Raw genomic sequence first — 458,521 nt, 5'->3', positions numbered from 1 at the left:
AAATCGTGGTCGAAGGGTTGGAAATCCGGCCTCTGGGCGTCGATTCCGTTGAGTTTGACGAGGCGGGCGAGATGGAAATAGGCTTTGTCGCGATCAAGCCGGGCAGCTACTATCTGAAAGTGCCGGGCAGCACCGGCGAAACGCAGCGGCTGGAGATTACCATTAAGTGACAGGGCTTTCGGTCCGCAATGTCAGCTACGCCTATGGCGACAAACGCGCCCTTGATGACGTGAGCTTTCACGTCCCGCAGGGCGCGTTTTGCGCGTTGCTGGGGCCCAATGGCGCAGGGAAATCAACTCTGTTTTCCCTGCTGACCCGCCTGTTCACCACCGCTCAGGGGGTGATCGAGGTGGCGGGGTTCGATATCTCGAAACAACCCCGTCAGGCTTTGGCGCAGATCGGGGTTGTGTTCCAGCAGCCTACACTGGATCTGGACCTGACGGTTCATCGCAACCTCAGCTACTTCGCCGCCTTGCATGGCTTGTCGGGTCGCACAGCCGAGACTCGCATCGCCGCCGCGCTGAGCCGTCTGGATATGGCCGAACGCGCAAGCGAACGCACCCGCGATCTGAATGGCGGCCACCGCAGACGTCTGGAGATTGCGCGCTGCCTCATCCATGCGCCCTCGGTTCTGTTGCTGGACGAACCGACGGTGGGGCTGGACGCGGCAGCCCGCAGCGCGATCACCCAACATGTGCATGATCTGTCGGCGCAGGATGGGCTGACCGTGTTATGGGCGACCCATCTGACCGATGAGATCAACCCTGACGATCAGCTTGCCATCCTGCATCGAGGGAAGATGCTGACACAAGGCACCTGCCGCGACATCACCGGCGACCAACCGCTGCAACAGGTGTTCCTGTCGATGACCGGAGCCTCGGTATCACCGGCGCGCTGATCGCCCTCCGCGCGATCCTGATCCGCGAGGCGCTGCGCTTTGTCCGACAGCGCAGCCGGTTCATCGCTGCTTTGGTACGCCCACTGGTCTGGCTGATCGTCTTCGCCGCCGGGTTCCGCGCGGCCTTGGGCCTGTCAATCACGCCGCCCTATCAGACCTATATCACCTATGAGATCTACATCGTACCGGGCCTGTGCGGCATGATCATGCTGTTCAATGGCATGCAAAGCTCCCTCAGCCTTGTCTATGACCGCGAGATGGGGTCGATGCGGTTGCTGCTGACCAGCCCTCTGCCGCGATGGTGGCTGTTGTTCTGCCGCCTGCTGGCCAGCATCACGATCTCGATCCTGCAGGTCTATACGTTTCTGGTGGTGGCCGCGATCTACGGGATTGATATGCCGTGGTACGGATATCTGTGCGTCTTTCCCGCGCTGATCATTGCCGGGCTGATGCTGGGCGCTCTGGGTCTGGCTTTGTCCTCGGCCATCAAGCAGCTTGAGAATTTTGCCGGGGTGATGAATTTTGTCATCTTTCCAATGTTCTTCCTGTCCTCGGCGCTTTACCCGCTTTGGAAGATGGCCGAAAGCTCGGCCCTGTTGCGTGATATCTGCGCGCTCAACCCCTTTACCCACGCCGTTGAGCTGATCCGTTTTGCGCTTTATGGTCAGTTCAACGGCCCGGCCCTTGGCTGGACTATCCTTGCCGGACTGGCCTTTCTGGGCCTCGCGCTGTGGGGCTACGACCCGGCCCGCGGGATCAAACGCCCCGGTCGCTAGGCCGTCTACGACCATGGCAGACGTGAAATGTACCCGTCGATGCGCTAGGATACCTTTCAAACGGAGGGTTCTTTCATGATCCGTATCGCAATTGCATTACTTTTTCTGGGCACGGCCGCCTCGGCTCAGACGGTCGAGGATGAGTACGGCACGCTCAACCCGCAGGACACGGGCTTTGGCCGCGTCATGAGCAATATTGACAATGGCGTCACCGATATGACGACCTGCGCGACGGGCTACTACATCACCAAATCCGGTCGGCATGAGATGGCGCGCAAGCTGTTCGAAAGCTGCGCCAATGCCGGGTATACCGGCGCGATGACTTGGATGGGGCAGCTCGACAATAACGGTCTGGGCGGAGACTACGATCCCGATGCCGCCGCCGCTTGGGACAAACGCGCCGCTGATCTGGGCGATCCAGTGGGCAAGTTTAACTACGGCCTCAACCTGCTGCGCGGCCACGGGGTGGCGCAAGACCCGGAACTGGGCCGAGCCTATGTGGATGAAGCCGCAAGCGACGGCCTGAAAATCGCCAAACGTCTGCAAGAGTCTGGCTATGATCCGAATGAGGTCACGCCGGATGCAGATGAGTGGAAATACGCGCCCTTGTTTTGAGCTGGGCCCGCTGACGTAGCCGAACACTTGGAAAGAGGCGCGGGCGCCCGATGGAGCGGGGTTTCCCAAGCCGACGCCAAACCTCTGATCAGTCGATCATGACCTGAGGCAACCAGTGGCCATCGGGATCGGCCTCGTGGATGTCTGCCTCGGATACGGGCCTGAGATTTCCGTCTTCAGGTGGAGCCGATAGTATGCCCATATCCATTTCGTGCAGCTGTCCGATCAGGCCGTCGCCATCGCGCTGCAGGCGGTAGTAGACCCCGTTCCACATATCAATGCCGTATTCGGTGGCGCCCTTGTGGACAAACAGCAGGTCGTATTCCAGATCGGTCAGATCGTCGTCCGAGACCTCGCGCCGCAGAGCATAAGGGTAGGGGACATAGCACCAGTGTTTGTCCGCCCCCTCAAGACAGCGAAACGGGCGCATGGACAGGAAATGGTCTGCGAAGGGGCCTGCACTCAGGTCGATCTGATAAGCTACGGCGTCGCTCTTGGGCTCGAAAGTCACCTTTCCGATCAACAGCTTGTTGCCTTCTCCGTCGACCAGAGAAATGGCCTTGTGCCCGGACAGCGGATCGGCCAGCGCAGGCTGCGCGCAGATCAATACCGCAGGGATAAACCAAGTGAAAAGCCGCCGCATCATAGCCTCGCGCATCAAAAAAGATGGCCCAACCTAGTTGAAATCGGCTGATTGCGCCCTACGACCAATGTGCAATTCCAACACCGGTGCCCGCCTGCGAATAATACTCTCGCCAACAATCCCGACGCGTCGGAGATTCGGCGTGGAGGAAAGACATAAGTCTAGGGAGGATACCGATGAACCGGTTTATCATGGCCGCCGCTGCGAGCATTGTCGCAACCAGCGCAGCCTATGCAGAAGTTACCGAAGACGATCTGGCCAATGACCAAACGATCACCACTCAGGTTGTGACCAATGGTATGGGGCGGCATTTGCAGCGCTACAGCCCGCTGGACATGCTGAACAAGGATAACGTCAAGAACCTGCTTCCGGCCTGGGCCTTCAGTCTTGGCGGCGAAAAGCAGCGCGGGCAGGAAACCCAGCCGCTGATCTATGACGGGATGATGTATATCACCGGGTCTTATTCGCGCCTCTACGCGATTGATCTGGAGACCGGCAAGGAGGTCTGGCAATACGATGCGCGCCTGCCCGAAGGCATTCTGCCCTGCTGTGACGTGGTCAACCGGGGTGCTGCCATCTATGGCGACAAGGTCATTTTCGGTACGCTGGACGCGCGGATCGTGGCGCTGAACAAGGACACGGGTGATGTGGTCTGGCGCGACAAGATTGCTGACTACAAGGCGGGCTATTCCTATACGGCTGCCCCGCTGATCGTCGACGGTTTGGTCATCACTGGCAACTCTGGCGGTGAGTTCGGCATCGTCGGCGCGGTTCAGGCCCGGGACGTCAATACCGGCGATTTGGTTTGGGAACGCCCCGTGATCGAAGGCCACATGGGCACGCTGAACGGCGAAGAAAGCACCATGACAGGTGAGCTGAACGCGACCTGGCCCGGTGACATGTGGAAAACCGGCGGCGGCGCGACTTGGTTGGGCGGCTCTTACGATGCTGACACCGACACGCTGGTCTTTGGCGCAGGCAATCCGGCCCCGTGGAACAGCTGGCTGCGCAATGCGGGCACTCCCACCGAAGGCAACAAGGGCGACAACCTCTACGCCGCCAGCCGTATCGGAATCGACCCGAAAACCGGCGAGATCAAGTGGCATTTCCAGACAACCCCGCGTGAAGGCTGGGACTATGACGGTGTGAACGAAGTCGTCGCGTATACCGACCGCGAAGGCAACCAGCGCTACGCCACTGCCGACCGGAACGGGTACTTCTATGTTCTTAACCGTGACGATGGTGGGTTCGTCTCGGCGACACCTTTCGTCAAGGACATCACATGGGCCGATGGTATTGACGAAACCGGCCGTCCGATCTTTGTCGAAAACAACCGTCCTGGTGATCCAGCCGCTGCGGCTGATGGCAACAAGGGTGAGGTCATCTTTGCCTCGCCGTCGTTCCTAGGTGGCAAGAACTGGATGCCAATGTCGTTTTCGCAGAATACCGGTAATTTCTACGTGCCTTCGAACGAATGGGGCATGGATATCTGGAATGAGCCGATCACCTACAAAAAAGGTGCCGCCTATCTGGGCGCGGGCTTTACCATCAAGCCGAACTACGAAGATCACATCGGCTCGCTCAAGGCCATCGACCCCGATACCGGCGAGTGGAAGTGGGAATTTAAGAACGATGCTCCGCTGTGGTCGGGCGTGATGACCACGGCTGGTGGCCTGGTCTTCTTCGGTACACCCGAAGGCGAGTTTATCGCGCTGGATGACGAAACCGGTGAGAAACTGTGGTCGTTCCAGACCGGGTCCGGCATCGTCGGTCAGCCTGTGACCTGGGAGCAGGATGGTGAGCAGTATGTCTCGATCATCTCCGGCTGGGGCGGTGCGGTTCCGCTGTGGGGCGGTGAAGTGGCCAAGAAGGTCAACTATCTGAACCAGGGCGGTACCCTGTGGACCTTCCGTCTGCCGAAAGAGCTGGCCTCGGCGAACTGAGGCGGGTTCTGACCCCAAAGATCGCGCGTTCGGAATCCGGGCGCGTTTTCTTTGGTCTACGACCTTCCGCCAGTAGGCGTTTGCTTACGGTGTTGCTAGACTCAGAGCAAAGAGAGTTTCAATGCAAAGGCGACCTTGATGCTTGCAGAACCCGCCAGACAGACTGACTTTGAGAATGTTCTGATTGTCGACGATCACCCACTGTTCTGCGACGCCTTGTCGATGACCCTGCGCAGCGTGGCCGAGATCGGGGAAATTCACACCGCAGACCGTTTGGAAAACGCTATGGAGCTGGTGGCCAAAGGGCTGAAACCGGATGCGGTGATGCTGGACCTGAACCTGCCGGATGTGGATGGCCTGGATGGTCTGGTGCGCTTGAAATCCGCGGCGGATGCGCCGGTGATTGTTGTGTCCTCGTTGACCGACAACCGTGTGATCAGCCAAGTGATCAAGGCAGGTGCGTCGGGGTATGTGCCCAAGCACAGCCAGCGCGATGTGTTCCGTACCGCATTCGAGACGGTGCATGCGGGGGGAATCTTTGTCCCCGATGGCTGCGTTCTGATCGAAGATGAGGAAGAGGATGAACATAGCGATGCGGTCAATCGGCTTGCCGCGTTGACTAATCAACAGGGCCGCATTTTGCAACTGATCTGCGAGGGCAAGTTGAACAAGCAGATCGCCTATGACCTGTCGATTGCCGAAACCACGGTTAAGGCGCATGTCACTGCAATCATGCGGAAACTTGGCGTTCAAAGCCGCACTCAGGCGGTTCTGATTGCCAAGAAAGCATCCTTTGCCAGCGTATTGCAAGAATAGGGTCAGATACTCTAACCTCTCAGCAATCGTCGGGCTTTAGGGAGGAGTCGCGATGAACCAAGCATTCGGATGGGCGAGCGCCCAGTCCGTCAGGCCAGGCATCGTAAAGACGGCATTTGCGGAATGCAGCGCCGACAACGCAGTCAGGGATCTGTGCATGTCGCTGGGGGATGACCCCATGGCGCTGATCATTCTGTTTGTCAGCCCCAATGCCGATGCCGCGGCGGTGATCGCCGAGGCTGAACAGGAATTTGCGCCCACGATGGTGGTCGGATGCACCACCGCGGGAGAGCTTGCCGAAGGTGGCTATAACGAGGATCAGATCGTCGCGCTTGCCTTGCCGCGCTCGCATTTTGAAACGCGCACCATTCTGGTGCCGGATCTGGATGATTTCTGTGCGCAAAACATCATTGCCGAAATGATCCACAACCGAACGGCAATGACTCGCAGCTTTCCCGCTTGGGAAAACGAATTCACCTTCTTGATGATCGACGGGCTGTCCACGAAAGAAGACGAACTGACATCCGAGTTGGCGATGGGGTTGGGGCCGGTGCCTCTGTTCGGTGGGTCAGCCGGCGACGGGACCGAGTTCGGCCACACCTATGTTCTGCATGGATCACAGGCGCTGGAGAACGCAGCCATTTTGGTGCAGGTGCGAACCTCGTGCCCGATCAAGGTGTTCAAGACAGATCATCTTGTTCCCGCCGCACAGCGTATGGTCGTTACCAAAGCCGACCCCGCCAACCGCATCGTTCAGGAAATCAACGCGGAACCCGCAGCGCGGGAATATGCGCGCATCCTTGGCAAAGACCCTGAACAGTTGACCCCCTTTACCTTCGCGGCCCATCCTGTCGTCGTTCAGATCGGAGGTCAGCATCATGTACGGGCCATTCAGCAGGTCGCGGGCAATGGCGATCTGGTGTTCTTTTCGGCCATTGATGAGGGTCTGGTTCTGACCCTGGCGGAACCGCGCGACATGACGGTGCATCTGCAGGAAGAGATCGCAGCGCTGAACGAAAAGCAGAAGCCCGATACAATCCTGGCCTGCGACTGTATCCTGCGGCGGCTCGAGGCGCAGGAGAAACAGAAAACGCACGAAATCTCGCGCATCCTGTCGGACAATCATGTTGTCGGATTCTCGACGTATGGTGAGCAGTTCAACTCGATCCACGTCAATCAGACGATGACCGGGGTGGCGATCTATCCGCCCGGGGACGACTAGCGAATGATCGAGCATCTGACCGACCCGCTGGATCCGATCGAACGCCAGAATGAAAAACTGCTGAAGATCGTCGAAGCGCTGATGCGCCGGGTCGAGGAATCTACCGATGCCTCGGGTGCTGCTTATGCGCAATTCCAGCGCGCCGCTGTGTTGGAACAAGAGATCCGCACCCGCACGGATGATCTGGAGCGCGCGCTGGACCTTCTGAACGCATCCAACGCGCAATTGGCCAAGGCCAACGAGGAGACCGAAGCTGCTCGGGCCAATTTGGCGAACGCGATCGAGGCGGTGAAGGATGGCTTTGCCCTGTTTGGGCGCGATGAAAAACTGGTGCTGTGCAACAGTCGCTTCGGGTTGCACATGCCCGATATCCAGGGCCGGCTGAAACCAGGTCTGCGTTTTACCGAATATGTCGAGCTTGTCAGCCGATCGAGCTCTCTGTTGCTGCCGGAAGGGGTTGCGCCTGTGGACTGGGCCGAACTTCGGCTGACGCGTCATGCGGATGACCATGTGGTGTTCAATGTGGGCCTGAGCGGTAATCGCTGGATGCAGGTCTCGGAGCATCGCACGAAAGATGCAGGCACGGTTATCCTGCAGACGGATGTGACCGATATCATGCGGGTCGAGCGGCTGGAGCGCGACCGCATCTTGGATGACAAATCGCGCCTGATCCGCGCCACGCTGGAACACATCGACCAGGGTGTCTGCATTTTTGACAACAAGCACCGTTTGATCGGCTGGAACAACCGGGCCAGCGAACTGCTGGCGATCCCGGTCGGGCAATTCCAGATGGGCACGCAGTTTGAAACGCTCTATCACCGGCTCGGTTCGAATATGAGCTTCCAACCGGGGATGAGCTGGAGTGATTTGTCCGACTGGACCAAGCGGCACACCTCCCGGCGTCCCTTGCGGTTTCTGCTGCATCGGGGGCGGTCGAAAATCCTGTCTGTCTTTGCGCAGGAAATGCCCGACAAGGGCTATGTGATTTCATTTACCGATGTGACGGCGGAACGAAAATCGGCGCAGGCGCTTCAGGACGCCAAGGAATTGCTGGAAAAGCGGGTTGAAGCGCGCACCGTTGAACTGGCCGACGCGCTGGGCGAGGCGGAACGGGCCAATGCGTCAAAGTCCCGCTTTGTTGCCGCTGCAAGTCATGATCTGTTGCAACCTTTGTCCGCCGCCAAGCTTTATGTGGCTTCGCTGAAAAACGGGTTGGATCAGTCGGAAACGCATGATGTGGCCACAAAGGCGGAAAGTGCGCTCAACAGCGTGGAACATATCCTTGAAGCACTACTGGATATTTCGAAGCTGGATTCCGGTAGCGCGACGGTCCACCTCTCGACCGTGTCGGTTGGTGATATGTTCAAGCAGATGGAGGACGCTTTCCGCCCGGTTGCACAGGCCAAGGGGTTGGAATTGCGGGTCGTGCCGACCAGCGCGCTTGTCACCAGCGATGCCAGCTATTTGCGGCGCATCCTTCAAAACCTGCTGTCCAACGCAATCCGTTATACCGACGCCGGCAAGGTTCTGGTCGGGGTGAAGCGTCGCAAAACCCGCGTGTCGATCGAGGTGCTGGATACCGGAATAGGCATCGCCGCCGATCAGCGCGACATGGTTTTTCAGGAATTCAAGCGGGTGCAATCCGACGCAAGCGCCGCCGAAGGTATGGGCCTTGGTCTTGCTATTGTCGAGCGCGCCTGCGGTTTGCTCAACCACCCGATTCATCTACGCTCCGAGTTGGGAAAAGGCACGGTGTTCTCCGTCGAAATCCCTGAGGAACAGGACCAAGGGCAGTTCCGCGAAGGCCGTCCAGCTGTTGCCGACAGGAAAACGGGCCAACTGGCCGACATGATCGTTTTGCTGATTGAAAATGACGCAAATCTCAGAAATGCGCTGACGCTGACGCTCGAGTCCTGGGGCGTTCATGTGCTGGAGTGTGGCGGTGAGGAACAGGCCGTGGACCTGCTGCGCGAAATCGGTATCACACCCGATGCTATCGTCGCGGACTACCAGCTGGATAACGGAAAAATCGGGACTGAGGCAGTGCGTCGGATCAGAGCGGAATTCAGCGATGTGCCCGCCTGCATCATCTCGGCCAACCGCTCTCCTGAAACGGCGGAAGAATGCAAGACGAACGGGCTGGAGTTAATCCACAAACCCATTGATGCCAAAGAGCTGAGACATCAATTGGTCAGCTTGATTTCGCGTTAGTCTTTGCACGGGTCTGCGCGCGGACCGTGGCCGCTGGATCCTGGCTTTGATGTTGCTCAAGATCGACCCGCGCTGAACGAAGGGCTGTTGAGTCTCCGAATGCTGAGCCGGTTCGATTATGGGGAGTGATGCGTTGCGTGGTGTGAAACGGCGGTTGCTGAAGTCGAGTATTCTGGCGCGATTCTCTTTTGGTAATTTCTGGTGAATAAAAAGGCACTTAAGTTAAGAACTATTGAGTGTTTCTGTGTATCTCACTAGGGTGCGCGCCATGACCCAGACAACGAAAACAATCGGCATGACCTGCTATCGCCATCTCGGCAATGAAGGGCTGGAAACCGCCCGGTTCGATGATGAAACCTTCCTGCGGGTGTCGTCCGAGGCTGTCAGCAATTTGACCTCAGCCGCCTTTACGGATGTCTCGCATCTGTTGCGCCCCAGCCATCTTGCCCAGCTACGCGAGATTCTCGATGACACGGATGCCTCGGCCAACGATCATTACGTGGCACTGGAGTTGCTGAAGAACGCCGTGATCTCGGCCGAGCGAGAATTCCCGAGCTGTCAGGACACCGGAACGGCGATCATTCACGGCAAGAAAGGACAGAACGTTCTGGTGCAGGGCGATCTGCATGCGGCGGTCGAGCAGGGGGTCAAGGACACATGGGAAACGCGTAACCTGCGTTTTTCGCAAATGGCCCCGCTGACAATGTTCAAAGAGCAGAACACCGGAACCAACCTGCCTGCGCAGATCGATATTGAGGCGCTCAGCGGGGCGGCTCTAGAATTCCTGTTCATGGCTAAAGGGGGTGGCTCGGCCAACAAGACGTTTTTGTATCAGGAAACTCGGCGACTGCTGGAACCCGAGCGGATACTGGCGTTCTTTGATGAGAAGATACGGACCTTGGGTACTACGGCTTGCCCGCCATACCATCTGGCGATTGTCATTGGGGGGCTGTCGGCTGAACACTGTCTGAAAACGGTCAAGAAAGCCTCGGCCAAGGAATTGGATGATCTACCCACGACCGGTAGCCCCGATGGGCGTGCCTTTCGCGATCTGGAGCTTGAGGTGCAGATATTGGAGCTGACCCGCAACATGTCGCTGGGCGCTCAGTTCGGCGGCAAGTACTTTTGTCATGACGTGCGCGTCATTCGCCTGCCGCGTCACGGAGGAAGCCTCCCGGTTGGCATGGGTGTCAGTTGTTCGGCAGATCGCCAGATCAAGGGGCGGATCGACGGGGATGGGATCTGGGTCGAGCAGTTGGAGCATGATCCGGCTCGGTTCCTGCCTGCGCAGGATGTCGCGGCGCAATCCGCAACCCGGATCAATCTGGATCAGCCGATGGATGGTATCTGTGCCGAATTGTCCAAACTGTCTGTCTCAAGCCCCGTTTTGCTGTCCGGCACCATGATTGTCGCGCGCGATCTGGTGCATGCCGAACTGGCCCGGATGATCCGAGAGGGTCAGGAACTGCCGGACTACATCCGTGATCACCCGGTCTACTACGCTGGCCCGGCCAAGACGCCTGAAGGCTATGCCTCAGGCTCTTTCGGGCCAACCACTGCCGCGCGGATGGACCCTTATGTGCCGGAACTGCAAGCGCTGGGCGCGTCCCGTGTGATGATCGCCAAAGGCAATCGCGCGCCCTCGGTCGTACAAAGCTGCAAGGAGCATGGCGGGTTCTTTCTGGGCTCGGTCGGCGGGGCGGCGGCAGTTCTGGGCAAGGACGTCATCAAAAACATCGAAACGCTGGATTTCCCCGACTTCGGGATGGAGGCCGTCTTTCGCATAAAAGTCGTGGATTTCCCGGCATTTGTGATTATTGACGACAAAGGAGGAGACTTCTTTACCCGCAAACCAGCCTTCTAGCGCACAGGAGCCGCAATGCCGCCAACTTCCGACAAGATCACCCTGCGCCAGTTACAGATATTTCTGGTGGCGATCGAGACGCGCAGCTTTGTGCGCGCGGCTGAGCGTTTGTCGCTGACCCCGCCTGCGGTGTCGATGCAGATGAGCCGGCTGAGTGAGGAATTCGGCGCGCCTCTGTTTGAGAAATCGGGACGTTCGGTGATCCCGACCGAGGTTGCAACGGCCTTGGTGCCCTATGCCGAACGCATGACCGAAACGCTCGCCGAGGCGGTCGATGTTGTGCAGATCATGCAGGGCAAACTGGACCACCGCGTGCGGGTGGCGATGGTGACCACCGCCCGCAATTTTGGCCCACATCTGCTAGCGCAATTTCAGCAGGAACACCCGGAATGCGATCTGCAGTTCAAGATCGCCAACCGGCGCAGCGTGATCGAGATGCTGGATACCGATCAGATCGACCTTGCGCTCATGGGTCGCCCTCCGCGCCGGATAGAGACAACGGCACATCAATTCGCCAAACACCCCTATGTTTTGATCGGCCATCCGGATCATCCGCTGGTGCGCTCCAGCCGCATCCGACGCTCGGACTTGCCGCATCATCAGTTCATCGTCCGCGAGCGGGGGTCGGGCACGCGCATGGTGCATGAGTTCTTTTTCTCGGACTCGGGCCTGCCGCAGCCCAAGGCGCAGGAAATGGACAGCAATGCCAATATCAAACAGGCGGTCATGGCGAATATGGGGCTGGCCTTCATCTCGGCTCACACGATCGCGCTGGAGGCGATGGCCGGAAAACTGAAGATCCTGAATGTCGAAGGCATGCCCGAATATCGCGATTGGTTCGTTCTGCATATGCGCAACAAACCACTACGTCCGGCGGCGCGGTCTTTTCGGGATTTTGTGGATCAGAAAGGCCCGGCCTTCATGGAGGATTTCTTCAAAGACGCCGGGATTGCAACATAGAGTGCGCCCGCGCAACGATGGGCGGGTCGATCATTTTGCCATCCAGCATGACGGCACCCAGCCCCTGCTGAGTAGCTCGATCAAACGCCTCGACCACGCGGGTTGCTTGTTCGATCTCGGAGGCGCTGGGCGTGAAGACCTCGTTGACGATTTCGACCTGACGCGGATGAATGCCCAGGACGGCGTCGAAGCCAATCGCACGCCCAAGGTCGACGCAGGTGCGGAAACTGTCCATGTCGTGGATCTCGGCAATGCTGCCCGGTAGGCCGATGGCCTGCAGGCCACCCGCTTTGGCCGCATGGATCAAGGACTGCGCCGGGCCCTTCAGCGCCTCGACCGAGGGCGCATGACCGCAATCGTTCGAGAAGTCCTCAGTCCCGAATGCAAGCGCGGTCAGCCTAGGGGTCGCTTTCGCGATCCTCGCGGCGTTCATCAGTCCTTTCGCTGTTTCGATTAGGGCAATCAGCTTGATCTGGCCCTCGGGAAGTTTGGCCTGTCGCTCCAGCATCGACAGATAGTCCGCCACCAGGTGCAGGTGATCCGCCCCGATGACCTTGGGCAGCATGATCGCGCCGACGCCGGGCAGGATGGCTGTCTCAAGATCGCGGACGCATTCGCCCAGATCGGCATTGACTCGTATCACAACCGGCACAGCACGGGCGGTCAGCATGGGGACCGCCTCTGCCAATACGTCCCGCGCGGCTTGTTTGTGGTCCCGCGGGACGCTGTCCTCAAGGTCCAGCAGGATCGCATCCGCGCCCCGTTCATGCGCACGGGCAATCAGCTCCGTTCGATGCGCCGGAGTGAACAGGTAGGAACGGATCATGCCGCGGCAGTCTCGGCAAACTCGGACCGAATGGTATCGGTATGTTCGCCAAGCGCGGGCACGCGGCCAAAGCGGGGTGTTTCCGGATCGAAGCTGTGGCGGACGGGGGCCGCAACCAGATGCGCCTCATCCCCGTTTTCCAGCGTGACCGGCGTGCGGCGCAGCTGCGGGTGTACGGCAAAGGTGCTGACCGAGTTCACGGCCCCATAGGCGATGGTTGCCGCGAACAGCTTGCCTTCCAGCTCGGTGCGGGTGTGACGGGCAAAGAACCCGGCCACGATGGCATCCAGTTCAGCGCGGTTGGCGACCCGTTGGGCGGCGTCGCAGAACCGGGGATCGGTCGCCAGGTCGGGCTGTCCGATAACATCGGCGCAGAGGCGTTTCCACTCGCGTTCGTTCTGGATCGAGATCGCCAGAACCTCATTATCTTTGGTGGTAAACCCGCCGTAAGGCGCGATGGACGGGTGATGCAGGCCAACCGGTTGAGGCGCTTTGCCCGCATAAACCGTATGCATCAAAGGCACGGTCATCCAATCGGCTGCAGTGTCGAAAAGGGACAGCTTCACCGCGCTGCCTTTGCCGCTGATGCTGCGCGCGATCAGAGCCTTCTGGATGCCGATGATCGCGTTCATGCTGGCACCGATATCGCAGACCGAAACGCCTATGCGGCCGGGATGTCCGGGCGCTCCGTTGACAGAGACCAGCCCGCTTTCGCATTGCACCAGAAAGTCATAGGCCTTCATCTCGCTGTAACGTCCCTCCTCGCCATATCCGCTGATATCGCAGGTGATCAGGCGCGGGTTGCGTTTGCGCAGGACATCCTCACCAAACCCGGCGCGGGCGATGGCGCCGGGGGCGAGGTTCTGGATGAACACATCCGCCTCGTCCAGAATACGGTGCAGCAGAGCGGCATCCTCGGGGTGTTTTATATCTAGACAAAGGCTTTCCTTGCCGTGATTGGCCCAGACGAAATAGGACGCCGAGCCTTTCACCGCGCCGTCGTACTTGCGGGCGAAATCGCCGGTGTCACGCTCGATCTTGATGACGCGCGCGCCGCCCTGGGCAAAGTGGCACGACGCGAGGGGGGCAGCGACGGCCTGTTCCAGAGATACGAGCAGCAGGCCTTCGTAGGGCTTGAGGAGGGTATCGGTCATGCGGCAGCTCGTGTGTTCAAAAGCGCAAGGGTGCGGTGCATTTCATTGGCGACGATGGTCATGCCTTCGTCAAAGCCCATGCCGGGTTTGACCAGCACGCGATCGGGTCTGGTGGCCATGGCGGCGTGCAGACAGGCGCGGGCCGAGATATCGGTCTCGTTGCAAGTGCCGCCCTGATACGCGGCGACGCCGTTGGCTTGGCAGTAGAGCACCGCGTCGACCGTATTGTGAAGCGATCCCAGATCGGGAGTCTTGATCTGAACCATGTCACAGCAATCGGCATCGACGAAATCGACCACGTCCTGATAGGTGTTGCACCATTCGTCGGCCACGATTTTGACGTTGCTGCCGAGGGCCTGTAGCGCGGCACGGATATCGCGCAGCAAGGCGATCTGCCCGTCTTTTGACCCGGCGTCCGCGGGCCCTTCGATATACAGATCAAACGGGGCGGCGCGTTGTTCCAGCGTCGCTAGATAGTTGGCGATCTTCACCGCGTCATTGTCAAAGATCATGCCGACCGTGCCGTAGACATCAATATGCAGCACCGGATGATAGCTCTCATCCGTGCGCAGATCCTGAATGCGGCGCGACAGCCATGTGACATATTCGGCCAGTTTCCCGCCCGTCTGGCCCAGTTTCTGGGGGATGTTGTTGATCAGGCCGTGGGGCAGGGCGTCGACTTGTTTCAGCACCATCTTGTCCACGGCCTCATAGCGGTTATCGCCGCTCTGCCCGAACAGGCGCAGAGGTGCCGCGATGGTCTCAAGCCCCCATTCGTCGCAAATCACCTCGAATTTCATCATGCCCGAGGCGATCGAGGTCGCAGACAGCAAAGCCTGCGACAGGCCATAGCGCACGGCGGTGTGCAGAGGTTGGCCATCCACGACCAGCGTATCGAAGAATTCCGCGCTTTCGCGGAAGCTGCGCACGTCATGCCCAATCAGCTGTGGCGTCAGATGTTCCTGCAGGAACGGAATGACAGAGGAAGCCAGAAACAGCGGATCGCGGCCGGCCGCCCCGGAATATTGCACGGCCGCGCAGTCGCCCTCAGCGATCTGGCCGTTCTCCAGCTCCAGCAGGATCGAGACACTTTCCCCGTATTGCCGGACGCGGGCAAAGCCGTCGGTCAGGGCCTGCCCGCAATAGACGAACCCGTCCTGCTTGGCCCCCTGTTTGATCGCTGCCTGATCGTCGAAATAGTACGAGGCCAGCCCCGGCGCGAAAACAACGTTCTTGATCTTCATGACACTCTCTGTGCGTTAAGCGGCAACCGAAGGCCGACCGATAAGATTGCTGGCCGAGATGGCGCGGACGTCGTCGACCACCATGTCAAAGGACACCTCGCGCCCCTCGGACCGGGCGCGTTCCGCGATGCGGTCCCGGTGGAAGGCCATGAGATCCTTGGGTAGCGGGACATTCCCGGTCTCGAAAATCCGCAGCGCGCCGTGGTTGTCGCGTACCGGTGTCAGTTTGCCCGCGTTCCCGATGGCGGGGGCGAAGGGGATGTCCATCACGCCGCTCTCAAAGGCCAGAACAGCTCCGCGCGCGATGTCGCCTTTGCCCAGTTTCAAAACGGCGCGCATGACGGCGTGAACCTCGGCCTCGATCACCTCGACCTCGGTCAGGATTTCGTTGCCGTCATTGCGGTTCTGGTCCGCGATCATGTTCACCATCTGGCGGGTCGCCTTGAGCCCGGCCTGGTTCGCCTCAAGCGAGGGGATGCCGCTGGCCTCATGCGGGGTCTTCACGATGATCTTGGTGGCCCGCGCCTGTTTCGCGGCCAGCGCACCCAGACAGATCACGGCGGTGGCCTTGGCCTCATCCTCAGGGAAGCCGCCCATCCATTGGTGGAACACGGTGGTCAGCTGGTAATCGTCATAGCCTACGTTCTGGAAATAGTGGTGCCCCAGCCGCCGCAACGACCGCAGCGCGGCGACGTCTTGCACCAGATTGCCCGCTTGACCATAGCCCAGCGTGATGCAGCGCACGCCCTGTTCCAGCGCCAGCAGACCTTCGATGATGGCAACCACATGCGAGACAAAAGGCGGTACCAGCGTTCCGGTCAAAGGGCCAAACGGTTCGCGGTTGATACGGATGCCATGTTCTTCGAACCGGCCCACCAGACGGTCGCAATATTGCCAATGGCGGATCGACTGTTCCAGCGGAATGTTCTTTGCATAGGGGATGTTATAGGAAATCCCGCCGCCCTCGTAGGACGAAAAACCCGAGCTGAGCGTGACCTCAGCCAGCAGCCGGGCATCTGGTGTGCCGTGCCGGACCTGAATGGGTTTTGAGACGGCCTCGACCAGCTTGGTACAGCCTCCCACACCATGGTTGACGGCCGGGAACCCGTTCAGCAGCGAGGTGCCTGCTGCGCGGGACCGGTCGATGCCATCCTGCGCCTCGTCATAGCGGTTGTGGCGGGTATAGGCGTCGATGGTTGTAGGCAACACGTCGCAATAGGGGGCCAGCCCCTCCATCAGTGCGGTGTGTTCGCGCAACAGCGCAACGCCCGCACGGGGTTGCAGCAGAGTCTTGCCGGTTTCATCCGCATCCGCCAAGGCGACTGAGAACCGCTTCTCCGAGGGCAGCGCGTGCTGACGGGCAATGCCTGCCTCAAAATCCACCTCGGCACCGGTGTGCCAGGATTGCAGAACGCCCTCACGCTCGGCGTCGAAAACGGAATCGGGCAGCTTGGAATTCGTGATTTCTGGCGTGCCGGTCATGTCACCATCTGCCTTTGTTAGATTGCGGCCCAATCGGTGAACTCTGGTGCGAAAGCGCCCGAGTTGTGCCCGATATTCGGAAGGCGGTTCATGTCGATGTCGTCTTTCAGCAGCGCCACGACCTCGTCGATTTTGGCCGAAGCCGGGAAGACGCGGTCATAGCCCATCTCTTTGAAGCGGGTGACGACGGTCGCGAAATCCTGTTTGCCGATCACGAGGTTCCCACCGACATAGAGCAAGATGTTCCCGATCCCTGCAGCCTCGCACCGGTCGCGCAGGCCCTGACAGTCGATCTCACCGTGCCCATAGATGGATGAGACAAGGATCGCATCGGCTTTTTCAGCAAGGGCCGCAGCGACGAATTCAGCTTGGCTGACCATGACGCCAAGGTTCACGACCTCGATCCCAGCCCGGGTCAGCAGGCTGTCGAGGATCTTGTTTCCCACGGCGTGGCAATCTGCGCCGATCACTCCCAAAACGACTTTATGCGTGGTGCTGGCGTCGAACATGTCTCGCTCCTCCTGTGTCGCGCTTTGTGGTGTCGTAGCCGTGATTCTCGAAGCGGTAAAGAATAATGATGAACAATAAAAAATAGATAAGCAAAAGTTACCCAATGTGCATCAGACCGCTGTTAGAGCTTGAAACGCCAAAACGGCGGCTCTCTGATGGCATCTGTCGCATCTGAGATAGCTTCTGTCCGAAATCGACACTGAAAACGGGGGCAACCCGGGTGCATAAAGTAAGCTGCAACGAATAGGAGCCTACATGCGATTCTCTGCGCTGCGACTTTTCAAAGAGGCCCTGACCGGCCACAAGGGCTGGGGTCCGCAATGGCGCGACCCAGAGCCTGCGGATGCTTATGACTATGTGATCGTGGGTGGCGGCGGCCACGGACTGGCCACGGCCTACTATCTGGCCAAGGAATTCGATGCCGCGCGTATCGCGGTACTGGAAAAAGGCTGGATCGGCGGCGGCAATGTGGGGCGGAACACGACGATCATTCGCTCGAACTATCTGTTGGATGGGAATGAGCCGTTCTACGAGTTTTCTCTTAAGCTCTGGGAAAACCTCGAACAGGACTTCAACTATAACGCCATGGTCAGCCAGCGCGGTATTCTGAACCTGGTCCACACCGATGCACAGCGGGATGCGGCCCGGCGGCGGGGCAATGCGATGATCCTGAACGGATCGGACGCCGAGTTGCTGGACACCGCAGGCGTCCGCGCCATGTATCCGTTCCTGAATTTCGATGACGCCCGGTTCCCAATCAAAGGCGGCCTGCTACACCGTCGCGGCGGCACGGTGCGCCACGACGCAGTAGCGTGGGGATATGCGCGCGGCGCGGATATGCGCGGCGTGGACATCATTCAGAACTGCGAAGTGACGGGTTTCCGAATTGAAAACGGCAAGGTTCTGGGTGTCGATACCACCCGCGGCTTCATTGGGGCGAAGAAGGTCGGCGTCTCTGTTGCAGGCAGTTCCAGCCGCGTGATGGAGAAGGCAGGGATGCGCCTGCCGATCGAAAGCCATGTGTTGCAAGCTTTCGTGTCCGAGGGACTGAAGCCATTCATCGACGGCGTCATCACCTATGGGGCGGGGCACTTCTATTGCAGCCAGTCCGACAAGGGCGGTCTGGTCTTTGGTGGCGACATCGACATGTACAACACTTACGCCCAACGCGGGAACCTGCCCGTGATCGAGGATGTGATCGAAAGTGGCATGGCGCTAATCCCGGCACTTGGGCGTGCGCGCCTCCTACGCAGTTGGGGCGGGATCATGGATATGTCGATGGATGGCTCTCCGTTTATCGACAAGACGCATATCGACGGGCTCTATTTCAATGGCGGATGGTGTTACGGCGGGTTCAAGGCAACGCCAGCCTCTGGCTATTGCTTTGCGCATCTTCTGAAAACCGACCGTCCGCATGAAACCGCCACGGCCTACCGGCTGGACCGGTTCATGACTGGTCACATGATCGACGAAAAAGGGCAGGGCGCCCAGCCGAACCTGCACTGAGGACAATCGCCATGATCAACAAGTTTGCACGCGATCTGATTGAAAACTGGCATCTTGGCTTTGTGGCCACAGCGGATGCCGAAGGGAACCCGAATGTCTCGCCCAAGGGTACGTTTGTGACCCATGATGATACCACGATCAGCTTTGCCGAAATGCGGTCTCCGGACACTCTGACCAATATTGCGGTGCGTCCGCAGGTCGAGGTCAACTTCATCGATATCCTGACCCGTCGGGGCGTCCTGATCCAGGGCGACGCCAGCTATGTTCCGCGCGACGATGCACGCTACCCGTCGCTGCGCCCGGCCTATACCAGCCGCTGGCCCGAGCTTGAACCGATGTTCTCGGGATTTGTGGTCATCAAGGTAACGGCGTGCAAGCCTCTGGCCACGCCCGCTTATGACATGGGCGTTACCAGCGAAGAGCTGCGCGCCAAGTGGATGCAGCGCGTTCGCGACATCAATATCATTCACAAAGGGTCGGAGGTCGAAGCATGCTGATCAATCACCCCCTGCTTGGTCCGCGCGACGCGCAGGAGTTCACCTATCTGGGCGATGCTTCGCTACTCAATCGCCCTGACTGGCAGGCCGAGGACGCGGCGCAAGCGTTTCATGACTATCTTTACCTGCGCGACAATCCGGCGGGCGAACATCGTGAACTTTGGTATCACGAACAGGGCGACCGGTCGTGGCTGGTAGTTACGCGCAATACGCTGACCCATGAAATCCTGAAGGTCGAACTGGCCCGTGACGTGGCCAAAGCGGCAGGGAAGGCTGCACAATGACACAGAGCAATCGACTGAATGGCGGGCTGATCAATCGGGACGCCAGCCTCAGCTTCACCTTCGACGGCAAATCTTATCAGGGGTATGAGGGCGACACGCTGGCCTCGGCCCTGCTGGCCAATGGCGTGCGCCTGATGGGCCGGTCGTTCAAATACCATCGCCCGCGTGGCCCCCTAACCGCGGGCAGCGAAGAGCCGAACGCCCTCGTCGAGCTACGCTCAGGTGGGCGGCAGGAGCCGAACACCCGCGCCACGATGGCCGAGCTGTATGACGGCCTGAGCGCCAATTCCCAGAACCGCTGGCCGTCGCTGGAACGCGATTTCATGGCGATTAACGATCGGTTCTCGAACTTCCTGACCGCAGGGTTTTACTACAAGACTTTCATGTGGCCCAAGGCGTTCTGGGAAAAGCTGTATGAGCCGATCATCCGCAAGGCCGCCGGTCTGGGTAGCCTGACGGGTGAGGATGATCCCGATCTCTATGACAAGGGCTTCCTGCATTGCGATCTGCTGATCATCGGCGCAGGCCCGACCGGTCTGGCGGCGGCGCTGACCGCAGGACGTGCGGGCGCTCAGGTTATTCTGGCGGATGAAGATTTCCGCATGGGTGGGCGTCTGATCGCTGAGACTGGCGCTTTGGCCGATATCTCCGGTGCGGACTGGGTCGCGCAGGCTCTGGCCGAACTGGCGTCGATGAACAACGTGCGGGTCATGCCACGTACAACTGTCTTTGGGGCCTATGACCATGGAATCTATGGCGCGGTTGAACGCAATGCGGATCACCTTATCGCGCCTAACGCGGACAAACCGCGCCAGACCTTGTGGCGCATCTACTCCAAGCGCGCGCTGATCGCGACCGGGGCCATCGAACGCCCCATCGCTTTTGAGAACAACGACCGGCCTGGCATCCTACTGGCCGGGGCGGTTCGGTCCTACGCCAACCGCTGGGCGGCGACGCCTGCGCAATCGGTTGTGGTTTTTGCCAACAATGACGACGCGCACCAGACGGCACGCGATCTGATTGCGCAGGGGATTAAGGTCCCGGCCATCGTTGATACGCGCCGAGATGCTGCGGATGTGGAGGGCACCGAGGTTCTGAAAGGGGCCGAGATCATCAACACCTCGGGACGCTTGGGTTTGACCTCGGTCCAGGTGCGCACTGAGAAAGGATATACAACGGATATCTATTGCGAGGCGTTGGCGATGTCCGGCGGCTGGAACCCCAACCTGGGCCTGACCTGTCATCAGCGCGGTCGCCCTGTCTGGAACGCGGATATCCACGCCTTTGTTCCGGGCGACGGCCTGCCCGTCGGTCAGATCGTAGCAGGCGCGGCCAAGGGTGAGATGACCACCGACGCGGCGCTGCAGGGCGGTGCGGCGGCGGCTGTGGCCGCTTTGGGTGATCTGGGGATCACGGCATCTCCCGCTGATCTGCCCGCTGCAGCCGATGCGCCGGTCTCGATCAGCCCGTTCTGGCACGTCAAAGGCGCAAAACGCGCATGGCTGGACTACCAGAACGACGTGACCGTCAAAGACGTCAAGCTGGCCCACCAAGAGAACTTCACCTCGGTCGAGCATCTTAAGCGCTATACCACGTTGGGCATGGCGACCGATCAGGGTAAGACCTCGAACGTGGGTGCCTTGGCGGTGATGGCGGAACTAACGGGCAAGTCCATTCAGGACACTGGCACAACCATCTTCCGCCCGCCTTACACGCCGGTGGCGATGGGGGCCTTTGGTGGCCGTGCAGTGGGCAAGGATTTCCACCCGACCCGCCTAACGCCCAGCCACAAATGGGCCGAGGAACAGGGCGCCGTGTTTGTCGAGGTCGGCAACTGGCTGCGCGCCCAATGGTTCCCGCGCAAGGGCGAAACCCATTGGCGCCAATCGGTGGATCGCGAGGTGCTGCAGACCCGAAACTCGGTCGGTGTGTGCGATGTGACGACGCTGGGCAAGATCGACGTGCAGGGCGCGGATGCTGCGGCGTTCCTGAACATGGTCTATTCGAACGCCTTCGCCAAACTGCCCGTGGGCAAGGTGCGCTATGGCCTGATGCTGCGCGAGGATGGCATCGCCTATGACGACGGCACCGCCGCGCGGTTTGCGGAGGACCATTTCGTCGTGACCACCACCACCGCCAACGCGGTTCTGGTCTATCGCAACATGGAATTCGTCCGCCAATGCCTGTGCCCGGATATGGACGTGCAGCTGATCTCGACCACCGAGGCCTGGGCGCAATATGCCGTGGCCGGTCCCAACAGTCGCAAACTGCTGCAAAAGATCGTGGACCCCGAGTTTGACATCTCGAATGAGGCGTTCCCCTTCATGGGTTGTGGCGAGATTACCGTCTGCGGTGGCCTGCGGGCACGGCTGTTCCGGATCTCGTTCTCGGGCGAGCTGGCCTATGAAATCGCGGTGCCCACGCGCTATGGCGATGGGCTGATGCGCGCGCTGATGGAGGCGGGCGAAGAGTTCAACGTGATGCCCTACGGCACCGAAGCCTTGGGCGTCATGCGGATCGAAAAGGGCCACGCGACAGGCAATGAGCTGAACGGCACGACCACGGCTCTGAACCTTGGCATGGCGCGTATGGTCAGCACCAAGAAGGACTGTATCGGCAACACGCTCAGCCGTCGGGAAGGGCTGAATGCCCCGGACGCGCTGGCTCTGGTCGGTCTCAAACCGGTGGACGCTAAGGACAGCGTGCCTGCGGGCGGGCATCTGATGAACGCCACCGGCCCGGTCGATGCAGCCCATGATCAGGGCTATGTCACCTCGGCCGCCTATTCGCCGATCCTGGAAAGCTCGATCGGGTTGGCATTTGTCAAAGGTGGCTCTGACCGGATGGGTGAAAAACTGCGTCTGGTGAACCCGCTGGAAGGCCAAGAGGTCATGGTCGAGATTGTCAGCGCTCATTTCGTGGACCCGGAAGGGGAGAAGCTTCGTGCATAAACTGAAACCCATCACTCCGCTGGGCGGCGACACGCCGCGTGTCGATACGATCGGTTTGATCACGATCACAGAGGTCGTGGATCAGGCGCTGGCGTCGGTCGCGGCGCGCAAGGATCAGGCCGGTGCAGTGGAAAAGGCACTGGCAGACAAGATCGGCCTAAGTTTGCCGGAGGTTGGTCAATCCGCGCAGGCCGCCCCCTATGCCGCGCTCTGGATGGGGCCGGAGCAGTGGATGGTCATGGCCCCGCATGACAGTCACGAGTTGCCGGCCGCCGAGGTGAAACAGATCGTCGGTGACACCGCGTCGGTTTCCGAGCAAACGGATGGCTGGTGCCGGTTCGACGTGCAGGGCGCGGGTCTGTGCGATCTGTTCGAACGGCTCAGCAACGCGCCGGTCCGCATGATGGAGCCGGGCGCGGCGATCCGAACCACGGCGGAGCATCTGGGTGTCTTCCTATGGCGTCTGGCTGAGGATCACATGGCCGTTCTTGGCCCGCGCTCCTCGGCGGCGTCGCTGCATCACGGCCTGTTGGCAGCTGCGAAATCCATCGCCTGAGCCTTAGCCCGAGGGCAGCACATCGTCGCTGCCCACCCGCATTGAGTTCTTGGCACGCCGGTCGCTGATCGGCGTGACCCCGAACGTCTCACGATAGTGCCGCATGAAGGCGCTGGGCGTGGCGTAACCGACCATATAGGCGACCTCGGCAATTGGGTCGTTCGTGTACAGCACCAATTGCCGCGCCTGGTTCATCCGCATCCGCCGGTAATAGGTCAAAGGGCTGTGCCCTGTCGCCTTTTTGAAGCTCCGCTCCAGTGACCGCGCCGAAAGGCCCACGGCATCGGCGACTTCGCTGATCTGGATGGGGTTTTCGATATGTTCTGCAAAGTGCTGAATGGCCTTTGCGACTTGCTTGGGCAAAAGATCCTGACTTTGCGCGGTTGAGATTGCAGGCACCTTTTGCGTAACGGTCCCGCTGCGAATGAAGGGATGCTGGAACCAGCAGGCGACCTCGGCCATGACATCACCGCCAAGCCGTTTTTCGATTAGGGCCAGCATGTGATCGAACACGGCAGAGGCGCCCGAGATTGTGCTAAACGCCCCTTCTTCGCAGATCACCGTGCCGTGGATCGGGATTTCGGGAAATTCGGCCTGAAACGCGGCCTCGTAGCACCAATGCACCGACAGCGGGTTGTCACCTGTCAGCCGGGTGCGGGCAAGGGGGAAGACGCCGCCGCTGATTGCGCCGATACGGGTTTTGTTGCGCATCAGGCGCTGAAGGGCCGCGTTCGCCTTGGAGGGGTTGTCGAACACGCTGTTCGGGCTTGAGGTAAACAGCAGATGCGTCAGGGATTGGGCGTCGGCCAGGGTGTAGTCGGGGAAAAAGGTGACCCCGGCTGAGGATTGGATCGGTTGGTCTTGCTCCGCAATGACATGCCAGCTGAACGCCTCCTGCCCCGAGATCTCATTCGCCGCGCGCAGCGGTTCGATGCAGGATGTCAGGCATGCCATCGGGAACCCTGGAAAGATCAGGATGCCCAGCGAAATTTTCTCGACCTGATCTTTCATGAGCGTTGCTCTTTCACTAGGTCCTCGACAGTTTCGAGGATGTCATTTTCCAGTCTCCGGGCAGCGGGCGACAGCGCAGAATCAGCCTTGCGTATCAGGTGAATTTGCCGTTTAGCGGTCTTATCCGCCAGAGGGCGGAACACCAGATCGGATTGCCCGGCCGAAATTGCCGCCATCTCAGGCAGAAGTGTGACCCCGATCCCGGCCCGGACCATGCCCAGAATAGAGGTGATGTTATGTGCCGAAAACCGAGAGCCCGCGTGCAGTTTTTCCGCCTCGGGCCCGGGGATGCTTTCGGACAGGCTGTTGGCGATCAGCTGCTCATTCTCAAGCGCGTCCCAGTCGATGGGGCCCATTTCACTGGCTAGTGGGTGGTCCGGGGTCAGCAGCACGCCGAACCTGTCGGTCAGCAAAAGCTGACTGTGCAGGCCCGACCCGTTCCCGCGCAGTGTCGCGATGCCGATATCAATGCGCCCCCGCGACAGCTCGTGCAGGACGGACTTGGAATCCATGTCGCGCAGTTCCACCCTCACTTTCTCGTAAGCCTTGGTATTTCTGGAAAAAACGCGTGGTATGATCGTGCCTGCCACCGACGGAACCGTGGCAATTCTGACATGTCCCATACTGGCATCGGCAAAGTTTTCTATGGCCCGGACCGTATTGTCGAAATGCTGTAATTCCAGTTGCGATTGCTCGAACACGAACTCACCCAACGCGGTCAGTTTGTTCTTGCGGTCCGTTTCGAACAACGGCTCGCCCAGATGTGTCTCAAACTGCTTGAGCATCATTGATACCGCCGACGGGGTGCGTTTCAGGACAACGGCCGCGTCCGTCAGGTTGCCGGTACGGGCAACCGCGACAAAGCCGCGAAGCATTTCGATCTTGAGTGTCATTTTGGAAGCTTCAATCTTGCTGAAGTAAACTTCAATAATTTTAGTTTGATTGATTGTCGAAAAAGAGTCCATACCCGCTCAGCAAATTCTCTATGGGGCAAACGGCTATGGCTGACATTCAAAAGAACCTGATCGCTGGTGAGTGGGTCACCGGTGAAGGTGAGATCGAAAACCGCAACCCATCGGACCTGAGCGATCTGGTCGGCATGTTTGCACAGGCTAGCGCGGATCAGCTTGAGGCGACGCTGGATCAGGCGCGTGCCGCTCAACGGGAATGGGCCGCCTATGGGCTTGAGCGCAAGCAGGCCGTCCTGAACGCGATCGGCAATGAGCTGATGGCCCGCGCCGAGGAACTGGGCACGCTGCTGAGCCGCGAAGAGGGCAAGCCGCTGGCCGAAGGCAAAGGCGAAGTGTTCCGCGCCGGTCAGTTCTTTACCTACTACGCCGCCGAATGCCTGCGTCAGATCGGTGAGAACGCGGATTCCGTGCGCCCCGATATCGAGGTCGATGTCCGCCGTGAGGCCGTTGGCGTTGTGGCCATCATCAGCCCGTGGAACTTCCCCACCGCAACCGCGTCGTGGAAGATCGCTCCGGCTCTGTGCTATGGTAACGCGGTTGTCTGGAAGCCTGCCAACATCACCCCGGCCTCGGCTGTGGCGCTGACCGAGATCATCAACCGTCAGGACATCCCCAAGGGTCTGTTCAGCCTGGTCATGGGCTCGGGCCGGTCCATCGGTCAACGTCTGGTGGAAAGCCCCAAGGTCAACGCGATTTCCTTCACCGGGTCGGTTCCGGTCGGTAAAGGTATCGCCGCTGCCGCCATCCAGAACCTGACCAAAGTCCAGATGGAAATGGGATCAAAGAACGCTCTGGCCGTTATGGACGATGCCGATATGGATCTTGCTGTCACGCTGGCTCTGGGTGGTGCGTTCGGTGGCACCGGTCAGAAATGCACGGCGTCCTCGCGCCTCGTGGTCCACTCTGCCATTCATGACGCCTTTGTCGAAAAGCTCGTTGCGGGTGCGCAGGCGATGAAAGTGGGCCACGCGTTGGAAGCGGGTGTACAGATGGGGCCCGTCGTCAGCCAGCAACAGCTGAGCGAAAACCTGGCCTATGTCGATCTGGGCAAGTCCGAGGGCGCGGAGCTGGCCTGTGGCGGTGCGCGTCTCGAGATGCCGCATGATGGCTACTACATGTCGCCCGGCGTGTTCCTGAACACCACCAACGGCATGCGCATCAACCGCGAGGAAATGTTCGCGCCGCTGACCAGCGTCATCAAGGTTGGCAGCTATGACGAAGCGCTGAGCGTGGTCAACGACACCAACTTTGGCCTGACTTCGGGCATCGTGACCAAGTCGCTGGCCCGCGCCACGCACTTCCGCCGCAACGCGCGCACCGGTGTGGTCACCGTGAACCTGCCCACCGCCGGCACCGACTATCACGTGCCCTTCGGCGGCCGTGGCGACAGCTCGTACGGCCCGCGTGAGCAGGGTAAGGCGGCGGCTGAGTTCTACACCACGGTCAAAACCGCCTATATCAGCGCAGGTCCCGTCTGATGCTGATCGATTGCCTGCAATATGTGAACTGGTCGGAAAAGGTCTTCCGCCAGTTGCGCGAGGGGGGCGTGGACGCGATCCACGTCACCATCGCCTATCATGAGAACTTTCGCGAAACGGTGCTGAATTTCGAACAGTGGAACCGCTGGTTCGAACAATACCCGGACCTGATCATGAAAGGGCAGTGGGCCAGCGACATCGACGCGGCGCGGGAAACCGGCCGGACAGCAGTGTTCTTCGGGTTCCAAAACCCAAGCCCGATGGAAGATGATATCGGCCTGATCGAGATCCTGCACACGCTGGGTGCGCGGTTCATGCAGCTGACCTATAACAACCAGTCGCTGCTGGCGACCGGCTGCTATGAGGCCGAGGATTCCGGCATCACCCGCATGGGCAAACAGGTCATCAAAGAGATGAACCGCGTGGGTCTTGTGATTGACATGAGCCACTCGGCCGACCGCTCGACCATCGAGGCGGCCGAGATCTCGGAACGTCCCATCGCCATCACCCATGCGAACCCCTATGACTGGTCGCCTGCCTTGCGCAACAAACGGGACGCGGTGATCCGTGCAGTGACGGAAAACGGCGGCATGCTGGGTTTCTCGGTTTACCCGCACCACCTGAAAGACAAGTCCGAGTGCACGCTGGAAAGCTTTTGCGAGATGATCGCACGCACGGCGGACAAATATGGTGCGCAGCATCTGGGGATCGGTACCGACCTGTGTCAGGACCAGCCCGACAGTATCGTGGAATGGATGCGCGTAGGTCGCTGGACAAAGGAAATCGACTATGGCGAGGGCTCTGCCTCGGCCCCCGGTTTCCCGCCCATGCCGGGTTGGTTCAATGACAACCGTGACTTCGGCAACATCCGGTCAGGCCTACGTGCCACCGGCATGAACGACGCTGAGGTCGACGGGATCATGGGAGACAACTGGTACCGTTTCTTTGATGAGAACTTCAAACCGCTCGCCTGATGCAGGTCAGCTAAACGACTAAGCTATGGCCGCATTCCTGTTAGAAACGGCCTGACTAATATTAACGGAGGAGAGATGTCTGAGGCATCTTTGAACACTGCCCCTGTACAGGAAAGCCGCGTGAACAAACCGCTGTTCCTGATCTCTGGCGGTTTTATCGCGCTGTTCTGCGTCGCGGCCCTTGTCGATCTGGAGGCCCTTTCGGGTGCTGTGGATTGGGGGTTCAATGTTGCGGCCACCTATTTTGGCCTCTACTGGCAGGTGCTGCTGCTGGCCACCTTCCTGATCGGCCTGCTGCTGTGCGTTTTGCCCGGCGGTCGTGCCATCATGGGCGGCTTAGCCGCGCCCGAGTTCACCACTTTCCAGTGGGGCTCGATGGTCATGTGCACGCTGCTGGCTGGTGGCGGCGTGTTCTGGGCGGCGGGTGAGCCGATTGCCCACTTCCTATATCCCGCGCCGCTTTACGGCGGTGAAGGGGCAACGGCCGACGCCGTGAACCCGGCCATCGCCCAGAGCTTCATGCACTGGGGTTTCCTCGCATGGGCCATTCTCGGTTCGCTGACCACGGTCATGCTGATGCACTACCATTATGAAAAGGGCTTGCCGCTTGCGCCGCGCACGCTGCTGTACCCGGTGTTCGGGGACAAGGCGATCAACGGGCCGATTGGCCTGATTGCGGATGCGTCCTCGATCATCGCTGTGGTTGCGGGTACAGTTGGTCCGATCGGCTTCCTGGGTCTGCAGGTGACCTATGGTCTGGCCGATCTGTTCGGGTTCTCGGATACGTTTGCCCTGCAGGCGACCGTGATTGCCGGGCTGGCAGCGATCTACACGATCTCGGCCATGACGGGTCTGTCGCGTGGTATTCAGGTTCTTTCCAAGGTTAACGTGATCCTAGCGGCTTTCCTGCTGCTGTTCGTTCTGGTTGCGGGCCCGACCGGGTTTATCTTTGGCTCGTTCTTCTCGGGCTTTGGCACTTACGTTGGCAACTTCTTCCAGATGGCACTCTATCGGGGTGAGGCCGGTCTGTTCGGTGAACCCGGCTGGCTGGGCTGGTGGACCGTGTTCTTCTGGGGCTGGTTCATGGGTTACGGCCCGCTTATGGCGATGTTCATCGCGCGGGTGTCGCGCGGTCGTTCGATCCGTTCGATCATCATCATGCTGTCGATCATCGCGCCGATCGTGACGAACTTCTGGTTCACCATCATCGGCGGCACCGGCATTGCGATGGAACTTGAGAACCCCGGCACAATCGCCGCCCCGTTCGAAGGCTTCAACCTGCCTGCCGCCTTGCTGGCGATTACCAACAACCTGCCGATGGGCTTCGTGATCTCGATCCTGTTCCTGATCCTAACCACGATTTTTGTGGCTACCACTGGCGACTCGATGAGCTATGTCATCTCTGCGACAATGAGCAACGAGAACAACCCACCCGCAGCGCTGCGCGTGTTCTGGGGCATCGCGATGGGCCTCATGGCCATCATCCTGATCTCAGTTGGATCAGGCGGTGTGTCCAAGCTGCAGAGCTTTATCGTGGTGACCGCTGTTCCGGTGTCTCTGATCTTGCTACCGTCGCTTTGGGATGCGCTGCGCATCACGCTGGCGAAGGGCAAAGAGAGCTAAGCGATCCAGGCTGGGCCGGGCAATCCGGCCCGCCAAAATGCCTGAAGGTTTCAGGAGAAGACCAGATATTAGCACTTGAGGAGGCACAACCGAATGACAGACGTTTCCCGTCGTGATCCGAACATGGTGATGCGCCTTGCCCGTCTTGGCTCCATGCATCAGTCGCGCCTTTCGTTCATGCGTATCCTGACGCGACGACTGGCTCGGGAAAACTGGCGGTTTGAAAAAACTGCGTTCGAGATTGACAGCACCGGCGTTGGCCATGCCGTCTACACCGCGCATGGGCCCGAACGGTCCTATTCCCTAATCGCCTATGCCCATGATCTGCCGCCCGAGAAACGTTCGGATCGGGTGATCGCCGAGGCCTGGGATGCTACCTTCACCTTGTTTGACGGTGTGCCGACCGACGCGGATATCGAGCGTCTTTTGCACAATATCCCCGTTCAGGAAGCTGGGCGTGTCACCGGGTCTGAACTGTCAGTGTCCCGCGCCAACCGCTCCGTGCGTTTGTGGGAGCATGTGGTGAGCGAACTGGCTGAGGGTCGCCAGCCCTCGACCGAGAAGATTGACGCGGTGGGTTACCTGATGCGGACCACTGCAGTTTACGGGTCCGGCAAGCTGGGCGCTGCGGATCGTGAAATGATCGCCGACCGTCCGGAATTCCGCGCTCCGTTCCAGGTTGAGATGCTGTCGGTTTACCTGACCCGCTGGTTCGTGACCGATCTGGTGCAATATATGGCTGATACCCGCGCCGCGGCCAACGGCGCACAGGCCGCGAAGCTGGATGCCGGGATCGCGCGCTCGATGGGGATTGGAAACTCGACCGGTCTGGGTATGGCGCCGTTCTTGCTGAACCATCCGGTGCTGTTCAACAACTGGATGGCGGCGCGCGAAGGCGCGATTCAGGTCGTGCGCGGGGTTGAGAAGGCCAGCGATGCGGAGATCGCGGTGTTCCGTGATGTGCTGCTGCGCAATATGCAGATCGTCGAGACCTGGCAGTCCGAACACCCGATCCAGATCGAAAAACTCGCCGCCCTGCGGGACGATATCGCCAAGCTGCAGGACTATCTCTCCAGCGCGGATCTTGGCGCGGATCACCCCTGGGATGCGCTCTATTCCTGGGCCGAGCAGTCACTGACCCTTGAGGGTCAAGAATGGATTGCCTCGCTGATGCTGGAACCCTATGGGGAACTGGTCGACGCCTTTGCCGAAGGCATGGCAGCCGACAATACCGCCACGTTCCGCATCGCCGGGGCGATGAAGATCGGCGATCTGCGGGCGCTGCTCAAGGATATCTACGGCTGGGCCATTGAGACCGATTGGGCGACACCCGCCAGCAAAGCGCGCGCCTGGTATGTCTCGGAAGAAAAGCTGGAGCCGCGTCTGGGTGAACGTTTCGAGGAACCGATCGAGGAATACGAGCAGCCATTGGCCCCCGGTCGGGATGCCGCGCAGCTGTTTCAGGCGCTGGCCCATTGGTCGGATGATGCGCAGGTTGCTGATTTCCTGTTGCGCCACCCCGAACACCGCCACGTGCTGCGCCGCGTTCAGATCGTAGGGCGCGCGCCCTATGCCGAAATCCGCGACAACACGATCTCAGACCGGGTGCTGCCTATCGACATGCTGCGCTGCAAGCTGTCCTTCTTCGGGGCGACCAAGTTCGATCCCCGCTCGGACCGTTGGGTGCGCATCTGCATGTATGGCAACGCGCCACTGCCGCATGAACTGACATCTGAAAACGCCGATTTCTGGGTTTTCCCGGAACTTGAAGGGGCCGCTGCATGAGCCACTCTCTGAACGAAATCGAGGCCATGAGCAAACGCGCTGCGCGCGGTGCAGGCTTGTCCTGGGGTTTGGCGGAAGAGGCCGCCAAGGGAACGCGCTGGCTGTCGGCCTTCGGGTTTTCGGGCGCCGAATTGCTGGCCGACCTGTTGGAGATGAACGATCGTATCCCGTCGATCGATGTCTCGCCTGTCTCGCTGAGCGCTGAGATTTGGCATGCGCCCACGCGCCGGATGAGCCCGCTGATCGCCGGGGCCTCACTTAGCGATTGTGCTGTTCGTCTGATGGATCGCGGCTCGATCACCATGGAGAATGTCAGCCTGCCCTTGTTGGCCGTTCCCTTCATGGGAGGGGCTGCGCTGCGTTTGGGCGTTCCGGTTGCGGCCGAATGGCAGGGGGCGCGTCTGGCGACGGATGGGCGGCAGATCTGTGTTCAGGCCACGCCCGAGGCGCTTGAGACCCGTCACGCAGACAAGATGGTCTTCAGCGCGCCGGCCGAGATGACAGGCCGCCGCGAGCCGGTCCTGCGCGCCGAGGTGTCCGACGTTGACTGGAACAGGCTCGGCGCCTTTGCCCACCGCACATTCGCACCCGCGACCGAAGAAAGCCGCTTGCGCGGTGCTGGCGCGGGCCTCAGCGACAACGACTGAAACTTCGCCCCTTGCGAAAAGGGGTACATAGATACGAACGGAAAAGAAGAATGACCGCCACCGAAACCCTGAGTCTAGCCGAGATCGAAGATCTGGCCTTCCGCGCTCTTGTCAAAGCCGGGACATCCGAGGAAAATGCGCGCCCTCTTGCCGTTGCGACAGCAATGACCGAAGCGGATGGCGTCGCCTCGCACGGGTTGGCCTACATCCCGATCTATGCGCAGCACGTGGAATGCGGCAAGGTTGACGGAGCCGCCAAGCCTATCGTTGCCCAGCCGCGCCCTGCAGTCGTCACAGTGGACGCGGTCACCGGGTTCGCCCACAGCGCGATTGATCTGGGGTTCGAAAAGCTGATCCCGCTGGCGCGCGAGCAAGGTGTTGCGGTTCTGGCCATCAACAACTCGTATAACTGCGGCGTTCTGGGTGTGCATACCCAGCGTCTGGCGCAGGCAGGCCTGATGGGGATCGGTTTCACCAACGCGCCGGCCTCAATCGCGCCGTCGGGTGGGGCAAAGCCGGTTGTCGGCACCAACCCGTTCTCGATCTCGGCCCCCGATGCGGATGGAAACGCGGCGCTTCTGATCGACCAGTCCGCCAGCACCATCGCCAAAAGCGAAGTCATGAAACATGCCCGCGAAGGCAAGCCCGTACCAGAAGGCTGGGTTTTGGACGCGGACGGCCAGCCCACCACAGACCCTGAGGCTGGCCTAAAGGGCTCCATGGTCCCATCGGGCGACTACAAAGGCGTAGGAATTGCTTTGACGGTTGAACTGATGGCCGCCGCGATGACCGGCGCAACGCTGGGTTCGGTCGCCAGCCCGTTCTCGGGCACCGCGGGTGGCCCGCCTAAAACAGGGCAGTTCTTCATAGCGATTGACCCGCAGGCGACCTCGGGCGGAGCATTCCAAGAGAAGCTGGGTGAACTGATTGCCGCGTTCCGCGACCAAGATGGCGCGCGCCTGCCGGGCGACGGCCGCCACACCTGCCGCGAGCGGGCAGCAACCGAAGGCGTTGCCGTAAACGCGGCACTGCTGGAAAAAGTGCGCGCGCTTCTCTGAGGTGACATCGCTGCGGAACAGAGATTGACCCGAGCGCGCTGTGCGCAGCGACTCTAAAGGTCGATCGGATACCACTAGGCCTAGAAGTCCTGCGTCAGAGGTCTTTCAACAGGCGCAGGGCATCGTAGATCGCCGCGTGCGTGTTGCGCGCGGCGATGGCGTCTCCGATACGGAACAGCTGGAAGCGGCCCTCTGGGTTCGCAACAAGGTTTTGCGGCTGGCCGTTGATAAACGCGTCATGATCGACCTGTCCCAGATTTGAAGACAGGGGCTTGAGGTCGAAATACAGGTCGGCATTCGGCAATGTGCCATAGTTCAGAATGATCTGATCATAGGGCCGGTCCTGCAATTTTGCGCTGTAATCTGATCCGATCTCGGCGATCAGGCTGTTCCCGTCTCGCCGGACGCCCTTGAGGCGCCGCGCCACGGTCAGAGTCACGTCCTTGTCTTGCAGGTTGGTCAGATATGGCGTGAGGTTCAGCCCCATCACATCGGGGGCAAAGCTGCGGTCAGGGGTCATGATTTCGACCTGCGCGGTGTCAGCAGCAATCTCGGCGGCTTGCAGCCCGGCGTGATCGCCAGCCTCATCGAAGATCAACACATCGCCACAGGCTTTCACGTCACCCGAGAGGATGTCCCATGAGGTGATGACATGGGGCAGATCCTCCATCTGCTCATAGAGCCGCATCTGAGGCAGCCCGCCGGTCGCCACGACGACCAGATCCGGGTTCAGGGCGGTGACGTCCCCGGCCTCGGCCCAGGTATTGAAGTGAAAACTCACATCCCGCGCGGCGCATTGGGCCATGCGCCAGTCGATGATCCCGATCATCTCGCGCCGCCTTTGGGACTGCGCGGTCAGGCGTATCTGCCCGCCGGGGTCCGAGGCGGCCTCGAACACCGTCACGTCATGACCACGTGCGGAGGCAACCCGCGCGGCCTCCAGCCCGCCGGGGCCGGTGCCGACGACTACAACCTTGCGCGGGGTCTCGGCCACTGGGATCAGATGCGGCATCGTCAGCTCGCGCCCGGTTGCGGCGTTGTGGATGCACAGTGCCTCGCCACCTTCGTAAATACGATCGAGGCAGTAGGTGGCACCGACGCAGGGCCGGATATCGTCCTCGCGCCCCTCGACGATCTTCTGCACCAGATGCGGGTCAGCCATATGGGCGCGAGTCATGCCGACCATGTCCAGACGTCCTTCGGCCACGGCATGGCGGGCGGTGGCAACATCCGGAATGCGGGCGGCGTGGAAAGTAGGCAGGCCGATCTCGGCGCGCATCCGGCCCGCGAAATCCAGATGCGGTGCAGCGGGAGACCCTTGCAACGGGATCACTTTTGACAGCGCGGCATCGCTATCGATCCGCCCGCGCGTCACGTTGAGGAAATCGACCAGCCCCTCATCCCTGAGAAGACGCGCGATGCGGAACCCTTCCTCCTCGCTCACACCGCCGGGGGTGGTTTCGTCCATCGAGAAGCGAACGCCGAGAAGGAACTCATCACCCACCTTGTCGCGCATGCGGGCCAGAACCTCTCGCGCGAAACGGGTGCGGCTTTCCAGCGTTTGTGGACCATACGGTCCCTCAAGTTCGTTCGTCAGCGGCGACCAGAACTGGTCGGGCAGGTGGCCGTAGCACTCGATTTCCAGTCCATCCATGCCGCCTGCCTTCATGCGTTCGGCCGCATCGGCATATTCCTGAATGACCCGCGCAATGTCCCAATCCTCCATGAGTTTGGGATTGTAGCGATGCGCGGTTTCGTGATGATGCGTCGGTGCGACCGAGGGCAGCCAATCCCCTTTGCTCCAACCGGTACGGCGGCCCAGATGGGTCAGCTGGATCATCACTGCGCAGCCGTGATCGTGCAGCTCATCCGTGAGGTTTTTGATCCAAGGCACCACCTCGTCACGATAAGCCAAAACGTTGTTGAACGCTGGAGGGCTGTCTTTGGACACACAGGCCGACCCAGCCGTCATAGCCAGCGCAACACCGGCCTTGGCGCGTTCCGCATGATAGGCGCGGTAGCGATCCTTGGGCATACCGTCTTCGGGATAGGCGGGTTCATGACTGGTTGTCATGATCCGATTGCGCAGGGTGAGGTGCTTTAACTGATATGGCTGCAGAAGTGGATCGTTGCTCATTGCGCTGTTCCCACGGCAAAGCTGGCTTTTTCAGAGAAGAGGGCCCGGTGTGTTTTGGACAGAAATTGGCTAGGAGGACGAGCTGACGCTTACTCCTTCGCCGTATCGTCTGCGTTCAGGTTCAAGTGCGCCATACCGCTGCTGCCCAGGTCAACGGCGGCAAATGGGCCACCGTGATGGATATTGGCGGGATCAAGGGGGTCAAGCGGGCCGTCCTTGGCAAAGATCTCATCGGCGAATTGCTCGGCATTGTCCTTGGGACGGAAACCCAGATGCCGCGCCTTGGAATTGTCGACGGGCGCGCGATCATTGTCGGACACGCCATAGACGATGCTGAAACCTGTGACCGGGGTCTTGATCGCCTGTTCCACCATATGGACCAGATCATCATAGCTGAGCCACGTCCCAACCGCGCGACTGTTCGTGACCTGCGCGCAAGACAGGATGCGCAGGCAGACGGCCTCGAGCCCGCGTTTGTCCCAGTAAAGCGATGCGAGGTCTTCGGCGAAGCATTTGGCAAGCCCATAGAACGTGTCTGGTCTGTGTGGCGCGTCGATGCCGATGAAATCAGTCTTTTTGTGCATGCCAACCGCATGGATCGACGAGGCATAGATCACCCGCCGCAGATTGTTGCGATGGGCGGCCTCCCACACGGTATAGGCACCGTAGAAGTTCGGGCCCCAAAGCACATCCATCGGGGCCTCATCCGCGATGGCGCCGAAATGAACCACCATATCCGCGCCTTCCAGCAGCTCTGTCATGGCTTCAAGATCGGCAAGATCGGCCTTCACGTAGCTTTCGTTCGGCGCGAGGTTGGGTATGCTGTCGGCAATGTCCGAGGAGACCAGCTCATCAAACAGTTTCGAAAGCGGCCCGCGCAAATATGATCCAAGCCGCCCCGCTGCGCCGGTGAGGACAAGTTTCTTCATGGGCGAACTCCTTTCAGATTGGCAACGGCATCGGCGATGCGGTTCAGGGCCGTGTTCAGAACGTCTTCGGACGCGGCTGTCGAAATGCGGAAAAAGGGCGACAGTTCATAGGCGCTGCCGGGAACAGCCGCCACACCGGCTGCGCTGAGAAGATAGGCGGTGACATCGGCATCCGAGGTCAGGGTTGCGCCGTCGGGCGTCGTGGCCCCGATCAGGCCCTCGCAGCCGATCAGCCCGTAGAACGCCCCGCCCGGCGGGTCGAGCGTCAGGCCGGGAATGTCATGGATACGTTCGACCACAAGGTCGCGACGAGCTTCGAACGCGGCGCGGAAGCGGCGGACCTCATCCTGCGGACCGTTCAAAGCAGCCGCCGCTGCGGCCTGCGCGATCGAACAAGCGCCCGAGGAAATCTGGCTTTGTACCTTGGTCATCGCGGCGATCAGCTCTTTCGGGCCAGCGCCATAGCCGATGCGCCACCCGGTCATCGCATAGGCCTTGGAGACCCCGTTCACCGTCAGTGTCCGATCTTTCAGCGTCGGGCACAGGGCTGCGGAAGACCGGAAGACGCGATTGTCGAACAGGATGTGTTCGTAGATCTCATCAGACAGGATCAGGATGCGGTCCTGTTGTTCCAGAACCGCGCCAAGGGCCGCAATCTCAGCGTCCGAATAGACCGCGCCCGAGGGGTTCGACGGTTGGTTCAGCAACAGCCAGCGTGTCTTGGGTGTGATCGCGGCCGCCAGCCTGTCGGGCGTCAGGCGGAAACCCTCTTCAGCCGGGCATTCGATGGTGACGGGCGTACCGCCAAGGATCAGCACGATGTCCTTGTATTGCCCAAAGTAAGGCGCGCAGAGGAGAACTTCGTCGCCCGGCTCGAGCGTGGCCATGAAGGCGTTGAACAGCACCTGCTTGGCCCCGTTCGAGACGATGACTTCATCGGGTGCATAGGTCAGATCATTTTCACGCTGCAGCTTGTCGACAACCGCCTGCCGCATGGTCAGGGTGCCGTTGGTGGGCGGGTATTTGGTCTCACCCGCCAGAGCGGCCTGATGTGCGGCGTGTTTGATGTGGTCGGGCGTGTCGAAATCGGGCTCTCCGAGGCCCAGATCAATGACATCCTCACCCCGCGTGCGGGCCTCTTTGGCGGCCTGGCTGACCCAAGCCGAGGCCGAGGGTTTCACGGATGCAAGGCGCGAGGCGGCAAAGCTCATTTCAGGTGATCTTTCGTTTGGGCTAGAGCCGTATCCGCTGCACGCGCCAGAAGGCCGGTATCAATAGCGTTGGCAACGAAGGTGAACCCTTCGTTCAAAAGCTCGGCCGCAAAGGCCGGGTCGGTGACTAGGGTCCCCACGGGCACTCCGCGCGCGATCAGTTTCTGGGCGGCTTTTCTGATCTCCGACCAGACCTCGGGATGCATGGGATTGCCGACATGACCAAGATCGGCGGCGATATCCGCCGGGCCGAAGAAGATGCCGCTGACACCATCGACCGTGCCGATGGCTTCGGCCTGTTCCAAGGCGTTGCGAGATTCCACTTGCAGCAGAACCGTCAGCTCGTCTTCGCAGCGCGTCGCATAGTCCTTGATCCGCCCAAAACCCGTTGCGCGGCTTGCGCCGGCCATCCCACGAACGCCGCGCGGGGGATAGCGCGTGGCCGCGACCGCGCGCTCGGCTTCTTCCACCGATTGGATCATCGGAAACAGAAGCCCCGGCGCGCCGAGGTCAAGCAGGCGTTTGACCACAACCGCATCATTCCATTCGACGCGGACAAGGGCTGTGGTCTGATACGCCTCGAAGGCCTGCAGCTGCGACAACACGCTGTGATAGTCGTTCGCGCTATGCTCCATGTCGATCAGCGCCCAGTCGTAACCTGCGGTGGCTATGACTTCGGCTGCAGTGTTACTGCACAGGCTGACCCAAACACCAACTTGTTTGTCGCCATTTGCGATCGCATGGGTGAAACGGTTGCGTATTAGCTCCATCAGATCACTGCCTTTTCGATGATTGGTTGTCCGGCCGGGATACGTTGGTAGTTGAAGGGCGTCATGTCGAGCGCGCGGTATTCGCCATAGGTCAGCCACTCGGCCGTGCCACGCCCCATCGCCGGAGATTGCTGCAGACCGTGGCCCGAGAACCCGTTCAGGAAAATGAAGTTCGACAGCTCGGTATGCGGACCCATGATCGCGTTGTGATCGAAGGTGTTCATCGCGTAGTGCCCAGCCCATTCGCTTTGCAGCTTGATCGCTTCGAATTGCGGGATACGCGTGGCGAGGACGGGCCAGACGTGGTTTTCCCAGAAGGCGTGATCCATGTTGAAATCATCGAAATCCACCGCCGGGTCGATGTCAGAATGCCCGCCGCATTGATACGTGCCGCCTCCGACCTCGCGCACATGAACGCCCGATGGATCAATGGTCAACGGCAGGTCGCGGTCTAGTGGCTGTTCGGCCTTGAAAATCCAGGAATAGCGTTTGCGGGGTTCGACCGGCACGTCAATCCCCGCCATTTGCGCGGTTCTGGCGGCCCGAGGGCCGGACGCGTTGACCACCTGTCCGCACGCAATGACTTCGCCCGAGGCGAGCGTGACGCTTTCGACCTTGGTGCCTGCGGCGTTTCGCGTGATCTCGACGACTTCGTTCTGGATCCATTCGACGCCACGCTCACGGCTTTGCCGCCGCCACCAGTGATCGAGGGCCGCACCGTCGAAATAGCCTTCGTCAATCAGATTGATCGAGCCCAGAACGATGTCATCGACGTTGTAGAACGGATAGGCGGCCTTGATCTCATCTGCGTTCATCAGCTGCGTTGCCGCCCCTGCCGCCAACTGCACTTTCTGGTTCTCGCGCAGCACGTTGGCAAAGCCTTCGGTGTCGGCCAGATACATGTAGCCAAAGGAATGGATCGAAAGCTCGGGCACCCGGTCGTCTCCACCCATATAGCCGCGCAGGTTCTTCACGAAGTCGGCGGCAAACTGGCTGATCCGCACGTTCAGTTCGGCCGAGAATTGCTGCCGCATACAAGAATTTGTATGCCCGGTCGAACATGAGGCGAAACTCATGTCGCGTTCGATCACCAAAACTGAGCCATTGAAATCGGCATTGTCCGACAGGAACCAAGCGGTCGAGGCACCCATGATCGCGCCGCCTATGATCACTACGTCATAGCTTTGCCGGGCCGGGCTCTGGTTGCTCATTCGTATTCTCCTTTTGCAACGGCACGGTGGATCTCGGAGATCTCGGATGCCGTCAAGCCATAGTCGCGTGATGCTGTTTCGTCTGAAATATAGCCGAGCGCCAGATCACGCTTCACCATCTGTTTTGACCGTTCCGACGGGTCACCGTAGCCAGCACCGCCGGGGAACGCCATCACGACTTTGCGCCCGTGTGGTACAAACTGTTTACCTTTGACCCGCATGTCGGATCCGTCGTCCTGGGCAATGGTCGTTGGTGCCCCATTTCCCCCGCCACGGCGACCGCGCGCGGGGTATTGGCTGCGGTCGAACATGGCCTGAATGTCGAACTCGTACCCCTCTTGCGCGCCGACCTCCATATACTGTCCCAGCCCGCCGCGCGTTTTCCCAGCACCGCCGCTGTCGGGCCGCAGTTCCTTGCGCCAGATGATGACCGGACCGGCGTGTTCGGTGGCCTCAATCGGCATGGTCATGACGCCCGAGGGGAAGGCGGTGGCGTTCATTCCGTCGTGTTCCTGCCTTGCGCCGGACCCGCCCGAGTTGAAGGTCAGCACTTCGGACCGGCGGGCGCCTTTAGGGGCCGGGGCATCGGTGCGGGGGCGCAGACTGACCTGAAAGTTGCACAAACATCCCGCGCCTTCGGCGGGGACGAGGCCGGGAACGATCTTGTCGAACGCGTCATAGACCGCATCGGGCACGAAATGGCCCACGATATGGCGCAGTGCGACCGGAGCCGGGTGCAGCGCATTCACGATCGAGTTCTCGGGTGCGGTGACTTCAAACGGGGCCAATGATGCTGCGTTATTTGGGATCTCGGGCGCAATCGCGACCTTGAGTGCGTAGCAGGCATAGGCTTTGGTATAGACCAGCGGGCAATTGATCCCTTTCTTGTCCACCCCCGAAGTGCCATTGAAATCGGTCACGATCCTGTCGTCTTCGACGCTGATCCTGACCTTCAACGTGATCGGAGTATCAAACCCGTCCATCGTCATTTCACCCTCAGCGGTTTTCTGAGGCAGGGCGGCGATACGCTCCAGCGTCGCTCGGCGGGAATTGTCGAGGATGAATGCGGCGATCCCATCGAGGGTTTCGAGGTCGAACTCCTCCATCATGTCGATCAGACGGCGGTGGCCGATTTCGTTACAGGTGGTCAGAGCGTAGATGTCTCCGATAAGCTGATCCGGCTCGCGCACATTGCCGCGAATGAGGCGCACCAGCGTTTCATCCACATCGCCACGGTCGGCAAACTTCATGATCGGGATGTACAGCCCTTCCTCATAGACGCTTTGAGCATCCGCCCCGAAGCCGCGCCCGCCGATATCCACGATATGCGCGGTACAGGCAAAGAACCCGACCAATGCGCCCTTGCGAAAGGATGGGGTGACCATAGTGATGTCATGTAGGTGGCCTGTACCCTCCCACGGGTCATTGGTGATGTAGACGTCGCCTTCATGCATGTTCTGCCGGCCAATTCGGCGAATGAAATGTGCAACCGCATCTGCCATCGCGTTCACATGGCCCGGCGTGCCGGTCACAGCCTGCGCCAGCATGTTCCCGTGCGTGTCGTAGACCCCCGCCGACAGGTCCCCGGCCTCGCGGACCGAGGTTGAGAACGCCGTCCGAACCAACGCCTGCGCCTGTTCCTCAACAACCGAGATCAGTCGGTTCCACATGACCTGATAGGTGACTTTGGACTGCTCGTTGCTCATCACGCGGCTCCTTTGGTCACAACATCGATGCAGCCATCGGGCTGGCGGATGGCGTCCCGGCTGGCGGGGACGACGATGGTTGTTTCATCCTCTGTTACGACCGCAGGCCCCTGCGCGCGTTGTCCGGTCTGCATGCTTGCGCGGTCGACGGTATCTGCGTCCAGGTAACGGCCGGATGCAGCATCAAAGACCTGTCGCGTGCCTTCGGACATGGCCGGGCCTGTTGCGTCCGTGACGGCAATCGGCGCGACCTCTTCAGGCGGGGTGCTAGCGTTGACGGACCAGACGGTGATCTCGATATCCATACCCGCGACCGGGTGGCCAAAGAGCTTGGTATAGCCTTCCTCGAACCGGGCCTGATAGGTGGCGGCTTCGGGATTCTTCGCCTGTTCTTCGGTCAGTTCGATCGGGATTTCCCATCCCTGACCGGAATAGCGCATATAGGCTTTGAAATCGGTCCGGATCGGACTGACCGCATCGCAGGTTCGCACAAAGCCCGTTGTTTCGGCCCTCAGATCGGACAAAAGCTGCCTGATCCGTCCCGCGTCAAAATCGCTGAGCTTCATATAGACCGAGCGGTTGGCCTCGAAACTGAAAGGCGCGCGCAAAAACCCGATGGCCGAGCCGACCCCGGCCCCCGGCGGAACCAGCAGGCGTTCGACCCCAAGCTTTTCACACAGACGTCCGGCGTGCAGAGGTGCTGCGCCCCCAAAGGCGATCATGGTGTATTCGCTCAGGTCTTCACCATTCTCAACGGCGTGGACGCGTGCTGCGTTGGCCATGTTTTCGTCCACCACCTCGGCCACGCCAAAGGCGGCCTCAATCGGGTCCATGTCCAGCGTGCGGCCAATATGGTCGGTCAGCGCGGATTTGGAGTTGTCCGGGTTCAAAACGATCGAACCACCGGCGAAGTTGTTCGGGTCCAGCTTGCCGAGAACCAAATCGGCATCCGTAACGCCGGGGCGTGTGCCGCCGTGTCCGTAGCAGGCCGGGCCGGGCTCCGACCCGGCGCTTTCCGGGCCCACGCGGATCTGGCGCATCCCGTCCACATGAGCCAGGCTGCCGCCGCCCGCGCCGATTTCGACCATGTCGATCACCGGGATCGAAATCGGCATGCCCGAGCCTTTCTTGAACCGATAGGTCCGCGCGACTTCAAACACGCGGCTGGTTTTGGGCGTCTGGTTCTTGATCAGGCAGATCTTGGCCGTGGTGCCGCCCATGTCAAAACTCAGCACTTTGTCCAAACCGTAGCGTGCCGCAATATGCGCCGCAAAAACCGCACCTCCAGCGGGGCCGCTTTCGACCAGCCGCACCGGGAACTCCGCCGCATTCTGGATTGAGATGATGCCGCCACCCGAATGCATCAGGAAGATCCGGCATTTGACGCCTTGGGCGCGCAATTGATCTTCGAGGCGACCCAGGTATGAGGCCATCAGTGGCTTGATATATGCGTTGGCAACCACCGTGTTGAACCGCTCATATTCGCGCATCTGAGGCGAAATCTCGGAAGAGATCGAAACCGAAACGTCAGGCAGTTTCTCGGCCAGAACCTCGCGCACCAGATGCTCATGCGTTGAGTTGAGGTAGGAGTGGATCAACCCTACCGCCACCGATTCAAACCCGGCTTGCGCAATCCGATCCACAACGGCTTCGACATCGGCGCGGGTCAGATCAACCAGAACTTCGCCACGGGCATCGACGCGGCCGGGAACGGTAAAGCGCATGTGGCGTGGCAGCAGCGGGTCAGGCAGTTTGAGGTTCAGATCATACTGCTCGAACCGGCTTTCGGTGCGCATTTCGATCACGTCGCGGAACCCTTCCGTCGTAATCAGCGCCGTTTTCGCCCCACGGCGTTCGATCAGCGCGTTGGTCGCCAGCGTGGTGCCGTGGATGATCTGGTCAATCTGGCCCGGAGTGACCCCGGCCTTGTCACAAACCCGCTGCATCCCATCGATGATCGCGTTTTCTGGCGCGGCATAGGTTGTCAGCACTTTGGTTGAAAATGTCTGTCCATCCTTTTCCAGAACCACATCGGTAAAGGTGCCGCCGATATCAACGCCCAGTCGGATAGAGTGTGAAGTCATGCCCGTGCCCGCTTGAAAGAGTACCTGTCAAACGCAACTAAAACCCAGCTCGGGACAAAAAATCAAATTGCTTGTATTTCTACTCCTGATCAGTTTTCTTTATCCTCTTTGTGGCCTGAGCTGAGCGGCGATTTCCGCCGCATGTTCCACGAAGCGTGCGGTCCGCGTTGCGTCGTAGCGGGCAAAAAACCGCAGCGGCTCGGCTGTCCAGTCGGATTGAAGTTCCAACAGGGCGCCCGTGTCGATCTCGCGTTGAACCAGAGGGCGCGGCAGCAACGCGATCCCAAGGCCTTCCGATACCATCGGAACGCAAGCGGACAAAGCGTTTGAATGCACGATTTTTTGCGCGTCCAGCCCGCGGTCCTGCGCCATCGCGTGCAGGCTGTGCCCTGCAAGGGTGTGGCGAGCATGGGTCAGAACGGAGAATGCGAAAAACCGGTCTACGTTGCGCCCTTCGGGCAAAGCCGAAGCGAGTGTCGTATTGGCCACCCACACATAGTCTTCGCCGGTCAGTTCCCTTGTCCCGTCCAGTTCCGTTTTGAATGGCCCGTTCTGCACCGCAAGATCAAGCTGCCCCTCCAGCAGCTTTTCATCAATTGTGCTGGACAGGTCTACCACAAGCTCGACGCTCAGATTGGGATAGTGCTGTTTTAGGCACCGCAGAAAATCTTGCAGCCATGTGCAGGCGACCAATTCGGTGACGCCAAGACGCAACCGCTCCTGAATCAGATCTTGTCGGTCGGCCTCTTCCAGCAAGGCTTCGGTTGCGCGGAGAACCGTTCTGGTTTTCTCCAACAGCGACTCTCCTTTCGCTGTCAGACGTACGGAGCCTGCATCGCGATACAATAGCTTTGTGCCCAACGCATCTTCCAGCGTGGCGATGCGTGAAGAGATATTGGGCTGCGTCGTGGCAAGCGCGTTCGCTGCGGCGCGGAAGGTTCCCATATCGACTACGAAGGTGAAGGCTTCGAGCTGTTTGAGAGTGATTTGGTTCTTTATCATTCAAGCTTTTGAGCATCAGGGAAACTGACCGTCAATCGTTCAGGGAAAGAACCCGTCCGTTCCGTCCATTTGATGTCTGGTCGGCAGAGAATTGGTTTGCGTGCGGTGGCGAATAGAGCGATCAACGGGGCGACTCGACCACTTGCCGGAAAACAGGAGGCAAACATGAGGCTTGGCTATCTTGGGTTTGGAACCATTGCGCGGGCCTGCGCCGAAGGTCTGGTCAGCGATGGGCATGACATTGTTGTCAGCGAAAGAAGCCGGGCCAACTCATCCGAGCTATCGGCTCGCTTCGACAATGTGACCGTGGCTGACAATCAGGGTGTTTTGGATGCCAGTGACGTGGTCTTTGTCGGATCGACCGCCGAACAGGCCGAGATGATGCTGTCCGCGCTGCGGTTTCGCGAAGGCCAGCGGGTGATCTCGTTCATGGTTGGCATCTCGCCGGAACAGGTTCAGGCCCTCGTTGCACCGGCCACGTTCGAGACGTTGATGATCCCGTTCCCATCCATTGCCTCGGGCGGGTCTCCGGTTCTCGTCTTTCCCGCGTCACCAACTGTTGAGGCGCTTTATGGTGGTTCGAACACCGTTATCACCATGAAGTCCGAGAGTGATTTCAACGAGTTTCTGGCCGCTCAGGCCCTGTTGTCGGTGGTGGCGAAATCGCTGGCTGTCGGGATTGACTGGCTGGGTCGCAAAACCGGCAGCGCCCATGAGGCTGAGAAATTCCTGCGCCTGTTGATCGGAGGGTCGATCATGGCCGCGCCGATGGAGACCGAGAACGCGATGGCCGATCTTGTCGACTCGTTGAACACACCGGGCGGGCTGAACCAGCAGTTGCGAGAGTACATGGCCGATCGCAACACCTATGACGATCTGGTCCAAGGGATCGAGGTCTTGTCGGCCCGTCTATCCGAGGGCTGATTACCCGTACTGTACGCGGGTGCGACGACATCATGTCGCTGATGTGGGATGAGTTTACCCGTTGGGATCGCCGCGATGGCCGTTATGTTTGGCTTTCGCGGTTTGACATTGGCCCTTTGGTCTGGTGATACCCCTCATCGGATCAGATGCTTTTGTCGACCGAAACTGAAAAAGGTAACCAGGTGCGCGCCAAATCTACGTTCGTGACCCCGCTTCCAACCCAATGGGTCGGGCCGATTCTGTTCAGGGGGGATCTGGTGTCCGGTGAGGTCAGCGTCCCTCTGGCGACGTTCGAGACGCCCTTATGGCCCTCCACCGCGCGGGGCGCGGGTGTTTCGCGGCATGCAGGCGGCATTCAGGTCACCCTGGTTGATGAGCGGATGACACGCTCCATCGCCGTACGTGCGCAGGATGCGGCCTCGGCGCATCAAGCCTGGCAACGGATCGAGGCGCAGACCGACAAAGTGGCCGAGATCATCTCCTCGACCAGCCGCTTTGCTCGCCTGATCAAGCTAAATCGCCAGATCGCCGGAAACCTGCTGTTTATTCGGATCGAGTGTTCCACCGGGGATGCCTCGGGTCACAATATGGTGACCAAGGCGGCTGAGGCGGTGTTGAACTGGGTCTTGGACGACCAGCCGCATTTGGCCTACGCGTCGATCTCGGGCAATCTGTGTACCGACAAAAAGGCATCCGCTGCGAATGGGCTTTTGGGGCGGGGCAAATACGTCATTGCCGAAGTGGAAATCCCGGGCCGACTGCTGCGGCGCATGTTGCGCACAACGCCAGAGCAGATGGTTGCGCTCAATCTCGAAAAAAACCTGATTGGTGGCAATCTTGCGGGATCTCTGCGCAGCGCCAATGCGCATTTCGCAAACATTCTGCTGGCCTTCTATCTGGCCACCGGTCAGGACGCCGCGAATATCATTGAGGGCAGCCAAGGTATCGTTCATTGCGAGGCGCGCGGTGAAGATCTGTATTTCTCATGCACCTTGCCGAACCTGATCGTCGGTTCGGTCGGGGCAGGTAAAGGCAATGAGCAGGTCGAAGAAAACCTGCGCCTGATGGGGTGCAAAGAGGAACGCGATGCGGGCGAAAATGCCCGTCGGCTGGCTGGCATCTGCGCAGGGGCAGTATTGTGCGGTGAGCTGTCCTTGATGGCTGCGCAAACCAATCCCGGAGAGCTTGTGCGCACCCATATGGAACTGGAACGATGACCAAGCCCAAACCTGCCGATCGCAGCGTGGCCGGGCGCAAGCTGGATCATCTGCGCGCCGTTCTGGAAGACCCCGATGTCGAACGCAGGCGCAGCGGGTTTGACGCGATCTCTCTGACCCATCGCGCCCTGCCTGAGCTGGATCTGGATGCGGTCGACACCAGCGCACGGTTTCTGGGCAAGCCTCTCAGCTTTCCGCTGCTGATTTCGTCGATGACGGGCGGAACCGGGGATGAGATCGCAAGGATCAATCGCAATCTTGTAGAGGCGGCTGAGGCGACCGGGGTAGCAATGTCCGTTGGCTCACAACGAGTGTTGTTCGCCGATCCTACCTCGAGGGGCAGTTTTCAACTGCGTGATGCCGCGCCAAGTATACCGTTGATCGGCAATATCGGCGCTGTGCAGCTGAACGCAGGGCTAGATGCAGACCACTGTCTTCAGGCCGTTCAGGCGCTTGAGGCAGACGGGCTTTACCTGCACCTCAACCCGCTGCAAGAGGCCGTGCAGGTCGAAGGAGACCGTGACTTTTCCAACCTGTCTGGCAAGGTCTCTGATCTCGTTTCGAACATGCCGGTGCCCGTGCTGATCAAAGAGGTTGGTGCCGGGCTGTCCGGCCCTGATGTTGAGTTGGCCTATGACGCCGGTATTCGACATTTTGACGTGGCCGGTCGCGGGGGTACTTCCTGGAGCAGGATCGAATATCACCGCCGCGCAGACGAGCAGGACGATCTGGGGCTGGTTTTTCAGGATTGGGGTCTGACAACGGTCGAAAGTCTGCTTGAAACTCGGGACGTCTTGGTCAAAAAGACCGATCCAACAACACTCATCGCCAGTGGCGGTTTAAGAGACGGTGTGGACATGGCCAAATCTATCATTCTTGGCGCAGATCTGTGCGGAATGGCCGCGCCGTTTTTGGCCGCAGCGCAGGAATCGAGCGCGCAGGTCATCCGCCAAATTGAAAAGTTACGTCGCGAATTTCAGACAGCGATGTTTCTTTTGGGCTGCGCCGATGTATCTCAGCTGAAGGCAAATGTCTCACTGATCCGATCAAGGTCAAAGTTTTGGTAGTCTCTACTGGTATCAGCGCGATGAGCTTTTTTACGCCTCATCGCTATATTTCGCTGGACACTCTGGCCCAGCACCACGGCATCGACCCTGCGAAGTTCTCACGTGGGATCGGGCAGGAAAAGATCGCCATGCCCGGGCATGACGAAGACGTTGTGACCTTGGCCGCCGAGGCCGCGAAGCCGATCATTGATCAACACGGAGCAGACGGGATCGACACCATCTTGTTTGCGACGGAAACAGGGATCGACCAATCGAAATCGGCGGGTATCTATGTGCAGCGGCTCCTTAGGCTGCCTTCGAACCTGCGCAATGTGGAGTTGAAGCAGGCCTGTTATTCTGCCACCGCTGCCCTGCAAATGGCCTGCGCCCATGTGGCACGCAAGCCGGATCGTAAAGTGCTTGTAATCGCCTCTGATATCGCGCGCTATGATCTGGACAGCTCGGGCGAGGCGACGCAAGGGGCCTCAGCCGTTGCGATGCTGGTCACGGCTGACCCGACGCTGTTGGAGATCGGCACTGTCTCGGGCCTGTTTACCGAAGACATCATGGATTTCTGGCGCCCCAACCACCGGCGCACACCCTTGGTTGACGGTAAGTACTCGGCGCTACGCTATCTTGGGGCGCTGGTGGAGTCCTGGCGCGATTATCAGGCAAATGGCGGCTTGTCCTACGATGGGTTTACGCAGTTCTGTTATCACCTGCCATTCTCGCGTATGGGCGAGAAGGCGCATCTGCGTCTGGCGAAAGAGGCAAAAGCCGAGGCCGATATGCAGGCCGCTCTGCCGGCGATGATCTACAATCGTCAGGTCGGGAACAGCTATACCGCATCGATGTACCTCGCGATCCTGTCCACGTTGGAGAACAGCGATAGCGATCTGGCAGGCAAATCCCTAGGACTGTTTTCCTACGGCTCCGGCGCGACCGGTGAGTTCTTTGATGCCAAGGTGGTCGAAGGCTACCGCGATCATCTGTTTGCATCCCGCCACCGGGAAATCCTGGAGGACCGGACCGCCGTCTCATATGATGAATATGTTGCCCTTTGGCACGCGAGGAATGGCGAGGACGGGACAGATACCCCCATGCCTGACGAGGCAAAGGGGCGCTACAGACTGGCAAGCATTGACGATAACAAGCGCATCTACGTTGACCGCACCGCATGATAAAGTCTGGGCCCACGCGCCCGGTAAGCTGATCCTGTCCGGAGAGCATTCGGTTCTGTACGGCATGCCCGCGCTGGCAATGGCCGTGGCCCGCTATACCGAAGTGTCGTTTCAGCCGCTGGGTTTGGGTGAAGGCCTGAAGACTGCGTTCGAGAACCTGTCTTCGGGCGAATACTACCCTCTGAAACTGTTGTCTCAGTTCAAATCGTCACTGGATCAACGCTTTGATAAATTCGCGCGCGGTGAGTTGGATGTCCACAAGATCCTCACACGTCCCGATGATCTGGCGGTCTATACTCTGGCCTCGCTGTTGCATGACAGCCTCGCAGCGCCCGGGTCAACGATTCCCGGCATTGGTGCGATGAACAGCAAACTGGCCCCCGGACAGTTGGCCAGTCGGTCAGAGCTGCCGATTGGCGCGGGTATGGGGTCGTCTGCCGCCATCGTCGCGGCAACAACGGTGTTGTTTGAAAACCTGCTGGAGCGGCCCAAAACGCTTGAAGAGAGGTATGAGCGGGTCCGGTTTTGCGAGCGCCTCAAGCATGGGCGCGCGGGGCCGATTGATGCCGCCGCAGTCGTCCGAGGTGGCCTTGTGCGTGCAGGCGAAACCGGTATCGCGGCGCCGGAGTTACCGTCGGATCATGGTTTGCTGACGGGTAAGGGGTGGTATTGGGTCCTGCACGGCCGGCCCGAAAGCACCACAGGCGAATGCGTCAGTGCGGTCAAGGCCGAACACGCGCAGAACGACGCCCTTTGGCAACGTTTCGGCGACTGTACGATCGCGTTTTTGACCGCGATCGCCTCCGGGCATAACCCGGACGATGCGATTTCGGAAAACCAACGACTGCTGGAGATGATCGGCGTGGTGCCGGACCTGTGCCAAACGTTTATCAGACAGATCGAAGGCATTGGCGGTGCGGCCAAAATCTGCGGTGCGGGGTCTGTACGAGGTGATTTTGGCGGGGTGGTTCTGGTGCATATGGAGGACCACGACAAAATGGCCGGTTTCATGTCGGGCTATCCTCAGATGCAATGGTCCGCGTTGCGTCAGGCCTCGACAGGTGCAGCGATGGGCAAGGCCCCTGAAAACAGCACAGACGGAGCCAATGCATGATACGGGCCAGCGCACCGGGATCGGTCATGATTACCGGAGAACACGCAGTCGTTTATGGTTCCAGAGCCATCGTGGCCGCGATTGAACAAAGACTAACAGTAACGCTGCGACGACGTACCGATCAATTGGTGCGTCTTTCCTCTGACATTGCCGAAACGCAAACGGTAGACTTGGATCAGGTTCAAGCTGCAGGGCCCTACAAGTTTGTCCTTGCTGCAATCGCAATGCACAGGGATGCGATTGACGCAGGGATGGATATCTCGATTTCGTCGGAGATTGACCCGACGCTTGGGCTTGGGTCATCTGCCGCCGTGACCATTGCCGCTCTCGGGGCCGTTCTGACCGTCACGGGTCAGCCGTTGAACGGTATTCACTCCAAGGCCTATCAGATCATTCAGGATATTCAGGGCCGCGGCAGTGGCGCCGATTTAGCAGCCAGCTTGCAGGGTGGTATGCTGGCTTACCGCGCTCCACCAAATCCAGAGATGGTGGCACTGCCTCACCCTCCTACGATCAGCCTGCGATACTGCGGCTACAAGACCCCCACTGCGATTGTCTTGCAAAAGGTTGCGGAACGGATGATCGGAAGAGAGGCCGAGTTCGAGGAACTTTACGCGGATATGGGCGACTTGGCCGATCACGCCATCAGCACCGCGAATGACCGCGATTGGGGGGCGTTCGCAGTCGCCCTCACAAGCTATCAAACCCGGATGGAGCATTTGGGCGTGAGCGACGAAACCTTGAACCGGATCATCACATCGGCCCGACGGGCCGAAAATGTCATGGCGGCCAAGATCTCGGGCTCCGGCTTGGGCGATTGCGTTCTGGCTCTGGGAACGCCACCTGACGGGTTCACTCCGGTGAAACTGGCCAGCCAAGGACTGATCATACATGACTGACGCCGTTCAGACCCTCATTAACCAAGCGATGCGAGACGCGGACGAGGTTCAAAGCTTCAGCGCCTATGCCCCAAGCAATATCGCGTTGTCGAAATACTGGGGCAAACGGGACAGAGCGTTAAACCTGCCGCTCAACAGTTCCTTGTCGATCTCGTTGGCGGAGTGGGGGTCTCATACAACCGTCGAGCCATCCCAGAGCGGGTCGGATGAGGTCTTGCTGGATGGTCAGCCTCTGCCGCCGACCTCGGTGTTTGCGCGCAAGGCGCTTGCGTTTGCGGATCTGTTTCGCGGTGGCCTCGATGTGCCGCTAATGATCTCGACCAGAAACACGATCCCGACGGCGGCCGGTTTGGCATCTTCCGCCTCGGGCTTTGCGGCGCTGACCAGTGCGCTAAGCGGCAGTTTCGGGTTGGACCTGCAAGCACAGGATATGAGCCTGATCGCCCGATTGGGCAGCGGCAGCGCAACCCGATCCCTCTGGCATGGGTTTGTGCGCTGGGATAAGGGCGTGTGCGATGACGGTGGCGACAGCCACGGCGTGCCGCTTGATCTGGTATGGCCTGAATTCCGCATCGCCATTGTCGAGGTGGACACAGGCCCGAAACTGCACTCGTCCCGCGATGGAATGAACCACACGGTCGATACCAGCCCTCTGTTTTCCAGCTGGCCCGAGATGGCCGAGCGGGACTGCAAGACCATCGAGCAAGCGGTCATTGAGAGAGACTTTCAAACTCTGGGCCAAACGGCCGAGGCAAATGCGTTGGCCATGCACGCGACCATGCAAGCCGCACGCCCCGCACTGACCTACCTTACAGATCAAAGCTGGGTGATCCTGCAGCGACTGTGGCAGGCCCGCACAGAAGGACTTGCAGCCTATGCCACGATGGATGCGGGGGCAAATATCAAGCTGGTATTCCTGAAAGAAGCCGAGGCAGATGTCTTGAAAGCGTTTCCTGATGCCCGCGTGATATCTCCGTTCGAATGGTCAAACGCATAGAAGCCACGACACAAGATTGAGCGGTCGCCGCTGCCGAACGTGTCACGCTTTGGAAGGTGACCGCGTGCGATCCAATGCATGCTTATGCGGCGTTGGAGGTTGGCAATGCCCTCAACTCTTCCTGCCCTTTGGCGGGCAATAGACTTTCGCCAAAGGCTTCGCTATCCAACTTGCAGGCTCAGCGCCTTGCCGATCAGGCTCAAACACTTGTAGCAAGGGCAGTGGATATGACGGCCAACCCAAACGACAGAGCCTCTATTATGAAACTCACGCAGGATCCTCATTCGATCCGGTCCGGTGACCGGGAAAAGGTTCTGGAAGTGGCCATCGGTCGCGAGGTTCGCGCCTTTCGCAAGCAACAGAACACAACGGTCGCCGAGCTTGCGCAGGTAACCGGCCTGTCGATCGGGATGCTGTCCAAGATCGAAAACGGCAACACGTCGCCTTCGCTGACCACACTGCAACTGCTGGCCGATGCGCTGTCGGTTCCGCTGACCAGCTTTTTTCGCCGGTTTGAAGAGCGTCGCGACGCTGTCCACACCAAGGCCGGTGAAGGCGTCGAGCTAGAGCGCGAAGGCACGCGGGCCCATCACCAATACAACCTTCTCGGCCATCTAGGCGCCAATGGTTCGGGCGTGATTGTTGAGCCTTATCTAATCACTCTGACTGTGGAATCGGATGTTTTCCCAACCTTCCAGCATGGCGGGATCGAAACGATCTACATGCTGGAGGGTGAGGTGGACTATCGCCATGGCGATGAGGTTTACCCATTGAAACCCGGCGATACTCTGTTCTTCGATGCGGATGCGCCGCATGGGCCGGAGCGACTGGTAAGCCTGCCAGCGCGGTACCTGTCGGTGATCAGCTACCCTCAGACAAGCTGATCCGCTTTTTATCAGAGTGCTGATAATCAATTCGCTAGGCCTACAGCTATGTTGGCCGGGCTCTCTTGCCGTGGCTTGTAAGGGATCGCTCAGAAATTGGGCAAAATTTTCCTGTTAGGAAAAAACATTTCCTATAGTTATTGAGGATCGGATGTTTTGTTGCTAGCGTACACGCGCAACGAAACACGCAAGGAGAGCTGTCTGCCATGTGCGGAATTGTCGGACTATTCCTTAAAGACCAGTCACTGTCGCCCAAGCTGGGCGAGATGCTGACGGATATGCTGATCACCATGACCGACCGTGGCCCGGACAGCGCTGGTATCGCCATTTATGGCGATCCAACTCAGGGCACTACGAAAGTCACCGTTCAGTCTGCAAACCCCGAACAGGACTTTGCCAGTCTGGCGGATGAGCTGGGTCAACGGCTGAACACGTCCGTGACCCAGACGATCAACGACACCCATGCAGTGCTGGATATCCCGGGCGATCAGTTCGAGGCCGCGCGCGCTGCGCTAGCCGAAATCCGCCCCTCCGTCCGGATCATGAGCCGCGGAGAAAGCCTTGAGATCTACAAGGAGGTCGGTCTGCCCAAAGATGTTGCCGCTCGTTTTGAGCTGAGCGGCATGACCGGAACGCATGGGATCGGCCACACGCGAATGGCCACTGAATCAGCGGTGACCACGATGGGTGCGCACCCGTTCAACACCGGGGATGATCAGTGTCTGGTGCACAACGGATCGCTGTCCAATCATAACTCATTGCGGCGCAAGCTGCGCCGTGAGGGCGTGCATATCCAGACCGAGAACGACACCGAGGTGGGCGCCGCTTACCTGACGTGGAAAATGATGAATGGCGCGTCTCTGGGCGAGGCGCTGGAAAGCAGTCTTGAGGATCTGGACGGGTTCTTCACCTTTGTCGTCGGCACCAAGGACGGGTTCGGCGTGGTCCGTGACCCGATTGCCTGCAAACCGGCGGTCATGGCGGAAACCGATCAATATGTGGCCTTCGGAAGTGAATACCGAGCCTTGGTGAACCTGCCCGGCATCGAAGATGCCCGCGTGTGGGAGCCGGAGCCGGCGACGGTCTACTTCTGGTCCCACACAGACACTCCCAACAAAAAGGCCGCCTGACATGCAGACCTATGATCTTGAGGCGGACGGCCTGCGTGGGCTGAACGCCGCCCTGCAGGAGCAAAGCAAAGAGACCAACCAAACCAACTGGCAGGTGGTGAACCCCAAGGGCAGCCACGCCATTGCGGTCGGGTTGGACGCGCCGATCGAAGTGACGGTGAAGGGCTCGACCGGCTACTACTGCGCGGGCATGAACCAGCAGGCGATAGTTCGGGTCGAAGGCTCGGTCGGGCCGGGCGTGGCCGAAAACATGATGTCGGGTCAGGTCATCGTCGATGGCGATGCCAGCCAATACGCTGGGGCCACGGGCCACGGTGGATTGTTGGTGATCAAGGGCAATGCCAGCTCGCGCTGCGGGATCTCGATGAAGGGGATCGACATCGTGGTGCATGGCAACATCGGCCATATGTCGGCCTTCATGGCGCAGGCGGGCAATCTGGTGGTTTGCGGTGATGCTGGCGACGCGCTGGGGGATTCCCTCTACGAGGCGCGGCTGTTCGTGCGCGGCTCGGTTAAAAGCCTCGGCGCGGATTGTATCGAGAAAGAGATGCGCCCAGAGCATCTCGAGATCCTGAAGGATCTGCTTGACCGCGCAGGCAGCGATGCCAAGCCGGAAGAGTTCAAACGCTATGGCTCGGCGCGTCAGCTGTATAACTTCGACGTCGACAACTCGGCCGCTTATTAAGGATGAAGGGTATGAAAGATATGGACGATCAGACCCCCCGCACCGTGCCGATCCAGTCGGCGACTTTTTCCAACCCGATCAACGCCGAGATCCGCCGCGCGGCGGCCACCGGTATCTATGATATCCGGGGTGGAGGCGCCAAACGCAAGGTACCGCATTTCGATGACCTGCTGTTTCTGGGGGCCTCCGTCTCACGCTATCCGCTGGAGGGCTATCGCGAACGCTGTGATACCTCGGTGACGCTGGGCACGCGTTTTGCCAAGAACCCGATCCAGTTGGATATCCCGATCACCATCGCAGGTATGAGCTTTGGCGCGCTTTCGGGACCGGCCAAAGAGGCCTTGGGCCGCGGCGCTTCAGCGGCCGGCACTTCGACCACGACTGGCGATGGCGGTATGACGCCCGAGGAACGCGGCCACTCGACCAAGCTGGTCTATCAGTATCTGCCCTCGCGCTATGGCATGAACCCCAACGACCTGCGCAAGGCTGACGCGATTGAGATCGTGGTGGGGCAGGGGGCCAAACCCGGCGGCGGCGGCATGCTTCTGGGCCAGAAGATCAGCGACCGCGTGGCCGAGATGCGGACCTTGCCCAAGGGGATCGACCAGCGCTCGGCCTGTCGCCACCCGGACTGGACCGGGCCGGATGATCTTGAGATCAAGATCCTCGAATTGCGTGAGATCACCAACTGGCAGGTGCCAATCTACGTCAAGGTCGGCGCGACGCGGCCTTACTATGACACCGCACTGGCGGTAAAAGCCGGAGCCGATGTGGTTGTCATGGACGGCATGCAGGGCGGCACGGCGGCCACGCAGGATGTGTTCATCGAACATGTGGGCATTCCGACGCTGGCCTGTATCCGACCCGCAGTGCAGGCGCTGCAGGATTTGGGGGTGCATCGCGAGGTGCAGCTTGTGATCTCGGGCGGTATCCGCACCGGGGCAGACGTGGCCAAGGCGATGGCGCTTGGCGCGGATGCGGTGGCGATAGGCACGGCGGCTCTAATTGCCCTTGGCGACAACGACCCGAAATGGGAAGCTGAGTATCAGAAGCTGGGCACCACAACCGGGGCCTATGACGACTGGCATGAAGGGAAGGACCCCGCGGGCATCACCACTCAGGACCCCGAGCTTGCCGCGCGTCTTGACCCGGTTGATGCCGGGCGACGGCTGCGCAACTACCTGAAGGTCATGACGCTTGAGGCGCAGATCATCGCGCGGGCCTGCGGCCACAATCACTTGCACAATCTTGAACCCGAGGACTTGTGTGCCCTGACGATGGAGGCGGCTGCGATGGCAAAAGTGCCCCTGGCAGGCACCGACTGGTATCCGGGCAAGGCCGGGTTCTGATCTGACATTCGGAAGGCGCGGTCCCACGAGGCTGCGTCTTTCTTCTATTGGGATTGATAAACAGGGAAAGGAAGGCCGACCATGACGACAGATCTGGCAGCTTTCGCCAAAGAAAAAGGCGTCAAATATTTCATGATTTCGTTCACCGACCTGTTCGGTGGACAGCGGGCCAAACTGGTTCCCGCACAAGCCATTGCCGACATGCAGGAAGAGGGCGCCGGTTTTGCCGGGTTCGCCACTTGGCTGGATATGACCCCCGCGCATCCCGACATGCTGGCGGTGCCGGACCCGTCCTCGGTGATTCAACTGCCATGGAAGCCCGAAGTCGCTTGGGTTGCCGGTAATTGCGTGATGGAGGGGCAGGATGTGGCCCAAGCCCCACGCAACGTGCTACGCCGTCTGATCGAGGAGGCCGCCGAGATGGGCCTGCATGTAAAAACCGGCATCGAAGCCGAGTTCTTCCTGCTGACCCCCGATGGCGAACAGATCAGCGACCCGTTCGATACTGCCGAAAAGCCCTGTTATGATCAGCAGGCCGTGATGCGCCGCTATGACGTGGTGCGCGAGATCTGCGACTACATGCTGGACCTTGGCTGGGGTCCGTATCAGAACGACCACGAGGACGCCAATGGCCAGTTCGAGATGAACTGGGAATTCGATGATGTTCTTAAAACGGCGGACAAGCATTCCTTCTTCAAGTTCATGACCAAATCCGTGGCCGAGAAGCACGGGCTACGCGCTACCTTCATGCCCAAGCCGGTCGAGGGGCTGACAGGCAATGGCTGCCACGCCCATATCTCGGTTTGGGACGCGCCGGGCATGGATGCGAAGACCAACGTGTTTGCAGGCGAAGGCGACGGCCCGACCGGAGAGGTTGGTCTGGGCGAGCAGGGCAAGTATTTCCTCGGTGGCATCATGAAACATGCCAGCGCTCTGGCGGCGATCACCAACCCGACGGTGAACAGCTACAAGCGTATCAACGCACCGCGCACCATGTCGGGGGCCACGTGGGCGCCCAACACGGTGACATGGACCGGCAATAACCGCACTCATATGGTGCGCGTCCCCGGCCCGGGCCGATTCGAACTGCGCCTGCCCGATGGGGCGGCGAACCCATATCTGCTGCAGGCAGTGATCATCGCCGCCGGTCTGTCGGGCATCCGCAGCAAGGCTGATCCGGGACCGCGCTATGACATCGACATGTATGCCGAAGGCCACACGGTCACCGACGCGCCCAAACTGCCGCTGAACATGCTGGATGGCCTGCGCGAATACGACAAGGACGCCGAGTTGAAAGAAATGATGGGGCAGGAGTTCTCAAGCGCTTTCCTGAAGATGAAGCATCAGGAGTGGAACTCGTTTGTATCCCACTTCTCAAACTGGGAAAAACAACATACTCTCGATATCTGAGAGCAAAAAGAGGCCGCAGCAAATGCTGCGGCCTTGGTCTTTTCGGCCACGGCGTTGGCGCACAGGGCCACGCGCCAATATGCTTATCTGTGTGGAGAAATTGGCGGCATTACAGGACCCAGAATAGGTCCTGCGCCTAAGGTTCGACGTCCTGCAAGATCGGGACCGAATGCTTGGCAAGCAATCCTGACAGTTCCGGGCGGCATGAGCCGCAGTTTGTGCCCGCCAGCAGTAGCCTGCCGATTTCATCGACATCACCGATGTTCTGGGTACCGATGGCCCGGACGATCGTATTGAGTCCGACCCCGAAACAGGAGCAGACGATTGGCCCGCCATCCTCGACGCCATTTGCGGATCGTCCGGACAGGAGCTGATGAGCCTCGGCATCAGGCAGGGTTGCGAGATACTCCCTCATCAGGGTCACAGGTTCTCGAGATACATAGAGAACGGCAAGAACGCGCGGACCGTCTGACAGGGCGATCCTGAACGACCCGCGCTTGGGGTCTTCGACCGATGTGGACAGGGCGTCAGGCAGTTGGAACCAGTCTCGGGCCGTTTTCTCCCAGTCGGTGGGCATCTCATAGCCTGCCAGCTCTGTTCTATAGCCGTTTTCGGTTTTCGCCGTTGCCCGATACTCTGCCGATGGTGACGGAGGTGTTGCGGAGACTGCAAAACCATACCAACCCGCCTTCATGGGGTGCAGGGACACTGCGGCGGCTTTGCTTTCGGGTTGGCCTGATACCGGGTCAGTGACGCCGGGCATCAATGCATCGACACGGGCCGAGGGGGCTGTTTCGCCCGTCCAGTGGATCGGCGCAAACACCTGTCTGGGCGCGACGGCATCGGATGTCTTTAACCGGAAGATACAAGCCCCGACCGCGCTTTTTACCTCGACCAAGCTGTCGGGGTCTAGCCCGAGACGAGCCGCATCTTCGGGGTGAACCTCAATGAAAGGCTCAGCAAGGTGCGACGACAGGCGTGGTGACAGGCCAGATCGGGTCATGGTGTGCCATTGGTCCCGCGTACGCCCGGTGTTCAATAGGAACGGGTAGCGTTTAGAGGTCTTCGCCTCGGGTGGTCTGTGGCTGACCGCGATCAGGCGGGCTTTGCCGTCCGGGTGGAAGAACTGCCCGTCGCCAAAGAATCTACCTCCGGTGCCGTCCGGCGTCACCGGCCAGCGGGTTGGTTGCAGCTCGGCATAGTCGTCGTCCGACAGGTCCACATATCCAGAGATGTCGAAATCGCGCCCAAAGGGTTTGGCAATGGATGACAAAGCGGCATATTCGCGGAAAATCTGCGCGGGCGAGGTATAGTCGAATGCCTCTTTCCATCCCATACGGCGGCCCACTTCGGCGAGGATATCCCAATCGGCCCGCGCATGGCCCGGAGGGGTCAGGACGGCGCGCTGGCGGCTGATCGTGCGGTCCGAATTGGTGACGGTGCCGCTTTTCTCGGCCCATCCAGCTGCGGGCAACACCACATCTGCGACGCGGGCTGTGTCTGTGTGTTCGGTCAGGTCGCTGACAACCGTGAAGGGACAGGCTTTGATGGCGGCCTGCACCCGGTCGGCCTCGGGCATGGTGACGGCGGGGTTGGTATGAATCACCCAGAGGGCTTTGATCTGTCCCTTCTCAATCTCTCGAAATAGATCGACGGCTTTCAGCCCCGGTTTCTTGGGCATATTTGGCGCAGCCCAGAACCGCTGAACCGCCGCGCGGTGGTTTTCGTTTTCGATATCCAGATGGCAGGCGAGCATATTGGCCAACCCACCGACTTCTCTCCCGCCCATGGCGTTCGGCTGCCCGGTGACGGAAAACGGCCCCATGCCGGGTCGACCGATCCGGCCCGCAGCCAAATGGCAATTCAGGATCGCGTTGACCTTGTCCGTCCCGCTGGAAGACTGATTGACACCTTGGCTAAAGATCGTGACCACGCGCTCGGTCCTGATCCACATGTCGCAGAAGGTGTCGAGGTCTTTTTGATCCAGATCGGTCGCCGCCGGGTTGTCCTTTTGCGCGGCGGCCAATGCGTCGGTGAACCCTTTCGTATGGCTCAGAAAACCCGCGTCGACCTTTCCGGATTCGTGAATGCGGCCAAGCAGATAGTTGAATAGGGCCACATCGCTGCCCGGTGCCAGAGGCAGGTGTAGATCCGCCTGATCGCAACTTGCCGTTCTGCGCGGGTCGATCACAACGATCCGGGTCCCACGCGCCTGACGTGCCGCCATGAGCCGTTGATAGAGAACCGGATGGCACCACGCGAGGTTTGAGCCGACCAGAATAACCAAATCGGCCTGATCCAGATCCTCATAGGTCCCGGGCACGGTATCTGTGCCAAAAGCGCGTTTGTGCCCGGCCACGGTGGATGCCATGCAGAGCCGCGAATTGGTGTCGATATTCGCCGACCCGATGAACCCCTTCATCAGCTTGTTGGCGACATAGTAGTCCTCGGTCAGCAATTGCCCCGAGACGTAGAAAGCAACACTGTCCGGCCCGTGCGCCTTGATCGCCGATGAGAACCGATCCGCAACCAGTTCAAGGGCGTCATCCCAGCTGACATCCTCACCAAATGCGCGCGGGTTTCGCAGGCGGTGGTCGAGGCCAAGGGTCTCACCCAAAGCCAAGCCCTTCGAACAGAGCCGGCCATGGTTTGCCGGGTGGTCCGGGTCGCCGCGTACGGCCAGCCCTCCGGCCCCGTCGGGGCGCAGCAGGACGCCACAGCCGACCCCGCAATAAGCGCAGGTCGAGCGGACCTCGGGCAGGCCAGTGCCGTCCATCAGGCGGCGCTCCGGTGAGAGACTGTGCTGGCATCCAACAGGATGCGCCCGCCTTCGAGACGCACCGGATAGGTGGCGATCTGCCCCTCGTCAGCGCCCTGCGCCTGACCTGTGTTCAGGTCGAAGACCCAGTTGTGCAGAGGGCAGGTGACCGAATGCCCATGCACGATCCCCTCGGACAGCGGCCCGCCTTTGTGGGGGCAGCTGTTGGTGGCGGCGAAGACCTCGGCCTCGGCGGTGCGGAAGACCGCGATACAGCCGATATGCGTTTTTACCAAACGCGCGCCACGTAGTGGGATGTCTTCGATATGTCCGATGTCAATCCAGCTCATTCCGCGGCCTCCAGTGTGAAATCTGCGATCGGCGCATAGGTCTGCGCCTTGTCTTTGACGTGTTCCGCCCACGGATCCTTGCGGTAGATGCTTTGGGACAGTTCGAACCGTTCGACCAGAGCGGCACGGTTCTCCCGGTCCTCGACGACCTGAGCCTTGACCCAGTCCATGCCCACTTTGCCCAGCCATTTATACAAGCGGTCCAGATACTTGCCGCCTTCGCGATAGGCCTGAGTGACGGCCATCACGACCTCGATCGCTTCGTCTTCAGTTGGAACCTGACACAGGAGCTCGGTCTCTTTGACGTCCATACCGGCGGCCCCGCCGATGCTGATCTGGTACCCTGATTCCACGCAGACCACACCGATATCCTTGCAGGTCGCCTCGGCGCAGTTGCGCGGGCAACCTGACACCGCCAATTTCAGCTTGTGCGGGGTCCAGGAGCCCCACAGGATTTTCTCAAGCTTGATGCCTAGACCCGTGCTGTCTTGCGTGCCAAAGCGGCAATGATCGGTGCCGACGCAGGTTTTGACGGTACGCAGCCCCTTGGAATAAGCATGCCCCGAGACCAGACCGGCCTGGTTCAGATCAGACCAGATGGCGGGCAGATCTTCACCCTTCACGCCCAACAAGTCGATGCGCTGACCGCCGGTGACTTTCACCGTGGGCACGTCGTATTTGTCCGCCGCATCCGCGATGGCGCGCAATTCTTCGGGGGTGGTGATGCCTCCCCACATGCGCGGGACAACGCTGAAAGTGCCGTCCTTTTGGATGTTGGCGTGCTTGCGTTCGTTGACGAAGCGGCTTTGCGGGTCGTCTTGATATTCCAGAGGCCAGTCGGCCAGCAGGTAATAATTGATCGCCGGACGGCAGACATGGCAGCCATTCGGCGTTGTCCAGCTTAGTTCTTGCCAAACGGCGGCCTGGCTTTTTAGTTCCTGCCCCTTGATCAGACGGCGCACATCTTCATGGGTCAGATCGGTGCATCCGCAGATCGGTTGCGCCGTTGGCATTTGGAACTCATCGCCCAGAGTGACTTGCAACACCTGTTCAACCAGCCCCGTGCACGTCCCGCAGGATGCGCTGGCCTTGGTGCTTGCACGCACGGCGCCCAGATCGCTGGCACCCGCGTTAATCGCCTCGACAATGTCACCTTTGCATACGCCGTTGCAGCCGCAAATCTCCGCCTCAGGCGGCAATGCTGCAACGGCTGAAAGAGGGTCCGCGGTATCGCCTCCCTGATAGGCGGGCCCGAAGATCAGCGTCTCACGCATGACTTCAATACTGGTGCCGTCCTTGATCAGGCCGAAAAACCAACTGCCATCGGCAGTGTCACCGTACATGACCGCGCCGACCAGGCGGTCCTCTTCGATGACCAGCCGCTTGTAGACCCCGCGCGAGGGGTCGCGGAACACGATATCCTCACGCCCTGGCGCGTCTGCGAAGTCGCCCGCGCTGAACAAATCGCAGCCGGTGACCTTCAACTTGGTCGAGAGGGTTTTCTGAACAAACGCAGCTTCTTCGCCCAACAGCGCCTGCGCCACCACCTTCGCCTGATCGTAAAGCGGCGCGACAAGGCCAAAGACCGCCCCGTCATGTTCTACGCATTCGCCCACGGCGTAGACATCCGGGTCCGAGGTCAGCATCTGGTCGTCCACATGGATACCGCGCCCGGTGGCCAGACCAGCCTCTTGCGCCAGCGACGTATTGGGGCGGATACCCACGGCCATGACCAGCAGGTCACATGGCAATTCGGTCCCGTCGTCCAGAAGCAGCGCGCGGACTTTGCCATCTTGCCCGAGGATTTCCTTGGAGTTCGCCTGCAGGCAAATCTTGATGCGTTTGTCTTCCAGCGACTTCTTCAGCAGATACCCTGCGGCTTCGTCCAGCTGACGCTCCATCAGATGGCCCATGATGTGAACCACGGTCACGTCGACCCCATGCGTAGCCATGCCCGCAGCGGCCTCAAGCCCCAGCAGACCTCCGCCGATGACGACAACCTTGTTGCCCGAACCCATGCCCATCATCCGCTGGGTGTCTTCGAGATCGCGATAGGCGATCACACCGTCCAGATCATGACCGGGCAGAGGGATGATGAACGGATTTGACCCTGTCGCAACGATCAGCTTGTCGTAGGGCACATGTCCGTTGACGCCCTCGACCACCTTCATCTCACGGTCGATCTTGGCCACCTGCTCGCCAAAGCGGCAGGAAATGCCGCGTTCGGCATACCAGGTGTCGTCATGGGTGACGATCTCTTCATAGGTTTTCTCGCCCGACAGGACCGGGCTGAGCATGATTCGGTTGTAGTTCCCGCGCGGCTCGGCGTTGAACAGGGTGATGTCGAACGCATCCGGCGCGGCGTCGGTCAGGTGCTCCAGCACCCGGCCCGAGGCCATCCCTGCGCCGATGACAACAAGTCTTTGTTTCATGGTTTCACTCCGCTGCAATCGCCTTGGGGGCGGGTGTTTTGGGCTTGGCGCCGTGTTCGTATTCTTCGAGGAAATCCAGAACTTCCTGCCGGTAGGCGTAGTAGTTTGGGTGTTCTAACAGGGCCTTGCGGGTCCGTGGGCGCGGCAGGTCGACTTTGGTGATCTTGCCGATGGTCGCTTGAGGCCCGTTGGTCATCATGACCACGCGGTCAGCCAACAAGATCGCCTCATCAACGTCGTGGGTCACGCAGATGGCGGTGACCTTGGTGCGGGACCAGACCTCCATCAGTACTTCCTGCAATTCCCAGCGCGTCAGGCTGTCGAGCATCCCGAAGGGCTCGTCCAGCAGCAGTTTCGGGGATAGGGCGAAGGCGCGCGCGATACCGACACGTTGTTTCATGCCGTTCGACAGGTCGGAGGCGGATTTGTCCATCGCGTCAGCCAGACCGACGCGTTCCAGATAGTACTCCACCACGTCCTGCCGCTCGGCGATGCTGGCCTTGGGATAGACCTTGTCGACGCCAATCGCGACGTTCTCCTTGGCAGACAGCCAGGGGAACAGGTTTGGCGATTGGAACACCACCGCGCGTTCCGGGTCAGCCCCTTCGACGTGACGGCCATCCAACTTGATCGCGCCTTTCGAGATGGCGTTCAGACCCGCAGCCATAGTCAAAACCGTGGACTTACCGCAGCCGGAATGGCCGATCAGCGAAATGAACTCGCCCTTGTCGATCTTCAGGTCGAAATCCTCGACCACGGTCAGAGGGCCTTTGGGCGTCGGATACACTTTGTGCAGCTGCGAGAAGTCGAGGAAGCGGTTCTCGATCATCCCCTTCTGCGCCTCGGCGACCGCTGTTGGAACACCGTGGATTGGGGTGACATCCGGCAGGATACGAGAGCCTTCGACCTTGGCTTCGATCCCCACATCCATCAGGTACTTGGTGACGTCGGCCCTGAGGCGTTTGAAGGTCTCATCGTTGTTCATCGCACCCCGATCGCGTGGGCGGGGAATCGACACGCGGAACTCCTGTCCCAAAGTCCCATCAGGGTTCAGCGCAATGATGCGGTCAGCCAGAATGATCGCCTCGTCGACATCGTTGGTGATCAGCACGCAGGTCTTTTTGTCGGCCTCCCAAATATGTTCGATCTCATCCGCCAGATTGGCGCGGGTCAGCGCGTCAAGCGCCGACAAAGGCTCATCCAACAGCAGAACTTCGGGGTTCATCGACAAAGCGCGCGCCACGTTGACTCGCTGGCGCATACCGCCGGACAGTTCTGCAGGGCGGCGCGTTGCGGCGTGGCTGAGGCCCACCATCTTCACATAATGCGCGACCTTCTCGGCTTTCTCGAGTTTGCTGAGGCCCGGAAAGACCGTATCCACCGCCAGCCCCACATTGCCGCTGACCGTCAGCCATGGCATCAGCGAGTAGTTCTGGAAAATCACACCACGCTCTGGGCCCGGCCCCTTGATCGGAGCGCCTTTGAACGTGACCTCGCCCTTGGTCGGCGTATCCAGACCAGCCATCAGGTTGATCAGGGTCGTCTTGCCGGTGCCCGAGAAGCCGAGGATCACCAGAAACTCACCCTCTTGCACGTCCAGATCGATGCCTTTCAACACATCGGTGCGTGCGGTGCCTTCACCGAAGGATTTCGAGGCGTTCTTGAAGCTCAGAATGCTCATCTCGATCACCGGTTATTCGTGAAGGTAAACAGGGATTGCAGTGCGTACATCACCCGGTCCAGCAGGAAACCGATGATGCCGATGGTGAAGACCGCAACCATGATCTTTGCGAGCGAGCTGGACGAGCCGTTCTGGAACTCATCCCAGACAAACTTGCCCAAGCCGGGGTTCTGCGCCAGCATCTCCGCCGCGATCAGGACCATCCAGCCGACGCCCAGCGACAGGCGCAGGCCTGTGAAGATCAGGGGCAGGGCAGAAGGCAAAACCAGTTTGGTGATCTTGGTATAGGTGTTCATTTTCAACACCTTGGAGACATTCACCAGGTCCTTGTCGATGGAGGCTACACCCAGCGATGTATTGATCAGCGTGGGCCACAGCGAACAGAGTGTCACGGTGATGGCCGAGATCAGGAAGGATTTCGCGAACCAGCCGTCATTGGTGACATAAACGGCCGAGACGATCATGGTGACGATCGGCAACCAAGCCAGCGGAGACACCGGTTTGAAAATCTGGATCAGCGGGTTCAGCGCGGCATTGGCGGTCGGGGAAAGACCAGCGGCAATGCCAAGCGGCACGGCGACCACTGTGGCGATCAGAAAGCCGAAAAACACCGTTTTTATCGAGGTCCAGATCTGTTGGTAGTACGAAGGTGCCCCGGTAAAGGCGACTTCCTTCACCTTTTCGGGCTGACCGGCATCAATGAACTTTTGGTTGCGCTTTTCGACCATCGCTTCGAATTTGGCGCGTTTGGCGGCCTTGGCCTGTGCGTCTTCGTTCAGGCTGACCATTTCGCTCCAAACCTGCGCGGGTCCGGGGACCGCACCAAGCGAAGTCTGTACTTTCGGGGCCAGCGTGGCCCAGAGCAGCAGAAAGGCACAGATCGACAGCAGGGGAACGATCAACAATCGCCAAATCTCGGTCATCTGGGCGCGTGGGTTGTCTCCTGCGGCGGCCTTCAGGACGGGCGTGGCCCAGCTAAGGCCCAACACCTGAAACCATTTGTCGGCTGCGTTGATGCGGGTGAAAAGGCGGGCGCGACGTTCCTCTCTGGCAGCGTCTGCGTTGAATTCGGGATCGACCGTTGTCATCTGATGTGTCCTTGCGATGGCGGGGCACTTTTGGGTCCGCGCCCGACGAGGGCCGGGCGCGGCGTTTTGGGGAATTAGCCTTGTACGTCGGAACCGACGATCTTCTGCTCGCCCTTCAGACCGATGGAGAGGCTTTCGAGATAGGCGTTGGGGGTGCGGCCGTCATAGGCGATACCGTCGATGATATCCTCGGCCGGGGTCGGGGCTTTGTAGCCGTCGCTGTTCCAGGGGAAATCAGCCTCGTTCGCCAGACCTTCGTCAACCAGCAGGCGCGCGGCTTCAAGGTAGATCTCGGGCTTGTAGACTGACTTGGCGACTTCGTCATACCAGCTGTCGGGCTTGGCCTCGGCGATCTGACCCCAGCGGCGCATTTGAGTTAGGTACCAGACGGCGTCCGAGTAGAACGGGTAGGTCGCATTGTAGCGGAAGAACACGTTGAAATCGGGAACCTCGCGCTTGTCGCCCTTTTCGTATTCGAACGTGCCGGTCATCGAGTTGGCGATGACGTCATAATCCGCGCCCACATATTCCGGACGGCTCAGGATCTCGACCGCCTCGGGGCGGTTGGCGTTGTCGTTTTCATCCAGCCACTGCGCCGCGCGGATCAGCGCTTTGGTCACGGCCAGAGTGGTGTTTGGATACTCTTCGGCGAACTCGGCTGTGATGCCGAAGACCTTTTCTGGGTTGTTCTTCCAAAGCTCATAGTCGGTAATGACCGGGACGCCGATACCTTTGAACACGGCCTGCTGGTTCCAAGGCTCGCCCACGCAATAGCCGTAGATCGTACCGGCCTCCAAAGTGGCGGGCATTTGCGGCGGAGGCGTCACAGACAGGAAAACATCCGCGCCGATCTGGCCGGTTACGTTTTCGGGGCTGTAATACCCCGGATGCAGACCACCAGCGGCTAGCCAGTAGCGCAGCTCGTAGTTATGGGTCGAAACTGGGAAGACCATGCCCATGTTGAACGGCTTGCCTTCGGATTTGTATTTCTCAACGACCGGTGCCAAGGCCTCAGCACTGATCGGGTGCTGCGGGCGGCCATCATCCATCTTTGGGATATTGGGCTTCATTTCTTCCCAAATCTCGTTTGAGACGGTGATGCCGTTGCCGTTCAGGTCCATTGAGAAAGGCGTGATGATATGGGCTTCGGTCCCGTATCCGATGGTCGCCGCCAAAGGCTGGCCCGCCAGCATATGCGCGCCGTCCAGCTGCCCGCCAATCACGCCGTCCAGTAGCACTTTCCAGTTGGCTTGGGCTTCCAGCGTCACGAACAGACCTTCTTCCAGGAAATAGCCCTGTTCATAGGCGACGGCCAACGGCGCCATGTCTGTTAGCTTGATAAAGCCGAAGGTCAGCTCGTCTTTTTCCAGTTCCAGCTCGGCCAATGCCGGAGAGACAAGCGCGGTAGACGCAATAAGGCCCAGAAGTAGCTTTTTCATCTCGATCCCTTTCGGTTCAGCCCAATCGCTTTGGGCAAACAAAAAAGCCGCCGACACACACCGCCGGGAGGATTGGCGGGTGGTCGAGCGGCTCTGCTCTTGGTGGATGCCCATTTCGGCGGGCGAATTCTTACGGTGGGCGTCGTTGCCTGCCGTTGACCCGATTAAGCCTTGTCGGGTTTGGGTCGTCATCCTTTTTTGGCATTTCAGAGGTACTTTTTCTGCAATGCAGCACTGCCGAATGCTGCGCTGCAAAAAAATTAGGCAATCTTAACCGGTCGGCTCGAAAATGCGCCGGTCGAAAAAGACATTAGGGGGTAGAATCAGGCTGCCATGAGTTGAGGCCACAGCAGTCGAGGTAGGCAGCGCGCCCTCCAGCTTTTCCGAGGCGCCTGGTGATTCCACGCCCAGCCCTTGCAGTTCACGACGATAAAGATCGCTGCGAAAGACCTTGGCGGCCTGACGCTCAGCGGTTGTGACATCCAGCCCGTTTCGCAGAGCCAATTGATGCGCAATCCATTTCGCCTGGCTGCGCCATGGGAAGGTGGCGGCCCCATCAAAGAACTCGACGAACCCCTCAAGATGGCGCTGTTCGCCGCGGGCAGTGATCGTAAACTCTCCCATCAGGGCGCGGTCGATCAGTTCGGGCGAGACGTTGAGATAGGATTTGCGGGACAGCATCTCGGACGCGGTTGTGCGGCTGTCTTCACTTGATAGCCAACGCCCGGCGCGCCAGACGGCCCGCATCAGACTGCCGAGCAGATGCGGCTCGGTCTCGGCCCAGTCGTTGCGCACGGCCAGCACCTTTTCCGGCGCGCAGGTCCAGATCGCCTGGCCCGGTAGAAGTAGGGTACCGACATTGTCGTCGACCGCGAAGGATCCCCAGGGCTCACCCACGCAGAAGGCGTCGATTTCTCCTCCTGCGAGCGCCTGCGCCATCAATGGCGGTGGTACAGTGCGGATTTCCACCTTTTTCGAGGCCAGCGGTGTTCCCGCCACCCAGTAGCGAAGCAGTTCGACATGCATCGAGAAAGGGAATGGGACGCCAAAGACAAGAACGTCTCCGGCGGCTTTGGCCAATGCCGCGCCGGCTTTGGCGGCATCGGCAAAGTCAAAGCCATATCCCTGATGTGCCAACCGTCCGGCCAATTGCGTGCCAATTCCAATCACGGTGCCATTCATCGACAGCACCGACACGGCCGATAGCGGCGTTGCGATGCCGCCGAGTCCCAAGGCCATGGCAACCGGCACCGGAGACAGCAGGTGCGCCGCGTCCACATGCCCAAAGGCCAGCATGTCGCGCAGGGACGACCAGGATGGGGCAGGGCGCAGATCCAGCGAGATACCCTCGGCATGATCAAACCCCATCTCGCGCGCGACGATCAATGGGGCGGCATCGACCAGCGGCATGTAAGCCACGGGCAGCGTGACCGTTCTCATGACAGCAACCCCGAGGCCGTAACCAACGCTTCGGCGACCTCGGCCACCCTGCGGTTCTGGTTCATCGCGGTTTTGCGCAACAGGGCATAGGCCTCATCCTCGGGCACGCCTTTGGCCTTCATCAACAATCCTTTGGCGCGGTCGATCACCTTGCGTTCTTCCAGAGCGCGGCGGGTCTCGGCCAGTTCGGTCCGCATCTGGCGCAGCAACTGAAACCGGGCGATGGCCGTGTCGATCACCGGCTTGATCCGCTCAGCCTGCAGGCCGTCGACCACATAGGCTGAAACACCCGCTTCAACAGCGGCTTTTGCCAACCCCCCGGCTGCGCCGGACACAAACATGGCGACGGGACGCTCCAGTGGGCCGGACGCGACCGTCAATTCCTCGAGCATGTCGCGCGATGGGTTGTCGATATCAATCAGGACGATATCGGGGCTGTGGGTGGCAATCTTACGCGCCAATCCCGAGGCATTGCCGATCACGAACACATCGACATCGCCGGATTCCTTCAGCGCATCCACGATGGCAAAGGCCCGGTCTTGGTTCTGTTCTACGACAACAACTGTCAGGTTCTGGCTCATACGGAGTCAGTTGGGCGCGCCGCATGGGGTTGGCAACAGATCGATTGCTGCGCTTGCAAAGGGACCACAAGTGTAGATCAATTTTTGGGCGAACAACGTCTGAGTGCGTATTCTTCAGGCAATCACAGGTTGCAGCTATTGGAACTGCCTAGGGGTCAGACGCGTTCGTTCGATACAGTCGCCGCATCAGGGTCGGGGTCAGGTACATCGGAATCTGGTAGGCTCCGATAAAGACCATGATCGGGGCGATGACCTCGGACGGCAAAGCCACAAAGAACAGGGCAATATTGCGATTGCCTGCGATCAAGGAAATAGCCGTTGCTTGTGCTGCGGCGCTTCGCCTGCGCAATAGACTGAACATCACGACCTGAGCGCCGAAATTGATCACGCAGGCAAAAGCGACCCAAAACAGCGCTATGCCGGGGGCCTCTAAGGCAGTCGCGCTGAGTGATGGCATCAGGCCGATGACAAAGACCGCCAGGGTGATTGCGCCCAGCCCTTCAAGATTGCTGAGCGTGGACGCGGACGGGTTTCTGAGGACAGTCAGGCGCAAGACGATCGCGGCGGAGGCCGCAACGGCGATGGTCAGGAACAATCGGGCCGAGGCACCGGTGACGGCGCGAATATCCTCCAGCTCTGGCATGAGCCAGAAAACGGGCAGCGCCGTCAGGGGCAAAAGCGCGGTTCCCACCACCACAAGGCGCACCGCGTGTTCTGCCGGGTGTCCCATCATCAGGCACATGTTCGGACTGCCGGAAATCGAGGGCGCTGCGGCGACGATGAGCAGTGACAGGAAGATCGGCGAACTCATCCAGCCAGCCGTGTATCCAATGGCCAGAAGCGTCATCGGCACCGCAAGTTGCAGTGCTGCAATCGTGCGGATCACGTTACGCAGATCCGACAGCGAGCCGATGAGGGTCTTCGGCTCCATCCGCAGGACTGTCACGAACAGCAGTAACATCACCAGCGGCGGCAACAGCGGGCGCATCGGCTCGGCGAGGCTGGGCAGGAGGAGGCCGGCAACCAGCCCCGCGACCAGTACAATGGGGCCGTTGCGGGCCGCCAGATGCAGCGGGTTCAAGTGCCGCTACCCGCCGGGGCTCTGACGCAGGTTCTCGGGCAGCCAGGTGGCCAACTCAGGGAACCAGATCAGAACAAAAACCATCAGCACCATGATCAGGAACATCGGAATGGCGGCGCGGGCGATATAGCTCATCTCGTGGTTGGTCATGCCCTGCATCACGAACAGGTTGAACCCAATGGGCGGCGTGATCTGCGCCATCTCGACGACAACGACGATGAAGATGCCGAACCAGATCAGGTCAATGCCCGCATCGCGGATCATCGGCTCGACCACGGCCATGGTCAGCACGACCGAGGAGATGCCGTCCAGAAAACACCCCAGAATGATGTAGAAGACCAGCAGCACCATCAGCAGCTCGAACCGTGTCAGTTCCCACCCGGCGATCAGGTCGGCGAGGCCTCGGGGCAGGCCAGTGAAGCCCATCGACAACGACAGGAAGGCCGCGCCTGCAAGGATCAGGGCAATCATCGCGCTGGTGCGCGTTGCGCCCATCAAGCTTTCGGTGAAGGTCTTCCAGTTGAGCGAGCCTTGACCGGCGGCCAGCAATAGTCCTCCGATCACGCCAAATGCGGCGGCTTCGGTTGCAGTGGCATAGCCCAGATACATCGAGCCGATCACCACCGTGATGAGCAGGATCACCGGCAACAGGAAGCGAGAGTTGTGGATTTTCTCGCGGAAGCTCAGCTTGGCTTCGACGTTGGGCTGCCAGTCTTTGCCGAGTTTCGAGTAGATCGCGACATAGCCCATGAACATCGCAGCCAGAACGAGGCCTGGCAGGATGCCGGCAAAGAACAGCTTGGTGATCGATTCATTGATCGTGACGCCATAGACGATCAGCGTCAGCGAGGGCGGGATCATCAGGCCCAAGGTTGCCGCTCCGGTCAGGGTGCCGATGATCATACGTTCGGGGTAATTGCGCTTGCGCAGTTCCGGGATCGACATTTTGCCCACGGTGGTCAGTGTTGCCGCAGATGAGCCAGATACCGCGGCGAAGACCGTGCAGCCGACGATATTGGTATGCACCAATCCGCCGGGCAGAGGGGCCATCCACGGCGAAAGCCCTTTGAACATATCCTCGGATAATCGCGTTCGATACAGGATTTCGCCCATCCAAATGAACATGGGCAGGGCGGTCAGGGTCCAGGACGAGGACGCGGACCAGATCGTTGTGATCATGACGTCGCCGACGGGGCGGGTCGTGAACAGCTCCATCCCGACCCAGGCGACGCCCATCAGGGCAAGACCGACCCAAACGCCGGTGCCGAGCAGGGTGAAGAGGACAAAGATGAACAGGATGATGATCGAAAGGTTTTCCATTCGCTCATTCCCCCTGGCTTTGGTCGGCCAGATCGGGGGTGATGCGGTGATCCCCCTTGAACAGCACGTGGAGCAGATGGTCGGTTAGTGCGATGGCGAGGATCACGGCGCCGATCAGCATGGCGGATTGAGGAATCCACAGGGCGGTTCTGTCCTGCCCCTGACTGACATCGTTGAACTTCCAGCTCCAATAGACAAAGCGGTAGGCGTACCAGCAGAAATACCACATCACCGCTGTGCCGATGGCGAAACACCAGATTTCCAGAACACGCCTGAACCCGTCTGGAACAGCATTCAACAGAATGGACACACGGATATGACTGCCTCGGTTCAGCGCGTTGGCAAAGGCCAGAAAGGACGCGGCGGCCATGGCGTACCCGGCATAGTCGGGCGCGCCGGGAAAGACCTCTCCGGTCCAGCGGGCCAGCATCTGCACTACGATCAGCAGCAAAATGGCGATCAGGCTAAGCGCGGCCAGAACTCCGGCGGCTTGATAAATGAAATCCAGAACGGACCGAAGCCCACGCATAACCGCCATACTGTCCCCGCTTGGTTTGTTTTTTTGAGATGGTGCGGGCGGCAGAAGGGCCTGCCGCCCGATTTGGCGTTATTGCTGCGCGGCGTTGAACGCATCGACGATGGCTTTGCCCTCGTCGCCTGCAGCCTCAAGCCATTCATTGGTCATTGTGACGCCGATTTCTTTCAGCTCACCCACCATCTGGTCAGAGGCCGGACCAACGGTCATGCCACCGTCGCGCAGACCCTGCAGTGTAAAGCCGGTATATTCTTTGGCGCGCCAGTTGCCGGCATATTCGGCCAGTTCCGCGCACGCTTTTATGACATTCTTGTTGGCGTCAGACACACCCGACCAGACGTCCGAATTGACCATTACGTAGTTGCGCGGCAGCCAGGCGTCGACTTCGTAGAAATAGTTCAGGCTTTCCCAGACCTTGCGGTCATAGCCGGTCGACCCGGAGGACACCATCGAGTCCGCCACGCCGGTAGCAAAGGCCTGGCTGATCTCGGCGGCTTCAATCGTCACGGGCAGCATGCCCGTCAGTTCAGCCAGACGCGAGGTGGCGTTGTTGTAGGAGCGGAACTTGATGCCCTTCATGTCGGCGACCGAGTTCACCTCATTCTTGAAATACAGCCCCTGCGGCGGCCAAGGCACGGCGTAAAGCAGCGTCAGGTTTTGCTCGGCCAGCAGGCTCTCGATCGAGGGCTTGGCCGCTTCCCACAGCTTGGCGCTGTCATCGAAGGACGTGGCAAGGAAGGGGATCGAGTCGAAGCCGAACAGTGCGTTTTCGTTCTGGTGGCCGGACAACAGGCGCTCACCAATCGGAGCCTGCCCGGTTTGGATCGCGCGCTTGATGTCGGCACCCTTGAACAGAGAGCCCGAGGGGTGGGTCACGATTTCGATCTCGCCGCCGGTTCCGGTGGTTACACATTTGGCAAATTCAGCACCCGTGGCCGAGTGGAAGTTCGAGGCCGAATAGGCCATCGGCATGTCCCATTTCTCGGCCATGGCGGGGGCGGCCGCGGCGGCGGTCAATGCGGTTGCCGCAAGAAGGCTGGTGAGTTTCTTCATGATAGTCTCCCTATTGTTATGCGTTGGACTGGCTTCTTGAGCCGAATTATTCATGTTGCGAACCGTGCTGGCGCATAGACGCTCGTATCGGTGTTTGGCGTGCGCCCTGCGATCATTTGGGCCAGCAAACGGCCGGTTTTGGGGCCGCCGGTCAGGCCGATATGGTGGTGGCCGAAGCCCATATAGGCCCCGGAAATACCGGGAACCTCACCGATGATCGGGATCGAGTCCGCAGGGGCCGGTCGGTGCCCCATCCATTCAATTTCCTCCTTCCATGTCACGCCGGGCAGGGCTGCTCGGGCGTTCTTGCGCAGCAATTCAAACGGCGCGCGTGAGGACGGAGCGTCCAGCCCGCCAAATTCGACAATACCCGCCAACCGTATGCGCCCATCCATCGGTGTGGCAACAAATTTACCGGAGGCCACCATGACCGGGCTGCGGGGCATGGCCGATGGCGCGACCAGTTCAAGATGGTAGCCACGCTCGCTTTCCAGCGGGACCGAGATGCCCAGCCGTTTGGCCAGAAGCCCGGACCAGACGCCCGCGCTGACGATGGCCGTGTCGCAGGCGATGGTCTCGCCGCCCGCGCGCACGCCGGTGACTTTGCCTGCTTCACGGATAACATCCTCAACCTCGGCGCGCAGAATGCGCCCGCCATTGGCCTCGACATGGGCGGCAAGGTCTTTCACATAGCGGCCTGGATCTCTGATATGGCCGTGATCCGCCAGCCGGGTCGCAAATGAGATGTCGCGACTGAAGACTGGGTCATAGTCATGCAAGGCCTGCCCTTCGAGCTCATCCCAGTGAAACCCATGCTTGCGCCGGATGCCCCATCCAAAGGCGTCCCCTTCGAAATGCGCCCGATCGCGGTAGAGGAAAAGGTAGTCCGAGGGGACCAGCCATTTCTCCGCCCCGGTCCCTTCGGCGAGGGCTTTGTGGTCGTTCAAACTGTCGCCAATGATCGGGGTCAGGGCTGCTGCGATCCGGTCTACCTCGTGGGCTTTTGCGTGGCTCAAGTAGCGGGTCAGCCAAGGCACAAGCTTAGGGAAGTAACCCCATTTCATGAACAGCGGCTCGGATGGGCTGAACAGCATGCGGGGGGCTTTGCGTAGCAGGCCCGGCACCGTCACAGGCACGATCGAGCAGGACGCTAGAACCCCACCATTGCCATGAGACGTCCCCTCGGCAGGTCCTGCTTTATCAATCAGGATTACGTCATGCCCATCCCGCTGCAGCCAGACAGCGGCCGAGACGCCGACAATCCCGGCGCCTATGATGGTAATGGTTTTCTTGTCGCTCATGCTGCCCCCGATTTCGCAACCGCATAGTGGTTGAGCTTTGCCAGATCCGGCCTCCCGCCCAGTCCGGGGGCGTCTGGCACGATGACTTGACCGTCCCGCACCTCGAAAGGGGATTCCAGGATATCTTGCGTCAGAAAATAGCTGGCCTGATAGAATTCGCAGCCTAGCGTGATCTCGGGCGTTGCCGCGATCATGTGGGTTCCGGCGAGATGGGCCAAGCCTGCTTCAAACATGTCGCCGCCATAGGCGCTCAGCCCATGGGTGGCGGCGATGCGGGCGACCGTCTGGCCCCGCGTCAGACCACCGGATTTCATGATCTTGACCGAAACACCATCGCAAATCCCCTCGCGCGCGGCGCGCTCCATGTCTTCGGGGCCAAAGACACTTTCATCGGCCAGCAGAGGGACGTCGATCATCTGCTTCAGTTGGGCCATCATGCCTAAGTGATGCGCCCGAACGGGCTGTTCGATGAAGTCGGGTTGAAACTGGGCCACGTCGCGCACCTGCGCCGGGGCGTCCTCGATGCTCAGCCCCTGATTATAGTCCACGCGGACGGCCATTTCGGGGTGGTTCCGGGCCAGATATTCAAGCCGCATGATGTCGAAGGCATGATCCTTGAACCCTGTCTTGAGTTTCACGATCCGAACGCCGTCGTCGCGCAACCGCGCCAACAGGTCGATGTCCTGTGCGAAGTCAGGATTGGCGATGGAGCAGCTCAGCGGGATCGCATCACGGCACTTGCCGCCCAGCAAGGCCCAAACCGGAAGTGAGGAGATGCGGCCAGTCAGGTCCAGCAGTGCGGCCTCCAACGCGGCCTTGGCCTCGGTGCAGTGGGCGACGGCATGGGCGGCTTTGGCCATAATCGCCGCCCGGTCAGAAAGACGCGCGCCTAAAACCAGCGGGCGCAGATAGCGGTCCAGCGCGGCAAACGTGGCCTCGGGCGTGCCGGTAAAAACCGACCAGGGTGAGGCCTCACCAAACCCTTGCGTGCCGTCCTCAGTGGTCAATCTGAGGATGACGACCTCGCACGCGCCCTCGACCGAGCCGATGCCGTGATCCCGACGCGATGTCACCGGCAGCGCAAGATGCCATAGATCATAGCCCGTAATTTTCTGTTGTAGATCAGACATCCCACCTCCGGTCAGGACGCAGCCTGCCTTGACCAGAATATCATTTCAAATACTATATCTTGCTTATACTATCAGAAAAAGTGATGTCAGGATGTCCCTCAGATTTCGTCAGTTACAGGCTTTTCACGCGATCATGGAGACAGGGACGGTCACCGGCGCCGCGTCAGTGCTTGGCATTTCACAGCCGGGCATCAGCAACCTTCTGTCTCAGCTAGAGCGCGAGGCGCGTTTGCCCTTGTTCGAACGCACCAAGGGACGCTTACTGCCCACGCCCGAGGCCGAGCTTCTCTATCGTGAGGTCGACACCGTGGTGCGCGGGTTGGATCACGTGGCGCAGGCCGTAACGGATTTGCAGAACAAACACCCTGGTCAGTTGCAAGTCGCCGCCCCGCATATGCTGTCCTTCGGCTTCATGCCCCGCGAGATTGCGCGATTCTCGCAATCCCGTCCCAATCTGTCGGTCAGCTTTCAATCGCAGTATTCGTCGAAGATTCAGGAATGGGTGACGTCGGGCCTGTTCGAGATCGGCATCGTCGAGATGCCCATTCTGCACGACACCCTGAACGCCAAGGTTTTTCGGTTTGAAACGCTGGCGACATTTCCCGAAAACAGCCCTCTGGCCGCGCATGAGGTCCTGACGCCGGAACTGCTTGAAAAGGAGCCGTTCATCGTGATGGGGCCGGAGCATCAAACACACCGTCGGACGCGCGAGGTGTTCCAGAAGGCCGGGTGCGACTGGGGGACCAAGATCCACACGCATTTGTCGGAAAACCTGCTCAGCTTCGTCAAGGAGGGCATGGGTGTAGCCCTAATCGACCCGTTTACCGTGTCGTTCGATGGCGAGGCCGGCTATCGAACCCGGCCGTTTCAGCCGCCTGTGATGCTGGATCTTGCGGTCATCACCGCCAAAGGCCGCCCGCTATCCTCCATCGGGCAGGCGTTTCTGTCGCAGTTGATGACCTCGATTGAGACCTTTGCCGAGGGCGCGGTACCAGACGAAAGGCAGACGAGCGGATAACTCGGTTGGCAACCAGCATGAGGATGTGAAACTGTCGGTCGGAATCGACGCTCAGAACGCAGGAGGAGGGCAGATGATCGCACAGGGAGGGAAATCCATCTACGGGGCGTCGGTGGGTATCTTGATGCTTGACGCGCGGTTTCCGCGCATTCCGGGCGACATGGGCAACGCAACGACCTGGCCGTTTCCGGTGCTCTATCGGATCGTTCGCGATGCCTCGCCGGACCTTGTTGTGCGGCGTGGGGCCGAGGGCATGTTGAGCGCGTTTGTCGATGCGGCCCGTGACCTTGTCCGCGATGGCGCGGACGGCATTACCACGAATTGCGGTTTTCTGTCCTTATTCCAGCAAGAACTGTCCGAGGCCGTTTCGGTTCCGGTCGTGACCTCGTCCTTGATGCAGGTCGAGATGGTCAATCGCATTCTGCCAGCTGGAAAGCGTGCTGGGGTCCTGACCATCTCGGCCTCGACCCTGACGGAGGATCATTTGCGAAAAGCACAGGTGCCCGAAGGAACGCCGATCGGGACGACGGAAGGGGGGCAGGAATTCACGCGCGCAATTCTGGGGAATGAGGAGGCTCTGGATGCCGAAAAGGCGCGCGCTGATAATGTTGAGGCGGCTCTGCGGCTGCAAAAAAACCATTCTGAGCTTGGCGCGATCGTTCTGGAATGCACCAATATGTGCCCCTATGCGGCCGATATCCAAAGCGCGACGGGGTTGCCTGTTTTCTCGATTGTCAGCTTTGTGACGTGGTTCCAATCCGGTCTTTTGCCGCCAAGGTTCTGAAAACGCGGCACGGCACTCTGTTGGGAAAATTGAATAATAACAATGAATAAGGCAGAATTTTTCTACCCTCGCGTCAATTACTAAAAATTTAGTTTGACAGATGCGCGGTAAATCGCTGATGGTGGTTGCCATCCGGTTCGCGCCGGAATCCATAGTTTTTGGGAGGAAACAGATGCGGAGACATCTACTTTCCGCAGTGGCGGCGGCTGCCGTCATTGCGGGGCACGGTCCCGTTTGGGCCGACGAAGCCGCAGCACAACGTTGGATCGACGACGAATTCCAGCCATCGACTCTGTCGAAAGACGAACAGATGGGCGAGATGAAGTGGTTCATCGAAGCTGCACAGCCTTATGCCGGCATGGAAATCAACGTTCTGTCAGAAGGCATTCCAACGCACTCGTATGAGTCCGAGGTGCTGACCAAGGCGTTCGAAGAGATCACCGGGATCAAGGTGAACCACCAGATCCTCGGCGAGGGCGAAGTGGTTCAGGCCGTTCAGACCCAGCTGCAGACGGGCCGGAACCTCTATGACGGTTACGTCAATGACAGCGACCTGATCGGGACGCACTCGCGCCTGCAACTGGCCTATCCGCTGACCGACATGATGGCAGGCGACTGGGCGGCGACAACCTCGCCGACTCTGGATCTGGATGACTTCATGGGCATTCAGTTCACCACAGGTCCGGATGGCAAGCTCTATCAGCTGCCCGACCAGCAGTTTGCAAACCTCTACTGGTTCCGCAAGGACTGGTTCGATGACGAGGCCAACAAGGCCGCGTTCAAAGAAAAGTACGGCTATGACCTTGGCGTTCCGGTCAACTGGTCGGCCTACGAAGACATTGCCGAGTTTTTCACCAACGACGTGAAAGAGATCGACGGTGTGACAATCTACGGTCACATGGACTATGGCAAACGCGCACCTGACCTGGGCTGGCGTATGACCGACGCATGGCTGTCGATGGCCGGTGCCGGTGACGTGGGTGAGCCGAACGGTGTACCCGTTGATGAATGGGGCATCCGCATGGAAGCGGGCACCTGTAACCCTGTTGGGGCCTCCGTCTCGCGCGGTGGCGCGGCCAACGGTCCGGCTGCGGTCTACGCGATCCGCAAGTGGGATGAGTGGCTGCGGGCTTATGCGCCTCCGGGTGCTGCGTCTTATGACTTCTACCAGTCGCTGCCAGCGCTTAGCCAAGGCAACGTGGCCCAGCAGATCTTCTGGTACACCGCCTTTACCGCTGACATGGTGAAGCCGAAGTCCGAAGGCAACAACACCGTGGATGACGAAGGCACGCCGCTGTGGCGGATGGCGCCCAGCCCGCACGGCCCCTATTGGGAAGAAGGCCAGAAGGTCGGCTACCAAGACGTGGGTTCCTGGACGTTCCTTAAATCGACCCCCGAGGATCGTGCTCAGGCTGCTTGGCTCTATGCTCAGTTCGTGACGTCCAAGACTGTTGACGTGAAGAAGTCCCATGTGGGTCTGACCTTCATCCGCGACAGTTCGGTCAACCACGAGTCGTTCACCGAACGCGCACCCAAGCTGGGTGGTCTGGTCGAGTTCTACCGCTCGCCTGACCGTGTGGCATGGTCGCCGACCGGCATCAACGTGCCGGATTATCCGAAGCTGGCCCAAATCTGGTGGCAGCAGATCGGTGACGTGAACTCGGGCGCCTTCACCCCGCAAGAGGCGATGGATCGTCTGGCCGAGGAAATGGACATCACCATGGCCCGTATGCAGGCCGCGGATGAAAGCGCCGGCGTCTACGGCGGCTGTGGTCCACGTCTGAACGAGCCGCAGGATCCTGCCTTCTGGCTGGAGAAAGAGGGCTCGCCCAAGGCCAAGCTTGAGAACGAAAAGCCGCAAGGCCAGACCGTCAACTATGACGAACTGGTTCAGCGCTGGCAGTCTCAGTAAGCGATTGAAACCGGGGGTGCCGATTGCGGCATCCCCATCCCAAGACCAAGACAGCGCATCGCGCTGCGGGATCGGAATTCACGGACATGATCGAACTTAAAGACGCGACCAAACGGGTCGGGAACGTCATCCATATCAAACCCACATCCCTGACACTGCAGACCGGCCATTTCAATGTGCTGCTGGGCGCGACGGGATCGGGCAAGACCTCTCTGATCAAGATGATGGCCGGGTTGGACCCAATTGCCTCGGGCAAGGTCTTCATGGATGGGCAGGATGTGACAAAGCTGAACACGCAGAAGCGGCAGATCAGCCTGGTCCACCAGTTCTTCGTGAACTACCCGCATATGACCGTTTTCGACAACATCGCATCGCCTCTGCGCGTAGCTGGTATGGCGAAATCCGAAATCGAAGGCCGTGTGGAAGAGGCTGCCGATCTGCTTCAACTGCGCCCGATGCTGCATCGCCGTCCGCATGAGCTGTCCGGTGGTCAGCAACAACGCACCGCCTTGGCGCGTGCGATTGCGAAAGAAAGCCGCGCCGTGTTCCTGGATGAGCCGCTTGCAAACCTCGACTACAAGCTGCGCGAAGAGCTGCGTGAGCAGTTGCCCGATCTGTTCGCCGGGCGTGGCGCCGTGGTGGTCTATGCGACCTCGGAACCCGAAGAGGCGCTCTTGCTGGGTGGACATACCGCATTGATGGAAGACGGGTATGTGACGCAGTTCGGCCCAACGGCTGATATCTACCGCAATCCCGAAAATCTGGCTGCGGCACGCGTATTCTCGGACCCGCCGATCAACGTGGCGCGTATCACGGTATCCGGCGCACAAGCGCAGCTTGCCGGAGGCGGCGGCTGGGCGGTTCAGAATATGGCCGATGGCGAATACATGGTCGCCGTGCGTCCGCATCGCGTCACTCCAATCCGGACATCTGAGGCTGACGTTGAACTGACAGGCCGCGTGATTGTGACCGAACTGTCGGGATCGGATTCCAGCGCGCATTTCCGGCATGGCTCGGACGACTGGGTGTCTTTGGCGGCAGGGGTTCACCCCTATCAGGTCGGCGAGGATCACAGTTTCTACATGAACCCGGCGCATTGCCGGTATTTCGGCCAAGACGGCCAAAGGGTGGCCTGACATGGCACAGATCAAGCTTTCCAATCTGCGACACAGCTACATGCCCGTGCCGAAAGGCCCCGAGGACTATGCGCTGAAAGAAGTCGATGTCACGTGGCGCGACGGCGGGGCCTATGCGTTGCTGGGGCCCTCGGGCTGCGGCAAGTCCACTCTGCTGAATATCATCTCGGGGCTGCTTACACCGTCTGAGGGGCAGATTCTGTTTGACGGTCAGGATGTTACGGCCCTTCCACCCGATCAGCGCAACATTGCGCAGGTGTTCCAGTTTCCGGTGATCTACGACACGATGACCGTGGGCGAAAACCTGGCCTTTCCCCTGAAGAACCGAGGTGTCGACCCCGCCAAAATCAAGCGGCGCGTCGATGAGATCGCCGAGATGCTGGACGTCACGGACATGCTGAACACCCGCGCCAGCGGCCTCAGCCCAGATAACAAGCAGAAGATCTCGATGGGGCGCGGACTGGTGCGCGACGATGTGAACGCGGTGATGTTTGATGAGCCGCTGACCGTGATTGACCCGCATCTGAAATGGAAGCTGCGCTCGAAGCTGAAGGAGCTGCACCAGAAAGTGCAGGCAACCATGATCTACGTGACCCACGACCAGACAGAGGCGTTGACCTTCGCGGATGAGGTGGTCGTGATGCAAGACGGCGAAGTTGTGCAGATCGGTACTCCGGTGGAGTTGTTCGAGCGCCCTCAACACACTTTTGTTGGCCATTTCATCGGCTCTCCCGGCATGAATGTTCTGCCCTGTGACGCCAAGGGCGACCGGGCCGTGTTTGAGGGCCATGAAGTGGTGCTGGAAGGCCCAACCCACGGCGATGGAGGACGCACCGATCTGGGTATCCGTCCGGAATATGTGGGCTTCGGCGATACAGGTATTCCGGCGCATGTCACGAAAGTGTCCGATATCGGCCGCCACTATGTGGTCAGCGCGATGGTCGGCAATACGGCTCTCAAGGCCGTGACCGAACACTCTGTTCCTGAACCGGGTTCGCAAGTGTTCCTGCAATTTAAACCAGAACAATCCCGCGTTTACCGCGACGGCTGGATCGCAACCGAGGAGCGCAGCTGATGAGAACAGAAAACCAAAAAGCATGGTTCTTTGTCCTGCCGGTGCTGGCGTTGGTGGCGTTCAACGCGCTGGTACCGATGATGACGGTGGTCAATTACTCGGTGCAGGAAACCTTCGGCAACAACCAGTTCTTCTGGGAAGGGCTTGGCTGGTTCGAGCAAATCTTGCGCTCGGATCGCTTTCAGGCCGCGTTGGGACGGCAGTTCCTGTTCACCTTCCTGATCCTTCTGATCGAGGTGCCTTTGGGCATCATCGTCGCCCTGTCGATGCCGCGCAAAGGCTTCTGGGTGCCGGTCTGTCTGGTCCTGATGGCCCTGCCGATGTTGATTCCGTGGAACGTGGTCGGCTCGATGTGGAACATCTTCACTCTGCCCAAGATCGGCCTGCTGGGCTACTTCCTGAATGACGTTCTGGGCATCAACTATGACATGACGCAACAGCCTCTGTCGGCTTGGATCACTGTCGTCGTCATGGATGTCTGGCACTGGACTTCGCTGGTCGTGCTGCTGTGCTATGCGGGCCTGGTGTCGATCCCGGATGCCTATTATCAGGCCGCCAAGATCGACGGCGCCAGCCCGTGGTCGGTGTTCCGCTATATCCAACTGCCTAAGATGAAAACCGTCCTGACCATCGCCGTTCTGCTGCGCTTCATGGACAGTTTCAACATCTATACCGAGCCCTTCGTTCTAACCGGCGGTGGCCCGGGCAACTCAACCACCCTGTTGTCGATCGACCTTGTGAAGATCGCGTTGGGACAGTTCGACCTTGGCCCTGCAGCCGCGATGAGCCTGATCTACTTCGCTATCACGCTGCTGGTCAGCTGGGTCTTCTACACTCTGATGACAAAGGATGACGCGCAATGAAGAAGCGGTCTCTTATCCCGATCCTCTATATCGCGTTTCTGATGCTGCCGATCTATTGGCTGGTGGCGATGTCCTTCAAGACCACGAACGAGATCCTGTCGGGCTTTTCCCTGTTTCCCCAGACCTTCACGCTGGAGAACTACACCACTATCCTCACCGACCCGACGTGGTACTGGGGCTATATCAACTCGATCATCTATGTGACGATCAACACAGTTCTGTCGGTCTGTGTGGCCTTGCCTGCGGCCTATGCGTTCTCACGCTATCGGTTTCTGGGCGACAAGCAGCTGTTCTTCTGGCTGCTGACCAACCGGATGGCCCCTGCTGCTGTGTTTGCGCTGCCGTTCTTCCAGCTCTACTCCTCGATCGGTCTGTTTGACACTCACCTCGCCGTGGCTTTGGCGCATACGCTGTTCAATGTGCCTTTGGCGGTGTGGATTCTGGAAGGGTTCATGCGGGGTATCCCGAAAGAGCTGGACGAGACGGCCTATGTTGACGGCTATTCCTTCCCGCGATTCTTCGTGACGATCTTCCTGCCCAACATCAAAGCGGGTGTGGGTGTTGCAGCCTTCTTCTGCTTCATGTTCTCGTGGGTCGAGATGCTGTTGGCCAAGACGCTCACCGCGGTTGAGGCCAAACCCATCGCCGCCGTGATGACCCGCACCGCCTCGAGCGCGGGGTATGAGTTGGGTCTGCTGGCAGCCGCTGGAACCCTGACCATCATTCCCGGCGCCATTGTCATCTGGTTTGTCCGCAACTACATCGCGCGTGGTTTCGCGATGGGACGTGTATGAGGTTCGATATGCGCAAACTTCTTATCATCCTTCCCTTCCTGCCCTCTGCGGCATTTGCCCAGCAGGCGGGTTGGGGCAGCGTCGGCCAGCAAGAGGAAAAAGGCTTTTCATGGACCGATCCGCTTTGGCCTGATTTCTGGATGGCGTGGACGCCAGCCACACTGGCTTTGTTCGTCGGCATCTTCTCGGCCATTGCACTTATCGGCGTGCTGGAAGGGTTCAAATTCCGCGATGGCATTGAACGCAAAGGCGTGCTGGGTCTGACCACAACGCTGGGCGACCGCCTGTTCATCACGCTGCTTGGCTCGGCCTATATCTTTCTGGCCTGGCTCGGTTTCGTGGGTCAACCGGTCTGGACACCGCTGTTTCTGTCCATCGGTTGGGGTTTCTTCGTTTTCTGGAAAGTTTAGGCTTTGACAAAACACGAAAGGATGCTTGTCTGACAGGCACACCAATCATGACGACACCAAGAGCAATGCGAAAGAAAAAGACGACAAATCTGCTGACCGAGGTTGAACTGGAGTTCATGAACGAACTTTGGGCCCTAGGGGAAGGCTCGGTGCGTGATGTATTGGACCGCCTGCCACCGGAACGGAATCTGGCCTATACTTCAGGTGCAACGATCCTGCGTATTCTCGACGAAAAAGGTTTTGTCGAAAGTCGCAAGGACGGGAAAACCCTGATCTACAGCCCGCTTCTGGACAAGGATCGGTACCAGGCCCGCTCGCTTCAGAACCTCTCGCGGACGTTGTTTGACAACACACCAGCCTCGCTGGTGGCGCGCTTGGTGGATGATGCGGGTCTGAGCGAGGCGGATCTTGAGGATATTCGGGCATTGGTAGAAAGGAGACTGCAAAATGACAGCGGTTAAGCCGGTTCTCGATGCCTATCTCGAACTGAATTTTGTTCTGATCCTATCGGTCGCGTTGTGGTTCGCAGCTCGATTTGTTCTGTCTCGAACCTCGATGCGACTGTCCTTTTCCGATCAGTTTCGTCTGCTCAGGGCGCTGGTGCTTTGCCTTATGCTCAGCCCGGTGCTGGCCTTTGGGGTGGCGCATCTGTTCGAACTTATCTGGCCCGGTCAGCCGATGGCCATCGGCGACGTGGCCGTTGCGGCCTATCTGAGGGGTGAGATCGCGCTGCCTGCAACCCAGTTTGAGACGCTGCTGAACACGCGCCAGCGCTGGGTCGAGGCCGCTTTGGATGGTAGCTCCGTCTGGGCCGTTGCTGCACTCGCGGCCTTGGCATTGGTCTCGGCCATGCTGGTTCTCCGCGTGATCTGGGCGGCGCTGCAAATTCGTCAGACGGTACTGGACAGTTTCCTGTGGAAACGTTCGGCCAAGGTGGATGTCCGTCTGTCGGATCACATCAAAGTTCCCTTTGCCGTGCGGGGCCTGCGCCGTCGCCACGTAATCCTTCCCAGCAACCTGCTGAACGATCGCCACGAATTGCGGTTCGCGATTGCGCATGAGTTCCAGCATGTGCGCAGCGGCGACGTCGAATGGGAGTTGGTGCTGGAGTTTCTGCGCCCACTGTTCTTCTGGAATCCGGCCTATCACATCCTGCGCTATCAGTTTGAGCGGCTGCGCGAGCTTGGTTGCGATCAGGCCATTGTCGCCAGACGCAGGCTGGATACGGTGGATTATGCCAAATGCCTGTTGGACTATTGCGCCCGCACTGTCTCGCGCGAGCGTCCACAGGTCCTGAATGTTGCGCTGGTCAATGGGAACAAGGCGAAGCGGGTTCTGCGACAGCGTGTGATCGCTTTGGCAGACGGACCCAAAGGGGGTCATCCGCTGCATGCGATGGTTCTGTCTTTCAGCCTGATCTTTGCGATTGTGTTGGCCTGGGGCTCGGCCAGTTTGCGCGAGACCGACGGGTGGAGCCAAGACCGGCTTATGCTTTCGACCGTTGTCAACCTTGAGCGGCTAGAACGTCGCAACAGCGGTAATTGAAAAGCGTCGTCTCGGTCAGACCGAGACGCCTTGAAGGACTTGATCCCGTGACACATCCTGCTTGCGGCCTTCCAGCAGGATTTCTCCCCGACGCAGGACGACAAACCGGTCGGCGAGGTCGTAGGCAAAGTCGAAATATTGCTCGACCAGTAGGATTGCCATCTGACCCTGATCGCGCAGGTGGCGGATCACTTCGCCGATCTGCTGGATGATGTTGGGCTGAATGCCCTCGGTAGGTTCATCCAGCAGCAAGAGCCGGGGTTTCGTGATCAGCGCCCGGGCGATCGCCAGCTGTTGTTGCTGGCCACCGGACAAATCTCCACCGCGCCGATGCTGCATCTGGGCCAGAACCGGGAACAATTCAAAGATCTCATCCGGCACGAAGTGTTCAGCTGCGGGAAGGCAGGCGAACCCGATTTCAAGATTCTCGCGCACGGTCAGAAGCGGAAAAATCTCGCGCCCTTGCGGGACATAGGCGACACCTTTCCAGGCCATCTGATGCGCAGGCAGCGGGCCAAGGGCTTCGCCGTCCAGTGTCAGCGACCCGCCAGAGCGGGGATGAGTGCCCGAGATCGCCTTGATCAGGCTGGTCTTGCCGACACCATTGGTGCCCATCACACAGGTCACCTCACCCCTCTCGGCCTCCATTGAGATACCGTTGAGGATTTGTGAATGGCCATAGTGCAGGGTCAGATCGTTCAGTTTTAGCATCGCTCAACGCCCCAGATAGACGTCGATGACGTCCTGATTTGATGTCACATGGTCCAGCGACCCCTCGGCCAGAACTGCTCCTTCATGCAGAACGGTAACCTTGCAGTTCAGGCGGCGGACGAACTCCATATCATGTTCGACAACCACCACGGCGCGGGTCTTGGCGGCCTGAACTAGAAGGTCGGTCGTGTGCTCGCGCTCCTGCGGGGTCATCCCGGCGGCAGGCTCATCAACCAGCAGAAGGCGTGGTTCCTGTGCCAGCAACATCCCGATCTCGAGCCATTGTTTCTGCCCGTGGCTCAGCTCGCCCGACTTGCGGTCAAGTTCGTCCTTCAGGCCGATCTCGTCGGCCAGTTCCTCGACCTTCTCCAGATCGTCCGCTGAGGGCCGATAGAAAAGGACACCCAGCCAACCGCGTTTGTTCTTGAGGGCCATCAGCAGGTTTTCTCTAACGCTTTGGTCCTCGAACACGGTGGGTTTCTGGAATTTCCGGCCAACCCCGGCCTGCGCGATTTTCGCCTCGCTCATCCGCAGCAGTGAGACGGATTTTTCGCCCCAGATCACGCGGCCTTCGTCTGGCCGCGTCTTGCCTGTGACGATGTCCATGAAGGTCGTTTTTCCGGCCCCGTTCGGGCCAATCACTGCGCGCAGTTCGGCCTCGCCGATCTGGAAGGAGAGATTGTTGATGGCACGGAACCCGTCGAAGGTAACCGAAACGCCGCTAACCTCTAGCAGAGTGCTCATTCCGTTGCCTCCTTTTCGCGTAGGGCGCTGTCGTCGGGGCCAAGCGGCGCACCATGGCGCTGCGGCGCACGGCGGTTGCTCCAGAGGTCGAACAGCCCTCCGATGCCCTTTGGTGCGAACAGGGTTACCAGCACGAAGGAGACGCCCAGCAGCACTTGCCACCAGTCGACCCATTTGATCGTGTAGAACCCCAGCGGGATATCCGGTGCCTGTCCGCCGGTGAACCATGTGCTGAGCAGGCTGACGAAAGCCGCCCCGATGACTGCGCCATACAGACGACCCCGCCCACCGATGGCAACCCAGACGGCCAGATAGATCGAAGCAATGGGGGCCATTTCCTCGGGGTTGATGATCCCGGCCTGCGGGTAGTAGAGCGCCCCCGCGATGGCTGCGATACAGGCAGTCAGGGTGAAGACAGCCAGTTTGTAAACCTCGACAGAATAGCCAAGGAACCGCACACGTGCCTCGTTGTCGCGGATGCCACGGATGACCGAGCCGAACTTGCCCGATACAACCCAAGCCGCGAGTATATAGCCCAAGCCAAGTGCCAGCGCCGAGGCCCAAAGGAACCAGATCGACACCACGTCCTGCGAGGCGGTCACACCCGGCAGGTTCTGCAAGCCCGATAGGCCATTATTGCCGCGCAATCCGCTGTCGTTCTGGAACAGGTACAGCGCCAGCGCCAAAGTCATCGCTTGTGTCAGGATCGACAGGTATACCCCCGTCACCTGGCTGCGGAAGGCCAGCCAGCCGAAGATCAGCGCCAAAAGTCCGGGCACCAAAACGACCAGTATCAGTTGCAGGGCCAGGCTATGGGAAAAGGCCCAGATCAGCGGAAAATCCGATGAACCAACCACGCCGAAAATCTGCGTTCCGATAGCGTCCACGACCTCGGACGGGGTAGGAGGGATTTCGGCTTGTGACAGAGACTCGACCACGATCAGGCGGGTCCGTTCGTACATCAGCCACATGCCGATCATGTAGCCTCCTAGCCCGAAGAAGGCGAAATGACCCAGCGAGAGGATGCCGGTAAAGCCCCAGACCAGATCCATAGCTACGGCAATCAGGCAAAGGCACAGGGTCTTGCCCAGCGTCTTGACGAAGCTGGTTGAGATCACACCGATCCCGAACCCTTCGGACAGGACGGTCACGCCCAATGTGAACAGGGACAGGATGGCCAGAAAGACCAGTACCGAGGGGCTCTTGGCGACAAAGCTGCGTTCCATGGCTCAATCCCCCGCCGCGCGGCCTTTGAGGGCGATGATGCCCCTTGGCCGAAACTGAATGAAAATGATGATGAAGATGATCATGTAGGTCTGCGCGGCGAGGGTGTTCGACGGGTTCATCCACTCGATGCCCTTTTGGAGGAAGCCGATCATGCCGGCACCCGCCAGCGCGCCCCAGATATTGCCGACGCCGCCAACAACCACGGTCATGAAGCTCTGTACGATATAGTCGCTGCCCAGATCGGACGTGACCTTGGCGAACAGCCCAATCGCAACCCCGGCGATTCCTGCGATGCCGGAACCAAGACCGAAAGTCAGCATATTCACGCGCCCCGGATTGATCCCCATCGACCCCGCCATGCGCGGGTTCTGTGTCACCGCGCGCATCTCTAGCCCCAGCCGCGTGCGCTTCATGATGTAGAGGAACAGCCCAAGAAAGATCATGGCCAGAACGAAGATCGCGATGCGGATATAGCTGATCGAGACCACATCGTTCAGCACCCATGCCCCGTCCAGCCAGCCGGGCGCGGTCAGCGGTCGGGCCTGCGTACCGAAGATGTTCTTGGCCAGCTGTTGCAGCGCGATTGAGATGCCGAACGTCGCCAGTAGCGTCTCTAACGGGCGGGCGTAGAGCCAGCGGATTACCAGCCGCTCCATCGCGACGCCCATGGCGAAGGTGATGGCAAAAGCCATCGGAATGGCGACGATGATCGACAGCGTATGGTCGGGGATGAATTGCTGAACCACATAGCCGGTGTAGGCACCCATCATGATGAACTCACCATGCGCCATGTTGATCACGCCCATCACGCCGAACGTGATAGCCAGACCGATGGCAGCCAGGAAATAGATCGACGCCAATGAGATCGCGTCGAGCGTCAGGTCGAGGGTCTGGTTTAGGCCAACCTTAAGCTGGATCTGTTCCAGCGCCTTTTCGGCTGCGGTTGTGATTTCTGGTGAAGGTTCGGCATAGGTCTCAAAGAAGACATGCGTTTCCAACGCAGAATCGATGTCGGCCTCGGTGATCAAAGCAGGCACGAGGCCGGCTTCGGCTAAAACAGCGTAAGCCTGAGCACGCGTGGTGTCAGAGTTCAGCTGCGCGACAGGAATGTCCCCCACGCGGCCGCCGTCGATATTGGCGGCCAGTGCGGCGCGTATGTCATCGGGCGACGTGCGCGGCGCGGCAAGGTCACTGGCGACCAACAGATCATATGCCTCGTCCCGCGACAGGGCTTCTGATCCGGGGTCTAGAATTGCGGCGATATTCGCGTCAGCAGGTAGACCAGTGCCCGCATGTCGCTTCGTCACGACCAGAGGGTTCAGGGCTGCACGGACGTCCACTCCCAGATCGTCGGACATCTCTTCAATCGCAGCAACACGTGCTGCGATATCTTCGTCGTAGCCGATGGTCAGCAACCGCTCGAGGCGTTGCTTCTGCGCTTGCAACTCGGTGTCGGGTTCGTCCTCAATCGACGCGCGCAGCGGCTCCAGCAGAGCGGCCTCGGGATCGCGTTGGATAGAAGTCAAAGCGGCCAGACGTTTCGCGCGATCAGGGTCGGTCAGTTGGAACTGCACCAAAGCCGTCCCGATCATCGCGCGGATGCCGCTATTGGGTTTCAACTGCTTCAAGTCGGATTTCTCAAACGTGCCAACGACTTCTCCGGTGTCGAAATCGGTCAATTCATACGACCGCCCTTCACCTTTTTTGCCGGCAAAAAACAGGCCATCCGACTTACGCATCCACACGTCTTTGGCGGCCCATGTCTCAAGCATCACCTGCGCTTGTGGTAAACCGCTGCTGGCAATCGCATCAATCGCGGGCCCAATCGTCTTGCGCGAGCTTTTGGCGATGATCTCCTGATGCTCTTGCAGGATCGGTTGCAAACCGCTCTCTTGCGCATTGGCCGTTAGGCAGGCGCATAGGATTGCGAGGCCCGCAAGGAATAGTCGTAACATGTGGTGAAACCCGAGGTGTCTTTTGGGCAAGGCGGGCGATGGCACCCGCCTTGCGAGAAGATTAGTAGTTCGACAGGGTCTGAACGCAGGTCTTGGTCTCGGTGTTGTACATACCGCAACCCAGCTCTTTCCAATCCGAGATCAGAACCGCCGATTCTGGCAGGAAGTCGGTCCACGCATCACCCGGAACGACGTCAGTTTCGCTGATGATATCGAACTGACCGTCTTCCTGAATCTCACCGATCAGAACCGGCTTGGCCAGGTGGTGGTTCGGCAGCATCACGGCAGTGCCACCGGTCAGGTTCGGGAACTCCTGCCCGTACATGGCGGCGCGCACGGCATCCACTTCGGTCGATCCGGCCTCGGTCGCGGCATTTACCCACATGTTGAAGCCAATGTAATGCGCCTCCATCGGGTCATTGGTCACGCGGTCTTCACCCATGGTAGCTTTCCACGTCTCAACGAATTCGGCGTTCACATCGGTATCTGCCGACTGGAAGTAGTTCCACGCGGCCAGGTGACCGACCAGGTTGGTGGTATCCAGACCCGAGAGTTCTTCCTCACCGACTGAGAAGGCTACGACCGGGATGTCATCTGCTGAGACGCCCGCAGCCGCCAGCTCTTTGTAGAAGCCAATATTTGCGTCTCCGTTGATGGTCGAGATCACGCCGACCTTCTTACCATCCGCACCCAGCGCGACCACGTCCGCCACTATCTTGGACCAGTCAGAATGACCAAATGGGGTGTAGTTGACGAAGATATCCTCGTCCGCGATACCCTTACCCTTCAGATAGCTTTCCAGAATATTGTTGGTGGTCCTGGGGTAGACATAGTCCGTGCCGAGCAGAGCGAATTTCTCGACCCCCAGTTCCTCCAGAAAATAGTCGGTCGCAGGGATCGCCTGCTGGTTTGGTGCGGCACCGGTGTAGAATACGTTTTTCGAGGATTCTTCGCCCTCATACTGAACCGGGTAGAACAGCAGGCCGTTCAGCTCTTCGATCACGGGCAGAACCGATTTCCGGCTGACCGAGGTCCAGTTGCCGAAGATCACGTCCACCTCATGCACGGTCAGAAGCTCGCGCGCTTTTTCAGCAAATAGCGGCCAGTCCGAGGCCGGGTCGACAACAACCGCCTCAAGCTGCTTGCCCAGCAGGCCGCCCTTAGCGTTTTGCTGATCGATCAGCATCAGCATCGTGTCTTTCAGCGTGGTTTCCGAGATTGCCATCGTGCCGGACAGCGAATGCAGCACGCCAACCTTGATCGTGTCTTCAGCCGACAGTGCAGCGGTGGCCATGGCAGCAAATACCAGTGATCCGGCGAGCGTGGATTTGAGCGATTTCATGTAATCCTCCTGGGCGGGGCCGGGAGAGAGGGCTTGCACAAAGGCGCACTCTTCTTCTACCTGATCCCCGCAACTGTTGTTGCGTTATCGTGTGGCGGTTGTGTCCGAGGTCCAATTCGCGCAGCCGTCACACACCCTTCGAGATGTTTCCCCCGACGAGCACCCATACGGTTTCTGCATCGCGGCAATCTTGGCAACCTGTCGGTCAGGTAAATGCAAGAATCAGCCGCATCTGATTAATTTTTAATCCATTGCCCGACTGTGTGCCAAAAATTTGGTCACATGCATCGGTTTTGTGTTCGATTGCGACACCCAAGAATGGTTTTCCGCCATCCGAGGCCCGAAACACAGGGCATGAACTGACGCCTCGGGGGTGACCAATTACGCAACTTGCCCATATAACGCCCATCACGGACAAAACCCCTCCCCGTGCCAAGGGGGCCGTGTCGATCAGCACCAAGCCTTTGGGAAAGCGGTCTGTTCTGGACGTTTTCCGCCAATCTGGTTCTTTTAAGTGCCTGTTCCCACGTGCTGAATCGCGCGCGTTGGATGCGGTTCTGCTGAACACAGCCGGCGGCGTCACCGGTGGGGATGCGTTTCGGTTCTCCGGAACAGCTGGTGAAGGTACTACGCTGACGATGACGACGCAGGCCTGTGAGCGCGCTTACAAGGCGCAGCTTGGCTCCTATGGTCAGGTCGTCAATCACCTGACCGTCGCGCCCGGTGCTCGCATGAACTGGATGCCGCAAGAGACAATCCTGTTCAACGGCAGTGCTCTGGATCGTCGACTATTGGTCGAAATGGAGCCGGATGCGACTTTGCTGATGGTCGAGCCATTAGTCTTTGGGCGCGCGGCGATGGGCGAAACCCTGACGGATATCCGTTTGCGGGACCGGATCGAAATTCGGCGCGGTGGAGCTTCTCTCTTCCTAGATACAATGCGATTCGCCGGCGACCTGCACGCCCATCTCGCGAAACCTCATATCGCAGACGGGGCGGGTGCAATGGCGCTGGTCGTCTTTGCCTGCAGTTCGGCCGAAGGGCAGTTGGACACGGTGCGCCAGATGTTGCCCGAAACGGCAGGTGCAACGCTGATACATGGTGATCTGCTGGTGATCCGTATGCTGGCGGAAAACAGCTTTGCCCTGCGCCGTGCGCTGATGCCAGTTCTGCGGCAACTCAACAACAACACTCTTCCCCGATGCTGGATGATCTGAGATGAACCTGACCCCCCGCGAAAAAGACAAACTGATGGTCGCCATGGCCGCCGAAGTTGCCCGCAAACGCCTTGCCCGAGGGGTCAGGCTGAACCATCCCGAGGCCATCGCTCTGATCACCGACGCTGTGGTCGAAGGTGCGCGCGACGGTCGCTCGGTGGCTGACATGATGCAGGCCGGGGCCGAAGTGATCACCCGAGACCAATGTATGGAGGGCGTGCCCGAGATGATCCACGAGGTTCAAGTCGAAGCCACCTTTCCCGACGGCACCAAGCTTGTGACCGTCCACAACCCCATTCGCTAACAAAGGAACCAAGACATGACCCGTATGCTTTTCCCCGCCCTGATCGTTGCCGGCCCTGCCGCAGCCCACACCGATACGCATATCCATGCCCACGGCACGGACTACGCGACCCTTGGCGTTGGTCTGGCAGTTGTCGCAGTGGCCGCGATCGCGCTGATGGTAAAGTTGAACAAATGATCCCCGGAGAGCTGTTCCCGGCCGAGGGTGAGATCACCCTGAACGCAAGCGCAGAGGCGATCACCCTGATGGTCGCCAATACCGGCGATCGCCCTGTTCAGGTCGGCTCGCACTATCATTTCGCCGAAACCAACCCGGCGCTCGACTTTGACCGTGCAGCTGCACACGGGCTGCGCCTGGACATCGCGCCGGGCACCGCCGTTCGGTTCGAGCCCGGTCAGGCGCGCGAGGTCTCGCTGATCCCGATCGGCGGCGCGCGTAAGGTTTATGGGTTCAATCAAAAGGTCATGGGGTCGCTCTGATGCCAGCAACAATCAAACGTTCTGACTATGCTGCCATGTTCGGCCCGACCACCGGCGACAAGCTGCGGCTGGCCGATACCGATCTGGTGATCGAGGTCGAACGCGACCTGACCGCTGAACGTACGGGCGCTGCCGCTACCGGTGGGACGGGCGACAATGCGCTGCTCTACGGCGAAGAGGTCAAGTTCGGCGGCGGCAAGGTGATCCGCGATGGGATGGGGCAGTCTCAGGCCACTCGGGCCGAGGGGGCCGTGGATACGGTTATCACCAATGCGCTGATCGTTGACCACTCGGGTATCTACAAGGCGGATGTGGGTCTGAAAGACGGGCGTATCGCCAAGATCGGCAAGGCCGGGAATCCCGATACTCAGCCCGGCGTCGATATCATCATCGGTCCCGGCACCGAGGCCATCGCAGGCGAGGGGCGCATCCTGACCGCTGGGGGCTTTGACAGCCATATCCACTTTATCTGCCCGCAACAGATCGAGGATGCGCTGCATTCCGGCCTGACCACTATGCTGGGCGGCGGTACCGGCCCTGCGCATGGCACTCTGGCCACCACCTGCACACCGGGCCCATGGCATATCGGGCGTATGTTGCAAGCCGCCGACGCGTTCCCGATGAACCTGGCCTTTGCGGGCAAGGGCAACGCTTCGCTGCCCGCCGCGCTGGAGGAGCAGGTCAATGCAGGTGCCTGCGCTCTGAAACTGCATGAGGATTGGGGCACGACCCCTGCCGCCATCGATTGCTGCCTTTCAGTGGCTGACGCGATGGACGTGCAGGTCATGATCCACACCGACACGCTGAACGAATCCGGCTTTGTCGAGAACACCGTGGGTGCCATGAAAGGCCGCACGATCCACGCCTTCCACACCGAAGGCGCAGGTGGCGGCCACGCCCCCGATATCATCAAGATCTGCGGCGAAAACCACGTTCTGCCGTCTTCGACCAACCCCACGCGCCCCTTCACCGTGAACACTGTCGAAGAGCATTTGGATATGCTGATGGTGTGCCACCACCTCGACAAATCCATCCCCGAGGACGTGGCCTTTGCCGAAAGCCGTATCCGGCGTGAGACGATCGCGGCCGAGGACATCCTCCACGACATGGGCGCTTTCAGTATCATCGCCTCGGACAGTCAGGCTATGGGCCGGGTCGGAGAAGTTCTGATCCGAACATGGCAGACCGCCGACAAAATGAAGAAGCAACGCGGCCGTCTGTCTGAGGAAACAGGTGACAACGATAACCTGCGGGTCCGTCGTTACATTGCGAAATACACCATCAACCCGGCGATTGCGCACGGCCTGAGCCATCAGATAGGCAGTATTGAGGAAGGCAAACGTGCCGATCTGGTCCTGTGGAACCCTGCCTTTTTCGGGGTGAAGCCCGAGATGGTGTTGTTGGGTGGCACCATCGCCTGTGCGCAGATGGGTGACCCGAATGCCTCGATCCCGACGCCGCAGCCGGTCTATAGCCGCCCTATGTTCGGAGCATACGGCCGGTCGGTTGAGAACTCGGCGATCACATTTGTCTCGGAGGCCGCGCAAGCGGGCGGGATCGGTGATACACTGGGTCTGGCGAAACAAACCGTCGCCGTGCGCAACACGCGCGACATCGGCAAGCAGGATTTGCTGCTGAATGATGCAACGCCCCAGATCGAGGTTGATCCGGAAACCTATGAGGTCCGAGCCGATGGGGAGTTGCTCACCTGTCAACCTGCCGAAGTGCTGCCGATGGCGCAGCGCTATTTCATGTTCTGATTTGAAAAGGAGGCCACGATGACCACTGCGATCAAAACCGCCCGTATCTATCATGATCACCACCACGATCCGGCGCATGCTCAGGTCTCGCTGGACTATGACGGGCGTTTCCTGCGCCGCAAAATGCTGGCCACCGATGATGGTGAGTCCTTTTTGGTCGATCTGGCGCACACGAAATCCCTCGACCATGGTGGGGTTCTGGTGCTGGAGGATGGGCGCGAGATTGAAATCATCGCCGCACCGGAAGAGTTGCTGGAAATCAGCGGGGACAATCTGCTGCATCTTGCCTGGCATATTGGTAATCGCCACACGCCCTGTCAGATCGAAGCCGACCGGCTCCTTATACAACGCGATCATGTCATTCGCGATATGCTGCTGAAACTGGGGGCCGAAATCCAAGAGGTCGTTGAGCCCTTCACCCCCGAAGGCGGCGCCTATGGTCATGGCAGGACACATGGCCACGCCCACTAATTCCGATATCCTGACCTTGGTGCAGTGGTTGTCCCCGGCCTATCCGGTCGGCGGTTTCGCCTATTCTCATGGGTTGGAGGCCGCGATTGAACTCGGTTCGGTTGCCAGCCCTCAGGATACGGGCGCTTGGGTGTCGGACGTATTGGAGTATGGCTCTGGCTGGAACGACGCGCATTTTCTGGGGGCGGCTTACGCCGCCGAAACCCCGGTCGACCTGACCGACATCGACGCCACAGCGCGCGCGTTCAGCGCCTCATCCGAGCGGTTGATGGAAACCAGTTTGCTCGGGCAGGCGTTTGGAGCCGTGACCGGGGATGTCTGGGGTTTGAACTTGCAGCACCTGACCTATCCGGTGGCGGTAGGGCGTGCGGCACGATTGCAGAACTTGCCGCTGCCGTTGGTGACCGAGATGTTCCTGCAGGCATTCCTGAGCAATCTGGTCGCCTGCGCAACGCGCCTTGTTCCCTTGGGGCAAACCGATGCGCAGCGGCTGATACGGGACCTAACGCCCCTCTGCACAACGATTGCCGCAAAGGCGCAGGACGCGGGTCTGGAGGATCTGAGTTCGACGGCGTTCCTCGCGGATGTCGCGGCAATGAAGCATGAAACACAGTATTCAAGGATTTTCCGAACATGAGCAGTACGAACGGCCCCCTTCGTGTCGGCATCGGAGGCCCCGTCGGCGCGGGTAAAACCACTCTGACCGCCGCGCTGTCTGAGGCGCTGCGCGATGTCTGTTCGGTGGGCGTGATCACCAACGACATCTACACGCAGGAGGACGCCGAAGCGCTGATGCGGATGCAGATCCTGCCTCAGGACAGGATCATCGGCGTGGAAACCGGCGGTTGCCCGCATACCGCAATCCGTGAGGACGCCTCAATCAACCTTGCGGCCGTGGCCGAAATGCAGTCGCGCCATCCGGAGATTGACGTCGTGCTGATCGAAAGCGGCGGCGATAACCTGTCGGCCACGTTCAGCCCGGAATTGGCGGATGTGACGCTATATGTGATTGATGTGGCTGCGGGCGAAGAAATCCCGCGCAAGGGTGGGCCTGCGATCACGAAATCGGATCTGTTGATCATCAATAAAACCGACCTCGCCCCGCATGTGGGCGCGTCACTTGAGGTGATGCAGGAAGACGCCACGCGCATGCGCAAGGGTCGGCCGTTTTTGTTCGCCTCACTGCGCCAACGGCAGGGCGTGCCTGAAATCGTCAGCGCACTGGCTGCGATTGGTGGGCTTGAAACGGCTTGAAGAAGAGCGGTCGCCGCTGCTCGGTGCGGCGACTGTCGTTTCTAATTCGGAGTGGGGTGCCAACTAGAGGCTGACCGGGGCAATCAGGCCCCGACATTCACCACCATCTTGCCGAAATTCTCACCGCGCAGCAGCTGGTTCAGTGCCTCGGGCGCGGCCTCAAGCCCCTCGACCATGTGCTCGCGATATTTGACCGATCCGTCCTGAATCCAGCCGGTCATATCCCGGACGAACTCTTTGTAGAGCGAGACGGGGAAGCTGTCGAAGATGATGAAGCCCTGCGCCTTCACTTTCATCCGCAGCAGCGTGCCCATGATCGCAGGCCCCATATCCGGGCCATCCGGCAGGCCGGGCAGGTTATACCACGAGACCACGCCGCAGATCGGGATGCGCGCAAAAGCGTTCAGCAGGGGCAGGACGCCGTAAAGCACCTTACCGCCGACATTTTCGAAGTAGACATCAATCCCATCCGGGCAGGCGGCCCGCAACTGATCAGCAATGTCGGTGGCCTTGTGGTCGACACAGGCGTCGAAGCCCAGATTTTCCACCACATGCGCGCATTTCTCGGCACCGCCCGCAACACCGACGACCCGGCACCCTTTGATTTTGGCAATCTGCCCGACGGTTGCGCCGACCGGGCCGGAAGCGGCGGCAACGACTACGGTTTCTCCGGGTTTGGGCTCGCCGATCTGTAGCAACCCGGCATAAGCGGTGTAGCCGGGCATACCCAGAATACCCAATGCCCAGGACGGGTTTTGTGGCGCTTTGCCCATGTTTATGACCTCGGTCCCGTCCGAGATCGCATAGTCCTGCCAACCGCTGCCCGACAGCACGTAGTCGCCCGCCTCGAACCCGTCGAGGTTCGAGGTCACAACCTGTCCAACAACCTGTCCGGTCATGACCCCGCCAATCGCCACAGGCTCGGCATAGGATTTTGCGTCATTCATCCGTCCGCGCATATACGGGTCCAGTGACAAGTAGCAGGTGCGGACCAGCATCTCGCCCGCGCCCGGAGTGGGGATATCCGTAGTCTCCAGCCGCAGCGTATTGTCATCGGGCTCCCCCTTGGGGCGTTCGTTCAGAACGATGCGGCGGTTTGTGTCTGCGGTCTGGGGCATGGTCTTGTCTCTCTGCTGAGTCTGGTTTGTCGCGCCGGCACGTCACAAGCGTCGGGGCCTCGAATTTTGTCACACCGTTCTGTATTTCGGGCGGCGCGTCAATCTTTTCACAACGTTCTGCCGTAGGGTTTGCGCAGCAAAACTGCAGGGTTGAATTTTGCCGCGGGTTCTGCGTTTTCTGGCGCGTTTTCCGTTTGACTGCACCGCAAAACAATTTAAGCCTTCGCAAAGAGTTAGCCCCCAAACCAAACCTTCCCATGCAATCCAGCTTAGAAACACCAGTGACGTTGGGCCGCCGACCCGGGCATCCTTACAGGAAGGCCTACGATTGGTGGCCACCCCCATCCCAGCGCTGAGATTGAACCCGAATTTCAACTCAACGCGAAAGATTGACATGACAACTCAAACTCTCTCGAAGCCGGTTCAGGTTGAACTGGCCGAAACACATGTGCGTATCACTTGGCCCGACCATATGACTGGGGATTTCCCGTTCATCTGGTTGCGCGAAAACGACCCTGCAGGGTTCCACCCGCAGACGCAGGAGCGCCTGACCGACCTCACCGCCATTGCGCTGGAGATCAAACCCGTGCAGGCATTCCAGTCCGACAACAGCCTGCATGTTGTCTGGACTGAGGATCAGGCCCCCACCGGCTTTGATCTGGACTGGCTGCGCGATCGTCGTCCGGGCCAGCCTGCTTTCGATCCGGCCGATACCGGTTTTGTCACATGGCGGGCCGAGCTTTTGCCCGCCGGTATCCCCCGCGCGAACGCAGAAGAAGTCCTGACTGAGGACAGTGCTTTGAAGGATTGGCTGATCGCCGCGCGTCAATACGGGCTGAGCATCGTGGACCATCTGGCCGACAGCACTGAAGCTGGCATGGATGTCGCGCGCCGGATCGGCTTTCTGCGCGAGACGAATTTTGGACTGACCTTCGAAGTCAAATCCAAACCCAACCCGAACAACCTCGCCTATACGCCGGTTGCGCTGCCGCTGCACACGGATCTGACCAATCAGGAGCTGCCTCCGGGGTTCCAATTCCTTCATTGTCTCGCCAACGAGGCCGAGGGCGGTGAGTCGCTGTTCTGCGACGGCTATGCGGTGGCAGAGGATCTGAAACTGGAAGATCCCGATGCCTTTGACGCCTTGTGCGACATCTCGATCCCGTTCCGGTTCCATGATAGAGAAACGGACATCCGCTCGCGTAAACGTGTCATCACCTGCGATGAAAACGGTGACGTGATCGAGATCTGCTTCAACGCGCATCTGGCGGATTTCCTCGATATCGAGCCCGCTCTGATGCCGCGCTATTACCGTGCCTATCAGAAATTCATGGCGATGACGCGCGACCCCAAATATCTGCTTCAGCTCAAGCTGAAGGGTGGCGAAATGGTGGTCTTTGACAATCGCCGTGTGCTGCATGGGCGGTCGGCTTTCGATCCCAATACAGGCCACCGTCACCTGCACGGTTGCTATGTGGACCGTGGTGAATTCGAAAGCCGCCTGCGCGTTCTCTCGCGTTAAGCGCCTGACAAAAGAGCAGTGCCGTCTTGGGGCGGCGCTGTCCCACTACAACCTGTTGCGGAAGGCCGAGGGGGTCTGCCCGAACTCGGCCTTGAAAGCACGGGTCATCGCGCTGGCGTTCTCGTAGCCCGACCGGCTGGCGATCTCGGCGATGGATTGCTCGGTCTCTTCAGTCAGCCTGCGCGCAAGGTTCAGACGCAACCGACGATAGAGCGCTTGCGGTGTAGTTTTCAGGTCCGCCTGAACGCGCATTTCCAGCCGTTTCTGAGTGCACCCCGTTTTGCGTGCCACCTGTGCGATCGACAGCGGTGTCTCCAGGTTCGCCTGCATGATGGCCAGCGCGCGATTCACCAGAGTGTCTTCGGTTTGCATCGGTAAGGCATAGTTGTCGCTGCGGCCACGGCTCATAAACAGATGGGCGACCTCCATCGACAAAAGCGGGCCGTGATCCTTGCGGATAAGCGCAAGCGCTAGATCAAACGCCGCCATCGCTCCGGAGCACGTCAGACGAGCGCCATCAACGACGTAGCGCTCTTGCACGACGTCCACGGCGGGAAAGGCTTCTTCAAATCGGGAAAGCTCGTCCCAATGAATGGTCGCGCGGTGTCCATCCAGCAACCCGGCCTGCGCCATCAACCAACTGCCGGTATCCAGTCCGGCCACCAGTGCGTGCCTCTTTGCAGCCGCCAGCAGTGCGCGCAGGGTTTTGGGCTTGCCCAATTGCAAGAACCCGTAGGAGGGCATCACGACCAGAGCATCCCCACGCTGGTCGGTCAGGGCGACATCCGGCGTCACCGCCAATCCGCTGGAGCTTTGAACGGGTTCTCCGTCAACGGAAAAGAACCGCCACTCATACAAAGACTGCCGGGACAGAGTGTTGGCCGCCCGCAGAGGTTCGACCATGTTGGCGAGGCAGTGGTTCGAGAATCCATCGAACAGCAGGATGTTAAATCTGTGACTCAAAAATTTACCAGCTCTGCATGACATTCGGCGAAAACTGCATGCCGTGAACATGAGGAATCTCGTTTCCTGCGTCAATCACCTATCCAAGGATATCGCGCCATGCAGTTTGGTCTGACCGAAGAACAGGACATGATCGTCTCGACAGTCCGTAGCTTTGTCGAAAACGAAATCTACCCGCATGAGGCCGAGGTCGAACGCACCGGTCAGGTGCCGCATGAGCTGGGCGAAGAGATCAAACAGAAATGCATCGATCTGGGTTTTTACGCCTGCAACTTCCCCGAAGAGGTTGGCGGCGCAGGCCTTTCGCATCTCGACTTTACGCTGGTCGAGCGCGAGCTGGGTCGGGGCTCGATGGCTCTGACCCATTTCTTTGGTCGTCCGCAGAACATTCTGATGGCCTGCAATGATGAACAGCGCGAACGTTATTTGCTGCCTGCCGTGCGTGGTGAAAGGATGGATGCGCTTGCGATGACCGAACCTGACGCGGGCTCGGACGTCCGGGGCATGAAGTGTCAGGCTGTCAAGGATGGTGGCGATTGGGTCATCAACGGCTCCAAACACTTCATTTCGGGCGCGGAACACGCGGATTTTTTCATCGTCTTCATTTCGACCGGCGTGGATGAAACACCAAAAGGGCCCAAGAAGCGGATCACAACCTTCCTGGTGGATCGCGGAACTCCCGGGTTTGAGGTGAGCGAGGGGTATAACTCGGTCAGCCACAAGGGCTACAAGAACTACATCCTCTACTTCGACAATTGCCGCCTGCCTGACGCGCAGGTTCTAGGCGAGGTTGATGGAGGTTTCGCGGTCATGAACGAGTGGCTCTATGCAACCCGCCTGACGGTTGCGGCCTTCTCGGTTGGTCGGGCGCGGCGCTGTTTCGACTATGCGCTGAACTATGCAGCCGAGCGCAAGCAGTTCGGCCAGCCCATCGGCAAATTCCAGGGGATTGGGTTCCAGATCGCCGATATGATCACCGAGATTGATGCCGCGGATTGGCTGACTCTGTCTGCTGCCTGGCGCCTGGACGAAAACCTGCCTTCGAACCGCGAAATCGCCTCGGCCAAGCTTTATGCCTCGGAAATGCTGGCGCGTGTCACCGACGCGACGTTGCAAATCTATGGCGGTATGGGTCTGATGGACGACTTCCCGATCGAGCGTTTCTGGCGTGACGCGCGGGTTGAGCGGATCTGGGATGGCACCAGCGAAATCCAGCGTCACATCATCAGCCGTGATCTTCTGCGTCCGTTGGGCGCCTGACGATGACCAAAGTCCTCACCCGGCTTTTGCGCCCGAACTCCATCGCTGTGATCGGTGGTGGCGCTTGGTGTCAGCAGGTCATTCTGCAATCTGAACGTATGGGCTATGCGGGGCAGATCTGGCCTGTTCATCCCAAAGCGACCGAGATCGCTGGCCATAGGGCCTATGCCAGTCTCGAAGATCTGCCTGCACCGCCAGATGCCGTTTTCATCGGCATCAACCGCCATGCCACGATTGAGGCGGTTCGCACCCTTTCCGCCACCGGCTCAGGCGGTGCAGTGTGTTTTGCGTCAGGTTTTTCCGAGGCCGTGGCCGAAGATGACACAGGCGGCGATCTGCAGGCACAACTGGTTGCAGCTGCAGGCGACATGCCCATTCTGGGACCCAATTGCTATGGTTTCATCAACGCGTTGGATGGGGCTTTGCTGTGGCCCGACCAACACGGAGCCAAGCCGGTTGACTCTGGTGTTGCGATCCTGACGCAAAGTTCGAATATCTCGATCAACCTGACCATGCAGAAACGCGCGCTGCCCATCGCCTATATGGTGACCTGTGGGAACATGGCGCAAACCAGTCAGGCGCAGATCGCTTCGGCCTTGCTGGACGATCCGCGTGTGACTGCCGTTGGCCTGCATATCGAAGGCTTCAAGGACATCCGCGAATGGGAGGCGCTAGCGCAGAAGGCCCACTCCAAAGGTATCCCTCTGGCGGCGCTCAAGGTCGGCGCGTCCGAGCAGGCTCAGGCCGCAACCGTGTCGCATACCGCCTCTCTGGCGGGAAGCGACGCAGGTGCGCAGGCTCTGTTGGAGCGTCTCGGCATTCCACGCCTATCCGCCTTGCCTGATTTTCTGGAAACACTGAAGCTGCTGCATTGCTATGGCCCGCTTCCGGGCAGCAACATAGCCTCGATCAGCTGTTCCGGTGGTGAGGCGAGCCTGATCGCGGACATGGCCGTTGGAACTGGGTTGTCTTTCCCACGCCTAAGCGACGGTCAGAAAGCCCACCTGCGCGAAGCACTCGGACCGATGGTGGCGCTGAATAACCCGCTGGACTACCACACTTATATCTGGCGCGATGAAGCGGCGATGGCGAAGGCCTGGGCTGGGATGACGGGCGACGACATAGACCTGACGTTCTCGATCCTCGACTATCCAACCACGGATGCGAGCGACTGGGCCTATGCCTCGCGTGCAGCGATGAAAGTGCGCGCGGAGATCGGCGCGCGATTTGCCGTTGCCGCGACATTGCCCGAGTTGCTGCCCGAAGATGTGGCGCAAGAGCTTATGGACGGCGGAGTGGTGCCCTTCATGGGGCTGCGCGAAGCTCTTGCAGCAACCGAAGCGGCAGGTCAGGTTACCGCTCCCTCGGGTACACCGGTCACATTGCCCGGAACGGCTGAGGCCAAAAGGACACTCACCGAAGGCGAGTCCAAACGCGTTCTGGCCGAGTGCGGACTGCGTATCCCGCAGAACCGCACAGTCACAGGAGATGATCAGGCGCGCGCTGCCGCTCAGGACATGGATGCGCCCTTTGCGGTCAAAGGCGTGGGGCTAGCTCATAAGTCAGAACACGCGGCCGTGCGATTGGGTGTTCTTGCCGAAGACGTGGCCGACGTCGCCGCGGATATCGGCACCCCTGAAATTCTGATCGAAGAGATGATCACCGGAACAGTAGCTGAGCTACTTGTGGGTGTGGTGCGCGACCCAGCGCACGGGTTCGTCCTGACCCTGGGCGCGGGCGGCGTGCTGACGGAAGTGCTGCGCGATACCGCCTCCCTGCTGGTGCCCAGTTCTGCTGATGACATCCACAGCGCTTTGGGCAAATTGAAGATTGCACCGCTTCTGGCAGGCTATCGCGGTCAACCGGCGGCTGATATGGATGCCATCGTGGCCGCTGTTGAGGCCGTTCAGGCCTATGTCATGCAAAACGCCGACACGCTTGGCGAGGTCGAAATCAACCCGCTCCTCTGCACGCCCGACAAGGCGGTGGCCGTGGATGCGCTCATCAGAAAGGCCTGAGATATGGACCCGATCAAAACCCGCCGTAACGGCGCGATCCTTGAGGTCACGTTGGACCGGCCCAAGGCCAATGCCATTGATCTGGCCACCAGCCGCATCATGGGCGACGTCTTTGCCGAGTTCCGCGACGACCCTGACCTGCGCGTCGCGATCCTGACAGGTGCGGGAGAGAAGTTCTTTTGTCCCGGCTGGGACCTGAAAGCCGCAGCCGATGGCGATGCAGTCGATGGGGACTATGGTGTTGGCGGTTTTGGCGGTCTGCAGGAATTGCGCGACATGAACAAACCCGTCATTGCAGCCGTGAACGGCATTGCCTGCGGCGGAGGTCTGGAGCTTGCGCTGTCCGCCGACATGATCTTGGCTGCGGACCATGCGAGTTTTGCGCTGCCGGAAATCCGCTCGGGTACCGTGGCGGATGCGGCCAGTGTCAAACTGCCTAAACGCATCCCGTATCATATCGCGATGGAGTTGCTGCTGACGGGCCGCTGGTTCGACGCGGAGGAAGCCAACCGCTGGGGTTTGGTGAATGAGATTGTGACCGCGGATCAGCTGATGGATCGTGCGTGGGAACTCGCCCGCCTGTTGGCCTCGGGCCCACCGCTGGTCTATGCCGCGATCAAAGAGGTCGTGCGCGATGCCGAAGACAGCAAATTCCAAGACGCCATGAACCGTATTACCAAACGGCAGCTGCGTACCGTCGATACTCTCTATGCCAGTGAGGACCAGCTGGAAGGCGCGCGCGCGTTTGCGGAAAAGCGTGATCCTGTGTGGAAAGGCAAGTAAGCAAATTTGGGGTCTGAACCCTCTCGGCGGCTCCTTCTTTCGATGGGGCCGTAACACTTTATCAGCTGCGCCCAAGGGTTCCTTGGGCGGCCTGCTAACGGATTGCATTCGCGTGTCATATTAAACTAGGACATGCCAGCCCAACGGGGCAACAGCACTTCAAACCTGCGCCACAACCCGAACGCAGCCAAACCGAAATCCATGCCACGCAATCCGTGAATTGTTCAGCGCGCGACAGAAACTGTTGCCTGAATCTGGCTGCATGTGGACAATTAGACTTGACTATGTGTCATTTATTTTTCCTAACTAACCAGTCAATCAAAAAAACAGGGAGGCTCCAGTGAAAGCCCTAACAACCATTTCAACCCTTGCCATTCTGGCATCTGCCGGGGCGGCATTGGCCAATTGCGACGAGGTCGTATTCTCGGATGTCGGCTGGACCGATATCACTGCGACCACTGCCGCAACGACAACGATTCTTGACGCTCTGGGCTATGATACCGAGATCAAGATCCTTTCCGTTCCAGTGACTTACACTTCGATGGCTGAAGGCGATATCGACGTGTTCCTGGGCAACTGGATGCCGACCATGGAAGGCGATATCGCGCCGTATCGCGAGGCGGGAACGGTTGAAACAGTGCGCGCGAACCTGGAAGGCGCCAAGTACACGCTGGCCGTCAACGCTGCAGCCGCCGAGCTGGGCATCAAGGATTTCGCTGATATTTCAAAACACTCCGATGTTCTGGACGGCAAAATCTTCGGAATCGAGCCGGGCAATGACGGCAACCGTCTGATTCAATCCATGATCGATGGCGATTCGTTTGGCCTCTCTGGTTTCGAAGTCGCTGAAAGCTCCGAGCAAGGCATGCTGGCGCAGGTGGACCGCGCCTCGCGCAAGGGCGATCCGATCGTGTTCCTGGGTTGGGAACCCCATCCAATGAACGCCAATTTCGAGATGTCCTACCTGACCGGTGGCGATGAGTTCTTTGGCCCCAACTTCGGCGGCGCTACCGTGTTCACCAACACCCGCAAAGGCTATGCAGAAGAATGCCCGAATGTTGGCGCGCTGCTGAACAACCTGGAATTCTCGCTGGCGATGGAAAACGAGATCATGGCCGCGATTCTGGATGGTGGCGAAGACCCGGCAGATGCAGCCAGCGCATGGCTGAAAGCCAACCCGGATGCCTATACCCCATGGCTGGACGGTGTCACGACCCGTGACGGTGGTGACGCAGTCGCCGCAGTAAGCGCAGCACTGGGTCAATAACCTTAAACGCCCTTCGCCGCGTGTCTGTGGCGGAGGGCTTTTTTGTGGCCTGATTTCAGGCCCGGAATACTCTGAAAGGCAGACAGATGGATTGGCTGACCGACAACAAGATACCCGTCGGCAAGACGGCCCGAGCGGTTTTCGAATGGCTCCAAGAGATAGGGGAGCCATTTTTCGATTGGTTGTCCTGGGTTCTTGAGGCGCTGATTGATGGCATATTGTGGGTGCTGCAAACCCCGCATCCTTTGATCGTTGTGGGCGTTTTTGTGGGCATCACGTGGCTGTTGCAGCGCAATTGGAAGGTTTGCCTGTTTGTGGCGCTGGGATTCCTCTTCATTCTCAATCAGGGATATTGGGAAGAAACGACGGAAAGCCTGACTCTGGTACTATCTTCCTGTCTGGTCTGTATGGCGATTGGCGTGCCTATTGGCATCGCGGCGGCGCATAGGCCCAAGCTTTACGTGGCGATGCGGCCGGTGCTGGACCTGATGCAAACCCTGCCGACCTTCGTCTACCTGATCCCCGCGATCGTATTCTTTGGTATCGGCATGGTGCCGGGCCTGATCGCGACTGTAATCTTCGTTTTGCCCGCTCCAATCCGTTTGACGCATCTGGGTGTTTCCTCGACCCCGACCCCTCTGCTTGAGGCGGCCGAGGCCTTTGGCGCGACCAAATCCCAGACCCTATGGAAGGTCGAACTGCCTTACGCGCTGCCGCAGATTATGACCGGCCTAAACCAGACCATCATGCTGTCGCTGTCGATGGTTGTTATCGCCGCTCTGGTCGGTGCTGATGGCTTGGGCGTGCCGGTTGTGCGGGCGCTCAATCAGGTGAACACGGCCCTTGGTTTCGAATCCGGCTTTGTCATCGTTGTTGTGGCGATCATCCTCGATCGCGTCCTTAGAGTGGAGCATTGATCCATGACCGCAGTTGAATTTGACAGTGTTTCAATCGCGTTCGGCACCGACCCCAAATCCGCGTTGCCCTTCATGGACGAAGGCAAAGACCGCGCAACGGTGAAAGAAGCCTGTGGTCAGGTGCTGGGAGTCCACAATTGCTCGCTGACTGTGCATGAGGGCGAAACGCTGGTGCTGATGGGCCTGTCCGGTTCGGGCAAATCCACGTTGCTGCGGGCGGTGAACGGGTTGAACCCGGTGATCCGCGGCGCGGTTCGGGTCTCGGACGGATCGGAGATGGTGGATGTCACCAACGCTGACGCCCGCACCCTGCGCCGGATGCGTCAGAACCATATTGCGATGGTGTTCCAGCAATTCGGACTGCTGCCGTGGCGCACGGTTCGTGAAAACGTTTGGCTAGGGCTGGAGCTGTCGGGCATGTCCCGCACTGAGAGGTTGCAGCGCACCGATGAACAGCTCGCTCTGGTCGGTCTGTCTGACTGGGCCGACCGTAAGGTCGGAGAGCTGTCGGGCGGTATGCAACAACGCGTCGGTCTGGCCCGAGCTTTTTCCACTCAGGCACCGATCCTGTTGATGGATGAGCCGTTCTCGGCCCTCGATCCGCTGATCCGGACCAAGCTGCAAGATGAACTGCTGCGGCTTCAGGAAAAGCTGAAACGCACGATCATCTTCGTGTCTCATGACCTGGATGAGGCCTTCAAGATCGGCAATCGCATCGCCATCATGGAGGGCGGTCGCATCGTGCAATGCGGCACCCCGTCCGAGATCTACTCGAAACCCGAGGACGAATACGTGGCCGATTTCGTTGCGCATATGAACCCTCTGGGCGTCTTGCGCGCGCGGGATGTGATGGAGCCTGCAACCGGTACGCCGGACCGCTCGATTGATGCGGATACGGATATTCGCGACGTCATTCAGGGCTTTGACCAGAACAACGCACCGGTTGGCGTGACCGAGAACGGGGCGATCATCGGTCAGGTCACAAAAGACCGCGTGCTGCACAAGCTGGTTGATCCGATGGGACAGTAACCCTCGGACGGTGAACAAGGGGCGGTCCGGCACTATCCCGGACCGTTCGTTCTCAATTGTTTTCGTGCCATCCCATTCGAAACCTCCTAACCTGTCCTGAGAGGTGTTGAGCGAGGAGCAGGCCGTGACAGATACCTTCCAGAGAGTTGCCGATTTCACCCTAGGTCTAACACCCGAGGATATCCCCGATGCGACGCTGAACGCCGCCGCGTTGATGCTGCTCGACACGCTGGGCATTACGATTGCGTCGGGTCCTATGGCGGCGGGGAGTATCGCCCGAGAAACGGCTTTTGCGCTCTATGGGGCAGGTGATCCGGCGCTCAGCGCGCGGATGTTGTTTGATGGCCGCCGGGTCAGTGCCGCCGGGTCTGCCTATGCCGCCGCAACGCAGACGGACAACCTGGATGGGCATGATGGCTACAACCCGACCAAAGGGCATATCGGTGTCGCTGTTGTACCCGCGCTTTGTGCGCTGGCGGAAACGGTTCCGGATTTCTCGGGCCCCGAAGCTCTGACCGCTGTCACCATCGGGTATGAGGTCGCTGGGCGCGCCGGGATTTCTCTGCATGATACAGTCAGCGACTATCACACGTCAGGGGCATGGAACGCCTTGGGCGTCGTGGCCGTCGCGGCTCGGTTGCGTGGGTTGGGAGTGGACCAATTGCGGCAGGCCATGGGCATCGCTGAATATCACGGCCCCCGCAGCCAGATGATGCGCGAGATCGCCAACCCCACAATGCTGCATGACGGATCGGGCTGGGGGGCTTTGGTCGGTGTGTCTGCGGCCGTTTTGGCCGAGAAAGGCTTTACCGGCGCGCCGGCGATCACAATCGAAGCCGAAGAGGTCACGAGCCACTGGCAGGACCTTGGCCAGTTTTGGCAGATGCAGCATCAATATGTGAAACCCTACCCAATCTGCCGTTGGGCGCACGCCGCGATCGACGCTGTCCGGCAGCTCATGCGCGACCACGGTCTGAGCCATGAAGATATCGCCTCGGTCCAGGTCAATACGTTCCGCGAGAGCGCTTGTCTGTTTCAGGGCATGCCCGACGACACCTCAAAGGCGCAGTATTCGCTGCCATTCGCGGTGGCAGTGATGATGGCCTATGGGCGGATCGGGGTCGAGCATATCTCGGGCGAGGGTCTGTCTGATCCTTTGGTGGCCTCTTTGTTGGAACGTATCGCCGTTGCCGAAGACGCGCGCCATTCGGCTCGGTTCCCCGCGTGCCGCATCGCCGATGTCACGATCCGCTTGTACGACGGGCGGGTGCTGGAGACGGGCGACGTCCATGCGCGCGGCGGTCCTGAAGCTCCTATGGATCAGGCCGAAGTGGTCGCAAAATTCATGGAGTTCGCAACGCCTTCGCTCGGCGAGGCAAGGGCCTCGGCCATACGTGACGCCGTTCTGGGGTTGAGAGACCCGGCATCGGCATTCTCGGATCTCGGCGCGTTGATTTATGAGGCGCCGTCCGGGTCCTAGCCCCTTAAACGCAGTCGAACAGCCGCCCCGGCAACCCCTTATGCGGTGGTAGCCCGAGTTCGCGCAGCAAGCAGAACATCATCGCCTGGTTGGACGTGACAACGGGTTTGCCCAGCGCGGCTTCAATCCGTTCGATGGCCTCGACGGACCGCATATCGGTGCAACTCAGAACAATCGCCTCGGCCTGCGGGTGGTCGGCCTGGCAGGCGAGGTCGAAGACTTCGTCCGGGGTCAATTCTCCCTGACCGTAGTTGCCCAGTTCCCGGCCCACATCGGCGCATTTGACCGTCTCGACCCCATTTTGGGCCATGAACGCGATGGCCTGCGTATTGATCTCGCCCAGATAGGGCGACGAAAAGCCGACTTTGCGGGCCCCCAACGCCTTAATGCCTGCGATCAGAGCACTGGCCGCTGTGACTGATTTGGCATTGGCACCGGATTTGATCTGTTCGGCCAACTCGGTGTCGAAGGATGGGCCATGGGTCAGCGTGGCCGAGGTACAGCCGTAAAGAACGATGTCGGGCCGCACGCCGGAGATCATTCGCAAATCAAGGCTGATATCCGATGCGCCCAAACCGGCCATCTGATCTGAGCCGGGGATTTCGTCCACGTCATACCCTCCCATGCGCTGGAAATGCAGCGTGGTATTGGGCGGACGCATCAACGCTAGATCCGGCTCCAGATTGGTATTGGTGAAAGGCACCAGAACGCCGATCTTGGCCGCAGTTCGGGTCTCGGTCATTACAGCACTCCTTCCAACACGTCGCGGGCGCGTTTCATGACGCCCGGTGCGCAAATCGTGGCGCGCAAGCAATCGCCAAGGCCATAGCCGCCCATCCCGCGCATCAGCAAGTTTTCTGCGCGCAAAGCGGCATCGGCCCGCTGCGCTTGATCAACTGAGGCAAAACGCAGCAAGACGAAATTTGTGTGGCTTTGCGGGACGGTTAACCCCAGAGCGCGGCAGTTTTCGGCGAACGCGTCGCGGATGTTGGCAGTTTTTGCCACAACCTCTCGCATATGCGTCTGATGACGCATTGCAGCGGCAGCTGCAGCCTGCGAGGGGATTGAGACATTGTTTGGGTTTAACAGCTTGCGCAGTTCTGCTCCAATCTGGGGCGGAGCATAGGCCCACCCGACCCGCGCGCCCGCCAGCCCATAGGCTTTGGAAAACGTCCGGGTGATGACCGTATCGCCGCGCTGAATCATAGCGAATGCCTCTGCCGGATCATGTTCGGCATCCGAGAATTCGGCGTAGGCTTGATCGACGACCAGCAGAACGTTCTTGGGAAGGCTGGTCCGCAGGCGCACGATCTCAGCGTTCGGGATGACCGTTCCGGTCGGATTGCCGGGATTGCAGAGGAAGACGATGCGGGTTTTTGGGGTGACTGCGCTCAGAACATCATCCACCGAAACAGTCAAGTCGACCTCACGCGCCTTGACATAGTCCGCCTGCACCTGCACGGCTGCCGAGGCGACAAAGGCGTAGCCGTAGTCTGTACCCAGCACGCGGTCCCCTTGCCCGGCATAGGCGCGGATTAGGCAACCGATCAGCTCCATCGATCCCGCGCCGCAAAAGATGTTGCTCTGGTCCAGCCCATGCACTTCGGCTATCGCTAAACGCAGGTCCGGCCATTCCGGATCAGGATAGAGCGGCATGTCGGCCATCGCGGCCTGTCCGGCGGCAATGGCGGTAGGGCTGGCAGGAAAAGCGCTTTCGTTTTGGGCCAGTGAAATCGTCTGAGGACCGCCAAGATCGGCAAGCGCATAGGCGGCCAGGGCACCAACATGAGGGACGGGCCGGATCATGAGCCATCTCCGTATGCTTTGGCTCCTTCGGCGCTGAGCAGACCGCGCTTGAGATCCAGTGCCAGCGCCTCTGGGTGTCTGTCTGTCGGATCGCCGAAGCCTCCTCCTCCGGGGGTTTCAAAGATAAGGTAATCGCCGTCTTCCACCCTCTGCTCGCCCTTGCCGGGGATGTCAGCGTCGCCGTCGCGGAACCGGATGCGCCCGGGCGCTCCGGGTTGGCCACCCATCCGACCAAGCGCGGGGAATTTCAGCCGCTCGACCGAGAGGAAGACGATGAAGGGCGCTCCGCTGGCCGAGGTCATCTCGATCCTTTGCCCCAACCCGCCGCGGTACTTGCCCGCACCGCCCGAGTCTGGCCGAAGCTCGCGCCGCCAGATCGTGACGGGGGCGACGCTTTCGGTGATCTCCACCTGGCTGCCGAAAACGCCCGAAGGGTAGGCCGTTGCCGACAACCCATCCGCGTGAGGCCGCGCGCCCGTGCCGCCGTTATGCACGGGCTCAACCGCGAACTCGCGGCCTCCGTCACGGGCGACCTCGGGCGCGTGGCGCATGGGCAGGTCGAACATGCAGGATGCGCCCTCTGCCGGGACCTGATCTGGCAGGGCCTGATGCAGGCAGCCCAGAACCAAATCAGGGGTCACCTGACCCAGCGTGTGCCGCATGGCCACCGGCACCGGCCGCTGCGCGTTCAGGATACAGCCTTTGGGGCCATCGACGGTGAACGGCTCCAGAGAGCCTGCATTGTTGGGAATGTCCGAACCGACAATGCAGCGCAGGGCAAAAACGGTATAGGCAGTGGCATAGTTCAGGGGCACGTTGATGCCCTTGCGGGAACAGCCGGATGTGCCGGTGAAATCCACATGCATCCCGTCGGCGCTGACGGTCAGGGTGGCGTGCAGTTCCAGTTCATTCTCATAGCCGTCCATCTTCAGGACGTTCTTGTAGACCCCCGAGGGCACCTCGGCGATGGCGGCCAGAGTGCCCCGGCGCGAGGTTTCGATGATATAGGCCCCCAGCGCGTCCAGATCGTCGATGCTGAATTCCTCCATCATCGACACCAACCGGTTCACTCCGGCCTCGCAGCAGGCGATCAGGGCGTAGATGTCGCCCTCATTGGCCACGGGTTCACGGCTGTTGGCGCGGATAATGTCCAGCAACAGGGCGTTCGGCGTGCCTTCCTCGACCAGTTTGCATGGCGGGATCAGTAGGCCCTCGTCGTATATGTCCGACCCTTCGGGCCCCATGCCCAGCCCACCCAGGTCAACCAGATGCGAGGTGCAGGAGGTGAAGCCGACGACCTTGCCATCCTTGAACGCAGGCATCATCAGCAGGAAGTCGTTCAAGTGACCCGAGGCGAGCCATGGATCGTTCGTCATATAGATGTCGCCGGGTTTCATCGTCTGAACCGGGAAGGCGGCGCGCAGGTGCTGAACGGCTTCGGCCATGGTGTTGATATGGCCCGGCGTGCCAGTAACGGCTTGTGCCAGCATCCGGCCGTTCACGTCGAAAATCCCAGCAGAAATGTCGCCGCATTCGCGCACGATCGGGCTAAAGGCGGCGCGGATCAGGGTTTGGCCCTGTTCTTCGACAACTGCCAGCAGCCGGTTCCACATTACTTGTAGTCGGGCAGGGGTCATTGCGCGCCTCCTTTCTGGTCGCGGATCAGGATGAGGTTCCCGATGGCATCCACATCGGCCGAGAAATCGGCTGAGACGAGTGTCGTCGTCTGTGGTTCATGGATCAGCGCGGGGCCGCAAATGCGGTCGCCGGGCTTGAGATCGGCGCGGGCCACAAAACCAGCCTGTTTCATCTTCCCGTCTACATCACAAATGATGGACCGGGTTTCTGAAGGTGTCATCGTGGTCACCGCCGGCGTGGCAAGCAGTTCGGGAACGACAGCGTCCGGAGTCGCGACTTGCACAGCCCAGTTCAGTATCTCGATCTGCATGCCCGGCACGGGTCGCGAGAATTGCTTGCGGTACTCCGTTTCAAACGCCTCAGTCAGCGGGGCGAGGTCTTCGGGGGTAAGTGCGCGATTGGGCAGCGAAATCTCAATCTCATGCCCCTGACCGCTATAGCGCATAAATGCCGAGCGTCGGATTTCGGTCGGTGCATCTCCGGCACCTTGGGCAACGACGGCGCTGGCCTCAGCGATCATATCCTCAAAAAGCCCGTTGATCGCCGCAAAATCCAACGTACCCAGCAAAGAATAGTACGAGCGCACGATCTCAAACGACACGGGCGCAAACAGGAAACCTACCGCCGAGCCAACACCGGGGTTTGGTGGCACCACGATCCGGTTAACGCCCGCAGATCGGGCCACGCGGCTGGCATGGAGGGGACCGTTGCCGCCAAAAGCGATCATGGTGCGCGGTCCGAGGTCTTTGCCCGACTCCACTGCGTGCATCCGCCCTGCACTGGCCATGCTTTCATCCACGATACGGCTGACCCCATCAGCGGCCCCTGTCGCGTCGGTTTCAAGCGCCTTGCCGATCACGCGTTGCATCGCGCCGTTTGACGCCCCAGGGTCAATCTTGATGAACCCTTCGGCAAATGTGTCGGGCACGATGTAGCCCAGAGTGATATCGCTGTCGGTCACAGTCGGCTCGGTTCCGCCGCGCCCAAAAGCCACCGGGCCGGGCTCCGAGCCTGCCGATTTTGGCCCAACGGTCAGACGGCCCAACCGGTCCACCCCGGCGATGGAGCCTCCGCCCGCGCCAATTTCGATCATCTCGATCACAGGGATACGCACCGGCATGCCCGAGCCTTTGATGAACCGTGCCGCTCGCGCGATCTCGAATTGGCGCGAGGTTTGGGGTCGGGCATAGTCGATCAGGCAGAGCTTGGCGGTCGTGCCACCCATGTCAAACGACAAAACCTGATCCAACCCGGCCCGAGCAGCGATGCGCGCGGCTAGAATAGCCCCTCCGGCAGGGCCGCTTTCGACCAACCGGATCGGGAAACGCATGGCCGTCTGGACGGTACACATCCCGCCACCAGCGGTCATCATCAGGATCGGGCAGGTGACCCCTTCGGCTTCGAACTTTTTGACGAAGCGGGTCAGATATGTCTCCATCAGCGGTTGGATATAGGCGTTGGCAACCGTAGTGCAGAGCCGGTCAAACTCGCGCGCCTCGGGACTGACATCGGATGAGATCGACACAGTCAGATCGGGGCGTCGTTCGGCTAGAGCATCGCGCAACCGGCGTTCATGCGTGGGGTTCGCGTAGGAATGCATGAGGCAGATCGCAACTGCATCCGCCCCGCTGGCGTCGATTTCAGCCACAAGCGCTTCAATAGCGCCTTCTTCTAGTTCGATCAGAACCTCACCGGTCGCTGACATTCGCTCGCGAACGGTCAGAGAGCGTTCACGCGGGACAAGTAGGTCGGGCTTTTCCAGATTGATATCGTATTGCGCATAGCGCCGTTCGTAGGCGATTTCGAGGATGTCCCGGAACCCTTGGGTCGCGACGGTTGCCACGGTGGCCCCGCGCCGCTCGATCAGAGCGTTGGTGGCCAGTGTGGTGCCGTGGATGAAGCCGGTCACTTCGGCCAGTGACCGCCCCGCGCTTTCCATGACGCGCAGCGCCCCTTCCATCGCGCCTTTGGCCGGATTTTGGTGCGTGGTCAGGGTTTTGGTCGAGGCCAGTATCGTCTCATTGCCTGAAACAAGGACGGTATCGGTAAACGTGCCGCCAATATCTATGGCGAGGCGCAGAGCAGTTGTCATGGAGTGTCCGTTGTCGTCTGTAACAGTTAGGGCATGGCGCCCGTTCGGCTTGTTACCGACGCGGTGCCACCAAGTTGCAGCCGGTGGCCCGGCGATCCATACGAGTTGGGATGCACTGACAAGTCATGAGGAATTGTCGGGCGGTTTTTACGTCACTGCTAGCGCATTTGCGACATCGCGGCATTCCAACGACGTAAAACCTGAACTTCGCTGCAGGGCTTACCCCGACAGCCGCGCCAAATCCGCACTTAGCGCGCGGGCCTCGGAAATGCTGCGCTGTAGGGCCTGCAATTGCGCTTCGGCAGTGGTGCCTTGGGGCTTTGCGTTCAGCACCCTGTCGATTCTGGCGGCTGTGGCGGGATCTCCGCCGCCGATGGCATCGCGCTGTTGCAGGATTTTCAATTTCAGCTGCGCCAGTTCAGACTCCGAGGATCGGATCTGCGCCGCCAATGCGTCGTTGCGGGCCTGAGCTGTCGCCACATCGCCCTCGGCGGCTTCGATCCGATCATCATAGGCTCCAGTCGCAATGCCGGATACTCCGGCGAAAAACCCTCCGTCCGCCGGGTCTGTCGTGGTTTGGCAGGCGGTCAAAAGAAGGCAAGGCAGAGCAATGCGTGTGATCATGTTCGGCTCTGTCACAGCGACGACGCCAGATCGCTGGCGATCCCGCGCATCTGCGAAATCTGGTTGGAAAGCGCCTGCAGATCACCGTCAATAGGTGAGGTGGTTTGGCGGCGCTTGATCGTCAGGCTGCGCGCCTCAGCAAATTCCGCCTGCCGTCTGGTTGCCCCGTCAATGGCCAGTTCCATCTGTTTCAGATTGCCATTGGCCTCGGTCAGTTCGCGTTGCAACTCGGCCTGATCCACGGTTCCCGCTGCGGCGCGAGCGTTCAGTGCGTCCAACTCAGCCTTTTGAGCCACCAGAACTTCGTTCATCACGTTCAGCGTGGTCTGCATTTCGGCAGCATTCCGGTCCAGATCGGATTTGATCTGACGCAGCCGTCTTTCGCGCCCGGCATAGCTGCGCTGCACATAGGCCACATAGGTGCCTGCCAGAGCGCCAGCACCCAGTCCGAGGGCGACGCCTGTGCCTACGTCGTCAGAACCGCCCAGCCCAAAGCCGATCGCGCCCCCCGCTACACCACCAGCAATCGCCCCTTGCAGGATCGTCTTTTGCAGGGCTGCCGCTTGTTTTGCCAGATCGGCCTCGGCCTGGCTTGAGCCAGCGCCTACGGATCTCAGCGTTTCCGGCTCGCTGCCGCCACCGCAAGCGGACAGGGCCAACGATGCCCCTAACACGGCGGCGATCAGCCGGGTGGAATTAGATCTGCCAGCCATTGATAACTCCCTTTTTTACTATCTTCAGCCTGCGCCACATGGCGCAGAAACAATGCGGCATCCTCGCTCAGGCGCGCGTGGGCTTGCCCGAGGTTACGCGAAGTTGCCGCAGCGTCAAAGAAATCTGCACCTGGCTCGGATGGAAAGAACACCACGGCCCGGGTCAAAAGCTCATCGTAGTAACTGCGGCTTTGATCCAGCCGCCTTAGAATGACACCGCGTGAGCGATAGATGTCGTAGATATCATTGCGGGCCTGTTGCAGCACCGGCAGCGCGGCAGGGTCCGAGCGGGCGATTTCTTCGATCTGGCCCAAGGCATTTTCAGCAACGGCCAGAGTGCGTTCGACACTGCGCAGTGCAACGATATCGGTACGCAAGCTCTGCAATGTCGTGGCCGCCAGAAAGACCGAGACTTCGGCAGCGTCTTCGAACAGACGCTCTGGCGTTGCGGTTTCCTGCAGCGGCAAGCGACGGCGATACTGATCGAGGGCCGGTTCCAGGTTGCGGCTTGGCCCATCTGGCATCAGCCCCAAGGTGGACAGAGCCGCGGCCAGCTTGTCGGGTTCCGCAGCGGCCAGCGTGGCGCTGATCGGCGCCGCCGGGGCGGTTTCTGTGTTACGCAAAAGCTCAATCCGGTCGCGCGCGAAAGCTGCGAATAATCCATCGGGATAGGTTTGCAGATAGTCTTTGAAGTCAGCTGGATCGCTGCTTGCAGAAATGCTCCTCCAATGGGCCATATCTGCCTCAAAAGCGTCCGTGGGACTGGCTGTGGGCAAACCCGGCGCAAAACTATGTTCATCCAGCACGGATTCTTCGACCCATGGGATCTGGCGGCCTTCGGTGTCCAGAACCACTTGCTGACGCACCCGGCCCAGCATCAGCCGCACATCCAGATCTGGCGTTGCGATATGATCCAGCAGGCTCGAGGTGAAGACACTGTTGTCGCCCAGCCCATCATACGCCACGTTGCCGGGGTCAGTGGCATAGGCGATCAGTAAACCTGCACCGCCCCGGATGCGTACCAGACCCTGTTCGACCATCCCTCTCTCCGAGAACGGGTTGTTGCGGCAGGCGTCCAGCAGAAGGATGCCGACATCCGGCCCAGCCTTGGCAAGCACATCGCGCACGCGGTCGATGGTGATCGAACTTCGGCTGAGAGCGGTCAGGTCATTCCCTGAAAACTCGGTGCCGATCAGGTGGTTCTGACCGCCGATCTGAACCCCGTGACCGGCATAGAAGAAGACAGCCATTTCAGCGCCCTGCGCCGCCTGCCCGAAGGCGTGGACCGCCCGATCCATCGAGGCTGCGTTCTGGTCGGTAGCCTCGGTCACGGCAAAGCCAAGCTCGCGTAGCGCCGCGCCCAAAGCCTCGACATCGTTGACCGGGTTGCGCAAGGCCATATCCGGGGCGCGGTAGTCGGAATTACCGATCAGCAAGGCCACACGATCCGCCGCCCGGGCCGAGCCTGTCGCCAGAACCAGACAGGACATTGTGCAAACCAGCAAAAATCGGAACCGAGTCATACCGTCATCTTAGCGCATGGGTTTTGGACTGCACAGCCAGATTGCGGCGCTATAGTCTGCCCAGTCGATCCTCATCGTCCACAACAGTCAGTCGCGAATCCGGCCCGCTCCACCGCCAGAGGACCAGGTTGAGGTTTGCCGACGTCGTCCCCGGCGCGAAGCTGCGCACAAGTAAGCCGACAAAACCGTCCTTGATCAATTGCGAGGCCAAATCTTGCGTTGGGACAGCGCGACGGTCCAGCATGGCCGATCGCCAACCGGGATCGGCCAGTGCGGGCGCGGTCATTCCGTATTGGGCTAAGGCGGCCTCGTCTCGGGTGTCGAAGATCGGGCCTAAATCCGCGTGGTAGGACACCAGTATCGTCGGCTGCAAGTCCCCGACCTGATTGGCCTCACGCAGGGCCGTGGCCGGGTCCAGCGCCGTATAGAGCGCTGGTGTTCCCTTCGTGTTGAACCGACCGCCATACTTCTTAGCCCCGCGACCCGAGAGCGGATCGCGCGCGTAGACCGGGTTTAATGCGCGAAAAAGCGACCCGCGATACCAGCCCTCGTCAAGCGGCATCAGGCATAGACACCGGCATCGACGGCATCAATGTATTCCAACACCTGCTGCGCCTTACCCTCCTGGACCAGCTGCATGGCTGTTCGCCCGTCAAAGCCGGGCAGGGGTTCCGAGCGATACCAGGCATAGGCGATCAGATCCGAGCCAAAACGCGGTTGCACCTTGTTGAGAACCTCGATCAGTTCGCGCAGGCGACGTTGGGTCTTGTCGGATTGAATGCGCGTGCGGCGTTGCAGGGCATCCTTGCCCAACCCCACGGTCAAGGCGACCTCTTCGGCGGATGTACGCAGAGCCGCCGCGATTTTCCGAGGCTCAAACAGCCCGCCTTCGGCGAATTGAGCAATCTGCATGCTACCCTCCAATCCTGTTACTTTGACAGTATATAGCGTCACTATCGCTGATTTACAAGGATGTATGCCGTGTCACTGCCTCTCAAGCCTCACCAAACCCCTTGGCAGACGACATGATCCTCACCAACTTGGGACCACCCGTTGATTGACGACAGGCTGAGCGGCCCTTTTACCTGTTCGCAGCCTCGGGTATGAGGTCTCAAATGGCAAGAAAACAGCAGGAGCCCGTCCATGTCGTTTCATCGCACCGCTTTTGCGGCATTGTTCGCGGCCGTGTTGCCAGCCGTCAGTTGGGCGCAATCAGAAAGCGCACCGTCTGACGCGCTGTCCGTCGAGTTGAACACAGCGCAGAATGTGGGCAATGCCTGCCGTCTGACGTTTTTGGTGCAGAACGGAACCGGGGTCTCAATCGACAAGGCCGTGTTCGAGACCGTAATCTTCGACACCGAAGGCGGCGTTGTCAGCCTGTCCCTTTTCGATTTCCGAGATCTTCCTGCGGATCGACCGCGCGTGCGGCAGTTTGATCTGCCGGGAAGGGATTGTGCGCAGGTGGGCCGCGCCTTGATCAACGGTGCAAATACCTGCGTGGTCGACGGTGCAGATAGCACTATTTGTCGCGATACGCTCAGCCTTAGCAGCCGGGTCAAAGTGGAGCTTTTGGGATGAACTTCTTGGGCAATTTGCGTGAAATTCTGGCGCTTGGCGGGCCGGTGGTTGGCGTGTTGATCGTGATGTCGGTTCTGACGCTTTCAGTCACGTTGTATAAATTGTGGCAGTTCGCGGCTTGTGGTGTTGGTCGCCACAAGGTTCTGTCCGAAGCTCTGGCTGCCTGGGACGCAGGAGATCGCGCCGCGGCGCGCACGCGGTTGAACGACAGCAGCAGCTACCTTGCACCGATCGTTGGCGCTGCGATGGATGGGGTGGACGTACCCGGCGTGGATGACCGTCTCGATGCCGAGGCCGGTCTTGCCCTTGCCGGGTTGGAGCGCGGCTTTCGCCTGTTGGATACAGTCGCGCAGCTTGCCCCACTGCTTGGATTGTTCGGAACGGTGCTTGGCATGATCAACGCGTTCCAGAGCCTGCAAACCGCTGGTTCCTCGGTGGACCCATCGCTGTTGGCCGGTGGTATCTGGGTCGCCCTAGTGACAACGGCTGTGGGTTTGGCGGTGGCGATGCCAACCTCGATGGTTCTGTCGTGGTTGGAAAGCCGCACATCGCGTGAGCGAGTGTTTGCAGACAAAGCGCTGCGGACCATTCTGGTGCCCGGTCACGCGCTGCAGGCAACGGCCGGGGCACAGACTCCGCGCGCCGCCCCAGAACATGCGTAACACGGCGCCCTTTGTCAGACGCCCCTTGTCGATGACGCCGCTGATCGACGTCATCTTCCTGTTGCTGCTGTTTTTCATGCTCTCATCCACATTCTCGCGATTTGCTGAGATCGAATTGTCGCAGGCCGCCGCTGGCAGTGGCGCGGGCACTGCGCCAGCAGACAGAGTGTTCCTGCAGCTTGGTCCGGATCGTTTGGTTCTGAACGGGGCCTCGATCACATTGGATGATCTGTTGGCGCAAGTTGAAACCGGGCAGGTTTTGATTAGCCTCGACGCTGATACCTCGGCGCAACGTCTTGTCGATGTATTGGTCCCTCTGCGAGGTCGAGACGGATTGACCGTGACGGTGTTGGAGTAGTCAGATGATCCGCCAGCCACCGCAACGCCGCAGACGCGACTCCACGATCCCGCTGATCAATGTGGTGTTCCTGATGCTGGTCTTCTTCCTGATCGCCGGCACCGTGGCCCCCCCTTTGGACCCCGATCTTGAGCTGGTCGACACCGCAGAGCTTGAGGGGCGTGAGCCACCGGATGCGCTGGTCCTCCATGCAGACGGATCGCTCAGTTTTCGCGGGCAGGCTACGGACGCCGAAACCTACATGGCGGATTATGAGGGCGAAGAAGTCCGCATCGTGCCAGACCGCGCGGCCTCGGGCCCGCGTCTGATCGAGGTGACGGGCGCGCTGCGGCGTGCAGGAGCGAAATCGGTCTTTCTGGTCACCCAGCAGGCGATCGAATGATCCGAACCTCGGCCATCATCGCCGCTGTGGCCGTTCTGGTTTCGCTCTTGGTGCATATTCTGGGGCTGAGCATGACCACAGCCAGTCTGACCCATTCGCCAAATGTTGTGGGCGATGAGGAAGATGCGGTGACCCTCGGCACAGCCTTTGAAGATCTGGCTGAGCAGGTACCCGAACCGATTGAGCCGGAAGAAGCGGAGGTGCCCGAACCTCCGGTCGAAACCTCGCCCGAGCCTGAAGAGGCGGAGATTCCTACAAGCGAAGCTCTGGTCGCGTCACCCGACCCGCAAGAGCAGATCTTCGCGCCTGATACCGGGCCCTCCAACGGCGGTCAGGCCGAGGTGCCTGAGCCTGAAGCGACCGAATCCGTTGACCAATCTGAGACGCAAACGGCAGCAAGTGATGAGGTCGATACAACGCCACTGGCCGAGCCATCTGATGCCGTCGAAATCCCGCAAGCCAGTGCCGCAGAGCCGGTCGAGCCGGTCGAAACGCCGGAGGCTGAGCAACTGGCCGCGTTGCCGCCCGTCGAGGTCGCGCCCGTGCCGTTGGAACAAGAGGCTGATGAGCCAGAAATCGCAGTAGAGCCTGTGCCGGAGGAAGCCGAACCCGTGGAAGACAGCGAAGGAACCGAACAGGCGGTGGCAACTTCCATTCGACCGCGCTTGCCCAATCGGACGCCCTCGGACGAGGTTCAACCTGCGCTGCCCGGTACGCGCAATTTTGACAACCTGAAATTCCCCGAACAAACCATTGAATCCCCACTGGCGGCCTATCAGCGCGAAGGGATTGACGCGTTCACCCGCAATGACCGGGGCAACCAGTCCGGCGGGCGAGGGCCGGGCAATTCCACCACGACCAACTATGCCGGACAAGTTCTGGTGCATCTGAACCGCGCGCCTCAGGTTTACGCACCGGTTCGCGGCTACGCGCAGGTGTTCTTTCAGATCGACCCGGATGGCTCATTGGCCTGGGTCGAGGTCATCACCAGCTCGGGCTCGGACCAGGTAGATCGGGCTGCGAAGGAGCAGGTCAGGGGGGCCGCACCGTTCCCGCCCCCTCCCGGTGGTGTCAGCCGCAAACTGTCTTTCTACTACCAGAACGGCTGAGCCTAGCGCGGTCCGCGCCGTTGCTGCGCCCCGCCATCTTTGCGCATGGTCAGGCCAATCCGCTTGCGGGGGACGTCAACCTCGACCACACGCACTTTTACGACCTGACCGGTTTTGACCACCTCATGCGGGTCTTTGACAAACCGATCCGCCAATTGGCTGACATGGACGAGCCCGTCCTGATGAACGCCGATATCCACGAAGGCCCCGAAGGCGGCCACATTGGTCACCGTCCCCTCCAGCAGCATGCCGGGTTTGAGGTCGGTGATCTCCTCAATGCCGTCCCGGAACGACGCTGTGACAAAACTGGGTCGCGGGTCACGACCCGGTTTTTCAAGCTCGGCAAAGATATCGCGCACGGTGGGCAGGCCAAAGGTCTCATTGGCGAATTGTTCAGCCCGCAAGCCCTTCAGCGCCCCGTCATGTCCCATGATCTGCCGGATATCCCGGCCGCAGGCAGCGACCACGCGGCGGGCGACGTCATAAGCTTCGGGGTGAACCGATGAGGCATCCAGCGGCTCCTCTCCTTCCCGGATGCGTAGAAATCCTGCGCATTGTTCAAAGGCGCGTGGGCCAAGGCGACCGACCTTTAACAAGTCTTTGCGGGACTGAAACGCACCATTGTGATCGCGGTGCTGTACGATGGCCTCGGCCAAGCCGGGGCCAAGGCCCGACACATGCGACAGCAGCGGGGCCGAGGCGGTGTTCAGGTCGACACCGACCGCGTTCACCACATCTTCGATGACCGAGGCCAGCGACTGGGATAGGCGATGCTGGTCGACGTCGTGCTGGTATTGCCCGACGCCGATGGATTTTGGTTCGATCTTCACCAGCTCGGCCAATGGGTCTTGCAAACGGCGCGCGATCGAGACCGCACCACGCAGGGATACATCTAGATCCGGGAACTCTCGCGCGGCCAGCTCCGACGCGGAATAGACCGAGGCCCCGGCCTCGGACACGATTGTTTTGGTGGGGGCTTTGACCGATTTGGGCAGCAGGCCGAGCGTGTCGGCGACCATCCGTTCGGTTTCACGGCTGGCGGTGCCGTTGCCGATGGCGATCAACTCGATCTGATGGGCCGAGATCAGGTTCAAGATCGCCGCCTGCGCCCCCCGCAGATCGTTTTTCGGCTGAAACGGATAGAGCGTATCCGTTGCCACCACCTTGCCGGTGGCATCCACCACGGCGGCTTTGACGCCGGTTCGAATGCCTGGATCCAAACCCAGCGTGGGACGTGCACCCGCCGGGGCCGCAAACAGAACATCCTTGAGGTTGCGCGAGAACACCTGAATCGCCTCATCCTGCGCCCGGCTGCGCAGGTCGGCCATCAGCTCAACCATCATGGAAAGCGACAGCTTGACCCGCCAGGTCCAGCCCGCAACCTTGCGCAGCCATTTGTCGCCGAGGCCATCGCCACGAGTTTGTAGATGCGAGGCAACAATTGCCTCAGCCCGCGCCGCGCCGACCTCAGGTTCAGGGGCGATATCCAGCGTGACGATCCCCTCTTTTGAGGCTCGCAACATGGCCAGCGCCCGGTGCGAGGGGGCAGTCGCCCAAAGCTCGGAATGGTCAAAATAGTCGCTGAACTTCGCGCCCTCTTTCTCTTTGCCCTCAACGAGTTTTGACGACAAAAGCGCTTCTTGCTGCATGAAATTGCGCAGCTCACCTAGTAGAAGGGCGTTTTCCGTCAGCCGCTCGGTCACGATGTCACGAGCGCCGTTCAGTGCGTCCTTGGTCGTTTGGACAGCTTCGGACAGATAGCCCTGAGCAAGCGCTTCCGGGTCGGCATTGCGATCGGCCAGAATGGCGTCGGCCAGTGGCTCCAACCCGTTTTCGCGGGCGATCATCGCCTTGGTGCGCCGCTTTGGTTTGTAGGGCAGGTAGATATCTTCCAGCTGCGCCTTGGTCTCGGCTCCGGCGATGGATTTCGCGAGATCATCCGACAGTTTGCCCTGATCCTTGATCGACGTCAGGATTGTCCGCCGTCGCGCCTCCAGCTCTCGCAGATAAGTCAGCCGGTCCGAGAGGGTTCGAAGCTGTGTATCGTCCAGCCCGCCTGTCGCCTCTTTGCGATAGCGGGCCACGAAGGGCACGGTCGCGCCTTCGTCCAGCAACCGTACGGCGGCCGAGACCTGATCCGCGCGCGCGTTGACTTCGGTGGCTATTGTGCGGGCGATACGGTCCAAGGGGGCCTCCTGATACTGGGTCGGAAGGACTTCTTAGACAGCGTTTTGGCAGAGGGGAAGAGGGTCAGCGCATTGGGGCAAGATTTCCTGAAACGGTCTGCCCCATTGCTTGAGTTTGATGCCCGGCCGTTGATCCGGCCGGGCGTTGATTTGCCTTAGAGGCACTCAGCCAATGTGTTCGCCATATTGCGCAGAAGTTGGGGATAGAGCGCCGCGCCGGGCTCAAGTTCGGCCCCAAGCGGGTCAATCACGGCGGTGTTGGCCTCGGACCCTTCCATCACAGTTGCGATCAGGCCGGGGTTGAACTGCGGTTCGGACAGAACGCAATCAATCCCTTCTTCTTTGATGCGACCCTGAATCTCCGCAATGCGCGCAGGGCTAGGATCGGACGCATCGCTGATCGAGATCGCGCCGGATGCGGGGAAGTCGAAGTCATTTTCAAAATACTGATAGGCGTCGTGGAACACGATGAAGCTACCACCTTTAACTGGGGACAGCGTTTCTGCGATCTCGGCTGACAGCGCCTCCATCTCAGCGCGCGCGGCGGCTGCGTTTTCAAAGTACTTACCAGCGTTTTCTGGGTCAGCAGCCGAGAGTTGAGCGGCAATCACGTTCAGCCATGTTCCGGCGTTTGCAGGCGACAACCAGGCATGCGGATCGTGGTCGCCATGCGCGTGACCTTCGTGGTCGTCATGATCATCATGGTCTGTGTGCTCTTCATGGCCATGGTCGTCATGCGCGTGATCATCTTCCTTGTCATGGTCGTGATCATCGTGACCATGTTCATCCTTGTGATCGTCGTGATCATCATGGGCGTGTTCGTCTTTGTGATCATCACCATGATCTTCGTGACCGTGGTCGTCATGATCCTCGTCATCGCCGTGATCATGCGCCTCGAACAACGCGTCCTCGCGGAAGTCCAGTAGAGTGGTTCCGTCCGCCTCCAGCAGCGTTGTTACACCCGCGCCGCCAGCGAGCGTTTCCACGGCGTTTTCCATCCACGGTGTTAGGTCTTCGCCGATCCAAAAGACCAGATCCGCTTCTTGCAGAGCTGCCGCCTCGGACGGGCGTAGGTTGTATTCATGAGGTGAGGCGCCCGGCTGAACGATCAGGCTGGGTTCGCCCACGCCGTCCATCACACGGGCCACAAGCGAATGCACTGGGGCAATGTCAACGGCCACATTCGGGACGTCGGCCATGGCGGTGCCGCCCAACAATGCAGCGGTGATCGAAATGGAAAGGAGGTTTCTGGACATTGGACCCTCTGTGTGATTTTATAACATTTAATCGCGGCATATATGATATAAGATAACATGACAAGTCAGAGGCAACAGAACTCGACCAGCGAAGCTGCGCCGGTGGGGTTCCATGATCATAACCACGTGTCCTGCGTGGAAACCGGCCTTGCCATGGCCGAGGCTAAGTGCAACGCCGAGGGGCTACGCCTGACGCCTGTGCGCCACAAGGTGCTGGAAATGCTGTTGCAGGAACACAGGGCACTTGGTGCCTATGCCATCCTTGATCGCCTACGGGATGAGGGGTTCGGCTCGCAGCCGCCCGTGGCCTATCGCGCGTTGGATTTTCTGGTCGAAAACGGGTTTGTCCACAAGATCGAACGCTTGAATGCTTTTGTGGCCTGCGCCCATCCGGGAGCAACGCATTCACCTGTGTTCATGATTTGCCGCGGTTGCGACGCGGTGGCCGAAGCTTCCTCGGCCGTTGATAGCGGGGCCCTTGGCGATGTCGCCCGCGCCGTGGGTTTTGAAATCGAACGTACTGTAGTAGAAGCCGAAGGTCTCTGCTCTGACTGCACCGAAAAGGCCTAGCAATGTCCCTTGTCACCGTTGAAGACCTGAGCGTGAGCTACGGGGCCAATACCGTGTTGCGCCATGTCCATATGATCATCGAACCCGGTGAGATCGTGACAATTGTCGGGCCAAACGGGTCCGGCAAAACCAGTTTGTTGCGTGCAATTATCGGGGCCATCAAACCTGCAAAGGGTCGCATTACACGCAAACAGGGCCTGCGGATCGGATACGTGCCGCAGAAGCTGCATATCGATCCGACGCTGCCCATTTCAGTCGAGCGCTTCATGCGCCTGACCAATCACGTCAGCCGCGCCCGCTGCGCCGAGGCGCTTGAGGAAGCAGGCGTTCCCGATCTGTTGAAGCAGCAGATGACACAATTGTCCGGCGGGCAGTTTCAGCGCGTGTTGCTGGCGCGTGCCTTGATCAACCACCCGGATATCCTTTTGCTGGACGAAGCGACGCAGGGTTTGGATCAACCCGGTTCAGCGGCCTTTTACCGGCAGATTGAAACCGTGCGCCGCGAGACCGGCTGCGCCATTTTGATGATTAGCCACGAGTTGCATGTGGTCATGAGTGCCTCGGACAGGGTGATCTGCCTAAACGGTCATGTCTGCTGCGAAGGCTCGCCCGCTGTTGTGGCCTCAGCCCCTGAATATCGCGCCTTGTTTGGGACAGGGACCGGAGGAGCGCTGGCGCTGTACCGACATGACCACGATCATCATCACGACCACGATCATAGCTCTCAGGACGCTGCAGAATAATGCTGGATGATTTTATGACCCGCGCGACACTTGCCGGGATTGGTGTGGCTTTTGCGGCGGCTCCGCTTGGATGTTTCGTGGTCTGGCGCCGAATGGCATATTTTGGCGACGCGACCGCGCATGCGGCCATTCTGGGCGTTGCGCTGTCACTAACCTTCCAGATGTCTATCTTCGCGGGCGCATTGGCCGTAGCTCTGCTGATGGCGTTGACGGTTACCTTACTTTCTGGTCGAGGATACGCGATGGACACGCTTTTGGGCGTTCTCGCCCATTCTGCGCTGGCTTTTGGCCTCGTCGCAGTGTCGTTTCTTTCAGGCGTCCGCATTGACCTGATGGCCTATCTTTTCGGCGATATTCTGGCGGTTTCGCGCACGGATCTTGCTGTGATTTGGGGCGGGGCGGCACTGGTTGTTGCCCTGATCGGCTGGCGTTGGTCGCAGCTATTGACCGCGACCCTGAACGAAGAGCTGGCCTATGCCAGCGGCTATGATCCAAAGCGCGAGCAATTGATCCTGACCTTGTCTCTGGCGGTAACCGTTGCGGTGGCAATCAAGGTCGTGGGCGTTCTTCTGATCGCAGCTTTGCTGATCATTCCTGCCGCTGCTGCGCGTAGCCTCGCTCGATCGCCCGAATCCATGGCCTTAATCGCAGCCGCCATCGGAGCGGTTTCCGCCGTAGCCGGTTTGCGAGCTGCTTACGTGTTCGACACACCTGCAGGGCCGTCAATTGTGTGCGTCGCTGCAATCCTGTTTGCCTGTTTCAGCCTGATGAGATGGAAAGGTCACAAGCGATAGAACGCCCTACCTTTCATTGAAGGCCCGCTCCAAAGTCAGTTGGACCGGTTTCAACAGATAGCTGAGAAGTGTCTGCTCACCCGTTGTCATCTCGGCCACAACGGTCATACCCGCCTGCAGCGGACGGTTGAACGCGCCGTTGCCGATAGTTGAGTCCGCCAGAACGAAGGAGGCCCGGAAATAGGTCTCGCCAGTTTGTTCGTCGGTCATGGGCAGGGGATGCACCGACTGCAACCGTGCCTCGACCTTACCAAAGCGGCGGGCATCGAACGTATCGACGCTGATCGCCACCGGGTGTTCCGGGGCCACGTGCCCCACCTCGGAATTGGGAATGCGGGCCTCGACCATGAGGTTCTGCCGGGTCGGAAGCAGTTCAAAGAGCGTTTCGCCGGGGGCAATCACCTCACCGGGATTGGGTGAGGCCACCGACTGGATCACGCCACGCACCGGAGCGATCAGGCGCAGGTCGGCGAGTCTGGCCTCTACGAGTTTCTGCGAGGTCTGCAACTGGTGATGTTCGTGTACCAGCGCGTTTATGCGGGTAAGCACGTCCTCTCTCAGCGTCAGCGCCTCTTCTGCGACGGCCGCCTTTGCAAGGGTCAAAGTGTTTCGTGCCTCGGCGGCGCGGACACGGGCGTCCTCGGCAGCGGCGCGCATGGCGTCGACTTCGTCTTCTTCTTCCAGAAAATCACTGAGAGATTTCAGTCCCTGTGTCTGCAGCTTCGCGTAGCGATCCAGAACCTGCTCTTTCTTTGTGACCCTTTGGCGCGCGAACTCTGCGGCGTCTTCAAGAATTTGCAAGGTCTTGGTTTGCTGCTCAATCGAAACGCGCTGAACCTTCTGGCTTTCCAGGAATAGCTCAATACGGGCCGCCGCCGTCGTCAGACCTGCATTCCTAAGCGTTTGTATCTGGGTGGACCTCTGCGGAGCATCGCCTTCAAGCATGGCAAGCACGGCCTGTGCATTTCCTAGATCCCGCGCGACAGAGGAGGCTTGCGCGGACAGGACCTCCATCTCTTGTGTTAGCTCGGGGTGGTGCAACTCGACCAGAACATCACCGATTTCCACAGTTTGACCGTCCTGAACATGGACTGAACGGACAATCCCGCCTTCCATGGTTTCGATCTGAACATAGTGGCCCTTCGGAACGATAGTGCCCGGCGCGCGTGTGATCTGTGGGACATCGGTCCGCCATGACAAAGCGATCAGGCTGGCAAGAAAACCGGTGATAGCAAGCGCGAGAAACGCCGCGAACCGAGGCGCGCGGGCACGCTTTCGTCGAGCGCTGCGGTCAAGCGGTCCTTCTCGGTTTGCGGACTGTGTGCGGAAAACCATCTTCAAGCTCCAAGCGTTTTCAGGGCGGCCAACATCTTCTTGCGCCCGACTTCTCCGGTGTCGTTCACAGCAACCTGGCCCGCGTTGAGATAGATTAAGCGATCGGCAATGTTCAGAAACGAACGATCTGCTGTCGCGATGATCACCGTGCGATTTCTGGCCTGCTCCTTGACCCAGGTTTTGAATGCTTGACGGCGCGTGTCGCTCAATCCGTTTGTCGGCTCCGAGAACAGATAGACCGAGGCTGGACGTGCCATGCTGCGTGCAAGGGTAAGAGATTTCAAAATTTCATCGGGCATTTGCGAAATGGTTTCGTCGGAAAGACGCGTCTGCACACCGTCTGGCAGAATGCTGTGCCCTTGTCGTAAGCCCATCCGGTCCAGCGAGGCTTGAATATCCATGTCGGAAAGGGACGGCGCGGCCAAACGGAAATTCTGCGCAACTGTGCCATAGAAGAGGGATTTCTCGTAGGTGGCGTAGGTGATCGATTTACGCAGCTCGTCCCGTGCGATTTGGCGGATGTCGATCCCGTCATGTTCGATCGTTCCCCCAATCGGGGATGCCAGACCATCGATTAGATCCAGAACAGCCGTCCGCGCAGCGGTGTCACTACTCAGGACAACTACGACTTCGCCCGGATTAAATGCGAGGCTGACTTGCGACAGGATCGGAGGGCGCAGTAGATCCGGGCGATGTGTCACCGAGGAAAACGAGATAGAGCCGCTCAGCGCTTTTTGGTGGGACCGGCCGAGCCCAAGCTCCATCTCTTGCGGCAGGGACAGCACCCGGTCTGCCTGCTCGCGGCTGGCCTGGAAAGACAAAAGCTGCGGAAATCCGGAATACAGCGCCTGTAGTGGGCCAAAGATCTTTGACACCAACGCGATTGAGGCGATCAGAGCGCCAAAACTCAATGACCCGGACATGGCGGCATGGGCGCACAAAATAATTGCACCGGTTGTGGCCAAGGCCGCAAGCGTTTGCCCCAATGACTGCGCAAGTGCTTGGAATTGCCGAGCGCGCTTTATGCTTTCCTCACCGGTTTCGATCAAGGGCATGCAGCGCTGGAGCCACCGCGTTTGCATTCCGAGGCTTGCGAAGGCGCCTTGATGGACGATTGCGTCTTGTACCGCCAGCTGGCCGTGCGCGGCGTCCTGTGCCGCTTTCTTATCAAGTTGTTTCTGGCGCGGGATCGTGATCAATCCCAAGATGGCCAAAGCCACTGCCAGCGCAAGTGTCCAAAGCCCAACGCTTGGCGCAAGATGGAGCAGAATGGCAACGAACAGTAGGGCAAAGGGCAGGTCCAGAAGCGTGGTGATCATCTGCCCGGTAAACATCTCTCGCAGGGCCTCGAACTGGCGGAACCGGGACAGGTGTTGGTTCACGTCCGAGCTTTGCATTTGGCCCATCGGCAGAGCCATCAGTTTCCGGAATAAGGCTGTCATTAGCTTTTGCTCGCCGCGCCATCCAATATACGCCAGCGCACGCGTGCGCATGTGGCGAAAGCCCATGTCCGTCGCCGCGATGACGGCGACGCCAACGGCCAGTGACAGCAGCATATCGACTGATCCCGACGGGATGATCCGGTCGTAAACGGCCATGATGAGCAGCGGGGCGAAAAGGCCAAGGACGTTGCTTAGCATGGAAACAAACAAAAGACCCGGCAGGATCGGGCGGAGGTCGCGAAAGGCCTGCGATACGGTGATCTGCGTTTTCGCGGAGTGGTCATAGGCAAAACGATCGATCCGAAACAGGGTGCACCGGTGACGTGGAAGCTTTTGAAACCGTGGATTTTCCGTCTTTACGTCATCAACCAGTACATGCGCGCCTTTACCGTTAAGCGCGAGGAAGGCTGGCCCATGATCGGGCAGCACCAGGGCAGGACAGTCCGAGGCCGCGATCTCGTGCATCCGACACCTTATCTGCGCGAATGGTATTCCGAGACTATCCAGGGTTTGTGCAATGTCCCTCGGCTGCAAGCGTTGAGAAAAGTGCGGAAACGCTTCGATCAAGCTGTCTCGGTCATGTTTCCAACCACTTGCCTGCAGGAGCGACTGGAAAAGCTGAGTGGTGTTTTCAATCGTCAAAGTGGTCATGCGGCACCTCTTTTCATGCGGCACACTTCATCAGTGTCTCGATGAGCATCCTCTTGCCATTGAAGCAGATCGGAGGTCCGGATGTTGCCCAGCTGGGCGGATTGATCCGTCAGCTGGTGCAACCGGGGGTCGGGGCTTGCGATCACCAGAGTGGGGGGCGGCGAAAGCGTTTTCAAACAGGTTGCCAAGGCCTGACGCTCAGGTGCGTCCAGAACAGACGAGGGTTCATTCATCAGTAACATCCGAGGGCGTAAAGCAAGGGCTCGGGTCAGCGCGATCAGTTGTCGCTTGACCGGATCGCTTTCAAAACTCGACCCCTTGCCCAGCTGGGTATTGTAGCCTTCTGGCAGCCGGTGAATACGCCGCTCCAAACCAAGCTTGGAGGCAATCTGTTTGGCACGTTCAACCGTTTCGGTGCCGCCAAACGCGGCTAGATTGTCCAGCAAGGTTGCTGATAAGACTGCAGGGTCGCGCTCTAGCGCTACTATCCCGCCCCGACTGACAGGGGCGGATAGTTCAGTTGTTGCAGCCTCATCTATCAGGCACGAGCCGGCATTGGGCTCTTGGTTGCCCAGAATGGTCGCAAATAGGGCATCGACCATCCAACTTTCTTCGGCTTCTATCAGTATCCCAGTGCCGGGCGGCACGTGAAAACTCACTGGGCGATTAACGGCCTCTTTGTTTTGTGGGTGCGACAGGCATAGCGTTTCGACCCGGAGATCACCTTTGAGCTTTTTGTGCCCGATCCAGCCTGGCGGTTGCTGAGAAATACTGTCCATTTCGCGCAGTTTCCGCCGGGACAAAGCGACGCTTTCTGACTGAACCGATATCGCCATGATCTTGATTAAAGGCTGAATGATGTGACCATTCAAAAGCATACAGGCCGCCAATTCGGCAATTCCGATCATGTTCTGAATGACGAGATAAGCCCCCAGTAAGCCCATTGTGGCAACCATGATCTGCCCGAAAACAGCGCCAAAACTCTGCGCAAAACCCGAGAACAGGATCAGCTTGCGGCTGACCTCTACGGTCTGGTCCTCCAACAACTCAAACCTTCGGGCCATCTGAGGCTCCATCCGGTTGGCTTTGACCGTGGACAGGCTGGACAGCAGGGCCGAGAGGAACGCATAGCGGCGGGTATCCAGTGCCTTGCGACGCTCAAACAGGGACCATTGCTGATGCTTCATCACAACCGCAAACACTAAAACGATACAGAGCGCGGCAATGGGAACCAGAACCAACCACCCTCCGATCAAGCCGATCATGAGGGCGAACAGGATCGTAAATGGCAGATCAATGACGAGCGTCTGGCTCTGACCTGATTGGTGTTCTCGCAGTTGGCTGATCGCCATGAAGCGGTCAAAATAGGTGCTGGCGGTGTTTTGGGAGAAGTGGATCGGGTTTGCGTTCAAAACCTGTTCAAGGAACCGGCGCTGGCGGGTGACAGCACTCTCTTCGGCCCCGGTTGTCAACAGCACAGAACGCGCCCAACGCAACAAAAACTCAAGCCCAGCCCCAATCACCAGTGCCCAGGTCAGGATGCGCAACGTCTCGGTCGCCTGAAAGGGGATGATGCGGTCGAAAATCAGCAGAATGGTGATTGGCGCCAGAAGGGACAAGATGTTCAGGGAAAGCGACGCCGCCAGCAGAGGAATACCCATCCGCAGCCTTGTTCTACGCTTGACCGCCCTGTTCGCCTTCATGTGTTCACGCCCGTTCATTTGCCCCCTAGGTTTGGGGTCGAGGCTTTTAAAAACGAGTAAACATCAGGTCGCGTGATGCGCTAAATTTAGAAAAAAATGTATGTATTTCAGTAACGTACGAGAAAGCTCCGCGTGCTACTGATTTTTGGGAGTCGTCAGTATACAAATCGGGGTTTTGCGATGAAAAAGCCGGACATCAATCTGAATTTTCAAGCGAATTCCGCGAAGTCTGAGCAAAGCGAAATGCAGGATATTGCAGAAAATCTTTCACGGGCACCTGCAATTTCGGCTGAGGACCCGACCAGGAGTACTCTGCATACCGGCGAACAGGCGCAAGGGGTGCTGGATGAAGCTCAGACCAGTGGCGGAGCACCTCCGGCGGGCGTTAATTTCGCTGAGAGAACGGTGGTTGAAGAAGGTGTTGAAACAGGCATAGCAAGCGTACCGCAAAGCGTTGTCGCACGGGCTGGGTCGCCCTTAAATACAAGCCCATCTGGCGAAAGTGGGCAATCGGATCACCAAGAGAGGGTCTCCTCTGCTGAAACAACTGTCGGACCGCTTCCTACTGCCGATATATCGGCTGAATTTCCGGACGTTACGCCTGAGGTCGAGCCGAACGCGCCCACCCTTCCGACAATTCCTGCGGTCTCGCCCCCTCAGCCACAGGAAGAACAAAACCAAGCCCCCAAGGATGTCATGCTTGACGGCTCAAGCCTCACAGAGAACGATGAAGGCGCGGTGGTCGGGACCATTACGGTGTTTGATCCGGATTCGGAAGGGCCGCATCAGTTTGAGGTGTCCGACCCCCGGTTCGAAATCGTCGACGGTCAGTTGCGATTGAAACCCGGCGTTGCGCTCGACCATGAAGACGCAGTCAGTGTTGAGGTGGATGTCACCGTCACGGATGAAGGCGGTTTAAGCTTGACTGAGCGTTTCACGATCGACGTTGCGAATGTGAACGAAGGCCCAGAAAAAGTGTCGCTGGACAGCACTATAGTGGCCGAAAACGCGATGGGGGCGTCGGTTGGCAATGTTACCGTCGTGGACCCTGATCTGAATGACGCCCACAGCTATGAGATCTCGGATGGACGCTTTGAAATCTCCGACGGGCAATTGCGCTTGCGGCCGGGTATCTCGTTGGACTACGAGGGCGCAGATCACATTGAAGTCAGTATCAAGGCGACCGACGCCGGAGGCTTGAGCGTCACCGAAACATTCTCGATATCGGTTCAGGATATCAACGAAGCGCCGATTGATCTGACTGTTCAAAACGGAACAGAAAACCTGATCCGGAACGGCAGCTTTGAGGAATTCGATCTCCAACAGGGCCGGTGGAGGGGGTTTGACGATGATCAATCCGGTGCCTGGACCGATGCCAACGGGATCGAGATATGGGACCGCCTAGGAGGGCTGCAGGCCTCGGACGGGGATCAGGTGATGGAGATGGACCATGGCTGGGGCATGGATAGCATCTCTCAGGTTGTGCAGACGCAGGAGGGGCAGCTCTATGATCTGGGCTTCGACCTGCGCGAACGCCTTGCGAATGGTACCGATACGGTTGAGGTGTTTTGGAACGACACTCTGGTTGCAGAACTGGATCCAAAATCGTCGGATTGGGAGACGTTCCAACTGCAGGTAGTTGGTACTGGCCAGGACAAGCTGGAACTGCGTGAGGCCGAAGGCCAGAACGACTCCTATGGCGCTTTGGTCGACAATATCACTCTGACCGAAACGCAGCTCGCCGTGGCTGAACATGTCGCGGGCGCTGTGATTGGTCAGGTCCGGTTCGATGATCCTGATCATGGTGATACGCACCGGGTCGAGGTCTCGGATGACAGGTTCGAAGTGATTGGGGGGCAGCTACGTTTGAAACCGGATGTGGCGCTAGATCGCAGTGAGGCTGAGGCCTTGACGGTTGATGTGACTGTCGTCGACGAAGGTGGGCTAAGCACGACCGAGACATTTTCGATCTCTGTCGCAGACAGGCCCGATATGTCGATCAGCACCGGGTTTCATGCCAAATGTTTCGATGCCGACCACGGCGTATCGCGACTTGAGGACGTGAACTGGGACGCGCCCGCCGTGCATCAGGAGGTCACGACGGAGATTGACTACGAAGTTAGCCGCGGGTCCTTTTTGGAAGACGGGTCGCGAAACACTTTTGGCGTTGAGGTTTCCGGAACGGTACAGGTTTCCGAGGGCGGGACGTTCACTTTCCATCTCGGAGCAGACGAAGGCGCGATGCTTTTTGTTGATGGTATACAAGTCATCAATGAGGACGATTCACATGGATACCAAACACGCACGGGCCAGATTGACCTCGAACCCGGAGCGCATGCTATCGAGGTTCGCTATTTTGAGAATTCGGGCGAAGCAGGCCTGAAACTGGAATGGGATGGCCCCGGCCCTGACGGCCAACAGCTTGTTTCGGCTCCGGATGTCGCTCAGGCGCAGGTTGTAGCGGGGACTCCGCTGGCCTTCGATATTGACACAGCAGCTTTGGAAATTGGCCATGATACCCTGTTTTCCTTGGATGGATTGCCGCCGGGCACGCAGGTTGAAGTGGACGGTCAGACCCATGCTGCCGGTCCAGACGGGACAGTAGAAATGGGCAGCTGGCAGGGGGGAGCGCTGACCATAGAACCTCCATTCGATTTCTCGGGCCCTATTGATGTGGGGGTACGTTCCTCCACTCCAACCGAATTAGGTGGTCGTCAAGATGCGCTCCAGACAGTGTCATTCGAGGTTCATCCGGCGCAGGTTTTTGCCCCGACTGCGCAAGTGGCTGGAGGATTTCAAGCCAGTTACTTCGATGTGGAAAGTAGATTGTTGAAATTGGACGACATTGATTGGAGCGCGAGCCCGAGTCATCAGGAAATCGTGGCTGAAATTCACTACAAAAACAGCGCTGACTCGTTCTGGGAAGGCGGATCAAAAGACACATTCGGTGCCCGCTTGGAGGGGCGCATTTCGGTCGAAGAGGGCGGCATATACACCTTCTTTGCCGGAGGGGATGATGGCGTCGTATTATTCGTCAATGGTGTCGAGGTGATCGAGAATGATGGTCTGCACGCCTATAGGACCCGAGCCGGCCAGATCGAACTCGACCCCGGCACCCACGATATCGAGGTCAGGTATTTCGAAAACTACGTGCATGCGGGGCTAAAACTGGAATGGGATGGCCCTGATACAGAGGGCCGCGCCCTAGTCCAGGCGGATCCGGGCTTGGCGATTGAGGAAAATGGGACCTTGGCGCTTGGCATTGACCTGACGGGTGCCAGCGATCAGGCGGATGTGGCAATTGAGGGGTTGCTAGCCAACAGCCTGATTGTAGGCGCAGAGGCCGCGGTGATGTCGGATGGGGGGCCGGTTGATGTGAGCGGCTGGGATATCGGCTACCTTGAAATCTCGCCACCACCGGGGTTCGAGGGCGCAATTGAAGGCCAGATCGTGATCTCGGATACCGGCTTTAACGGCGCGCCGGTGACATCGACAACCGCGTTTTCGATGGAGGTTGGAGATGTTGATGCGCTTACGAAACTCGATGCGCCGGATGAATTCGCGTTTTTTGCGAATGCCTCGGGCAACGGGGATGTAGCATCTTGGGATGCTGATTCATCCGACGCTGCGCAAGACGACACAGACGATGTTTTGAATGAAGACGTTATCTCGCCATCACACACCGAGATTACGAGTATCGAGACGGAGGCCTATGAAAGGGTCGATTGGTAGCCCGCGGCTGACCTATTCGGACGTGGTTATGAAAAAATAGACCCATTCGCCTTTGAATTCTGGGTCCTTGGCGCGGGCGTCGGCGACTCGGTCCTTGAGAAATTCAAGGTAAGGTCCCGCCGGTTCGATCAAGGGTCTTTCCTCGTCAAAGAGCGCGGTCGATGCCGCAAAGGCCACTGCGATTTCTTGTCCGTATGGAGGGCCGATGGTTATGAAAAGGCCGGGGTCGCCTTGTTTTTCAGCGCCAACTTTGAATGCAGATTTGGCGGGTGTTCGGGCAAGAGGGACCGATGCGTTTGGGCTCAGGTGTATGACCTGACCGTCGGCGTCGAAATAGTCGACGTAGATATAGGCGTCGTAGTCGGCTCCGGTCAGATCAAGGACCAGTTGCTGACCCGAGGCGTAGCGAAACTCTCGCGTGTGAATATCATCGCCCACCAGCAGGGGGTTGGTGATCTGGTCGGTCGATTGTGGCAAGCCCACATCGACGATCCCGCTAAGCGCGCCGCATTGGGGTCGGGGAAGGATCAGCAGATTGTCGGTGACCTGAATATTGGCCCCCATCTGCGCCTGAAGCGCCGACAGGACAGGCCCACGAAGGCCGTTTTCTGGGATATGACCGATCAGTTCGAGGGTATTTGTTTCTGGGCGGAACTGTACCTGAAGGCGTGAGCACGGTACCTGGGCCAGCAGACCGTCTATACCATCACGCAGGTCCTCAGCCGCTTGGCCTGCATCTTCGGGGCGCGTGAAACTTTGAAAGGCGGCGAGGCTTACGGGATCAATCGAGGAATCGCCGGTTGCCGAAAACACATCAGCCGCCTTGGCCTTTGGGACGTCCGGTTGGGTTTGGGTCAAAGCGACGGGCCGCGCCTGCACGGCCTGAGCGGTATCAAAGGAAGGTTGTGTCAACGCCACTGTATCCGTCGGCGCGCGGTTGGATGACAGGGTGGTCGTCGGCAACTCGGCCGAGGCCAGAGTTACCGGAACTGCCTGTTCGGCAACAACAGGTTGCGGCTTGTCCGGAACGGCCGCCAGAGCCTGCGTTTGGCTGGCCACCTGGTCGCTGGCCGCGAGGCTTAGGGCATTCGCGGCAATCTCTGGGGCCGGGGATTGCGGAATAAGGCCCTGCGCCAATCGCGCGCCGCTTGTTTCCTCGGTTGAGGTCGCCTCTGTATCCGGCTGCGCTTGCGCGGCGGTGCTTTGTTTCACCTGATGCGCCGAAAGCTGCATCCGCGTTTCCGGCACGGGTTGCTCGAAAACGGGTTCAGGCTCCGTGGACCAAAGCAGAATGACCGCAGCCACGGCGTGAATAGCGACAGAGCAAAACAGCGCAACGCCCCATATCAATGGAGTGCGCGTCACCGGACCGGACCCGGAGGTGTAACGACCAGCACCACATCCCGCGCGCCCATCGCCTCGAACGTGGCGATCAAGGGCAAGACCTCTCGTAGGGCGGCATCCTGATGGGCGTTGATGCGGAGCAGCAGGTCGGGCTGTTCGGACAGCGCCGCCTCAACCGATTGCGCGATCTGATCCGCCGAAAGCTCTGTTCCGTCCAGGGCCAATTGGCCATCAGCGCTCACCGACAGGGTCAATCCGCCCGCTGGCATATCCGCTCCGGATTGCGACACCGGCGGGGTCACGTCGAATGGCGCGGTGGCGTCCATGCGTCCGATGAGCATGAAGAAGACCAGTAGAAAAAAGACGACATCTATCAGGGCGATGATGGTTTCGGGGTGATGGCGCGGGGCGGGACGAGTGATCCTCATGGGCGCGCCTCCAGCCGGACGACGCGCATATTGGTCACGCCTGCGCGGGTGATGACGTCCATGACAGTGACCAGCGCCTGCATGCGGGCGCTGCCGGTGGGTAGAACGATCACCGGAGTTGACGGAGCCTGGGCGATTCTGTCGGACAACAGCGCCTCAAGGTCCTCAGAGGTCAGCGCTTGCCCGCGGAAATAGGGCGCTCCGTCGCCTCCGATACGGATCACTATGGCGCTGGCGGGTTCACCCGAGGTGCCGGAGGGTGCAGACCGATCCGCTTGAGCCAATGCTGGGATCATGTCGAGGTTCAGATAGGTCGAGGTCACCATGAAGAACACCAGCAGGATCAGCATCACGTCGATCATCGGCACCAGTGAGATCAGGGGCCGTGTCGGTCTGCGTCTGTTCAGGCTAAGCTCGGCGGACATGTGTGATCCCCTATTGCGTGCCGCGTTCCTCGATCACCATCAGCTGCCCGACCGCGTTCTCGATCGCCTGAGCGCCCGCTTCTGCTCGGCCCGACAGCAGCGATGCGCCGACAGCTGCGGGGATGGCGACCAGCAGACCGGCGGCGGTGGTCAGCAGGGCCTGCCAAATCCCGCCCGCAAGGACCGAGGCATTGGCCGCGCCTTGCGCCAGCTCCAGCTCCTGAAACGACTGGATCATACCGGTCACAGTCCCCAACAGGCCGAGCAGGGGCGAGATCATCGCGATCAGCTCCAGCATGCGAATCCATGTGTTCATGGCGGCGAATTCCTGATTGCCGCGACGAGTAAGTTCGGCCATCAAGGCGGGTCCCTTGAACCCATCGTTCAGCGCCTGCATGGCATAGGCGCATACGCGATCAGCCGGAGATTTCCCCGCAGCGACGGCTGCCTGTGCCGCCTGCTTGTCGCCCTTGGACCATTGCACCAGCGCCGTGTCCCTCGCGCCTCCGCCGGACCGAACCGGGGCCAGTTGCATCGCTTTGATGACAATCAAAGTGACCGAGAGCAGCGACAACGCGCCAAGGATTGCGATGATTGGGCCTCCTGCGCCCAGTGTCTCCAGCCCGAACATGATCTATTGCGCCAGATTGGCTGAGGTCTTGCTGCCCAGCGCCAGCAGTGGGAAGCAATCCAGAGGCTCGGCGTTCTGGGGCTTGCAGGCCGGCAGGTCATGCAGCAGTACCTCCGAGATATTGGAGCATTCAATCTCGGGGATTTCGAACAGTTTCAGAACGGTGCGTTGAACGGGCAGGGGGGCCGCGTCGATGGACAGAAGCCGGTCGATCACACCATTGCTGTCGAGGATGGCCAGCGACATCTCGAATTCTTCGAAACTGTTGTCAGTCCGGTTGCGAAATAGGAAGAACGCGCGGCATCCGCCGTTGTCGGCGGGTTCGAATTTGTTCAGTTCGATTCCAAGGCGGCCCTCATCGGCCTGCGCGGTTGCGGCCATCAGTGTCAACGCAACTGCGCCGAAAAGCGATTTTCTCATCTTCCTACCTCTGCTGCCGGTCGTTGAACCCACATCCGATGTCTTGCGTCGCGGGTCTTAGCACTGAACATTGCAGAAACAGGGCGCATGCGGGAAGATATTTTTGCAGTGGGTCGCGCTCGCGGTGGAACAATGAACTTGCCCTGACGTAAACAAACGGTACGGCGGGTCGGGAAAATGTGTATATTGATCTCGACTTGGTCCGCGCATTGCGACCGATTAACCACACAAGCCGCAGAGGAAACTGGAAGTGTTTGCGAGTTTCGCCATCATGTGAACTAATTCATACACAAGATTGCAGGCGCTGCTGTAAGCGATTCAACAAGAACAACAAGCTGCGATCGAACAGGACGGTATTGGGAATAAAATGGACCTTTCATCTTATCTGGAGCCCAGAGACGACGAACCCCCCAGCGGAGAAAATCTGGAATACGATCCGGCCTTTACGGACCTTGAGATCGCGGCCCAGCCGGGCGAAGAGCGTCAGATGGGCGATGAGGTCGTTGCGGCCGAAGAACAGGACTGGCGCGATGTCGAGGAAAAGGCCCTCGCCGTCATGGAAAAAAGCCATGACATTCGCGCCGCGATCTATCTGGCCGAGGCTGTTTTGCACACAAAGGGCCTTCCCGCCTTTGCCTCAGCCGTGGGCTATGTGAAATCTCTGCTGGAAGACAATTGGGATACCTGCCACCCCGAGTTGGATGAAGACGACGGCGATGCCACCATGCGTATCAATGCGGTGCGCGGTCTGGCCTCGTCAGATCGGATGGTACGCGCCTTGCGTCGGACCGCTTTGACGGACAGCCGCATGTTCGGTCGGATGACCCTGCGCCATCTGGATGTCGCCGAAGGTCGCATCAACATGCCCGCAGATCTGGACGACGCTCCGGATGCAACCGGGGTTGCCGCGGCGTTCAAGGACACCGATGACGAGGTGTTGGAGGCCAATGCCGATGCGGCGTCCACGGCTCTAGACGATGTCGAGGCAATCGATGCTGTTTTCAGTGACAAAACTCCCGGCGAAGGTCCGGATCTGACGCCTCTGTCTGATGCGCTGAAAAGCATCAAGCAGGCGTTGGCCAGCTATGCCGATGTGGGCGAGGCCGAAGAAGACGATTCCGGCGACGATGACAGTCCAAGTAGCCCATCGGGTGCCCCGGCCGCGCCGATGGCGTCGGGTGGTGGTGGCGGTGGGGCGATCAATACGCCCGACGATGTCACCCGGATGCTGGAGCGCATCATGGATTATTATGCCCGGTGCGAGCCATCCAGCCCGCTGCCAATTTTGCTTGAGCGCGCCAAGCGCCTTGTGAATGCCGATTTTCTGACAATTATCGAAGATATGGCAAAAGAGGGTCTGGATGAGGTGCGCCAGATCGGCGGCATTAAAGAAGACGACGATGACGATTATTGATCCGTTTGGGCGCAAGCCGAACACCGGATTGAAAAGAAACACTGATGGATGAATCGAGGAGCATCAGATGGCTGACAGTTCACAAAAATTTATAGCCCGGAACAGGGCTCCGAGGGTTCAGATCGAATATGATGTTGAACTCTATGGCGCCGAAAAGAAGGTCCAGCTGCCCTTTGTCATGGGCGTCATGAGCGACCTTGCCGGGAAATCCGAGGTCGAGCAGCCCGCCGTGGCCGACCGCAAGTTCCTAGAAATTGACGTCGACAATTTCGACGACCGGATGAAGTCGATGGCGCCGCGCGCGGCCTTTACAGTGCCGAACACCCTGACGGGTGAGGGCAATCTAGCCGTCGATATCACTTTCGAGAGCATGGATGATTTCAGCCCCGCCGCGATTGCCGCGAAGGTTGAGCCTCTCAAGGAGCTGCTGGACGCGCGCACCCAGCTGTCCAACCTGATGACATACATGGATGGTAAAACCGGGGCCGAGGATCTGATTTCGAAGATCATGCAGGACCCGTCGCTGCTAAAGACACTGGCAGCCCAGCCCAAACCCGGCGCTGACGCCGCCGAGGAGGAGTAAAAGATGGCCGAAGAAGAAGCCAAGGTAGAAGCCGCCGAAGGCGCAACCGCGTTTGGATCCTCGGAATTCGAGGCGCTGCTGACAAAGGAGTTCCGCCCCAAGTCGGATCAGGCGAAAACCGCCGTTGAAAGCGCGGTCAAGACACTGGCCGAACAGGCGCTGGCCAATACCGGCCTGATCTCGGACGACGCGTTGCGGTCGATCGAAGGGATCATTGCCGAGATCGACAAGAAACTGACCGAACAGGTCAACCTGATCCTGCATCACGAAGATTTCCAGCAGATGGAAAGCGCGTGGCGTGGTCTGCATTATCTGGTGAACAACACCGAAACCGACGAGATGTTGAAAATCCGCGTGATGAACATCTCGAAGAAGGACATGCACAAGACCCTGCGCAAGTTCAAAGGGACCGCATGGGATCAGTCGCCGATCTTCAAGAAGCTCTATGAAGAAGAGTTCGGCCAGTTCGGTGGTGAACCCTATGGCTCGCTGGTGGCTGACTATCACTTCGACCACAGCCCGCAGGATATCGAGCTGCTGGGTGAGATGTCCAAGATTGCCGCTGCCGCGCATGCGCCTCTGATCACCGGGGCCAAGCCTAGCCTGTTCCAGATGGACAGCTGGTCGGAACTGGCCAACCCGCGCGATCTGACCAAGATCTTCCAGACGCCGGAATATGCGGCATGGCGCAGCCTTCGCGAAAGCGAAGATTCCAAATATGTCGGTCTGGCAATGCCGCGTTTCCTTGGCCGTCTGCCTTATGGGTCGAAAACCGAACCGGTCGAAGAATTCGCGTTCGAAGAAGACACCACCGGCGCAAACAGCGACAGCTACAGCTGGGTCAACGCGGCCTATGGTATGGCGGTGAATATCAACCGGTCCTTCAAGGAATATGGCTGGTGTTCTCGCATTCGTGGCGTGGAAAGTGGTGGTACGGTAGAGGGCCTGCCCGCGCATACCTTCCCAACCGACGATGGCGGCGTGGACATGAAGTGCCCGACCGAGATCGCGATCTCGGACCGTCGCGAGGCGGAGCTGGCCAAAAACGGCATGATGCCTCTGATCCACCGTAAGAACAGCGATTCGGCGACCTTCATCGGCGCGCAATCTCTGCACAAGCCGGCGGAATATGATGATGCGGATGCAACCGCGAACGCCAACCTGGCTGCGCGCTTGCCCTATCTGTTCGCGACCTGCCGATTCGCGCATTACCTGAAATGCATGGTGCGTGACAAAGTTGGCTCGTTCAAAAGCCGTCAGGATATGGAGTCGTGGCTGCAGGGCTGGATCAACCAATACGTGGACTTCAACGCCGATATCTCGGCCGAAGCGGAAAAAGCACGTAAGCCTTTGGCCTCGGCCGAAGTGGTTGTGGAAGATGTCGAAGGCAATCCGGGCTACTACACGTCCAAATTCTTCCTGCGCCCGCACTATCAGCTGGAAGGCCTGTCGGTCTCTCTGCGTCTCGTATCGAAACTTCCGTCCGAAAAAGCTGGATAAAGGTCAAAAAAAATTGGCGGCATGTGATGTGTTTCACTGCCGCCGTTAAGACCCTCCGGTAAACCGGGTTTAGAAACTAGAAAAGAGGAAGGCTAAAATGGAAAACGTATTTGTACAGATGGACTTCCCGGGCGAAGCACGGGAAAAACAGCACAAAGATTGGATCGCGGTCAAGTCGATCTCGTGGGAGGTTGAGCGGACGCTGGACATGTCCGACATGGGCACCACGCAGCGCGGCTATGCCAACGCGAATTTCGGCAAAGTGACCCTGAATACCGAGCTCAGCAAAGCGTCTGCCAAGATCATGACTTATGTCGCGTCGGGTAAGTCGAACTCGGAAATGCTGATCCACATGTGCCGCTCTGGCGATGACGAAAAGAAAGGCATGGAGCCTTATCTGATCATCAAGCTGCGTGACGCAATCGTGGACAGCTACTCGGTAGATGGCGGCGAAGATTCGATCCCGTCGGAAACCTGGACCGTCGCGTATCGTGGCATCTCGGTTAAGTACAAGATTGCCGACTTCAAAACCGGCAAGCTCAGCGACTGCAACGAGTTCCTGTGGAACCTGGAAACCGGCGACGTCAGCTAAGGTTTCAAACGACTACGGGTCCCGGTGGCATTTGCCGCCGGGGCTTTTGCACTTTTTCCATCCTGACTGCGCGAGGGTTACATGACGCCGGAAGAGCATCTTAAATCAGGCGATCTGGCGGCCACTTTGGCCTCTCTGCAAGATAAAGTCCGTGCCAATCCCGCAGACGCCAAGCTGCGGATTTTTCTGTTTCAGCTGCTCTGTGTGATGGGCGACTGGAAACGCGCGATCACCCAGTTGAAACTGAGCGCAGAAATGGATGAAGCGGCCACGATGATGGCCAAAACCTATCGTGAGGCCATCATTTGCGAGGTCTATCGCGAAAAAGTCTTTGCCGGGGAAAAGACCCCGATGATTTTTGGCGAGCCGGAAGAGTGGTTGGCCCATCTTATCGAGGCACAGAAACTGACGGCTGGCGGGCATTTCGACCAGGCCGCTGAACTGCGCGCAAAAGCGTTCGATGCAGCGCCAACAACATCCGGCACGGTCAATGGCGAAGCATTCGAATGGATCGCAGATGCCGATATGCGGCTGGGGCCGGTCCTCGAAGTGATTGTGAACGGCCGCTATTTTTGGCTGCCGTTTTCCCAGATCGTGCGGATCGACATCGAGCCGCCCAGCGACCTGCGTGACGCGGTCTGGACAGCCTGCACGCTGACGGTTGCCAGCGGAGGGGAACTCGCCGCCCTGATACCAACACGCTATGCCGGGTCGACCGAGCAGGGCGATGATGCCGCCCGTCTGGCGCGGGCGACCACTTGGGTCGATGCCGGTGGCGAAACTTTTGTCGGGCTGGGCCAGCGTTTGCTGACAACAGACAAGTCCGACATCGCGTTGCTGGACATTCGCGAACTGGTTCTGGACGTGGCGGCCGGTGCCAGGGAAACGGCGGGAGATGGCTGAGAAGACCCTTGCCGAACGCCTGCAACCCTCGCTTCTGGATCGTTTGACGGATGACGCGCCGGATCAGTTGAAAGAGGGGCGGGACTCCCGCGTGATTGACGTCGGGCGCCTGCGCGAGATTATACAGCGCGATCTGTCCATGCTGCTAAACACTACCGATCAATCCGATCTGATTGATGAGGACGTCTATCCTTACGCCTCCAAATCTGTCCTGAACTACGGCATTCGGCAGACCTCGGGCTCGTTCTCAACCTTGCGTCAGGCCCAGCGCATTCAGAAATCCATCGCGGATTCTATCGAAGTGTTTGAACCTCGGATCGTGAAAGGCTCGGTCGCGGTCGAATTGCGCTCGGAAAAGCAATCGGGCGAAATGCATGTGGACTATGACATCCGCGCTGTGATGTGGGCGCAACCCATGCCTCTGGAATTGTATCTGCGCAGCCGGGTCGACGTGACCACAGGCGAAGTCTCGATCGAGCGGAGCTAGGCGCGATGGATACACGGCTTCTGAAACACTACGAAACCGAACTGGCCTTCCTGCGTGAAATGGGGGCCGAGTTTGCCAATGCGTACCCCAAGATCGCCTCGCGTCTGGGGATGGAAGGGATCGAAGTCGTCGACCCCTATGTCGAACGTCTGCTGGAAGGCAGCGCGTTTCTGGCCGCACGGGTTCAACTGGAACTGGACATGCAGTTCCCGACTTTCACCTCGAACCTGCTCGAGATTGTCTATCCGCATTACCTGGCCCCGACACCGTCGATGATGGTGGCGCAGATGGAGCCCGACATCGGCAATGCCGCATTGAAAGAAGGCTACCCGATCCCGCGCGGCACCACTTTGCGCGCGCGTTTGGCCGAGGGCGAGCAAACCGCGTGTGAGTTCACCACCTCTTCTGACCTAACCCTCTGGCCGATTGAAATCACCGAAGCCGAGTACATTGACGGTCGGGGAGAGTTGGTGGCTGCCGGGGTGGCGCGTGACACCGACGCTCGCGCCGGTATTCGCCTGCGTTTGAACCGCACCGACGGTGAGCCGATGGCCGAGTTGGGAATGGACAGCCTTGTGATGCATCTGGATACCCAGAGCGGAAAAGCCTGGGCCCTGCATGAGTTGCTGGCCACCCAATGTGTTGGGCTGACGGGTCGCTCGACGGACCGCCGCGCGGACTGGACCACCCGGCTGACGACTGCGGATGTCGTGCCCAAAGGGTTTGACGCGGATGAAGCCCTGTTGCCAACCCCGCGCCAGTCCTTCGACGGTTATCGCCTACTGCAGGAATATTTTGCGATGCCGGAACGGTTCCTCTTTGTGGAACTGACCGGCCTGCGACCCGCGCTCGAAAAATCGGCAGGCACAGACGTGGATATCTACATCCTGTTGCAGGACGGGATGCGCGATGTTGCCCCCGCTGTGACACCCGCGGCCTTTGCCCTGAACGCGGTGCCTGCAGTGAACCTGTTCCACCGCCGCTGCGACCGGGTGCATATCACCCAGATGGACACGCAGCATCACGTGGTGCCCAACCGTACTGCGGGCCTCGACTATGAGATTTTTGGGATTGAACGCGTCACAGGCATTCAATCTGATGAAGAGGGAGACATCCCTTTCCGCCCCTTCTACAGCGACACTGATCTGACAGCTGCAGGCGACAATCACTCGGCCTATTACACGATCAAACGCCGGATGCGGCAGCGTAATGAAAAGGAACGGCTACGGGGCGTGCGGACCTCGTATCTGGGGTCCGAGGTCTACCTGACATTGGTCGACCGGGCACAGGCGCCATATCCCGGCTCGTTGGAACAATTGGCGGTTGAGGCGCTGTGTTCCAACCGCGATTTGCCCCTGTTACTGGCCGCAGGCGGCGACGACGTCTTTCACCTACCGGATGGTGGTCCGGTAAAGACAATCCGAACGCCGGTGACACCCACGCGCCCGCATGCGACCCTGGCTCAGGGTGATGCTGCGTGGAAACTGATCAGCCACCTCAGCCTCAATTACCTGTCCATTGCGGGCGACGGGAAAGAAGGCGGGGCGGGCGCTTTACGCGAACTGCTCGGTATCTATGCCCCGCTCGGCAACCGCGTGACTGAGAAACAGCTTGAGGGCGTCGTCTCGGTCTCCAGCCGCCCCATCGTGCGCCGGATGAGCGACGAGGTCCTCAGCACGGCGGTGCGCGGGTTAGAGATCACGCTGGGCTTCGACGAAAGTTTCTACGAAGGCACCAGCGTCTATGTGCTGGGCGCTGTGCTCGAGCGGTTCTTCCGCAAATACACCACGATCAACAGCTTCACGGAAACCGTGCTGAAAACCGAACGACGAGGAGAGATTGCCAGATGGCGACCAGCGGCCGGACTGGGCAGGATCATCTGAGCCTGCTGGCCGCGCTGGCGGCTGATCCTGAAAGGCATCATGTCTTTCAGGCGTTACGGGTGATCGAAGCGCATTATACAGATGCGCCGCGCCTGGGTGAATCGCGCCGTCCGCGCGAGGATCGCGTGCGTTTGGGGCAGGATGTCTCACTGGCCTTTCCGCCCAACACGCTGACGCGGTTTGAACCGGCGACAGACGGCGCACCCGGCAAACTCAACAACCTGTTCTTTGGCTTTTTTGGTCCGCAAGGCCCGCTGCCGCTGCACCTGACCGAGTTCGCCCGCGACCGACAGCGCAACCACCGCGACCCGACTTTCGTGGCTTTTGCCGATATGCTGACGCACCGGATGATGAGCTTGCTCTATCGTGCCTGGGCTGCCGCCGAACCCGCGCCCAGTTTTGACCGGGGCGATGATCCGTTTGAACAGCGTGTGGCGGCTTTGGCCGGGTTCAAGGGCGCAGACTACAGCGACCGTGATGCGATGCCGGATATGCTGCGCCGTTTCTTTGCGGGGCATTTGGGATCAGGGACGAAAACGGTCGAAGGCCTGATCGCGATTCTGTCGGACTATTTCGGGGTGGAAGCGCATGTGCAGCAGTTCGTCGGTTCGTGGCTGGAGCTGGAGCCGGACGACACATGGCAGCTCGGCTCGCCCGCGCGTTTGGGGCAATCGACCAGCATCGGCAACCGCGTCTGGTCGCGCGCGGCCAAGTTCCGTATTCGCATCGGGCCATTGTCGCTTGAAGACTACAAACGCCTGCTGCCCGGCGGCGTTTCTCAGGAACGGATGGAGGCGATCATCCGCACCTATGCCGGTGACACCTTGGATTGGGAGGTCAACCTGGTGCTGGCCGGTGACGAGGTGCCGCGCGCCTCGCTGGGTGGAGCGACGCAGCTGGGTCATACCAGTTGGATTCGAACCCGCGATGATCCTGACCAGAACCGCCCGGATGCGGACGATCTGATCCTGTATCCCGGATATGTATCACAAGAATTCGAGGCCGAAGAACTGGCCCATAACGAGAGGTATTGAAGATGACGGAAATCAGCCGCGTATCGCTGTTCGGCAAGCTGAACAAGCTGGGCTATCAGGCCATCGAAGGGGCCACCGTGTTCTGCAAGATGCGGGGCAATCCGTATGTCGAAATCCAGCATTGGCTGCATCAGATCCTGAACGGTCAGGACAGCGACATTCACCGAATCATCCAGCACTACGACCTGGATCCGGGCAAGATCGCATCGGAGCTGACGCGCAGCCTGGACATGCTGCCGCGCGGGGCGTCCTCTATCTCGGATCTATCCGATCATCTGATGGACGCGATGGAGCGCGGTTGGGTTTGGGGCTCGTTGCTGTATTCCGACAGCAAGGTTCGGACGGGGTACCTGATCCTCGGCATGCTCAAGACGCCTGCATTGCGCAACATCTTGGCCAGTATGTCGCCGGAACTGGCCAAGATCGGGGCCGATGATCTAGCCGACAGTTTTGCTGAGGCCACCGATGGCTCACCTGAGGACTCGCTCGGCGCGCAGGATGGCTCGAACGTGGGCGGCGGTGCCGAGCCGGGTGAGGCCAGCGGCGCGATGGCCCCCGGCGCGATGGGCAAGGGTGAGGCGTTGGAGCAGTTTTGCACCGACCTGACCGAACAGGCCCGCAACGGTGAGATTGACCCCATCGTCGGACGTGATGAGGAAATCCGTCAGATCGTCGACGTGCTGATGCGTCGCCGTCAGAACAACCCGATCCTGACGGGTGAGGCTGGCGTTGGTAAAACAGCAGTGGTCGAAGGGTTTGCTTTGCGGATCGCGCGGGGGGACGTGCCGCCCGCGCTGAAAGATGTGCGTTTGCTGGTTCTGGATGTGGGCCTGTTACAAGCGGGTGCGTCCATGAAGGGCGAGTTTGAAAACCGACTGCGTCAGGTGATTGATGAGGTTCAGGCCAGCCCGACTCCGATTGTGATGTTCGTCGATGAGACTCATACGTTGGTCGGTGCAGGCGGCGCTGCCGGAACGGGCGACGCGGCCAACCTGCTGAAACCGGCGCTGGCGCGTGGCACGCTGCGCACCATCGGCGCGACCACATGGGCCGAATACAAAAAATACATCGAGAAAGACCCGGCACTGACCCGTCGTTTCCAAGTCGTGCATGTTGAAGAACCCGATATCCCAAAAGCGGTTCTGATGATGCGGGGCATCGCCTCGATGCTGGAAAAACACCACCGTGTGCAAGTGTTGGACGAGGGGATTGAAGCGGCAGTGACCCTGTCCGCCCGTTACATTCCCGCACGGCAACTGCCGGACAAATCGGTCAGCTTGCTGGATACGGCTTGTGCGCGGGTCGCGGTATCTCAGCACGCGGTTCCCGCTGAGGTGGATGACAGCCAGCGCCGGATTGAGGCTCTGACCACCGAATTGGAAATCATCGAGCGGGACGAGACCGCAGGCTATGACGTTGCTGACCGGCGCGAGGCGGTGAATGCCGCGAAAGAGGCTGAAGAGGCGCGGCTGGCCGAACTCAACGGGCGTTGGGAGGCCGAGAAGAAGGTGGTCGAAGAAATCCTCGACCTGCGTGCCAAGCTGCGCGCTGGCGGGCAAGAGGTCGAAGGAACGGGCACAGCCGAAGGCGAAGCCGCGACCGAAGAGGCTCCGGACGCGCAGCCCATCGACCGTGAGGCACTATTGGCCGAACTAAAAGCCAAGAACGCTGAGTTGGAAGAAGTGCAGGGCGACAGCCCGCTGATCCTGCCCATCGTCGATCATCAGGCGGTGGCGAGCGTTGTTGGCGACTGGACCGGTATCCCCGTGGGCCGCATGGTCAAAGATGAGATCGAGACGATCCTGAACCTCGAAAACCGTCTGGCTCAGCGTGTGATCGGACAAGATCACGCAATGAAGATGATCGCCAAACGGGTTCAAACCAGCCGGGCAGGGCTTGATAATCCGAACAAGCCTATCGGTGTCTTCATGCTGGCAGGCACCAGTGGCGTTGGTAAAACCGAAACCGCTCTGGCCTTGGCCGAGGTGCTGTATGGCGGCGAACAGAACGTCATCACCATCAACATGTCGGAATACCAAGAGGCGCATACCGTCAGCAGCCTGAAAGGCGCCCCTCCGGGTTATGTCGGATATGGCGAGGGCGGTGTGCTGACCGAGGCGGTGCGGCGCAAGCCGTACTCCGTCGTGTTGCTGGATGAGGTCGAAAAGGCCCACCCGGACGTGCACGAGATATTCTTTCAGGTCTTTGACAAGGGCGTGATGGAGGATGGCGAAGGTCGCGTGATCGACTTCAAAAACACGCTGATCCTGCTGACATCGAATGTCGGCACCGAGATGATCATGGATATGTGCGCCGATCCCGACCTGATGCCCGATCCGGAAGGCATGGCTAAGGCGCTGCGCGATCCGCTGCTCAAAGTATTCCCACCAGCGCTGTTGGGTCGTTTGGTGACGATTCCCTACTATCCGCTCAGCCCCGAAATGCTGGGCGAGATTACAAAGCTACAACTTGGGCGAATCAAAAAGCGCGTCGAATCTGCTCATGGTGTACCATTCGAATACACCGACGCCGTGGTGGACGAGATCGTCAACCGTTGTCAGGAGCTGGACAGCGGTGGTCGTATGATCGACGCGATCGTGACCAATACAATGCTGCCGGATATATCGGCAGAATTCCTAAAAAGAATGATGGAGGGCGAAGAAGTTTCCAAAGTCGTGATCGACGTCACAGACGGGGACTTCACTTACGGGTTTGATTGAGCGCAACGCATGATGCGTCTGACCGAGAAAGGGGACACTTTATGAAGGCGACTATGACACCGGAACTGGATCAGAAATGGTGGTCCAAGAACAAACCGAAGCTGATGAAGAAAACCGGCCTGGGCGATGCTTTGAAAGCATACCAGGTCGCCGAAGATCAGATGGATTGGGACAAGACTTTGAAAGCCTTGTCCAACGTCAAGCGCAAGGTTGCCGAGGCTGTGAAGCTCGCGGGCAGCAAGCACTCGGATACAGTGACGGTCCTGAAAAAGTACCCCAAGATCATCGACAAGAAAGAAAAGGAACTTGAGGAAAAGAAAAAGGACGCAGCGGCTCGGGCTAAGTCGGCCTCGAGTGATGCGCCCAAGCAGAAACTGGGTAAGTCGGTTGTCATCTGGAAAAAGGATCTGGGCACCGAGATTACCAAGAAATACAAGCCCGATTGGCTGAAAGAGCTGAAGGGTTATGCGTTCCAGTTGAAGCTGAACGATGATCTTCTGGATGTTCTGGAAGATGAGGGCGACTATGTCACGCCGCAGCAGATGGTGGATGACGCCAATGCAGTGACCGACAAGCTGGTTGCCTTGATCGCCAAAGAGCTGATGGCGACGGATGCGGCGATCAAGAAGGCCAGCGACGCAAAGAAACGCGCGGCGTTGATCAAAGGGTTCGACGACAAGCTCGCGACCATCATGAACGGTGCTAAAAAGCACTATGAGTCGATCCCGGCCAAGCGCTGGCAGGCCTTTGTGAAGCGCAAGCAACAGTACAAGGACTATAAGGTTAAAACCGGCTTTGACATCACGCTTGGCGTGTTGGGTGTCGTCGGTGGGGCCGCGGGTGTGGCCGGTGCGGCCGCAACAGGCGGCGCGTCGCTGGCCTTGGGGATCGTCTCGCTGGTGCGGGGCGTTGCGCAACTGGCTGATAAGATCAAGGACGCCGCGCAAGAGGCCGAGAAGGTCGAAAAGAACCTCAAAAGCGATCTGGACACGCTCCTCAAGCGGTATCGCACCGCGGAAGGCGAGGCCAAAAAGCAGGTTCAGGGCGGTGCCGAGGTTGGTGCCTCAGTCCTAAAGGGTATTTTGGGCACCGATACGCCGTTCCTGGCCACTCTGCCGAAATGCGACAAGAACTATGGTTTGTGGCAAAACAAAGTCGCCGGGCTTGAAGTTGGTGGGCGCAAACTGTCTCAGGCGATCATGAAGGGCCTGCAGGAATGCGACAAGCTTGAGAAAGCCATGAAACAGGCTGACGCGAAGAAGGCCGGTAAGTATCTGGACAAGCTCAAGAAAGCCCGTGCCTCGTTGCAGAAGGGTTTGGATGGGTGTTCGGATATGATGAAGCGGGTCTCGGACGCGGATAAGAACGCGCCGAACCTCAAGAAGATGCTGGATGCGCTGAATTCGAGCAATCCGAAATACGCGCAGATCTTCGACAAGGTATTCCCGGTTGTCGTCAACCTAACGCTGGCGGGTGCAAATGCTGGGGTTGGCTTCAAGGAAGCGTCGAGCACGCTCGACACAGTCAACACGGCGCTTGGGCTGTTCAACGACATTGCCTCGGAAGGCAAGGATCAGCTGGAAGAAGCGATCGGCTAAGCGACGGGGCGGCGCCTGTGGCCCAAAGCCACGCGGCGCCGACCTCATCCGGCAGGAACGAAACGGAATATAGGCGCGAAAAAAATGGCAAAGCAGACAGTTACACCTCACAAGTTCTACGTGGTCGATCTCATCCGGTCGAAGCCCAAGCTTCAGTATATCGAGATCCCCAGCTACCGCGTTGACGTCAAATTCGAAGTCACGGCCAAGGGTCCGGTACCGTCGACCACGCTGAAACGTCTTGAAGCAGCAGGCATGAAAGAGCTGGAGCGCTATGAGACGGTGATCAGTCAGGAGGCGGTCAAGCTCGACAAGAAAGTCGCCGAGCTGATGAAGACGCCGGGTCAGAAGTCTCAGGCCGAAGCTGAGAAGATGATCCAGGCCACCAACCAGATGATCAAGAACGCCCTGCGGTCGGCCGAAGGGGCCGCTCAGGTGGCGATCGAAAAGCAGATCAAGGTTGAGGCGAATAAGGACAAACTGCTGAAAGAAGCACGGGTCAAGACGACGCTGAAGGTGACTGCCGGTGTGATCAAGATCGGTACGGCTGTCACACGGCTGGTGGCGACCTCGGGCGCGGATGTCATGGCCTACAAGACCATTGTCAAACAGGTCTACGACCTTGGCAAAGAGGTTCAGCAGCAGTTGAAGGGTGAAGAAAAACTGCGCAAGGATTTGGAAGGCGCCATCCAGAAATATATAAAGCTGCGTGGCACCTCGATCATGCAGGCGGCTGAGCGGCAGGGTATTACCGATACGTCCGGAATCTCGGTCAAGAAACCGATGGAGGCGATCAAGAAACTGACCGCCAAGGCCCTCGCCATGGGTGATGAGGTCACCAAGGGCCGCGATGCCAAGAAGATCGCCAAAGAAATCGCGGATTTCGCGATCAAGGGCTATCAAGTCTACCAGAAGGATTCGAACAAGAAGCGCGCGCTCTATCGTGAGCATACGACGAAGACGCGCCATAAGGTCGATGATCTGGGCAAGGCCGCTGACAAGCTGATGAAGGCTGCGAAGTCGCAGAAAACCCTGAAAGAGGGCGTCAAGCTGGGGGCCGAATGTATGGCCGTCAAGCGTGAAGCCAGCGCAATGGCCGCCAAGCTCGAAGAACGTCAGAAGTTCCTGGCCGAGATGGAGGCTCTGATGGAAGGCAACGGTCTGAAAGTGGATGACACCACGATCATGGATAAGCTGAAGAAGCTGGACAAGATGACGGTTCTGAAAGAGACCAAGACAATGTTTACCTCGGTCAAAGGGGTCTACAAACTGGTGGATGGAATCAGCGACGTCGTTGGTTAAACACGTAAATCTTCGGGTGCGGATCGCCGCGCCCGACACCCAAAGCAACAGGAGGTGTTGGTGGAACCCGGTATCGAGAAGAGCGAAACGCTCCGCGACACCGTGCGCGAGTTTGTCGAGCGTAAGGCTGTGACCAACACCATTCTTGGTGTGATCATTTTCAACGCGATCACGCTGGGGCTATCAACCTCTCCTTCGGTTCAGTCGAGTATCGGCCCGACCCTGGTTGTGATCGACAAGATCGTGCTGGGCATTTTCGTGGCCGAGCTGTTGATGAAATTCTATGCTTACCGGTTCAGCTTCTTCAACAACGCCTGGAACATCTTTGACCTTGTTGTTGTTACGCTGGGTTTGCTGCCCAACCGCGATGGGCTGTCCGCGCTGCGTGGGTTGCGCGTCATCCGGGCGATGCGTTTGCTATCGGTCATCCCGCAGATGCGGGCTGTGGTCCAGGCCTTGCTGGACGCGCTGCCCGGGATGGGCGCGGTAATCATCATGATCTCGATCGTGTTCTACGTTTTCGCCGTCATGGCGACGTTGATGTACGGCCCGGATTTCCCGGAATGGTTCGGTTCTTTGGGTAAATCGCTCTATTCGCTGTTCCAGATCATGACGCTGGAAAGCTGGTCGATGGGCATCGTCCGTCCAGTGATGGAGGTTCATCCCACCGCTTGGATTTTCTTCGTACCCTTCATCGTTATCACCGCCTTTTCGGTTCTGAACCTGTTCATCGGTCTGCTGGTCAACACCATGCAATCCGCTGTGGAGGACGAGTCGGTCGAAGAGTTCTCGCATCTGCGAGAACTGGTGCGTAGTGAGACTGATATCGTAGATGATCGCGTGAAGGAACTGCTGGTCGAGGTTCGCGCCCTGCGGCGTGAAGTGTCCGAGTTGAAAGGTCAAACCGATGGCTGACAGCTCTCAGAAATTCATTGCCCGCAATCGGGCTCCGCGCGTTCAGATTGAATATGATGTGGAACTTTACGGGGCCGAGAAAAAGGTTCAACTGCCCTTTGTCATGGGCGTGATGAGTGATCTCTCCGGCAAGTCCACGGTCGAAACGCCCGCAGTCTCGGATCGCAAATTCCTTGAGATTGATGTCGACAATTTCGATGACCGTATGAAGGCCATGGCCCCACGCGTTGAATTTGCCGTGCCAAATACGCTGACGGGCGAGGGTAATCTGGCCGTCGATTTGACATTTGAGAAGATGGCAGATTTTACCCCGGCCCAGATCGCCTCGAAGATCGAGCCTCTGCGCAAACTGCTCGAGGCCCGTACGCAATTGTCGACCTTGATGGCCTATATGGATGGGAAGACCGGGGCCGAGACGCTGATCGAAAAAGTGCTGGCCGATCCGGCCCTTCTGGGCGCGCTTGCGGGCAGTTCGCTCCCAGAGCAGGACAATGAGGCCACGTTGGACGCCTTGCGGGATATGATGCCCGAGGACGCCCTCTCCGATAATTCGGTGGAGGATGCGCTTGCGTCTTTGCCCGAGGTTGAGACCGCCGAAGTGCAGGGTCAATCGGCTGACATCTTGTCCGATCTGGCGGCTGAAGCTCCCGAAGACGCACCTGAAGATACAACTGTCGCAGATGCTTTGTCCTCACTGCCCGACTCGGTTGAACCCGAAGCGCCTGTAGATGACAGCGCGGATGTCCTGTCCAATCTGGCAGCTTCCGCACCCGAGGAAACGGCTCAGGATACCTCTCTCTCGGACGCTTTGTCTTCGCTGCCCGAAACCGAGGTTACAGAGGTAACCGACACATCAGGCGATATTCTGGCGGAATTGGCCGACGCGGCACCTGCGGATGAGGTTGAAGACACCGCCGCAGATGACATCCTGTCCAGCCTGCCAGATGTCGAGATTGCGGCGGAAGAGGACGCGTCGGATGATATCTTGTCCGATTTGGCCAGTTCTGAGCCTGATGATGAGCCCGAGGATACGTCTGTCGCGGATGCTCTGTCTTCTGTCTCAGAGGTCGAGCTGCCCGACGCGTCAGAAGACTCGACGGAGGTTCTTGCCGATCTGGCCGATGCTGCGCCCGAGGCGACCGAAGTAGAGGATGCGACTTCGGATATTTTGGCTGACCTCAGCGATCTGGACACCGAAGAGGTCGAAGACAGCTCTGTGTCCGATGCCCTCGCGTCTCTGCCGGAAAGTGATGTCGCGGATGAGGTTGATGGGTCCGATGACATCCTGTCAGAGCTTGCAGATTCCGCGCTGGATATTGAGGCCGAAGAGGATACGCTCAGCGATGTTCTCGCCTCAGTGCCCGAGGTTGAAGCCGCATCTGAGACGGATCAGAGCGATGATATCCTCTCTGAAATGGCCGATCTGGAGCTGGAGGAGACGGAAGAGGACGGCGCACTGGATGCGGCGCTTTCATCGCTTCCGGATGCCGCCGAAGAGGCCGAAGAAGATCATTCGGACATTTTGTCCGACCTCGCCGACGCTGCTCCTGATGAAGCGGCGGACGACGTTGATCTGGACGGTCTGCTGGATGATCTGGCGGAGAAGGCTCCCGATGAAGCGGATGAGCCTGCGGCAGACGACATACTCGCCTCGGTACCCGAACTGGACAGCAAGGATGAGGCCGATCCGCTAGAGGACATCCTCGGTGATCTGGCCAGCGACGATCAACCTGATCCAGAGGCAGAAGCGTCCGACCTGGATGATTTGCTTGCCGATCTGGCGGATTCTGCTGACGAAGCACAGCCGGAGGAGGATGTTCTGGACGACATCCTCGGGGATTTGGTGGAACCCGAAGCTGATGAGGTCGACGAAGCTGACGTAGAAAACGTTCTTGCAGATTTAGCCGAAGAGCCTAACGGCGATCTGGATGATCTTTTGAATGACCTTGGGTCGGATGACGATACATCTGCACCGACGGATGAAGCGGCCGATGACCTGGAAGATCTGCTGGGTGATCTCGAAGAGACGTCAGATGATGCGTCTGACGATCTGGATGCGCTTCTGAGTGATTTGGAATCCGAGCCGGACAGCGATGCCGCTGCAGACGATTTGGACACCTTGCTGGGTGATCTTGAAGGCGGTGATGAGACAGAAGATGCGGACACAGATGATGTCGACGCGCTTTTGGCGGACCTTGGCGACGATGTAGAGGATGAAAATACCGGCGCGGACGATCTTGACGCCTTGCTGGGTGATCTTGAAGGCGGTGATGAGACAGAAGATGTGGATACAGATGATCTGGATTCGCTGCTGGCAGACCTTGGCGACGATGTTGAGGATAAGGATGCTGGCGGAGATGATCTGGACGCCTTGCTGAACGACCTAGGGTCGGACGAGGAGAGTGCGTCTGAGGAGGGGTCAGCTGATGATCTGGACGCTCTGCTGGCGGATCTCGGCGATGATGAGGGCGGTTCAGACGACCTTGGTGATCTGTTGAATGATTTGGGCGCAGATGAGGATAATGAGGCATCCTCTGACGAAACGACAGATGACTTGGATGCCTTGCTGGGCGATCTAGACCTGGACGACGAGGGCGGATCTGATGATCTGGACGCTCTGCTGGGTGACCTCGATGCCGATGACGCGTCAGATGAAACAGCGGAATTGGAGGACGAGCCGCAATTGGCATTCGGCCGCATGAGCGCGGATCGACCTGACCCAGAACGGCTGAAGCGCACCCGATTCCGGATCGCGATCTTCGGCGATTTCTCTGGCCGAGCGGCGCGTGGACAGATCGAGACCGGAGACGCCTTGGCTGCACGCAAGCCGATCATTCTGGATCCCGATACGGTCGAAGAGGTGATCGAGGGGTTCGCAACCGATCTCGTGCTGCCGATTGGCAAGGACGGGGCTGGGATCGAAGTGAAACTGAAAGAACTGGACGATCTGCATCCCGACGAGCTTTATGAAAAGGTTGAACTGTTCGATGGCCTCTCGGGTCTGAAAAGCCAGCTGAGCGCGGGTGGGACTGCAGATCACGCCGCCAAACAGCTGATTGGTTGGGGGGAAGAGTTCGGGCAGGCGGTTGTGCCGCCACGCAAATCCTCGAGCGGTAACACGGTTCGTGCTGACCTGAAGCTCAGCGATTTTCAGAAACTGATCGGCGATACATCGGGTGAACTGGCGCAGGCCTCGCCGGTCGATGACCTTCTGAAACGCGTGGTCGGCCCGCATATCCGCAAACTGCCCAGCCCCGATGTGCAGGCGATGCAAAAGGCCGTGGATGAGGCGCTGAGCGCAGCCATGCGCATGGTTCTGCATCACCCGGAATTCCAATCCGTCGAAGCGCAGTGGCGCAGCCTCGATCTGATTGCGCGTAGTGTCGAGGATGACGATACGCTCGACGTGGTTTTGTATGACGTTTCGGCCGAAGAAATTGCGGCGGATCTGGCTGCCGAGGAGGATCTGGCGAAAACCGGTCTGGTTCGGTTGCTGACCGAAGAGCCGTTGGACGAAGAAAACGGGCGCGGCGGGTATTCAGCACTGATCGGGCTTTATACCTTTGAGGAAACGCCCCCTCATGCGGAATTACTGGGCCGTATTGGCCGTGTGGCGGCCCATGTGGATGCGCCGTTCATCAGCGCAATCACCCCCGCCTATCTGGATGTGAAGCCCGAGGACCGCCACCCGCTGGTGGTCGAAGCCTGGGATACCTTGCGCGCGATGCCCGAAGCCGGGCATGTCGGCCTGGCCTCTCCCCGGTTCTTGCTGCGACGGCCTTACGGCGCCAAGTCTGAGCCGATCTATGAGTTCGATTTTGAGGAATTCACTGAGTCTGAAGGCCTGCGCGGTATGCTTTGGGCCAATCCGGCGGTTCTGGTGACGATCCTGTTGGCGCGGTCCTTCAAGCAAAATGGCAAGGCGATGAATTTGGGCTCAGTCATGAGCTTGGGTGGCATACCTTTCCATTTCGTCAATGACCGCTACGGCGATCAGGTGGCGCTGCCGTGTACCGAACGTAATATCACGCTGCCCAAGCACGAACATTCGGTCCAACGCGGCTATATGCCGGTGCTGTCGGTCAAAGGCCGCGATGAAATCCGGCTGGGCTCGTTCAACTCGGTTGCCGGGCAGGAGATTCTGGGCCCGTGGTCCGGTATGCCCGCGCCTGCACCGTCGCCCGATGTGCCTGCTGCGCCTGAGGCTGATGAGGATGACGATCTGGATTTGGATCTGGATCTCGATTCAGACGACGACGATGATTTCGACCTCGATCTGGACCTTCGAGATGACGACAGCGGCGATCTCGATGATCTGCTGGCGTCATTCGGGGATGATGACGGTGACGATAGTGATGATGAAGATATGGACCCCGAACTTGCTGCACTGCTGAACGATTTGTGACGGCGCGGTGAACGAGAATTGGAAGGAACGGTAAATGGCTGAGAGTCTGCAAAGTAAAGAGTGGCCGCTTCGGATAACGGGGTCGTATAGCTATGGTGAGGATGATCTTGTCATCAGGCGGGCCGTCGTCTCAGAAGAGCTGGGGAAACTGACCGAAATTCAGGTCGAGTTCCTGTCGGAAAAGACCACGATTTCGTTGGACAAACTGTTGGGCAAGGTGATGACCATCCATCTGGCAGCTGACGGAGCCGAGCGTAAATTCACTGGCACAATTGTAAGGGTGGAACGACTGGCGCTGCGCGACGGCTATGTACAGTTTCTGGCCGAATTGCGCCCCTGGTTCTGGCTGCTGACGCAGACCACCGACAGTCGCATCTTTCAGGAAATGACCGCCGTGCAGATCATCGAAAAGATTTTCGGTGAATACGGGCTTACGGATTTCAGAAAAAGCCTGCGCGCCACTTACCAGCAGCGCGAATACTGCGTGCAATATCGCGAAACGGATTTCGACTTTATCTCGCGCCTGATGCAGGAAGAGGGCATCTACTACTATTTCGATTACACGAATGCCAAGGACAAGAATGAGACGCTGGTCATGTGCGACGGACCAAACGCTCATACGCCGATTGCCGGTGACGCAAAGGTCGAATTCCGGGGCGGGGATGATTACAGCCAACGTCTTGGTGACTCGGTGACCGAATGGGCCGCGTCCGAGACGATCCGGCCCGGAGTTGTCTCGCTAGGCGATTTTGATTTCGAAAAGCCGAAAGCATCGCTGGATGCGCGGGCCAAAACGCCGACCGGGGCAAAGCACGGGTTCAAAGACAAACTAGAGCTTTACGATATTCCAGGTCACTACAAGGAAACCGGGCCGGGCAATACGCTGGCCAAGGTGCGGATGACGGCCGAGGATGCTCTGTTCGACCGGCGGCGTGGTCGGGCCTCGGTCCGAGCGCTGGAAACGGGGCGCAAGTTCACGCTGAAGGATCATCCAGACAAGGCGGAGAACGCGGAATACCTGATCACAAAGGCGCGGTATTTTCTTCAGACCACCGAAGGCTATGGATTTGCCAAGAACGACAAGGATCTGGACACCGGTGCGCTGGAGTTTCCAGAGGACAGCAATGAGATGTTCATGGTCGAGTTTGAGGCCCAGCCCGGCAAAACCGAATTCAAATCATTGCGCACGATCCCTTGGCCAGAAATCTCGGGTCTGCATACGGCCATTGTGACCGGCAAGGCTGGTGAGGAAATCTGGACTGACAAATACGGTCGCATCAAGGTTCAGTTCCATTGGGATCGTGAAGGCAAGAAAGACGAAAAGACCACCTGCTGGGTGCGGGTTGTCACCCCTTGGTCGGGTAAGAACTGGGGTATGGTCAGCATCCCCCGGATCGGACAGGAAGTTGTCATCCAGTTTGAAGAGGGTGATCCGGATCGGCCGATCTGCACGGGCATGCTCTACAATGCCGACACCATGCCACCCTATGCCTTGCCTGCAAACCAGACGCAAACCGGGATCAAGACGCGGTCCTCGAAACAGGGCAGCGCCGAGACGTTCAACGAACTGATGTTCGAGGACAAGAAAGACGCTGAACTCGTGCGCTTTCAGGCGCAGAAGGATCACGAGAAGCTGGTCAAGAATATGTCCACGATCACTATCGGCTACGACAAGCTGGACAAGGGTGGCAATGGCGGTGACGGCTGCCTCAGCCAAGTGGTCAAGAAGAACGTGGATGAGACGATCAAGGAAGGTGACCATACTTTCACCATCGAGAAAGGTAACCAGACGGTCAGCATCAAGACTGACCAGACCGAGACCATCGAGGGCAAGTCCACCCGCACCGTCACGGGCAATCATGCCGAAACGATCAAGGAAGGTGACAAATCCACGACGGTCAAGATGGGTGACATTCAGGTCGATGCCAAAATGGGCAAGATCACAATGACGGCAATGAAGTCGATCGAATTGAAGGTTGGTGGCTCTTCGATCAAACTGGACCCGACAAGCATTACGATCAAGAGCACGATGATCAAAGTCCAGGCTAATGCCAAGCTGGATGCAAAAAGCCCGATGACGACGGTCAATGGCGATGCCATGCTGACCCTCAAGGGCGGCCTGACAATGATCAACTAAGGGGGCAACGCGATGACAGACCGTTTTTCCGGAATGACCAAAACGCCCCAGATGCCCGCTGCGCGCATGCTGGCCGATGCCAATGCCCGCCTGAGCGTCAAGCTAGAGGCCCCGGCCAGTGCGCCTTTGGATGTGGTGTTGACTGAATTGGAAGAGAAAGGCGCAGTGATCGATATCCTACGCCTTCTGGGGGTGGCCTTGCCTGCCCGAGAGCGCGTGTGGTGGTCCTGTCTGGCCGCGCGCGACTATGTCGGTGAGGCCCCGGACAACAACACGCCCGCACTGGCGGCGTCCGAGGAATGGGTGTTTCGCCCCACGCCTGAAAACCGCGACAAGGCGGGCGCGACGATTGATCTCGCCGAACCAGATGATGAGACGGTAAATTGCGCTATGGGCGTGTTATACTCGGACGGAACTCTGGGTTCGGGTGATCTGGCCAACGTTCCGGCCCCTCTCGGGGCGGCCGAAGTTGTGGCCTTTGCGATGAATGTTGTTGCAATGGACAAACATGAAGAGGATTTTGACACCTACGTGCAGTTGCTGATTGACCGTGGGGTCGATATTGCTCGGGGTGGAAATGGTAAGCTGGACCGCGAGAACGCCAGCGCTGAGAAAGAGGAGTAAGCATGGGATTCCCGCAAGCACGAATCTTGGACTTGCATGCGTGTACGCTGCCTGCTCCTCCGCCAGCCCCGCCACCGCCTGCTCCGGTGCCGATGCCGATCATGCCGCCCTGCTGTACGACGGTTCTGGTGGGAAAACTGCCCGCAGCGCGTCTGTCAGATATGGCGACACCGGCATTTCCGCACCCGATCATCAAGGGTTCGGCCACCGTCCTGATCGGCAAGCTGCCTGCCGCCCGTGTGACGGATACCTGCGCCTGTGGTGGTCCGATCATTAAGGGCGAGTTTACCGTACTGGTCGGAGGATGAAGACAAACGAATGACGGTCACTTTGAAATTCCAATCCACCGGCGTGGTGCCGGGCGACGGGCGCCCGGTCTCGATGCAGGGGGGCTCTTTGACCGTGGGGCGTGGGCCGGCCAATGACTTGGTCCTGCCTGACCCCGAAAAGACTCTGAGCAAAAGCCACTTCGTCATTGAGGATCACAATGGAAACGTGGTGATTGTTGATCTGTCGACGAACGGAACTTTTCTGAACTACTCGAAAATCCCACTAGGTCGGACACCGACGCCGCTCAACAATGGCGACGTGCTTGCTGCGGGCGGGTATGAAATGGTTGTCGAAATCGGGGCGGACCTGCCCAGTTTCGAAGAATCGATCCCGCAGCCGGTGCAACAGGCGGGGGTGTCTCCGGGTATGTCCCAGAATGCGCCGGATCCGATGGCATTGTTGGACGATGCCGCTCCGGGCGGGGATTTTCTGGATGACCTTTTGGGCGGTGACGCCAAAGGGCCCGGGCAGATTTCCACGCCCGACCCAATGGATGAACTGCTACCGCCCTTGGAGGATGACGATCCGTTCTTTGCTAAGCCCAAGGATGTGCATGCGGATATGGGCGCGAGCGATGCGATGCATAACCCGTCGGCCAGCGACGCGTTTACCGCGCCGTCGGCAGGAGGAGCCAACCTGATCCCAGATGACTGGGATGATGATCTGCTGTCGCCTGCGGGCGGCTCGAGCTCGGACCCGTTTGCCGCGCCTGAACCGGCGCGTCCGGAACCCACCGCGCCGCCTCCGATCAAGCCAAAGCCGGGCGGGCAGGCCGAGGTCGCTCCAACCCCTGAACCGGTTGAGGCAGAGAAACCTGTTCCGACCGGCGGTGGCGATCAATCCGCTGCCCGTGCCTTGCTAGAGGCGTTGGAGGTTGACGATCTGCGCATCGACGACGCCGATTTGCCTGCCACGATGGGCCGCATGGGCCGTGTGTTGCGGGTGATGATCACCGGCTTGCGGGAAATCCTGATGACCCGCACCTCGATCAAGTCCGAGTTCCGTATCGAACAGACCATGATCAATGCGGGCGGCAACAACCCGTTGAAGTTCTCGATCAGCCCGGAACAGGCGATTGAGGCCTTGGTCAAACCGCGTGTCAAAGGCTACCTAGCCTCGGAAGAGGCGACCGAACAGGCGTTGAACGACATCAAGGCGCACGAGGTTGCGATGGTCACTGGCATGGAGGCCGCGCTCAAAGGCGTTCTGGCCCGGCTGGATCCCGAGGTGCTGGCAGGAAAAATTGAGGGTTCCGGCAAACTTGGGTCACTTTTTAAAGGTAAAAAGGCTCAGTACTGGGAAGTGTACGAGAAGATGTATGCTGATATCTCGGATCAGGCAGAGAATGACTTTCACGATCTCTTCAGCCGGGAATTCGCGCGCGCGTATAAAGAACAGCTGGAAAAGCTGAAGTAACGCCCCATCACGGGCGGCAAGAACAAGGGAGGGCAGCCATTGTCCTGGGACAGCAAGGTGCTTTGGACCGAAGGGTTGTTTCTGCAACCCCATCACTTTCAGCAGGCGGATCGATATACCGAGGCGCTGGTGGCTGGTCTCGCACGCCGAGTCACGCCTTATGCGTGGGGTGTCAGTGCCTTAGAGATCGATGATGAAGTGCTCAAGGTCGGTCAGTTTGCCTTGAAATCCTGCTCGGGGCTGACGCCTGACGGGCAGGTATTTCGCGTGCCGCAGGCCGAAGATCACCCTCCTGCGCTGGAAGTGCCCGAGACGATTAAGGATTGCGTTGTCTACCTGACGGTTCCGCAGAGGCGGCAGGGCGCATCCGAGGTGGATCTGAGCGGGGCCGAACAATCGGTCAGCCGTCTGCGTCCGGCCGAGCAGGAAATCACGGATGTGATGAGCCAGCAGAAAAAGCCTGTCACGTTGGGCGTCGGCAAACTCCGCTTGCAGTTCGCGCTGGAAGTGGATGATTTGGCGGATAAATTGGCGATCCCGATTGCCAAGATCATCGAAGTGCGCCCGGACAAAGAGATTATTCTGGATCGCGGCTTCATCCCATCGGTGCTGGACGTGCGCGCCGCCGCTGCGCTGGCCGGTTTCATGAATGAACTTGAGGGGATGCTTTCGCACCGCATGCAGGCCTTGGCGGGGCGTCTTTCGGATGGCGGACCGGCAAAAGGGGCTGCCGAGATTTCGGATTTCCTGCTGTTGATGACCATCAACCGCAACCTGCCCTTGGTGCGCCATTTCGCCAATATTGAGAACGTGCATCCCGAACATGTCTACCGTGTTTGCGCCGCGCTCGCCGGTGAGCTGGCGACCTTCATGAGCACTGAGAAAGAGGCCGTGCAATTCCCGGCCTACCAGCATGACGACCTGACCGCCTCGTTCGCGCCGGTTATCCGGACCTTGCGACAGTATCTGAGTTCCGTGTTGGAGCAGACGGCGGTCTCAATCCCGCTGGAGGCGCGGAAATATGGCATCAGCGTGGGCGTAATTGCCGACCGCAAGCTGATCGGCAATGCCGGTTTCGTGCTGGCTGTAAACGCAGATATCCCAGCAGAGGACGTGCGCCGTCATTTCGCCGGGCAAGCCAAAACCGGACCAGTTGAGGAGATCCGTCAGTTGGTGAACTCGGCCCTTCCCGGTATCACGCTGCGCCCGTTGCCGGTCGCTCCGCGGCAGATTCCGTACCATTCAGGCGTCGTCTATTTCGAACTGGATGCTGCCAGCCCGTACTGGGGCAAGATGACCACCTCGGGTGGGATCGCGGTTCATGTATCGGGGCAATATCCCGGACTTGAGATGGAGCTGTGGGCGATCCGCAACCAATAAGAGTGAACGTGATCACTGGCGGCGCCAAAACAATTTGATAGGGCTTGATATGTGGGTCACACTCGTGACGCGGAAGCCTTAGGGGAACAGGTCAAAGAATGTCCGACAAAGATCCATTTGCCGAACCGGACGACACCGACAAGACGGTCATTCGCCCCAATCCCGGTGGGCGACGTCAGGCGGGCGGAATGCCGCAACAATCGGCTCCGCAGCAACCGGCAGGATATCCCGATCCGATGCAGGTGCCACAGACCGAGCCCATGGGGCAACCTGCGCCGGGCGGCGCGGGATACGGGGTGCCTCAATCCCAAACGCCCCAATCCCGGCCTGCGTCTGGCGGTGAAGAGGTTGCGACCACAGGTATGAACCGGCTGAATGCCTGCGCGGCATCGCTATTTTCGTTGATCAGCCGCATTCGCAACCGCGCGCAGCATATGGACCCGGACAAGCTGCGCCAAAGCGTTGTGGCCGAGGTGCGCGCGTTTGAAAATGCCGCTTTGCAGGCGGGCATAGCGGCGCAGACCGTCAAGATCGCACGCTATGCTTTGTGCGCGACTTTGGACGACGTTGTTTTGAATACACCGTGGGGTGGCCAATCCAGCTGGGCGACCCAATCGCTGGTCGGCACCTTCCACCGAGAGACCGTCGGTGGTGATCGCTTCTATGACCTGCTGGCACGTCTCGAACAGGACCCGGCCAACAATATTGAGCTGCTGGAATTCGTCTACATGTGCCTCTCGCTTGGGTTCGAGGGGCGTTTGCGCGTCGAACAGGGCGGCGCGGACAAGCATATGCAGATCCGTCAGGGTCTCGCGCGGATCATTCGCGCACAGCGTGGTGACGTGGAACGGGATCTCGCCCCGCATTGGGAAGGGGTCGACAAACCCTACCGCGCCCTCAGCCTGTGGAAGCCGGTCTGGATCGCTGTTGGCGTGACCGCGCTGCTGTTGCTGATCGAATTTGGTGGGTTGTCTTATCTGCTGTCCAACAAGACCGAAAACCTTGTGGGGCAGATGTCGGTGATTGATGCTGGCCGGGTGACAGAGCTGCAGCGCCGCGCCCCGCCGCCTCCTCCGCCACCGCCGCAAGCCCAGCCGCAGGTCGAAAAGGTCGTTGCTTTCCTCCAGCCCGAGATCGACGAAGGGCTGGTTGAGGTTTTTGAGAAGGGCAACACGCTGATTATCCGGATCAAGGGATCTGGCATGTTCGGGTCGGGTTCGGATCATCTGCAGGACAAATTCAAGGAACCGGTGCGCCGCGTGGCCGTAGCCTTGGACGGAGAACCAGGAGGGGTCATCGTGACCGGGCACTCAGACAATGTGCCGATCCGCTCATCGCGCTTTCCGTCCAACCTTGCGCTGTCTCTGGCACGGGCCAAATCGGTGATGAACCAGATGGCGGGTGAGATTTCCGATCCCGACCGCCTAAGCGCCGAAGGCCGCGCCGATAGCGAACCGATTGCCGACAACTCGACCCGCGAAGGCCGGGCCACGAACCGCAGGATCGAAGTCCTGCTGGTTCAGGAGGAGAACTGATGATCCGCCGCGTTCTAAGATATGTTTTCATGTCGATCTACACCGTGCTGTTCTTCACGGCGACGGTTCTAGCCGGGTGTCTGTACTATTTCGGTCCGTGGATCGGCTCGGACGAGTGGCGTCCGCTGGATGGGGTCGGAACCCGCCTGATCTGGTGCGGGGTGATCTATCTGGTCTTCTTCCTGATCGGCCTGACCATCTTCTTGCTGCGCCGACGTCGCGAAAAGAAACTGACGGAAGAGATCACTGAATCCGTCGCCGATGGTGGCGACATGATCGACAGCGAGATTTCCGAGCTTCGCGGCAAACTGAAAACCGCGATGGCGGCTTTGCGCAAGTCCAAGAACGGGCGACGGCATCTGAATGAGCTGCCGTGGTACGTCATGATCGGCCCTCCGGGCGCTGGCAAAACGACGGCTATCGTGAACTCGGGCCTGAACTTTCCGCTGGCGGATGAGCTGGGCAAGACCGCGATCGGCGGTGTTGGAGGTACGCGGAACTGCGACTGGTGGTTCACCGAGAACGCCGTTCTGATCGACACCGCCGGGCGTTATACCACGCAGGAAAGCGATGCCGAGGTCGACAATGCGGCCTGGATCGGGTTCCTCAACCTACTCAAGAAATACCGCAAACGGCAGCCGATTAATGGCGCGATGATCGCGATTTCGCTTTCTGACCTGTCCTTGCAGGACGAGGTCACGCAGAAAGAACACGCCAAGGCCGTCCGTCGCCGACTGGAAGAGCTGCGTGAAAAGCTCGGTGTGCGGTTCCCGGTTTATATCCTGTTTACCAAGGCCGACCTCATCGCAGGTTTCGCCGAATTCCACGACAATCTGGGCAAAGAAGATCGCGAGCAGGTTTGGGGCTTTACACTGCCATTGGACAAATCGCGTAGCGAGCAATCTCCGGTCGCGGCTTTTGACGAGGAATTCGCCCTGCTTCTGGGTCGTCTGAATTCGCAGTCGTTGGAGCGGATGCAGACCGAGACAGACCCGCAGCGCCGCGCGCTGATTGCCGGGTTCCCGATGCAGGTCGCCTCGGTTCGCAAAGTGGCGCATGAGTTCCTGACCGAGGTGTTTCAGGACAGCCGCTATCAGCACCGCCACATGCTGCGTGGGGTTTATTTCACGTCGGGCACGCAAGAAGGCACGCCGATTGACCGTCTGATGCTGGGCATGGCAAGGACCTTTGGGATTGGCCGTCAGGCCATCGGCTCTGGGCAGGGGTCGGGTCGCTCCTATTTCCTGACGCGCCTGTTTGATCAGGTGATCTTCCGCGAGGCTGGTCTGGTCAGTGCTGATGACAAGGTCGAAAAGCGCTACAAGATCACCAAATGGGCCTCGATTGCCGCGACTGTCATTGCCGCCGTCACGGTCGGAGCCTTGCTGGTGCGCAGCTTCATGGGCAATACCGACCTGATCGCCGAGGCGCAGGAGGGTGTATCCGCCTATCAGGCCGCCGCTGCGACTTTGCCGCCCAGCCCCGTTGGTGACACCGATCTGGTTCCGGTCGTTCAAGCGCTCAACACGCTGCGCGATCTGCCGGCCAACCCGACGCTTTCGGATCCGGACCCTGAAACACGTCTGACTTATGGTCTCTATCAGGGCGACGTGATCGGCACACAGGCGGCGCAAACCTATCGTGCTGCATTGAATCAACGCCTGTTACCGCGTCTTCTTCTGCGTCTGGAAGAGCAGATGAGCGCCAACATCAACAACCCCGATGTGCTCTATGAGGCGCTGAAGGTCTATCTGATGCTGGGTCTGCAGGGGCCGATGAACCAGGATTTGGTCAAGGAATGGATGAACATTGACTGGAGCGTGTCCTTCCCCGGCCCATCGCGTGAGGAATTCCGCGCGGATCTGAACGATCATCTCGACGCCATGTTGAACCAGCCGATGCAAGAGATCGCTCTGAATGGCCCAATGGTGGATCAGATTCAGGGTATCCTGTCGGAACTCCCACTGGCGCAGCGTGTCTATAACGGTATCGTCTCCAGCCCCGCGGCCACAGCGCTGCCGGAGTGGCGGATCACCGAGGTAGGTGGCCCCGCTGTTGGTCGCGTTCTGGTGCGGTCCTCCGGGAAACCTCTGAACGACGGGATTGAAGGTATTTTCACCTATAATGGCTTCAATAACGTCTTCCTTGGTGAGGCGATTGGCGTCGCCAAACGCGTGCAGAAGGAAAGCTGGGTTCTGGGACCCCGAGGTGAGGCTGAACAGACTGAGCAGGCTCTTGCTGCCCTCAGCCGTGATGTTCTGGACCTCTACTACAACGACTACATCGCGCGCTATGACGCCATGCTGGGCGATATCGACATCGTGCCGATGGAAAGCCTCAGCCACGCGGTTGAGGTCACCAATGTGCTGTCAGGCCCGACGTCTCCTATCGTGAACGTCCTGAATTCGATCTCGGATGAGACGAAATTGACCGAAGACCGGTCAATTCTCTCGGGCAATGATGCGATCAGCGAAGGCGTTTCCGGTGCCGCCGCGATTGAGCTGCAATCCGCGACCTCAGCCCAGACACAGATCCTGTTGGAAGCCTTGGCCAAAACCAGTGGTGTCAATGCCGGCGAACCCGTGCAAGCGCCAGGGCAGTATGTCGAGGATCGCTTCGATTGGTTGCATCAGCTGGTTGAAAGGCAAGAAGGGCAGCCTTCGCAGTTGGACATGCTGATGGGCTCGCTGACGGGCGTGTATCAGGAGCTGAACAAAATGTCGTTCAGTGGCGTCTCTGGCGGTGAAACCGGGCAGGCTCTGCAGCAGTTCCAGCAAGAGGCCGCCCGTATCCCCGGCCCGATGGAACGCTGGGCCCTGCAGATCATCGATGGCTCGTCCGGGATCACCTCGGACAGCACCCGCTCGTCCATCAACGCGCGGTGGCAATCGACGGTTCTGCCGTTCTGCGAGCAGGTCGTCGGAGATCGCTATCCGTTCAACCGCCGCTCGGGTGCGGATGTTGCGATGGGTGACTTTGGCAAGTTGTTCGGCCCGCAAGGTCTGATCGACTCGTTCTTCAATGAAAACCTCGCGAAACATGTGGATATGCGCACGCGTCCATGGTCGTGGAAGTCCGGGGTCAATGCGACCGATCTGGGCATCAGCCAGGCGGTTCTGACTCAGTTCCAGAACGCCGCCGAGATCAAAGAGGCGTTCTTTGCCGCAGGCCCGCAACCGCAAATCCAGTTCCAGATCATGCCCGAGGCGCTGGACCCAAAGGCCAAGGGCGTCAAGCTTGAGATTGACGGCCAAGTGCTGGAGTTCAAACATCGCGGTGGGCTGCCCTCACCCCTCGCTGTGACATGGCCGGGCTCGGTTGGGCTGGCGCGCGTCAGCTTTGAGCCGGAAAAGCGCAATATCGAAAGCGTTCTGTCCAAGGACGGCCCCTGGGCCTGGTTCCGCCTGCTGGACGCGGCCGAGGTACGGCGCACCAATGTGTCAGACCGCAAGAAGGTGATCTTCAATGTCGGTGGTCGCATCGCAATCTTCCAGTTGCAGTCAGGGTCGGTCATCAATCCGTTCGCCTTGCCAGCGCTGCAGAAATTCAGCTGCCCCAAGTCGTTCTGATGCAAACAGGCGGGTTTGGTGCATTCGGCAAGATGCCCTCGGTCGGAGATTTCTTCCGCCTCGGGGTGTCTCAGGCGTTTGTGCAGCCGTGGGATGAGTGGATACAGCGCAGCATGTTGGCTGCGTCAGAAACCTTGGCTAAGGCATGGGATTCCCATTACATGTCCGCTCCGATTTGGCGGTTTTGCCTGTCTCCCGGGCTGGCCGGGCCGCAAAAGATGCTGGGGGTTTTGATGCCTTCGGTGGATCGGGTCGGACGTCGGTTTCCTTTGACCTTGGTCGCTGGCGTGTCGAACGAAGGGTCTGCCGCGCTGGCGCATTTCCGGGCGGCTGAGGTTTACCGACAGCTTGAAGATCTGGCGCTTGCCGCGCTCGAAGATGACATGACCCGCGACAAGCTGGCCGAAGGTCTGGCCGCTTTGCCAGCCCCAACGCAGCAACCGACGGCTCCTGTGCGCGCGCATGGGAACACGATGGTTCTGACCCGCGGGGAAGTCTCCGACAGCTTGTTGCCTGATCTGGCGGCGGGGTTGATGTCGCAAAGATATCGCACCCCAAGCGTTTGGAGCACCGAAATCGGCGGTGTCCCCCGAATGATGATCTGCGAAGGTTTACCGGATGGGGCAAACATGCAAGGCTTGTTCAACCTACACGCCGCATTGTGGACCGAGGCACGACCAATATGAATTCAAGTCACCGCGTTCGGTACAGCGCACGCAGCCATGTGGGCCTCAGGCGTAAGGTCAACGAAGACGCGGTGCTGGCGCTGCCTGAGGAAAGCCTCTGGCTGGTGGCTGATGGGATGGGCGGGCATGATGCGGGAGACTATGCCAGCCGATTGGTCGCGGATATGGTTGCCGCAATCCCGCCCGGTTTGGCCCCAGCAGATAGGTTGACCGCATTGCGGGACGCAATCCAGCGCGCCCATGCCGTGATCCGACAAGAGGCAGATGCCCGAGGTGGCGGCACGATTGGTACGACGGTCGCGTGCATGATGCTCGCCAATGGGCATTTCGTGGGGCTTTGGGCTGGGGACAGCCGTATTTATCTGTTGCGTGAGGGCAAGATCCAGATGCTCAGCACCGATCACTCGGTTGTTGCGGATCTGGTTCTGGCTGGTCAGATGAGCTGGGACGAGGCAGAGCAGCACCCTCAATCCAATGCGATCACACGGGCCGTGGGCGTTGGGGATGTTCTTGAACTGGACAAGGTCCGTGGCGAGGTTCAGCCCGGCGACCGTTTCCTGATCTGCTCAGACGGCCTTAGTAAATACGCGACCTTCCCGATGCTGGAAAAAGCACTGTCGGATATGCCGATCGAGACCGTCTCGGATCAGTTGATACAGGTCGCGCTGGATGGCGGCGGGGCCGACAACATTACCGTGATTGTCGTCGACATCCTTTAATTTCACATTTGGACGCAGGAACGCCGCCCGAGCCTATTGCTCCAGCGTTGTCAGAATGCGGCTGTCCAGAGACAGAATTTGCGTTTCAACATTGCGGTCCTGCTCGCGCAGGGCCTCGGCATAACCTGCCGCAGATTCCGCCGTTGGGCGTATGGTGCTGAAGAGCTGGTTGTCGGTATGCAGAACGATCACCTTGCTTTTCCCCAGCGCAGTGTCATCAACCTGAAAGGCGATGCCGCCATTGTCTTGGCTTTCATCAATCGAATAGGCCACGCGGACAGAAATCGGCCCGGATTCTCCGTCGCGCAGAGAGGCGATATCGTTGTCTTGGCGGGTGACGTTGGGCAGCAGGTGGAACACATTGCCCGACACATCCAAGACCGAAACGGACAGGTACCCATCCCGAACATCATCGGGCAGGTCGACATCAATGACCGGGTTTTGCCCGACAATGAAGTCGCCGGTCGGATTGGGGGCGTTGCCTTGCTCTCCGTTGAAGAACGCGATGGAGATATCGCTGGTAGGTGCCGAGGGCAGGAAATTCTCGATCAGACACAGGGTCGGGTTCAGCAGCGTGACCTGCTCAAGATCGATAGGGCGTGAACCAGCGAGGGCCGTCAGCGCGGTGTCCAGCCCGACCAAACTGTCTCTTGAGGCCAGCGTTCCGCTGACTTTGATCGGCGTTTCGGGGCCGTAGCCCGTGCTGGGTGCGTCGATCAGTTTCAACGCGCCGCAATCGGCCAGGCCGGACAGGATGGGTCGGACCTCATCTGCAGACAGGAACAGCGATTCCAACTCGATATCTGCGGTCCCTTGTAGCCCAGCGGGCAGACCGGCGGAGTAGAGCTGCTCAAGCTCGGCATGCAGGGCCTGATCGGTGGTTTGTCCGGTCAGTCGGGCCTCATTGCCTTCGACCACGAAACGCCACTCGTCCAGATCCATGGCGGCGTCGATGACGTCGGTCACCGCTGTTCCCCAGGTGTCGGAAATGTCGCCCGAGGCCAATGTGAGATCAACATCGCCCCCTTCGGATGTGATCTCGCCCGTCATGGCATCCCGCACAGTCTCGGATGGAACAAAGCCGACGGCACGAGGGGCCTGACCAGGGCGCTTGTCAGCGACCAGAGTATAGGGCGATACGGTCGGGTATTGCGGTGCAAGGAAGCTGTCGAACAGGCCGCCGAAATAGCCACCGGCACCAAGGCCAACGACCGCAAGCGCGCCGACTGCGGCCACCACACCTCCGCGTGAGGATTTGGCAGGCTCAGCTTTAGCAGGGCTGGCCTTGGGTTTCGGGTCCGGTTGCGTGACGGGGGCGACAGATGGCGTAGCGGCAGGGGCCGCGCGCGGGGCGATCACAGTCGCGTCGTCCAGATCGTCTTGGGGCGCAGCCGATCCGTTCCGGGCCGCAGCCAAGGCGCGAAGAACGTCTCCGGCGCTCTGGTACCGATCATCCGGGTTCGGAGCCGTCATCTTGTCTAGGATCGACTTCAGCGGTTCCGGTACGTCCTGAGTATTCAGCGGCTCTTTCTTGTTCTCGACCACTTCCAGCAGGTTGCGCCCGGCATCGGCTTTTTGCCCCCGGAAGTTGGCCAGCAGCAAGGCCCCCAATGAATAGATATCGGTGCGCTGGTCGGTTTTGCCGGAAAGCTGCTCCGGCGCGGCGTAGGCGTATTTCCCGGCAAACTCACCGCCCACAATGGTTTCGGCGCCGGGGTTTGTATCCTTGGCGATGCCGAAATCAATGATCACGGCCTGGGCCGGGTCGCCATCGCGCAGAATGATATTGTCGGGGCTCAGATCGCGGTGAACGATGTTGCGGGCATGGGCGGCCTCAAGTCCCTCGCAGACCCGTTTGCACACAGTCAGCACGTCGCCCGCCGACATAGGTCCGGTTTTGAGTTTCTGGTCGAGGCCCGGCCCGTCGACATAGTCCATCACCAGATAGACATGCCCGTCGGCGGTTCGGTTGTTTTCAGAATAGCGGACAACCGCGTCGTGGCGGATGTCGCGGATTTCTTCCTCGCGGGTCAGCAGGACCAGATAGTCATCATTGCTGGAAAACTCCGCTTTCAGAACCTTCAAAGCGGCAAGCCGCCCCGAAATCTCGGAGCGGGCTCGATAGACGTCAGAAGTACCGCCCCGCCCAAGTATCGCTTCGATCCGATAAGTATTGTTCACCAGATCGCCCGGCTGAAACAGGTCGCCTGCGCGGGAGTCCGTCATGCTGTCCTCGGTTTAGTTAGAGTGGTGGTGTAATCAGCCGAGGGCCTGGAATTCAACGCGACGGTTTTCGTCGGCGCGCGGATTGTCTTTGTTCAGAGGTTCAGCCTCGCCAACACCCAGCACCTCCAGCCGTTGTTCCGAGATGCCGCAATCGCCGACTAGGAAGCGCTTGACCTCTTTGGCGCGCAGCAGCGACAGGTTCTGGTTGTATTCAGCCGAGCCTGCACTGTCGGTATGGCCGATGATCTGGAAGACGTTCACATCCACGTTCTTCATCGCCTGACACAGCGACGAAAGCTTGGGCTTTTCATCCTCGCGCAGCGCAGCCGACGCGAAATCGAAGCGGATCTGGATATTGACCTGATCCTCGCTTGCGACCGGCTGGTATTCGGTCGGTGCGGCGGCGACGGTGGTTTCAGCTTCGGCCTCAGCCGTTTCGCCGGAATTCGACGGAACGATGACAAGGCCGCGCGTCTTCTGCTTGTTGAACGCGTCGGTGATTTCGTCTGCCGTCAACTCGCCTGACTGCGCCAGAGCAAACTGAGCGGTACACAGGACGGCGAATGCCGAGGTCCCGATGAACTTCCATGATGCAAATGCGGACATAACCCTAACCTTTCCGTGTTTGAGGGGAAGATTAGCCCCCCACCAGACGACCGACAATGAAGAATGTCACACAAGCGCTGGACATTTTTAGGTCAATAGCGTGACATCATGCGCCCAGCCTTTTAAGTTCATCTTATAAGGTGGCAGAATACAGGAAACATCAGGCAAATGCGCATCGTTCCGGCGATCATTCTGGGAGTGGCCATCATACTGGCTCCGATCATCTGGTACGTCTTTCCTTTGGTCGTTCCGCTTGACGAGAATTTCGAAGGTCCCGCCATCGACTCAGGCGCCCGGATCGAGATCGAAATGCTCAGCCAGCAGCTGGACGACATGCGCGAGCAGGTCGAACGGCTTTCGCTTGAGGTGTCACGCACCCAGAATGGTGCCGGGATCGTCCCGCAAGACAATTCGGCGGCGGATGACTATGGGTTTGACCGCTCGTCGCCCAATGAGATCATTGACGCTTATGCGCAGGTCGTCCTGATCGCCAACCGCAACAAGGTGAACCGGGAGCTGGACTTGGCCGGGTCGTCCTTCTTGCGCGAAACATTCGGGCTACCGCGCGAGGATCTGACGGATGAATGCCAGTCGATGACCAACCCGCGGCTTGAGGAGCTTCTGGTGTTGGAAGAGGTCGGGCCGGTTCGGGTGCGGATGCTAAAACCTGCGGTTGATTCACTGCGGGCTGTATTCGAGAATATTCAACGCACCGACCCCGATCTTTATGCGCGTATCAACACGGCCGGTTCTTTGTGTGTGCGCCGCATTCGCGGAGCGACGTCTTCGGCTTCGGCCCATGCTTACGGTCTTGCGGTTGACCTGAATATCGACGGTGTTCTGGATACGCTGGGCGACGGAAAAACCCAGTTGGGTCTAACGATCCTCGCCGATTTCTTCCGCGAGGAAGGCTGGGTCTGGGGTGCTGCCTGGGGCCGAGAGGACTCGATGCATTTCGAGGTCAGCCGTAACAAGATCGAAGAGTGGCTCGAGGCCGGGATGCTCTGACCGCGCTTCTCTTGCGATTTGTGAAGTCCGTCACAGACGCAATAGGGTGCAAAGTAAATAAAGCGTTATCTATTCCAAAGGGGGCTACGGAATGTTGAGAACGACCTTGCCATGGTCCCTTCGATGGGATTTCCTCGATACGTTTCTGGCTCATTGGTTCGGGCCGGTACGGGTAAAGGGTGTTTTTCTGACATGACGCGGATCTGTCGTTTTCTGGTTTTGGCTTCCTGCGTCGTGATCGCGTCGACTGTATTTTCCAAGGTGGCGCAGGCGCAAAGCGCGTCGAACCTTGCTCCGTCCACCTTTCAGCCTCAGAACCAACGCAGCACCGGACCTGTGACCGTAGCGCGCGATCCGGGCGCGCCGGTGCCCGAAGGCGCAGACAGGCTGTTTGTGACTGTTGGTCAGGTGCGGATCGAAGATGGTCTGCCCCAGATGGAAGCGGCCAATGCGGCCTTCATTGAGCGACTGACCGGTAAGCGCGTGGCTGTTTCCGAGATTTTTGCGGCCACCAATAGATTGGAAAGCGCCTATACCAACGCTGGTTTTGTTCTTAGCCGGGTGGTCCTCCCTCAGCAGACCCTGCGCGATGGGGGCACACTGCGCATCGTCGTGATCGATGGGTTCATCGAACGCATTGATGCCGAGAAAGTGCCTCAGCAGGCGCGTGAGCGGGTGGTGATGATCACCAAACCTCTGATCGGCAAACGGGGCATCAAACTGCAACAGATCGAACGTGCGCTTTTGCTGGCCGGGGATACGTTTGGCGTGCGGCTGGCCTCGACCCTGTCGGCGGGCGATGCGCGGGGCGGTACCATTCTGACGCTGGATGGTGAGTTCAAAGAAATCACCGGCTCTTACGGCTTTGACAATACACTTTCGGATGAGCTTGGCCCGGGCAACCTGAACCTGGGCCTTGAGGTCAACGGCGCGCTGGAGATGGGGGAGACCTTCTATTTCCGCGTCGGCGGTTCACCCAAACGGTTCTTCTCAAGCGATGCGCAGTACCGGATTGCGGCAGCGGGGACGGTTTTTCCGATCGGTTACGATGGGATGACATTCAACGCCGAATACACCCTGAGTGAGGCGCAGCCGGATGCGGAACTGGTGCCAAACACCAGTAAATTCGAACGCTTTTCCCTGCGGCTTTATTATCCTTGGGTGCGCACGCGGCGTCACAATCTGTCGTCGCAACTGATCCTGGACCGGATCAGCGACTCGCAGGATTTGATTGCCAGCTCAGGGTCGCTACCGGTTTACGACGACGATCTCAGTGTCTTGCGGGCCACACTGGATGCAAGCTGGACCTATGACAATGGCGCGTTTCTGTCTGCCGGAGCTGTTCTGTCGCGCGGATTGGATGCGTTCGGAGCCAGTACCTCTGTCGGAGCGGGGGATACGCCCTTGTCACGGCAAGGCGCCAGTGCGCAATTCACCAAGCTTGTGCTGTCGGCACAGTATCAGCGCCCGTTGAATGCCAATTGGTCCGTGAACTTGAATGGCCGAATTCAATCCAGCTTTGGCGATCCGCTGGTCACGTCGGAACAGTTCAGTATCGCCAGCTCCAGCGAGTTATCGACCTTCGACGCGGGCGACCTGCGCGGAGATGACGGCTGGGTCGCCCGGGCCGAGCTTGGCCGGTCGCAGCAGACGCAAGTGGCCGGCTTTCCGATCCTTTTCAAGCCCTATGTTTTTGGGGCCTACGGCGTGTTAGGTTTGGAACAACCCACTGTTCTGGAACAAGGCACAACCCGAGCGTATGCCTACGGTCTGGGCTTTGACGTGTTTACGATTGAGGACTCGACCTATCGGTCCGGGTCAGTACGAGTGGAATATGGGAGGGGGGAACGTGATGACCTCGGGGAAGATGGAAACCGGTTCAGCATCACTGCCAGCCGCCGCTTCTGAAGGTAGCGCAGCCATGACAGTCTCACGCCGCATTCTTCTGTCGGCCTCGGCCGTGCTATGGGGCACGACCGTGCTGGCGCAATCCCTCCCGACAGGAGGGACAGTGGCTGCGGGTGATGTCGCGATTAGCCAACCCAGCGGCAATCAGTTGAACATCACGCAGGGGTCGAATGCGGCCATCGTGAATTGGAACGGGTTTTCGATTGGCTCCGGCTCGACCGTGAATATCAATCAGCCGGGCGCGCAAAGCGTGATCCTGAACCGGGTTACGGGGAATACAACCAGTCAGATCCATGGCCAGTTGAACGCCAACGGACAGGTGCATCTGGTCAACCCGAACGGCATTTTCATCGGCCCGAATGGCCATGTGAATACTGGGGGCTTTGTGGCCTCGACCCTGAACATCTCGGACGACGACTTTCTGAACGGCCGCTATCACTATAGCGGCAACGGGGCCTCGGCCGGGGTCGAGAACGCCGGTTCGATTCAGGTTGTCCCCGGCGGTTATGCGGCCTTGATCGGCGGCAAGGTGTCAAACTCGGGTGTGATCCGCGTGCCGATGGGCAAAGTGGGACTTGGCGCGGGTGAGCAAGTGACGCTGGACGTATCCGGTGATGGTTTTCTGCAGGTTGCGGTTCCTTCAAACAGTGATGACGCCGCGATGGAGGCTTTGGTCACCAATTCGGGCCGGATCGAGGCGGATGGCGGGGTCGTTCACCTCAAGGCTGCTAGCGCTCGTGATGCGGCGCGCCGGGTCGTGAATATGTCTGGCTTGATCGAGGCGCGCTCGGTCGGTGGCGTGTCTGGAGCAGTTGTTCTGGGCGGCAGCGGCGGGGCCGTGCAGGTGTCGGGCCGCATTGATACCTCGGCGCGGGTGACACTGGTCGAGGCCTCTCCGCGTCCGGTGGCCCGCGATCAGAACGGTGGGTCGATCACGATTACCGGTGAAGCCATCGAACTGGCCGGTGCGGCCCTGAGCGCAGACGGTGCAGGCGCAGGACAGGGCGGAGAGATCCGCGTCGGCGGTGACCTGCAAGGCGGCGGCGATCTGCAACGGGCCAGCACTACGCTGGTCGACAGCGCAACGGTAATCAGCGCCGATGGCGGAGATCAGGGCGATGGTGGTCTGATCATCGTCTGGTCGGATGACTACACATCGTTCTCGGGCTTCAACTCGGCCCGCGGCGGCGATTTGGCCGGGGATGGTGGTTTTGTCGAAGTGTCCGGCAAGCTGGCCCTGAATTACGATGGCCTGACTGATACGCGGGCACCGTTTGGCGCGTATGGTACGCTGCTGCTGGACCCCACGAATATCACGGTTTCTGACACGGCAACGGGACCGGGTTCTGTGACGCCGGGTACAATTGAAACAAACCTTGGCTTCGGCAACGTCACTCTGACGACCGCCGGAAGTGGCACTCTCCAACCGAATGGAGACCCTATCGACCTTGGTGGCGATGACTCGCAGGTTGGTACCATCACCGTCGATGATCCGATCACATGGGGCAACGGCTCTCGGTTGACGCTGCTTGCCAATGATTCGATCACGATCAACGCTGCGATCACCGCGACAAGCGGCGAGTTGGAACTGAACGCCGCCACAACGATTGGCACCGGCGCAGGTGGAACAATCAACGTCGATACATTTACGCTTACGAATGGAGCCTGGTCACAGGTAAGTTCTACGCTTCCGAGTTTCTCAGCGGGAACGCTTGATATTGCGTCCAGCGCAACATTCACCCGTGCGCTCGGTGGCACTGGTGCCGCCGGGTCGCCATTTCTCCTGACGGACGTGTTTGGCCTTCAAGGCATTTCGGACGGCAACAGCTATGCCCTGGCCAATTCTATCAGTGCCGCGCCGCTGAGCTCGTTCGATCCAATCGACTATGCGGGTGGAACACTTGAAGGCAACGGCTTTTCGATAAACGGCCTCACCATTTCGACCAGTTCGTTCGGTGGCCTGTTCAACAATCTTGATGGCAACGTTCAAAACCTGCGCATCAACGGGGCCAGCGTTTCCTCTGGAGGCGGCGGTATTTTGGCAGGCACAAACGGCGGCACGATTTCCGGCGTTTCCGTTTCCGGCAGCTTTTCCAGCAGTGACGAACAGGCCGGTGGTCTTGTTGGTTTCAACGACGGCACAATCATTGACAGTTTCTCGACAGCCAGTGTGACCGTCGCCACGACCGAAGCCAACTTGGTTGTCGCGGGCGGTCTGGTCGGCGAAAACAACGGAACCATCACTCGGTCTCACGCTACGGGAACTGTCAGTGGTTCTACGGCGGGTGATTTTTCCGTTGGTGGCCTGGTGGGTGACAACAACGGCCTTGTTCAGGATTCCTATGCAACCGGAAGTGTCTCAGGCACCAACCAAAGTTCAGCGCCCGGAGACTCGGCAAGTTTGGGCGGGCTCGTAGGCTTCAACAATGGCGGCACAGTTTCCCGGAGCTACTCAACGGGCGGTGCGAGTTTTTCAGGTCCCAATACACCAACACTCGGTGGGTTAGTCGGTTCAAACTCTGGATCTGTGTCAGGTTCCTTCTGGAATACCGATACCTCCGGTCTGGCCACTAGCGCCGGGGGCACAGCACTCACGACATCACAACTTCAGGATACGGTTGGGTTCTTTAACCTTGCGTCGGCTCAAGGGTGGGACTTTACCAATACGTGGGCGCCTGGAGCGAGCGGGTCAGAAGGCGGGTCAAACCCGTTGCACTACACGACCTCACCGGTCCTGTTCGTGGTACCTGACACGCTTCTCATCCCCGAAGGTGAGGCTGAAACGACGACCGGAACGGGTACAATTTCTGGTGGCCCGTCTGTCTTTCGGTTCGGGCCGTCGGGTGACTCGCTGGACACGTCCCCGATCTTTGAGACTTTGACGTTTGCCAGCACCGAGAACGGAACCACGACTTATACCGTGGATACCAGCTCACTACTGAGTATCTCGGAGGTGTTCTATACCGTTTCCGCGCTACCAGGCACGGCAATCATCGGGAACACGGTCATTCCGACCCCGCCGACCCCAACTATTGAGATTACCCCGACCGTGGATACGACCATCACTGGCGGCGGAGGTGGCGGCGGTGGTACTACGACCACAACGACAACCGAAGCAGAAGCGGCGCTTGGTACGGTCGAAAATGCGTCGCAGGATTTTGACGAGGTCATCTCTTCCTGTGCGGAACAGGGCAACAATGTCAGCGCCTATCTGGCCTGTATTGCCGATGCGATGGACGAATATGCCTCGGACCTCGATTCGATCGTACAGGGTTTGCCGCCGGGTCTGGAATCAGTTGGCGATATCATCCGTGGCGCAAGCGCGGGTATTCGCGCGGCGGGCGAGGATGCGAACCGTCGTCTGGCACTTGCGAACACTGCCGAGGAGCGGGAGACGATCCGCCGCGAGGCCGTGCAGGAAGCCCGCCGTCAGATTCGTCAGGCGCAGCGCGAGATTCGCAAGGCGATCACATTGATACGAGCAACCGACCCCGAGCTTGTCAGCATCCAGAACCAGCAGGTAGATACAATCGTGGCTGCTGTTGGTCAGGCCGAGATTGGCCTGTCGCGCGCCATCGGCCTGTAACCCCACGGAGGCTCTGCGCCCATGTTCCTGATCCGTCTTTGCGCGGCCATGCTTTTGACCCTGTTCAGCGCCCTCGCGGCGCTGGCCGACAAACGCGTGGCGCTGATCATCGGGAACTCGGATTACCAAACGGTCGGGGCGCTCGATAATCCGATCAACGATGCCTCGGATCTGGCCATCGCGCTTGAGGGGCTGGGGTTCGACGTTTTTCTCGGCACCGATTTGAACAGGGATGAGATGCTGTCTCTGGCTGAATCCTATGGCGCGACCGCTGCGGATTCTGATGTCTCTTTGCTGTTTTATGCAGGCCACGGCTTTCAGGTCGACGGGCGCAATTATCTGGTTCCGGTCGATGCCAACCTGACCAGTGCTGTGGATATTCCTGAACAGACCGTAGCTATGGAGGAGTTCGTTTCGCGGATGGAACGGTCCGACGGCATTCGATTGGTGTTTCTGGACGCCTGCCGCGACAACCCGTTCGAAGACGGCGTGCTGAGCGTTGACGAAGGGCTGGCCCGCGTCGGCAGCGCCGCCGATTTCCTATTCGCCTACGCCACACAGCCCGACAACGTGGCCTTCGATGGCACCGGGCGGAACAGCTTTTTCACTGAGGCACTCCTGAGCCATATTTACACGCCGGGACAGGATATCTCAGACCTGCTGATCTCGGTCCGCAAGGATGTTCTGGCGGCGACTGGCGGGCGGCAGATCCCGTGGGACAATTCCTCGCTGACGCGGCAATTCCGGTTTGACAACAGCCCGGTGACAGCATCCGAAGAGACATTGTTGTGGCAGGTGGCGGCCAATGCGCAGGATGCCTCACTGATGCAGCTCTATATCGATCGTTACCCACAGGGCGCTCATGCCACTGAGGTTTTTGCGTTTCTGGATGAGGCCGGGCAAGGCGGTACCCAGACCCGCGCGCTGAGCGTCGAAGACCAGGACGAACAAGCCGAGCGCCTTTGGAAGCTGGCTCAGCGCAGCAGGATGCGGCCTCTGCTTGAGTTTTACCTGGAGCAATACCCCGATGGCAGCCATGCCGCGCAAGCGCAGCGGCTAATCGCCTCCATCCCACGGCCCGAGGACAGCACGCCGGGCGGCATTTGTGAGCGGCTTGCGACCCATCCCCGTGACCGGACGGCCAGCATCACGGGCGTTCCGTTCAGCCGGTTGCAGGAAAACGCGCTGACGGCAATCCAGGCGTGCAGCGCGGCGGCAGCCCAGTCACCGGAGTTGTCGCACTACGTGGCGCTTCTTGCGCGGGCGACGATCGCTGCGGGGGATGTGGAGCGTGCCGTGACCCTCTACAAACAGGCTGCTGCCGAAGGGGATTTGCGGGCGATGGTGTCCTTGGCGCAACTGCACGAAAGCGGCACCGGCGTCCCTAAGGACATGGGCACAGCGCTGGATCTGTACGAGCGCGCGGCGGCAGGGGGCAGCGCGGATGCCATGATCAACCTCGCCGTTACCCTGTTTGAAGGCCAGATCGTTCCCAAAGACGATGCGCGCGCCGTCGCGCTCTTGCAGCAAGCCGCTGAAGGTGGGTCGGCCAAGGCGACCTTCAATCTTGGCGTGCTGGCGCAAGATGGTGCCGCTGGCGAGCCCGAGCAAGCATTGGGCTACTTCCAGAAAGCTGCGCGTGATGGCGAATATCAGGGCTATCTGGCGGCAGCGATCCTTCTGGACGAAGGGCGCGGCGTGCCTCGTGATCCGTTGGAAGCGGCGCGGATGCTTCTGCGCGGAGCTGCTGAGGATAACGGAGCGATCCTTGATCAGCTGTCCCTCGCCTCAGACCAATGGTCGCGCGATACCCTGATGGAGGTTCAACGGCTGCTGCAAAAGGCGGGCTATTACAACAGTACGATCGACGGCGTGCCGGGGCCGAATTTCATTTCGGCCCTGCGGCAATGGCGCAGCGGTGGGTTCGACCCGATCATTCTGGCCGAGAACTGAGTCTAGTTTACCGGCACAAACTCAATCCGCCGATTGCGACGCTTGCCGTCTGCGGTGTCATTCGACACAACCGGGCGGCTTTCGCCATAACCAACCGTCAATAGACGCTCCGGCGCGATCCCCTGATCGACTAGATAGGTATTGACCGCCTGCGCTCGACGTTCGCTGAGAACACGGTTAGCCTCATCCGAGCCATCGCTATCCGTGTGCCCGCCGATCTCGATCTTCAGGTCCGGGCAACGGTCGACAATGTCATGCAGATTGCTCAGCAGCGGAATCGAGTCATTGGTCAGCCGCGCACTGCCCGAGTTGAAGTAGATATTGCCGGTGCGCGACAGAATCTCCATCCGCCCTTCACAGGCCTCACGATCCAGATCACCCTTGGTTTCCAGCGCAGCAGCCCCTGGTGTAGCCGAGGCGACCTCAAGCTGAGGCGGTGTGCCGGGTTGGGCACGGTCGAATACGAACCCGAAGCTGACAAAGCCGAAGGGCAGAATATCAACACCGGCGGCCTCTTCGAGCTTGCCGCGCCCTTCCTCAAGGTTGAAGTCGGGCAGGGCAATCGCAATCGGTGTCGTGTTGGCCACAGCTACGCGGTCATTGTCGACCAAAGTGATGGCCACCTGCGCCACGCTGTCTTTTTTCACCCCATGCAGGGACAAGCTATAGGGTAGGTCGATGATCTTGTGCCGGGTCTGGTGAAGATCGACCAGCTGCTCGGGCGGCAATTGGGCGGTGATCACCGCTTCGGGAAAGTTGAAGGTTTCAAAAAACAGAAACCGCATGCGAACGTTGCGCAGGTCAATCTTGGTATCAACACTGTCCATCTGAACCCGGATATCGGCGCCACCCTCGGGGCTGATCACGCCCGTCAGGGTTGCAAAGCCGCTATTTTCGGCAATCGCGTTCTTTTTGACCGAAAGAAACTGCAGTTCCGAGGATTCTGCGTCCAGTTTCCAGCCATGTTCGAAGGGATCGGCGCTTTGACCCCACGCCGTGTTTGCACATACCAGTGCTGTCATCGCAAAAGTATTTCGCACCAAGTTTAAACGCGGCATGTGTGAACCTCTTCCTAGTCTTGATACTATAATTGGGATATTTCAGGCCACGGCCATAAGAAAGCCAAAAAACAATATCAGAGTACTTCCGGGCTGAGTGGTGCCCAAGGGGTCACGGACCATGAGACCAGAAAAAGGCAAAGAACCAAAGGTGCAACGCGTACTTAGAACCCTGTTTGCGATGATCGCTATGCTCTGGACCGGTTCGGCTTGGGCCGAGCCGCGAATCGCGCTGGTGGTTGGAAATTCCGACTATGGTTCGGTCTCGGCCCTAGACAATCCAATCAACGATGCGCGGCTGATGGCGGAAAAGCTCACTGTGCTTGGGTTCGAGGTGCGTCACCTGTCCGACAGCACCCAGATCGAAATGAAGCGCGCCATTGCCCAGTTCGGACGCGATCTGCGCAAGGGCGGCGAAACCGCCGTGGGCCTGTTTTACTACGCGGGTCACGGGGTTCAGTCTTTCGGTTCGAACTACTTGCTGCCCGTGGACGTGTCGCTGTCCGATCCGGCCGATCTGGATCTTATGGCGGTTGAGGCTCGTTCGGTCCTGCATCAAATGGCCTCGGCCAACAACAAAACGAATATCGTCATTCTGGACGCCTGCCGGAACAACCCGTTCGAGGATCTGGCAGATATGGATGACAACGGTCTGGCCGAGATGAAAGCGCCGACCGGCACTTTTCTCGCCTATGCCACCGATCCCGGCGGCGTTGCGCTGGATGGCGAAACCGGCAACAGCCCATTCACGCTGAGCCTTGCGCAGCATATCGACACGCCCGGCATGGCGATCGAGCAATTGTTCAAGAAGGTGCGCGTTGATGTTCTCAGCCAAACGCGTGGGCTGCAAACACCGTGGGATACCTCGTCCCTGACACAGGATTTTGCCTTTGCACGCGCGAATGAAACTCTGATCGCGAAACCGGAGCAAACCGAAGAAGAACAGTGGCAGGAAGCCGTGAACAGCCGTGACCCGGTGAAGATCATGCTGTTTCAGCGGGCCTATCCAGACAGTATTCATGCATCACAGGCCAATGATCTGCTGCAGACGATTTTGGCCGAGTCTTTCGGCACTCTGCCCACGCCAACGCCATCGCAAGAGGCCCCGGAAGCGACCGAGACGGACCGTTTGATGTATGAACTGGCGCAGGTCGACGATTCGATCCATTCCTATGAGGTTTACCTGCACAGCTTTCCCAGTGGTGCCTTTGCGGATCAGGCGGTCGAACGACTGGCGGCCCTGCAGTTGGAAAGCGAGACCGTGACTCGCAAAGCAGAACCCAATGTCGAGGCGCCCGAGGCGCAGAATTCGGGCAGTATCGATGCTGGCGCAGCGGTCACCATGAAATCTATCCTGACGTTCGGCAACACCCATGTCCGGGGCAAATCGATCGAGGAACTGGTCGCAGGCTCGCCTCAGTTCCCGCCGATTGATGGGCTGCCGGATGAGTTGTGGAAAGATCAGAACTGTTCCAGTTGCCACCAATGGACGCATGAGGCCCTATGCGATCAGGCGCAGACCTATGTCAAACGTCCAGCGGCAGGCAACGTGGCCAAGCAGCACCCGTTCGGCGGCGGTTTGAAGGTAAACCTGCGCCGGTGGGCGATGGGCGGTTGTCAGGGATAAGTCTGCCCTGAAGTCTAGATCAGCGGCCAGGCGTGGTAGCGCGGCCTTTTGGGTGGAATTTCCAATGTAAGTTGGGAAAGCTAGTGATCCAAATGGAAAACCCCTTGTGAGTGGTCGGAAATAGCCGAAGAATGCGGGTATGAAGCCCAAACCTGTCACATCCGAACCTGATGATGAGGCCGAAGATCTCGGGCCGCGCAGCATCTATGATGGTGACCCTGAGGATGAGGGAGATCTGTGGTTTCTCCCGCCAGAGGAAGACGCGCCACAGGATGATTTCCTGACCCCTGGCCCTCGGGCAGATCAGCGGCAATTGTTCGATCCCAGAGAGTGGCAAGCCTCGCAATCCAGGTTGTCGTCTGAGCTTGCGGATTTAGCGGTGACCTTTGGCGCGCTGGATGAGCGTCTTCGGGCGGGGCCGGAAGGGTGGACCCACCGTCTGGCCTTGATGGATGTATCCGATCTGGGTTGGTGGACGGGTGACCGGATCAGTGTCGAACGTTTGGCGCTTTGGACAAGTCTGCGGATCGGCGCAACGGGAGATGATGTGCAGTCCCTCTATCGGGCTGGGTGGGCGGTGCGCCGCCTGTCATCAGGTGCGGCACCTTCCCATGATGGCTGGGAGGCCGGGCTGACCGCCTTTCTGGACCGGATGGCGCAAGGGATCGAAGAGGTGCCGGAGGCCATTGCAGACCTGTCGGACGTGATGCGCAGCGTCGAGGCGCTGCACCCCGTCACGCAGGCCGCAATCGCCTTTCATGCATGGCGGGCCGTGTCCCAAGGACCCGGTCAGGATACGGAGGCGGCTGTCATTGCGGCGCGGCATGCGGCCTCGATGGGGCGGGGCGGGGCGCTCTTCATGCCGCTGGCGCTGTCCGGGCCGGGCGCGCTGCGTGGTGTTGGGTCGCCCGAGGAAAAACTGGCCGCCTGGATTGGCGGGACAGGACAGGCCGCGCTCGCAGCTTTGTTGCATCTGGACCGGATCAACGCGTGGGAGGCGCGGGCGAAGGAGGCAACAGCCGACCTCAGCGGTCGCACGCCGCCGTTGCTGATCGACGCTTTGCGGGCTTGGCCCATGGTCTCGGCCCCTCTGGCCGAGGAGCTGACTCAAGCATCGCGTGCTGCAGTACAGCGCAACATCGACCGCTTTGCCCGCCGCGGTTTGGTCCGCGAAGTCACCGGTCAGGGGCGATATCGCGTTTGGACGGCGGCGCTATAGTCCAGCAGCCAGTCGCGGAACAGGCGGGCCGGCCGGCGCAAATCTGTACGAGAGGGATAGATCAGGTGATAGGCCTCTTGCCCGCTTACCTGCAGGTCGGGCAGGCAGGGCACCAGTCCTCTCCCCTCCATGATACGGTCAGATGCGGGCGCGCGGGCCAGTGCGATCCCGAGCCCGCTGGCGGACAGCTCGGCCGCCATGATCGAGTTGTCGGCAAAGAAGAACCGGGCCTGCCCCGTCGGCAAACGCAGCGCTTCGAACCAGTAGAGCCAGCTGGCACGGTGGGTCGATACTTCGATCAGGGTGAATTGCAGCAGGTCCTGAGGGGTGCGGATCTGGGCGGCAATCTCGGGCGGGGCGACGGGAAACAGAACCTCGCGGAGCAGTTCATCTCCTTCTGTGCCAAACAGCGCGGGATTGCCAAACACGATCTGTAGATCGGTGAACTGGTTGGTGAAATCCGAATTCGCATTGCCGGTGGTCAGCGAAAGATTGATCTGAGGGTGCGCGGCCTGAAACGCGGGCAGACCTTTGGCCAAGACACCATGGGCAAATAACAGAACCGACTGGACGTATAACCTCTGTTCCCGCGTCTCACCGAACAACCCGGTGGTGGCCGTTTCCAACATCAGCAGGGATTGCTGGACCGAGGGCAGATAGGCACGCCCCGCTTCCGTCAACGTGACAGCATGGGCATGACGGTGAAACAGCGGCGTGCCTAGCCGGGTCTCAAGCGCCTTGACCTGTTGGCTGACGGCGGCTGGCGACATGTTCAGCTGCGATGCTGCGCGGGAAAAGCTCTCTGTTCGGGCGGCTGCTTCGAACACGCGTAGCCAATTGAGGGATGGGATGCGAGGCAACATGTAGCGCAGGCTAAGCTAGACTTATCCTGACAGGCAAGAGGTTTGGTTTTGGCCTGTGCCCACTCGCGGATACCCTTTGCGCATCAAGCGAATAGGTGACCCCATGGCGACGACGTTAACGCAGCAACAATCCGAGCAGTATTGGGAGGATGGCTATCTCTTTCCCCTCTCCGTCTTTTCCGAGGCCGAAGCGGCCGGTTTCCGGGCGGAGCTGGAACAGATTGAGAGTGACTGGCTGGAGGCTGATCTGCCCTTGCCTTTGAACACCTATAAGCGGGTCAATGCGCATCTGGTCATGCCACTGGCGGCGCGCATCGCGCAGGATCCTCGCGTTCTGGATGTGGTCGAGGGCGTTCTGGGCCCTGATATCATGATCTGGTCGGCCGAGTTTTTCATCAAGGAGCCCAACACTGTGCAAACGGTTGGTATGCATCAGGACCTCACCTATTGGGGCATGGGGGAAACACCGGATCAGGTCACGGCCTGGATTGCTCTGTCCCCCGCGACGGTAAGTAGCGGGTGTATGGATTTCGTGCGCGCCAGCCATAAGAACCCGATCTTGCCGCATACCGATACATATTCGGAAACAAACCTGTTGTCCCGCGGGCAAGAGGTGGCCGTCGAGGTTGCCGAGACCGACAAGACCCATATCGAACTCGCACCCGGTCAGATGTCGCTGCATCACGGGCTGACGATCCACGGTTCAGGGCCGAACCAGTCCGAGGACCGGCGGATCGGGTTGGCCATCCGCTACCTCAGTCACGGAGCACAACAACTGGTGGCGGACCGGGACTATGCGCTGCTGGCAAGGGGTACGGACAAACACAGTAATTTCGTGCCAGTTCAAGCGCCTACAGAATTGTTCTCATCAGATGCATTAGCAACGTATGAGCAAGTGCGGCGGGATCAGAGCAAAGCACTGGCCGAAGGGGCAGACGCGTCGGTTCCGCTTTATGCGGGTTGAGACGGGCGGTTAACGCCCGACCCCCACATAGGTTTCAAAACCCGCTTTTTCGACACTGTCCTGAGAATAGACGTTGCGCAGGTCCACCATGCGCTGCGTCTTCATTGCTCCACCAAGCTCACTTAAGTTCAAGGCACGGAACTCGTTCCATTCGGTCAGAAGAACAACGACGTCGGCATCCTTGGCCGCTTCGTATGGGTCGTCAAACCAATCCACGCCGGGTAGCAGCGCCTCGCCCTCAGTTCGGCCTTGCGGGTCGACCACGCGTACTTTGGCCCCTCCGCCGACCAGGGCCGGGATGATGGTCAGGGACGGGGCATCGCGCATATCGTCGGTGTTGGGTTTGAACGTCACCCCCAGCACGGTCACGGTCTTGCCGTTGAAACTGTCGTCGCAAGCGTCGCGGATCTTTTCAATCATTCGCTTTTTCACACCGTCATTGACGCGGATCACGGTCTCGGTGATCTGCATCGGATACGCGTGTTCCTGACCGATCCGGGCCAGAGCGGCAGTATCCTTGGGAAAGCACGAACCGCCATAGCCAGGGCCGGCATGCAGGAATTTATTGCCGATCCGACCATCCAGCCCGATCCCGCGCGACACCTCCTTAACGTCGGCGCCCACTTTCTCACAGAGGCCGGCAATCTCGTTGATGAAGGTGATCTTGGTCGCGAGGAAGGCGTTGGCGGCGTATTTGATCATCTCGGCGCTTTCCAGATCGGTGGTCAAGATCGGGAAGTCTCGCAGATAAAGCGGGCGGTATATCTCGGCCATCACCTCGGCAGCGCGGTCGTTTTCCACGCCGACCACAACCCGGTCAGGACGCATGAAATCGTCGATCGCGGCCCCTTCGCGCAGGAATTCCGGGTTCGAGGCCACATCGAACTGCGCATTCGGATTTGCGGCAGTGACGACCTGCTGCACCTTGCGGTTGGTGCCGACGGGCACGGTGGATTTTGTCACGATCACCGCATAGTCGGTCAGCGCATTGGCGATCTCTTCGGCTGCAGCCATTACGTATGTCAGATCCGCGTGACCGTCCCCGCGTCGTGTCGGTGTGCCGACAGCGATGAAAACCGCATCCGCTCCGTCTACGGCGTCTTGCAGGTTGGTAGTAAAACTAAGCCGCCCTGCGGCCACATTCTTGGCCATGAGGGTGCCCAGCCCCGGTTCATAAATCGGAACCTCACCGGCTTGCAGCAACTGGATTTTATGCTCGGACTTGTCGACGCAGATCACATCATGGCCGAAATCCGAAAAACACACTCCTGACACCAAACCCACATAGCCGGTGCCGATCATCGCAATACGCAAGCTCGAATTCCTCTTTTTGTCTCGGCCGAAATGCGCCTGCACAATCAAAGAAATTGTCGTCAGGTGCAATGCCAGATTGTCGCCTTGGGTTGCAATCCATACGGTCTTGCTGTTTTTGAGACTTCGAACAGAAGCATTTGTGGAAACGAGGCACAGTTATGACCAAAACGGCATTGATCACCGGCATTACCGGTCAGGACGGATCGTATCTGGCCGAGTTCCTGTTGGAAAAAGGCTATGAGGTGCATGGAATCAAGCGGCGTGCTTCCTCGTTCAACACGCAGCGGATCGACCATATCTACCAGGACCCGCACGAACCGAACCCCAAGCTGCATCTGCATTATGGTGATCTGAGCGACACGTCCAACCTGACGCGGATCATCCAGCAGGTTCAGCCTGATGAGGTCTATAACCTCGGGGCTCAATCGCATGTGGCGGTCAGCTTTGAATCCCCCGAATACACAGCGGATGTGGATGCGATTGGGACGCTGCGCCTGCTCGAGGCGATCCGGTTTCTGGGACTGGAAGAGAAGTGCCGTTTCTATCAGGCCTCCACGTCCGAGCTTTATGGTCTAGTGCAGGAAACGCCTCAGCGTGAGACAACGCCGTTCCACCCGCGCTCGCCCTATGCGGTTGCCAAGCTCTATTCCTACTGGATTACGGTCAACTATCGTGAGGCCTATGGGATGTATGCCTGCAACGGCATCCTGTTCAACCACGAAAGCCCGCGCCGGGGCGAGACTTTTGTTACCCGCAAGATCACGCGCGGTCTGGCGAATATTGCGCAGGGCCTCGAAGATTGTCTGCATATGGGCAATATCGACAGCCTTCGGGACTGGGGCCATGCCAAGGACTATGTGCGCATGCAGTGGCTGATGCTGCAGCAGGACGCGGCCGAGGACTTCGTGATTGCGACCGGGGTGCAATATTCCGTGCGCCAGTTTATCGAATGGTCCGCTGCCGAGTTAGGCGTGACTTTGGAATTCACTGGCGAAGGCGTTGATGAGGTTGCGACCGTCAAGTCGGTAGAGGGCGACAACGCTCCGGCACTGAAGCCCGGCCATGTGGTGATGCGGATCAACCCCCGCTACTTCCGTCCGGCCGAGGTGGAGACCCTTTTGGGCGACCCGTCCAAAGCCAAGCAGAAACTGGGCTGGGTGCCCGAGTTGACGGTACAGGACATGTGCGCTGAGATGGTGCGCGAAGACCTCAAGACAGCGCAGCGCCATGCATTGCTGAAGCAACACGGCTTTGAGATGCCCGTGAGCTTGGAAAACGGCTGAGGACCCAATCATGCGGAAAATCTACGTAGCAGGGCACCGCGGCATGGTTGGTGCTGCCATCCTGCGCAAATTACAGGATCGGCAGGCCGCAGGCGAGGCCTTGACCCTCATCACCCGTACGCATGCCGAACTGGATTTGACCGATCAAGCTGCGGTACGCGCCTTCATGCAGGCCGAGAAGCCCGATGTGGTTGTGCTGGCTGCGGCCAAGGTCGGCGGCATTCATGCCAACAATACCTACCCTGCGGATTTCATTTATAAAAACCTGATGATCGAATGCAACGTGATCCATCAGGCGTTTGAGGCCGGAGTCAAACACCTGTTACAACTTGGCAGCTCGTGCATCTACCCACGCGCGGCGGAACAACCGATGCGCGAAGACGCCCTGCTGACAGGTGTTTTGGAACCTACCAACGAACCCTACGCGGTGGCCAAGATCGCCGGGATCAAGCTGTGCGAAAGTTATAACCGGCAGCACGGTGTTGACTATCGCTCGGTCATGCCGACCAATCTTTATGGGCCGGGCGACAATTTCCATCCCGAAAACAGCCATGTGCTGCCCGCCTTGATCCGCCGTTTCCACGAAGCGCAGCGGGATGACGTGGATGAGGTCGTGATCTGGGGCACCGGCAAACCCCGTCGTGAATTCCTGCACGTGGATGACATGGCCGAGGCGTCACTGTTTGTGCTGGACCTGACGCGAGACGTTTACGAGGCAAACACGCAGCCGATGCTCAGCCATATCAACGTCGGGTGCGGGTCTGACATCTCCATTGGCGAACTTGCGGCGCTGGTGGCGCAGGTCACGGGCTTCAAGGGGCGGATCACGCAGGATACCTCAAAGCCCGACGGGACCCTGCGCAAATTGATGGATGTGTCACGTCTGGCGGATATGGGATGGACGGCCTCGATCGGGCTTGAGGACGGTATTCGCGAAACTTACGCTTGGTTTCTCGAACAGTCTCAGGGCGATCTTCGCGCGAAATAGAGGCCCGAACCCCAAGGTCCGGGCCAATTCCCTCAGAACCAACGTCCAATCGCGGTCAGAGATGGCGCGCGGACTGTGGCATCTGATGTGGTGGAAAGAACCTTGCAAACCACTTGGCTGGCCGAAGGTTCGTCGACCCCGACGAACCGTCCCGCGCTGCCACCGCTGCCGCTGACAGACGGGGTCGCTGCAAAGGCGACCGGGAAGGTCCACGTCTCGGTCGTGCTGGCAAACAGCGCGCCGTCACTGGTGATGCAACCTGTGGCGGTCAGGGTCGCAGTACAAATCTGCGTGCCATCGGCGAAACGGACATAGTCGCCCGTTGCGGTACTGCCGCGTTCGATCACTGCACCGGTCGGGGCACCTGAGTTTTCCGACACCGACCCCAACAGATTGCCCGGCCCATAGCCATAGTCGGCCCGCATTAAACGTCCAGCCGTGATATCCGTCGGACTATTTTGAACGGCGCCGCCGCTGGCGATACCCGTGGCGGGATCAAGGCGCAGAGCATCTGTCCAACTGCCACCGTCCGGTGACACTTTGATCGAAAACCCGGTGCTGCCGGAAAGGCCCATCTCTGCGTGACCTGTCCAGTTGGATTGAAACAGCAGCGACGCGGTTTCGCCAGAGCCGGACTTGTTGATCTTTAGCTGATGGCCTCCGCCCTCATGGCTCAGCAGCGTTGCGGGGCCACGAACGGATAGGCGGTTGGTGCTGTCATAGTCTGTCGCCACACCAATACCGGGCAAGTTCGCGGTCTCGAACGGAAGGTTGACCCACCCGCTGCCATCCCAGAGTTTCACCTGTCCGTCGGCCTGATCCCAGGCTCGCCAGCCTGTCTGCGGGAGCAGGAAGTGCCAAGCATTATCAATCCAGGCGGCCAATTCACCTGAATGGCCGTCCCAATCTCCGGTCGGGTTCGCGCTCAGCCCATGAATCTCACCCTGTTCCGGGGCGACGGGTGGATTTGTGGTGCTGGTCGACACAACGCTCAGCTGCACCACGAGGTCCAACTGGCGCAGGGCCTCGTTGTGAGTGACATGTTTCTGCGCTTGAGACGGCTGCAAAAACGGCAGGTCCAATCGGGGTGAGGTCTGAGACACGGGCGTCCTCCTTAGGCTGTCGGTCCGACATTTCGTTGCGCGCCACCCTGCCGTAGGACGCATGAAATCTATCTGATCGGAGCGAACGCCCGGAGGTATTTCGGTTTACCTTTTCACCTGAATCTCGTGCAAGAACCTGAATTAAAAAGTTTAACTGCGTGAATAGATATCCTCATAGCGGATGATGTCATCCTCACCCAGATACGTGCCTGTCTGGACCTCGATCAGAACCATGGGCACTTTGCCGGGGTTTTCCATCCGATGGACCGCACCCAGAGGAATGTAGACAGACTGGTTTTCAGAAACCAGACGCTCTTCCTCGTCGATTGTGACCTTGGCGGTGCCTTCCACAACGATCCAGTGTTCGGACCGATGGTGATGCGACTGCAGGCTGAGCGCCGCGCCGGGATGGACGTGGATGCGCTTGACCTGAAACCGGTCGCCGATCACCAGGCTTTCGAACCAGCCCCAAGGGCGGTGGTCCACTGGCAGGGATTCGGCCTGCTTCGCGCCTTTGGTCTTCAGCGCGGTCACGGCCTTTTTGACGTCCTGCGCCTTGTCCATGCTGGCGACCAGAACTGCGTCGGGCATGGCAACGGCAATCACGTCCTGCAAACCCAGCGCAACAACTTCCTGCGCCGGAGATTCCGAGCGGACCAGCACGTTTTGACAGTCAATCGCCGTGACTTCGCCGGACGTCGCCACGCCATCTGTGTCCGGATGGGTGAGCTCTTGCACCGCGGACCAGCTGCCTACATCCGACCACCCGGCCGCATAGGGCACAACACTCAGGTTGTCCGCTTTTTCCATCACGGCATAGTCGATCGAGATATCTTCGACCTGAGACCACGCCTCGGCATCCAGTCTGAGGAAACCAAGGTCACTCTTGGCGTTTTCGACAGCGTTTTTGACAGGGCTCATCAGGGCAGGGGCGTGTTGTTCGAATGCGGTGATGATGTCGCGAACTGCAAACAGGAAAATGCCCGAGTTCCACAGATAGCTGCCATCGGCCAGCATGGATTGGGCGGTTTCAAGATCGGGCTTTTCAACGAACCGATCCAGAGGGACCGCGTGGGTCTCGGGCGTTTGGCTCAGTTTGAGATAGCCATAGCCGGTTTCTGGCCGATCTGGGGTGATGCCGAAGGTCAGCAGATCACCACGCTCGGCAATCGCGCGCAAACCCTCCGAGACCGCGTCGTGAAAGGCGCTGGAATCGGGGACGACGTGGTCAGAGGGGGCCACCAACATAACCGCATCCGGGTCGATTTCATTCAGGAACAAGGCTGCGGCCAGAACGGCTGGCGCGGTGTTGCGTCCTTCGGGTTCGATCAGAACCGGGCCGGGGTCTATGCCGATCTCGGTTAATTGCTCCGGCACGACGAACCGAAACGCCTCATTCGTAAGGACGACAGGTTTGGCGTAAGGCGCAGCTTTAGGCCCACGCATTCTGAGGGCGCAATCCTGCAACAAGCTGTTTTCGCCCAGCAAGGGTACAAACTGCTTGGGATAGCTTTTCCGGGAGAGCGGCCACAAACGGGTTCCAGACCCCCCGCATAGAATTACTGGATATACGGTTGTCATGATCGCGCAGCGTCTTTCATTTCTATGTCTTACCGCCCGCTTATTGGGCAGCTTTCTCTGCCGAGACAAGGTCGTGCAGATACGCGCTCAGGTCATCGCGCAGATCGTCACGGGCCAAGGCAAATGCGACCGTTGCCTGCAGGAACCCAGCTTTCGATCCGCAATCGAAGCGTTGGCCGTCAAATTTGTAGCCAAAGACAGGAACACCGTTGCGGATATCTTCGGCAATGGCGTCAGTCAGCTGGATCTCTCCGCCGCTGCCCTTCTTCTTTTGGTTCAAATTGTACAGAACCGACGGCCCGAGCACATAGCGTCCGATTACGGCGAGGTTAGAAGGCGCGTCCTCAGGCTTGGGCTTCTCGACCATGCCACGTGTGCGCACGACCGTGCCCACATTGTCTCCCACATCCAACACCCCGTAAGAGCTGGTTTGTTCGGGCGGAACCTCCATCGCGGCAACCATGTTGCCGCCGGTTTCTTCATAGGCTTCGATCATTTGCTGCAAACAGGGCTTGTCTGCGGCGATGACGTCATCGGGTAGCATGACGGCGAAAGGCTCATCCCCGATCAGGCGGCGTGCGCACCACACCGCGTGGCCAAGTCCAAGCGCCTTGTGCTGGCGGATATAGGCAATGGCGCCGCTTTCCATGTTTGTCGCATTGAGCGTATCCAGCAGCTTGTCCTTGCCTTTGGCTTTCAGCTCTTGTTCCAGAACGAGGTTATGGTCGAAATAATCCTCAAGCGCGGATTTCCCGCGGGACGTGACAAATATGAACTCGGTGATCCCAGCAGCGCGGGCTTCGTCGATGGCGTACTGGACCAGAGGGCGGTCAACCAGCGTCATGATCTCTTTAGGGACGGATTTCGTCGCGGGCAAAAAGCGTGTTCCAAGTCCTGCTACGGGGAAAATCGCCTTGGTGACCTTGCGTGTCATAGTGCCTCTCAATCTAGTTGCCCCTCGTGGTCGAAACCGGTCGGGTTATTCCTCTTAGGCTTTGGGGCCGGATCATTCAATATTACCCGAAGGGCCTGGGCTTAAATCGGTCAGATCGTGCCATGGCGGGAACAGCAAGTCAAAAGACAGTTATGTTGCCAGTTTCTGGTTTCTGGGGCTGGTATCTCGAGCCGGGAGGCCGCTTCGTTGAAGCACTTCAGTTTCGTGTTTTGGGCGATGTATCCATAACGGGTTGATTTTAAACAGCCGTGCCAAGCCTGTGCGACATATTCGGTCCATGGAAAGGCCGTGCATCAAGCCAACTTGGGCAAGCCGGCCAATTGGCCCATAATGAGCAACGATGGTCAGGAAAAATAAGCATTGTTGAATTGGGCTGGGGCTGGTTACTGCCCAAGTTCAGAGACAAGCGTACGGTCAGGGAAACACGTCTCGGCGCGACCTTCCGTTTTCTGCCAGCGCCCGATTGATCGTCGCGTTTTGAAACCTGGCAGCCCATCTGCACCGCCGACATCATGGCCAAGGCGTTCCAAACCTCTTTGCATCGCTGCAATTTCTGACCGGTATAACGGGTCAACACGACCCCAGCGCGCCGTGAAGTCTCCGACACCGAATGCAATCCGATCCCCGACATGACCCACGAACAGGGCGTATAGATCGCTCTTGTTGTATTCTTTCAGGACATAGAAATTCTGCGTCACCAAAAACGCCGGCCCGGTTCGACCCGCGGGCATCATCAGGAAACCCTGGGCAGGCAGCTCATGTGCTGGAAACGGGCGGCCCGATGTTCGCGTGATCCCCATCGAGGCCCACTCCTCGACTTTGCGCCCCTGATCAGGACCCTCCAAAGCGCAGCTGACTGTATCAGGCACAAAAACCTCAAATCCCCAATCACGGCCCGAAATCCAGTCGTGCTGTGACAGGTAGTTAGCAATCGATGCAATCGTGTCCTCTTCGGATTGCCAGATATCTGCGCTGGCATCGCCGTCTCCGTCCACGGCGTAAGTCAAAAAGCTCGAGGGCATGAATTGCGGCTGCCCCAGCGCTCCGGCCCAGCTGCTTTTCATCTCACGACCGTTCAAATGCCCTGCTTCCGCGATTTGCAAAGCGGCCAGCAACTCGGCTGTGAAGTACTGCGAGCGTGTGCTCATGAACCCCTTTGTCGCGAGGACCTGAAACGCGTTGTGGGGGATTGCCACTTGGCCATAGCCGCTTTCACGTCCCCAGATGGCGAGGATGATGCGGGCTGGAACGCCGGTTTCGGCCTCGACACGGGCAAGCACCGCCGCGTGCCGTTTGGCCATTTTGCGCCCCTGAGCAGTCGCGCCCTGCAAAGAGCCTGCTTTGAAATAGCGCGCCGGTGCTCCGAATTCGGCCTGGGATTGTGGCTTTGATGACTGCGGAGGGCTGCCCGGCGGCACCAGATCGGGAAGATCCCATTTCAATGTCACGCCGGACAGCGCTCGTGTCATAGTCTGGCGCGAAACGCCTTTGGCACGGGCTTGCGGCCACACCGTTTCCTGCAACCAGTTTTGAAACTGACGCTCAACCTTGGCGCGATCTTGCGCGTTGGCCGCCAGGGGCTGGATGGCAAGGCAAAAAATCAAAATGAAAATACGCATCGTAGCCAAGCTGTGTCCCGACGATGCCTGCAAGTCAACCGAAACCAGAGCACCATTGGTGCCAGCTTGAAGGCTGCGATCAAAAGCCTTGAGAAATCTCTTGCCTTTGTCGATAGTTGCACTGAAACGGATGCGAAAGAGGACAGTCGCCTATGACCAAGGTCAGAACGGCCCTCATATCGGCGGCGATGCTGATGGCCCTAGTGGTGGTGGTGTCATCGGCCCGGACCGCAGGCGCCAGTGACACCTTCATGGACCCTCAGGGGCCGATTGCGGCGGTGCAGAAGGCACATCTTTTGCGGGCAACGTGGTTGATTTTGATCGCTGTTGTGCCTGTTCTTGTTCTGGTTCCGCTTATTGCGCTGCGATATCGCCGTCGGAAGGGCGGTACAGCTGCTTATCGGCCAGATTGGGACTTCTCGCCCCGGCTCGAGATGGTGATGTGGGGCGTTCCGGTGGTGATCGTCACGATTTTGTCGATCTACTTGTGGAAAGCAACCCATCGCCTGGACCCTTACGCGGCTCCCTTTGGGGATGAACCCGCCGTTCAGGTTCAGGTCGTTGGCCTCGATTGGAAATGGTTGTTCATCTATCCCGATCTGGGGATCGCGACCGTGGGTGAGATGGGTATTCCAGTCAAACAGCAAATCGCTCTGACCCTGACAACGGACACGGTCATGCAGTCTTTCATGATCCCTGCCTTGGCCGGGCAGATTTACGCAATGCCGGGTATGACCACTCAGCTGCATCTGGTCGCGGATCAACCCGAACATATGCAGGGCGAGAATACGCAATATAACGGGCGCGGCTTCACGAAACAGAAGTTCGAAACGCTTGCCTTATCGGCGGAGGAATTTGACGCTTGGGTCGAAACTGTGCGCCAGAACGGCATCGTGTTGGATGCGGCGACGTATAAGACTGTCGCCATGCGTTCGGACCGGGATGAGGTGCAGCAGGCCCTCGGAACCTCAGATATGCCTGAAAACGCCTTGTATTTCCGCTTGGACGATGGTGATTTGTTTCAGTCTATTCTGCATCGCTATCACTCTGGCCAAGCCCTGCCGCACGATCAGCAACCGGGCACGACATCATACGGGCAGGAGGTCGGCCAATGACATCAGACACCGGTTTCTTCGGCCGCCTCAGTTGGGACGCGTTTCCCATTGCCGGACTGATTCAAAACCCCAACGCAAATGAGATCGTCGCCAATGCCGCTGCCGCCGTGGTCATAGTCGGAGCGGCCGCCGTTGTCTTTCTGCTGACGTGGTTTCGGCTGTGGGGGCCGCTTTGGCGCGACTGGCTGACCAGCGCTGACCACAAGAAAATCGGCATCATGTACATCGTATTTGCCATCGTTATGCTGGCCCGAGGGGTGCTGGAAGGCGTTGTCATGCGGGCCCAACAGGCGGCCGGGCCCGGCGACGGTTTCCTTGAGGCCGAGCATTTCGCCGAACTCTTCAGCACGCACGGCACGATCATGATTTTCTTTGTCGCTGTGCCCTTTGTCTTTGGCATCGCAAACTACGTCATTCCACTGATGATCGGCGCGCGGGACGTCGCCTTTCCGGTGATGAACCAGATCAGCCTGGGGCTGACGGTCTCGGCGGGCATGATGCTGATGGTGTCGCTGGTGGTCGGAGAGTTCTCGACCGGGGGATGGACCGCTTACCCGCCCTATACCGGGGCCGCGTTTAATCCGGGTGTCGGGCCAGACTACTGGATCTGGGCAATAGTCGTGTCGGGGATCGGAACGACTCTGACCGGCATCAATTTTGCGGTAACGATCTACAAGCTGCGCGCGCCGGGTATGACCTTCATGCGGCTGCCGATGTATTGCTGGACGATCATCTGCAGCTCAATCCTGATCGTCTTTGCGATGCCGCCGCTCGGGGTCGCGGCATTGTTGCTGGCCGCAGATCGCTATCTGGATTTTCATTTCTTCACCAACGACCTCGGCGGCAACATGATGAACTACGCCAACCTGTTCTGGCTGTTCGGCCACCCTGAGGTCTACCTGCTCGTCCTGCCCGCCTATGGCATCTATTCCGAGGTCTTCGCGACCTTCTCGGCCAAGCGCATCTATGGCTATACCTCGCTGGTGATTGCCACCATGTCGATCGCGGTCCTGTCTTTCACCGTCTGGCTGCACCACTTCTTCACCATGGGGCAAAGCGCGCTGATAAACGCCGTGTTCGGTATCGCGACCATGCTGATTGCCATTCCAACCGGCGTGAAAGTCTATGACTGGATGGCCACCCTCTGGCGGGGCCGTATCCGGTTCTCGGTCCCAATGCTCTATGGGCTGGCTTTCCTGATGCTGTTTGTCATTGGCGGCCTTAGCGGAGTGATCTTGGCCAACCCAACCGTTGACTATCAGGTCCACAACACCCTGTTTCTCGTGGCGCATTTCCACAATGTTCTGCTGCCCGGCGTGCTGTTTGGCTTGCTCGCGGCCTATAACTACTGGTTCCCCAAGGCGTTTGGGTTTCGCCTAAATGAAGGGTGGGGCAGGGTGACGGTTGCGCTCTGGACCGTTGGATTCATGCTGACCTTCCTACCGCTTTACTTTGTCGGCCTGATGGGCATGCCACGCCGATCGTTCAGTTGGGAGGATCCGAGCTTTCACCCCTATATGATCGTCGCGGTGGTCGGAGCATTGGTCATCACAGCCGCGTTGCTATCGGTTCTGGTCCAGCTCTGGGTCAGCATCCGCGACCGCGACAAAACCCGCGTTCCTGTGGGCGACCCTTGGGATGGCCGCTCGTTGGAATGGTCGATCCCAGCACCGCCACCGCCCTATAACTTTTTCATCATCCCACAGGTGACCGCGCGGGATGACTTCGCCACCGCTAAAGAGCGGGGCGCGGCCTATCCCACCCCCGACGCCTATGAAGATATCGATATGCCGCGCAATACCGGGATCGGATTCATCCTTTGCGTGACCAGCGGTATCTGGATGTTTGCGCTGGTCTGGTGGATCTGGTGGCTGGCAGCGCTGATGACGGGTGCGATGATCCTTGCCTTTATCATTTGGACCTTCGACACCAGCACCGAAATCACCATCCCCGCAGAGGAGGTCCGCAAGGAACACGAGGCCTGGCTTGCACTGGTTCACAGCGAAACCCCCGTGGATCGCGACCACGAGACGGCGACGGATAACCGAGGCCTTGCCCGACGCGATATGGAGGCGGTGACATGAAACGCGCCCCGACCCATAGCTATCCCGGCATCAACCTCGGTGAACGCCACGCCAGTGCCCACAAAGCGTCCGAAGTCGTTACCTTCGGCTTCTGGGTCTTCCTGATGAGCGATCTGGTCTATTTCGGCCTGATGTTCGCGATCTACATCACGATGATCGACGCGCAGGCGGGTGGTCCCGGCCCGCACGAGCTGTTCGACCTCAAAAGTATCTTCGCGCAAACCATGATCCTTTTGACCAGCAGCCTGACAGTCGGCTTGGCCATGCTGGCTTTGAAATACAACCTGCCAAGGTCAAAGATCATTCTGTGGTTCGGGGTAACGCTGTTCCTGGGCCTCAGCTTCCTTGTGCTGGAGATCCGAGACTTCATGGCAATGGTCGAGAAGGGTGGTATCCCGCAGCGCAGCGGCTTCCTTTCTGCCTTCTACGGGCTGGTGCCGTTGCATGGGCTGCACGTAGCGGCAGGCTGTGTTTGGTTGATTGTTTTAGGCATTCAACTGCGCGTCATGGGCATGACCGATCTGGTCATCTCACGCGTCGTGCGGCTTGCATTGTTCTGGCACTTTCTCGACCTGATCTGGATCGGCATCATCACAATCGTCTATTTCGGAGGTCTGACCTATGGATAAACGCTCCGAGATGCACCGGCGCGAGCGTCGTCGCTATGTCATTGGCTACGGAGGCTCACTGCTTTTGACGCTTGCGATGTTTGGCGTTGCACAGGTGTTCGGCATTGAAACGACCGGAGTGTATTTGACCATCGGTCTGTTGGGTCTGGCGCAGTTGATCTTTCAACTGGTCTATTTCCTGCACATAGATCGTCGTCGCAGCAGCCGCGAGGATCTGGATCTGATCCTATTCTCGACCCTTGTTCTGTTGATTATCATTCTCGGAACGGTCTGGATCTTGGGAAACCTTGCGGTCCGAATGCATATGCACGCAATGTAGCCGGTACGTCAGCGTGTTATGACGAGACCCAACCACAACGCGCCCCAACACATCACAAGGCTGACGACGATATTGCCTGCGGCCAGAACCAGAGTTTGCTTGCGTCGCAGCTCTAGCGATTGATAGGCGAAGCTGGAAAAAGTGGTAAACCCGCCGCAAAAGCCGAATACCAATCGCTTTTCCTCCTCGCCCATGTCGACGGGGCCTCCCAGATAGCCCAGCCACAGCCCAAGCAACAGGCTGCCAAGCACGTTCACTATCAAGGTTGAGAGAGGGAGGTCATGCGTGATCCGCAACGCCACCCAATGACGAAGAACAGCACCCAAACCACCGCCTAGGCCAAACAGAGCATGCAGGTACAGATCCGTCATACGGACCCCCGACCTGCATGAAAACGCCGCCCAAGGGCCTCACCGGCGATTGCGGCACCCAGACCGACCGCAATCTCCAACCCAGCCGCCGTTGCCGCTGCCCCAAGCGTGTTTGCAGCCAACCGTTCAAGTTCGGCCACGAATGAAGAGAACGTAGACAAGCCACCACAAAACCCGACAGCTCCGAGGTGCAAAACATGCGCGTGAACCCGATGGCGAATGGAATATAGCCAACCGAGGACGAAGCAGGCGAAAACGTTGATCCCGAATGTCGTAGTCAGGATCGACGCGCCCGGGATTTCCACCGAGAAAATTTCTCGGACCACAGACCCCAATGCACCGCCGACAAAGACGGCCAGAAACATTATGACACGGCCTTGTTTGCCTGATTGAGGGTATTGCGTGTCCAAACTACTTGCCCTTTGTGCCGACCTGTCGGGCGTCACGCCCCAAAAACACCAGATCGATCAAACCCGTAACGCGATTTCACAAACGCGTCTCCTTTGATTGCAAACTGTCTGAGGGCTTGCAATCAAAAGCCAAGCTGTTTCACTTTGATTCAGCATTTTCGGTTTTGATCTGAATGGATTTTACGCCGCACTCCAACACTACCCACCCAAGGAGATCAGGAATGGTTGTACGCAGGCTCTATTATTTCCTCAGCTTCGTCTGTTTGCCACTGGTTCTGCTTTTGGGCTTTGTCTGGCACCCGGCGCATTGGCTCCTGATCATTCTGATCCCCTATGCGGTGATCGGAATGTACGACATTCTGACCACCAAGCATAACGTGCTAAACAACTATCCCGTGCTGGGCCATTTCCGGTACATGTTGGAGTTCGTCAGTCCCGAAATCCGTCAGTATTTCGTGGAAACCAACGAAAGCGGCCGTCCCTATAACCGGATCGTGCGCAGCCTGATCTATTCCCGCGCCAAAGGTCAGGTCGATACTCAGGCCTTTGGTACCCAATACGATATCACGACCGTAGGCTATCACCGCGCCAATCATTCGCTGGCCCCCAAACACGTGGATGAAAGTGAAGAACGTATCATGTTGGGCGGGCCGCAATGTGAAAAACCGTATAGCGCGTCGCGCCTGAATGTCTCGGCCATGAGTTTCGGGGCGCTGAGCGCCAACGCCATTCGGGCTTTGAATGGTGGGGCAAAAGATGGCGGTTTCGCCCACAACACGGGCGAGGGCGGGTTGTCTCCACACCATCTGGCCGAAGGCGGTGACATTATTTGGCAGATTGGAACCGGCTATTTCGGGTGTCGGACGCCCGACGGCGGGTTCGACAAAGACAAGTTCGCAGAAAAGGCCACTAAAGACGTGGTCAAAGCGATCGAGATCAAGCTGTCTCAAGGCGCTAAACCCTCGCACGGCGGGGTGTTGCCCGCCGCCAAGGTCGACAAAGAGATTGCTGAGATCCGCGGCGTGCCAGAGCATCAGGACGTCATTTCCCCGCCGGTTCATTCGGCCTTTGACGGCCCGACCGAGCTGCTGGGATTCGTCCAGCATTTGCGTGAGATGTCAGGCGGAAAACCGGTTGGCTTCAAGCTGTGCATCGGCAACCCGTCCGAATTCATGGCAATCTGCAAGGCAATGTTGGAGACCGGAATCCTGCCCGATTTCATCACCATTGACGGCTCCGAAGGGGGCACCGGGGCTGCTCCGGTTGAGTTCACGAACCGCCTTGGAATGCCGCTGAATGAGGCGTTGATCTTCGTGAACAACTGTCTGAAGGGCGTGGGCCTGCGCGACAAGATCCGCATCATCTGTTCGGGCAAAGTGGCCACTGGCTACGACCTGGTCGAAAAATTCGCTCTGGGGGCCGACATGTGCAACGCCGCGCGTGCCATGATGTTTGCGGTCGGCTGTATTCAGGCGCTGCATTGCAACACCAACCGCTGCCCATCCGGTGTGGCGACCCAGGACCCGATCCGGGGGCGGGCGGTAAACGTGCCACAAAAACGCAAGCGGGTTCATCGCTATCACGATGCCACTTTGGAGAGCTTTCGCGAATTGCTGGGCGCAATGGGGAAATCAACGGTGGCCGAGCTTCACCCCCGTGACATCCTTCGCCGAACCGCCGACGAGCGGGAGCATTCCTACGCGCAAATGCACACGATTCTAGAAGAGGGCGCCTTGCTGACCGCGGAGATCCCCGCCGAGTTCGCCGATGATTGGAACCGCGCGTCAGCCCAGCATTTCTAGGGTCTATTGCAACGACGGTCGGGGGTTGTTGGCCGCGTGCGTGTGGATTTTGCGCACGCTCCACTCCACGGCATCGCGCATGGTCTTGCCGAGCGCGATGTCGAAAGCCTCTACCAGATCAGGGGTTTGATCGCTGGCCGAGACGACATATTCGCGGAATGAGCTTGAGGCGATGATTTTGTCTTCGAACTCGTCGATGATCTTGATGTTCATCCGCACCTCGACCCTTACCGACGTGGAATCCTCAGTTTCCGATACGACAAGACCCTGAAATTCACGCAAGTCCGGTTGAATGACATAGTCCGCGCGCAGTCCGACCGTAGATCGACCCACCGCAGCAACCTTGCCTGAGTTCTCAAAGCTCTCGACCATCAGCGCCTGCACGATCAGCGGCGCGCGATCGACCCAGCGCGCTTGCGGCAGGTATTGCACCTGAAGCGCAGTGGGCTGAATGGCGATCTGGTCAGTGTTGACTGCGGCCGTCGCCGTCGGTTCTTGCACAACGATCTGCTTTTGGACCCGGGGCAGCGAAGAAGAAAACGTGCTTTTGGGTGTCAGCAGATACAGGTTGTTGGGTTTTGAGGCCTGTCGCAGCGTACCAAGACCGGCGCAGGCCCCCAGCAACGTCAAAGACAGGGTCAGAAACAGGGTCCTAATCATTGACGGAACTCCGATGCTTGGGTGCCCAGCAGGAACCGTGCCGGGTCGCGTTCTATTCTGTCAGCCAAGCGGTCGAGGGAAATGACCAGCCGCTGCGCCTCTTCGACAAAACGGACGAATTGAGGCAGGCCAACGCGTAGGAAGTTCGACACTTGCCGGCTGTTGTCTTGTACGATCTTGTCGACCGTTCCCAGCAGCTCCTTCGCCGAGTTCGAGGCGCTGAGGACATCGTCCGAGATCTGGTCGATTTTATTGGTAATGTTTGAGACGGTCTCGGTCACCTGATTGGCTGCTTTGCGGATGTCTTCAGCCACAGGAGCCACGTCTTCGTCTATCACCCGGTTTGCTGTGTCAAAGGCACGCTCGGCCGAGGCCAATACGCCTTTGGTCGAGTCCATCGCGGTGGTGATTGACGCCAGCGTGGTGTTGGCATTCGCCACAGTTTCGGTGATCACACCTAGTGAGACACTGGCCTCATTTGACAGCCGCGTCAGGTTCTCGGCCAGTTCCGAGCCGCGCTGAATAAAGGGCTTGATGTCTTCGGCCATTACGCTGTTTGCCGTTGTCAGGGTTGTTTTGGCTTCATCCAACGCGCCTGTCGCCGAGTCCGCTGCTGTTTTGACCGATTGCAGCGTCTCGTTTCCGGTCTGAAGCGTGGTTTCAGCCGCAGCGATCAGCGGGTCGAGACGTTTGGTGAACTCACCGATATCCTTGGCCGCATCGCCGATATTGCCGGAAACGGTTTCAAAATCCGACATCGTCTTGTCCAGACGCCCGGTGGCGGAAGCGAGGTTTTCGAGAATATCTGAGACGGCCTTGCGGTTCTTTTCATCGACGACCGAGTTCAGCTCTTGCAACAGTGTGATGGCTTCATCCAAAACCTTCGGCGCGCCTTCGAACAGAGACTGAATTGTACTGCGTTTGCTTTTAATCACGCTGTTTTGCGGCAGACGGGCGGCGGTGGTCGATCCTCCGGTCAGTTCGACATAGCCAACGCCGGTAACGCCAAGCGACTGCAATTGGGCGATCGTGTCTTCTGTGACGGGGATATCTGCATCGACCTCAATCCTCACCCGTACTTTCGAGGGGTCGTCATCATCCAGATTTAATGAGATCACCTGACCCACAGGAAGGCCGTTGAAACTGACCCCGCCAGCGGCCGACAGGCCAGAAACGTTGTCGAACAACACGTCATAGTAGGCGTATTGGCGGGTCACCTCGAACTTGGCGAGCCATAGGAAAAAGCCAAAAGCCCCCAATAGTGCTGCAAGGGTAAATGCGCCGATTAGAATATAGTTCGCTCGGGTTTCCATCGCCTTACCTGCCTTACCCCTTCTGCTGTGCCGCGCGGGCGCGGGGGCCTGTGAAGTATTCCTGAACCCAAGGATGGTCGACCTTGGTCATCTCTTCTATCGGACCTTCAACCAGTACGCGTTTTTCTGCAAGTACCGCGATGCGGTCGCAAATCGCATACAGACTGTCCAAATCATGGGTGACCATGAAAACCGTCAGGCCCAATGCCTGCTGCAACTCTCGGATCAACTCATCATAGGCGGCGGCACCGATTGGGTCCAAACCAGCGGTGGGCTCATCTAGAAACACGATCTCGGGGTCCATGGCCAAGGCGCGAGCCAGCGCGGCCCGTTTGCGCATCCCGCCCGAAAGTTCGGATGGAAACTTGCTGCAACTCAGCTGTGGCAGACCCACTAGGCTGATCTTCAATGCGCCCAGAGATTCCATCAGTTTTTCGCTCAGGCCAGTATGTTCGCGCAGCGGGGCCATTACGTTCTGCAAAACGGTGAGCGAGGAAAACAGCGCACCATCCTGAAACGCCACGCCCCAGTGGCGTTCTATACGGCGGCGATCTTCCTCGGGTCCATTCAGGACATCTACGCCTAGTACCTCGATGCTGCCTGCCGCCGGCGTGTTCAGCCCCACAATCGTGCGCAGTAGTACCGATTTACCGGTGCCCGAGCCGCCAACGATGCCCAAGACCTCACCCCGCCAGACATCGAGATCCAGATTGTCATGGACAACCTGCGGCCCGAACTGATTGCGCAGCCCGCGCACGCGGATCACCGCCTCGCGTTGCGCATCTGCCTGAGTGGTCTGATGTTGCACCGTGCCGTCCATGTCAGATCCCAATCTCAGAGAAGAAGATCGAAAACAGGGCGTCGATGGCGATCACCATGAAGATCGACTGCACGACCGAGGCCGTGGTGCGCTGACCCACGCTCTGGGCCGAGCCTTTAACCTGCATGGCCTGCCAGCAAGCGATCACGCCAATGACCAGCGCGAAGAAGGGCGCTTTGATCAACCCAACCGCCAATTGCCAGACATCTGTGCTTTCGTTCAAACGAGTAACGAACATGCCGGGGCTGATGCCAAGGTCGATCCAGCTCATCAATCCGCCGCCGAAAAGCCCCGCAAGATCGGCGACAAAACCCAGGATTGGGAGCATGATCAAAAGGGCCAGGACACGCGGCACCACCAGCACCTCGATCGGGTCCAGACCCAGCGTGCGCATGGCGTCTATTTCCTCCTGCACCTTCATCGACCCGATTGAGGCGGTAAAGGCCGACCCCGACCGACCGGCAACGATGATAGCAGTCAGAAGGATCCCAAGCTCACGCAGAACAGAGATCGAGATCAGCTCGACCACGAAGATTTCGGCCCCGAATTGTTTCAGCTGCGTGGCCCCCTGAAAGGCCAAAACAACGCCGATCAAAAATCCCATCAACGCCACGATGGGCAGGGCTTTGAACCCGGTTTCCTCCATATGCGTAAACAGGGCAGCTCGGCGCAGACGCCAAGGCATGACCAGTGTGCGCCCAAGCCGATGCAGCGTTAGACCTAGGAACCCCAAGATCGAGAGTGTGTCCGTCCACGCGCCAACTGTTTTTTGACCCACGCTGGCGACCCAATCCACGGCATTGCGAGGCGGGGCAAGTTTTCCGGGATGGTCTGGGATGTTCTGCGAAACGGTCTCGATCAGTGCGGCATGGGCCGGTTGAACACCTCGGAATTCCAGTTGCGCGCCAGCCGTCGTGAACCGCTTGGCAAGATCCGCAACCAGCCACGCGCCGCTTGTATCCAATGCTTCGACATCGGACAGATCCAGCGTAACATGCCCTCCCTCTGGCTGAACGCCTTCAAAAGGTCCCTCGACCGGGGCAAGCGATTGCGTCAGCATTTCGCCTGCAATACGGATCCGAGTGCCATCGCTTTCGCGTTCGGCAGAAATAGTTGGGCTGCTCATATCTGTATGTGATGCAAAAAAGCCTGAATCTGCAATGGTTGTATGCCTTTGTTGCCGGATTTACAAATCTGGGATTGCGAGGCTGCGACACTTGCAACTTGCACGCCACGGTTGATTGGCGCGGACTGCTCGCCGATTGTGGGACAAAATAACCGGCTGGGCGTTCGCCTCTACACCAAGTTTAAATCTGATGCTACGGATAGGCCGCAGGGAGGGCGATCTTGACCGTTAGCGAAAAGCGCATCAAAGCGATGACGACTGCCGGACTGAATTTGATCGGTCAGGCGCTGTCGATCTATGATAACAAATTGCGTCTTGTTCTAAGCAATCGACGCTTTCAAGAGATGTTCGGTCTTCCCGACGACCTTGTGCAACCCGGCGCGTTGTTTCGTGACACGATTCACTTCTTGGTCACCCGCGGAGAATACGGGACCGAGTGCGATGTAGACGAAATGGTACAGCAGCGCGTCGAGCAAGCCATGGCGTTTGAGCCGCATTACATGGAGCGCGTCCGCCCAAACGGGCAGGTCGTCGCTGTTGAGGGATCGCCTCTGCCGCAGGGTGGTTGGGTGGCGGTTTACACCGATATCACAGGCACCAAACGCGCTGAAAACCTGCTGCGCGCCCGATCCGAGGAGCTTTCGGACCAGCTGCTCAGCCATACCGAGGAACTTTCGGCCACCAATCGCAAGCTTGCCGCCACCATCGCCGCGTTAGAGGAGGCCAAGCGCGAACTGACCGAGATCGAAGCCCGCACGCGAATGACGACCGAGATGATGCCCGCCCATATCGCGCATCTCGATGTCGATGGGCGCTACGATTACTCAAACCGGCGGCTCAGCTCGGTGCTGCCGGGTCGCCCATCTGATATTCTGGGGCTGCATATCTCCGACGCGCTTGGCCTACACGCCTTTTCAAGGGTCGAGCCGCATCTGTCAAAAGCCTATGGCGGCGAAACCTCCGTTTTTGAGTTCACGGAAGAACAGGATTCCCGCCGCATTCGCGTGTCCTTTACCCCTGATGGGGAAGGAGGCGTCTACATCATGTCCGTGGACATCACCGAGGAAACCCAAACCCGCGTTGCGTTGCAACAAACGCGCCGCCGCGAGATGGCCGCGCAGATGACCAGCGGGCTGGCGCATGATTTTTCGAACTTGCTGACCATCATCCTGGGGATGCAGGGGCGGTTGGATAAGATGAATCTGCCCGATGAAGCGCATGAACTGATCGCGGCGACCCGCCAGACCGCGCAGCGCGGTGGGCAGCTTTTGAACCGGATCGCGGATATGACGGGGAACCGGATGCCTCAGCCCAAAGCGACGGATATGCTTCAATTGCTAGAGGATCTGCGCATTCTCGCCTCACCTTCTCTACCGCGTGGGGTGGGGCTTTCGGTGGTCAACACGCTGCCCGATCAGGCCCTTATGCTGGACCCGGGGATGGTGCAGGATGCCTTGCTGAATTTGGTCCTGAATGCCCGCGATGCTTGCGGCAACAACGGTCAGATCACCATCAGCGCCCATGCGATTGGCGCGATTTGGGTTGAGATTACGGTCTCTGATACCGGGCCGGGGTTCTCGCCCGAAGCGCTGGACAAAGCCCTCAATCCGTTTTTTACCACCAAGGGCAGCGACGGGTCCGGTCTTGGCTTGCCAATGGTCTATGACACGGTGAAACTAGCCGGAGGGGACCTGAGCCTGAAGAACACGCCCTCGGGTGCGTCGGTTGTATTGCGGCTTCCGTACCGCCCTGCGCCCCCCATGCGCGGCGGAATGGTTCTTCTGGTCGAAGATAACCAGGACTTGCGCCTCCAGTTCCGCGACATGCTGATCGACTTTGGATTCTCTGTCATCGAGGCAACCTCGGTCGACGAGGCGTTGACGCTGGTGAGCGAACTGGATGACATTGTTCTGGTCCTGTCCGATATCCGGTTGGAAGGAGAGGCAACTGGGCTGGACCTGATGGAGCGTCTCAAACCCCGGCTGCCATGTATCTTGATGACGTCGTTGCCATCGACTGATCCTGTATTGAAGCGTGCAATCGGTCGGGTGCCCGTCCTGCACAAACCGTTCACTCCCAAACAACTATCGGCTTTGATCCGAACCGAGGCTGCTTGATGACTCAACCTTTGGTGACCATTCTCGATGATGAACCCGAGATCCGCCATATTCTGACGGAGACCCTGCAAGACGCAGGTTTCCGAACCCAGAGCTTTTCACGAGCCCGCGAATTCGAGGCGGCGTTGAACCGTGTGACGCCCGATGTCTGCCTGGTTGATCTGTCCCTGCCAGATACGGATGGTCTGGCGCTGGTGCATCGCCTAGCCCTGGAGCAGGGCGCCGCCGTCATCATCATTTCAGGACGCGCGCAGGTGCAGGATCGGGTCACCGGGTTAGAGCTTGGGGCTGACGACTATATTACCAAACCGTTCGACCCTGCTGAGGTCTTGGCGCGCGTGCGGGCGCGCTTGCGGGCTCCGAAGGGGCAGGCGGCGCATTCGGAGACGGCCAGTTTCAACGGTTGGGTCGCGCATTTTGACCGATATGTTCTCGAGGATCAAAACGGTGCAGAAACCGCGTTCAGCCATGCAGAAGGTGAAGTGCTGCGTTTGTTCCTTGAAAGCCCAAAACGGCTGATCAGCCGCGCCCAAATGCAGGAAACTTTGGGCGGCGCGGCTGGCGAGAGCTTTGATCGTGCAATGGATGTGCGTATATCCCGTCTCAGAACCAAGTTGGGCGAAGATCCCAAAAACCCGCGATTGATCAAAACGATCTATGGCGCAGGCTATATTTTCCTGGGCGATGTGGTCTGGCACTGAAAGTCCCGGTGCGCGCATTTGACCCTGCATCAAGGATATCTGCACGGGTGGGCTGGAATCTCGGGCTTGTCCTGATTAACTAAAGCGACCTCGATGACCGAGGGCAGAGGTCTAAGGCACCTCTGTTTAACCGTGCGGTTGCCCGATAAAGGCGGCGACACAGGCGATCTGGAGTGTGAAATGATCGGCAAGGCCTGGGCAAAATGGCGATCTGGCTATATCGGTCGGCTTGTCGTGGAAAGCCTGCGCAAGCAAGGATGGATGTACGGCATTGCGATGGGTGCGATGGTGATCGTTGCCGCCACGACCGCTGGTACGGCTTGGATGATGGAAAACATCGTTGATGCCATGACCACCCCAGAAATGAGGTCTCAGGCACATTGGATCGCGCTTGTTGTCGTCGGGCTGTTCGGAGCCAAGGCGTTGGCTTCCTATATTCAGTCGATTTTTTTGGCACGCGCGGGGAACCGAATTATCGCGGTCCAGCAGGAGCGGTTATACAATCGGCTACTGCAGCGCGGTATCGGGTATTTTGCCGAGATCGAATCCTCGAACCTGTTGATGAGGGTCACCGCAGGAGCGGGGGCCGCCCGGAACCTGGTAAACATCATCGTGACCAGCTTCGTGCGCGACGCGCTCACGCTTGTGGGTCTGATTGTCGTCATGATCTATCAGCAACCGCTGCTGTCCGTGCTGTTTTTCGTCGTTGGTCCGGTTGCGTTGATCAGCGTGCGCTATCTGTTGAAAAACGTGCGGCGCATTATGCAGGCCGAGTTGAAATACCTCTCCGAGATCATTCAGGTCCTGCAAGAAACATCGAACGGGATCAAAGTCATTAAGGTGTTCAGCCTTGAAAACCGAATGACCGACCGGATGAACACTGCGATCAAACGCGTCGAAAAACGCTCGAACGACATCGCCTCTTTGCAGGCCATCGCAAGTCCGTTGATGGAGTTTCTGGCGGGTCTGGCAATTGCTGGTATCCTGGTAGTCAGCACATTGGGGATCGGTGGGGCTGAGCCTCCGACTGCGGGTCAGCTTATGTCGTTTATCACGGCCTTGCTGATGGCCTATGAACCTGCCAAGCGCTTGTCGAAAATGCGGGTTTCGATCGAGACCTGCATGGTGCCGATTGGCATGATGTTTGAGCTTCTGGATGAACAGGATTCGATGCAGGAGCATGCCGAACCAAAAGAGATGATTTCAGGCCCTGGCGAAATCCGCTTGCGTGATGTGACTTTTGGGTATCAAGGGGCATTGCCCGTGATCAAAGATATGGATGTCACTTTCGAAGCGGGAAAAACCACGGCGCTCGTGGGCCAATCCGGAGGAGGAAAATCCACGATTTTCGGCCTGATCATGCGGTTTTACGACCCCAACCATGGCTACGTTGAGATTGACGGCCAGGATCTGACCGAGGTCAGCTTTGCATCGCTGCGCCGTAAGATATCCTATGTCGGGCAGGACACGTTCCTGTTCTCAACCACCGTCATGGACAATTTGCGCTACGTAGCGCCCGACGCGACGGATGACGAAATTTTTGCAGCTGCGCGCGCTGCGCATGCGCATGACTTCATCTCTCAGTTGCCAAAGGGTTATGACACTCAGGTAGGGGAAAACGGAGCTTTCTTGTCCGGAGGTCAGAAGCAGCGGATCGCAATTGCTAGGGCGATTTTGCGCAAAGCAGAAATCCTTCTGCTGGATGAGGCCACAAGTGCGCTCGACGCAGAATCTGAAACTCTGGTCAAAGAGGCATTGGACAAGTTAACGGAAGGGGTCACGACAATCGTAATTGCCCACCGGTTGTCGACCGTATTGGAAGCGGACAACATTATGGTCGTTCAGGATGGTCAAATCGTTGAGCAAGGGACCTTGAATGTGTTGTTGGAAGAAAACGGCGCATTCAAACGTCTATTTGACCAGCAATTCAAAAAGCCTACCTCCTGATCGTACTTCGATTTCCCGCGACTTCATTGACTTGAATTTGTTGACATGACCAAGCCTGCGTTATTCCCGCAGCGCTTGGTCCTTAATTTTCACGACCGGTTGGATCAAATAGTCCAGAACGGTTTTGCGCCCAGCCAGAATGTCGACCTCGGCAATCATGCCAGGAATGATTTCAACAGCTATCCCCGAGGCGTCGAGCATCGTGCCGTTGGTCCGGATCTCGATGACAAAGACCTCTTCGTCACTACGCTCGGACCGGGTGATGGTATCTGCGCCAATTCGAACAATTTCCCCGTCCAGTCCTCCGTAGCGGACGAAATCATAGGCGGTGATTTTGACTTTGACGGGCTGTCCCGCATGGAGAAACGCTATATCTTGCGGGCGAACATAGGCTTTGACCAGTAAACTGTCATCCAGTGGAACGATCTCGACCAACTCCTCCCCGGTGCGGGCAAGACCACCAATCGTGGTACGGTGGATGCGGTTTACGATGCCGCGCGCCGGAGATTGAACGTTTGCGCGGGACGCCCGATCCTGCAAAGCTGGCAGCATTGGTTCTAGGGCGGACAGTTCAGCGGTTGCGACGGCGAGGTCGGTCAGAGCATTGCTCCGAAATCTGCTGCGCGCCGCTCGGATTCGGTCGTCAATCTCTTCCAGACCGGTTTTTAGTCGACTGGTCGCAGCCTCGGCTCTGACCCGGCGACCCTTCCATTCCGCCTCGCTGCGCCTAAGCGCCAAAAGTGTGGTCGCGGGTTCCATTTTGCTGGCGACCAGAGGAGCCATCATCGCCCTTTCCTCAGCCAGAACATTCAGTGTCTCTTCGGCGGTGACCTGATCTACCAATCCTTCTTCGTATTCCCTATGGCGTTGTTGTTGCTGTCGCAGCAAGATGCTAATTTCAGCCTGCAGTTCGGCTTGCCGGCCCTGATACAAAGCCCTTTCAGATTGAACGACATCCGGGGCGCCTGTGACGAGCGCAGCGTCAAACTGAAGGTTCCGCCCCTCGATCTCGGACTGTAGCCGCTGGATTCGAGCCATCAGGCCAAAAGCACGTTGTTGTTTCTGTCTCAACTGACTGTCGATTTGGGTCGTGTCGAATTCCATCAACAAGGTGCCGGCTTGAACCACTTGGCCTTCTCGCACGTGGAGTGCCTTCAAAACGCCTGGTTCTGTAGCTTCGATGATCTGGATGTCTCCAGATGGCACGATCCGGCCATCTACGCGGGTTACGTCGTCCAACTCGGTCAGATAGGCCCAAAGCCCGGCTGAAAGGAGGCACGCGAGAATTGCCATTAGCAGTAGAGAATTCCGCAAAGGCGAGGCTCCGCGCATAGCGCGTGCCAATGAGGCAAGATCATGATGCTGCGACATTCAGGTGCCTCCTGTTTTGGCGTGCATGTTGTGATAGAAGGCTTTTTGGCCCGTCTTTCGCGATTTGGCCGTCGTCAATGACGATAATGCGGTCCACCAGCTCCAAGAGGCTAGGACGGTGCGTGACGATGACCATCGTCGTGTCCGGGGTCGCCTGCCTGAGGCGATTCAGAACGCGCGCCTCGGTTTGAACATCCATGGCGCTTGTCGGCTCATCCAGCAGCAGAACCGATGGCTTGCCGATCAAGGCCCGCGCCAAGGCAATCGCTTGTCTTTGTCCACCTGAAAGCCCTTCTCCCCTTTCCGCAAGCTGTTGATCATAACCTGCTGGATGACGCGCTACAAAATCCTCAACTCCGGCAATTTGCCCGGCTTCAATCACTTCTTTGTCATTCGGCCTGATGGTGCCACTGGCGATGTTTTCGCGGATCGAGCCGGAAAACAGCCAAACATCCTGCAGAACAGAGCCGACACCTCGTCGTAGATCGCCTGGGTCAATTTGCCGAATGTCCAACCCATCCAGCATGATCGACCCGACCCGAGGCGCATAGAGGCCCAGCAACAGTCGCGCGATTGTGCTTTTGCCCGAGCCAATTTGGCCAAGAATTGCGACTTTCTCACCAGGGTTGATGGTGAAGGAAACACCTCTCAACGTGTCTTCGGATTGATCCGGGTATGCGAAATGGACGTTGCTAAACGAAATCGCGCCCTTGAAGTGTGAACGGCCGATCCAGGTTCTGCCTTCCGGTCGCTCACTGTCTGCCCGCATAATCTGGTTGAGGTTTCGAAAAGCGCTGCGCGCCTGATTGTATCGCGTTAAAGTTTGCGCCAATTGCCCCAGGGGTGCCAAGGCGCGACCCGTCAACATGACTGCGGCGATCAGGGCACCCATGCTGGTTTGTCCTTCCGTTACCAGGAACACGCCATAGAATACGATAAGGACCTGCGCCGTCTGTTGCGTGAGGCCGGTCAGGTTCAGGGCGAATTGTGTAATCGCGCGACTGCGAACTCCGTGGCTCGATTGTCGTTCTATCGCACTTTCCCAACGGGAACGCATCTGACGATCCGCAGAGCTTGTTTTAATGGTCTCGAGGCCAGAGACGGTCTCAACAAGAACCGATTGTTTGGATTGACCATCCTTGAATTGGCGTTCGGTCAACCGCGATAGCATGGGTTGGGCGAGCAAACCGGTCAGCAGAACAATGGGTACTGCCATCGCAGGAACGATGGCCAGTGGGCCGCCCACCAAGTAGATCACCAAGACAAACAGAGCGATGAAGGGTAGATCGACGATCGCAACCAATGTTGCGGATGTGAAAAACTCGCGCAGAGTTTCGAACTCGCGAACTGTATTTGCCATCGCGCCGGTCGATCCGGTGCGAGATTTCATTTGGATATCGAGTAGCTTGTCAAAAATGCGCCGTCCCATCAGCCGATCAGCCTTTTGGCCGGCCTGATCAATGAATCCAGCTCTTAGGATCTTGAGTAGGAAATCGAAACCAAGAGCGAGGCCCACGCCTATGGTTAGTGCAATCAATGACTCCGTTGCTTCATTTGGAAGAACACGGTCATAGACGACCATGATGAAGATAGAAGTTGAAAGCCCTAGAAGATTGGCGAGCGCCGCTGCGAGAATGACCTGGAAGTAAGACCATCGACTAGCCGCCAAAGCAGACCAGAACCAATGTCCAGACCTTTGGATCTCGCCGCTCTTAGTGATATCTTGATGACCTCGACGAAACAGGATTGCATAGCCGGTATACGTTTTTTCCAACTGTTCTTCAGGAATTGTCCCGATTCCAGACCCGATGCAAGGGTCGTACACCAACAGCATGCCGTCGTCGCTGCGCCCATGATAGACGACGGATCGTCCCCCCTTGAGCAGCAGTATGGTTGGGGACAAGTCGTCATTCAGTTTGCTGAGTGAACGCGTGCCATACCCAGCTTGAAGACCGCTTTGTCGTGCAAGCGCCAGTACGTCACTTATCGAGAGACCGGTTTCTAAATCTGACTGCGCGGCAAAGAGAGACGCTTTTGTTATTGGGCGTTCAAGTGTCTCGCCCACATGCAACATACACGTTTCGAGTTCTGTCAAACGTGATGTATCCGGTAGGGTTTCGTGCCGCGTCATGAATCAGTTCCTCTCCGGCAAGTTTTGGCAGCGAAGAAATGGAGTATGCCCGCTGAACGGATCTGATTTGGTTTTGTCCAGCTGCCTGGCGACCAGGGGTCATTGGGCATAAGCGTGTAGCTCCGAATTCTGACGCCAAGAGGTTTCGCTTGTTTGCGCATCGACCAATGCAGACAAGAAGCCGTCGGCATTGGTCTTCCGCGCAAAATCCACCGAGCTCGGATTTTGTGTCATTCGTGATTGTGCTTGGGTCAACCAGGCTATGTGAGATAGTGAGATTTGATGCGCGTAGACTAGCTTCAGAGCGCCACTAGCCGTAAGTGTGGCCAGCTGCTTATTCGTCAAACTATTCAGCCGATCAGGCGAGATACCCCAACAGCCCTTTGGTAGTGAACAGCGCTCGTATTGGTTCAGCGGGTTCAGCAAGTGCATTTCCACAAGCAGATCACAAATCGCCTTAGTAGATTGTGCCGACGACATGCGACCTTGGAAGAACGTCACAACAGGTTCGAGACTGGAAGAAAGTGCTCCCATTTCACTAAAAAAGGCCTCATCTTTGGGGTCATCACTGATCAAACCAAGGGTTTCGTCGACCAGCAACTGAAATTGATCTTCCTTGACTTTCCCATCTCTTGGTATTGGTTTGGCATCGAATGGCGGGCACCTCATCGCCGAGGGCAAGTATGGTGCCAGCCATATGCCTGTTTCAGACACAAATGGGTTTTCAGCCTCTTCTGTCAGGGAAAACACTGCGACCGGCTCTACCCCGCTCTCCGTTTTGCGGAACACAAGCGGGAAAGCAGCCGCTACGGGGAAAACTTCTGCCGCAACAACTGAACATTCGGTCACGTGCCTTGTATGATCGAATGAGGTAAAGCGTTTCCAGAACTTGTGACCATACCTCTGGAATGAGAGGGGTTTGAGGTGGGTTTTTGACATGGCTGCCTTCCAAGCTCTCGGCCAATCCTAGAAAAGGACTAGGCGGTGGCACCTGTGGGATCGGTATACAGGATATTGTCTGCACTCAGGCTGTTCAGATCATTCAGACCATCGAACACGGCGAGCGTATCAACAGTGACGTCGTCTGATGCAGAGAAGCTGGCTTTGACGAGCTTGGCGTCGGTTCCATCGGTTGTCAGGGCATAGATCTCGTCTCCGGCCTGCGCTCCGACCAGGCTCTCCAATGACAATTCAATGGTGCTGGCCGTGAGGTCGCTGAGGATGGTCGTAAAGCCGACGAAGCCTGTATCTATTCCCAGATTGCCGCCTTGGCTCAGGAACTCCACGTCCGTTCCCGTGCCTCGCAACGTGGCGACGTCGAGGCCCCTGAACATCAGGGTATCTGCGACTTCCGTTGCAGTTCCGGTGCTGAACCCCGTAATTATATCCGTGCCATTGATTGCAGGGTCTGCTTCGAACACAACGATGTCTCGGCCTGCCTCTGTCAGGTCAATCGTATCGTCGCCATCACCCCCCCTGATGATCGTGTCCACATTGCTTGCGCCTATGACATCGTCAGTGGTCGTCCCTGATTGGTAGACAGAGTCGCCTCCGTTTGGCGTGACGATCTTCAGCTCAAAGGGTTGATTGATGTCCTGAATGTCGACGGAAAACTGCACGAGAGGGGCCGAAATGTCGGAGAAACTGAGTGTGGCTCCGGCGAAATTGACGAAACTGGGGTTGGCTGCGTTCACGGCAAGAGGCAATTGCCCGTTGAATATGATGGAGCCGCTGTCAAAGGTGACCTGAGCGGAGTCGAACTCTAAACGCATGTCTACAAATAACCCGCTCGACAGATCACGGTCGGCTTCCGAATAAACCGCGAACTGGACGGTTGAGCCGCTTCTGCCGACTTCCGAGATGACATAGGCTGCGGGCGTATGAGCTGTGGCGTCAGCACTCACCGGAAGGGGATCAGGCCCTCCGGATACTGTTGCTTCTGCCGAGAAACTCAGATCCGTCCCGGCCGTCGTGCCGGCAAAAGCGGAGGCTGCGATAGGCGCAGACCATGTTCCATTTGCTGCGACGGTTGCGGTGCCAACGGATGTACTGCCCAACAGGATATCCACCGCCTGCCCAGCGGCGAGACCGACCGAAGAACCGCCGACTGTAATCCCGGAACTTTGCGCATTAGCAAGAGAGATCGCCCCATTGGTTCCAATCGAATCGAGGTTCAAGGTTGGTCGGAAATCGGTTGAGAAGTAACCTGTTGCCGCGTTGGAGGTATTGCCTGCAGCGTCTTCAACCGATGCCGAGATCTGGAAGCTAGTGCTGTCTGCCAAGGCCGCGAGATCGCCGGTTGGAATATCCGCACTCCAACTTCCGTTCATTGCGGTGGCTGTATAGGTCTCGCCGTCCAAGTTGATGGTTACAGTGTCTCCGTTGTCGGCCGTTGTTGTGCCTGAAACCGTCAGGTCCTGCTCACGTTCCACGACATCCAGGACTGATCCGATGGACAGTGGATCGAGGGTAATGCTGGGTGCCGCAAAATCAGTTATGAAGCCCATTGTGGTCTGGGACGTATTTCCAGCTGCATCAGCCACAGTCGCGGTGATGGTATAGCTTTCCTGATCCTGAAGCCCCAAAAGATCGGACGCATTTGTCACCAATGTCCAATTGCCACCAGTGACGGTTGTCGTCTCGCTGATGTCAACCGTGCCGTCGGCGCGGGCGATCGTGATAGACACGACAGCCCCAACGCCTGCATCGCTTGTGCCCGAAATGGTCAGATCTGTTGCCCGCTCGGTGGCGTTCATGATCGAGCCGTCCGAAACACCCGTGATCGCTATGGTTGGATCAGTGAAATCTGTATCGAAGCTGCCTGTCGCCCGAACAGCCGGGTTTTCGGCGATGTCTGAGACATCTGCCGTCACGGCAATTGTTGCTCCGTCTGCCAAGAGTGCCAGATCAGCGGCTGGTACGGTAACGGTCCACGACCCGCCCGAAGCCTCGGCGGTGTAGGTGAGCCCATTCATCCCAACGGTTACGGTTTGATCGTCTTCAGCTGAGGTGGAACCCGAAATGGTCAGGTCGGTTCCGCGCTCCGCCGCATTCATGACAGCACCGTCCGAGAAGCTGTCGACGGTCACCGTCGGAGCGCTGACATCTTTGGCCAATTGCGCCGTTGCTTGAGGCGCTGCCAGCCCGTCCACGTCAGATACATTGGCTGTTATCGTAAAATCGCCGCCATCGGACAGAGACGCGAGATCGGCTGTCGGGACGGTTATGCTCCAGTTGCCACCCGAAACGAGGTCCGTATAGGTCTGGCCGTTCAGCACGACGGAAACTTGCTGGTTGTCGCCAACATTTCCGGTTGTTCCTGAAATGGTCAAATCTGAACCGGCTTCGGCAGCGTTCAGGATATCACCTACGGACAAGGGCGAAATGGCAATGGAGGGACCAGAGAGATCGACGGGCACCGTGGCCGTCACGGTGGTCGCCGGGTTGCCAGCCGCATCCGCGAGCGAAACACTGATCTCTGCCGGGGTGCCCGTCGTCAACCCGGCAAGATCCGCGTTGGGAATAGTGACAGACCAACTGCCGCCCAGCGTCGTGCCGGTAAAGGACTGCCCATCCAATACAAGCGTTACAGTTTGGTTGTCCTCAGCCGAGGTCGCCCCGGTCACGGTCAGATCGCCGGTTACATCAATAAGGTCGATGGACCCTCCGCCGACCGGATCGAGCGTGAGGGTTGGAGCCGTGAAGTCCGTATCGAAGCTGTTGCTGGCTTGAACGGCCGTGTTGCCAGCGCGATCCGAAACATCCGCTGTCACGCTGATGGTTGCCCTATCCGACAAGGCTGCCAGATCGGCGGCTGGAACGGTTGCCGACCATTGGCCGTTGGACACCGTACCGGTGTAAGTCTGACCATTCAGAGTGACGCTCACCGACTGCCCGTTTTCCGCGTCTGTCGCACCACTTACGACAAGATCTGTTCCCTGCTCGGCGGCGTTCGTGACGGCGCCATCCGAGAAACTGTCAATGCTGAGTGTTGGTGGGATGGTGTCTACGACCACGGTTGCCGTCGATACGGAGATCTCGTCCCCCAAGGTATCAAGCATACGGACAGTCACCGTGGACTGTCCTTGGGCCAGGGCGCTCGTCTCGGGCGCTGTGAGGGTGACGGTCCAGTTCCCCACGGAATCCGGTGTCACGGTTTTGGTCACGGAACCGATCGTGACCTCGACCGACGTCGCATCGTCTGGTGCAGTTGCGTTGGTCAGAGTGCTATCGAGGGAGGTGGCCTGCAACTCTGCCAAATTCAGAGTCGGGAAGTTTGGCGCAGGGGCTGGATCGTCCCCGCCGCCGCCTCCGCCGCCGCCACCTGCCGCCGCAGCACCGGCGAGACCAAGACCCGCCGCCGCAGCACCCATGCCGCCCAGACCACCTGCTGCTGAGGCGGCTCCGGCCTCGGCGACGGCGCTGAATTCGACGATCTGCGAAACCATCGCCTCGGCGATCATGATCGAGCCACTTTCAAGGACCTGAACATGTTCAGCCGCAACTACCATCGTGCGCCCATCGAGCATTTTCAGAAGGACATCCCCGTTGTCCATCAGCTTGGCGGATTTCACACCCGGGATCGTATCCGCGAATTGGAACGCATAGAGTTCCTCAACCGTCGCCTGCGCAAAAGCCGGAAGGGCCAGCAAGGTCGACACCAAACCGCCCGCAATGCCGCGCCCGGATAGTTTGCGCAGATTGCGTTCGATCCACGAGCGTTTGTGGCGATCACGGTCTGCCCCTGAAAGATCGGCTGGCGTATCAGTATTGCGCTCAGGTGTCTTCATCGTCTTGCCCCTCAGATTTGGTGTCCGCGATCCTGGGAAGGCCGTCCCCGACATGACGCTTTCTTCATCTGTCTTGCCTTCCGGTTACCACCGCGGGCGAACCTGGAAAAATTGAGTTAAACTGAAGCCGAACTCCTCGATTTCACCACATTCCCGCTTTTGTTTCGGTCTGGGCATCAGATCATCCTCAGGTCACTGCCAGGGGTGGCATCGGGGGTGATCAAGGTGATGCTTCAATTCGAAACTGTGGTTGCAACGGGAAGCCCGGCGCTCGATTCAGGTATCGGCGATACGGCTTTAAAAACGTTTAACGGGGATACGTATCTCTATTCCGTAACCGGTCCGTTCGGTGGCGTTGCCGCCTGGCGTCTCACGGAAGGGGCTGGGCCGCAGCTTGTAGATACGGTCTATCATAGCGGTCCGATCCTGTATCAGGTGGGGCGGACGGGTGTGCCAATCACCTTGGGCGCTGAAGACCAACTGGCCCTTGATATCAACAATGCAACGGGTTTGGTGGGGTACACGCTCAACGCGGATGGCACCTTTGGCGATCTGCAGGAAACCGGAGCGCTCGTCGGTGGCGGAGACATCTCGGCGATGGCGCAACTGGACGTCGGAGGGCAAAGCTATCTGACCCTTGCGCATGAAGATACCGATCAGATCGGCAGCTATGAGATCAACCCAGACGGCACGCTTTCGGTCGTGTCGCTGGTCTCAGGCCAAGCCGATTCGATGCATGCTGCGACGGTCGGGACTGAGCAATTCGTGATCACCGCGAACGCTGCGAATAGTGAAATCGCCGTGTTTGACGTGTCCGCAAGCGATCGCAGCCTCAGCGCTCTGGACAACAGTGCCGCTGTTTCAACGATGGGAATCTCTATGCCAACGGCGATTGAGGTGGTCGAGGCCTATGGCGAATCCTGGGTCATCGTGGCGGGGTCGGGCAGCAATTCCCTCAGCGTGATGGGATTGCGCAGCGATGGTCGGTTGATCCCCAAGGATCATGTTCTCGATACGCTGAATACCCGGTTTGAATCCGTGCAGGACCTGTCGGTGATCGAGGTGAATGGCCGTGCGTTCATCGTGGCGGGCGGGTCCGACGACGGCGTCAGCCTGTTCACGCTGACCCCGAATGGAAAGCTGGTCTATCTGGATAGCTTTGCCGACACGTTGGATAGCGGGTTGAGGAATGTCCAAACCCTCAGCCTCGCCCATATCGGTGATGAGCTTCAGGTGCTTGCAACCTCACAGCAGGATCCCGGGCTGACGCAGCTGAGTGTTTCTTTGGCAAATCTTGGCGTCGTCCTGGACGGTAGCGGGCCAGTTATGGGCACGGCGCAAGACGACATGCTCAACGCGGGGGTGCTGGATGCCCAACTGTCCGGTGGGGACGGAGATGACATCCTCATTGCAGGGAGTGGTCAGACGACGCTGACAGGTGGGGCAGGGGCCGATATCTTCGTCATGCAATATGGCAGCGATCCCACGACAATAACGGATTTCGAAGCCGGCACCGATCGATTGGACATGTTCGACTATCTGCTGCTGCGCACCCCTGATCAATTGACCTTTACCGCCACATCCCAAGGGGCCGACATCCAGTATCTGAATGAGGTCGTCCACGTGATTTCCTCAACCGGCACGCCGTTGACGAAAGAAGAAGTCTTTGGCTCCGGGTTTGGCGGGCCAGATCACATCCCCGTGGATTTCGGCACCTTCGGCGGGTTGGAGCCTGCAAGCTCGGACGGTATTCAGGGCCGCGTGAGCGTCGATTCCGAGACCGCCAATCCGGGCCTTGCAGATGCCGAGGTCAAGTTCACTCCGACCGGAGGCGGCACCGTCACCGCAACCACGGATGAGACCGGACGCTTCGATTTGAACGTTCCGAACGGGACGTTGGCCGGAGAGCTGGAGGTCGTCAAAACCTATTCAACGGCAAGCGGACGGGTCAACGCCTTGGATGCGTTGCAGGTTCTGCGTATCTCGGTTGGTTTGGATCCGACATGGGGGCCGGCGGCTCCGGAGAACCTGATTGCCGCCGATATAACACAGGACGGAGCCGTCAACGCCCTGGACGCGCTCTCCATCTTGCAGGCGGCGGTCGGACAAAGCTCACCCTATCCGGCGAAATGGGTTTTTCTGGACGCAGATGCCGACCTCTCAGGGATAACGCGAGATGCGGTGAACTATGACACACAGTTGGATATCACTGTCCAAGATGGTTCGTTTGCGGTGGATATGACCTCTATTCTTTTGGGGAACATCGAGTCGTTGTGACGGTGTTTTGCGGCTATTTTGCCAGGGCTGAACATTCTTTCCCGAACCGGTTTGTGGTCATGTTGAAAAAGCTGAGGGGCGGGCTGTCGCACTAGCGACCGCAGAGGATGATGGCTGGCCATTCGCTATAGCTCCCCCGAAAAGCAGTTTCTTTTCACCCGCTGATCTCAAAGTAAATTGTCATGGTTGACAAATAATCTTCGATCATTATTTGTCATCAGTGACAATTTATGAGGCCGCGATGCCAAGACCATCTCTGAAAGACCAACGATCCCAGGAAATCCTGGATGCGTACCTCACATGTGTGGCGCGGTTCGGCCTTGACGGCGCGACCCAGGAACGGATCGCAGAGGAAGCCGGCGTCAAGCGCCCCCTGCTGCGCCACTACCTTGGCAACAAGGACGAAATGATTGCTGCACTTGCCGAGTACACCCTTGAAGGCTTTGCGATGTCACTGGACGGCCTGCGACACGCCCTGCCAGACAGAGCAACGCCAACCGATCTTGTGGACGCTCTTTTTGCCGAAAACAGCGGAACTGATCCGCGGTTGATGTTGGCGTATCAGGCGCTGGTGACTGTTGTTCCGGATCGCCCCGAGTTTCGGCAGGATCTTTTGGACAGCCTAAGTGCCTTCTTTGACGTGGTTGAGGATGTCCTGAGGCGCGCTGCCCCTGACGCGCCGGATACAAGCATTCGTGCCGTGACTCAGGGTATTTCCGCAATCTTTGTCAGCATGGATGCCCTGTCGCCACTCGAGCCGCCCAAAGTCTGGCGCGCGGAATTGAAACTGGCGGCGTCTTTGCTGGCCTCTACGCTGGAGGCCGAGCGATGAGCCACGCCAGAACCGCAAATTATATAGCTTTGCCTGTCCTGTTGGCTGCCGCGTTCTTGGGTTTCTACTGGGTCTGGGGGCTGCTTTTCTTATGGTGGACCATTCCGACCATCCTGAATGGTCAGGCCTTTCTAGTGTTCGAGATCAACCGAGACGACGATCCAGTTCTTTTCTGGGCCATAGTCTGCCTTTGGGCTTTGTCAGGACTGATGATGCTCGCCGCCAGCCTTTTTCCGCAATACGCCCATCTGATGACCTGAGGGATAAAGATGACCAAAATGTATCATCACCTGCCTGTCGAAGCCTATACCTCGCAGGATTGGTTCGACCGGGAGCAACAACAAATCTTCTCACGCACCTGGCGTTTTGCGGGATTGGTTGAGGATATCGAGGGCCCCGGGCACTATCTGTCGGTGCAGGCAGGTCTCAACAACCTGTTTGTCGTCATGGGGCGCGATCACCGGCTGCGGGCCTTTCACAATATTTGCCGCCACCGCGGTACGCAGCTGATCCGCGCGGTCGGCAAGACGCAAAAGGCGCTGACCTGTCCCTACCACGATTGGACATATGATCTGGAAGGAAATCTAATCTCCGTCCCCGATGAGGCGTCGGAATTTCCCGGTGGTATCGATAAATCCTGTCTTGGCCTCAAACCGGCTAGTGTAGATATCTGGCGCGGTATGCTGTTCGTTCATCCCGATCCGAATGCGCCCACACTTGCGGAATGGTTCGGCGAGGTCGATCCATTCCTTGGCCCGCACAAACCCGAGGAATTGGTAGAGTACGCTGAAGGCCGGAATACCTATGAAATCAAGGCCAATTGGAAGATCGTTGTCGAGAACTACATCGACGTTTATCATCTGAGCCACCTGCACTCGAACACCCTTCATATGTATGATCATGCCAAGGCAGAATACGGGTGGAAGGGGCTGCACTATCACTTTTGGGAGCCCCCTTCAGCGGAGTACGCCAAGGACCACGAGGCGAACCTGCCGATGCCGCGCGCGATCCCAAAACCCCATGTCGGTGCCTGGGTTCCAATGCTCTTTCCCGGCATTGGTATCGGAGCCAGTGAAGAAAGCTGGAACCTGTTTGTCATCACGCCACTGGCGCCGGACCTGACGCGCATCGAAAACCGCTCGAAGCTGGCCAACGTATCAGACTGGGCGTTTCAGCAACAGCAATGGAAAAGCTGGGGTTTTTGGAAGGACTTTGGCGGTGCGAAGTACCAAGGGGACGATGCCGCCGGGGAGGACGATCCGATGGCATCCGGAGACTTCACGACCGAGGATATCTATGCCTGCGAACAACAGCAGAAGTCCCTGAAAAGCCCCTACTTGGAAATCGGCCCGGCCGGGATTGGCGAAAACCCGATTACCCAGCACCAGAAAGCCGTGTTGGAGTTCATGAAGGATGATTGAACAATGCGGAGATGGATCATGACACCCGTTCAAGCCACCCTGACAGGCGTGGTCATCGCGTCGGCTTTAGTGCTGACAGCGCAAGCAGACACGCCTGAAGAGATCTCTGCCCGTGTCCTGGCGGCTCAAGACAAAGATAGCCTTCTGGCTACGTGGGACAGTTGGCATCCCGAAGCCACACACCGGATCGTCCTCAAATACGGTGCCGGGCAGGAAGATGATGTCTTCACTTACCGTGTGGGGGACGTTGCCGCCGCTACCGATGCTGAACTCCCCAAGGATCTGGCGGACTACAAGGAAACTGAGCGATCCATGCCGAGAATGACCACCCGCACCGAAGATGAGGTCCACCACGTAACCGCGGTTACGGATGTTGAATATGATTGGCAGGGATATGCCGGCAAAATGCGTCAGACAGATGAGTTTGCCTTTGAACCTTACCTTGGCGGGATGGTGGTCCGGTCATTGACAACAACTTATGACTACCGGTGATTGGTGATTTAATGCAGCGCGACTTCTATCCATTGACCGTATCTGACATCCGCACAGAGATCGGCGGTGTAGCCACAAGTGTCACTTTAGATGTCCCTGCCAGACTGGCTGATCTGTTTCAATGGATAGCAGGGCAACATTTGACGATCAGGTTTTTGATCGAAGGGCAGGAACATAGGCGCAGCTACACCATCTCAAACCCTCCTGGATCCGCACTGCGCATCACTGTGAAACGAGTGAAAGGCGGGATCGTGTCGAACCATATCGGTGATGCTCTGTCGGTGGGCGATATCATCGAAGTCATGCCCCCCTTTGGACAGTTCACCTTAACGCCCGGACTCCTTAAACGCCGCACACACTATTTCTTTGGCGCGGGCAGCGGCATCACGCCTTTATACGCGATGATCAATGCCGTTTTGACGGCAGAGCCGCATTCCGTCGCGCATTTGGTTTTCGGCAACACCAACGCGAACAGCATCATTTTTCGGGACGAGTTGGAGCAGATCCAAGCTCGATACCCAAAACGCTTTTCTGTGCGCCATGTTCTGTCCCACCCGTCACTGCTGAGTTGGTTCAGCCCTTGGCGCACGGGTCGGTTGGACGCAAACACCGTTCAGGCCGCTATTGCCGAGACCCCACCTGTAGCGCAGGACGTGCAGTACTGGATCTGCGGTCCGGGCAGCATGAACACTGACCTGCGGGCGGCGCTCAAGAATTTGGACGTGCCTGACGATCGCATTCACACGGAAAGCTTTGGAGGGAATGCCGAGCCCGACCTCAGCACGTCAGGGGTCGCAGCGACAGCCCGCATAAATCTGCATGGTGCATGGCATGACGTACCGGTGGCTGCGGGTCAAACCATACTGGAAGCTGCCCAATTGAAAGGCTTAAATCCACCATACAGTTGCCAGTCCGGTGTCTGCGGTGCCTGTGTTGCCCGGCTTACCGAAGGGGCCGTCCATATGCGGAACCGAGTTGCACTTGAAGACGGAGATATCTCGAAAGGGCTCATCCTCTGCTGTCAAAGCGTTGCGACGCAAAAAAGCATCGCCTTGAAGTTTGAGGGGTAGACTCGGGATCACGAAAACGCAGGCAGAAGCCAAGCAAACAAGTCGAAACCCCACACCGCAAGTTGAAGGATTGGAAGTGGTGGCTGCGAGAAGATCAAATCTCCCTGCAGACCCGCGTTTTAACCTAAAACACTGGTACTCGCAGCCAAGTCAGAGGATTTTGCCGTCACCTGCCTTGTTACTCGAAGTGCGTAAGGATGGATTACAGACCGTTTTGTAATCGAACCCGAAGGATCTTTTGGAGACCAGAAGCATCCTGCGCTCTTTGCCTTGCGCGGCAATGGGCTTGGACGTGTTGTTTTGAAGGGTCTAGCCCGGATCGAGCAAGTCGACTGATCCGGGCTTTCAATCAAAGACCGTCGCGGGCTGGAAATAGGCCCGTGTTCCAGGTGCCGCTAGGCAGGGACTTTGGCTCGTTCACGTTGCGGCCCTGCAACCTTACTGGGTGTTCCAGACACATAGACTTCCTCAATCGCGCGATCATCTCCCATCATCTGCAGGACGAACAGCTCTTGTGACAGGTCGTCTACGCGATCCATACGTAGGGCCATGGCCGGGGTGCTGCGTGCGTTTAGAACAACGACGTCCGCTTCAGTTCCTGGGGCGAGCGTGCCGATTATGTCTTCGAGGCCCAGAACGCAGGCATTGCCGCGGGTTGCCCAATGGAAAGCTTGCAAAGGGTGCAGGGCTGTCCCTTGCAATTGTAGGATCTTGTAGCCTTCGTTCAGGGTTTGCAGCATCGAATAGCTGGTGCCCGCGCCAACATCCGTTGCGATACCGTTGGCGATCCCGCGCGCGCTCAGCCCGGCATGATCAAACAGGCCGCTTCCCAGAAACAGGTTCGAGGTTGGGCAGAACACAGGATGCGCGCCGGTTTCAGCAAGCGCGTCGATCTCGCGCGGTTCAAGATGGATGGAGTGTCCGAGCAGGGTTTTGCGCCCCAACAGACCGTAGGACTGATAGACATCCAGATAATCCCGCGCCTGCGGATAGAGCTGCTTGGTAAAAGCAATCTCGTCCTTGTTTTCCGACAAGTGTGTCTGGATGTGGCAGTCGGGATGCTCTTGCGCCAGCGCCTGGGCCATCGCCATCTGGTCCGGGGTCGAGGTGATCGCGAACCGAGGTGTGATGGCATAGCCGTTGCGGCCCTTGCCATGCCAGTCAGAGATCAGGGCCTTGGTGTCGTCATATCCGGATTGCGCCGTATCCTGTAGCGCCTCAGGCGCGTTGCGGTCCATCAGGACCTTGCCTCCCAGCATGCGCATGTTGCGTCTGGTCGCTTCGGTAAAGAACGCGTCAGCCGAGGTCTTGTGGACCGAGCAATAAGCAACCGCCGTCGTGGTGCCATGCGCGATCAGTTGATCATAAAACGCCCGCGCCATGGTTGCGCTGTGCCCGTCCGAAGCAAAGCGGGTTTCTTCTGGGAACGTGTAGGTATTGAGCCAGTCCAATAGCTGTGCGCCCCATGAGGCGATCACCTGCACTTGGGGGAAGTGAATGTGGGTGTCGATGAACCCCGCCATCATCAGATGAGGGCGATGGTCTGTCACAGGCACGCCCGCGGCCTTTGCGCGGATCGCCGAGAATGGGCCGGTGTCCTGAATGATCCCGTCCCGGATCAACAGCGCGCCGTCCTCAAGATAGGTATAGGCGCCGGTATCTTCGCCGTTTTGGGGCTCGCGATGAAAGGTCAGCAGACGACCGCGCAGCAATCTCTGTGTCATGGAATGTCTCGTATGTCGTGGGAAAACGGGTAGGGGGGCAGCCCTGAGGCTGCCCCGCAATCGATCAGGCCTGTTGTGCAGGTGTATCGTCGTCGATCAGATCGGGCTCATCTGGGACGATCACGCGATGCTCAAGGTCCTCTTTCGGGGCGAGCATCGGGTAGAGGTAGAGGAACCCGCCGACGATCAGATAGCCGATGGTAATCCCGTCGAACTGCGGCATCTGCAGCGTATAAGAGTGGATGATCCCCACCGCTGACATCAGTCCGCCTGCGACGGCAAACGCCCCTGCCATACGGAACCGGCCGTCTATCACGTCGGCCACAATGGCCCCCCAGATCAGACCGGTGATGATCGCACCCTGGCTAAGCGCCAGATGTCCTTCGTAATGGGCACCCTCCATCAACAGCGCCGCGGTCAGGCCCTCGTCACCCAGCGCAGGCAGGCCTTCGACGCCGCTACTGCGCAGCGCGTTCATCAGCGACCCCCATTTGACCATCAGGAAGGCCGAGATATGGGGCAAGATCGCAAAGGAGACCGCAGCCATGTGCATCGGCTTCACGGCCCAGGCCGTGTTGGTGATCAAGCTGACCGAGACAAAGACCAGAACGGGTGCCGCAGCCGCAATCGGGATCAGACCCGCAAGGAAAGACAGGAAGCCCAGGAAAGCTGCAGCTGCGATCACGACGGCCACACCCACGATGTAGCCCGCATGTGCATCAAGCCGCTTGTAGGCCGGATGACCGATATAAACGGTCGTCGGGAAAGGAGAACCAAACAGTGCGCCTAGCATCGTGCCCGCGCCATCCGTTACCTGGCACAGCCCGACGGGGTAGTGATCGCCCGCGGCCTCGGCGGATTCCACGTTGTTCATGGTTTCGATGAAGTTGTAGATCTGCACCGGGATGAGCACCAGAAACAGCTCAGGGTTGGCGAACAGGTACTTAACACCGGCGATGAGGTCGCCGAAATAGAGGATAGGAGGGTAGAAGCCGATGCCGCTTGTGTCGATTTTCGCCTCACCAAGGATGATGGCAATCACCGTGCCCGCCGCAATCGCGACCAGACCGGCAGGCACGTTGCCTGGCAGGCGGAACCGCCCGATCAGACCCCAAAGGATGAACAGCAACGAGGTAAAACCGATAATTGGGTTCTCAAACACCTCGGCCAGCGGGACCGAGCCGATAAAGACCAGCGCAATACCGCACAGCGTGCCGAGCATCCCGGCGCGCGGTGTAATCCGCTTGAGGTAAGGACCCACAAACGCCCCAAGGGCTGCAACGATCCCGCCCATGAAGCCCGCGCCGATTCCTACCTGCCAGGCCAGCATCGGGTCGTTGGTGGCCCAGTAAATTGGTCCGATCACGCCAAAAAGGTAGACGAACATGACCGGGGTCGAGATGCCGTAGGGCAGGGCGGTGACATCTTCGCCCTTTCTGGTGGCCGCCCATTTGGCGAGAAACGTATAAACTCCGACACCGGCCAGGATTGCTATGGCGGCACCGGGCACGATGCGGCCAAAGACGATCTCGGCTGGCATCTGGAACACGAACTGACAGACCCCGGAAAGGATCAGCAGGTTCACTAGGTTATCCGTAAAAAGCGCCCAGAAAGCGCTGAAGTCGCTGCAGGTAAACAGCTTGTATTCGTAGGTCCTCCCGTCCATGACGGTCTCCTCCTCTGATAGGACCGGAATTGCCTGTTGGATGTCAGGCGGATCTCCCTCTCCGGTCGTGATGTTGGCCCATGACGGGCGCCTTGGTTGCCCCGGTCGGGGCGGTCGCGGCAGTTTCAGAGGTCAGTTCAGCCATCACCTCGGCCACCACGAAGGCGGCGATGACGCTGGGCCGCTTGTCGCGGCTACCGCTTGCCCCGATGGGGCATCTCAAATGTTCGATGGATTGTCCGTCACACTGTTTGTGTGCCCAGTTCCTCAGCTTGATCCGCTTGGTCGCGGATCCGATCATGCCAACGTAGGCCGCATCCTGACGGTCAAGCGCGGCGGTGGTCAGCAGGAAATCAAGCCCGTGATCATGGGTCAGGACGATAAAGGCGCTGCCCGCAGGTGCACTGAGGATTTCGGCTTCGGGGATTGCACTCAGCCGGGTTTCGACATTTGCAGTGCAGAGGTCGATTTCCTCGGCCCGTGTGTCAACGAGGATGCAGCGTACAGGCAAGTGCTGAAAAAGATCCGCAAGTGCGCGCCCCACATGACCAGCCCCCATCACGTAGACATGCGGCAAGGCATTTTCGCGCAGCGCCGCACGGTCGGTTGCGGCCCCCTTGTCCGAGGACCGCATGCGGGTCAGTTGCAACTCGACCCGTCCACCGCAACATTGGCCAATTTCGGGCCCGAGCGGCACATCCATATCTCGGTGAAGCGACCCGTCCCGCAGCATGGCCCGCGCGGCGTTGATAGCCATGAACTCAAGCTGCCCACCGCCGATCGTCCCCCAAAACGCATTTGGCGCTACGAACATCTCAGTCCCTTCGTTGCGCGGCGAAGACCCGCGCACACGCGTCAGCGCGATGCGGATCACGCTGCTTTGTTCGGAGAGAAACGTCCTCAGGGACTGCGCGGCAGGCATTGTTTAGGCACCGTTTTGCAGGCGGGCAACGGCCATCAGGACACGCTCGGGCGTGGCCGGGGCGTCGAGGCGTGGACATTCCCGGTAGTCGGCGACGGATGCCACGGCCATCGACAAGGCCTCGAACACCGAAATACCCAGCATGAAGGGCGGCTCACCTACGGCTTTGGAGCGCTTGATCGTCAACTCTCGGTTCTCCGACCAATCGGCGAGTTTGACATTGAAGATACGCGGGCGGTCCGAGGCCAACGGGATCTTGTATGTCGACGGGGCATGCGTGCGGAGGCGACCGGCATCATCCCACCAAAGCTCTTCAGTGGTAAGCCAGCCCATGCCCTGAACAAAAGCCCCCTCAACCTGACCCTTATCAAGAATGGGATTCAGTGAGCGTCCGACATCGTGCAGCACATCCGTGCGGTCGACCCGGTATTCTCCGGTCAGGGTATCTATGGTCACTTCCGAACAGGATGCCCCATAGGCGTAGTAGTAGAACGGACGGCCTTGGCCCTTATCACGATCCCAGTGGATCTTGGGGGTTTTGTAAAAACCGGCTGCCGACAGCTGCACGCGCGCCATATAGGCCTGTTTGATGAAGGCATCGAAGGGCAGAACATATTCGCCGATGTGAACATGATTGGCGAGAAAGATCACCTCCTCAGGGCTCACATCCCATGTTTCCGAGGCGAATTTCACCAGCCGTTCCTTGATCTGCTCGACCGCGTTCAACGCGGCCATTCCGTTCAGGTCGGTGCCGCTGGAGGCTGCGGTGGCGGATGTGTTTGGGACCTTCTCGGTCGTTGTCTTGGTGATCTTGATCCGGTTGAAATCAACCTGGAAGGCCTCAGCCACCACCTGCGCGACCTTGGTGTTGAGGCCTTGCCCCATTTCGGTGCCGCCGTGGTTCAGATGGATCGAGCCGTCCTTGTAGACATGCACCAGCGCGCCGGCCTGATTGTACCACGTCGCCGTGAACGATATGCCGAACTTCACCGGCGTCAGAGCGATCCCCTTTTTTAGGATCGGCGAGGATTGGTTGAAAGCGATGATGTCCTGACGGCGCTGGCGGTAGTCTGAGGTCTGCTCCAGTTCTCCGACCAGCTGATCCAGAATGCTGTCTTCGACCACTTGATGATAAGGCGTCACGTTCCGGTTTTCGGTGCCATAGAAATTGGCCTTGCGTACATCCAGAGGGTCCAGATCCGTGGCATAGGCAATCTCTTCGATCATCCTTTCCGCCGCGATCACTCCCTGCGGCCCGCCAAATCCGCGGAAAGCGGTGTTTGAAACCGTGTTTGTTTTCATCGGATGGCTGCACAGGCGCACATTCGGGTAGAAATAGGCGTTATCCGCATGAAACAGTGCCCGGTCGGTCACCGGCCCCGACAGATCCGCCGAGAACCCGCAACGCGCGGCAAAGCTGCTTTCAACAGCCTGAATGCGTCCCGTATCGTCAAAGGCCACGTCATAGTCGATCACAAAGTCATGGCGTTTGCCGGTCGCCGTCATATCCTGATCCCGGTCGGGCCTGATCTTGACGGCGCGGTTCCACTTCTTCGCGGCCATGGCGGCCACAACGCAGAACAAGTTCATTTGGCTTTCCTTGCCGCCAAAGCCACCACCCATGCGGCGCACATTGACCACAACGGCGTTGGACGGCACGCCAAGCACATGGGCCACCATATGCTGTGCTTCAGACGGATGCTGGGTCGAGCAATGCACGACTACATCATCATCCTCGCCCGGAATGGCAAAGGCGATGTGACCCTCAAGATACATGTGATCCTGTCCGCCGACGCGCATCCGGCCTTTTATCCGGTTGGGGGCCGCAGCCTGAGCGGGCGCAACATCTCCACGCTCCAGCTTAAGAGGGGCGGTGACATACGGGTAGCCAGCGTTTTGGGCCTCCGTGGGGTCAAGCGCATGGGGCAGGGTTTCGTATTCGATCTCTGCCAGCTCGGCGGCACGGCGTGCGATGTCGCGAGTCTCGGCTATGACGGCAAACAGGGGTTGGCCGTGAAATTGAATGGCGTCAGTTGGGAAAACCGGCTCGTCGTTCAGATGCGTTGGGCTGATGTCATTGACCCCCGGCACGTCATCTGCCGTCAGAACACCAACAACGCCGGGTGTCGCCAGAACCTTCGCAAAATCGATGCCCAACAGTTTGGCATGGGCCACATCGGACACGCCAAGATAGGCGTGCAGCGCGCCTTGGGGCAGGGTGATATCGTCGGTGTAATCGGCCCCTCCGGTAACATGCTTGATCGCGCTGTCGTGGTTGACGTCGGTGTGGGCGGCCCCAACGATGGAAACGGTGTCTTTCATGGTGTCGTCTCCTTGTTACGCACAGGCCAGTTGAACGGGGGTGTCGGTCTGGGCGTCATGTTCGAGGAAGAACCGACGCAGCAGGTTCTGGGCCGTTAGCATCCGATAGTCGGACGAGGCGCGCCAATCGGTCAGGGGCGAGAAATCCTGAGCCAGAGCCGTTGCCGCCGCTTCGAAACTTTCGCGCGACCAGGGTTGACCGTTCAGAGCAGCCTCGGCAGCAGCTGCGCGCTTTGGCGTCGCGGCCATGCCACCCATGGCGATGCGGGCGTCGCAGATGATGCCATCTTCAACCGACATATGAATACCTGCCGCCACCGATGAGATATCCTCATCGCGGCGCTTCGAGATCTTGTAGGCAGCGTTCATTTCCTTTGGCTGGGGTAGAGGAACACGTATGCTTTCCACAAACTCGTCCGGTTGGCGATCTTGCTTGCCGTAGTCAATGAAGAATGCGTCCAGCGGCAAGGTCCGCACATCCGACCCTCGCCGCAGTGTGATTTCCGCTCCAAGCGCGATCAGCACAGGCGGCGTGTCCCCGATGGGAGAGCCGTTGGCGATGTTGCCGCCCACTGTGCCCATGTTGCGCACCTGCCACCCGGCAATACGATCCCAGTATGAGGTGAGGTGCGGTAGATGCTCGGACAGTAGGTCCTGGCAATCGGTGTAGCTGGCACCTGCACCGATCCGCAGGTGCTGGCCCTGTTTTTCGACCGCTTTCAGGTCTTCGAGATGTCCGGTAAAGATCGCCGGTCCGATTTTGCGCAGGAATTTCGTGACCCAAAGGCCCACATCCGTTGCACCCGCGACAATGGTGGCCTCTGGATACGTCTGCAGGCACTCGGCCAAGTCATCCACGTTGCAGGGAAGGATGCTCAGATTGTCCTGCGGTCCCGAGACGACGCGCCTCCCGTCTTTCAACGCCGCCAGACGCGCGGTCATGGCCTCACGTTCGGTGTTCAGGTAGTCCGAGGCCGGGGTGCCGTAGCGGCTGACAACAACAGCCGCCCGAATGATCGGCTCATACCCGGTGCAGCGGCACAAATTGCCCTGCAAGGCGGTTTCGACCTGCGCCTCTGTTGGTTCGGGCGTTTGCATCCACAGCGCATAGAGCGCCATGACGAAGCCCGGCGTGCAGAACCCGCACTGGCTGCCGTGATGATCAACCATGGCTTGCTGCACCGGATGCAGGCGACCGTTGGGGCCGGACAGATGCTCAACCGTCACAACATGGCAGCCGTCTAAAGAGGCAAGGAATCGAATGCACGCATTCACCGGAGCATAGGCAAGGCCTGTCCGCCCAAGCCGCCCGACAAGTACGGTACATGCACCGCAATCCCCTTCGGCGCAGCCTTCCTTGGTGCCTGTCAGTCGGCACTCGAGACGTAGAAAATCTAGAAGAGTCTGATCGGCTGATACGTCTGGAACGGATACATCCTTGCCATTTAGGGCAAATCGGATGTCAGTGCGCGGCGTCATGCTAATCTCCCTCTACACCTGCCTTCGGGTGGGTCGCCGCAGGACCATAGAGTCAGAGATTGAGTCTTAAAATCGTCGGAAATGACAAATACTTTCAACAAAACATTGAAAAAGAAATCCCGCCGTCGCAGTCTTCCCGCAGAGGGAGGAATGAATGTCATACATCGAAAGCTTGCGGGTCTTCGTTAGGGTGATGGAGCTGGGAAGCATCACGTCCGGCGGCCGTGACCTGCGGCTGACACCCGCGGTGGCCAGCAAACGTCTGAAAGAGCTGGAGAACCATCTGGGCGTGCGCCTGTTCAACAGAACAACCCGCTCGATGACGGCAACAGAGGTCGGCGAGGTTTTCTATGATGAGGCCAAGGCCGTTTTGCTGGCGTTGGACCACGCCGAGGCGCGCGTCGCCAGTTTTTCGGACGCCCCCCGCGGTGCGATCCGCATCACCGCGCCGCTGGGGGTGGGGCGCAGGATCGTTGCGCCTCTGGTCCCGGATTTCTCGGAGCGCTATCCCGAAACCGAGATCCGCATGCGCCTGTCCGACCGCAAAGTGGACATGATGGCCGATGGTTTGGATATCGCGTTCTTTATCGGAGAGCCGGGCGATTCCGCGATGAAACTGCGGAAATTCGCGGATTGTGATCGGCTGCTATGTGCCTCGCCTGAATATCTTTCGAATTTCGGCGTGCCAAAAACGCCGGATGACCTATTGCACTCTCAGCACAATTGCCTGCTGCTGCGCTATCCCAGATCGCCCGAGTATTTCTGGACTCTGAACACCGACATGGGTCCGCGCAAACTTGAGGTTCGGGGCAAATACGATGCGGATGATGGCGATGTCCTGACGGATTGGGCTTTGTCAGGCAAAGGAATCGTCAACAAACCGCGTTTCGATGTGAAAGAGTATCTCGTGTTGGGCCAGCTGGTTGAGGTTCTGCCCGCGACACCACCCTTGCCAACTATCTTCGGCTGCCTCTATCCGCATAAGAAACTTCAGGACCCCAAGATACGCCTGTTCGTGGAACACATCGCGAAACACAGCAAAAGGTTCTTTGGATAAAGCAGCAGGAGGGGCCTGTATCACCTGCTACACGTCGGGGCTTACTGGCCTCTAACCTCGCGCACCCAAGCGATGATGGTCTGGCGGGCTTCGTCATCCATTTGAACCGCGGCTGGTGGAGGCATCGCATGGCTGATCCCGGCCTGCAGATAGATTTGATCAGCCTGACGGGCGACATCGCCGGGCGTTTCAAGATAGACCTTCTTGGGAGCCCATTTCATTGTGCCATAAACTGGCTCGCGCGCATGGCACATGGAGCAGTTGCCCAAAACCGCGTCATAGGCGGCCTCGAACCCCGCGGCCGAGGCGAATTTCTGTTCATAGGGTGTCAGCTCGCGCGCTTCGGCCTCTTCCCATGTCTCACCAGATCGGACCGAGGAGAGCCATGCAATCGCGATCATCAGAAGGACCGTGACTGCCCAGGTCCAATGAGGGCCTGTTCCAGTCGCATGCATCGTGTTGAAGTAGTGGCGAATGGTGACCCCGGTCAGAAAGATGAGACTTGCAATGATCCATGAATACTCGGTGCCGAAGGCCAGCGGGTAGTGGTTCGACAGCATCAGGAACACGACCGGCAAGGTCAGATAGTTGTTATGCGTCGAACGTACCTTGGCGATCTTGCCGTATTTTGCGTCCGGGGTCCGACCGGCCTTGAGATCTGCGACTACGATGCGCTGGTTCGGCATGATCTGAAAGAACACATTGGCCGTCATGATCGTTGCGGTAAACGCCCCCAGATGCAGTAGCGCGGCCCGTCCGGTGAATATCTGGTTATAGCCCCAGGACATGATCACCAGGATCACGAACAACAACAGCATCAGAATGGTGGGATGATCGCTCAGCTTGGATTTGCAAAATTGGTCATAGAGCAGCCAGCCAATGGTCAGTGACCCGCCCGAGATCAGAATTCCCTGCCACAGCGCCAGATCGACCTTGGTCGGGTCCAGCAGGAACAGCTCTCCTCCGACCCAGTATATGATCATCAGGAGCGCAGCACCGGACAGCCATGTGGTGTAGCTTTGCCATTTGTGCCAGGTCAGATGTTCGGGCATCCGGGCGGGGGCCACGAGGTATTTTACGGTGTGGTAAAACCCGCCGCCATGGACCTCCCATTCCTCGCCATAGGCCCCATCCGGCAGCGCAGGGTTTGGCTTAAGCATCAGGTCCAATGCGATAAAGTAGAAAGATGCCCCAATCCACGCCATCGCAGTGATCACGTGCAGCCAGCGGACCGAAAAGGCAATCCACTCCCACATTACGGCCAGATCATACATGGGTTTGCTCCTAAGATTCTTTGCTTCCGCTCACTCTATGCGAGACTGCTTTGTTCTGGTATTGCTAGCAAAGACCAAGCAGTATCAAAAAATGCAAAAAAATGTCCTATCTAGATAACATCAGAACCTTTGTCCGAGTCTACGAGTTGGGCAGCATGTCCGCCGCAGGCCGTGATCTGAGGGTTTCTCCGGCTGTCACCTCGGCGCGAATATCGCAACTGGAAGAGCATTTGGGCGTGCGCCTGTTTCAACGCACGACGCGTAGCCTCACGCCGACAGAACAGGGGCAGTCCTTCTATCGGGGGGCCGCTGAAATCCTTGAGGCCGTTGAAAATGCTGAGGCTCAGATCGTCAATATTACCGAGAATCTGAAAGGATCTCTCTACGTGGCTGCGCCATTGGGGGTAGGTCGCAGACTGATCGCGCCGCAGGTGCCAAAGTTTCTGGCCGAGTACCCCGAGGTCAATGTCAGGCTGAGGCTGACAGATCGAAAAGTCGACCTGACAACAGAAGGTCTGGATCTTGCGTTCTTTCTTGGGCAGCCCGAGGACAGCAACTTGCGCATTCGCAAGATCGCCGATGTTGAAAGAGTGCTGTGCGCATCCCCAAAATACATCAAAAAACGCGGAATGCCGGCAAGTGGAGACGATTTGATCGCCGACAATCACGAATGCCTCAACCTGCGCTTTCCGGGCGCGACCGAGTTTCAATGGCTTCTCAGAACTCAAACGGGGCCAAAGCGATTCCGCGTCTCTGGCCGTTATGAATCAGACGATGGTGATGTGTTGACGGATTGGGCGCTTGCGGGTCACGGGATCGCGCTGAAGCCGATCTTTGAGATTGCACAGCACCTCAAGGCTGGAAACCTGGTTCCGGTGGCCACAGAAACGCCTCCGGAACCCATTCAGATGGCGTGTCTGTTCACACACCGTCGCATGCAAGATCCCAAAACGCGGCTTTTTATGGAGTTCATCATAGAGCGTATCGGATCCTCGATCGCCGCCGCGAACACCTAGAGCGGAGACTTTAGCTGCCGCGATAGGTCGAGTATCCAAAGGGGGAAAGAAGCAGAGGCACATGATAGTGAGACTGCTCGGACATCCCGAACCGGATCGGTATCACATCCAGAAATCGAGGATCTTCGGGCGGAGTGCCCGATGCATCAAGGTACGCGCCGGCATAGAAGATCAGCTCGTATTCGCCCGTTGAAAACTCGGATTGCGGCAGAATCTGTTCGTCGGTTCTGCCGTCGTCATTTGTCACCAGTGCTTTCAGCAAGGTGCGGTCTGTGCCATTGATGCGGTACAGCTCGATTTTCAGTCCTTCGGCGGGGCATCCCCGCGCTGTATCCAAAACGTGTGTGGTCAGGTAACCGGTCATTTGCGCCACTCCTAAAGTCGCTTATTTCTTAGTCTGTTTTCTCCTCCGAGGGCAAAGCCAGACTATCCGAAGCTGCTTTTCGTATTTTTTGAAAAATTTCTTTGATTATCCGGAGTATTGAGGAACTCAAGAAGAAGGAAACAAATGTGAAGCCTTATCCACGAGATATGACCGGCTATGGCAGTCAAATGCCCAAAGCCAACTGGCCCAATGGGGCCCGGATCGCGATTCAGATCGTATTGAACTATGAAGAAGGTGGCGAAAACAACATCTTGCACGGTGACGCCGCATCCGAGGCGTTTCTGTCCGAGATCACTGGTGCGGCCCCGTGGCCGGGACAGCGGCACTGGAACATGGAATCGATCTACGAATACGGCAGCCGTGCCGGGTTCTGGCGTGTTCACCACCTTTTGCAGGACCTGCCAGTGACTGTTTATGGCGTGGCGACCGCATTGGCGCGTGCCCCGGCGCAGGTTGCGGCGATGAAGCATGCAGGCTGGGAGATCGCAAGCCACGGACTGAAATGGATCGAACACAAGGATATGGACCCGCAAGATGAGCGTGCCCAGATTCGCGAGGCGATCCAGCTGCACAGCGAAGTCACCGGCCAGCCTCCGCGCGGTTGGTACACGGGTCGGTGTTCCATGAATACAATCGATCTTGCCGCTGCAGAGGGTGACCTTGCCTATATCGCGGACAGCTACGCCGATGATCTGCCCTATTGGATCAAGGCAGGGGGCAAGGATCAGCTGATTGTGCCCTATACGATGGATTGCAACGATATGCGTTTCGCGATTCAGGCCGGATACACAAATGGTGAGCAGTTCGAAAGCTATCTGAAAGATAGCTTCGACATGCTCTATGCCGAGGGCACAGCGGGTGCGCCGAAAATGCTCTCGATCGGGTTGCACTGCCGTTTGATCGGTCGTCCGGGTCGCGCCATGGCGCTGAAACGCGCGCTGGACTATTTCAGACAACATGATGGTGTCTGGTTCGCGACACGTGAACAGATTGCCGATCACTGGGCAAAGGAACACCCGCCGATGCAACGCCTCACCCCGTCCGAAATGGACCAACCTACCTTTGTGTCCGAATTTGGCGGCGTGTTCGAACACAGCCCTTGGATTGCCGAAGGCGCGTTTGACCTTGAACTTGGACCGACCCATAACAACGCGGCTGGCGTCCACAACGCGCTTGCACGTGTATTCCGCACCGCTACGACCGAGCAACGCCTTGGTGTCCTGACCGCGCACCCGGATCTGGCGGGCAAACTTGCCGCCGCCGGGCGGCTGACCAAGGAAAGCACAGCGGAACAGGCCGGGGCCGGTCTGGACATGCTGACAGATGAAGAACGCGAAACCTTTACCGCGTTGAATGAGGCCTATACCTCCAAATTCGGCTTTCCCTTCATCATCGCCGTCAAGGACAACACGAAGGCCAGCATCCTGGAGGCCTTTTACCGCCGCATTGACAGTGATCGGGATACCGAGTTCGACGAAGCCTGCCGTCAGGTCGAACGGATCGCCGAGCTGCGCTTGATCGAGAAGTTCTCGGAATGACAGTCGAGCTGAAGCTACAGCCCCTGACCCCCGAAGCCTTTGCGCCGTTTGGAGATGTGATCCAAGCGGCGGGTGAGGTGGACAAGTACATCAATCAGGGCAAATGCGCCCGTTACCATGACCGCGCGGAATTGGATTTCCAAAACGGCCGCGCCGGGATCAGCGTGTTCCAGTCCGAGGCTTTCAACCTTCCGATCAGGCTGGATATGATGGAGCGTCACCATGAGGGCAGCCAGGCGTTTCTGCCATTGTCCGAAAAGCCGTTCGTTGTGGTTATAGCTCCCGATGAAGACGGAAAACCCGGCCACCCGATTGCGTTCATAACTGCGCCGGGGCAGGGGGTAAACTACCACCGAAACACTTGGCACGGGGTACTGACCCCGCTCCATGATCCGGGGCTTTTTGCGGTCGTGGATAGAATTGGCAACGGACCCAACCTACAGGAGCATTGGTTCGAGGTCCCGTACCTTATCGTCGACTAAGTCGCCTGAAGATGCGCGGTTTCTCGCGCCGTCCCTGCGCATGAGGCGGGAATTGCAGCGAGAATCCAGTGCCTAGCAACATTTTCTGGGTGGAACCACATTGGCCGTGGTGGTAACCCCGGCCGTTGTAATCCGAGGGGCAATTTGTCGCTCGGAACCAAGTTTCAGCGTTTACTTTGGCGTCAGAAATCGACCTCGATCGCGATCCCTTTTTCTACGGCAAGGTCGACCACCGCTGCGGCCACCGCAAGATCCTGCAGGCCTACGCCCGTGCCGTCGAACAATGTGATCTGATCATTTGCCGAGCGGCCCTCATGCGTTCCATTGATGACCGCACCAAGCTGAGCGACGTCGCTTTGGCTTATCAGTCCCTCGGCGACGGCGTGCTGTGCCTCGCCAATGGTGACAGATTGCGCGACCTCGTCTGTGAAGACACGCGCTTTGGCCAGAAGCGAGGATTCGACCTCTTGCTTGCCTTTGGTGTCTGTTCCCATGCAGGCCACATGCGTTCCGGGGCTGACATGGTACGCCATAAGCGAGGGCGCAAAGGCCGAAGTGATCGAGATGATCACATCCGCTTCGGTCATCCCGTCAAGTTCGACCGCCTCAAACGGTACACCTGCGTCAACAGCGACTTTCTCGATATTGGGCAGCATCTCCGGGTGGTAGTTCCAGCCAATGACCTTTTCAAAACTACGCTGTTCCAGCGCCGCGCGCAGTTGAAAACCGGCCTGATGCCCCGCCCCGATCATGCCTATCACTTTGGCATCTGCTCGGGCCAGATGTTTGATCGACACGGACGAGGCCGCCGCTGTGCGCAGCGCCGTCAGCAGGTTGCCACCCACCATCGCCGAAGGTTTGCCCGTGTCGGGATCGAACAGGAAAACCGTGGATTGGTGGTTGATCAAACCGCGTTTCTCAAGATTGTTCGGCCAGTAGCCGCCGGCCTTCAGGCCCAAAGTCAGGCCGGCGCGGTCAAAACCACCCTTGAAGCCATACAGAGCGTCTTCGTGGCCGATGGCTTCACGCACGACAGGGAAGTTATAGGCATCGCCCGCGGCCATTGCCGCAAAGACGCTTTCGACGGCATCAAAGGCCGCTTGGCGGGTCATCAATCCGGCGATCTCACGCTCGGGTACGATCAACATGTCAGTCTCCACTTGGAAATTGATCGCCCGTGCGCTTGTTCCGAAGGGAGAGGCGGCACACGGGCGAGGATCAGGCTGCTATCGAGCCAAATTTCTTTGATTGTTCGGCCTTAGTAGGCGCGACCACGGGCGGATACGGGCCAGACGGCCTCGACCTTGCCGTTGCGCACGCCGACATACCAATCATGCACATTGGCCGTCGGATCGCAGTGGCCTGGCACCAGCTTGAGCTTGTCGTTGACCTTGAGAACACCATCCGTATCCATCACAACGCCATGTTCGTCCGAGCATTTGATGTACTCAACATCGTCGCGCCCAAACACGACGGGCAAGCCGCTGTCTACCGATTGCGCCTTGAGGCCTGCATCGACGATCGCCTTGTCGGCTTTGGCGTGGCTCATGACGCTGGTCAGGATGAACAGGGCGTTCTCCCACTCCCCCCGGTCGATGCGGTTGCCGTCCTTGTCCAGAATGCGACCGTAGTCGGCATCCATGAAGGCATAGGACCCGCATTGAAGCTCATTGTATACGCCCGAGTTGGATTCGAAGTAGTAAGAGCCGGTGCCGCCGCCTGAAACCAGCTCGCAATCGATGCCTTCGGCTTTCAGGCCGTCAACGGCGTCTTTGACCATCGCAATTGCGGTATCCAGCTTTTCCTTGCGCGCCTCGTAGCTGTCGAGATGCTGCATCGCACCCTGATAGGCTTGAATGCCGGTGAATTTGAGATTGTCGGCCGCCTCGACGGCTTTGGCAATTTCAATCACCTGAGGCGTAGTGGTCACACCGCACCGTCCCGCTCCGCAGTCGATCTCGACGAAGACCTCAAGCTGAGTGCCGTGATCGACGGCCGCTCCGGAAAGATCTGCGACATTGTCAACATCGTCGACACATACGATGATGCGGCTGCCGAGTTTTGGCAGGCTGGCCAGGCGGTCGATCTTGGCGGGGTCGCGTACCTGGTTCGACACCAACACGTCCTTGATCCCACCGCGCACAAAAACTTCGGCTTCCGAGACCTTCTGACAGCACACGCCCACTGCTCCGCCGAGGCGTTCCTGCAGTTTCGCGACATCGACGGATTTGTGCATTTTGCCGTGGACTCGGTGGCGCATACCGTGGGCCTTGGCATAGTCGCCCATCTTCTTGATGTTGCGTTCAAGCGCATCGAGATCCAGCACAAGGCTGGGGGTCTGGATATCTGCTTCATCCATTCCGGGCTTGGCCGGAATGTCATAGCCTACTTCGAATGCGTCGAGATTGGTCATATCTTTCATGTCCGTATTCCTGTGTCGGGATTGATGTCTGTTGCGACCGGGTCAGGTGTTAAGCCAGGGCAGCTTATCCAGATCGACATTGCCACCGGTGATGATCAGGCCGACCCGCTTGCCTTTGAACGCGTCGGGGTTCTTGAGGATCGTGGCCAGAGGCACAGCCGAGGACGGCTCCATCACGATCCGAAGGTGTTTCCACGTCAGCTTCATCGCGTCGATGATCTCTTGTTCCGAGGCCGTGTAGATCTCGGAGACGTGGTTCGAAACGAAGTGCCATGTCAGGTCTTTCAGGGGCACCAACAGGCCGTCAGCAATGGTCTTCGGCGCATCATCGGCGATGATGTGGCCCGCCTTGAAACTGCGATAAGCGTCGTCGGCCTGTTCGGGTTCCGCCGCAATGATTGCGGTTTCGGGCGCCAGGGTGGACAGGGTCAAGCAAGTGCCGGACACCATGCCGCCGCCGCCGATGGGGGCAACCACCGCATCCAGACCATCGGTCTGCTCGATGAACTCGCGCGAGCAGGTGCCCTGTCCGGCGATCACCCGCGGATCGTTGTATGGGTGGACAAAATCCCCACCCGTGGCCGCCTGAACCTGCGCGAAAGTCGCCTCGCGCGAGGTGGTCGAGGGCTCACACTCGGTGATTTTGCCTCCGTAGCGACGCACCGTGTCTTTTTTGGCCTGAGGCGCCGTGCGCGGCATCACCACGTTGCACGGAATGCCCCGCTTCATTGCGGCGTAAGACAGGCACGACGCGTGATTACCGGAGGAATGGGTGGCAACACCTTTTTTCGCCTGTTCCTCGTCAAGGCCGAACACTGCGTTGGTGGCGCCGCGTACCTTGAAGGCGCCCGGTTCCTGAAAATTCTCGCATTTGAAGAACAGCTGGGCGCCCGTCAATTCGTTCAGGTAGTCCGAGGTTCGAACCGGGGTCCGTCGGATGTAAGGCTCAATCCGGGTATGCGCTTCGAGCATGTCCTCATAGGTCGGGATATACATGGAGAGGTCCTTCATCATGCAGCGTCCTTTTGAACAGCGGCTGGATGACCGCGATAGTATTCCTGCGCCGCCGCCACGCCCGAGCCCAGTTGGATGTTGAGGCCCAGATCGACCATGCACATTTCGGCTGTCGCGATCCCCGACAAGGCCATGACGTCGGTCAGGCTGCCCAGATGTCCGATCCGGAAGACTTTGCCAGCGACTTCGCCAAGGCCGACGCCAAAGGCCACGCCGTATTTCTCGGCGGCATGGGTGACGATATCGGTTGCGTTGAAACCATCCGGTGTGCGGATCGCGCTGACCGTGTCGGAATAAACCGAGGGGTTCGCGGCACAAAGCTCCAGCCCCCATGCGCCAACAGCGGCACGCACCCCTTCGGCGATGCGGGTATGGCGGGCAAAGACGTTCTCCAACCCTTCCTTCAGCAACATGTCGCAGGCCTGGTTTAGGCCATTCATCAAGCCGACGGCAGGCGTGTAGGGATAGGCGCTGTTTGCGTATCCCTTGGCCATGTCGTGGACGTCAAAAAACGTGCGGGGCAGGGTGCCAGTTTTGGTCGCCTCCATCGCCTTCTGGCTAAAGCCGACGATCGCGAGACCTGCGGGCAGCATGAACCCTTTTTGCGATCCGGTGACGGCCACATCGACGCCCCACTCATCAAAGCGGAAATCCATCGACGCAATGGACGAGACGCCATCAACGAACAGCAATGCAGGATGCCCTGCCGCGTTAAGCGCCTTTCGCACGGCGGCAATGTCCGATTTTACGCCGGTTGCCGTTTCGTTATGCGTGGCAAGAACGGCTTTGATCTCGTGGTTGGTGTCCGCGGTCAGGATCTCTTCATAGCGGTCGGCAGGCAGGCCCTGACCCCACGGGGTTTCGACGATCTCGACATTCAGCCCGTGGCGCTGGCACATGTCGATCCAGCGATGGCTGAACATGCCGTTGCGCGCGGCCAGAACCTTATCTCCGGCAGATAGGGTGTTGGTCAAAGCTGTTTCCCAGCCGCCCGTCCCGGTCGAGGGGAAGATGAACACCTCGGCGCTGTCGCTTTTCAGAACTTTCCGAACACCCGCGCGGGCAGGGTGCAGAATTTGCCCAAACAGCGGCGACCGGTGGTCGATCGTGGGCATGTCACAAGCCTTGCGCAGGCTTTCAGGGATATTGGTCGGGCCCGGAATGAAAACGGGATTTTGAAAGCTCATGGATGGTCTCCTTCCGTCGTTGGGGACATCTTAAGACGAAGTTTTTTGATTTTAAATTTTTTTGAAAACGATTTTCAAAAACCGGCTACTACTATTTAGAATATTGTTGTCAGTAACTTATGTTTTTCATATGATGAATTCGGTTTTCGAAAAAAATCCGAAGGTTCTTATGGCTTCCCAAAACAATGGCGCTGGTTCCCCTCGAAAAGCCCGGGGAAGACCCCGGGGATGGGATGATAAAACAGCTCAGAACACGATCAAATCCCTCGACCGTGCGATGGAGGTTTTCGAGTATCTGAGCGAGGCGCAAGGCAAGTCATTGACGATGCTTTCCGATGAAATGCAGCAATCCCCGGCCACGGTCTACCGCATCCTTGTCACGCTTGAGGGCAGGGGCTTAGTAGAGTTCGATCCCGTCGAACAGATCTGGCATATCGGCCCCCGCGCCTTTGTTATAGGGTCGCGATTTCTACGGCGTACCAGCCTTGTGGATCGGGCAAGGCCGGTGATGCGCAAGCTGATGGAAGCCACGGGTGAGACCGCCAATCTGGGCATTCAGAAAGAAGGTTCGGTTCTGTTTCTAAGCCAGGTGGAAACGCATGCCAGCATCCGGGCTTTTTTCCCGCCCGGAACACTGTCGCCTATGCACGCATCTGGGATCGGGAAGATTCTGCTGGCGCATATGGATGAGGACCGGTTGGAAAGGTTGCTGGCCTCGGTCCAGTTGCAGGCGTTCACGGGCCGGTCGATCACGACTGTAGAAAGTCTGAAACAGGACCTAATTTCTATCCGCGCGCGAGGTTTTTCGATCGACAATGAAGAAAAGAACGAGGGCATGCGCTGTATCGCTGCGCCGGTGTTCGACGTGAACGGCGAAGCGGTTGCGGGGATTTCCGTCTCTGGACCCACCAGCCGGGTGCGCGAGGACGGGGTCGAAAAGCTCAGCCGCCCCGTGATCGAGGCGGGCCAAGCCTTGACTCAGGCCATCGGAGGAACAGTGAACTGAGAGGCCTCTATCGCCGGTTGGCCGCGTATCCAAGGCGCAGCGGCATGTGTCGGTTCACATCCTTATAAAGCAGGTACCGGAACTTTCCCGGACCGCCTGCGTAACAGGCCTGTGGGCAGAACGCGCGCAGCCACATATAGTCACCGGCCTCGACCTCGACCCAGTCATTGTTCAACCGGTAAACCGCCTTTCCCTCAAGCACATAGAGGCCGTGTTCCATCACATGGGTTTCGAGGAAAGGGATGACCGCACCGGGTTCGAACGTCACCACCGTCACATGCATGTCGTGGCGCAGGTCACTCGGATCGACAAACCGCGTTGTCGCCCATTTGCCATCGGTGCCAGGCATTGGGGTCGGCGCGATATCGTTTTCATTAAGCACGAGGATATCCGGAATACCCAGCCCCTCAACGGCCTCATAGGCTTTGCGAATCCAATGGAACCGCAAGGTGTCATCGGAGTGGTTGCGCAGGGTCCAATCGCATCCGGGCGGTAGATAGGCATAGCCGCCAGGCGTCAGCTCATAGTGCGTACCTTCAGCGATCAGCGTTGCGGTGCCTTCGACTACGAACAAAACACCTTGGGCCTCGGGGTTGGTCTCGGGCCGATCCGAGCCACCGCCCGGCTGCACCTCCATGATGTATTGCGAGAAAGTCTCGGCAAATCCTGTCAGCGGGCGTGAGATCACCCATAGGCGCGTATCGTCCCAGAATGGCAGAAAGCTCGTCACGATATCTCGCATAGTGCCCTTGGGGATCACGGCATACGCATCCGTAAACACGGCGCGGTCCGTCAGCAGCTGGTCTTGTCCGGGGTGGCCGCCATGGGGTGCATAGTATTGCGTGTTCATGTGTGCTCCTGAAAAAAAGCCGTGCCCGTTTACATATGCTCCGGTTCCGAGGATCGAACCAGCCGTAAGGAGGCGACAGCTCTCTCTGCGAAAATTTGACAATCATGGAAATTGTTTGGGGATTTTGAGGATTCACCTTGTACCGGACGATTTTCTGATTGGCCTCTCAAGATCGCAATGCGATGGGCGATACCGCCGTCAATATTTCGGGTTTTGGCCTTGCCGATGAAGAAGTCACAATTGCCGAAGTTCTGAAATCCGTAGGCTACAACACCCCGCATGTTGGCAAATGGCACATGGGCGACATTCAGGAATCCTGGCCTACTTGTCAGGGCTTTGACTACGCCGCGTTCCCCATCCATCAGCAGGGCCAGTTGGCCATCTTCAACGAAGATGCAGCCAAGGAAGAAATCACCATGGCCATTGGGGAAGACAACTACAACTCCAAATACACGCTGGATGATTGGTTTCGCCCTGATCCGGGACACATGATTACCGGCCTTGAAGCTGTTATTGGCGGGGAGGTCCGCGAAGTCCATATGGAACCGGGTGAGAAATGGACCCAGGACAAATACAATGAAATGAACCTCCGCTATTAGGCACTGGCGATGGAACAGTTGCGCCTGCTAGCAGAACGGGATGAACCGTTCTTCCTGCAATACTGGCCGCTTGTCCCTCTGTCGACAACGCGCACGACGAGAGAGGCGTTCACGACACCCAACGGCGGTACATTCGTTGAAAGCATGGAAGAGCTGGATGAATGGATCGGGGTCATTCTGAACGAAGTCGATGCGCTGGGGCTTAGGGACAATACCCTGATCGTTTTGATGGGCGACAACGGTCACTTCACCAAATATGCCCCCGGCAGTGGGTTTTCGCCGCTGGTCTTCCGCGGCGGCAAGGCCGATACGTCTGAAGGAGGCGTTCGGGTGGACGCGTTCGCCCGCCTGCCCGGCTTGATCGAGGGAGACTCGATTGTATCTGACATTATTCATATCTCTGATTTGTTCACGTCAATCGCGCGTATCGGCGGAGCGATGGATGCCATCCCCCGCGACCGGATCATTGACGGTGTCGATCAGACGTCCCTAATGTTTATTGGCGATACGCATGGGCGCAGGGCTCATGTACTGATCTAATCGATCAATTCGCTGAAAGAGGTGGTAAAGGAACACATCAAACTCAAAGTTCCGGCCAAAGGTGAAAATGCTATCGTGGCCAAGTTCTACAACCTGTTCCGCGACCCCCGCGAAGAACAGAGCGTATCGACCGAGATCGGAGCATGGGCTGGACATGAGTTTAACCGCATTATTGCCCGCCACCTGAAATTCAAGGAAATGTACCCCGATCAACCGGCCGCGACTGGACGTCCCTATGAAGGTATCGTGAACCTTCGTCCTGAAACCGTCGCAGCGGTGGATGCCTTTGTCGCCAAGCGGGACATTCAGCCCGACTAAAAGGTGAAGCTGATAAGAGTAATGCAAGCCCCGCATCAGATAATGATATGCTTGATGTGGGGCTTGGCATCCACAACAAAAATTCTGGAAACAATATGAAAATCCGAGCGCTTGTCCTTGCATTGGCGACTGGCATCGTTGCGGCCCCAGCAATCGCCGATGAAAACGCTTCAAACCCTTTGGCCGCAGTCGATAACACGGACATCCGGTATCAGTATTTTGATTTGGGCAACGGTGCTGACAAGCAGGACGCCTTTATAGATGGCGCATACATGCTGCGGCCTGATCTGAAACTGAAATATGAGTTGCACTACAACTCAACGGATGTGACTGGAACTCGGTTCACTGACTTTGAGAAATTGAGCCTCAAAGCGATCTATTTCCCTTCTCAGAGACCGCTCATCGACACATGGGCCATCAAGTCGGCCATTGGTCTGGAGTGGATACTGGACCTTGGCGACCCGGAAAAAGGGATCAGAACCGGGTCCGATCAAATTGCGCCTTTTGGCGGGTTCACCTTTGCAAACACAAAATCAGGGCTGATGCTGATCCCCTTGCTCCAGCATTTTGCGTAATACAATGGCCCGACGGACATAACTCAAACCGCGATGCGTTTGATTGCGCTACAACCGTTTGGCGATGGGTACTGGGCCAAGGCTGATGTCAAAGCACCATATGACTGGGAAAACGATGCTTGGCCAGCGACCGCTGAGCTCCAGATTGGCAAGCATCTCAGTCCGGGAAAGCGATTTATGCAGACTTTCTGATCGGAATAGGTTCTGACCGCACTTACGACAAGGGTGCCGGCTTAGGTTTGCGTTTCAACTACTAATTCACCCACACCCAACCTCGGCGAAGATCATCTATGTCACATTCCAGAACTCTGTTCAGCAATTTGTTTTCTGCGTCTATCTTGACCCGTCTTGGAGCTGCCTTGAGTCAATCCCTGCCCGCTCCGGGTCGGGATGAAACAAATTGGTGTCTCGCCGCATCATTCTATCTGGCCGCTCCGCTCTGAACTCGGGGAAGCTCAACGGTCGCAGGGCAACCCGCTGAGTTGGATTTGAACCTTGAAGCTGAATCCGTCGTTCGCGCTTCTACTTCCCAGCCAGCGATTCTTAGGCCCAGAGTTCTGAGAAAATAGACTTCTATTACTACCTGCACCCAAGACTTTGCAAAGTCCGCTTTCTGCGCATTGCCGCAATTGGGGCATCGCGCAGCATCGGTCAAAGTGGGCTCGATGCAGACGTTCGCTGCGCAGTGCATCAGTGACCGCTATGCGGACCCAAACCCGCCATTGCCGCTCGTGATCTGAATGGCCGCTTTGAAATGCTTCGCGACCAAAGCGAAAAATGGCAAGATTGGGAGGACGAAGCCGCTATCGTGTCAGTGGTTGAAACCGGGGAATTGCAAAACCAAGTGGTCTATGAACCCAGCTTTTTTACCGGCCTAAAAAGTAGGCGCGACTGTGCGGTCGCGCCTGCAAAGATTGGAGGGGCTAGTTGATCCAGCTGTTCACAACATCCATGTTGTCGGCGACCCAGGCTTCCGCAACGTCACGCGGATCTTCTTTGTCGCGGCCAATCTGCAGAATCCATTAGTTCACGACTGCCGGATCCAGCGCCATCTGGCTCAGCATTTTTGCAACCGGCGGATTGCGCTGCTCCAACGACTTGGAATAGGCGACGTAAATAGTTGCGTTCGAGGCTGCACAGTTGAAATGCGAGACTTCGAGCCAGTCTTCAGCATCCAAGTCCATGTCTTCGCACCCGTCCACACGTTCCAGTTCCTGGATCGGCGTTAGGTCATAGGCGGCGTGGACCCACTCAGGCGTCCAGTAGTAGAAGAGGATCGGCTCTTCTTTTTGGATGGCAGCCTTGAGTTGCCCTTTGAAGGTCGGGTCTTCCAAAATTTCAGGCTCCCAAAGCTCATCAAGACCATAGGATTTGAATTTGACCTGCCACATTTTCGTGGACTTCCAGCCTTCGGCACCGGCCCAGTATTCGCCTTTGCCGTTGCCATCCTTGTCGAACATCGCTGCAACCTCAGGCTTAGCGAGATCCAGAATTGTACGCACGCCCTTTTCAGCCATGTAAGTCGGCACATAGATCATCTGCGTGCCCTCATAGGGAATGTTGACGCCGACGCTGTTCGCACCATCGACATATTTGTCCCAGATACCGGAGCGGTTGGGCATCCACAAATCGGTATAGACATCTGCAGTGCCGTCACCCTTGTCCATGCCTGCGGCAATGGCGCCACCGTCAGACAGGCCCTCGACGATTTCGGCTTCGCCTTCCATCGGACCTTCAATCGGTTCCGTTGCAAAGTTTGCGGTTGTTCGGAATCATGCTTTTATACCGATGGGTTAGGCGGCCAGTTCTGCGAACTGTAGAAATGGACAGAGTCCGGGCGTGAATTGACCTTTGCGGATCATGTGCGCGACTTCGATACCAGAAAGAGTTGCAGATGCAGATTCAAAGGACTTGAAGCCAAGCATTGGGCGGGTTCGTCTTTTGATGAACCTGTGATCTTGTTCCACGATGTTATTTGGGTTTTTCTGCCTCACCATCTCGATCGGGAGTGGGCAACCAAAACCTTTGAGCATCTTGTTTATGGCCTTGATACCAGCTGTGTTGGCTCCGCTTTTGTCGATGACGATTTTTCGCGGTAGACCATTGATCTCCAACATCCGAGCGAAGAATTTTGTTGCGGCCGGTTTGTTTCGATGTCGTGAAAGCATGAAATCGAGAGTTTTGCCGTGTTTGTCGACGGCTCGGTAGAGGTAAACCCATGATCCCTTTACCTTAATATAAGTCTCGTCCATTCGCCAGGAGCGGTCGCATGGGCCTTTGCGGCGGCGTGCTGTGTCAGAGATTGCACCAGAATACCGTGTTACCCATCGGTTTAGCGTAGTGTGGTCCACTGAAACACCGCGCTCGGCCATGATTTCTTCCAGATCCCGGTATGACACACCGTATCGGACATAGAAGAACACCGCGAACAGGATCACATCCTTCGGATATTGCGCGCCTTTGAAGGAAATCATGAACCGACTTTCGACTGATTTTACCGAAAGTCATTCACCCGCAGCATCTGACCTCGTCAACAGCCAAAAGTTTGCAACAGATCCCTGGCCAGATCAAAGAACGTGCATCGGTCCTGCAAAGCAAAACTCAGAAACCGGTGCGCTTTGAGATTTCCGAGGGCACGCGAGCTTCGGTCGAGAAGTGGATGGAAGATGAGCTTATGGTCGGCTCAGAGTACCTTTGGCCTGGCCGGTTTCACGAACGTCTCCACATCTCGACGCGACAGTATGCGCGGATCGTCCGCGATTGGGTGACATCAATCGGTCTAGAGGCGAGTGCATATGGCACGCATTCGATGAGACGGACAAAGGTAACCCAGATCTACAAGAAGACAGGCAACCTGCGTGCTGTTCAGCTTCTGCTCGGTCACACGAAGATGGACAGCACGGTGCGATACCTTGGCGTTGAACTTGAAGATGCACTGGCTATTGCTGAGGCCATCGAAATCTGACGCAATCGGGCCGCCTTCACGGGCGGCCCTAACCGGCCATTCACCGTACCGTGCCTTTGCTAAGGCGCGGCCCGCCATTCCAGACTTTCGCTGCGCCCGCGATATCGTGCGACATGCGAACTCACACAGCGCGGAAAAAATCAGACGATCGTTACGAAACTGAAACTGTTCGACACCACCGACTATGTTTCAGTAAAGTGACGCCACTTGTTTTGGGGGACGTACCAAGTGGCCAGTTCAGAAATCGTGATACGACAAATGTTGGAAGCAGATAATGGTGAAATGTCAAAAATGCTTGGCGACGTTTTCAGCAGGCGAGATCCGCCCGCCGTTTCGACCAAATTTTCGCCCGAAAAGCTCGAAAAGCTAGCCGCACTATTTGGATCAAAATCTGCAAAAGAAGGTTTGTCATCTGTCGCTTTTGACGAAGCTACTGGTGAAATTGTGGGTGCTATTTTAGCACATGATTTCGGTCAGCCGCCGCCCGATGAGATTAATGCGATGGATTTAGGTTCCGAGCCGGTCATCAGGTTGATTGACGAGCTTGAAAGCGTTTTTTTGAATACCCACAACCTTCAGGCAGAAAAGTATCTTCATATCTTTATGATCGCCGTGCGTGACGATTTCTCGAAAAGGGGAATTGCTCAAATCTTGCTGGGCTCTTGTGTAAGTCAAGCTAAGAAATCCGGCTATCAAATTGCTTTTGCGGAAGCGACAAACCGTTTCTCACAACGCATTTTTCTAAAAGCGGGCTTCGGCGGCGTTCATTCAATTGACTACGAAGACTTCGAACTGGACGGACAACGGCCTTTTTTGGATATCAAGGACGAGGGTGCTTGTATGCTAATGGAACTCGATATTTTAGCCAATTTTTGAATTTCCGAAAGGCATAGAGCGAAGCTTTCTGCTTTGGGCTTCAAGCAGTCCTCGGAGCAGATGCAGTATAAGCCTACGCCCCACTTGCCACTACCTCGCCACCGGCCCACAGCCGAAATTAGATATCTCTCAGAGTCCACCCATCGGCTTTCCGAGAACTGCCGTTCGTTCAAAGCGCAGCAATTTCAATGAGCGGATGGCCGTGAGACGAACAAACCTGCCATCGTTGAGAAGCGCTGTTGAGCAAACTTGATTGCATTCAGAGACCCGACTAACGTTTCTACAACCATGTATTTTCGCGATTTTTAGGACAAGTAGCTATAGATGACACCTGATGCACAAACCGCCCGTCGCATAGCCCAAGATCATTGCGCTGCTTGGACAAACCGGGCGCCTGGCGATGTCGCCGGAAGATATGCTGAGCATACAATCATGATAATGAACGGTGGCGACCCAATGGAGAGCCGGACGGAGATTGGCGACATGGCGGCGGGATTTATGGCTGACTTCCCTGACCTCGTTCTTAACCTCGACACGGTTCTCGTCGCCGATCACCACATGGTCAATGCGTGGACTTTCGAAGGCCATCATAAAGAGACTGGTAACCATGTTCGTTTCTCGGGCTGGGAAGAATGGGACTCAGACGACAACCTGAACGTCACCAAATCGCTTGGGTGGTTTGATGGTGTGGATTATGAACGCCAAGTTGCGGGAACATGACCATATCCGGCGCCAATTCGCGCACTGTACGCACAGTCATATACGGCAAGTCAGACCCAATTTAACGCTAGTCGGTGTTCTTTACTGCCTACAGCAAGTGAGAGGGCGTCCATCGGAAAAGGCTTTTCTCATATTCGGTAATTGATTTCGAGAGCCACTGCATGAACAGATTTGCCGCTGGTCGAACAGGGCCCGATAAAGTGACAAGGTAGTAGCCGATCTGAGGTATTGGATCGTCGAACAGCGCCACGAGTTTCCCCGACCTCAGTTCGTCAGAAACAAAAGCCGGTACCGTCGCCCCGATACCATCACCGCGACGGATGCCATCCAGCAGCATATTGCCCGGTACGCGGACAACTCTCCGGTCGGCGTCGGTCGGAACTCCGACCTTTTCTAGCCACAGGTCAAACTCGACTGACGCTTGTTCCTGAAGAAGCGTAAAATCAAGCAATTCTGTAGGATTCGTGAGCACCCGGTTTCCAACTAGCTCGCGGGACGCGACGACCGTCAGACAGCCTGGCAGCAGCATCTGCGAAACAAGCCCTTGCCAGTGCCCCGTTCCGTATCGGATGGCCATATCGATTCCGCCCGGCTTGAGCTCGACAGCCTGGATCGTTGAATCGATCCTCAATTCGATATTGGGGAATTCGTCAATAAACGTCGACAGACGCGGCATGAGGAATGCGCTCGAAAACATCGGCGTCGCGCTTACCACCAGCGGCCGAACCGCCTCTGCACTCGATACGCTTTCGGTCAACGATGCAATTGAAGCCAATGCCTCAAGCAGGCCAGCCGACAAGAACTCGCCTTGCGAAGTCAGAGAAATGCCGTGTCGTTTACGAGTGATAAGCCGCGTGCCGAGATGTTGTTCGAGCCCACGGATTTGCTGGCTAACTGCGGAGTGGGTCACGTTCAGTGCCTCTGCCGCCCGGGTCAAATTTCGAAACTCGGCAGCGGCGGCGAAGGCTCTGAGAGATGTCAAAGAGGGAAGTGTGCGCCAATCCATAAGTAAGATCATCTAACAATATAGAAGAATTTACAACTATGTGATCCGCCGATGCCGATGCATGCTAGTGCGGGAATTCGTAGGCGGGCACTGGAGACTCACGTCATGAGACTTGCTGTATTGGGACTGGGCAATATGGGCTCAGCGCTGGCGCATTGCTTGCTCAGGGCAGGCCACGAAGTCAGCGTTTGGAACCGCACATCGGAAAAGGCAGAGGTTTTTGCTGAGGCTGGAGCCACGATCTGCTCTTCACAGAATGATGCTATTGCGGCGTCTGATTTTGTCGTCATCTGTATCAAGAGCCACAAGGAAACTGTTGAACTGGTCAACGGGCTGAGCGTCTCGCTAAAGGGTAAGACCATCTGTGACATGAGCACGGGCGATACCTCGGATGCCGATAGACTGGTCGCCATTCTTGAGGGACAGGGGGCTGGCTACATGCTGGGCATGATCAATGCCTACCCTTCCGGCATTGGTGGTGACGAAACCACAATCCTTACGGTGGGCAGTGCCGGAACCTGGGACCGCTATGGCGGTATCATCAGAGAATTGGGTGGAAAGTCCGCCCATGTTGGAGAGAAACCAACGGCACTTGCCGCACTCTTTGCCGGCCTCTTCACGGTTCGACAGGGGTTCATGTTCGGAATGATCTACGGTGCGCTTGTCTGCCAAAAAGCGGGCATCCCGATGCAGGTTTATGCCGACCAACTCCCTGCCACGATCAAATTGGTCAATGACTACCACGATCTCTTTGCCAGAACTGTTCCGTTTGAGGATTACGACAGTGCGGAAGCCTCCCTGAAGGTTTACGCGATGGCGCAAGAGGATGCGTTGAAGACCTATCTCTCACTAAATGCGCCCGCTGATTTCATCCAGTTGATGCATGACCGCACCAAAACGGCTTGGGACGATGGCTACGGTGACAGACAGCTGACCTCACTGGTCCAGCATATGACGGATGCCTGATGCAAAAAGACTCGGCCCTTTCCGGCCCTTGATTCCTTCATCGCGATGCCGCGTTTCGGCCCGTCATTCCAGACGTTCGCCGCCGGCGCAAAGCCAGGGACTCGCCGAACTCATAGATTGCGCAATTGAGTTTGAGTTCGCTGCTGGTTCAGTACCGATTTGAACGGTTGAATGAAAACCATCGGAGGGGCCTGTCTGCAGGACCAGGTTCACAGCTGCGACGATCGGGATGGTCTTCGGCGAAACGCGGTTCTGGTTTGCGAATATCTTTTCTTGGCCAGAACCAGGGAAACAGAAATTCTGTCGTATCTGGAAGCGAGGAGATACGTCGAGACATTGGCAGGGTTCCATTTTTAAAGATATGGATCGACCCTGCTCACCTCATCACTAACCAACCACTGACATGATCCGGACTACCCGTAAGTCATCCGTAAGTCCCTTGGCACAATAGACTTCAACAGGCATGCTATATCACGAAGTCCTCTAACATTTGTGGGTCTGTATGCCAGTTCAACCTTCTCTGTTTGCTGAAAAGCTGCGACGCTGGCGTTTCGACAACGGCACCCACGGTCGCATCACACAAGAGGCATTGGCAGCGTTGTTAGATATAAGTGTAGATGCAATCGGCAAATATGAACGCTCGCTGTCGTTCATTCGAGGCGACTTGGAGAACAGATTGTCGGAAAGGCCGGGGTGGAGCATTGACGAGATACTAGCTTGTCGGCTGGATTGGGAAGCACGACAGGGTAATTTTGTTGATACAAAGTACCAATTGCTGGACGATGCGCTGGTGGACCGGCATTTTAACGGGTCTTACCGGCAGGCGATCTGCCACATGATCTCAACCGCGGACACGGAATTGGGTCGATTACCCGATGAGTTGGCCGCTGATAAGAGAGTTTTCCTGCCGATCTATCAAACCTACGGCGATCATTGGCAAATGGTTATCAGGGATGGTCGGATGGTCGCAAAATGGGCTCTGTTATTGCTTTTCCCTGAAGATGAAGCCGAATTTCGCGCGTGTAGGCTGCGTGAATCAAATCTATCCGTCGAGCGCGTACGACAACCTATCCTGCCGGGTACTTACTTCGGTTATTGCCCAGCCTTGATCGTTAGCCGTGGTCACGAAAGTGCAGTGCCTTTGTTGTTGTCGTCCTTTGTAACATACCTAGAGCAATTGGCTCGTCGCGATGTTGTTCTGCATGGACTGGGCTCAATTAGCTGTTCGCCAGGCGGGGCTCAGGTGTGTCAGGACCTAGGAATGACCCGTCTTGGCGACCACCGACTTGGACCGGATTATGGAGTATGGGAATTACCTGGTTCGGCGGTGTCTGCTTCGCTTTTCGGCCGGCGCAGTCCAATGCTGCGCCAAGCCTACACCCAAGCTTTTCCTAGTTAAATGCGGATCAGAGCCTCAAATACATCGTCAAACATGGCAACGCTTCCTCGGTGGTTCCCGAGTTTGCGAAATCGTCGAACGGCCCATTGCTGACATCCGCCACGGGGTCACGCGCCGCGGCGCAGCTTCACTAGGCCGGCCATTCGCCGCGTAAACAAAATCAGCAGACGGATGAAGGATCGACACGCGGACAAAACTGCCTATCAGGGCGACTATCGGAATGTCCGATCAGCCCTCTGACAGGCATGTGCATCGACGGATGGAAAAGCTAGACCACGATCCCGGTGCAAGCTAGCGTATCCTGAACAAAAACCTGATCGGGAATGCCCATATGTCGAACGATGAGCGACTGCCTCTGACTGAGGACGACCGCGAAGCGATGTTGACCGCGGCGCATGAGGCGGTGGAATACCGGGCCGTCCTTGGCACATCTGCGGTCAAGCCAACCCTGCGGCCTTCAGACTTGGCGTTGCAATTTGACGGAACACTTCCCACCCGAGGGGACACTGCTTCATCCGTGATCGACGACTTAATTGCCTTTGTTGGTAAGGGAATCCACGGCCACGCGTCTCCTCGGTTTTTTGGGTATGTTTGTGGTGGGTCAATGCCAGTCGGTGCTGCCGCTGATTTCCTTGTGACGTCATGGGGGCAGAATTCGGCGTCTTCATGGGAAAGCCCGTCTGTTGCACTGATCGAACAAACTGTTTGCCAGTGGTGCCTTGAGCTTTTGGCATTGCCCATAGACAGCGGTGTCGGGATCGTGACGGGTGCGACTGTTGCAAACACCCAAGGTATCATCGCGGCGCGTGACTCACTGTTGGCTCGACAAGGGTGGGACTTCAATGAGAAAGGGCTGTTTGGTGCGCCTAAAATTCCGGTTTTGATTGGCGATGCTGCGCATTCTGCCCCGATGGCAGGGATCCGCTATGCAGGTCTGGGGCTTGGTAACGCAATACATCTTAAAACGGACGATCAAGGCCGCATTCTCGTTAGTGCGCTTCGGGAGGCTCTCGCTGACTGCAAGCAACCTCCGCTGGTTATTCTTCAGGCGGGTCAAATCAACACGGGCGGATTTGATCCCTTTGCCGAAGTAATTCCGTTGGTCCACGCCGCAGGGGGCTGGGTGCATGTGGACGGGGCTTTCGGTCTTTGGGCTCATGCCGTGCCTGAATTGCGCGAGCGGCTCGCAGGTGTGGATGGCGCTGACAGTTGGGCTGTCGATTTACACAAATGGCTCAACGCGCCTTACGATGCTGGCCTTTGCATTGTGCGTGACCGTGCGGCACTGGTATCCGCAATGAGCGCACGAGGAGCGTATCTTCCAGAACTTGGCGAAACATGGGAGCCCAGCGATTCAACTCTTGAGCTGAGCCGCCGCGCGCGTGGTATACCGAGTTATGCGATCATCAAGCATTTGGGAGCACAGGGCGTGAGAAAGATGATCGCGCGCCATTGTGCCTTGGCGATGTATCTCGCGGAGCGATTGGCCGCTGAGCCGGGCATCACGATCATGAATGACGTTGTTCTGAATCAGGTTGCCATTGCCTGTGAGACTGATGACCTAACAACGAAGGTCCTTGCACGCATTCAAGAGAGGGCTCGGGTTTACCCCAGCCATGGCGTTTGGCGGAACCGGCAGATCATTCGCGTCTCAATAATCAACCATGCAACCACCAACGCTGATATTGACCTTCTCATAGGCGAAATTGTGGACGCACACAGAGCTGAAAGACGATCACTCAGGCCCGCTGTGTAGTCTTCCTACAGCGCGATACCATACCAAATTTTTAAACACTTCTGGTGGTGATCATCTGATACGAAACCTCCGAGAGTAGACCTTGAGCATTGTAGTCAATTTCTGTGTCTGCGGCCGCATTACTGACCTTCGCCGTGTCCTATGGCGCTTGAGATGATTGACCCACTCAAGGATTTCAGCGCGGAAATCGGAGACGAAGTCTCGGTGCGGATTGGCATCCACACTGGCCCCGCGGTTGCAGGCGTCATTGGGACCCGCAAATTCTTCTACGACGTCTGGGGTGAAATAGTGAACCCTGCCTCGCGGCTGGAATCACATGGTCTGCCTGGAAGAATCCAAGTCAGCAAGGAAACACGTACAGCGCTCGGAAAAGCCTATGTTTTTGAAACGCGAGGTTCCGCAGAATTAAAGGGGAAAGGAACAACGGAGGTACACTTCCTAATTGGGAAGGCCATCTGATTAGACGTTCTTGGTTTTATCACTCTCTGAGGCCGCAAAGTCCCATTTGGGCCCGAAACGGATAATCGAAAGTTCAAAATAGGGACCCGGTTGATGCAAGCAGATATAGAAAAAAAGGCGCATGAAGCCTCGGCTTTCTTGTAGGCAATCTCCCATGAGGGACGCTTGCTCATTATCTGCTATCTGACAACTGGCAAGAAATCCGTAAGTGACATTCAGGAAATGTTATCTGTTCGACAGGCAGCAGTTTCACAGCGACTTGCTCGTTTGCGTTTAGAGGGGCTAGTAACCGACAGACTGAATCCGGACACTTACAGCGGATGCTCGACCTCGGTGAATTTAGGCGACTGGAGCGCAGGCAAACCTAGCTGCTTAGTTGCGGATGGCTCTTTTGCGCGACACTAGATATGAATATCCTGGGAGGAAAAAATGGAGCGTCAGCTTGCAGCAATTCTTGTCGCCGACATGGTAGGTTTCACAAGTCGTATGGAGCTTGACGAGCACGGCACGCTTGCTGCGTTGACTGCCCATTTGGATGGGACCGTAGCACCTTTGATCAATTACCACCGTGGTCGGATTGTCAAACGCATGGGGGATGGTCTGTTGGTCAGTTTCCACAGCGCCGCAGATGCGGTGTCTTGCGCCATCGCCTGGCAGCAGGTGCCTTTGGAAGGGCCAGACCCATTACGTTACCGGATCGGGATCAACCTCGGCGACATCATCCTGCAGGACGGCGACGTATTCGGGTCAGGCGTCAATCTGGCGGCGCGGCTGGAGCAACTTGCCCCACCAGGCGGTGTGCTTGTGTCGGATGCAGTCTATCGGGTCGTTGGTAACCGCATTCCCGTGGAGTGGAAGGACGCAGGCACACATTCCATCAAGAACATCATCGAGCCCGTGAGGGCTTGGCGCATTGGAGGCGAGAAAACAGGGCAAGCTGAGCTGAAGCAGGTAGAGGCGCAGCACAAAGCGAGCATTGCCGTTCTCCCCTTACACAGCATGAGCGACGACCCCGAACAAACGTTTTTCAGCGACGGCATCGCGGAAGACATTATCACTGGGTTGTCGCGTTTTCGCACGCTTCAGGTGGTGTCCAGAAATGCCTCTTTCCGGTTTCGGACAGAGGATGCTAATCCTGCTGAAATCGCAGCAAAACTGGGCGCCGACTATCTTGTGGAAGGCAGCGTACGTAAGGTCGGCAGTCGGGTGAGGATTTCGGTTCAACTTGCCGAACCGGCGACTGGGTCGCAACTCTGGTCGGAGCGATATGACCGTGAACTGGAAGACATCCTTTCCGTTCAGGACGAGGTGGCCAGCAAGATCGTAGCGATCCTTCCGGGGCGCGTGCAGCACGACGTTGTGGACCGCTCAGCGCAGAAACCTGCAGACGAGATGAAAGCCTATGAATTGATGCTGAGAAGCAAGGCCCTCCGCGATGGTCTGAATGCACGGGACACAGCCAAGGCAAGGGCGTTGCTTGAGCGGGCCGTGGTGCTTGATCCATCCATCGCCCGGTCCTACATGTACCTGTCAGATACATATGTCATTGATCTTTGGCTCGGATTGGCAGGACCAGATGCGCCTGATCATGTCTTGCATATTGCCCGCAAAGGCGCCGCATTGGACAATCGGGACGTCTACATCCAAGATCAACTGGGCTTTGCTTATCTTTGTGCGGGTCTTTGGGACGAAGCAGACGCGCAGTTTGAAAAGACGCTCTCGCAGATCGAAAACGAAGCGGAATCCATGGCGTGGTGTGGCTATGCGTTTCTTTTATTGGGTCGGCACGCAAAAGCAAGGGAGATCGTTTCGGAGGCGATGCGGCTCGACCCGTTGCATCCACCCGCCTTCGATTGGATCATGGGGCAGATCGAATTCTTCTGTGGAAATTTCGAGGCAGCGCTTGGCCTTTTGATGGGGGAAGCACGGCTCAATTCACTGGCTGCGGCTTTCGTCACTGCATCTTACGCGCACCTTGACCGACAATCAGAAGCGACGGTGGCCTTGCGGGATTTCATTGCAGAACGACATGACGAGTTTGGAAGTCGAGGCATAGAGGTGGCGGAAGATACCATGTCAGCGCTTGTAAACGGCTTTAAACCCATGTGGCGACAAGTGGACGATTTCGAAGCTCTGGCAGAGGGCCTGCACAAAGCGGGTTTGCCGGGCGAACTCACATGATCAAGCGCCCGTGGCGTTTTTGTGAACTATTGAAAAGTTAGGGCGTATCCAACAGACTTCTGTTGTCAGAATACTGCTGGTATCAGAGTACCTTGAAGTTGTATTTGCAGTTGACACCGAATTGAACGCGCCGGAGCCGAATTATGACCCCAAGTCCAGAAACCGCCCGAAAACTTGCAGAGGACCATTGCGCAGCGTGGTCCCAGTGTGCTCCCGATTTGGTTGCGGGGAGATATGCTGAAAAGACAGTGATGATCATGAACGGCGGCGATCCGATGACTAGCCCAGCTGAGATCAGCGAAATGGCGGCTGGTTTCATGGCTGACTTTCCAGACCTGATCCTCAGTCTCGAAACAGTGCTAGTTGCAGACCACCACATGGTTTACGCATGGACATTCGAAGGTCGACACAAAGAAACGGGCAATCACGTACGCTTTTCCGGATGGGAAGAATGGGATTTGGATGGCGATCTGAAGGTGACCAGATCGCTTGGATGGTACGATGCAGCTGACTATGAGCGGCAAGTCGAAGCGGTTGGCAGATAGACGGATGAATGCATAGTCTGGACCATACGATTGCCGCTTTTACGTAGCGGACGTGTCGCGCTAGAATTGCATAAAAGAGGATTCTAGTAGCCCGCAAACTGACCGCCATTCTTGCCGCAGATGTGGTTGGCTATTCGGCTTTGATGGCTGAAGATGAAGCTGCGACGCTGGACGCTCTGATCGATCACCAACGAAATATACTGGAGCCTGCAATCTCTGAAAGAGGTGGGCGCATCATCAAGTTGATGGGGGACGGTGTGCTCGCGGAGTTTCAATCCGTTGTCGAGGCTGTCAACTGCGCGGTCACCATCCAGCGCACTTTGGCAGAGATTCAGGCCAACAAACTGTCGTATCGCATCGGGATAAACCTTGGCGATGTCATGACAGAAGGCGATGACATCTACGGCGATGGTGTGAACGTCGCTGCACGGCTTGAAGCACTGGCCGACCCGGGCGGTATCTGCATTTCCGGCATCGTTCACGAAAGCCTTGGGCGCAATATGAGTGTCGAGTTTTCGCCTGCGGGCAAAGAGCGGTTGAAGAACATCGATCGCCCGATCAGCCTGTACCGATGGAGCCCAGATCATACATCGACACGCACTGCCCAAGTCTCTCAGACATCTGAGCGGCACTCCATTGCAGTGCTCCCATTCACAAATATGTCCGGTGACCCGGATCAGGAGTATTTTTCCGACGGTATCGCCGAGGATCTCATAACCGAACTCTCTAGATTTTCGGAACTCTTTGTTATCGCGCGCAATTCCTCGTTCGTTTTCAAGGGACAGTCGGTGGATGTCCAGGGCGTGGCACGGCGCCTCGCGGTTCACTATGTGGTCGAAGGCAGCGTAAGAAAGGCGGGCAACAGGGTGCGCGTGACAGCACAGCTTGTCGACGCTTTGACGGGCGCGCATCTGTGGGCCGAGAGATACGACCGCGAGCTTGAAGACATCTTTGACGTTCAGGATGACGTCGTGAAAGCCATTGTATCCGTTTTGCCGGGCCGCATCGCAGTTGCGGGCGCAGAGACTATTCGGCGCAAACCGACAGAGAGCCTAAATGCTTTCGACTATCTGTTGCGCGGCAATCATGTGCTGGCGCGCCGGGGTGACAATATCCGGGAGGCGATCCGCCATTACAAAGCGGCGATCGAGATTGATCCTGAGTTTTCTGGGGCCTATGCGGGGATCGCAAAGGCGGAAGGCATGTCGGTTTGGGACCTGTCGACCTATGACGACACCCCTCTGGATCGCGCAGAAGCTGCTGGAAAACGCGCGCTTGAGCTAGATGGCAATGACTACCGGTCTCATTTGGCCTATGGGGCCGCCGTGCGCCAACTCGGCAGCCATGCCCTTGCCCGGCAACACCTGAAAAGAGCTATGGTACTTAACCCGAACAGTACCGAGGTTCTGGGCGAATGGGCCATGCTTCAGGCCTACACGGGATGTGTCGCAAACTTTTGGGACGGTCAGAGTTAGCGACTTACTGGACACACTCATCCTGCGATCTCTGCAAATAGCCGAAAGCCAGATGTCGTAGTGCAGGGAAATTGCTGCTTTCGGATCATGTTGGCGACCTCAATGCCGTCCAGGGTAGCCGATGCGGATCTGAACGATTTGAACCCGCACATGTGCCGGATGCGACGCTTGATGAACCGATGATCCTGCTCGATCAGGTTATTCAAATACTTTGACCTGACTGTTTGAATTTTGGCGGTGCAACCAAACCGATTAAGGATTTTGTTCACCTCTCGAATGCCCGCCGCGTTGGCTCCGCTTTTGTCAATGACGATCTTGCTCGGGATTCCGTTTGAAGACAGAGCTTTGGCAAAGAACCTAGCTGCTGCTGGACGGTTCCTGCGCTCAGACAGCATGAAATCAAGGGTATTCCCAGCTTTGTCGACGGCCCGATAGAGGTACATCCATTTGCCGCGAACACGAATATAGGTCTCGTCCATGCGCCATGAACTCAGCGTTGGACGCTTCTTTGATTGCGCTCTTGCTGCGATCATCGGCGAGTATTTCACAACCCACCTATTCAGGGTGGCATGGTCAACTCGCACACCGCGCTCAGGCATGATCTCTTCCAAGTAACGATAGGACACCGTGTATCGCAGATAGAAGTAAACAGCGTACAAAACTGCATCCTTGGGGAAATGACAGCCCATTAACGAGATCATGCTCAAACAACCTGTTCGAAAATTATTCGACCAGTACAAACCTCAGATCACGCGTGCGCGTCAACTAGACCCCAGAGTTTGCGACACATCCGATTTGAAGCTGAGTCGAGCCCTTCGCCGGGTTTTGACCAAGCTAAAACTTTGCAACGGAACCCCGACGAAGCATCACGCCGCGATGCGTGGCGAAGCGGTGGACATGTTCGTGCGTGGATTAGTTAGCGGGGCGCAGTGAGTCCTGCGTCACGATCCCAGTAGGGGTGCCCTTTCCCCACATGGTCGGCAAAGAAGTCGACAAAGGCTCGCACTTTCGATGGTACATGCCTGCGTTCTGGAAACACGGCGTACAGCGCTTGTTCGGGCATCATGAAGTTGGGCAAAACACGCCGAAGCCGCCCCGCTGCCAAGTGAGATCCCGCAATAAAAGTAGGAAGTCGGCCGATTCCTAGGCCAGCGACGAGCGTTGTGCAGAGGGCCTCGCTGTTGTTGACCCGAAACCGCCCATTGGTTCTAATAGCAATCTCCCCGTCTTCGCCTAGGAACTTCCACTCCAGTGGATCTCGGGAATAGGCGTAGTGCAAACAGTCGTGATCCATAAGGTCTTGAGGGTAGGATGGCTCTCCGACACGATCCAAGTAATTTGGTGCGGCAACAATGACGCTGTGGATGGGTGCAAGCCTGCGCACGATCAGTGCAGAGTCAGCAAGTGTTCCCGCGCGCAATGCAAGGTCCATACCGGACTCGACCAAGTCTACAAAGCGGTCATCCATTGACAATTCCATGGTAATGTCAGGATAGAGGCGCAAAAACTCGGGAATTGCCGGTGCGACATGCAATTGGGCGAACGTCATTGGCGCACTGACCCGCAGATGACCAACAGGGGCGCCTTGTAGAGCGGCGACCGCATCTTCGGCCTCCCTCGCGGATCCCAGTGCTTGAATGGCGTGAGACAGATAGATTTCCCCAGCTTCGGTCAAGGAGATACTGCGCGTCGAACGGTGGAAGAGCTGCGCGCCGAGATGTGTCTCAAGCACGCCGATTCGTTTGCTGACCGCAGATTTCGTGAGACCCAACTGCCGAGCGGCTGCGGCAAAGCCACCGTTCTCGGCGACCGCCACGAACACGGGAATTGCGCCAATTTCGATCATCGTGATTGCCTTTAGTCAACTTCTACTCACCCTTGAGTGTAGCAGATAGCCAATTATCTTATCTGAGGAAACCATCTACATCGTTTTGACACGGCAAGAACCGGAGAAAACGATGACCAAGATGCTGATCAATGGGATATTGCGCGACAAGCCTGCTCAAACAAATGGGCACTTTGAGCGGCCGCCAAGCCGGTTTCGCAACTGGATCGAAAACGACGCCAACGCCGAGTTTCCAGCGGAGCCAGATCGCTACCATCTCTACCTGTCCAAGGCTTGTCCTTGGTGCCATGGGGTTGAACTGGTTCTGTCTCTCAAGAGTTTGCGCAATGCTGTCAGCATCACCTGGATGGACCCCATCAGCTCGGAATACGGCTGGGTGATTGACCAAACGTCCTTCAATTCGGAGCATGGCGTACCGCGAGACAGGTATCTCTATGAGGTCTATCAACGCGCTGTACCTGATTACACCGGTGCCATATCTGTGCCGGTTCTGCTTGACCGCGAGAGCAGCAAGATCGTCAGCACAGAATCCGCCGATATTATGCGTATGTTCGGGCACGCGTTTGCGGATGCGCCCGGCTCCGATCTTTATCCCAAGAAGTTGCGCCCCGAAATTGACCGCCTTTCCGAACTGATCCAGAACCCAATTCGCAATGGAGTTTACCGCGCGGGCTTCGCAACCAGTCAAACCGCATACTGCGACGCCGTCACCGCTATTTTTGACACGCTCGATACGTTGGAAAACCTTCTTGAAGGCCAACGATATCTGGCGGGCGATCAACTGACCGAAGTTGATCTTAAGCTATTCCCGACACTGCTGCGGTTCGATCCGGTTTACGTGACCCACTTTAAGATTGATCGGGCCCGTATTGCCGATTACCCGGCGCTTTCGCGTTACCTTGAGGAACTCGTGTCGCACCCGGAGATCGCGGAAACCATCGATCTTCCACATATCCGTGAGCACTATTTCAGGAGCCACCGACACATCAATCCAAATGGGATCATCCCGATTGGACCGATGTCCCTCAACACACGTGCAGCTCAAGTGAAAGGAGTCGCGTGATGCCAAGCTTTGTTCGATCTGCCTCGCCCACCATCCTGATCATTGCTATCGGACTTCTCGTCGGCATGAGCTTTACCTTGTCTAAGTTCGTTGCAATGGCGGATGTAGCAGCTTACCTTGCCCTCTTTTGGCAGGTCTTTGTGGCCAGCATGATCCTGTCTGGTATGCTGATCACCCGGAAAACGGTTCCTCCGACAGCACCACGTTTCTTGACATACTACCTCGGGGCAGGGCTGCTTGGTGTGAGCCTGCCGGCGCTCATTGGGTACGTGGTCCTGGGGCATATAACGACCGGGTTCTACGCGGCGCTGGTGACATTATCTCCAATGTTCACATTCGCGATTTCGGCGGTTGTCGAACGGCGCATGCTGCCAGCTAGTCGGCTCTTCGGAATAGCAGTTGGATTGTTTGGGATCAGTCTTGCCACCCTGCGCGGCTTGGACTTGTCTGAGGTCGACCCCGTATGGATCATTCTGGCTCTGAGTGGACCGTTTGTGCTTGCGTCAGGAAACGTGTTCCGCAGCCGGGCCTACCCGACTGGTGCGGATCCGATGACACTTGCCGCTGGGACGCTTTTTCTTCAGTTGGCTTTAATTGGTGCTGCGCTCTTGATTTCCGGAAAGATTGCCGACAGTGCATCGATTGACCCCAAGGCTTTCGCTGCTGTTGGCGGTATCGGTATGATCACTGCCGTCAGCTACGCGCTTACCTTCGAAGTGCAGAGACGCACGGACGGCGTAGGCTTCTCGCAAGTTGGGTACTTCGCGACATTGTTCGGGATCACCTTTGGCGCTATCGCCTTTGGGGAGTCGATCTCAATTGCCTTCAATGCTTCTCTTCTACTCATCTTCGTTGGTTTGGCGATCACCAACGGGCAACTTTCGATCCGGCGCCTTTTGCAAGCGGTAAGACCGCGTTCTGGTGCAGAAAGCGCCCGACACCTAATCCACTTCAACAAAAGGAAAGTCCAATGCATATCACGGCACCAAACACATCCGAACACACACCAATGATCGCGGCGTTCTACACTGCAGTTGATGCGATGAACGCCCAAGGTGTCGTCGCACAGGTAACCGAGGACGTTCAGTTCCAACTCGGGAATTTCGAACCAATCACAGGTCGAGCCGCGGTAGAAGAAAGCAATGCCGCGTTTTTCGCGACGATCAAGGCCATGAACCACACGGTCAGCGGCGTTTGGTCCAGTGGCGATACCGCCATTTGCGACGGCACCGTTCACTACACACGCCTGGATCAATCGGAGCATAAAGTGCCGTTCGCAGCGCATCTCACGCTCCGCGATGGAAAGATTGCCGACTATAAGGTTTTTGTGGATATATCCGGCCTTTAGACGCCACAGAGCTTTGTAACCCATGTGATCGTGGTCGGAATCGGTAGCAAGGGTTTCGACCAAAGCAAAGATGTTCTTTTTGGCGGCCAACACCAAGTCGGGAGCCTGGCCAAATGTTCCGGCTGCTACTTTTTCTGCAGAGGTCTAGTACTAAGCGACAAAATTCCACTCAGGCATAACTCAAACCCAGGTACATGGTGCATCGCGGGATAGCTACACTTAGCTTTGCGCTAGCTCTAATCTATCGACAAGTCTGCGACACAACTGTTTTCGTCCCTAAAACCCGTGCATGCGTTTGGCCCATTGGTATCCAACAATCAGGCCCTTCATGACCGGCAACAGTGCCAAGGCACCGACTACTGCAATGACCGACATGCTCAAAGCCAGGACCCAGGGTTCGGGCCTCCATGTCACCCAGGCGATGTGCAACGCAAACCCCATAAGGTGGCCAACGATCAAGATCGTAAGATAAGCCGGACCATCATCCGCCCGCTGATGGCTCAGATCCAAACCGCAATTCGAACACTCATCGTTCACTTTGATGTAGCTGTGCAGTAGTTTGCCTTCCCCGCATCTGGGGCACTTGAGGCGCATCCCGTTCATGATTGCGAGTTTGATGGGGCGCTCTTCACTGTCGTCGTGGGTGTCAATTGCAAGGTCGGACATCTTTGATCTCCTTCGGTCGTGCCTCAGATAGTCCATCTTCAGACATAATGCAATCAATTACCAATCAATATAACTGCAAGTGCGACAACATGTTGAATTTCGCCTTAAATACTGATAAATACGACAGACACAATCTTATACATTGAATGGAATAATGACTTGAAGTCATGGACGCCGAATCTGCGCGACGACGGGAAACCACTCTATGTCCAGATCGCGGAAGCGATCAGACATGATGTAGAGACAGGTGTGCTAAATGCAGGTGACAGGCTTCCGCCTCAACGCAGCGTCGCCAAGCTTGTTGGCTTGGATTTCACAACTGTCTCTCGCGGGTACTCTGAGGCTGCGAAGCGAGGGTATATCGACACCTTTGTCGGCCGGGGTTCGTTTATCCGAAAACCAGAAGAAACCTCAGAAAAAGCAGACCCGCGCCGCGCGCTGGAAGAAGACCCAAACATGAACATGCCCCCTGAGCCAGATGATCCAACTCTGGTGGCCCGTATGGAGCAAGGTCTCACACATGTTTCTGCGAACCTCGTTCCTCTACTTCGCTACCAATCCATTATCGGGAGCCGGCAAGACCGGGAGACCGCAGCGCGCTGGATGACCATCAATGGTATCGACATCACAGCAGATCAATTGGCCATCACGCCAGGCGCACATGCCAGTCTGCTGTCGATCCTGACATTGCTCTCCAAGCCCGGAGACACCGTGATCTGTGAGCGTGTGACCTATCCCGGCATTCGTGCCATCGCTGCCCAACTTGGTATTCGGCTGGTTGGCGTGAGATCGGATAACAGTGGAATTCTCCCCGATGAGCTGGATGCTGCAATCCGAGAACATGCGCCTTCTGCTCTGTACCTGAACCCGACGCTTCAAAATCCCCTGACGCTTACAATTCCAACAGAGCGACGTGAGCAGATCGCATCCGTTTTGGACAACTACGGTTTGCCTTTGATTGAAGATGACGCTTGTCGTTTTGTGTCGTCGGATGCGCCACCGCCTATCTCACAGCAGATCCCCGATTTGGGGTGGTACATCGCGGGTCTTTCGAAATGTCTGGGCGCTGGTTTGAGGCTTGCGCTTACGGCGGTTCCGTCTGGGCTGTCGAAAACCCACTTCACGCGGGCCTTGCAAGCATCGAATGTCATGGCGTCGCCAATCACAACAGCTTTAATGGCGCGATGGATCGAGGATGGTACAGCCGCGGCGGTGCAAAAGTTCGTCCGCAAGGAGGCGAACCGCAGACAGAATCTTGCGGCCAAGATTATGCAGGACCAAGACTTCGTCGGCAGCAACGAAGCATTCAATATCTGGCTCAAGCTGCCCGAAGGGTCGAGCCGAGCTGACGTGATGAGCCACATGGCCAATCGTCAAGTCGGAGTTATGCCGAGCAATGCCTTTACGGTAACAGGCGCACCCGACGAAGCGGTCAGGGTGTGCCTGGGAGGGCCAATCTCATACAGCCAGCTGACTGAAGATCTCGAAGTGTTGAATTATGCGATTACCCAAGAAAACTGGGTTCCCTAGTAACAACTGGTTGACGCAACCTGTCTGCCGAATGGAAAAACACTCGCGATGACAGACATCCATTGAAGACCGCATGGTCATTCATGAATCTTCGTTTCCCTCAGGAAACTCCTTTCAGATGTTGGCGGCACGTCCCGTGAGGAGGAACTCAGAGTGAATCCTCACGATTTGGGCCGGCGCACCTGCCATTGTGCAGTTGGGTGGAACGTCCTTTAGAACAACGCTTCCCGCGCCGACTTTGCTGAATGCTCCGATTTCGATGTTTCCGATAATGTTGGCGCCTGCGCCAATCATTGCGCCTTGGCGAACCCTCGGGTGCCGGTCGCCCGCGACCTTTCCCGTCCCCCCAAGTGTAACACTTTGGAGAATGGTCACATTGTCTTCCACAACTGCGGTTTCACCAACAACGATGCCAGAGCCATGATCAAGCATAACTCCGGAACCCATTTGTGCGGCGGGATGAATGTCTGGGCCCAATTCAACAGAGACCCTGTTGGACAGCCAGACCGCAAGTTCCTGGCGACCGGATCGCCACCACCGGTGTGCGAATCTGTGCGCTTGCAGCGCCTGAAAGCCCTTGTAGTTCAGGAATGCGTGGGCACGAGTTCTGCAGGCCGGGTCCCTGGCAAATACGGCCGCAAGGTCTTGTGCCGTTGCGTCGATAAACCGTCCATCGTCCTGTATCGTTTTCAAAAACAAGGAACGAAGCTGTGTTTCCTCAATGTCTCGGTCCATAAGTGGTCGCGCCAGCAGTTCGACAACGGCCTGTCCAAAAGTGCTGGGGGTCAATATGGCGCGCTGCAGCAAAGGTGCGAGAAACGGTTCTTTTTTATACATTTCGCGCGCCTCATGTTTAAGCGTGTTCCATATTTCAGTGACGGCAGGGGTCGGGGTGGGGTCGATGTTCATATCTCGTTTCTCCGATGACCGAGGCTCGGTAATTTGGAGCGGTGGCATTTTTAGGGGTGGATGCAGGACGACCGCCGGTGGAACTGATCAGAAGGCCCAGGATCACCAGCAAAAGCGCGAACAACTCGATTCCATTTGGCACTTGCCCCAAAGCAGGAACAGCCAGCAAAGTGGCAACCCCCGGAGTCAGCGAGGCAAGCATGCTGGCTTGATGGCCGATCAGGCGGAGCGCCCGGGTGAATGCAAAAAGCGACAGCAGCCCAGAGGCGATGCCTTGGAAGAATGACTGAAACAAGATCTCAGACCAGGATGCCATGCCAAGAGTGGAGTAGCCGGAAAACACCCAAACGGGCAGGATCAGTGCCGAAGAGACGCCTCCGACAATAGCGGTTGCCAGGAATGGCGGGATGTCGAAGGTTTTGGATGTTGCGGCGAAACAGGCCCAGCAACAGGCACCGATCAGAAACAGAACATGACCGGCGAAAACGTTCGCATCCGCAAATGGCCCACCTGCAAAGACGAATACAGACAGCGTGGCGATCAAGATCAGCAGATAACCTATGATCTGACGCCGTTGAACGGATGCGCCAAAGAAAACAGCGCAGATTGCAGCGGCCAAAAGAGGCATCAGGCCCGGAACCAATGCACCAGCATGGGCAACCGGAGCTATGCCCAGTCCCAATCCGACGCATAAGGTGAACGGGGTGCCATAAGCCGACAGAAGCAGGCAGCGCTTGACGCCAATCCGGGCGACTTCGTACCGGCGGGCCCATAAGACGGGGGCAAGCAGGATGGCAGGAAAAATCGCACGCAGCCCGGCAAGGTCAACAACAGACAAGCCTGCCATGCGCCCCAATGAAGTCAGGACCAGCCAGCCGGCCCAGATCACAACGGCCAGGACCATCCAGAGGTACCCTTTCAGCACGTCAGTTTGAATAAGGTTCGGGTTCATAGCCGGTTCCGCCAATTGAGTGTGAAAGCAAAAAGACCTCTGATGTCAGCCCTGCACCAGCCAATCGATCTGTCGGGCTGCCCAGGCACAAGTGGGAACAGTTGGATTTTCCCTAAGACGTTTCGGCCTAATCGGTGCGCCATCAGGCACACCGACAGTCGCGGATTTGGGTATCGAAGAGAGTTCAGGGCGCCTTGTCGCGGATATGGCGGACCGAACGGCCTTTCATACCCCAGTTTTCAAGCGGGACTTCGTCAATCACCACAAAGGTCGTTGTGGGATTTTTGTTCAAAACCCTCTGAAGCAGATCGGTAACACCCGAGATAAGCAGTGCCTTTTCTTCTGCAGACGGGCCTTTACCTTCGGGGCCGCCTTCCTGTGTTACCTTGATGTTCACGTAAGGCATCGGATTACTCCTTTCGCTCGACAAACGAGAAGACCTTGGTCAAAACGCGCCAGCCGTCGCCTGTATTGATTAGTGTCAGAAGATCCTGGTAGTTGCGCCCCATCATGGTCATTCGGGCCTCGACAATCCCAATGCGATCGCCTTTGAGCGCGACCCGTTCGATCACCTCTTCTCGGGGGTCGCCGCGCGAGGCGGGTGGTGTGCGCCCGTCGATCCTTTGCATATAGGACTCCAACCCCATGAATTCGTAGGTGCCAGAGGTGCCGTTCACATAAGCAAGGTCTTTGTGGAAAACGGCCCTCAGCACCTTGCTGTCAGAGTGATAGAGACCGTCAAAGTAACGCTTCATCAGCTCTTGGATTTCGGGATGTTCCGACTGTGCCATCATGCCAGCCCTTCCGCGGCAAACGCCGATTTCACAGCCGGACGTTCGGCAATCCGCGCGACATAGGCTGCAAGATGCGGCCAGCCCGACAGGTCAATTGATTTGAAGTTCGCCCAGTTGACCAGGACAAACGTGTAGGCATCCGCAACCGAAAAGGTCTCGTTCACGAGGAATGCTCTTCCATCGGACAAAACCGTTTCTAGATAGTCGAATTTCGACCGAACTTTTGACTCGGCGGCTTGCTGCTCTGCTGCGGTCGCATTGCCGGCAAAGAGCGGGCCCCACGATTTGTGCAGTTCGGCAGCGGCATAGTTGAGGTGCTGCTGCACTCTTGCGCGCGCAATACTGCCAGGTTCGGGGGCAAAGGCACGCTCTGCGTTGTTGTCTGCGATGTACTGAAGAATGGCGACGCCTTCACTCAGGGTTTCGTCGCCAGTGATCGTCAGCGAAGGCACATAGCCGTTGGGGTTAATGTCGCGATAGTCGCTTCCGCTGGCGGTCAATCCCGCATTGGTGTCAACCGCTTCGATCTCGAAGTAGGCGCCGACCTCGTACAGCATGATGTGGCTGGCAAGCGAGCAGGCGCCGGGTTTGTAATAGAGTTTCATTTCAGGCTCCTTTCTTGGGTGTGAACCTGAAGTAGCTGCCATGAGGGACAATTGATAATATCGATTTCTCAGTATAATTATCTAAAAAACAGATCATATGAGATCGACATGACCCTAAATCAACTCGTCGCCCTGGATGCGATTGTCGCCACCGGAACCTTTCGTGCCGCAGCAGAGCGCCTGAATAAGGCTCAATCCGCGGTCAGTCATCAAATCAGGAAACTGGAGGCGGAATTGGAGTTCGATCTTTTCTCTCGCGACGGCTACAGACCAGAACTGACACCCGAAGGTGAGATATTTTTCCGGGAAACAGCGCGCGTGTTGGAGCAAGTGAGTGCGTTAAAATCCGTTGTCGCCGGACTGCGAAGTGCTCAAGAGCCAATGGTTTCCATGGCAATTACAGCAACTATGTCGCTGGAACCTGTCCTCGATCTCTTGGCCAAAGTCAGGCAGACTTATCCCGGAACAAACATCAACGTCGCCTCCGAGATGATGGGTGGGCCGCTCGCAAGGTTGATGGAAGGTGCTGCTGATATGATCATAGCGGGGCTTCAAGACGTTCCGATCGACGAGGTGGAAACGCTCCCGTTTGGTTCGATCACCATCCGGCCTGTTGCAAGCCCTGAGTTTGCAGCGGCCAAAACGCGAGGCGTGCGTTCCAAACGAGAAATGCAGGGCTATACTCAGGTGATCGTGGCCGGGAGCGGTAGCAAGGATTTCGACCAAAGCAGAGATGTTCTGTCTGGTGGCCAACACTGGATCGTGTCGGACTTTGAGGCCAAGAAGTCGATTATCAAGGCCGGCCTGGGTTGGGGCGGTGTCCCAGAGCACCTGATGCAAGAGGAACTTGAATCAGGCGAACTGATTCCGTTGAACGTCGATGGTTTCCCGCCTCGGCACACAGACGTGTTTGCGATCCGCCGGCGTGACAAAACAATGGGCAAGGTTATGTCGGAGATCTGGAAGCTCTTAGCAGCTCGACAGCCAAACGTTGTTCAGTAAACCGATCTGATCCACCAAGGACCGAGCCGGTAGTGTCGCAAACATGATCCGGAAGGAGCAATTCTCTTGTGATACGACTTCCGGCTATCGGCTGTTTGCTGAGATCGCAGAATAAGTGTATCCAGTAAGTCGCTTACTCTGGCCGTCGCAAAAAGCTTGCGACACATCTAATTTTCAGTACGAAAACAAAGACTACTTTGGATCGTACAAGTATCCGATTCCGCGAACGGTTCTGATGATCTCCGGCTTTTCTGGGTTGGTTTCGAGCTTCCGGCGCAATCTGGATATCCGTATGTCGATACTGCGGTCAAAGGGGTCCCACGACCGGTCATGCGCCTGTTCCAGAAGCTGGTCTCGGTTCAATACGCGTCCTTTGTTATCCGCAAATACCTTGAGCAAACTGTATTCCATCGCGGTCAGCTGGACTTCGGACCCGTCCAGGGCAAGTAGCTTCGCGGCTTTTTTGTCCAGCATATAGTCCCCGAATCGCGCCCCATCATTGTCAGCGGTCGCGACGGATGCCGTTTCATTGATGACACCGCGACGCAGGACTGCCTTTATCCGGGCCTCAAGCTCTCGAAGGTCGACGGGTTTGCCCAGATAGTCGTCGGCCCCCATTTCCAAGCCGATGATCCGGTCCACAACATCGCCCGCGGCCGTGAGCATAATCACCGGCGTCGTGTTTTCGGGGCGAAGAGATCTGAGAATGGAAAGGCCATCTTCCTTTGGCATGTTGATGTCCATGATTATGGCATCCACAGTTTGGGCCGAAACGATGGCGCGAAGTTCTTCGCCGCCAGAGGCTGCCGAGACCTTGTAGCCGCGTTTGTTCAGGTATTCCTGAAGCATTTCGCGCACGTCAATCTCATCATCGCAGACCAGAATATGCGCTTTTTGATCATCCATCAGCTTCGTCCCCCTGGTCGGTGAGCAGCCTTCCGACAAGCGCTCTGAGCTCTAAGGGTGAGACCGGTTTTTCCAGGAAAGGAAGATCAGACTCTTTGAGTAAACCCAGCGAGTTTTCTCCCATCGTGTCACCAGTAATATACGCCGTGCGTGTCAGCATATCGGGGAAACGCGTTACCAACGCTTCGTAAATCTTCCGTCCGTCAACACCCGGCATATTCAGGTCACTCAGAAATACGTCGTACTTGGCAGAATGCAGGTGGTTCAGTGCTTCTTCGCCGGACGAAACGAAGTCGACGTGAAACCCTTCTCTTCTAAGGATTTCAGCATTCAACTCACCCACTTCCACCTCATCATCCACGATTAAGACACGTTGCTTCGCAGGCGACGAACGGGTTTTGATCGGCTCATTTTTGTCACCTACCTGCGCCAGTGCCACAGGCAGGACAATCCGAAAGCAAGTACCTGTGTCATCGGTCTGATCTAACCTGATCTGGCCGCCATGTGACAGGACAATGCGATGACAGAACGCCAATCCGATTCCGGTCCCGTCGCCGACTTCTTTCGTGGTGAAGAACGGTTCAAAGATGCGGGGGCGAATGGTTTTGGGGATTCCGGGTCCATTATCCTTGACCGTGATCTCTACCATTTCTGTGTTTGGCTTGTCTTCGACCGACAGCGTGATTTGGTTACCAATTCTAGTTGAAGTCATAGCCTGCTCGGCATTGATAATCAGGTTGAGGAGAACCTGTGTCAGCTGATCAGCGTCCCCGGCAATTGGGGGAACATCGGAGGGCAGGGAGTGAGTGATTTGGATTTCACCGGATGTACTGCCATAGCCCGCGACATCGGCTGCTGTTTCGATCAAACTGAGCACATCGACCTGCTCGATCTTGCTGGGTTGCTGACGTGCCATTGCCAGAAAAGTCTTCACAATCTTTGCGCACCGTTCTGCGGCGCTACTGATCTTTTCTATCCTGACAGTCAAATCGGGGTCGGTGATCTCTTCTTTCAGCATCAGCGCGTGGCCAACAACAACTGAAAGGGGGTTGTTGAGCTCATGCGCAACGCCTGCAAGGAGCTCACCAAGCGCAGACATCTTTTCGTTTTGAAACACCAGCTCTCGTTGCTTTTCAAGCTCGGCTTCTATTGCCAGTTCGTCTGTCAGATCACGTGTATTGGAGACGATGACTTCTTCGCCATTGAACTGGATAAGGCGCGAAGAATCCGCACCCCAGAACGTTCGCCCATTGATATCGACGAACTCCATGCGCCGATCCTTGAGGGACCCCGACTGCCGAAGTTCCTTCAGGTACCGTTCACGTTCGTTGGGATCGGCGTAGTAGGACTTGGAGCTTTCACTATCCCCAAACAACGCCCTGATTTCTGGCGTTGCGAAAAGCACTTTGCCCGTATTGGCATGCGTCATGTTTATGGCGGCGGGGTAGGCCTCCACAACTTGGCGGATCAGGGCGTCAGCCTCTTTCTGGACAGTGAGGTCGATGATGCTGGTCACGATGACCTCTTCGCCCTTGTAGTCGATCAGCTGCGAAGAGATTGAAGCGGGAAAGGTTTTTCCTTCAGCATTCACCAGATCAAGCTTGTAGTCATTGACCTGCCCGTCGGCCAAAAGCAGCGTGATAAAATCCGCGCGCTCTTCCGGGTTCAGATAGTGCTCTTTCGCTGACCGTGAGGGGCCGAACAACTGACGGGCAGCGGGTGTGCGATACAAGAGCTGTCCGTCGCCAATCCGGGCCATGGTCACAATCGCTGAACTGGCATCCAGAACCTTTCGGATCAGAAGATCTCCGTCCCGCTCTTCGACTTCGGCCTGTTTTCGTGCGGTGATATCTTCGCGCGTTACAACAAATCCGCCGAGTTTGGTTGGGTGAACAGAAACCAGATAGGTCCGTCCGTCGGTTTCGGTCAGTTCATAGTCCTGTATGAACTCGATCCCGTTCTCCAACCTGTCCGAAACCCACTGCTGTTCGTTGCCTATGGCGTCAGCGTAAATACCTCTGCGTGCTGTCTCACGCATCAGGATTTCCCAATCCAGACCGGGTTTCAGCAGGTCCGAGACACCTTTGTTCATCTCGGCATATCGCTGGTTAAACATGACAAGGCGACGGTCATCATCGTAAAGGGCGAACCCTTCCTTGAGGGATTCAATGGCGTCACGAAGAAGGTTTCTTGCCTTCTCGATTTCTTCAAGATCGTTTGCCATGTCCGTCGTCATCCTGGTCTTCTAAGTTATCATTGTTTCAGTGCCATTTCAAAATCAGCGTCTTGTGTTTCAATTGTTTCAGACTGCGCGGTTTCGTTCCAGTGTCAGTCGAAAACCTGTTTGTTTTCGAAGCGGATAGCGCGATGTGTGACCCACTTCACAGAGCTACAACTGAAACATTAAGCCCCGATTTCAGAAATCACATTGAAACAATGGATGGTCAGTTTGTGCCCATAGCAAATGCAATTGGGTAAGTACGATGACTATTTCATTCAGACCAACAGATACGATAAACGCACCGATTGTCGCGTTGCATTCTTCTGCATCGAACGGTGCACAATGGAGCCAACTGGCAAAAGATTTAGAGGGTCGTTTCGAGGTTCATGCCTTCGACCTGCCAGGCTATGGCCAGACCCCACTGGTCGGCGATAGCTCTCAAAAAGGCGCGGCTGTTTCTGCGGTTCCCGTGATCCGGGAAATTGAGGCCTTGGGCCGCGCGGTGCATCTTGTCGGACATTCCAACGGCGGCAGTGTTGCCATCAAGGTCGCGTTGATGCGGCCTGATCTTGTGAAAAGCCTGACGGTCTATGAACCTGCAGCGTTTCACTTTCTTAAACATGGTAACGAGGTCAGCCGACAACTGTTTGGACAACTTAAACTGTTGTTCCGATTGGTGACGGCCGCTGCTGCGCAGGGTGAGGCAGAGGCAGGGATGTGTCATTTCCTGGATTTCTGGAACGAAGTGGGCTTCTGGGACGCGCTTCCCGTTTCCGCCCAGACCCGCTTTGCACAGCAGATCACGTCGGTCATGACAGATTTCGCCAACGGATTTGCAGAAACCTGGGACTTGGCCGAGTTGTCGAGTCTCGAGATTCCCTCGCTGGTGATGACCGGTTTGGAATCTCCGGAAATCGCGCAGCGTGCATCGGTGGCAATTGCCAAGGCATTGCCAAACGCGCGGATCGCCCTGTTGCCTGAGCTTGGGCATATGGCGCCGGTTTTCCAGCCCGAGTGGATCAACTCGCGAATTATCGAGCACGTTGCCAGCGCTGAGCGGCCCGTCGTGAATATCAGCTGGCCCAAACGGCAAGCTGCATAAACTGTCCGCATTCGATGATGCGGCCTTCAATTCAACTTCTGGAGAAAGACCAGAAAAACCAAGAGGAATAATAAAATGGGTATTCAGACAGCAATCGATACCACAACGGACTTTGCAGCAATCAAGGCCAAGCAAAATGCGGCATGGGGATCGGGTGACTACAGCAAGGTTGGTGTAACCCTTCAGATCACCGGTGAAGAACTTGCAGAGGCTATGGGTATGATGCCAGGCACCAAAGTGCTTGATGTCGCGGCGGGTAATGGCAACGCCACACTTGCTTTTGCGCGTCGCTTTTGCGATGTCACCTCGACCGACTATGTTGAAGCCCTGCTAGAGTCCAGCGGCCAGCGCGCAAAGGCCGAAGGTCTTTTCGTCACATACAAGGTCGCCGACGCGGAAAAGCTTCCCTTTACGGATCAATCCTTTGACGCCGTCGTGTCCACATTCGGAGTGATGTTCACACCGAACCAGCAACAATCTGCGTCAGAGCTTCAACGTGTCGCCAAATCCGGTGGCAAGATCGGTATGGCGAATTGGACACCGGAAAGTTTCATCGGCCAGATGTTCAAAACCATCGGCAAACACGTTCCGCCACCGGCTGGCGTAAACTCTCCCGCTTTGTGGGGCAGTCAGCACTGGGTCGAGGATGCTTTCGGCACCAAGTGCGATATCGTCTCGTTCCGGCGCAAGAACTTCATGTTTCGTTACAGATCGGCAGAACATTTTCTGGAGTTTTTCCGGACTTTCTATGGGCCAATGCAGAAAGCCTTTGATGCCTTGGATACGGAAGGGCAGACGGCCCTGCGCCAGGATATCATGGCTCTGATTGAGAAGTTCGATATCTCGAACAATGACTCGTTGTGCATTTCGTCTGAGTATGCCGAGGTTATCGTCCGGCGTCGCTAAGGGAACGATGCGCTCACCGCTCTTGGGTCTTGTTGTCAAAGAGCGGTGAGAATTGTCTTTGTTTGACCAGTTTTTTGAAAAGGGTTTTGAGATGGCTGAACGCACACTTTATGAGAAGTACGGCGGGTTTTCGAAGATTAGCAAGATCGTGATCTCATTCTACGACAGTCTTTTGGACAATGATGATGTCGGACCCTTTTTTGACAATGTCGACATGGGCCGTATGGTCGATCACCAGACAAAGTTCATTGCTTCGCTTCTTGGCGGCCCGGCATCCTACACGGATAACCAGCTACGTCAGTTGCATTCCAATCTGAGCATCACGCACGCCCATTTCGATGAATTGGAAACGGTGTTGCAGCACGCATTAGAAAAACACAACGTGGCAGCAGAAGATATAGCTGTTGTTGTTGCGGAATTCGGAAAGCGCCGCCCCCTTATTGTTAGGTAAGCCATGACTATTGAAGCCATCAATGAACAGCTGCTGCGCGCAATTGGCGTGGGTGTCGCACTACTAAACCGTGAAACGCTGCAGTTTGGTTTCCGTAATGACACGTTTGATGAATGGTTCAGCGGCGATAACCCATTGGACCACTTGCAGCAGCTTTTCCCCGACCTTGATACCGATGCGGTTCAGCAAAGCCTAATCGAGACGCAGCGATACACATCTGAAATCAGTTTTAAGAAGAAGCGCAGAACGCTGGTAGTCGCACTCGATTTTACAGTCGCGCATGATGACGTGCTGGTCTTAGTTTGCCAAAATATAACCCGCATCAAAGAACTGGAATCGATAATCGACTCCTATTCGATGATGGTAGAACGGAATACACGCGAGCTGAAACGCGAAAAGGAGCAGGTGGAAAAGCTTTTACTGAACCTGATGCCGCGATCTGTTTATGAAGAGTACAAGACATTCGGTGTTGTTACACCTCAGCTTTATGATCCTGTGTCTGTTCTGATGCTCGACTTTGTTGGGTTCACGGAAATGGTGGCCTCGCAGGACCCAAGCGTTACCGTAACCGAATTGAACGATATTTACAGCGCGTTTGATCGCATCGGTGAGCAATTCGGGTGCGAACGCATCAAAACAATCGGGGACGCTTATATCACCGTGGCCGGTTTGCCTGACCCAACCCCAGATCATGCTAAAGCCATTGCCAATACGGCGATTCGATTTGTGCGTTATCTAAACCGCCGTAACCTGAGCCACCCACATCAATGGCGTTGCCGAATTGGACTGGCGTCAGGGTCAGTCGTCGGTTCCGTCGTAGGGATTCAGAAGTATGTGTACGACATCTTTGGGCCGGCCGTGAACTTGGCATCCCGGCTTCAAGAGTTTTCCGAACCGATGCAGATCACTGTTCAAGGCGACGTTGCTCATGTTCTAAAAGAACAGTTCAAACTTGAAGAAATCGGACAAAAAATGATCCGAGGATTTGGGGAGCAAGGAGTTTGGCGCCTTGCTGACGAAAACTAGTTTCATCCCTTTGAACCAGCCCCCTGAGGTTGTGGCGCAAACTTTGAACTGAGATTGACGAGCACTTTGGTTTCGCAGTCTGTTCCCGTCGACTAGTTTTCGAACGGGTTCTAGGTATGATCTCTCTGAAAGGCTGCCACTTTCATACGGATCCAGTTCTTTACGCTGTTTATTTCTATTTGCGGTACATAGTTTCGTTCCGTGATTTGGAAAAGATCATGGCCGAACGCGGCGTGTAGGTGGACCACGCTACTCTCAATAGGTGGGTTTTAAAGTATTCGTTGATGATCGCCGCGAGCGCGCAATCAAAGCAGCAACCAACGCTGAGTTCCTAGCGCATGGACGAAACCTATTTCCGTGTGCGCCGCAAGTGGGCACTGCCTTTCCGAGCGCCCACTTTTGTTGTTTTAAAGCCAGCTTGTCGGGACAAAGCGATATGCGTCGTCAGAACGGACAATTCGGCCAAATCCTGGAAAATGTACGTGCGACCCGGCAATGAGCAGGCCATCCGCAGCCGCGCGATCAAAGATGCGCATCCGGGTTTGAGCTGCTTGTTCCGGATCCACGTCGAAACCAAAGCCTGTCTCTGGCAGTGCTGTCTGCAGATCCGTGCTGTGAAGAGCATCCGCGATCATAAGCAATTGTTGATCCCCACCATCAATATGCACAACAGCATGTCCGGGTGTGTGGCCGGGGGCTAGTTCCAGCGTAATGCCCGGAGCCACTTCGGTTTCAGGCGCCACAGCACGAACGCGATCGCCGTAGGCGCCGAAAACACTCTGTGCCAGTGCGAACAATGGGCGGGCTTCTTCCGGGGCTTGCGTCAGCATGGCTTCATTTCCCCAGAACCCAAACTCGACATCAGTCATCACCAGTTCGGCTTTCGGGAAGGCTGCGCCTCCGTTGTCAACCAGTCCGCCGATATGGTCCGGATGTGCATGCGTTACGATGACCATGTCGACGTCGTCGGCCATCACCCCTGCTGCGGGTAGCCCATCAGCCAGTCGTCCAAAACCCGGACCCAGAATATCAACCGCACCCATGCCACCGTCGATGAGAATTGTGCGATCATCGGATTGGAGCAAAAACGCATTGACCGGCGCAGGTAGCACGTCACCGGAAATCCCAGCAGCAGCCAGTGCTCCGTCGATCTGGGATTGATCGGGGCCAAAGAAGAAGTTTTTACCAAGTGGGGCCATGCCGTCGAAGACAGCCGTTACGCGATAACGACCGACAGGCGCATCAAACATGGCAGGCGCGCGCGCGGCGGGCTGTGTGTTCTGGGCGGAAGCTGCGGTTCCGGATGAGATCAGAACAGGGGCTGACAAGGCGGCCAGCCCAAAGCTACGGCGGGACAGATGTGTCATAGGATTTTCCTTCACATGATTTAACATCGTATACGAAGTAATCGAGTGCGAGTTTATTGATGTCAAGTCTTTTCAGATCTCTCTCTAATGCGTAAGTTCAGGTACCATGAAGAACGAACCACCAAACGACCCGCGTCTCGACACGCTCCTGTGTTTCAGTGCTTACGCGTTGAACCGTGCTTTCGGACGCTTCTATCAGGCGGCCTTTTCGGAAACAGGCATGACCTATCCCAAATTCGTGATCTTGATGGCTTTGGACGAGGCAGGTCCGATGACTGTGTCTGAGCTATCTTCCAAAGCGGGGGTCGAGCCGAACACACTGTCGCCGCTGCTCAAGAAGATGGCAGGTTTCGGCATCCTAACCCGGACCCGCGCGGAGCAGGACGAGCGTCGTGTACTGATCGATATAACCGAGTTTGGCACCCAGGTGTTGACCAGAGCACGGCGCGTGGTCGCCGAAGGTTATGAAGCCCTGGACCTGGATGATGCCAATCCGAATGAACCTTTGTCCTATATGGAAAAAGTCCGCAGCGCACTGGAGCTGGCAGAGCCTCCAAAGCTGATGATTGATGATCTGAAAGAGGCGCAAGAGGCCGCGCAAGCAAACACGGCTAAACAGTAAATGCCAGAGCGTCCAGGATCAAAGCAACAAGGCTGGGGCCGATTCAAAAGGTATCGGTCAGGCATTGTCAGATTGTTGAAGCGGTCTTTCGGCGGTAACGCTATACTAAGTTTAATCTGTCTGATCTGTCCCGTCTCAACGGCTTCAGTTTCCCTCGCACAGTTATCGGTTAAACAAGATGTTGAACTGCATTGGTTGCCCAGTTCCCGTTGAAATGGTCAGGCGGAAAAACTTGAACAACACCTTGGAACAAGACCACCGTTTCATCAAAAGACGAACCCGCCCGATGCTGGGGTTCAAAGCCGTCGCATCAGCAGCGGCAACGTTCGACGGAATAGAAGTAGTGCACATGATCCGCAAAGGTCATTTCACACCCGGACTCTATCCGCTTCAACAATTCGCCCAATTAGCAGGATATCCACTCTCTGCATTCTCGAGCGTCAATGGTCAAGATTTGCAACAGATCCACGTTGGAACCTACGGGCTCGACAATCCCGTCAAAGTATTCGCGACGCATCCCAAACGGCTTACTTTTGCTTGAAAGTCAAAGAAATGAATTGCTTTTTTGGCTATGGTTTTCACGGAAAGAAGTGAGTTTTGTAGCCAATTGCCATGACGAAGTTGACCTGAAAGCAATGCACGGAGCAATGACAGCAAGAATTAAGCCGGGTTTCTGAAGAATAAGCCTCAGACAAGAAACGGAAATTCTCTGATCCGTGGTTAAATTGGTACCGCGCTCCGTCAATTTGAAGTCCAAGCCACCAATCTCTTGAACGACGTCTTGCAGGGCAACACTCTCGGCGACTTTTTTGATTTGCTCGTCCGATGGACGTTTCTTTAGACCTAGGGTCAAAGCCCGACGCAGGCTGCCTTTCAGGATCAAGGGTTGGTCGGTGAGAATTCCGACAGATCGGCGCAGGCTCCCGGGCGTTAGTTCTGAAATGTCTTTACCATCCAGTTTTAAAGACATGTCCCCGGTCGTTGCGTTGCCAAGCAGGGCGACTTCGATCTGGTCCATCAACATGCTTGAAATAACGGCCTGTTCCCCGGGGCGTATTTTCAATTCCGGGCCATGTGTGGTGGTGATTTCAACCGAAACGGGTTCTTTGCGCAGGTGTGCTTTCGCGCTTCGTGATGCCGCCAGAGGGCGGTTCAAAGCACGGGACAGGTTGCTATAGGCCGCCCGATATTTTGCAGCATGATCGCTGGATGTTATTGCATTGCGCAAAGGTCTGATCATCAGACCCAGAGCTGCCAAACCGGCCGCGATCGTTCCCGCAGACAGGCCGCCAGTTCCGCCGATTACCATGATCAGGCTTGCGGCGATTGCGGCTGAGAACTCTGGCACGGCCTTTCGGACTTCGCTCAGACGCCGGCGCACGCAGGCCGCATCGGCCACGCGGTCTGCCCGGCGGTCCAGCGACTTCACCTCGATGTGGCGCCGTCCCAGCGCTGAAAGCCTTGGCGCAATCGGCAGGCGCTCGGTGACATCTGCTGCCAGCCGCGCCCGCAGTTTTCGCAATTGGCGGTGCGTGTCCAGAAGTTTGCGCTGTGTCAGCGCCGCCCAAAGCGCTGAGGGCAGGATCGCGCAGACTGCCACCCAGACAAACCGCTGGTCAAGGTATATCAACACAGCTGTCGCTGCGGGCAACAAAACGGCAGCCTGAATAAGCCTGGGTAAGCCAAGGCCAGGCCAATCCTGCAATGCCGACAAGTCACCGGTAAAGCGCAGGACATGATAGCCCATGCGTCTTTGGTCCAGATCGCGTTGATCGCTGCGGCTTGCGTGATCGAACAGCCGCAGGCGGATGTCTTTGGCGTAGTTCTGGCCTAACCGCTCCGCGAGTGTTCTCAAGACCAGTTGCATCAGCGCGCCGTACAGCCCCGCCACGCCGATGACTGTAATCGGAAGAACGGGCAGGTCCGATACGGCGTGCAAGGCGACAAAGACCGTGCGCGTTGCAATGGCCACCGCTGCAAGAGCGGTGGCCTGCGAGAGGCTCGCAAACAGAATCCAGGCAAACAGGCGACGCCTTTGACCCTCAAGCAGTCCAGGGGGGGTCATGCGGCGTACCGGGTCCGCTCGATCCCGGCGCGTGCGGCCAGTGTGTTTGCATAGGCCGGATCAAGAAGCTGACTGCGCGTCAGAACCTGAACTCCTGTCGCAGCCTGGGCTTCCTCGACCGCCATGGGCGAACATGACAGCATCCCTGTCAGTGCAATGGGGCGGATCCCATTTCGGCCCAGCTCGGCTACACCTCCTGCGGCTGCGACCGGATCGGCGCAGGCAAACAGGTACTTCGAAAACCGGCCACGGACGGAGGCGTCGGCCAGCAGGGCGGCTGTCTCCCGCTGGAAGATGCCGTCGGCCAGTTCCATCACCGCGATGTCGCAACCAAGGGATTCTGACTCGCCCAGAAGCGTATCAATGCCCGCAACGATGCGCGGCATAGGTTCCAGATAGGTCGTAACCATGCCTGCGTCGGTAAAATCGGCCACAAAGGATGCACCAGCATCGACAAAGGAGTTGTAATCTCCAAACGCGCCGGTCCCGGTGCCTTTCAGCACGGCCACCTGCCACCCGGCCTTGGTCAGACCATGGGCCAGGGCGGCTGTTGCTGTTGTTTTGCCCGAGTTCATTGCGGTTCCAACCACACAGATCACCGGAATCTGCGCCGGCTTGGTACGTTCGGGCAGGGCGAAACCACTGGTGTTCAGAACAACACCGTCCTTTGAGGTGATGCGCCCCAGCGGCTGAATGCGGGTCGGGGGTTTGATGCGCTCGTTTCGATGCACCATGCGCCCAAGACACCCCCCGCCAGCAAGCATATCGCTGCCCTTTTTGTCGATCTCAGCCAGCCCTTCGAACTGATCGGGCGCGTATCGCGCGCCGCAGGGCAGCACAACAAGATCACCGGGATACAGGGTTGAAGGCCGTCCCGCAGGCAACTGAATGCGTTGGTGGTTGCCGATTGATGCGACACGGCCAAGGATCAGATCTCCGGGTTGCGCCTGCGCAAAGTCTTGACGCAACCCATGCGCCAGCCTCTGATCAATGCGTCTGGTTGCAAAACACCATTTTGCATCTTTGAAGTGATAGTTTTCCATGGGTAATCTCCTGTTTTCAAAAATTTTAAACTTCACAGACAAGCTTGGATAAGCCCGCTTCGGCGCAATCGGCGAAGCTGTGCACGCAGTTGGGGATTTCCGTCAGCGACAGATCAGGAACGATCCCCCGCGCCTCGGCGGCGGCGCGAAAAGCCCTGCAATAGTGTCGTGCGCGGGCCAGCCGGTTGCGGCCTTGGACATCGTCGATATCATGCCCTTTTCGAAGGGCATCATCCCGTTGATGATCCTCGGCACCCACGTAGACCCGAAGCTTGAGTTCGAGGTAATTTCGCAACTGGTTGTGGGCCAGAGCGGGGACGTTCATCTTCAAAGGCTTGTCCGCCGGGGCCAAACCCATCGGAAAAGGTTGAGTAAAATCCGGCAGACAATACCAACCAGCAGCGGCGATATGCAGGCTGGCCACACGTTGCGGATACAGCATCGCAAATCGATGTGCGAGCTGTGCGCCGCCGGAATACCCGAACAGGTCTACCTTGTTGGTTCTCGCAACGCCCATCTGTTCAACCAACGCGAGCATTGCGAGAAGGGATCGATCCGGTCGGTAGCTGCCAATACTTTGGAAATGGGGCCAGTGCCTTTTTGAGAAACGAGGCGTGATCAGAACCTGTCCCTTGGCGTTACAATGGCTTGCAAAGGCCGTGGCAATCACGGATGCCCGCCGCGAAATTCCGTGCAAAGCCAACAAGGGAGGGGTATCGGGCGCGGGAATGCTCGGGATGTGAACATCGGCGGACAGTGTGCGTTCGCCGACGCGGACCGAAAACCGGGTGGTCGTCATTGGTCCGTTGACAGGGGGAACATCCATTGCGGTATCGAACATCATTTCAGCTCCTGATTGTTTGGTCTCTTGCGGTGACAACGATGGTGATTGCGATCTATTCCAACTTTTTTGAAAATTGTGTTTTGGGCCGGTCAGAACCCGCTGCGTCGGGTCAAAACGATGCGCGTCTTCATTTTTTCTTCGATCCTGTGGAATAATTCTCTCTACCATCCGTTGTCATTGAATATGACGCGAAACGGGAGAGACGGCATGACGGACCGGTTCCGTAAAGATCTGGCAGCGCTGGTGCCGAAGTTGCGCCGGTTTGCTCTGTCTCTGGCGGGCAACCAGCCAGACGCCGATGATCTGGTGCAATCTGCCTGTGTGAAAGCGTTGAAAAACGCGGCTCAGTTTCGCGACGGGACGCGTATGGACAGCTGGATGTACCGAATTATTCAAACCCTCTGGATTGATGATCGCCGGCGCGCCAAGACACGCGGAGCGCCTGTAGAACCCGAACTGGCGGGTCTGAGCGATGAAGGGCGTTCCGCGCGTCTGCCCGAAGATCGGATGATGCTCGATATGGCACGAAACGCCATGGGTGCGTTACCCGAGAAGCAGCGCATTGTGCTGTCTCTCGTTGCGGTCGAGGGGCTGAGCTACAAAGAGGCTGCAGATGTTCTGGAGGTGCCGGTTGGCACGGTTATGAGCCGTTTGTCACGGGCCAGAGACGCTCTGCTGCCGCAGTTGGGGATGACGAAAGGGCCGATGCAATGAGTGCAAAACCTACGATGGACCCGTCCCGTCTTGCGGCTTTTGCGGATGGAGAACTTTCACCCGAAGAGGCAGCCGCCGTTGTCATGCATTTGGCGGATCACCCTGAGGATCAGGCCTATGTCGACAATCTTATGGCCGCAAATGAAGCCCTGTTGCAGGCGTTCAGCGAACCGCTGGGTGAGCCCGTGCCCGGTGAGTTCAAGAATGTCATTCTGGGTGAGGCGCAGACAGCCAAGATCATACCCTTTCGCAAACGACCCGCCGTGTGGATAAGCACTGCGTTGGCGGCGACGTTGGCGATTGCCGTTTTCACCGGTCCCGACCTGTTTGCGCCGACTTCCACGCCGAATCTGACATTGGGGCCGGTTGACACTGACTCGAACCTGGCAACGGCGTTGAGCCGCCTGCCGTCTGGTGTGCCTGAGCCATCAGGGACGGATCAGGAGTTCATGATCCTCGCCACGCTGCCGATTTCTGACGGGTATTGCCGCGAGTTTGAGGTCATCAACCACGCGAAGCAACGCATCGACCTCGGCATAGCATGCATTACCTCCGACAGTTGGGTTGTGGAAGTCACGATGTCAGAACCGCTGTCCGCATCGGGCACCGAAGATGGGTTTGTGACGGCAAGCGGCACGGAAATGCAGGGATTGATGCCGTTTCTGGATCGGTTGGGGGCAGGGGCTTCACTCGCCCCCGCCGCTGAGGCTGATCTGATTGAAAACGGCTGGATGCCCTGAGGTTTTAAGCTAGCACAGGGTGGCAGCATTCAGCAGCCCATGGCCGAATACCTCATCCGCCCCGGGCGCGCCCAAGTCTAGTGCAGCGTTTCTCAGGCGCTCGCGCACCTGATCCGGTGATAACGTCTCATCTTGCGACAGCATGATTGCGACCGCCGCAGTGACAAAGGGAACCGCAAAAGATGTTCCAGACTTCAGGCGCGCACCGCGAATGGATGTAGCCGATAGCATGTTGACGCCTGGCGCGGTTATGTCGATATGCGGGCCCCGCTGTGCTTTCCGGTAAATGCGTGTCCGTGCGTCCACGGCTGTCACGGCCAGCACTGTGTCAAATGCTGCGGGATATCTCAGCTCACCGGACGGGCCTTCATTGCCCGCCGCCGCGACCAAAACGATCCCGTCTTCCTGGACCATCTGATTGACGATGTTTTCCAAAAGGCTGTTGTTGGGGCCGGTCAGAGACAGGTTGACGACGCGGACACCGCGGGCTTTCAACGCATCTAAGCCGCGCAACACCGAGATGACATCAGCACGTTCATCCGATCCTTTGCGCGCAAACGCATCCACCGCAATGACCTCTGCACCGTGAATCAGCCCGGGAACCCGGCTGTCCGGATCGCCGATCAAAAGGGAGGCCACTGCTGTGCCATGGATCGCTTTGGACGGCGCAAGGGTCTGGTCGGCAAGCTGAATCAACTCCAATCGAGCACCGGTCATTATTTCGTGCTCGGCATTTATCCCGGTATCGATCATCCCTACCGGCACTCGAACAGGACAGGTCGCCTGAGCGTAATCGATACTTGGCCACTGGATCATCTCCCACGCAGGGCAGTTTTCATGCCAACACGGGTCCGATGACGCCACGCGCGTTTCGCTTTGTTCAAAGCGGTAGTAGTGATTGAAATCCGCAGTCGCACCGGATGACAGCGCGCGCACCCGATCCCGCGCGGCTTCCAGATCGAGCCCGCCGGGCGATGTCAGCCGCGTCAGAACCTGATCAGAGGCCTCAAGGGTTTCTGTAGCCGCTATTGCAAAGCCTTCAGACAGAAGTTGCTCCAGATCCTCGGCGGATGCGTCGGCGACAATTATTTCGAACGGTGCCCGCGTTGGCAGCGCGACAGGTGCTGGCGCTGGGGCCGGGGCAGGTGCTCGCGCGGGTTGCTGTGCCAGTCGTGCGTTGGTCAGCCGTCTGATGAGGTTGCCTATCGGGTTCTCGCCAGAGGATCTTTGATCACCTCCTGAGCCACTACCACCTCCGCCGCCTCTGCTTCCCCTATCCCCTCGGTCATCGTCCCGATCGTCATCGCGGTCATCATCTCCATCATCCCCGTCGTCGTCATGGTCGTCTGCCCACGCGACAGCAACAAACGAGAGTTGCCAGCCCGTCGGAACGGCAAGTTGCAGAGGCAACAACAAGCCGAGCACCAGGCTGGTTTTAAGAAGCTGAGTTGATATCTTTCTCATATGAACATCCAGTTCAGACTTACATGATCCAAAACAACAACGTTTCGCGCTCAGGTTTATTCCAAAAAAGTCTTTCGAAGTATCTGTCAGAAAATCAAGATTCAGTCTCAAGCAGGCCTATGCCAAAAAACAGCAGACGGGCAGGTGGCTCAACAACCGCGTCGAGAATTCACACCTTCCTTTCCGACGACGGGAACGTGAGATGCAACGTTTCAGGCGCATGCGAAGTTTACAGAAATTCGCCGCCGTCCACTCGTTTGTCTACAACCACTCCAACTAGTTAAGATCGCTAGCTAGTCGAGACAACTTCAAGCTGGCGCGCACCGCCGCTCTTGCCGAGTGGCGTCAACCTTGTTCCGGATAGGTTCGCGGTTTCCACGGCAAACTGAGACTGGTTTGAATCTGTCTGACAGCACCTTGTCTCCGATCTGACCCGCATTAACAAACAGATTCAAAGGGCGTCCATGACTGTCACAAACCGCATGCAACTCTGTGTTCATGCCGCCCTTGGCGCGCCCAATCAGACGTCCGCGTTCCTCATTCACCGCAAGACAGGGCGCTGTGTGATGGGCTTTGAGGTGCGTGCTGCAAGCAAAAACCTACTCGAAGCGGACAGTTTTGGAAATCCTATGGTAAAGAAACCGTTCGCAGAATCTTAGAGTTCAGCCAACACCTTGCTCACAAGTTTGGAAATAAATTTTCAGCGCGTCATTGCCAAGGACTATTGCGTCCTTTGGCTCTAGGTTGGGTTAGATCAGCATGCCTGCTAGTATTCAATTTCAAGCGATTGTGTATCGACTTTGTCTACTTGAAAAGCGGATCAAAGAATGCCCGTTTTTATCACTTTAACAAATGCTGACATCAACGACCCCGCCTTTTGGGCATCGTTGGACATTGGTCCGAATAGCACAATCGACGCCTCGGGGCTTAGCAACGCGTTCCAGGTTACAATGACCGGGAACTCGATAACTTTCACCAACACCAACACTGGTGCCGTCACTACATACACCGATTCCGATATTGCAGCGGGGTCGTTCAGCCAGTTCGTTGAATATACCGGGAACAATAACGATGACAACGTAAGTGGTTCCGTTGGTCTAAACGCGGGAGGGTACATTGGTGGACGTGGAGACGATACTCTCGTCGACACAGGTAACCTTGGTGGGAGCATCAGGGGTGGACGCGGAAATGACACGCTACAAGGTGGCTCAGGAAGCAACAATATCTTCGGCAACCAGGGCAACGACATTCTACGAGGTGGCTCGGGGAACAACAATCTCAGTGGTGGCGGGGGACGTGACACACTTTTTGCGGAAGACGGCAGTGGCAATCTAGATGGCGGAGGTGGGCGTGACGTCATTTACGCCGGGTTGAACACAAGCTTCGTCGATGGCGGTAATGGAAACGACACGCTTATTTTGCCAGCCGGATCAACGTTTGCGCCTTTTTCGCCAGGCTCAACAGGTGGGACAGCCACTCTTTCGAACGGGCGGAACTTCACCTACCTGAACATTGAGAATGTGGAAGTCGCGTGCTTCACAGAGGGGACTCTAGTGCGAACTCCAAGTGGTGATCGCCCTATTGAAGACCTGAAGGTTGGTGATTTGGTCGAAACACTTGATCATGGGTCGCAGCCGATCAGATGGGTCGGGAAACGTGCTGTTAACGGCAGTGGTAAAAACGCGCCAATTCGATTTGCGGTAGGTGCAGTTGGAAACCGGCGAGAGCTTCGCGTTTCCCCTCAACATCGCGTGCTTGTTTCAGGTTGGCGGTGTCAGTTGTATTTCCACGCTCTCGAAATGCTCTGTGCGGCAAAGCACCTATGCAATGGAGACACGATCTGCCGTGAGCCTTGTGATACGGTGAATTATATCCACATCATGTTTGACAAACATGAAATCGTGTTTTGCGAAAATGCCCAGCTCGAAAGTTTCTATGCTGGCGAACATATACTGAATGCAGACCTTGATACCTATCAGGAATTGGTTGAGGTATTTCCGGAGTTAGCTATAGGAACACACGGTCAAGTTCCTGCACGCCCTTTCGTCCGCCGTGCTGAAGCCGCACTGATAATTTAGAGGCCAGAACTAGTTTTCAAACCCCTTCCCCTCTGTCTGAGGCCACGACACAACCCTACAGGGTCCATACATTGCTAAAGAGTTTTGGACGGCGCGCCGTAGGGCCGAAACATCCTGGTCATTGCATTGCCTTCAATGTCGACAACCATAGGACATTTGATTCCGGGAAGTGCGCAGACGTCATAGATTTCAGAAGCGGGTCCTTCAATCTTTAACTGATGCTCGACCTGTCGTGTGTTTAGGTTCACTATAGTTATCGAGCACTCTGGTGCTATCTCGTACTGTAAAAGCCGCCGGTTTAATGGGGTATTATCGTTTCCCTCATAGACACCAGTTTGACGCGGCTTGGAAGCGCCAACAATCGCATGGTTTTTCCAAAACGAAACACCACGAGTGAACCCAGAAATCTTACAGATTGGGGTATATAGGCCAGTCGCCCGATCAACTTCTCCAAACTCGCCTCGCCCGCTATTTGCCAGATAGAGTCTGTTATTGTGAAGCTGGGGTGAGTGGGGCATATGAAGGTTGTCACAGAGGATTTGGTTGTTCGTCACGTCGATCAGCAATCCATTGCCCTCACTCTTGTCAAGGTTGCGCCAACCAAGTGGTTCGTCCGTGCTTGCAAAGCAAGTGACGTATTTTGGGCGACCATTTTCAAGAGCAAGGCAATTTAAGTGACACCGATCGCCATAAGCAAACTCGCTGATAAAACTGGGCATCCAAAGAGGCTCGAAACTCCACTTATTGTGGAGTTGACCAACACAATTGAAATTGCAAGAAACGAAGTAAACTCCGCTATCGCTTGCGCGAACATCGTGAAGATTTATCATCCCGGTAGTCGTCGCCCCAAGCGGCGCGAATATTGCGTCGTGTCCGGCTGAAACCTGCCCTTTGTCTAGGAAATTCTCCAATCGCCAGATCTGCTTGGAGCTGGCCATCCACAGAGTTCCCCCATGATAGCAAAGCCCCATGGACCGCTCAAATGTTGCATCTGAAAAACTGAGCTGGCCGAGCCCATCCAGCCCAATCACAAAAAGCTTTCCGATATGATAGGTGTTAAAGGCAATCGACATTCTGTTGTCGGAAAGCCACGTCTTAAAGCCAGCTGAAGGATGCAAGCTGATTTTCTCAGTCTTGCTTTCAGGCGTAGCCTGCCGTGAAATTTCAACACTCTGAGGTTGACTGTCGATCTCGTTCAATGCCCGTTCTGCCCGTCATATAGATTTTCTCGAAACACTATGGTTCAGTCTATCCAACGAACTGAGCTGAGGAAACAAAAGCTTATGAACGACAGGAAAGAGTCAGGTGGGTTTGTTCAGGTGTCCCCACTCTATCCCAATGAGGATATACTACGCGTTATCGGAGAGGTAGCATTTCTATGCTTCCATTCATCATTGTACCAGAACTGGACAATGAAAAATATCGCGCGCGGGTTCGAGCCCCCTGTGTTTTTGAAACAGTTTCATATCTACCGCGCCCGCGATGTGCCGAGAGGTATTGTCACTTGGGCGAAGCTAAACTCTGAAGCCGAGCAGAAACACGTTCTTGGTGAAGGGCTGGACAAGTTTGAAGATTGGCAATCCGGAGATCAATTGTGGATCATGGATATTGCCGCTCCCTGGGGGCACGGGAAGGCAATAATTAGTCACATTATGGACACGCTTCAGGAGGACAGCGTGAAAACACTGAGGATCCATAACGGCAAAAAGAAGATCATAGAGTGGTATCGGAAACCAAAAACCAAAGACTGGAAGATCCGTTCAGAAGCTATTGGTGATACGTGACTATGAGGTCAGGGCCGCTGCCGGAGGCAGTGCGGAAATCGAAAACTGGAGACTGTCTTTGTAAAAGTACTACTTTTATATACAACCAATAGGTGGGCACAGCTTTCTGAAGCCATTGGGATGAACGCCGTACGCAATGCCGAAGAGAAGGGTGAATTTTTATGGTTAGCTTATCTGGCCCTACGACCGCGAGTGCGACAGAAGGCTTTAATGGAGCAGGTAGTGTTTCGGTCGCCAATGCTGTCGCAAACAACGAGCCCGGAGCTATTACGTGGCTCGCGGGTGGATACACAGTGCTTTCCGCACCGAGCTTCGGCACACTGACGATCGTACAAAATACTGCGAACAGTGAAGGCGGTTATACTTGGAGCTTCGTTTTCGATTCTGACGACCCAGCTTTGGACGGCTTGGATCGTGGGCAATCATTGGATGTCACTTTCAACGTACGTGTCTTTGATGTCTCCTGGGGAGGGCCGGGAGCCCCATCCACAGTAAACGGCACGCAAGTTGTGGATACACATCAGGTCACAATTACGATCTTCGGAGAAAACGAAGTTTGTTTCACTAGGGGAACACAAATTCTAACTTCGCAAGGGTTAAAATGCATCGAGGAACTAGCTGTTGGGGATCTCCTTCAAACCCGAGATCACGGGTTACAAGCTGTTCAATGGATAGGAATGTCAAAAGTTTCCGAGGCCAAGCGCCGGGGTAACAACAGTCTCGAGCCGATTAGGATCAGGGCTGGAGCAATTTCAGATGGCGTGCCTGCCCAAGACCTGTGTGTTTCGCCTCAGCATCGAATCTTAATTGATGGAGCATTTGCAGACTTGTTTCTGGCTGAACCAGCTGTCCTTGCTTCTGCAAAAAGCTTAGTTAATGAAGTGTCGATCCGAACATGCGGTCGAGACTTCGAGCACCTGGAGTATTGGCACGTTGCGCTTGAAAATCACGAGGTTATTTATGCCAATGGTTGTCCTGTCGAGTCTCTGCTTTTTGGCGATATTGCCATTGATACAATGAGCAAAGAGCAGTTGGCTGAAATCGAGGCCATTTTTCCCGATCTGACTAATAAACACGGCAAGATGGCCTATCCTGAGGCCAAAGCACATGAGGCGAGACTTCTGTCATTGGCAATAGCGGTTGATGAGAATGTCATCTACTGAACTATGCGGATTGAGCCTCCTTCAGACTTCCTTAGCACTGACCGAATGAGGGACATTCGTTCACTCCTTGTTACGTAGGGCGCGTCAACCAACAGCTTCACCTTTTTCTGTGTTGCCAATCTACATCAAGACGCATTCAAATATTCTGCTTATTATTGATCGGTGAGGTGGTGTGAAGCGAGGGTATCATGAGATACAGCTCGAGTTCTATGAGGTTCGAAATGCGCACTAAAATAGTTGTTTTGTCTGCCGCTTTGATCACCCCCAACGTTGTTTCAGCACAAATGCAACTTGAAGATATGTATTTTGGTGCTTTTGGCGGTGCGGTTTTTGGCGTTGATGCGAAAGGGGAAAACGACAGCATATTCCCAAGTACAACCGCAGCCCTAGATTTTGACCCAAACGGAAATTACATCGCAGGCTTAGTTCTTGGTGCTCGCGTAGCGCCGCAGGTCCGCGCTGAGTTTGAACTTTCGTATTCCAGTTCAGATGTCGACGGCACGAGTCTTGAAACGTCCAGTGGGACCAGTTCATTCAATGCGAACGGTGATCTAGACGCCACCTCGTTTCTTATCAATGCCTGGTATGAATTTGAAACCAACAGCGCGTGGCGCCCCTATGTTGGTGGCGGGATCGGTTATACAAGTTTAGATGCACAAGTGGACGCTGCCGCAGGTATCAGCAGATTTGACGACTCGGATGGTGGATTTTCGTACCAGATCGGTTTTGGTGCGACAATTCCGGTAGGTAATTCCGGCGAAATCGACATTGGTTACCGCTACCGGGAAACACCAGACTTAAAGCTTGTTAGTGACTCAACTACCGATATCGCTTTTGACGAGATCGACTACAAAAGCCAGACGCTTCAAATCGGCTACAATTACAAGTTTTAGTATCGTGCCTTTGAACCTTGTCGATGCCACGAAACTCCAACAGTCCCTATTGCTGAGCACGAAAACACGACCATAGAACGAATAGTTGGTTTTGGATTGGATACTTGCACCGGTACTAGTCGAAAAAATGAGGAGGCCATGATGAAAAATTTGTCTACACCAGCTGCACTATTACTGGGATCACTAGCTGTTGCAGCATGTGAAGATACTGGAAGCTCGACTGCGTCATCGGAACTGACTCCGGCGCAGCAAGCATGTTTGCGGGACGTAGCCAACACGACGAACAATTCGCAAGTCGTTGTGCTCTCATCCGCGTTTAGCGAGGCGGGAACACAGGTCACTGTAGGCGTTGGCGAGGACCGTGCTCCTTGGAATTGCATTGCTTACAGTGATGGCGCGACAGCTGGTATCGAGTTCATGGGCGACGAAGGCGCATTGTGACCCATCTGCTGCGTAGCTGAAAACGGCTTCGCAGCACTGGCTTGATCTGCTGAGGCTCGACTTGGTTTGTAGAATAACCACCATCGTATTCGCTGCCCTTTATCTGTTGGCGTTGTTTGCTTTTTTGACGGGTACATTTGGCTGGTTTGGACAGGAACGAGACCCTTTGTCCGGGGTGTTCCTTTTGCCGTTGGGACTACCTTGGATTTTTGTTGCGGACTTAGTTTCGGAGTCCGCCAAGCCGTGGTTCGCGGCGATTGCACCGGCGCTCAACCTGTTAGCGCTGGTTTTGATTTGCAGTTGGGCACGCAGATTGCGCCAGTAGTGGTGGCTGGCCTCTTTCTCACCAAAAGGGAGAAAAACATGGGAAAAATAATCTTGGGAATTGTGATCGGGCTCGTCCTCGGCGTGGTTGGGGCGATGACCTTGGGTGGCGGGGCCGCGGTGGGTGTTGGCGTTGCGACAGGCTTGTCCGCGGGTGTCTGCACCACACTGAAAGGAGCACAAGCTGAGAACCTGATCACCGCCGAGCAAGCGGATCAGATCCTCAACCGCGTAAATTCCGAAATGGCGTCACTGCAAGGAATTGAAACGACGGGTGAGATCGTCGGCAGCGCACAGGCATGTGATGAATTTCTGTCAAAGTTACAAGACGCGAAGTGAGGTTCTGCTTAGTAAGGAACAAATCTATTAGGACAAGCCAACAGGGAACCATCTGATGAAACTCGTTTTACTCAAACTCCTAACGCCCATGTTCGCAATCGCGGGCGCGGCTGCCTTTGCAATGTCAGAAGCCGACGACGCGTGTATCGACCACTTGCGGCAGGTTGGTGGACCAGACGGTCAATCCGGTACCATTGAAAGCTCAGAGTTCTCAGAGGCGGGTACGCTGGTCATGCTGCGAGACGCAGGCGGAACACTTTGGCGCTGCATCGCTTACGGGGATGGAAGCATCGGCGAGATGTCGGTTGTCGAAGCGATGGATGATGGCGGTGGAGCAGCGGCAGGCGCCTCCGGTTCTACCGGTAGCCAACGTGTCAAATTCGATGCTGGCTCCACCAGCGCTGAACTCGTTGGTGAACTCGCGCCCGGAGCGTCGCAGCAATATATTGTCGGTGCCAAAAACGAACAGTTCCTTTACGTCCGCGTTGCTCCGCGAAATGGCTCTTTGGACTACGTTATTCGTAACCCCGATGGTTCTGAACTGTTAGGATTGATGTCGGCGGACAAGGAGTATCGAGGACAGCTTTGGCAAACTGGTGACCATGTCGTTGAAGTTATTAACCGGGGAAATGCGCAAGTTGACTACAACGTCATATTTGGAATCGAGTAAGACCACGCGTGAGTTGCACTGGATTTTTGGATTGCTGGAGACCAGAAAGGGAGAGAAAAAATGAGAACCAATCTATCGCTGCTTGGAGGCGCAGTTTGTGCCCTTGCATTGGCGGCATGTGACGATAACGGGGGATCAGTGGATACTGGGTTGCCAACCGTCGGCAGTTCAAGCGACCTTTCGTCTTTTGAAGGTGCGCGCGCCGGTCAGGCTGAAATGGGCATCCAAAGTCTCGGATTTGAACTCATCCGAAGCGAAGGTCTGACCTCGTACTGGTTCAACCGGAATACAGGCGCTTGCGCGCGCATTACTACATCTGAGGGTCGGTATTCAGATGTCACAATGCTTCCTTCCTCCGACTGCTGAATTTTGTCCGGATTAGTTTATAAAAGTGAAGGAGGCTGAGAAATGCACTTCGATCTTGCACACGCTGTGGTGACTGTTGCAGCTTTGATAGTCACAAACCTGGCATTGAAATCTGCCGGGGTGATCAACGAAGAAAACAAACACCAATGGAACTGGAAAGTTGTTCTGGCCTACTTCGTAGTCGTCTTTCTCATCAATCTGGTGTGGCCAATTTGAAACTTCAGGACGGGAAGCCAACCGCCCACCTTACATGGTTACCGTGAACGAGCCTCTCCGCGGGACTCCCGGCAAGAAAAGCGTGAGCATCGCTGGCTGAAAACAGAAAGGAATACGCATGCGGTTTTTGACGTCCCTCATATTCATTGGTGTTCTTGCAACCACAGCGAATTCTGATGTGACCAGTCGAAACGGTGGCCCAAGCGACAGTCAAATGCTTTCAAAGGGTGGCGACGGAGGCGTTGATGGTGTCGCTTTTTTTCGCCCAGTTTTAAGCGGAGTATTGTATCGCTCTGGTTTCAAAGGCGGCGACAAGGACCGAACGGGCCTGAGTGAAGGACAACGCAAAACTTTGTGCGGTGAAGGGTTTTCCACCGGGTTTTACGCCGACTTTGGCAAAAACACTGAGTACGGTCGCACCAGTTGTGGAAACGGATCCTTTGACTATCAAAGTGCCAGATCCTCCCGACCCGGTGCTGTCATGGCGTCCATACACGAGGTGATTGAAAACCCTGGAAAAGGCCCTGTCCTGGTGCACTGTATGTGGGGCGTTCATTCCTCGGGGGCATTGTCGGCAATGGCGCTCGTTCAGTTTTGCGGTTGGACGGAGGAAAGGGCCAAGGAATATTGGAATGATGCCCGAAACGGGGCGCCTTGTTCAGGCGGTTGCGACCAGTGGATTGACACAAAATTCTCCAACTTCAGTGTCGACCCAAAGTTGAAAATCTCCACCGAACAACAGGCAGCGATTTGCCCTAAATGATACCGGGAGGACTATCCAAATGAAGTTCAATCTTCTGGGGTCACTTGCTCTCATTGCACCCACTGTCTTGTGGGCGAACGACGATGTTCTCGGTGAAGCCACGACCTTTGATAGTCCCAACGGCGTTACTGAACGCTGTATTCGGATCGAAAAAGTCCCAACGGGCGAGTATCGAAAAAGCGATCTTGAGGAAGAAACGGCCTATTGCGAGATCGATTTCTATGCCTCTGAAATTGCCATTTGCCCAAAAACCTGGAGCACCAGCCCAGGAATGGCCGTCTACGATATTTCGGAAGGACCTTACGTGGGGAACCGTTCTGAATTCGAGAGAAACGCTTGCAAGGAGGGGAAGGCGGCAAAAGATCTGGCCAAGGACAGGGTGGCTAAATTCAAGTCAACCATGAACCAAAAAGGCACCAGTGGAACTTTTTCCACGTCTTCACTGCTTTACTATCATTTGTCCAGATATTTCGACGCGACTGTAAAAGTTCCAGTCGCCGTTTGGCGTAGCATGGACGCCCAGGCGCATTTTTCCGAGGTCGCCGAGCCTGGCCTTGCGATTTCTGGTGGCTCTCATGGCGGGCGCATGAACCACGAAGGCTGGCGGGTCTTCGCAGCTGCGGATGCTGACCCGAACTCATACCAGCCAACCGACGATCTGTTCACCGCAGATCGAACGCAAATATACGGTGTGCTGCTTGATAGCCCTGGGCATCGATACGGCTCGGAAATCAACGGCACCCGTAAATCTGGTTGGGGGAAAGGTCAGAACCGCGATTTTCAGGAAACTCCTGCTTTCTTGGCTTTGCGTTCTTCAAAACCCTTGCCAGAGGCCATTATAGAGGGCGTCAGGGAAGGTCGAAGAGACCGGATGATCAACAAGGATCTCGGCCCCGATGTCAGCGACCAACAGATGGCATTTTGGATGCAAGAACTTACCGAGATTGTTCTCCTCGATTTCATCTTTAGCCAGCAGGACCGCGTAGGAAACATAGACTTCACACCCTATTGGTATTGGGTCGAAGACGGAAAACTGAAGCAGAAGAAAGCCAAGCACCATGAGCCAAACGATGGAGACGTTCCCGCCGACGCGTTATTGATCCGTCGCAGCAATCTAAACGACAACGATGCCGGCGGGCGTGTCGAGTATGCCAACTTCGCGAAATCTACTCAAATGCTGGAGAAAATTCGCCACTTCTCTCCAAGCACGTACCGGCGCTTGGTTACATTGAATAGTGACCTTCAAACCCAAGGCCCGGTCTATGACTGGCTATCGCAAAGCTTTGGGTTATCAGACAGTCAGATTGCACAAGTTGTCAAAAATACTGCGCTGGCAACGTCCATCCTCCAGAGCAATTGTTCAAATGGCGATTTGATGTTCGACTTGGATCCTGTCGTATTCTTTTTGAGAAACGGCACCGAGGTAGAGGCTGTGGACTGTTATGAACCGTAGGTGTTCTGCTCTTATTGCGGTGTTCATTTGGACCGCTCTGCTCGCCTGCAAAGCGGCGGCATTGGATGTCATCGTCATATCGGATCTGAATGGAAGCTATGGTTCGGTAAAATACGATGCCCGCGTCGACAAGGCGATTGAGCGGATAGTCGAGATTGATCCCGATTTGGTTATTTCGACCGGAGATATGGTTGCGGGACAGCGCATTCCCAACTTGTCCGACAAACAGGTCAGGGAAATGTGGAAGGCGTTTCATGAGGCGGTATCAGATCCTTTAGCGGCTGCCGGAATTCCGTTTGCGGTCACGCCTGGAAACCATGACGCCTCCGCTTACCGAGGGTTCGAGCGCGAAAGAAAAATATACGCAGAAGAATGGGAACCAAGAAAACCAGACGTCGACTTCCTGGTTTCGGATGACTACCCGTTCTTCTACGCGTTTGAGATGCAGGGCGTAACGTTTGCATCTTTGGATGCTACGACCTTAGGGCCGCTATCCGGTGATCAACAGGACCGACTTGTGGAACTGGGTGCAAATGGAGACCCGATTGTGACTTTCAGTCATCTTCCGCTTTGGCCCTTCGCGATCCAGCGCGAACGCGAAATCATCGGTGACTCAACACTTGAGAAAATCTACCTGGAAAGCGGTGTCGTTCTGCACCTGTCAGGCCACCATCATGCCTTCTATCCCGGTTGGAAAGACGGTGTGGCCTACGTCTCTCAAGCTTGTTTGGGAGGTGGTCCGCGTCGGCTTATTGGCGATAGCGCCAGATCGCCTCACAGCTTCACTCATGTTAAGTTCCAGCCGAACGGAGAGTTTGGGATAGCAGTATATCGAGGGCCTGATTTCGAAAGGTCGGTAAACTTCAAGTCGCTCCCGAAAGTGATCAGATCTCCGAATGCTGTTTTGAAACGATTAGACCTTGTCAAATGACTAGAGATTGAGTTTCAGTTCAACTTTTTCTGGGACCAGATCGTTTACCATCTCTTCGATCCGGGCTTCTGAAAGTCCTCCCGAAGTTATGAAAAGCAATGAAACGCGAGATTTTCCAGGGACGTGGTGTTTTCTGACCAGCTTCCAGCCAGCGTCTGCGGCCATGGTTTCAATGTCTCCGCTGACTTTCAATGAGTGCTCTTCATCTGAAGCTTTGAGCGAAACTTCCACGCCCTTGTTTCGCCCTCCGAGCCAAATGAAGCACCAACACACAATCGCCACCAGTGTGGCCATCAGCGGTAAGCCCAAACCGACCGCAAGACCAAGAACCGTTACGATTATCATTTCGACAGTATCGACCGGATCATCCAGATTGGAGCGGAACCTGAGCAACGCACCGATGCCAAAAATAACGAAACCAATCATTGACCCGTGCTGGACTACCAGGAATCCCACTGCCATTCCAATTAGCGCATAAAGGAAGAACAGTCTGGGCATAACCAGATCGCTGACACTTCGGCGTGCTTTACGTCGTACGGGATGATAAACAATCAAAGCTGTCAAAATGATCGTTACAATGACGTCTAGCGTGAAAAAGTAGAGTTCCTGCTTGCCGCGGAACTGAGTCCAGCCTCTTTCAATCAAAATCTCTGATTCGGACGTTCCTGCGAGCAAGGAAGCAGGATCAATTTGAGAATAGCCAATACTAGGCAACAGCACGGCCGAAAGGACCGATGCTATTGAAAACAGCTTACTCAAAAGTCTTTCCCTCCCGCTGTACCGTCGAATAGTCGCTCCAAAGTGCGTAACTTGAAGCAATCACTCCACACCTCTCGACCAAGTCGCACGCCCATAAACTAATTCAACCCTATGAATTTACGTTCGGTAAAGCCTTGCGGGATCAAACATCATACTTCCGCAAAATACTGTGTTAGGTTGGACAACATCGATTTTTGATCGAATATGAACCAGATCCACACAAGCGCAGATTTATCTCGAATGAACCAGTCAAATGACCGGCACAAACGAAGAGTAGCGAAGGTAATTTGCGCGAGCCTTGCTGTGGTCGCCAACACTTTGGCGTTAACCAGCCCAGTGAGAGCGCAGACTGATATGTTGGAACTTATTGAGTCTTACAAAGTGGCAGACAAATCAGAGGGCTTTTCTGAGCCATCCGGATTGTCGCTTTCCGGTGTTCATGGATTCTTGTGGGCAGTAAGCGATGAAGCATCGAAGCTGCACCTTCTAGGAGTAGATGGAGAGCTAAAGAGTTCGTTCAAACTTCCAGAACATCTGGGCACAGACTTGGAAGGTGTCGCTGGAAGAAATGATGGGTCTGTATTGCTGTTACAAGAAACTGACCGATCTATCGTAACGGTCCAACCTACGGACCCAATCAAAGTCAATTCTACTCCACTTTCTTCACTCAGGGGCTACGGCAAAGTTGCTGAAATGCTTGCTGAGAACCCTTTGAACAAGGGACCGGAAGGGATCACTGTAGATCAAGACTCTGGGCAAGTATTCGTAGTCATTGAGGGCCAACCAAGGCTGCTACTCGTCATTTCCTCGGAAATTGATGAGATTATTGGAGTAGTTCCATTAACGGCTGAAGCTGGTTTTGTTTCATCTCGTGCCGACGATGACGAATTAGACATCAGCGGGATCGCCTGGTCCGGCAAGACCAAGTCTTTATGGATACTCAGCGATGAAGGGCGCCGAATATTCGTTTTTGATCGTGAAATTCAAACAGTCAAATCTATCGACTTAATTTACTCCGAAAAGGATGAAGTAAAGGAAGTGAAGAACCCTGAGGGGATAGCTTTGGATGAAAATGGTGGCGTTCTTTACATCTTAACCGATGATGGAAAAAAGTCACGCCTCTACGCATTTGTCTTACCGCAGGTTTGATTGCAGTAAGAAACTCGCACTGGCTTGTCGCATTCAATTGCAGAAAAATGAAATGGCCGCTTTGTCCGCAGCGCCGTCATTCAGGCCTGGTGCAGCTAAGGTCCGCTTTGAGCCCACTTTGACCTATGCTGCACGATGCCCGAATGACAGAAATGCGCAGAAACCGGACTTTGCAAAAGCTCACCAACTGTGCGGAACCGAACTTGAATCCGTGATTTCATGCTGCCGTGCGGTCGGTTGAACCTGTAGGTCGAAACAGGTGTAAATTCGCATCCGACTTGATCCGGTTAATCACGAGACTTTTGCGTGGCGTCGTATTGAGAACAGACACGCGTTTGGCGACATTCCTAGATAGTGGGATGACTTCCGCTGATTCCATGCCTCAATCTACGGATCGAACCCTTGCTGGCGTTGCGCTGATGCTTGGATTTTGCCTGACTGCTCCTTTGCTAGATGTTGCTGCAAAACTCGCGTCGGCCAGCGTGCCAGTTGGGCAGATAACGGCTGCTCGCTTTGTAGTGCAGTGCGTGCTCATGGCCCCGTTTGTCTGGATAATGGGACTTTCACTTCGTGTGGCGCGCGGTGCGTTGTTGATACTTGTATTCCGATCTTTACTTTTACTGTTCGCCACCTTTTGCTTCATTGCGGCAATCCGAGTAATGCCACTTGCCGATGCGTTGGCAATTGTGTTTGTAGCCCCGTTTATCGTCCTGTTGGTCGGCAGGTTTTATCTTGGTGAAGACGTCGGCCCTCGTCGTGTCGGGGCAGCTCTTGTGGGGTTTGTTGGTGTATTATTCGTCATCCAACCTAGTTTCGCGGCCTTCGGTGCGGTTGCATTAATTCCGCTAGGTACGGCATGCGCTTTCGCTTTCTACATTCTTGTGACGCGGGGATTGTCGCGACGGATGCACCCCGTCGCTCTACAATTCCACACTGGCCTGATTGCCAGTTTGTTTTGTGTTCCTACCTTAGTAGTCGCGCAGGGTTCTGGCTCCGAGCTTTTCGATCCTGTTTGGCCGACAGAAATCGCGTTTCTGTGGCTTTTCGGGGCAGGTTTTTTTGCCACTGTGAGCCACATGATGATGACATATGCGCTTTCCTTTGCCCCTTCTGCTACACTGGCCCCACTTCAGTACTTTGAGCTGCCGGTAGCGACCTTGTTTGGCTATCTTGTTTTCAATGACTTTCCGAACACACTTAGCCTGATTGGTATTGGCATCATCATCGGTGCAGGGCTGTACATGATACATAGGGAAAGGGTGGCAGCCAGACAGTTGGCCGTAGAGCGCCCAGCACCTCCAATCTAAGTCTAGATGCGGACATCGGTGACATGTGTTGCGCTTGTTTGTTTCTGCCCGGCACTCGGATCGGGAATGTCCTCTTCGCGATGCCGCTAACCGCTCATCAATAGCGCAGAAAACGGCAGGAGGGAGCCCAGAGCAGACTAAATGAGTTTTAGTCCAACCCAAGATCACTCATCCCTGAGGTGAGTACCAGATTGGCGACGTATAGGCCCTTTCTTGTATAGACAGAGGGGCTTCTTCAGGGATTTTTGCCCCGAAAACCTTGGCATCATATGTTGTCCACCGTGGGGTCGGTATTGCCAACACTCTGACGTAATAGAACGCGCTTTGCGTCGGGTCGTAGTCCGGGTCTTCCCAATATCCGGCGAGAATTGCCTGGCCGATGTCATTTGTCCAAGACGCGTTTTCTACATCCACCGTATTGCCAACCGGGCCGTCACACGCCGCGCTTACAAGTTCACGCCCGCCACAAGCAACGTCATAAACACGTTCCGACGTTGTGCCGTCACTGCTCAGCCAGCCTTTGACAATCTGAATACGGTCGAGGTTGGCCCCATCGGGGTCACGGAGCGCACGGATGAGAAAGCGCGGAGACCGACCGTCACTATCCGCTGGCAAATCCGCCCCCATCGGGACGCCATTTTCATATCCATACGCGGCAAAATCCGCACGTGGCAGGTCGGTTACGTCGAATTCATATCCGGCGAAAACGCGAACACGCATGTGCGGCCCAGTGGTGGCATAGACTTCTTTCCGAGCAAAAGCATCCCAAATGGCCTCGCGGGTGTTTTCCCTTGCCCAAACGGCCGCCAAACCCGACGCCGAAGTCTGCCATGCATATTGGGCAACACTCTCGTCACCACCAATACCGCCGACGACCTCTTCAAATCGGATCGGGTCAGCAGTAGGTTCAACAGCCGCGACTTTCCCGAAGAAATTGTCTTCGCCAACCGTGGACAGCGATGTATGAGCATCGGTTGAACCGATCACGCCAAATTTGAATGGGTTTGTCCCTGTTTCCGCCTCGTATCCAAGCCCCCGCCGCAAAGCTGCCCGCGCATACTCGCGCGGAAGCATCTCCGGTGTCTTGGGCTCTGGTCCAAGTTGTCCTTTGTCCCACGTTTCGAAGTCAGCAAAATCATCGTCTGGTGACAGCATAGGATGTGCTTCGCCGTCACCTTTCATTTGCGTGATTTCGTAGATCGGTTCCCACTTGGCACGCTGTTTGAAATACTCAACATCGAACGGTTCGCCGGACAAGCGCACTTCGTCGAACATCAACCCGTTGGACAAATTGCCATTGTGGGGGATTGCGAGCAGCTTTTGGCCTGTTGTTTCTTCGGCTTGCTCCATCCATGTCCATAGGTCTTCGGGGTCGAAGCTATCAAAGTTCGAGAACGGGATGATCTTGTCAGCGCCCTCTTTGCCACCGTTGAATATGACATTCCTGTGCAGGTTATTCCGCTGTGGGTTTGAGGTCCATTCGAACCCGATAAGCGCAGTAAACAAACCCGGTTGATTGTGTGCCTCAGCGGCGGAGGTAATGTTGCTCCACGCTGTTTGGTAAATCTCTTGATAATCCGCCAATGGGTCTGTGCCAGTGGACTTGGCTTGGCTCCAAATCGACCATGCGCCAACGGGATCGCCGGCCTCGACAGCCGCGTTCAGTTGCTGACCAAACTCCGTGGAGAGCAGCGTGGCATCTTTGGCTGCTAACAGCGGCGCGAGACCAAGGTTCTCGGCGTGATCGGCAACGACCAGAAAATCTAGTGGTCGGCGCAACCTAGCTTCGACGCCAGTGCTAGATGTCACCACCTCGCCTTTGGCGAAACGATACGCTGCATCAGGGTCAAGTACATTGCCGATCATACCAGCATCGGCGGAGTAAGAGGTATGCAAGTGAGTGTCGCCGAAAAAGACCTGGTTGGGATAGTCTTGTTGCGGGTAAGGGGAATACTCTCTGTCGCCAGGTTGAGTGTTTGGGACGTCCTCGGCCTGCGCACCAGCCGCAAGCGCGATAGTCAGAATAGATGCTAAACGGAACATTTCCTAACCCCTTATCATGTTCAGAGTTTACATCGCTCAATACAAGTAACTATTACGCATAGTCTGAACTATGTTCGCCCAGCATAGCTGTCGCCAAAGAAAACTCTACCAACGATGGCTGCGAGCCCAAAGCACTGTTCACACAATAACTAAAGCATACGACTGTACCGAAGTCTCAAATCAAAATGGTCTTCTAAGTTGGTTTGCTAGAGAACGTCGAGGTTCCATCAAGTTTGGCAGTTCGACGACGCGCAATCTCTTGTCGAATTAAATCTATGTGCAAACGTGCATCATATGCTCCCTGGCGGTATGCGAGCGGCAGATTCAGATTTGTAAGGGCTGTATCTACTTCTTCGATATCTTTGGCGACCTCCTCTACTTCAGTTGAGGTCTGTGCCCTGCTGAGTTCCTCCTCAAGCGCAGCGATGCGCTGATAAAAACGCCAGACGCGGCGCTTTTGAAACCACACGTAACCGGACGGGACGATCCGCAGAAACGGTACCAAGAACAATAAAGGCAACAGCAATAACAATACGCTGCCAAACTGCGCTGCGATCCAATATGGCAAGACGCCGTGCAAAAAGTTTGGCCCAGAGTTTATTAGCTCTATGGCAATTTTGTTTAATGGCACAGGCGGGGAAGCCGTGTTTGGATGCTCGCGCGCACTTTGCAAAATATTAGGTTCGCCATGAATGTTCTTTGCTGCATTCACTAACCTATCGGTTACCGCAGGGTGCAGATCGGATGCGGCTATAAGTGAAGCTCGCAATGCTAAGATCTTAACATCCTCTGGTGGTCTCGGAGGGTCGAGTGTGATTGATCCTGCTGGTACAGTTACCGAATTCGCTCCTGAAAGTTTCAATGCAAGGGCGTCGACCAAAGCCATAGGGACGAAAATGATTTCTGGATCAAAGATTGCATCCATAAGGTAAGGTGCATCGAGTGGAGCGACAAACAACGCTGCATCCGCTTCGTTGGCATATAACGCCTTTATCGCATCATTGCCCCCAACATTGACGAGCTCTATGCCGACATTTTGCAACCCAGCGGCTTCAATTAGCGCTAAAGCGGCGGCGCGAGTACCGGACGCCATGGTTCCTGCAGCTAAGCGAATGTCTCCCCATTCTCCTGCATTGGCCCCGACTGGACTAGACTTTCCGCGGAACACCACCATAGGTTCAAGAAAAATGGCGCCCAAAGACTGTAAGTTTTCGTCTTGAGGTATTTCCAGACCACCCTGAACAAATGCGGCATCCACTTCGCCAGAAATAAGTTTCTGAATGTTCTCAACGGACCCCTCGGTTTCAACTAAAACTACCTGAATGCCGTCGCGTGCAAGTTCTGCTTTGTAGAGCTGTCCAACTTGCCAATATCCGCCGCCGCTTATGCCAGCAGCCAGTTTAATACTGTTGGGCGGTTTCAAGCCAAAGATCAGAAAAACAAGCAACCCGATAAACATAATCGGAAAGAGAATGAAAAGAGCTAAGCGCATTTATTCTCACATTCAGATGATCGGAACCGATAATTCGTTCTCATTTGATAGCAGTCTTTTTACCAACGAGAAACCGATCACAGTTGGTAGCACTCGAAAGTTCGAGTTCTTCGGTTCAAGTATCCCTGAAGATTAAGCCGGTAGCGCAAAAAAACTAAGAGCGCTTGAACGAGGTTAGAACCAAAAACTGGCCGTCTCAGCAACGTTTTATCTTACCATAAACTAGAAATTTAGTCTTGTCTGTATCGTCGGCTTTGTTCCGCAAAGCGGAACTGCAAAGTCTTTTTTAGAAGGTCCGGCTCGCGCTGCCTCCAGTCACAGATACGGGAGGCAGCGAAGGTCTACTGCGAGCCCAAAGCGGAAGTGTTCTGTTACCTGCCTAATAGATTTGTGCTCTAGGGATATGCTGCGGGAGACATTGCAGGTCTTGCGAGCTACTATCAGAGGAAACAGGAGTTATCACTTGAAACGTCGCCTGGCTGCTGTGCTTGTTCTTGATATTGTCGGTTCAGCCGAGCTTACCGCCGCCGACGAAGAAGGCATGCATGCACGAATTATGTCTTTGCAGGACAGTATCATCGCTCCCCAAGTGTCGGCACGGGAGGGGCGTGTAGTCAAGTATCTTGGCGACGGTGCGTTGGCTGAGTTTCCGTCGGTAGTGTATGCGGTTCAGGCTGCGACCGACATATTGCTGCTGAACAGGGCACACGAAGAGACGTTGCCTGAAGGGCAGCGAATTCACCTACGAGCAGGAGTGAATCTTGGTGATGTTATCGTGCAAGATGGTGACGTTCACGGAGAGGGCGTCAATATCGCCGCGCGACTGGAAGGGCTGGCGGACCCAGATGGCTTATGCATTTCGGCGCTGGCTTATGAAGGACTGGGGCCGAAGCGAGCACATGAGTTTGCCGATAGTGGTCCATACAAGGTTAAGAATATAGACAAGCCTATTCGGGTGTATCGGTGGCGGATGGGACACGATAGCAGTGTTGATTTGCGTATAGTGGAAGTGAAGCCAACCATAGCGATCACTCCATTCAGACATGGCTCCATCCGTAGTGAAATTGAAGAGCTGTCCAGCGGTTTGGGCGAAGATATAGCAATAGCGATCGGCACCGTTGCACAGCTTACGGTGGTTGACGAGAGCCGCAGTCTCGAGGCTCCAAGATATAGGTTCAGTGGCAGTATCCGCTCCGCAGGAGAACGCGTGCGGGTGCAATGTATGCTCGTCGATCAGTTTTCAGGCGTGCAGGTCTGGGCGCAGCGCTACGATCAGTGTGGCAGAGATTTGTTTGAACTGCAAGATGACCTTGCGCAGAAGATTGTCATCGATGTGCATACGACACTAGGCGCTGGCAGCTATACGAACCGATGGCAACAGGGCACTCACAACTTTGAAGCTTGGCGCCTGAGCGCAAGAGCCTTTACGGAGTTCCAAAAATACTCTCCGGATGCGATGGAAAAATGTATTGGCATCTGGACGGAAGCATTGAAACGCGATCCCGATTTCCCGACACCTCGCATCGCGAGATCCTATTGCAGAGCGCGCATTGCACTCTGGTCGCCTGAACGCGCTGAGCACCTCCTATCCGCGGCCGAAGAGGATTTCACTATCGCGCTTGCAACCTCGGAAGAAGATGATAGCAGACCATATTCGTTGCTTCGGGCGATCCGTATAGCTCGGAACGATCACGACGGTGCGGTTGCGGCAGCCAGCGAAGGACTGGCGCGTGAGCCGTCGAATCCAGCAACGCGAGCGACGTTGGCCTATGCACTGTTTATGGCGGATCGCAGTGAGGAAGCCCTGACCGAGATCCGAAAAGCAACATCTGAGATCGTGAATTACCCAGGCTGGTTTTCAATGATTAAGATACTCAGCTTGCTGTTTACTGGTGAAGTCACTGGTGCTCGCGAAGAAGCAGAGGCCATCGTGGCGCGCCAACCGGACTTCTATGCGGGCCGTCCCCTTCTGGCGGTCTGTCATGTGGAAAGCGGCGCTATTGAAGCGGCAAAAGCCGTAGCCAGTATCGCAAAGGCACGAGACAGCAAGTTCTCTGTCGACACGCTAGTGTCATCTTTCGGTTTGAAGAGTGCGCAAAACAGAGAGCGACTGCGCTCGGCACTCGTAGAGGCGGGGTTTTAAACGCTCAATCAAGATTTCCGACTGGCCGTTTCGAGCCCAAAGTGGAACTTCTCATCGTTTTTCCCTAACCTTATTAAAGGGGGGGTCTTGTCAGAAGAACTTGTCTTGAGGCGGGCAGGGGTGTTGCGTAGCTTTTGCCCATGACCAGACCTGCCTCTTTCAAATACTTTAAAACCAGTCCCGAGATCATCCGTCTTGCGGTGATGCTGTACGTCCGTTTCCCGCTCTCGCTTCGGATTGTTGAAGACCTTCTGCACGAACGCAGGATTAGCCTGAGCCACGAGACTGTCCGATATTGGTCGAACCGTTTTTGGTCCAATGTTTGCGTCAGATTCGAAGAAAGTGTGTTCAGCAATTGTGAGCATACTCGAAATGGAAGTGGCATTTTGGATGAGTTGTTTGTGAAGATCAATGCAAGGCGGCAATCTCTTTGGCAAGCTGTGGATTACGAAGGCGAGGTGCTGGAAGCCGTTGTCACCAAACGCCGAAACAAGCAGGCCGCGTTGAAATTCCTCAAGAAATTGATGAAGCGACACGGCAAAGCGGAAAACGTCATCACGGATCGCTTCGCCTCATACAGAGCCGCGCTCAGAGAGCTGGGCGCTTGAAAAACAAAGGACGGGAAGGTGGCTCAACAACCGCGTCGAGAACTCGCATCTGCCGTTTCGACGACGCGAACGCGCGATGCAGCGTTTCAGGCGCATGCGAAGTCTACAGAAATTCGCCGCCGTCCATTCCTCCGTATACAACCACTTCAACCAGGAAAGATCGTTGACCTGCAGAGATACATTCAAGCTAACACACAACGCAGCTCTCGCAGAGTGGCGTCAACTTTGTTCTGGATAGGTTCACGGTTTCCGCGGCAAACTTAGACTGGTTCGAATTCGTCTGACAGCACCGTTGCTACACCCTCTAGGAGATCCTCGTATCGGAGGGTTCGAGGACAACTCGGATCTTCTGAACGCTGTCGCAAAGCGATCCAAAGGTTTTTTCTGACGCCTTCAAGGAGGGGACGACGATCTCCCGGAGAATGACACGGGTGCATTGTTGGTGTAAGTAGTCTTTAAACCATGTTCTGCGCCGCACGAGGGGTCGCATGCGCTTTCTTCTTTTGCAAATCGCCATGCTTGTCGCATGTTCCAATTCGCTTCATGCAGGTAAGCGCGACTATATTGAGCTCGCACAAAAAGGATGGGGATATGAGCTGCGCTCTACCATGTTGGGGCGCGATTTGGCAATTCCCGTTCACATAAACGGGCGCGAATTGGCGGGCGCCGCCTTATGCCTTGTAGGTGAAAAGCCCCACCCGCAGACTTTGGTTGTTTTGAATGCCTTTCGGGATTTGCTGAAACACAGTTTTGGGCATCCAACACCCATGCGGTATGCTGGCACTTCAGCGCGGGATTGTGGAACCGGTCGAACGGTGGTCTTGCGCCTCTATTCAGGATACCCGCCGAACAGCGATCTTTCTGCGGATATTGATTGGCTTAGTGAAGTCCATCAGCTTGGGTTGCCCAAGGGTCGAACTTATATGGTGACGTCTCCAGCCATGGCGCAGACGTTCTTTGGCCGTCGGGGGCAGGGGACACATATCGTGGTCAAGCAACCGGCACATCACCGGCTCGGTCAGCTAGAGAAAGACTTTCACAAATCGATTCTTTTAGAAGAACTGTTTCAATCCTTCACCTTTGGCATGGACATCCTTCTGTTTGATACTTCGATGGGGTTCTTATCCAAGCTGCAGGAAACGCCGGTGAACCTGCAACGCTTGCCGTGGAGCTCACATGACTTCATGCGCAGTCTTCTGAATTCCAACCCAAACGGTCTTTGCGCGTTTGACATCTTCATGATGCACGCCGTTGCGCAATCTCCAGTCGATCAAACCATCGACCCAGGATTTATCGACTATATCGATACCCAATATGACCACCTATGGGCACAAACAGATGAAACACTGGCCGATCCGCAGTTTGCGGCACTGTTTGATCAGAGTTGCACGACATCGGTCCATGTGCCCAGGTAATACCATCTGGTGTATTTTGCCGAACGGATGCTGCGGGTAGCCTGACCTCAGGTATTGGGCCCTTCGGGTCTAAGGGAGGACGTATGGACATAAGGCCTGAAGACCCGCCGCGCGCGATTGTGGGATTATCGAGATATTTGTCGCAAGGGCTTGTCGGGCACGAGCATCTCGTGGAGTCACTACTGATTGCATTGCTGGAAGGTGGGCATCTTCTTGTCGAAGGCCCGCCGGGGCTGGCAAAAACGCGCGCGGTTAAATGGTTGTCGAACGCTGTCGAGGGTAGTTTTGCCCGAATTCAGTGCACCCCGGATTTGATGCCTTCCGACGTGACAGGCACGCCTGTGTATCAGCCGCAGGAAGGGCGTTTTAAATTTGTTCCGGGGCCTGTGTTTCACACAATGGTCCTGGTCGATGAGATCAACCGTGCGCCACCGAAGGTGCAGTCCGCCTTGCTGGAATCCATGGCAGAGCATCAGGTTACGGTTGGCAATGAAACGCACGCCCTACCGGACCCGTTTCTGGTCATTGCCACCCAGAACCCTATTGAACACGATGGAACTTTCCCTCTTCCCGAGGCACAGCTGGACAGGTTTCTGCTACATGTTGTGCTGGCTCTTCCAGATCTGGAAACCGAGCGTCAGATCCTTGATCTGGTCATTGCTGAAACACAAGATGGTCCACCGGAAGTTCAGAAGATGACGATCGCGGAATTGCAGTCCGCGCGTGCCGAAGCGCAAGCAGTGCATGTGGCGCCTGAATTGCGGGACTACATTGTGCGCCTCGTGACCGCGACCCGTGAAGGCCCGTTTGCCGGGTATATCGAGCACGCAGTATCACCCCGTGGTTCGCTTGCCTTGGCTTCGGCGTCGCGCGCACGCGCTTACCTGCGCGGTCGCGACTACGCCTTGCCCGAGGATGTGGCTGCCGTTGCGCCCGATGCGCTGGCCCATCGCATGGTGCTGACATGGAGCGCCATTGCGGATGGCAAAAAGCCACGCGAAGTGGTGGCGGACATTCTGAATGTGGTCGAGCCGCTGTGACCGGTGTGCTGGCTCATACGGGCGTGAGCCTGACAACAGACGACTTGATCGCCTTGCGACATGTCGCTTTGACTGAACATGAGAACCCGGACCTGGCGGCGTTGCCGGGTGGTTTCCTGACCCGAAAGCGCGGGCAGGGTATCGAGGTTGCAGACGTGCGCGAGTATGTGGCGGGGGATGACATTCGTCATCTGGACCGCGGCACAACGGCCCGCACCGGGCGCCTCCATATCCGCCAATTTCAAGAGGAGCAGGATCGTGTCGCCTTGTTGGTCGCCGATTTTCGCGCGCCAATGTTTTGGGGGCTGAAACGGGCATTTCTCTCGGTTGCTGCAGCCGAAGTTCTGACCTTGATGGGATGGCAAATGGTCGAAAGCGGCGGGCGGGTCGGGCTGCTCGCGCTCACCTCCGACATACCCGTCATCGTACCTCTGCGCGGAAAGACGCGTGGTATGCTGGATGTGATCGGTGGTCTGGTTCAAGCCCATGCGCAAAGTCTGAATGCCTTGCAGCGGGGTGAAGATGTGGGGTGGACACTGAAACAGGCGCTTACCGGTGTTGAACGCCTGACACCCAGACGGTCCGAGATCGTTATCGCGTCCGGCTTTGATCAGCAGGGGGATGGGTTCTCTGACCTTCTGGACCGACTTGATCATCGCCGAAGCGTACGCCTGGTCCTTGTGACGGAAAGCAAAACGCACGAGATGCCAAGCGGCTGGTATCCGATCCGTCTGTCCGATGGGCAGCAAAAGCGTGTCTATCTAGGCAAGGCAGCGCCTGAAGATTCGATACTCTATCAAAACGTTGCCGCACACACAGCGCTTGTGGTGAACGCCAGCGACCCTGTCGAACAAACCTCTCGCCGTATTTCGTCGAGTTTTTTAGCAAGATACGTGTCATGAACGAGACCGCCCTCTCAGAGGCCACAATGGTGGCCAGCTTGCGAGACATCCATTTGCCCGCTGAGGCCGCGGGTGGAGCGTTTGCAGAATGTGCCGTGGTCTTTGGGATTGCGGCGTTAGCGTCAGTAGGCTGCGTTGCCATCCTGCGGTTCCTGAGTATTCAAACCAGTGCAAACCAGTCGTTGAATCCGAACGATGAATTCGTAGATCAACAGTCTTGGACTGCAGACCGGCGAAAGGTGGCGCTTTTGCACAAACTGCGTGCTCAGAATCCAACACGTTATGCAGAACTGACGGGGGAGCTTTACCGACCCGGCGTGGGGCCTGATCTGGAGACCTTGCAAGATGAGGTTGGGGCTCGTGTTTGAACTTGCTGATCCCTGGGTCTTGCTTCTGTTGCCGCTGCCACTAGCAATTGTTCGTCTGATCAAAACACGGCCATTTTTTGAACGCGGGTTTCCGGTTCCTGAGCGCATTGGCGGGATGCTATTGGCGGTCAGTCCTGAGGCCAAAGCAGCGAACCGGCGCTTGGCAGATCGCTTCACCTTGTGGGGCATTTGGGCGCTGACTATCCTTGCCTTGTCCGGCCCGCGTGAGTTGCAACCCGTCAGCGCGCTGAAAGTTTCTGGTCGAGACCTTGCGATTGTTCTGGATCTGTCGGGTTCAATGGTGCGCGATGATTTTCATCTCGATGGTCGTCAAATCACCCGGTTGGAAGCGGTGACAAGCGTTGGCGCTGAGTTTGCCCGACGCCGTGCGGGTGATCGGGTGGCATTGATCGTTTTCGGGTCCGAGGCCTATTTCGCAACGCCGTTCACGTTTGATACGGAGGCTGTTGCGCAACGAATTGAGCAAGCCACGATAGGTATCTCGGGTCGTGCAACCAATATTTCCGACGGCCTTGGCCTCGCGTTGAAGCGGCTCGCTGATAGTCAGGCAGCCTCGCGCGTTGTGATCCTATTGTCGGATGGCGTGAACAATGCGGGGGCCACGAACCCCCGTGGTGTGGCGGAACTGGCCGTTGAACTGGGGGTGCGGGTTCACACGATTGCGCTGGGCCCCAAAGACCTGCAAAGCGCTGAGATTGGCGAACGCGGTGTGGTCGATGCCGCCACGTTGCGCGCCATTGCCGAGGTGTCGGGAGGTGAGGCCTTTCGCGTCAAAACCACCGATGATCTGATCGAGGTGACTCAAGCGTTGGATCGGTTGGAAGCGACTGATAGCGCTGGTCTCACGGCCGAAGTTTACAAATCCTATTGGACATGGCCAGCTGCACTGGCCGCTGCGCTTGCTTTCATGGCGGCGTGGAGGCAGGCGGAATGACTGAGTTGGATGTTACCTTGCTCAGGCCGTTTTGGGGGCTTTCCGTGCTCTTCCTTTGCGCAGTCGGCTGGTGGTTGGTATCCCGCACCGGGGGGTTTGGCGCATGGGACAAGGTGACTGACCCTCAGCTTATGAAAGCGATGGTGGCGATCGGCAGGATTGAAAGTGGTTCCTTCCCAATCACACCAATCGCCCTATTGCTGACCAGCGGCACCATTGCAATCGCGCTGGCTGGCCCGGCGATCGAGCGCCGTGACGCGCAAACCTATCGCAACTTGGACGGAGTGTTGTTCCTTGTTGATGCATCGGACAGTGTGGCGGATAACAACCGCTGGCCACAAATGCTCAGCATGGGGCGCTTTGGCATCAGTGCACTTGGGTCTCGACCCGGCGGCATCGTTGTGTTTGCGGGCGATGCTTATGTCGCAACGGATATGACGACGGATCACCGCCAATTGGGACAAACCCTATCTCTCATCAATAGTGAGACCGTTCCAGATAAAGGGTCTCGTCCGGAACGGGCGCTGGCATTGGCGCTTCAGCGGATCGAAGAAGCAGGGATTTTGGCCGGGGACGTTGTAATCTTCTCGGATGGCGACGGTTTGGGCACTCCCTCACTGCAACAGGTCGCATCCCTTGTATCGCGCGGGGCTCGTGTGTCTTTGGTGTCGTTAAACTCTCCGACGGCGCAAATGCAAACCCATGTCGGTGTTGGCGGTGGTGCAGTCTTTACACTGGATCAGACAGATGATTTTGCCGTTTGGTTGGCGGATGATGCTGCGACTCGGTTGGAACGTGCTGACTATCCGGTGTTGTTCTGGCACGATCTTGGGCGGTATCTGTTAGTTTTTCCATTGTTCCCCCTGTTGCTACTGTTTTGGAGGGAACGCACATGAGGTGGCTTGCGTTAGCGGGCGCTGCGTGCATTGCGTTTGCCATTGCGGTTGGCGGTGCCGCTCCCTTTGGGCGCGTGGCCTTGGCTTTGGGGCTGTATCCTTTGGCGGCAAACCTGTTTTCCGACACGAATTGGCGCGGTGTCGCATTATACCGTTCCGAGAACTTCGACGATGCGGCCGAAATGTTTAGGAGTGCCGGCAACCAGTACAATCTGGGCAACGCAGAGGCGCGAGGTGGAAGACTGGCCGCCGGACTTGAGGCCTATGATCAGGCCATTGCCAAAGGCAATCCAGATGCCCAAGCCAATTTCGACGTTCTGGCCGCCTACTATGCGGGGCAGCAGATCGATCCGGATGCTTTGGGCCTTTTTCCAGAACGTAGGTCTGGTCCCAAAGCAGATAGCTTCGTAGCCCGAGGCAATGCCCGTGCGGCGGGAACGGGTAGTGAGGTCACAAACTCAAACACAATGCTGGGACTGGCACAACTGGACAGCCGCGGGCGGCTGGGTGTGCGGCGCATCTTTGATGACAAGTTCATGGTCGCCGACCAACGTTGGCTCAATCAACTCTCTGATGTTCCCGGAGAGTTCATGGCAGCCCGGATCGCGCAGGAACATAAGCGCAGGGTCAAGCTGGGTTTGTCCCCGCCGGAACCGGAGTCCCCAGAATGAGGTGGTTGATCTTACTTCTCATCTTTCTTCCTGTTCCGGCGCTTGCACAATCCAAGACCGTGCTGCCTTCTGAGGCGTCTATAGAGGTAACCATCAACGATGAGACAACTGTGCCTTTCACCCGAGAGATGGTGCTTTTGACCATCCGCGGTGTTTATCGTCGGCACATCACGCGCGAAGAATTGATCCAACCCGACTTCGAAGGGTTCAGTTGGGCGCAGCTGGGTCCTGACAGCTGGTCAGAGGAGCGGATCGATGGCCGGAAATACAAAGTCTTCACGAGGCGCATGGCGATTTATCCTGTTGAAGCGGGCGAGCTTTCGATTGGACCGTTCGTTCACAGATTGACCCTGACCGACGAAAGTGACGACTGGTTCGAACATGACATTCAATCAGAACCGCTTACTATTCCGGTGGCCGAGGCCCCTGCGACAAAGGACTGGTGGTTTCCGGTCCGCAAACTACAAATCACGGACCAGTGGTCGAATGCCCCGGATCAACTTGCGCTCGGTGAAGGTGTATTGCGCGTTATCCGACTTGAAGCACTGGGGGCGACACCCGAGATGATTCCGCCAATGCCTGAACTTACCTCGCCTTCGGCCCTGATCTTCGCACATCCGGAAAAACGTCTTGTCGAACTGACCCCCGAGGGGCCGGTCACCTATGCTTTCTGGCGCTGGACCATTCGCCCGTCGAATGACATATCAGGCATCGTCGAGCCGTTGCGCTTCAGCTATTTCGACACTTTCTCACGCGAAGCCCGAGAGGTTACGATCTCTCCCCAACGCATTGCTTACGGCACGACTACGCCACAAGAATCCTTCGACAAAACGCACACATCAGCGCTCCCTGCAACTTTACCGGGCTGGCCGGTTTTTGCGGTCGCCATCGTTATCTTTCTTGCTGGTCTGGCCTTTGGCCTCTCTGGCCACCGAGTGGCAGCTTCACGCGCCCTGCAACGTTTTGCGGTTTTTGATCCCCTGGTTCGCGAATTACGGCGCAGTGCGAAGGCTGGCCGTGTGGATAGCTTTCGCCAAGCTGCTGCCGCGATTTTGCGCCGGGACGGGGCTTCGTCGCGACGTCTGCAGCAATTGCAGGACTTTGACCGACAGGTTTTCGACCCAAACGCAGTGAGCCCGGATTTGAAGGAGTTTTCCCGACGGTTTCTGCAGCACTAGACCGCCGGAGGCATCAAGCTTTTGTTATCAATGATATCTTTCGCTTTCATCTTGACGAAACAGTTGAACTGATCCCGAAATGATGTACTTTTCCTCTCGGAGGAGAAACAATGCATACTATGGGATGCCCTGAGCCGGTGGACCAAGTATCCAGCGTGTTGGTCGTGGACGATCATCCGTTGTTCAGTGATGCTTTGGCTGCGGCCTTGCAACTGAGTTTCGAAAAGTGCCGGATCGAAAAAGCCAGCACACTCAAGCAAACACTTGAGATACTTGGCGGCGGCTTCAAGCCTGACTTGATCATGTTCGACCTCAAGCTGCCAGATGTCACCGGTATTTCGGGGTTCCAACAATTGCGGCAGCGCTACCCAAAAGCACCGGTTTTGGTGATCTCCTCGCTGGCCTCTGCCGAGCTTGTTCGATCGCTTCTGGACTACGGCGCCATGGGGTTCTTGCCTAAGGACACGCCTGCGCAAACGCTGAAACTTGCAGTGCAGCAGATTGTGTCCGGCCGAATTTATGTGCCACCCGAATACAGCCGTGTCGAAGAGACGAAGCCGCCGGAAAGCGCTGTTTACCAGTCCAGCCCCGAGTTGTCTTCGCTGACGCCGCAGCAGGTCAAAATCCTTAAACTGATTTGCGTCGGCCAATCCAACAAACAGATCGCTTATGAGCTGTCGCTGGCCGAGGCCACGGTCAAGGCGCATATCACGGCCTTGTTGCGTCGTCTCGGGGTGCGAAATCGAACCCAGGCCGCAATTTTGGTCGACTCGGTTGTCGCCCGGCAGTCGCGACATGAGCCGGAGGTCAAATCCTTCCTTCAACACTAAGGGGCGCATATGCGGGATCTGGAGCACGGACCGAATTTCATCGCCATAGGCCGTTCGGTTGCCTTGGATCCGACAGAAGCTGTTGACGAAGCCTGTGCGGAAATTGATTGCGACCTTTCGTGCTTCGTTTTGGCTTTCATTCCCAGCAAATTCGATCCCTCAGAGATCTCGCGTTTTCTTAACCAGAAATTGGCGGGTGTTCCTGTGTTCGGCTGCACGACCGCCGGGCAGATAACGCGATCGGGGTATGAATCGGACGCGCTATTGTTGCTGGCTTTTCCGAAGTCGAATTTTCGCTGCTCGTCCATCCTGTTTGAACGGATTAGGCCGCTGGATTCGACCGAGATCGCAGTGACAGCGCAGCGGCAGGCCGAACGGTTCCGCCATACGGCGGGGTGGAACAGGCTGGCTTTGGTTTTCTCTGATGGTTTGTCCAAGCAAGAGGATTTGCTGGTCTCGACTCTGGAAACCGTTTTGGACGGGTTGCCGATATTCGGTGGCTCTGCCGGGGATGGCCTTCAGTATGAAGAGACGTTTGTGTTTCATGGTGGCAAGGCCCACAGTAATGCAGCCGTTCTGTTGCTGATTGAGACAAACCTTGGTTTTCAGGGCATAGGGTTCGACCATTTCCTACCGATCGGGTCAGAAATCATTATCACCGACGCCGACCCCGAAGAGCGTGTAGTATATGAGATCAACGGTGCTCCTGCAGCGCAGGAATATGCGCGGCTGGTCGGCTGCGCGGAAGAGGATCTGTCACCGCTGGTTTTTGCTGAGAACCCACTGCTTTTGCGGCAAAACCTCAACTACTACGTCCGCGCCATTCGCGAACCGATGGAGGGAGGTTCTTTGTCCTTTCTGGCGGCGATTGATGACGGCCTGATTATGACTTTAGGGCGCGGGAAGGAAATCATCGAAACTCTCAAGGCTGGGCTGGATGTGCGTGACACCACTGGAACGGCACCTGATTTCATCCTTGGGTTCGACTGTATTCTACGCAAACTTGAGATAGAACAAAAACAGCTGAGCAGTCAGGTTTCTGACGTTTTGCAATCCCACCGTGTCGTTGGCTTCAACACCTATGGAGAACAGCAATCTGGTGTGCATATGAACCAGACCTTCGTCGGAGTCGCCTTCTTTGAACCTGAGAAGCGGGACCTGAGCTGAACATGCTAAATCCGGACGATCCGCTAGAGATACAGGTCTCGAAACAAGCCAAGATCATTGATGCATTGATGCGGCGGGCCAATCGTCAAAAGGATGTGGGCCCGTCCGCATTCCTGGCGTTTCAATCGGCCATCGAGTTGCAGCAACAGGTGATGGAACAAAGCCGCGATCTGGAACGGGCCACCACCGAGCTTGAAAGCGCCAGATACGAACGCGAACAAACCCGCAAGAGCCTAGTAAAAGCGCTGTCTTCCATGGAAGAGGGGTTCGCGTTGTTCACCGATGGTGAGTTGAACCTTTGCAACGAACTTTTTCAGGCAATTTTCCCAGATATGTCCAATTTGATCGGGCCCGGTCTGACACTTGGACAGTTCTTTCTGAAGGTGCAAAGCAGCCCCGAATTCGTGTCCTCCGACAATGGTATCTCGAACATGTTGGATACACTGGAGCGCAATTGTCACACTGGCATGGTGTCAAGCGACGTGATCGAACTGCTCGGTGATCGCTGGTATCAGTTGAGTGCGCAATATACGTCCCCTCAGAACGTGGTCATTCTTCTGACAGACATCACTACGGTCGTGCGCCGGAACCGCGATGAGAAAGAAACCCTGATCGACCGACAGGAAGACTACCTGAAAGCGGTTTTCCAAAACATGAGCTCGGGCGTATGCACCTTTTCGTCAAAGTCCCAAATCATGATGCACAACGCGCGGTTTCGGGAGATCCTGAACCTGCCGCATTCTCTTTTACAGGGAAACGTGCCTGTGAAAACACTTCTGGATCTGATGCGGGCACGCGGGCTGATCAAGGCTGATGATGAACGCAGGATCGGCAGGTGGCAGCACGAACTGAAAAGCCGGGGCTGGTTGCGTAAACGAGTGCGCGACGGGTCGGACCGCGTGCTGGACATTCAAGTCAACCAACTACCGGATGGTGGGTTTCTGGTCGAATTGAAGGATGTAACGCTTGAGGCTCGCGCGACCGAGACGCTTGAAAACCGCGTTATGGAGCGTACGGCCGAATTGACCCACGCCAACGCCAAGCTGGTTCAGGAATACGAAGAAAAAGCGCGCGTGGAAGAGGCCCTGCGGATCGCGAAAGAACGCGCTGAGGCTGCGGTGTCTTCCAAGACACGGTTCCTTGCCGCGGCCAGCCACGATTTGCTTCAGCCGATCAATGCCGCGAAGTTGATGATCTCGACCCTGTTGGAAATCACGCGCGAGACCGAATTTCACGAGATGATGGAGCGTCTGGACGGCGCATTCGGTTCTGCAGAGCAGTTGCTACATTCGTTGCTGGATATCTCGCGACTGGAAACTGCTGATCCGGATACCGTCTCACCTACGGATGTCAGCCTTGCTTCGATGGTTGCCGGGATACAGGGCGACCAAACGTTGGTCGCTGAGAACAAGAATGTCCGGCTTGATGTTGTCCCTTGTTCGGAAATCGTAAACTCGGACCCGGTCTATCTATTGCGTTCGGTCCAGAATCTGGTGGTGAATGCCATCCAGTATACCGAGCCTGGAGGCCGGGTTCTGGTTGGCTGTCGCAGGCGTGGCGACAAGGTCATTTTGCAGGTGTGGGACACTGGTATCGGAATTGCGCGCAAGGATCAGGAACGCGTTTTCGAAGAATTCACAAGGGCCGACAACGTACCACTGGGTTCGGGTATGGGATTGGGATTGTCTGTGGTGGACCGCGCCTGCCGGCTTTTGGGGCACAAGCTTTCATTGCGGTCTAAACCCGGCATAGGGTCCGTATTTAGCATCGAAATGGACAGGGTCGCGGCGGCGCAAAGCCCGGTTGAACCTCTGGACCTGTTGGCTAACACAAGCGATGTACCGCTGGACTTCATAGTCCTGGTCATCGAAAACGACCGCGATGTTCTGTTCGGCACAACACAATGGCTGGAACAGAATGGTGCAAGTGTGCTTCCTGCACACTCACCGCGGGAAGCGTTGCAATACATCAAAGACATCGGAATGCCGCCAGACATTATTTTGGCTGATTATCAACTGGATGACGGTGAAACTGGTGTAAACGCAATTGGCCAAATCCGAGAGATGACACAGACTCAGGTTCCGGCGATTCTGATCACAGCTGATCGAAGAGAAGCCTTGCGTCAGGACGGGTTGCGACAAGAGATCTCGGTCATGACGAAACCTGTCAAACTTCCGCGCCTTAGGTCTTTGATTATCTGGAAAATCAAGCGTGCAAATAGTGTTCAAATATTGGACACCGACAAAAGTCGGCGGTGACATGGGGCGATTTGCCCATACTCTCACTTTTGGGAGGACGAAACTATGAGATTGTTTCTGTGCGGGCTGGCTCTTTCGCTTATAACTGTGTCTCCAGCATCTGCTGCTCCGATAGAGTCCAAACAAGCCTATGATTTGCTTTTCCAGAACGGCGTATTGGACACAGTCGCTCGTGACAAAGAACTGGTTTATCAGCGCACGGTGACAAACCGGCTTCGACCCGACACCGCGGAACGAGATACCGGCGATATCGCGCTCAGCTTCAGGGACGACGGGTCTGAAATGGCACATCTGGAGTTTCGTCAGGACGAAAAGCACCGCGCGATGGGGGTTTTCCCAGCCAATGTCGGGAATCCGATGATCATGGTGTTTTATGAAAGCGCTATCCGGGATATGGCCGAGTCCGCTGGCGGCAGCCCATTCTATATCCGAAACCGCGTCAAAGATGCGTTAGTTCAACCTGCCGAGATTATCGAGGCTGAGGCAGTGGTGGATGGCAAAATCGTCCCAGTGCAGACCATCCATATGCGGCCCTTTGCCGAAGACCCTAACCGAGACAGGATGCAGGGCTTCGGAGATCTAGTTCTCAGTGTCACAGTGTCAGACGAGGTTCCCGGATGGTATCTGAGCCTTGTGGCAGAAGCTGTGCCAAAAGACGGTGGCGAGGCGGTCTACAGGTCCGAAATGCAGTTTGAAGGTGTGCAGGAGGGTCGCAAATGAAAACGCCTAGTTGGGCATGGGAAGCGGGTCGGATGACCGTTACAGGCGCTATCATTGCTTGTCTTGTTGCGCCGGTTTCCGCCTCAGCACAAAGCGTCGCGGACCGGCTGAACGACTATCCGACCGCTGCGCGTGCGGACTACGTGTTTGCCTGCATGGTAACCAACGGCCAAACGCGCGAGATGCTGGACCGGTGTTCGTGCTCAATCGATTTGATCGCTTCAATCTTGCCCTATAAGAGGTATGAACAGGCAGAAACCGTCTTGTCGATGCGCCGGGTTGGCGGTGAGCGTATGTCGTTCTTTAAAAGCGCAGTTCTGGCCGAAAATATGGTTGCCGAACTGCGCCGGGCGCAGGCCGAAGCCGAAGTTGTCTGTTTCTGAGACGAACGCGGAACCGTCCGTTAGCTAGCGGCTGCCTTGGGCAGGTCTTTCTCGAATGTATTGCCTTCGGTATCCGTTGCCTTGACGGTCAGCATTGTCGTGCCGTTGTCGTTATAGGCAAAGCGGAACGCAGGATTTTCCGAGATCGAAATGCCACCGTCCATGGTGAATAACAGCTCGTCCCCCTGCCAAACCTCGATATGGTCGATGAAATGCGCAGGGATAAACAACTGCGTGATCTGATCGCGCTGCAGGCCGGAATAGTTCGGGTGCCGGATCATGATCTGAGCTTCGCGGCGCGGCGTTGAAATCTGTGCCTCTTGCCCAAAGCTGCGCAGTTTCATCTTGCCCATCGAGGCCAAGGCGACCTCGGGGTCTTTGCTGGCCGGAGCTGAACAGCCGCCCGAGGCTTTGACAAAGCGACCAGTCATGTGAAGCCCGTCAGATGTTTCCGCAATCACTCGGACATTTGAGTATTGGTTCACGCGGACTCGCATTTCGAAATCCAACTCGCCCATGGCCGGTGAAAAGGTAAATACACCGGCGATTGGTGCGGGGTTTTCGTCGATCACCACTGTGGCGGCAGAGATTTTAGCGGTGGGATCAAGTTGCTTCAAAACGATAGGCACCGTTGCGGCGTCATGCGCCCGATAAGGTGCATCCAGCGAAAGCAGCGTGTCCGCGCTGCCAATCTGGGCATCACCAACAACATCATATTGCAGGTCCTGCCAAGTTTCGCTGTCAACCAGCGGATTTTTGACGGACTGCTCGGCCCATGCGGACGCGCAAAGCGCCAGTGAAAGGATCGCTGCGGGTGCTAGTGCTTTGGCCATGATGTCTCCTCCGGCATCCGGTGCTGCATTATATGCCATAAAACACCAGAAAAATACATGCCGACGAAAGGTGGTGTGGCTCTGTCACCGATTTGTGCCCATGTTCGGGGCGGAGGGGCGTCATGTTTGAAGCCGTAATTTTGCTATGTGTGCAGGCCGCAATTGAACCCTGCAGAGAGCAGCTTTTGCCGGGCTACGAGGCTGAATTGCAGGCCGATTGCGAACGGATGTTAGAGATGTCTCCGCCACCGCGCACTGATGGGCACAGCGGAGAGCCGTACTGCCAACTTATTGGTCAAACACTGGATTTTGTGGAAGCCGCGCCTGGTCTCTTTGTGCATCGTGGACTGATTGAAGAACCTACCGCTGACAATCAGGGTGACGTTTCGAATATCGGATTTGTCATCGGTCAAGATAGTGTCGCGGTGATCGATACCGGTACGGCTCCGTGGATGGGTGAGGCCATCTGGCGCGCCATTCGGGCAGAGACGGATAAACCCGTCAGTCACGTCATTTTGACTCACATGCACCCCGATCACACACTCGGGACAGGTCCCTTGACCCTTTCGGGTGCGAAGACTGTCGGCCACGCGGGGTTGGAGCGCGCCTTGCTGGACCGTCTTGGGAACTACATCGCGAGCCTGAGCGCCGCCATCGGCCCCGAAGCCTATGTTGGTGTCGAGCCAATCGCCGTCGACATCGCGGTCGAATCCGCGCAAGAGATTGATCTGGGCGGTCGCAAACTGGTCTTACGAGCCTGGCCCCGGGCCCACACTGGGAATGACCTGACGGTCGTGGATGTAGACTCGGGTGTTATGTTCACCGGCGATCTGGTGTTTCACCGGCATACTCCGGCAATGGATGGCGCGTTGATCGGTTGGCAACGTGTTCTGAAAAAGATGACTGGGCTTGATGTGACCCAGATCGTCCCCGGCCATGGTGGCCCGATCCTTGCGTGGCCGGAGGGGTCCGAAGATATGCTGCGCTATCTGGATGTGCTGGAAACCGACACCCGCGCGGCGATTGAAACGGGTCTGCGATTGGGCGATGCGGTCGAAACAATCGCCCAAAGTGAATCAGAACAATGGGAACTTTTTGACGCCTATAATCCACGTAACGCAACGGTTGCGTTTACCGAACTTGAATGGGAGTAGTTTTGCTAGCCGTTTCAACGATCCGGGTTGATAGTAACCTATGGAAGGGGCAAATCCGCGCTGGAAGCTTATCCCTGATCTGACGTTAACTGTTGCAGCATTTGCGAGATTGCAAAAAGGCGACGTTCGATGATCTGCGGGGTTTCGCACAAGTAGGTGATCGAGCGCTGACGATCCGTGTAGATCAACTGGTCCCAATCCAGCTGCTCTTCAAGGGCGTCAACGCGGTCAAAATCCGGCGGGTCTGCGGACAAGGCCTGCTCCATTTCGACACGGGCCAGATCAATCTTTTCAGCCATTTCGATTTGGTTTAGAGAAAACTCACCGATCCCCGTGATGATGCGCTTGCGTCGTTTGGACAATGTGTCGAAGACGCGCTGAAACACCAATCCGAGAACATCCGCATCCCCGTTGTAGCGCGCTGCGAATTCTGCGACCTCGGGCTGCAACTCTTCCAGTTCGATCCGGCGAAGGGCCAACAATCCGGCGATTTCTTCGATATCGGCATTGTTTTCAGTTGATTTACCCTCGGCGACTTGATGCGGCCACATCAGACCGAGCGATAAATCCTCGACCTTGCGTTGAACACACGGCCAGGTCGGATCGGAAAAATCTGCGGTAAGGCCGGGACCAGCCATGCCAATCCAGGCCAGCACCACAACGAATAGCTTGCCGTTCGACATCACAGTTCTCCTCTACGCAGATACTATGCATGAAATCTGCGCCTTAAGTCCATTCAACCCAATACACACCATTGTCTTAATTGTTTGAACAAGGTGCTGGCCCTCATACTCATACCAAATTGCCGGTCCGAGAATGATTCCGGCGCAAGGGAGGACATTCAGAAATGAGAACACGCGCGGCGGTTGCTGTGGCGGCAGGTCAACCTCTTGAAATCATGGAGGTTGACCTAGATGGCCCGAAAGCAGGCGAAGTCCTGATTGAGGTCAAGGCGACTGGTCTATGTCATACCGATGAATTCACTCGATCGGGCGATGACCCCGAAGGGATTTTTCCGGCAATTCTGGGCCATGAGGGTGCCGGGGTTGTTCTGGAGGTCGGCGAAGGCGTGACCAGCCTTGAGGTCGGCGATCATGTGATACCGTTGTACACACCCGAATGCCGCGAGTGCGAATACTGCCTGAACCCAAAGACGAACCTGTGTCAGAAAGTGCGCGCAACTCAAGGGGCAGGTCTGTTGCCGGATGGTACGACCCGGTTCAGCATGTTGGATGGTACACCTATCCATCATTATATGGGCTGTTCGACTTTCGCTAATCACACTGTGGTGCCCGAGATCGCCTTGGCAAAAGTGCGCAAGGACGCACCGTTCGACAAGATTTGCTACATCGGCTGTGGAGTCACCACAGGCATCGGGGCTGTCATCAACACAGCCAAGGTCGAGATCGGTTCTCGCGGCGTTGTGTTTGGTCTCGGTGGGATCGGCCTGAATGTGATCCAAGGTCTTCGCATGGCTGGCGCGGATCAAATCGTCGGTGTCGACCTTAACGATGGCAAGGCTGAGATGGCGACGCACTTTGGAATGACAGATTTCGTGAACCCCTCGAAAGTCGGCGGCGATCTTGTGGCTCATCTGGTCGAGCTGACCGGTGGAGGCGCAGACTACACCTTTGACGCCACTGGCAACGTGGGCGTAATGCGCACCGCTTTGGAATGCGCACACAAAGGGTGGGGTGAAAGCATCATCATCGGCGTAGCACCCGCCGGTGCAGAGATTTCGACCCGTCCGTTCCAACTGGTCACCGGCCGATCCTGGCGCGGTACTGCGTTTGGCGGTGCCAAGGGCCGGACAGACGTTCCGAAGATCGTTGATTGGTACATGGACGGCAAGATCGAGATTGATCCCATGATCACGCATAGGCTGACGCTGGATCAGATCAACCACGGCTTTGACCTGATGCACGAGGGTAAATCGATCCGTGCGGTAGTGGAGTACTGACATGGATCTAAAGGTCATCTCACAAAACCGCAGTTTCGGAGGGGAGCAGACAGTATACTCCCACCCGTCCGATACCTGCGCTTGTGAGATGACCTTTGCCATCTATCTGCCGCCTAAAGCTAAAGCCGGGCCGGTGCCGGTGCTGTGGTATCTGTCTGGCCTGACCTGCACCCACGAAAACGCGATGACCAAAGGTGGATTCCAAGAGGCGGCTGCGGATTATGGTGTCGCGGTTGTGTTCCCTGATACCTCTCCGCGTGGTGACAATGTCGCCGATGACGACGCTTATGATCTGGGTCAGGGGGCCGGGTTCTACGTGAACGCCACCCGCGATCCGTGGCGGTCGCATTTCAGGATGTATGACTACATCGTGGACGAGCTGCGCGACATTGTTCTCAAGAACTTCCCGGTTCAGGATCGTCACGGGATCACGGGTCATTCCATGGGCGGCCACGGGGCGATTACGATCGCGATCCGGAACGCCGACAAATTCGGATCGCTTTCCGCATTTGCACCGATAGCGCACCCGACACGGTCGGATTGGGGTCGCAAACAACTCAGCAGCTATCTGGGCGACGACGAAAACACTTGGGTCGCGCATGACGCCACCCTGCTGCTGGAAGAACACGGCTGGAAGGGTGATCTTCTTATCGATCAGGGAGCGGATGATCAGTTTCTTGATCTGCTCAAACCCGAAGCTTTGGCCAATATGATGGCCAAACGCCGTCAGCCCGGACAAATCAGAATTCAGCAAGGGTATGACCATTCGTACTTCTTCGTTAACAGCTTTGCGCGTGACCATGTCGAATGGCACGCGGAGCGTCTCAGCTAATGAAAACAGCAAGGAAAGAATGATAGTGTTCAGAACGGTATTCGCAGCAACCTGCCTTATGCTTGCACCCGCTTTCGCAAGTGCCGAAGGCGATCCAGAGGCGGGCGAGAAGGTGTTCCGCAAGTGCAAGGCTTGCCACGCCGTGGGTGAGGGTGCTGAAAACAAGGTGGGGCCTATGCTGAACGGTATCGTTGGCCGTCAGGCCGCAACCGTTGAAGGGTTTGGTTATTCGCCAGTGCTGGTTTCGCTGTCGGAAGAAGGGTTGGTCTGGACACCCGAAGAACTGGACGCGTTTCTGACCAAACCGCGCGACTACGCAAAAGGGATCAAGATGACCTTTGCCGGGCTGCGCAAAGAGGACGACCGCACCAATATCATCGCATATCTTGCGACCTTTGAGGACCCCGGGTCGTAAGAAATCGTATTGCTCGCCCGTCTAAGTGACTGGAAAAGGACCAGTCTGGGCGCGCATTAACAGACACCGCAATCCGACCTGGGTGAGGTGTTGCAATGCAGCGAGATCGCTGCACGAAAGGGAGGAGATTGAATGAAGAATCTATCGCTTTGGACCTCCGGGATCGCCATTGCGCTGGCCACTGCGGCTTATGCCAATGACGACCTGATTGCCCAGATGGAGAACTCAAAACAATGGGCGATCCAGACGGGTGACTACAAAAATCAGCGCTATTCCGAACTAGATCAGATCAACGCAGACAACGTTGGTGATCTGCAGGTGGCGTGGACCTTCTCGACCGGCGTTCTGCGCGGGCACGAGGGCTCTCCGCTGGTGATTGGCGACATGATGTATGTCCACACGCCGTTCCCGAACATTGTCTATGCTCTGGATCTGGCGAATGACGGCAAAATCGTCTGGAAGTATGAACCCAAACAGGACCCGGACGTGATTCCGGTGATGTGCTGTGACACCGTGAACCGCGGTGTGGCCTATGCGGATGGCAAAATCTTCCTGCATCAGGCAGACACCAAGGTTGTGGCGCTCGACGCCAAGTCTGGTGACGTTGTTTGGGAAGTTCAAAATGGTGACCCCGCGATTGGTGAAACCAACACGGCCACCGTGCTGCCCATCAAAGACAAAGTCATTGTCGGCATCTCGGGCGGTGAGTTCGGTGTGCGCGGGTCGGTGACGGCCTACGATATGAACTCGGGCGAACAAGTGTGGCGGGCCTATTCCATGGGGCCGGATTCTGACATTCTTGTCGATCCTGAAAAGACCACGCATCTTGGTACACCAGTTGGCGCAGACTCGGGCACAAATACCTGGGAAGGCGATCAGTGGAAGATCGGTGGCGGCACCACATGGGGCTGGTATTCTGCCGATCTGGACGAGAACCTGATGTACTATGGCACGGGTAACCCGTCGACCTGGAACCCGGCACAGCGCCCAGGCGACAACCGCTGGTCCATGACTATCATGGCTCGCGACATCGACACTGGTGTGGCCAGATGGTTCTACCAGATGACGCCGCATGACGAATGGGACTATGACGGCATCAATGAAATGATCCTGACGGAACAAGAGATTGATGGCACCGAGCGTAAGCTCCTGACCCATTTCGACCGCAATGGTCTTGGATACACTATGGACCGTGTCACAGGTGAATTGCTGGTGGCTGAAAAATTCGACCCGGTTGTGAACTGGACAACAGGCGTCGACATGGACCCCAACAGCGAAACCTATGGTCGTCCGGCCGTGGTCGCCCAGTATTCGACGGAACAGAACGGCGAGGATGTAAACTCGACGGGTATTTGTCCGGCTGCTCTGGGCACCAAAGACCAACAGCCTGCAGCCTATTCACCGAAGACCCAGCTGATGTACGTGCCGACCAACCACGTCTGCATGGACTATGAGCCGTTCCGCGTGTCGTACACCGCCGGTCAGCCCTATGTGGGTGCGACGCTGGCGATGTATCCGGCACCTGACAGCCATGGTGGTATGGGTAACTTCATCGCGTGGGACAACACTGATGGAAGCATTAAGTGGTCGCTTCCTGAGCAGTTCTCGGTCTGGTCTGGCGCTCTGGCAACCGCGGGTGACGTAGTCTTCTACGGCACGCTCGAAGGCTATCTGAAGGCCGTTCATGCGGAAACCGGTGAGGAACTGTACAAGTTCAAAACACCATCCGGCATCATAGGCAACGTGATGACCTATGAGCAGGGTGGCAAGCAGTACATCGGCATCCTGTCGGGTGTGGGTGGCTGGGCCGGTATTGGTCTGGCGGCTGGTTTGACCAACCCGAATGACGGTCTGGGTGCTGTTGGCGGCTATGCCGCGCTCAGCGACTATACCGCGCTGGGCGGTCAGCTGACTGTGTTCGCACTACCGAACTAAGCCAAAGTTCTGACCGGCGCGGCCCAGACGGACTGCGCCGGTCTTTCACTTGAAAAGAAACGAGCTTTCCATGAACCACTCTGTACGTCTTCTGGCATCTGTTCTTGTGTCCTGCCTTCCTGTTGCCGCTTTGGCTGACAATCTGGCGGTCTCGTATTCCGAGGATGGGCGGTACTTCACCGAAGACGATATCCCCACTTTCAACGTGGCCGAGGATGGAACTGTAGACTGGATGACTTTTTCAGGGTTCCGCCGTTACCATGCGGAGTGCCACGTCTGTCATGGTCCGGATGGCGAAGGCTCAACCTATGCGCCAGCTTTGAAAGAGTCTGCGCTGGACATGGATTACTACGACTTTGTCGACGTTGTTACAAACGGCCGCCAGGTGGTGAATGCGGCAGAAAACTCGGTGATGCCAGGATTTGGCGACAACCCGAATGTGATGTGCTTTTTGGATGATATCTATGTATATCTGAAAGCCCATGGATCGGGTGCAATCCCACGTGGTCGCCCGCCGAAGAAAGAAGCAAAATCTGAAGTGATCCGCGAAGATGAAAATGCGTGTATGGGCTAAGGCCTTCCTTGTTTTGACAGCAATTGGCGTCTGTCTGGGACAGACACAGCCGGTAAATGCGCAAACTTCAGATCTGGTATCAAACACAGCCTTTCGCGTTTGCGCGGATCCTGCCAACTACCCCATGTCGTCCGAGGATGGATCAGGGTACGAAAATCAACTTGCTGAGCTAGTCGCGGCAAAGCTGGAATTGCCGGTGCAATACGTGTGGTTCCCTCAGGCGACTGGCTTTATTCGCAATACACTGGCCGCCAAGCGATGTGACGTGGTGATTGGCTACGCGCAAGGGCACGAGTTAGTGCAAAATACCAACCACTACTATACGTCCTCCTATGCGTTGATCGTACCGGAAGACAGCGATCTGGTTCAGGTTGAGATGTTGAACGATCCTGCGCTCAAGGGGCGAAAGATCGGGATTGTGGCGGGTACTCCTCCGGCTGCGCATATGGCGCGAAACGGGTTGATAGGTCAGGCCAAACCATACAACTTGTTCGTCGATCGCCGCGTTGAAAGTCCCGCCATTGATATGCTGGATGACCTGCAATCGGGCGAGATTGATGCGGCCATCCTTTGGGGTCCTCTGGGCGGACCGCTGGTCAAAGCGGACTACCCCGGTTTCAAGGTAATCCCGTTGGTGAAAGAAGAGCTGCCTCCGCGTCTGTACTATCGCATTACAATGGGCGTTCGACAGGGCGAGAAAGTATGGCAGCGGCAACTCAATTCTCTGATCCGACGTAATCAGGATGAGATCAACGCCGTACTGGCGCAGGCCGGCGTTCCGCTTGTGAATGATCTGGGGACCGAGGTTCTGGACCTGTCGCAATGACGCGCGTGTTCGTGGCACTTGCGCTGTTCTCAACTGCAGCGATTGCGCAGACTGTTCCCGAGCCCAGTGACTACCGCATGGATCACTACCGCGCGCCGGTGCCGGATCAGATTACCGGCGGCGCAACTATCGGCCCGGAAGAGGCGCATACTTTGTGGCAGGAACAAAGCGCCGCGTTTATCGATGTCTTGCCCCAGCCACCCAAGCCAGCCAATCTGCCCGAGGGTACGATTTGGCGAGACAAACCACGTGACAGTATACCCGGAACAATCTGGTTGCCCAATGTTGGCTACGGAGCAATCGCAGATGTCACAGCGGATTATTTTCGATCCGGGCTTGAGGCCAGCACTAATGGCGATATCGACAATGGCGTGGTGTTCTTCTGCCTTGAAGACTGTTGGATGAGCTGGAATGCTGCCCGCCGCGCAATCGAATGGGGATACACCAACGTCTACTGGTTCCCCGAAGGCACAGACGGCTGGGCTTTGTGGGGGTATCCACTGGAACGGGTCGAGCCGTTTCCGGGTCAGCCAGTTACGGGCGGCGGCTAATCTAAAAGCCCGCCAGTTTCTTGTGCAGATGGCTAACTGTGCCATCGGTATCCGTCATCGTCACATCAACCGCTTGCGCCCGGCTTGGTACCGAGATGCCGACCCTTGGATTTTCAGAAAGCGAGATCGACCCGGTCATCTGCACGTAACCCGCTCCGTCAAGATCTACATCTACGGTTTCCACAAAGCGCATCGGTATGAACAGCAGAGAAATCTGATCCATCTGCATTCCCGAATGCGACGGATGCTCTATGTTCAAATCCATCTTGTTGGCTCGATCTGCACCCAGATTGGACAGACGGGTCAACGTATCAAGTGCCGGGACGCGACCGACTAGTTCGGCCTCCATCGTTCCCAGATTCTCCAATGCCAGTTTAGGGTCAGCTCCGGGTGGTGCAGCGCATGCCCCAAGGCCGGATGTTTTTACAAAGGTTTCCGACACCCAAAGGCGTCCATCCGTGGTTTCGGCGATGACGTGCATCGGGGTCGGACCGTTCACGCGCATTGTCACGTCAAAGTAGAAACTCGGCAGCGGTTCTTCCAACTCGAACACAGCAGAAACCGGCATCGGGTTTTCGTCCAATACCAAAGTCACTTTGGCTACATTCGTTCCTTGGGGGGCGATGACTTGCGCCGCCAGTTCGGCTCTTGCGTCATCGGGCGTACGATAGGGTGCATCGATCGCGATCAATGCATCGCCATTCTGCATGGGTCGGTCGCCATAGAGCAGCGCCCGCACATTGTCCCATGACTCGTTCGATGCCCAGGCCGGAGCAGCCAGAATACAGAACAGGGCTGCAACTAGGTGAGAAGCCTTCATCGTCTTCCTCCTTGCAGAAATCTACCAAAGGCACGAGGCCCGTCGCAGGTTTCTATCGTTTCTATCACATTGAGCGCCTTTGGGTCCACGATGCTGACAGTGTTGTCGAACCAGTTAGCGAGGACCACCAGATCCTCGCCGGTCGTTGCGTCGATGCCTTCCGGATATTCTCCGACTTCAATCAGAGCTTCATGCTCCAACGTCTCAAGAGAGATAACGCTGAGTGTATTGGCATATTGGTTCGTGACGAATGCATGACCTTGGGCAAAAGCGATCCCATATGGGCGTTCGCCGACGGGAACCGTGGCGGTGACCGCGCCTATTTCGACATCGATGACACTGACATCATTGCTGCCGACATTGCCGACAAACAGCCGCCCATCAGGGGCAAATCGCAGTCCAAAGGGGCGGGTGCCAACCGTAATTCTATGAAGTGATTGCAGAGTTACAGCATCAAAAACAGATACTTGATCCGCGTCCTTGTCGGCCGATGCCAGAAAGCGACCATTGTCTGAGATTGCGATCCCGGCGGGGGCGGTGCCTGTTGGCAACTCTGTCAAAACCCGCAGGTTTTCTTTGTCCAGCACCCATAGACGGGCGTTGTACCAATCCGACACAAATACGCGTCCGCGTGCCAAGTCGAGCGCGATCCCGATGGGACCACCATCTAGTACAACCCGCGCTAATGTCTCACCCGTTTCAGAAGACAAGCGCTGCACCGTCTTGCTATCCGAGGACACAGTGAACAGTGTTGTATCCGATCCGATAGCAACGCCTGCAGGTTTACCTGGCAGGGGCCAACGGGCCGTTTCCTGCATTTCGGAAAGATCAATCTGGCTGAGTTCCTCACCGTTTTGACAGGTGATGAACGCCGTCTCTGCCAGCGCTGGGCTGGCGGAGATCGTTGCAAGCAACGCGATAAATCGGCTAGCTTGCGGCACCAAAACGCTCGACCAAGGCATCGAGTCCAGCCTGATACACTCCGGTCACGGCAGCGATGGCAGCCTCGTCATTCAATTCGGCTGGCGGGTCGTTATTTGGATACCCGCGATAAAAGGCTCCGCGCCATTCAATGATCGACCCACCCCCGTCGCGCGGTTTGACCGTCAGATGCGACGAATAGTTGGTGACGGGCAAAACCTCAACCGCGACCTGGGTGATCCGGTAGGAATAGCTCATCTTCTCGTCGCTGAACTTGTAGAGAATTTCGTCAATTGTCGGTCCTCCTTCCTGACCGAGTGTCAGCAGCCGGGTCGCGTCAATATCGTTTCCGCCTTTGCCCTCGGTCGAGAACACCGCAGGATGCCATGACATGTCATGGAACTTCCCGACAACCGCCCAAACTTCTTCCGGCGAAGCCGCCACTTCCGTGGTCAACGTGACTTTCTGCCGGGTTGGTCCGTGGGCCCAAACCAGGCTTGGGACTAGTAGTGCAGCGGTTGTCGCGAGAAGCGCGCGTCGATTCATTTCGTATCCTCCCTGACTGCGCGTGGCAGTAGTTGGTCCAGCTTGCCGACACCGTGTTTACCGTCTTTGCCAATAGGCAAACACAACAAAACGGCCGCCCTGATCGACCCTCTGCAAAACGTCAGTTGGCCGCGGGAAACTATAGTAAGATCAACCGCATACGCGCATTCTTATAAAATAAGAATCGAGCTTAATCATGAAGCTGATAGGCTTCGCATGACAACACGGCCAAAAGTATCGGTTCCGTCCCGGCGGCGTTTCGCCCTTGATGATGCAACCAGATCTTTGGGCAACGGGAGGGCATTTTGACCATACGCGTGCTGCCGCTCTTTGCGGCGCTTTTTTGGTGTGTGTCTGCGGTAACTGCTGCGGCGATCGATGTGAAAGCTGCGGTGCTGCGGATTGATTACCCGTCGCTTCTGCCGATCTCGCGATATGACCTGAAACCAGACGATCTGGGCTTTGCAGGTGCAGCGCTCGGCGATGAGGACAACGGCACCACAGGCGGATTTCTGGGACATACCTATGAGACCACTGCAATCGCTGTTCCACCCGAAGAGGCAGACGCCGCGATGGACCAGATCCTTGCCGACGGCATCCGCCTTATCGTTCTTTTGGGCGATGCCTATGAGGTTCTGCGGCTGACGGACAAGGCTGCCGCAGCAGGGGCGCTGGTCTTCAATGTATCAGCACCCGATATCGAATTGCGAGATGCAGACTGCCGGGGCAATCTGCTCCATATCGCGCCGTCCCGCGCGATGAAGGCAGACGCGGTGGCACAGTTTGCGGTCTGGAAGAAATGGGGCGATTGGTTCCTGCTGGCCGGGTCCAACCCCGAGGATGTGAAGCTTGCCGACGCCTATCGCCGCGCGGCCACCAAGTTTGGTGCGAAGATAGCCGAGGATCGGACCTTTGCGGATACCGGAGGCTCTCGCCGGACGGATTCGGGCCATGTTCTGGTTCAGCGCCAATTGCCTCTGGACACACAAGATGTGCGGGACCATGACGTGGTAATCGCCGCAGACGAAACCGACTATTTCGCGCGCTACCTGTCTTACCACCTTTGGACCCCGCGTCCGGTGATGGGCTCTGGCGGCCTGCGTCCAACAACTTTTCATGGCGCGCATGAGGCATGGGGCGCGACCCAATTCCAGACCCGTTTCGAGGAACTGACAGGCCGCTATGCCCGCCCTGAGGATTATAATACTTGGCTGGCCCTGCGTGTGATTGGTGAGGCCGTGACCCGCGCCAGCACGGCAGAGCCGGACGGTGTGCGAGACTATGCCTTGTCAGACGAATTCGAGCTCGCGGCTTTCAAGGGACAGAAAGTGACGTTCCGCGCTTGGAACGGGCAACTGCGCCAGCCGATCCTTCTGCACGATGGCTCGATCACCGTCAGCGTCAGCCCGCAGGAGGGGTTCCTGCATCAGGTCTCACCACTAGATACGATGGGTCTGGATCGGGCGGAATCCAGCTGTCAGGCATTTGAATAACCGGAGGTTTTTTGATGAAACGATTATTGCTGACTGTTGCTTTTGCTGCGCTTGCCTCGGGCCCTGCACTGGCGGGCAAGGCTTTTGTCTCGAACGAACGCGGCAATACCATCACAGTGGTGGATACCGAAACATGGGAGGTGATCACCGAATTTCCGGGCGGGAACCGCCCGCGTGGCATCACCGTCAGCCCGGATGGTGCCAAGCTCTATGTCTGTGCGTCCGATGACAACATCATCCGTGTGTTCGACACCTCGACCTATGAGGAATTGCCTAGCCTCCCCTCTGGGCCGGACCCGGAGCTCTTCATCCTCGAACCCTCGGGCAAGAGGCTTTACATCGCCAATGAGGATGACAATCTGGTGACGGTGACGGATACCGAAACGCGTACCATTCTGGCCGAAGTGCCGGTTGGGGTTGAACCCGAAGGCATGGGGATGAGCCCGGATGCAAAGTTTGTGGTCAACACGTCCGAAACCACCAACATGGCGCATTTCATTTCGACAGAAGATTATACGATCAAGCACAACGTTCTGGTCGACCAGCGCCCGCGCTATGCCCAGTACACGGCGGATGGAAAACGGCTTTTTGTCACCTCGGAAATCGGTGGCACGGTCTCAGTCATGGACATTGCCGAGGACGGCGCGCCCACAGTTGTTGGCAAGATCGGCTTTGAAGTGCCCGGCGTGCAGCCCGAATGGCTGCAACCGGTGGGCGCCAAGGTGACTTCGGATGGCGAGCGTTTGTTTGTGGCGTTGGGGCCCGCAAACCGGGTGGCCGTTGTTGATGCCCAAAGCCTTGAAGTTCTGGACTATATCCTTGTGGGGCAGCGGGTCTGGCAGCTCGACTTCACGCCGGATGAAAAATACCTGCTGACCACAAATGGCAATTCAAACGACATCACCATCATCGATGTGGCCTCTGAAAAGGCGATCAAATCGGTGCAGGTAGGGCAACAGCCCTGGGGCGTGGTGACCATTGACTGAAGTTCTGGGAGGGACGGGAATGAAGAAACTCATGATTGCAGCCGTCGTCGCAATGATTGGCGGGCCGATGTCGGCAGCCCCGCTCTGTGACGATCTGGGATTTGCCGGGCTTTTGGCAAAGTGCAACCGCGGTGACACCATCAAGCTGACACTCGCGTCGGGTCAACCGCTGGGTGAGGATGTAGTCTTGCAGTCCGGCGCCTACTACAAGCTTGAGATCACAGCTGACGGCTCGGCAGAGCTGGCCATAGAGGGGCCATCGTTCTTCCGCGCGATCTGGATGAACGAGATCGTCATCAACAAGATCGAGATCCGACCGATGGCGGTGGACAGCATCGAATTCGACAAGGCTGGCGTCGCTGAGCTGTCGTTTATCGCTATCAAGCCCGGCAGCCATGAAATTCGAATCCCCGGGTCCACAGGTGACTCGCAACGTATTTCCGTCAGCATTCAATAGAGAAAGGATAGTATTATGAAAAAGCTTGGAGTTTTGATGATAGCCGGACTTATGGCAGCGCCTGCTTTTGCCGAAGAGATTGATGCGGAAACCGTTGGCAAAATCGAAGCCTATCTTGCTTCCATCGAATGCCAGATGGACCCGGATGATATCGAGGTCGAAGACGACGGCTATGATCTGGATGATGTGATCTGCAAAGGCGGCAACCAGTTCGATATCAAGTTGGACAAGGACCTGAACGAAGTCAGCCGTAAGGCGGAATAGCGGATGAACTGGATGAACCCATGATCAGACTGTTTTGCGCCTGCTTTGTCCTTGCGCTGACTACAGGCGCTTTGACCGCTGAGACATTGCCGACAATTCGCGCGGCAGTGCTCAAGATCGGAACGGTGAATTGGGAGCTTGAGACCATTCGCCAGAACGGTCTGGACCAGAAACACGGCTTTGTTCTTGATATTCAACCCTTTGCCGACAACGGCGCAACCCGTATCGCGGTCGAAGGTGACGAGGCTGATCTGGCCGTGGCCGACTGGATCTGGGTCGCGCGGCAAAGGGCGGCTGGCAAAGACTACGTCTTCATCCCTTACTCTAAAGCCGTTGGGGGAGTGGTTGTGCCTGCCGACAGCCCTGCGACCAGTTTGAAGGACCTGGCAGGCGGCAAGATCGGCATCGCCGGCGGCCCGCTGGATAAATCCTGGCTGATCCTGCGAGCCTATGCAGCGCAGGAATATAGCATGGATCTGAAGGCCGAGACCGAGCAGGTGTTCGGTGCTCCGCCGCTGATATTTAAGTCGGCGATAGGAGGGGACTACGCGGGGGCGATCAATTTCTGGCACTTTCTGGCCAAAATGAAAGCATCTGGCATGAAAGAGTTGATCTCAGTCGAAGACGCCGGTCAGGCGCTTGGTCTTGATACAAATACGCCTCTGTTGGGCTATTATCTGAAAGAGAGTTTTCTGACTGAAAATCCAGATATTGCGCAAAGCCTGTTTTCGGCCAGCCGCGATGCCAAGGACCTGCTGGCCGGTTCTTCCGAGACATGGGAGGCGATCCGCCCCCGTATGAACGCTAAGTCTGATGCGCAGTTTGAGCAGCTGAAATCCGATTGGATTGCCGGTATCCCAGATCGCAGCCCTGTTAACGCAGACGCGGCCAACAAGATGCTGGAACTCATGGCTGAACTAGGTGGGGCCGAGCTGGTTGGCGAAGCAAAAACAGTGCCACAAGGTCTGTTTGCTGACGTGGAATAGGATTTGATGCACGACACGCGCCTTACGCCACTTTTGTCCATTGCGGGCCTTGTGGCGTTGTGGATTGTTGCGGCGTCGCTAACTGCGGACCCGCAAATTCTGCCGCAGCCCTGGGATTTGATCCCCCGTTTTCAGCAGGAACTTTCGTCCGGAGAATTGTTGCGTAGCCTTGGTGCGACGTTGGTGCGGGTGATCTGGGCTTTCGCGTTGGCAATGACCCTTGGGACCATCATTGGTCTGTCGATGGGGCGTTCGGATGCGTTGAACCGGTGGCTCGACCCTTGGTTGGTCATCTTCTTGAATTTGCCCGCCCTAGTGCTGATCGTGTTGTGTTATCTCTGGATCGGATTGACTGAGGCGGCGGCGATTACAGCCGTGACATTGAACAAAATTCCCAATGTCGCGACGATCCTGCGCGAAGGCGGCAGAGCGCTGAGCCCGGATTTGGACGCGATGGCCCATGTTTATCGGCTGCCTTGGCAAACGCGACTGCGACATGTGGTTCTGCCGCAGCTTGCTCCTTTTATTGCTGCTGCTGCGCGATCGGGGCTTTCCCTGATCTGGAAGATCGTGCTTGTGGTTGAATTTCTGGGGCGTTCATCCGGCGTTGGATTTCAGATCCACCTGTATTTTCAATTGTTCGATGTGGCTATGGTTCTGGTCTACGCGTTTTCATTCATTGCGGTCATGTTGGTCGTTGAATGGCTGGTCTTGCAGCCCTGGGAGCGCAACGCCAGACACTGGAGAGCCGTATGATCCGCATTGACATACGGCAAAAACGCTTTGGCAACGAAATCACCCTGGGTCCTATTTCCTTTGATATCTCGAAAGGAGAAACGGTTGCGCTGACTGGACCGTCAGGCATCGGCAAAACCACTCTGTTGCGGTTGGTGGCCGGAATCGATCTTGATTTTGAGGGCCAGATTGTGCGGCCGGATCGGCTTGCGATCGTATTTCAGGAGCCCACCTTGCTGCCCTGGCGCTCGGTTTTAGACAATCTGATCCTGATCCATGCGGATTTGTCTCGCGCTGATGCCATCGCGGCCCTGTCCGATGTCGGTCTGGAGGGGAAGGGCGATCTATTCCCCGGCCAACTGTCCCTCGGGCAGCAGCGCCGATTGTCACTGGCACGCGCTTTTGCAGGGCAGCCAGAGTTTCTGATCATGGACGAACCTTTTGTATCTCTGGACGCCGAAACAGCCGAGACGATGCTGACCCTGACGGAGAATCTGATCGCGCGACATGGTCCGGCCACCCTGTTCGTGACCCATTCCAAATCAGAAGCGCAGCGTTTGTCCGACCGGATACTGAACCTGAAATCCGGACCTAACGGGGCCGTTTTAGAATAGGGTTTATTCTGCAGGCTCGGTCGCTGTTCCGGGTGAGACGCGATAGACAAAGGGCGCGTCCGCTTTGGCGGCATGCTCGTTCGCCTGATCCTGTAAAGCCTTATGATGGGGCGACTTAATGCAAACGGGATCGGTGGCACTTGCCTCTCCGACAATGGCCATGGCCTGACAGCGACAGCCCCCAAAATCGATGGTTTTTCGTTCGCAGGTTTTGCAAGGGTCTGACATCCAGTCCGTGCCACGATACGCATTGAACGCAGAGCTATCGTACCAGATATCCGCAAGTGGTTTGTCCTGTACCCGATCAAATGACAGATGAGGAATGGATTGGGCCGCGTGGCACGGCAGGACCTGACCGTCCGGAGCCACATTCAGACCGGTCGTACCCCATCCACCCATGCATCGCTTGGGATAGTCATCATGGTAATCCGCCGGGACATAGTCGATCACCAACTGCCCTTTGAGGGTTTTGCGCGCTTTAGCCACCTGTTGCGTCACCTGCTGCGCCTGCTCGCGTGTCGGCATCAAAGCGTCCCGGTTCTTTAAGGCCCAGCCGTGGAATTGCACTGTTGCGACCTCGATCCGTCTCGCGCCCATCTCTTGTGCTAGCTCCAGCGCGCGTGGCAATTGGTGTGCGTTGTGACGGTGCAGAACAAAGTTCAGGGTCAAGGGGAACCCGATCTGTTTGATCCATTCGACCGTCTTCATCTTTCGGTCGAACCCACCCCGATAGCCGCCTACCTTATCCGCTATCCTTGCGTCGGTGCCTTGAAGGGACAGTTGGATATGGTCTAGACCGGCCTCATCCAACTCATTCAAGCGACGCTCTGACAGTCCGATCGCCGATGTGATCAGGTTGGTATACAGCCCAGCCTCACGCGCCACTTTGACCAAAACAACCAAATCGCGGCGCGATGCGGGTTCACCACCGGAAAGGTGCAATTGCAATACGCCAAGGGCAGCGGCCTCTTGGAAAACGCGTGTCCAGGTCTCGGTATCCAACTCACTGTTGAGCTTCGCCATTTCGACCGGGTTGGAGCAATAGGGGCACGATAGCGGGCAACGATGGGTCAACTCGGCCAGCATGGCAATTGGGGGAGGGATCTTTGCTTGCATCAAATTACGTCCAGAAAGCGTCGCGCGCGCAGGGCATCCAGAAAGCCTGAACTGTCTTCGGCTATTTGTTCTTTCGGAGCATTGTATTTTTCGGACAGAATTGAAGTGATTTGCCCAAAGCTGCGCTGGCCGTCGACCTCGGTCAAAATCGCATGCCCGATCTGATCCAGCGTAACGGCCCGTTCCGGTGCCAACAGAACCCATTGATCCCGCACGGAATCGAAATGGATACGCACACCGCGCGGGAGCGAGGGGATCTCCTGCGCCAACATCATGATGCCTGCCGCATCAGCAAACCGGTGTCCGGTCTCCAGGCGCCCGGCGGAATGCGGGCAGGTTCGACATAAGCCCCCCACAAGGCATCCAGTTGAGACCAAAGAACATCTGTCTTGAAAATCAACGCTTTGGCAGCGGCATCCTGCTTTTCCGAAGTATCCGCATGATCCAGAACCCATGCCAGACCAAAGGCCACATCCTTTGGCGCCTCTTTTAGGCGATTGCGGAAATACGACAATGAGCTGTCATCCGCAAATTCGTAGTGTTGAAGCAGGCCTTCGATCCTGTTGGCGTGAATTTTTGGAGCAAAAAGTTCGGTGAGCGAGGCCGCGACCGCCTCAAGCAACGTCTTTTCGCGGACAAACCGCACATAGGCATCCACGGCAAATCTGGTGGCAGGCAAAACACCTTCACACGAGGCGACGTAGTCCGGGTCAAGCCCAACCGCCTCGGCTAATCGCAACCAGCGTCGGATACCCCCTTCGTTCTCGTCCGTGCCGTCGTGGTCTTCAATCCGCGAGCGCCACGCACGGCGCAAGGCCGGATCTTCAACCCGGGACATGAAGGCCGCGTCCTTCATCGGGATGGAATGCTGGTAGTAATACCGGTTGATCACCCAGGCGCGGACTTCATCGGGTTCGCATTGACCGCCGTGCAGGCGATGGTGGAAGGGGTGCAAATCATGATAACGCTCGGCTCCGATGTGGCGCAGCCGGGCTTCGAATTCTTCGCGGCTTTGGGTCATATCGTGATCTCCATTCCATCCTGACCTATCGTCCAGCCTTTGGCCTGCGCCTGGGCATTCTCGTCGCTGTCGGGACGCAGAACCGGATTGGTGTTGTTCATGTGGACGAACACTTTCTTTCCGATCCTCATATCGGCAAACCCGGCGATCGAGCCGTCGGGGCCGTCCATCGACATATGCCCCATGCGTTTACCTGTTTTCTGCCCCAATCCGGCGCGCACCATCTCATCATCCTGCCAAAGCGTGCCGTCAAAAAACAGAAGGTCGGCACCATCAAGCTGCGTACGCAACTCTGGCGTCAAGGCAGCACAACCCGGAATATAGAAAGCCGTCTTTCCTTGCGAACTCAGCGCAACTCCAACGGTTTGTTCGCCGACCAGATCCGTTTGAACATGTTCCCCTTCAAGGTATAAGGGTACCTTTCCAGGCACCGGGAACAGGGTTGCTTCCAAACCCGGAACCAGTTCGAACGGCTCGTTCAAAGAGATCGGCGCACGGTCCACCACGGACGCGTTCAGCGCTCCGAAGATCGGATTTTCAGCGATAACATCATGAATGCCGTTGGTCGCAAACAAAGTGAATGGCTGCATCTCGCGCAACGTGAGCAAGCCCGCCACATGGTCAATATCCCCATTTGTCACCAGCACCGACGTGATCGGTATGTCCCGTAACCCAGTGGGAAACAAAAGGGGCGTTTCACCCAACTGCGCGCGAATATCAGGTGAGGCATTTAGGATGGCCCAGTTCTGACCATCGGAAGACACGGCGAGGGAGGATTGCGTTTGCGCAGGTATCTCTCCGCGACGTGCAAGATTGCAGTTTTTGCAACCGCAATTCCATTGCGGAAGGCCGCCGCCAGCAGCGGCCCCAAGTATTATTGCGCGCAACGTCATTGGTGTTGGCGCTTGCGGCTGATCAGATCAGGCCGCCACCGCGTTCGTCATTATGATCGGGGCCATACATGTTGATTTCCATGCCGCATTCGATTTCGCGGATAACAGGTTTATTCCAAGCCATATCGGGGTCCTCCTCCTCAGAATTGCTTTGAGCCAATGTGGCAGGTCTCATGCGGCTGGGCGACTCTTAATTCATAAGAGAGGCTTAGACTTTCGTCGGTGGTCAGTCCTCGTCCGGGAGCGGAGCGAGCCCTTGAATGCAGAAGCCTTGGTTTCGTATAGTCTTGATTTCAAAACAGAAATCTTCTGATCCCAGTTTCTTTCTCAGATAACCGATATATACATCGACCACATTTTCGTTGCTGGACCCGTCCTGCGACCAGAGCGTGTCAAACAGCTCACCACGCGAGATAGGAGATCCGGCTTTGCTGTTGAGCAACATGAGCAGATCGAATTCACGATCGGTCAATGCAACACGTATGTCCCGGATAGAGAGGGTTTTGTTCTGGACTGAAAAACGTGCCGGATCGGGACGTTGTGACAGGACTCTGTGTTCCTGTACCTGCAATCGGGCCACAAGTTCGTCAAAGCTGAAAGGCTTCACCACGTAGTCGTCAGCCCCTGCTTCAAGCCCGGCAGCGCGATGATCGACGTCGGAGAGGGCCGACAACATCAGAATGGGAATCGCAACACCTGCATTACGCGCAGCTTGGACCAATTCGATACCACTGTCTGCGCCCAGCATGACATCAACAATTGCGCCCGAGAACGCACCGCTTTTCAATCGTTCCAGACCTTTATCGGCGCGGTTCTCCGCCTCGGCTGAGTAGCCGTGTAGCGACAGGCCTCGAACAAGGGCCGAGGTGATTTTCGGGTCGTCATCTACGATCAACAGTCTTGAAGCCATGGGATCACTCTAAGCCTCAGCCACCGGTAATCGAATGCAGACATTTGTACCGGCATTTGCACCCAAAGCACGGTCCTGCGCGACCGGGCTGGTGATCGAGATTGAACCTTCATGTGCCTCAATAACCCATCTGGCCAGGGCCAGCCCAACGCCAAAACCCTGGCTGTTTGCGGCACCGCCCTGAACAAACCGTTCGAATATCTGACCTTGTGTGTTTTCTGGAATACCTGGTCCGTTATCGGCAATCTCTATTTGCACAAAGCCATCTGCTGTTCGGCCCGAAAGCGACAGATCTCTGCCCCTGCGCGCGTGCCGGATTGCGTTGCGTAGAAGGCTAAGCATAACTTGGCGCATCCAGTTCGGGTCGCAATGCAATGCGCAATCGGGAAATTCTTTGACCTTCAGCTGCATGCTGGCGCTGTCGATTTCGGGTTGGATGTCACGTATGACGGTTTGCATCAACGTGCGCAGCGCAACATCTCGCGGTTCCAGAGCCAGCTCACCAGTTTCAGACCTCGCAACACGCAGCAAATCGTCAATACGCTGGTTCAGTTTTGCCGCACTGGTTTCGATCGTTGCCAAAGCCTCTGGTGCAGTCGCGCCGTCCCGTTGGCCAATCTGCGACTCCATCATGATAACCGTCAGCGGTGTGCGCAATTCGTGGCTGATATCTGCAAAAAAGCGGCGGCGGTTTTCGTCAATTCTGGACAAAGTTTCATTCGCCGCGCTGAGCTCCCTCGTCCGCTGAGCAATCGTCTCATTCAATCGGGCCCATTCTACATCAACCTCATCCTGACGCTGCTTTAGTGCCGCCGCCATTCGATTGGTTTCGCCATATAGTTTCCCGATCTCATCGTTGCGCGTTTCTGGGAGGGAAATTGAAAACTCTGATTTGCCAACCTGAACCGCCGCGTTCCGCAAACGGTCCAGCCGAGAGAACTGCGGCCGCACCAGACCAAAGTAGAACCATGCCGTGCTGAACAAAGCAAATAGTGCAAGCGCCAATGCGACCCACGTTAGCGCTATGCGGGTCTTTTCGATCCCAGCCAGTATCGCGTTTCGAAACAGAATCTCAGTATTCACAGCCTGACTGAGCAAGGGATCAAATGCCGACGCAAACGAGTCGATATGAGCGCGTAACCTTGCCTGATCGGCCGTGGTATCGGCAAGCCCGTCAAGTGTATTGGCAAGTAGCGCCTCCATTCTGGCCAGGCCTAGGGATTGGGTTCCGTATCGGGATTGCTCGTCCAACCCGAGGGATTGAACGGAGCTGACTGCTTCTTCCACATCGGATCGAAGTTGCAGAAAAGTTGTCCCGATCTGGTCCCGGATCGGAGACAAGCGATCCAACCGCGTTTCGACGGATTGGCCTGTCTGGATCGACTCGGTGGCGATCACAAGAAACGTCGCGGCTTGGGTTGACAAAGCAGCATAGCGCGCCATCCGGGTTTCCGAGGCCAGTGCGGTCTCCAGACGGTCGGCGACGGTTTGCATTCCGAAATAGAGGATCGCGGCCGTCAACAAGGTGCCTGATCCAAGCACAATTGCGCCAAGACCTAGACGGGTTTTCAGAAGCAGGCTGCGTTTCGTGGCTTGGGGCTGGGTCGTCATGACTTTCGCTTCATCAACCCACGGGCCGGATCGTATCCCCAAACGGCGATTGTGCATAAAACGGCGGTGGACCCCAGAACCCAGGCTAAAGCCCCCCAATTGATCTGCAGATAAAGCAGGAACCGGATCAACTCGACAACATGGGTAAATGGGTTGAACGCGCAAATATCACGCAGCAAGGGCGAGCTTTCGGCCATTTTCCACAAGGGGTAGAGAGCTGAGGACAGGAAGAACATCGGGAAGATAACGAAATTCATGACCCCGGCAAAATTCTCAAGTTGTTTTATGAAACTGGACAGCACCAATCCCAGTGCCCCCAACATAATACCACCCAGAACCAAACCCGGCAGCACAGCGAAATAACCTGGCAGTGGCAGGACAATTCCGAACAGTGCCGCCAGCGCCAGAAACGTGTAAACCTGAAGGATAGAGATTGCTGTCGATCCCAGCAGGCGGCAGAACAACAACCACCAGCGCGGGAACGAACTGGTTAGCAATAGTCGCATTGAGCCCATCTCGCGGTCATAGACAAGGCTGAGCGAGCTTTGCATTCCGTTGAACAGCAGGACCATCGCACACAGGCCGGGTACGATATAGATCTCGTAGGTGATATAGGTCTGATAGGGCGGGATGATTGACAGGCCGAGGGCGGCGCGAAACCCGGCCGCGAAGATCAAAAGCCACACCATTGGTCGAACTAAAGCAGCAAGAAATCGTTCGCGCTGATGGATAAAGCGCAGGAATTCACGCCCGATGATGGCTTTTGCGACCCCCCAGTACCCGTTCATGCTGGGGCCTCGGTTTGGGAGAGGAACCAATCGGACAGTGTTTGATCTCCGCGCAGTTCGTCTGCCTGTCCGCGGGCCAGAATTTGACCGCGATGCAGCACCAGCAACTGGTCATCGTCGCGAATTTCATCGGTGAGGTGCGTGGTCCATAGAACGCACAATCCCTGTGCCGCTAAATCGTGAACATGGTCAGTGATCGCCTGCCGAGCCGCAGCATCAAGCCCGACAGTTGGCTCATCCAACAGCAGCACCGAGGGATCGTGCAGTAGAGCACGCGCCAACTCCATGCGGCGGCGATGACCTCCATTCAGATCGCGTACCCTTTCCCCGGCGCGTTCGCGCATGCTCAACCGATCTAGTGCCGCGTCGATTCGGGCATGAACCTCTGATCGTGGCAATCTGTGCAGGGCGGCGAAATAGGTCATGTTCTGGCGCACTGTCAGACCCAGATCCAGCGTTGGTTGCTGAAAGACCACGCCGAGTTTTGCCAGCGCTTTGCGCGGGGTCTGGCGCAGGTTGCAACCCGCTACACTGATTTCGCCGTCTGGTGCCACTAGCAACCTTGTCAGCAGGGATACCAAGGTCGATTTTCCAGCCCCGTTGGGGCCGAGCAGCCCGCAGAAAGTTCCGGCCGCAACCTCGAAGGACACAGAATCCAAGGCTGTCTTGGCACCGTAGTGAAAGCTCAGCTCGCGTACGGCGAGACCGGGGTTGGCTGCCGCCTGTAACCGCGCGTCTGACATTCTTCCTCCGATCCAAACTGTGGAGTTTATTCGCAGCTTGCAATGTCAGGTCGTGTTTCTCAACCTTCCTGTACGGGACCCGTACCGCGACTTAAGTATGTGAAGGTTCACGGATATGTTATGTATTCGAACAAAGGTTCCGCAGGTAACATCGTCTGCAGTTTAACGGGAAAGGGCCGAAATGTCCCTTAGTCGGCGCGATGCAATGCAAGTGAGCCTTTGGGCGTTGATTTGCTTTGCTATTCCCCTACGCGCGCAAGACTTGATCGCTTTGCCAAATGTCGCAACGCTGGACGAATTGATCGCCAGTTTTGCTGGAAATACACGGATTGAGGACACCGGCGTTTCCATCGATATGGATGAAATCGCGGAAGATGGCTATCGCGTGCCGGTGAGTATTGATGCGCCTGAGGCGCAGGAGCTCCTGTTAATCGCGCCCGGCAACCCGGTTCTGCCGGTTCTCAGGGCTCGGTTCGGTCCTTTGGCAGGCGCGCACGCCATATCAACGCGCATTCGTCTTGGACAGTCCCAAGAGGTTCTAGCCCTCGCTCGTTTGCCGAACGGCAGTGTCAACAGTGGTACACGGGCTGTTTCAGTAGTCGTTGGCGGGTGTGCGTGATGGAGGATCTTTGATATGGCCTCAGGCGTCAAAACCCGTGTTAAGCTACCGCAACAGGCTCGCCGTGGCGAGGTGGTTACGATCAAGACGTTGATCACCCACCGTATGGAATCCGGGCAACGTCTCGATTCAAATGGCGGTCGGATCCCCAGGTCCATCATTCATCGTTTCCTATGTGAATTCGAAGGAGAGGTGGTCATCGACCTCGACGTCGGCCCGGGTATTTCGACAAACCCATTTTTCGAGTTTCAGGCAATTGTTTCGGGGCCAGGTGTTTTTACCTTCAGTTGGTTTGACGATGACGGCGCGATCTACACTGACAGGCGCGAAATCGAGGTTGTTTGAAGATGCCGACGAAAGTGGCGGTTTTGGTAGGACTTGGAATTTGCAAACGTTGGACGTCTCTGACCGTGTGTGCCTGTTTCGGTTTCGCGCAGGCAACTTTGGCACAGGCGGGCACAGATGAACGAGATGTCGAACTAGGCGCTTACCTGTCTTCAGAATGCGTGGCCTGCCATCAGACAAATACTCAGGCGGACGGTATTCCACAGATCGTCGGACTTGATCCCGATGCCTTTGTAGAAGCGATGATGGCTTACAAGACCAAACATCGTGAGCATCCAATTATGCAGATGATAGCTGGACGTCTGAACGAGAAAGAAATCGCGGCGCTGGCGGCCTACTTTGCAACGCTGAAATAACTGGGCTTTAGGGAGGGATCCAGATGAGTTGGAACAGACGCAAGTTTCTGGGTGCCGCCACAGGTGCCTTGTCAGCCCCGGCAGTTCTGGCAGAAGGCAGCGGGAAACCCCGCGTCGTTGTCGTTGGCGGCGGCGCAGGCGGGGCCACGGCTGCAAGATACATCGCTAAGGATAGCGACGGTTCAATAGATGTGACCCTTGTCGAGCCGTCGCAGGTTTACTTCAGTTGTTTTTTCTCCAATCTTTACATCGGCGGTCTGAAATCGATCGATGATATCGGGCATACGTATGGTGCGCTTGCAGCAAGGTACGGGATCAATGTTATCCATGACTGGGCGGTTGCAGTTGACCGAACAGGCAAGTCCGTAACGTTAGCGGGCGGTCAGGTCCTACGCTACGACAAGCTGATCCTTGCACCTGGTATCGATTTCGTCGAAGGCTCTGTTCCGGGCTGGTCTTTGTCGACGCAAACGAGAATGCCCCATGCGTACGAGGCTGGATCTCAGTCTCAGATTCTGCGCGCACAAATTCAAAGCATGCCTAAAGGCGGTGTGTTTGCTATGGTCGCCCCTCCAAACCCCTATCGCTGTCCACCCGGTCCTTATGAGCGTGTCTCGATGGTGGCGCATGTTCTAAAAACCACTAACCCAACCGCAAAAATAATTATTGCCGACCCGAAGCCCAAATTCTCCAAGATGGCGCTTTTTGAGGACGGATGGGCCACACATTATCCGGGCATGATTGACTGGATTGGAGAAGATTTCGGAGGTGGAGACGTCTCTGTGGACCCGGAAAAAATGACGCTAACAATTGATGGAGAAGTAATGGCTGTCGATGTCTGCAATGTCATCCCGTCGATGAAATCAGGGCGTATTGCAGAGCTAGCGGGTGTCACGGATGGCCGATGGGCCCCGGTGAACTCGGCCGATATGTCCTCAAAAACCGACCCGGATGTCTATGTGTTGGGCGACGCCAGTGAGCAGGGCGACATGCCAAAATCCGGTTTCTCGGCCAATTCGCAAGCCAAAGTCTGCGCCAATGCCGTCCGAGGAGCGCTGACTGGTTCGCGGGTATTCCCCCCAAGATACGCAAATACATGCTGGTCACTGATCGCCGTGAATGACGGCGTCAAAGTTGGAGCAACCTATGAAGCGACTGAAGAAAAAATAGCACGCATTGACGGCTTTATCAGTCAGGTTGGTGAAAACGCTACTTTACGAAAGACAACATACGAAGAATCCGAAAGCTGGTATGCTGCCATGTCTGCGGACATGTTCGACTAGAAAGGTCTTGTCAGAAGAACTTTGCTTGAGCGGGGCAGGGTGCTCTCGTAGCCTTCGCGCATGATTAAACAATCGCCATTCAAGTACTTCAAAACCAGCCCCGAGATCATCCGCCTTGCAGTGATGTTGTACATCCGTTTCCCGCTTTCGCTTCGGAATGTCGAAGATCTGATTCACGAGCGAGGCATCGATGTGAGCCACGAAACTGTCCGATATTGGTGGAACAGGTTTGGCCCTATGTTTGCTGCTGAGATCCGAAGAAAGCGTGTCCAGCACCTGCGCGCGTTCTCCAAATGGAAGTGGCACGTGGATGAGGTTTTCGTGAAGGTGAATGGCAAGCGGCATTATCTTTGGCGGGCTGTTGATCACGAAGGTGAGGTGCTGGAAGCCGTTGTCACCAAACGCCGAAACAAAGCTGCAGCACTGAAATTCCTTAAGAAATTGATGAAGCGACACGGTTGCGCCGAAGAGATCGTCACAGATCGCTTCGCTTCCTACAAGGCTGCGCTCAGAGAAATGGGCGCGCTTGAAAAACAAAGGACGGGCAGGTGGCTCAACAACCGCGTCGAGAATTCGCACCTGCCGTTTCGACGACGCGAACGCGCGATGCAACGATTCAGGCGCATGCGAAGTTTGCAGAAATTCGCCTCCGTCCATTCCTCGGTCCACAACCACTTCAACCAGGAAAGATCGCTCACCAGCCGGGACACCTTCAAGCTGACACGCGCCGCCGCTCTTAGCGAGTGGCGTCAGCTTTGTTCCGGATAGGTTCGCGGTTTCAGCGGCAAACTGAGACTGGTTCGAATTCGTCTGACAGCACCGTTAGTCGGATATGTGAGCAAGCTCACCATCCCAATCAGCTGAAGGTATTTTGGGTTCCGGTGGATCAGCGATGTAAGACGGAGTCATTATTTGAGTTTCGTTTTCATTAAAAACATCGACAATGTTCTCGCGAAGATCCGACAAGATTTTTGGCAAACTCGATCCACGAGAAGTGTACGCGTTGATTTCATAGTTGATCGCGTAATCTGCCAACTGGGTCCAAAGCACAAATGGCTCCGGGCTCTTTCTCAACCCTTGCGTTCGGTGTGCCGCCTCAATCAGCATCGCTTTGATTTTCTTGGGCGGCTCCTCGTAGCCAATCCCCACCGTCGTGTGCACCAATAGCCCCCGACCATCCACTTTTCGTGAGTAGTTCACAACTTCGGAATTAAGCAGCTGGGCATTTGGAATACTTATCATCTCGTTTTTGATCGATTTGATGAGTGTTTCCATCAGTTTGATCTCTGTTACGTCGCCGATCTTGTCACCGACCTGAATTCGATCACCCACATTGGTGCTGCGTCTGTAGATGACAAACAGACCGGCCATCATATTTGAAACAACAGTGTTAGACCCCAGCGACACCATGATGCCGGCAAGAATAGTCAAACCTTGGAAGGCGCGAGAGTCGGAACCAGGAATGTAAGGGTACGCAAACACCAACGCGATAACGATGAACAAAGCCCTGCACAGCATTTTTGTTGGTGCAATCCAATGATCCTCGAAGTCCTTTAGCTCAAAGGCTCCGCTCTCAATGTTTTCGAAGAAAAGATCGAGGCCTCGAATTCCCAGCCGAGTCACAGCGGCTATAATCGCAAGCATGATCAGATTTGGAACGTAACCGACAATGGCCAGAACCACAGTGACCAGTGGTTCACTGACATATTTCAATAGGATTTGGGCTATGCCCTGAGTTTGTGCGAAAGAAAGCAGAACAAGGGAAAGATAGTAATAGAAGAAAAAAAGGAAGAAGATCCACATCAAAACGTGGATTGCATAAACGATGATGGCGGCGATAGCCTTGCTTCTCAAAATCGATTTTGTGGCTTCCTCAAACCCTTCTGCTCGCTTTTCCAAGTTGCTTCTAATGTAGTCCAACAACTTTCGCCGTTTGGTGAAGAACGCATATGAAACCAGTGCAAAGATTACCGTCCAGGCAACGGCAGCAATCGCACTGTCTACCAGCCCTTCATTTGATCGCGCTTTGCGATATTGCAGGATCGCGGTTTCAACCGCCTCGGCCTGTAGTGCGGCCAAACTCTCCACGTCCATCTGTTCATATTCGGCATCCGCTTGGGTCGTCGTTGTAATCATCCGACCGTCGGCTCTTATGAGTTTACCGAACTCAGAGTCCATTATTTCGACATTTACGCTCGAACTCTGAGAAGCATCGCCAACCTCAGAAAGGCGCTCAGCAACCTTGTCGGCCCGCTCAGTTGCTGGAAGGGCACTTGAACCACGAACGACGAACAGTTCCTCTCCATCCACAATCACTGGGGCAATGAACTCGGGGCTTTCTTCGTTTTCAGGTAGAGCGAGAATTTCCTCTGACTGGGCGAGCGCAACGCTGCTCGCAAACAAGAGAGTCGTAAACCAAATGGCGAAAGCTTTCATGAACTTGCTCCCCCTACGGGTATCAGATGAACATCGCGCTGTGGGAAAGGTATAGATATTCCCTCTTCGTCAAACCGTTCTTTCGCTTGACCTGTAAGATCCCAGTAGACCGTCCAATAGTCGTCTGAATTGGACCAGGGGCGACAGAAAATATTGACAGAATTGTCTCCCAGCTCGCCGACGAAAACCTCGGGTTTGGGTGTCTTCAAACAAAGATTGTGTTGAGCAACCAGTTCCTTGAGAACGTCGATTGCTTGCGCCGCGTTGTCTGAATAGGCGATGCCAAAGACCAAATCGACCCGGCGTTCTTCTGAGGCGCTGACGTTGGTAATCACGTCGCCCCAGATCTTACTGTTCGGGACGATAATGATTTGGTTGTCAAATGTACGGATCTTCGTGGAAACCACAGACATCTCATCCACAAAGCCGGATGATCCTCCGACTTGAATGTAGTCACCGGTATCAAATGGCTTCAAAACCATGATCATCAGGCCACTTGCGAGATTGCCCAGAGTTTCCTGAAGCGCGAAGCCCAGGATGAACGACAAGCCACCGAGTACAGCAAAAAGCGGCGTAACGTTCACCCCGAACAAGGCCAAGACAACGAGTATCCCAAGAACAAACACAGCCCAGAAAACTGCTGTGGCGATGAATCTCTTCAGCATCCTAGAAACAGTCGGAATTTTTTCTAAACCGCGTTCCGTGACTCGGCGCACCATTCGGGCGACAAACATCATGGCCCACACGGCCAGCAAAACACCCAAAATAGCCATTAAAAGGCCCACGCCCCCTTCCCAGGAGAACAACCAGGCCCAAGCATTTTGAAATAGTGTCTGAAAGTCAGTTGTTTTGAGCGCCCCTGCCTTTAATGCAAGGATGTAGTCGGAATGGGGTTGCAGGTCTTCTGTCTTGGCCCCTTTCAGTGTCCACGCCTCAAGCACCAACCGATAGTTGTTCAAAAGCGCCGATCCTGAGTCACTTAGGGACGCCAATTGTGACCGGAGGTCGTTTTCTTGCTCCCCACTTGCTGTCCGAAGACCGAGATTTATCTGGGCGACCTCTTCCAGTTGCGAGCGCACAATACCTTGCCAAGTGCCTGCGACCTCGGAAAGCTCATCTGCTGTCAACGGAACAAGCAGGATCTCCAAATCTTCGCCCGAAATGGATGTATCAACGACCTCATCAAGAAGTTCGTCTTGCTCTACTTCGACAGCTTCCTGCGCATCCGTCGTTTCTTGGGCGTTGGCAGAAAAAGCGCCTGTGAGGGTCACCATGCAAAGAAATAGCCAAATTGGCCCGATATTGAATAGTCGTCTCATTTATCCGTCCCCCTCTTTAATCGCTAAGGAGAACATACAGGGATGCCATGAATCCACTTTTATATTCAAAATCGAATATTCTGTTGTGACAAACACCGTCTGAAAAAACAGCTTCACATCCACTTGGTTCGGAAGGATGGTTGTTCAAAAAAGCGGACTACCAATTCATTGCAAATCGTCGATTGCCTGCGCCGGGCGGTCAATCTGTTTGAACGATCAAAAGTTTTACGGGTTCCTCACTCTTCACCGAATACGCGTGCCCACTCCCTGACGTGTTGTCCAACCACAGAACATCTCCGGGCCCCAGCTCCAGCTTTTCATCACCTGACGCCTCTACTTCAAGCTGCCCGGATAGGCATACACAAAGCTGAGTTCGCGTAGCCGGGGCAAATCCAGTCGATGTTCCCGGAGGTAGCTCTGCAAAGAAATACCGTTCGCAATTCTCTGCATCAGATACCAAAGCCGAAACTTCCGACATCATATTACCGCTGCCGCGCAGCGTTTTTTTTGTTTGTCCGAAGACTGCTCCACCGTTTTCATCTTCACGCAAAGTATAGATCTGCATCTAAGGATCCTTTCAGACAGTCCAGCCACATTGATTGATGTCAGGCATCTATCTCGGGCCGTCGTCAAATCGGTTTTGCTATCTCGTTTGAACGTCTTGGGACGCATTCTCAGCCGAGCCTGCATCGACCCATCCCATAAACAGCTGGTAACCGGCGGCCAGAAAAGAGGCACCAATGAACATTCCCAGAAAACCCCCTGACATCATTCCGCCAAGAGCCCCAATCAGTATCACTGGCATAGGGACATCCAGACCCCGCCCGAGAATGATTGGTTTCAAAATGTTGTCCACCATGCTTCCTACAATCATTAAAACCGTGAAAATTACATTGAACACCGTCGAATTATCGCCGCCGGTGGACCAAAGCAGAGCAACACCAACCAGGGCGATCAACGTAATGGGGATTTGCATGATCCCAAACAATAGAGCGAGAACAGCCAGGATCCCGGCGCCCGGAATTCCTGAAAGGAAGAAAATGATCCCAAGCAGGAATGCGGTCACAAACGCAATCCCAATAATACCAACGGCCACAGAGCGAACGGTTTTTGTCGTTAGATCTTGAAGCCCCAGACCTCTTTCTGGCCCAGCAAACCGGGAGAAAATCCGGCTCATCGCTCGACTACCTTCTTCAGACCAGGCCAGCATGATTCCGGCGACAATGAGGGCACCAAGAAGTTTGAAGACACCGCCAGCAGTCCCCGCCGCGACGCCTGCGATCCAGCCGCCAAAAGATTTTAGTTGAGGAGCCATTTTCTCAAGGAAAGCGGGCAGATCTGTTGCGGCCGCCGCCCAAGTTTCGTGAAGGTTCTCACCAATTAACGGAAGTTCGGCGACGTCCTGAGAAGGTGCAGGCACTTTGATTGTACCTTCGGACAAACCTTCAGCCAGCACAATGAGCTGTGTTGCAAATGCACTGCCCATTAAGACTGTGGGAACTCCAATCAGAAGAAGACCAACCAGAACCAACATAGTGGCAGGTCGTCCTGAAGAGCCACCCATCTTTGCCTTCAACGCAAGGTAAACCGGTTGAAGGGCTATGGCTAAAACCAAAGCCCAGAGCATAATTGGCAGAAAAGGCGCGAATGCCCAGGTGCACGCCAAAACGATGAAGGCAATTACCGAAAACTGTATCAGAGATGACGTCAGCGCTTCTGAAATTGCCTTGCTCAGTTGATCTGTTTCCCGCTTCAAAGTTGGATCCCCCATTTTCTTCTTCGTGCAGGTCGCGAATTCGGTCGAGACCCAAAGCAAAGCAACTCATTCTTTCGTCTTTCATTCAATGTTATCTATATATTAGATTGAGTCGAGTATGCACTCCGGCCCGCGTCACTAATTTGTAGGATGAACCGCTAGTATCGAGCGGAATTCCTATGTGAACCTCAGGCTCAAAAATAGGGGGAGCTATTTTGGTCAGTATTCAGCCAAATCTTGCGTTGCACTGCCGAATGCGTTCTCGAAGGATGCTTCTCAAATCCATTCAGCGAGCGCAGGAGTTTGAATTTTGATTTCCATGAAGACTCTATTCAGAACCGCTACAGCAATCGCTGTTTTAATTCTGGTTTGGTATCTGGCAGCCGACAGGCACACTCCATTCACTTCGAACGCACGCGTCAAGGCCATCGTTACCCCGGTGGTCCCCAAGGTTTCGGGGACTGTGATTGAAGTGCCGATTGCCAATGCTTCGTTCGTTGAGGCAGGGGAACTATTGGCTCGAATTGATCCCCGCCCCTTCGAAATCAGCTTAGCTCGGGCTGAAGCAGAACTGGAAAGTGCAACTCAGGAAGTTGGTGCGAGCTCAGCTGATGTGGAGCGGGCTCAAGCGCAGTTGGTCCGAACCCAGACCGAGCTGGAAAACACCCAGCTCCAGTCTTCCAGAGTTTTGGAACTGGAAAAGAAAGGGCTTATTGCGACCGCCAGGGCAGACGACGCACGAACCGCCCTTTCAGATGCCGAGGCCGCGGTCGATGTTGCCAGAGCGGAACTGGAACGCGCGCGACAAAACCTTGGCTCTGACGGAGAAGAAAACCCGCGAATAAAAGCCGCATTGGCCAATCTGGCAGCAGCTCAACTCGATCTTGCTTACACCGAACTTCGTTCTCCGACAGAAGGCGGCGTGGCAGATTTGACGATTTCAGAGGGAGCGTCCGCTCAGGCAGGACAACCATTGATGACATTTGTGGATGCCCGCAATGTCTGGGTCGAAGCCTACCTAAAAGAGAACAATCTGGGGAATCTTTCAATCGGAGGCACGGCAAAAGTAGTTCTTGATACCCATCCGGGACGTGTTCTTGTTGGACGAGTCGAGAGCATTACTGGAGCAGCTTCTTTGGGAAATCCAACTCAAGATGGACTGCCTCGCCCCCCATCCGACTCGGGTTGGTTGAGGGCGGCGCAACGTTATCCTGTGCGCATAGTCCTGCCTGGGTATGAGACCGGTGATCAGGACGACGATGTAATGTTTCTTTTGAACGGACAGGCTGATGTGATTGTTTTTACGTCAGAAAACTTGCTGTTGAATACGATAGGAAGCGCGTATATCCGCGTTGTTTCATGGTTGAGCTATGCCTACTGATGCTGACAAATACTCTTTGGCGCAAATAGTTCCTCCTGAGAATATTCATCATGGACTTAGGTTGGCACTCGCCCCTTGGATCGTCTTTTCCCTCGGAATAGTCACTAACTTGCAACTCGCTTTTATTGGATCGGTTTTCGCGGCACTGTTTACGCTCGGCCTAAAGCCGGTGCCAGTGTCCTATGGGATTGCGCTGCTGACGAAATCGGCTGCAATCCTTTTGCTCGCGTGGGGTTTATCTATCTGGTTTCTTCCCTATCCTGTTGTTCTCTTAATTTTTGTTTGCCTCGGTGTTTTATTAGCATACAGATTGCAAATAAAAACTGGCGACTTGTTGCTTTCGGTTTTCGCAGTCATCGCAGCACTTCTTGTTCCGTTCCTTGCGAGAGTGGATCCGGAACTCGCTGGGACCATCGCCTATTGGCTAATAGCAAATGTGGCAGTGGCCATGATCGTTTCGTGGCTGGTATTCTTGATCTTGCCTGAACCCGATGCATCTGAGCAAGGCACAAAAAAAGCGGCTGATGAAACAAACGTCACTGATACAGAACTACAAATGCTGCGTCTTGCTGCGGTTGTAATTCCATTTGTTTTTTGTGCTTTCGTTTTTGATTTTATTACACCCTTTGTGCTGGTCTTCGTCGCTATTCAGTCATCCCAGTTTGTAGCTGACACAAGTGCGCAAAGTCGCGCCAGTCGGGATATGCTCACAGCAAACATGATTGGCGGTATTGCCGCAGTGCTCGTTTATGAATTGTTGGTTGTGGTTCCATTTCTGCCTTTCGTTTTGGTAACACTGTTTGCTGCAATGGTCTGGTTTTCTCGCCAGTTCATTGCCGGCGATACCCGCATAGTTTCGGCGATCACCGCTTTTTTGATTTTGATCGGAGGAACACTGATGCCGTTTTCTGACGAAGCTCAAACCAAAATGATCTTCCGCTTTTGGCAACTCGGCGTGGCATTCGCTTACCTCAGTTTAGCTTTTGCAATCGTGGACCGGTTTGCCCCTGAACGCGTGAGCAAAACCACTTAAGATTCAGCAATCCACGGCAGCAATGACCGCCAATTCGGGATTAGCGAAGTTTAGATGCGAATGTCTGCTTTGGGCTGATTGCGGTCCTTTAGAGCAAGAATGCGGATGGCTGCAAAGTCCCGCAAGGCGGACTTTAGCTTTTTTCAACGTTCGGTCTGCTATCTGTCACTTAGCGGACATGCCCAGCAACAGTGCCATCGTCGCCATCAACCAGAACCGGGTTTGTGAACCCGAACTTTCGGATCAACGCTGCGATCTGGTCGATCTGATTCTTAGAATGCGTCCGGGTGCTGCTTTTTTCATTGAGCCAGAGACTTGAACACAAGCTTAGCTTCAAGCTTTTGCCTTTAAATTCAAATGGGCTCTAAGACAATTTCTCGCGGGCTGATCCGATGCCAAGGATCAGGTCGGCGCATCGCTCGCCCAGCATCATGGCAGGTGCGTTTGTGTTGCCTGCGTTTATATCGGGCACGGCGGACATGTCGCACACCCGCAAGCTCTCGATCCCGCGTACGCGCATCCTGGCGTCCAGAACGGCCCTTTCGTCGCCGTCCCGGCCCATTTTGGCTGTGCCGGCCGGGTGATAGTTGGTTTTTACGAACCTCTTGCAATGTGCTCGTAGCGTCTCGTCGTCGTCCGCTATCGGAATGACGATTTCGCGGATTCTTTGTGCAAGCGGGCCCGACGTGAATGCCTGGCGAAAGAACCGCTGCCCCCGGATCATCTCCTGCATGTCGTCTTCATGCTTCAGAAGGTTGGGCGAGACCACTGGCATGGCGAAAGGATCGGCCGAGCGAAGTCGAACCTCTCCGCGTGATTTCGGTTTGACTACGACGGTCGTAACGGTCAGGCCAAAGTCATCCTGCACCTCATCCAGCGCGTCGCGATCCAGATAGACAATGGGAACGCAAAAGGCCTGAATGGTCGCTTCTCCATTGGGGTTCGACGGATTGACAAAGGCGCCGGCTTCGACCCCGGCCGAAGTCACAGGGCCGCTGCCGAACAGTTTGAACTGGATGCCGTTGCGAAGCATCCGCCAGCCCTCACCTTGTTTGAAATATCCGTATGGACCGTTGGCAAAGGCGGTGATTGGAACTTCGGGGTGGTCGATCAAGTTCTGGCCGACCCCAGGCATTGAGCAGACCACGGGAATATCGTGTTCGGCAAGGTGTGCATCCGGTCCGATACCCGACAGCATTAGGATTTTCGGCGTGACCAGAGCGCCTGCCGCAAGGACAACCTCACCATCACACCGCACGATGTGGGATCCGCGTTTGTCGCGATACTGCACCCCGACTGCCCTGTCGTTTTCGATGATGACTTTGCTGACCGTTGCGCCAAGCCGGATGGTCAAGTTTGCGTTTGTCTCAAGTGGGGCTAGGAAAGCATAGGCTGACGAGCTACGTTTTCCGGCACGATTGGTGAATTGATAGAACCCGACACCGCGCTGCGTTTCGCCGTTGAAGTCCGTATTGAATGGTTCACCAAGGGCCTGCACCGACTGAACGAACCAACGCGACATGTCATCTATATGCCCCGGATCCGAGACCTGCACCGGACCGTCGCTGCCATGCAGGTCATTGTTAAACCTGTTATTGTCTTCCATCCTGCGGAAATAGGGCAGCACATCATCCCATCCCCAACCCACTCCGTCGTTGGTCTGTCTTAGCTGGTCGTCCCACGTGTCATAATCGGAAGGGCGGCCACGCATATAGACCTGCGCATTCACGGACGACCCGCCGCCCAGTACGTTGGCCTGCGGAATTTCATGCACGCGGCCATCCAGGTGGTCCTGCGGTTCGGTCTGGTGGTAGGTCATGAACTTGGACCCGTTAATCATCTTGAAGATACCCGGTGGCATGTCCAGCAACGGATGGCGATGCGAATGCCCGGCCTCGAGCACCAGAACCCTGCACTTGCCTTGGTTGACCAGCCGCGCTGCAGCAGCGGCACCGGCAGAGCCGCCGCCGATGACGATGTGATCGAAGGTTTCCGTCATGATTTCGCCTTCAGGTCTGGCGTTTGGGTGCGCTGATCGAGTCGCGCTCGACCAGTTCGCATTCAAGCTTTACGAGTGGGTGCCGCTGACCATCCGTCGGCCCGTGGAATAGCTGTTCTACAACCCAGCGTCCCATCGCGCGGGTGGGCAGGATCATCGAGGTCAGGGGTGGCGACAGGTGCCGCGCGGTTTCGTCATCGTCAAACCCGATGACCGAGATATCCTCCGGGATGGACAGGCCAAGTTCCTTTAGTGCTTCATAACAGCCGATTGCCATGCGGTCATTCTGACAGAAAATTGCGGTTGGCGGAGAGGGCAGATCCATCAATTCACGCGTGGCAGCATATCCGGCGCTAGGCAGCCAATTGCCTTCTATGACCAAGTCCTCGTCAAATGGAATGTCGGCGGAAGCCAAAGCGTTTCTATACCCTGTCGTTCGTCCTGCGGCGCATTCCATGAACGGCTCGCCGGTGATGGTGGCGATTCGTTTGTGCCCGGCCTTGATCAGGGCGTTGGTCGCCGTATGTCCAGCAGCGACTTCGCCGGGAATCACCGCAGGCAAGGAGAGGTCGTCGCAAAAGCAGTTCAGCAGTAGAACCGGGTTTGCGGTCTGCCTTAGGAGTTCCGGAACGACCACCCGCCGGGTGAAAACGGTCGCGTAAATAATGCCTGCAACCTGTTGGTCGAGGAAAAACTTAAGCGTTCTTGGTTCGACTTCGGGGTCGTTTTGGGTTTCTGCCAGCAGTACAAGATTTCCGGTGTCCCGAACGGCCTGTTTCACGCCGTTGAACGCGTTTACCATTTCGGGGCTCGACGCCAGATCGTCCACGACAAAAGCGATGGTGCCGTCTAGTGCCGAGGGTCGACGCGCGCTGTCCTGGGGTTTCCTAAGTTGAGAGGGCATGGCGTATCCAAGCGTGTTGGCGGCATCTAGGACTCGTTGTTTTGTGTCCTCGGAGATTTTGACGGAATCATTGTTGTTTAGAACCAGCGACACCGTCGTTTGCGAGCATCCGGCGACGCGGGCAATGTCGTGCATCGTTACTCGCTGCCGGCCCGCGACTCGTCCCACTCCCCTGTGCTGCCCGGCTTTTTTCGCTTGATCGTTCATCTTTCAACCTTTTTGTGCGCGTTCTTTTTATCGGTTAAGCGGACAGCGCGCAACTAATATTAGCAACATAAAGATAATATTAGTGTTGACGAACTAATACTATTAGTGTTTTGATCAGCGGTGCGGTCGCCATTGTGGTCTGGCCGGGAACGTGCGGGAGGCGAAATTGCGGTCTGTAGTGGGGGAGTTCGGTCAAGTCGTACGTCACTCGATGTTTATCGATGGCCGCTTTACCGACTTTGATGCGGCCGAGGTTTGCGTCGAAAACCCTGCTAACGAAGAGATCGTAGCGCGAGTTCTAGATGGCGCCGCCGCTCATGCGGATGCGGCCGTCGAGGCGGCCCATCGGGCTTTTGGCTCTTGGTCCTCCCGCCCAGCAATCGAGCGAGCGCGGCTGGTCCTGAAGCTCGCCGAGGCCATCAGGGTGGACGCCGGTCGTTTGGCTGCCCTGATCACAGCCGAGCAAGGCAAGCCGATCTCGCAAGCCCGCGGTGAAGTGGATGCCGCCGTTACCTTTCTTTGCCATGCGGCTGAAGAGGCCCGGCGGATTTCAGGTGACATAGTGGCATCGGACAACAAGTCTGAGGAAATCCAGATCCGGCGTCATCCTTATGGCGTTGTTGTAGCGTTGACGGCCTGGAACTATCCGTTGGCATTGGCCGCCAGGAAAATCGGGCCTGCGCTGGTCGCAGGCAACACCATTGTTCTGTTGGGGCACGAAATCACGCCGCTTTCCGGTCTTGCTATCGCCGAGCTCGCTGACAGTGTTGGGTTTCCGCCCGGTGTGCTGAATGTTCTGACAGGCAAGGGGCCGGTGGTAGGGCAGCGGTTGGTCGAACACCCCGATACGTCACTAATAACGATGACCGGCAGCACACGCGCCGGGAAAGAGATTTTTCGCGCCGCGGCCGACCGGATCAAGGTTGTCCGGCTCGAGCTTGGCGGTAAGGCGCCATTCATCGTGATGGAGGATGCGGATATTGACGCCGCCGTTTCGGCTGCCATTGCAGCCCGGTTTGCCAATTGCGGCCAGATTTGCACCTGTAACGAGCGTATGTATCTGCATCGCGGGATTGCGGATCAGTTTCTTGAAAAATTCGTGTCTGCGGCTCGTGCTTTGTCGATCGGGAATCCGATGGAAGACTGCGATCTGGGGCCCAAAGTCAGCAAAGCCGAAGTGACCAAGGTCGCCGAGGTTATCCAGCGCAGCATCGCCGAAGGCGCCGCGGTTCATCTTGCAGGCGGGACCCTGACGGATGGCGCTCACCACAAGGGGCACTGGATGTCCCCGACAGTTCTTGAGGTCTCAGACAACGGCAATGCCGCGATGCAAGAGGAGGTTTTTGGCCCTGTGGCGACAGCAATGCGAGTCGAAGATTTTGATCAAGCGATAGACTTTGCGAATGACACATCATTCGGACTGTCTGCATATCTCTTTACGGCGTCACACCGGCGATTGATGGAGGCCCCGAACCGTTTGAAGTTCGGCGAACTGTACCTGAACCGTTCCAACGGCGAGGCGGTGCAAGGATTTCACACCGGTTGGGGATTGTCCGGGGTTGGGGGCGAAGACGGCGCTTATGGTTTCGACGGCTATCTGAGGAAACAGACGACTTACATGAATTGGGCATGACCTAAAACTCGCGGTCAAAACGGAGGCGACCGCACCAATGGAGGAGGAATAACCATGAAACGCAGAACTCTTTTGATCTCGACGGTTGTCGCAGGTGCGCTGTTGGGCACCTCGGCGATGGCGCAGGATCTGCCGCCGCTTGAGCAGAAAGATCGCTACAAGGTCGGCTTTGCGCAGATGGAGTCAAACAACCCGTGGCGCATTGCCGAGACTAAATCCTTCCATGACACGGCCGAGGCCTGCGGCTGGGATCTTATCGCGACGGATGCGGCCGGATCTGCGGCCAAGCAGGTTGCGGATGTGGACAGCATGATCGCTCAAGGCATCGACGTTCTGTTCCTGCCCCCGCGGGAAGAAAAGCCGCTGATCCCGGCCGTTATGAAGGCCCGTGCCGCCGGCATTCCGACCTTTCTGGTGGACCGCTCGGTCGATCCAGCCGTCGCCAAGCCGGGCGAACATTTCGTGGCATTCCTAGGGTCGGACTTCATTGATCAGGGCAACCGGGCCGCGCAATGGCTGATCGAGAATTTTGACGGCGACAAGGGTGTCATCGTCCAATTGGAAGGCACAACTGGTTCATCACCTGCAAATGACCGCAAAAAGGGTTTCGACGACGCGATTGCAGCGGATGACCGCTTTGAGATCGTGGCTTCTCAGACTGGTGACTTTGCGCGCGACTTGGGTCGTCAGGTGATGGAGACCCTGTTGCAGGCGCATCCCGACGTGAACGTTGTCTACGCCCACAATGACGAAATGGCGATCGGCGCGATCCAGGCTCTGGAACTGGCCGGCCGCAAGCCTGGTGAGGACGTGACTATAGTTTCGATCGACGGGACACGCGATGCGCTTCAGGCTATCATCGATGGCAAGATGGGCGTCACAGTAGAAAGCTCGCCCTTCTTCGGTCCTCTGGCTTGTGAAGTCATGAAGAAATACGCAGCAGGCGAGACGATCCCGGAATGGGTGAAAGTCGAAGATCGGATCTTTACCAAGGATAATGCGGCCGATCACATCGACGAAGCCTATTGATTCTCCCTGGTGGGTGGTGCTGGCCTGCGGTCGGCGCCGCCTGCAAGCAATCGGAGGAAGACATCTCATGAATGCGCTCGTCTCGATGTCGGGAATTGAAAAGTCCTTTGCCGGTGTACCGGCACTGAGCCAGGCCAGTCTGGAGATCGCACCTGGCGAGGTTCATGCGCTGATTGGCCAGAACGGTGCCGGCAAATCGACGATGATCAAAGTTCTGACCGGAGTTTACGATCGGGATGCCGGGGACGTCCATTTGGCGCGTGGGCCTAGCCGCATTTCCACCCCGCGGGAAGCGCAGGAATCTGGAATTGCCACGATCTATCAAGAGCTCAACCTGGTGCCGCTGCGGTCAGTGACCGAGAACATCATCATGGGTTACGAGCCCAAGCGCCTCGGCTTTCTGGTTGACTGGCGCGAGGGCAACAGGCGCGCACGCGAGGTTCTTGGGCGTTTTGGCATAGATATCGACGTGACCGAGCCACTGGGAAACTTCTCGACAGCGATCCAGCAGCTGGTTGCGATCGCGCGGGCCGTTTCGCTGGACGCAAAGCTGGTCATCATGGACGAACCCACATCGTCGCTGGATGCCAGTGAGGTAGAGGTTTTGTTCGGTGTGGTGCGCGAGTTGAAAAAACAGGGCGTGTCCGTTCTCTATGTCTCGCATTTCCTCGATGAGCTGTTCCAGATCTGCGATCGGGTCACAACGATGCGAGACGGCCGCACCGTCAGCACGCGCAACGTCCAGGACACGACCAAACTGGAAATGATCGCGGACATGCTTGGCCGCAACAAGGACGAGATCGCGGCAGACGGGCTCACCGACTTTGCAGGTGCCAAGGCCAAGAAAGGAGATATCGTTTTGCGGGCTGACTCTGTTTCGACAGGCCCGCGACTGACGCATTTCGACCTCACGCTCCACCGCGGAGAGATCGTTGGGCTGGGCGGGTTGCTGGGCTCTGGTCGGACCGAGGCGGCGCGCGCCTTGTTCGGAGTGGACGGTGCCCGCAGCGGCGCGATCGAGTTGCACGGCGCGGTCGGGCAACCGTCGGGACCGGGTGACGCGATCGCAACCGGGGTTGGTTTTCTAACCGAAGATCGCAAGGCCGAAGGGATCATTCCTGACATGTCCGTGCGCGAGAATATGACGCTAGCCCTGCTGCCGAAACTTGCCAGTCGTGGTCAAATCGACTTTGACCGCGAGCGCGAGATCGTTCATGCCTTCATCGACGATCTGGGCATCAAGGCGGCGCATATGGACCAACCCATTCGTGAGTTGTCCGGCGGCAACCAGCAAAAGGTGCTTCTTGCCCGTTGGCTGGCGACACAGCCCGACATCCTGATACTCGACGAGCCGACCCGAGGCGTGGATGTCGGCGCCAAACGAGAGATCCAATCGTTCATTCGGTCTTATGTCGAGAAGGGGTTTGGCGTTGTCCTCATCAGTTCGGAATTCGAAGAATTGGTGGAAGGCGCCGACCGCATCGTGGTCATGCACGAGGGGCGCTCGGTCAAGGAACTGACCAACCCCGGGATTACCGAGAACATACTGGTGGGCGCGCTTGCGCATCATGAAGAAGGAATTGGTTCATGGACCGCGCAATGAAGTTGCCGCAACGGGTCGCGTCGATGCCCTTCCGCTTTCATGGCGGTATCGCCGCGTTGGTCGCCCTGCTGGTGTTCAACGCGTTTTTCACTCCCAATTTCCTGCAACTGCAGACCCTGTTTGTGAATATCAGCCAGGTTGCCACGATCGCCATCGTGGCCATGGGCATGACGCTGGTAATCGCCACGGGTGGCATCGATCTGTCGGTTGGTGCGGTCATGGCACTGGCGGGGGCGCTGGCCCCGCTGATCTTCTGTCGGATCTGGGTGCCGCTAATCCGATGCTGGGCGTCACTTTGGCCATTGTCCTGCCGCTGTTCGTCGCGGGGTTATGCGGAGTGTTCAACGGCGTAATGGTTGCCATATTGAACGTGCAGCCCATTGTGGCAACGCTCATTCTCTTCATCTCTGGTCGCGGTATTGCCCAGGTTTTGACGAATGGGAACCTGCAGACATTTTCAAACCCGTCATTCAGTTATCTTGGAACCGGCAAGGTGCTTGGCTTGCCGTTCCAGGGTTGGCTGGCGCTGGCCATTGCCTGTGTTCTGTACTGGGTGATCACTAGAACCACATGGGGCCGCTACCTGCTGGCGATTGGTGGCAATGAACGCGCTGCCTATCTGTCGGGTGGTCCCGTACGAAGGGTCAAGATCGGGGCCTATGTCGTCTGCGCGGTGCTTGCGGGGCTGGCCGGTCTGATTGTGGTTGCGATCAACTCGGCCTCGGACGCCGCGCGCAACGGCAATCTGATGGAGCTTGATGCCATCGCAGCCGCGGTTGTTGGCGGAGCTCTTTTGCAAGGCGGGCGGGCGCCGATCTTTGGTGCCATACTGGGTGCTGTCATCATCCAATTGGTCAAATATACACTATTGGCTAACGGGGTAGAAGACGAAGTCGCACTAATCGCCAAAGCCGCCATCATTATCCTGGCCGTTTGGGTCCAACAGTTCCGGAGGGCTTGATTGATGTTGGATGAAACGGCTTTTGACCTGCGAAAGTACCTTCGGCGCAATTCGGCTTCGGTGACGGTGTGGCTCGCACTGCTGGCTTTGATCCTGTTCGGGTTGATGCGCTATGAAAACTTTGGCAGCGCCTACAATTTCTCGTCTTTCTTGAACTACAACGCGATGTTCATCGCGATTGCACTGGGCATGTGTTTCGTGATCATGACCGGCGGGATTGATCTGTCGGTAGGATCCGTTGCGGCCTTTACGTCGGTTGTTGCGGCCTATCTCAGCCCATACGGGATTCAGGTTGCGTTGCCGGGGCCGTTCTTGCCGGGGTTGGTTTCGGGGCGATCAACGCCTTTTGCATAATCATCCTTCGAATCCCGCCCTTCATCGCCACACTGGCGACCATGTTGGCCGCCAAAGGCGGGGCATTGGTGATTTCGGACGCCCAAACAATTTCGGTCGATTGGGGGTCGAACTTCACCAAGCTTGGCATGGGGCAGGCGTTCGGCCTGTTTCCATGGGCAATCGTCATCGTGGCCGGACTGACGCTGGTACTTTGGCTGGTGTTGGAAAGAACAACCATCGGGCGAACGGTGTTGGCGATTGGTGGCAGCGAGGATGCCTCAAACCTCATGGGTCTGAAGGTCAATCGCGCTAAGGCTTTCGTTTACCTGCTGTCGGGCGGCTGTGCGGGGCTCGCCGGGTCTTTCTGGCCTCGGGTTTTGGAGCCGGACAACCCCTTGAGGGCATCGGATGGGAATTATCGGCCATCGCGTCCGTCGTGGTGGGCGGCACTTTGTTGACGGGTGGGATGGGTTCGATCCCTGCGACGGTGGCCGGTGCGCTGTTGCTGGGGCTGGTCTTCAACGTTCTAAACTTTGAAAACGGTCAGGGCACCATCAGTTTCAGTGCCTATTGGCAGATGGTAATTCGTGGAGGCTTTCTATTTGCGGTCATCCTTTTACAGTCTCGGGTTATTGCCAGGCAGCAGAAGGTCTTGGGTCAATGAATCGCATAGAAAGTGTATCAGCGCGGCTGTTCAACGTTCCGCTCGCCGAAGTCCTAGTCGATGCCAAACATGGGGATCACACGTTTTTTCAACTGATCACAGTTACTATTCAAACCTCGGATGGGGTCGAGGGGGTCGGATATACTTATACGGGGGGCAAGGGTGGTCATGCCATCCTGGCGATGATCCAGCATGATCTGGCACCGTTCCTTGTAGGACAAGACGCTGAACAGATCGAAAGCCTATACGATGCCATGCAGTGGCATGTGCACTACGTCGCGCGGGGCGGGATCGCCTCGTTTGCCATCTCGGCCGTGGATATTGCATTGTGGGACATTCGGGGCAGAACACAAAATGCGCCATTGTGGCAGATGGCCGGCGGAGCGTCCAAACGGTGCAAGGCCTACGCCGGTGGGATCGACCTGAATTTCTCGTTAGAGAAACTGCTGCGCCAGACCGAAGGGTACCTTGCGCGAGGGTTCAACGCAGTCAAGATCAAGGTCGGTCAACCAGACCTGGCCGACGATCTTTCACGTGCCCGGGCAGTGCGCGAGATGCTGGGCCCGGACCGTTTCTTCATGGTCGATGCGAATTACTCTATGAGCGTCGAAGAGGCCATCGTGGCTGCCAGAGGGTTTGCCGACTGCGATATTTTGTGGTTCGAGGAACCGATTGTTCCAGACGACTACAAAGGTTATGGCCGAATAGTCGAAGCGACGGGCGTTCCCCTCGCTATGGGTGAGAACCTGCACACCATACACGAATTCGAATACGCCTTTGATGACGCGAAGCTGAGTTTCATCCAGCCCGATGCCTCAAACTGCGGTGGGGTAACCGGCTGGCTGCGCGTGGCCGCGCTAAGCGCACAACACGGCATTCCGGTTTGCAGTCATGGGATGCAGGAACTGCACGTCAGCCTTGTTTCTGCGCAACCCAACGCGGGGTGGCTGGAAGTACACTCATTTCCGATAGACCAGTACACGACCCGTCCGCTGGTTGTGGAAGACTGTCTGGCCGTAGCCCCGGATACTCCGGGAACCGGAGTGGAATTCGACTGGGACAAACTGAATGCGGAACACAGGGAGATGCATACATGACGACCCAGACGATCTCTGCGGCGTACTACAGGGGCAACAAAAGCTTTGCCGTGGAACAGGCCCGGGCGACTGCTCCGAGCCCAAGCGAGGTTGCAGTTCGCGTTGCCTATTGTGGAATTTGCGGGACGGACATGCACGTCTACCACGGCAACATGGATGCCCGTGTCGGCCTGAACCGGGTGATTGGGCACGAGATGTCAGGTGTCGTAGAAGCGGTGGGCGAGGGCGTCGATACGGTAAAACCCGGCCAAAAGGTCGTCGTCCGACCGCTTGATCACTGCGGCGAATGCCCGGCCTGTAAACGGGGCATCAGCATATCTGCCAGAACCTCAGGTTTCTCGGCCTCGACACCGATGGCGCCATGCAAGAGATCTGGACCGTTCCGGCCCACACGTTGCACGTTCTTCCGGATGACTTGCGCATGGATCACGCGGCGCTGATCGAGCCGGTCGCCGTTGCTTGCCACGATGTGCGGCTATCTAGCCTGCAATCTGGAGAGGACGTTGTCGTCATCGGTGGCGGCCCGATCGGCATCCTGGTTGCCATGGTTGCGCGGGACGCAGGCGGAAACGTCGTGATTTCCGAAGTGAATCCGAACCGCTTGGCCATTGCCGAAAAGCTTGGTTTTGACACGATCAACCCAATCGAAACCGATCTGGTGGCCACGATCAACGCGCGCACGGGCGACAAAGGGGCGGATGTGGTTTTCGAGGTATCGGGAACGCAGCCCGGTGTTGATGCGATGACCGCCGTTGCCGCGACGCGGGCCCGGATCGTGATGGTCGCGATCCATGCTCAAAAGCCCCAGATCGACCTGTTCCAGTTCTTCTGGCGAGAGCTGCAACTGATAGGTGCTAGGGTCTATGAGCCAGAGGATTACGAGAAAGCCATCGCAGTTGTCGCCTCGGGCGGAGTGGACGCGGATGTTGTGATTACTGGCGTCAGCCCTCTGGCAGACATTCAGGCCGCGTTTGAAGCACTGGATCGCAGTCCAACCGCAATGAAAAGCCTGATCGAAGTAGGACCGCGTTCATGAGTGTTTTGCAAAGTTTCGACCTGACGGGAAAGACGGCCCTTGTTACTGGGTGCAAACGCGGCATCGGGCGCGGCATGGCCGAGGCATTGGCATCGGCCGGAGCCGATATCATCGGAGTGTCCGCCTCGCTCGAGCTGTCCGGCTCGGAGGTCGAAAAAGCCGTCACGGCGATGGGGCGCAGTTTCGGGCTTACCAATGCGACTTCTCGGACCGCTCCGCGCTGCATGGGTTCATTGATCAGTTGAGGGCCGACGGACAAACCCCTGATATCCTTGTCAACAATGCCGGCACGATCAAACGCAAGCCAGCCGCCGAACACCCGGACGACTGGTGGGACGAAGTGATTGAGGTCAACCTGTCCTCGCAATTCGTTCTGTCTCGCGAGATCGGCAAGGACATGCTGGCGCGCGGCTCTGGGAAGATCATCTTCACTGCATCGCTGCTGACATTTCAGGGCGGTATTACCGTGCCGGGATATGCAGCTTCGAAAGGTGGGATTGGACAACTGACCAAGGCTTTGGCCAACGAATGGGCCGGGCAGGGCGTGAATGTGAATGCGATCGCGCCTGGCTACATCGCGACCGACAACACCCAAGCCCTGCGGGATGATCCGGTCCGATCTAAGTCGATCCTTGAACGAACACCCCAGGGCCGTTGGGGTACGCCTGATGACTTTGCCGGACCGGTGGTCTTTCTGGCCTCTGCCGCGTCGGACTTCGTCAACGGTGAAATCCTTGTCGTCGACGGGGGCTGGATGGGGCGGTAGCACTGTCAAAATGCACGGCATTTAATCTGACTGAGCATGCTACCAAGGGGCCTACTTGGCTTAGACTTGGAGGAAGAATTTCCTTCGTTGTTCTGACAGAGGGCCTGTTCGAACAAGTTTGGCCTGACCATCGAAACAATAAATACGCGCAAAACGCTAAGATGTTGAACTCAATGGGAGGCGAGTCTCAACAATTCCATCCCATTATTTACGCATTCCGACAGATGGTTATGAAAAACAACTCAAAACGCAGAGGCAAAATTATGTTAAATAAAAAGAGTATATTCCCCATGTAGGTCGCCCAATGTTTCGGCGTAAGTTTCTATCTCAGGCGGCCTCCTAAAACCGGGGTCGAATGACCCCAGCTCCAAAGAATCGAGGCGTAGGAAGAACTAGCCGAGTACATTCTCGCCGGCGGTTTCAGTAGCGCCACTGATACTGCATTACGGCGGTGCTTTGAGGTCAGGGTTCACCAACTCCAATTTACTTTCATTTCGACGAGGATACGTCGCCCATCGCCGAAATCCTTCGAACGTGCGTCACATGGATCTTCGGACCTGCTATCATAGTAACAACTGCCGGGAACAAACCCCGGGACACGGGCGCGCTCAAGTGTCATCAAAGTGTCTTCGTGAGGTCTGCTGAGGCCCTGGCGGAAACTTGCGCCAGTCTCCAGGTTATGTCGCAGCCAATATCCGATTTCGGCTTTTTTGCCTGATTTCACATAAGCGTCTACGAGGGGTGCTGGCAGACTGGTGCAATCGGCAAGAATTTTGGTGAACGAAGCTGTCCAATCATCGTTCTCTTCGGACGATTCAGGATGCGAACCCCAGCCCAGATGCTTTGACGTATCGAGACGTTCCGACGCGATCCATTCGAGTTCGATCGATTCATCGCCCAAATCGTCATAGGGAGCGATCTCATCATAGATTAGATCATACAGTGCGTTTGTAATTTCATCGAGCGTTGCGCCCGATTGAATGTTCAGTTGTGCCTCATCGAACAAAACGAACTTTGACGTGCTTGGGTTACCCATCGATTTCCTCCGTGTATACAAGTGGTTAGGGTGATTGCAAAGACATGCGCTTTGCTGCAGGAAGAAAGTTGGTGTGTTTGGATTTTCCGGAAATCGATTTCGGAAAAAATTCAACTTTTTTGAACGTGGTCTTATTGGCGGCCACATCGCGCAGATGGCGCAACTGTAAGATTGCAAGAAAAAGGAAAACTAACTGACAAATCACAGGACCTCACAAAGCAGGGTCAGGTGAATGATCAGTTTGCGCGTCTCTATACGCTCATCCGAACATCTGGCAGAACTTAAGATCCGGATCGCAGGAACATCAGACCAATGGTTGGTTCGCACTCAATCGATTGACACAAAAAGCGTCAACGCGCAGCACTAGGCTTGGAATCTTCCATTTTCATCCGCTTGGGCGAGTTCGCTTTCTGAAAAGGCCTCACCAATCTTGAGTATCGTCTCCAACGCGGAATCCAATAGATTGGTCATCTCAGTCTGTTTATCTGGTAACTCGTGATTGGGCGACATGGCATGCGACTGTTGCAGATCGGATAACCATTCAATTTTTTTCATGTCTTTTCCAAAAGTTGCCCCTTGTGCTTTCGCCTATGAGAGATCAATCCTTCCCCTGACTCCATTGAGACCAGAGTATCTTATGATGTTTCCTTAGCAGATCAGCTGACCACGCTTTTCTGTTCAGGTTGTTCAAGACTCTAGATCCGTGGGCCCGATCGCCCGAGGAGGCGATCAAGCTAACGTCGATCGAACTCCGGCGCGTCAGAAATCAGTGTATCTTCCTTGGCGATATCCAGCAGCCACTCGCTAGCGACATCGACGTCTTACCAGGAACTAAGTATCGTAGAGCAGCGTAGACTATGGATCTCTTCGGACTTAGATCCCCTGTCAGATGAGCCCCATATACTAGGCGTGCAAACCAGCCAGGCCTTTACAAAAACCTACAGCCGCTCAAGCTAAGCCAGACCGACTTCAATCGGCCAAGACCGGAGAGGCTCGAGCTCGAAGGTGCAAAAACAATGAAGAGGTTCATTAGCCAGACACCAGTTCATTCAGCAAATGATACGGTGCTGATTCTCGGAACTCGGATACGAGATCAGGATCTTTAATCCGACCCCGTCCAGCGGTCTCGAGCAGATGACGTATATAGACGAACCCGGCGATTGTCGCGCCGACACCTGCGATGTTCAGCGCGATTTCTAATACCGTCATCTAACCCCCTACTATAAGAATGCACGTGTGCATAATTCCCTGGTTGCACTATGTCCGTATGGCTTCGCCATGACGTTTAAAGTATCATAGCTGCATGGCACGGTAACACGAAATCTGGGCGGGCGAGCTCATAGCGAAGATGGCATATCCGAGTTCAGAAGCTGTTGTGTTCTACGCCGATCTTCGGCATCGCGGCATCGAAGTTGAGATGGACGGCAACGGAAAGTTCAAACGCGGGTTAGATAAATGAACGATCGAGCGAAATGGGTCTCAGAAGCGCGGGCCGGTGTAGAGGCTAAGCGCCGACGTCTGGAAAAAGATGGGCCCTCACTAGAGCGGTATCGACGTCCGATTGCCGAGGTTTCTGCCACAGATCAGAAAAACGGATATTCGAAGTTCGAAAGAGTTTCTCAGTGTTTGTGCTGCGATCAGTGGAACCACCGTCTTCACCATCGGCAACGACACCGCAGCGATATTCAATCGCAGCCTCAAGCAACACATCAATTAGGTTTTGGATGCTTCGAATGTATTTTTCTTATGTCACTCACAGCAAAGTTCTCCATTTCGTCTGTGCCTCGGATCGTTAGAACACCGCTGCAAGTGGAATTGTTCTGAGTATTCAAACTACCGATCATGTACTTCGCGAATACTCTGGTGTTGAACCCTGCCCCGACCTGACCCGGCGCGTTGAGGAAGTTGCGGCGGTCGGCGGATATAGTTGAAAAAGGGTGCTTATCACCCCATGCGGGTGATGCCCCCCCTTTTTCGACAGGGTGCGGAATTCTCGGAAATTCCGGCGATTGGCGAAGCGCTAAAACGTTGTCGCGACAGAGGTCCCGGGCAATCACATAAGATACATGTCCGCGGCTTAGCAGCCGTTGGCGCAGCGCGCAGCGAAAGTGTTGGAATGAGCCCATTTCAACAATTGCTGCTATCTGTACGAATGTCTGGCAATCTCGGAGCAGCGGACCTTAGAAGTAATTCGCTTGGCACAACCAACGATCGCTCCAAGTGGCAAGCTGTATTCGCCAAGATGTCCAGGACCGTTTCAGGTGTTTGCCATTCCTGGGGGCGTTGCGGTGGAATCCCGAACCAATACACTGAGTTCGTGCTTTGTCGCCGTTGGACCCGTGCTTTTTCCAGTAACGGCGTCCGCTATTTCCTTTGCGGCCAAAGCTCCAATTCGTTTGGCCGGGATGCGGATGGTGGAGAGTGACGGTTCGAATTCTCCCGATCCTTTGAAATCGCCAATCCCCATTATTGAAAGTTCTCCAGGCACAGCAATGCCCAAGTGTTTCGCGGCATAAAGCACGCCTTGAGCAATAATGTCGTTACCGCACAAAATGGCACTGGGGCGCGGAGACCTACCCAACAATGATAGGCTAGCGCGTTTTGAGTCCGCAATGCTGTAGGGGGCTTGCAGTTGCCATTTTTCAGGCACCTCGATCTTTTTCCGCCGCAGCTCTGAAAGAGCACCGTGCAAACGATCGTGAGCTCGGTCGTTTCCAGCAAGGTCAGGAAAGACAAGGCCGATGTCGCGGTGGCCGAGATCCAGCAGGTGACACGCGGCTAAGCGGCCAGCCTCTGAATTCTGAACCCCTACGCAAGACAATCGTGCGTCGTCGGCATAGTTCCAGATTGCAACAGTTGGCACCCCCTGCTGTTCGATCAGTTGATGGGAGGCCTCTGAGTGTTCCAACCCGATAAGCGCCAGCCCATCGACACGGTGTTCCATCAGTTTGCGCAGCATTTTGTATTCGCGATCCAAATCGAAACCGTGAGATGCAATAAGCATCGTGAAACCGTACTGATCGAGCCCATCAGAGAAGGACTGGATCAATTCGGCAAAGATCGCGTTGTCAATTGTTGGCACGACCAGTCCGATTGTGCCACTGCGACGCCCATGCATCACCTGCGCCGCGCGATTGCGAATATAGCCCAGTTTCTGCACCGCTCGATCGATCTTCTTGCGAGTCGCCGGTTTGAGAAGATCAGGGTGATTGAAGCTTCGCGAGACCGTCGAGATGGACACCCCTGCCGCTTTCGCAACAGCGACGATATCAGGTTTATCTTTTTGTTTTCGAGCCATTATTCACACTTCATCGGCTGAAAAATGAAAACATTTGCAAAACTATTTTCATCTCTTAACCTGTGATGTCAACGTGAGAAAACCATCAGGTGGAACTTTGGAATTCCTTTATTACTTCGGAGATGTCTTCACACCGATCTCTTTTGGCTTGCTGCTTTTGGGAACGATTGGTGGCCTGATTTTGGGGGCAACCCCCGGATTATCACCGACAATGGCAGTGGCCCTTTTAATCCCCTTCACCTTCCACCTGGCGCCCGTTCAGGGACTGATCCTTTTGGGGGCGGCCTATACATCCACAGTGGCAGGTGGGGCGGTCAGCGCCATCCTTCTTAAAATTCCCGGCGCACCTGCCAACATCGCCACGACGTTGGACGGTCACACCATGGCCAAGCAAGGCAAGGGGGCGCAGGCGTTGCAGCTAAGCTTTCTAGCTTCAGCAGTCGGGGGCGTGATTGGTGTTCTGCTGTTGATCTTCCTGACACCCGTTCTGGCGCAGTGGGCGCTGGCATTCGGTCCCAGCCATCTGTTCTGGCTCGCCATCCTTGGCGTCACTGTCATCGGTTCGCTGGACAGCGCTTCGGTGGTTAAGGGCCTTTTGTCCGGTTGCATCGGCCTCTGGCTCGCGACCATCGGATTTGACGACATCATGGGCGCGCAGCGGTTTATCTTTCACCCAGCATTGGGCGGCGGTATCAATATCATTGCGGCTCTCATCGGGTTGTTTGCCATTCCCCAGGTGCTGACCATGTTCGCAAAAGGCCGCAACGCAGCAAATGCCGAATTGATCGAGGTCGAGAAACATTCGATCATGGATGCGGTGCGCGAGCTTCTGCGCCGCCCTCGCGCCCTTAGCATTGGTACCATCACAGGTTCGGTCATTGGGCTTATTCCAGGCGTCGGAGGTCAAATCGCTGGTCTTGTCGCCTATGACCAAACCAAAAAGTTCAGCCCGGAACGCGATAAATTTGGCAAGGGTCACAGTGAAGGTGTGATCGCAGCAGAAAGCGCGAACAACGCCATGGTCGGCCCAAGCCTCGTGCCACTACTGACGCTTTCGATCCCTGGTTCGCCCACAGCAGCAGTGCTGCTGGGTGGTCTGCTGATCCACGGAATTTTTCCCGGCACTGATCTCTTTGACAATCACCCGGATGTGGCGTGGACCTTTATCAACTCGATGCTGATCGGTCAGGTGCTCATGTGCATCTTCGGCCTTTATGTGGCTGGCCTTGCCGCCCGGGTTGCACAAGTGCCGCAAAGCGTCATGGCGGCCGTTGTTCTGGGGCTCGCCGTCTTTGGCAGCTACTCGGTCCAGTCCAGCATGGGTGACGTCTACGTCATGGCCGCGTTGGGCGTTATGATGTACTTCCTTGAACGCTTCGGCTTCTCTGCCGCGCCGCTGGTACTTGGCCTGATCCTTGGCCCGATTGCCGAAGCAAATTTCATCCAAGGGTCAATGATTGCCGGCGCTACAGACGGAATGGCGAGCTATTTCCTGACTGGCACGCTGAACATCGTCCTGATTGCCATCGTGATTGCATCAATTGCTTATTCGGTCTGGATGGAACTTCGCAGCCGTCGCTACATCTCTAAAGAGGAGGTCATGGGATGAGCCAGATCAGCCTTCCACGCATTCAACACATTGTAGCGTCCGGCATTATTGCGGCGGTCGGGATGTGGGTGGCATGGGTAAGCTATACGCAACAGCCTGCCGAAGCCTTCCTGTTTCCGCGTTTGATTTCGACCGTCTTCGTCGTCTTGGCATTGTGGACATTCGTCAAAGCGATCCTTGGTTGGACAAAGGTTGGAGATGGCGTTTCGCGCAAAGATTTCGTGTGGCTTCTGCCAGGCCTGACCATCGCGCTTGTCTACATCTTCTGGGCTGCCAAGGCGTTGGGTTTCTACACAGCGGGTACGATCACGTTCTTTTTGCTCCTCAGCTTCTACGACCCGGCGCCGCATGACGAGGCCAAAACCTGGGTCAAGCGCGTGATCATCACCGCTGGGTTTCTGGCGGTGATGTACGGGCTCTTCGCGCTGCTGCTCAAAGTCTACACACCACGAGAGATATTTTTCTGAAAAAGACCGCGCAAAGCGGCGATCAAAATCCAAGGGAGGATCTAACATGAAACATTTACTGGCAGGCGCTGCATTGGCGCTAATGTCCCTGACCGGTGGCCTGGCCACCGCCGAGGATTACCCGGAACGCCCCATCATGATGATGGTCAGCTATGGTGCTGGCGGGGCCACTGACTTCCAGGCCCGCATTGTCACCATGACGGCAGGCAATGAAGATGCGCTTGGCATGCCCATTGCGATCATCAACAAACCCGGCGCTGGTGGGCGGGTTGGCTGGAACTGGTTTGCAACCCAGGCCGAGGCTGATGGCTATACGCTCGGGGCATACAACATTCCGCATTTCATTGCGCAGTCGATTAAGGGCGGTGTCGAATACTCGGCGGACAGCTTCGAACCGATCGCCAACTGGGGCGCTGACCCTGCGGTATTTGTGGTGGCCAAGGACAGCCCCTTCAACTCCATGGAGGACGTGGTCACCTACGCCAAGGAAAACCCCGGGAAACTGACGTTCTCTGGGGCAGGTCTGTTTGTTGGACACCACATTGCGGCTTTGCAACTTGAGAAGGAAGCAGATGTTAAAATGGCATACATCCCGACCAAAGGCGGCGGTGCGGCAGCAATGAAAGCCGTGATAGCGGGTGACGTCATGGGCGGCGTGAATAATCTATCAGACGCATTCCGTGCGCAGGAAGCGGGCAACGTCAAAATCCTTGGCGTGTTTGATCTGGAACGCAATGAGTTCCTGCCTGACGTTCCGACGTTAAAAGAGCAGGGCTTTGACATCGACAACGCCAGCGTAAACTTCCGCGGTGTCATGGTGCCCAAAGGCACGCCGCCAGAGGTCATCGACAAACTGGCCGCAACCGTGCCCGAGATGTTCAAGAACTCGCGTGTGGCGGGCAAAATGAAAGCAGGCGGTTCGCCCATGCACATCATGACCCGTCAAGAGGTTCAGGAAATGTGGGCTGCGCGTCAGGAAACTCTGAAAGAACTTCTGGCAGGTCTTTAGCGAGTGGCAGAGTACTGGATAGGGCGACACGAGCCCTATCCTCTTCGATAGGAGTTTCGCGATGAATGCACATGATGATATTGCTCAATTGAGCAAGGTTGTGGCTCGAGCGCGCGCCGCTCAGAAAGCTTACGAGACGGGAGCCGACCAAAGGCGCTATGACCGCGCTGCCGAAGCTGCCGCTTGGGCGATTATGGAGCCTTCTCGCAATCGGGCTTTGGCCGAACTTGCGGTCGCGACAACCGGGCTTGGCAACGTGCCCGACAAGATCATCAAGAACCATCGCAAGACACTTGGCTTGATGCGCGACATCAAGGGCGTGAAAACGCACGGGATTATCAGCAACGACGCCTCCACCGGCATCACCGAAATCGCGCGCCCCATCGGGGTGGTGGGCGCTGTGGTGCCCTCGACCAACCCTGCTGCCACGCCTGCCAACAACATCATTAACGCATTGAAATGTGGCAACGCAGTGGTTGTTGCCCCTTCGCCTAAAGGTGTGGCCAGCTGCGAGTTGCTTTTGTCCAACGTTCATGCCGAGTTTGACAAGCTGGGGCTGAATCATGATCTGGTTCAGATGGTCCCAGCACCCGGCTCCAAGGACAAAACTCAGGCCATGATGGAGCTGTGCGACCGGGTGATTTGCACGGGCAGCCAGAACAATGTCCATCGTGCCCAGACCTGCGGTACACCCGCTGTGGCCGTGGGCGCGGGCAACGTTACGGTTATCGTTGACGAGACCGCCGACCTGAAGGCTGCTGCTCAGAAAATTACCGCTTCCAAGACGTTCGACAACGCAACTTCTTGTTCGTCTGAAAACTCGATGATCGTTGTGGACGCGATCTATGAGGGTTTCATTGCGGCGCTCGCCAATGAAGGTGGGGCGCTGGTGGAAGACGAAGCTCAGATTGTTTCGAAGCTTTGGCACGACGGCCATCTGAACCGAGAAGTTATCGCGCAGGATGCCGACAAGATGATTGCGGCGTTAGGTCTGTCTGATCAGGTACCCGAAGACACAAAGTTTCTTGCGGTCGAAACCAAAGGCATCGGCCCGGACTATCCGCTGTCCGGCGAAAAGCTAAGCCGCGTTGCCGCGCTTTACCGCGCGAAGGACTACGAGGAAGCGCGAGCTATCGCGGCGCGCATTCTGGACTATCAAGGGGCAGGACATTCCATCGGCATTCACACCGCAGATGACGTGCGTGCGGTGGCATTGGGTGCCTTGATGCCAACCTGCCGTGTCATCGTCAATCAGGCGCACACTTTCGCAACCGGTGGCTCATTCAACAACGGCATGCCTTTCTCGCTTTCGATGGGTTGCGGCAGTTGGGGGGGCAATGCGATTGATGAGAACCTGCATTGGAAGCACTTCATCCAAACCACCAAGATCGTTCGGGAAATTCCGCCTATCGAACCCACCGTCGAAGACATCTTCGCAGATTACTGGGCGGAAGCAGGGGAATGAAGGTGGATGATCATACGCCGCCAAACGGTACCGTCCGCGACTGGCTAGATGACCGTGCAAGCACCGACTGTGATCTCGACGCCTATTTGTTTTTTGACGGCGAGCCTGCGCTGACCTGGTCGGATTTGCGGCGCAAAGCAAAACAACTTGCGCGACAATTGACGGCGTTGGGATTGAATAAAGGGACGAGCGTCGCAATACTGCAGCCAAACGGTCGCAAAGCAATCGAATGCCTTTACGGAGTGCTTTACGGCGGGTTCCGTGCGACGGTGATCAACCTCGTCGCGGGGGACGAGGCTATAGGATATGCGCTGGATCACTGCGAAGCGCGCATTGCACTTGTCGGCGAGGCCCAGGTCAATTTGTTCGAAAGGGTGAGCCCGACGAGAATGTCTCGGCTCACAGAAGCCGGTGACAACAAAGCCCCGGTATTGCACCGGCTTGAGCCTGCAGACGACGCACTGCTCATGTACACATCGGGGACAACCGGACGCCCCAAAGGTGTCGTGCACAGCCACGCGAGCTTGTTGGCAGGCGGTTGGACGCCAACCGTGGCCCACAGGTTGACGCCAAGCGATCGCGGTCTCTGCGTATTGCCAATTTACCACATCAACGGCTTGTGCGTAACGGTCATAAGCGCATTGGTCTCTGGCGGATCATTGGCGGTGGCCGAGAAGTTTTCAACTAGCAAGTTTTGGGACCAGTGCGAAGAGGCGAAGGCGACATGGTTCTCTGTCGTACCGACAATCATCTCGCACCTGCTCCACTCTGACCTAACCCCGGCGTCCAACACCCGGGATCGGTTACGCTTCGGCCGTTCAGCGTCATCCCCGCTTGCACCCGATGTGCAAACAGCATTCGAAGCCCGTTTCGAAGTGCCGATTGTTGAAACCATGGGCCTGACCGAAACCGCCGCCCAGATACTATCGAACCCATTGCCGCCGGGCATTCGCAAAATTGGCTCACCGGGCAAGGCGTTTGGCAATGAGGCATGCATCCTGTCGCCTGATCTGACTCCTCTACCACCTCATCTGCAAGGCGAGATCGCTGTGCGTGGACCAAACGTCATGCGCGAGTATCTCAAGAACCCCGACGCAACCGCCGAAACCTTCACCTCGGACGGGTGGCTTCGAACAGGTGACTTGGGCCATTTCGACAACGACGGTTATTTCTTTGTCACCGGTCGACTGAAGGAACTGATTATCAAGGGCGGGGAAAACATTGCCCCTCGTGAAATCGACGAAGCACTGTATTCGCATCCTGACGTAATTGAAGCCGCTGCTTTTGCTCGCCCGTGCAAAACTTATGGTGAGCGTGTGGAGGCGGCCGTTAAATTGTGTGATGGCTCCACGTTGTCGTCCGAACAACTTGTCGAGATTTGTGTCCAAAGGCTCGGCGTGTTTAAATCTCCAGACACGGTTTATTTACTGGAAGAATTGCCGAAAGGCCCATCCGGTAAGATCCAAAGGATTAAACTGCCTGAGATGACGCGGTGAGGGTTAGATTCTCTACAAAATTAAACACCGAGTAGAACGAGTTGTGATGAGGCACGCACAACTCATTTCAACCTGCCGCCGTTCGGGACTATAAGGGCGGTCTGCGAAAGTTAGCTGACATTCGGACAGACAATGCGAATATTGGCTTCGTCCGCGTTTTTCCAGTTCGCTCGAGCCGCAGCGAACGCCAGGATTGGGGAATCTGGTTGCAACCGCCCGCTTCTGTTTCCCCACTCATTTGTCACTCCCGGTCAAAAAAGATCACCGCGGGGCGCCGGCGTTTTTGAATGCCGTATCAAAGGTCAAGATCAACGCCCGCTCCTTTATAGGATGACAGTAGAGCACCAAACTCCTCTGCCGCCTGAATGCCTTCCGAATGATCGTAATGACGCGCCACGGTTGCCTGCGACCTGTGACCGAGCAGCGCGGCGGCGGCACTGCCTGTTGCAGTCATGGTTTCGCTGGCCTGCGTCGCCACGTTGTCGCGCAGCCGATGAATCGATATGCGGGTTCCGAAGGCCTTTTCGGTCATATTGCCGGTCAATCGACCGATCTGTTTTTCACTAACTGCGGTGTTCCGGGATTTGATAGATGGAAACACCGCGCAACCGTCATCGAAGATCGGGCGAAACAACTGACGATACTCCTGCAGAGCTTCCGCCAAACGCGGATTACGCAGGCTGCGTTCATACGGGGCACCCTGTTTTCGATCTTCCGGCAGTTTCAGCATAGACGCCGGAATGCGGATGCAGACGGTCTCGGCATCTTGAAGGCAAAGACTGCTGCCGAAGGAAAGGCACGACAAAGCCCGGGCCCGCTGCGGCAAGGCGGTTCCGATGGCCAGGATCAACCCGTTTCGGAACTGCCGCGCGGCATCCAATCCCCGCATCTGGGAGGACCGGGCGTCTACGCCACCGGCCGCTTGACAGATCCCCAACCTGAGGCGAGCGATCCGCCATATGCCACACGTAATAACCTACTCGGACTGTACATCGACGAGCGCCTCAACGGCTGGGTCGCAAACATCACCTTCAAGCATGTACCTCCAGGAATGCCCAACTGCGTCGGAACACCAGAGCGCACGCCGTTTCCTGACAGACGCACTGCCTTCCTGGCCGGCGCCGCGCTTGTTTGCGAAATCGCCACCGGCTCCCGCGAGCTGCCATTCCTTATTGTCGGTGACCGATTAGTCTACACGGCATACCGAGCATAACGTGTACGAAGTCTGGGGTGTTCCCGGTATCTAGCCGGGTCCACCTCGCCATCCATGCAGATCACGTGCCGGCTGGAGCGGGATTTGCATGGGGGTAAAGTCGCATCGCACTTTCTCGCTTCGAACAGAACGTCAAGCGCCGATCTTCGCAGGTTCCCCTCAAGCTAAGCTCCACAATTGACCCCGGAATTCCGATCGTGCCTACTGTGCGGATTGAGGAGAACTGATGCATGCAAGAACCCGTAGTTCGTGAACTGCTGGGCCGGATGCTGGCCCATCATTTGCTCATTGAACGTTTGATTTACCGCCTTCGAGAAGTCGATGCTTTCCAATCCATGGGACTGGAATCTGACTTGAGAAAGATCGAAGCAGATATTGAAGCTTACAATTTGCCAGAGGGAATTTCTGAAGCCTGTCAGGACGAGCTGGAAAATCTTGGTGATCATGTCCAGTCTGGCCGGGTGGCCAAAGAATAGATCGCTCAACCGGGTTGAGAGAGGAAAGATCTACGATCACTGGTGGGTGATACTAACCACCTACGGGCACATACCCTCGACGGAGCTTTTGTGTCTCAAGTTTTCGGAGCGCTTCACTAGCCTGGGCTTCGTCATCATACGTCACCCTCATAGCTTGACCGGTTGTGCCAATACGCCCCCAGGTCCGAAGGACAGACACTTCCCCAAACAGCGTCGGTTGCAGTTCAATCCCATAGAACCGCGCCATGTTGAGGTCAGGGTCGACGTGGATCAGGTGGACAGGTATGGCTGCGTTCAGCTCCATGCCATCACTATCCTTTGCTACAGAGCTTCTGTCCAATGACTTTGAGAGATGAATTCTTCAAAAAGGATTCAGAACCTGAATGCGCCTTGATGTCGACTTTACCTACCCGCCGCACATTCACTTCTGAAAATTTCGATAAATACATTCGATTGGATACGTAAAACTCGCCGGCCGAGCGTCCCATTTGATTTACCGATGCGGCCATCGGCAAACTGTCCGATCCTCAGGATCGGATCCAAACCGTTTTGTCAGACTTGCACGCTTGGACCAAGTCAGGGGTGGCGCGCAAGAAGCCTCTCATGGCATCCACCGATCGCCCAACGGATATCAACTTACTGGATTCCGGAGCTGAAGAGGCGTTCGCCCTGTTCGTCAATTACCTGCTTCGCCTTGGCGATACTGAAGCTTTCGGCCTGATCCCGGCTTTCAAACACATCCGCCCGAACCACCGAATGGGTCTTACGATCTCCGTCGATGGTCTTTTCGATACGGGCCAGCAAACGGTATTTGCCGCCCTCGGGCATCAGGTCAGGGAAAATCTCGAACCCTTTGTACAAGACTGGCTCCGGTTCAGACTCTTCGCCGCCACCGAAGAGTTTGGAGAAGAGGGACATGGGGCGCCTCCTTTCAATGTTGCTCGGACCGGAGATTAACGCCGCCAAGAACTGGGGTGAAGCGGGTCGTGAGATTAGATCACCGTCCGTCGACCCGAAAGTGCGCTCCGCGCATGAACTGAAGGTCCCGATCCACGGCGAAAGCTCGGTCCTCCGCACCACTCTCCCTTGTACGGAACGGCCCAAACCGGACATTCATCGGGTCACGCGCCGCCGCATTGCAGCTTCACCGAACCGGACCTTCGCTGCGTTAGCAAAGTTCGGCAGAGATCGAACACGCAATCTGCGGGACGAAGCTGAGATCTATCTGACTTATTCGAATGTTTGCTATTCCACCACCATCTTCAGTTGTTTGATATCTTCTTGCACAAGGCAATAAGATCGTCTGCTTGCTTCTGCGTCAAACCTGTGCGAGCGAAGACAGTCTTGGTCGCGTCGCAGCTTTGGCCCAGAAGGGCAAGCCCCGTTTCGGTGATCTTGACTGACTTTTGGCGTTCGCTGCCATCGTCCATATTCCGCGTGATCAGCGCCTTTTCTTCCAGCTTGCGCAACAATGGCGTCATCGTGGCTTTTGCAACGCCGAGCCGCGTGGCCAGCTGAGTGATCGAAATGCCGTCGTCTTCAGACAAAGCCATTAGCGTCGTATATTGTGCATAAGTCAGGCCGTGTTTGGCCAGAAGCGGCCGGTAGAGATCATTGATTTTGTTTGAGGCAGCGTGAACGGCAAAACAAAGCTGCAAATCAAGTGTTAGATCGTCGGGAATCTCATACTTGTAATCATCTGGCAAAGCTGGAGTTCCCTTGATTGCTTGTGATCGGTGGTCGTGAATCAAAATAGCACTTGATCTTCTTAAAGCAAATAGTTAGTTCTCGAATTATACATAATCTAACCTAAGTGAAGGTAACGATGATTAAGACCTGTAAACTCACCATAGGATTGGCAGCCACCCCGCTGACCGCACAGGCTGACAAATCTGAGTGCAATTCCGCCAAAGATGACTTCCAGGTGTTTGACGACCCCATACTTGCAGCACGCTCCGCTATCTATGCCCACGGTGTGGGTGTGCGTTTGGCGGAAAAACGAACCGAAAACCTCGGGAGTCCGACCGTGCGGGTACCCGCAATCAACACAAAAAGGAGAACCCTATGTCCTGGTTACCTACGCTGAAAACCGACACCCCAGAAGAGGGCTATGCACTTGCGATCAAGCTGTCACGCATGGCGGTAAAGGTTACCCAACCTGACGATGAAGCACGAGGCCGTATGCGCCCGGATTACGCGAACAATGCTGACAGCCTGACGATGGTATCGCATGTGGTGGCCACAAATTTTCAGACGGTTGCGAAGGCCAATAATTTCTGGAGCTGAATAACTCGTGAATTCACAGATCGATAGCTCGCAGACTTGTGTTGCGCTCGACAAATCAAGCGATCAATCTTGATCCGCCATAATTGCCTGGAACAGGTTTGGGTCAGTGACGCCTTCGGAGCCAATAATCAACACCCGACTCTCTGTCTCTAGTTTCAACTCATCTCGTAGTGAGGGGCTTGTTGCGCCGCAGACTAAACCAATCAAGCCAGCCACGGCACTCTCACCGACTTCAATTCCGCAGTCCCCACTTTGGCCATTTGCCAGCATTCGCACAGCCGGAGCGACCAAAGTTTCGGGTATTGTCATGAAGCCATGAACGGAATTTTCTAGGATTTTCCAAGCGATCTGAGAAGGTTCGCCGCATGATAACCCTGCCATTAGCGTCTCCTCTTCAATTTTGACAGATGTTGGCGCCCCCGCCTTGGCACTGGCAAACAGACATGGTGCCAGCTCGGGCTCAACGACGATACTGCGCGGTGCCGCCTTGCCCCATTCTTGATGAAAAGCTGCAGTCACCGACGCTGCAAGGCCGCCAACGCCTCCTTGAAGGAATACATGCGTTGGCGGTTTCGGTAGTTTTCGCACGATCTCTCGCGCCATCACTCCATATCCTGCCATCACGTCCAGAGGGGGCAGATAATACCCTGGCCAGGACGTATCGGACACAATCATCCAGCCGAATTCCTCTGCATCAACCCGCGTTTGCGCGACTGTCGCGTCATAGTCTCCGTTGATCCGGATGACCTCTGCCCCCAATTTTTGCATCGCATCGGCCCGAAACGCACTCACTTCTGCATGGATGTAGATTCGACATTTCGCACCAAACTTTTGTGCACCCCAAGCAACAGATCGTCCGTGATTGCCATCGGTCGCAGATATGATGGTCATTGCAGATATCTGAGACGCAAAGTGCCCATTCCTGATCTCTTCGACACTGATCTTGCGCCCTTCAGCATCAGACAATTCGCGCTGAATGCAGCGCAGCACTGCATAGGCTCCGCCCAAGGCCTTGAAGCTACCTAGTCCGAACCGAGGGCCTTCATCTTTGTAATAGACGGCCTTGAGGCCCAGAATGTCCGCGAGCCGGGCTAGGTCCAAGAAAGGTGTTGGTTTGTATCCCTCCCAGGCGGTGATTTCGGCCTCTGCCTCGTCAAAACCTGTTCGCGAAAGTGTTTCCATGACTTCAGACTGAAACCTTGGCTCAACGGCTACAAAGTCGGCTTTTGCGGTTTCATATTGCTGGAACATCGGAAGTCCTTTCTGTGCTTTCACGCAAAAATACCTCACATGGATCGCAAAAGGACCTCTATTGTCTGGCAATCTGCGGTGAATTTTTGCACATTCAAGCAATGGCACGAGAATATTCATTATTAGGACTGGACGCCTTTGATCTGGCGATTCTTAAACTTTTGCAGCAAGATTGCACGCTGCCTCAACGCCAGATCGGCGAGACCGTAAATCTCTCTACTGCTTCTGTGCAACGGCGGATCAGGAAGATGGAATCCAACGGGATCATTTTAGCTCAAACCGCCCAGATCGACCCAAAGGCTGTCGGGCTGCCACTAACCATAGTCGTGGAGGTTGAACTACGGGCAGAAACCTCAGGCCGAATTGATGAAATAAAGCGCAGCTTCCAAGAAGCGCCCGAAATCCAGCAGTGTTACTATGTCACCGGAGAAGTAGATTTCATTTTGATCGTGATCGTCGGAGATATGTCCGAGTATGAAGACCTGACTCAGCGTCTCTTCTTTCCGAATGACAACATCCGAAAGTTTCGAACTTTTGTTGCTATGGATCGCACCAAATCTGGCATGCGCGTTAACATCTGAGGTCATGCAACCGAAACATTGGTTTCGGACATTTATGCAATCCGCAGCATCGAGCAACTTGGGCTATATGCCGACTTGAGCGTAAGCGCAGCATCTTGTGGTAGAGTGCTTGGTCAACGTCGGGTTGTCGTTCTGGGAGGGCATGGCGGATCGGAGGATCAGTCATGGAAACACCAAACTTACCAGCCATTCGCGCGCTTCGACCCGCTTGGAACAAAGGACGGATTGTCGGCCAGAAGCGACCACTGAAACCTAAGCACGTCTGGGCGATCCGTGTCCGCCTTGAGTTGGCAGAGAACCATCGCGACCTGGCGCTCTTCAACATGGCCATCGACAGCAAACTTCGCGGCTGCGATCTTGTGAGGATGAAAGTCGTCGACGTCATGGCCTCGGGCCAAGTCAAAGAACGGGCATCGGTGTTACAAAGTAAGACACAGAAACCTGTACGCTTTGAGATTTCCGAAGGAACACGCGCCTCAGTCGAGAAATGGATGGAAGACGAGCTCGTGGTCGGCTCCGAGTACCTTTGGCCTTGCCGCTTCCACGAGCGCTTACATATCTCGACACGCCAATATGCGCGGATCGTCCGTGACTGGGTCACATCAATCGGATTGGAGGCGAGTGCGTATGGCACCCATTCGATGAGGCGAACCAAGGTGACGCAGATCTACAAGAAGACAGGCAACTTGCGGGCGGTTCAGCTTCTGCTTGGACACACCAAGATGGATAGTACAGTGCGGTACCTAGGCGTCGAGCTCGAAGACGCGCTAGCAATCGCCGAGGCCATCGAAATCTAGCAACTTCGGGTCGCCTTCAAGGGCGGCCCATACCGGACCTTCACCCCACAGTCTCCATGCTGCGGCGCGGCCCGTCGAACCTGCCGTTCGCTGCGAGCGCAAAACCAAAGGCTGCCTGAACTCGCGAAACGCAGACAAAGCCACTGTCAGATCAACTTGCCCACATGTCTGCTTTTTTGATTTCGAGGCGGAGTAAGCTTAGCGTGTTGATGTGTGATTTGTTTCGAGGAGCAAAGCTTTGTCTGATCCATATTCTAATTTGGGAGCGCAGGATCCTGCGATCCAGGAACGGATTGCAGCAGCGATGGAAGCCCGCTGTCTTGAGCCTGCACAGGTAGCAATCCGCAGAGCATATCTGAATGATTTAGAGCTCCCGAGCAATGCAATTGCGTTGGAATTGGGGTCTGGTACCGGCCATGTGACTAAAGACCTATTGGACCTTGCTGGCGCATCAACTGCGCATGGGCTCGAACCCTCGCCGATTATGGTGGAACGGGCCAAAAAGAGCTTTGGCGATGATACGCGTCTCAATTTCGAAATCGGCGACGCCAAGAACACAGGTTTTGAAGACGCATCATTCGACCTTGTTTTGATGCATACCTTGCTTTGCCATGTGCCTGACCCCGAAGACGTAGTTCAGGAAGCATTCCGCATCCTAAAGCCGGGCGGTGTGTTGGCAGTCTGCGACGGCGACTACGACACCGCGACGGCACAGATAGCAAATTTTGACCCGCTCGATCAGCTCATCCGTTTCATGATTAATCAAAACGTCACCAATCTTTGGATTATGCGACAAATCTCCGGCATGCTTGCTAAGACTGGTTTTCAACTTGGAGCGTGCAGAGGGCATGGATACGTCGCCGAAGGAGAGGCGACATATTTCCTGACCGTTATTGACCGAGGTGCGGATCGCATGGTCGAAGAGCGCTTACTGTTCCCTGAAACAGCAGAGGCACTGAAGACAGAGGCAAGACGTCGGGTGATCGAAAAGACCTTCTTCGGCTTTATGTCTTATGTGAGCCAGATTGCGACGAAGCCTTAGGAAACTAAGCAATCTGGTAGTCCGGACCTTCGTTCGGCGCGCAGCATCGGTCATTCTGGGCTCCTTCCGGAACCAAGAGGCAGAGCAGCATGTTGTGTTAAAGTGTTCGCGTCAACGTCTGGTTGTCGTTATGGGAGGGCATGGCGGATCGGAGGATCAGTCATGGAAACACCAAACCTACCTGCCATTCGCGCGCTCCGCCCCGCTTGGAACAAGGGACGGATCATCGGCCAGAAGCGACCATTGAAACCAAAGCACGTCTGGGCAATCCGAGTGCGACTTGAATTGGCTCAGAACCATCGAGACCTAGCGCTGTTCAACATGGCGATCGACAGTAAGTTGCGCGGCTGCGACCTGGTGAAGATGAAGGTCATCGATGTCATGGCATCCGGTCAAATCAAGGAACGGGCTTCGGTCCTTCAGAGCAAGACTCAAAAACCTGTGCGCTTTGAGATATCCGAAGGCACACGAGCCTCTATTGAGAAGTGGATGGAAGACGAACTGATGGTCGGTTCCGAGTACCTTTGGCCGGGCCGATTTCATGAACGCATGCACATCTCGACACGCCAATACGCACGGATTGTCCGCGGTTGGGTCACGTCGATCGGTCTAGAGGCAAGCGCCTACGGCACCCATTCAATGAGGAGAACCAAGGTTACTCAGATTTACAAGAAGACCGGAAACCTTCGAGCTGTTCAGCTTCTCCTTGGCCACACCAAGATGGACAGCACCGTGCGATATCTAGGTGTGGAACTTGAGGATGCCCTAGCGATCGCCGAAGCCATTGAAATCTAAGTTGATGGGCCGTCCGAGAGGGCGGCCCATAAGTGTCACTCGACCTGTACCTCAGATGCTGCGCTCACAGCACACATTGCCGAAGTTTGCCGGGGCTGCAAAGTGACGCCGTTATTGGGCTCCCGATGAAGCACGGCGTCCAACCATGACACGAATGCCATTGGGTCTTTTGCCGGCCAAATATGATCAGCTCTGGGGATTGGGTGGCCACTCACGTTCGGTAGGCTGGAGGCAGCTTTGCTTGGGATTGCCCACACATCCCCTGAATGCTCGCCCCATGCCACATGAACCGGCATCGTTAGATCTTCAAGTTCAGCAGCTGTCACTGAAGAAAAGCGATGCTTGGCGCTGAGCAGAGGGATCAGCGTGTGTGCATTGTCCAAACAGATTTGGCGAAAGTCTGGCGTGAGTTTGTCGAATGTGTCCGGCTCGCCCACAGCGCTGACGAAGGCCTTCAACACTTCAATCCCGTCGCCCATTGCGGCGGCCTCGGTGACGGGCAAAAAGGTTTCCATCATGCTCAATTGATGCATCGCTATATCCAAGGGTGCGCTGACCAGGCTTGTTGAGCTGGGCTCATAGACTGCGACACCCGAGACCAGGTCAGGCCTGTCGACGCTCAGGCGCAGGGCGACATTTGCGCCATAGGACCACCCCACAACAAAGACCGGGCCGCAATCGAGATTTCCAATGATGGAAGCAAGGTCATTTGCATGGGTTTTCTCATTGAACTCCAATGCACTTGCTGGCCAGTCGAATTGCCCGAACCAGCGTAAGGTCGGAGCGACGCATCTGTACCGCTGAGACAGGTTCTGTACGTGAGGCTCCCAGATCCGGTGATCGCAAGCCGCACCGTGGACGAATAATATGGGCGCTCCAGTTCCGCGATCAATGCACGGAAAATAATCTGCCGATACATGTTTAGTCATGAAACTGACTCCTGTTAGAGGATTAGATAGACAGATGAAGATCGGGGCCGGTTGGGCAGCGGTCAGGGCGCTCGCCTGACTTCAGCGGCCTCGCGTTTCCGGTTGTTTGCCAAGCGATTGGGATTGGCACACCGCTCAGTTTGTTGGTGTCTGCATCGACACGGAACTTCGCGCGGCGAAGTGCAGTGGCCGCGCGACGGTTCAATTTACAACCGCCAAGCAGCGAGGCCCAGGGGCGCTGTACGATATCTTGCACACGTGAAATCCAGAGCGTTGGCGCGCTGACATGTTCGCAAAACAGTACTTCGCCATTTGGATGCAACACACGCCGGATCTCGCTCAGCACCGATGAAACATCCTGAACCGTACAGAGCGTGTAGGTCAGCACCACCGTGTCGATACAGCCATCCTCAAGTGGGATATCCTCGCCGAAGCCCTGCACGAGTTCGACAGGAATTCTTGTTTGATTGGTCAGTTTCTGCGCCATGTTTAGGCTGCTCTGGCAGGGGTCCAAACCGACAAGTTTGGTGACGCGATCCTCATCATAAAGCGGAATATTCAGCCCTGTGCCGACGCCCAAATCCAGAACGACACCCCGCGCCTTGGGTATAATTCGTTTGCGTTGCCCTTCAAAGGCGCGCCCGCCACAACCGCAATCGACAATTCGGGGAAGGATATGTTTATTGTATAAAGACATGGTTTTGCTCTCTGTCAGGTGACGATGCTGAAACCATGTCGGGGTTTTGCGTTATGCACTTGGCGGAGTTCTGGAGAAGCAATGAAGAAACGCTGGATTATCAGATCGCCTGATCGCCCTGCACAGGGCCAACCCGCAGATGTCTGAGGTTCTTGGCCGGTGATTTATACATTCTCCGACTGCGTTCTCGATCTCGACCGCCGCACTTTGGTACGCAATGAGGTCGCACAACATATTGAACCTCAGGTCTTTGATCTTTTGGTTTTTTTGGTTCAGGCCGAAGGGCGTACTGTCACCAAAGACGAGATCATCGCGCAGATTTGGGGTGGGCGGGCGATCTCGGACGACGCGATTACCAGCCGTATCAAAAGCGCGCGAAAGGCTATCGGCGACGATGGTCGCTCGCAGCGATTTATTCGCACGCTGCCAAAGATAGGGTATCGCTTTGATGGGCAAGTCGATGCGCCATTTGGCAGTTTTCCCCAGCCCGCGCCCTTTGCCGCTTCAGAGCCTGATGATTTAAAGGTGGCCAAATCCGCACCCGAGATCGGCTATGTAACGGATCGAAAAGGCCGCTCCATTGGATATGCGGTTCAAGGTGACGGCCCGCTCGTCATTATCCCTCCGTTTTGGGTCACCGCGTCTGATTTGTGGCACGATCACCCGGATATTCAGGAGTTCTATCTGACGCTGGGCAAAGGGTTGCGCGTAATACGTTATGACCGGCCGGGCTCGGGCCTCAGCCGAGATGCACAACAAAACCAGACACTGGAGGATGAGGTCGCCCTGCTTGAGGATATAGTTGCGGCGTTTGGCGCTGAGCGTTTTTCATTATTGGCGATTTCGGCGGCGGGGCCTGTGGCCATACGATACGCTGTTGCGCACCCCGCAACGATTGATCGCATTTGTTTCTACGGTGCCTACGGTTCGGGCAAAGATCTGGCGCCGCCAGAGTCTCAAGCCATGTTACTAACGCTGATCCGGCAGCATTGGGGCGTTGGATCCCGCGCGCTTGCAGACATCTTCGTTCCTTCGGCAGATGCGGATGCTCGGCGTCGTTTTGCGGCCCAACAACGTGCTGCCGCCGATCCGGAGCAGGCTGCCGCAATGCTTGAACTAAGTTGGACGATAGACGCCAAGACCGAAGCATCGAACGTTCGGGCCCCAACCCTTGTACTACACCGACAGGAAGATCACGCCGTTCCAGTTGATCACGGGCAATGGTTGGCACGGTCGATCCCAGCCGCACGGCTGCAGCTTTTGCCCGGAGATGCGCATGCACCATGGTTTGGACCGTTGGATGTTGCGCTACAAGCCAATTCATTTTTGATTGGATAGCTTGTCCTCTTTTGACGTCGGCCCAGAGGAGACATCCAGGGCACCGCTCGGATGCCGCATCGGCAGCCCGAATTGCCGCCATTCGCTGCAGCCGCAAAATCTGGTCTGGTTCGAACTCACAGATCGCCGGACAAACCGTTCTTTCGCTGCAGGTGCGCCAACGGCTGCTCTTATCGAGCAGCCAGTAACGGTGGTGTTCACTGGAGACAAAAGCGTACGAGCTTTGGTAGTCTTCGTGTAGGCTCAGGCTATCTTTTCCGCCATCTGATCTTCTTTGACCGTGAGGTCTGAAAGCATCCGCTTTGCCCAGGACAGCGCGCCAGAGGTCAGTAGAAAAACTTCTGGCACCACCACCCATTCGCCGACCCAGACACCCCCTGAACGCTCATGCTGGTGCAGGGTCAGTTCTCCGATTTGCTCCGATCTTTGGCGCCCAAGCCTTGCAACAGCTTCGGCAAACTCGCTGGCCCGTTGGTTGCGCTTGTGGTGCATGGAGGACGAGGCGCCTTTGCCGTTTTTATGGCGCTCGTAAATCTCCCCGATGTCGCTGGATGAGAGCAAGTTGATGTTGTGCGCGATCTTGCAGATCGACGCACAAAGCCCACCGAGTGCGGAGGCAATGTCGGCAACGCCATCACGTGCGTTCTGCCAATGTGGTTCAGCTGCGTTCAGCCCAAGTGCCTCAGCCATGCCGGCCTTTACCTCGGCTCCTTTTCCATCTTCGTAGTTGGACAGATCGCCTAAGGGTCCGCCGACCTGAACCAGCGTCCCGCGCCTTTCCGCTTCGGTGATCACCTCGCGACGACGCAAAAGTTCTGCGCGCCAGACTTCAAACTTGGTCCGGAGCAGCATTGGGATCGCGTGTTGCCCGTTGGTGCGCCCGATCAACCGCGTATTGGGGTGTGCCTCGATCAGGCCCGTAAGGGAGGAATCGAGCTGATCGAGGTCGCTCAACACGGTCGCCAGACCGAGCTTCATTTGCATCGCAAGCGCTGTGTCCATGATATCTTGTGTCGTACTATTGAAATGGACAAACTTGGCGAGATCCTCGCCGACGTGTTCGCGCAGTTGCCCGACCAATCCCACAATGGGTCGCCCGACAAGCGACATGTCCTGCCGCAAGCGCTCCTGATCGAGCTTTCCGATGCAAAACCCGTCGAGTGCAACAACAGCTTCATTCGGCACAAGACCCGCATCACTTTGTGAACGCGTCAGCGTTTGTTCGACTTTGATCCATGCGGAGATTGTCGAGGACTCAGACCAGATGCGGCGCATTTCTGTGCTGGAAAAGCTGCCTTGCATGAGCTGCCATTCAAGCATCGCCCAACCCTCCCTGCGCCAATTTGCGTTCTTTCATGATGCCACGAATGCGGAAAGCAATCGCCCCGGCACCAAGGATCAGGAAGGCAAGCGCTATGGGGCGTTCGACGAAGATCAGTGCACCGCCGTCGGACATCAGCAAGGATTGCCGGAATGTTTCTTCTGCGCCCTTGGCCAGAACGAACGAGATCACGAAGGCCGCAATGTTGAAATCATATTTGCGCATTAGCCAGCCGACGAAACCAGCACAAGTCATCACTGTCACATCGAACATCGAGCCGCGCGCCGAATAGGCTGCAACAAAGGCCGTCATGAAGATCAGTGGATAGAGCACATTGGTCGGAATTTTCAGGATCAATCGCGCGACTTGCGTGGCACCGAAATAGCCGATCAGGCCATAAGCAAGGATGCCGAGCATACCGCAGGCAAAGAGCTTATAGACAAGTTCCTTGTCGGTCAGGAACAGCGTCGGCCCAACCTGGATGCCGTGGATCAGAAACACGCCCAACAGGATCGCCCCAATGGTCGAGCCCGGGATACCCAATGTCAGCAGCGGAGCCATGGACGGACCGGATACCGCGTTGTTGGCGGCTTCTGGCGCGGCGACACCTTCCAATGCGCCCTTGCCCCATTGGTCAGGGTTCTTCGCGCGGCGCTTGCCTTCCCCATAGGAGATGAACGCCGCAATAGCTGACCCAAGACCCGGCAGAACACCGATACCAGCCCCGATGAACCCGCCCCGCACAGCATGGGGCAGACAGGGTTTGTATTCCTCCCATGTCAGATCATTGCCGTCAGCTGAGCTTTCGTTTTCCTTGGTCTCGCCAGTTGCTTTGCGGCGTTCTTCAAGCTGCGCAAAGACTTCGCCCAAGACAAAAACGCCAATCATCAACGGCACCAGGCCGATGCCATTGGAAAGATCGAACGAGCCGAACGTGTAGCGCTCTTCGCTGGAAATCGGATCGAGCCCCACCATTGCAACCAGAATACCCAGGAGCGCGGAGGCTAGACCTTTGACTATGGATTTTCCGATTACCGAGCCGATCACGACAAAGGCTGCAAAGTAGATGGCAAAGGTCTCTGGTGGTCCGAGTTTCAGCGCAATTGCGGCGATGAACCCCACGCCAACAACCAACAGAATGTCGCCCATGAGATCGCCGATCACGGAGGAGATCGTGGCAACCTTCATTGCTTTGCCCGCTTTTCCAGCGCGGGCCAGTGGATAGCCGTCAATCCGCGTCGCGGCGCTCGCGGCAGTGCCAGGCGTATTGAACAGGATCGCCGCAATAGAGCCGCCATAGCGCCCGGATTTTCCGATCACATAAAGAAAGGCCAGCGCAAAGAGCGGCGACATATAGAAGGTGATGGGCAACAGCATTGCGATTGCAGCCGAGGCTGTCAGACCGGGCGTTGCGCCCACGATCATGCCCACGGCAGCGGCAAGGACGATGGCAAAGAGCAGCATTGGGTCGGTGATGACCGAAAGAAGGGCGGGAAAAATTTCCATGAGACTTACCCCTGTATCCAGCTGAGCAGGTCAAACACTTCGCCATAGGGCGGGAAGACACCAAGCAGCACAAAAAAGATGAGGTGGAACACCAACGGGCAGATGACCACGGAAACCGCAAGACCAATCCAGCTCCGCACACCGAACATGTAGAGCACGATGGGAGCCACTATGGCCGTGGGCATCAAGTAGCCAAACCAGCGGAATGACTGTTGGTAGATCAGCGCAATGATGAACAGCGCGATGATCTGCATAGTGGCGCCGCTGTCTCCGCTTGCTGTAGTGACATCTCCGGTCTGACGGGATGCACCCAGCAACAAGAGGCCCGACAAGCCCAGAAGAGCTACGGAGGCAGCAAAGGGCACGATCCCGGCCCAGGTGTCGCCGGGCGATGCAGCGGGCACCTGCCACGCGCCCCAGATGGCCACAAGTGAAACGATGGCCAGCACGAGACCTTCGGCATAAGCGCGCATGTCATCCTCCCTTAATAATGCGTGGGCAGAAAAAGCCGGGAGATCATCGACCCCCCGGTCATGAGGACTTAGTTGGTCAAGCTTTCCACCAATGGGGTTGCGTCCTCTTTCATAGAGCTCAGCGTTGCTCTGGCGTCTGCGCCGTTCTGATAGACCGGACCAGTGCCGCGCGACGCCAGCAATTCAGCAAATTCAGGTTTTGCTGCGATCTGTTCCAGCGCTGTTTCCATTGCCGCGACCACTTCAACAGGCGTGCCCTTCGGGGCGAAAACAATCACCGGCGAGGAAACTGCGGCAAACGGTATGCCCAATTCTCCAAAGGCAGGCACATCCGTCATGATGCCGTCGCGTTCTTGACTGTTGACGGCCAGTGCGCGCAGTTGGTCCTCGAAACCGGCAAGCTGCTGTACGCCCAAGAAGCCGAAGTCGGCTTGCTCACCGATGAGAGCAGCACGGGTCGGGCCACCACCTTTGAATGGAACGTCTTGCGCTTCAATGCCGTTATTGGCCAGAAAGCCCAGACCGCCCACATGGTGGAACCCTCCGCGGCCTGAATGCGCCCAACGAAGCGAGCCAGGATCAGCTTTGGCCGCGTCGATCACGTCTTGAACAGACTGGAACGGGCTGTTTTTCGGGACCATCAGCGAGGTTTGCAATTGGCCGACCTGTGCGACGAACTCAAAGCTGTCCAGCGCATCAATGTCAGTGTCGCGGGTCATGGTGGATAGCAAGAATGAGCCACCAGAGGTCATCATCATAGTATAGCCGTCGGGCCGGGCGCCGACGACAGAATTGGCACCATTCAAGCCACCCGAGCCAGGTTTGTTCACGACAACAACCGGCACATCCAAAATGCCTTCGGCTGCTGCTGAGATAGCGCGGGCATAGGCATCAGTGCCGCCGCCTGCCTTGTAGGGCACAACCAGGTTGATCGGGCGTTTGGGCCAGTCAGCCGCAAAGCTGGCTGTGGCCGTTGCCGCAAGGGCGATGCCTGCCAGTGCGGCAGAAATGAGTGTTCTGCGTTTCATAGAGTCCTCCCTAATTTCTCTCCTTTTCTCACCTAACAGATCACGGAGATTGCGAAAAATGCAAATATGTTTAGTTTACTTGCAAATTATGTAAGTGACGGTGGCGAACATGAACATCAAAGCGCTTCGTGCATTCAGAGCTACGCTGTCTGAGGGATCACTCGCAGCAGCAGCAAACATACTGCACCTTTCACAACCGGCGGTGAGCCGTTTGATTTCCGGTCTTGAGGGAGAATTGCGGCTTGATCTCTTTGATCGAAGCGGCCGGAACCTAACCCCAACACCCGAGGGGCTGGCCTTCTATCGCGAAGCGGGCCGCATCCTCGATAACCTGGATGAGATCCCTGGCATCGCCGCTGAGATTCGTGCAGGCCGCACCCAGAACCTTCGGATCGTCGCAATGCCGCGCATCGCTCGCGCTCTGGCTTCCCCTGCTGTCGGTCAATTTGTTAAGGCAAACCCTGATACCAATGTTAGCCTAGATGTACGTGCCCGCAGAGAGGCTGGGAAGTGGTTGGCGGGTCGGGAATATGACGTGGGTATTGGCGCGCTTCCCGTCGAACACCCCGACATCCAAACCGAGCTGCTATTGCGCGTAAGAGCACAAGCCGTCGTACCATTTAATCATCCGCTTGCCGATCTGATGGAAGTTTCCATTGACGATCTGGCTGAAGTTCCTGTTGTCCGCCTCATGCACGGACTGCTATTGCGCGATCAATTGGACGATATGTTTCGATCCGCAGGGATACTCCCAATACAGACTTGCGAAGTCGCATCTTCTTCGCTGGCATGTGCTCTCGTAGCAGATGGCGGTGGTGTCACAATAGCAGATGAGCTTGTTGCGGCCGACGTAGATAGAGATCGCATTCGAACGATCCCCATAACACCCGAACGCTGGATGTCGTTTGGGCTTCTCTTTCCAGTTCACTCAGAGCCAAACAAAGCGCGTGACCAGTTCGTTGACATACTAAAATCCCATGTCGCGACACTCGCGGCATCAAGCCAGTCGATAGAAGTGATTTACTAGAAGCACACGCATTCCTGTGGACCTCTTCACCAAGATTTTTGATACTTCTGAAATTTTGGAACCAGAAAGCGGACTTTGGTGTTTGATGCAGCTTTAAGCACTATGGGCTCGTTGCCGCCATCAAAGCATCCGCAGCAGCATTTGTCGGGGCTAGATCTCGGCGATGTGGTCGGCCCAAACCGGTCACTCGACGCGGTGCCACTATTCTGCGATCGCGCCCACATTACCGCCATTCGCTGCGCGAGCGAAGAACAAGAAGCGATGAAATTAGTGAAATGCCGAACAAGCCCTAGCTTGGAGCTAAGTACCAGCTTTGCACTGCGACCGAAATTTCTCCGATGTCGAGTTGAACTCAGTGGGCAGCACCGGAAGTCGTGTAGAAATAGCATGTTGTGTATCAATCTTTTTGGCGCGATTCAGATAAGCATTTGCGTTGTGGGAGTTGCCCAAGCACTCGAGTGCAAAAGCACGTAGATAAAGGTGACCCGCTTCGTTGGGACGTAAATCGGACGCCATCGCCGCGTCCTTTTCAGCGCCTTCATAATCCTTGTCGCAAAACCTGGCGATGCCGCGCAGGAACAAGCGGTACGGCTGAAGTGGATCTCTTTCGCCATGGTCAATAAGCCGAGAAAACGCCGAAACTGCACCCTTGAAATTCGCCTCCAAAAGGCAAATTTGCCCCTCAAGTTCATAGTTTTCTCTGTACGCTGGGTTGATACTGGAACTACGGATTAAATCTGCTCGTGCACCGTCCGGATCTTTGGCAACAGTGGCGCGATATAATCCCCGGCACCAAAACACATAATCGCTTTGAGGGGCTCGAACGACGGCCTTGTCCAGGTCGTCTTGCAACGATTTTTGAAGCGCACTTGGCAGGCATTCACGTCGCGCCCCAAATAGCATGATTTGCGCTTCGGCACGCATCGCCAGAGAAACTCCATCATCTGGATTGAGATCGAGCGCTCTGTTCAATAAATCCAAAGCTGTAGACCAGCTTTCAAATGTCACCTTGTAAAATTCGTTTGCTGCTTTCGCACGAAGTTCTGAGACACTAAGTTCATTGACTGATATACCGGCAAGCCTGTCTCCATCAAACGCGTTCGTTTGCAGGCGTAATTCTCCCTCCGCAAGCTCAAGAACCTCGTCACAAAACGAAAATATGTCCTCTGCAGGAAGGGTATAGGTCCGCGACCACACGGATCTCGCCTCAGAACGCAGTGTGAGGTTGAGAGTAAGCCTTCCCTTTCCGCCAGAGAGGCGAAGCCGACCTCTGAGGTCATAAACGGCATCATCCGATTTGCTTGAATGTCCATCAAAAACCAGAATACCCCTGCGACGCGAAAGGCGTACGATGAGCTCTTCGCGTAGGTCACCCGCGATCGCGTTTGTTTCGCTGTCACCAGGTGCACAATCCACCGATTGCATAATGATCGAGGGAACCTGACCCTGCTGAGGAAGTGCATTGACGTTGGGGCGCCACTGATAGAGCCGAACCGGCTGAGTGATGTTTTTTAAGCTGAACGTCCCTGCATCCTGCAGGTCACTACGGTTATCGTCGGCGAGTTGTCGGAATAGGTCTTCCGAAATCATCAAACCTCCCGGCGGCGCCTCAGCCTGTATGCGTTGCACGATGTTGATGCCAGCCCCGTAGAAATCGTTTTCGTCAAAGCTGACCTCACCAATGTGACAGCCGATCCTGAGTTTGACGCCCGGTTTGATATGCAGGTTTGATTGAGCTGCTTTTGCGCTCGCAAGCGCTGCTCCGACCGATGAAAATGCTATGATCCATCCGTCTCCCATTCTCTTCAGCACCTCACCGCCCATTTCGGTGACAATTGGTTCCAGATCCTGGTTTTTGAGCGCCTGAACAGCATCGATGGCCACAGACTCATCCTTGCTCATCATTGCGGAATACCCGACCACGTCGGCAGCGAGCAAAACGGCAATTCGCGACTGCATTTCTTGTTCCTTCGTCCAGAAATTGGATTGATATGCTGAAACCGAGAGGGCTCCTCGGTCGCAGGCGTTCGTAAACTGTTATCCGAAAGACCTAGAGGATCGCTGCAACGCGTGCTTGAGTTAAGCCTGAGAAGAATCTGAGATTTTAGACGTACGTCCCAAAAGAAGCGGGTTCAGTGAAGACAACCACCCGGACAAAATAAACGCTCAGAAGGGCAAGTGTGTGCGAGGCTGCAAGCAACTACAGAGGCTTAGGTCTGTTTTGATTGTTCTTACGTCGTCGCTGACGCGAGTTTCTTCAGCCCGCTGTTGGTTTTTTGCGCTTCGCGAGGTCGAGTGGCAGATTGACGTTCAACCCTGCTTTTCTCCAACCATCGAACGCCTTTTGAACCAACGGACCGGCGTAATAACTGAACACAATCTCATTTGGAACGGTTGCTTCGAAGTTCCGGCGGTTTCTCAACAGTTCCAGCCTCGCCGTTTCGGCGGCCTCAACATTTCCAAGCTCCGCGTGGAACCAAGCCTGATGCGCGTGATACCAAAAGAACCCGGGCATAGGCACTTTCTCGATCTCCAACAGTGCGGCGTTCCAATAATCGCCAAGAGCAAGACGCCAGGCATGAGGGTAATGATACCAGCCTGGATGAACCGGACTTAGTTCGATTGCTTTATCAAGAAGTGGAATTGCACGATCAAACGCGCCAAGAAACGCGTGGCATTGCCCAATCTCGGCTAGGATATCCGCGTGACCTGGGTTGAGTTTCAGCGCCATTTCAGATGTTTCGCGAAACCCGGCTAGGTCATTCGTATGAAACTGACACAAGGCCAGTGTCATACTCGCAAAGCCGCTTTGCGGATCGCTTTCCACGGCACGCCTTGCCGCATTCAGGCCGAGAGTGAGCACATCTGCATCCGGCCGTTCGTTCAGGTGAAATCGCTTTTCCTGCAAATAGATGAGCGCAAGCGCCGCCCACCCATCAGAGGCTTTGGGGTCGGCTTTCAGCAATTCGGGCAGCTGTTCGCGCAATTCCAGATGAAGCGCGGGATTGTATGTTTTGTAGAACTCGTAAAACTTCGCCACAGCAGCATAGACGTCCCATGTCTGCGCCTGACCTGCCAAAGTACGCTGCCGGTGCCGGACATCAATCTCGCCATGTCGGGTGGCAACCCGGCCTGCAATCAAAAGCCCGACCTCGTCCTGAATGTCAAAGATGTCATGGATGTCCCCTGCGCGGTCGATTTGCTCCATCAACGCGATCTCGCCAGTGGCAATGTCGCTGACCTGCACGGTCACGCGCAGTCTTTCGGCGGACCGACGCAGGCTACCTTCGACAATGAAATCGACACCAAAGTCGCGCGCGATTTCGGATTGACCGATCTTGTTGGTCTGAATATGCTGCGCCGTCAGGCGGGACAGGACGCGAAGGTTACGAAACCGAGTGAGGCTGGACGTGACCTCTTCGCTGAAACCATCGGCGATCTGCTGGTCCGCCTCTATCGGGCTCAGGCTGCGGAAGGGCAGGATCAGAAGGGTGGGTTCGTTTGTCGTCCGCACCGGGGCGCTTGTTTGGTTCTCAACCCCTGCAACCAGTCGGAACCCGACGCCGTGCACGGTTTCGATGATCTTCTGGGACGCGCCTGAATCGCCGACAACCCGCCTTGCCTCTTTGATGGCGGTCGAAAGCGTGGCGTCGGTGATAATGCGGCCATCCCAGACGAGCTGGATCAGGTCGTCCTTGCTGACGACCTGACCATCGGCATCAATCAAAGCGCGCAGGATACCGGCCGTTTGCCGAGTGAGACGACGCAAATCTGACCCTTGTTGCGCAGTCATCCGGTCAAAATCAATCCGGGCATCAGAAATCACTACTTCCATGGCGTCAGCCTATCGAAAGAAACTTCACCCGCAAACCTCGGCAAATTCTCAGACTCTTCTCAGGTCCGGCTCAAGCACCTGCCCCGGCTCATCGGTACGTCTTTTCATACAACGTTTTGCATTTGGAAGGATGACCCATGAAATATCGTGACGCGCTGCCTCAGATGGCAGGAAAACACATGATTACCGACGGCGGCCTGGAAACCTCACTGATCTTTCACGATGGTATCGATCTTCCCCTTTTCGCCGCCTTCAAAGCGCTTGAAAGCGAAGCGGGGATGGCCGCCATGGACGCCTATATGGACCGGTTTGCGCGGGTTGCGATTGAGGCAAAGCGCGGTTTCATCATGGATACGCCAACCTGGCGGGCCAGCGCGCGGTGGGCAGCAGAACTGGGTGTGTCACAGGACGACCTGCGCGCCATTCACCGTGAAACGATTAGCAGACTTACAACGCTCCAGGCCCGTTTTGAAACCCATGAAAGCCCATTTATCGTAAACGGCGTCATTGGCCCGCAAGACGATGGCTATGCGCCGTCCCGTTTGATGACCGCCGCGCAGGCCCAAGCCTACCACACGGAACAAATTGGTTGGTTCGCCGAGTTTGGCGCCGACATGGTGTCCGCGATCACGATGACCTACAACGACGAAGCGATTGGAGTGGCCAAGGCCGCGCAAGCCGTGGGCATTCCCGTCGTGATTGCTTTTACGGTCGAAACAGACGGGCGTTTGCCTTCCGGTGAAAACCTCGGAGATGCAATCCGCGCCGTCGATCACGCGACCGACGGCTACCCGGTTTACTTCATGATCAATTGCGCCCATCCCGATCACTTTTCCCACATTTTGCAAGGCGAATGGACCAGCCGGATTATGGGGCTGCGCGCAAATGCGTCGCGGATGAGTCATGCAGAACTCGACGAGGCCGCAGAACTGGATGACGGCGATCCGATTGAGCTTGGAAATCTCTACGCTGAGCTGTCGAAACTGTTGCCCAATCTAAAAGTCATGGGCGGGTGTTGCGGCACCGATCATCGTCATGTTGTCGCCATGTGTGACGCTACGGCCTCGTAAACATCAGCCCATTGCAACCGGAGTAATCAGATGCCCGACATCAAGATCAGAACTGGTGCGGATAAGGACGCGGGTGTCTTGCGTCAGGTCTTTGAGCTCGCAAGCCACGGCCTGTCGCCTTATCTGTGGCAAAAGGGGCTGAAGCCCGGACAGGACTACGACCAATGTGTCGCCGCGCGCATGATCGCCAAAATCCACGATCCGGAACAGGTCTTCAGGATCGCGGCTATCGACGGTGAACCAGTTGGTGGAATCCTGACCTATCGCATCACCAAACGGCAATCTCTGGATGGGGTGTCCGCAATGACGCGGGCCTTCAACGAGGTCGACAACCGCCTTTTGGGTACTGTGTATGTCAATGCCATTGCCGTTTTCCCAGGCTTCCGGCGCGCTGGCATTGCATCCGCTCTGCTTCAGAACGCACAAGACACCGCAGCAGGGACTGGCGATCCGGTCTCCCTGTCTGTCAGCAATGCAAACCCCGGCGCTATATCGACCTATGAAGCCAATGGATTCCGCCATATTGGCAAGGTCCGGATGAAGAAAGAAGACTGGCCAGGAGAAGGCGAAAACTGGTTGTTGATGGTGAACGACATTGCCTGCCAATGGCACCAACCTGCCAGAACCCATTGCGTGCCCTCACAGCGCACGCTTTCGGCGTGATAGGAAGGGCTACGTGATGGAATATGTTCACATTCAAGCAGATGCCAATGGCGTAACCCATTTATCCAAGGAGGTGTGGGCGACGCATGAGGGAGAATTCACCCCTCCTTCGCCAGGTGGCTACGAAATTACCCAAGCGATCAAGGCAACGGGGGTCATCATGATGCACCACCCTGCGGGGTATCGGGACGCGTGGCATTGCGCGCCCACGCCTGTTCTTGGGACGGTTCTGTCGGGAACCATCCGCATTGATACGAGCGACGGCGATAGCTGTTTGCTGCAGCCCGGAGACCAGTTTGTGGCCACGGACTTGGATGGCGATGGCCACAAGATTGAGGAAGCAACCCTGAAACCCTACGATCTTGCGCTGGTGCTTTTGGACGATGTTCAAAGCTTGTATCCAGAGGCGCTAAAATGAAGCTCTTCTTCATGCCCGGCGCGTGTTCCTTGACAGTTCACGTTGCTCTCATCATGACTGGCCGAGACTTTAGGATTGTGCAGGTCGACTATACGACGCGCCGAACCTCTGAAGGCCAGAGTTTTTTGGACGTAAACCCAAAAGGGTATGTACCCGCATTAGAGACTTCGGACGGACAGGTCTTCACCGAAATCCCGGTCATCATTCAATATCTGGACAATTGCGCGCCCGAGGCAAAGCTGCGGCCGGTTGGTGAGTATCAACGACTTCGCTCATTTGAATGGTTACATTTCCTAGCCACGGAAATTCACAAGAGTTTCAGCCCGCTCTACCGACGCGATACACCACGCTCATTTCTTGAAGTAGGTCGTCAGCATCTAACGAAGCGCATCGCAGTTATAGAAGCTTCGCTGCAAAATGGCCCATATTTGTTAGGTGAAGAATTTTCGATAGCCGACGTCTATCTATATACATTGTGCCGCTGGCTCGAGGCTCAGGATCTGGTCATTAGCCAATGGCCGGCGCTTCGCGAACATTATCGAAGAATTGAGGCCAAGTCCGCGGTTCAAACAGCTCTCTTAAAGGAGGGTTTGTAGAAGCGCTAAGGGAGTCAACGTTTGGGATGCTGCCGACAATGGCCGATGCAAGGACGGCCCAAAGCGGCCGTTTGCGTCGGTGTCATCGAAGGTCTGGTTGGAGCCCAAGGCTGACGACGAAAAGACAGCCAATCGCTATTGGGTTTCTATTGCGTTTTCTAAGCAGCGGCTACTCAATAGCCGTCCGAAATGTATCCGTCAGCCGTTTGTTCAAACCGTGATGAGCTTCGGCTGAAGAAACGTAGTGCAACTCTGCCAAGGCAGCGATGTCATTGAAAATGACTACGGAGCCGCCTTCTTCATTCGCGTAAACCAATAGTTTTTGGCAAAAGGCATCCAAACCAATTGCCGGAAAGTCCGCCATAGCCACACCACCGGGCGCTGGTCCGCCGAACAGTAAAAGTACCGCCTCCGGCAGGTCCACCCCCAGTTGGGACGCTTCGGTCGCAAAATCGATTTTCCCAAACCACACAGTATCGTCCTGCTCCATCACTGCTTTACTGAGACGTTCCACTGCCTTTGGTACGCTGAGCTGAGATCGCAGTTCGATAACCCCATAGTCGGCAAACAATCCGTTAGTCGGCCCTGGTGCTGCATCCAAGCCGTTCAGAACTTCGAGCAGCTTGCTCTCAAATGTATTTAACGCTTGGGTGTCATTCAGACCATGCCGCACTTTGAGAAACTGAGAGTCTGTATAGGCGATCTGCGGGCGATCATCCTGATCGAATGAGAGAACGCGAAAAGGAAGGTCCAGACCTGCACGTATGTTCTCCTCCAGTATAGGTGTGTTTACCTCTGGATCAGAGAAAACGAGTACACGAGATGCTGGCATTTCGACGCCTTCGGCCTTGGCCAGGCGCGCGTGATCTATCGATGCAATTGGAGCAGCTCCCGCTTCGGAAACGGCAGTCTCAAGCTCTAAGAAGTTTTCGTCCACAGCGGTCTGGACAGATGAAGATTGTGCAAAAGCGGATGCCGAAACTGATAAAGTTGCGATCATCGAGAAAACAAAGCCAGACCTCACCATTTTACCATTTCCTGTTTCCTCGTACTTTTTTCAGAGAAACCGCCGCCAGAGTTGCAAAAGCTATCTCGGCTGCAAGATAAAAGAGAAGTACCCCGTTCGGAACTCCATCGATAAGGATGCTTAGTATGCGCCCAACGGCCAGTCCTGACATAAACAAAAATAGAACCCACAGCGCGGGGCGTTGTAACTCTGGTTTCGAAGCAGCCGCCAACCAAAACAGCGCGTTTGCCATGTAAAGACCCATAATCGCTCGGAACACGTGGGTTTGGTTCGTGCCTTCCACCGGAAATCCCAGCAAAACTGGGATCGAACTACCCGGCATCAGGCCATATGATAACGCAATTGGCACGAGGCCGACGGCAGCAAGCAGAAGGACTAATCTGGCACTCATGGAGGACTCCTTCTCGTAGAGGTGTCGCTTTGTTGCGAAATTCCTAATCGGCTTTTTGGGGCATCCGAAGATCCGAACCGGATGCCCACGCTGCGGTGAGAAGGGCGTATTGCAAGCCTCGCTTTTTCTACTGAGAGATGCCGCCTTCGGTTGATGTCTGTTCTTCAACATGGTCTTGATTGGCTACCGGCTTCCCCCGCGGAGGGAACTCCTCGAAAGTAGCGAGATGTGCCTGCACTAATCGGGCGGCTGGGCCGAATGCCCACATTTTCTCACCCATCCAGCGGACGTACATCCCGCTTTCCTCCGCTGCTTTCTCGTAAGGATCGCGGCGAAGGTTGAAGAGTAACGGGGCGACCAATTCTTCCTTCGGGCCTGACCAGCCGTGGTTTTGAACGACAAAGTGCGCTTTCCAATCGTTGTAGCGTACTGCTTGGAGGTCCGTACCCTGATAGTAAATCAGCTCGCGGCGATTGCTCTCTTCTTCCTCACCTGTCAGGTAAGATAGTTGGTTGTAGCCATCGAGATGCACTTTATAGCCTTCATATCCCTCTAGGAGCTTTTCTCTTAGATCTGTCGGACCTCCAGCCGCAGCTACAAATGTTGGCATCCAGTCCATTCCGCTGAAGATGCCGTTCAAGACTTGACCTTCAGGAATTTTGCCCGGCCAGCGAATAATCGCAGGAACTCTAAAGCCACCTTCCCAAGTAGTACCCTTTTCCCCATGAAACGGTGTCGTACCACCATCAGGCCACGTCAGTGTTTCCGGGCCATTGTCGGCAGTAAACATCACTATGGTATTATCGGCGACTCCCAGATCCTCAAGGTGGCTGAGAACGTTACCAACGTTGTTGTCCAACTCCTTCATGACAACATCCTGAAGTCCGCGCCCATTGCCCAACATAGCTTCGTATTCGGGGCTGAGGTGGGTCCAGACGTGGGCACGGGCTGGAGCCATCCAGACAAAAAACGGAGTGTCCGACTCAACTGCACGAGAAATGAAGTCCTTTGTGTAAGATGTCACTTCGTCATCCAAAGTCTTTTGGCGCTCAGGAGGTGCAGGTCCGTCATCAATGATGCGCTGCTTTCCGAGTTTTCCAAATCGCGGGTCGACCGTTTCGTCTTCTTCTTCTGTTGCAAAAGAATGAATGATGTTGCGAGGCGCAAATTGCGCATTGAATTCTGGGTCGTCTGGCCAATCCGGATCAGACGTATATTCCATAGCATTCAGGTGATAGAGCCAACCCCAATACTCGTCGAAACCTTTTGTAGTCGGTAGGAACTCGTTGAGATCGCCCAAGTGGTTTTTACCGAACTGGCCCGTCGTGTACCCCAACTTTTTTAAGAACATTGGAAGCGTCGGATCATCTGGATTTAACCCTATTGGATCCCCCGGCAGCCCTACCGTGTGCATACCAGTCCGAATAGGCAACTGTCCGGTCATGAAGGCTGATCGACCGGCGGTACAACTTGGCTCGGCATAATAATCTGTGAGACGAGCACCCTCAGACGACAGGCGATCCAAGTTCGGCGTCTCAATGCTTTTGACACCTCCGTGGTAAACGCCGACGCTCGCCCAACCTACGTCATCTGCCATGATGACAAGAATGTTGGGCGGGGTATCTTCGTCGGCCCAAGCTCCAGTGAAAGCAAAGCAAACCGCGCCCGCTACTGAGACAAGCTTGTTCATTTAGACCTCCCGACACGCTATTTCTTACCAACGATAGGAAAAACATCGGCTTGGAGGAACAGTCTATTTTGTTAACTTTTTAGGCTCAGCACTTTATTTTAAGTCATTTCTTCGGCCGCAAAGTCCGCAGAGCGGTCATTGCTGCACTGCGCACCGAATGACTGCTTCGAGCCCATTGTTGACGTTCCTAAGGTAAATTTCCTCGGTCATGCAGGGCGATGAGAACGCACTCACTGCGTGAACCCACACATCACAAGTGTGGTCAAAATCGGAAGCTAACTTTAAACACTCGCTGCAAAATCTGTATTACCGCTAGACAATCTGATTGCCCAGAACACATTCGCCAATTGGCGCAAGTATCAAGCTCCGCGCATTCGAAGGCTATGGATGAGCTTGCGATCTTCCTTTGAATAATGCTTGCAAAGGTGCTCCGTTTGGATCGCACGGACTTTGTCGCTCTGCAAAAATCCTTGCGAAACAAGTGTTAGAGTGATCAGACTTACATAGTCACAAAGAGGAAAAGCCGTACCGAGACCGGTTAAATCAGAAGATGCCACAATTAAGCGTGGCCGCCCTCACAGGTGACATGACAGTTCCCGGCTCAAAGCCGGAAGCTGGATAGTTATGGGAGGAAAGACTTTGAAGAAATTGACCAACACACTTGCTGGCTCACTGATCGCATTCGCCGCTTCCATGGGTGCTGCGCAAGCCGACAAGCTGACATTCTACTGTTCGGCGCAGGAAGACTGGTGCCAGCTGATGGCGCGCAGCTTCGAGGACGCCACCGGCATTGACGTGAACATGACTCGCAAATCCTCTGGCGAGACCTTTGCGCAAATCCGTGCGGAAAGCTCAAACCCAAAAGGAGATGTCTGGTGGGGCGGCACGGGTGACCCGCACCTTCAAGCGGCCGAAGAAGGTTTAACTATGGAATATGTCTCGCCCATGCGTGACCAGTTGCATGACTGGGCAATTTCACAGGCCGAAAGTGCTGGCAACAAGACCATCGGTATCTATTCGGGTGCGTTGGGCTATGGCTACAACTCTGACCTCCTGGCGGCCAACAACCTGCCTGAACCCGCTTGCTGGAAGGACCTGCTCAAGCCGGAATATAAAGGGCACGTTCAGATGGCGAACCCGAATTCGTCCGGAACTGCCTACACGACGCTGGCGTCGATGGTGCAGATCTTTGGCGAGGACGAGGGCTTTGAGTTCATGAAAGGCCTTCACGCCAACATAAATCAGTACACCAAATCTGGTTCGGCGCCCATCAAGGCCGCGGGTCGTGGCGAGAACACGATCGGCATTGTCTTCATGCATGACGCCGTCAAGCAGGCGGTGTCAGGCTTCCCTGTAAAGGTTGTCGCCCCGTGCGAAGGCACTGGTTACGAGATCGGTTCGATGTCGATCATTGAAGGCGCTCGCAACGAAGAAGAAGCCAAAAAGTTCTACGACTGGGCGCTGAGTGCCGAAGCCCAGAACCTCGCACTTGAAGTCAATGCCTTCCAGGTCCCGTCCAACAAGGGTGCGCAAACATCTGAAAGCGCCCCGGATATGAGCCAGATCAAGCTGATCGACTACGACTTCAAAAAGTACGGCTCCTCTGATGAGCGTAAGCGTCTGCTGCAAAAGTGGGACGAAGACGTTTCGGTGCTGCCGCAGTAAGTGACTGACAAAGCGAAAACCAGGACCCACCCGGTATTGATCTTCTGGATCATTGTCGGTTGGGTCGGCTACGTCCTGCTGCCATGGTACATGGTTGAGGATGGCCTTTGGTCATTTGAATGGCTCTTTAACGGCTATCCGTTTGACGAAGATTTTGCGCCCGCTCTATTTCTGATCGGGCGGGGTGAAAAGCTCTGGCTTGCACCCTTGCTGATCCCGCTGGCATTGCCAATTCTGGTGCTGGGTAAACCTAAATCTGATCCGATCTACGCTAAGATCCTGATTCTTGCCGGTGCACTGGGCTTTGGCTGGCTGATTGCGCAAGGCTTCGGGATCGGCATTCGCGGCTTCAACTTCGACTGGCTCAAGGCCCTCTTTGGTGAGCCGAAAATCCGACAGTTCGGCATGGGGTATGGAGCGATGCTCTGTGCGTCGGCTTTCCTGTTCCTGCTCACGCAGGGCATCGCGGCGCGCGGTGCAGTCAACGGCGATGTGTTTGTCGTCAGCGCCATCGGCGGCGTCATTACAATCGTCACCGCCTTCGTGTTCTTTCCAATTGCCAACATGCTGTTTTCGGCCTTTTTGACCGAAGACGGCGCCTATTCGGTATCTGTTTTTGCCTCAAAATTCTTTGATTACCGTCTCTGGGGATTGGGGTGTTTTTGGGGTGCTAAATGCGGCGCCGCGTGGAACTCCCTCTTTTTGGCCATTCTCGTCGGCCTGATCACCACGGTTCTGGGACTTTGTTTTGCACTTGTGGTCACCAGGTCAGGGTTTCGGTTCAAGCGTGGGATGCGCGCGCTGACGGTTTTGCCAATCATCACGCCCCCCTTCGTAATCGGGCTGGCCTTGATCCTACTCTTCGGTTTATCCGGGTCGGTCACAGTCTTTTTCGCTGATCTTTTTGGCGTGCAACCGTCGCGGTGGCTCTATGGAATGCCGGGTGTCCTGATCGCCCAGACGCTGGCCTTCACCCCCATCGCATTTCTGGTGCTGATTGGTGTTGTCGAAGGCGTGTCGCCGTCGATGGAGGAAGCCGCCCAAACGCTGCGCGCCAATAGGTGGCAAACCTTCCGAACGGTGTCGCTGCCCCTGATGAGGCCCGGTCTGGCGAATGCCTTTCTGCTCGGCTTCATCGAAAGCATGGCCGACTTCGGCAACCCGCTTGTTCTAGGCGGTAATTTTGACGTTCTGTCGACCGAGATTTTCTTTGCCATCGTCGGCGCGCAATATGATCAGGGTCGGGCCGCCGTGCTGGCCATGGTACTGCTCTTCTTCACGCTGTCTGCCTTTTACGCGCAGCGCGCCTGGCTCGGTAAGAAAAGCTACACCACCGTTTCCGGCAAGGGGGACGCTGGCGTGCATCCGCTGATGCCCAATGGGCTGGCAATACCCGTGCTGGCCATCGCGTCCATCTGGGCGCTGTTTACAGCGGTTGTGTACGGCATGATCATTTACGGCAGCGTCGTTGAGCTTTGGGGCGTCAACAACACGCTCACCTTCAAACACTATGTCACCGCCTTCTCAGTGCGCTTTGAAGAGGAAGGCATCCGCTGGACGGGTGCCGCATGGGACAGTTTCTGGACCACCATCAGCATTGCGGCCATAGCGGCTCCGCTGACGGCAGCTGTAGGACTGGTGACCGCCTACTTGCTCACGCGCCAAAATTTCGCCGGAAAGAACGCCTTCGAATTCGGAACGATGCTGTCCTTCGCCATTCCCGGTACCGTAATCGGGGTCAGCTACATCCTGGCTTTCAACGTTCCCCCGATCGAAATCACAGGCACTGGTGTGATCCTCGTGATCAGCTTCATTTTCCGCAACATGCCCGTCGGCGTGCGTGCGGGCATTGCATCCATGTCGCAACTGGACAGGTCGCTTGATGAATCCTCGCTGACGCTGGGTGCAAACTCGTGGCAGACGTTCCGACGCGTGATCCTGCCCCTGCTTAAGCCCGCCATCCTAGCGGCACTCGTCTACAGTTTTGTCCGCGCGATGACCGCGATCTCGGCAGTCATTTTTCTGGTATCGGCCGAATACGACATGGCGACTAGCTACATCATCGGGCGCGTCGAGAACAATGACTACGGCCTTGCCATCGCCTATTCCACCACGCTGATCTTCGTGATGCTGGCATCTGTAGGGCTTTTGCAATTCCTCGTGGGCCGCGTGCAGATCGGACGGCGCACCCAGATCGGAGCGGAACGAACGACATGACGGATACCAACATTGCTAGTAAAGCCGCGCCGGTTCGGTTCGAAGGAGTGTCAAAAGTATTTGGCAAAGATGTCGTGGCCGTCGACAACATCGACCTGCATGTGGAAGCAGGTAAACTGGTGACGCTGCTGGGGCCATCGGGCTGCGGCAAAACAACGACGCTGCGCATGATTGCCGGTCTGGAGATGGCCAGCTCGGGCCGGATAGTGATTGGCGATCGCGACGTGACCAAGCTGCCCGCGACCGATCGCGATGTGTCTATGGTGTTTCAGTCTTACGCCCTGTTCCCACATATGAGCGTGCTAGAAAACGTGATGTACGGTTTGACATTCTCCGGCTTTGATAAGAGCGAGGCTAGATCGCGCGCGCTCAAAGGGTTGGAACTGGTGGGCCTCAAGGGCTTCGACAACCGTTTGCCTAGCGAACTGTCAGGAGGCCAGCAACAACGTGTTGCAGTCGCCCGCGCGCTGGTGCTGGAACCGCAGGTGCTGCTCTTTGACGAACCCCTGTCGAACCTCGATGCCAAACTGCGTCGACAGGTGCGCGAAGACATTCGCTCCATTCAGCGGGACCTCGGACTGACGGTTGTCTATGTAACCCACGATCAGGAGGAAGCGCTTGCCGTGTCGGACGAGATCGTCGTCATGCGTAACGCCGCCATCGCCCAGATCGGCACACCACGGCAACTCTATGACGCACCAATCGACCGCTTCGTGGCCGACTTCATCGGTGAAGCGAACCTGATCGAGTGCAAAATCGTCGAAGTCGATGACGATCAGGCGACAATCGACATCGAAGGACACCGCCACAGCTTGCCCTCCCGCGATTTGCCCGTGGGTCCGGCAACGCTGGCGGTGCGTCCGTCCCGCATCCTGATCGGATACGAAACCGGCATCCCGGCAAAAGTCTCCAAGGCTACCTATGTCGGCGTGCGCATGGAATACACGCTGACCGGCGCATTCGGACAGGTGTTTGCCGTGCAGGACGACGTGGATGACCCGTTGCAACCGGGCGCTGACGTCAAAATGGCCTTTGCGGACCGGGGACCGGTTTTGCTGCCGAAGGGCTAACATTGCCGAAACTCGTTATCATTTCGCACCCGGAAGTGGTCGTGAACCCAGAGATCGCAATCACCAAATGGGAACTGAGTGAGGTGGGCCGCACCCGGGCCGAAGCATTTGCAAATGCGCCGATCATGGCCTCGGTCAGCGCCATCTGGTCCAGCACCGAACGCAAGGCAGAACAGACAGCTGCGATCCTGGCCAAACCGCACGGCCTTGAGGTGAAGTTAAACCCGGCGCTGGGCGAAAATGACCGCAGTGCCACCGGTTTCCTGCCACCGCACCAGTTCGAAGCCGCCGCCGATGCATTCTTCGCTGCACCCGACGTGAGCTTTCGCGGCTGGGAAACCGCGACAGATGCTCAGGCCCGGATTGTCGGGGCAGTCACGTCAATCATGGACGCGCACGATGGTGGTGATCTTGCCATCGTAACCCACGGCGCGGTTGGGACGCTGCTATGGTGTCATCTCTCCGGAGTGCGGATTGATCGCCAGCACGACCAGCCTGGGCAGGGGCATTTCTGGAGCGCTGATTTGGACACGCTGTGCTGTAGCCCCGGCTGGTGGGCTATCGCCTGACGCAAATCAGACGTGCCATGCCTTCTCGCAAATTGCTTTGAGATCATCAAAGATCTTTGGCGTACCGGCAATGACGCGGCCACCATCGCGGATCATTTCATTGGCGTCCTGTTCTTCGACGACACCACCGGCCTCTGCGATCAACAGCTGACCGGCAAGACAGTCCCACGCGTTCATATGCTCTTCGACGTACCCCAACAGTCGGCCTGCCGCGACATAGGCAAGCGACAGCGCGCCGCTTGCATTGCGATGATACATGGCCCCGCGTTCGATGATGGCTGAAATGATTGGGATCACCTTTGCCGCTTCGATGCGGTTCGAATATCCGACCGAGACGGTCCCGCTTGCCATATCGACGCCTGATGCGACCTGCATTGGCTGCCCGTTGAGCGTTGCTCCCGCCCCCCGCATGGCGGCAAAGGTCTCAGCCACGTTCGGCTCGTGAATGACACCGATTTGTGTTTGTCCCTCTGAAACAACCGCCAGAACGATCGTCCACGCCGGAATGCCGTTTACGAAGTTCGTGGTGCCGTCGATTGGGTCGATCACCCAGTCAAACCCGCTGGACCCTGATTTCGCAGCGTGCTCCTCTCCGAAGATTCCATCATCGGGATAGGCCTCGGATATTTTTTCGCGAACATACGTCTCGACATTCCGGTCGGCTTCGCTAACCCAATCCTGAGCACCCTTTGCATCCACCACCAGAGTGTCTCTATTGCCAAAATATCTTATAGCCAACGCGCCTGCTTCTTCAGCCACTTTGGTGGCGAACAAACTTCGATCAGAGATGCTTTGCACTCGATCCTCCTGCCGTTAAATTCTGTTTCTGATTATGAACAATAGGCGGTGCCGGGGGTCAGCACCACCAAGCAAGATTAAAACCCGTTTCGTCGATTTCTTCAGATACAAATTACGACAACGAAATGAAGTCCCAAACTAATGGTGGACAGCGGACCTATGACTGCTTCGTCCGCAAGCTGGTCGTAGCCAAGGTTTCGGAGAGCGACCGCTTTTTGTGAGAGCGGTCGTTCCTGTTCGAAGCTCCGAGTTTTCGGGGGTGAACGTCCATTCAAAGCCCCTAATCGGTCATCTGATTAAATCCGTCAGGTGACTGCGTTGAGCCCAACCTGTGAATTCAGAATATGCGCGGCATGCGTGCGCAGCGAAGACAATTCTGCGCCAGCGTAAGTCTGAATGCTTCCGTGCAGCATACGATCCAGTCATTGGCAAAATAGAGTAACGAGACCCGGTACCTTAGTTTCGCTAGTTTCCCGATCTGCATGCCTTTGGCCGCAAAAGCATCGGACCATAGACCAGAACAAACCCTCCGAAGGCCATCAGCCAGAACACGCCGGAAAGTGCGCTAAGGCCCAAATGGAGCGGGGTCAGAAACCGCATCAGCGCCGCGGCAAAGACGCATACAAAGATCGCGACAGTTGCCTTGCCCGCCGCCAATTCGCGGCCTGTATGGCCCAATGTGGCCCGGGTCATGACCGCCAGCGTCATCGCCCCGATGGCACCTGCCATCCACAGATGCTGTGCCCCCGCAGTGCCGGGATTGCCCATGATCTGGTCAAGACCAAGCGCGAATGCGCCGAGTGGAATAAAAGCATAGGACGCATGCAATGCAAAAACCAACGGCTCGTTCAGCGTGTGGTGCCCTTGCCACCTGGTCAGCCGCATCAGGTGCAACACTCCGAACACCAGCAGGCAGAGCCCTGTCGTGACTTTGAACGGGGCCAGCGTCCAGATCGCCAGGATCGGCAGGCTGAGCAACAGCGTGAGCTTGTCGAAGAACTGCATCGGTGGGACAGGACGTACGGCACGTTGTTCGCGCACCAGCCAGTTGCGGGTAAAGGACGGAATGATCCGACCACCAATGACGGCGATCATCATCACAGCTGTCGCCAAGCCCAACCGTAGTCCATGGCCCTGTGCCGCGTATTCACCGACAAGTGCTTCAAAGTGAAACAGCGCATTGGCCAGCGCAAAGACCGTCAGCAATCCCAGCACAATCAGGTTCCGCCAGTTTTTGCCCGCAATGATTTCGCGCAGGATCAGACCGCCAAGCGCGACGGGAAAAGTGAGATCAATCACTGGAGCAATCATGGGCGGAAATGCCTGCGAGAACAGGACAGCCCCGCGCCCTGCGCACCAGAGCGCAAAAAGCACCGCCAGCCGCCAGGCGACAATGGGCAAACGACCGGTCCAGTTGGGAACAGCCGTCAGCAGGAAACCGGCAAGCACCGCGCCAAGATAACCGAAAAGAAACTCATGCGCATGCCATGACCCACGGTCGAACCGCGTTGGCAGGTCAAGCATCCCCGACAGAACAGCCAGCCAAAGACTCATGGCTACAATGACCCAGACAGCTCCAAAGAGGAAAAAGGGCCGAAACCCGAAGCTGAACAGAGCGGGCCCCTGCCAACGGCGCATTTGTTCTGCGGATGTCTGAGCCATCATAAAGCTCCTGCTTGCGGTCTGTTGTGCTTTGATACTCTGCCGTCTGCGAGGCGGGTCCGTTGCGGTCTCATACCTCTGCCCTTTTTTCCGCGACATCCATCAGATGGCGGATGTGCCGCGCAAAGTACCATGTCGCAGGCACTCCGACGATTGCGCCAGTGAGGACCGACAAGCTGGTGGGAAGCACGGGTCCGCCTATCCAACTGAAGATCAGTGAAGCAAAGAACACATTGACCGCTGCCGCGCCCGCGCCGAACGGGTAAAGCGCAACCGCGATTTTGGTTGTGGACCAGCCCGCCCGTGTCATCTGCGCGACACCAACCATTGTACCGCGACCATGCTAAGCACAAGCGTGATGCAGGCCACGGCGTACCAGAATTCCGCCGTAGCGGATTGCGCCTGTGGAATCGGCCGATCGAAGCCGTTCGCGAAGAGGCGCGAGCCTGCTAGAATGATGATGCCTAATAGGGAAAGAAAGAGGCGCATATCAGGTCTCCTGTGTCAGTGTTCTGTAGATGTCGGGCAGTGCGCGCAGCAGGCGTTCGGGTTTCGGCAAAAGCGTAAACCCACCGCGTCCGAAGATGCGCGCGAACCAGTCCTGCCCATCTTCGTCGATCACCACGCCATGCAGGCTCTGGCCCGCAGCGCAGGCTTCGCGCACGGCCATGTGGCTGTCTTCGATTCCGTGCTGGCCTTCGTAATGGTCCAGATCGTTGGGTTTGCCATCGGTCAACACGATCAGCAGTTTGCGGACGCTCGGTTCCTCGGCCAATTGCGCGCTGACATGGCGGATCGCGGCACCAAGCCGGGTGTAGTGGCCGGGCTTCAATGCACCAATATTGGCGGTGATCGCCGGTGACATCGGATCTTCGAAGTCCTTGCAGCGAGTCAGGAACACTCGATCACGGCGCAGCGATGAAAAACCCCAGATACCGCAGCGGTCGCCTGCCGCGTCGATCCCGGCGGCCAATGCGGCCATCGTGTCACGGGCCACGTCGATGACGGAAGTATCGCCGATAGCCGCTTCTGTGGACCGCGACGTGTCGATCAGGAAAGCAGCCGACACGTCGCGATCCATTTGCTGCGCGGCCTGCCAGATACGATCTGACCCGCGCCCGGTCGCCACCATGTCGGCACGTGCGGTCAGGACCGCGTCAAGGTCCAGCTCTGCCCCGTCGACTTGGCGCGGCTGCAATACGCGGCGCGGGTGCAGGGCCTCGAACTGGCGGCGGACTTCACGGACATAGCGCTCGTTTGGTGTAAAGGTTTCTCCATCGGCCAAGACTGGCGCATCCAGCACGCGGCAGTGATCTTCCATGTAACTGTGCGACCGGTGGTTCCATTCAGGGTAGGTGTGCTTGCCCGCCAGAGCCTCGTGATCAGCATCGGCTGGCGACAGGTCAAGATGCAGGCGCAGCCGCGTGGCAACCTTGCGGTCCTGTTTCGACAGGGTGATCCTGTCCTGGTCGTCGGCCGCCTTCTGAGCGGTTTTGTCATCGTCGTCATCGACGCTGCGGTTGATGTTCATTGATTCGACCCATGACAGGATCGATTCAAACCGGTGAATGATGAAGCTGTCTTTGCGGTTCTGCTGATCCTGATCTTTGCGCTCACCCAGCTTGCGGTTAGTGAGAGCGGCATCGGGTGCCGGTGCGGCGGGATCGGCTTCGGCATCGTCGGCTGCCTGCCCGCCCGTGCCCGGGTGTTCAAAGCGCAGCCATATGGGGACAGGAGCGCATGGCATGTATCTGCGCGCGTCTGCACCTGTGGCATCAAGCTTGGGAGCCTCGCCACACAGCTGATTGCGGATCGCTTGTTCCATTACGGCCTCTTGGGCGGGGCGGTGCATGTCCGGCCGGGAGTCCGCACAAAACGCAGACATCGCGAGGTAATGCTTCCGCAGTCCCGGGCAGGCCAGATAGGCCTTGTCCGCAGCCACTGCATTCGCACGAATATGCGCACAATCCCGTGCGGGGCCGGGCGCGCCCGGATCGAATGCACCGACCTCGCTCACAGCGGCAAGTGCCGTCAGCCAGAAAAAGGCAGCACGGTTCAGGTCCGGGTCGGGGAAGGCTTCCATGACGGGTGGCAATGCGAGCCGTTCGCCATCGAAACGCGCCACCCATTCGCGATCCCGCTCGGCCCCAAGCTTGCGGCGCATCACCTGCCGATGCTGCACGACACTTGGTGCGACTTCGGCCAGTTCGACCCCCGGTGCCCCGCCGAGCGCGCGGAAGAGAACGGCAAGGCTGGGTCGGACTGAGGCCAGCGTGACGCCCGCTTCGGGGTATGTGACGCCAGCCCCGATCCCGCTGGCCATGTCGTGCCAGAGGTTTCCGACCGTCTCTTCAGGCTCCATGAGGTCGCGCAAGTGCATCGCCGTCACCCGTAGATTGTGCTGACCAGATCGCGCAGCGACTGCTGGACATCCGGCTCGTCGCTCAATGGTTCGATGACTGCCGCCTCAAGCGCCTGGGTCACCCCCATACCGCCAGCCATCAGCGTAGCGGCGTAGATCAGAAGGCGGGTTGAGACGCCTTCCTCAAGATCCATCCCGCTAAGATTGCGGATATGGCTTGCCAGACGGACCAGCGGCGCAACACGTCCCGGCTCCAGCCTGCTTTCCGACGCGACTACTGCGATCTCGGTTTCCGTGTCGGGAAAATCGAAACTGATCGAAAGGAACCTTTGGCGTGTCGAGGGTTTGAGCCGCTTGAGCACGTTCTGGTAGCCGGGGTTGTAGCTGGCCACCAGCATGAACGCTGCAGGTGCCACCAGCTCTTCACCCGTGCGGTCGATCATCAGGGTGCGCCGCGTATCCGTCAGCGGGTGCAGCACCACGGTGACATCCTTGCGCGCCTCGACCACCTCGTCGAGGTAACAGATACCACCCTCTCGCACGGCCCGGGTCAGGGGGCCATCCACCCAGACGGTTTCGCCCCCCTTGAGCAGATAACGCCCGATCAGGTCCGCCGCCGACAGATCGTCATGACAGGCGACGGTATAAAGCGGCTTGCCCAGACGCGCTGCCATATGTTCGACAAAGCGCGTCTTGCCACAGCCGGTCGGCCCCTTCAGAAGAAGGGGCAAACCATTGTCACAGGCCGTCTCGAACAGCTCGCATTCATGCGCGACGGGCTGATAGAACGGCAGGGTCGGAGGGGTTTGAATGTTCATGGCTTACTCTCCGGGAACCGAGCTGGCCGAGCCGGGCGTGATGATCTCTTGCTTGCGCACGACCAGCATCGAGTAGATGAACAGCAGCGCTCCGATCACCACGGCGGCACCTGCGCCGAACCGCATCAGATAAAAGATCGACAGAGCGTCCTGTACATCCATGTAATAGTCACCGACCACTCTCTGCATATGGGTCTGGATGGTGCCCGCAAACGTCAGCACGAAGGTCATGAATGCCATACCGCCGGTCATCAGCCAGAACGAGGCCATGTTCAGCACCTGATTGTAGGGTGCGCGGCCCCGCAGCATCGGCATCGCATAGGTGAAGACCGCCAGGTTCAGCGCCACATAGGCCCCATAAAAGGCAAGGTGGCCATGGGCTGCGGTGATCTGCGTGCCGTGGCTGTAGAAGTTGACCCCGTGCAGCGTGTGCAGGAAACCCCAGACACCGGCACCAAAGAAGGCCACGGTGGACGACCCGAGCGACCACAGCAGCGCAGCCTTGTTGGGGTGGTTCTTGCGGCCCTTCCAGACCATGACAAACGCAAAGCTCATCATTAGAAAGAAGGGGATCACCTCGAAGGTGGAGAAGATCGAGCCGACCCACTGCCAGTAGCTTGGCAGACCGATCCAGTAGAAATGGTGCCCGGTGCCAAGAATGCCGGAAAACAGCGCGGTGGCGACGATGACATAGAGCCATTTTTCCACCACTTCACGGTCCACGCCTGTCAGCTTGAGAAGCAGGAAGGCGAGGATGGCGGCCATTACCAGTTCCCAGGTCGCTTCGACCCACAGGTGCACGACGAACCACCAATACATCTTGTCGAGGCTCAGGTTGTCCGGGTTGATGAACGCAAACACCCAAAGCAGCGACAGCAGCCACAAGCCCATCAGCAGAACGTTAGTGATCGCTGTCTTCTTGCCCGCCAGAACGGTCATTGAGACGTTGAACAGAAAGATCAGCGCCGCGACGAGGATGCCGAACTTGACCCATAGGGGCTGTTCAAGAAACTCACGCCCGCCATGGATGCCGACCAGATATGAGCCGACCGCACCCAGCGTCCCCACCAAAAGGATGATGAGTTGCAGATAAGCGAGCTTGACCGAATAGATCTCGCGCTCGGATTCCTCGGGGATGAGGAAGTACGCCGCCCCGAAGAAGCCCAGCAGCAGCCAGACGATCAGCGCGTTGGTGTGGATCATACGGATGATGTTGAACGGCAGAAGTTCGGACAGGAAGTTGGGCGAGACATAGATCCAGCCAGCCAGAAGCCCGCCCAGCACCTGAATGCCGAACAGGGCTATTGCAGCCAGAAAATAGTAATACGCCACTTTTTGAGATTGGTATTTCATGTGATTTCTCCTTCGTGCCGCTTAGCCAGCGTCGTTGGGCGGCCAGCCTTGCGTGTCGGTCTGATCCGCCCAGCGAAGGAACTCGGCAAGGCCGCGCATCTCTTCTTCAGTCAGATCGAAATAGGGCATCTGGCGGCGGCCCTCGACGCCCGAGGGCTGCGCCGTCATCCAGCCATCGAGGATTTCATAAGCGTCTTCGGGCGAATCCATGACGTCCCAGCGGGTCATCACATTGCCCAGTTCGGGGGCGAAATAGGCGCCTTCACCATGCAGGCTGTGACAGTTGATGCAGGAATGGCGTTCCCAGACATGCTTGCCCAAGACGACCTCTTCGCTCAGTTCCATGCCTGCGGTAGACGTATTAACCACGTAGCGGTGGCTATGGACGGTCATCGCCACGAAGATCACGACGAAAAAGATCGAGCCCCCGTAGAAGATGTTTCGCGCCCGCGATTTGGTTAAGATTTCAGCCATGCGTCGGCCTCCTTCGGATCGGGATGACCATTGCTAGCCCACGACCTGAGGTTGCTTTTTGCGCCAGCGCAACGTTTGGCGCTGTTGCGGGACTAAGGTGAGGCTGGAAAGGAGCCGCCTGTGCCCCAGCCCCGCCTCGACGATCCCGACCTGCCGCTGGCCGATGTGATGACTGTGTGGCCGCAGACGATCCCTGTGTTCATGCGGCACGGGATGTTATGTGTGGGCTGTGCGGTGGGACCGTTCCATACGATCACGGATGCATGTGTGGAATATTGTCTGGATAAACAGGCGTTCCGGGCGGAACTGAACTGCGCCGTGTCCGAGGGCTGAGCCGGGTCAGTTTTGGCTCAGCACTACCAGCGCGTGAGGATCACATACTTTGATGCGCTTGCGTTTGCTTTCAACGATACCCTGCTTTTCCCATGCGCTCAGCAATCGACTGACCGTGTGCAGCGTGGTCGCTGTAAGTTCCGAGAGATCCTGCCGGGTGATGGGGAAATCAATCTCAATCCCATCCTCCACCTTGCGACCCGTCTGATTGATCAAACGCAACATCGCATTGGCCACGCGCTGTTCCACCTGTTGCGTCGCAAGCTCCACAATACGGGTGTTCATTTCTCCTACACGGTGGCCAACCGTCTTGTAGGTTTCAGTGGCGAAGCCGTCGTATTCGGTGACGAAAGTACCCCACAGTCTGGTGGGCCAGCTCAGCGCGATGGACTCTGTCGCCGTGACCGCCGTGGCCGGATAAGTCTCGCGCCCGATCGCCCTTGCAATTCCCAAAAGTTGACCAGCGGGAATATGCAACGCGGTGATCTGTTCACCGGTCTGCGTGACCCGCACCACCCGGACATAACCATCCAGCAACATGAAGAAACGATCGGCCGGGTCTTCTTCTTCAAAGATATGCGCGCCCGCTTCATAGCGACGCGAACTGGCCTGATCCAGAATCGTGCGGATTTGCCGACGATCCAGTTTTGAGAATGGTGGCAAATGCGTCAGCAGGCTTTCATCAAGCCGCGGCAATATTTTCTTGGCTGCTTCCATCATGGCTTACCTGATTTGGCACAATCACAGCCGCAAAACCAGATCGTAACGGTCAGTGTTTCCCGAAAACGCAGTAAACCTTGCTCCAGCGCAAATTGCAGATCGCGGAAATCGATAGAGTCTGGCCCAAGAGATCATTCAGGAAAGGACAATTCGATGATCCGCACGCTTACAACCGGCGTTGCACTGGCCACCCTGATGGCAGGCGCCGCCTTCGCGGAAACCTTCGAGGTGCAAATGCTCAACAAAGGCAGTGATGGCGAGCGCATGGTTTTCGAACCCGCATTCATCCAAGCTACTCCGGGCGACACGATCAAATTCATTGCATCGGACAAGGGCCACAACGCTGAAACAGCCAAGGGCATGCTTCCTGATGGTGCCGAACCCTTCAAGGGCAAGATCAACGAGGAAATCGAAGTCACGCTGGATACCGAAGGCGTCTATGGCGTGATCTGCAAACCCCACTACGCGATGGGCATGGTGATGACCATAGTGGTGGGTGACGTCGAGGTTCCCGAAGATTTTCTGGAAGGTCGCGTTCCCAAAAAAGCCAAAACGCGATTCACAGCCCAACTTGAAAAGTTCTGATCCCCGATACGGCAGCGAAATGCTTACCCGCTGCACCCATTCGACCTCAAGGAGGATATTATGACCAAGTTCATCAACCCCGGCCTCATGAAAACCAGCCGCCGTAACATCTTGCGCGGCAGCGTGCTCGCCGGTGCCGCCGCAATGACGGGGGCAGGTGCAATGGCTGCATCGCGGACACCCAAACTGCATGGCATAAACACAGTCTCAAACAACATCTATCGGGTGGCGGGCAAAGAAGAGGCCGCAACAGATGCCAAGCCTGCTGATTTGTCGGGCTACACTCGGGTGAAGCAGGAACTCGTACCCCCACCTTTCGCACCCGCACACGAGCAGGTCGCGACTGGCGGTCCGAAGATTGTTGAGATCACCATGGAAACCGAAGAGCGGCTCATGGTCGTTGACGAAGACAATGGTGCCGAAATCTGGGCGCTGACCTATAACGGGTCTGTCCCGGGTCCGCTGATCATCGTCCATGAGGGCGACATGGTGGAGTTGACGCTGCGCAACCCGACTTCCAGCATGATGGAGCACAACATCGACTTCCACGCGTCGACTGGTGCCCTGGGTGGCGGTGGCCTGACCCATGTCTATCCCGGCGAGGAATGCGTACTGCGTTGGAAGGCAACCAAGCCTGGTTGCTTCACGTACCACTGTGCTCCGGGCGGTGACATGATCCCGTATCACGTCGCGCATGGCATGAACGGTGCCATCATGGTGCTGCCGCGCGATGGCCTGAAGGATAAGGATGGCAACCCGCTGCGCTATGACAGCATCGCCTATTTCGGTGAGCAAGACTATTACCTGCCCAAGGACGAAAACGGCGACTATCGCACCTACAAGGCGGCAGGCGACGACTATGCCGACAGCCTTGAAGTGATGCGTGGCCTGATCCCGACCCATTCGGTGTTCAACGGTGCCGTCGGTGCTCTGACCGGTGAAGGCGCGATCAAAGCCAAAGTTGGTGAGACTGTGCTGATGGTCCACAATCAGGCGAACCGGGACTCGCGCCCGCACCTGATCGGCGGGCATGGCAACTATGTCTGGGAAAGCTCGTTCACCGACGCGCCTCTTCAGGACATGGAAACGTGGTTCGTGCGGGGCGGCAGTGCGGTCGCGGCGATGTACACCTTCGAGCAACCGGGCGTCTACGCCTACGTCAACCACAACCTGATCGAAGGTGTGATGCTGGGTGCGACCGCTCACGTGGTGGTCGATGGTCAGTGGGACAATGCTCTGATGGAGCAGGTTGTCGCTCCGCGCAGTTTCGAAACCTAAGAGAGGAGGAGGACCGGTGTCGGCCGCAGCAAACTCAGAGACAAGACTTGGTAAGACGTCCCTTCGTTTCGCCATCTTGGGTCTTGCGGCGGCAAGCATCGCCTGGGTCGCGCTCACGCAGCGCGGCCCGAATCCAGCCTATTTGCCCGCGATGGCCGAGCGCGCCGTCATTTTGCCGGACGGGCGTTCGGTCTACGTGCAAAAATATGAAGTCACCGTAACCGAATGGAACAGATGCGCGGACGAGGGTGATTGTCAGCTGACCTTGCGCGCACGACCTGACCAGGACCCCGCTACAACACCGGCAACCGGGCTGAGCTATGTGGACGTTCAGCAATATGTCACCTGGATCAATAAGAGGAGTCGTCACAACTTCCGACTGCCCACTGCTGAAGAATGGAATTCTTTGGCCGCCGCTGTTCTTCCCGAGAAACCCGATCCAATCTTTACGGACCCGTCGTTAACCTGGGCATCCAGCTATCTCATTGAAGGCCTGGCCCCACGAGCGCTCAAGCCTCAAGGTAGCTTTTCTGCTTCCCCCGAAGGCGTCGTCGATCTCGACGGCAGCGTGTGGGAATGGACGATGGAGTGTTACGACGGGATGGATGGTGGCACGCCTCCCGATCGCTGTCCGGCATTTTTCGTCGGAGGCGAGCATTTGGCAGCGATGTCTTATCTGGTCCGCGATCCCGCGCGTGGAGGATGCGCCGTCGGAACGCCACCGGCCCACCTTGGGATGCGCCTGATCAGCGACAAAGCAGTTTAAGCATGACAAGAGCTCTATGCGATCGTCCAATCAAGCTTTGCGCACGAGACGAGAGATTGATCGAACAAAATACTCGAATGACAGCTTCGGGCCGTTAAGGCCCAGAACAACGAACCTGATGCCGCAGCCGCAAAGGCTTTCTGCGTGAGCAAAAGCCGCGCCTGCACGGGTCCGATTAGTCCGCATTGCGGTCATTGGCACTAAGCGCAGCGAAGGTCCGGTTCCCGGTGGTATCGACTCTAATAGACCGGGGATAAAACCGAATGAGGATGGGAGTACCAGCATCTATTTTGGTCCAGAAGCCCCAGAAGGTTGGGAGAACAACTGGGCGCAAACCATGCCCGGGCAAAGCTTCAACGTGATGATGCGCCTCTACGGCCCGCTCGAGCCTTGGTTCGACAAGACCTGGCGTCCCGGTGATCTGGAACTGGTAGAATAAAGCGACAACCGCGACTATCGGGCGACGCTACTTTTTGGCGTCGTCTGACATTTTTTCGATGTCCGCTTTGGGCTCGGAGCCGCCACTTCGCGGACGAAGCGGACTTGTGCGCATGCCGCTATTGCTGACGCAGAAATTGCTCGCGGGCGCGGCATAGTTCTTGCTGTGAAGCAGCATGTGTCATCAGAGCGGTCATTGATAACCAGTCTGCAATCAGACTACTTCTGCCGCGTTGTGGAGGATTGCGTCGGCGGGTCATCCCTCAAAGCCCATGAAGCTGCGCTCAGCGCAATGGAGTATTTGCAAAGCGGCGCTGTTCAGAACCGTGAAACTGTGATCAACGCGATCTCTTTGCTCTGATACGCAAACGGCTCCATCATGTCTGTTTCGCATTGCCAAAAGCCCAAACCAGCAATTCGAAATGTGTCGAATGCTGGCAGGATTGGGCTCAGTGCTTCCGTTCCCTGCGGTAAGCATGATGGGCCGGTCGCAGTCCAAAGCGGAAGTGTCGTTCCAAAAGGAGATATTTGCTGCTAGCCTGCAATGAATGCGTGGCAATGAAAGATCGACCAAGTTGACGACGGTTCCGTTTAAGCTGCCAATTCCTTTCTTGATAAAAGCCTCGACAAAAAGGTACGTGAAGAGGGTCGGTCATTCCGGCCCATTATTCCGCCTTGTTCAAATCGCCAGTTGTCAGGATCGCGCCGGCCTGAAGGTCTTCGGCGTCTAGAATCGTTGCAACCCTTTCGAGCGCGGCAACAAGCATCGCTTGCTCCCAGTCCTCCATTTTCTTGAACCGCTGCACATAGAGCTGTTGCAGCGGATCTGGGGCGTCCGCTAGGGTTTGCCGCCCGCGATCCGTGATCAGTATATTGGTCTGCCGTCGGTCAGTCAGGGATTTCTCGCGCACAACCATGCCGCCCGAAACTAGCTTGTCCACTAGCGCAGTTACTGTGGCCTGGCTGACATGCATGCGCATTGAAATTGCTTTGGCCGTGGTTTGCCCGGTCTCGCCAATCACTTGCAGCACACGAAGCTGGACCGCGGTTAGCCCGGCGGATTGCGCCAGTTCCCGGCCGGACATCTCGGTGGCGCGCAGGATTCGGCGCAGGGCGACAAGACTACTGTCGATACGATCCATGTATCTACTCCGCGTTCGATTGGAGTGAGATTGTCAAATTTGTATTGATCACTCAAGTGTTAGCGGAATGTGAAATAATTAGTTTTACAAATTAAAATCTCGTTAAAAAAGATAGATCCATGACTGTCTAGTAAGTTTTAGCTTCGCCCTTTGAAGTTTTAACTTTCCTGTGTTACTTAGCTAATCTAAGTTCATTGATAGAGTGGTACATGCAGCATTCTTTGGAGTTGTTCGAACAACCTATTCCGGTATTGCGTCCCCCTTTGTCGGAAGATGGTGCAGCGGTGTCTTCGCTGGCCAGAACCGCGGATCAGGAAGCTATTGGTGATTTGCTTGGCGAACTGGCGGCGTTTGATGACTACAAAGAATTCTCAATCATTGCGGAACTGGATGGAGACCTGGTCGGCGCGATGCTGGCTTATGTTCTGCCATATGACCCGGAGACCTTGTTTATCTGGCTGGTCGGCGTTTCAGAGGGTGAGGTTGACAAGGGCCTTGCGTCGCTGATGCTGGGGCAGGTGATGCGTCGGGACGTCAGCGCCGATGTCACCCGTGTCCAGACTGTGATTACGTCCAACGACGAGTGCACCTGGGCGTTGTTCCGTCGTTTTGCGCGGTGGCAGCGGTCCCGGATGGACATCCAACCCTTCATCACGCAGGCGCTGACCCCATATCGCCGTCATGCAAACAGCAACCTTGTGACGATCCGTCTTAAGGATCATAGCGAACTCGCGGCCTGACCGCGCGATAACATTTTCAATCAAAGTGAGAGAGCAGAATGAACGTAGCCACGACGATATCAAACGACACCTCATACTATGGTGATGAAGCAGCAACTCTGGGTGACCGGATCGTCGCTGCGCGCGAAGCCGTGGGGTATTCGCAAAAGAAGCTTGCCAGCCGCCTGGGCGTTAAACTGAAGACTGTACAGGGATGGGAAGAGGACCGTACCGAGCCACGCGCAAACAAAGCGCAGATGATGTCCGGCATTCTTGGGGTCTCTCTGGTTTGGCTTCTAAGTGGTGAGGGAGAAGGTGTGCTTGAACCGGCCGATACCCCTTCGGGATCGGAGGAAATTCAGGGCATCCTTGATGAAATCCGGAGCCTCCGGGCGGATATGACTGAGACCACCCGCAAGCTGAGCAGTGTTGAAAAACGACTGCGCGCCAGACTTTGACATGGGCGCAATCGCGAACTTCAGGCATGACCTATGGCCATGTCTCAAATGACAATAAAAAGGAGCAGATGATGACAGGACCGGATCCCAGTCTTGCACCCGTTGATTCGTCGCAAGGCACCCGTTCGGACATCAATTCCGAGCCCGTGGCTACGCCGCTGGAGGTCCGCGAAAAGACCGGTTTGACCGTGGCGGAAATGGCCGAACTTATCGGGATGAGCGAATTTGGCTACAAACTGTGGGAGGACGGCGCCCGCCGCCCCGGAGGACCTGCGTTCAAACTTCTCGCGCTACTGGATGCTCATCCAAAAGAAACATTTACTCGTCTTCGAGAACAGATTTGAACGATACCCGTGCAGATCGCTTCGTTTTGCTTGCCAGCCGTGGACACGATTGGTCTCATTGTCAGTCCAAGAACAAAACTCAAATTTACTTTGGTATTGGGTCGATCACACTGCGGTATCATGTGCCCAGAATTCCTGCCCCACCATTGTGCCTTAATGCCCGAAATCGGCCCTTCCAGCAGACTTTCTACGCAATGCGTTTGTGAGGCTGCACCGCGCATGACAGAACTCAGTTTCTGCCAATTCGCCAATAGCTCCGTTTCAAAAGTGGTATCACGCTGAATTTTGCCTCTCAGTTCTTCTCTTGGCCACCTAATAACTCTCCGGTCTCAAAAAATGACCACTTCGTAGCACACGCTTCGTGACGAGCGTGCGTCCTTGACTCTTCACAGGCTAGGACCCACAAAAGTGCATTGGTGAAAATTACTCGTCGCTGCGATGCTGCCGGCTTCGATGATCCAATGGCCTTCAGACTAACTGTAGCATGTGCCCCAGCATAGGAACGGGTTTCGTTGGGGTCTTCGCTATGAGCTCGTTCCTCGCAAGCATTCGCAACTGTCACTTGACATGCTCCAGTCATCTCGTGACCCATGAAAGAAGGCGCCGTATGAACAGCACATGGCTCATAAATTGCGTGCTTAATGACCGATAGATCAGGTCTCAGGTTCCGTTTCAATCAGTCGTTCATCGTGTTTACGCGCTGCATTCTTTGTTTGATCCCGACACTTTTGGTGCTGCTCACAGGAACGAAGCTTCCTGCTCAAGTCGCCAGCAATGCCGACGGATCTGTTTGTGACGAAAGTTTCGATAACAAGAACGGATCCTGTCAAAGAACGGACGTACCAGAAAACGCATATTTGACCGGCAGTGCCTTTGGTCCAGTTTGGGAATGCAACCATGGATTCCAGCGTGTTGAAGATCTTTGTGAGGAAATAGCAGTTCCCAATAACGGATATCTTGCATCGACCGGAGATCGATGGGAGTGCAATCGGCTGTTCCAGCGTGTCGGAGAAAAATGCGAAGAATTGATTGCGCCTCAAAACGGGTACGTCGAAACCCGGTTTGGCGCGCAGGAGATACACTGTGACTGGGGGTTTCGCAAGGAAGATCAGGATTGTGTTGCGATTAGTGTCCCAAGCAACGGTCGTCTGAGCGACAAAAGAAGCTCAAAAGGATGGGTATGTCTCAGAGGTTATAGGGCAGCGGATAGCGGCTGTGAGCCTGTGGCAGTTCCGCAGCATGCGTACCTTGCACCTGAAACCTATTCCGGATGGAAATGTGAACGTGGTTTTCGCGCAAACCGGGACAGGTGCGTTGCGATCCTTGTGCCTTCAAACGCTCATTTGAATCGAAGAGGTGATGGTTGGGAATGCAATCGGCCGTTCACACGACAGAACGATACGTGCACCGAAAATGTGCCGCGACAATAGGTTAATGGAAATCAATCTCGCCCGACATATCCGGAAGGACCAAGCCGTGAACCACAACTCGATAGACGAAAACTTGGGCAAAATGCTCAAAGCCGAAAAGGCTCATCGCAGGTCCTACATAGTTAAGATGTTTATCGCGTTAGCGGTTTTTGTTGTGGCGATAGTTGTAGTGGTGTTTCTCTGATGCGTAAAAATGTCCCTCAAGTAACCCTTCCGGCTTCAAAGACGTCAGCTCGCGGTCTGGACCAAAGAGCATTTCAGGACCGCAGTGTTCGTAAAACGCAGAACGCTGACGTATCTGGTGTGATTGAAGAAGAGTTCGGGAAGTACTTGATTAAGGCTGGTATTCTGAGCGGTAACAGCGTTGCGCGCGCCTTCCCCAAGCCACCAGCTAAAACGCAGGCAATGATTGCTGATGCAGTTGGTGAAACACCGGCATTGGCCATTGAAGCCTTGAAAGAAATTCTCGAAGAACGAGACAGGAAGCGTAGCGGTCAACGCCGATTTGAGGGAAACTCCGGCACCCTTGTTCCCAGTAAAAGAGAATACGTCGAGGCATTGCGCCAGATCAGGCTCACCCCTGCGCAGGTTACAATGCTCAAAGCACTTACAATCGCAGGCAAGGAAGGTCTGACCATTGGTCACTTGTCTCAGGCAGCCGGTTACAAATCGCGCGAGGCGTCCATCAAAGTTTTCAAGAAAGTCGGACTATTGATCGCAGAATATCTGGAACTCGAACTTCCCGAAGCTGGATCGGCACAGAATGATGGCGCCGCGCAGGTTTTGGCATTTTCTCGCATCGAAAGTGAAGATGAGCCAGCAATCTGGATTATGCATCAGGAACTGCGCGATGCTGTTCGTTCGGTTCTATGACGTACATTCCAGACCCAGCTCTTGTAGCGAACTTTGAACCGGAACAAATGCACGAAAGGTTGCTCACATAGCTTATGTTGGAGAAAAGACCATATCCGCTCGACCTGATCTATGTACCTGTGAAACGGGCGAAAACGCTTGATCAACAAAAAGTTCTGACGTTGGCCGAAGATATCCTGAAGAACGGCCAGAAGACCCCGATTCAGATACGCTCGGACAACAAGAGGTTCGTGCTGATTGAAGGCCTTCACCGACTAGAGGCCATTCGCGCCCTGGGCGGTGATACGGTCGAAGCCTATCTGGTACGCGCCAGACTACACTAAATGCCTATTGGAATTGGCGTTCGACAAAGCCTCGGAAAATGTCAGCAGACGTTGACTTCTTTCATCCCAAAGATGCAATCGTGCACAATGAAAGCTCTCATATAGAGTAATACGCTGGCAATTTTCTAACGCAGAATGGTCACGCAAAACTTCGTTTAGCCGGTAAAACGGTATGCGGCTGGCAAGGTGGTGAACATGGTGAACGCCGATATTGGCAGAGAACCAACGCAGGATGCCTGGTAGGGCATAATGAGAACTTCCATAGAATGCGGCGTTCTGAAGGTTCCACCCTTCTTCCCGTTCCCAGGTCGTGTGTTCAAACTGGTGTTGAATATAGAAAAGCCAAATACCAATCGATGATGCGATAATCATGGTCGGCAGGAAAACATACGCCAACACTTCAAAGCCTCCGACCCATAAAACCAGAGCAAATAACCCTGCAATCGCGACGTTTGTTCCCATCGCACTTGCCCAGTACAGCCAGCCCGACCGCATGAAACCAAAAGGTAAACGGTTTTGAAGAAAGAACGTATAGATCGGCGCAACACCGAACAGGAAGATGGGATTCCGGGTTAGACGATAAGCGGCACGCCCGAACCACTTCCGCTTCAGGTATTCTTCAGTGGTCAATGTAGGGATATCACCCATGCCACGCCGATCAAGGTTACCGGTTGAGGCGTGGTGAATCGCATGGCTTTGCCGCCAAACGTCATAGGGTGTCAGGGCAAGAACACCTAGAACCCGGCCAGTCCAATTGCATACGGTGCGGTTTCTGAAGAAAGATCCATGACCACAATCATGCATAATGATGAAGATACGGACCAGAAATGCGGCATTCAGGACAGCCAGCAATATTGCGATCCAGACACTATAAGATAACGCAAACCACGCTAGGGCCCATAGCGCGAATAAGGGAACAACAGTGACCGCAAGTTCAAAAACACTGCGCTTCGCATCGGGCACACGGTATTGCGCGAGCACCCGCGTCCAGTCTTTAGGTTGCAAGTTACTTGTTCTCCACCGGCTTATAGTAGCCCATTGTTCAAAAGGGCACCCGAAAAGGGGTGCCCTTAAAAGATCAGGCGAGTGCCAGATTGGCGGCGCTGTCGCGTCCGTCACGGCCCGCTTCAACGTCGAAGGTAACCTTTTGGCCATCCTTCAATTCGCTGATGCCGGAACGTTCAAGTGCTGAAATATGCACGAATACGTCGCGCTTGCCGTCTTCAGGCTCGATAAAGCCAAAACCTTTGGTCGAGTTGAACCATTTTACTGTGCCATTTGCCATGGTGGAGGTCTCCCAATACTTGCCGCCCGCATCATTGCGGCGACTCGGCGTGGTCGGTCTGAATCGAAAGACTGAACGCCGAATTGGGGAGACAGCAGGTCGAAAAAGAAAAACGTAAGCCTTGTGTATATGGACTTCGAGTACGCACGATACAAGCCTTGATGCGGTGGAGGGCAACAGAGAAATCGAGCCTGTCTGGCTTAGAACCCGACAAGTTGAGATAACGCTGTTGCTCTGCAATCCAAACGCGAAGGCGGCTTGGGTAGGCGGCACAAAAGATCAATGACCGCTTTTGGGAATCTATCCCGCAACATCCGAGACAGCGATAAGCGTCCGTTTTGATGCCGTGGCGAGACTTTGCAAAGTCTGCTTTCTGCGCATCGCTGACGTTGTTAGCGACCGCAGCATCGGTCGCTATAGGCTCGAAGCAGTCCTTCGATGCGGCTGACGCAATCGGCCGCTTTGGGCTGAGTGCAGGGGCAGGGCATTCTGCTGATCAACTAAACTCAAGTAAAACAAACTGCGCCGGTTTCCGGGTTGCGAAGAGGCTCACTGGCGTTTCTTTTGATGTAGACTTGAAACGCTTGAACCATCGAAACATTAAATAAGCGCAAGTATCTTAAGGTGTCGAATTCAATGGGTGATGTGTCTCATTAATTCGGTCCCATTGACTACGTACTCCGACAAAAGGCATAATTTCGATAATTACATCGCATAGTTATGATTATGATAAAAAATCCGCACTCTTTCAGGATACACACAAGTCGCGGTTTCACTAGTCTTGGCTAGAAGATTGCATATTGGACGGATGTTTACACTTGAGATATTTGTTACCCTGACCGAAACGGCCGTTCTACAGATGCCAAAGGCAGGTTTCGTCGCAAGAGAACTTTTGGAGGAACTGACGAACGGTTGTCCTTTTCAAAAAGGATATGGGAATACGCCTACTGTATGTTGAGCGGAGACACCCCCGTCAGAGGATTCGTTACTGCCATTTATCACTCGATATACAGGGCTCAAGCGCCGCACTTCAATCGGAAGTTAAGCCTGACAAATCTAAAGCGTCGAGCGGTTTCGGACTGTCTCAACAACATTGTCATGCGCGCCGAACGTGATCCAAGCCTCATATTGCGACAGAAATACCCGACCGTTCAAATGTTCAAGGAAATGAGATCGCTTCAGCCTGTCCATAACTGGCCCCTTGACCTCGGACAGATGCAGGCCGACTCCCATATCTGATAAAATTTGGTTGATCGCCTCAAGGCTTTCCAATGCGGAATAGTCAACTTCGTTTACCGCAGTAAACATCAAGATCACATGACTGACGCTACCTCCTTCAGGCACACGGTGCTGGATCAGATCTTCCAGAAATCGTGCGTTGACGAAATACAGGCTTTCATCCACGCGTAACGTCACTATGGACGAGATCGTTTCAACCTCGTGACGTAGAATGTTGCGGAAATGCTGCGAGCCGGGCACGAGCCCGACCTCGGCCACATGCGGGCGCGAAGTCTTGTAAAGATGCAGTAGGATCGAGGTTACCACGCCCGAGGCGACCCCCACCTCGACCCCCAACCCCAACGTAAGGCCAATGGTAGCGGCGACTGCAACAAAATCGGCGCGAGAATAGACCCATGTCTTTTTCAGAACTGAAAAATCTACAAGGCTGAGTACGGCAACGATGATCGTTGCTGCCAAAGTGGCCTTGGGCAGGAAGTAAACTAAAGGGGTCAGCGCAAAGGCGGCAATAGCAAGACCAACAGCAGTGAATGCTCCAGCAGCCGGTGTTTCGGCTCCGGCATCAAAATTGACGACCGAACGCGCAAACCCACCCGTAACCGGATAGCCCCCTGTAAACGCTGCCCCCAGATTGGCCACGCCCAAACCGATCAACTCCTGATCCGGATCAATCCGCTGGCGTTTCTTTGCGGCCAGTGTCTGCGCGACCGAGACACTTTCGACAAATCCGATGATCGAAATCAGGATCGCCGGAGCAATCAGCTCTTCTACAAGATTTAAGGAAAGGTCGGGCATTGTGAATGGAGGCAAGCCCTGTGGCACCGTACCTACAATCTGGACCCCTTGAGCATTCAGACCCAAAGCCCAGACAGTAACAGTTGTAGCAACCACGGTGGCGACAGGCCCGGCTTTCGTCAGAATGTCGGCAAGAACCGGCCCTGCCCCCAAGAGCCCAAGAAAGTGTTTGAGGTGTTTGCGCACCCAGAACAAAAAGCCGGTGGCAAGGCTGCCGATTGCCAGCGTCACCCAATTTGTTTCGGGTAAATGGGCAAGGATTGATCCGACCATTTCAGGCAGTGTGTGCCCATGCACATCGACACCCAGAATGTGCCTGAGCTGACTGGTTGCAATCAAAACGCCAGAGGCGGTGATAAACCCGGCAATCACCGGATGGCTGAGGAAATTGGCCATGAACCCCAACCGCATCACGCCCATCAGCACCAGAAACGCGCCAGACAGAAAGGCCAGAGTCAGGGCTGCGACGGCATAGCCTGCAGTGCCCTGCTCGGCCACCTGCCCGATCGCGGTGGCGGTCAAAAGCGACACGACCGCCACCGGTCCGACGGCCAGCGCGCGGCTTGTCCCGAAGATCGCATAAAGCACAATCGGAACAATCGACGCGTATATGCCGGCCTCGGGCGGCAATCCTGCCAACAGAGCGTAGGCAAGCGATTGCGGGATCAGCATGATCGTCACGATCAAGGCCGCAATCAGGTCGTTGGAAAATGCGCCGCGCGTATAGTTCCGGCCCCAATCGAGAATGGGGACAAATCGGCTAAGATGGTTGATCATCTGAGGTCTTCCGATGCGCAGGGCTATTCCGGGGCCACGTTCAGTTTTTCCGGATGCGCCATCCATTCCTTGCCACGCAGCATTGCCTTCCAATAGATCGGCGGCAGCACGCTTTCCTTCAGAAACCACGCCAAACGACTGGGTTTAGTGCCATCTAACAGAAATCGCGGAAAACTGGGCTTGAGCGCTCCACCATAGCCGAACTCTGCCAAGACGATCTTGCCGCGTTCGACGGTCAGCGGGCACGAGCCATAGCCGTCATATTGCGCCGTAGCAGACCGACCTGCGATGTCAGCCACGATGTTTTCCGCCACAGTGGGCGCCTGCTTGCGTGCTGCCGCCGCTGTTTTGGCATTCGGCGCATTCATCACATCGCCCAGGGACCAGATATTGTCAAAGCTCTTGTGCCTTAGCGTGGCCTGATCGACATCGACCCACCCAGCCGCATCCGCAAGCGGTGACACCCGCACAAAATCCGGAGCGGTCTGCGGTGGGCAGACATGGATCATGTCGAATCCCACTTCAACCCTGCGCTGTTCACTATCTGGTTGGGTCACCTCGAACACCGCCGTCTTTGCAGGCCCGTCGATGGCAACGAGGTTGTAGAAAAAGTTCAACGAAGCGTCGTATTTTTCTACATAGCGTTCCAGCGCCGGGACGTAGTCTTTGACGCCAAACAGCACTCCACCGGCGTTCATGAACTGGATGTCAATGTCGCTCAGTACGCCCCGCCGAGACCACGCGTCGCCGGATAGGTACATGGCCTTTTGCGGCGCACCGGCACATTTGATTGGCATCGGAGGCTGGGTAAAAATTGCTCTGCCCTTTTGCATCTCTCGCACCAACTGCCACGTACATGGGGCAAGATCATAGCGATAGTTCGAGGTTACGCCGTTGCGACCAAGAGTTTCCTCCAACCCCTCGACCTTGCCCCAATCCAGCTTCAGACCCGGGCAGACGACAAGTCGGTCGTATTTCACCACTCGGCAACCATCCAAAACGACGGCGTTGCTTTCCGGCTTAAACGCGGCGACGGCCGCCTTGATCCAATGCACGCCTTTGGGAATCAGACTGCCCATGGTCTTGGCCGTCGTCTGGGCATCAAAGATACCGCCACCCACCATGGTCCAACCGGGCTGATAGTAGTGAACATCTGCTGGATCAATGACGGCAATTTCCAGATCGGGTTGCCGCGATTTCAGACTGGCTGCGACCGAGATCCCCCCTGCCCCCGCGCCGACAATAACAACCTGAAAATGGGCGTCGCCCGTATCTGTTGGGGTCTTGCCGCCATTTGCGATCCGGCGGGCCACGCCGTTCATGTCGTAGCCCGCTGCCTTGGTGGCTGTCAGGATTTCGGCAATCGGCCGTTTTATAGCCTCGTGAAACGACCACAGCATCGCCGAGCGTGTCCCGGTGCGACAATAGGCAAACACCGGGCGTTGCAGGTCCTCAAGCGCTGCGCCAAACGCCTCGACATCCTGATCTTTCACCATGCCGGATTGTACGGGAACATAGCGAGCCTCGATCCCTGCGGCCTTGGCTGCGGCGGCGATTTCCTTGAACGAGGGCTGATCCGCCCCTTCGCCATTGGGCCGGTTACAAATGATCGCGCGGAAACCCTGCGCAGCGATTGTCCCGACATCCTCAACCGAGATCTGAGGGCTGACGGTGAATTTGGGTGATATCGTGCGAAACTCCATCTTTGTTCTCCCTCTCGCCGGTTACAGCGTATTTACCGGTACTTTGAGCATCGGGTTGCCGTCGGGATCCTTGGGCACCTCGCCTGCTCTCATGTTGACCTGTAGTGAAGGAATAATGAGGTTTGGCATCGCCAGTGTTGCATCACGTTCGGTGCGGAACTTGACGAATTCTTCTTTTGTCTTGCCACCACCAACATGGATATTGTGGGTCTTTTCCTCGGCTACGCTGGTTTCCCAGGCAATATCGCGCCCGTTTGGCCCATAGTCGTGGCACATGAACAGACGCGTTTCATCCGGCAATGCCAGGACTTTCTGGATCGAGTCATATAGAACGCCCGCGTCGCCGCCCGGAAAATCGGCCCGGGCAGAGCCGCCATCGGGCATGAACAGCGTATCACCGACAAAGGCCGCGTCACCCATGACATGAACCATGCAGGCTGGCGTATGTCCGGGCGTGTACATGGCGAAGGCCTGCATGTTCCCAATCATATAGGTGTCGCCATCCTCGAAAAGCGCATCGAATTGCGAGCCGTCACGTTGAAACTCGGTTCCTTCGTTGAAGACCTTGCCGAACGTGTCCTGCACCACGGTGATCTTGGAGCCAACCCCGATCTTGCCCCCAAGTTTTTCCTGAATATAAGGCGCTGCGGACAGATGATCGGCATGCACATGGGTTTCGATAATCCACTCCAGCTGCAGGCCCTTGTCGATCACAGTCCGGATCAGCTCATCCGCGTGATCAAAGGTGATGCGACCGGCCGCATAGTCGATATCCATGACACTGTCGACGATTGCGCAAGAGCTCGAGTCCGGGTCTTTCACGATGTAGCTGATCGTGTTCGTTGCAGCGTCAAAGAACGCAAATACGTCTGGTTTGATCGCCATGTTTACGGGGTAAGTGGCCATATCTTGTCTCCTCCGGGTTTTCATTCAGGTACGTGTTTGCAAATCAGGAGCCAGCGCCGCCTGCAGGCCTTTGGCGAGGGCAATGCCCGCAACCAAGGCGCCGACGAAGGCAAAGACCTCCCATCGGCCCGTGCCCAGTGCGGGCAATGCGCCACCCGGGCAGAATCCGGCGATGCCCCAACCGATGCCGAACAAGGCCGACCCACCGACGAGCTTGGCGTCGATCTTTCGCGCCGATGGCAAATGAAACGCAGGTTCAAGCACGGGTGCGGCGCGGCCGAAGACCATCTTGTAGCCGACAAAGGTGGTTGTCAGCGCACCACCCATGACAAAGATCAGGGACGGGTCCCAGTTTCCGAACAGGTCGAAGAAATTCAGCACCTTCGCTGGATTCGCCATGCCGGAAAGCGAGATGCCGACACCGAAGACCAGACCGATCAGATAGGTTGCAATGAGTTTCACGCTTTATCCTCCGAAAACGTGGCGTGTGACGAAAACGGTGGCAAAGGCAAACAGCATGAACGTTGTTGTGGCTGCGATCGAGCGAACGCTTAGCCTTGCCATTCCACACACACCGTGGCCCGAGGTGCAGCCTCCGCCCAGCGTCACGCCGACACCGACAATCACACCGCCCAGAACAAACGCAGCCGTTGGGACCGGCACCTGCACCTGAGGCATCTGCCCAGACATCGACCATACCACCAAGGGTCCGGTTGCCATGCCTGCCAGCAACGCTGCACGCCAGGCAAAATCACCGGACGATGTAGGCCGCAACAGCCCGGCCAAAACTCCGGTTACGCCCATCACGCGTCCCATCAGCAACATCAGCAGGACCGAGGCCACTCCAATCAGAACGCCGCCAGCCAGCGACGCCCAAGGGGTAAATGCCGTCTCGATCATCAGCAGTTCTGACAGGTCTTGAGGCCAATGATGCGGTAAAGCGGGCAGTTGCCGACAAAGGCCGTCAGGGTGAACACACCCGCCACGATCAGCGCCAGCCAGAAGAGGAATCCGCCCCCCAGCACACTCGTGCCCACAGCCAAAAATAAAAGCATCGCAGCAATCAGAATGCGCAACGCGCGGTCAAGTTTGCCCATATTTGTTGTCATGTCACTCTCCATCGGGAATCGATGAAATGACAATTGCACAGCGCGGCTCACAGCTTTGGTGACATGGTCACCAAACTGCCAAAGCAAACGCAAAGTTTGATTTAGACCTCGGGCGTCGCCGATCTTGCCAAGCGTTCCAGCCCCTCACGGTCGCTCAAGCAGACTTCGCCACGCGACTGTTCTACCCAGCCACGGCGTTGGAATTCCGCCAAGGTCCGCGAGATCACTTCGCGCGCCGTGCCCAGCTCTGTACTAAGCACAGCATGCGTTGCGTGTACGGTCTCGCCTGCCCCCGCCAGCTCTAGCAGCCGAGAAGCCAGTCGTACGTCCATACGCTTGAACACGATATCGTCGATCAAAGTAAAGAGATCGGTGATCCGGCGAGAGTAAGCTGTAAAGACGAACTCTCGAAACACAGGGGATTTCGCAACCAGATCGTCGAACGTTTGGCGCGGGATAGCCACCGCTGAAACGTCTGTCTCGGCTATGCCGTCGGCGGAATAGTCTTCAAAGGCCAGCATACACGCCGTGGTCAGCACGCAGCTTTCACCGGCATGAACACGGTAGAGGAACACCTCGCGCCCGGTCTCAGATTTCTGCTGAACCCGGACGGTTCCCTCCAAAAGAAGCAATAGATTGTCAACCGTTTGGCCTGGCGCGAATATCTGGGTGCCAGCGGGTACGTTGACGATCTGGCTACCGCTGATCAGATCGTTGCGCACAGTATCCGGTAGGCGGCTGAGACCTTTGAACTTATCAATCCATGAGTGTTCCATAGCCGATAATCCCACCATTTTGACTGCCGCAGCAATTTTGCCAGAACCGTGCCGCTACTCAATGCGATATTTTGAATGTGAGGCGAACAACCGCGTTCTGAAAGATGCCATTCCTGTCACATGGCATTTCCCCGTGCTGGAATAGAATTGGGCTGCGTGGCTGGAGGTGGTGAACCCCCGCCCGCTTATCGCTCAGCAGTGTTTTTAAGCGATGCCATCAGGTTATGAAACTTCTCGCCTTGAACTGCGACATGGGAACGAAGGGCATTGGCAGTATCGTCCGCCAAGCCGTCCTCAAGAGCGCGAACGATGTCCTCATGTTCGGACATCGACTGCGCCATACGGCCACGAAATCGAAGCTGTTGCCGCCGGAAAGGTTTGAGGCGCCGATGCAGTTTGGAGGCCTCTTGTTCCAGAAACGAATTCCCGGATTGCTTGTAAATTATGCGATGAAACCGTTCGTTTTCGAGATAGTACGTATCTGGATCACCAGCATCGACGGCCTGCTGACATCTCGCGTTCGCGTCTGTCAGGTCTTTCAAGGCCTCCTCGGAAATACGCATAGCGGCAAGTCGGCCACAGACAGCTTCGAACTCGGCCATGACCTCGAACATCTCCATCAGTTCGACCGGGCCCGGCTGTCGTACAAAGGCACCACGACGCGGGATGAGATCGACCAGTCCCGACAGCGCAAGTCGTTGAAATGCCTCTCTAAGTGGCGTCCTTGAGACTCCAAACTGTTCGGCCAATTTGACCTCATCCAGACGGTCGCCGTCTGAGAATGTACCGTCAAAGATCAACTCTTCCAGTTCCTGGGCGATATTATCGGCAAGTCGTAAGTCCATAGGATTATGTATAGGACTCAATTTGCAAAAAATTCAAGAGCATTGATCTTGTATACAAAAACATTGACTAAAAAACATAACCGACTTAAGCATACCCTGACCCCGGTGCGCCGGGTCGAAACAGGGAGGAAATAATGAAAACCATTTTTAAGACAGCCGTTGCTGTCGCCGCACTTGTATCTGCTGGCACGCTTGTATCCGCAAAAGAGCTGCGCCTGTCGCACCAGTGGTCCAACAAGGACATCCGTCACCAGGTCGCACAGATCGTGGCCGATGAGGTCGCAGCCGCCGATGTCGATCTGGAGATCAAGATTTTCGGTTCAAAATCGCTGTTCAAACCGCGCGAGCAATACAAGCCGCTCAGCCGAGGTCAGCTGGACATGACCGTTCTGCCGCTCAGCTATGCCGGTGGTCAGCAGCCCGCCTATAACCTGACTTTGATGCCCGGTCTGGTGAAAAACCACGATCACGCAGCGCGTCTTTCCGAATCTCCCTTCATGGAGGCGTTGGAAGAGAAGATGGCCGAGGATGACGTGATGGTTCTGGTCCATGGCTATCTGGCTGGTGGTTTTGCCGGGAAGGACAAGTGCATCACCAAGCCCGAAGACATCGCAGGCTTGCAGACGCGTGCGGCAGGTAAATCCTTTGAGCAGATGCTGGCCGGGGCCGATGCCTCGATCGCCTCCATGGCATCATCGGAAATCTACAACGCGATGCAGACTGGCGTTTTGCAGGCGGCCAACACTTCGTCATCGTCATTTGTCAGTTATCGCATCTACGAACAGGTCAGCTGCTATACGCCAGCGGGCGACGTTGCGCTGTGGTTCATGTATCAACCACTGCTGATGAACAAATCCACCTTCGACGGGCTGAATGAAGATCAGCAAGCTGCATTGCTGGCCGCGTCTGAAAAGGCACAGACCTACTATCTTGAAGAAGCCAAGAAGCAGGACGCAAACTCAGCCAAAGTCTTCGCCGAAGCGGGCGTCGAGATCGCTGAAATGAGCGCGGAAGACTTTGAAGCATGGCGCGCTCTTGCACAGGAAACATCCTATAAGGCGTTCGTAGAAGAAGTGCCGGACGGTCAGGAGTTGCTGGACAAGGCTCTGGCGGTCGAGTGACCCTCTCTCGCCCGGGCGGCCCCGCTGCCGCCCGGCACTGATCTCAGTTCTGATCTTCAGACTTAATTGCATCTCAATCACTAGGAGACGCAAATGGCTGGCCATAGCTCTGCCGTTGCTTCCCATACCGGGAACAATCCTTTCCTACGCCTTGTCGCTGCGCTTTCAACTCTGGCCGGATGGTGTTCTGCGGCTATGATCGTTGCCGCCGTCGCCATCACCTGCCAAATGATCGTAGTGCGCTTTGTCCTGAATGGTTCGACCATCTGGCAAACCGAAGCGGTCATCTACCTCGTCATCGCCGCCACCCTCGTAGGTCTACCTTATGTTCAGCGCCTCCGTGGTCATGTGAATGTCGATCTGATCCCGATTTCGCTGGCCCCGCGCCCCCGCTATTTTATGGCGATCCTGACCTCGGCCCTGTCCATCGCCATCGTCTCGGTCATGCTGTTCTACGGCTACGAGTATTGGCACTTCGCATGGGAGCGTGGCTGGAAATCCGACACCGTATGGGGTGTGCGGCTGTGGATTCCCTACCTGTCTATCCCGGTCGGCTTTGGACTGCTGCTGCTTCAGCTAATCGCTGACCTCGTCGCCGTCCTGCTTGGTATCGATAAACCCTTTGGTCTGGAGTAAAGCCGATGGATCCCCTTCTGCTCGGCGCCATTGTCGCCATCGCCACCATCCTTGTTCTGTTTTCGGGCGTGTCGGTCGCCATCGGTTTGCTGATCGTTTCAGCCGGGTTTCTGATTGTCTTCGACGGTCCGCGCTCGCTGGAACTGATGCCTGAGATTCTGTTCGGAAAGCTGGATAACTTTGCCCTTCTGTCGATCCCGATGTTCATCATCATGGGGGCGTCCATTGCGTCGACGAGGGCCGGAGCTGACCTCTATGAAGCCTTGGAACGCTGGCTGACCCGTGTACCCGGAGGGTTGGTCGTATCCAACCTTGGCGCCTGCGCTTTGTTCGCAGCCATGTCCGGATCGTCACCCGCGACTTGTGCCGCAATTGGTAAGATGGGCATCCCCGAGATGCGCAAGCGCGGCTATCCCGACGGCGTTGCCGCAGGTTCCATCGCTGCAGGTGGTACGCTTGGCATCTTGATCCCGCCGTCGGTCACCATGATCGTCTACGGCATCGCCACCGAGACCTCGATTGGTCGCCTGTTTTTGGCCGGCGTGATCCCCGGCCTGATGCTGGTAGGTCTGTTCATGGCCTGGTCGCTTTATTCGACCTGGAAATCCGGTGACGCCACCCGTTTGGGGTCTGGTAGCTACACCTGGCGTGAGCGTTTCGAGATCCTGCCGCGGGTTCTACCCTTCCTCGGCATCATTCTGGGCGTGCTTTACGCAATGTATGGCGGTATCGCCACGCCCTCGGAAACCGCTGCCGTTGGTGCCCTGCTCTGCCTGCTGATCGCGATGGTCATATACAAGCTGTGGAACCCCAAGGACATCTGGGTCGTTCTGCGCGACAGCACCAAGGAAAGCGTGATGATCCTTTTCATCATCGCCGCTGCCGGTGTGTTCTCGTACATGCTCAGCTCGCTGTTCATCACGCAGGCGATTGCCGAATGGATCGGTACGCTGGATGTGAACCGTTGGGTTTTGATGGGTGCGGTCAATGTTTTCCTGCTAATCGCCGGGTTCTTCCTGCCGCCCGTGGCTGTAATCCTGATGGCGGCACCGATTTTGCTGCCGATCATCACCACAGCTGGCTTTGATCCGATCTGGTTTGCGGTTGTACTGACTATCAACATGGAGATTGGCCTGATCTCGCCCCCTGTCGGCCTGAACCTCTATGTGATCAACGGCATCGCGCCCGACATCTCGCTGAAGACCATCCTGACAGGCTCTCTCCCCTTCGTGGCCTGCATGGTGATCGCAATTGTCCTGCTCTGCCTGTTCCCGGGTCTGGCCACCTGGCTACCTGACCAGGTGATGGGAGCGGCGGTATGACCCTGCTGGCGGATCTTCTGTCCACCGTCTTCGAGCGGCGCTATCGCCGCTCGGGCGCTGCGGCACTCGATGGTCGCCCGCTGACCGAGTTGGCCGATGCGCTAGTTGGGTCAGCGGGCGAGACCTCGGGGCTGGCGCTGGCTGAGGAAATCCTGACCCGGTTCGACACTCTGGGTGATGACGAAAAGCTGGAGTTCTTCCGCTATATCGCCTCGGCCATGAATATCGACCCCGAGGCGGTGCGCTCGTCATTGGATGAATACGAACGCGATCCCTCGAAAGCCACCTATCGCAGCTTCGCAGCTGCGGTGGAACCGGCCCGGCAGGAATTGATCCGCCGATTGAACCGGGTGCCCGGTGCCACCGGCGCGCTGGTTCAGATGCGCGCCGACCTGCTGCGGTTGGGCGGCAAGGAGCCCGAGTTGCAGGCGCTGGATCTGGATTTCAGGCATCTATTCGCCAGCTGGTTCAACCGTGGCTTTCTGGTGCTGCGCCCGATCAACTGGGAAAGCCCGGCGCATATTTTGGAAAAGATCATCGCTTATGAGGCGGTCCACGCCATCGACAGCTGGGATGATCTGCGCCGCAGGCTCGAGCCAACCGACCGGCGCTGTTTCGCCTTCTTCCACCCCGCAATGCCCGATGAGCCATTGATCTTTGTCGAAGTGGCTCTGAACCAAGGCATCCCGGGCTCGGTTCAGGCGTTGCTTGCCGAAGACCGCGATCCGCTGCCGCAGGATCAGGCGGATACGGCTGTGTTCTACTCGATCTCGAATTGTCAGGCCGGGTTGGCCAGCATCTCGTTCGGCAACTCGCTGATAAAGCAGGTGGCCTCGGATCTGGCGGCAGAATTGTCGGGGCTGAAGACCTTTGTCACTCTGTCGCCCATTCCTGGCCTGAGCCAATGGCTGACGCAGGAAAAAATTGAATGGGACATCGAAAAGCCCGATCAGATGAAGGGGCTGGCGGCGCATTACCTACTGAACGCGAAGGGCCGGGGCAACATGCCGTTCGACCCGGTGGCGCGGTTCCATCTTGGCAACGGTGCGCTGATTCACGCGGTTCATGGCGATGCCGATATTTCGGACAAGGGGCGGGCACAGTCCGGCGGCACCATGGTCAACTATCTCTATGACCTTAGCCGCGTGGCGCAGAACCACGAGCAATTTGCGAATACCCGCGAGGTGATCGCCTCGACCGAGGTCAAATCGCTTGCCGCGTCCGCCTCTCTCACATCGACACAGGAAAGGTAATCCCTATGGCCAATCCTCTCTATGACGGTTTGTTCGGCGCTCACGCCGGTAAGGACACACCTTTTTTGCATCTGCTCGACGGTTCGGTGACAACGCATCAGGACTTTCTGAACACCGCAGCGCAGATCGCCCACCTGACCACACAGTTAGGCCTAAAACCCGGCGACCGGGTTGCGGCGCAGATCGAGAAATCAGCAGAAGCGCTGGCCCTCTATGCCGCCTGCGCGCAGGCCGGCCTGGTGTTTTTACCCTTGAATACCGCCTATACCGTCGATGAGCTGACCTACTTTATTGAAAACAGCGGTGCCTCGCTGATTGTCTGTGACGCCAAAAGTGAAGAGAAACTTGCCCCCATTGGCGCGCAACTGAGCGCGCGCGTGGAGACCCTGAACGCGGATGGCAGCGGTAGCCTGATGGAAAAGGCATCGGCTATGCCTATCAGTTTCGACACAGTCGATCGGGACGGCGAGGATTTGGCGGCATTCCTCTACACATCGGGCACCACGGGCCGGTCCAAAGGCGCGATGTTGACCCAGAACAACCTGTTGTCGAATGCCGAAACGCTCGTCGAAGAATGGCGTTTCACATCCGACGATGTGCTGCTGCACGCGCTGCCGATCTTTCACACTCACGGACTGTTTGTGGCAACCAATGTGTCCCTGGCTGCGGGCAGCAGCATCATTTTCATGCCTAAGTTCGATCTGGATGAGATTATCCGTCAGATGCCTCAGGCCACGACGATGATGGGCGTACCCACTTTCTATACCCGCCTGTTGGATGACGATCGGTTCACAAGCGAACTGGCCGAACACATGCGCCTGTTTGTTTCCGGTTCCGCGCCCTTGCTGGCGGAAACGCATGTGCAGTTCGAACAGCGCACCGGACACCGCATACTCGAACGCTACGGCATGACCGAAACCAACATGAATACGTCAAACCCCTATGAAGGGGAGCGTCGCGCAGGCACCGTTGGCGTGCCACTGCCCGGGGTTGAGCTGAAAATCTGCGACTCTGATGGCAACGCTCTTCCGCAGGGCGAGATTGGAGAGATCGAGGTACGTGGACCAAACGTATTCAAAGGCTATTGGCAAATGCCGGAAAAAACCGCGGCCGAGCTACGCGAGAACGGCTTTTTCATCACCGGCGATCTGGGCCGGATCGATGAAGAGGGCTATGTCCAGATCGTAGGCCGAAACAAAGACCTGATCATCTCAGGTGGCTATAATATCTACCCCAAGGAGATTGAACTGGTGCTCGATGACCAACCCGGCGTGCTGGAAAGCGCCGTCATTGGCGTACCCCACCCAGACTTCGGAGAAACGGTTCTTGGTGTGATTGTCGCGGAACCGGGCGAGACGCCCAACCTTGAACAGATGCAGGCTGCTGTGTGCAACAGCCTCGCGCGGTTCAAACACCCCCGGAAGTTGATTCTGATGGATGAACTTCCCCGTAACACCATGGGAAAGGTTCAAAAAAACATCCTGCGTGACCGGTACAAAGATATGTTCGTGGCCGCATGAAGAGATGCTTTTACCTGATCACGCAATGCAACGTGGGTTTAACTGTAGTTCGTTCCACGTTCGCAAAAGCCCTGCGCGATAAATACGTTAGAGGCGACTAAGGCAAGTCCATCGAAGCGTCTTGGCCAGTTCGCTATAAAAGTTTCGGTTTAGCCCCATGACCGGTCAATCACCCTTCCGTAGTGGTATCCTTCGGGTATTTAAACTAGTTCTTGGGCGGTGGAATGGTTGGTTTACAGCGGGTCAAAGATTCTTGCAGTAATCCGGCGTTGCGCCAGAGCCTCGGTTGCAGCAAGCAAAACAAACAGGCGGCCTCAAAGGCCGTATTCCCAAAGTAGAACGTTTTGTTTCTTCTTCAGAGTGGGCAAAGCGCAGCCCGACCATTGTGGCTACTAGGGTCAGGCAACAGGGGTTTTTTCCGCTGCCATTGGGGGCAGAAACCGGAAATCTCTGATGCTGTCGGGTTTTAACTCGATCGAGAACCCGGGCCGTGTCGGCGCCATATAGGCGCCGTTCTTCACCACGCAGGGGTCGATAAAGTGCTCATGCAGGTGATCGACATACTCGATCCGCTTGCTGTCCTTCTCGCCCGAGATCGCGACATAGTCGATCATCGACATATGCTGGACGTATTCGCACAGGCCCACGCCTCCGGCATGGGGCCAAACCGGCAGATCGTATTTCGCCGCCATCAGCATGACTGCGAGCACCTCGTTCAGCCCACCCATCCGGCAGCTGTCGATCTGAACGATGTCGATCGCGCCTTCCTTGATGAACTGCTTGAACATGATCCGGTTCTGGCACATCTCGCCCGTCGCCACCTTGACCGGAGCGACACCTTCGCGGATCGCCTTGTGGCCAAATACGTCGTCGGGGCTGGTGGGTTCTTCGATGAAGAAGGGCCGCGCGAAAGACAGCGTCTTAACCCAGTCGATCGCCTGATCGACCTCCCACACCTGATTGGCGTCGATCATGATGTTCATGTCGTCGCCCAGCACTTCGCGGGCGATGGTCAGGCGGCGAATGTCGTCATCCAGATCGCGGCCCACTTTGAACTTGGTGTGGGTAAAGCCCGCCTCCTTGGCCTCCTGACATAGACGGCGCAGCTTGTCGTCGGGATAGCCCAGCCAGCCCGCCGAGGTTGTGTAGCAGGGATAGCCCTCGGTCTTTAGCTTAGTGATGCGCTCCGCTTTGCCCGGGTCAGCGGCGCGGAGCATCGCTAACGCCTCATCCGGAGTGATCGCATCGGTCAGATATCGGAAGTCGATCAGGCGTACGATTTCTTCGGGGCTCATCTCGCTGACCAATTGCCAAACGGGTTTTCTCGCCTCTTTGGCCCATAGATCCCAAGCCGCGTTCACGACCGCACCAGTCGCCAAGTGGATTGCGCCCTTGTCCGGACCGATCCAACGCAGTTGGCTGTCACCGGTGATATGACGCCAGAACCGACCCATATCTTCGGTGATCCAGTCCAGCTCCAGCCCTTTGACCAACGCACCGAGGGCTTCGATCGCGGCCACGCAGATCTCATTGCCGCGCCCGATGGTGAAGGTCAGTCCGTGGCCCTCATGCGCGCCGTCAGTTTCCAGCACTACATAGGCGGCGGAGTAGTCGGGATCAGAGTTCATCGCATCCGACCCATCCAAACTGGCCGAGGTCGGGAACCGCAGGTCCTCGGTCCGAATGCCGGTTATCCGGGTCATTTGCTGGCCTCAACGGTTTGGCGCTGAACGCCCAACCCTTCGATCCCCAACTCCATCCGGTCGCCGGGTTTCAGATAGGTTTGCGGGTCCTGCCCCATACCCACGCCCGGAGGCGTTCCGGTTGAGATCACATCGCCGGGTTGCAATGACATGAACTGCGACAGGTGCGAGATCACCGTCGCAACATCAAAATGCATCGTTCTGGTCGAGCCCTCCTGATAGCGATGCCCGTTCACCTCAAGATACATCGGCAGGTTCTGCGGGTCCGGTACCTCGTCCCGTGTCACCAGCCATGGGCCGATGGGGCCAAACGTGTCTGCGGACTTGCCTTTGACCCACTGGCCCGAACGGTGCAGCTGAAAGTCGCGTTCGGACAGATCGTTGACCACGCAATAGCCCGCGACGTGGTTCAGCGCGTCCTTGACGGATACGTATTTGGTATGCTTGCCGATGACGACGCCCAGCTCGACCTCCCAATCGGTCTTGACCGAGTTTCGGGGTATTTCCACAGTGTCATCAGGCCCCATGATCGCCGAGGTCGCCTTGAAGAAGATCACTGGCTCTTGTGGCAGCTCCATGCCAGATTCAGCTGCATGGTCGGCGTAGTTCAGGCCGATGCAAATGAACTTGCCTACATGCCCGACGCATGCCCCAATGCGCGGGGTACCTTCGACCTCGGGCAGAGCATCCACATCCAACGCGCGCAAGGCATCAAGCCCGGCATCCGACAACGCGTCGCCCGCTATATCGTCGATGACACCCGACAAATCGCGGATCACGCCATTTTCATCCATAAGGCCGGGTTTTTCTTGTCCGACCGGACCGAAACGCAGCAGTTTCATCTCAAATCTCCCTGATCAAACGGTCCAGCCGCCATCGATGGCGAAGGTCTGTCCGGTGGTGAACGCGGTCTCATCGCTGCCCAGATAGACGGCCAAGGCGGCAACCTCATCTGCGTGACCGATACGGCCCATGGGCTGGCGCGCGATGAAGTCTTTCATCGCCTGCTGGTAGTCACCGGTCGCGCGTAGGCGGTCGTGCAGACTGGGGCTGTCGACGGTGCCGGGGCAGATCGCGTTGCAGCGGATGCTCTGCGTGATGAAGTCAGCGGCGATGGACTTGGTCAGGCCAATCACGGCCGCTTTGGACGCGCAATACGAGAAACGGTTCGGCACGCCTTTTATCGACGAGGCGACCGAGGACATGTTGATGATCGAGCCACCGCCATTCTCCAACATGCCGGGCAGAACCAGCTTGGCTAGCCGGTACATCGCCTTGACGTTCAGATCAAAACTGAAATCCCACTGGTCATCGTCGCATTCAAGGATCGAACCAGCGCCAACGAACCCTGCACAGTTGAACAAAACGTCCAGCGCTCCGGCGGTCGCAACCACCTCGGCCACGGCGTCCGCATCGGTGACGTCCAGCTTCAGAGCCGTGACACCCTCGATCGCAGTCAGTTCCGCAAGCGTTGCATCATTGATATCGCAGGCAATCACCTGCGCGCCTTCGGCCACGTATTTCTCGACGCTGGCGCGGCCAATGCCTTGCCCCGCGGCAGTTATCAGTGCTTTCTTTCCGGCCAGACGGCCCTGTGGTTTGGTCATGTCGTCCTCAATCCGTATGGAATACTTCAATCATGGGTGCCCATTGCTCACCTTCGGCGCGGCTGGGCAGAGGGTTTTGGCAAGGGTCGGTGAAACTCCACCATTCTTGCGTTTTGGGGTCTTGCGCTATTCGGCCATATCCCCTTCGAAATCGGTGCCGCGATAATCCCAGTACCCAAACAGCAGATTCTCGGTTTCACGCAAAAAGATCGTGTAGTTGCGGATATTGCTTTTGACGATCTGAGCCAGCGCATCCGGCCAGAAGGCAGCGTGCAGACGTTTGTATCCGCCTAGCTTTTCGGGCCTCGCCCCGATCACCATGCCCATACGTTGCATCATGCGCCCCCCCTGATCTCAATCGGCGTGGACTGGGCAGTGATTGCCTGCCAGTCCCACGCGATACCAGGCCCGGGCGCATCTGACGGAAAGGCAAGCCCATCCTCAATGCGTATCGCGTCCGTCGTAATGCTGTCGAGCTGTGGGATGTATTCCAGCCACTTTGCATTTGGCACCGCGCAGACCAGTGGCAGGTGCAGTTCCATCAAAAAATGCGGGCAGACCATGACGTTATACGCCTCGGCCAGATGCGCCACTTTCAGCCATGGGGTAATGCCTCCGATCCGCGCTACATCAACCTGCACAATACTGGCCGCGCCCGCGTGGAGATATTCTTTGAACTGGCTCAGCGAGTACATGCTTTCGCCGACGGCTATCGGCATCGAAGTCCGGCGCGACAGCTCGGCGTGGCCTGCGACGTCATCCGCGGGCAAAGGCTCCTCGAACCAGCCGATATTGTAGTCTTCCAAAACCTGAGCTCGGCGGATCGCTTCGGACAGGGTAAAGCCCTGATTGCCATCGGTTAGGATTTCATATCCCGGCCCAACCGCTTCACGCACAGCGGCCAATCGGGCGGCATCCTCGCTCAGGTGGTCTCGCCCGATCTTGATTTTCGAGCCGCGGAACCCCTGCCCCTGCATCGCCAGCGCGTCATCGACCAATGCCTGTGTCTCCAGATGCAGCCAACCGCCCTCGGTCGAATAGAGCGGGATGCGATCCCGCGATCCCCCCGCGGCTTTCCACAGCGGCAGCCCTTGTTTGCGGCAGCGCAAATCCCAAAGAGCGGTATCAATCGCGGCCAAAGCAAGCGACGTAATCGCCCCCACCGCCGTCGCATGTGTCAGGAACAACAGATCGCGCCAGATGCCTTCGATCCGGTCCGCATCACGCCCGATCAGAGCGGGCGCCAGCGTTTTTTCAAACAGCGCCATAACCGACGGGCCGCCGGTACCGTTGGTATAGCAATAGCCCACGCCCTGTGCCCCGTCGCTGTCGGTCAAGGTAACAATGGGCGTTTCCTGACTAACAAAGGACTGGATTGCATCGACCCGTTTCACCTTTGGGATCAAGTCGATCATGCGCAATTCGATATGGGTGATGGTGGCCATGTTTGCTTACCTGCTCAGTGCCTCGCCGGTGCCCGCGTCGAAGACGTGGCATTTGTCTAGAACAAGGTGGAACGGCAGCGTCTCACCGGGATGCAACGGGCGTGGGTTGAACATCTTGGCCTGAACCTCGACCCCCGCCAGATCGGCAAACATAAAGGTTTCGATTCCCAACGGTTCTTCCAGTGCAACCGGGAGCTCCAGATCGACCAAAGCGCCCTTTTCCTCGACCGCGTGGCCGACCTGCATGAGATTGTCGGCGCGGTGGCCGAATTGAACCACATGTCCCGCGCTTACATGGTCGCGCGTCGAGGCCGGGACCGGAACCGTGAGCGTATCCCTTAGAACGATGCGGTCAGCCAGCGTCATCGCTTCGACCTGATCGTGGGTCACATAGACGATGGTATTGGCGACGCGCCGGCGCTGACCTCCGGACAGTTCTGCCGGTTTGTCGTCCATCAATACGTCCGGCCCAGCGATCGCTGCGACCTCGGTCACGACCTTGGTGATCTCAGCCTCGGGGCGCCTGGCGATCTGCAGCGTGAAGCCCAGATTCTCGCGCATGGTCACATGCGGGTAGAGCGCACAGTTCTGGAACATCATCGAGTTGTTGCTTTCACGCGGAGGCAGGTCGTTGACCACGCGGCTGCCGATGGAAATCTCACCATCGGAGATATCTTCGAGCCCCGTGATCATACGCCAAGTCGTGTATTTTCCGCAGTTCTGGGGAACGATCCCCAGTTCGATTCGACATGCGCTGTACCTGCGGTCAGAATGGCGCAAATTTCAAGCAAGTTACTAATTTTACAAGACGATTTCATAACTTGCTTATCCCTAGATTCTATTTTGGCGACTCTCCCACATCGCCGTTGTTCGTATGTAAAACAGTTATTCATTTATAAATCAACATTGACATCTACTGCGCATTCAAGTCACTTTACCCACGCATTCGCCCACAAGCGCGAATTGGGAGGAATACGTGTCGGCAACTTCAGAGAAATATCGTGCCCCTGCCCTAGAGAAGGGTTTGGACATCATCGAGTTTCTATCGCTGCATGCCGACGGGCTGGCGCAAGGTGACATTGCGCGCGCTCTGGACCGGTCCCAGAGCGAGATTTACCGGATGTTGTCCACACTGGTGCGACGCGGCTATGTGATCCGGTCGTCTGACGATGATCTCTATTCGCTCAGCCTGAAAATGTTTGCGATTTCACAAAGGTATCCTCCAGTCGAGCGGTTGCTTGAGATGGCGACACCTAAAATGCGAGCCGCTACGCGAAAGGCCTGGCAATCCTGCCATATGGGTATGGAGAGCAATGGAGACATAGTTGTTGTCGCCTCGATCGCCTCGCCCGGGAACTGGGGCTTGGCGTTGCGCGTCGGAACCGTGATTGGCCTTGGGAATACCGGCACCGGCCGTGTTCTTGCCGCATTTCGCAGTGACGCCGACCTTGACGACCTGCTGGACAATCACAGGCTTGCGCAAGGTGAGCCGGAATTGGACGTCGTTGAATTCAAGGAACATGTCGCCCGCATACGCGAGTGGGGTTACGAGCAAATGCCATCAGCCACAGCGGTTGGGGTGACGAACCTCGCCTACCCTGTGCTGGACCACGAAGGGCAGGCAATCAGTGTTGTGAACTGCCCATTTTTGGAAAGGATCGATCAGCTTGAAGTTCCGGGAATCGAAGACGTGCACCAACTCTACAAATCGCTGGCGGAAGAATTGACCGATTTCTATACGGGCAAGTCGCAAGCCTGACCTACAAGTCACTTGTCACAAAGGGATAAGGTCAAGCAAGCTAGTCCATGTCCGTTCTGATCCATGTGCGAAGAGGCTGTTTTCGCCAAAAATTCGTATCTCTAGACAAGAGTTGCGTCCTCTTTGGTTTTGTTGGCCAAAAGACCACCAACTGTGATGAGACCAGCGCCAATCCAGCCCCACAAATCGGGTAGGGTATTCCAAATCAAATACCCGAAGAAGACCGCCCAGAGCATTCCGGAATACTCAATCGAGGCCAGTTTGCTAATCGGCGAGAAGGAACATGCCGATGTTCTGAAACACACACACAAAGCGCCACAAACACCCAACAAACTAACGAGCCAGAGGTCGGAAAAGCCTGGAGTGTAGTTCCCATAGGGAACCAAAACAGCGGCTGTGGCAAAGACCATGAGATACTCATATCCAGCGATTGCTTCCGGTGTATCCCGTCTTGAAAGGGCACGCGCCGTGATTAAGCCGAGTGCGCTACACAACGCCGCCGCCAATGGAAAAAAGGCTGCCAAGTTAAGACCTAGGCCCGGCGGGCGTATTAAAAGTAAAGCGCCCATAGCGCCTGAAGCCAGAGCAAGTAGTTGTGGAAGCCCGGGATGTTCTCGAAACACAAGTGAAGACAAGACCATCGAAAAGATAGGCGCGACCATGAAAATCATGGTCACTTCGGCAAGCGGCAAATTTTGAAGGCCGGAAATGAAAAAGTACATTGTGCCTAGGGTCAGCAATCCCCTGGCCATCAATAGTGGCCATCTTGGTGAGGCCAATGATCTCCAGTTTCGAGGCGCGACGAACACAAGGAAAAACACAAGGCCAAAGGCGCTTTCAAACAAGATGATCTGAAGACCGGAATACGTCTCGGATAGCACCTTGGCGACCGCGTCCATCGCAGACATAAAAAACACGCCAAGCGCAAAGTAAGCTGGACCATTGGCGTAGAGTTGCGATGGTTTGAGACGGGCGATCATGACGTGAGCTGATCAAATATCGACGTTCGTTCCAGCCGAAAGCGCGCAGTGAACGGACCAGGTGTGTCGCGTAGAAATGCGTTCATAGACTTAAGCATTTCGATCGCATCAATTTTCTTCAGATTGACCGTATTGTTCTCAAGCCATCGTTCAAGCCGAAGCAATTCATCGGGTTGCACATAGTGCTGTTCGCCGAGGTGCAGCATATGTTTGTAGGAGCGGTTGGAGAAATACTCTTGATCCATAAGATTCAGGAGCTTATCGGCCGTTTCTTGGGAAACAACTTTATTTTCCGAAGCAACTTCAAGTGTTGCTCTGATGTTTACAAGCGGCTCTGACAGCGACGGGTATTTCAGTTCGGCAGGCCCGTGATTCAAGGCAACCTCGTCATCGCGCGTCAATAGACCGTCGCGGTATTCCTCAAAGATGCGACCGACCCCTTTCATACCAAAACTATGCAGTTCCGCCGCCCGCAACGCGCCCATGCTGGAGCTGCCGAATACATGCACACCCTGGTCAAGCGCCCAGAGTATTTCCTTGTGCAACACAGACGGTGTGAACTGAAAATAGCCGTCAATTATTCCTATGGCGCGTGGCTTTCGCGACACCGCATTCAATACATCCCCCTGAGCCGCCGGCGGCAGATACTCAGCCGCCAATATCTGTTTGGCTTCACTTTCGTGAATGGTGGGGCCGCAGAAAACAAAAACGGTCATTGCATTAACTCTGATGCGTTTTTTGCACGTAAGCCTGGCGTATAGCGCGGGTCGTCATGCGGCCCTTCCAGACCGGGGACGAGCACCCGTACAACTGCGATGTGATCGGAGACGTAGTCGGCTGTAATGTCGATGAAGCAGGCACTTTCCAGTCCAGCTGCAGTCAATCGCGATTTGAGCCAAACAAGATCTCCTTCGGGAGACTTGCTTTCATACGACTGTCTGGAGGCAAAACTCAGGCATCCAGGTCGGGCAATCGTTTCTTGGAACTTCATCTCAGAGTAGTAGTCCGAGTGCAGATCATCACGCGCGCCTGTGATCAATGTCAGCCGTTCCTGCGCAGCTTCTGTAAGGGCGCGAGAGAGTGCGATCTGCCGACACGGGTGGCACCCTGCGCCGACAGATGGGCGCGAGAGAAGTACCGGCACTTTTCCGTTTTCACATGCCCATACCAAGTAGGCGGGCACGCCGATCTCCGTCGTCACGTCCCAAATCGCCAAACTTATGTCGGCGTCTTTGAACTTGCGTAGGGTCTGGCACAAACCGAGATCTTCTATAGTCCGTTGGTCAATCCGACGTGCATCTCGTTCCGGCCACGGCAAACGCGACCATAGCGCAACAGCATCCCGTTCGATCACCTCGCACAAGCCGTGTATCTTTGCCTCGGAAAGTGAGTTCCCCGAGGCCAGACCGTTCGAACTCGATAGGAAGAACCCGCTCCCGGGTGGCAGAGGGCGTGTGTAGTTTGTGTGAACCAATTCGTAGGGAACCCACACATTTCCGGAACCCGTCAATAGTTGCATTTCAATCCAGAGGTTCGGCGCGAAAGGATCAAACTCCAACTCATTGCTCAGCGGCAACTGATCAACTGGCAAAACGTTGTGTGTGTATCTGATATCTTCAAGGCTCGCGAGTATGACCGGAGCCACAATGCGTTCCGCGTGGAAAATCTCGATGGACTCCATCACGGCAGAAGCGACCGCAGCGTCATTTGTCACGCCCTTCCCTTGAGAAATGGCCATTGATCGCGAGTTTGGCCTGCATACGACGGTTGTCGGTAGCCCAACACGATCAAGCCCCGTGACATCCGCTATACGCGTAATGCCAAAAACCGGAAACAGGTCCCGCAATAGCTCAACCGTCTGCTTGGGCGAGCGAATGCGATGTGTCCCATCAAAATATTGTTTCAAACCAAGTTCTCACGCGACTGGGAACAACCTATCAGTGCGCGCAATGACGATTCATACTGCGCGACACGAATGTTGGCTCAAAGGCTTGAGCCAACATTCATATTCGTTGCTTGGGCTGGTTTTAAGCAGTTGGTTGAATTTTCGCCCCGAATTGGGCCGGATCAATCTTTGCTCCCAGCTGAGATGGGTCAATTTTGGCTCCGTGCTGGCCGGGGTCAATCTTGGCGCCAATTTGGCCTGGATCGATCTTGGCCCCGATTTGGCCCGGATCAATCTTTGCACCTAGCTGAGACGGGTCAATTTTAGCTCCATGCTGACCGGGGTCAATCTTGGCGCCGACCTGCGAAGGGTCACCGTGGCATACTTCTCCGGTAGTGATCGCAGATTGGCGATGTGCAGAATTGGTACCGGGCTGAGCAAAAACTCCGGATTGATCGATGGTGATCAAACGGCCATCAGGCGCACGAACAGTTCTTTTATTTTCAAACATTTAATTTCTCCCTTTGTTGGAATCTTCGTTCTAATTTGATTTGCACTTCAAGAACCAGAGCGCGCCTTTCACTAACATAGAATTTGCATGATCACCAAGGCGCATGACGGGCGCCATCCCAGATGAGTTGGAATGAGAACCTACGTTCAGGCCAATAGGAAAAGCATCGGTTTGACCAGTTTTGGTGTCTTTTGAAACCGCAAGCATTCATGAAGCAAAAGAAAAGCAGTTTTTTGACGTTCATTCTTTGCGTGACACCAACAAGCGCCATCAGCCAAAACCGAGTACTCAAACTTTTCTAGAAATGACCTAGTTCTCTAGCATTGGTAGCGGTCTGTTCAACTGCAAGTCGACTCGTTTTTAACACCACAAACAAAAACCAAAATGGTCTGCGGAGTCTGTTTGCTTGGTACTAGAGGTTTCGTTTGCAGCGCAAGCGCAGACCGCGATGTGAAACAAACTGCATGTCGTCCAAGCCCCGTGAACCAAACGTTTTCTGAAGGGCGCAATAAGCAGTAGTTTTAGGCACAAAACAGTCTCGCTTGCCCAAAACGCTCTCTTTTTGATTGGCCCTAAGGGAGATCAACGCCGACTGGTCAAAGAGACAGTGCGCCGTCTTAGAAACTCGAGTAGTTCCCGAGGATTGTTTGCCCGTTTTTCAATCTCGTCTCTCTCAATAGGGTCACCGACGATCGGGCGCTGGGGTTTATCCAAGGCATGCCGCACCTCGTACAAAAGCAACCCTTGGCGCAGCGTGGCGGAGACATTGCTGGCGATTTGATATGCGCGACTGTTGCGTCCTGGAAAGCGGATGGGGACAACTGTTGCCCCAGAGCGCCGGATCAACTTGGCTGTAAAGGGATTCCATTCGCGTTCGACTGCAGGCCCCCACCAACTGTCCGACGAGGCAACAACCCCGGAAGGGAATAGTGCGATCAACCCTCCGTTCGCAAGATGCTCCATTGCTTTTCGGCGCATCTCCAAGCTCTTTTCAAGAGCGTCGGGTTCATGATCGAAGGGGACCGGGATCATGAACTGGTCAATCTCAACGACACCCGTCAGCAGGGACCGCGTTAGAATTTTAAAGTCGGTTCGGACCTGACCGATCAGTTCCGCCAGGATCATGCCGTCGACAAGTCCGTGCGGGTGATTGGCGACAACCACTACGGGCCCTTTGCTCGGGATTTGACGAATTTCTTCATCGGGCGTTTGCAGCGCGATGCCCATCACCTTGAGGGCCTGCCCCCAGAAGGGTTGCCCAGAGGGTACGCCCATTGCCTCGAATTTTCGGATGCGACGCAACAAATGGAATTTGCTTGTCGCAAGCTCGATCGCTTTAATCGCCCTTCGCTGAACCGGGTTGCTGAATGTGGACGCATAAGACAAACGGCGTCGATCATAGGGCTGCTCGCTCAGGTTTGTTCCGTCGCTCTGGCCAAGCAGCAGCCGCGTCTCTTTTTCCGGGCGGCCAGTACCGGGTCTTTTGAGGGTCTGAGACCCCTTACCCCTCATCGAAGGATAAAGACGGAACACGGCGCGCGGCGTGAAATACGCGACGCCGTCGAGCCCAGAAGATAGTCCCGAACGCCGGGTTTGTGAGATCCGACTATAACCAAATCAACATGGTTTTCACGGGCATATTCCGCCACTTTCAGGCCCGGTTTGCCGGTGATGACTTCGGTCGAGATGTCGTCCGCGCCGCTCGCAAGGCGATCCAGTTCGTCCTTGATACGCGCTGTCAGGTGGTTCTCGGGTTTCGACTCCACGAATTCGGCGACGAAACCGGGTATGTCTTCCAGCACTGTCAGTAAGGTCATCCGGCCGTCTTCGGCAAGCAGACGCCGCCCGGCGGCGATTTTGTTGGCGACAACGCCTTCGTGGTCCAGAGCGACCGGGATGAGAATGTGCTTGTACATAGTCAGTTCCTTTGTCGATTTAGGGGGCGTTTGTGGCGGCCGTGCCGCGGGAAACGATCATCTTGGCGGCCTCAGACATTTGCGCGTGCGAGTTCGCGAGCCAGATCAAGATATTGACTGGGAACCGCTATGCCATGCGCCTGCGCGCGGCTGATCGAGTTTGCCCGCCGATCCCCCGGAAGCCGTGCGCCCTCGAGGCTTTCGATGGCCGTCAGCACCAATTCGAGACGATCAGTGAAGGCGACCAGATTGCTTGGGCTCATGGCAATAAGGAACTGTCCAGACCCCGGAGAAGGCCCCTCTGCGTTAAAAAACGAAGCCACGCCCAAGCTGGGGTTCGCACCGGTGAAAACCGACGCGGGAACCTCGACCATCAAGGCGAGGACGGTTCCTTTTGCCCCTCCGGCGGGGGCCATGGAACCAGCCAATGCGGCGGCTGGGTCGGTTGTGGGCTTGCCGTCTTTGTCAAAGGCCCAGTCCGGAGGGATGGGCTGGCCTGTCTTTTTAGCATGCATGACCTTGCCGCGCGCAACATGCGAAAGCGCCAAGTCAATTACCAGTGGCCGCGCGTCGCGTCGCGGGGCTGCAAAGGCGATGGGGTTGGTGCCAAAAACCGGGCTCGCGGCGCCCCAAGGGGCAATTGCTGGAGGGGCATTGGCAAACATCAAGCCTACAAGGCCCTCTGCGGCGAGCTTTTCGATCTGCACCGACAACGCCCCCGCGTGATGTGAGTTTTTGATCGACATCGTTGCAGTGCCGTATGAGCGCGCCACGCTGATGCCTTGCGAAATGGCGTGATCCAGCGCCGAGTACGCAAACCCGAAATCGGCGTCAGTGGAGATCGCGGTTTGACTGGTCAAGCGAGAAGCAATGCTTGCGTCCCGGTTTATCTTTCCGCTTCGCACCTGCGCGACATAGTCCCCAAGGCGCGAAAAACCGTGACCTGCTTGGCCTTCTGCTTCTGCCGCCACCAGCGCATTGGCGACGGACTCAGAGTGTTCCTTAGAAACCCCCTGAGCCATTAATGCACCCGAAACCAGGGCTTTTGCCTCGGAAAGGCTGATGTTTTCCATATGTGCCATGGTTTTATCTTTGGGTGGGGCGGTACCTTTGCGCCGCCCCTGCCAGATCTAGGCGCTGCGATAGAGCTTGGTCATCGAGAATTCGCGATGGCCAAGCGCTTCGGCGGCTGTGTTGCGGCCGTTGGCTGTGCGGCGGATCATGTCGATCAAGGCATCGCCCGCTTCGTCAATGGTCTGTTCCCGGCGCAGGATACCCGAAACGTCGACGTCCACGTGCTCGCCCATCGTGCGCACGGTCCGAGGGTTCGCGGTGATCTTGATAACCGGAACAATCGGGTTGCCCACCACATTGCCTTGACCCGTAGGGAAGGTGTGGATGACTGCGCCACCGGCTGCCATCAGGGTCACACATTCCGCCGCAGCCGAAGAACTGTCCATGAAGTACAGCCCCGCGCCCGAGCTTGGCGCTTCGGCGGCATCGAGGATGTCGATATATTGCGAGGTCCGACCGATCTTCTCGAGGTTGCCCAAGGCTTTTTCCTCAATCGTGGTCAAACCGCCTTCGATGTTGCCTTTGGTCGGCTGGGAGTCCGAAAGGTCATCGGTCTGATGCGCAAAGATCACGTCGTCCTGATAGGCTTTCCACATCTTGTACCATCGCTCGCCCACTTCTTCGTTGATCGCGCGTTTCTGGCAGATGTGCTCAGCGCCAGTGATTTCCGAAGTCTCGCCAAAAAAGCCGGTGATGCCTTCGGGTAGCAGCTTGTCGTACATATTGCCAACCGTCGGGCAGGACCCCAGACCGGTGGTGGTGTCGGATTCACCACATTTGGTCGAGATCCAAAGCTCGTTCAGCGCGCACTCTTCGCGCTGGTATTCCGAGGTCAGATGCACGAATTCCTTCGCGGCCCAGCTGGCCTGACGGATGGTTTCAAAGTCCCCTTTCTGCTCGATCGAGAATTCAGCGACCGGTTTGCCAGTTTCGCGAATGCCATCGGCAATCCGTTTGGTCCAACCGGGCTCAATGCCGATAACGACAACAGCGGCTACATTGGGGTTCGCCCCTGTTCCAATCATGGTCCGGAAGTGCAGTTCCAGATCCGCGCCAAACTGCAGGCGGCCATAAGCATGCGGGATGGCCAGTGTGCCTTTGACGTTATTGGCAACGGCTTCGCACGCCGCGTTCGAGATATCGTCGACCGGTAGGATAACCACGTGGTTTCGAACGCCGACACGGCCATTCTCACGACGGTAAGCATGCACAGACATATTTTTATAATCGAGTGCCATGAAGAGGGCTCCTTACCAGCGCTTCGTTTTGCAGTTGTGGGTGTGGACGTGGCCACCCTTGGGAATGTCCGCAATGATCTTGCCGATGTCCTCGCCGTATTTGATCGCGGTATCACCGTCCTTGAAGTCTTTCAGCGCGATCTTGTGGCCGATCGGCACATCAGCGCCCGATGTCAGGCGGAAGGTCGAATTGTCATGGGTTACGCAGACCAGCATATCGGTGCCGGCCGTCAGGCCCTCGACCACGACAACACCGACATTGTCGGCATGTTCGTGGACGAGCAAGTGGGGGATTTCAGCCATTTGTAGTCTCCTCAGGCGTCAGGTTTTAGAATGATTTTCGGGGCCGCGACGCGCCCTGCTAGAATGTCCTCGAAGGCATGCGCGCCATCTGACAACGGGCGGCTTTCTACCCAATCCAGCGCGCCCAGCCTGCCCTCGAACATGGCGGCGGCGGTGTCGCGGAAATCCTTTGCGGTATAGGTGTAGGTGCCAATGAAGGTGATTTCCTGCAGCGTCATGCGACGTACATCCAGACCGCCTGTGTCTTCACCCAAGCCGATATGCAGAACCACACCTCCGGGCTTGGCAGCTGCAGAAGCAGCTGCCCTTGTTGCCGCAAATCCAACAGCGTCGACAACAACAGGGAATTCGCCCTGAACCTCCTTGGCGACCTGCATTCCGCAGGTGGCGGAGAGGTATTCTCGGCGGATGTCATTTCTCTCGACGATTACAACTTCCTCAAAGTCCATCGCTTGCAGTGACAAAGCGGCGGCCACTCCAATTGCGCCGCCACCAATGACAAGCGCTTGGCGCGGTTCCGATGGATGCAGCGCCTCAACGCCAAGCCGGGCCGCATGCCAGCCGACCGCGATGGGTTCGGCAAGTGCTGCTTTGGCCAGCGACACATCATCAGGAACAGTGACCAGATTGGCTTCGGGGATCCGCACAAGCTCGGCGAAAGCGCCCTCGCGCGGCGGCATCGAGATGATCTGCCGCGTCGGACACAGGTTTTCACGTCCGGAAACACAGGCCGGACAGGCACCGCAATTG

The 458,521-nt window shown here is 57.0% G+C and carries 427 protein-coding genes and 8 pseudogenes (2 of these 435 only partly in view); 248 read left to right on the top strand and 187 right to left on the bottom strand.

Going from position 1 to position 458,521, the window contains the following annotated elements; translation table 11 throughout:
- From ACR3FB_RS20535 to ACR3FB_RS20520, 4 genes are all read left to right on the top strand, one after another.
- A protein-coding gene (locus ACR3FB_RS20535; protein WP_480566797.1) for a cupredoxin domain-containing protein crosses the window boundary here: on the top strand, positions 1–170 show its 3' portion. It extends 280 nt beyond the left edge of the window; the window shows 170 of its 450 coding nt (coding positions 281–450); its start codon lies off the left edge, out of view; the stop codon is at positions 168–170.
- Complete coding sequence (locus tag ACR3FB_RS20530; protein ID WP_480566796.1) at positions 167–898, top strand: ABC transporter ATP-binding protein; 732 nt, start codon at positions 167–169, stop codon at positions 896–898. The genes ACR3FB_RS20535 and ACR3FB_RS20530 overlap by 4 nt, the downstream gene beginning before the upstream one ends.
- Entirely contained in the window at positions 883–1,674 is a 792-nt protein-coding gene (locus ACR3FB_RS20525; protein WP_425084573.1) for an ABC transporter permease, read from the top strand. Before ACR3FB_RS20530 ends, ACR3FB_RS20525 begins: the two co-directional genes overlap by 16 nt.
- A 75-nt stretch (positions 1,675–1,749) precedes the next feature.
- Complete coding sequence (locus ACR3FB_RS20520; RefSeq protein ID WP_425084572.1) at positions 1,750–2,289, top strand: SEL1-like repeat protein; 540 nt, start codon at positions 1,750–1,752, stop codon at positions 2,287–2,289.
- An 88-nt stretch (positions 2,290–2,377) separates the two neighbouring features.
- Here the strand turns inward: ACR3FB_RS20520 and ACR3FB_RS20515 are convergent, their stop codons facing one another.
- Positions 2,378–2,932, bottom strand: a complete 555-nt coding sequence (locus ACR3FB_RS20515; protein ID WP_480566817.1) for a hypothetical protein — start codon at positions 2,930–2,932, stop codon at positions 2,378–2,380.
- Positions 2,933–3,108: 176 nt separating this feature from the next.
- On the opposite strand from ACR3FB_RS20515, the gene ACR3FB_RS20510 reads away from it, so the two are divergent.
- The 6 genes from ACR3FB_RS20510 to ACR3FB_RS20485 all read left to right on the top strand — a co-directional run bounded on the left by ACR3FB_RS20510 (position 3,109) and on the right by ACR3FB_RS20485 (position 11,948).
- Positions 3,109–4,875, top strand: coding sequence for a PQQ-dependent methanol/ethanol family dehydrogenase (locus tag ACR3FB_RS20510; protein WP_480566794.1), 1,767 nt, complete (start codon positions 3,109–3,111; stop codon positions 4,873–4,875).
- A gap of 138 nt (positions 4,876–5,013) precedes the next feature.
- Positions 5,014–5,691: a response regulator gene (locus tag ACR3FB_RS20505; protein WP_170378656.1), complete on the top strand. Its 678-nt coding sequence runs from the start codon at positions 5,014–5,016 to the stop codon at positions 5,689–5,691.
- Positions 5,692–5,743: 52 nt separating this feature from the next.
- Complete coding sequence (locus ACR3FB_RS20500) at positions 5,744–6,913, top strand: FIST N-terminal domain-containing protein (protein WP_480566793.1); 1,170 nt, start codon at positions 5,744–5,746, stop codon at positions 6,911–6,913.
- A gap of 3 nt (positions 6,914–6,916) precedes the next feature.
- Entirely contained in the window at positions 6,917–9,124 is a 2,208-nt protein-coding gene (locus tag ACR3FB_RS20495) for a hybrid sensor histidine kinase/response regulator (RefSeq protein ID WP_480566792.1), read from the top strand.
- Between the two features lie 268 nt (positions 9,125–9,392).
- Positions 9,393–10,988 (top strand): FumA C-terminus/TtdB family hydratase beta subunit, encoded by a 1,596-nt coding sequence (locus ACR3FB_RS20490; protein WP_480566791.1) that lies wholly within the window; start codon positions 9,393–9,395, stop codon positions 10,986–10,988.
- 15 nt (positions 10,989–11,003) lie between these two features.
- Entirely contained in the window at positions 11,004–11,948 is a 945-nt protein-coding gene (locus ACR3FB_RS20485) for a LysR family transcriptional regulator (protein WP_480566790.1), read from the top strand.
- Here ACR3FB_RS20485 and ACR3FB_RS20480 read toward each other — a convergent pair.
- Genes ACR3FB_RS20480 through glmS form a run of 5 tightly spaced genes read right to left on the bottom strand, consistent with a single transcriptional unit; the run spans position 11,923 to position 17,163 of the window.
- Positions 11,923–12,774: an HpcH/HpaI aldolase/citrate lyase family protein gene (locus ACR3FB_RS20480; RefSeq protein ID WP_480566789.1), complete on the bottom strand. Its 852-nt coding sequence runs from the start codon at positions 12,772–12,774 to the stop codon at positions 11,923–11,925. The genes ACR3FB_RS20485 and ACR3FB_RS20480 overlap by 26 nt on opposite strands.
- Positions 12,771–13,928, bottom strand: coding sequence for a CaiB/BaiF CoA transferase family protein (locus tag ACR3FB_RS20475; protein WP_480566788.1), 1,158 nt, complete (start codon positions 13,926–13,928; stop codon positions 12,771–12,773). Before ACR3FB_RS20475 ends, ACR3FB_RS20480 begins: the two co-directional genes overlap by 4 nt.
- Complete coding sequence (locus ACR3FB_RS20470; protein WP_480566787.1) at positions 13,925–15,172, bottom strand: methylaspartate ammonia-lyase; 1,248 nt, start codon at positions 15,170–15,172, stop codon at positions 13,925–13,927. The genes ACR3FB_RS20475 and ACR3FB_RS20470 overlap by 4 nt, the downstream gene beginning before the upstream one ends.
- 15 nt (positions 15,173–15,187) lie before the next feature.
- Entirely contained in the window at positions 15,188–16,654 is a 1,467-nt protein-coding gene (locus ACR3FB_RS20465) for a methylaspartate mutase subunit E (protein WP_480566786.1), read from the bottom strand.
- A gap of 17 nt (positions 16,655–16,671) precedes the next feature.
- Positions 16,672–17,163 (bottom strand): methylaspartate mutase subunit S, encoded by a 492-nt coding sequence (glmS, locus tag ACR3FB_RS20460; RefSeq protein ID WP_480566785.1) that lies wholly within the window; start codon positions 17,161–17,163, stop codon positions 16,672–16,674.
- A gap of 256 nt (positions 17,164–17,419) precedes the next feature.
- Here glmS and ACR3FB_RS20455 point away from each other — a divergent pair, with 256 nt between their 5' ends.
- From ACR3FB_RS20455 to ACR3FB_RS20435, 5 genes are read left to right on the top strand one after another with little or no spacing between them, the layout of a single operon-like run.
- The gene (locus ACR3FB_RS20455) at positions 17,420–18,670 is read left to right on the top strand and encodes a sarcosine oxidase subunit beta family protein (protein WP_480566784.1); all 1,251 of its coding nucleotides are present in this window, start codon (positions 17,420–17,422) and stop codon (positions 18,668–18,670) included.
- Between the two features lie 11 nt (positions 18,671–18,681).
- Positions 18,682–19,167, top strand: a complete 486-nt coding sequence (locus ACR3FB_RS20450) for a pyridoxamine 5'-phosphate oxidase family protein (protein WP_480566783.1) — start codon at positions 18,682–18,684, stop codon at positions 19,165–19,167.
- A complete protein-coding gene (locus tag ACR3FB_RS20445) occupies positions 19,161–19,451 on the top strand; it encodes a sarcosine oxidase subunit delta (RefSeq protein WP_480566781.1) in 291 nt (96 codons plus the stop codon). The genes ACR3FB_RS20450 and ACR3FB_RS20445 overlap by 7 nt, the downstream gene beginning before the upstream one ends.
- Positions 19,448–22,402, top strand: a complete 2,955-nt coding sequence (locus ACR3FB_RS20440; RefSeq protein WP_480566780.1) for a sarcosine oxidase subunit alpha family protein — start codon at positions 19,448–19,450, stop codon at positions 22,400–22,402. The genes ACR3FB_RS20445 and ACR3FB_RS20440 overlap by 4 nt, the downstream gene beginning before the upstream one ends.
- Positions 22,395–22,958 (top strand): sarcosine oxidase subunit gamma, encoded by a 564-nt coding sequence (locus tag ACR3FB_RS20435; protein WP_480566779.1) that lies wholly within the window; start codon positions 22,395–22,397, stop codon positions 22,956–22,958. The genes ACR3FB_RS20440 and ACR3FB_RS20435 overlap by 8 nt, the downstream gene beginning before the upstream one ends.
- Positions 22,959–22,961: 3 nt before the next feature.
- Here ACR3FB_RS20435 and ACR3FB_RS20430 read toward each other — a convergent pair whose 3' ends face one another.
- Entirely contained in the window at positions 22,962–23,969 is a 1,008-nt protein-coding gene (locus tag ACR3FB_RS20430; protein ID WP_480566778.1) for a GlxA family transcriptional regulator, read from the bottom strand.
- On the bottom strand, positions 23,966–24,862 hold the full coding sequence (locus ACR3FB_RS20425) for a LysR family transcriptional regulator (RefSeq protein ID WP_425084553.1): 897 nt from the start codon (positions 24,860–24,862) through the stop codon (positions 23,966–23,968). The genes ACR3FB_RS20430 and ACR3FB_RS20425 overlap by 4 nt, the downstream gene beginning before the upstream one ends.
- Positions 24,863–24,969: 107 nt before the next feature.
- Here ACR3FB_RS20425 and ACR3FB_RS20420 point away from each other — a divergent pair, with 107 nt between their 5' ends.
- The 6 genes from ACR3FB_RS20420 to ACR3FB_RS20395 all read left to right on the top strand — a co-directional run bounded on the left by ACR3FB_RS20420 (position 24,970) and on the right by ACR3FB_RS20395 (position 32,505).
- Positions 24,970–26,418: an aldehyde dehydrogenase family protein gene (locus tag ACR3FB_RS20420; RefSeq protein WP_480566776.1), complete on the top strand. Its 1,449-nt coding sequence runs from the start codon at positions 24,970–24,972 to the stop codon at positions 26,416–26,418.
- Entirely contained in the window at positions 26,418–27,392 is a 975-nt protein-coding gene (locus ACR3FB_RS20415; RefSeq protein ID WP_480566775.1) for a membrane dipeptidase, read from the top strand. Before ACR3FB_RS20420 ends, ACR3FB_RS20415 begins: the two co-directional genes overlap by 1 nt.
- Before the next feature lie 75 nt (positions 27,393–27,467).
- Positions 27,468–29,015, top strand: coding sequence for a BCCT family transporter (locus ACR3FB_RS20410; protein WP_480566774.1), 1,548 nt, complete (start codon positions 27,468–27,470; stop codon positions 29,013–29,015).
- Between the two features lie 93 nt (positions 29,016–29,108).
- Positions 29,109–30,800: a hypothetical protein gene (locus tag ACR3FB_RS20405; RefSeq protein ID WP_425084549.1), complete on the top strand. Its 1,692-nt coding sequence runs from the start codon at positions 29,109–29,111 to the stop codon at positions 30,798–30,800.
- On the top strand, positions 30,797–31,447 hold the full coding sequence (locus ACR3FB_RS20400; protein ID WP_425084548.1) for a DUF3726 domain-containing protein: 651 nt from the start codon (positions 30,797–30,799) through the stop codon (positions 31,445–31,447). Before ACR3FB_RS20405 ends, ACR3FB_RS20400 begins: the two co-directional genes overlap by 4 nt.
- A 50-nt stretch (positions 31,448–31,497) precedes the next feature.
- On the top strand, positions 31,498–32,505 hold the full coding sequence (locus ACR3FB_RS20395; protein WP_425084547.1) for an Ldh family oxidoreductase: 1,008 nt from the start codon (positions 31,498–31,500) through the stop codon (positions 32,503–32,505).
- A 94-nt stretch (positions 32,506–32,599) separates the two neighbouring features.
- Here ACR3FB_RS20395 and ACR3FB_RS20390 read toward each other — a convergent pair whose 3' ends face one another.
- The 8 genes from ACR3FB_RS20390 to ACR3FB_RS20355 form a co-directional block, all read right to left on the bottom strand.
- Complete coding sequence (locus ACR3FB_RS20390; protein WP_480566773.1) at positions 32,600–34,642, bottom strand: oxidoreductase; 2,043 nt, start codon at positions 34,640–34,642, stop codon at positions 32,600–32,602.
- Positions 34,643–34,731: 89 nt separating this feature from the next.
- A complete protein-coding gene (locus ACR3FB_RS20385) occupies positions 34,732–35,571 on the bottom strand; it encodes an NAD-dependent epimerase/dehydratase family protein (protein WP_480566772.1) in 840 nt (279 codons plus the stop codon).
- The gene (locus tag ACR3FB_RS20380; RefSeq protein ID WP_480566770.1) at positions 35,568–36,782 is read right to left on the bottom strand and encodes a pyridoxal phosphate-dependent aminotransferase; all 1,215 of its coding nucleotides are present in this window, start codon (positions 36,780–36,782) and stop codon (positions 35,568–35,570) included. The genes ACR3FB_RS20385 and ACR3FB_RS20380 overlap by 4 nt, the downstream gene beginning before the upstream one ends.
- A complete protein-coding gene (locus ACR3FB_RS20375; RefSeq protein ID WP_480566769.1) occupies positions 36,779–37,552 on the bottom strand; it encodes an HpcH/HpaI aldolase family protein in 774 nt (257 codons plus the stop codon). Before ACR3FB_RS20375 ends, ACR3FB_RS20380 begins: the two co-directional genes overlap by 4 nt.
- Complete coding sequence (locus ACR3FB_RS20370; protein ID WP_480566768.1) at positions 37,552–38,763, bottom strand: NAD(P)/FAD-dependent oxidoreductase; 1,212 nt, start codon at positions 38,761–38,763, stop codon at positions 37,552–37,554. The genes ACR3FB_RS20375 and ACR3FB_RS20370 overlap by 1 nt, the downstream gene beginning before the upstream one ends.
- Positions 38,760–40,469 carry a hydantoinase B/oxoprolinase family protein gene (locus ACR3FB_RS20365; protein WP_480566767.1) on the bottom strand — a complete coding sequence of 570 codons (1,710 nt, stop codon included), beginning with the start codon at positions 40,467–40,469 and terminating at the stop codon, positions 38,760–38,762. The genes ACR3FB_RS20370 and ACR3FB_RS20365 overlap by 4 nt, the downstream gene beginning before the upstream one ends.
- On the bottom strand, positions 40,469–42,553 hold the full coding sequence (locus tag ACR3FB_RS20360; protein WP_480566766.1) for a hydantoinase/oxoprolinase family protein: 2,085 nt from the start codon (positions 42,551–42,553) through the stop codon (positions 40,469–40,471). Before ACR3FB_RS20360 ends, ACR3FB_RS20365 begins: the two co-directional genes overlap by 1 nt.
- A 99-nt stretch (positions 42,554–42,652) precedes the next feature.
- Positions 42,653–43,555, bottom strand: a complete 903-nt coding sequence (locus ACR3FB_RS20355; protein WP_480566765.1) for a LysR family transcriptional regulator — start codon at positions 43,553–43,555, stop codon at positions 42,653–42,655.
- Positions 43,556–43,720: 165 nt separating this feature from the next.
- Here ACR3FB_RS20355 and ACR3FB_RS20350 point away from each other — a divergent pair, with 165 nt between their 5' ends.
- From ACR3FB_RS20350 to glnT, 12 genes are all read left to right on the top strand, one after another.
- Positions 43,721–44,479 carry an NAD(P)-binding domain-containing protein gene (locus ACR3FB_RS20350; RefSeq protein ID WP_480566763.1) on the top strand — a complete coding sequence of 253 codons (759 nt, stop codon included), beginning with the start codon at positions 43,721–43,723 and terminating at the stop codon, positions 44,477–44,479.
- 182 nt (positions 44,480–44,661) lie between these two features.
- Positions 44,662–45,696: a hydroxymethylglutaryl-CoA reductase gene (locus ACR3FB_RS20345; RefSeq protein ID WP_480566782.1), complete on the top strand. Its 1,035-nt coding sequence runs from the start codon at positions 44,662–44,664 to the stop codon at positions 45,694–45,696.
- A complete protein-coding gene (gene fni, locus ACR3FB_RS20340) occupies positions 45,693–46,763 on the top strand; it encodes a type 2 isopentenyl-diphosphate Delta-isomerase (RefSeq protein ID WP_480566760.1) in 1,071 nt (356 codons plus the stop codon). The genes ACR3FB_RS20345 and fni overlap by 4 nt, the downstream gene beginning before the upstream one ends.
- Positions 46,757–47,923, top strand: a complete 1,167-nt coding sequence (locus ACR3FB_RS20335; RefSeq protein WP_480566758.1) for a hydroxymethylglutaryl-CoA synthase — start codon at positions 46,757–46,759, stop codon at positions 47,921–47,923. Before fni ends, ACR3FB_RS20335 begins: the two co-directional genes overlap by 7 nt.
- Complete coding sequence (locus ACR3FB_RS20330; protein WP_480566756.1) at positions 47,907–49,037, top strand: mevalonate kinase family protein; 1,131 nt, start codon at positions 47,907–47,909, stop codon at positions 49,035–49,037. The genes ACR3FB_RS20335 and ACR3FB_RS20330 overlap by 17 nt, the downstream gene beginning before the upstream one ends.
- Positions 49,034–49,936, top strand: coding sequence for a mevalonate kinase family protein (locus tag ACR3FB_RS20325; RefSeq protein WP_480566755.1), 903 nt, complete (start codon positions 49,034–49,036; stop codon positions 49,934–49,936). The genes ACR3FB_RS20330 and ACR3FB_RS20325 overlap by 4 nt, the downstream gene beginning before the upstream one ends.
- Positions 49,929–50,933, top strand: a complete 1,005-nt coding sequence (gene mvaD, locus ACR3FB_RS20320) for a diphosphomevalonate decarboxylase (RefSeq protein WP_480566754.1) — start codon at positions 49,929–49,931, stop codon at positions 50,931–50,933. Before ACR3FB_RS20325 ends, mvaD begins: the two co-directional genes overlap by 8 nt.
- A gap of 260 nt (positions 50,934–51,193) precedes the next feature.
- Positions 51,194–51,817 carry a helix-turn-helix domain-containing protein gene (locus ACR3FB_RS20315; protein ID WP_480566752.1) on the top strand — a complete coding sequence of 208 codons (624 nt, stop codon included), beginning with the start codon at positions 51,194–51,196 and terminating at the stop codon, positions 51,815–51,817.
- Positions 51,818–52,023: 206 nt separating this feature from the next.
- On the top strand, positions 52,024–52,947 hold the full coding sequence (locus tag ACR3FB_RS20310) for a class II glutamine amidotransferase (protein WP_480566751.1): 924 nt from the start codon (positions 52,024–52,026) through the stop codon (positions 52,945–52,947).
- Position 52,948: 1 nt separating this feature from the next.
- Complete coding sequence (locus tag ACR3FB_RS20305) at positions 52,949–53,632, top strand: protein GlxC (protein ID WP_480566750.1); 684 nt, start codon at positions 52,949–52,951, stop codon at positions 53,630–53,632.
- A 20-nt stretch (positions 53,633–53,652) separates the two neighbouring features.
- Positions 53,653–54,981, top strand: a complete 1,329-nt coding sequence (locus ACR3FB_RS20300; RefSeq protein ID WP_480566811.1) for an FMN-binding glutamate synthase family protein — start codon at positions 53,653–53,655, stop codon at positions 54,979–54,981.
- An 81-nt stretch (positions 54,982–55,062) separates the two neighbouring features.
- Positions 55,063–56,391 carry a type III glutamate--ammonia ligase gene (glnT, locus tag ACR3FB_RS20295; protein WP_480566748.1) on the top strand — a complete coding sequence of 443 codons (1,329 nt, stop codon included), beginning with the start codon at positions 55,063–55,065 and terminating at the stop codon, positions 56,389–56,391.
- A 136-nt stretch (positions 56,392–56,527) separates the two neighbouring features.
- On the opposite strand, the gene ACR3FB_RS20290 is transcribed toward glnT, so the two are convergent.
- The 14 genes from ACR3FB_RS20290 to ACR3FB_RS20225 form a co-directional block, all read right to left on the bottom strand.
- Positions 56,528–59,167 carry a molybdopterin-dependent oxidoreductase gene (locus ACR3FB_RS20290; RefSeq protein WP_480566747.1) on the bottom strand — a complete coding sequence of 880 codons (2,640 nt, stop codon included), beginning with the start codon at positions 59,165–59,167 and terminating at the stop codon, positions 56,528–56,530.
- Positions 59,167–59,499, bottom strand: coding sequence for a nitrite reductase small subunit NirD (nirD, locus tag ACR3FB_RS20285; RefSeq protein WP_480566745.1), 333 nt, complete (start codon positions 59,497–59,499; stop codon positions 59,167–59,169). The genes ACR3FB_RS20290 and nirD overlap by 1 nt, the downstream gene beginning before the upstream one ends.
- Positions 59,496–61,931: a nitrite reductase large subunit NirB gene (gene nirB / locus ACR3FB_RS20280; RefSeq protein WP_480566744.1), complete on the bottom strand. Its 2,436-nt coding sequence runs from the start codon at positions 61,929–61,931 to the stop codon at positions 59,496–59,498. Before nirB ends, nirD begins: the two co-directional genes overlap by 4 nt.
- A 4-nt stretch (positions 61,932–61,935) precedes the next feature.
- Complete coding sequence (locus ACR3FB_RS20275; protein ID WP_480566743.1) at positions 61,936–63,612, bottom strand: ABC transporter ATP-binding protein; 1,677 nt, start codon at positions 63,610–63,612, stop codon at positions 61,936–61,938.
- A 5-nt stretch (positions 63,613–63,617) separates the two neighbouring features.
- On the bottom strand, positions 63,618–64,700 hold the full coding sequence (locus ACR3FB_RS20270; RefSeq protein ID WP_170378572.1) for an ABC transporter permease: 1,083 nt from the start codon (positions 64,698–64,700) through the stop codon (positions 63,618–63,620).
- 74 nt (positions 64,701–64,774) lie between these two features.
- Positions 64,775–66,139, bottom strand: a complete 1,365-nt coding sequence (locus ACR3FB_RS20265) for a CmpA/NrtA family ABC transporter substrate-binding protein (protein ID WP_480566777.1) — start codon at positions 66,137–66,139, stop codon at positions 64,775–64,777.
- Between the two features lie 270 nt (positions 66,140–66,409).
- A complete protein-coding gene (locus ACR3FB_RS20260) occupies positions 66,410–67,579 on the bottom strand; it encodes an ABC transporter substrate-binding protein (RefSeq protein ID WP_480566741.1) in 1,170 nt (389 codons plus the stop codon).
- Entirely contained in the window at positions 67,576–68,160 is a 585-nt protein-coding gene (locus tag ACR3FB_RS20255) for an ANTAR domain-containing response regulator (protein WP_480566740.1), read from the bottom strand. Before ACR3FB_RS20255 ends, ACR3FB_RS20260 begins: the two co-directional genes overlap by 4 nt.
- A gap of 148 nt (positions 68,161–68,308) precedes the next feature.
- Positions 68,309–69,241 (bottom strand): hypothetical protein, encoded by a 933-nt coding sequence (locus tag ACR3FB_RS20250; RefSeq protein ID WP_480566738.1) that lies wholly within the window; start codon positions 69,239–69,241, stop codon positions 68,309–68,311.
- A gap of 6 nt (positions 69,242–69,247) precedes the next feature.
- A complete protein-coding gene (locus tag ACR3FB_RS20245) occupies positions 69,248–70,561 on the bottom strand; it encodes a TRAP transporter large permease (RefSeq protein WP_170461618.1) in 1,314 nt (437 codons plus the stop codon).
- A 4-nt stretch (positions 70,562–70,565) separates the two neighbouring features.
- A complete protein-coding gene (locus ACR3FB_RS20240; protein WP_419738744.1) occupies positions 70,566–71,090 on the bottom strand; it encodes a TRAP transporter small permease in 525 nt (174 codons plus the stop codon).
- A 78-nt stretch (positions 71,091–71,168) separates the two neighbouring features.
- Complete coding sequence (locus ACR3FB_RS20235; RefSeq protein WP_170378565.1) at positions 71,169–72,149, bottom strand: TRAP transporter substrate-binding protein; 981 nt, start codon at positions 72,147–72,149, stop codon at positions 71,169–71,171.
- Positions 72,150–72,199: 50 nt separating this feature from the next.
- Positions 72,200–73,450 (bottom strand): NAD(P)/FAD-dependent oxidoreductase, encoded by a 1,251-nt coding sequence (locus ACR3FB_RS20230; protein ID WP_480566736.1) that lies wholly within the window; start codon positions 73,448–73,450, stop codon positions 72,200–72,202.
- The gene (locus ACR3FB_RS20225; protein WP_480566735.1) at positions 73,447–74,580 is read right to left on the bottom strand and encodes an enolase C-terminal domain-like protein; all 1,134 of its coding nucleotides are present in this window, start codon (positions 74,578–74,580) and stop codon (positions 73,447–73,449) included. Before ACR3FB_RS20225 ends, ACR3FB_RS20230 begins: the two co-directional genes overlap by 4 nt.
- A 91-nt stretch (positions 74,581–74,671) precedes the next feature.
- Between ACR3FB_RS20225 and ACR3FB_RS20220 the strand changes: the two genes are divergently transcribed.
- The 10 genes from ACR3FB_RS20220 to ACR3FB_RS20175 all read left to right on the top strand — a co-directional run bounded on the left by ACR3FB_RS20220 (position 74,672) and on the right by ACR3FB_RS20175 (position 84,117).
- Entirely contained in the window at positions 74,672–75,598 is a 927-nt protein-coding gene (locus ACR3FB_RS20220; protein WP_480566733.1) for a LysR family transcriptional regulator, read from the top strand.
- 73 nt (positions 75,599–75,671) lie between these two features.
- A complete protein-coding gene (locus tag ACR3FB_RS20215; protein ID WP_480566732.1) occupies positions 75,672–76,382 on the top strand; it encodes an aspartate/glutamate racemase family protein in 711 nt (236 codons plus the stop codon).
- Between the two features lie 172 nt (positions 76,383–76,554).
- Entirely contained in the window at positions 76,555–78,294 is a 1,740-nt protein-coding gene (locus ACR3FB_RS20210) for an ABC transporter substrate-binding protein (protein WP_170461605.1), read from the top strand.
- A gap of 86 nt (positions 78,295–78,380) precedes the next feature.
- Positions 78,381–79,430: an ABC transporter ATP-binding protein gene (locus tag ACR3FB_RS20205; RefSeq protein WP_170461603.1), complete on the top strand. Its 1,050-nt coding sequence runs from the start codon at positions 78,381–78,383 to the stop codon at positions 79,428–79,430.
- Position 79,431: 1 nt separating this feature from the next.
- Entirely contained in the window at positions 79,432–80,505 is a 1,074-nt protein-coding gene (locus ACR3FB_RS20200; RefSeq protein WP_480566730.1) for an ABC transporter ATP-binding protein, read from the top strand.
- Positions 80,505–81,368: a carbohydrate ABC transporter permease gene (locus ACR3FB_RS20195; RefSeq protein WP_085807799.1), complete on the top strand. Its 864-nt coding sequence runs from the start codon at positions 80,505–80,507 to the stop codon at positions 81,366–81,368. Before ACR3FB_RS20200 ends, ACR3FB_RS20195 begins: the two co-directional genes overlap by 1 nt.
- Positions 81,365–82,162 (top strand): carbohydrate ABC transporter permease, encoded by a 798-nt coding sequence (locus tag ACR3FB_RS20190; RefSeq protein ID WP_170378551.1) that lies wholly within the window; start codon positions 81,365–81,367, stop codon positions 82,160–82,162. The genes ACR3FB_RS20195 and ACR3FB_RS20190 overlap by 4 nt, the downstream gene beginning before the upstream one ends.
- A gap of 8 nt (positions 82,163–82,170) precedes the next feature.
- Complete coding sequence (locus ACR3FB_RS20185; protein ID WP_170378549.1) at positions 82,171–82,572, top strand: DUF2160 domain-containing protein; 402 nt, start codon at positions 82,171–82,173, stop codon at positions 82,570–82,572.
- Between the two features lie 65 nt (positions 82,573–82,637).
- Positions 82,638–83,033 carry a BlaI/MecI/CopY family transcriptional regulator gene (locus tag ACR3FB_RS20180; RefSeq protein ID WP_170378547.1) on the top strand — a complete coding sequence of 132 codons (396 nt, stop codon included), beginning with the start codon at positions 82,638–82,640 and terminating at the stop codon, positions 83,031–83,033.
- Entirely contained in the window at positions 83,020–84,117 is a 1,098-nt protein-coding gene (locus ACR3FB_RS20175) for a M56 family metallopeptidase (RefSeq protein ID WP_480566729.1), read from the top strand. The genes ACR3FB_RS20180 and ACR3FB_RS20175 overlap by 14 nt, the downstream gene beginning before the upstream one ends.
- A 15-nt stretch (positions 84,118–84,132) precedes the next feature.
- Here ACR3FB_RS20175 and urtE read toward each other — a convergent pair whose 3' ends face one another.
- The 5 genes from urtE to urtA all read right to left on the bottom strand — a co-directional run bounded on the left by urtE (position 84,133) and on the right by urtA (position 90,096).
- Positions 84,133–84,828 (bottom strand): urea ABC transporter ATP-binding subunit UrtE, encoded by a 696-nt coding sequence (gene urtE, locus ACR3FB_RS20170; protein ID WP_170767594.1) that lies wholly within the window; start codon positions 84,826–84,828, stop codon positions 84,133–84,135.
- Positions 84,829–84,831: 3 nt separating this feature from the next.
- The gene (gene urtD / locus ACR3FB_RS20165; protein ID WP_480566728.1) at positions 84,832–85,572 is read right to left on the bottom strand and encodes an urea ABC transporter ATP-binding protein UrtD; all 741 of its coding nucleotides are present in this window, start codon (positions 85,570–85,572) and stop codon (positions 84,832–84,834) included.
- Entirely contained in the window at positions 85,569–86,798 is a 1,230-nt protein-coding gene (urtC, locus tag ACR3FB_RS20160; RefSeq protein ID WP_480566727.1) for an urea ABC transporter permease subunit UrtC, read from the bottom strand. The genes urtD and urtC overlap by 4 nt, the downstream gene beginning before the upstream one ends.
- A 3-nt stretch (positions 86,799–86,801) precedes the next feature.
- The gene (gene urtB, locus ACR3FB_RS20155; RefSeq protein WP_480566726.1) at positions 86,802–88,754 is read right to left on the bottom strand and encodes an urea ABC transporter permease subunit UrtB; all 1,953 of its coding nucleotides are present in this window, start codon (positions 88,752–88,754) and stop codon (positions 86,802–86,804) included.
- Between the two features lie 61 nt (positions 88,755–88,815).
- A complete protein-coding gene (urtA, locus tag ACR3FB_RS20150; RefSeq protein WP_170549293.1) occupies positions 88,816–90,096 on the bottom strand; it encodes an urea ABC transporter substrate-binding protein in 1,281 nt (426 codons plus the stop codon).
- A gap of 443 nt (positions 90,097–90,539) precedes the next feature.
- Here urtA and ACR3FB_RS20145 point away from each other — a divergent pair, with 443 nt between their 5' ends.
- From ACR3FB_RS20145 to ureG, 8 genes are read left to right on the top strand one after another with little or no spacing between them, the layout of a single operon-like run.
- Positions 90,540–91,313 carry an urease accessory protein UreD gene (locus ACR3FB_RS20145; protein WP_480566724.1) on the top strand — a complete coding sequence of 258 codons (774 nt, stop codon included), beginning with the start codon at positions 90,540–90,542 and terminating at the stop codon, positions 91,311–91,313.
- 1 nt (position 91,314) lies between these two features.
- The gene (locus ACR3FB_RS20140) at positions 91,315–91,617 is read left to right on the top strand and encodes an urease subunit gamma (protein WP_170378531.1); all 303 of its coding nucleotides are present in this window, start codon (positions 91,315–91,317) and stop codon (positions 91,615–91,617) included.
- Positions 91,618–91,632: 15 nt separating this feature from the next.
- Complete coding sequence (locus ACR3FB_RS20135) at positions 91,633–91,794, top strand: hypothetical protein (protein WP_209253325.1); 162 nt, start codon at positions 91,633–91,635, stop codon at positions 91,792–91,794.
- Entirely contained in the window at positions 91,791–92,096 is a 306-nt protein-coding gene (locus ACR3FB_RS20130; RefSeq protein WP_425084511.1) for an urease subunit beta, read from the top strand. Before ACR3FB_RS20135 ends, ACR3FB_RS20130 begins: the two co-directional genes overlap by 4 nt.
- Positions 92,096–93,856, top strand: coding sequence for an urease subunit alpha (gene ureC, locus ACR3FB_RS20125; protein WP_480566722.1), 1,761 nt, complete (start codon positions 92,096–92,098; stop codon positions 93,854–93,856). Before ACR3FB_RS20130 ends, ureC begins: the two co-directional genes overlap by 1 nt.
- Before the next feature lie 18 nt (positions 93,857–93,874).
- The gene (gene ureE / locus ACR3FB_RS20120) at positions 93,875–94,327 is read left to right on the top strand and encodes an urease accessory protein UreE (protein ID WP_170378524.1); all 453 of its coding nucleotides are present in this window, start codon (positions 93,875–93,877) and stop codon (positions 94,325–94,327) included.
- Positions 94,311–94,964: an urease accessory protein UreF gene (locus tag ACR3FB_RS20115; RefSeq protein WP_480566771.1), complete on the top strand. Its 654-nt coding sequence runs from the start codon at positions 94,311–94,313 to the stop codon at positions 94,962–94,964. Before ureE ends, ACR3FB_RS20115 begins: the two co-directional genes overlap by 17 nt.
- Entirely contained in the window at positions 94,961–95,581 is a 621-nt protein-coding gene (ureG, locus tag ACR3FB_RS20110) for an urease accessory protein UreG (RefSeq protein WP_170478975.1), read from the top strand. Before ACR3FB_RS20115 ends, ureG begins: the two co-directional genes overlap by 4 nt.
- 83 nt (positions 95,582–95,664) lie before the next feature.
- On the opposite strand, the gene ACR3FB_RS20105 is transcribed toward ureG, so the two are convergent.
- The gene (locus ACR3FB_RS20105; protein WP_480566718.1) at positions 95,665–96,699 is read right to left on the bottom strand and encodes an NADP-dependent oxidoreductase; all 1,035 of its coding nucleotides are present in this window, start codon (positions 96,697–96,699) and stop codon (positions 95,665–95,667) included.
- Positions 96,700–97,171: 472 nt separating this feature from the next.
- Between ACR3FB_RS20105 and ACR3FB_RS20100 the strand changes: the two genes are divergently transcribed.
- Entirely contained in the window at positions 97,172–98,221 is a 1,050-nt protein-coding gene (locus tag ACR3FB_RS20100) for a TauD/TfdA family dioxygenase (RefSeq protein WP_480566810.1), read from the top strand.
- Positions 98,222–98,266: 45 nt separating this feature from the next.
- Here ACR3FB_RS20100 and ACR3FB_RS20095 read toward each other — a convergent pair whose 3' ends face one another.
- Positions 98,267–99,184 carry a GlxA family transcriptional regulator gene (locus ACR3FB_RS20095; protein WP_480566716.1) on the bottom strand — a complete coding sequence of 306 codons (918 nt, stop codon included), beginning with the start codon at positions 99,182–99,184 and terminating at the stop codon, positions 98,267–98,269.
- A gap of 99 nt (positions 99,185–99,283) precedes the next feature.
- Here ACR3FB_RS20095 and ACR3FB_RS20090 point away from each other — a divergent pair, with 99 nt between their 5' ends.
- From ACR3FB_RS20090 to ACR3FB_RS20060, 7 genes are all read left to right on the top strand, one after another.
- Positions 99,284–100,444 (top strand): acyl-CoA dehydrogenase family protein, encoded by a 1,161-nt coding sequence (locus ACR3FB_RS20090; protein WP_480566714.1) that lies wholly within the window; start codon positions 99,284–99,286, stop codon positions 100,442–100,444.
- A 2-nt stretch (positions 100,445–100,446) separates the two neighbouring features.
- Positions 100,447–102,462 (top strand): acetate--CoA ligase family protein, encoded by a 2,016-nt coding sequence (locus tag ACR3FB_RS20085; RefSeq protein WP_480566712.1) that lies wholly within the window; start codon positions 100,447–100,449, stop codon positions 102,460–102,462.
- Between the two features lie 3 nt (positions 102,463–102,465).
- Entirely contained in the window at positions 102,466–103,245 is a 780-nt protein-coding gene (locus tag ACR3FB_RS20080) for a carnitinyl-CoA dehydratase (protein WP_480566710.1), read from the top strand.
- A 340-nt stretch (positions 103,246–103,585) separates the two neighbouring features.
- Complete coding sequence (choX, locus tag ACR3FB_RS20075; protein WP_480566708.1) at positions 103,586–104,512, top strand: choline ABC transporter substrate-binding protein; 927 nt, start codon at positions 103,586–103,588, stop codon at positions 104,510–104,512.
- Between the two features lie 86 nt (positions 104,513–104,598).
- Positions 104,599–105,429 carry a choline ABC transporter permease subunit gene (gene choW, locus ACR3FB_RS20070; protein WP_170378502.1) on the top strand — a complete coding sequence of 277 codons (831 nt, stop codon included), beginning with the start codon at positions 104,599–104,601 and terminating at the stop codon, positions 105,427–105,429.
- A gap of 3 nt (positions 105,430–105,432) precedes the next feature.
- Positions 105,433–106,458, top strand: a complete 1,026-nt coding sequence (gene choV / locus ACR3FB_RS20065; protein ID WP_480566706.1) for a choline ABC transporter ATP-binding protein — start codon at positions 105,433–105,435, stop codon at positions 106,456–106,458.
- A gap of 124 nt (positions 106,459–106,582) precedes the next feature.
- Complete coding sequence (locus tag ACR3FB_RS20060) at positions 106,583–107,938, top strand: MmgE/PrpD family protein (RefSeq protein WP_480566704.1); 1,356 nt, start codon at positions 106,583–106,585, stop codon at positions 107,936–107,938.
- 4 nt (positions 107,939–107,942) lie between these two features.
- On the opposite strand, the gene ACR3FB_RS20055 is transcribed toward ACR3FB_RS20060, so the two are convergent.
- The 9 genes from ACR3FB_RS20055 to ACR3FB_RS20015 form a co-directional block, all read right to left on the bottom strand.
- A complete protein-coding gene (locus tag ACR3FB_RS20055) occupies positions 107,943–108,680 on the bottom strand; it encodes a maleate cis-trans isomerase family protein (RefSeq protein WP_480566702.1) in 738 nt (245 codons plus the stop codon).
- On the bottom strand, positions 108,680–109,744 hold the full coding sequence (locus tag ACR3FB_RS20050; RefSeq protein WP_480566700.1) for a pyridoxal phosphate-dependent aminotransferase: 1,065 nt from the start codon (positions 109,742–109,744) through the stop codon (positions 108,680–108,682). The genes ACR3FB_RS20055 and ACR3FB_RS20050 overlap by 1 nt, the downstream gene beginning before the upstream one ends.
- Complete coding sequence (locus ACR3FB_RS20045; RefSeq protein WP_480566698.1) at positions 109,741–111,381, bottom strand: hydantoinase B/oxoprolinase family protein; 1,641 nt, start codon at positions 111,379–111,381, stop codon at positions 109,741–109,743. The genes ACR3FB_RS20050 and ACR3FB_RS20045 overlap by 4 nt, the downstream gene beginning before the upstream one ends.
- Positions 111,378–113,474: a hydantoinase/oxoprolinase family protein gene (locus tag ACR3FB_RS20040; RefSeq protein WP_480566696.1), complete on the bottom strand. Its 2,097-nt coding sequence runs from the start codon at positions 113,472–113,474 to the stop codon at positions 111,378–111,380. The genes ACR3FB_RS20045 and ACR3FB_RS20040 overlap by 4 nt, the downstream gene beginning before the upstream one ends.
- Positions 113,475–113,693: 219 nt before the next feature.
- The gene (locus ACR3FB_RS20035) at positions 113,694–114,098 is read right to left on the bottom strand and encodes a hypothetical protein (protein WP_170467387.1); all 405 of its coding nucleotides are present in this window, start codon (positions 114,096–114,098) and stop codon (positions 113,694–113,696) included.
- Between the two features lie 11 nt (positions 114,099–114,109).
- Entirely contained in the window at positions 114,110–114,811 is a 702-nt protein-coding gene (locus ACR3FB_RS20030) for a hypothetical protein (RefSeq protein ID WP_170549367.1), read from the bottom strand.
- Entirely contained in the window at positions 114,781–116,334 is a 1,554-nt protein-coding gene (locus tag ACR3FB_RS20025; protein ID WP_480566694.1) for a caspase family protein, read from the bottom strand. Before ACR3FB_RS20025 ends, ACR3FB_RS20030 begins: the two co-directional genes overlap by 31 nt.
- Before the next feature lie 49 nt (positions 116,335–116,383).
- On the bottom strand, positions 116,384–116,896 hold the full coding sequence (locus ACR3FB_RS20020; protein WP_480566692.1) for an RES family NAD+ phosphorylase: 513 nt from the start codon (positions 116,894–116,896) through the stop codon (positions 116,384–116,386).
- A complete protein-coding gene (locus tag ACR3FB_RS20015; protein ID WP_480566690.1) occupies positions 116,896–117,246 on the bottom strand; it encodes an MbcA/ParS/Xre antitoxin family protein in 351 nt (116 codons plus the stop codon). Before ACR3FB_RS20015 ends, ACR3FB_RS20020 begins: the two co-directional genes overlap by 1 nt.
- A 231-nt stretch (positions 117,247–117,477) precedes the next feature.
- Here ACR3FB_RS20015 and ACR3FB_RS20010 point away from each other — a divergent pair, with 231 nt between their 5' ends.
- From ACR3FB_RS20010 to ACR3FB_RS19990, 5 genes are read left to right on the top strand one after another with little or no spacing between them, the layout of a single operon-like run.
- On the top strand, positions 117,478–117,912 hold the full coding sequence (locus ACR3FB_RS20010; protein ID WP_480566688.1) for a hypothetical protein: 435 nt from the start codon (positions 117,478–117,480) through the stop codon (positions 117,910–117,912).
- Positions 117,909–118,574: a MotA/TolQ/ExbB proton channel family protein gene (locus ACR3FB_RS20005; RefSeq protein ID WP_480566686.1), complete on the top strand. Its 666-nt coding sequence runs from the start codon at positions 117,909–117,911 to the stop codon at positions 118,572–118,574. The genes ACR3FB_RS20010 and ACR3FB_RS20005 overlap by 4 nt, the downstream gene beginning before the upstream one ends.
- Positions 118,575–118,605: 31 nt before the next feature.
- Positions 118,606–118,932 (top strand): biopolymer transporter ExbD, encoded by a 327-nt coding sequence (locus ACR3FB_RS20000; protein WP_480566764.1) that lies wholly within the window; start codon positions 118,606–118,608, stop codon positions 118,930–118,932.
- 4 nt (positions 118,933–118,936) lie between these two features.
- Positions 118,937–119,314 (top strand): ExbD/TolR family protein, encoded by a 378-nt coding sequence (locus ACR3FB_RS19995; protein ID WP_480566682.1) that lies wholly within the window; start codon positions 118,937–118,939, stop codon positions 119,312–119,314.
- Entirely contained in the window at positions 119,311–120,423 is a 1,113-nt protein-coding gene (locus ACR3FB_RS19990) for an energy transducer TonB (protein WP_480566680.1), read from the top strand. The genes ACR3FB_RS19995 and ACR3FB_RS19990 overlap by 4 nt, the downstream gene beginning before the upstream one ends.
- Before the next feature lie 2 nt (positions 120,424–120,425).
- Here ACR3FB_RS19990 and ACR3FB_RS19985 read toward each other — a convergent pair whose 3' ends face one another.
- On the bottom strand, positions 120,426–122,609 hold the full coding sequence (locus ACR3FB_RS19985) for a Tex family protein (protein ID WP_480566678.1): 2,184 nt from the start codon (positions 122,607–122,609) through the stop codon (positions 120,426–120,428).
- A gap of 155 nt (positions 122,610–122,764) precedes the next feature.
- Positions 122,765–123,865, bottom strand: coding sequence for a zinc ABC transporter substrate-binding protein (locus tag ACR3FB_RS19980; RefSeq protein WP_480566676.1), 1,101 nt, complete (start codon positions 123,863–123,865; stop codon positions 122,765–122,767).
- Positions 123,866–123,922: 57 nt separating this feature from the next.
- On the opposite strand from ACR3FB_RS19980, the gene ACR3FB_RS19975 reads away from it, so the two are divergent.
- Genes ACR3FB_RS19975 through ACR3FB_RS19965 form a run of 3 tightly spaced genes read left to right on the top strand, consistent with a single transcriptional unit; the run spans position 123,923 to position 125,972 of the window.
- A complete protein-coding gene (locus tag ACR3FB_RS19975) occupies positions 123,923–124,435 on the top strand; it encodes a transcriptional repressor (protein WP_425084488.1) in 513 nt (170 codons plus the stop codon).
- Positions 124,436–124,437: 2 nt separating this feature from the next.
- Positions 124,438–125,178: a metal ABC transporter ATP-binding protein gene (locus tag ACR3FB_RS19970; protein WP_170526947.1), complete on the top strand. Its 741-nt coding sequence runs from the start codon at positions 124,438–124,440 to the stop codon at positions 125,176–125,178.
- Complete coding sequence (locus ACR3FB_RS19965) at positions 125,178–125,972, top strand: iron chelate uptake ABC transporter family permease subunit (RefSeq protein WP_480566674.1); 795 nt, start codon at positions 125,178–125,180, stop codon at positions 125,970–125,972. Before ACR3FB_RS19970 ends, ACR3FB_RS19965 begins: the two co-directional genes overlap by 1 nt.
- Positions 125,973–125,978: 6 nt before the next feature.
- Here ACR3FB_RS19965 and ACR3FB_RS19960 read toward each other — a convergent pair whose 3' ends face one another.
- Genes ACR3FB_RS19960 through ACR3FB_RS19950 form a run of 3 tightly spaced genes read right to left on the bottom strand, consistent with a single transcriptional unit; the run spans position 125,979 to position 131,061 of the window.
- The gene (locus tag ACR3FB_RS19960) at positions 125,979–127,307 is read right to left on the bottom strand and encodes an HlyD family type I secretion periplasmic adaptor subunit (protein ID WP_480566672.1); all 1,329 of its coding nucleotides are present in this window, start codon (positions 127,305–127,307) and stop codon (positions 125,979–125,981) included.
- A 2-nt stretch (positions 127,308–127,309) separates the two neighbouring features.
- Complete coding sequence (locus ACR3FB_RS19955) at positions 127,310–129,400, bottom strand: ABC transporter transmembrane domain-containing protein (RefSeq protein ID WP_480566761.1); 2,091 nt, start codon at positions 129,398–129,400, stop codon at positions 127,310–127,312.
- Positions 129,397–131,061 (bottom strand): ABC transporter transmembrane domain-containing protein, encoded by a 1,665-nt coding sequence (locus tag ACR3FB_RS19950; RefSeq protein ID WP_480566759.1) that lies wholly within the window; start codon positions 131,059–131,061, stop codon positions 129,397–129,399. Before ACR3FB_RS19950 ends, ACR3FB_RS19955 begins: the two co-directional genes overlap by 4 nt.
- A gap of 285 nt (positions 131,062–131,346) precedes the next feature.
- Here ACR3FB_RS19950 and ACR3FB_RS19945 point away from each other — a divergent pair, with 285 nt between their 5' ends.
- Positions 131,347–134,835 carry a PA14 domain-containing protein gene (locus tag ACR3FB_RS19945; protein WP_480566666.1) on the top strand — a complete coding sequence of 1,163 codons (3,489 nt, stop codon included), beginning with the start codon at positions 131,347–131,349 and terminating at the stop codon, positions 134,833–134,835.
- Between the two features lie 12 nt (positions 134,836–134,847).
- Here the strand turns inward: ACR3FB_RS19945 and ACR3FB_RS19940 are convergent, their stop codons facing one another.
- From ACR3FB_RS19940 to ACR3FB_RS19920, 5 genes are read right to left on the bottom strand one after another with little or no spacing between them, the layout of a single operon-like run.
- Positions 134,848–136,200, bottom strand: coding sequence for a DUF4384 domain-containing protein (locus ACR3FB_RS19940; protein ID WP_480566757.1), 1,353 nt, complete (start codon positions 136,198–136,200; stop codon positions 134,848–134,850).
- On the bottom strand, positions 136,197–136,607 hold the full coding sequence (locus ACR3FB_RS19935; protein WP_480566662.1) for an ExbD/TolR family protein: 411 nt from the start codon (positions 136,605–136,607) through the stop codon (positions 136,197–136,199). Before ACR3FB_RS19935 ends, ACR3FB_RS19940 begins: the two co-directional genes overlap by 4 nt.
- Positions 136,604–137,032 carry an ExbD/TolR family protein gene (locus tag ACR3FB_RS19930; RefSeq protein WP_480566660.1) on the bottom strand — a complete coding sequence of 143 codons (429 nt, stop codon included), beginning with the start codon at positions 137,030–137,032 and terminating at the stop codon, positions 136,604–136,606. Before ACR3FB_RS19930 ends, ACR3FB_RS19935 begins: the two co-directional genes overlap by 4 nt.
- A 10-nt stretch (positions 137,033–137,042) precedes the next feature.
- Complete coding sequence (locus ACR3FB_RS19925; RefSeq protein WP_480566658.1) at positions 137,043–137,663, bottom strand: MotA/TolQ/ExbB proton channel family protein; 621 nt, start codon at positions 137,661–137,663, stop codon at positions 137,043–137,045.
- Between the two features lie 3 nt (positions 137,664–137,666).
- Positions 137,667–138,083 (bottom strand): hypothetical protein, encoded by a 417-nt coding sequence (locus ACR3FB_RS19920; RefSeq protein WP_480566656.1) that lies wholly within the window; start codon positions 138,081–138,083, stop codon positions 137,667–137,669.
- A gap of 367 nt (positions 138,084–138,450) precedes the next feature.
- Here ACR3FB_RS19920 and tssA point away from each other — a divergent pair, with 367 nt between their 5' ends.
- The 23 genes and pseudogenes from tssA to ACR3FB_RS19805 all read left to right on the top strand — a co-directional run bounded on the left by tssA (position 138,451) and on the right by ACR3FB_RS19805 (position 169,815).
- On the top strand, positions 138,451–139,497 hold the full coding sequence (gene tssA, locus ACR3FB_RS19915) for a type VI secretion system protein TssA (RefSeq protein WP_480566654.1): 1,047 nt from the start codon (positions 138,451–138,453) through the stop codon (positions 139,495–139,497).
- 67 nt (positions 139,498–139,564) lie between these two features.
- Positions 139,565–140,080, top strand: coding sequence for a type VI secretion system contractile sheath small subunit (gene tssB / locus ACR3FB_RS19910; protein ID WP_170378441.1), 516 nt, complete (start codon positions 139,565–139,567; stop codon positions 140,078–140,080).
- 3 nt (positions 140,081–140,083) lie between these two features.
- Complete coding sequence (gene tssC, locus ACR3FB_RS19905) at positions 140,084–141,580, top strand: type VI secretion system contractile sheath large subunit (protein WP_480566653.1); 1,497 nt, start codon at positions 140,084–140,086, stop codon at positions 141,578–141,580.
- A gap of 97 nt (positions 141,581–141,677) precedes the next feature.
- Positions 141,678–142,172: an Hcp family type VI secretion system effector gene (locus ACR3FB_RS19900; RefSeq protein WP_170378430.1), complete on the top strand. Its 495-nt coding sequence runs from the start codon at positions 141,678–141,680 to the stop codon at positions 142,170–142,172.
- A gap of 81 nt (positions 142,173–142,253) precedes the next feature.
- Positions 142,254–143,075: a type VI secretion system accessory protein TagJ gene (locus ACR3FB_RS19895; protein ID WP_480566651.1), complete on the top strand. Its 822-nt coding sequence runs from the start codon at positions 142,254–142,256 to the stop codon at positions 143,073–143,075.
- On the top strand, positions 143,068–143,562 hold the full coding sequence (tssE, locus tag ACR3FB_RS19890; RefSeq protein WP_170378426.1) for a type VI secretion system baseplate subunit TssE: 495 nt from the start codon (positions 143,068–143,070) through the stop codon (positions 143,560–143,562). Before ACR3FB_RS19895 ends, tssE begins: the two co-directional genes overlap by 8 nt.
- 5 nt (positions 143,563–143,567) lie before the next feature.
- A complete protein-coding gene (gene tssF, locus ACR3FB_RS19885; RefSeq protein WP_170461487.1) occupies positions 143,568–145,445 on the top strand; it encodes a type VI secretion system baseplate subunit TssF in 1,878 nt (625 codons plus the stop codon).
- Entirely contained in the window at positions 145,409–146,479 is a 1,071-nt protein-coding gene (gene tssG / locus ACR3FB_RS19880) for a type VI secretion system baseplate subunit TssG (RefSeq protein ID WP_480566649.1), read from the top strand. Before tssF ends, tssG begins: the two co-directional genes overlap by 37 nt.
- Before the next feature lie 2 nt (positions 146,480–146,481).
- Positions 146,482–149,199, top strand: a complete 2,718-nt coding sequence (tssH, locus tag ACR3FB_RS19875; RefSeq protein ID WP_480566647.1) for a type VI secretion system ATPase TssH — start codon at positions 146,482–146,484, stop codon at positions 149,197–149,199.
- A gap of 41 nt (positions 149,200–149,240) precedes the next feature.
- Positions 149,241–150,797 carry a hypothetical protein gene (locus ACR3FB_RS19870; protein ID WP_170675844.1) on the top strand — a complete coding sequence of 519 codons (1,557 nt, stop codon included), beginning with the start codon at positions 149,241–149,243 and terminating at the stop codon, positions 150,795–150,797.
- 84 nt (positions 150,798–150,881) lie between these two features.
- Complete coding sequence (locus tag ACR3FB_RS19865) at positions 150,882–152,099, top strand: hypothetical protein (RefSeq protein WP_170549437.1); 1,218 nt, start codon at positions 150,882–150,884, stop codon at positions 152,097–152,099.
- A gap of 57 nt (positions 152,100–152,156) precedes the next feature.
- Complete coding sequence (locus ACR3FB_RS19860; RefSeq protein ID WP_480566809.1) at positions 152,157–153,014, top strand: ion transporter; 858 nt, start codon at positions 152,157–152,159, stop codon at positions 153,012–153,014.
- Positions 153,007–153,507, top strand: a pseudogene (gene tssB, locus ACR3FB_RS19855) (type VI secretion system contractile sheath small subunit); the annotation flags it as partial. The gene ACR3FB_RS19860 and the pseudogene tssB (ACR3FB_RS19855), both read left to right, overlap by 8 nt.
- 27 nt (positions 153,508–153,534) lie before the next feature.
- On the top strand, positions 153,535–157,419 hold the full coding sequence (locus ACR3FB_RS19850) for a type VI secretion system contractile sheath domain-containing protein (protein WP_480566808.1): 3,885 nt from the start codon (positions 153,535–153,537) through the stop codon (positions 157,417–157,419).
- A 34-nt stretch (positions 157,420–157,453) separates the two neighbouring features.
- Positions 157,454–159,556, top strand: a complete 2,103-nt coding sequence (locus tag ACR3FB_RS19845) for a type VI secretion system Vgr family protein (protein WP_480566645.1) — start codon at positions 157,454–157,456, stop codon at positions 159,554–159,556.
- Between the two features lie 12 nt (positions 159,557–159,568).
- Positions 159,569–160,180 (top strand): DUF6931 family protein, encoded by a 612-nt coding sequence (locus ACR3FB_RS19840; RefSeq protein WP_425084473.1) that lies wholly within the window; start codon positions 159,569–159,571, stop codon positions 160,178–160,180.
- A gap of 2 nt (positions 160,181–160,182) precedes the next feature.
- Positions 160,183–160,488, top strand: coding sequence for a PAAR domain-containing protein (locus ACR3FB_RS19835; protein WP_170467447.1), 306 nt, complete (start codon positions 160,183–160,185; stop codon positions 160,486–160,488).
- 10 nt (positions 160,489–160,498) lie between these two features.
- Positions 160,499–161,926, top strand: a complete 1,428-nt coding sequence (tagH, locus tag ACR3FB_RS19830) for a type VI secretion system-associated FHA domain protein TagH (RefSeq protein ID WP_480566643.1) — start codon at positions 160,499–160,501, stop codon at positions 161,924–161,926.
- Between the two features lie 39 nt (positions 161,927–161,965).
- On the top strand, positions 161,966–163,306 hold the full coding sequence (gene tssK / locus ACR3FB_RS19825) for a type VI secretion system baseplate subunit TssK (protein WP_170378397.1): 1,341 nt from the start codon (positions 161,966–161,968) through the stop codon (positions 163,304–163,306).
- Positions 163,307–163,404: 98 nt separating this feature from the next.
- Positions 163,405–164,841, top strand: a complete 1,437-nt coding sequence (icmH, locus tag ACR3FB_RS19820; protein ID WP_480566641.1) for a type IVB secretion system protein IcmH/DotU — start codon at positions 163,405–163,407, stop codon at positions 164,839–164,841.
- On the top strand, positions 164,841–168,410 hold the full coding sequence (gene tssM, locus ACR3FB_RS19815; protein WP_480566639.1) for a type VI secretion system membrane subunit TssM: 3,570 nt from the start codon (positions 164,841–164,843) through the stop codon (positions 168,408–168,410). The genes icmH and tssM overlap by 1 nt, the downstream gene beginning before the upstream one ends.
- Complete coding sequence (gene tagF / locus ACR3FB_RS19810) at positions 168,410–169,096, top strand: type VI secretion system-associated protein TagF (RefSeq protein ID WP_480566637.1); 687 nt, start codon at positions 168,410–168,412, stop codon at positions 169,094–169,096. Before tssM ends, tagF begins: the two co-directional genes overlap by 1 nt.
- Positions 169,093–169,815 carry a protein phosphatase 2C domain-containing protein gene (locus ACR3FB_RS19805; protein ID WP_170659069.1) on the top strand — a complete coding sequence of 241 codons (723 nt, stop codon included), beginning with the start codon at positions 169,093–169,095 and terminating at the stop codon, positions 169,813–169,815. The genes tagF and ACR3FB_RS19805 overlap by 4 nt, the downstream gene beginning before the upstream one ends.
- Positions 169,816–169,848: 33 nt before the next feature.
- Here ACR3FB_RS19805 and ACR3FB_RS19800 read toward each other — a convergent pair whose 3' ends face one another.
- A complete protein-coding gene (locus tag ACR3FB_RS19800) occupies positions 169,849–172,041 on the bottom strand; it encodes a serine/threonine protein kinase (protein ID WP_480566635.1) in 2,193 nt (730 codons plus the stop codon).
- Between the two features lie 33 nt (positions 172,042–172,074).
- Positions 172,075–172,647 (bottom strand): OmpA family protein, encoded by a 573-nt coding sequence (locus ACR3FB_RS19795; protein ID WP_170639701.1) that lies wholly within the window; start codon positions 172,645–172,647, stop codon positions 172,075–172,077.
- Between the two features lie 168 nt (positions 172,648–172,815).
- On the opposite strand from ACR3FB_RS19795, the gene ACR3FB_RS19790 reads away from it, so the two are divergent.
- From ACR3FB_RS19790 to ACR3FB_RS19775, 4 genes are all read left to right on the top strand, one after another.
- Positions 172,816–173,655 (top strand): M15 family metallopeptidase, encoded by an 840-nt coding sequence (locus ACR3FB_RS19790; RefSeq protein ID WP_170675837.1) that lies wholly within the window; start codon positions 172,816–172,818, stop codon positions 173,653–173,655.
- A gap of 192 nt (positions 173,656–173,847) precedes the next feature.
- Entirely contained in the window at positions 173,848–175,563 is a 1,716-nt protein-coding gene (locus ACR3FB_RS19785) for a ShlB/FhaC/HecB family hemolysin secretion/activation protein (protein WP_480566633.1), read from the top strand.
- A 13-nt stretch (positions 175,564–175,576) separates the two neighbouring features.
- The gene (locus tag ACR3FB_RS19780) at positions 175,577–179,149 is read left to right on the top strand and encodes a two-partner secretion domain-containing protein (protein WP_480566753.1); all 3,573 of its coding nucleotides are present in this window, start codon (positions 175,577–175,579) and stop codon (positions 179,147–179,149) included.
- Positions 179,150–179,170: 21 nt separating this feature from the next.
- Complete coding sequence (locus ACR3FB_RS19775) at positions 179,171–181,102, top strand: caspase family protein (RefSeq protein ID WP_480566629.1); 1,932 nt, start codon at positions 179,171–179,173, stop codon at positions 181,100–181,102.
- 2 nt (positions 181,103–181,104) lie between these two features.
- Here the strand turns inward: ACR3FB_RS19775 and ACR3FB_RS19770 are convergent, their stop codons facing one another.
- Positions 181,105–182,160, bottom strand: coding sequence for an OmpA family protein (locus tag ACR3FB_RS19770; protein WP_170675834.1), 1,056 nt, complete (start codon positions 182,158–182,160; stop codon positions 181,105–181,107).
- A gap of 121 nt (positions 182,161–182,281) precedes the next feature.
- Here ACR3FB_RS19770 and ACR3FB_RS19765 point away from each other — a divergent pair, with 121 nt between their 5' ends.
- Together ACR3FB_RS19765 and ACR3FB_RS19760 are read left to right on the top strand one after the other, a co-directional pair.
- Positions 182,282–183,787, top strand: coding sequence for a caspase family protein (locus ACR3FB_RS19765; protein WP_480566627.1), 1,506 nt, complete (start codon positions 182,282–182,284; stop codon positions 183,785–183,787).
- A 139-nt stretch (positions 183,788–183,926) separates the two neighbouring features.
- Complete coding sequence (locus ACR3FB_RS19760) at positions 183,927–185,006, top strand: helix-turn-helix domain-containing protein (RefSeq protein ID WP_480566625.1); 1,080 nt, start codon at positions 183,927–183,929, stop codon at positions 185,004–185,006.
- Here ACR3FB_RS19760 and ACR3FB_RS19755 read toward each other — a convergent pair.
- Positions 184,970–185,869, bottom strand: a complete 900-nt coding sequence (locus tag ACR3FB_RS19755) for a LysR family transcriptional regulator (protein ID WP_480566623.1) — start codon at positions 185,867–185,869, stop codon at positions 184,970–184,972. The two genes, ACR3FB_RS19760 and ACR3FB_RS19755, sit on opposite strands and share 37 nt — an antisense overlap.
- A gap of 103 nt (positions 185,870–185,972) precedes the next feature.
- Here ACR3FB_RS19755 and ACR3FB_RS19750 point away from each other — a divergent pair, with 103 nt between their 5' ends.
- Entirely contained in the window at positions 185,973–186,833 is an 861-nt protein-coding gene (locus ACR3FB_RS19750; protein WP_480566621.1) for a phytanoyl-CoA dioxygenase family protein, read from the top strand.
- Positions 186,834–186,842: 9 nt separating this feature from the next.
- On the opposite strand, the gene ACR3FB_RS19745 is transcribed toward ACR3FB_RS19750, so the two are convergent.
- Positions 186,843–188,147: a UDP-glucose dehydrogenase family protein gene (locus ACR3FB_RS19745; protein ID WP_480566619.1), complete on the bottom strand. Its 1,305-nt coding sequence runs from the start codon at positions 188,145–188,147 to the stop codon at positions 186,843–186,845.
- Between the two features lie 158 nt (positions 188,148–188,305).
- Between ACR3FB_RS19745 and gmd the strand changes: the two genes are divergently transcribed.
- Both gmd and fcl read left to right on the top strand, forming a co-directional pair.
- A complete protein-coding gene (gene gmd / locus ACR3FB_RS19740) occupies positions 188,306–189,430 on the top strand; it encodes a GDP-mannose 4,6-dehydratase (RefSeq protein ID WP_480566617.1) in 1,125 nt (374 codons plus the stop codon).
- A gap of 10 nt (positions 189,431–189,440) precedes the next feature.
- Positions 189,441–190,418 (top strand): GDP-L-fucose synthase, encoded by a 978-nt coding sequence (fcl, locus tag ACR3FB_RS19735; protein WP_480566615.1) that lies wholly within the window; start codon positions 189,441–189,443, stop codon positions 190,416–190,418.
- A gap of 32 nt (positions 190,419–190,450) precedes the next feature.
- On the opposite strand, the gene ACR3FB_RS19730 is transcribed toward fcl, so the two are convergent.
- The 4 genes from ACR3FB_RS19730 to ACR3FB_RS19715 all read right to left on the bottom strand — a co-directional run bounded on the left by ACR3FB_RS19730 (position 190,451) and on the right by ACR3FB_RS19715 (position 195,676).
- Positions 190,451–191,521: a DUF2793 domain-containing protein gene (locus tag ACR3FB_RS19730; RefSeq protein WP_480566613.1), complete on the bottom strand. Its 1,071-nt coding sequence runs from the start codon at positions 191,519–191,521 to the stop codon at positions 190,451–190,453.
- A gap of 150 nt (positions 191,522–191,671) precedes the next feature.
- Positions 191,672–193,102, bottom strand: coding sequence for a mannose-1-phosphate guanylyltransferase/mannose-6-phosphate isomerase (locus tag ACR3FB_RS19725; RefSeq protein WP_480566611.1), 1,431 nt, complete (start codon positions 193,100–193,102; stop codon positions 191,672–191,674).
- A gap of 40 nt (positions 193,103–193,142) precedes the next feature.
- Positions 193,143–194,036 (bottom strand): UTP--glucose-1-phosphate uridylyltransferase GalU, encoded by an 894-nt coding sequence (gene galU / locus ACR3FB_RS19720; protein WP_170643338.1) that lies wholly within the window; start codon positions 194,034–194,036, stop codon positions 193,143–193,145.
- Positions 194,037–194,440: 404 nt separating this feature from the next.
- Positions 194,441–195,676: a lytic murein transglycosylase gene (locus ACR3FB_RS19715; protein ID WP_480566609.1), complete on the bottom strand. Its 1,236-nt coding sequence runs from the start codon at positions 195,674–195,676 to the stop codon at positions 194,441–194,443.
- A 152-nt stretch (positions 195,677–195,828) separates the two neighbouring features.
- Here ACR3FB_RS19715 and ACR3FB_RS19710 point away from each other — a divergent pair, with 152 nt between their 5' ends.
- From ACR3FB_RS19710 to ACR3FB_RS19695, 4 genes are read left to right on the top strand one after another with little or no spacing between them, the layout of a single operon-like run.
- Positions 195,829–196,791, top strand: coding sequence for a cytochrome ubiquinol oxidase subunit II family protein (locus tag ACR3FB_RS19710; RefSeq protein WP_480566607.1), 963 nt, complete (start codon positions 195,829–195,831; stop codon positions 196,789–196,791).
- Positions 196,788–198,875: a cbb3-type cytochrome c oxidase subunit I gene (locus tag ACR3FB_RS19705; RefSeq protein WP_480566605.1), complete on the top strand. Its 2,088-nt coding sequence runs from the start codon at positions 196,788–196,790 to the stop codon at positions 198,873–198,875. The genes ACR3FB_RS19710 and ACR3FB_RS19705 overlap by 4 nt, the downstream gene beginning before the upstream one ends.
- Positions 198,872–199,504: a cytochrome c oxidase subunit 3 gene (locus ACR3FB_RS19700; RefSeq protein WP_170659089.1), complete on the top strand. Its 633-nt coding sequence runs from the start codon at positions 198,872–198,874 to the stop codon at positions 199,502–199,504. Before ACR3FB_RS19705 ends, ACR3FB_RS19700 begins: the two co-directional genes overlap by 4 nt.
- Positions 199,497–199,823 (top strand): cytochrome o ubiquinol oxidase subunit IV, encoded by a 327-nt coding sequence (locus ACR3FB_RS19695; protein WP_419741360.1) that lies wholly within the window; start codon positions 199,497–199,499, stop codon positions 199,821–199,823. Before ACR3FB_RS19700 ends, ACR3FB_RS19695 begins: the two co-directional genes overlap by 8 nt.
- A gap of 8 nt (positions 199,824–199,831) precedes the next feature.
- Here the strand turns inward: ACR3FB_RS19695 and crcB are convergent, their stop codons facing one another.
- Both crcB and ACR3FB_RS19685 read right to left on the bottom strand, forming a co-directional pair.
- A complete protein-coding gene (crcB, locus tag ACR3FB_RS19690) occupies positions 199,832–200,194 on the bottom strand; it encodes a fluoride efflux transporter CrcB (RefSeq protein WP_170659090.1) in 363 nt (120 codons plus the stop codon).
- Positions 200,191–200,559: a fluoride efflux transporter FluC gene (locus ACR3FB_RS19685; RefSeq protein WP_480566603.1), complete on the bottom strand. Its 369-nt coding sequence runs from the start codon at positions 200,557–200,559 to the stop codon at positions 200,191–200,193. The genes crcB and ACR3FB_RS19685 overlap by 4 nt, the downstream gene beginning before the upstream one ends.
- 266 nt (positions 200,560–200,825) lie before the next feature.
- On the opposite strand from ACR3FB_RS19685, the gene ACR3FB_RS19680 reads away from it, so the two are divergent.
- Positions 200,826–202,406, top strand: coding sequence for an FMN-binding glutamate synthase family protein (locus tag ACR3FB_RS19680; protein WP_480566601.1), 1,581 nt, complete (start codon positions 200,826–200,828; stop codon positions 202,404–202,406).
- 3 nt (positions 202,407–202,409) lie between these two features.
- On the opposite strand, the gene ACR3FB_RS19675 is transcribed toward ACR3FB_RS19680, so the two are convergent.
- Genes ACR3FB_RS19675 through ACR3FB_RS19660 form a run of 4 tightly spaced genes read right to left on the bottom strand, consistent with a single transcriptional unit; the run spans position 202,410 to position 206,325 of the window.
- Entirely contained in the window at positions 202,410–203,066 is a 657-nt protein-coding gene (locus ACR3FB_RS19675; RefSeq protein WP_480566599.1) for an ABC-type transport auxiliary lipoprotein family protein, read from the bottom strand.
- Positions 203,063–204,379 carry an MlaD family protein gene (locus ACR3FB_RS19670; protein WP_480566597.1) on the bottom strand — a complete coding sequence of 439 codons (1,317 nt, stop codon included), beginning with the start codon at positions 204,377–204,379 and terminating at the stop codon, positions 203,063–203,065. Before ACR3FB_RS19670 ends, ACR3FB_RS19675 begins: the two co-directional genes overlap by 4 nt.
- A 13-nt stretch (positions 204,380–204,392) precedes the next feature.
- The gene (locus tag ACR3FB_RS19665) at positions 204,393–205,199 is read right to left on the bottom strand and encodes an ABC transporter ATP-binding protein (RefSeq protein ID WP_480566595.1); all 807 of its coding nucleotides are present in this window, start codon (positions 205,197–205,199) and stop codon (positions 204,393–204,395) included.
- 1 nt (position 205,200) lies between these two features.
- Entirely contained in the window at positions 205,201–206,325 is a 1,125-nt protein-coding gene (locus ACR3FB_RS19660; protein ID WP_480566593.1) for an MlaE family lipid ABC transporter permease subunit, read from the bottom strand.
- 251 nt (positions 206,326–206,576) lie between these two features.
- On the opposite strand from ACR3FB_RS19660, the gene ACR3FB_RS19655 reads away from it, so the two are divergent.
- The 3 genes from ACR3FB_RS19655 (at position 206,577) to ACR3FB_RS19645 (ending at position 211,090) form a co-directional block, all read left to right on the top strand.
- Positions 206,577–208,442: a PAS-domain containing protein gene (locus ACR3FB_RS19655; RefSeq protein WP_480566807.1), complete on the top strand. Its 1,866-nt coding sequence runs from the start codon at positions 206,577–206,579 to the stop codon at positions 208,440–208,442.
- The gene (locus tag ACR3FB_RS19650; protein ID WP_480566591.1) at positions 208,442–209,143 is read left to right on the top strand and encodes a response regulator transcription factor; all 702 of its coding nucleotides are present in this window, start codon (positions 208,442–208,444) and stop codon (positions 209,141–209,143) included. Before ACR3FB_RS19655 ends, ACR3FB_RS19650 begins: the two co-directional genes overlap by 1 nt.
- Before the next feature lie 93 nt (positions 209,144–209,236).
- Entirely contained in the window at positions 209,237–211,090 is a 1,854-nt protein-coding gene (locus ACR3FB_RS19645) for an ABC transporter ATP-binding protein (protein ID WP_480566749.1), read from the top strand.
- A gap of 60 nt (positions 211,091–211,150) precedes the next feature.
- On the opposite strand, the gene ACR3FB_RS19640 is transcribed toward ACR3FB_RS19645, so the two are convergent.
- The 4 genes from ACR3FB_RS19640 to ACR3FB_RS19625 all read right to left on the bottom strand — a co-directional run bounded on the left by ACR3FB_RS19640 (position 211,151) and on the right by ACR3FB_RS19625 (position 219,382).
- Positions 211,151–212,461, bottom strand: coding sequence for an HlyD family type I secretion periplasmic adaptor subunit (locus ACR3FB_RS19640; RefSeq protein ID WP_480566587.1), 1,311 nt, complete (start codon positions 212,459–212,461; stop codon positions 211,151–211,153).
- Entirely contained in the window at positions 212,445–214,592 is a 2,148-nt protein-coding gene (locus ACR3FB_RS19635; protein ID WP_480566585.1) for a type I secretion system permease/ATPase, read from the bottom strand. Before ACR3FB_RS19635 ends, ACR3FB_RS19640 begins: the two co-directional genes overlap by 17 nt.
- A gap of 99 nt (positions 214,593–214,691) precedes the next feature.
- Positions 214,692–215,531 carry a SapC family protein gene (locus tag ACR3FB_RS19630; protein WP_480566583.1) on the bottom strand — a complete coding sequence of 280 codons (840 nt, stop codon included), beginning with the start codon at positions 215,529–215,531 and terminating at the stop codon, positions 214,692–214,694.
- A gap of 38 nt (positions 215,532–215,569) precedes the next feature.
- Positions 215,570–219,382 (bottom strand): beta strand repeat-containing protein, encoded by a 3,813-nt coding sequence (locus ACR3FB_RS19625; protein WP_480566581.1) that lies wholly within the window; start codon positions 219,380–219,382, stop codon positions 215,570–215,572.
- Positions 219,383–219,610: 228 nt separating this feature from the next.
- Between ACR3FB_RS19625 and ACR3FB_RS19620 the strand changes: the two genes are divergently transcribed.
- From ACR3FB_RS19620 to ACR3FB_RS19595, 6 genes are all read left to right on the top strand, one after another.
- Positions 219,611–221,659, top strand: coding sequence for a dockerin type I domain-containing protein (locus ACR3FB_RS19620; protein WP_480566579.1), 2,049 nt, complete (start codon positions 219,611–219,613; stop codon positions 221,657–221,659).
- 241 nt (positions 221,660–221,900) lie between these two features.
- Positions 221,901–222,491, top strand: coding sequence for a TetR/AcrR family transcriptional regulator (locus ACR3FB_RS19615; protein ID WP_170720223.1), 591 nt, complete (start codon positions 221,901–221,903; stop codon positions 222,489–222,491).
- Positions 222,488–222,751, top strand: coding sequence for a hypothetical protein (locus ACR3FB_RS19610; RefSeq protein WP_480566577.1), 264 nt, complete (start codon positions 222,488–222,490; stop codon positions 222,749–222,751). Before ACR3FB_RS19615 ends, ACR3FB_RS19610 begins: the two co-directional genes overlap by 4 nt.
- A 9-nt stretch (positions 222,752–222,760) precedes the next feature.
- Positions 222,761–223,912 carry an aromatic ring-hydroxylating oxygenase subunit alpha gene (locus ACR3FB_RS19605; protein WP_480566575.1) on the top strand — a complete coding sequence of 384 codons (1,152 nt, stop codon included), beginning with the start codon at positions 222,761–222,763 and terminating at the stop codon, positions 223,910–223,912.
- Between the two features lie 18 nt (positions 223,913–223,930).
- Positions 223,931–224,404, top strand: coding sequence for a hypothetical protein (locus ACR3FB_RS19600; protein ID WP_480566573.1), 474 nt, complete (start codon positions 223,931–223,933; stop codon positions 224,402–224,404).
- Between the two features lie 11 nt (positions 224,405–224,415).
- Complete coding sequence (locus ACR3FB_RS19595; RefSeq protein WP_480566746.1) at positions 224,416–225,474, top strand: 2Fe-2S iron-sulfur cluster-binding protein; 1,059 nt, start codon at positions 224,416–224,418, stop codon at positions 225,472–225,474.
- Positions 225,475–225,869: 395 nt separating this feature from the next.
- Here ACR3FB_RS19595 and guaD read toward each other — a convergent pair whose 3' ends face one another.
- The 5 genes from guaD to xdhA all read right to left on the bottom strand — a co-directional run bounded on the left by guaD (position 225,870) and on the right by xdhA (position 233,587).
- On the bottom strand, positions 225,870–227,198 hold the full coding sequence (gene guaD, locus ACR3FB_RS19590; RefSeq protein ID WP_480566569.1) for a guanine deaminase: 1,329 nt from the start codon (positions 227,196–227,198) through the stop codon (positions 225,870–225,872).
- A gap of 64 nt (positions 227,199–227,262) precedes the next feature.
- Positions 227,263–228,864: a xanthine/uracil/vitamin C permease gene (locus ACR3FB_RS19585; RefSeq protein ID WP_480566567.1), complete on the bottom strand. Its 1,602-nt coding sequence runs from the start codon at positions 228,862–228,864 to the stop codon at positions 227,263–227,265.
- Positions 228,865–228,907: 43 nt separating this feature from the next.
- Entirely contained in the window at positions 228,908–229,786 is an 879-nt protein-coding gene (gene xdhC / locus ACR3FB_RS19580) for a xanthine dehydrogenase accessory protein XdhC (RefSeq protein ID WP_480566565.1), read from the bottom strand.
- A gap of 3 nt (positions 229,787–229,789) precedes the next feature.
- Positions 229,790–232,108, bottom strand: coding sequence for a xanthine dehydrogenase molybdopterin binding subunit (gene xdhB / locus ACR3FB_RS19575; protein WP_480566563.1), 2,319 nt, complete (start codon positions 232,106–232,108; stop codon positions 229,790–229,792).
- Positions 232,109–232,123: 15 nt separating this feature from the next.
- Entirely contained in the window at positions 232,124–233,587 is a 1,464-nt protein-coding gene (xdhA, locus tag ACR3FB_RS19570; protein ID WP_480566561.1) for a xanthine dehydrogenase small subunit, read from the bottom strand.
- A gap of 154 nt (positions 233,588–233,741) precedes the next feature.
- Between xdhA and ACR3FB_RS19565 the strand changes: the two genes are divergently transcribed.
- On the top strand, positions 233,742–234,644 hold the full coding sequence (locus tag ACR3FB_RS19565) for a LysR family transcriptional regulator (protein ID WP_480566559.1): 903 nt from the start codon (positions 233,742–233,744) through the stop codon (positions 234,642–234,644).
- Positions 234,645–234,685: 41 nt separating this feature from the next.
- Here ACR3FB_RS19565 and ACR3FB_RS19560 read toward each other — a convergent pair whose 3' ends face one another.
- Positions 234,686–235,918: a urate hydroxylase PuuD gene (locus ACR3FB_RS19560; RefSeq protein ID WP_480566557.1), complete on the bottom strand. Its 1,233-nt coding sequence runs from the start codon at positions 235,916–235,918 to the stop codon at positions 234,686–234,688.
- Positions 235,919–236,019: 101 nt separating this feature from the next.
- Between ACR3FB_RS19560 and ACR3FB_RS19555 the strand changes: the two genes are divergently transcribed.
- Positions 236,020–236,934: a LysR family transcriptional regulator gene (locus ACR3FB_RS19555; RefSeq protein WP_170767507.1), complete on the top strand. Its 915-nt coding sequence runs from the start codon at positions 236,020–236,022 to the stop codon at positions 236,932–236,934.
- A gap of 10 nt (positions 236,935–236,944) precedes the next feature.
- On the opposite strand, the gene uraH is transcribed toward ACR3FB_RS19555, so the two are convergent.
- Entirely contained in the window at positions 236,945–237,298 is a 354-nt protein-coding gene (gene uraH / locus ACR3FB_RS19550; protein ID WP_170378283.1) for a hydroxyisourate hydrolase, read from the bottom strand.
- Between the two features lie 146 nt (positions 237,299–237,444).
- Between uraH and puuE the strand changes: the two genes are divergently transcribed.
- Both puuE and ACR3FB_RS19540 read left to right on the top strand, forming a co-directional pair.
- Positions 237,445–238,857: an allantoinase PuuE gene (puuE, locus tag ACR3FB_RS19545; protein ID WP_480566555.1), complete on the top strand. Its 1,413-nt coding sequence runs from the start codon at positions 237,445–237,447 to the stop codon at positions 238,855–238,857.
- Positions 238,854–239,339: an ureidoglycolate lyase gene (locus tag ACR3FB_RS19540; protein WP_480566553.1), complete on the top strand. Its 486-nt coding sequence runs from the start codon at positions 238,854–238,856 to the stop codon at positions 239,337–239,339. Before puuE ends, ACR3FB_RS19540 begins: the two co-directional genes overlap by 4 nt.
- Before the next feature lie 182 nt (positions 239,340–239,521).
- Here ACR3FB_RS19540 and bhcD read toward each other — a convergent pair whose 3' ends face one another.
- From bhcD to bhcA, 4 genes are all read right to left on the bottom strand, one after another.
- Positions 239,522–240,487: an iminosuccinate reductase BhcD gene (gene bhcD, locus ACR3FB_RS19535; RefSeq protein ID WP_480566551.1), complete on the bottom strand. Its 966-nt coding sequence runs from the start codon at positions 240,485–240,487 to the stop codon at positions 239,522–239,524.
- Between the two features lie 110 nt (positions 240,488–240,597).
- Complete coding sequence (bhcC, locus tag ACR3FB_RS19530; protein WP_170484689.1) at positions 240,598–241,761, bottom strand: 3-hydroxy-D-aspartate aldolase BhcC; 1,164 nt, start codon at positions 241,759–241,761, stop codon at positions 240,598–240,600.
- A gap of 42 nt (positions 241,762–241,803) precedes the next feature.
- A complete protein-coding gene (bhcB, locus tag ACR3FB_RS19525) occupies positions 241,804–242,772 on the bottom strand; it encodes a beta-hydroxyaspartate dehydratase BhcB (RefSeq protein ID WP_480566549.1) in 969 nt (322 codons plus the stop codon).
- A complete protein-coding gene (gene bhcA / locus ACR3FB_RS19520) occupies positions 242,772–243,962 on the bottom strand; it encodes an L-aspartate--glyoxylate aminotransferase BhcA (RefSeq protein WP_425084421.1) in 1,191 nt (396 codons plus the stop codon). Before bhcA ends, bhcB begins: the two co-directional genes overlap by 1 nt.
- Before the next feature lie 169 nt (positions 243,963–244,131).
- Between bhcA and bhcR the strand changes: the two genes are divergently transcribed.
- The gene (bhcR, locus tag ACR3FB_RS19515; protein WP_170767500.1) at positions 244,132–244,968 is read left to right on the top strand and encodes an HTH-type transcriptional regulator BhcR; all 837 of its coding nucleotides are present in this window, start codon (positions 244,132–244,134) and stop codon (positions 244,966–244,968) included.
- 7 nt (positions 244,969–244,975) lie between these two features.
- Here bhcR and ACR3FB_RS19510 read toward each other — a convergent pair whose 3' ends face one another.
- A complete protein-coding gene (locus ACR3FB_RS19510; protein ID WP_480566547.1) occupies positions 244,976–245,818 on the bottom strand; it encodes a bifunctional allantoicase/(S)-ureidoglycine aminohydrolase in 843 nt (280 codons plus the stop codon).
- 158 nt (positions 245,819–245,976) lie between these two features.
- On the opposite strand from ACR3FB_RS19510, the gene ACR3FB_RS19505 reads away from it, so the two are divergent.
- The 4 genes from ACR3FB_RS19505 (at position 245,977) to ACR3FB_RS19490 (ending at position 247,850) form a co-directional block, all read left to right on the top strand.
- Positions 245,977–246,417 (top strand): hypothetical protein, encoded by a 441-nt coding sequence (locus ACR3FB_RS19505; RefSeq protein WP_480566545.1) that lies wholly within the window; start codon positions 245,977–245,979, stop codon positions 246,415–246,417.
- 9 nt (positions 246,418–246,426) lie between these two features.
- Positions 246,427–246,957 carry a sulfatase-like hydrolase/transferase gene (locus ACR3FB_RS19500; protein WP_480566543.1) on the top strand — a complete coding sequence of 177 codons (531 nt, stop codon included), beginning with the start codon at positions 246,427–246,429 and terminating at the stop codon, positions 246,955–246,957.
- Between the two features lie 21 nt (positions 246,958–246,978).
- Positions 246,979–247,275, top strand: a complete 297-nt coding sequence (locus ACR3FB_RS19495) for a hypothetical protein (protein ID WP_480566541.1) — start codon at positions 246,979–246,981, stop codon at positions 247,273–247,275.
- Positions 247,276–247,370: 95 nt separating this feature from the next.
- On the top strand, positions 247,371–247,850 hold the full coding sequence (locus ACR3FB_RS19490; RefSeq protein ID WP_480566539.1) for a hypothetical protein: 480 nt from the start codon (positions 247,371–247,373) through the stop codon (positions 247,848–247,850).
- Positions 247,851–248,872: 1,022 nt separating this feature from the next.
- Here the strand turns inward: ACR3FB_RS19490 and ACR3FB_RS19485 are convergent.
- Both ACR3FB_RS19485 and ACR3FB_RS19480 read right to left on the bottom strand, forming a co-directional pair.
- Positions 248,873–249,577, bottom strand: a complete 705-nt coding sequence (locus ACR3FB_RS19485) for a glycine betaine ABC transporter substrate-binding protein (RefSeq protein WP_480566537.1) — start codon at positions 249,575–249,577, stop codon at positions 248,873–248,875.
- A 66-nt stretch (positions 249,578–249,643) separates the two neighbouring features.
- Positions 249,644–250,324: an IS6 family transposase gene (locus ACR3FB_RS19480; protein ID WP_480566536.1), complete on the bottom strand. Its 681-nt coding sequence runs from the start codon at positions 250,322–250,324 to the stop codon at positions 249,644–249,646.
- Between the two features lie 86 nt (positions 250,325–250,410).
- Between ACR3FB_RS19480 and ACR3FB_RS19475 the strand changes: the two are divergent.
- The 3 genes and pseudogenes from ACR3FB_RS19475 to ACR3FB_RS19465 all read left to right on the top strand — a co-directional run.
- Positions 250,411–250,815, top strand: a pseudogene (locus ACR3FB_RS19475) (tyrosine-type recombinase/integrase); the annotation flags it as partial.
- A 228-nt stretch (positions 250,816–251,043) separates the two neighbouring features.
- On the top strand, positions 251,044–251,691 hold the full coding sequence (locus tag ACR3FB_RS19470) for a GNAT family N-acetyltransferase (protein WP_480566534.1): 648 nt from the start codon (positions 251,044–251,046) through the stop codon (positions 251,689–251,691).
- Between the two features lie 324 nt (positions 251,692–252,015).
- Entirely contained in the window at positions 252,016–252,411 is a 396-nt protein-coding gene (locus ACR3FB_RS19465; protein ID WP_480566532.1) for a nuclear transport factor 2 family protein, read from the top strand.
- Between the two features lie 88 nt (positions 252,412–252,499).
- Here ACR3FB_RS19465 and ACR3FB_RS19460 read toward each other — a convergent pair whose 3' ends face one another.
- Complete coding sequence (locus ACR3FB_RS19460; protein ID WP_480566742.1) at positions 252,500–253,417, bottom strand: LysR family transcriptional regulator; 918 nt, start codon at positions 253,415–253,417, stop codon at positions 252,500–252,502.
- Between the two features lie 51 nt (positions 253,418–253,468).
- Here ACR3FB_RS19460 and ACR3FB_RS19455 point away from each other — a divergent pair, with 51 nt between their 5' ends.
- From ACR3FB_RS19455 to ACR3FB_RS19420, 8 genes and pseudogenes are all read left to right on the top strand, one after another.
- Positions 253,469–254,383 (top strand): NAD(P)-dependent oxidoreductase, encoded by a 915-nt coding sequence (locus tag ACR3FB_RS19455; RefSeq protein WP_480566528.1) that lies wholly within the window; start codon positions 253,469–253,471, stop codon positions 254,381–254,383.
- A gap of 502 nt (positions 254,384–254,885) precedes the next feature.
- Complete coding sequence (locus ACR3FB_RS19450; RefSeq protein WP_480566526.1) at positions 254,886–255,782, top strand: helix-turn-helix domain-containing protein; 897 nt, start codon at positions 254,886–254,888, stop codon at positions 255,780–255,782.
- Positions 255,783–256,113: 331 nt separating this feature from the next.
- Positions 256,114–257,538, top strand: a complete 1,425-nt coding sequence (locus ACR3FB_RS19445) for a pyridoxal phosphate-dependent decarboxylase family protein (protein ID WP_480566524.1) — start codon at positions 256,114–256,116, stop codon at positions 257,536–257,538.
- 141 nt (positions 257,539–257,679) lie between these two features.
- Positions 257,680–257,997 carry an adenylate/guanylate cyclase domain-containing protein gene (locus tag ACR3FB_RS19440; RefSeq protein ID WP_480566522.1) on the top strand — a complete coding sequence of 106 codons (318 nt, stop codon included), beginning with the start codon at positions 257,680–257,682 and terminating at the stop codon, positions 257,995–257,997.
- 147 nt (positions 257,998–258,144) lie between these two features.
- Positions 258,145–258,294, top strand: a pseudogene (locus ACR3FB_RS19435) (ArsR/SmtB family transcription factor); the annotation flags it as partial.
- A 132-nt stretch (positions 258,295–258,426) separates the two neighbouring features.
- Complete coding sequence (locus tag ACR3FB_RS19430) at positions 258,427–260,178, top strand: adenylate/guanylate cyclase domain-containing protein (protein WP_480566520.1); 1,752 nt, start codon at positions 258,427–258,429, stop codon at positions 260,176–260,178.
- A gap of 143 nt (positions 260,179–260,321) precedes the next feature.
- Positions 260,322–260,723: a nuclear transport factor 2 family protein gene (locus tag ACR3FB_RS19425; RefSeq protein WP_480566518.1), complete on the top strand. Its 402-nt coding sequence runs from the start codon at positions 260,322–260,324 to the stop codon at positions 260,721–260,723.
- An 80-nt stretch (positions 260,724–260,803) separates the two neighbouring features.
- On the top strand, positions 260,804–262,198 hold the full coding sequence (locus tag ACR3FB_RS19420) for an adenylate/guanylate cyclase domain-containing protein (RefSeq protein WP_480566806.1): 1,395 nt from the start codon (positions 260,804–260,806) through the stop codon (positions 262,196–262,198).
- A gap of 17 nt (positions 262,199–262,215) precedes the next feature.
- Here ACR3FB_RS19420 and ACR3FB_RS19415 read toward each other — a convergent pair whose 3' ends face one another.
- Complete coding sequence (locus ACR3FB_RS19415) at positions 262,216–262,899, bottom strand: IS6 family transposase (RefSeq protein WP_480566805.1); 684 nt, start codon at positions 262,897–262,899, stop codon at positions 262,216–262,218.
- Positions 262,900–263,114: 215 nt separating this feature from the next.
- A complete protein-coding gene (locus ACR3FB_RS19410) occupies positions 263,115–264,044 on the bottom strand; it encodes a LysR family transcriptional regulator (RefSeq protein WP_480566516.1) in 930 nt (309 codons plus the stop codon).
- Between the two features lie 112 nt (positions 264,045–264,156).
- Between ACR3FB_RS19410 and ACR3FB_RS19405 the strand changes: the two genes are divergently transcribed.
- From ACR3FB_RS19405 to ACR3FB_RS19395, 3 genes are read left to right on the top strand one after another with little or no spacing between them, the layout of a single operon-like run.
- Positions 264,157–265,107 (top strand): glutathione S-transferase family protein, encoded by a 951-nt coding sequence (locus ACR3FB_RS19405; protein WP_480566514.1) that lies wholly within the window; start codon positions 264,157–264,159, stop codon positions 265,105–265,107.
- Entirely contained in the window at positions 265,107–266,120 is a 1,014-nt protein-coding gene (locus tag ACR3FB_RS19400) for a DMT family transporter (RefSeq protein WP_480566513.1), read from the top strand. The genes ACR3FB_RS19405 and ACR3FB_RS19400 overlap by 1 nt, the downstream gene beginning before the upstream one ends.
- Positions 266,078–266,455, top strand: a complete 378-nt coding sequence (locus ACR3FB_RS19395) for a nuclear transport factor 2 family protein (RefSeq protein WP_480566512.1) — start codon at positions 266,078–266,080, stop codon at positions 266,453–266,455. Before ACR3FB_RS19400 ends, ACR3FB_RS19395 begins: the two co-directional genes overlap by 43 nt.
- A 276-nt stretch (positions 266,456–266,731) precedes the next feature.
- On the opposite strand, the gene ACR3FB_RS19390 is transcribed toward ACR3FB_RS19395, so the two are convergent.
- Entirely contained in the window at positions 266,732–267,121 is a 390-nt protein-coding gene (locus ACR3FB_RS19390) for a DUF983 domain-containing protein (protein ID WP_480566511.1), read from the bottom strand.
- 159 nt (positions 267,122–267,280) lie between these two features.
- Here ACR3FB_RS19390 and ACR3FB_RS19385 point away from each other — a divergent pair, with 159 nt between their 5' ends.
- A complete protein-coding gene (locus tag ACR3FB_RS19385; RefSeq protein WP_480566739.1) occupies positions 267,281–268,651 on the top strand; it encodes an aminotransferase-like domain-containing protein in 1,371 nt (456 codons plus the stop codon).
- A 114-nt stretch (positions 268,652–268,765) separates the two neighbouring features.
- Here the strand turns inward: ACR3FB_RS19385 and cysE are convergent, their stop codons facing one another.
- The 5 genes from cysE to gstA (ACR3FB_RS19360) form a co-directional block, all read right to left on the bottom strand.
- The gene (cysE, locus tag ACR3FB_RS19380; RefSeq protein WP_480566509.1) at positions 268,766–269,560 is read right to left on the bottom strand and encodes a serine O-acetyltransferase; all 795 of its coding nucleotides are present in this window, start codon (positions 269,558–269,560) and stop codon (positions 268,766–268,768) included.
- Complete coding sequence (locus tag ACR3FB_RS19375; RefSeq protein ID WP_480566508.1) at positions 269,523–270,512, bottom strand: DMT family transporter; 990 nt, start codon at positions 270,510–270,512, stop codon at positions 269,523–269,525. The genes cysE and ACR3FB_RS19375 overlap by 38 nt, the downstream gene beginning before the upstream one ends.
- Before the next feature lie 184 nt (positions 270,513–270,696).
- On the bottom strand, positions 270,697–270,918 hold the full coding sequence (locus tag ACR3FB_RS19370) for a tautomerase family protein (RefSeq protein ID WP_480566507.1): 222 nt from the start codon (positions 270,916–270,918) through the stop codon (positions 270,697–270,699).
- A gap of 4 nt (positions 270,919–270,922) precedes the next feature.
- Positions 270,923–271,306, bottom strand: a complete 384-nt coding sequence (locus ACR3FB_RS19365) for a nuclear transport factor 2 family protein (RefSeq protein ID WP_480566737.1) — start codon at positions 271,304–271,306, stop codon at positions 270,923–270,925.
- Entirely contained in the window at positions 271,303–271,911 is a 609-nt protein-coding gene (gene gstA, locus ACR3FB_RS19360; protein ID WP_480566504.1) for a glutathione transferase GstA, read from the bottom strand. Before gstA (ACR3FB_RS19360) ends, ACR3FB_RS19365 begins: the two co-directional genes overlap by 4 nt.
- A gap of 108 nt (positions 271,912–272,019) precedes the next feature.
- Here gstA (ACR3FB_RS19360) and ACR3FB_RS19355 point away from each other — a divergent pair, with 108 nt between their 5' ends.
- A complete protein-coding gene (locus ACR3FB_RS19355) occupies positions 272,020–272,913 on the top strand; it encodes a LysR family transcriptional regulator (protein ID WP_480566502.1) in 894 nt (297 codons plus the stop codon).
- Between the two features lie 192 nt (positions 272,914–273,105).
- Here ACR3FB_RS19355 and ACR3FB_RS19350 read toward each other — a convergent pair whose 3' ends face one another.
- Together ACR3FB_RS19350 and ACR3FB_RS19345 are read right to left on the bottom strand one after the other, a co-directional pair.
- Positions 273,106–273,819 (bottom strand): response regulator, encoded by a 714-nt coding sequence (locus ACR3FB_RS19350; protein ID WP_480566500.1) that lies wholly within the window; start codon positions 273,817–273,819, stop codon positions 273,106–273,108.
- Positions 273,812–276,043 (bottom strand): ATP-binding protein, encoded by a 2,232-nt coding sequence (locus ACR3FB_RS19345; RefSeq protein WP_480566498.1) that lies wholly within the window; start codon positions 276,041–276,043, stop codon positions 273,812–273,814. The genes ACR3FB_RS19350 and ACR3FB_RS19345 overlap by 8 nt, the downstream gene beginning before the upstream one ends.
- A 259-nt stretch (positions 276,044–276,302) precedes the next feature.
- Here ACR3FB_RS19345 and ACR3FB_RS19340 point away from each other — a divergent pair, with 259 nt between their 5' ends.
- From ACR3FB_RS19340 to ACR3FB_RS19325, 4 genes are all read left to right on the top strand, one after another.
- Entirely contained in the window at positions 276,303–277,142 is an 840-nt protein-coding gene (locus tag ACR3FB_RS19340) for an alpha/beta fold hydrolase (RefSeq protein ID WP_480566496.1), read from the top strand.
- A gap of 75 nt (positions 277,143–277,217) precedes the next feature.
- Complete coding sequence (locus tag ACR3FB_RS19335; RefSeq protein ID WP_480566494.1) at positions 277,218–278,048, top strand: class I SAM-dependent methyltransferase; 831 nt, start codon at positions 277,218–277,220, stop codon at positions 278,046–278,048.
- A 52-nt stretch (positions 278,049–278,100) separates the two neighbouring features.
- Positions 278,101–278,499 carry a group I truncated hemoglobin gene (locus tag ACR3FB_RS19330; protein ID WP_480566734.1) on the top strand — a complete coding sequence of 133 codons (399 nt, stop codon included), beginning with the start codon at positions 278,101–278,103 and terminating at the stop codon, positions 278,497–278,499.
- Between the two features lie 3 nt (positions 278,500–278,502).
- Positions 278,503–279,525 carry an adenylate/guanylate cyclase domain-containing protein gene (locus ACR3FB_RS19325; RefSeq protein WP_480566490.1) on the top strand — a complete coding sequence of 341 codons (1,023 nt, stop codon included), beginning with the start codon at positions 278,503–278,505 and terminating at the stop codon, positions 279,523–279,525.
- Positions 279,526–279,932: 407 nt separating this feature from the next.
- Here ACR3FB_RS19325 and ACR3FB_RS19320 read toward each other — a convergent pair whose 3' ends face one another.
- The gene (locus ACR3FB_RS19320; protein WP_480566488.1) at positions 279,933–280,892 is read right to left on the bottom strand and encodes an MBL fold metallo-hydrolase; all 960 of its coding nucleotides are present in this window, start codon (positions 280,890–280,892) and stop codon (positions 279,933–279,935) included.
- 106 nt (positions 280,893–280,998) lie between these two features.
- On the opposite strand from ACR3FB_RS19320, the gene ACR3FB_RS19315 reads away from it, so the two are divergent.
- Positions 280,999–281,514, top strand: coding sequence for a MarR family winged helix-turn-helix transcriptional regulator (locus ACR3FB_RS19315; protein WP_480566486.1), 516 nt, complete (start codon positions 280,999–281,001; stop codon positions 281,512–281,514).
- Positions 281,515–281,683: 169 nt separating this feature from the next.
- Positions 281,684–281,929 (top strand): annotated as a pseudogene (locus ACR3FB_RS19310) (DDE-type integrase/transposase/recombinase); the annotation flags it as partial.
- Between the two features lie 129 nt (positions 281,930–282,058).
- Here ACR3FB_RS19310 and ACR3FB_RS19305 read toward each other — a convergent pair.
- The 3 genes from ACR3FB_RS19305 to ACR3FB_RS19295 are packed head-to-tail and all read right to left on the bottom strand — an operon-like array spanning position 282,059 to position 285,463.
- The gene (locus tag ACR3FB_RS19305) at positions 282,059–283,579 is read right to left on the bottom strand and encodes an ABC transporter transmembrane domain-containing protein (RefSeq protein ID WP_480566484.1); all 1,521 of its coding nucleotides are present in this window, start codon (positions 283,577–283,579) and stop codon (positions 282,059–282,061) included.
- Positions 283,576–284,622 (bottom strand): P-loop NTPase family protein, encoded by a 1,047-nt coding sequence (locus ACR3FB_RS19300; protein ID WP_480566483.1) that lies wholly within the window; start codon positions 284,620–284,622, stop codon positions 283,576–283,578. Before ACR3FB_RS19300 ends, ACR3FB_RS19305 begins: the two co-directional genes overlap by 4 nt.
- 25 nt (positions 284,623–284,647) lie before the next feature.
- Positions 284,648–285,463: an alpha/beta fold hydrolase gene (locus ACR3FB_RS19295; protein ID WP_480566482.1), complete on the bottom strand. Its 816-nt coding sequence runs from the start codon at positions 285,461–285,463 to the stop codon at positions 284,648–284,650.
- Between the two features lie 210 nt (positions 285,464–285,673).
- On the opposite strand from ACR3FB_RS19295, the gene ACR3FB_RS19290 reads away from it, so the two are divergent.
- Both ACR3FB_RS19290 and ACR3FB_RS19285 read left to right on the top strand, forming a co-directional pair.
- On the top strand, positions 285,674–286,180 hold the full coding sequence (locus ACR3FB_RS19290; RefSeq protein ID WP_480566481.1) for an RNA polymerase sigma factor: 507 nt from the start codon (positions 285,674–285,676) through the stop codon (positions 286,178–286,180).
- Positions 286,177–286,920, top strand: coding sequence for an anti-sigma factor family protein (locus tag ACR3FB_RS19285; RefSeq protein WP_480566480.1), 744 nt, complete (start codon positions 286,177–286,179; stop codon positions 286,918–286,920). The genes ACR3FB_RS19290 and ACR3FB_RS19285 overlap by 4 nt, the downstream gene beginning before the upstream one ends.
- Positions 286,921–286,929: 9 nt before the next feature.
- On the opposite strand, the gene ACR3FB_RS19280 is transcribed toward ACR3FB_RS19285, so the two are convergent.
- The gene (locus ACR3FB_RS19280) at positions 286,930–288,384 is read right to left on the bottom strand and encodes a S8 family serine peptidase (RefSeq protein WP_480566478.1); all 1,455 of its coding nucleotides are present in this window, start codon (positions 288,382–288,384) and stop codon (positions 286,930–286,932) included.
- Between the two features lie 124 nt (positions 288,385–288,508).
- Here ACR3FB_RS19280 and ACR3FB_RS19275 point away from each other — a divergent pair.
- Positions 288,509–288,748, top strand: a pseudogene (locus ACR3FB_RS19275) (DDE-type integrase/transposase/recombinase); the annotation flags it as partial.
- 49 nt (positions 288,749–288,797) lie between these two features.
- On the opposite strand, the pseudogene ACR3FB_RS19270 reads toward ACR3FB_RS19275, so the two are convergent.
- Positions 288,798–288,971, bottom strand: a pseudogene (locus tag ACR3FB_RS19270) (IS5/IS1182 family transposase); the annotation flags it as partial.
- 240 nt (positions 288,972–289,211) lie between these two features.
- Between ACR3FB_RS19270 and ACR3FB_RS19265 the strand changes: the two are divergent.
- The gene (locus ACR3FB_RS19265; protein ID WP_480566476.1) at positions 289,212–290,462 is read left to right on the top strand and encodes a Hint domain-containing protein; all 1,251 of its coding nucleotides are present in this window, start codon (positions 289,212–289,214) and stop codon (positions 290,460–290,462) included.
- 74 nt (positions 290,463–290,536) lie between these two features.
- On the opposite strand, the gene ACR3FB_RS19260 is transcribed toward ACR3FB_RS19265, so the two are convergent.
- The gene (locus tag ACR3FB_RS19260; RefSeq protein WP_480566474.1) at positions 290,537–291,661 is read right to left on the bottom strand and encodes a TIGR03032 family protein; all 1,125 of its coding nucleotides are present in this window, start codon (positions 291,659–291,661) and stop codon (positions 290,537–290,539) included.
- 39 nt (positions 291,662–291,700) lie between these two features.
- Here ACR3FB_RS19260 and ACR3FB_RS19255 point away from each other — a divergent pair, with 39 nt between their 5' ends.
- The 10 genes from ACR3FB_RS19255 to ACR3FB_RS19210 all read left to right on the top strand — a co-directional run bounded on the left by ACR3FB_RS19255 (position 291,701) and on the right by ACR3FB_RS19210 (position 299,805).
- The gene (locus ACR3FB_RS19255; RefSeq protein ID WP_480566472.1) at positions 291,701–292,246 is read left to right on the top strand and encodes a toxin-activating lysine-acyltransferase; all 546 of its coding nucleotides are present in this window, start codon (positions 291,701–291,703) and stop codon (positions 292,244–292,246) included.
- A gap of 161 nt (positions 292,247–292,407) precedes the next feature.
- Positions 292,408–293,409, top strand: a complete 1,002-nt coding sequence (locus ACR3FB_RS19250) for a Hint domain-containing protein (protein ID WP_480566470.1) — start codon at positions 292,408–292,410, stop codon at positions 293,407–293,409.
- Positions 293,410–293,630: 221 nt separating this feature from the next.
- Positions 293,631–294,302 carry an outer membrane protein gene (locus tag ACR3FB_RS19245; RefSeq protein ID WP_480566468.1) on the top strand — a complete coding sequence of 224 codons (672 nt, stop codon included), beginning with the start codon at positions 293,631–293,633 and terminating at the stop codon, positions 294,300–294,302.
- 138 nt (positions 294,303–294,440) lie between these two features.
- Positions 294,441–294,743 carry a hypothetical protein gene (locus ACR3FB_RS19240; RefSeq protein ID WP_480566731.1) on the top strand — a complete coding sequence of 101 codons (303 nt, stop codon included), beginning with the start codon at positions 294,441–294,443 and terminating at the stop codon, positions 294,741–294,743.
- 243 nt (positions 294,744–294,986) lie between these two features.
- On the top strand, positions 294,987–295,406 hold the full coding sequence (locus ACR3FB_RS19235; RefSeq protein WP_480566464.1) for a hypothetical protein: 420 nt from the start codon (positions 294,987–294,989) through the stop codon (positions 295,404–295,406).
- A gap of 55 nt (positions 295,407–295,461) precedes the next feature.
- Entirely contained in the window at positions 295,462–296,076 is a 615-nt protein-coding gene (locus tag ACR3FB_RS19230) for a hypothetical protein (protein ID WP_480566462.1), read from the top strand.
- Between the two features lie 408 nt (positions 296,077–296,484).
- Positions 296,485–296,658: a hypothetical protein gene (locus tag ACR3FB_RS19225; RefSeq protein ID WP_480458139.1), complete on the top strand. Its 174-nt coding sequence runs from the start codon at positions 296,485–296,487 to the stop codon at positions 296,656–296,658.
- Between the two features lie 118 nt (positions 296,659–296,776).
- On the top strand, positions 296,777–297,421 hold the full coding sequence (locus tag ACR3FB_RS19220; protein ID WP_480566460.1) for a protein-tyrosine phosphatase family protein: 645 nt from the start codon (positions 296,777–296,779) through the stop codon (positions 297,419–297,421).
- A 19-nt stretch (positions 297,422–297,440) separates the two neighbouring features.
- Entirely contained in the window at positions 297,441–298,874 is a 1,434-nt protein-coding gene (locus ACR3FB_RS19215; RefSeq protein ID WP_480566458.1) for a hypothetical protein, read from the top strand.
- A 61-nt stretch (positions 298,875–298,935) separates the two neighbouring features.
- The gene (locus ACR3FB_RS19210; protein WP_480550256.1) at positions 298,936–299,805 is read left to right on the top strand and encodes a metallophosphoesterase family protein; all 870 of its coding nucleotides are present in this window, start codon (positions 298,936–298,938) and stop codon (positions 299,803–299,805) included.
- On the opposite strand, the gene ACR3FB_RS19205 is transcribed toward ACR3FB_RS19210, so the two are convergent.
- The gene (locus tag ACR3FB_RS19205; protein ID WP_480566456.1) at positions 299,806–300,564 is read right to left on the bottom strand and encodes a DUF4956 domain-containing protein; all 759 of its coding nucleotides are present in this window, start codon (positions 300,562–300,564) and stop codon (positions 299,806–299,808) included.
- Between the two features lie 354 nt (positions 300,565–300,918).
- On the opposite strand from ACR3FB_RS19205, the gene ACR3FB_RS19200 reads away from it, so the two are divergent.
- Positions 300,919–301,713, top strand: a complete 795-nt coding sequence (locus ACR3FB_RS19200) for an SdiA-regulated domain-containing protein (protein WP_480566454.1) — start codon at positions 300,919–300,921, stop codon at positions 301,711–301,713.
- A gap of 377 nt (positions 301,714–302,090) precedes the next feature.
- Positions 302,091–303,020: a DMT family transporter gene (locus ACR3FB_RS19195; RefSeq protein WP_480566803.1), complete on the top strand. Its 930-nt coding sequence runs from the start codon at positions 302,091–302,093 to the stop codon at positions 303,018–303,020.
- A 168-nt stretch (positions 303,021–303,188) separates the two neighbouring features.
- Here the strand turns inward: ACR3FB_RS19195 and ACR3FB_RS19190 are convergent, their stop codons facing one another.
- Together ACR3FB_RS19190 and ACR3FB_RS19185 are read right to left on the bottom strand one after the other, a co-directional pair.
- Positions 303,189–305,063, bottom strand: coding sequence for a DUF3604 domain-containing protein (locus tag ACR3FB_RS19190; protein ID WP_480566452.1), 1,875 nt, complete (start codon positions 305,061–305,063; stop codon positions 303,189–303,191).
- Positions 305,064–305,256: 193 nt separating this feature from the next.
- Entirely contained in the window at positions 305,257–306,555 is a 1,299-nt protein-coding gene (locus ACR3FB_RS19185; protein WP_480566450.1) for a TAXI family TRAP transporter solute-binding subunit, read from the bottom strand.
- 463 nt (positions 306,556–307,018) lie between these two features.
- Between ACR3FB_RS19185 and ACR3FB_RS19180 the strand changes: the two genes are divergently transcribed.
- The 16 genes from ACR3FB_RS19180 to ACR3FB_RS19105 all read left to right on the top strand — a co-directional run bounded on the left by ACR3FB_RS19180 (position 307,019) and on the right by ACR3FB_RS19105 (position 322,089).
- Complete coding sequence (locus ACR3FB_RS19180; RefSeq protein WP_480566448.1) at positions 307,019–308,698, top strand: tetratricopeptide repeat protein; 1,680 nt, start codon at positions 307,019–307,021, stop codon at positions 308,696–308,698.
- Between the two features lie 140 nt (positions 308,699–308,838).
- A complete protein-coding gene (locus ACR3FB_RS19175) occupies positions 308,839–309,306 on the top strand; it encodes an IS6 family transposase (protein ID WP_480566446.1) in 468 nt (155 codons plus the stop codon).
- Complete coding sequence (locus tag ACR3FB_RS19170) at positions 309,260–309,544, top strand: DDE-type integrase/transposase/recombinase (RefSeq protein WP_480566802.1); 285 nt, start codon at positions 309,260–309,262, stop codon at positions 309,542–309,544. The genes ACR3FB_RS19175 and ACR3FB_RS19170 overlap by 47 nt, the downstream gene beginning before the upstream one ends.
- A gap of 250 nt (positions 309,545–309,794) precedes the next feature.
- The gene (locus ACR3FB_RS19165; protein WP_480566444.1) at positions 309,795–310,721 is read left to right on the top strand and encodes a hypothetical protein; all 927 of its coding nucleotides are present in this window, start codon (positions 309,795–309,797) and stop codon (positions 310,719–310,721) included.
- Between the two features lie 83 nt (positions 310,722–310,804).
- A complete protein-coding gene (locus ACR3FB_RS19160) occupies positions 310,805–311,761 on the top strand; it encodes an AAA family ATPase (protein WP_480566442.1) in 957 nt (318 codons plus the stop codon).
- A 23-nt stretch (positions 311,762–311,784) separates the two neighbouring features.
- Positions 311,785–312,663, top strand: coding sequence for a DUF58 domain-containing protein (locus ACR3FB_RS19155; protein ID WP_480566440.1), 879 nt, complete (start codon positions 311,785–311,787; stop codon positions 312,661–312,663).
- On the top strand, positions 312,660–313,031 hold the full coding sequence (locus tag ACR3FB_RS19150) for a hypothetical protein (protein WP_480566439.1): 372 nt from the start codon (positions 312,660–312,662) through the stop codon (positions 313,029–313,031). Before ACR3FB_RS19155 ends, ACR3FB_RS19150 begins: the two co-directional genes overlap by 4 nt.
- A complete protein-coding gene (locus tag ACR3FB_RS19145; RefSeq protein WP_480566437.1) occupies positions 313,009–313,986 on the top strand; it encodes a VWA domain-containing protein in 978 nt (325 codons plus the stop codon). The genes ACR3FB_RS19150 and ACR3FB_RS19145 overlap by 23 nt, the downstream gene beginning before the upstream one ends.
- The gene (locus ACR3FB_RS19140) at positions 313,983–314,882 is read left to right on the top strand and encodes a VWA domain-containing protein (RefSeq protein WP_480566435.1); all 900 of its coding nucleotides are present in this window, start codon (positions 313,983–313,985) and stop codon (positions 314,880–314,882) included. The genes ACR3FB_RS19145 and ACR3FB_RS19140 overlap by 4 nt, the downstream gene beginning before the upstream one ends.
- The gene (locus ACR3FB_RS19135; protein WP_480566433.1) at positions 314,879–315,553 is read left to right on the top strand and encodes a hypothetical protein; all 675 of its coding nucleotides are present in this window, start codon (positions 314,879–314,881) and stop codon (positions 315,551–315,553) included. The genes ACR3FB_RS19140 and ACR3FB_RS19135 overlap by 4 nt, the downstream gene beginning before the upstream one ends.
- Positions 315,550–316,731, top strand: a complete 1,182-nt coding sequence (locus ACR3FB_RS19130; RefSeq protein ID WP_480566431.1) for a hypothetical protein — start codon at positions 315,550–315,552, stop codon at positions 316,729–316,731. Before ACR3FB_RS19135 ends, ACR3FB_RS19130 begins: the two co-directional genes overlap by 4 nt.
- Positions 316,732–316,841: 110 nt before the next feature.
- The gene (locus ACR3FB_RS19125) at positions 316,842–317,561 is read left to right on the top strand and encodes a response regulator (RefSeq protein ID WP_480566429.1); all 720 of its coding nucleotides are present in this window, start codon (positions 316,842–316,844) and stop codon (positions 317,559–317,561) included.
- 9 nt (positions 317,562–317,570) lie between these two features.
- Entirely contained in the window at positions 317,571–318,728 is a 1,158-nt protein-coding gene (locus ACR3FB_RS19120; RefSeq protein WP_480566427.1) for an FIST N-terminal domain-containing protein, read from the top strand.
- Between the two features lie 2 nt (positions 318,729–318,730).
- Positions 318,731–320,986 carry a PAS domain-containing hybrid sensor histidine kinase/response regulator gene (locus tag ACR3FB_RS19115; protein ID WP_480566425.1) on the top strand — a complete coding sequence of 752 codons (2,256 nt, stop codon included), beginning with the start codon at positions 318,731–318,733 and terminating at the stop codon, positions 320,984–320,986.
- A 45-nt stretch (positions 320,987–321,031) separates the two neighbouring features.
- Positions 321,032–321,706 (top strand): hypothetical protein, encoded by a 675-nt coding sequence (locus ACR3FB_RS19110; RefSeq protein ID WP_480566423.1) that lies wholly within the window; start codon positions 321,032–321,034, stop codon positions 321,704–321,706.
- Positions 321,707–321,738: 32 nt separating this feature from the next.
- The gene (locus ACR3FB_RS19105) at positions 321,739–322,089 is read left to right on the top strand and encodes a hypothetical protein (RefSeq protein WP_480566801.1); all 351 of its coding nucleotides are present in this window, start codon (positions 321,739–321,741) and stop codon (positions 322,087–322,089) included.
- Positions 322,090–322,109: 20 nt separating this feature from the next.
- Here ACR3FB_RS19105 and ACR3FB_RS19100 read toward each other — a convergent pair whose 3' ends face one another.
- Positions 322,110–322,922 carry a quinoprotein dehydrogenase-associated SoxYZ-like carrier gene (locus tag ACR3FB_RS19100; RefSeq protein WP_480566422.1) on the bottom strand — a complete coding sequence of 271 codons (813 nt, stop codon included), beginning with the start codon at positions 322,920–322,922 and terminating at the stop codon, positions 322,110–322,112.
- A 122-nt stretch (positions 322,923–323,044) separates the two neighbouring features.
- Between ACR3FB_RS19100 and ACR3FB_RS19095 the strand changes: the two genes are divergently transcribed.
- The gene (locus tag ACR3FB_RS19095) at positions 323,045–324,076 is read left to right on the top strand and encodes a quinoprotein relay system zinc metallohydrolase 2 (RefSeq protein ID WP_480566420.1); all 1,032 of its coding nucleotides are present in this window, start codon (positions 323,045–323,047) and stop codon (positions 324,074–324,076) included.
- 68 nt (positions 324,077–324,144) lie between these two features.
- Here the strand turns inward: ACR3FB_RS19095 and ACR3FB_RS19090 are convergent, their stop codons facing one another.
- The gene (locus tag ACR3FB_RS19090) at positions 324,145–324,759 is read right to left on the bottom strand and encodes a hypothetical protein (RefSeq protein ID WP_480566418.1); all 615 of its coding nucleotides are present in this window, start codon (positions 324,757–324,759) and stop codon (positions 324,145–324,147) included.
- Between the two features lie 164 nt (positions 324,760–324,923).
- On the opposite strand from ACR3FB_RS19090, the gene ACR3FB_RS19085 reads away from it, so the two are divergent.
- The 7 genes from ACR3FB_RS19085 (at position 324,924) to ACR3FB_RS19055 (ending at position 331,169) form a co-directional block, all read left to right on the top strand.
- Positions 324,924–326,036 carry an S-(hydroxymethyl)glutathione dehydrogenase/class III alcohol dehydrogenase gene (locus tag ACR3FB_RS19085; protein ID WP_480566416.1) on the top strand — a complete coding sequence of 371 codons (1,113 nt, stop codon included), beginning with the start codon at positions 324,924–324,926 and terminating at the stop codon, positions 326,034–326,036.
- Between the two features lies 1 nt (position 326,037).
- Positions 326,038–326,868, top strand: coding sequence for an S-formylglutathione hydrolase (gene fghA, locus ACR3FB_RS19080; RefSeq protein ID WP_480566414.1), 831 nt, complete (start codon positions 326,038–326,040; stop codon positions 326,866–326,868).
- 25 nt (positions 326,869–326,893) lie between these two features.
- Entirely contained in the window at positions 326,894–327,283 is a 390-nt protein-coding gene (locus ACR3FB_RS19075) for a c-type cytochrome (protein WP_480566931.1), read from the top strand.
- 132 nt (positions 327,284–327,415) lie between these two features.
- A complete protein-coding gene (gene xoxF5 / locus ACR3FB_RS19070; protein WP_480566412.1) occupies positions 327,416–329,218 on the top strand; it encodes a lanthanide-dependent methanol dehydrogenase XoxF5 in 1,803 nt (600 codons plus the stop codon).
- Positions 329,219–329,288: 70 nt separating this feature from the next.
- The gene (locus ACR3FB_RS19065; RefSeq protein ID WP_480566410.1) at positions 329,289–329,792 is read left to right on the top strand and encodes a c-type cytochrome, methanol metabolism-related; all 504 of its coding nucleotides are present in this window, start codon (positions 329,289–329,291) and stop codon (positions 329,790–329,792) included.
- Positions 329,776–330,618 carry a substrate-binding domain-containing protein gene (locus ACR3FB_RS19060; RefSeq protein WP_480566408.1) on the top strand — a complete coding sequence of 281 codons (843 nt, stop codon included), beginning with the start codon at positions 329,776–329,778 and terminating at the stop codon, positions 330,616–330,618. Before ACR3FB_RS19065 ends, ACR3FB_RS19060 begins: the two co-directional genes overlap by 17 nt.
- Positions 330,615–331,169 carry a PQQ-dependent catabolism-associated CXXCW motif protein gene (locus tag ACR3FB_RS19055; RefSeq protein ID WP_480566406.1) on the top strand — a complete coding sequence of 185 codons (555 nt, stop codon included), beginning with the start codon at positions 330,615–330,617 and terminating at the stop codon, positions 331,167–331,169. The genes ACR3FB_RS19060 and ACR3FB_RS19055 overlap by 4 nt, the downstream gene beginning before the upstream one ends.
- A 1-nt stretch (position 331,170) precedes the next feature.
- Here the strand turns inward: ACR3FB_RS19055 and ACR3FB_RS19050 are convergent, their stop codons facing one another.
- Genes ACR3FB_RS19050 through ACR3FB_RS19040 form a run of 3 tightly spaced genes read right to left on the bottom strand, consistent with a single transcriptional unit; the run spans position 331,171 to position 333,456 of the window.
- Positions 331,171–331,989, bottom strand: coding sequence for a quinoprotein dehydrogenase-associated SoxYZ-like carrier (locus ACR3FB_RS19050; RefSeq protein ID WP_480566404.1), 819 nt, complete (start codon positions 331,987–331,989; stop codon positions 331,171–331,173).
- Positions 331,986–332,951 carry a YncE family protein gene (locus tag ACR3FB_RS19045; protein ID WP_480566402.1) on the bottom strand — a complete coding sequence of 322 codons (966 nt, stop codon included), beginning with the start codon at positions 332,949–332,951 and terminating at the stop codon, positions 331,986–331,988. Before ACR3FB_RS19045 ends, ACR3FB_RS19050 begins: the two co-directional genes overlap by 4 nt.
- On the bottom strand, positions 332,917–333,456 hold the full coding sequence (locus tag ACR3FB_RS19040) for an SRPBCC family protein (RefSeq protein ID WP_480566400.1): 540 nt from the start codon (positions 333,454–333,456) through the stop codon (positions 332,917–332,919). The genes ACR3FB_RS19045 and ACR3FB_RS19040 overlap by 35 nt, the downstream gene beginning before the upstream one ends.
- 305 nt (positions 333,457–333,761) lie before the next feature.
- On the opposite strand from ACR3FB_RS19040, the gene ACR3FB_RS19035 reads away from it, so the two are divergent.
- From ACR3FB_RS19035 to ACR3FB_RS19005, 7 genes are read left to right on the top strand one after another with little or no spacing between them, the layout of a single operon-like run.
- On the top strand, positions 333,762–334,949 hold the full coding sequence (locus tag ACR3FB_RS19035) for an ABC transporter substrate-binding protein (protein WP_480566398.1): 1,188 nt from the start codon (positions 333,762–333,764) through the stop codon (positions 334,947–334,949).
- 14 nt (positions 334,950–334,963) lie between these two features.
- Positions 334,964–335,935 carry a YVTN family beta-propeller repeat protein gene (locus ACR3FB_RS19030; protein ID WP_480566396.1) on the top strand — a complete coding sequence of 324 codons (972 nt, stop codon included), beginning with the start codon at positions 334,964–334,966 and terminating at the stop codon, positions 335,933–335,935.
- A 19-nt stretch (positions 335,936–335,954) separates the two neighbouring features.
- Positions 335,955–336,392: a cupredoxin domain-containing protein gene (locus tag ACR3FB_RS19025; protein WP_480566394.1), complete on the top strand. Its 438-nt coding sequence runs from the start codon at positions 335,955–335,957 to the stop codon at positions 336,390–336,392.
- 15 nt (positions 336,393–336,407) lie between these two features.
- Entirely contained in the window at positions 336,408–336,656 is a 249-nt protein-coding gene (locus ACR3FB_RS19020; RefSeq protein ID WP_480566392.1) for a PepSY domain-containing protein, read from the top strand.
- A 20-nt stretch (positions 336,657–336,676) separates the two neighbouring features.
- Positions 336,677–337,642, top strand: a complete 966-nt coding sequence (locus tag ACR3FB_RS19015) for an ABC transporter substrate-binding protein (protein WP_480566390.1) — start codon at positions 336,677–336,679, stop codon at positions 337,640–337,642.
- Between the two features lie 6 nt (positions 337,643–337,648).
- Positions 337,649–338,398, top strand: a complete 750-nt coding sequence (locus ACR3FB_RS19010; RefSeq protein ID WP_480566388.1) for an ABC transporter permease — start codon at positions 337,649–337,651, stop codon at positions 338,396–338,398.
- Positions 338,395–338,991 carry an ABC transporter ATP-binding protein gene (locus ACR3FB_RS19005; RefSeq protein ID WP_480566386.1) on the top strand — a complete coding sequence of 199 codons (597 nt, stop codon included), beginning with the start codon at positions 338,395–338,397 and terminating at the stop codon, positions 338,989–338,991. Before ACR3FB_RS19010 ends, ACR3FB_RS19005 begins: the two co-directional genes overlap by 4 nt.
- 3 nt (positions 338,992–338,994) lie before the next feature.
- Here the strand turns inward: ACR3FB_RS19005 and pqqE are convergent, their stop codons facing one another.
- The 9 genes from pqqE to ACR3FB_RS18960 form a co-directional block, all read right to left on the bottom strand.
- On the bottom strand, positions 338,995–340,107 hold the full coding sequence (gene pqqE / locus ACR3FB_RS19000; protein ID WP_480566384.1) for a pyrroloquinoline quinone biosynthesis protein PqqE: 1,113 nt from the start codon (positions 340,105–340,107) through the stop codon (positions 338,995–338,997).
- Positions 340,107–340,382, bottom strand: coding sequence for a pyrroloquinoline quinone biosynthesis peptide chaperone PqqD (pqqD, locus tag ACR3FB_RS18995; protein WP_480566382.1), 276 nt, complete (start codon positions 340,380–340,382; stop codon positions 340,107–340,109). Before pqqD ends, pqqE begins: the two co-directional genes overlap by 1 nt.
- A complete protein-coding gene (gene pqqC / locus ACR3FB_RS18990; protein ID WP_480566380.1) occupies positions 340,379–341,128 on the bottom strand; it encodes a pyrroloquinoline-quinone synthase PqqC in 750 nt (249 codons plus the stop codon). Before pqqC ends, pqqD begins: the two co-directional genes overlap by 4 nt.
- Positions 341,125–342,021, bottom strand: a complete 897-nt coding sequence (gene pqqB / locus ACR3FB_RS18985) for a pyrroloquinoline quinone biosynthesis protein PqqB (RefSeq protein WP_480566378.1) — start codon at positions 342,019–342,021, stop codon at positions 341,125–341,127. The genes pqqC and pqqB overlap by 4 nt, the downstream gene beginning before the upstream one ends.
- 22 nt (positions 342,022–342,043) lie before the next feature.
- Positions 342,044–342,145, bottom strand: a complete 102-nt coding sequence (pqqA, locus tag ACR3FB_RS18980) for a pyrroloquinoline quinone precursor peptide PqqA (RefSeq protein WP_480566376.1) — start codon at positions 342,143–342,145, stop codon at positions 342,044–342,046.
- Positions 342,146–342,247: 102 nt separating this feature from the next.
- Entirely contained in the window at positions 342,248–342,931 is a 684-nt protein-coding gene (locus tag ACR3FB_RS18975; RefSeq protein WP_480566374.1) for a response regulator transcription factor, read from the bottom strand.
- 9 nt (positions 342,932–342,940) lie between these two features.
- Complete coding sequence (locus ACR3FB_RS18970; RefSeq protein ID WP_480566372.1) at positions 342,941–344,542, bottom strand: sensor histidine kinase; 1,602 nt, start codon at positions 344,540–344,542, stop codon at positions 342,941–342,943.
- On the bottom strand, positions 344,539–345,330 hold the full coding sequence (locus ACR3FB_RS18965; RefSeq protein WP_480566370.1) for an ABC transporter permease: 792 nt from the start codon (positions 345,328–345,330) through the stop codon (positions 344,539–344,541). Before ACR3FB_RS18965 ends, ACR3FB_RS18970 begins: the two co-directional genes overlap by 4 nt.
- Positions 345,327–346,073: an ABC transporter ATP-binding protein gene (locus ACR3FB_RS18960; RefSeq protein WP_480566368.1), complete on the bottom strand. Its 747-nt coding sequence runs from the start codon at positions 346,071–346,073 to the stop codon at positions 345,327–345,329. Before ACR3FB_RS18960 ends, ACR3FB_RS18965 begins: the two co-directional genes overlap by 4 nt.
- A gap of 181 nt (positions 346,074–346,254) precedes the next feature.
- Between ACR3FB_RS18960 and ACR3FB_RS18955 the strand changes: the two genes are divergently transcribed.
- The 5 genes from ACR3FB_RS18955 to ACR3FB_RS18935 are packed head-to-tail and all read left to right on the top strand — an operon-like array spanning position 346,255 to position 349,444.
- Entirely contained in the window at positions 346,255–346,692 is a 438-nt protein-coding gene (locus ACR3FB_RS18955; protein ID WP_480566725.1) for a thiosulfate oxidation carrier protein SoxY, read from the top strand.
- Positions 346,693–346,707: 15 nt separating this feature from the next.
- A complete protein-coding gene (gene soxZ, locus ACR3FB_RS18950) occupies positions 346,708–347,037 on the top strand; it encodes a thiosulfate oxidation carrier complex protein SoxZ (RefSeq protein WP_480566364.1) in 330 nt (109 codons plus the stop codon).
- A gap of 2 nt (positions 347,038–347,039) precedes the next feature.
- Positions 347,040–347,393 (top strand): c-type cytochrome, encoded by a 354-nt coding sequence (locus ACR3FB_RS18945; protein ID WP_480566362.1) that lies wholly within the window; start codon positions 347,040–347,042, stop codon positions 347,391–347,393.
- Positions 347,394–347,416: 23 nt separating this feature from the next.
- A complete protein-coding gene (locus ACR3FB_RS18940; RefSeq protein ID WP_480566360.1) occupies positions 347,417–348,676 on the top strand; it encodes an FCSD flavin-binding domain-containing protein in 1,260 nt (419 codons plus the stop codon).
- A gap of 60 nt (positions 348,677–348,736) precedes the next feature.
- Positions 348,737–349,444, top strand: a complete 708-nt coding sequence (locus ACR3FB_RS18935) for an IS6 family transposase (RefSeq protein ID WP_480566723.1) — start codon at positions 348,737–348,739, stop codon at positions 349,442–349,444.
- Between the two features lie 54 nt (positions 349,445–349,498).
- Here ACR3FB_RS18935 and ACR3FB_RS18930 read toward each other — a convergent pair whose 3' ends face one another.
- The 4 genes from ACR3FB_RS18930 to ACR3FB_RS18915 form a co-directional block, all read right to left on the bottom strand.
- Positions 349,499–351,112 (bottom strand): mechanosensitive ion channel family protein, encoded by a 1,614-nt coding sequence (locus ACR3FB_RS18930; protein ID WP_480566721.1) that lies wholly within the window; start codon positions 351,110–351,112, stop codon positions 349,499–349,501.
- On the bottom strand, positions 351,109–352,431 hold the full coding sequence (locus ACR3FB_RS18925; RefSeq protein ID WP_480566719.1) for a mechanosensitive ion channel family protein: 1,323 nt from the start codon (positions 352,429–352,431) through the stop codon (positions 351,109–351,111). Before ACR3FB_RS18925 ends, ACR3FB_RS18930 begins: the two co-directional genes overlap by 4 nt.
- 199 nt (positions 352,432–352,630) lie before the next feature.
- Positions 352,631–352,996: a cupin domain-containing protein gene (locus tag ACR3FB_RS18920; protein ID WP_480566717.1), complete on the bottom strand. Its 366-nt coding sequence runs from the start codon at positions 352,994–352,996 to the stop codon at positions 352,631–352,633.
- Positions 352,997–353,074: 78 nt separating this feature from the next.
- Positions 353,075–354,202, bottom strand: coding sequence for an AI-2E family transporter (locus ACR3FB_RS18915; protein WP_480566715.1), 1,128 nt, complete (start codon positions 354,200–354,202; stop codon positions 353,075–353,077).
- 304 nt (positions 354,203–354,506) lie between these two features.
- On the opposite strand from ACR3FB_RS18915, the gene ACR3FB_RS18910 reads away from it, so the two are divergent.
- Positions 354,507–355,568, top strand: coding sequence for an HlyD family secretion protein (locus ACR3FB_RS18910; RefSeq protein ID WP_480566929.1), 1,062 nt, complete (start codon positions 354,507–354,509; stop codon positions 355,566–355,568).
- Positions 355,558–356,601 carry a hypothetical protein gene (locus ACR3FB_RS18905; protein WP_480566713.1) on the top strand — a complete coding sequence of 348 codons (1,044 nt, stop codon included), beginning with the start codon at positions 355,558–355,560 and terminating at the stop codon, positions 356,599–356,601. Before ACR3FB_RS18910 ends, ACR3FB_RS18905 begins: the two co-directional genes overlap by 11 nt.
- 364 nt (positions 356,602–356,965) lie before the next feature.
- Here ACR3FB_RS18905 and ACR3FB_RS18900 read toward each other — a convergent pair whose 3' ends face one another.
- Together ACR3FB_RS18900 and ACR3FB_RS18895 are read right to left on the bottom strand one after the other, a co-directional pair.
- A complete protein-coding gene (locus ACR3FB_RS18900; protein WP_480566711.1) occupies positions 356,966–358,600 on the bottom strand; it encodes a GMC family oxidoreductase in 1,635 nt (544 codons plus the stop codon).
- Between the two features lie 10 nt (positions 358,601–358,610).
- A complete protein-coding gene (locus ACR3FB_RS18895) occupies positions 358,611–359,639 on the bottom strand; it encodes a LacI family DNA-binding transcriptional regulator (protein ID WP_480566709.1) in 1,029 nt (342 codons plus the stop codon).
- A 238-nt stretch (positions 359,640–359,877) separates the two neighbouring features.
- Between ACR3FB_RS18895 and ACR3FB_RS18890 the strand changes: the two genes are divergently transcribed.
- The 11 genes and pseudogenes from ACR3FB_RS18890 to ACR3FB_RS18840 all read left to right on the top strand — a co-directional run bounded on the left by ACR3FB_RS18890 (position 359,878) and on the right by ACR3FB_RS18840 (position 368,836).
- Positions 359,878–361,344 (top strand): aldehyde dehydrogenase family protein, encoded by a 1,467-nt coding sequence (locus tag ACR3FB_RS18890; RefSeq protein ID WP_480566707.1) that lies wholly within the window; start codon positions 359,878–359,880, stop codon positions 361,342–361,344.
- Between the two features lie 54 nt (positions 361,345–361,398).
- Complete coding sequence (locus tag ACR3FB_RS18885) at positions 361,399–362,373, top strand: ABC transporter substrate-binding protein (protein WP_480566705.1); 975 nt, start codon at positions 361,399–361,401, stop codon at positions 362,371–362,373.
- Between the two features lie 67 nt (positions 362,374–362,440).
- Complete coding sequence (locus ACR3FB_RS18880; protein WP_480527460.1) at positions 362,441–363,976, top strand: sugar ABC transporter ATP-binding protein; 1,536 nt, start codon at positions 362,441–362,443, stop codon at positions 363,974–363,976.
- A complete protein-coding gene (locus ACR3FB_RS18875; RefSeq protein WP_480566703.1) occupies positions 363,961–364,329 on the top strand; it encodes a hypothetical protein in 369 nt (122 codons plus the stop codon). The genes ACR3FB_RS18880 and ACR3FB_RS18875 overlap by 16 nt, the downstream gene beginning before the upstream one ends.
- Entirely contained in the window at positions 364,257–364,937 is a 681-nt protein-coding gene (locus tag ACR3FB_RS18870) for an ABC transporter permease (RefSeq protein ID WP_480566701.1), read from the top strand. Before ACR3FB_RS18875 ends, ACR3FB_RS18870 begins: the two co-directional genes overlap by 73 nt.
- Positions 364,938–364,940: 3 nt before the next feature.
- Positions 364,941–365,291, top strand: coding sequence for a hypothetical protein (locus ACR3FB_RS18865; RefSeq protein ID WP_480566699.1), 351 nt, complete (start codon positions 364,941–364,943; stop codon positions 365,289–365,291).
- Positions 365,216–365,937, top strand: a pseudogene (locus tag ACR3FB_RS18860) (ABC transporter permease). The gene ACR3FB_RS18865 and the pseudogene ACR3FB_RS18860 overlap by 76 nt, the downstream one beginning before the upstream one ends.
- A complete protein-coding gene (locus ACR3FB_RS18855) occupies positions 365,934–367,034 on the top strand; it encodes a mandelate racemase/muconate lactonizing enzyme family protein (RefSeq protein ID WP_480566697.1) in 1,101 nt (366 codons plus the stop codon). Before ACR3FB_RS18860 ends, ACR3FB_RS18855 begins: the two are co-directional and overlap by 4 nt.
- On the top strand, positions 367,031–367,474 hold the full coding sequence (locus tag ACR3FB_RS18850; RefSeq protein ID WP_480566695.1) for an alcohol dehydrogenase catalytic domain-containing protein: 444 nt from the start codon (positions 367,031–367,033) through the stop codon (positions 367,472–367,474). Before ACR3FB_RS18855 ends, ACR3FB_RS18850 begins: the two co-directional genes overlap by 4 nt.
- Positions 367,396–368,070, top strand: coding sequence for a zinc-dependent alcohol dehydrogenase (locus tag ACR3FB_RS18845; RefSeq protein WP_480566693.1), 675 nt, complete (start codon positions 367,396–367,398; stop codon positions 368,068–368,070). The genes ACR3FB_RS18850 and ACR3FB_RS18845 overlap by 79 nt, the downstream gene beginning before the upstream one ends.
- Positions 368,067–368,836 (top strand): annotated as a pseudogene (locus tag ACR3FB_RS18840) (SDR family oxidoreductase). Before ACR3FB_RS18845 ends, ACR3FB_RS18840 begins: the two are co-directional and overlap by 4 nt.
- A gap of 469 nt (positions 368,837–369,305) precedes the next feature.
- On the opposite strand, the gene ACR3FB_RS18835 reads toward ACR3FB_RS18840, so the two are convergent.
- From ACR3FB_RS18835 to ACR3FB_RS18820, 4 genes are all read right to left on the bottom strand, one after another.
- A complete protein-coding gene (locus ACR3FB_RS18835) occupies positions 369,306–369,872 on the bottom strand; it encodes a hypothetical protein (protein ID WP_480566691.1) in 567 nt (188 codons plus the stop codon).
- A gap of 363 nt (positions 369,873–370,235) precedes the next feature.
- Complete coding sequence (locus ACR3FB_RS18830; RefSeq protein WP_480566689.1) at positions 370,236–370,427, bottom strand: hypothetical protein; 192 nt, start codon at positions 370,425–370,427, stop codon at positions 370,236–370,238.
- A gap of 474 nt (positions 370,428–370,901) precedes the next feature.
- Positions 370,902–371,081, bottom strand: a complete 180-nt coding sequence (locus ACR3FB_RS18825) for a hypothetical protein (protein ID WP_480566687.1) — start codon at positions 371,079–371,081, stop codon at positions 370,902–370,904.
- Positions 371,082–372,129: 1,048 nt separating this feature from the next.
- Positions 372,130–373,170: a LacI family DNA-binding transcriptional regulator gene (locus tag ACR3FB_RS18820; protein ID WP_480566685.1), complete on the bottom strand. Its 1,041-nt coding sequence runs from the start codon at positions 373,168–373,170 to the stop codon at positions 372,130–372,132.
- Between the two features lie 97 nt (positions 373,171–373,267).
- Between ACR3FB_RS18820 and ACR3FB_RS18815 the strand changes: the two genes are divergently transcribed.
- From ACR3FB_RS18815 to ACR3FB_RS18795, 5 genes are all read left to right on the top strand, one after another.
- Positions 373,268–374,779 carry a tripartite tricarboxylate transporter permease gene (locus ACR3FB_RS18815; RefSeq protein ID WP_480566856.1) on the top strand — a complete coding sequence of 504 codons (1,512 nt, stop codon included), beginning with the start codon at positions 373,268–373,270 and terminating at the stop codon, positions 374,777–374,779.
- Positions 374,776–375,246: a tripartite tricarboxylate transporter TctB family protein gene (locus ACR3FB_RS18810; RefSeq protein WP_480566683.1), complete on the top strand. Its 471-nt coding sequence runs from the start codon at positions 374,776–374,778 to the stop codon at positions 375,244–375,246. Before ACR3FB_RS18815 ends, ACR3FB_RS18810 begins: the two co-directional genes overlap by 4 nt.
- Positions 375,247–375,292: 46 nt before the next feature.
- The gene (locus ACR3FB_RS18805; protein ID WP_480566681.1) at positions 375,293–376,255 is read left to right on the top strand and encodes a tripartite tricarboxylate transporter substrate binding protein; all 963 of its coding nucleotides are present in this window, start codon (positions 375,293–375,295) and stop codon (positions 376,253–376,255) included.
- A 61-nt stretch (positions 376,256–376,316) separates the two neighbouring features.
- Complete coding sequence (gene sauS, locus ACR3FB_RS18800) at positions 376,317–377,720, top strand: acylating sulfoacetaldehyde dehydrogenase (protein WP_480566679.1); 1,404 nt, start codon at positions 376,317–376,319, stop codon at positions 377,718–377,720.
- The gene (locus ACR3FB_RS18795; protein WP_480566677.1) at positions 377,717–379,216 is read left to right on the top strand and encodes an AMP-binding protein; all 1,500 of its coding nucleotides are present in this window, start codon (positions 377,717–377,719) and stop codon (positions 379,214–379,216) included. Before sauS ends, ACR3FB_RS18795 begins: the two co-directional genes overlap by 4 nt.
- A 295-nt stretch (positions 379,217–379,511) precedes the next feature.
- On the opposite strand, the gene ACR3FB_RS18790 is transcribed toward ACR3FB_RS18795, so the two are convergent.
- Entirely contained in the window at positions 379,512–380,066 is a 555-nt protein-coding gene (locus tag ACR3FB_RS18790) for a hypothetical protein (RefSeq protein ID WP_480566675.1), read from the bottom strand.
- Positions 380,067–380,659: 593 nt separating this feature from the next.
- Here ACR3FB_RS18790 and ACR3FB_RS18785 point away from each other — a divergent pair.
- Positions 380,660–380,905: a hypothetical protein gene (locus ACR3FB_RS18785; protein ID WP_480566673.1), complete on the top strand. Its 246-nt coding sequence runs from the start codon at positions 380,660–380,662 to the stop codon at positions 380,903–380,905.
- Between the two features lie 52 nt (positions 380,906–380,957).
- On the opposite strand, the gene ACR3FB_RS18780 is transcribed toward ACR3FB_RS18785, so the two are convergent.
- The 3 genes from ACR3FB_RS18780 to ACR3FB_RS18770 all read right to left on the bottom strand — a co-directional run bounded on the left by ACR3FB_RS18780 (position 380,958) and on the right by ACR3FB_RS18770 (position 382,611).
- Entirely contained in the window at positions 380,958–381,209 is a 252-nt protein-coding gene (locus tag ACR3FB_RS18780) for a WGR domain-containing protein (protein ID WP_170662864.1), read from the bottom strand.
- A gap of 332 nt (positions 381,210–381,541) precedes the next feature.
- Positions 381,542–381,823 carry an HlyU family transcriptional regulator gene (locus ACR3FB_RS18775; RefSeq protein WP_050605642.1) on the bottom strand — a complete coding sequence of 94 codons (282 nt, stop codon included), beginning with the start codon at positions 381,821–381,823 and terminating at the stop codon, positions 381,542–381,544.
- 344 nt (positions 381,824–382,167) lie between these two features.
- A complete protein-coding gene (locus ACR3FB_RS18770; RefSeq protein WP_480566671.1) occupies positions 382,168–382,611 on the bottom strand; it encodes a MarR family winged helix-turn-helix transcriptional regulator in 444 nt (147 codons plus the stop codon).
- 358 nt (positions 382,612–382,969) lie between these two features.
- On the opposite strand from ACR3FB_RS18770, the gene ACR3FB_RS18765 reads away from it, so the two are divergent.
- Positions 382,970–383,191, top strand: a complete 222-nt coding sequence (locus tag ACR3FB_RS18765) for a hexameric tyrosine-coordinated heme protein (protein ID WP_480566669.1) — start codon at positions 382,970–382,972, stop codon at positions 383,189–383,191.
- 63 nt (positions 383,192–383,254) lie between these two features.
- On the opposite strand, the gene ACR3FB_RS18760 is transcribed toward ACR3FB_RS18765, so the two are convergent.
- A complete protein-coding gene (locus ACR3FB_RS18760) occupies positions 383,255–384,466 on the bottom strand; it encodes a diaminopropionate ammonia-lyase (RefSeq protein ID WP_480566667.1) in 1,212 nt (403 codons plus the stop codon).
- Here ACR3FB_RS18760 and ACR3FB_RS18755 point away from each other — a divergent pair.
- From ACR3FB_RS18755 to ACR3FB_RS18740, 4 genes are all read left to right on the top strand, one after another.
- Entirely contained in the window at positions 384,457–385,023 is a 567-nt protein-coding gene (locus ACR3FB_RS18755; RefSeq protein ID WP_480566665.1) for an Lrp/AsnC family transcriptional regulator, read from the top strand. The genes ACR3FB_RS18760 and ACR3FB_RS18755 overlap by 10 nt on opposite strands.
- A gap of 164 nt (positions 385,024–385,187) precedes the next feature.
- On the top strand, positions 385,188–385,820 hold the full coding sequence (locus tag ACR3FB_RS18750) for a tyrosine-type recombinase/integrase (protein ID WP_480566663.1): 633 nt from the start codon (positions 385,188–385,190) through the stop codon (positions 385,818–385,820).
- A gap of 238 nt (positions 385,821–386,058) precedes the next feature.
- On the top strand, positions 386,059–386,862 hold the full coding sequence (locus ACR3FB_RS18745; RefSeq protein ID WP_480566661.1) for a methyltransferase domain-containing protein: 804 nt from the start codon (positions 386,059–386,061) through the stop codon (positions 386,860–386,862).
- A gap of 162 nt (positions 386,863–387,024) precedes the next feature.
- On the top strand, positions 387,025–387,657 hold the full coding sequence (locus ACR3FB_RS18740; protein WP_480566659.1) for a tyrosine-type recombinase/integrase: 633 nt from the start codon (positions 387,025–387,027) through the stop codon (positions 387,655–387,657).
- A 35-nt stretch (positions 387,658–387,692) separates the two neighbouring features.
- Here the strand turns inward: ACR3FB_RS18740 and ACR3FB_RS18735 are convergent, their stop codons facing one another.
- Positions 387,693–388,586 carry an alpha/beta fold hydrolase gene (locus ACR3FB_RS18735; protein WP_480566657.1) on the bottom strand — a complete coding sequence of 298 codons (894 nt, stop codon included), beginning with the start codon at positions 388,584–388,586 and terminating at the stop codon, positions 387,693–387,695.
- Between the two features lie 22 nt (positions 388,587–388,608).
- Positions 388,609–389,283 (bottom strand): class I SAM-dependent methyltransferase, encoded by a 675-nt coding sequence (locus ACR3FB_RS18730; protein ID WP_480566655.1) that lies wholly within the window; start codon positions 389,281–389,283, stop codon positions 388,609–388,611.
- Positions 389,284–389,442: 159 nt separating this feature from the next.
- Here ACR3FB_RS18730 and ACR3FB_RS18725 point away from each other — a divergent pair, with 159 nt between their 5' ends.
- Positions 389,443–390,621 carry an alpha/beta hydrolase gene (locus ACR3FB_RS18725; protein WP_480566652.1) on the top strand — a complete coding sequence of 393 codons (1,179 nt, stop codon included), beginning with the start codon at positions 389,443–389,445 and terminating at the stop codon, positions 390,619–390,621.
- A 243-nt stretch (positions 390,622–390,864) separates the two neighbouring features.
- Here ACR3FB_RS18725 and ACR3FB_RS18720 read toward each other — a convergent pair whose 3' ends face one another.
- From ACR3FB_RS18720 to ACR3FB_RS18705, 4 genes are all read right to left on the bottom strand, one after another.
- Positions 390,865–391,941, bottom strand: coding sequence for a lyase family protein (locus ACR3FB_RS18720; protein WP_480566650.1), 1,077 nt, complete (start codon positions 391,939–391,941; stop codon positions 390,865–390,867).
- The gene (locus tag ACR3FB_RS18715) at positions 391,934–393,448 is read right to left on the bottom strand and encodes a tripartite tricarboxylate transporter permease (protein WP_480566648.1); all 1,515 of its coding nucleotides are present in this window, start codon (positions 393,446–393,448) and stop codon (positions 391,934–391,936) included. Before ACR3FB_RS18715 ends, ACR3FB_RS18720 begins: the two co-directional genes overlap by 8 nt.
- Positions 393,449–393,453: 5 nt before the next feature.
- A complete protein-coding gene (locus tag ACR3FB_RS18710; RefSeq protein WP_480566646.1) occupies positions 393,454–393,921 on the bottom strand; it encodes a tripartite tricarboxylate transporter TctB family protein in 468 nt (155 codons plus the stop codon).
- Positions 393,922–393,989: 68 nt separating this feature from the next.
- Positions 393,990–394,949: a tripartite tricarboxylate transporter substrate binding protein gene (locus ACR3FB_RS18705; RefSeq protein WP_480566644.1), complete on the bottom strand. Its 960-nt coding sequence runs from the start codon at positions 394,947–394,949 to the stop codon at positions 393,990–393,992.
- 109 nt (positions 394,950–395,058) lie between these two features.
- Between ACR3FB_RS18705 and ACR3FB_RS18700 the strand changes: the two genes are divergently transcribed.
- A complete protein-coding gene (locus ACR3FB_RS18700) occupies positions 395,059–395,976 on the top strand; it encodes a LysR family transcriptional regulator (RefSeq protein ID WP_480566642.1) in 918 nt (305 codons plus the stop codon).
- Positions 395,977–396,276: 300 nt separating this feature from the next.
- On the opposite strand, the gene ACR3FB_RS18695 is transcribed toward ACR3FB_RS18700, so the two are convergent.
- Together ACR3FB_RS18695 and ACR3FB_RS18690 are read right to left on the bottom strand one after the other, a co-directional pair.
- A complete protein-coding gene (locus tag ACR3FB_RS18695) occupies positions 396,277–397,935 on the bottom strand; it encodes an adenylate/guanylate cyclase domain-containing protein (protein WP_480566640.1) in 1,659 nt (552 codons plus the stop codon).
- A gap of 298 nt (positions 397,936–398,233) precedes the next feature.
- Complete coding sequence (locus ACR3FB_RS18690) at positions 398,234–399,811, bottom strand: winged helix-turn-helix domain-containing tetratricopeptide repeat protein (protein ID WP_480566638.1); 1,578 nt, start codon at positions 399,809–399,811, stop codon at positions 398,234–398,236.
- Between the two features lie 137 nt (positions 399,812–399,948).
- Between ACR3FB_RS18690 and ACR3FB_RS18685 the strand changes: the two genes are divergently transcribed.
- Genes ACR3FB_RS18685 through gstA (ACR3FB_RS18670) form a run of 4 tightly spaced genes read left to right on the top strand, consistent with a single transcriptional unit; the run spans position 399,949 to position 402,558 of the window.
- Complete coding sequence (locus tag ACR3FB_RS18685) at positions 399,949–400,881, top strand: homocysteine S-methyltransferase family protein (protein WP_480566636.1); 933 nt, start codon at positions 399,949–399,951, stop codon at positions 400,879–400,881.
- Between the two features lie 30 nt (positions 400,882–400,911).
- Complete coding sequence (locus ACR3FB_RS18680; protein WP_480566634.1) at positions 400,912–401,544, top strand: GNAT family N-acetyltransferase; 633 nt, start codon at positions 400,912–400,914, stop codon at positions 401,542–401,544.
- Between the two features lie 13 nt (positions 401,545–401,557).
- The gene (locus ACR3FB_RS18675; RefSeq protein WP_480566632.1) at positions 401,558–401,962 is read left to right on the top strand and encodes a cupin domain-containing protein; all 405 of its coding nucleotides are present in this window, start codon (positions 401,558–401,560) and stop codon (positions 401,960–401,962) included.
- Positions 401,959–402,558, top strand: coding sequence for a glutathione transferase GstA (gene gstA, locus ACR3FB_RS18670; protein ID WP_480566630.1), 600 nt, complete (start codon positions 401,959–401,961; stop codon positions 402,556–402,558). Before ACR3FB_RS18675 ends, gstA (ACR3FB_RS18670) begins: the two co-directional genes overlap by 4 nt.
- A gap of 169 nt (positions 402,559–402,727) precedes the next feature.
- Here the strand turns inward: gstA (ACR3FB_RS18670) and ACR3FB_RS18665 are convergent, their stop codons facing one another.
- The 3 genes from ACR3FB_RS18665 to ACR3FB_RS18655 form a co-directional block, all read right to left on the bottom strand.
- Positions 402,728–403,585, bottom strand: a complete 858-nt coding sequence (locus ACR3FB_RS18665; RefSeq protein ID WP_480566628.1) for a DUF302 domain-containing protein — start codon at positions 403,583–403,585, stop codon at positions 402,728–402,730.
- A 1-nt stretch (position 403,586) separates the two neighbouring features.
- Positions 403,587–403,976, bottom strand: a complete 390-nt coding sequence (locus ACR3FB_RS18660) for a DUF4345 domain-containing protein (protein ID WP_170367332.1) — start codon at positions 403,974–403,976, stop codon at positions 403,587–403,589.
- A 127-nt stretch (positions 403,977–404,103) separates the two neighbouring features.
- On the bottom strand, positions 404,104–405,666 hold the full coding sequence (locus ACR3FB_RS18655) for an arylsulfatase (RefSeq protein ID WP_480566626.1): 1,563 nt from the start codon (positions 405,664–405,666) through the stop codon (positions 404,104–404,106).
- A 639-nt stretch (positions 405,667–406,305) separates the two neighbouring features.
- On the opposite strand from ACR3FB_RS18655, the gene ACR3FB_RS18650 reads away from it, so the two are divergent.
- The 4 genes from ACR3FB_RS18650 to ACR3FB_RS18635 are packed head-to-tail and all read left to right on the top strand — an operon-like array spanning position 406,306 to position 411,187.
- Positions 406,306–407,331 carry an ABC transporter substrate-binding protein gene (locus ACR3FB_RS18650; protein WP_117872863.1) on the top strand — a complete coding sequence of 342 codons (1,026 nt, stop codon included), beginning with the start codon at positions 406,306–406,308 and terminating at the stop codon, positions 407,329–407,331.
- Complete coding sequence (locus ACR3FB_RS18645) at positions 407,332–409,548, top strand: ABC transporter permease (RefSeq protein WP_480566624.1); 2,217 nt, start codon at positions 407,332–407,334, stop codon at positions 409,546–409,548.
- Positions 409,545–410,618 carry an ABC transporter ATP-binding protein gene (locus ACR3FB_RS18640; RefSeq protein ID WP_170637218.1) on the top strand — a complete coding sequence of 358 codons (1,074 nt, stop codon included), beginning with the start codon at positions 409,545–409,547 and terminating at the stop codon, positions 410,616–410,618. Before ACR3FB_RS18645 ends, ACR3FB_RS18640 begins: the two co-directional genes overlap by 4 nt.
- Before the next feature lie 2 nt (positions 410,619–410,620).
- Positions 410,621–411,187, top strand: coding sequence for a histidine phosphatase family protein (locus ACR3FB_RS18635; protein ID WP_170637220.1), 567 nt, complete (start codon positions 410,621–410,623; stop codon positions 411,185–411,187).
- 6 nt (positions 411,188–411,193) lie between these two features.
- Here ACR3FB_RS18635 and ACR3FB_RS18630 read toward each other — a convergent pair whose 3' ends face one another.
- From ACR3FB_RS18630 to ACR3FB_RS18595, 8 genes are all read right to left on the bottom strand, one after another.
- Positions 411,194–411,985, bottom strand: coding sequence for an inositol monophosphatase family protein (locus ACR3FB_RS18630; protein ID WP_480566622.1), 792 nt, complete (start codon positions 411,983–411,985; stop codon positions 411,194–411,196).
- Between the two features lie 465 nt (positions 411,986–412,450).
- Positions 412,451–413,647, bottom strand: coding sequence for an NnrS family protein (locus tag ACR3FB_RS18625; RefSeq protein ID WP_480566620.1), 1,197 nt, complete (start codon positions 413,645–413,647; stop codon positions 412,451–412,453).
- Between the two features lie 70 nt (positions 413,648–413,717).
- On the bottom strand, positions 413,718–413,957 hold the full coding sequence (locus tag ACR3FB_RS18620) for an NnrT protein (protein ID WP_480566858.1): 240 nt from the start codon (positions 413,955–413,957) through the stop codon (positions 413,718–413,720).
- Entirely contained in the window at positions 413,954–414,136 is a 183-nt protein-coding gene (locus ACR3FB_RS18615) for a protein NnrT (protein ID WP_480566618.1), read from the bottom strand. Before ACR3FB_RS18615 ends, ACR3FB_RS18620 begins: the two co-directional genes overlap by 4 nt.
- A 1-nt stretch (position 414,137) precedes the next feature.
- The gene (locus tag ACR3FB_RS18610; RefSeq protein WP_480566616.1) at positions 414,138–416,027 is read right to left on the bottom strand and encodes a nitric oxide reductase activation protein NorD; all 1,890 of its coding nucleotides are present in this window, start codon (positions 416,025–416,027) and stop codon (positions 414,138–414,140) included.
- A gap of 5 nt (positions 416,028–416,032) precedes the next feature.
- Positions 416,033–416,827, bottom strand: a complete 795-nt coding sequence (locus ACR3FB_RS18605; RefSeq protein WP_480566614.1) for an AAA family ATPase — start codon at positions 416,825–416,827, stop codon at positions 416,033–416,035.
- Positions 416,828–416,830: 3 nt separating this feature from the next.
- Entirely contained in the window at positions 416,831–418,180 is a 1,350-nt protein-coding gene (locus ACR3FB_RS18600; RefSeq protein ID WP_480566612.1) for a cbb3-type cytochrome c oxidase subunit I, read from the bottom strand.
- Between the two features lie 21 nt (positions 418,181–418,201).
- On the bottom strand, positions 418,202–418,654 hold the full coding sequence (locus ACR3FB_RS18595; RefSeq protein WP_480566610.1) for a c-type cytochrome: 453 nt from the start codon (positions 418,652–418,654) through the stop codon (positions 418,202–418,204).
- Between the two features lie 120 nt (positions 418,655–418,774).
- On the opposite strand from ACR3FB_RS18595, the gene ACR3FB_RS18590 reads away from it, so the two are divergent.
- Complete coding sequence (locus tag ACR3FB_RS18590; RefSeq protein ID WP_480566608.1) at positions 418,775–418,987, top strand: DUF1858 domain-containing protein; 213 nt, start codon at positions 418,775–418,777, stop codon at positions 418,985–418,987.
- A gap of 6 nt (positions 418,988–418,993) precedes the next feature.
- Here ACR3FB_RS18590 and ACR3FB_RS18585 read toward each other — a convergent pair whose 3' ends face one another.
- The gene (locus ACR3FB_RS18585) at positions 418,994–419,707 is read right to left on the bottom strand and encodes a Crp/Fnr family transcriptional regulator (protein WP_480566606.1); all 714 of its coding nucleotides are present in this window, start codon (positions 419,705–419,707) and stop codon (positions 418,994–418,996) included.
- A 153-nt stretch (positions 419,708–419,860) separates the two neighbouring features.
- Between ACR3FB_RS18585 and ACR3FB_RS18580 the strand changes: the two genes are divergently transcribed.
- From ACR3FB_RS18580 to ACR3FB_RS18560, 5 genes are all read left to right on the top strand, one after another.
- Positions 419,861–420,292, top strand: a complete 432-nt coding sequence (locus ACR3FB_RS18580) for a pseudoazurin (protein ID WP_480566604.1) — start codon at positions 419,861–419,863, stop codon at positions 420,290–420,292.
- Between the two features lie 60 nt (positions 420,293–420,352).
- Positions 420,353–421,570 (top strand): copper-containing nitrite reductase, encoded by a 1,218-nt coding sequence (nirK, locus tag ACR3FB_RS18575; protein ID WP_480566602.1) that lies wholly within the window; start codon positions 420,353–420,355, stop codon positions 421,568–421,570.
- 16 nt (positions 421,571–421,586) lie between these two features.
- On the top strand, positions 421,587–422,336 hold the full coding sequence (locus ACR3FB_RS18570) for a formylglycine-generating enzyme family protein (protein ID WP_480566600.1): 750 nt from the start codon (positions 421,587–421,589) through the stop codon (positions 422,334–422,336).
- A 184-nt stretch (positions 422,337–422,520) separates the two neighbouring features.
- A complete protein-coding gene (locus ACR3FB_RS18565) occupies positions 422,521–422,775 on the top strand; it encodes a DUF1214 domain-containing protein (protein ID WP_480566927.1) in 255 nt (84 codons plus the stop codon).
- Between the two features lie 195 nt (positions 422,776–422,970).
- The gene (locus tag ACR3FB_RS18560; RefSeq protein ID WP_480566598.1) at positions 422,971–423,135 is read left to right on the top strand and encodes a hypothetical protein; all 165 of its coding nucleotides are present in this window, start codon (positions 422,971–422,973) and stop codon (positions 423,133–423,135) included.
- 304 nt (positions 423,136–423,439) lie between these two features.
- Here the strand turns inward: ACR3FB_RS18560 and ACR3FB_RS18555 are convergent, their stop codons facing one another.
- Positions 423,440–423,916 (bottom strand): MarR family winged helix-turn-helix transcriptional regulator, encoded by a 477-nt coding sequence (locus tag ACR3FB_RS18555; RefSeq protein WP_480566596.1) that lies wholly within the window; start codon positions 423,914–423,916, stop codon positions 423,440–423,442.
- A gap of 209 nt (positions 423,917–424,125) precedes the next feature.
- On the opposite strand from ACR3FB_RS18555, the gene ACR3FB_RS18550 reads away from it, so the two are divergent.
- The 5 genes from ACR3FB_RS18550 (at position 424,126) to ACR3FB_RS18530 (ending at position 428,063) form a co-directional block, all read left to right on the top strand.
- Positions 424,126–424,656 (top strand): GNAT family N-acetyltransferase, encoded by a 531-nt coding sequence (locus ACR3FB_RS18550; RefSeq protein ID WP_480566594.1) that lies wholly within the window; start codon positions 424,126–424,128, stop codon positions 424,654–424,656.
- 38 nt (positions 424,657–424,694) lie between these two features.
- Positions 424,695–425,093, top strand: a complete 399-nt coding sequence (locus tag ACR3FB_RS18545) for a helix-turn-helix domain-containing protein (RefSeq protein ID WP_480566592.1) — start codon at positions 424,695–424,697, stop codon at positions 425,091–425,093.
- Between the two features lie 26 nt (positions 425,094–425,119).
- Positions 425,120–425,437, top strand: coding sequence for a helix-turn-helix domain-containing protein (locus ACR3FB_RS18540; protein ID WP_480566590.1), 318 nt, complete (start codon positions 425,120–425,122; stop codon positions 425,435–425,437).
- Positions 425,438–427,050: 1,613 nt separating this feature from the next.
- A complete protein-coding gene (locus ACR3FB_RS18535; RefSeq protein ID WP_480566588.1) occupies positions 427,051–427,740 on the top strand; it encodes a hypothetical protein in 690 nt (229 codons plus the stop codon).
- A 74-nt stretch (positions 427,741–427,814) separates the two neighbouring features.
- On the top strand, positions 427,815–428,063 hold the full coding sequence (locus ACR3FB_RS18530) for a ParB N-terminal domain-containing protein (protein ID WP_039524390.1): 249 nt from the start codon (positions 427,815–427,817) through the stop codon (positions 428,061–428,063).
- Here ACR3FB_RS18530 and ACR3FB_RS18525 read toward each other — a convergent pair.
- From ACR3FB_RS18525 to ACR3FB_RS18480, 10 genes are all read right to left on the bottom strand, one after another.
- On the bottom strand, positions 428,055–429,068 hold the full coding sequence (locus tag ACR3FB_RS18525) for a fatty acid desaturase (protein ID WP_480566586.1): 1,014 nt from the start codon (positions 429,066–429,068) through the stop codon (positions 428,055–428,057). The genes ACR3FB_RS18530 and ACR3FB_RS18525 overlap by 9 nt on opposite strands.
- 73 nt (positions 429,069–429,141) lie before the next feature.
- On the bottom strand, positions 429,142–429,348 hold the full coding sequence (locus tag ACR3FB_RS18520; protein WP_170430361.1) for a cold-shock protein: 207 nt from the start codon (positions 429,346–429,348) through the stop codon (positions 429,142–429,144).
- A 1,056-nt stretch (positions 429,349–430,404) separates the two neighbouring features.
- Positions 430,405–432,159, bottom strand: coding sequence for a SulP family inorganic anion transporter (locus ACR3FB_RS18515; protein WP_480566584.1), 1,755 nt, complete (start codon positions 432,157–432,159; stop codon positions 430,405–430,407).
- A gap of 23 nt (positions 432,160–432,182) precedes the next feature.
- Positions 432,183–433,862: a bifunctional protein tyrosine phosphatase family protein/NAD(P)/FAD-dependent oxidoreductase gene (locus tag ACR3FB_RS18510; RefSeq protein WP_480566582.1), complete on the bottom strand. Its 1,680-nt coding sequence runs from the start codon at positions 433,860–433,862 to the stop codon at positions 432,183–432,185.
- A 21-nt stretch (positions 433,863–433,883) separates the two neighbouring features.
- The gene (locus ACR3FB_RS18505; RefSeq protein ID WP_480566580.1) at positions 433,884–434,768 is read right to left on the bottom strand and encodes an MBL fold metallo-hydrolase; all 885 of its coding nucleotides are present in this window, start codon (positions 434,766–434,768) and stop codon (positions 433,884–433,886) included.
- Positions 434,769–434,792: 24 nt separating this feature from the next.
- Entirely contained in the window at positions 434,793–435,230 is a 438-nt protein-coding gene (locus ACR3FB_RS18500; RefSeq protein WP_480566578.1) for a DUF6691 family protein, read from the bottom strand.
- Positions 435,231–435,233: 3 nt separating this feature from the next.
- Positions 435,234–435,668 carry a YeeE/YedE family protein gene (locus ACR3FB_RS18495; protein WP_480566576.1) on the bottom strand — a complete coding sequence of 145 codons (435 nt, stop codon included), beginning with the start codon at positions 435,666–435,668 and terminating at the stop codon, positions 435,234–435,236.
- Positions 435,668–435,865, bottom strand: a complete 198-nt coding sequence (locus ACR3FB_RS18490) for a YgaP family membrane protein (RefSeq protein ID WP_480566574.1) — start codon at positions 435,863–435,865, stop codon at positions 435,668–435,670. The genes ACR3FB_RS18495 and ACR3FB_RS18490 overlap by 1 nt, the downstream gene beginning before the upstream one ends.
- Before the next feature lie 113 nt (positions 435,866–435,978).
- Positions 435,979–436,653 (bottom strand): Crp/Fnr family transcriptional regulator, encoded by a 675-nt coding sequence (locus ACR3FB_RS18485; protein ID WP_480566572.1) that lies wholly within the window; start codon positions 436,651–436,653, stop codon positions 435,979–435,981.
- A 185-nt stretch (positions 436,654–436,838) separates the two neighbouring features.
- Positions 436,839–437,498 (bottom strand): GntR family transcriptional regulator, encoded by a 660-nt coding sequence (locus ACR3FB_RS18480; protein ID WP_170668152.1) that lies wholly within the window; start codon positions 437,496–437,498, stop codon positions 436,839–436,841.
- Positions 437,499–437,632: 134 nt separating this feature from the next.
- Between ACR3FB_RS18480 and dctP the strand changes: the two genes are divergently transcribed.
- The 5 genes from dctP (at position 437,633) to ACR3FB_RS18455 (ending at position 443,350) form a co-directional block, all read left to right on the top strand.
- Entirely contained in the window at positions 437,633–438,619 is a 987-nt protein-coding gene (dctP, locus tag ACR3FB_RS18475; RefSeq protein WP_170467593.1) for a TRAP transporter substrate-binding protein DctP, read from the top strand.
- 93 nt (positions 438,620–438,712) lie between these two features.
- Positions 438,713–439,255 (top strand): TRAP transporter small permease, encoded by a 543-nt coding sequence (locus ACR3FB_RS18470; RefSeq protein ID WP_170378218.1) that lies wholly within the window; start codon positions 438,713–438,715, stop codon positions 439,253–439,255.
- A 5-nt stretch (positions 439,256–439,260) separates the two neighbouring features.
- Positions 439,261–440,577, top strand: coding sequence for a TRAP transporter large permease (locus tag ACR3FB_RS18465; protein ID WP_480566570.1), 1,317 nt, complete (start codon positions 439,261–439,263; stop codon positions 440,575–440,577).
- Positions 440,574–441,830: a malonyl-CoA decarboxylase gene (locus tag ACR3FB_RS18460; protein WP_480566568.1), complete on the top strand. Its 1,257-nt coding sequence runs from the start codon at positions 440,574–440,576 to the stop codon at positions 441,828–441,830. Before ACR3FB_RS18465 ends, ACR3FB_RS18460 begins: the two co-directional genes overlap by 4 nt.
- A gap of 5 nt (positions 441,831–441,835) precedes the next feature.
- Positions 441,836–443,350 (top strand): malonate--CoA ligase, encoded by a 1,515-nt coding sequence (locus ACR3FB_RS18455; protein ID WP_480566566.1) that lies wholly within the window; start codon positions 441,836–441,838, stop codon positions 443,348–443,350.
- A gap of 398 nt (positions 443,351–443,748) precedes the next feature.
- Here ACR3FB_RS18455 and ACR3FB_RS18450 read toward each other — a convergent pair whose 3' ends face one another.
- Genes ACR3FB_RS18450 through ACR3FB_RS18420 form a run of 7 tightly spaced genes read right to left on the bottom strand, consistent with a single transcriptional unit; the run spans position 443,749 to position 448,885 of the window.
- The gene (locus tag ACR3FB_RS18450; RefSeq protein WP_480566564.1) at positions 443,749–445,053 is read right to left on the bottom strand and encodes an L-fuconate dehydratase; all 1,305 of its coding nucleotides are present in this window, start codon (positions 445,051–445,053) and stop codon (positions 443,749–443,751) included.
- A complete protein-coding gene (locus ACR3FB_RS18445) occupies positions 445,050–445,895 on the bottom strand; it encodes a fumarylacetoacetate hydrolase family protein (protein ID WP_480566562.1) in 846 nt (281 codons plus the stop codon). The genes ACR3FB_RS18450 and ACR3FB_RS18445 overlap by 4 nt, the downstream gene beginning before the upstream one ends.
- Positions 445,896–445,910: 15 nt before the next feature.
- Entirely contained in the window at positions 445,911–446,660 is a 750-nt protein-coding gene (locus ACR3FB_RS18440; RefSeq protein WP_480566560.1) for an SDR family oxidoreductase, read from the bottom strand.
- Between the two features lie 7 nt (positions 446,661–446,667).
- Positions 446,668–446,790 (bottom strand): L-rhamnose mutarotase, encoded by a 123-nt coding sequence (locus tag ACR3FB_RS18435; protein ID WP_480566926.1) that lies wholly within the window; start codon positions 446,788–446,790, stop codon positions 446,668–446,670.
- Positions 446,787–446,999, bottom strand: a complete 213-nt coding sequence (locus ACR3FB_RS18430; protein WP_480566558.1) for an L-rhamnose mutarotase — start codon at positions 446,997–446,999, stop codon at positions 446,787–446,789. The genes ACR3FB_RS18435 and ACR3FB_RS18430 overlap by 4 nt, the downstream gene beginning before the upstream one ends.
- Positions 446,996–448,105 (bottom strand): mandelate racemase/muconate lactonizing enzyme family protein, encoded by a 1,110-nt coding sequence (locus ACR3FB_RS18425; RefSeq protein WP_480566556.1) that lies wholly within the window; start codon positions 448,103–448,105, stop codon positions 446,996–446,998. The genes ACR3FB_RS18430 and ACR3FB_RS18425 overlap by 4 nt, the downstream gene beginning before the upstream one ends.
- Positions 448,106–448,111: 6 nt before the next feature.
- Positions 448,112–448,885 (bottom strand): ATP-binding cassette domain-containing protein, encoded by a 774-nt coding sequence (locus ACR3FB_RS18420; protein ID WP_480566554.1) that lies wholly within the window; start codon positions 448,883–448,885, stop codon positions 448,112–448,114.
- Positions 448,886–449,081: 196 nt separating this feature from the next.
- Between ACR3FB_RS18420 and ACR3FB_RS18415 the strand changes: the two genes are divergently transcribed.
- Complete coding sequence (locus tag ACR3FB_RS18415) at positions 449,082–449,864, top strand: IclR family transcriptional regulator (protein WP_480566552.1); 783 nt, start codon at positions 449,082–449,084, stop codon at positions 449,862–449,864.
- A gap of 101 nt (positions 449,865–449,965) precedes the next feature.
- Here the strand turns inward: ACR3FB_RS18415 and ACR3FB_RS18410 are convergent, their stop codons facing one another.
- The 10 genes from ACR3FB_RS18410 to ACR3FB_RS18365 form a co-directional block, all read right to left on the bottom strand.
- Positions 449,966–450,844 carry a DMT family transporter gene (locus ACR3FB_RS18410; protein ID WP_480566550.1) on the bottom strand — a complete coding sequence of 293 codons (879 nt, stop codon included), beginning with the start codon at positions 450,842–450,844 and terminating at the stop codon, positions 449,966–449,968.
- Positions 450,841–451,560 (bottom strand): TfuA-like protein, encoded by a 720-nt coding sequence (locus ACR3FB_RS18405; RefSeq protein WP_480566548.1) that lies wholly within the window; start codon positions 451,558–451,560, stop codon positions 450,841–450,843. Before ACR3FB_RS18405 ends, ACR3FB_RS18410 begins: the two co-directional genes overlap by 4 nt.
- Entirely contained in the window at positions 451,557–452,750 is a 1,194-nt protein-coding gene (locus ACR3FB_RS18400; protein WP_480566546.1) for a YcaO-like family protein, read from the bottom strand. Before ACR3FB_RS18400 ends, ACR3FB_RS18405 begins: the two co-directional genes overlap by 4 nt.
- Before the next feature lie 121 nt (positions 452,751–452,871).
- Positions 452,872–453,240: a hypothetical protein gene (locus ACR3FB_RS18395; RefSeq protein ID WP_480566544.1), complete on the bottom strand. Its 369-nt coding sequence runs from the start codon at positions 453,238–453,240 to the stop codon at positions 452,872–452,874.
- Between the two features lie 582 nt (positions 453,241–453,822).
- Positions 453,823–454,752 (bottom strand): lysophospholipid acyltransferase family protein, encoded by a 930-nt coding sequence (locus tag ACR3FB_RS18390; protein WP_480566853.1) that lies wholly within the window; start codon positions 454,750–454,752, stop codon positions 453,823–453,825.
- Positions 454,749–455,156, bottom strand: coding sequence for a universal stress protein (locus ACR3FB_RS18385; RefSeq protein WP_425085729.1), 408 nt, complete (start codon positions 455,154–455,156; stop codon positions 454,749–454,751). Before ACR3FB_RS18385 ends, ACR3FB_RS18390 begins: the two co-directional genes overlap by 4 nt.
- A gap of 71 nt (positions 455,157–455,227) precedes the next feature.
- Positions 455,228–456,238: an Ldh family oxidoreductase gene (locus tag ACR3FB_RS18380; protein WP_480566542.1), complete on the bottom strand. Its 1,011-nt coding sequence runs from the start codon at positions 456,236–456,238 to the stop codon at positions 455,228–455,230.
- A gap of 48 nt (positions 456,239–456,286) precedes the next feature.
- On the bottom strand, positions 456,287–457,468 hold the full coding sequence (locus ACR3FB_RS18375; protein WP_480566540.1) for a UxaA family hydrolase: 1,182 nt from the start codon (positions 457,466–457,468) through the stop codon (positions 456,287–456,289).
- A gap of 12 nt (positions 457,469–457,480) precedes the next feature.
- Positions 457,481–457,771 carry a UxaA family hydrolase gene (locus ACR3FB_RS18370; protein ID WP_170378184.1) on the bottom strand — a complete coding sequence of 97 codons (291 nt, stop codon included), beginning with the start codon at positions 457,769–457,771 and terminating at the stop codon, positions 457,481–457,483.
- 11 nt (positions 457,772–457,782) lie between these two features.
- Positions 457,783–458,521: the 3' portion of a zinc-dependent alcohol dehydrogenase gene (locus ACR3FB_RS18365; RefSeq protein WP_480566538.1), read on the bottom strand. Its footprint extends 242 nt past the window's final position; the window shows 739 of its 981 coding nt (coding positions 243–981); the start codon falls outside the window, past its right edge; its stop codon occupies positions 457,783–457,785.

The sequence above is a fragment of the Ruegeria sp. AO1 genome (assembly GCF_056535985.1).
This window is presented reverse-complemented; position numbering and strand designations above follow the sequence as displayed.

What these genes read in the sequence shown, in the direction of transcription:
- ACR3FB_RS20520 (WP_425084572.1), top strand. Translation starts at nt 1,750, where the DNA reads ATGATCCGTATCGCAATTGCATTACTTTTTCTGGGCACGGCCGCCTCG.
- ACR3FB_RS20515 (WP_480566817.1), bottom strand. Translation starts at nt 2,932, where the DNA reads ATGCGGCGGCTTTTCACTTGGTTTATCCCTGCGGTATTGATCTGCGCG.
- ACR3FB_RS20510 (WP_480566794.1), top strand. Translation starts at nt 3,109, where the DNA reads ATGAACCGGTTTATCATGGCCGCCGCTGCGAGCATTGTCGCAACCAGC.
- ACR3FB_RS20505 (WP_170378656.1), top strand. Translation starts at nt 5,014, where the DNA reads ATGCTTGCAGAACCCGCCAGACAGACTGACTTTGAGAATGTTCTGATT.
- ACR3FB_RS20500 (WP_480566793.1), top strand. Translation starts at nt 5,744, where the DNA reads ATGAACCAAGCATTCGGATGGGCGAGCGCCCAGTCCGTCAGGCCAGGC.
- ACR3FB_RS20495 (WP_480566792.1), top strand. Translation starts at nt 6,917, where the DNA reads ATGATCGAGCATCTGACCGACCCGCTGGATCCGATCGAACGCCAGAAT.
- ACR3FB_RS20490 (WP_480566791.1), top strand. Translation starts at nt 9,393, where the DNA reads ATGACCCAGACAACGAAAACAATCGGCATGACCTGCTATCGCCATCTC.
- ACR3FB_RS20485 (WP_480566790.1), top strand. Translation starts at nt 11,004, where the DNA reads ATGCCGCCAACTTCCGACAAGATCACCCTGCGCCAGTTACAGATATTT.
- ACR3FB_RS20480 (WP_480566789.1), bottom strand. Translation starts at nt 12,774, where the DNA reads ATGATCCGTTCCTACCTGTTCACTCCGGCGCATCGAACGGAGCTGATT.
- ACR3FB_RS20475 (WP_480566788.1), bottom strand. Translation starts at nt 13,928, where the DNA reads ATGACCGATACCCTCCTCAAGCCCTACGAAGGCCTGCTGCTCGTATCT.
- ACR3FB_RS20470 (WP_480566787.1), bottom strand. Translation starts at nt 15,172, where the DNA reads ATGAAGATCAAGAACGTTGTTTTCGCGCCGGGGCTGGCCTCGTACTAT.
- ACR3FB_RS20465 (WP_480566786.1), bottom strand. Translation starts at nt 16,654, where the DNA reads ATGACCGGCACGCCAGAAATCACGAATTCCAAGCTGCCCGATTCCGTT.
- glmS (WP_480566785.1), bottom strand. Translation starts at nt 17,163, where the DNA reads ATGTTCGACGCCAGCACCACGCATAAAGTCGTTTTGGGAGTGATCGGC.
- ACR3FB_RS20455 (WP_480566784.1), top strand. Translation starts at nt 17,420, where the DNA reads ATGCGATTCTCTGCGCTGCGACTTTTCAAAGAGGCCCTGACCGGCCAC.
- ACR3FB_RS20450 (WP_480566783.1), top strand. Translation starts at nt 18,682, where the DNA reads ATGATCAACAAGTTTGCACGCGATCTGATTGAAAACTGGCATCTTGGC.
- ACR3FB_RS20445 (WP_480566781.1), top strand. Translation starts at nt 19,161, where the DNA reads ATGCTGATCAATCACCCCCTGCTTGGTCCGCGCGACGCGCAGGAGTTC.
- ACR3FB_RS20440 (WP_480566780.1), top strand. Translation starts at nt 19,448, where the DNA reads ATGACACAGAGCAATCGACTGAATGGCGGGCTGATCAATCGGGACGCC.
- ACR3FB_RS20430 (WP_480566778.1), bottom strand. Translation starts at nt 23,969, where the DNA reads ATGAAAGATCAGGTCGAGAAAATTTCGCTGGGCATCCTGATCTTTCCA.
- ACR3FB_RS20425 (WP_425084553.1), bottom strand. Translation starts at nt 24,862, where the DNA reads ATGACACTCAAGATCGAAATGCTTCGCGGCTTTGTCGCGGTTGCCCGT.
- ACR3FB_RS20420 (WP_480566776.1), top strand. Translation starts at nt 24,970, where the DNA reads ATGGCTGACATTCAAAAGAACCTGATCGCTGGTGAGTGGGTCACCGGT.
- ACR3FB_RS20415 (WP_480566775.1), top strand. Translation starts at nt 26,418, where the DNA reads ATGCTGATCGATTGCCTGCAATATGTGAACTGGTCGGAAAAGGTCTTC.
- ACR3FB_RS20410 (WP_480566774.1), top strand. Translation starts at nt 27,468, where the DNA reads ATGTCTGAGGCATCTTTGAACACTGCCCCTGTACAGGAAAGCCGCGTG.
- ACR3FB_RS20405 (WP_425084549.1), top strand. Translation starts at nt 29,109, where the DNA reads ATGACAGACGTTTCCCGTCGTGATCCGAACATGGTGATGCGCCTTGCC.
- ACR3FB_RS20400 (WP_425084548.1), top strand. Translation starts at nt 30,797, where the DNA reads ATGAGCCACTCTCTGAACGAAATCGAGGCCATGAGCAAACGCGCTGCG.
- ACR3FB_RS20395 (WP_425084547.1), top strand. Translation starts at nt 31,498, where the DNA reads ATGACCGCCACCGAAACCCTGAGTCTAGCCGAGATCGAAGATCTGGCC.
- ACR3FB_RS20390 (WP_480566773.1), bottom strand. Translation starts at nt 34,642, where the DNA reads ATGAGCAACGATCCACTTCTGCAGCCATATCAGTTAAAGCACCTCACC.
- ACR3FB_RS20385 (WP_480566772.1), bottom strand. Translation starts at nt 35,571, where the DNA reads ATGAAGAAACTTGTCCTCACCGGCGCAGCGGGGCGGCTTGGATCATAT.
- ACR3FB_RS20380 (WP_480566770.1), bottom strand. Translation starts at nt 36,782, where the DNA reads ATGAGCTTTGCCGCCTCGCGCCTTGCATCCGTGAAACCCTCGGCCTCG.
- ACR3FB_RS20375 (WP_480566769.1), bottom strand. Translation starts at nt 37,552, where the DNA reads ATGGAGCTAATACGCAACCGTTTCACCCATGCGATCGCAAATGGCGAC.
- ACR3FB_RS20370 (WP_480566768.1), bottom strand. Translation starts at nt 38,763, where the DNA reads ATGAGCAACCAGAGCCCGGCCCGGCAAAGCTATGACGTAGTGATCATA.
- ACR3FB_RS20365 (WP_480566767.1), bottom strand. Translation starts at nt 40,469, where the DNA reads ATGAGCAACGAGCAGTCCAAAGTCACCTATCAGGTCATGTGGAACCGA.
- ACR3FB_RS20360 (WP_480566766.1), bottom strand. Translation starts at nt 42,553, where the DNA reads ATGACTTCACACTCTATCCGACTGGGCGTTGATATCGGCGGCACCTTT.
- ACR3FB_RS20355 (WP_480566765.1), bottom strand. Translation starts at nt 43,555, where the DNA reads ATGATAAAGAACCAAATCACTCTCAAACAGCTCGAAGCCTTCACCTTC.
- ACR3FB_RS20350 (WP_480566763.1), top strand. Translation starts at nt 43,721, where the DNA reads ATGAGGCTTGGCTATCTTGGGTTTGGAACCATTGCGCGGGCCTGCGCC.
- fni (WP_480566760.1), top strand. Translation starts at nt 45,693, where the DNA reads ATGACCAAGCCCAAACCTGCCGATCGCAGCGTGGCCGGGCGCAAGCTG.
- ACR3FB_RS20325 (WP_480566755.1), top strand. Translation starts at nt 49,034, where the DNA reads ATGATACGGGCCAGCGCACCGGGATCGGTCATGATTACCGGAGAACAC.
- mvaD (WP_480566754.1), top strand. Translation starts at nt 49,929, where the DNA reads ATGACTGACGCCGTTCAGACCCTCATTAACCAAGCGATGCGAGACGCG.
- ACR3FB_RS20315 (WP_480566752.1), top strand. Translation starts at nt 51,194, where the DNA reads ATGAAACTCACGCAGGATCCTCATTCGATCCGGTCCGGTGACCGGGAA.
- ACR3FB_RS20310 (WP_480566751.1), top strand. Translation starts at nt 52,024, where the DNA reads ATGTGCGGAATTGTCGGACTATTCCTTAAAGACCAGTCACTGTCGCCC.
- ACR3FB_RS20305 (WP_480566750.1), top strand. Translation starts at nt 52,949, where the DNA reads ATGCAGACCTATGATCTTGAGGCGGACGGCCTGCGTGGGCTGAACGCC.
- ACR3FB_RS20300 (WP_480566811.1), top strand. Translation starts at nt 53,653, where the DNA reads ATGGACGATCAGACCCCCCGCACCGTGCCGATCCAGTCGGCGACTTTT.
- glnT (WP_480566748.1), top strand. Translation starts at nt 55,063, where the DNA reads ATGACGACAGATCTGGCAGCTTTCGCCAAAGAAAAAGGCGTCAAATAT.
- ACR3FB_RS20290 (WP_480566747.1), bottom strand. Translation starts at nt 59,167, where the DNA reads ATGGACGGCACTGGCCTGCCCGAGGTCCGCTCGACCTGCGCTTATTGC.
- nirD (WP_480566745.1), bottom strand. Translation starts at nt 59,499, where the DNA reads ATGAGCTGGATTGACATCGGACATATCGAAGACATCCCACTACGTGGC.
- nirB (WP_480566744.1), bottom strand. Translation starts at nt 61,931, where the DNA reads ATGAAACAAAGACTTGTTGTCATCGGCGCAGGGATGGCCTCGGGCCGG.
- ACR3FB_RS20275 (WP_480566743.1), bottom strand. Translation starts at nt 63,612, where the DNA reads ATGAGCATTCTGAGCTTCAAGAACGCCTCGAAATCCTTCGGTGAAGGC.
- ACR3FB_RS20270 (WP_170378572.1), bottom strand. Translation starts at nt 64,700, where the DNA reads ATGACAACGGTCGATCCCGAATTCAACGCAGACGCTGCCAGAGAGGAA.
- ACR3FB_RS20265 (WP_480566777.1), bottom strand. Translation starts at nt 66,139, where the DNA reads ATGAAAAAGCTACTTCTGGGCCTTATTGCGTCTACCGCGCTTGTCTCT.
- ACR3FB_RS20260 (WP_480566741.1), bottom strand. Translation starts at nt 67,579, where the DNA reads ATGAGAACGGTCACGCTGCCCGTGGCTTACATGCCGCTGGTCGATGCC.
- ACR3FB_RS20255 (WP_480566740.1), bottom strand. Translation starts at nt 68,160, where the DNA reads ATGAGCCAGAACCTGACAGTTGTTGTCGTAGAACAGAACCAAGACCGG.
- ACR3FB_RS20245 (WP_170461618.1), bottom strand. Translation starts at nt 70,561, where the DNA reads ATGGAAAACCTTTCGATCATCATCCTGTTCATCTTTGTCCTCTTCACC.
- ACR3FB_RS20240 (WP_419738744.1), bottom strand. Translation starts at nt 71,090, where the DNA reads ATGCGTGGGCTTCGGTCCGTTCTGGATTTCATTTATCAAGCCGCCGGA.
- ACR3FB_RS20235 (WP_170378565.1), bottom strand. Translation starts at nt 72,149, where the DNA reads ATGAAGAAACTCACCAGCCTTCTTGCGGCAACCGCATTGACCGCCGCC.
- ACR3FB_RS20230 (WP_480566736.1), bottom strand. Translation starts at nt 73,450, where the DNA reads ATGAGCGACAAGAAAACCATTACCATCATAGGCGCCGGGATTGTCGGC.
- ACR3FB_RS20225 (WP_480566735.1), bottom strand. Translation starts at nt 74,580, where the DNA reads ATGTCTGATCTACAACAGAAAATTACGGGCTATGATCTATGGCATCTT.
- ACR3FB_RS20220 (WP_480566733.1), top strand. Translation starts at nt 74,672, where the DNA reads ATGTCCCTCAGATTTCGTCAGTTACAGGCTTTTCACGCGATCATGGAG.
- ACR3FB_RS20215 (WP_480566732.1), top strand. Translation starts at nt 75,672, where the DNA reads ATGATCGCACAGGGAGGGAAATCCATCTACGGGGCGTCGGTGGGTATC.
- ACR3FB_RS20210 (WP_170461605.1), top strand. Translation starts at nt 76,555, where the DNA reads ATGCGGAGACATCTACTTTCCGCAGTGGCGGCGGCTGCCGTCATTGCG.
- ACR3FB_RS20205 (WP_170461603.1), top strand. Translation starts at nt 78,381, where the DNA reads ATGATCGAACTTAAAGACGCGACCAAACGGGTCGGGAACGTCATCCAT.
- ACR3FB_RS20200 (WP_480566730.1), top strand. Translation starts at nt 79,432, where the DNA reads ATGGCACAGATCAAGCTTTCCAATCTGCGACACAGCTACATGCCCGTG.
- ACR3FB_RS20195 (WP_085807799.1), top strand. Translation starts at nt 80,505, where the DNA reads ATGAGAACAGAAAACCAAAAAGCATGGTTCTTTGTCCTGCCGGTGCTG.
- ACR3FB_RS20190 (WP_170378551.1), top strand. Translation starts at nt 81,365, where the DNA reads ATGAAGAAGCGGTCTCTTATCCCGATCCTCTATATCGCGTTTCTGATG.
- ACR3FB_RS20185 (WP_170378549.1), top strand. Translation starts at nt 82,171, where the DNA reads ATGCGCAAACTTCTTATCATCCTTCCCTTCCTGCCCTCTGCGGCATTT.
- ACR3FB_RS20180 (WP_170378547.1), top strand. Translation starts at nt 82,638, where the DNA reads ATGCGAAAGAAAAAGACGACAAATCTGCTGACCGAGGTTGAACTGGAG.
- ACR3FB_RS20175 (WP_480566729.1), top strand. Translation starts at nt 83,020, where the DNA reads ATGACAGCGGTTAAGCCGGTTCTCGATGCCTATCTCGAACTGAATTTT.
- urtE (WP_170767594.1), bottom strand. Translation starts at nt 84,828, where the DNA reads ATGCTAAAACTGAACGATCTGACCCTGCACTATGGCCATTCACAAATC.
- urtD (WP_480566728.1), bottom strand. Translation starts at nt 85,572, where the DNA reads ATGAGCACTCTGCTAGAGGTTAGCGGCGTTTCGGTTACCTTCGACGGG.
- urtC (WP_480566727.1), bottom strand. Translation starts at nt 86,798, where the DNA reads ATGGAACGCAGCTTTGTCGCCAAGAGCCCCTCGGTACTGGTCTTTCTG.
- urtB (WP_480566726.1), bottom strand. Translation starts at nt 88,754, where the DNA reads ATGTTACGACTATTCCTTGCGGGCCTCGCAATCCTATGCGCCTGCCTA.
- urtA (WP_170549293.1), bottom strand. Translation starts at nt 90,096, where the DNA reads ATGAAATCGCTCAAATCCACGCTCGCCGGATCACTGGTATTTGCTGCC.
- ACR3FB_RS20140 (WP_170378531.1), top strand. Translation starts at nt 91,315, where the DNA reads ATGAACCTGACCCCCCGCGAAAAAGACAAACTGATGGTCGCCATGGCC.
- ACR3FB_RS20135 (WP_209253325.1), top strand. Translation starts at nt 91,633, where the DNA reads ATGACCCGTATGCTTTTCCCCGCCCTGATCGTTGCCGGCCCTGCCGCA.
- ACR3FB_RS20130 (WP_425084511.1), top strand. Translation starts at nt 91,791, where the DNA reads ATGATCCCCGGAGAGCTGTTCCCGGCCGAGGGTGAGATCACCCTGAAC.
- ureC (WP_480566722.1), top strand. Translation starts at nt 92,096, where the DNA reads ATGCCAGCAACAATCAAACGTTCTGACTATGCTGCCATGTTCGGCCCG.
- ureE (WP_170378524.1), top strand. Translation starts at nt 93,875, where the DNA reads ATGACCACTGCGATCAAAACCGCCCGTATCTATCATGATCACCACCAC.
- ACR3FB_RS20115 (WP_480566771.1), top strand. Translation starts at nt 94,311, where the DNA reads ATGGCCACGCCCACTAATTCCGATATCCTGACCTTGGTGCAGTGGTTG.
- ureG (WP_170478975.1), top strand. Translation starts at nt 94,961, where the DNA reads ATGAGCAGTACGAACGGCCCCCTTCGTGTCGGCATCGGAGGCCCCGTC.
- ACR3FB_RS20105 (WP_480566718.1), bottom strand. Translation starts at nt 96,699, where the DNA reads ATGCCCCAGACCGCAGACACAAACCGCCGCATCGTTCTGAACGAACGC.
- ACR3FB_RS20100 (WP_480566810.1), top strand. Translation starts at nt 97,172, where the DNA reads ATGACTGGGGATTTCCCGTTCATCTGGTTGCGCGAAAACGACCCTGCA.
- ACR3FB_RS20090 (WP_480566714.1), top strand. Translation starts at nt 99,284, where the DNA reads ATGCAGTTTGGTCTGACCGAAGAACAGGACATGATCGTCTCGACAGTC.
- ACR3FB_RS20085 (WP_480566712.1), top strand. Translation starts at nt 100,447, where the DNA reads ATGACCAAAGTCCTCACCCGGCTTTTGCGCCCGAACTCCATCGCTGTG.
- ACR3FB_RS20080 (WP_480566710.1), top strand. Translation starts at nt 102,466, where the DNA reads ATGGACCCGATCAAAACCCGCCGTAACGGCGCGATCCTTGAGGTCACG.
- choW (WP_170378502.1), top strand. Translation starts at nt 104,599, where the DNA reads ATGGATTGGCTGACCGACAACAAGATACCCGTCGGCAAGACGGCCCGA.
- choV (WP_480566706.1), top strand. Translation starts at nt 105,433, where the DNA reads ATGACCGCAGTTGAATTTGACAGTGTTTCAATCGCGTTCGGCACCGAC.
- ACR3FB_RS20055 (WP_480566702.1), bottom strand. Translation starts at nt 108,680, where the DNA reads ATGACCGAGACCCGAACTGCGGCCAAGATCGGCGTTCTGGTGCCTTTC.
- ACR3FB_RS20050 (WP_480566700.1), bottom strand. Translation starts at nt 109,744, where the DNA reads ATGATCCGGCCCGTCCCTCATGTTGGTGCCCTGGCCGCCTATGCGCTT.
- ACR3FB_RS20045 (WP_480566698.1), bottom strand. Translation starts at nt 111,381, where the DNA reads ATGACCCCTGCCCGACTACAAGTAATGTGGAACCGGCTGCTGGCAGTT.
- ACR3FB_RS20040 (WP_480566696.1), bottom strand. Translation starts at nt 113,474, where the DNA reads ATGACAACTGCTCTGCGCCTCGCCATAGATATTGGCGGCACGTTTACC.
- ACR3FB_RS20035 (WP_170467387.1), bottom strand. Translation starts at nt 114,098, where the DNA reads ATGATCACACGCATTGCTCTGCCTTGCCTTCTTTTGACCGCCTGCCAA.
- ACR3FB_RS20030 (WP_170549367.1), bottom strand. Translation starts at nt 114,811, where the DNA reads ATGGCTGGCAGATCTAATTCCACCCGGCTGATCGCCGCCGTGTTAGGG.
- ACR3FB_RS20025 (WP_480566694.1), bottom strand. Translation starts at nt 116,334, where the DNA reads ATGACTCGGTTCCGATTTTTGCTGGTTTGCACAATGTCCTGTCTGGTT.
- ACR3FB_RS20020 (WP_480566692.1), bottom strand. Translation starts at nt 116,896, where the DNA reads ATGCCGCTTGACGAGGGCTGGTATCGCGGGTCGCTTTTTCGCGCATTA.
- ACR3FB_RS20015 (WP_480566690.1), bottom strand. Translation starts at nt 117,246, where the DNA reads ATGCAGATTGCTCAATTCGCCGAAGGCGGGCTGTTTGAGCCTCGGAAA.
- ACR3FB_RS20010 (WP_480566688.1), top strand. Translation starts at nt 117,478, where the DNA reads ATGTCGTTTCATCGCACCGCTTTTGCGGCATTGTTCGCGGCCGTGTTG.
- ACR3FB_RS20005 (WP_480566686.1), top strand. Translation starts at nt 117,909, where the DNA reads ATGAACTTCTTGGGCAATTTGCGTGAAATTCTGGCGCTTGGCGGGCCG.
- ACR3FB_RS20000 (WP_480566764.1), top strand. Translation starts at nt 118,606, where the DNA reads ATGACGCCGCTGATCGACGTCATCTTCCTGTTGCTGCTGTTTTTCATG.
- ACR3FB_RS19995 (WP_480566682.1), top strand. Translation starts at nt 118,937, where the DNA reads ATGATCCGCCAGCCACCGCAACGCCGCAGACGCGACTCCACGATCCCG.
- ACR3FB_RS19990 (WP_480566680.1), top strand. Translation starts at nt 119,311, where the DNA reads ATGATCCGAACCTCGGCCATCATCGCCGCTGTGGCCGTTCTGGTTTCG.
- ACR3FB_RS19980 (WP_480566676.1), bottom strand. Translation starts at nt 123,865, where the DNA reads ATGTCCAGAAACCTCCTTTCCATTTCGATCACCGCTGCATTGTTGGGC.
- ACR3FB_RS19975 (WP_425084488.1), top strand. Translation starts at nt 123,923, where the DNA reads ATGACAAGTCAGAGGCAACAGAACTCGACCAGCGAAGCTGCGCCGGTG.
- ACR3FB_RS19970 (WP_170526947.1), top strand. Translation starts at nt 124,438, where the DNA reads ATGTCCCTTGTCACCGTTGAAGACCTGAGCGTGAGCTACGGGGCCAAT.
- ACR3FB_RS19965 (WP_480566674.1), top strand. Translation starts at nt 125,178, where the DNA reads ATGCTGGATGATTTTATGACCCGCGCGACACTTGCCGGGATTGGTGTG.
- ACR3FB_RS19960 (WP_480566672.1), bottom strand. Translation starts at nt 127,307, where the DNA reads ATGGTTTTCCGCACACAGTCCGCAAACCGAGAAGGACCGCTTGACCGC.
- ACR3FB_RS19955 (WP_480566761.1), bottom strand. Translation starts at nt 129,400, where the DNA reads ATGACCACTTTGACGATTGAAAACACCACTCAGCTTTTCCAGTCGCTC.
- ACR3FB_RS19950 (WP_480566759.1), bottom strand. Translation starts at nt 131,061, where the DNA reads ATGGGTATTCCTCTGCTGGCGGCGTCGCTTTCCCTGAACATCTTGTCC.
- ACR3FB_RS19945 (WP_480566666.1), top strand. Translation starts at nt 131,347, where the DNA reads ATGCAGGATATTGCAGAAAATCTTTCACGGGCACCTGCAATTTCGGCT.
- ACR3FB_RS19935 (WP_480566662.1), bottom strand. Translation starts at nt 136,607, where the DNA reads ATGAGGATCACTCGTCCCGCCCCGCGCCATCACCCCGAAACCATCATC.
- ACR3FB_RS19930 (WP_480566660.1), bottom strand. Translation starts at nt 137,032, where the DNA reads ATGTCCGCCGAGCTTAGCCTGAACAGACGCAGACCGACACGGCCCCTG.
- ACR3FB_RS19925 (WP_480566658.1), bottom strand. Translation starts at nt 137,663, where the DNA reads ATGTTCGGGCTGGAGACACTGGGCGCAGGAGGCCCAATCATCGCAATC.
- ACR3FB_RS19920 (WP_480566656.1), bottom strand. Translation starts at nt 138,083, where the DNA reads ATGAGAAAATCGCTTTTCGGCGCAGTTGCGTTGACACTGATGGCCGCA.
- tssA (WP_480566654.1), top strand. Translation starts at nt 138,451, where the DNA reads ATGGACCTTTCATCTTATCTGGAGCCCAGAGACGACGAACCCCCCAGC.
- tssB (WP_170378441.1), top strand. Translation starts at nt 139,565, where the DNA reads ATGGCTGACAGTTCACAAAAATTTATAGCCCGGAACAGGGCTCCGAGG.
- tssC (WP_480566653.1), top strand. Translation starts at nt 140,084, where the DNA reads ATGGCCGAAGAAGAAGCCAAGGTAGAAGCCGCCGAAGGCGCAACCGCG.
- ACR3FB_RS19900 (WP_170378430.1), top strand. Translation starts at nt 141,678, where the DNA reads ATGGAAAACGTATTTGTACAGATGGACTTCCCGGGCGAAGCACGGGAA.
- ACR3FB_RS19895 (WP_480566651.1), top strand. Translation starts at nt 142,254, where the DNA reads ATGACGCCGGAAGAGCATCTTAAATCAGGCGATCTGGCGGCCACTTTG.
- tssE (WP_170378426.1), top strand. Translation starts at nt 143,068, where the DNA reads ATGGCTGAGAAGACCCTTGCCGAACGCCTGCAACCCTCGCTTCTGGAT.
- tssF (WP_170461487.1), top strand. Translation starts at nt 143,568, where the DNA reads ATGGATACACGGCTTCTGAAACACTACGAAACCGAACTGGCCTTCCTG.
- tssG (WP_480566649.1), top strand. Translation starts at nt 145,409, where the DNA reads ATGGCGACCAGCGGCCGGACTGGGCAGGATCATCTGAGCCTGCTGGCC.
- tssH (WP_480566647.1), top strand. Translation starts at nt 146,482, where the DNA reads ATGACGGAAATCAGCCGCGTATCGCTGTTCGGCAAGCTGAACAAGCTG.
- ACR3FB_RS19870 (WP_170675844.1), top strand. Translation starts at nt 149,241, where the DNA reads ATGAAGGCGACTATGACACCGGAACTGGATCAGAAATGGTGGTCCAAG.
- ACR3FB_RS19865 (WP_170549437.1), top strand. Translation starts at nt 150,882, where the DNA reads ATGGCAAAGCAGACAGTTACACCTCACAAGTTCTACGTGGTCGATCTC.
- ACR3FB_RS19850 (WP_480566808.1), top strand. Translation starts at nt 153,535, where the DNA reads ATGATGCCCGAGGACGCCCTCTCCGATAATTCGGTGGAGGATGCGCTT.
- ACR3FB_RS19845 (WP_480566645.1), top strand. Translation starts at nt 157,454, where the DNA reads ATGGCTGAGAGTCTGCAAAGTAAAGAGTGGCCGCTTCGGATAACGGGG.
- ACR3FB_RS19840 (WP_425084473.1), top strand. Translation starts at nt 159,569, where the DNA reads ATGACAGACCGTTTTTCCGGAATGACCAAAACGCCCCAGATGCCCGCT.
- ACR3FB_RS19835 (WP_170467447.1), top strand. Translation starts at nt 160,183, where the DNA reads ATGGGATTCCCGCAAGCACGAATCTTGGACTTGCATGCGTGTACGCTG.
- tagH (WP_480566643.1), top strand. Translation starts at nt 160,499, where the DNA reads ATGACGGTCACTTTGAAATTCCAATCCACCGGCGTGGTGCCGGGCGAC.
- icmH (WP_480566641.1), top strand. Translation starts at nt 163,405, where the DNA reads ATGTCCGACAAAGATCCATTTGCCGAACCGGACGACACCGACAAGACG.
- tssM (WP_480566639.1), top strand. Translation starts at nt 164,841, where the DNA reads ATGATCCGCCGCGTTCTAAGATATGTTTTCATGTCGATCTACACCGTG.
- tagF (WP_480566637.1), top strand. Translation starts at nt 168,410, where the DNA reads ATGCAAACAGGCGGGTTTGGTGCATTCGGCAAGATGCCCTCGGTCGGA.
- ACR3FB_RS19805 (WP_170659069.1), top strand. Translation starts at nt 169,093, where the DNA reads ATGAATTCAAGTCACCGCGTTCGGTACAGCGCACGCAGCCATGTGGGC.
- ACR3FB_RS19800 (WP_480566635.1), bottom strand. Translation starts at nt 172,041, where the DNA reads ATGACGGACTCCCGCGCAGGCGACCTGTTTCAGCCGGGCGATCTGGTG.
- ACR3FB_RS19795 (WP_170639701.1), bottom strand. Translation starts at nt 172,647, where the DNA reads ATGTCCGCATTTGCATCATGGAAGTTCATCGGGACCTCGGCATTCGCC.
- ACR3FB_RS19790 (WP_170675837.1), top strand. Translation starts at nt 172,816, where the DNA reads ATGCGCATCGTTCCGGCGATCATTCTGGGAGTGGCCATCATACTGGCT.
- ACR3FB_RS19785 (WP_480566633.1), top strand. Translation starts at nt 173,848, where the DNA reads ATGACGCGGATCTGTCGTTTTCTGGTTTTGGCTTCCTGCGTCGTGATC.
- ACR3FB_RS19780 (WP_480566753.1), top strand. Translation starts at nt 175,577, where the DNA reads ATGACAGTCTCACGCCGCATTCTTCTGTCGGCCTCGGCCGTGCTATGG.
- ACR3FB_RS19775 (WP_480566629.1), top strand. Translation starts at nt 179,171, where the DNA reads ATGTTCCTGATCCGTCTTTGCGCGGCCATGCTTTTGACCCTGTTCAGC.
- ACR3FB_RS19770 (WP_170675834.1), bottom strand. Translation starts at nt 182,160, where the DNA reads ATGCCGCGTTTAAACTTGGTGCGAAATACTTTTGCGATGACAGCACTG.
- ACR3FB_RS19765 (WP_480566627.1), top strand. Translation starts at nt 182,282, where the DNA reads ATGAGACCAGAAAAAGGCAAAGAACCAAAGGTGCAACGCGTACTTAGA.
- ACR3FB_RS19760 (WP_480566625.1), top strand. Translation starts at nt 183,927, where the DNA reads ATGAAGCCCAAACCTGTCACATCCGAACCTGATGATGAGGCCGAAGAT.
- ACR3FB_RS19755 (WP_480566623.1), bottom strand. Translation starts at nt 185,869, where the DNA reads ATGTTGCCTCGCATCCCATCCCTCAATTGGCTACGCGTGTTCGAAGCA.
- ACR3FB_RS19750 (WP_480566621.1), top strand. Translation starts at nt 185,973, where the DNA reads ATGGCGACGACGTTAACGCAGCAACAATCCGAGCAGTATTGGGAGGAT.
- gmd (WP_480566617.1), top strand. Translation starts at nt 188,306, where the DNA reads ATGACCAAAACGGCATTGATCACCGGCATTACCGGTCAGGACGGATCG.
- fcl (WP_480566615.1), top strand. Translation starts at nt 189,441, where the DNA reads ATGCGGAAAATCTACGTAGCAGGGCACCGCGGCATGGTTGGTGCTGCC.
- ACR3FB_RS19725 (WP_480566611.1), bottom strand. Translation starts at nt 193,102, where the DNA reads ATGACAACCGTATATCCAGTAATTCTATGCGGGGGGTCTGGAACCCGT.
- galU (WP_170643338.1), bottom strand. Translation starts at nt 194,036, where the DNA reads ATGACACGCAAGGTCACCAAGGCGATTTTCCCCGTAGCAGGACTTGGA.
- ACR3FB_RS19715 (WP_480566609.1), bottom strand. Translation starts at nt 195,676, where the DNA reads ATGCGTATTTTCATTTTGATTTTTTGCCTTGCCATCCAGCCCCTGGCG.
- ACR3FB_RS19710 (WP_480566607.1), top strand. Translation starts at nt 195,829, where the DNA reads ATGACCAAGGTCAGAACGGCCCTCATATCGGCGGCGATGCTGATGGCC.
- ACR3FB_RS19705 (WP_480566605.1), top strand. Translation starts at nt 196,788, where the DNA reads ATGACATCAGACACCGGTTTCTTCGGCCGCCTCAGTTGGGACGCGTTT.
- ACR3FB_RS19700 (WP_170659089.1), top strand. Translation starts at nt 198,872, where the DNA reads ATGAAACGCGCCCCGACCCATAGCTATCCCGGCATCAACCTCGGTGAA.
- ACR3FB_RS19695 (WP_419741360.1), top strand. Translation starts at nt 199,497, where the DNA reads ATGGATAAACGCTCCGAGATGCACCGGCGCGAGCGTCGTCGCTATGTC.
- crcB (WP_170659090.1), bottom strand. Translation starts at nt 200,194, where the DNA reads ATGACGGATCTGTACCTGCATGCTCTGTTTGGCCTAGGCGGTGGTTTG.
- ACR3FB_RS19685 (WP_480566603.1), bottom strand. Translation starts at nt 200,559, where the DNA reads ATGTTTCTGGCCGTCTTTGTCGGCGGTGCATTGGGGTCTGTGGTCCGA.
- ACR3FB_RS19680 (WP_480566601.1), top strand. Translation starts at nt 200,826, where the DNA reads ATGGTTGTACGCAGGCTCTATTATTTCCTCAGCTTCGTCTGTTTGCCA.
- ACR3FB_RS19675 (WP_480566599.1), bottom strand. Translation starts at nt 203,066, where the DNA reads ATGATTAGGACCCTGTTTCTGACCCTGTCTTTGACGTTGCTGGGGGCC.
- ACR3FB_RS19670 (WP_480566597.1), bottom strand. Translation starts at nt 204,379, where the DNA reads ATGGAAACCCGAGCGAACTATATTCTAATCGGCGCATTTACCCTTGCA.
- ACR3FB_RS19665 (WP_480566595.1), bottom strand. Translation starts at nt 205,199, where the DNA reads ATGGACGGCACGGTGCAACATCAGACCACTCAGGCAGATGCGCAACGC.
- ACR3FB_RS19660 (WP_480566593.1), bottom strand. Translation starts at nt 206,325, where the DNA reads ATGAGCAGCCCAACTATTTCTGCCGAACGCGAAAGCGATGGCACTCGG.
- ACR3FB_RS19655 (WP_480566807.1), top strand. Translation starts at nt 206,577, where the DNA reads ATGACGACTGCCGGACTGAATTTGATCGGTCAGGCGCTGTCGATCTAT.
- ACR3FB_RS19650 (WP_480566591.1), top strand. Translation starts at nt 208,442, where the DNA reads ATGACTCAACCTTTGGTGACCATTCTCGATGATGAACCCGAGATCCGC.
- ACR3FB_RS19645 (WP_480566749.1), top strand. Translation starts at nt 209,237, where the DNA reads ATGACCGAGGGCAGAGGTCTAAGGCACCTCTGTTTAACCGTGCGGTTG.
- ACR3FB_RS19640 (WP_480566587.1), bottom strand. Translation starts at nt 212,461, where the DNA reads ATGTCGCAGCATCATGATCTTGCCTCATTGGCACGCGCTATGCGCGGA.
- ACR3FB_RS19635 (WP_480566585.1), bottom strand. Translation starts at nt 214,592, where the DNA reads ATGACGCGGCACGAAACCCTACCGGATACATCACGTTTGACAGAACTC.
- ACR3FB_RS19630 (WP_480566583.1), bottom strand. Translation starts at nt 215,531, where the DNA reads ATGTCAAAAACCCACCTCAAACCCCTCTCATTCCAGAGGTATGGTCAC.
- ACR3FB_RS19625 (WP_480566581.1), bottom strand. Translation starts at nt 219,382, where the DNA reads ATGAAGACACCTGAGCGCAATACTGATACGCCAGCCGATCTTTCAGGG.
- ACR3FB_RS19620 (WP_480566579.1), top strand. Translation starts at nt 219,611, where the DNA reads ATGCTTCAATTCGAAACTGTGGTTGCAACGGGAAGCCCGGCGCTCGAT.
- ACR3FB_RS19615 (WP_170720223.1), top strand. Translation starts at nt 221,901, where the DNA reads ATGCCAAGACCATCTCTGAAAGACCAACGATCCCAGGAAATCCTGGAT.
- ACR3FB_RS19610 (WP_480566577.1), top strand. Translation starts at nt 222,488, where the DNA reads ATGAGCCACGCCAGAACCGCAAATTATATAGCTTTGCCTGTCCTGTTG.
- ACR3FB_RS19605 (WP_480566575.1), top strand. Translation starts at nt 222,761, where the DNA reads ATGACCAAAATGTATCATCACCTGCCTGTCGAAGCCTATACCTCGCAG.
- ACR3FB_RS19600 (WP_480566573.1), top strand. Translation starts at nt 223,931, where the DNA reads ATGACACCCGTTCAAGCCACCCTGACAGGCGTGGTCATCGCGTCGGCT.
- ACR3FB_RS19595 (WP_480566746.1), top strand. Translation starts at nt 224,416, where the DNA reads ATGCAGCGCGACTTCTATCCATTGACCGTATCTGACATCCGCACAGAG.
- guaD (WP_480566569.1), bottom strand. Translation starts at nt 227,198, where the DNA reads ATGACACAGAGATTGCTGCGCGGTCGTCTGCTGACCTTTCATCGCGAG.
- ACR3FB_RS19585 (WP_480566567.1), bottom strand. Translation starts at nt 228,864, where the DNA reads ATGGACGGGAGGACCTACGAATACAAGCTGTTTACCTGCAGCGACTTC.
- xdhC (WP_480566565.1), bottom strand. Translation starts at nt 229,786, where the DNA reads ATGCCTGCCGCGCAGTCCCTGAGGACGTTTCTCTCCGAACAAAGCAGC.
- xdhB (WP_480566563.1), bottom strand. Translation starts at nt 232,108, where the DNA reads ATGAAAGACACCGTTTCCATCGTTGGGGCCGCCCACACCGACGTCAAC.
- xdhA (WP_480566561.1), bottom strand. Translation starts at nt 233,587, where the DNA reads ATGACGCCGCGCACTGACATCCGATTTGCCCTAAATGGCAAGGATGTA.
- ACR3FB_RS19565 (WP_480566559.1), top strand. Translation starts at nt 233,742, where the DNA reads ATGTCATACATCGAAAGCTTGCGGGTCTTCGTTAGGGTGATGGAGCTG.
- ACR3FB_RS19560 (WP_480566557.1), bottom strand. Translation starts at nt 235,918, where the DNA reads ATGTATGATCTGGCCGTAATGTGGGAGTGGATTGCCTTTTCGGTCCGC.
- ACR3FB_RS19555 (WP_170767507.1), top strand. Translation starts at nt 236,020, where the DNA reads ATGTCCTATCTAGATAACATCAGAACCTTTGTCCGAGTCTACGAGTTG.
- uraH (WP_170378283.1), bottom strand. Translation starts at nt 237,298, where the DNA reads ATGACCGGTTACCTGACCACACACGTTTTGGATACAGCGCGGGGATGC.
- ACR3FB_RS19540 (WP_480566553.1), top strand. Translation starts at nt 238,854, where the DNA reads ATGACAGTCGAGCTGAAGCTACAGCCCCTGACCCCCGAAGCCTTTGCG.
- bhcD (WP_480566551.1), bottom strand. Translation starts at nt 240,487, where the DNA reads ATGTTGATCGTACCCGAGCGTGAGATCGCCGGATTGATGACCCGCCAA.
- bhcC (WP_170484689.1), bottom strand. Translation starts at nt 241,761, where the DNA reads ATGAAAGATATGACCAATCTCGACGCATTCGAAGTAGGCTATGACATT.
- bhcB (WP_480566549.1), bottom strand. Translation starts at nt 242,772, where the DNA reads ATGAAGGACCTCTCCATGTATATCCCGACCTATGAGGACATGCTCGAA.
- bhcA (WP_425084421.1), bottom strand. Translation starts at nt 243,962, where the DNA reads ATGAGCTTTCAAAATCCCGTTTTCATTCCGGGCCCGACCAATATCCCT.
- bhcR (WP_170767500.1), top strand. Translation starts at nt 244,132, where the DNA reads ATGGCTTCCCAAAACAATGGCGCTGGTTCCCCTCGAAAAGCCCGGGGA.
- ACR3FB_RS19510 (WP_480566547.1), bottom strand. Translation starts at nt 245,818, where the DNA reads ATGAACACGCAATACTATGCACCCCATGGCGGCCACCCCGGACAAGAC.
- ACR3FB_RS19500 (WP_480566543.1), top strand. Translation starts at nt 246,427, where the DNA reads ATGGAACAGTTGCGCCTGCTAGCAGAACGGGATGAACCGTTCTTCCTG.
- ACR3FB_RS19490 (WP_480566539.1), top strand. Translation starts at nt 247,371, where the DNA reads ATGAAAATCCGAGCGCTTGTCCTTGCATTGGCGACTGGCATCGTTGCG.
- ACR3FB_RS19485 (WP_480566537.1), bottom strand. Translation starts at nt 249,577, where the DNA reads ATGGAAGGCGAAGCCGAAATCGTCGAGGGCCTGTCTGACGGTGGCGCC.
- ACR3FB_RS19480 (WP_480566536.1), bottom strand. Translation starts at nt 250,324, where the DNA reads ATGATTTCCTTCAAAGGCGCGCAATATCCGAAGGATGTGATCCTGTTC.
- ACR3FB_RS19465 (WP_480566532.1), top strand. Translation starts at nt 252,016, where the DNA reads ATGACACCTGATGCACAAACCGCCCGTCGCATAGCCCAAGATCATTGC.
- ACR3FB_RS19460 (WP_480566742.1), bottom strand. Translation starts at nt 253,417, where the DNA reads ATGGATTGGCGCACACTTCCCTCTTTGACATCTCTCAGAGCCTTCGCC.
- ACR3FB_RS19455 (WP_480566528.1), top strand. Translation starts at nt 253,469, where the DNA reads ATGCCGATGCATGCTAGTGCGGGAATTCGTAGGCGGGCACTGGAGACT.
- ACR3FB_RS19450 (WP_480566526.1), top strand. Translation starts at nt 254,886, where the DNA reads ATGCCAGTTCAACCTTCTCTGTTTGCTGAAAAGCTGCGACGCTGGCGT.
- ACR3FB_RS19445 (WP_480566524.1), top strand. Translation starts at nt 256,114, where the DNA reads ATGTCGAACGATGAGCGACTGCCTCTGACTGAGGACGACCGCGAAGCG.
- ACR3FB_RS19440 (WP_480566522.1), top strand. Translation starts at nt 257,680, where the DNA reads ATGGCGCTTGAGATGATTGACCCACTCAAGGATTTCAGCGCGGAAATC.
- ACR3FB_RS19430 (WP_480566520.1), top strand. Translation starts at nt 258,427, where the DNA reads ATGGAGCGTCAGCTTGCAGCAATTCTTGTCGCCGACATGGTAGGTTTC.
- ACR3FB_RS19425 (WP_480566518.1), top strand. Translation starts at nt 260,322, where the DNA reads ATGACCCCAAGTCCAGAAACCGCCCGAAAACTTGCAGAGGACCATTGC.
- ACR3FB_RS19415 (WP_480566805.1), bottom strand. Translation starts at nt 262,899, where the DNA reads ATGATCTCGTTAATGGGCTGTCATTTCCCCAAGGATGCAGTTTTGTAC.
- ACR3FB_RS19410 (WP_480566516.1), bottom strand. Translation starts at nt 264,044, where the DNA reads ATGATCGAAATTGGCGCAATTCCCGTGTTCGTGGCGGTCGCCGAGAAC.
- ACR3FB_RS19405 (WP_480566514.1), top strand. Translation starts at nt 264,157, where the DNA reads ATGACCAAGATGCTGATCAATGGGATATTGCGCGACAAGCCTGCTCAA.
- ACR3FB_RS19400 (WP_480566513.1), top strand. Translation starts at nt 265,107, where the DNA reads ATGCCAAGCTTTGTTCGATCTGCCTCGCCCACCATCCTGATCATTGCT.
- ACR3FB_RS19395 (WP_480566512.1), top strand. Translation starts at nt 266,078, where the DNA reads ATGCATATCACGGCACCAAACACATCCGAACACACACCAATGATCGCG.
- ACR3FB_RS19390 (WP_480566511.1), bottom strand. Translation starts at nt 267,121, where the DNA reads ATGTCCGACCTTGCAATTGACACCCACGACGACAGTGAAGAGCGCCCC.
- cysE (WP_480566509.1), bottom strand. Translation starts at nt 269,560, where the DNA reads ATGAACATCGACCCCACCCCGACCCCTGCCGTCACTGAAATATGGAAC.
- ACR3FB_RS19375 (WP_480566508.1), bottom strand. Translation starts at nt 270,512, where the DNA reads ATGAACCCGAACCTTATTCAAACTGACGTGCTGAAAGGGTACCTCTGG.
- ACR3FB_RS19370 (WP_480566507.1), bottom strand. Translation starts at nt 270,918, where the DNA reads ATGCCTTACGTGAACATCAAGGTAACACAGGAAGGCGGCCCCGAAGGT.
- ACR3FB_RS19365 (WP_480566737.1), bottom strand. Translation starts at nt 271,306, where the DNA reads ATGATGGCACAGTCGGAACATCCCGAAATCCAAGAGCTGATGAAGCGT.
- gstA (WP_480566504.1), bottom strand. Translation starts at nt 271,911, where the DNA reads ATGAAACTCTATTACAAACCCGGCGCCTGCTCGCTTGCCAGCCACATC.
- ACR3FB_RS19355 (WP_480566502.1), top strand. Translation starts at nt 272,020, where the DNA reads ATGACCCTAAATCAACTCGTCGCCCTGGATGCGATTGTCGCCACCGGA.
- ACR3FB_RS19350 (WP_480566500.1), bottom strand. Translation starts at nt 273,819, where the DNA reads ATGGATGATCAAAAAGCGCATATTCTGGTCTGCGATGATGAGATTGAC.
- ACR3FB_RS19345 (WP_480566498.1), bottom strand. Translation starts at nt 276,043, where the DNA reads ATGGCAAACGATCTTGAAGAAATCGAGAAGGCAAGAAACCTTCTTCGT.
- ACR3FB_RS19340 (WP_480566496.1), top strand. Translation starts at nt 276,303, where the DNA reads ATGACTATTTCATTCAGACCAACAGATACGATAAACGCACCGATTGTC.
- ACR3FB_RS19335 (WP_480566494.1), top strand. Translation starts at nt 277,218, where the DNA reads ATGGGTATTCAGACAGCAATCGATACCACAACGGACTTTGCAGCAATC.
- ACR3FB_RS19325 (WP_480566490.1), top strand. Translation starts at nt 278,503, where the DNA reads ATGACTATTGAAGCCATCAATGAACAGCTGCTGCGCGCAATTGGCGTG.
- ACR3FB_RS19320 (WP_480566488.1), bottom strand. Translation starts at nt 280,892, where the DNA reads ATGACACATCTGTCCCGCCGTAGCTTTGGGCTGGCCGCCTTGTCAGCC.
- ACR3FB_RS19315 (WP_480566486.1), top strand. Translation starts at nt 280,999, where the DNA reads ATGAAGAACGAACCACCAAACGACCCGCGTCTCGACACGCTCCTGTGT.
- ACR3FB_RS19305 (WP_480566484.1), bottom strand. Translation starts at nt 283,579, where the DNA reads ATGACCCCCCCTGGACTGCTTGAGGGTCAAAGGCGTCGCCTGTTTGCC.
- ACR3FB_RS19300 (WP_480566483.1), bottom strand. Translation starts at nt 284,622, where the DNA reads ATGGAAAACTATCACTTCAAAGATGCAAAATGGTGTTTTGCAACCAGA.
- ACR3FB_RS19295 (WP_480566482.1), bottom strand. Translation starts at nt 285,463, where the DNA reads ATGTTCGATACCGCAATGGATGTTCCCCCTGTCAACGGACCAATGACG.
- ACR3FB_RS19290 (WP_480566481.1), top strand. Translation starts at nt 285,674, where the DNA reads ATGACGGACCGGTTCCGTAAAGATCTGGCAGCGCTGGTGCCGAAGTTG.
- ACR3FB_RS19285 (WP_480566480.1), top strand. Translation starts at nt 286,177, where the DNA reads ATGAGTGCAAAACCTACGATGGACCCGTCCCGTCTTGCGGCTTTTGCG.
- ACR3FB_RS19280 (WP_480566478.1), bottom strand. Translation starts at nt 288,384, where the DNA reads ATGAGAAAGATATCAACTCAGCTTCTTAAAACCAGCCTGGTGCTCGGC.
- ACR3FB_RS19265 (WP_480566476.1), top strand. Translation starts at nt 289,212, where the DNA reads ATGCCCGTTTTTATCACTTTAACAAATGCTGACATCAACGACCCCGCC.
- ACR3FB_RS19255 (WP_480566472.1), top strand. Translation starts at nt 291,701, where the DNA reads ATGGTTCAGTCTATCCAACGAACTGAGCTGAGGAAACAAAAGCTTATG.
- ACR3FB_RS19250 (WP_480566470.1), top strand. Translation starts at nt 292,408, where the DNA reads ATGGTTAGCTTATCTGGCCCTACGACCGCGAGTGCGACAGAAGGCTTT.
- ACR3FB_RS19245 (WP_480566468.1), top strand. Translation starts at nt 293,631, where the DNA reads ATGCGCACTAAAATAGTTGTTTTGTCTGCCGCTTTGATCACCCCCAAC.
- ACR3FB_RS19240 (WP_480566731.1), top strand. Translation starts at nt 294,441, where the DNA reads ATGATGAAAAATTTGTCTACACCAGCTGCACTATTACTGGGATCACTA.
- ACR3FB_RS19230 (WP_480566462.1), top strand. Translation starts at nt 295,462, where the DNA reads ATGAAACTCGTTTTACTCAAACTCCTAACGCCCATGTTCGCAATCGCG.
- ACR3FB_RS19225 (WP_480458139.1), top strand. Translation starts at nt 296,485, where the DNA reads ATGCACTTCGATCTTGCACACGCTGTGGTGACTGTTGCAGCTTTGATA.
- ACR3FB_RS19220 (WP_480566460.1), top strand. Translation starts at nt 296,777, where the DNA reads ATGCGGTTTTTGACGTCCCTCATATTCATTGGTGTTCTTGCAACCACA.
- ACR3FB_RS19215 (WP_480566458.1), top strand. Translation starts at nt 297,441, where the DNA reads ATGAAGTTCAATCTTCTGGGGTCACTTGCTCTCATTGCACCCACTGTC.
- ACR3FB_RS19200 (WP_480566454.1), top strand. Translation starts at nt 300,919, where the DNA reads ATGTTGGAACTTATTGAGTCTTACAAAGTGGCAGACAAATCAGAGGGC.
- ACR3FB_RS19195 (WP_480566803.1), top strand. Translation starts at nt 302,091, where the DNA reads ATGCCTCAATCTACGGATCGAACCCTTGCTGGCGTTGCGCTGATGCTT.
- ACR3FB_RS19190 (WP_480566452.1), bottom strand. Translation starts at nt 305,063, where the DNA reads ATGTTCCGTTTAGCATCTATTCTGACTATCGCGCTTGCGGCTGGTGCG.
- ACR3FB_RS19185 (WP_480566450.1), bottom strand. Translation starts at nt 306,555, where the DNA reads ATGCGCTTAGCTCTTTTCATTCTCTTTCCGATTATGTTTATCGGGTTG.
- ACR3FB_RS19175 (WP_480566446.1), top strand. Translation starts at nt 308,839, where the DNA reads ATGACCAGACCTGCCTCTTTCAAATACTTTAAAACCAGTCCCGAGATC.
- ACR3FB_RS19165 (WP_480566444.1), top strand. Translation starts at nt 309,795, where the DNA reads ATGCGCTTTCTTCTTTTGCAAATCGCCATGCTTGTCGCATGTTCCAAT.
- ACR3FB_RS19160 (WP_480566442.1), top strand. Translation starts at nt 310,805, where the DNA reads ATGGACATAAGGCCTGAAGACCCGCCGCGCGCGATTGTGGGATTATCG.
- ACR3FB_RS19150 (WP_480566439.1), top strand. Translation starts at nt 312,660, where the DNA reads ATGAACGAGACCGCCCTCTCAGAGGCCACAATGGTGGCCAGCTTGCGA.
- ACR3FB_RS19145 (WP_480566437.1), top strand. Translation starts at nt 313,009, where the DNA reads ATGAGGTTGGGGCTCGTGTTTGAACTTGCTGATCCCTGGGTCTTGCTT.
- ACR3FB_RS19140 (WP_480566435.1), top strand. Translation starts at nt 313,983, where the DNA reads ATGACTGAGTTGGATGTTACCTTGCTCAGGCCGTTTTGGGGGCTTTCC.
- ACR3FB_RS19135 (WP_480566433.1), top strand. Translation starts at nt 314,879, where the DNA reads ATGAGGTGGCTTGCGTTAGCGGGCGCTGCGTGCATTGCGTTTGCCATT.
- ACR3FB_RS19130 (WP_480566431.1), top strand. Translation starts at nt 315,550, where the DNA reads ATGAGGTGGTTGATCTTACTTCTCATCTTTCTTCCTGTTCCGGCGCTT.
- ACR3FB_RS19125 (WP_480566429.1), top strand. Translation starts at nt 316,842, where the DNA reads ATGCATACTATGGGATGCCCTGAGCCGGTGGACCAAGTATCCAGCGTG.
- ACR3FB_RS19120 (WP_480566427.1), top strand. Translation starts at nt 317,571, where the DNA reads ATGCGGGATCTGGAGCACGGACCGAATTTCATCGCCATAGGCCGTTCG.
- ACR3FB_RS19115 (WP_480566425.1), top strand. Translation starts at nt 318,731, where the DNA reads ATGCTAAATCCGGACGATCCGCTAGAGATACAGGTCTCGAAACAAGCC.
- ACR3FB_RS19110 (WP_480566423.1), top strand. Translation starts at nt 321,032, where the DNA reads ATGAGATTGTTTCTGTGCGGGCTGGCTCTTTCGCTTATAACTGTGTCT.
- ACR3FB_RS19105 (WP_480566801.1), top strand. Translation starts at nt 321,739, where the DNA reads ATGACCGTTACAGGCGCTATCATTGCTTGTCTTGTTGCGCCGGTTTCC.
- ACR3FB_RS19100 (WP_480566422.1), bottom strand. Translation starts at nt 322,922, where the DNA reads ATGGCCAAAGCACTAGCACCCGCAGCGATCCTTTCACTGGCGCTTTGC.
- ACR3FB_RS19095 (WP_480566420.1), top strand. Translation starts at nt 323,045, where the DNA reads ATGTTTGAAGCCGTAATTTTGCTATGTGTGCAGGCCGCAATTGAACCC.
- ACR3FB_RS19090 (WP_480566418.1), bottom strand. Translation starts at nt 324,759, where the DNA reads ATGTCGAACGGCAAGCTATTCGTTGTGGTGCTGGCCTGGATTGGCATG.
- ACR3FB_RS19085 (WP_480566416.1), top strand. Translation starts at nt 324,924, where the DNA reads ATGAGAACACGCGCGGCGGTTGCTGTGGCGGCAGGTCAACCTCTTGAA.
- fghA (WP_480566414.1), top strand. Translation starts at nt 326,038, where the DNA reads ATGGATCTAAAGGTCATCTCACAAAACCGCAGTTTCGGAGGGGAGCAG.
- xoxF5 (WP_480566412.1), top strand. Translation starts at nt 327,416, where the DNA reads ATGAAGAATCTATCGCTTTGGACCTCCGGGATCGCCATTGCGCTGGCC.
- ACR3FB_RS19065 (WP_480566410.1), top strand. Translation starts at nt 329,289, where the DNA reads ATGAACCACTCTGTACGTCTTCTGGCATCTGTTCTTGTGTCCTGCCTT.
- ACR3FB_RS19060 (WP_480566408.1), top strand. Translation starts at nt 329,776, where the DNA reads ATGCGTGTATGGGCTAAGGCCTTCCTTGTTTTGACAGCAATTGGCGTC.
- ACR3FB_RS19055 (WP_480566406.1), top strand. Translation starts at nt 330,615, where the DNA reads ATGACGCGCGTGTTCGTGGCACTTGCGCTGTTCTCAACTGCAGCGATT.
- ACR3FB_RS19050 (WP_480566404.1), bottom strand. Translation starts at nt 331,989, where the DNA reads ATGAAGGCTTCTCACCTAGTTGCAGCCCTGTTCTGTATTCTGGCTGCT.
- ACR3FB_RS19045 (WP_480566402.1), bottom strand. Translation starts at nt 332,951, where the DNA reads ATGCCTTGGTCGAGCGTTTTGGTGCCGCAAGCTAGCCGATTTATCGCG.
- ACR3FB_RS19040 (WP_480566400.1), bottom strand. Translation starts at nt 333,456, where the DNA reads ATGAATCGACGCGCGCTTCTCGCGACAACCGCTGCACTACTAGTCCCA.
- ACR3FB_RS19030 (WP_480566396.1), top strand. Translation starts at nt 334,964, where the DNA reads ATGAAACGATTATTGCTGACTGTTGCTTTTGCTGCGCTTGCCTCGGGC.
- ACR3FB_RS19025 (WP_480566394.1), top strand. Translation starts at nt 335,955, where the DNA reads ATGAAGAAACTCATGATTGCAGCCGTCGTCGCAATGATTGGCGGGCCG.
- ACR3FB_RS19020 (WP_480566392.1), top strand. Translation starts at nt 336,408, where the DNA reads ATGAAAAAGCTTGGAGTTTTGATGATAGCCGGACTTATGGCAGCGCCT.
- ACR3FB_RS19015 (WP_480566390.1), top strand. Translation starts at nt 336,677, where the DNA reads ATGATCAGACTGTTTTGCGCCTGCTTTGTCCTTGCGCTGACTACAGGC.
- ACR3FB_RS19010 (WP_480566388.1), top strand. Translation starts at nt 337,649, where the DNA reads ATGCACGACACGCGCCTTACGCCACTTTTGTCCATTGCGGGCCTTGTG.
- ACR3FB_RS19005 (WP_480566386.1), top strand. Translation starts at nt 338,395, where the DNA reads ATGATCCGCATTGACATACGGCAAAAACGCTTTGGCAACGAAATCACC.
- pqqE (WP_480566384.1), bottom strand. Translation starts at nt 340,107, where the DNA reads ATGCAAGCAAAGATCCCTCCCCCAATTGCCATGCTGGCCGAGTTGACC.
- pqqD (WP_480566382.1), bottom strand. Translation starts at nt 340,382, where the DNA reads ATGATGTTGGCGCAGGAGATCCCCTCGCTCCCGCGCGGTGTGCGTATC.
- pqqC (WP_480566380.1), bottom strand. Translation starts at nt 341,128, where the DNA reads ATGACCCAAAGCCGCGAAGAATTCGAAGCCCGGCTGCGCCACATCGGA.
- pqqB (WP_480566378.1), bottom strand. Translation starts at nt 342,021, where the DNA reads ATGACGTTGCGCGCAATAATACTTGGGGCCGCTGCTGGCGGCGGCCTT.
- pqqA (WP_480566376.1), bottom strand. Translation starts at nt 342,145, where the DNA reads ATGGCTTGGAATAAACCTGTTATCCGCGAAATCGAATGCGGCATGGAA.
- ACR3FB_RS18975 (WP_480566374.1), bottom strand. Translation starts at nt 342,931, where the DNA reads ATGGCTTCAAGACTGTTGATCGTAGATGACGACCCGAAAATCACCTCG.
- ACR3FB_RS18970 (WP_480566372.1), bottom strand. Translation starts at nt 344,542, where the DNA reads ATGACGACCCAGCCCCAAGCCACGAAACGCAGCCTGCTTCTGAAAACC.
- ACR3FB_RS18965 (WP_480566370.1), bottom strand. Translation starts at nt 345,330, where the DNA reads ATGAACGGGTACTGGGGGGTCGCAAAAGCCATCATCGGGCGTGAATTC.
- ACR3FB_RS18960 (WP_480566368.1), bottom strand. Translation starts at nt 346,073, where the DNA reads ATGTCAGACGCGCGGTTACAGGCGGCAGCCAACCCCGGTCTCGCCGTA.
- ACR3FB_RS18955 (WP_480566725.1), top strand. Translation starts at nt 346,255, where the DNA reads ATGTCCCTTAGTCGGCGCGATGCAATGCAAGTGAGCCTTTGGGCGTTG.
- soxZ (WP_480566364.1), top strand. Translation starts at nt 346,708, where the DNA reads ATGGCCTCAGGCGTCAAAACCCGTGTTAAGCTACCGCAACAGGCTCGC.
- ACR3FB_RS18945 (WP_480566362.1), top strand. Translation starts at nt 347,040, where the DNA reads ATGCCGACGAAAGTGGCGGTTTTGGTAGGACTTGGAATTTGCAAACGT.
- ACR3FB_RS18940 (WP_480566360.1), top strand. Translation starts at nt 347,417, where the DNA reads ATGAGTTGGAACAGACGCAAGTTTCTGGGTGCCGCCACAGGTGCCTTG.
- ACR3FB_RS18935 (WP_480566723.1), top strand. Translation starts at nt 348,737, where the DNA reads ATGATTAAACAATCGCCATTCAAGTACTTCAAAACCAGCCCCGAGATC.
- ACR3FB_RS18930 (WP_480566721.1), bottom strand. Translation starts at nt 351,112, where the DNA reads ATGAAAGCTTTCGCCATTTGGTTTACGACTCTCTTGTTTGCGAGCAGC.
- ACR3FB_RS18925 (WP_480566719.1), bottom strand. Translation starts at nt 352,431, where the DNA reads ATGAGACGACTATTCAATATCGGGCCAATTTGGCTATTTCTTTGCATG.
- ACR3FB_RS18920 (WP_480566717.1), bottom strand. Translation starts at nt 352,996, where the DNA reads ATGCAGATCTATACTTTGCGTGAAGATGAAAACGGTGGAGCAGTCTTC.
- ACR3FB_RS18915 (WP_480566715.1), bottom strand. Translation starts at nt 354,202, where the DNA reads ATGGGGGATCCAACTTTGAAGCGGGAAACAGATCAACTGAGCAAGGCA.
- ACR3FB_RS18910 (WP_480566929.1), top strand. Translation starts at nt 354,507, where the DNA reads ATGAAGACTCTATTCAGAACCGCTACAGCAATCGCTGTTTTAATTCTG.
- ACR3FB_RS18905 (WP_480566713.1), top strand. Translation starts at nt 355,558, where the DNA reads ATGCCTACTGATGCTGACAAATACTCTTTGGCGCAAATAGTTCCTCCT.
- ACR3FB_RS18900 (WP_480566711.1), bottom strand. Translation starts at nt 358,600, where the DNA reads ATGACGGAAACCTTCGATCACATCGTCATCGGCGGCGGCTCTGCCGGT.
- ACR3FB_RS18895 (WP_480566709.1), bottom strand. Translation starts at nt 359,639, where the DNA reads ATGCACGACATTGCCCGCGTCGCCGGATGCTCGCAAACGACGGTGTCG.
- ACR3FB_RS18885 (WP_480566705.1), top strand. Translation starts at nt 361,399, where the DNA reads ATGAAACGCAGAACTCTTTTGATCTCGACGGTTGTCGCAGGTGCGCTG.
- ACR3FB_RS18880 (WP_480527460.1), top strand. Translation starts at nt 362,441, where the DNA reads ATGAATGCGCTCGTCTCGATGTCGGGAATTGAAAAGTCCTTTGCCGGT.
- ACR3FB_RS18875 (WP_480566703.1), top strand. Translation starts at nt 363,961, where the DNA reads ATGGACCGCGCAATGAAGTTGCCGCAACGGGTCGCGTCGATGCCCTTC.
- ACR3FB_RS18870 (WP_480566701.1), top strand. Translation starts at nt 364,257, where the DNA reads ATGCTGGGCGTCACTTTGGCCATTGTCCTGCCGCTGTTCGTCGCGGGG.
- ACR3FB_RS18865 (WP_480566699.1), top strand. Translation starts at nt 364,941, where the DNA reads ATGTTGGATGAAACGGCTTTTGACCTGCGAAAGTACCTTCGGCGCAAT.
- ACR3FB_RS18855 (WP_480566697.1), top strand. Translation starts at nt 365,934, where the DNA reads ATGAATCGCATAGAAAGTGTATCAGCGCGGCTGTTCAACGTTCCGCTC.
- ACR3FB_RS18850 (WP_480566695.1), top strand. Translation starts at nt 367,031, where the DNA reads ATGACGACCCAGACGATCTCTGCGGCGTACTACAGGGGCAACAAAAGC.
- ACR3FB_RS18845 (WP_480566693.1), top strand. Translation starts at nt 367,396, where the DNA reads ATGCAAGAGATCTGGACCGTTCCGGCCCACACGTTGCACGTTCTTCCG.
- ACR3FB_RS18835 (WP_480566691.1), bottom strand. Translation starts at nt 369,872, where the DNA reads ATGGGTAACCCAAGCACGTCAAAGTTCGTTTTGTTCGATGAGGCACAA.
- ACR3FB_RS18830 (WP_480566689.1), bottom strand. Translation starts at nt 370,427, where the DNA reads ATGAAAAAAATTGAATGGTTATCCGATCTGCAACAGTCGCATGCCATG.
- ACR3FB_RS18825 (WP_480566687.1), bottom strand. Translation starts at nt 371,081, where the DNA reads ATGACGGTATTAGAAATCGCGCTGAACATCGCAGGTGTCGGCGCGACA.
- ACR3FB_RS18820 (WP_480566685.1), bottom strand. Translation starts at nt 373,170, where the DNA reads ATGGCTCGAAAACAAAAAGATAAACCTGATATCGTCGCTGTTGCGAAA.
- ACR3FB_RS18810 (WP_480566683.1), top strand. Translation starts at nt 374,776, where the DNA reads ATGAGCCAGATCAGCCTTCCACGCATTCAACACATTGTAGCGTCCGGC.
- ACR3FB_RS18805 (WP_480566681.1), top strand. Translation starts at nt 375,293, where the DNA reads ATGAAACATTTACTGGCAGGCGCTGCATTGGCGCTAATGTCCCTGACC.
- sauS (WP_480566679.1), top strand. Translation starts at nt 376,317, where the DNA reads ATGAATGCACATGATGATATTGCTCAATTGAGCAAGGTTGTGGCTCGA.
- ACR3FB_RS18795 (WP_480566677.1), top strand. Translation starts at nt 377,717, where the DNA reads ATGAAGGTGGATGATCATACGCCGCCAAACGGTACCGTCCGCGACTGG.
- ACR3FB_RS18785 (WP_480566673.1), top strand. Translation starts at nt 380,660, where the DNA reads ATGCAAGAACCCGTAGTTCGTGAACTGCTGGGCCGGATGCTGGCCCAT.
- ACR3FB_RS18780 (WP_170662864.1), bottom strand. Translation starts at nt 381,209, where the DNA reads ATGGAGCTGAACGCAGCCATACCTGTCCACCTGATCCACGTCGACCCT.
- ACR3FB_RS18775 (WP_050605642.1), bottom strand. Translation starts at nt 381,823, where the DNA reads ATGTCCCTCTTCTCCAAACTCTTCGGTGGCGGCGAAGAGTCTGAACCG.
- ACR3FB_RS18765 (WP_480566669.1), top strand. Translation starts at nt 382,970, where the DNA reads ATGTCCTGGTTACCTACGCTGAAAACCGACACCCCAGAAGAGGGCTAT.
- ACR3FB_RS18750 (WP_480566663.1), top strand. Translation starts at nt 385,188, where the DNA reads ATGGAAACACCAAACTTACCAGCCATTCGCGCGCTTCGACCCGCTTGG.
- ACR3FB_RS18740 (WP_480566659.1), top strand. Translation starts at nt 387,025, where the DNA reads ATGGAAACACCAAACCTACCTGCCATTCGCGCGCTCCGCCCCGCTTGG.
- ACR3FB_RS18735 (WP_480566657.1), bottom strand. Translation starts at nt 388,586, where the DNA reads ATGACTAAACATGTATCGGCAGATTATTTTCCGTGCATTGATCGCGGA.
- ACR3FB_RS18730 (WP_480566655.1), bottom strand. Translation starts at nt 389,283, where the DNA reads ATGTCTTTATACAATAAACATATCCTTCCCCGAATTGTCGATTGCGGT.
- ACR3FB_RS18720 (WP_480566650.1), bottom strand. Translation starts at nt 391,941, where the DNA reads ATGCTTGAATGGCAGCTCATGCAAGGCAGCTTTTCCAGCACAGAAATG.
- ACR3FB_RS18715 (WP_480566648.1), bottom strand. Translation starts at nt 393,448, where the DNA reads ATGGAAATTTTTCCCGCCCTTCTTTCGGTCATCACCGACCCAATGCTG.
- ACR3FB_RS18710 (WP_480566646.1), bottom strand. Translation starts at nt 393,921, where the DNA reads ATGCGCGCTTATGCCGAAGGTCTCGTGCTGGCCATCGTTTCACTTGTG.
- ACR3FB_RS18705 (WP_480566644.1), bottom strand. Translation starts at nt 394,949, where the DNA reads ATGAAACGCAGAACACTCATTTCTGCCGCACTGGCAGGCATCGCCCTT.
- ACR3FB_RS18700 (WP_480566642.1), top strand. Translation starts at nt 395,059, where the DNA reads ATGAACATCAAAGCGCTTCGTGCATTCAGAGCTACGCTGTCTGAGGGA.
- ACR3FB_RS18695 (WP_480566640.1), bottom strand. Translation starts at nt 397,935, where the DNA reads ATGCAGTCGCGAATTGCCGTTTTGCTCGCTGCCGACGTGGTCGGGTAT.
- ACR3FB_RS18690 (WP_480566638.1), bottom strand. Translation starts at nt 399,811, where the DNA reads ATGGAAGTAGTGATTTCTGATGCCCGGATTGATTTTGACCGGATGACT.
- ACR3FB_RS18685 (WP_480566636.1), top strand. Translation starts at nt 399,949, where the DNA reads ATGAAATATCGTGACGCGCTGCCTCAGATGGCAGGAAAACACATGATT.
- ACR3FB_RS18680 (WP_480566634.1), top strand. Translation starts at nt 400,912, where the DNA reads ATGCCCGACATCAAGATCAGAACTGGTGCGGATAAGGACGCGGGTGTC.
- gstA (WP_480566630.1), top strand. Translation starts at nt 401,959, where the DNA reads ATGAAGCTCTTCTTCATGCCCGGCGCGTGTTCCTTGACAGTTCACGTT.
- ACR3FB_RS18665 (WP_480566628.1), bottom strand. Translation starts at nt 403,585, where the DNA reads ATGGTGAGGTCTGGCTTTGTTTTCTCGATGATCGCAACTTTATCAGTT.
- ACR3FB_RS18660 (WP_170367332.1), bottom strand. Translation starts at nt 403,976, where the DNA reads ATGAGTGCCAGATTAGTCCTTCTGCTTGCTGCCGTCGGCCTCGTGCCA.
- ACR3FB_RS18655 (WP_480566626.1), bottom strand. Translation starts at nt 405,666, where the DNA reads ATGAACAAGCTTGTCTCAGTAGCGGGCGCGGTTTGCTTTGCTTTCACT.
- ACR3FB_RS18640 (WP_170637218.1), top strand. Translation starts at nt 409,545, where the DNA reads ATGACGGATACCAACATTGCTAGTAAAGCCGCGCCGGTTCGGTTCGAA.
- ACR3FB_RS18625 (WP_480566620.1), bottom strand. Translation starts at nt 413,647, where the DNA reads ATGGCTCAGACATCCGCAGAACAAATGCGCCGTTGGCAGGGGCCCGCT.
- ACR3FB_RS18620 (WP_480566858.1), bottom strand. Translation starts at nt 413,957, where the DNA reads ATGACACGGGCGGGCTGGTCCACAACCAAAATCGCGGTTGCGCTTTAC.
- ACR3FB_RS18615 (WP_480566618.1), bottom strand. Translation starts at nt 414,136, where the DNA reads ATGCGCCTCTTTCTTTCCCTATTAGGCATCATCATTCTAGCAGGCTCG.
- ACR3FB_RS18610 (WP_480566616.1), bottom strand. Translation starts at nt 416,027, where the DNA reads ATGCACTTGCGCGACCTCATGGAGCCTGAAGAGACGGTCGGAAACCTC.
- ACR3FB_RS18605 (WP_480566614.1), bottom strand. Translation starts at nt 416,827, where the DNA reads ATGAACATTCAAACCCCTCCGACCCTGCCGTTCTATCAGCCCGTCGCG.
- ACR3FB_RS18600 (WP_480566612.1), bottom strand. Translation starts at nt 418,180, where the DNA reads ATGAAATACCAATCTCAAAAAGTGGCGTATTACTATTTTCTGGCTGCA.
- ACR3FB_RS18595 (WP_480566610.1), bottom strand. Translation starts at nt 418,654, where the DNA reads ATGGCTGAAATCTTAACCAAATCGCGGGCGCGAAACATCTTCTACGGG.
- ACR3FB_RS18585 (WP_480566606.1), bottom strand. Translation starts at nt 419,707, where the DNA reads ATGATGGAAGCAGCCAAGAAAATATTGCCGCGGCTTGATGAAAGCCTG.
- ACR3FB_RS18580 (WP_480566604.1), top strand. Translation starts at nt 419,861, where the DNA reads ATGATCCGCACGCTTACAACCGGCGTTGCACTGGCCACCCTGATGGCA.
- nirK (WP_480566602.1), top strand. Translation starts at nt 420,353, where the DNA reads ATGACCAAGTTCATCAACCCCGGCCTCATGAAAACCAGCCGCCGTAAC.
- ACR3FB_RS18555 (WP_480566596.1), bottom strand. Translation starts at nt 423,916, where the DNA reads ATGGATCGTATCGACAGTAGTCTTGTCGCCCTGCGCCGAATCCTGCGC.
- ACR3FB_RS18550 (WP_480566594.1), top strand. Translation starts at nt 424,126, where the DNA reads ATGCAGCATTCTTTGGAGTTGTTCGAACAACCTATTCCGGTATTGCGT.
- ACR3FB_RS18545 (WP_480566592.1), top strand. Translation starts at nt 424,695, where the DNA reads ATGAACGTAGCCACGACGATATCAAACGACACCTCATACTATGGTGAT.
- ACR3FB_RS18540 (WP_480566590.1), top strand. Translation starts at nt 425,120, where the DNA reads ATGACCTATGGCCATGTCTCAAATGACAATAAAAAGGAGCAGATGATG.
- ACR3FB_RS18535 (WP_480566588.1), top strand. Translation starts at nt 427,051, where the DNA reads ATGCGTAAAAATGTCCCTCAAGTAACCCTTCCGGCTTCAAAGACGTCA.
- ACR3FB_RS18530 (WP_039524390.1), top strand. Translation starts at nt 427,815, where the DNA reads ATGTTGGAGAAAAGACCATATCCGCTCGACCTGATCTATGTACCTGTG.
- ACR3FB_RS18520 (WP_170430361.1), bottom strand. Translation starts at nt 429,348, where the DNA reads ATGGCAAATGGCACAGTAAAATGGTTCAACTCGACCAAAGGTTTTGGC.
- ACR3FB_RS18515 (WP_480566584.1), bottom strand. Translation starts at nt 432,159, where the DNA reads ATGATCAACCATCTTAGCCGATTTGTCCCCATTCTCGATTGGGGCCGG.
- ACR3FB_RS18510 (WP_480566582.1), bottom strand. Translation starts at nt 433,862, where the DNA reads ATGGAGTTTCGCACGATATCACCCAAATTCACCGTCAGCCCTCAGATC.
- ACR3FB_RS18505 (WP_480566580.1), bottom strand. Translation starts at nt 434,768, where the DNA reads ATGGCCACTTACCCCGTAAACATGGCGATCAAACCAGACGTATTTGCG.
- ACR3FB_RS18495 (WP_480566576.1), bottom strand. Translation starts at nt 435,668, where the DNA reads ATGATCGAGACGGCATTTACCCCTTGGGCGTCGCTGGCTGGCGGCGTT.
- ACR3FB_RS18490 (WP_480566574.1), bottom strand. Translation starts at nt 435,865, where the DNA reads ATGGGCAAACTTGACCGCGCGTTGCGCATTCTGATTGCTGCGATGCTT.
- ACR3FB_RS18485 (WP_480566572.1), bottom strand. Translation starts at nt 436,653, where the DNA reads ATGGAACACTCATGGATTGATAAGTTCAAAGGTCTCAGCCGCCTACCG.
- ACR3FB_RS18480 (WP_170668152.1), bottom strand. Translation starts at nt 437,498, where the DNA reads ATGGACTTACGACTTGCCGATAATATCGCCCAGGAACTGGAAGAGTTG.
- dctP (WP_170467593.1), top strand. Translation starts at nt 437,633, where the DNA reads ATGAAAACCATTTTTAAGACAGCCGTTGCTGTCGCCGCACTTGTATCT.
- ACR3FB_RS18470 (WP_170378218.1), top strand. Translation starts at nt 438,713, where the DNA reads ATGGCTGGCCATAGCTCTGCCGTTGCTTCCCATACCGGGAACAATCCT.
- ACR3FB_RS18465 (WP_480566570.1), top strand. Translation starts at nt 439,261, where the DNA reads ATGGATCCCCTTCTGCTCGGCGCCATTGTCGCCATCGCCACCATCCTT.
- ACR3FB_RS18460 (WP_480566568.1), top strand. Translation starts at nt 440,574, where the DNA reads ATGACCCTGCTGGCGGATCTTCTGTCCACCGTCTTCGAGCGGCGCTAT.
- ACR3FB_RS18455 (WP_480566566.1), top strand. Translation starts at nt 441,836, where the DNA reads ATGGCCAATCCTCTCTATGACGGTTTGTTCGGCGCTCACGCCGGTAAG.
- ACR3FB_RS18450 (WP_480566564.1), bottom strand. Translation starts at nt 445,053, where the DNA reads ATGACCCGGATAACCGGCATTCGGACCGAGGACCTGCGGTTCCCGACC.
- ACR3FB_RS18445 (WP_480566562.1), bottom strand. Translation starts at nt 445,895, where the DNA reads ATGAAACTGCTGCGTTTCGGTCCGGTCGGACAAGAAAAACCCGGCCTT.
- ACR3FB_RS18440 (WP_480566560.1), bottom strand. Translation starts at nt 446,660, where the DNA reads ATGACCAAACCACAGGGCCGTCTGGCCGGAAAGAAAGCACTGATAACT.
- ACR3FB_RS18430 (WP_480566558.1), bottom strand. Translation starts at nt 446,999, where the DNA reads ATGATGCAACGTATGGGCATGGTGATCGGGGCGAGGCCCGAAAAGCTA.
- ACR3FB_RS18425 (WP_480566556.1), bottom strand. Translation starts at nt 448,105, where the DNA reads ATGGCCACCATCACCCATATCGAATTGCGCATGATCGACTTGATCCCA.
- ACR3FB_RS18410 (WP_480566550.1), bottom strand. Translation starts at nt 450,844, where the DNA reads ATGATCGCCCGTCTCAAACCATCGCAACTCTACGCCAATGGTCCAGCT.
- ACR3FB_RS18405 (WP_480566548.1), bottom strand. Translation starts at nt 451,560, where the DNA reads ATGACCGTTTTTGTTTTCTGCGGCCCCACCATTCACGAAAGTGAAGCC.
- ACR3FB_RS18395 (WP_480566544.1), bottom strand. Translation starts at nt 453,240, where the DNA reads ATGTTTGAAAATAAAAGAACTGTTCGTGCGCCTGATGGCCGTTTGATC.
- ACR3FB_RS18390 (WP_480566853.1), bottom strand. Translation starts at nt 454,752, where the DNA reads ATGAGGGGTAAGGGGTCTCAGACCCTCAAAAGACCCGGTACTGGCCGC.
- ACR3FB_RS18385 (WP_425085729.1), bottom strand. Translation starts at nt 455,156, where the DNA reads ATGTACAAGCACATTCTCATCCCGGTCGCTCTGGACCACGAAGGCGTT.
- ACR3FB_RS18380 (WP_480566542.1), bottom strand. Translation starts at nt 456,238, where the DNA reads ATGGCACATATGGAAAACATCAGCCTTTCCGAGGCAAAAGCCCTGGTT.
- ACR3FB_RS18375 (WP_480566540.1), bottom strand. Translation starts at nt 457,468, where the DNA reads ATGGCACTCGATTATAAAAATATGTCTGTGCATGCTTACCGTCGTGAG.
- ACR3FB_RS18370 (WP_170378184.1), bottom strand. Translation starts at nt 457,771, where the DNA reads ATGGCTGAAATCCCCCACTTGCTCGTCCACGAACATGCCGACAATGTC.